This window comes from Tabrizicola piscis, from assembly GCF_003940805.1.
Classification (GTDB): Bacteria; Pseudomonadota; Alphaproteobacteria; order Rhodobacterales; family Rhodobacteraceae; genus Tabrizicola; species Tabrizicola piscis.
The window spans coordinates 3,548,766-4,005,581 of record NZ_CP034328.1 but is presented as its reverse complement, the minus strand read 5'-3'; the positions used below and the strand labels follow the sequence as shown (position 1 = coordinate 4,005,581).

The 456,816-nt window shown below is 63.9% G+C and carries 423 protein-coding genes, 3 tRNA genes and 3 pseudogenes (2 of these 429 running past the window's edge); 219 read left to right on the top strand and 210 right to left on the bottom strand.

Annotated elements, in window-relative coordinates; translation table 11 throughout:
• From exaC to phoU, 7 genes are all read left to right on the top strand, one after another.
• A protein-coding gene (gene exaC, locus EI545_RS19380; protein ID WP_125327005.1) for an acetaldehyde dehydrogenase ExaC crosses the window boundary here: on the top strand, positions 1-615 show its 3' portion. The gene continues 906 nt to the left of window position 1, outside the view; only the last 615 of its 1,521 coding nucleotides appear in the window; its start codon lies off the left edge, out of view; its stop codon occupies positions 613-615.
• Between the two features lie 150 nt (positions 616-765).
• Entirely contained in the window at positions 766-2,100 is a 1,335-nt protein-coding gene (locus EI545_RS19375) for an aldehyde dehydrogenase family protein (RefSeq protein WP_245990199.1), read from the top strand.
• A 302-nt stretch (positions 2,101-2,402) separates the two neighbouring features.
• Entirely contained in the window at positions 2,403-3,437 is a 1,035-nt protein-coding gene (locus EI545_RS19370; protein WP_125327004.1) for a PstS family phosphate ABC transporter substrate-binding protein, read from the top strand.
• A 69-nt stretch (positions 3,438-3,506) separates the two neighbouring features.
• Positions 3,507-4,967 carry a phosphate ABC transporter permease subunit PstC gene (pstC, locus tag EI545_RS19365; protein WP_125327003.1) on the top strand — a complete coding sequence of 487 codons (1,461 nt, stop codon included), beginning with the start codon at positions 3,507-3,509 and terminating at the stop codon, positions 4,965-4,967.
• Positions 4,964-6,322 (top strand): phosphate ABC transporter permease PstA, encoded by a 1,359-nt coding sequence (gene pstA / locus EI545_RS19360; protein ID WP_125327002.1) that lies wholly within the window; start codon positions 4,964-4,966, stop codon positions 6,320-6,322. The genes pstC and pstA overlap by 4 nt, the downstream gene beginning before the upstream one ends.
• Positions 6,323-6,334: 12 nt before the next feature.
• Positions 6,335-7,132 (top strand): phosphate ABC transporter ATP-binding protein PstB, encoded by a 798-nt coding sequence (pstB, locus tag EI545_RS19355; RefSeq protein WP_125327001.1) that lies wholly within the window; start codon positions 6,335-6,337, stop codon positions 7,130-7,132.
• 11 nt (positions 7,133-7,143) lie between these two features.
• On the top strand, positions 7,144-7,860 hold the full coding sequence (gene phoU / locus EI545_RS19350) for a phosphate signaling complex protein PhoU (protein ID WP_125327000.1): 717 nt from the start codon (positions 7,144-7,146) through the stop codon (positions 7,858-7,860).
• On the opposite strand, the gene EI545_RS19345 is transcribed toward phoU, so the two are convergent.
• Positions 7,857-8,654: a helix-turn-helix transcriptional regulator gene (locus tag EI545_RS19345; protein WP_245990198.1), complete on the bottom strand. Its 798-nt coding sequence runs from the start codon at positions 8,652-8,654 to the stop codon at positions 7,857-7,859. The genes phoU and EI545_RS19345 overlap by 4 nt on opposite strands.
• Before the next feature lie 87 nt (positions 8,655-8,741).
• Between EI545_RS19345 and EI545_RS19340 the strand changes: the two genes are divergently transcribed.
• The 9 genes from EI545_RS19340 to EI545_RS19300 all read left to right on the top strand — a co-directional run bounded on the left by EI545_RS19340 (position 8,742) and on the right by EI545_RS19300 (position 17,858).
• Positions 8,742-9,797, top strand: a complete 1,056-nt coding sequence (locus tag EI545_RS19340; RefSeq protein ID WP_125326999.1) for an ABC transporter ATP-binding protein — start codon at positions 8,742-8,744, stop codon at positions 9,795-9,797.
• Entirely contained in the window at positions 9,797-10,696 is a 900-nt protein-coding gene (locus EI545_RS19335; RefSeq protein WP_125326998.1) for an ABC transporter permease, read from the top strand. Before EI545_RS19340 ends, EI545_RS19335 begins: the two co-directional genes overlap by 1 nt.
• On the top strand, positions 10,693-11,493 hold the full coding sequence (locus tag EI545_RS19330) for an ABC transporter permease (RefSeq protein WP_125326997.1): 801 nt from the start codon (positions 10,693-10,695) through the stop codon (positions 11,491-11,493). The genes EI545_RS19335 and EI545_RS19330 overlap by 4 nt, the downstream gene beginning before the upstream one ends.
• 24 nt (positions 11,494-11,517) lie before the next feature.
• Positions 11,518-12,537 (top strand): extracellular solute-binding protein, encoded by a 1,020-nt coding sequence (locus tag EI545_RS19325; protein ID WP_125326996.1) that lies wholly within the window; start codon positions 11,518-11,520, stop codon positions 12,535-12,537.
• An 87-nt stretch (positions 12,538-12,624) separates the two neighbouring features.
• Positions 12,625-13,383, top strand: a complete 759-nt coding sequence (locus tag EI545_RS19320; RefSeq protein ID WP_125326995.1) for a nitrilase-related carbon-nitrogen hydrolase — start codon at positions 12,625-12,627, stop codon at positions 13,381-13,383.
• Complete coding sequence (locus tag EI545_RS19315) at positions 13,380-15,461, top strand: oxidoreductase (protein ID WP_125326994.1); 2,082 nt, start codon at positions 13,380-13,382, stop codon at positions 15,459-15,461. Before EI545_RS19320 ends, EI545_RS19315 begins: the two co-directional genes overlap by 4 nt.
• A 61-nt stretch (positions 15,462-15,522) precedes the next feature.
• Positions 15,523-15,936 carry a RidA family protein gene (locus EI545_RS19310; RefSeq protein ID WP_125326993.1) on the top strand — a complete coding sequence of 138 codons (414 nt, stop codon included), beginning with the start codon at positions 15,523-15,525 and terminating at the stop codon, positions 15,934-15,936.
• 4 nt (positions 15,937-15,940) lie between these two features.
• The gene (locus EI545_RS19305; protein WP_125326992.1) at positions 15,941-16,612 is read left to right on the top strand and encodes a DUF1028 domain-containing protein; all 672 of its coding nucleotides are present in this window, start codon (positions 15,941-15,943) and stop codon (positions 16,610-16,612) included.
• Between the two features lie 19 nt (positions 16,613-16,631).
• Complete coding sequence (locus tag EI545_RS19300; RefSeq protein ID WP_245990195.1) at positions 16,632-17,858, top strand: flavin-containing monooxygenase; 1,227 nt, start codon at positions 16,632-16,634, stop codon at positions 17,856-17,858.
• 34 nt (positions 17,859-17,892) lie between these two features.
• On the opposite strand, the gene EI545_RS19295 is transcribed toward EI545_RS19300, so the two are convergent.
• Positions 17,893-18,801 (bottom strand): transglutaminase-like domain-containing protein, encoded by a 909-nt coding sequence (locus tag EI545_RS19295; RefSeq protein ID WP_125326990.1) that lies wholly within the window; start codon positions 18,799-18,801, stop codon positions 17,893-17,895.
• A gap of 100 nt (positions 18,802-18,901) precedes the next feature.
• Here EI545_RS19295 and EI545_RS19290 point away from each other — a divergent pair, with 100 nt between their 5' ends.
• The 6 genes from EI545_RS19290 to EI545_RS19265 all read left to right on the top strand — a co-directional run bounded on the left by EI545_RS19290 (position 18,902) and on the right by EI545_RS19265 (position 24,695).
• On the top strand, positions 18,902-19,783 hold the full coding sequence (locus tag EI545_RS19290; RefSeq protein ID WP_164517350.1) for a transglutaminase family protein: 882 nt from the start codon (positions 18,902-18,904) through the stop codon (positions 19,781-19,783).
• 152 nt (positions 19,784-19,935) lie between these two features.
• Complete coding sequence (locus EI545_RS19285) at positions 19,936-21,054, top strand: MlaE family ABC transporter permease (RefSeq protein WP_125326988.1); 1,119 nt, start codon at positions 19,936-19,938, stop codon at positions 21,052-21,054.
• Positions 21,054-21,854, top strand: a complete 801-nt coding sequence (locus EI545_RS19280) for an ABC transporter ATP-binding protein (protein ID WP_125326987.1) — start codon at positions 21,054-21,056, stop codon at positions 21,852-21,854. Before EI545_RS19285 ends, EI545_RS19280 begins: the two co-directional genes overlap by 1 nt.
• The gene (locus tag EI545_RS19275) at positions 21,854-22,759 is read left to right on the top strand and encodes an MlaD family protein (protein WP_125326986.1); all 906 of its coding nucleotides are present in this window, start codon (positions 21,854-21,856) and stop codon (positions 22,757-22,759) included. Before EI545_RS19280 ends, EI545_RS19275 begins: the two co-directional genes overlap by 1 nt.
• 5 nt (positions 22,760-22,764) lie before the next feature.
• Complete coding sequence (locus EI545_RS19270; RefSeq protein WP_125326985.1) at positions 22,765-23,382, top strand: ABC-type transport auxiliary lipoprotein family protein; 618 nt, start codon at positions 22,765-22,767, stop codon at positions 23,380-23,382.
• Positions 23,383-23,711: 329 nt separating this feature from the next.
• A complete protein-coding gene (locus tag EI545_RS19265) occupies positions 23,712-24,695 on the top strand; it encodes a response regulator (protein ID WP_125326984.1) in 984 nt (327 codons plus the stop codon).
• A gap of 35 nt (positions 24,696-24,730) precedes the next feature.
• Here the strand turns inward: EI545_RS19265 and EI545_RS19260 are convergent, their stop codons facing one another.
• From EI545_RS19260 to EI545_RS19250, 3 genes are all read right to left on the bottom strand, one after another.
• Positions 24,731-26,560: a PAS domain-containing sensor histidine kinase gene (locus EI545_RS19260; protein ID WP_125326983.1), complete on the bottom strand. Its 1,830-nt coding sequence runs from the start codon at positions 26,558-26,560 to the stop codon at positions 24,731-24,733.
• Positions 26,561-26,723: 163 nt separating this feature from the next.
• Positions 26,724-27,155 (bottom strand): CopM family metallochaperone, encoded by a 432-nt coding sequence (gene copM, locus EI545_RS19255; protein WP_125326982.1) that lies wholly within the window; start codon positions 27,153-27,155, stop codon positions 26,724-26,726.
• A 21-nt stretch (positions 27,156-27,176) separates the two neighbouring features.
• Positions 27,177-27,365, bottom strand: coding sequence for a heavy-metal-associated domain-containing protein (locus EI545_RS19250; protein WP_125326981.1), 189 nt, complete (start codon positions 27,363-27,365; stop codon positions 27,177-27,179).
• A gap of 180 nt (positions 27,366-27,545) precedes the next feature.
• On the opposite strand from EI545_RS19250, the gene EI545_RS19245 reads away from it, so the two are divergent.
• The 4 genes from EI545_RS19245 to EI545_RS19230 all read left to right on the top strand — a co-directional run bounded on the left by EI545_RS19245 (position 27,546) and on the right by EI545_RS19230 (position 33,004).
• Positions 27,546-30,026, top strand: a complete 2,481-nt coding sequence (locus EI545_RS19245; RefSeq protein ID WP_245990193.1) for a heavy metal translocating P-type ATPase — start codon at positions 27,546-27,548, stop codon at positions 30,024-30,026.
• Positions 30,023-30,493 (top strand): Cu(I)-responsive transcriptional regulator, encoded by a 471-nt coding sequence (cueR, locus tag EI545_RS19240; RefSeq protein WP_125326979.1) that lies wholly within the window; start codon positions 30,023-30,025, stop codon positions 30,491-30,493. The genes EI545_RS19245 and cueR overlap by 4 nt, the downstream gene beginning before the upstream one ends.
• Positions 30,494-30,893: 400 nt before the next feature.
• A complete protein-coding gene (locus EI545_RS19235) occupies positions 30,894-32,267 on the top strand; it encodes a metal-dependent hydrolase family protein (protein WP_245990191.1) in 1,374 nt (457 codons plus the stop codon).
• Positions 32,267-33,004, top strand: coding sequence for a hypothetical protein (locus EI545_RS19230; protein ID WP_125326977.1), 738 nt, complete (start codon positions 32,267-32,269; stop codon positions 33,002-33,004). The genes EI545_RS19235 and EI545_RS19230 overlap by 1 nt, the downstream gene beginning before the upstream one ends.
• A 109-nt stretch (positions 33,005-33,113) precedes the next feature.
• Here EI545_RS19230 and EI545_RS19225 read toward each other — a convergent pair whose 3' ends face one another.
• From EI545_RS19225 to EI545_RS19170, 13 genes and pseudogenes are all read right to left on the bottom strand, one after another.
• Entirely contained in the window at positions 33,114-36,191 is a 3,078-nt protein-coding gene (locus tag EI545_RS19225; protein WP_125326976.1) for an efflux RND transporter permease subunit, read from the bottom strand.
• Positions 36,192-36,201: 10 nt separating this feature from the next.
• Complete coding sequence (locus tag EI545_RS19220) at positions 36,202-37,302, bottom strand: efflux RND transporter periplasmic adaptor subunit (RefSeq protein WP_125326975.1); 1,101 nt, start codon at positions 37,300-37,302, stop codon at positions 36,202-36,204.
• A 277-nt stretch (positions 37,303-37,579) separates the two neighbouring features.
• Entirely contained in the window at positions 37,580-38,509 is a 930-nt protein-coding gene (locus tag EI545_RS19215) for a PRC-barrel domain-containing protein (protein WP_245990189.1), read from the bottom strand.
• 214 nt (positions 38,510-38,723) lie between these two features.
• Entirely contained in the window at positions 38,724-40,907 is a 2,184-nt protein-coding gene (locus tag EI545_RS19210) for a hypothetical protein (protein ID WP_164517349.1), read from the bottom strand.
• A 388-nt stretch (positions 40,908-41,295) separates the two neighbouring features.
• On the bottom strand, positions 41,296-42,390 hold the full coding sequence (locus tag EI545_RS19205; RefSeq protein ID WP_125326973.1) for a ferritin-like domain-containing protein: 1,095 nt from the start codon (positions 42,388-42,390) through the stop codon (positions 41,296-41,298).
• Positions 42,387-44,378: a GMC oxidoreductase gene (locus tag EI545_RS19200; protein WP_125326972.1), complete on the bottom strand. Its 1,992-nt coding sequence runs from the start codon at positions 44,376-44,378 to the stop codon at positions 42,387-42,389. Before EI545_RS19200 ends, EI545_RS19205 begins: the two co-directional genes overlap by 4 nt.
• Before the next feature lie 3 nt (positions 44,379-44,381).
• Positions 44,382-44,870, bottom strand: a complete 489-nt coding sequence (locus EI545_RS19195) for a hypothetical protein (RefSeq protein WP_125326971.1) — start codon at positions 44,868-44,870, stop codon at positions 44,382-44,384.
• Positions 44,854-45,789: a hypothetical protein gene (locus tag EI545_RS19190; protein WP_125326970.1), complete on the bottom strand. Its 936-nt coding sequence runs from the start codon at positions 45,787-45,789 to the stop codon at positions 44,854-44,856. Before EI545_RS19190 ends, EI545_RS19195 begins: the two co-directional genes overlap by 17 nt.
• Before the next feature lie 106 nt (positions 45,790-45,895).
• On the bottom strand, positions 45,896-49,180 hold the full coding sequence (locus EI545_RS19185) for an adenylate/guanylate cyclase domain-containing protein (protein ID WP_125326969.1): 3,285 nt from the start codon (positions 49,178-49,180) through the stop codon (positions 45,896-45,898).
• Positions 49,181-49,186: 6 nt separating this feature from the next.
• Positions 49,187-49,264 (bottom strand): annotated as a pseudogene (locus EI545_RS21855) (zinc-ribbon domain-containing protein); the annotation flags it as partial.
• A gap of 319 nt (positions 49,265-49,583) precedes the next feature.
• Positions 49,584-50,888 carry an HlyD family type I secretion periplasmic adaptor subunit gene (locus tag EI545_RS19180; RefSeq protein WP_125326968.1) on the bottom strand — a complete coding sequence of 435 codons (1,305 nt, stop codon included), beginning with the start codon at positions 50,886-50,888 and terminating at the stop codon, positions 49,584-49,586.
• A complete protein-coding gene (locus tag EI545_RS19175) occupies positions 50,885-52,528 on the bottom strand; it encodes a type I secretion system permease/ATPase (RefSeq protein WP_125327727.1) in 1,644 nt (547 codons plus the stop codon). Before EI545_RS19175 ends, EI545_RS19180 begins: the two co-directional genes overlap by 4 nt.
• A 362-nt stretch (positions 52,529-52,890) precedes the next feature.
• Positions 52,891-55,506: a M10 family metallopeptidase gene (locus tag EI545_RS19170; RefSeq protein WP_125326967.1), complete on the bottom strand. Its 2,616-nt coding sequence runs from the start codon at positions 55,504-55,506 to the stop codon at positions 52,891-52,893.
• A 519-nt stretch (positions 55,507-56,025) separates the two neighbouring features.
• Between EI545_RS19170 and EI545_RS19165 the strand changes: the two genes are divergently transcribed.
• Positions 56,026-56,499, top strand: coding sequence for a hypothetical protein (locus EI545_RS19165; protein ID WP_125326966.1), 474 nt, complete (start codon positions 56,026-56,028; stop codon positions 56,497-56,499).
• 209 nt (positions 56,500-56,708) lie between these two features.
• Here EI545_RS19165 and EI545_RS19160 read toward each other — a convergent pair whose 3' ends face one another.
• From EI545_RS19160 to EI545_RS19140, 5 genes are all read right to left on the bottom strand, one after another.
• A complete protein-coding gene (locus EI545_RS19160; protein WP_125326965.1) occupies positions 56,709-58,214 on the bottom strand; it encodes a sugar ABC transporter ATP-binding protein in 1,506 nt (501 codons plus the stop codon).
• Entirely contained in the window at positions 58,211-59,197 is a 987-nt protein-coding gene (locus tag EI545_RS19155; protein ID WP_425471609.1) for an ABC transporter permease, read from the bottom strand. Before EI545_RS19155 ends, EI545_RS19160 begins: the two co-directional genes overlap by 4 nt.
• Positions 59,198-59,225: 28 nt before the next feature.
• Complete coding sequence (locus tag EI545_RS19150) at positions 59,226-60,200, bottom strand: ABC transporter permease (protein ID WP_125326963.1); 975 nt, start codon at positions 60,198-60,200, stop codon at positions 59,226-59,228.
• A 67-nt stretch (positions 60,201-60,267) separates the two neighbouring features.
• On the bottom strand, positions 60,268-61,065 hold the full coding sequence (locus EI545_RS19145; protein ID WP_125326962.1) for an SDR family NAD(P)-dependent oxidoreductase: 798 nt from the start codon (positions 61,063-61,065) through the stop codon (positions 60,268-60,270).
• 80 nt (positions 61,066-61,145) lie between these two features.
• A complete protein-coding gene (locus EI545_RS19140) occupies positions 61,146-62,096 on the bottom strand; it encodes a sugar ABC transporter substrate-binding protein (RefSeq protein ID WP_125326961.1) in 951 nt (316 codons plus the stop codon).
• A gap of 304 nt (positions 62,097-62,400) precedes the next feature.
• Here EI545_RS19140 and EI545_RS19135 point away from each other — a divergent pair, with 304 nt between their 5' ends.
• The 6 genes from EI545_RS19135 (at position 62,401) to EI545_RS19110 (ending at position 68,998) form a co-directional block, all read left to right on the top strand.
• Positions 62,401-64,155 (top strand): ABC transporter substrate-binding protein, encoded by a 1,755-nt coding sequence (locus EI545_RS19135; RefSeq protein ID WP_125326960.1) that lies wholly within the window; start codon positions 62,401-62,403, stop codon positions 64,153-64,155.
• Between the two features lie 13 nt (positions 64,156-64,168).
• Complete coding sequence (locus tag EI545_RS19130; RefSeq protein WP_125326959.1) at positions 64,169-64,978, top strand: SDR family NAD(P)-dependent oxidoreductase; 810 nt, start codon at positions 64,169-64,171, stop codon at positions 64,976-64,978.
• 65 nt (positions 64,979-65,043) lie between these two features.
• A complete protein-coding gene (locus EI545_RS19125; RefSeq protein ID WP_125326958.1) occupies positions 65,044-66,342 on the top strand; it encodes a M24 family metallopeptidase in 1,299 nt (432 codons plus the stop codon).
• 2 nt (positions 66,343-66,344) lie between these two features.
• On the top strand, positions 66,345-67,109 hold the full coding sequence (locus EI545_RS19120; RefSeq protein WP_125326957.1) for an SDR family oxidoreductase: 765 nt from the start codon (positions 66,345-66,347) through the stop codon (positions 67,107-67,109).
• A gap of 9 nt (positions 67,110-67,118) precedes the next feature.
• A complete protein-coding gene (locus tag EI545_RS19115; RefSeq protein WP_125326956.1) occupies positions 67,119-67,862 on the top strand; it encodes an SDR family oxidoreductase in 744 nt (247 codons plus the stop codon).
• Entirely contained in the window at positions 67,862-68,998 is a 1,137-nt protein-coding gene (locus tag EI545_RS19110; RefSeq protein ID WP_245990187.1) for an alpha-hydroxy acid oxidase, read from the top strand. Before EI545_RS19115 ends, EI545_RS19110 begins: the two co-directional genes overlap by 1 nt.
• Positions 68,999-69,380: 382 nt before the next feature.
• On the opposite strand, the gene EI545_RS19105 is transcribed toward EI545_RS19110, so the two are convergent.
• Positions 69,381-69,728: a hypothetical protein gene (locus EI545_RS19105; protein WP_125326954.1), complete on the bottom strand. Its 348-nt coding sequence runs from the start codon at positions 69,726-69,728 to the stop codon at positions 69,381-69,383.
• A gap of 285 nt (positions 69,729-70,013) precedes the next feature.
• On the opposite strand from EI545_RS19105, the gene EI545_RS19100 reads away from it, so the two are divergent.
• Positions 70,014-70,712 (top strand): class I SAM-dependent methyltransferase, encoded by a 699-nt coding sequence (locus tag EI545_RS19100; protein ID WP_125326953.1) that lies wholly within the window; start codon positions 70,014-70,016, stop codon positions 70,710-70,712.
• Positions 70,709-71,104, top strand: coding sequence for a GtrA family protein (locus tag EI545_RS19095; protein ID WP_164517347.1), 396 nt, complete (start codon positions 70,709-70,711; stop codon positions 71,102-71,104). The genes EI545_RS19100 and EI545_RS19095 overlap by 4 nt, the downstream gene beginning before the upstream one ends.
• Positions 71,105-71,126: 22 nt before the next feature.
• Here the strand turns inward: EI545_RS19095 and EI545_RS19090 are convergent, their stop codons facing one another.
• The 3 genes from EI545_RS19090 to EI545_RS19080 are packed head-to-tail and all read right to left on the bottom strand — an operon-like array spanning position 71,127 to position 74,709.
• Positions 71,127-72,671: a hypothetical protein gene (locus EI545_RS19090; RefSeq protein WP_125326951.1), complete on the bottom strand. Its 1,545-nt coding sequence runs from the start codon at positions 72,669-72,671 to the stop codon at positions 71,127-71,129.
• Positions 72,668-73,630, bottom strand: a complete 963-nt coding sequence (locus EI545_RS19085; protein WP_125326950.1) for an NAD-dependent epimerase/dehydratase family protein — start codon at positions 73,628-73,630, stop codon at positions 72,668-72,670. The genes EI545_RS19090 and EI545_RS19085 overlap by 4 nt, the downstream gene beginning before the upstream one ends.
• Entirely contained in the window at positions 73,627-74,709 is a 1,083-nt protein-coding gene (locus EI545_RS19080) for a glycosyltransferase (protein WP_164517346.1), read from the bottom strand. The genes EI545_RS19085 and EI545_RS19080 overlap by 4 nt, the downstream gene beginning before the upstream one ends.
• 308 nt (positions 74,710-75,017) lie before the next feature.
• Between EI545_RS19080 and EI545_RS19075 the strand changes: the two genes are divergently transcribed.
• Positions 75,018-75,932: an alpha/beta fold hydrolase gene (locus EI545_RS19075; protein ID WP_245990382.1), complete on the top strand. Its 915-nt coding sequence runs from the start codon at positions 75,018-75,020 to the stop codon at positions 75,930-75,932.
• On the opposite strand, the gene aroB is transcribed toward EI545_RS19075, so the two are convergent.
• Entirely contained in the window at positions 75,929-77,041 is a 1,113-nt protein-coding gene (aroB, locus tag EI545_RS19070) for a 3-dehydroquinate synthase (protein WP_425471654.1), read from the bottom strand. The two genes, EI545_RS19075 and aroB, sit on opposite strands and share 4 nt — an antisense overlap.
• Entirely contained in the window at positions 77,041-77,580 is a 540-nt protein-coding gene (locus tag EI545_RS19065; protein ID WP_125326946.1) for a shikimate kinase, read from the bottom strand. Before EI545_RS19065 ends, aroB begins: the two co-directional genes overlap by 1 nt.
• A 196-nt stretch (positions 77,581-77,776) precedes the next feature.
• On the opposite strand from EI545_RS19065, the gene EI545_RS21780 reads away from it, so the two are divergent.
• The 4 genes from EI545_RS21780 to EI545_RS19050 are packed head-to-tail and all read left to right on the top strand — an operon-like array spanning position 77,777 to position 81,741.
• Positions 77,777-77,911: a hypothetical protein gene (locus tag EI545_RS21780; RefSeq protein WP_281275728.1), complete on the top strand. Its 135-nt coding sequence runs from the start codon at positions 77,777-77,779 to the stop codon at positions 77,909-77,911.
• Positions 77,901-79,460 (top strand): hypothetical protein, encoded by a 1,560-nt coding sequence (locus tag EI545_RS19060; RefSeq protein ID WP_125326945.1) that lies wholly within the window; start codon positions 77,901-77,903, stop codon positions 79,458-79,460. The genes EI545_RS21780 and EI545_RS19060 overlap by 11 nt, the downstream gene beginning before the upstream one ends.
• A 4-nt stretch (positions 79,461-79,464) precedes the next feature.
• The gene (locus tag EI545_RS19055; RefSeq protein WP_125326944.1) at positions 79,465-80,403 is read left to right on the top strand and encodes a site-specific tyrosine recombinase XerD; all 939 of its coding nucleotides are present in this window, start codon (positions 79,465-79,467) and stop codon (positions 80,401-80,403) included.
• Positions 80,404-80,427: 24 nt separating this feature from the next.
• On the top strand, positions 80,428-81,741 hold the full coding sequence (locus EI545_RS19050) for an HlyC/CorC family transporter (protein ID WP_125326943.1): 1,314 nt from the start codon (positions 80,428-80,430) through the stop codon (positions 81,739-81,741).
• Between the two features lie 112 nt (positions 81,742-81,853).
• Here the strand turns inward: EI545_RS19050 and EI545_RS19045 are convergent, their stop codons facing one another.
• The 3 genes from EI545_RS19045 to EI545_RS19035 all read right to left on the bottom strand — a co-directional run bounded on the left by EI545_RS19045 (position 81,854) and on the right by EI545_RS19035 (position 84,732).
• Positions 81,854-82,621: a gamma-glutamyl-gamma-aminobutyrate hydrolase family protein gene (locus EI545_RS19045; RefSeq protein WP_164517345.1), complete on the bottom strand. Its 768-nt coding sequence runs from the start codon at positions 82,619-82,621 to the stop codon at positions 81,854-81,856.
• Between the two features lie 201 nt (positions 82,622-82,822).
• Positions 82,823-83,530, bottom strand: coding sequence for an MBL fold metallo-hydrolase (locus EI545_RS19040; protein WP_125326941.1), 708 nt, complete (start codon positions 83,528-83,530; stop codon positions 82,823-82,825).
• The gene (locus EI545_RS19035; protein WP_125326940.1) at positions 83,530-84,732 is read right to left on the bottom strand and encodes a pyridoxal-phosphate-dependent aminotransferase family protein; all 1,203 of its coding nucleotides are present in this window, start codon (positions 84,730-84,732) and stop codon (positions 83,530-83,532) included. Before EI545_RS19035 ends, EI545_RS19040 begins: the two co-directional genes overlap by 1 nt.
• Before the next feature lie 208 nt (positions 84,733-84,940).
• Between EI545_RS19035 and EI545_RS19030 the strand changes: the two genes are divergently transcribed.
• Positions 84,941-86,611 carry an ABC transporter ATP-binding protein gene (locus tag EI545_RS19030; RefSeq protein WP_125327725.1) on the top strand — a complete coding sequence of 557 codons (1,671 nt, stop codon included), beginning with the start codon at positions 84,941-84,943 and terminating at the stop codon, positions 86,609-86,611.
• Positions 86,612-86,655: 44 nt separating this feature from the next.
• On the top strand, positions 86,656-87,438 hold the full coding sequence (ygfZ, locus tag EI545_RS19025) for a CAF17-like 4Fe-4S cluster assembly/insertion protein YgfZ (RefSeq protein WP_125327723.1): 783 nt from the start codon (positions 86,656-86,658) through the stop codon (positions 87,436-87,438).
• Between the two features lie 33 nt (positions 87,439-87,471).
• On the opposite strand, the gene efp is transcribed toward ygfZ, so the two are convergent.
• Positions 87,472-88,035, bottom strand: a complete 564-nt coding sequence (efp, locus tag EI545_RS19020; RefSeq protein WP_125326939.1) for an elongation factor P — start codon at positions 88,033-88,035, stop codon at positions 87,472-87,474.
• 219 nt (positions 88,036-88,254) lie between these two features.
• On the opposite strand from efp, the gene EI545_RS19015 reads away from it, so the two are divergent.
• On the top strand, positions 88,255-88,581 hold the full coding sequence (locus EI545_RS19015; protein ID WP_125326938.1) for a DUF6280 family protein: 327 nt from the start codon (positions 88,255-88,257) through the stop codon (positions 88,579-88,581).
• A 76-nt stretch (positions 88,582-88,657) separates the two neighbouring features.
• Here the strand turns inward: EI545_RS19015 and EI545_RS19010 are convergent, their stop codons facing one another.
• The 17 genes from EI545_RS19010 to EI545_RS18930 form a co-directional block, all read right to left on the bottom strand.
• Positions 88,658-89,560, bottom strand: coding sequence for a hypothetical protein (locus tag EI545_RS19010; protein WP_125326937.1), 903 nt, complete (start codon positions 89,558-89,560; stop codon positions 88,658-88,660).
• A gap of 100 nt (positions 89,561-89,660) precedes the next feature.
• Entirely contained in the window at positions 89,661-91,034 is a 1,374-nt protein-coding gene (locus EI545_RS19005; protein WP_125326936.1) for a TolC family outer membrane protein, read from the bottom strand.
• A gap of 99 nt (positions 91,035-91,133) precedes the next feature.
• On the bottom strand, positions 91,134-91,787 hold the full coding sequence (locus EI545_RS19000; RefSeq protein WP_125326935.1) for a protein-L-isoaspartate O-methyltransferase family protein: 654 nt from the start codon (positions 91,785-91,787) through the stop codon (positions 91,134-91,136).
• Between the two features lie 115 nt (positions 91,788-91,902).
• Positions 91,903-92,880 carry a hypothetical protein gene (locus tag EI545_RS18995; protein ID WP_125326934.1) on the bottom strand — a complete coding sequence of 326 codons (978 nt, stop codon included), beginning with the start codon at positions 92,878-92,880 and terminating at the stop codon, positions 91,903-91,905.
• A gap of 58 nt (positions 92,881-92,938) precedes the next feature.
• Positions 92,939-94,873, bottom strand: coding sequence for a 1-deoxy-D-xylulose-5-phosphate synthase (dxs, locus tag EI545_RS18990; RefSeq protein ID WP_125326933.1), 1,935 nt, complete (start codon positions 94,871-94,873; stop codon positions 92,939-92,941).
• Positions 94,874-95,043: 170 nt separating this feature from the next.
• Positions 95,044-95,277 carry an RC-LH1 core complex protein PufX gene (gene pufX / locus EI545_RS18985; protein ID WP_125326932.1) on the bottom strand — a complete coding sequence of 78 codons (234 nt, stop codon included), beginning with the start codon at positions 95,275-95,277 and terminating at the stop codon, positions 95,044-95,046.
• 10 nt (positions 95,278-95,287) lie between these two features.
• Positions 95,288-96,211 (bottom strand): photosynthetic reaction center subunit M, encoded by a 924-nt coding sequence (pufM, locus tag EI545_RS18980; protein ID WP_125326931.1) that lies wholly within the window; start codon positions 96,209-96,211, stop codon positions 95,288-95,290.
• Positions 96,204-97,052, bottom strand: coding sequence for a photosynthetic reaction center subunit L (gene pufL / locus EI545_RS18975; RefSeq protein ID WP_125326930.1), 849 nt, complete (start codon positions 97,050-97,052; stop codon positions 96,204-96,206). The genes pufM and pufL overlap by 8 nt, the downstream gene beginning before the upstream one ends.
• 129 nt (positions 97,053-97,181) lie before the next feature.
• Positions 97,182-97,367, bottom strand: coding sequence for a light-harvesting antenna LH1, alpha subunit (gene pufA, locus EI545_RS18970; protein WP_125326929.1), 186 nt, complete (start codon positions 97,365-97,367; stop codon positions 97,182-97,184).
• 12 nt (positions 97,368-97,379) lie between these two features.
• Entirely contained in the window at positions 97,380-97,529 is a 150-nt protein-coding gene (gene pufB, locus EI545_RS18965) for a light-harvesting antenna LH1, beta subunit (RefSeq protein WP_125326928.1), read from the bottom strand.
• 223 nt (positions 97,530-97,752) lie between these two features.
• The gene (gene pufQ / locus EI545_RS18960; protein ID WP_125326927.1) at positions 97,753-97,989 is read right to left on the bottom strand and encodes a cytochrome PufQ; all 237 of its coding nucleotides are present in this window, start codon (positions 97,987-97,989) and stop codon (positions 97,753-97,755) included.
• On the bottom strand, positions 97,986-99,473 hold the full coding sequence (gene bchZ, locus EI545_RS18955) for a chlorophyllide a reductase subunit Z (protein ID WP_125326926.1): 1,488 nt from the start codon (positions 99,471-99,473) through the stop codon (positions 97,986-97,988). Before bchZ ends, pufQ begins: the two co-directional genes overlap by 4 nt.
• A complete protein-coding gene (gene bchY, locus EI545_RS18950) occupies positions 99,473-100,993 on the bottom strand; it encodes a chlorophyllide a reductase subunit Y (protein WP_125327721.1) in 1,521 nt (506 codons plus the stop codon). Before bchY ends, bchZ begins: the two co-directional genes overlap by 1 nt.
• 84 nt (positions 100,994-101,077) lie before the next feature.
• A complete protein-coding gene (locus EI545_RS18945) occupies positions 101,078-102,079 on the bottom strand; it encodes a chlorophyllide a reductase iron protein subunit X (RefSeq protein ID WP_125326925.1) in 1,002 nt (333 codons plus the stop codon).
• Positions 102,076-103,020, bottom strand: coding sequence for a chlorophyll synthesis pathway protein BchC (gene bchC / locus EI545_RS18940; RefSeq protein WP_125326924.1), 945 nt, complete (start codon positions 103,018-103,020; stop codon positions 102,076-102,078). The genes EI545_RS18945 and bchC overlap by 4 nt, the downstream gene beginning before the upstream one ends.
• Before the next feature lie 89 nt (positions 103,021-103,109).
• The gene (locus EI545_RS18935) at positions 103,110-104,252 is read right to left on the bottom strand and encodes a methyltransferase (protein WP_125326923.1); all 1,143 of its coding nucleotides are present in this window, start codon (positions 104,250-104,252) and stop codon (positions 103,110-103,112) included.
• Entirely contained in the window at positions 104,249-105,151 is a 903-nt protein-coding gene (locus tag EI545_RS18930; RefSeq protein WP_125326922.1) for a polyprenyl synthetase family protein, read from the bottom strand. The genes EI545_RS18935 and EI545_RS18930 overlap by 4 nt, the downstream gene beginning before the upstream one ends.
• 154 nt (positions 105,152-105,305) lie before the next feature.
• Between EI545_RS18930 and crtD the strand changes: the two genes are divergently transcribed.
• Positions 105,306-106,886: a 1-hydroxycarotenoid 3,4-desaturase CrtD gene (gene crtD / locus EI545_RS18925; RefSeq protein ID WP_125326921.1), complete on the top strand. Its 1,581-nt coding sequence runs from the start codon at positions 105,306-105,308 to the stop codon at positions 106,884-106,886.
• Entirely contained in the window at positions 106,883-107,725 is an 843-nt protein-coding gene (gene crtC, locus EI545_RS18920; protein ID WP_125326920.1) for a carotenoid 1,2-hydratase, read from the top strand. Before crtD ends, crtC begins: the two co-directional genes overlap by 4 nt.
• A gap of 74 nt (positions 107,726-107,799) precedes the next feature.
• On the opposite strand, the gene tspO is transcribed toward crtC, so the two are convergent.
• The 3 genes from tspO to EI545_RS18905 are packed head-to-tail and all read right to left on the bottom strand — an operon-like array spanning position 107,800 to position 110,919.
• The gene (gene tspO / locus EI545_RS18915) at positions 107,800-108,276 is read right to left on the bottom strand and encodes a tryptophan-rich sensory protein TspO (RefSeq protein ID WP_125326919.1); all 477 of its coding nucleotides are present in this window, start codon (positions 108,274-108,276) and stop codon (positions 107,800-107,802) included.
• A gap of 55 nt (positions 108,277-108,331) precedes the next feature.
• Positions 108,332-109,351: a 15-cis-phytoene synthase gene (gene crtB / locus EI545_RS18910; protein ID WP_125326918.1), complete on the bottom strand. Its 1,020-nt coding sequence runs from the start codon at positions 109,349-109,351 to the stop codon at positions 108,332-108,334.
• Entirely contained in the window at positions 109,348-110,919 is a 1,572-nt protein-coding gene (locus tag EI545_RS18905; protein WP_125326917.1) for a phytoene desaturase, read from the bottom strand. Before EI545_RS18905 ends, crtB begins: the two co-directional genes overlap by 4 nt.
• Positions 110,920-111,040: 121 nt before the next feature.
• Here EI545_RS18905 and crtA point away from each other — a divergent pair, with 121 nt between their 5' ends.
• Genes crtA through bchO form a run of 4 tightly spaced genes read left to right on the top strand, consistent with a single transcriptional unit; the run spans position 111,041 to position 115,496 of the window.
• Positions 111,041-111,892, top strand: coding sequence for a spheroidene monooxygenase (gene crtA, locus EI545_RS18900; protein ID WP_281275724.1), 852 nt, complete (start codon positions 111,041-111,043; stop codon positions 111,890-111,892).
• Between the two features lie 7 nt (positions 111,893-111,899).
• Positions 111,900-112,922 carry a magnesium chelatase ATPase subunit I gene (gene bchI, locus EI545_RS18895; RefSeq protein ID WP_125326916.1) on the top strand — a complete coding sequence of 341 codons (1,023 nt, stop codon included), beginning with the start codon at positions 111,900-111,902 and terminating at the stop codon, positions 112,920-112,922.
• A 5-nt stretch (positions 112,923-112,927) separates the two neighbouring features.
• Complete coding sequence (locus EI545_RS18890; RefSeq protein ID WP_245990185.1) at positions 112,928-114,649, top strand: magnesium chelatase subunit D; 1,722 nt, start codon at positions 112,928-112,930, stop codon at positions 114,647-114,649.
• A 1-nt stretch (position 114,650) separates the two neighbouring features.
• Positions 114,651-115,496, top strand: a complete 846-nt coding sequence (gene bchO / locus EI545_RS18885) for an alpha/beta fold hydrolase BchO (RefSeq protein WP_125326915.1) — start codon at positions 114,651-114,653, stop codon at positions 115,494-115,496.
• Between the two features lie 72 nt (positions 115,497-115,568).
• Here the strand turns inward: bchO and idi are convergent, their stop codons facing one another.
• The 8 genes and pseudogenes from idi to EI545_RS18845 form a co-directional block, all read right to left on the bottom strand.
• Complete coding sequence (gene idi / locus EI545_RS18880) at positions 115,569-116,105, bottom strand: isopentenyl-diphosphate Delta-isomerase (RefSeq protein WP_174258198.1); 537 nt, start codon at positions 116,103-116,105, stop codon at positions 115,569-115,571.
• A gap of 14 nt (positions 116,106-116,119) precedes the next feature.
• Positions 116,120-117,301: a geranylgeranyl diphosphate reductase gene (locus EI545_RS18875; protein ID WP_125326913.1), complete on the bottom strand. Its 1,182-nt coding sequence runs from the start codon at positions 117,299-117,301 to the stop codon at positions 116,120-116,122.
• A 1-nt stretch (position 117,302) separates the two neighbouring features.
• The gene (locus EI545_RS18870) at positions 117,303-118,589 is read right to left on the bottom strand and encodes a BCD family MFS transporter (RefSeq protein WP_125326912.1); all 1,287 of its coding nucleotides are present in this window, start codon (positions 118,587-118,589) and stop codon (positions 117,303-117,305) included.
• A complete protein-coding gene (gene chlG, locus EI545_RS18865) occupies positions 118,586-119,485 on the bottom strand; it encodes a chlorophyll synthase ChlG (RefSeq protein ID WP_125326911.1) in 900 nt (299 codons plus the stop codon). Before chlG ends, EI545_RS18870 begins: the two co-directional genes overlap by 4 nt.
• Positions 119,486-119,593: 108 nt before the next feature.
• On the bottom strand, positions 119,594-120,175 hold the full coding sequence (gene bchJ / locus EI545_RS18860) for a bacteriochlorophyll 4-vinyl reductase (protein ID WP_125326910.1): 582 nt from the start codon (positions 120,173-120,175) through the stop codon (positions 119,594-119,596).
• A 2-nt stretch (positions 120,176-120,177) separates the two neighbouring features.
• Positions 120,178-121,832: pseudogene (gene bchE / locus EI545_RS18855) on the bottom strand (magnesium-protoporphyrin IX monomethyl ester anaerobic oxidative cyclase).
• An 82-nt stretch (positions 121,833-121,914) separates the two neighbouring features.
• The gene (gene ppsR / locus EI545_RS18850; RefSeq protein ID WP_125327717.1) at positions 121,915-123,306 is read right to left on the bottom strand and encodes a transcriptional regulator PpsR; all 1,392 of its coding nucleotides are present in this window, start codon (positions 123,304-123,306) and stop codon (positions 121,915-121,917) included.
• Positions 123,307-123,323: 17 nt separating this feature from the next.
• The gene (locus EI545_RS18845; protein WP_125326909.1) at positions 123,324-124,136 is read right to left on the bottom strand and encodes a hypothetical protein; all 813 of its coding nucleotides are present in this window, start codon (positions 124,134-124,136) and stop codon (positions 123,324-123,326) included.
• A 345-nt stretch (positions 124,137-124,481) separates the two neighbouring features.
• Between EI545_RS18845 and bchF the strand changes: the two genes are divergently transcribed.
• The 15 genes from bchF (at position 124,482) to EI545_RS18770 (ending at position 140,665) form a co-directional block, all read left to right on the top strand.
• Positions 124,482-124,991 (top strand): 2-vinyl bacteriochlorophyllide hydratase, encoded by a 510-nt coding sequence (gene bchF, locus EI545_RS18840; protein WP_425471608.1) that lies wholly within the window; start codon positions 124,482-124,484, stop codon positions 124,989-124,991.
• Positions 124,988-126,265: a ferredoxin:protochlorophyllide reductase (ATP-dependent) subunit N gene (locus EI545_RS18835; protein ID WP_125326907.1), complete on the top strand. Its 1,278-nt coding sequence runs from the start codon at positions 124,988-124,990 to the stop codon at positions 126,263-126,265. Before bchF ends, EI545_RS18835 begins: the two co-directional genes overlap by 4 nt.
• A 61-nt stretch (positions 126,266-126,326) precedes the next feature.
• Positions 126,327-127,892, top strand: coding sequence for a ferredoxin:protochlorophyllide reductase (ATP-dependent) subunit B (bchB, locus tag EI545_RS18830; protein ID WP_125326906.1), 1,566 nt, complete (start codon positions 126,327-126,329; stop codon positions 127,890-127,892).
• Positions 127,882-131,478 (top strand): magnesium chelatase subunit H, encoded by a 3,597-nt coding sequence (locus tag EI545_RS18825; RefSeq protein ID WP_425471607.1) that lies wholly within the window; start codon positions 127,882-127,884, stop codon positions 131,476-131,478. Before bchB ends, EI545_RS18825 begins: the two co-directional genes overlap by 11 nt.
• Positions 131,479-131,563: 85 nt before the next feature.
• Positions 131,564-132,466: a ferredoxin:protochlorophyllide reductase (ATP-dependent) iron-sulfur ATP-binding protein gene (gene bchL, locus EI545_RS18820; RefSeq protein WP_125326905.1), complete on the top strand. Its 903-nt coding sequence runs from the start codon at positions 131,564-131,566 to the stop codon at positions 132,464-132,466.
• Positions 132,466-133,131, top strand: a complete 666-nt coding sequence (bchM, locus tag EI545_RS18815) for a magnesium protoporphyrin IX methyltransferase (protein WP_125326904.1) — start codon at positions 132,466-132,468, stop codon at positions 133,129-133,131. Before bchL ends, bchM begins: the two co-directional genes overlap by 1 nt.
• A complete protein-coding gene (locus tag EI545_RS18810; protein ID WP_125326903.1) occupies positions 133,128-134,561 on the top strand; it encodes a PucC family protein in 1,434 nt (477 codons plus the stop codon). The genes bchM and EI545_RS18810 overlap by 4 nt, the downstream gene beginning before the upstream one ends.
• A gap of 33 nt (positions 134,562-134,594) precedes the next feature.
• Positions 134,595-135,365, top strand: coding sequence for a photosynthetic reaction center subunit H (gene puhA / locus EI545_RS18805; RefSeq protein ID WP_125326902.1), 771 nt, complete (start codon positions 134,595-134,597; stop codon positions 135,363-135,365).
• A gap of 64 nt (positions 135,366-135,429) precedes the next feature.
• Positions 135,430-136,077, top strand: coding sequence for a photosynthetic complex putative assembly protein PuhB (gene puhB / locus EI545_RS18800; protein WP_125326901.1), 648 nt, complete (start codon positions 135,430-135,432; stop codon positions 136,075-136,077).
• 13 nt (positions 136,078-136,090) lie between these two features.
• The gene (puhC, locus tag EI545_RS18795) at positions 136,091-136,564 is read left to right on the top strand and encodes a photosynthetic complex assembly protein PuhC (RefSeq protein WP_125326900.1); all 474 of its coding nucleotides are present in this window, start codon (positions 136,091-136,093) and stop codon (positions 136,562-136,564) included.
• A gap of 11 nt (positions 136,565-136,575) precedes the next feature.
• A complete protein-coding gene (locus EI545_RS18790) occupies positions 136,576-136,872 on the top strand; it encodes a hypothetical protein (RefSeq protein ID WP_125326899.1) in 297 nt (98 codons plus the stop codon).
• Positions 136,869-137,975, top strand: coding sequence for a magnesium-protoporphyrin IX monomethyl ester (oxidative) cyclase (acsF, locus tag EI545_RS18785; protein WP_174258183.1), 1,107 nt, complete (start codon positions 136,869-136,871; stop codon positions 137,973-137,975). The genes EI545_RS18790 and acsF overlap by 4 nt, the downstream gene beginning before the upstream one ends.
• 97 nt (positions 137,976-138,072) lie before the next feature.
• Positions 138,073-138,894, top strand: a complete 822-nt coding sequence (gene puhE, locus EI545_RS18780; RefSeq protein ID WP_125326898.1) for a putative photosynthetic complex assembly protein PuhE — start codon at positions 138,073-138,075, stop codon at positions 138,892-138,894.
• A 5-nt stretch (positions 138,895-138,899) separates the two neighbouring features.
• Positions 138,900-140,111, top strand: coding sequence for a 5-aminolevulinate synthase (hemA, locus tag EI545_RS18775; protein WP_125326897.1), 1,212 nt, complete (start codon positions 138,900-138,902; stop codon positions 140,109-140,111).
• Positions 140,112-140,188: 77 nt separating this feature from the next.
• A complete protein-coding gene (locus EI545_RS18770; protein ID WP_125326896.1) occupies positions 140,189-140,665 on the top strand; it encodes a c-type cytochrome in 477 nt (158 codons plus the stop codon).
• A 290-nt stretch (positions 140,666-140,955) separates the two neighbouring features.
• Here EI545_RS18770 and ureG read toward each other — a convergent pair whose 3' ends face one another.
• From ureG to EI545_RS18755, 3 genes are read right to left on the bottom strand one after another with little or no spacing between them, the layout of a single operon-like run.
• Positions 140,956-141,582 (bottom strand): urease accessory protein UreG, encoded by a 627-nt coding sequence (gene ureG / locus EI545_RS18765; protein WP_125326895.1) that lies wholly within the window; start codon positions 141,580-141,582, stop codon positions 140,956-140,958.
• Positions 141,579-142,211: an urease accessory protein UreF gene (locus EI545_RS18760; protein ID WP_125326894.1), complete on the bottom strand. Its 633-nt coding sequence runs from the start codon at positions 142,209-142,211 to the stop codon at positions 141,579-141,581. The genes ureG and EI545_RS18760 overlap by 4 nt, the downstream gene beginning before the upstream one ends.
• Positions 142,201-142,650, bottom strand: a complete 450-nt coding sequence (locus EI545_RS18755) for an urease accessory protein UreE (RefSeq protein ID WP_125326893.1) — start codon at positions 142,648-142,650, stop codon at positions 142,201-142,203. Before EI545_RS18755 ends, EI545_RS18760 begins: the two co-directional genes overlap by 11 nt.
• A gap of 68 nt (positions 142,651-142,718) precedes the next feature.
• Between EI545_RS18755 and EI545_RS18750 the strand changes: the two genes are divergently transcribed.
• Positions 142,719-142,910 (top strand): hypothetical protein, encoded by a 192-nt coding sequence (locus EI545_RS18750; RefSeq protein ID WP_125326892.1) that lies wholly within the window; start codon positions 142,719-142,721, stop codon positions 142,908-142,910.
• A gap of 4 nt (positions 142,911-142,914) precedes the next feature.
• Here EI545_RS18750 and ureC read toward each other — a convergent pair whose 3' ends face one another.
• The 15 genes from ureC to pdxR form a co-directional block, all read right to left on the bottom strand.
• Positions 142,915-144,657, bottom strand: coding sequence for an urease subunit alpha (ureC, locus tag EI545_RS18745; protein ID WP_125326891.1), 1,743 nt, complete (start codon positions 144,655-144,657; stop codon positions 142,915-142,917).
• Between the two features lie 9 nt (positions 144,658-144,666).
• A complete protein-coding gene (locus EI545_RS18740) occupies positions 144,667-145,062 on the bottom strand; it encodes a carboxymuconolactone decarboxylase family protein (RefSeq protein WP_125326890.1) in 396 nt (131 codons plus the stop codon).
• Complete coding sequence (locus tag EI545_RS18735) at positions 145,062-145,877, bottom strand: cyclase family protein (protein ID WP_125326889.1); 816 nt, start codon at positions 145,875-145,877, stop codon at positions 145,062-145,064. The genes EI545_RS18740 and EI545_RS18735 overlap by 1 nt, the downstream gene beginning before the upstream one ends.
• Before the next feature lie 62 nt (positions 145,878-145,939).
• Positions 145,940-146,248, bottom strand: coding sequence for an urease subunit beta (locus tag EI545_RS18730; protein ID WP_125326888.1), 309 nt, complete (start codon positions 146,246-146,248; stop codon positions 145,940-145,942).
• Positions 146,245-146,415, bottom strand: a complete 171-nt coding sequence (locus EI545_RS18725; RefSeq protein WP_245990184.1) for a peptidase M23 — start codon at positions 146,413-146,415, stop codon at positions 146,245-146,247. The genes EI545_RS18730 and EI545_RS18725 overlap by 4 nt, the downstream gene beginning before the upstream one ends.
• Positions 146,416-146,424: 9 nt before the next feature.
• A complete protein-coding gene (locus EI545_RS18720) occupies positions 146,425-146,727 on the bottom strand; it encodes an urease subunit gamma (RefSeq protein WP_125326887.1) in 303 nt (100 codons plus the stop codon).
• Between the two features lie 24 nt (positions 146,728-146,751).
• The gene (locus tag EI545_RS18715) at positions 146,752-147,564 is read right to left on the bottom strand and encodes an urease accessory protein UreD (protein ID WP_245990182.1); all 813 of its coding nucleotides are present in this window, start codon (positions 147,562-147,564) and stop codon (positions 146,752-146,754) included.
• 144 nt (positions 147,565-147,708) lie between these two features.
• Positions 147,709-149,064: a phosphohexomutase domain-containing protein gene (locus EI545_RS18710; RefSeq protein WP_125326886.1), complete on the bottom strand. Its 1,356-nt coding sequence runs from the start codon at positions 149,062-149,064 to the stop codon at positions 147,709-147,711.
• A gap of 12 nt (positions 149,065-149,076) precedes the next feature.
• Entirely contained in the window at positions 149,077-149,949 is an 873-nt protein-coding gene (locus EI545_RS18705; RefSeq protein ID WP_125326885.1) for a dimethyl sulfoxide reductase anchor subunit family protein, read from the bottom strand.
• 1 nt (position 149,950) lies between these two features.
• The gene (locus tag EI545_RS18700) at positions 149,951-150,679 is read right to left on the bottom strand and encodes a 4Fe-4S dicluster domain-containing protein (protein ID WP_125326884.1); all 729 of its coding nucleotides are present in this window, start codon (positions 150,677-150,679) and stop codon (positions 149,951-149,953) included.
• The gene (locus EI545_RS18695; RefSeq protein ID WP_125326883.1) at positions 150,676-153,543 is read right to left on the bottom strand and encodes a molybdopterin-dependent oxidoreductase; all 2,868 of its coding nucleotides are present in this window, start codon (positions 153,541-153,543) and stop codon (positions 150,676-150,678) included. Before EI545_RS18695 ends, EI545_RS18700 begins: the two co-directional genes overlap by 4 nt.
• On the bottom strand, positions 153,540-154,607 hold the full coding sequence (locus EI545_RS18690; RefSeq protein ID WP_125326882.1) for an acetate/propionate family kinase: 1,068 nt from the start codon (positions 154,605-154,607) through the stop codon (positions 153,540-153,542). Before EI545_RS18690 ends, EI545_RS18695 begins: the two co-directional genes overlap by 4 nt.
• Positions 154,607-155,347 carry a sulfite exporter TauE/SafE family protein gene (locus EI545_RS18685; RefSeq protein WP_125326881.1) on the bottom strand — a complete coding sequence of 247 codons (741 nt, stop codon included), beginning with the start codon at positions 155,345-155,347 and terminating at the stop codon, positions 154,607-154,609. The genes EI545_RS18690 and EI545_RS18685 overlap by 1 nt, the downstream gene beginning before the upstream one ends.
• A gap of 75 nt (positions 155,348-155,422) precedes the next feature.
• Positions 155,423-157,198 (bottom strand): sulfoacetaldehyde acetyltransferase, encoded by a 1,776-nt coding sequence (gene xsc, locus EI545_RS18680; protein WP_125326880.1) that lies wholly within the window; start codon positions 157,196-157,198, stop codon positions 155,423-155,425.
• A 174-nt stretch (positions 157,199-157,372) separates the two neighbouring features.
• Positions 157,373-158,818 carry a MocR-like pyridoxine biosynthesis transcription factor PdxR gene (pdxR, locus tag EI545_RS18675; protein WP_125326879.1) on the bottom strand — a complete coding sequence of 482 codons (1,446 nt, stop codon included), beginning with the start codon at positions 158,816-158,818 and terminating at the stop codon, positions 157,373-157,375.
• Between the two features lie 256 nt (positions 158,819-159,074).
• Between pdxR and EI545_RS18670 the strand changes: the two genes are divergently transcribed.
• Positions 159,075-160,100, top strand: coding sequence for a fatty acid desaturase (locus EI545_RS18670; protein WP_245990180.1), 1,026 nt, complete (start codon positions 159,075-159,077; stop codon positions 160,098-160,100).
• Positions 160,101-160,421: 321 nt separating this feature from the next.
• Entirely contained in the window at positions 160,422-161,249 is an 828-nt protein-coding gene (locus EI545_RS18665) for a hypothetical protein (RefSeq protein WP_125326877.1), read from the top strand.
• Between the two features lie 65 nt (positions 161,250-161,314).
• On the opposite strand, the gene tpa is transcribed toward EI545_RS18665, so the two are convergent.
• Complete coding sequence (tpa, locus tag EI545_RS18660; protein ID WP_125326876.1) at positions 161,315-162,694, bottom strand: hypotaurine--pyruvate aminotransferase Tpa; 1,380 nt, start codon at positions 162,692-162,694, stop codon at positions 161,315-161,317.
• Between the two features lie 177 nt (positions 162,695-162,871).
• On the opposite strand from tpa, the gene EI545_RS18655 reads away from it, so the two are divergent.
• The 3 genes from EI545_RS18655 to EI545_RS18645 are packed head-to-tail and all read left to right on the top strand — an operon-like array spanning position 162,872 to position 166,978.
• Entirely contained in the window at positions 162,872-163,528 is a 657-nt protein-coding gene (locus EI545_RS18655) for an ABC transporter ATP-binding protein (RefSeq protein ID WP_125326875.1), read from the top strand.
• Positions 163,525-165,915, top strand: coding sequence for an ABC transporter permease (locus EI545_RS18650; protein WP_125326874.1), 2,391 nt, complete (start codon positions 163,525-163,527; stop codon positions 165,913-165,915). Before EI545_RS18655 ends, EI545_RS18650 begins: the two co-directional genes overlap by 4 nt.
• A complete protein-coding gene (locus EI545_RS18645; RefSeq protein WP_125326873.1) occupies positions 165,905-166,978 on the top strand; it encodes a lipocalin-like domain-containing protein in 1,074 nt (357 codons plus the stop codon). The genes EI545_RS18650 and EI545_RS18645 overlap by 11 nt, the downstream gene beginning before the upstream one ends.
• A gap of 143 nt (positions 166,979-167,121) precedes the next feature.
• On the opposite strand, the gene EI545_RS18640 is transcribed toward EI545_RS18645, so the two are convergent.
• Positions 167,122-167,514, bottom strand: coding sequence for a RidA family protein (locus tag EI545_RS18640; protein WP_125326872.1), 393 nt, complete (start codon positions 167,512-167,514; stop codon positions 167,122-167,124).
• Between the two features lie 251 nt (positions 167,515-167,765).
• On the opposite strand from EI545_RS18640, the gene EI545_RS18635 reads away from it, so the two are divergent.
• The 6 genes from EI545_RS18635 to EI545_RS18610 all read left to right on the top strand — a co-directional run bounded on the left by EI545_RS18635 (position 167,766) and on the right by EI545_RS18610 (position 171,803).
• On the top strand, positions 167,766-168,779 hold the full coding sequence (locus EI545_RS18635) for an ABC transporter substrate-binding protein (RefSeq protein WP_125326871.1): 1,014 nt from the start codon (positions 167,766-167,768) through the stop codon (positions 168,777-168,779).
• Between the two features lie 48 nt (positions 168,780-168,827).
• Positions 168,828-169,625 (top strand): ABC transporter ATP-binding protein, encoded by a 798-nt coding sequence (locus EI545_RS18630; RefSeq protein ID WP_125326870.1) that lies wholly within the window; start codon positions 168,828-168,830, stop codon positions 169,623-169,625.
• Positions 169,622-170,485, top strand: a complete 864-nt coding sequence (locus EI545_RS18625) for an ABC transporter permease (RefSeq protein ID WP_125326869.1) — start codon at positions 169,622-169,624, stop codon at positions 170,483-170,485. The genes EI545_RS18630 and EI545_RS18625 overlap by 4 nt, the downstream gene beginning before the upstream one ends.
• Positions 170,485-171,066, top strand: a complete 582-nt coding sequence (locus tag EI545_RS18620) for an NAD(P)H-dependent oxidoreductase (protein WP_125326868.1) — start codon at positions 170,485-170,487, stop codon at positions 171,064-171,066. The genes EI545_RS18625 and EI545_RS18620 overlap by 1 nt, the downstream gene beginning before the upstream one ends.
• Positions 171,063-171,662 carry an NAD(P)H-dependent oxidoreductase gene (locus EI545_RS18615; RefSeq protein ID WP_125326867.1) on the top strand — a complete coding sequence of 200 codons (600 nt, stop codon included), beginning with the start codon at positions 171,063-171,065 and terminating at the stop codon, positions 171,660-171,662. Before EI545_RS18620 ends, EI545_RS18615 begins: the two co-directional genes overlap by 4 nt.
• 67 nt (positions 171,663-171,729) lie before the next feature.
• A tRNA-Cys gene (locus EI545_RS18610) sits at positions 171,730-171,803 on the top strand.
• A gap of 104 nt (positions 171,804-171,907) precedes the next feature.
• Here EI545_RS18610 and EI545_RS18605 read toward each other — a convergent pair.
• The 4 genes from EI545_RS18605 to EI545_RS18590 all read right to left on the bottom strand — a co-directional run bounded on the left by EI545_RS18605 (position 171,908) and on the right by EI545_RS18590 (position 177,843).
• Positions 171,908-173,137, bottom strand: coding sequence for a hypothetical protein (locus EI545_RS18605; RefSeq protein WP_125326866.1), 1,230 nt, complete (start codon positions 173,135-173,137; stop codon positions 171,908-171,910).
• A 380-nt stretch (positions 173,138-173,517) separates the two neighbouring features.
• Positions 173,518-175,575, bottom strand: a complete 2,058-nt coding sequence (locus tag EI545_RS18600) for a glycosyltransferase family 2 protein (RefSeq protein WP_245990178.1) — start codon at positions 175,573-175,575, stop codon at positions 173,518-173,520.
• Positions 175,532-176,695: an HlyD family secretion protein gene (locus EI545_RS18595; protein WP_125326865.1), complete on the bottom strand. Its 1,164-nt coding sequence runs from the start codon at positions 176,693-176,695 to the stop codon at positions 175,532-175,534. Before EI545_RS18595 ends, EI545_RS18600 begins: the two co-directional genes overlap by 44 nt.
• 2 nt (positions 176,696-176,697) lie before the next feature.
• Entirely contained in the window at positions 176,698-177,843 is a 1,146-nt protein-coding gene (locus EI545_RS18590) for a cache domain-containing protein (RefSeq protein WP_125326864.1), read from the bottom strand.
• Between the two features lie 370 nt (positions 177,844-178,213).
• Between EI545_RS18590 and EI545_RS18585 the strand changes: the two genes are divergently transcribed.
• Positions 178,214-179,179: an alpha/beta hydrolase gene (locus EI545_RS18585; protein ID WP_125326863.1), complete on the top strand. Its 966-nt coding sequence runs from the start codon at positions 178,214-178,216 to the stop codon at positions 179,177-179,179.
• Here EI545_RS18585 and EI545_RS18580 read toward each other — a convergent pair.
• The 6 genes from EI545_RS18580 to EI545_RS18555 form a co-directional block, all read right to left on the bottom strand.
• Positions 179,169-180,017 (bottom strand): alkaline phosphatase family protein, encoded by an 849-nt coding sequence (locus tag EI545_RS18580; protein WP_125326862.1) that lies wholly within the window; start codon positions 180,015-180,017, stop codon positions 179,169-179,171. The two genes, EI545_RS18585 and EI545_RS18580, sit on opposite strands and share 11 nt — an antisense overlap.
• A complete protein-coding gene (locus EI545_RS18575) occupies positions 180,014-181,648 on the bottom strand; it encodes an ABC transporter ATP-binding protein (RefSeq protein ID WP_125326861.1) in 1,635 nt (544 codons plus the stop codon). The genes EI545_RS18580 and EI545_RS18575 overlap by 4 nt, the downstream gene beginning before the upstream one ends.
• Positions 181,641-182,456, bottom strand: a complete 816-nt coding sequence (locus EI545_RS18570; RefSeq protein WP_125326860.1) for an ABC transporter permease — start codon at positions 182,454-182,456, stop codon at positions 181,641-181,643. Before EI545_RS18570 ends, EI545_RS18575 begins: the two co-directional genes overlap by 8 nt.
• A gap of 7 nt (positions 182,457-182,463) precedes the next feature.
• On the bottom strand, positions 182,464-183,420 hold the full coding sequence (locus EI545_RS18565; RefSeq protein WP_125326859.1) for an ABC transporter permease: 957 nt from the start codon (positions 183,418-183,420) through the stop codon (positions 182,464-182,466).
• Between the two features lie 7 nt (positions 183,421-183,427).
• Complete coding sequence (locus EI545_RS18560) at positions 183,428-185,014, bottom strand: ABC transporter substrate-binding protein (RefSeq protein ID WP_125326857.1); 1,587 nt, start codon at positions 185,012-185,014, stop codon at positions 183,428-183,430.
• A 100-nt stretch (positions 185,015-185,114) separates the two neighbouring features.
• Positions 185,115-187,106: a CocE/NonD family hydrolase gene (locus EI545_RS18555; protein WP_125326855.1), complete on the bottom strand. Its 1,992-nt coding sequence runs from the start codon at positions 187,104-187,106 to the stop codon at positions 185,115-185,117.
• Between the two features lie 273 nt (positions 187,107-187,379).
• Between EI545_RS18555 and EI545_RS18550 the strand changes: the two genes are divergently transcribed.
• Positions 187,380-189,281, top strand: coding sequence for a divergent polysaccharide deacetylase family protein (locus EI545_RS18550; RefSeq protein WP_125326853.1), 1,902 nt, complete (start codon positions 187,380-187,382; stop codon positions 189,279-189,281).
• 29 nt (positions 189,282-189,310) lie between these two features.
• On the opposite strand, the gene trpE is transcribed toward EI545_RS18550, so the two are convergent.
• The 6 genes from trpE to fabI all read right to left on the bottom strand — a co-directional run bounded on the left by trpE (position 189,311) and on the right by fabI (position 196,016).
• Complete coding sequence (gene trpE / locus EI545_RS18545) at positions 189,311-190,819, bottom strand: anthranilate synthase component I (RefSeq protein ID WP_125326851.1); 1,509 nt, start codon at positions 190,817-190,819, stop codon at positions 189,311-189,313.
• The gene (locus tag EI545_RS18540) at positions 190,819-192,690 is read right to left on the bottom strand and encodes a peptidylprolyl isomerase (protein WP_125326849.1); all 1,872 of its coding nucleotides are present in this window, start codon (positions 192,688-192,690) and stop codon (positions 190,819-190,821) included. Before EI545_RS18540 ends, trpE begins: the two co-directional genes overlap by 1 nt.
• Before the next feature lie 104 nt (positions 192,691-192,794).
• Positions 192,795-193,973 (bottom strand): aminotransferase, encoded by a 1,179-nt coding sequence (locus EI545_RS18535; RefSeq protein ID WP_125326848.1) that lies wholly within the window; start codon positions 193,971-193,973, stop codon positions 192,795-192,797.
• Between the two features lie 78 nt (positions 193,974-194,051).
• Positions 194,052-194,561, bottom strand: a complete 510-nt coding sequence (gene gpt / locus EI545_RS18530; protein ID WP_125326846.1) for a xanthine phosphoribosyltransferase — start codon at positions 194,559-194,561, stop codon at positions 194,052-194,054.
• Positions 194,562-194,574: 13 nt separating this feature from the next.
• Positions 194,575-195,189 carry a LysE family translocator gene (locus tag EI545_RS18525; protein WP_425471606.1) on the bottom strand — a complete coding sequence of 205 codons (615 nt, stop codon included), beginning with the start codon at positions 195,187-195,189 and terminating at the stop codon, positions 194,575-194,577.
• Positions 195,186-196,016 (bottom strand): enoyl-ACP reductase FabI, encoded by an 831-nt coding sequence (gene fabI, locus EI545_RS18520; RefSeq protein WP_125326844.1) that lies wholly within the window; start codon positions 196,014-196,016, stop codon positions 195,186-195,188. The genes EI545_RS18525 and fabI overlap by 4 nt, the downstream gene beginning before the upstream one ends.
• A gap of 99 nt (positions 196,017-196,115) precedes the next feature.
• Here fabI and pdxH point away from each other — a divergent pair, with 99 nt between their 5' ends.
• From pdxH to lexA, 16 genes are all read left to right on the top strand, one after another.
• On the top strand, positions 196,116-196,718 hold the full coding sequence (gene pdxH / locus EI545_RS18515; protein ID WP_125326842.1) for a pyridoxamine 5'-phosphate oxidase: 603 nt from the start codon (positions 196,116-196,118) through the stop codon (positions 196,716-196,718).
• Between the two features lie 117 nt (positions 196,719-196,835).
• Positions 196,836-197,369 (top strand): cold-shock protein, encoded by a 534-nt coding sequence (locus EI545_RS18510; protein WP_125327703.1) that lies wholly within the window; start codon positions 196,836-196,838, stop codon positions 197,367-197,369.
• Complete coding sequence (locus EI545_RS18505; RefSeq protein WP_125326840.1) at positions 197,369-197,842, top strand: DUF192 domain-containing protein; 474 nt, start codon at positions 197,369-197,371, stop codon at positions 197,840-197,842. The genes EI545_RS18510 and EI545_RS18505 overlap by 1 nt, the downstream gene beginning before the upstream one ends.
• Before the next feature lie 41 nt (positions 197,843-197,883).
• A tRNA-Pro gene (locus tag EI545_RS18500) sits at positions 197,884-197,960 on the top strand.
• 79 nt (positions 197,961-198,039) lie between these two features.
• A complete protein-coding gene (locus tag EI545_RS18495) occupies positions 198,040-199,446 on the top strand; it encodes a protein adenylyltransferase SelO (protein WP_125326838.1) in 1,407 nt (468 codons plus the stop codon).
• A gap of 36 nt (positions 199,447-199,482) precedes the next feature.
• On the top strand, positions 199,483-200,037 hold the full coding sequence (locus EI545_RS18490) for a helix-turn-helix domain-containing protein (RefSeq protein ID WP_125326836.1): 555 nt from the start codon (positions 199,483-199,485) through the stop codon (positions 200,035-200,037).
• 150 nt (positions 200,038-200,187) lie between these two features.
• On the top strand, positions 200,188-201,381 hold the full coding sequence (locus EI545_RS18485) for a glycine C-acetyltransferase (RefSeq protein ID WP_125326835.1): 1,194 nt from the start codon (positions 200,188-200,190) through the stop codon (positions 201,379-201,381).
• Between the two features lie 8 nt (positions 201,382-201,389).
• A complete protein-coding gene (gene tdh, locus EI545_RS18480) occupies positions 201,390-202,415 on the top strand; it encodes an L-threonine 3-dehydrogenase (protein ID WP_125327701.1) in 1,026 nt (341 codons plus the stop codon).
• 1 nt (position 202,416) lies between these two features.
• Positions 202,417-202,764: a CPCC family cysteine-rich protein gene (locus EI545_RS18475; RefSeq protein ID WP_125326834.1), complete on the top strand. Its 348-nt coding sequence runs from the start codon at positions 202,417-202,419 to the stop codon at positions 202,762-202,764.
• A gap of 328 nt (positions 202,765-203,092) precedes the next feature.
• A complete protein-coding gene (locus EI545_RS18470; RefSeq protein ID WP_125326832.1) occupies positions 203,093-203,467 on the top strand; it encodes a cupin domain-containing protein in 375 nt (124 codons plus the stop codon).
• Positions 203,468-203,693: 226 nt separating this feature from the next.
• Positions 203,694-204,281 (top strand): anthranilate synthase component II, encoded by a 588-nt coding sequence (locus EI545_RS18465; RefSeq protein WP_125326830.1) that lies wholly within the window; start codon positions 203,694-203,696, stop codon positions 204,279-204,281.
• Complete coding sequence (gene trpD / locus EI545_RS18460) at positions 204,278-205,291, top strand: anthranilate phosphoribosyltransferase (protein ID WP_125326829.1); 1,014 nt, start codon at positions 204,278-204,280, stop codon at positions 205,289-205,291. The genes EI545_RS18465 and trpD overlap by 4 nt, the downstream gene beginning before the upstream one ends.
• 10 nt (positions 205,292-205,301) lie before the next feature.
• The gene (gene trpC, locus EI545_RS18455) at positions 205,302-206,114 is read left to right on the top strand and encodes an indole-3-glycerol phosphate synthase TrpC (protein WP_125326827.1); all 813 of its coding nucleotides are present in this window, start codon (positions 205,302-205,304) and stop codon (positions 206,112-206,114) included.
• Positions 206,111-206,587, top strand: coding sequence for a cyclic pyranopterin monophosphate synthase MoaC (gene moaC, locus EI545_RS18450; protein WP_125326825.1), 477 nt, complete (start codon positions 206,111-206,113; stop codon positions 206,585-206,587). The genes trpC and moaC overlap by 4 nt, the downstream gene beginning before the upstream one ends.
• Positions 206,587-207,756: a molybdopterin molybdotransferase MoeA gene (locus tag EI545_RS18445; RefSeq protein ID WP_125326824.1), complete on the top strand. Its 1,170-nt coding sequence runs from the start codon at positions 206,587-206,589 to the stop codon at positions 207,754-207,756. The genes moaC and EI545_RS18445 overlap by 1 nt, the downstream gene beginning before the upstream one ends.
• 78 nt (positions 207,757-207,834) lie before the next feature.
• A complete protein-coding gene (gene lexA / locus EI545_RS18440) occupies positions 207,835-208,521 on the top strand; it encodes a transcriptional repressor LexA (protein WP_125326823.1) in 687 nt (228 codons plus the stop codon).
• Here the strand turns inward: lexA and EI545_RS18435 are convergent.
• Positions 208,515-210,629, bottom strand: coding sequence for a ComEC/Rec2 family competence protein (locus EI545_RS18435; protein ID WP_245990177.1), 2,115 nt, complete (start codon positions 210,627-210,629; stop codon positions 208,515-208,517). The two genes, lexA and EI545_RS18435, sit on opposite strands and share 7 nt — an antisense overlap.
• A 78-nt stretch (positions 210,630-210,707) precedes the next feature.
• Here EI545_RS18435 and gltX point away from each other — a divergent pair, with 78 nt between their 5' ends.
• Both gltX and EI545_RS18425 read left to right on the top strand, forming a co-directional pair.
• On the top strand, positions 210,708-212,129 hold the full coding sequence (gene gltX / locus EI545_RS18430; RefSeq protein ID WP_125326821.1) for a glutamate--tRNA ligase: 1,422 nt from the start codon (positions 210,708-210,710) through the stop codon (positions 212,127-212,129).
• A 95-nt stretch (positions 212,130-212,224) separates the two neighbouring features.
• Entirely contained in the window at positions 212,225-213,517 is a 1,293-nt protein-coding gene (locus tag EI545_RS18425) for a citrate synthase (RefSeq protein WP_425471603.1), read from the top strand.
• Between the two features lie 56 nt (positions 213,518-213,573).
• Here EI545_RS18425 and aguB read toward each other — a convergent pair whose 3' ends face one another.
• The 4 genes from aguB to EI545_RS18405 form a co-directional block, all read right to left on the bottom strand.
• The gene (gene aguB, locus EI545_RS18420) at positions 213,574-214,449 is read right to left on the bottom strand and encodes an N-carbamoylputrescine amidase (protein ID WP_125326819.1); all 876 of its coding nucleotides are present in this window, start codon (positions 214,447-214,449) and stop codon (positions 213,574-213,576) included.
• Positions 214,450-214,546: 97 nt separating this feature from the next.
• Positions 214,547-215,614, bottom strand: a complete 1,068-nt coding sequence (locus EI545_RS18415; protein WP_125326817.1) for a DUF2235 domain-containing protein — start codon at positions 215,612-215,614, stop codon at positions 214,547-214,549.
• Positions 215,607-217,892, bottom strand: coding sequence for a xanthine dehydrogenase family protein molybdopterin-binding subunit (locus EI545_RS18410; RefSeq protein WP_125326816.1), 2,286 nt, complete (start codon positions 217,890-217,892; stop codon positions 215,607-215,609). The genes EI545_RS18415 and EI545_RS18410 overlap by 8 nt, the downstream gene beginning before the upstream one ends.
• 81 nt (positions 217,893-217,973) lie before the next feature.
• Positions 217,974-219,119: a type III PLP-dependent enzyme gene (locus EI545_RS18405; protein WP_125326814.1), complete on the bottom strand. Its 1,146-nt coding sequence runs from the start codon at positions 219,117-219,119 to the stop codon at positions 217,974-217,976.
• A gap of 213 nt (positions 219,120-219,332) precedes the next feature.
• Here EI545_RS18405 and EI545_RS18400 point away from each other — a divergent pair, with 213 nt between their 5' ends.
• Positions 219,333-219,764: an Lrp/AsnC family transcriptional regulator gene (locus EI545_RS18400; protein ID WP_125326813.1), complete on the top strand. Its 432-nt coding sequence runs from the start codon at positions 219,333-219,335 to the stop codon at positions 219,762-219,764.
• Between the two features lie 48 nt (positions 219,765-219,812).
• On the opposite strand, the gene EI545_RS18395 is transcribed toward EI545_RS18400, so the two are convergent.
• Positions 219,813-220,451, bottom strand: coding sequence for a TetR/AcrR family transcriptional regulator (locus tag EI545_RS18395; protein WP_125326811.1), 639 nt, complete (start codon positions 220,449-220,451; stop codon positions 219,813-219,815).
• 96 nt (positions 220,452-220,547) lie between these two features.
• Between EI545_RS18395 and EI545_RS18390 the strand changes: the two genes are divergently transcribed.
• From EI545_RS18390 to EI545_RS18375, 4 genes are all read left to right on the top strand, one after another.
• Complete coding sequence (locus tag EI545_RS18390) at positions 220,548-220,994, top strand: ABA4-like family protein (RefSeq protein WP_125326810.1); 447 nt, start codon at positions 220,548-220,550, stop codon at positions 220,992-220,994.
• A complete protein-coding gene (locus tag EI545_RS18385) occupies positions 220,991-221,818 on the top strand; it encodes a hypothetical protein (protein ID WP_125326809.1) in 828 nt (275 codons plus the stop codon). The genes EI545_RS18390 and EI545_RS18385 overlap by 4 nt, the downstream gene beginning before the upstream one ends.
• Positions 221,819-221,892: 74 nt before the next feature.
• Entirely contained in the window at positions 221,893-225,018 is a 3,126-nt protein-coding gene (locus EI545_RS18380; RefSeq protein WP_125326808.1) for a valine--tRNA ligase, read from the top strand.
• Between the two features lie 108 nt (positions 225,019-225,126).
• Positions 225,127-226,227, top strand: a complete 1,101-nt coding sequence (locus EI545_RS18375; RefSeq protein WP_125326807.1) for a pyridoxal phosphate-dependent aminotransferase — start codon at positions 225,127-225,129, stop codon at positions 226,225-226,227.
• Here EI545_RS18375 and EI545_RS18370 read toward each other — a convergent pair whose 3' ends face one another.
• From EI545_RS18370 to EI545_RS18360, 3 genes are all read right to left on the bottom strand, one after another.
• Complete coding sequence (locus tag EI545_RS18370) at positions 226,228-226,611, bottom strand: DUF4177 domain-containing protein (protein WP_125326806.1); 384 nt, start codon at positions 226,609-226,611, stop codon at positions 226,228-226,230.
• 149 nt (positions 226,612-226,760) lie between these two features.
• On the bottom strand, positions 226,761-228,272 hold the full coding sequence (gene gatB, locus EI545_RS18365) for an Asp-tRNA(Asn)/Glu-tRNA(Gln) amidotransferase subunit GatB (protein ID WP_125327695.1): 1,512 nt from the start codon (positions 228,270-228,272) through the stop codon (positions 226,761-226,763).
• 63 nt (positions 228,273-228,335) lie between these two features.
• Positions 228,336-229,517, bottom strand: coding sequence for a hypothetical protein (locus EI545_RS18360; RefSeq protein WP_125326805.1), 1,182 nt, complete (start codon positions 229,515-229,517; stop codon positions 228,336-228,338).
• 206 nt (positions 229,518-229,723) lie between these two features.
• Between EI545_RS18360 and EI545_RS18355 the strand changes: the two genes are divergently transcribed.
• Positions 229,724-230,239 (top strand): transglycosylase SLT domain-containing protein, encoded by a 516-nt coding sequence (locus tag EI545_RS18355; RefSeq protein WP_245990173.1) that lies wholly within the window; start codon positions 229,724-229,726, stop codon positions 230,237-230,239.
• Positions 230,240-230,242: 3 nt separating this feature from the next.
• Here EI545_RS18355 and pepN read toward each other — a convergent pair whose 3' ends face one another.
• Entirely contained in the window at positions 230,243-232,807 is a 2,565-nt protein-coding gene (pepN, locus tag EI545_RS18350) for an aminopeptidase N (protein WP_125326804.1), read from the bottom strand.
• A gap of 113 nt (positions 232,808-232,920) precedes the next feature.
• On the opposite strand from pepN, the gene EI545_RS18345 reads away from it, so the two are divergent.
• Positions 232,921-234,423, top strand: coding sequence for an FAD-binding domain-containing protein (locus EI545_RS18345; protein WP_125326803.1), 1,503 nt, complete (start codon positions 232,921-232,923; stop codon positions 234,421-234,423).
• A 13-nt stretch (positions 234,424-234,436) separates the two neighbouring features.
• Positions 234,437-234,592 (top strand): DUF2256 domain-containing protein, encoded by a 156-nt coding sequence (locus EI545_RS18340; RefSeq protein WP_425471601.1) that lies wholly within the window; start codon positions 234,437-234,439, stop codon positions 234,590-234,592.
• 50 nt (positions 234,593-234,642) lie between these two features.
• On the opposite strand, the gene EI545_RS18335 is transcribed toward EI545_RS18340, so the two are convergent.
• The 3 genes from EI545_RS18335 to EI545_RS18325 are packed head-to-tail and all read right to left on the bottom strand — an operon-like array spanning position 234,643 to position 235,950.
• Positions 234,643-235,125, bottom strand: a complete 483-nt coding sequence (locus EI545_RS18335) for an SRPBCC domain-containing protein (protein ID WP_125326801.1) — start codon at positions 235,123-235,125, stop codon at positions 234,643-234,645.
• Positions 235,122-235,613, bottom strand: a complete 492-nt coding sequence (locus EI545_RS18330) for an SRPBCC family protein (protein ID WP_125326800.1) — start codon at positions 235,611-235,613, stop codon at positions 235,122-235,124. Before EI545_RS18330 ends, EI545_RS18335 begins: the two co-directional genes overlap by 4 nt.
• Positions 235,603-235,950 carry an ArsR/SmtB family transcription factor gene (locus EI545_RS18325; RefSeq protein ID WP_125326799.1) on the bottom strand — a complete coding sequence of 116 codons (348 nt, stop codon included), beginning with the start codon at positions 235,948-235,950 and terminating at the stop codon, positions 235,603-235,605. Before EI545_RS18325 ends, EI545_RS18330 begins: the two co-directional genes overlap by 11 nt.
• A gap of 154 nt (positions 235,951-236,104) precedes the next feature.
• Between EI545_RS18325 and EI545_RS18320 the strand changes: the two genes are divergently transcribed.
• Entirely contained in the window at positions 236,105-238,240 is a 2,136-nt protein-coding gene (locus tag EI545_RS18320) for a malate synthase G (RefSeq protein ID WP_125326798.1), read from the top strand.
• 69 nt (positions 238,241-238,309) lie between these two features.
• On the opposite strand, the gene EI545_RS18315 is transcribed toward EI545_RS18320, so the two are convergent.
• Both EI545_RS18315 and EI545_RS18310 read right to left on the bottom strand, forming a co-directional pair.
• The gene (locus tag EI545_RS18315; protein ID WP_125326797.1) at positions 238,310-238,564 is read right to left on the bottom strand and encodes a hypothetical protein; all 255 of its coding nucleotides are present in this window, start codon (positions 238,562-238,564) and stop codon (positions 238,310-238,312) included.
• A 107-nt stretch (positions 238,565-238,671) separates the two neighbouring features.
• Positions 238,672-238,923 (bottom strand): BolA family protein, encoded by a 252-nt coding sequence (locus tag EI545_RS18310; protein ID WP_125326796.1) that lies wholly within the window; start codon positions 238,921-238,923, stop codon positions 238,672-238,674.
• 71 nt (positions 238,924-238,994) lie between these two features.
• Here EI545_RS18310 and EI545_RS18305 point away from each other — a divergent pair, with 71 nt between their 5' ends.
• Complete coding sequence (locus tag EI545_RS18305) at positions 238,995-239,633, top strand: DnaJ domain-containing protein (RefSeq protein WP_125326795.1); 639 nt, start codon at positions 238,995-238,997, stop codon at positions 239,631-239,633.
• Between the two features lie 33 nt (positions 239,634-239,666).
• Here EI545_RS18305 and EI545_RS18300 read toward each other — a convergent pair whose 3' ends face one another.
• Together EI545_RS18300 and msrB are read right to left on the bottom strand one after the other, a co-directional pair.
• A complete protein-coding gene (locus EI545_RS18300; protein ID WP_125326794.1) occupies positions 239,667-240,374 on the bottom strand; it encodes a hypothetical protein in 708 nt (235 codons plus the stop codon).
• A 57-nt stretch (positions 240,375-240,431) separates the two neighbouring features.
• Entirely contained in the window at positions 240,432-240,887 is a 456-nt protein-coding gene (gene msrB, locus EI545_RS18295; protein ID WP_125326793.1) for a peptide-methionine (R)-S-oxide reductase MsrB, read from the bottom strand.
• A 188-nt stretch (positions 240,888-241,075) separates the two neighbouring features.
• Between msrB and cobS the strand changes: the two genes are divergently transcribed.
• Both cobS and EI545_RS18285 read left to right on the top strand, forming a co-directional pair.
• Positions 241,076-242,050, top strand: a complete 975-nt coding sequence (gene cobS / locus EI545_RS18290; protein ID WP_125327691.1) for a cobaltochelatase subunit CobS — start codon at positions 241,076-241,078, stop codon at positions 242,048-242,050.
• Between the two features lie 111 nt (positions 242,051-242,161).
• On the top strand, positions 242,162-242,533 hold the full coding sequence (locus EI545_RS18285) for a hypothetical protein (protein WP_125326792.1): 372 nt from the start codon (positions 242,162-242,164) through the stop codon (positions 242,531-242,533).
• A gap of 9 nt (positions 242,534-242,542) precedes the next feature.
• Here EI545_RS18285 and EI545_RS18280 read toward each other — a convergent pair whose 3' ends face one another.
• Together EI545_RS18280 and EI545_RS18275 are read right to left on the bottom strand one after the other, a co-directional pair.
• Positions 242,543-243,133: an NADPH-dependent FMN reductase gene (locus EI545_RS18280; protein WP_125326791.1), complete on the bottom strand. Its 591-nt coding sequence runs from the start codon at positions 243,131-243,133 to the stop codon at positions 242,543-242,545.
• 118 nt (positions 243,134-243,251) lie between these two features.
• A complete protein-coding gene (locus tag EI545_RS18275; RefSeq protein WP_125326790.1) occupies positions 243,252-243,635 on the bottom strand; it encodes a hypothetical protein in 384 nt (127 codons plus the stop codon).
• 125 nt (positions 243,636-243,760) lie between these two features.
• On the opposite strand from EI545_RS18275, the gene cobT reads away from it, so the two are divergent.
• The 3 genes from cobT to EI545_RS18260 all read left to right on the top strand — a co-directional run bounded on the left by cobT (position 243,761) and on the right by EI545_RS18260 (position 247,854).
• Positions 243,761-245,629, top strand: coding sequence for a cobaltochelatase subunit CobT (gene cobT / locus EI545_RS18270; RefSeq protein WP_125326789.1), 1,869 nt, complete (start codon positions 243,761-243,763; stop codon positions 245,627-245,629).
• A gap of 76 nt (positions 245,630-245,705) precedes the next feature.
• A complete protein-coding gene (locus EI545_RS18265; RefSeq protein WP_125326788.1) occupies positions 245,706-247,505 on the top strand; it encodes an aminopeptidase P family protein in 1,800 nt (599 codons plus the stop codon).
• A 7-nt stretch (positions 247,506-247,512) separates the two neighbouring features.
• Complete coding sequence (locus EI545_RS18260) at positions 247,513-247,854, top strand: DUF427 domain-containing protein (protein ID WP_125326787.1); 342 nt, start codon at positions 247,513-247,515, stop codon at positions 247,852-247,854.
• Here the strand turns inward: EI545_RS18260 and EI545_RS18255 are convergent.
• Positions 247,835-248,242 (bottom strand): SufE family protein, encoded by a 408-nt coding sequence (locus EI545_RS18255; protein ID WP_125326786.1) that lies wholly within the window; start codon positions 248,240-248,242, stop codon positions 247,835-247,837. The two genes, EI545_RS18260 and EI545_RS18255, sit on opposite strands and share 20 nt — an antisense overlap.
• Before the next feature lie 143 nt (positions 248,243-248,385).
• On the opposite strand from EI545_RS18255, the gene EI545_RS18250 reads away from it, so the two are divergent.
• Entirely contained in the window at positions 248,386-248,844 is a 459-nt protein-coding gene (locus EI545_RS18250) for a hypothetical protein (protein WP_164517342.1), read from the top strand.
• Between the two features lie 65 nt (positions 248,845-248,909).
• On the opposite strand, the gene rnd is transcribed toward EI545_RS18250, so the two are convergent.
• From rnd to purM, 3 genes are all read right to left on the bottom strand, one after another.
• Positions 248,910-250,067, bottom strand: a complete 1,158-nt coding sequence (gene rnd / locus EI545_RS18245) for a ribonuclease D (RefSeq protein ID WP_125326785.1) — start codon at positions 250,065-250,067, stop codon at positions 248,910-248,912.
• 101 nt (positions 250,068-250,168) lie between these two features.
• The gene (purN, locus tag EI545_RS18240; protein ID WP_125326784.1) at positions 250,169-250,756 is read right to left on the bottom strand and encodes a phosphoribosylglycinamide formyltransferase; all 588 of its coding nucleotides are present in this window, start codon (positions 250,754-250,756) and stop codon (positions 250,169-250,171) included.
• Complete coding sequence (gene purM, locus EI545_RS18235) at positions 250,753-251,799, bottom strand: phosphoribosylformylglycinamidine cyclo-ligase (RefSeq protein ID WP_125326783.1); 1,047 nt, start codon at positions 251,797-251,799, stop codon at positions 250,753-250,755. The genes purN and purM overlap by 4 nt, the downstream gene beginning before the upstream one ends.
• Before the next feature lie 130 nt (positions 251,800-251,929).
• Here purM and EI545_RS18230 point away from each other — a divergent pair.
• The 3 genes from EI545_RS18230 to EI545_RS18220 all read left to right on the top strand — a co-directional run bounded on the left by EI545_RS18230 (position 251,930) and on the right by EI545_RS18220 (position 254,729).
• Positions 251,930-252,006: transfer RNA gene (locus EI545_RS18230), tRNA-Ile, on the top strand.
• A gap of 290 nt (positions 252,007-252,296) precedes the next feature.
• Positions 252,297-252,587, top strand: a complete 291-nt coding sequence (locus EI545_RS18225) for a hypothetical protein (RefSeq protein ID WP_125326782.1) — start codon at positions 252,297-252,299, stop codon at positions 252,585-252,587.
• 366 nt (positions 252,588-252,953) lie between these two features.
• On the top strand, positions 252,954-254,729 hold the full coding sequence (locus EI545_RS18220) for an adenylate/guanylate cyclase domain-containing protein (RefSeq protein WP_125326781.1): 1,776 nt from the start codon (positions 252,954-252,956) through the stop codon (positions 254,727-254,729).
• A 51-nt stretch (positions 254,730-254,780) separates the two neighbouring features.
• Here EI545_RS18220 and EI545_RS18215 read toward each other — a convergent pair whose 3' ends face one another.
• Positions 254,781-255,479, bottom strand: coding sequence for an SDR family oxidoreductase (locus EI545_RS18215; RefSeq protein ID WP_125326780.1), 699 nt, complete (start codon positions 255,477-255,479; stop codon positions 254,781-254,783).
• A 252-nt stretch (positions 255,480-255,731) separates the two neighbouring features.
• Here EI545_RS18215 and EI545_RS18210 point away from each other — a divergent pair, with 252 nt between their 5' ends.
• The 4 genes from EI545_RS18210 to EI545_RS18195 all read left to right on the top strand — a co-directional run bounded on the left by EI545_RS18210 (position 255,732) and on the right by EI545_RS18195 (position 261,653).
• Positions 255,732-257,105, top strand: a complete 1,374-nt coding sequence (locus tag EI545_RS18210) for an NAD(P)/FAD-dependent oxidoreductase (RefSeq protein ID WP_125326779.1) — start codon at positions 255,732-255,734, stop codon at positions 257,103-257,105.
• Positions 257,106-257,178: 73 nt separating this feature from the next.
• A complete protein-coding gene (locus EI545_RS18205) occupies positions 257,179-258,486 on the top strand; it encodes a vanadium-dependent haloperoxidase (protein ID WP_125326778.1) in 1,308 nt (435 codons plus the stop codon).
• A 5-nt stretch (positions 258,487-258,491) separates the two neighbouring features.
• A complete protein-coding gene (locus EI545_RS18200; RefSeq protein WP_125326777.1) occupies positions 258,492-260,057 on the top strand; it encodes a CRTAC1 family protein in 1,566 nt (521 codons plus the stop codon).
• Positions 260,058-260,546: 489 nt separating this feature from the next.
• Positions 260,547-261,653, top strand: coding sequence for a serine/threonine-protein kinase (locus tag EI545_RS18195; RefSeq protein WP_125326776.1), 1,107 nt, complete (start codon positions 260,547-260,549; stop codon positions 261,651-261,653).
• Here the strand turns inward: EI545_RS18195 and EI545_RS21690 are convergent.
• Positions 261,650-263,536, bottom strand: coding sequence for an NAD(P)H-hydrate epimerase (locus EI545_RS21690; protein WP_245990171.1), 1,887 nt, complete (start codon positions 263,534-263,536; stop codon positions 261,650-261,652). The genes EI545_RS18195 and EI545_RS21690 overlap by 4 nt on opposite strands.
• Positions 263,537-263,710: 174 nt before the next feature.
• On the opposite strand from EI545_RS21690, the gene EI545_RS18175 reads away from it, so the two are divergent.
• The 3 genes from EI545_RS18175 to EI545_RS18165 all read left to right on the top strand — a co-directional run bounded on the left by EI545_RS18175 (position 263,711) and on the right by EI545_RS18165 (position 266,424).
• Positions 263,711-264,049 (top strand): P-II family nitrogen regulator, encoded by a 339-nt coding sequence (locus EI545_RS18175; protein WP_125326775.1) that lies wholly within the window; start codon positions 263,711-263,713, stop codon positions 264,047-264,049.
• Between the two features lie 48 nt (positions 264,050-264,097).
• Entirely contained in the window at positions 264,098-265,507 is a 1,410-nt protein-coding gene (gene glnA / locus EI545_RS18170) for a type I glutamate--ammonia ligase (protein WP_125326774.1), read from the top strand.
• A 197-nt stretch (positions 265,508-265,704) separates the two neighbouring features.
• Positions 265,705-266,424 carry a hypothetical protein gene (locus EI545_RS18165; RefSeq protein WP_125326773.1) on the top strand — a complete coding sequence of 240 codons (720 nt, stop codon included), beginning with the start codon at positions 265,705-265,707 and terminating at the stop codon, positions 266,422-266,424.
• Positions 266,425-266,433: 9 nt separating this feature from the next.
• Here EI545_RS18165 and EI545_RS18160 read toward each other — a convergent pair whose 3' ends face one another.
• Positions 266,434-267,312, bottom strand: coding sequence for an alpha/beta hydrolase (locus tag EI545_RS18160; protein ID WP_125326772.1), 879 nt, complete (start codon positions 267,310-267,312; stop codon positions 266,434-266,436).
• Between the two features lie 9 nt (positions 267,313-267,321).
• Entirely contained in the window at positions 267,322-268,119 is a 798-nt protein-coding gene (locus tag EI545_RS18155; RefSeq protein WP_245990169.1) for a heme-dependent oxidative N-demethylase family protein, read from the bottom strand.
• 125 nt (positions 268,120-268,244) lie between these two features.
• Between EI545_RS18155 and dddP the strand changes: the two genes are divergently transcribed.
• Positions 268,245-269,582, top strand: a complete 1,338-nt coding sequence (gene dddP, locus EI545_RS18150) for a dimethylsulfonioproprionate lyase DddP (RefSeq protein WP_125327685.1) — start codon at positions 268,245-268,247, stop codon at positions 269,580-269,582.
• Between the two features lie 29 nt (positions 269,583-269,611).
• On the opposite strand, the gene EI545_RS18145 is transcribed toward dddP, so the two are convergent.
• Positions 269,612-270,499 (bottom strand): endonuclease/exonuclease/phosphatase family protein, encoded by an 888-nt coding sequence (locus EI545_RS18145; RefSeq protein ID WP_125326771.1) that lies wholly within the window; start codon positions 270,497-270,499, stop codon positions 269,612-269,614.
• Between the two features lie 285 nt (positions 270,500-270,784).
• Between EI545_RS18145 and purB the strand changes: the two genes are divergently transcribed.
• From purB to EI545_RS18110, 8 genes are all read left to right on the top strand, one after another.
• Entirely contained in the window at positions 270,785-272,089 is a 1,305-nt protein-coding gene (gene purB / locus EI545_RS18140; protein ID WP_125326770.1) for an adenylosuccinate lyase, read from the top strand.
• Between the two features lie 98 nt (positions 272,090-272,187).
• Positions 272,188-272,721, top strand: coding sequence for a tetratricopeptide repeat protein (locus EI545_RS18135; protein ID WP_125326769.1), 534 nt, complete (start codon positions 272,188-272,190; stop codon positions 272,719-272,721).
• A 27-nt stretch (positions 272,722-272,748) separates the two neighbouring features.
• Positions 272,749-272,916 carry a hypothetical protein gene (locus tag EI545_RS21435; RefSeq protein ID WP_164517341.1) on the top strand — a complete coding sequence of 56 codons (168 nt, stop codon included), beginning with the start codon at positions 272,749-272,751 and terminating at the stop codon, positions 272,914-272,916.
• Between the two features lie 74 nt (positions 272,917-272,990).
• Positions 272,991-274,070, top strand: coding sequence for a flagellar motor switch protein FliG (locus EI545_RS18130; protein ID WP_125326768.1), 1,080 nt, complete (start codon positions 272,991-272,993; stop codon positions 274,068-274,070).
• 94 nt (positions 274,071-274,164) lie between these two features.
• Positions 274,165-274,332 carry a FliG C-terminal domain-containing protein gene (locus EI545_RS18125; protein ID WP_245990168.1) on the top strand — a complete coding sequence of 56 codons (168 nt, stop codon included), beginning with the start codon at positions 274,165-274,167 and terminating at the stop codon, positions 274,330-274,332.
• A gap of 94 nt (positions 274,333-274,426) precedes the next feature.
• Entirely contained in the window at positions 274,427-274,594 is a 168-nt protein-coding gene (locus EI545_RS18120; RefSeq protein ID WP_245990166.1) for a FliG C-terminal domain-containing protein, read from the top strand.
• A 258-nt stretch (positions 274,595-274,852) separates the two neighbouring features.
• Positions 274,853-275,743, top strand: coding sequence for a DMT family transporter (locus tag EI545_RS18115; RefSeq protein WP_125326765.1), 891 nt, complete (start codon positions 274,853-274,855; stop codon positions 275,741-275,743).
• Positions 275,744-275,747: 4 nt separating this feature from the next.
• Entirely contained in the window at positions 275,748-276,638 is an 891-nt protein-coding gene (locus EI545_RS18110; RefSeq protein ID WP_125326764.1) for a lysophospholipid acyltransferase family protein, read from the top strand.
• 22 nt (positions 276,639-276,660) lie between these two features.
• On the opposite strand, the gene EI545_RS18105 is transcribed toward EI545_RS18110, so the two are convergent.
• On the bottom strand, positions 276,661-277,356 hold the full coding sequence (locus EI545_RS18105; protein WP_125326763.1) for a DUF1223 domain-containing protein: 696 nt from the start codon (positions 277,354-277,356) through the stop codon (positions 276,661-276,663).
• 179 nt (positions 277,357-277,535) lie between these two features.
• On the opposite strand from EI545_RS18105, the gene acnA reads away from it, so the two are divergent.
• Positions 277,536-280,220 (top strand): aconitate hydratase AcnA, encoded by a 2,685-nt coding sequence (acnA, locus tag EI545_RS18100; protein ID WP_125326762.1) that lies wholly within the window; start codon positions 277,536-277,538, stop codon positions 280,218-280,220.
• Positions 280,221-280,336: 116 nt separating this feature from the next.
• Positions 280,337-280,492: a hypothetical protein gene (locus EI545_RS21430; RefSeq protein WP_164517340.1), complete on the top strand. Its 156-nt coding sequence runs from the start codon at positions 280,337-280,339 to the stop codon at positions 280,490-280,492.
• Positions 280,493-280,543: 51 nt separating this feature from the next.
• On the opposite strand, the gene EI545_RS18095 is transcribed toward EI545_RS21430, so the two are convergent.
• The 5 genes from EI545_RS18095 to ccmA form a co-directional block, all read right to left on the bottom strand.
• Positions 280,544-281,080 carry a DsbE family thiol:disulfide interchange protein gene (locus tag EI545_RS18095; protein ID WP_125326761.1) on the bottom strand — a complete coding sequence of 179 codons (537 nt, stop codon included), beginning with the start codon at positions 281,078-281,080 and terminating at the stop codon, positions 280,544-280,546.
• Positions 281,073-281,237 carry a heme exporter protein CcmD gene (ccmD, locus tag EI545_RS18090; protein WP_425471599.1) on the bottom strand — a complete coding sequence of 55 codons (165 nt, stop codon included), beginning with the start codon at positions 281,235-281,237 and terminating at the stop codon, positions 281,073-281,075. The genes EI545_RS18095 and ccmD overlap by 8 nt, the downstream gene beginning before the upstream one ends.
• Positions 281,234-281,962, bottom strand: a complete 729-nt coding sequence (locus EI545_RS18085; protein ID WP_125326760.1) for a heme ABC transporter permease — start codon at positions 281,960-281,962, stop codon at positions 281,234-281,236. Before EI545_RS18085 ends, ccmD begins: the two co-directional genes overlap by 4 nt.
• 55 nt (positions 281,963-282,017) lie before the next feature.
• A complete protein-coding gene (gene ccmB, locus EI545_RS18080; protein WP_125326759.1) occupies positions 282,018-282,674 on the bottom strand; it encodes a heme exporter protein CcmB in 657 nt (218 codons plus the stop codon).
• 91 nt (positions 282,675-282,765) lie between these two features.
• Positions 282,766-283,383: a heme ABC exporter ATP-binding protein CcmA gene (gene ccmA, locus EI545_RS18075; protein WP_125326758.1), complete on the bottom strand. Its 618-nt coding sequence runs from the start codon at positions 283,381-283,383 to the stop codon at positions 282,766-282,768.
• A 94-nt stretch (positions 283,384-283,477) separates the two neighbouring features.
• On the opposite strand from ccmA, the gene EI545_RS18070 reads away from it, so the two are divergent.
• Complete coding sequence (locus EI545_RS18070; RefSeq protein WP_125326757.1) at positions 283,478-284,464, top strand: aldo/keto reductase; 987 nt, start codon at positions 283,478-283,480, stop codon at positions 284,462-284,464.
• A gap of 55 nt (positions 284,465-284,519) precedes the next feature.
• Here EI545_RS18070 and EI545_RS18065 read toward each other — a convergent pair whose 3' ends face one another.
• From EI545_RS18065 to yajC, 4 genes are read right to left on the bottom strand one after another with little or no spacing between them, the layout of a single operon-like run.
• Positions 284,520-284,876, bottom strand: coding sequence for an Mth938-like domain-containing protein (locus EI545_RS18065; protein ID WP_125326756.1), 357 nt, complete (start codon positions 284,874-284,876; stop codon positions 284,520-284,522).
• Positions 284,877-284,891: 15 nt separating this feature from the next.
• Positions 284,892-285,863 carry a protein translocase subunit SecF gene (gene secF, locus EI545_RS18060; RefSeq protein ID WP_125326755.1) on the bottom strand — a complete coding sequence of 324 codons (972 nt, stop codon included), beginning with the start codon at positions 285,861-285,863 and terminating at the stop codon, positions 284,892-284,894.
• A gap of 10 nt (positions 285,864-285,873) precedes the next feature.
• The gene (gene secD / locus EI545_RS18055; RefSeq protein ID WP_125326754.1) at positions 285,874-287,541 is read right to left on the bottom strand and encodes a protein translocase subunit SecD; all 1,668 of its coding nucleotides are present in this window, start codon (positions 287,539-287,541) and stop codon (positions 285,874-285,876) included.
• Between the two features lie 10 nt (positions 287,542-287,551).
• Positions 287,552-287,881 (bottom strand): preprotein translocase subunit YajC, encoded by a 330-nt coding sequence (yajC, locus tag EI545_RS18050; RefSeq protein ID WP_125326753.1) that lies wholly within the window; start codon positions 287,879-287,881, stop codon positions 287,552-287,554.
• 202 nt (positions 287,882-288,083) lie between these two features.
• Here yajC and serS point away from each other — a divergent pair, with 202 nt between their 5' ends.
• Together serS and EI545_RS18040 are read left to right on the top strand one after the other, a co-directional pair.
• Positions 288,084-289,373 carry a serine--tRNA ligase gene (serS, locus tag EI545_RS18045; protein ID WP_125326752.1) on the top strand — a complete coding sequence of 430 codons (1,290 nt, stop codon included), beginning with the start codon at positions 288,084-288,086 and terminating at the stop codon, positions 289,371-289,373.
• Positions 289,374-289,399: 26 nt separating this feature from the next.
• On the top strand, positions 289,400-290,113 hold the full coding sequence (locus EI545_RS18040; protein WP_125326751.1) for a hypothetical protein: 714 nt from the start codon (positions 289,400-289,402) through the stop codon (positions 290,111-290,113).
• 70 nt (positions 290,114-290,183) lie between these two features.
• On the opposite strand, the gene der is transcribed toward EI545_RS18040, so the two are convergent.
• The 5 genes from der to EI545_RS18015 form a co-directional block, all read right to left on the bottom strand.
• Positions 290,184-291,665 carry a ribosome biogenesis GTPase Der gene (gene der, locus EI545_RS18035; protein ID WP_125326750.1) on the bottom strand — a complete coding sequence of 494 codons (1,482 nt, stop codon included), beginning with the start codon at positions 291,663-291,665 and terminating at the stop codon, positions 290,184-290,186.
• Positions 291,666-291,713: 48 nt separating this feature from the next.
• Entirely contained in the window at positions 291,714-293,072 is a 1,359-nt protein-coding gene (locus EI545_RS18030; protein WP_125326749.1) for an outer membrane protein assembly factor BamB family protein, read from the bottom strand.
• A gap of 45 nt (positions 293,073-293,117) precedes the next feature.
• A complete protein-coding gene (locus tag EI545_RS18025; RefSeq protein WP_125326748.1) occupies positions 293,118-293,774 on the bottom strand; it encodes a tetratricopeptide repeat protein in 657 nt (218 codons plus the stop codon).
• A 126-nt stretch (positions 293,775-293,900) separates the two neighbouring features.
• On the bottom strand, positions 293,901-297,260 hold the full coding sequence (locus EI545_RS18020) for a caspase family protein (RefSeq protein ID WP_164517339.1): 3,360 nt from the start codon (positions 297,258-297,260) through the stop codon (positions 293,901-293,903).
• Between the two features lie 96 nt (positions 297,261-297,356).
• Complete coding sequence (locus EI545_RS18015) at positions 297,357-299,189, bottom strand: ABCB family ABC transporter ATP-binding protein/permease (RefSeq protein ID WP_125326746.1); 1,833 nt, start codon at positions 299,187-299,189, stop codon at positions 297,357-297,359.
• 93 nt (positions 299,190-299,282) lie between these two features.
• On the opposite strand from EI545_RS18015, the gene EI545_RS18010 reads away from it, so the two are divergent.
• On the top strand, positions 299,283-299,678 hold the full coding sequence (locus tag EI545_RS18010; RefSeq protein ID WP_245990165.1) for an ArsR/SmtB family transcription factor: 396 nt from the start codon (positions 299,283-299,285) through the stop codon (positions 299,676-299,678).
• Here the strand turns inward: EI545_RS18010 and EI545_RS18005 are convergent.
• A complete protein-coding gene (locus EI545_RS18005) occupies positions 299,633-301,114 on the bottom strand; it encodes a LysM peptidoglycan-binding domain-containing protein (RefSeq protein ID WP_164517338.1) in 1,482 nt (493 codons plus the stop codon). The two genes, EI545_RS18010 and EI545_RS18005, sit on opposite strands and share 46 nt — an antisense overlap.
• Before the next feature lie 103 nt (positions 301,115-301,217).
• Here EI545_RS18005 and EI545_RS17995 point away from each other — a divergent pair, with 103 nt between their 5' ends.
• From EI545_RS17995 to EI545_RS17980, 4 genes are all read left to right on the top strand, one after another.
• Entirely contained in the window at positions 301,218-301,796 is a 579-nt protein-coding gene (locus tag EI545_RS17995; RefSeq protein ID WP_125326742.1) for an LOG family protein, read from the top strand.
• A gap of 14 nt (positions 301,797-301,810) precedes the next feature.
• Positions 301,811-302,707: a glycosyltransferase family protein gene (locus tag EI545_RS17990; protein WP_125326741.1), complete on the top strand. Its 897-nt coding sequence runs from the start codon at positions 301,811-301,813 to the stop codon at positions 302,705-302,707.
• Between the two features lie 197 nt (positions 302,708-302,904).
• Positions 302,905-303,798, top strand: a complete 894-nt coding sequence (locus EI545_RS17985; protein WP_125326740.1) for a glycosyltransferase family protein — start codon at positions 302,905-302,907, stop codon at positions 303,796-303,798.
• A gap of 130 nt (positions 303,799-303,928) precedes the next feature.
• A complete protein-coding gene (locus EI545_RS17980; RefSeq protein ID WP_125326739.1) occupies positions 303,929-304,750 on the top strand; it encodes a glycosyltransferase family 25 protein in 822 nt (273 codons plus the stop codon).
• Positions 304,751-304,826: 76 nt separating this feature from the next.
• Here EI545_RS17980 and EI545_RS17975 read toward each other — a convergent pair whose 3' ends face one another.
• The 7 genes from EI545_RS17975 to EI545_RS17945 form a co-directional block, all read right to left on the bottom strand.
• The gene (locus EI545_RS17975) at positions 304,827-305,429 is read right to left on the bottom strand and encodes a superoxide dismutase (RefSeq protein WP_125326738.1); all 603 of its coding nucleotides are present in this window, start codon (positions 305,427-305,429) and stop codon (positions 304,827-304,829) included.
• Positions 305,430-305,523: 94 nt separating this feature from the next.
• Positions 305,524-305,943 (bottom strand): hypothetical protein, encoded by a 420-nt coding sequence (locus EI545_RS17970; protein WP_125326737.1) that lies wholly within the window; start codon positions 305,941-305,943, stop codon positions 305,524-305,526.
• Between the two features lie 73 nt (positions 305,944-306,016).
• Positions 306,017-306,547, bottom strand: a complete 531-nt coding sequence (locus tag EI545_RS17965) for a sarcosine oxidase subunit gamma (protein WP_125326736.1) — start codon at positions 306,545-306,547, stop codon at positions 306,017-306,019.
• Positions 306,540-309,515 (bottom strand): sarcosine oxidase subunit alpha family protein, encoded by a 2,976-nt coding sequence (locus tag EI545_RS17960; RefSeq protein ID WP_125326735.1) that lies wholly within the window; start codon positions 309,513-309,515, stop codon positions 306,540-306,542. Before EI545_RS17960 ends, EI545_RS17965 begins: the two co-directional genes overlap by 8 nt.
• A complete protein-coding gene (locus tag EI545_RS17955) occupies positions 309,512-309,847 on the bottom strand; it encodes a sarcosine oxidase subunit delta (protein WP_125326734.1) in 336 nt (111 codons plus the stop codon). Before EI545_RS17955 ends, EI545_RS17960 begins: the two co-directional genes overlap by 4 nt.
• A 96-nt stretch (positions 309,848-309,943) precedes the next feature.
• Entirely contained in the window at positions 309,944-310,399 is a 456-nt protein-coding gene (locus tag EI545_RS17950) for a hypothetical protein (RefSeq protein WP_125326733.1), read from the bottom strand.
• Positions 310,400-310,472: 73 nt separating this feature from the next.
• Positions 310,473-311,720 (bottom strand): sarcosine oxidase subunit beta family protein, encoded by a 1,248-nt coding sequence (locus tag EI545_RS17945; protein ID WP_125326732.1) that lies wholly within the window; start codon positions 311,718-311,720, stop codon positions 310,473-310,475.
• Between the two features lie 172 nt (positions 311,721-311,892).
• On the opposite strand from EI545_RS17945, the gene ccmI reads away from it, so the two are divergent.
• Genes ccmI through EI545_RS17930 form a run of 3 tightly spaced genes read left to right on the top strand, consistent with a single transcriptional unit; the run spans position 311,893 to position 313,879 of the window.
• The gene (ccmI, locus tag EI545_RS17940) at positions 311,893-313,161 is read left to right on the top strand and encodes a c-type cytochrome biogenesis protein CcmI (RefSeq protein ID WP_125326731.1); all 1,269 of its coding nucleotides are present in this window, start codon (positions 311,893-311,895) and stop codon (positions 313,159-313,161) included.
• Positions 313,162-313,172: 11 nt separating this feature from the next.
• Positions 313,173-313,652, top strand: coding sequence for a Holliday junction resolvase RuvX (ruvX, locus tag EI545_RS17935; protein ID WP_425471652.1), 480 nt, complete (start codon positions 313,173-313,175; stop codon positions 313,650-313,652).
• On the top strand, positions 313,649-313,879 hold the full coding sequence (locus EI545_RS17930) for a DUF1289 domain-containing protein (protein ID WP_125326729.1): 231 nt from the start codon (positions 313,649-313,651) through the stop codon (positions 313,877-313,879). The genes ruvX and EI545_RS17930 overlap by 4 nt, the downstream gene beginning before the upstream one ends.
• A gap of 141 nt (positions 313,880-314,020) precedes the next feature.
• Here the strand turns inward: EI545_RS17930 and EI545_RS17925 are convergent, their stop codons facing one another.
• A complete protein-coding gene (locus EI545_RS17925) occupies positions 314,021-314,758 on the bottom strand; it encodes a hypothetical protein (RefSeq protein WP_125326728.1) in 738 nt (245 codons plus the stop codon).
• Between the two features lie 11 nt (positions 314,759-314,769).
• Positions 314,770-315,588 (bottom strand): sulfite exporter TauE/SafE family protein, encoded by an 819-nt coding sequence (locus tag EI545_RS17920; RefSeq protein ID WP_125326727.1) that lies wholly within the window; start codon positions 315,586-315,588, stop codon positions 314,770-314,772.
• Between the two features lie 313 nt (positions 315,589-315,901).
• Between EI545_RS17920 and EI545_RS17915 the strand changes: the two genes are divergently transcribed.
• Positions 315,902-317,092, top strand: coding sequence for a multidrug effflux MFS transporter (locus tag EI545_RS17915; RefSeq protein ID WP_125326726.1), 1,191 nt, complete (start codon positions 315,902-315,904; stop codon positions 317,090-317,092).
• Positions 317,093-317,123: 31 nt separating this feature from the next.
• Here EI545_RS17915 and dusA read toward each other — a convergent pair whose 3' ends face one another.
• The 4 genes from dusA to EI545_RS17895 all read right to left on the bottom strand — a co-directional run bounded on the left by dusA (position 317,124) and on the right by EI545_RS17895 (position 319,934).
• Positions 317,124-318,068 carry a tRNA dihydrouridine(20/20a) synthase DusA gene (gene dusA, locus EI545_RS17910; protein ID WP_245990163.1) on the bottom strand — a complete coding sequence of 315 codons (945 nt, stop codon included), beginning with the start codon at positions 318,066-318,068 and terminating at the stop codon, positions 317,124-317,126.
• A gap of 292 nt (positions 318,069-318,360) precedes the next feature.
• Positions 318,361-319,278: an alpha/beta fold hydrolase gene (locus EI545_RS17905; protein ID WP_125326724.1), complete on the bottom strand. Its 918-nt coding sequence runs from the start codon at positions 319,276-319,278 to the stop codon at positions 318,361-318,363.
• Positions 319,279-319,351: 73 nt separating this feature from the next.
• Positions 319,352-319,750: a RidA family protein gene (locus tag EI545_RS17900; protein ID WP_125326723.1), complete on the bottom strand. Its 399-nt coding sequence runs from the start codon at positions 319,748-319,750 to the stop codon at positions 319,352-319,354.
• A complete protein-coding gene (locus tag EI545_RS17895) occupies positions 319,743-319,934 on the bottom strand; it encodes a hypothetical protein (RefSeq protein ID WP_125326722.1) in 192 nt (63 codons plus the stop codon). The genes EI545_RS17900 and EI545_RS17895 overlap by 8 nt, the downstream gene beginning before the upstream one ends.
• Positions 319,935-320,092: 158 nt before the next feature.
• Here EI545_RS17895 and EI545_RS17890 point away from each other — a divergent pair, with 158 nt between their 5' ends.
• Complete coding sequence (locus EI545_RS17890; RefSeq protein ID WP_125326721.1) at positions 320,093-321,043, top strand: LysR family transcriptional regulator; 951 nt, start codon at positions 320,093-320,095, stop codon at positions 321,041-321,043.
• A 92-nt stretch (positions 321,044-321,135) separates the two neighbouring features.
• On the opposite strand, the gene EI545_RS17885 is transcribed toward EI545_RS17890, so the two are convergent.
• On the bottom strand, positions 321,136-322,041 hold the full coding sequence (locus EI545_RS17885) for a LysR family transcriptional regulator (protein ID WP_125326720.1): 906 nt from the start codon (positions 322,039-322,041) through the stop codon (positions 321,136-321,138).
• Positions 322,042-322,132: 91 nt separating this feature from the next.
• Between EI545_RS17885 and EI545_RS17880 the strand changes: the two genes are divergently transcribed.
• Both EI545_RS17880 and EI545_RS17875 read left to right on the top strand, forming a co-directional pair.
• Positions 322,133-322,711 (top strand): NAD(P)H-dependent oxidoreductase, encoded by a 579-nt coding sequence (locus tag EI545_RS17880; protein WP_125326719.1) that lies wholly within the window; start codon positions 322,133-322,135, stop codon positions 322,709-322,711.
• Between the two features lie 3 nt (positions 322,712-322,714).
• Complete coding sequence (locus EI545_RS17875; protein WP_125326718.1) at positions 322,715-323,122, top strand: DUF6220 domain-containing protein; 408 nt, start codon at positions 322,715-322,717, stop codon at positions 323,120-323,122.
• A gap of 84 nt (positions 323,123-323,206) precedes the next feature.
• Here the strand turns inward: EI545_RS17875 and EI545_RS17870 are convergent, their stop codons facing one another.
• Entirely contained in the window at positions 323,207-324,115 is a 909-nt protein-coding gene (locus EI545_RS17870) for an AraC family transcriptional regulator (RefSeq protein ID WP_245990161.1), read from the bottom strand.
• Positions 324,116-324,235: 120 nt separating this feature from the next.
• On the opposite strand from EI545_RS17870, the gene EI545_RS17865 reads away from it, so the two are divergent.
• Together EI545_RS17865 and EI545_RS17860 are read left to right on the top strand one after the other, a co-directional pair.
• Entirely contained in the window at positions 324,236-324,994 is a 759-nt protein-coding gene (locus EI545_RS17865) for an SDR family oxidoreductase (RefSeq protein ID WP_125326716.1), read from the top strand.
• Between the two features lie 70 nt (positions 324,995-325,064).
• Positions 325,065-326,009 carry an alpha/beta hydrolase family protein gene (locus EI545_RS17860; protein ID WP_125326715.1) on the top strand — a complete coding sequence of 315 codons (945 nt, stop codon included), beginning with the start codon at positions 325,065-325,067 and terminating at the stop codon, positions 326,007-326,009.
• A gap of 137 nt (positions 326,010-326,146) precedes the next feature.
• Here EI545_RS17860 and EI545_RS17855 read toward each other — a convergent pair whose 3' ends face one another.
• Positions 326,147-326,353 carry a ParD-like family protein gene (locus EI545_RS17855; RefSeq protein WP_125326714.1) on the bottom strand — a complete coding sequence of 69 codons (207 nt, stop codon included), beginning with the start codon at positions 326,351-326,353 and terminating at the stop codon, positions 326,147-326,149.
• A 116-nt stretch (positions 326,354-326,469) separates the two neighbouring features.
• Between EI545_RS17855 and map the strand changes: the two genes are divergently transcribed.
• Together map and EI545_RS17845 are read left to right on the top strand one after the other, a co-directional pair.
• On the top strand, positions 326,470-327,324 hold the full coding sequence (gene map / locus EI545_RS17850) for a type I methionyl aminopeptidase (RefSeq protein ID WP_425471590.1): 855 nt from the start codon (positions 326,470-326,472) through the stop codon (positions 327,322-327,324).
• Between the two features lie 70 nt (positions 327,325-327,394).
• Positions 327,395-328,330: an alpha/beta hydrolase gene (locus EI545_RS17845; protein ID WP_125326713.1), complete on the top strand. Its 936-nt coding sequence runs from the start codon at positions 327,395-327,397 to the stop codon at positions 328,328-328,330.
• A 41-nt stretch (positions 328,331-328,371) separates the two neighbouring features.
• Here the strand turns inward: EI545_RS17845 and EI545_RS17840 are convergent, their stop codons facing one another.
• Entirely contained in the window at positions 328,372-328,995 is a 624-nt protein-coding gene (locus tag EI545_RS17840) for a TetR-like C-terminal domain-containing protein (RefSeq protein ID WP_125326712.1), read from the bottom strand.
• A gap of 56 nt (positions 328,996-329,051) precedes the next feature.
• Between EI545_RS17840 and EI545_RS17835 the strand changes: the two genes are divergently transcribed.
• Positions 329,052-329,489 carry a nuclear transport factor 2 family protein gene (locus EI545_RS17835; protein ID WP_125326711.1) on the top strand — a complete coding sequence of 146 codons (438 nt, stop codon included), beginning with the start codon at positions 329,052-329,054 and terminating at the stop codon, positions 329,487-329,489.
• Positions 329,489-330,313: an NAD(P)H-binding protein gene (locus tag EI545_RS17830; RefSeq protein WP_125326710.1), complete on the top strand. Its 825-nt coding sequence runs from the start codon at positions 329,489-329,491 to the stop codon at positions 330,311-330,313. Before EI545_RS17835 ends, EI545_RS17830 begins: the two co-directional genes overlap by 1 nt.
• 113 nt (positions 330,314-330,426) lie before the next feature.
• Here EI545_RS17830 and EI545_RS17825 read toward each other — a convergent pair whose 3' ends face one another.
• The 6 genes from EI545_RS17825 to EI545_RS17805 form a co-directional block, all read right to left on the bottom strand.
• A complete protein-coding gene (locus EI545_RS17825; RefSeq protein ID WP_125327679.1) occupies positions 330,427-331,416 on the bottom strand; it encodes a CPBP family intramembrane glutamic endopeptidase in 990 nt (329 codons plus the stop codon).
• A 54-nt stretch (positions 331,417-331,470) separates the two neighbouring features.
• Entirely contained in the window at positions 331,471-331,890 is a 420-nt protein-coding gene (locus tag EI545_RS17820; RefSeq protein ID WP_125326709.1) for a GNAT family N-acetyltransferase, read from the bottom strand.
• Positions 331,887-332,030, bottom strand: a complete 144-nt coding sequence (locus EI545_RS21425; protein ID WP_164517337.1) for a hypothetical protein — start codon at positions 332,028-332,030, stop codon at positions 331,887-331,889. The genes EI545_RS17820 and EI545_RS21425 overlap by 4 nt, the downstream gene beginning before the upstream one ends.
• A 123-nt stretch (positions 332,031-332,153) precedes the next feature.
• Complete coding sequence (locus tag EI545_RS17815) at positions 332,154-334,436, bottom strand: prolyl oligopeptidase family serine peptidase (protein ID WP_245990159.1); 2,283 nt, start codon at positions 334,434-334,436, stop codon at positions 332,154-332,156.
• A gap of 5 nt (positions 334,437-334,441) precedes the next feature.
• Positions 334,442-335,059 (bottom strand): TetR family transcriptional regulator, encoded by a 618-nt coding sequence (locus EI545_RS21795; protein WP_125326708.1) that lies wholly within the window; start codon positions 335,057-335,059, stop codon positions 334,442-334,444.
• Between the two features lie 144 nt (positions 335,060-335,203).
• Entirely contained in the window at positions 335,204-336,094 is an 891-nt protein-coding gene (locus EI545_RS17805; protein ID WP_125326707.1) for a LysR family transcriptional regulator, read from the bottom strand.
• A 192-nt stretch (positions 336,095-336,286) separates the two neighbouring features.
• Between EI545_RS17805 and bla the strand changes: the two genes are divergently transcribed.
• Complete coding sequence (bla, locus tag EI545_RS17800) at positions 336,287-337,171, top strand: class A beta-lactamase (RefSeq protein ID WP_164517336.1); 885 nt, start codon at positions 336,287-336,289, stop codon at positions 337,169-337,171.
• A 103-nt stretch (positions 337,172-337,274) separates the two neighbouring features.
• On the opposite strand, the gene EI545_RS17795 is transcribed toward bla, so the two are convergent.
• A complete protein-coding gene (locus EI545_RS17795) occupies positions 337,275-338,159 on the bottom strand; it encodes a LysR substrate-binding domain-containing protein (protein ID WP_125326706.1) in 885 nt (294 codons plus the stop codon).
• Between the two features lie 115 nt (positions 338,160-338,274).
• On the opposite strand from EI545_RS17795, the gene EI545_RS17790 reads away from it, so the two are divergent.
• Together EI545_RS17790 and EI545_RS17785 are read left to right on the top strand one after the other, a co-directional pair.
• The gene (locus EI545_RS17790) at positions 338,275-338,997 is read left to right on the top strand and encodes an SDR family oxidoreductase (RefSeq protein ID WP_125326705.1); all 723 of its coding nucleotides are present in this window, start codon (positions 338,275-338,277) and stop codon (positions 338,995-338,997) included.
• Positions 338,998-339,005: 8 nt separating this feature from the next.
• The gene (locus EI545_RS17785; RefSeq protein ID WP_125326704.1) at positions 339,006-339,305 is read left to right on the top strand and encodes an Atu4866 domain-containing protein; all 300 of its coding nucleotides are present in this window, start codon (positions 339,006-339,008) and stop codon (positions 339,303-339,305) included.
• Between the two features lie 151 nt (positions 339,306-339,456).
• On the opposite strand, the gene EI545_RS17780 is transcribed toward EI545_RS17785, so the two are convergent.
• On the bottom strand, positions 339,457-340,146 hold the full coding sequence (locus EI545_RS17780) for an RES family NAD+ phosphorylase (protein ID WP_125326703.1): 690 nt from the start codon (positions 340,144-340,146) through the stop codon (positions 339,457-339,459).
• Positions 340,143-340,532, bottom strand: coding sequence for an antitoxin Xre-like helix-turn-helix domain-containing protein (locus EI545_RS17775; protein ID WP_125326702.1), 390 nt, complete (start codon positions 340,530-340,532; stop codon positions 340,143-340,145). Before EI545_RS17775 ends, EI545_RS17780 begins: the two co-directional genes overlap by 4 nt.
• Before the next feature lie 272 nt (positions 340,533-340,804).
• On the opposite strand from EI545_RS17775, the gene EI545_RS17770 reads away from it, so the two are divergent.
• From EI545_RS17770 to EI545_RS17745, 6 genes are all read left to right on the top strand, one after another.
• Positions 340,805-341,614, top strand: coding sequence for a polysaccharide deacetylase family protein (locus EI545_RS17770; RefSeq protein WP_164517335.1), 810 nt, complete (start codon positions 340,805-340,807; stop codon positions 341,612-341,614).
• A 235-nt stretch (positions 341,615-341,849) separates the two neighbouring features.
• The gene (locus EI545_RS17765) at positions 341,850-343,289 is read left to right on the top strand and encodes a mannose-1-phosphate guanylyltransferase/mannose-6-phosphate isomerase (RefSeq protein WP_125326700.1); all 1,440 of its coding nucleotides are present in this window, start codon (positions 341,850-341,852) and stop codon (positions 343,287-343,289) included.
• Between the two features lie 15 nt (positions 343,290-343,304).
• Positions 343,305-343,892: an isopropylmalate isomerase gene (locus tag EI545_RS17760; RefSeq protein WP_125326699.1), complete on the top strand. Its 588-nt coding sequence runs from the start codon at positions 343,305-343,307 to the stop codon at positions 343,890-343,892.
• 660 nt (positions 343,893-344,552) lie between these two features.
• Complete coding sequence (locus EI545_RS17755) at positions 344,553-345,128, top strand: sugar transferase (RefSeq protein ID WP_342776554.1); 576 nt, start codon at positions 344,553-344,555, stop codon at positions 345,126-345,128.
• A 123-nt stretch (positions 345,129-345,251) separates the two neighbouring features.
• Positions 345,252-348,608 carry a G8 domain-containing protein gene (locus tag EI545_RS17750; protein WP_125326697.1) on the top strand — a complete coding sequence of 1,119 codons (3,357 nt, stop codon included), beginning with the start codon at positions 345,252-345,254 and terminating at the stop codon, positions 348,606-348,608.
• A gap of 121 nt (positions 348,609-348,729) precedes the next feature.
• Entirely contained in the window at positions 348,730-350,526 is a 1,797-nt protein-coding gene (locus EI545_RS17745) for an ABC transporter ATP-binding protein (RefSeq protein WP_216842467.1), read from the top strand.
• Between the two features lie 14 nt (positions 350,527-350,540).
• On the opposite strand, the gene EI545_RS17740 is transcribed toward EI545_RS17745, so the two are convergent.
• Positions 350,541-351,482 carry a hypothetical protein gene (locus tag EI545_RS17740; protein ID WP_125326696.1) on the bottom strand — a complete coding sequence of 314 codons (942 nt, stop codon included), beginning with the start codon at positions 351,480-351,482 and terminating at the stop codon, positions 350,541-350,543.
• Between the two features lie 161 nt (positions 351,483-351,643).
• Here EI545_RS17740 and EI545_RS17735 point away from each other — a divergent pair, with 161 nt between their 5' ends.
• Positions 351,644-352,483: a 2OG-Fe(II) oxygenase gene (locus EI545_RS17735; protein ID WP_125326695.1), complete on the top strand. Its 840-nt coding sequence runs from the start codon at positions 351,644-351,646 to the stop codon at positions 352,481-352,483.
• A gap of 92 nt (positions 352,484-352,575) precedes the next feature.
• Here EI545_RS17735 and EI545_RS17730 read toward each other — a convergent pair whose 3' ends face one another.
• A complete protein-coding gene (locus tag EI545_RS17730; protein WP_125326694.1) occupies positions 352,576-354,006 on the bottom strand; it encodes a hypothetical protein in 1,431 nt (476 codons plus the stop codon).
• A gap of 317 nt (positions 354,007-354,323) precedes the next feature.
• On the opposite strand from EI545_RS17730, the gene EI545_RS17725 reads away from it, so the two are divergent.
• From EI545_RS17725 to EI545_RS17705, 5 genes are read left to right on the top strand one after another with little or no spacing between them, the layout of a single operon-like run.
• Positions 354,324-355,223 carry a glycosyltransferase family 2 protein gene (locus EI545_RS17725; RefSeq protein WP_245990158.1) on the top strand — a complete coding sequence of 300 codons (900 nt, stop codon included), beginning with the start codon at positions 354,324-354,326 and terminating at the stop codon, positions 355,221-355,223.
• A gap of 16 nt (positions 355,224-355,239) precedes the next feature.
• The gene (locus EI545_RS17720; RefSeq protein ID WP_125326692.1) at positions 355,240-356,160 is read left to right on the top strand and encodes a VirK/YbjX family protein; all 921 of its coding nucleotides are present in this window, start codon (positions 355,240-355,242) and stop codon (positions 356,158-356,160) included.
• An 11-nt stretch (positions 356,161-356,171) separates the two neighbouring features.
• Positions 356,172-356,642 carry a serine O-acetyltransferase gene (locus EI545_RS17715; RefSeq protein ID WP_125326691.1) on the top strand — a complete coding sequence of 157 codons (471 nt, stop codon included), beginning with the start codon at positions 356,172-356,174 and terminating at the stop codon, positions 356,640-356,642.
• Positions 356,635-357,393: a glycosyltransferase family 25 protein gene (locus tag EI545_RS17710; protein ID WP_125326690.1), complete on the top strand. Its 759-nt coding sequence runs from the start codon at positions 356,635-356,637 to the stop codon at positions 357,391-357,393. Before EI545_RS17715 ends, EI545_RS17710 begins: the two co-directional genes overlap by 8 nt.
• A complete protein-coding gene (locus tag EI545_RS17705; RefSeq protein WP_125326689.1) occupies positions 357,390-358,478 on the top strand; it encodes a glycosyltransferase family protein in 1,089 nt (362 codons plus the stop codon). The genes EI545_RS17710 and EI545_RS17705 overlap by 4 nt, the downstream gene beginning before the upstream one ends.
• On the opposite strand, the gene EI545_RS17700 is transcribed toward EI545_RS17705, so the two are convergent.
• Positions 358,475-359,749, bottom strand: coding sequence for a glycosyltransferase (locus EI545_RS17700; protein WP_245990156.1), 1,275 nt, complete (start codon positions 359,747-359,749; stop codon positions 358,475-358,477). The two genes, EI545_RS17705 and EI545_RS17700, sit on opposite strands and share 4 nt — an antisense overlap.
• 6 nt (positions 359,750-359,755) lie before the next feature.
• Positions 359,756-360,694 carry a glycosyltransferase family 2 protein gene (locus tag EI545_RS17695; RefSeq protein WP_125326688.1) on the bottom strand — a complete coding sequence of 313 codons (939 nt, stop codon included), beginning with the start codon at positions 360,692-360,694 and terminating at the stop codon, positions 359,756-359,758.
• A 158-nt stretch (positions 360,695-360,852) separates the two neighbouring features.
• Between EI545_RS17695 and EI545_RS17690 the strand changes: the two genes are divergently transcribed.
• Together EI545_RS17690 and EI545_RS17685 are read left to right on the top strand one after the other, a co-directional pair.
• A complete protein-coding gene (locus EI545_RS17690; protein WP_245990155.1) occupies positions 360,853-361,620 on the top strand; it encodes a WecB/TagA/CpsF family glycosyltransferase in 768 nt (255 codons plus the stop codon).
• The gene (locus EI545_RS17685) at positions 361,617-362,582 is read left to right on the top strand and encodes a glycosyltransferase family 2 protein (RefSeq protein ID WP_125326686.1); all 966 of its coding nucleotides are present in this window, start codon (positions 361,617-361,619) and stop codon (positions 362,580-362,582) included. Before EI545_RS17690 ends, EI545_RS17685 begins: the two co-directional genes overlap by 4 nt.
• A 4-nt stretch (positions 362,583-362,586) precedes the next feature.
• On the opposite strand, the gene EI545_RS17680 is transcribed toward EI545_RS17685, so the two are convergent.
• From EI545_RS17680 to EI545_RS17655, 6 genes are all read right to left on the bottom strand, one after another.
• On the bottom strand, positions 362,587-363,786 hold the full coding sequence (locus tag EI545_RS17680; protein WP_125326685.1) for a hypothetical protein: 1,200 nt from the start codon (positions 363,784-363,786) through the stop codon (positions 362,587-362,589).
• A 27-nt stretch (positions 363,787-363,813) separates the two neighbouring features.
• A complete protein-coding gene (locus EI545_RS17675) occupies positions 363,814-364,416 on the bottom strand; it encodes a polysaccharide biosynthesis/export family protein (RefSeq protein ID WP_245990154.1) in 603 nt (200 codons plus the stop codon).
• Positions 364,417-364,598: 182 nt separating this feature from the next.
• A complete protein-coding gene (locus tag EI545_RS17670) occupies positions 364,599-365,549 on the bottom strand; it encodes a hypothetical protein (RefSeq protein WP_125326684.1) in 951 nt (316 codons plus the stop codon).
• Positions 365,546-366,202 carry a 4'-phosphopantetheinyl transferase family protein gene (locus tag EI545_RS17665; RefSeq protein WP_125326683.1) on the bottom strand — a complete coding sequence of 219 codons (657 nt, stop codon included), beginning with the start codon at positions 366,200-366,202 and terminating at the stop codon, positions 365,546-365,548. Before EI545_RS17665 ends, EI545_RS17670 begins: the two co-directional genes overlap by 4 nt.
• The gene (locus tag EI545_RS17660) at positions 366,199-370,728 is read right to left on the bottom strand and encodes a MupA/Atu3671 family FMN-dependent luciferase-like monooxygenase (protein ID WP_125326682.1); all 4,530 of its coding nucleotides are present in this window, start codon (positions 370,726-370,728) and stop codon (positions 366,199-366,201) included. The genes EI545_RS17665 and EI545_RS17660 overlap by 4 nt, the downstream gene beginning before the upstream one ends.
• Positions 370,729-370,741: 13 nt before the next feature.
• A complete protein-coding gene (locus EI545_RS17655; RefSeq protein WP_125326681.1) occupies positions 370,742-377,095 on the bottom strand; it encodes a type I polyketide synthase in 6,354 nt (2,117 codons plus the stop codon).
• Between the two features lie 350 nt (positions 377,096-377,445).
• Between EI545_RS17655 and EI545_RS17650 the strand changes: the two genes are divergently transcribed.
• Genes EI545_RS17650 through EI545_RS17640 form a run of 3 tightly spaced genes read left to right on the top strand, consistent with a single transcriptional unit; the run spans position 377,446 to position 380,856 of the window.
• Positions 377,446-378,483 (top strand): ExeA family protein, encoded by a 1,038-nt coding sequence (locus EI545_RS17650; protein ID WP_125326680.1) that lies wholly within the window; start codon positions 377,446-377,448, stop codon positions 378,481-378,483.
• A complete protein-coding gene (locus EI545_RS17645) occupies positions 378,480-380,039 on the top strand; it encodes a GumC family protein (protein WP_125326679.1) in 1,560 nt (519 codons plus the stop codon). The genes EI545_RS17650 and EI545_RS17645 overlap by 4 nt, the downstream gene beginning before the upstream one ends.
• A gap of 7 nt (positions 380,040-380,046) precedes the next feature.
• Positions 380,047-380,856 (top strand): CpsD/CapB family tyrosine-protein kinase, encoded by an 810-nt coding sequence (locus EI545_RS17640; protein WP_125326678.1) that lies wholly within the window; start codon positions 380,047-380,049, stop codon positions 380,854-380,856.
• Between the two features lie 128 nt (positions 380,857-380,984).
• On the opposite strand, the gene EI545_RS17635 is transcribed toward EI545_RS17640, so the two are convergent.
• Entirely contained in the window at positions 380,985-382,469 is a 1,485-nt protein-coding gene (locus EI545_RS17635) for a S8 family serine peptidase (RefSeq protein ID WP_125326677.1), read from the bottom strand.
• Positions 382,470-382,607: 138 nt separating this feature from the next.
• Here EI545_RS17635 and EI545_RS17630 point away from each other — a divergent pair, with 138 nt between their 5' ends.
• From EI545_RS17630 to EI545_RS17545, 18 genes are all read left to right on the top strand, one after another.
• Positions 382,608-383,099, top strand: a complete 492-nt coding sequence (locus EI545_RS17630; RefSeq protein ID WP_125326676.1) for an RNA polymerase sigma factor — start codon at positions 382,608-382,610, stop codon at positions 383,097-383,099.
• A 45-nt stretch (positions 383,100-383,144) separates the two neighbouring features.
• Positions 383,145-383,897: an anti-sigma factor family protein gene (locus EI545_RS17625; RefSeq protein WP_125326675.1), complete on the top strand. Its 753-nt coding sequence runs from the start codon at positions 383,145-383,147 to the stop codon at positions 383,895-383,897.
• Positions 383,898-384,055: 158 nt separating this feature from the next.
• Entirely contained in the window at positions 384,056-385,057 is a 1,002-nt protein-coding gene (locus EI545_RS17620) for a Gfo/Idh/MocA family protein (RefSeq protein ID WP_125326674.1), read from the top strand.
• Positions 385,054-386,625 carry an acyl CoA:acetate/3-ketoacid CoA transferase gene (locus EI545_RS17615; RefSeq protein ID WP_125326673.1) on the top strand — a complete coding sequence of 524 codons (1,572 nt, stop codon included), beginning with the start codon at positions 385,054-385,056 and terminating at the stop codon, positions 386,623-386,625. Before EI545_RS17620 ends, EI545_RS17615 begins: the two co-directional genes overlap by 4 nt.
• Positions 386,622-387,389 carry an enoyl-CoA hydratase/isomerase family protein gene (locus EI545_RS17610; RefSeq protein WP_125326672.1) on the top strand — a complete coding sequence of 256 codons (768 nt, stop codon included), beginning with the start codon at positions 386,622-386,624 and terminating at the stop codon, positions 387,387-387,389. Before EI545_RS17615 ends, EI545_RS17610 begins: the two co-directional genes overlap by 4 nt.
• On the top strand, positions 387,389-388,918 hold the full coding sequence (locus tag EI545_RS17605; RefSeq protein ID WP_245990153.1) for an aldehyde dehydrogenase family protein: 1,530 nt from the start codon (positions 387,389-387,391) through the stop codon (positions 388,916-388,918). Before EI545_RS17610 ends, EI545_RS17605 begins: the two co-directional genes overlap by 1 nt.
• Positions 388,919-388,969: 51 nt before the next feature.
• The gene (locus EI545_RS17600) at positions 388,970-390,235 is read left to right on the top strand and encodes an ABC transporter substrate-binding protein (protein ID WP_125326671.1); all 1,266 of its coding nucleotides are present in this window, start codon (positions 388,970-388,972) and stop codon (positions 390,233-390,235) included.
• Between the two features lie 107 nt (positions 390,236-390,342).
• On the top strand, positions 390,343-391,233 hold the full coding sequence (locus tag EI545_RS17595; RefSeq protein ID WP_125326670.1) for a carbohydrate ABC transporter permease: 891 nt from the start codon (positions 390,343-390,345) through the stop codon (positions 391,231-391,233).
• Positions 391,230-392,108: a carbohydrate ABC transporter permease gene (locus EI545_RS17590; protein WP_125326669.1), complete on the top strand. Its 879-nt coding sequence runs from the start codon at positions 391,230-391,232 to the stop codon at positions 392,106-392,108. The genes EI545_RS17595 and EI545_RS17590 overlap by 4 nt, the downstream gene beginning before the upstream one ends.
• Before the next feature lie 97 nt (positions 392,109-392,205).
• The gene (locus tag EI545_RS17585; protein WP_125326668.1) at positions 392,206-393,456 is read left to right on the top strand and encodes an ABC transporter substrate-binding protein; all 1,251 of its coding nucleotides are present in this window, start codon (positions 392,206-392,208) and stop codon (positions 393,454-393,456) included.
• Positions 393,457-393,524: 68 nt separating this feature from the next.
• Positions 393,525-394,637, top strand: a complete 1,113-nt coding sequence (locus EI545_RS17580) for an ABC transporter ATP-binding protein (protein ID WP_125326667.1) — start codon at positions 393,525-393,527, stop codon at positions 394,635-394,637.
• Positions 394,637-396,124 (top strand): FAD-dependent oxidoreductase, encoded by a 1,488-nt coding sequence (locus tag EI545_RS17575; protein ID WP_125326666.1) that lies wholly within the window; start codon positions 394,637-394,639, stop codon positions 396,122-396,124. Before EI545_RS17580 ends, EI545_RS17575 begins: the two co-directional genes overlap by 1 nt.
• Positions 396,121-396,870, top strand: a complete 750-nt coding sequence (locus EI545_RS17570; RefSeq protein WP_125326665.1) for a 3-ketoacyl-ACP reductase — start codon at positions 396,121-396,123, stop codon at positions 396,868-396,870. Before EI545_RS17575 ends, EI545_RS17570 begins: the two co-directional genes overlap by 4 nt.
• Positions 396,871-397,046: 176 nt before the next feature.
• A complete protein-coding gene (locus EI545_RS17565; RefSeq protein ID WP_125326664.1) occupies positions 397,047-398,627 on the top strand; it encodes a GMC family oxidoreductase in 1,581 nt (526 codons plus the stop codon).
• Entirely contained in the window at positions 398,624-398,944 is a 321-nt protein-coding gene (locus EI545_RS17560; protein WP_125326663.1) for a Dabb family protein, read from the top strand. The genes EI545_RS17565 and EI545_RS17560 overlap by 4 nt, the downstream gene beginning before the upstream one ends.
• Positions 398,945-399,095: 151 nt before the next feature.
• On the top strand, positions 399,096-400,265 hold the full coding sequence (locus EI545_RS17555) for a dihydrodipicolinate synthase family protein (protein ID WP_125326662.1): 1,170 nt from the start codon (positions 399,096-399,098) through the stop codon (positions 400,263-400,265).
• A gap of 5 nt (positions 400,266-400,270) precedes the next feature.
• Positions 400,271-401,284, top strand: coding sequence for a LacI family DNA-binding transcriptional regulator (locus EI545_RS17550; protein ID WP_125326661.1), 1,014 nt, complete (start codon positions 400,271-400,273; stop codon positions 401,282-401,284).
• Positions 401,281-402,552, top strand: a complete 1,272-nt coding sequence (locus tag EI545_RS17545) for a glycerate kinase type-2 family protein (protein WP_125326660.1) — start codon at positions 401,281-401,283, stop codon at positions 402,550-402,552. The genes EI545_RS17550 and EI545_RS17545 overlap by 4 nt, the downstream gene beginning before the upstream one ends.
• A 34-nt stretch (positions 402,553-402,586) precedes the next feature.
• Here the strand turns inward: EI545_RS17545 and EI545_RS17540 are convergent, their stop codons facing one another.
• Both EI545_RS17540 and EI545_RS17535 read right to left on the bottom strand, forming a co-directional pair.
• Positions 402,587-402,877 (bottom strand): DUF1330 domain-containing protein, encoded by a 291-nt coding sequence (locus EI545_RS17540; protein WP_125326659.1) that lies wholly within the window; start codon positions 402,875-402,877, stop codon positions 402,587-402,589.
• The gene (locus EI545_RS17535) at positions 402,874-403,548 is read right to left on the bottom strand and encodes a GntR family transcriptional regulator (RefSeq protein WP_125326658.1); all 675 of its coding nucleotides are present in this window, start codon (positions 403,546-403,548) and stop codon (positions 402,874-402,876) included. Before EI545_RS17535 ends, EI545_RS17540 begins: the two co-directional genes overlap by 4 nt.
• 98 nt (positions 403,549-403,646) lie before the next feature.
• On the opposite strand from EI545_RS17535, the gene EI545_RS17530 reads away from it, so the two are divergent.
• Genes EI545_RS17530 through EI545_RS17510 form a run of 5 tightly spaced genes read left to right on the top strand, consistent with a single transcriptional unit; the run spans position 403,647 to position 408,478 of the window.
• Complete coding sequence (locus EI545_RS17530; protein ID WP_125326657.1) at positions 403,647-404,249, top strand: amino acid synthesis family protein; 603 nt, start codon at positions 403,647-403,649, stop codon at positions 404,247-404,249.
• Entirely contained in the window at positions 404,221-405,021 is an 801-nt protein-coding gene (locus EI545_RS17525) for an alpha/beta fold hydrolase (RefSeq protein ID WP_125326656.1), read from the top strand. The genes EI545_RS17530 and EI545_RS17525 overlap by 29 nt, the downstream gene beginning before the upstream one ends.
• Positions 405,018-405,953: a flavin reductase family protein gene (locus EI545_RS17520; RefSeq protein WP_125326655.1), complete on the top strand. Its 936-nt coding sequence runs from the start codon at positions 405,018-405,020 to the stop codon at positions 405,951-405,953. Before EI545_RS17525 ends, EI545_RS17520 begins: the two co-directional genes overlap by 4 nt.
• A complete protein-coding gene (locus EI545_RS17515) occupies positions 405,950-406,987 on the top strand; it encodes an LLM class flavin-dependent oxidoreductase (RefSeq protein WP_125326654.1) in 1,038 nt (345 codons plus the stop codon). Before EI545_RS17520 ends, EI545_RS17515 begins: the two co-directional genes overlap by 4 nt.
• Before the next feature lie 27 nt (positions 406,988-407,014).
• Positions 407,015-408,478: an aldehyde dehydrogenase gene (locus EI545_RS17510; RefSeq protein WP_125326653.1), complete on the top strand. Its 1,464-nt coding sequence runs from the start codon at positions 407,015-407,017 to the stop codon at positions 408,476-408,478.
• Between the two features lie 128 nt (positions 408,479-408,606).
• Here the strand turns inward: EI545_RS17510 and EI545_RS17505 are convergent, their stop codons facing one another.
• The 4 genes from EI545_RS17505 to EI545_RS17490 form a co-directional block, all read right to left on the bottom strand.
• The gene (locus EI545_RS17505) at positions 408,607-409,323 is read right to left on the bottom strand and encodes an alanyl-tRNA editing protein (RefSeq protein ID WP_125326652.1); all 717 of its coding nucleotides are present in this window, start codon (positions 409,321-409,323) and stop codon (positions 408,607-408,609) included.
• Positions 409,320-411,788 carry a DUF3772 domain-containing protein gene (locus tag EI545_RS17500; protein WP_164517334.1) on the bottom strand — a complete coding sequence of 823 codons (2,469 nt, stop codon included), beginning with the start codon at positions 411,786-411,788 and terminating at the stop codon, positions 409,320-409,322. Before EI545_RS17500 ends, EI545_RS17505 begins: the two co-directional genes overlap by 4 nt.
• A 35-nt stretch (positions 411,789-411,823) precedes the next feature.
• Positions 411,824-412,858, bottom strand: a complete 1,035-nt coding sequence (locus EI545_RS17495; RefSeq protein ID WP_125326650.1) for a cysteine synthase A — start codon at positions 412,856-412,858, stop codon at positions 411,824-411,826.
• 129 nt (positions 412,859-412,987) lie between these two features.
• On the bottom strand, positions 412,988-414,076 hold the full coding sequence (locus EI545_RS17490; RefSeq protein WP_125326649.1) for a rhamnan synthesis F family protein: 1,089 nt from the start codon (positions 414,074-414,076) through the stop codon (positions 412,988-412,990).
• A gap of 122 nt (positions 414,077-414,198) precedes the next feature.
• Here EI545_RS17490 and EI545_RS17485 point away from each other — a divergent pair, with 122 nt between their 5' ends.
• From EI545_RS17485 to EI545_RS17475, 3 genes are read left to right on the top strand one after another with little or no spacing between them, the layout of a single operon-like run.
• Complete coding sequence (locus tag EI545_RS17485) at positions 414,199-414,969, top strand: glycosyl transferase (protein WP_125326648.1); 771 nt, start codon at positions 414,199-414,201, stop codon at positions 414,967-414,969.
• On the top strand, positions 414,966-415,751 hold the full coding sequence (locus EI545_RS17480; protein WP_125326647.1) for a glycosyltransferase family 25 protein: 786 nt from the start codon (positions 414,966-414,968) through the stop codon (positions 415,749-415,751). Before EI545_RS17485 ends, EI545_RS17480 begins: the two co-directional genes overlap by 4 nt.
• Positions 415,752-415,755: 4 nt before the next feature.
• Positions 415,756-416,553 (top strand): FkbM family methyltransferase, encoded by a 798-nt coding sequence (locus EI545_RS17475; RefSeq protein ID WP_125326646.1) that lies wholly within the window; start codon positions 415,756-415,758, stop codon positions 416,551-416,553.
• Between the two features lie 11 nt (positions 416,554-416,564).
• On the opposite strand, the gene EI545_RS17470 is transcribed toward EI545_RS17475, so the two are convergent.
• The 3 genes from EI545_RS17470 to EI545_RS17460 are packed head-to-tail and all read right to left on the bottom strand — an operon-like array spanning position 416,565 to position 419,318.
• Positions 416,565-417,593: an N-acetylneuraminate synthase family protein gene (locus EI545_RS17470; RefSeq protein WP_125326645.1), complete on the bottom strand. Its 1,029-nt coding sequence runs from the start codon at positions 417,591-417,593 to the stop codon at positions 416,565-416,567.
• Positions 417,594-417,606: 13 nt separating this feature from the next.
• Positions 417,607-418,803 carry an acetoin utilization protein AcuC gene (locus EI545_RS17465; protein WP_245990152.1) on the bottom strand — a complete coding sequence of 399 codons (1,197 nt, stop codon included), beginning with the start codon at positions 418,801-418,803 and terminating at the stop codon, positions 417,607-417,609.
• The gene (locus EI545_RS17460) at positions 418,800-419,318 is read right to left on the bottom strand and encodes a glutathione peroxidase (protein WP_125326644.1); all 519 of its coding nucleotides are present in this window, start codon (positions 419,316-419,318) and stop codon (positions 418,800-418,802) included. The genes EI545_RS17465 and EI545_RS17460 overlap by 4 nt, the downstream gene beginning before the upstream one ends.
• Positions 419,319-419,483: 165 nt before the next feature.
• On the opposite strand from EI545_RS17460, the gene EI545_RS17455 reads away from it, so the two are divergent.
• Together EI545_RS17455 and EI545_RS17450 are read left to right on the top strand one after the other, a co-directional pair.
• Positions 419,484-419,999 carry an NUDIX hydrolase gene (locus tag EI545_RS17455; protein WP_164517333.1) on the top strand — a complete coding sequence of 172 codons (516 nt, stop codon included), beginning with the start codon at positions 419,484-419,486 and terminating at the stop codon, positions 419,997-419,999.
• Between the two features lie 92 nt (positions 420,000-420,091).
• Positions 420,092-420,568 carry a DUF1178 family protein gene (locus tag EI545_RS17450; protein ID WP_125326643.1) on the top strand — a complete coding sequence of 159 codons (477 nt, stop codon included), beginning with the start codon at positions 420,092-420,094 and terminating at the stop codon, positions 420,566-420,568.
• A 17-nt stretch (positions 420,569-420,585) separates the two neighbouring features.
• On the opposite strand, the gene EI545_RS17445 is transcribed toward EI545_RS17450, so the two are convergent.
• The 3 genes from EI545_RS17445 to EI545_RS17435 form a co-directional block, all read right to left on the bottom strand.
• Positions 420,586-421,083 carry a MarR family winged helix-turn-helix transcriptional regulator gene (locus EI545_RS17445; protein ID WP_125326642.1) on the bottom strand — a complete coding sequence of 166 codons (498 nt, stop codon included), beginning with the start codon at positions 421,081-421,083 and terminating at the stop codon, positions 420,586-420,588.
• Between the two features lie 77 nt (positions 421,084-421,160).
• Positions 421,161-421,436 (bottom strand): FAD assembly factor SdhE, encoded by a 276-nt coding sequence (locus EI545_RS17440; RefSeq protein ID WP_125326641.1) that lies wholly within the window; start codon positions 421,434-421,436, stop codon positions 421,161-421,163.
• A complete protein-coding gene (locus EI545_RS17435) occupies positions 421,433-421,870 on the bottom strand; it encodes a helix-turn-helix domain-containing protein (protein WP_125326640.1) in 438 nt (145 codons plus the stop codon). The genes EI545_RS17440 and EI545_RS17435 overlap by 4 nt, the downstream gene beginning before the upstream one ends.
• A gap of 97 nt (positions 421,871-421,967) precedes the next feature.
• Between EI545_RS17435 and EI545_RS17430 the strand changes: the two genes are divergently transcribed.
• Positions 421,968-423,170, top strand: a complete 1,203-nt coding sequence (locus EI545_RS17430) for a pyridoxal phosphate-dependent aminotransferase (RefSeq protein WP_125326639.1) — start codon at positions 421,968-421,970, stop codon at positions 423,168-423,170.
• A gap of 139 nt (positions 423,171-423,309) precedes the next feature.
• A complete protein-coding gene (locus EI545_RS17425; protein ID WP_125326638.1) occupies positions 423,310-423,717 on the top strand; it encodes a hypothetical protein in 408 nt (135 codons plus the stop codon).
• On the opposite strand, the gene EI545_RS17420 is transcribed toward EI545_RS17425, so the two are convergent.
• Positions 423,718-424,431 carry an FG-GAP repeat domain-containing protein gene (locus tag EI545_RS17420; RefSeq protein ID WP_125326637.1) on the bottom strand — a complete coding sequence of 238 codons (714 nt, stop codon included), beginning with the start codon at positions 424,429-424,431 and terminating at the stop codon, positions 423,718-423,720. It abuts the gene before it with no gap.
• The gene (locus tag EI545_RS17415) at positions 424,431-424,754 is read right to left on the bottom strand and encodes a 2Fe-2S iron-sulfur cluster-binding protein (protein ID WP_125326636.1); all 324 of its coding nucleotides are present in this window, start codon (positions 424,752-424,754) and stop codon (positions 424,431-424,433) included. Before EI545_RS17415 ends, EI545_RS17420 begins: the two co-directional genes overlap by 1 nt.
• Before the next feature lie 118 nt (positions 424,755-424,872).
• Between EI545_RS17415 and EI545_RS17410 the strand changes: the two genes are divergently transcribed.
• Positions 424,873-425,292, top strand: coding sequence for an OB-fold nucleic acid binding domain-containing protein (locus EI545_RS17410; protein ID WP_125326635.1), 420 nt, complete (start codon positions 424,873-424,875; stop codon positions 425,290-425,292).
• A gap of 150 nt (positions 425,293-425,442) precedes the next feature.
• Here the strand turns inward: EI545_RS17410 and EI545_RS17405 are convergent, their stop codons facing one another.
• The 7 genes and pseudogenes from EI545_RS17405 to EI545_RS17375 form a co-directional block, all read right to left on the bottom strand.
• The gene (locus tag EI545_RS17405; RefSeq protein WP_425471588.1) at positions 425,443-426,894 is read right to left on the bottom strand and encodes a DegQ family serine endoprotease; all 1,452 of its coding nucleotides are present in this window, start codon (positions 426,892-426,894) and stop codon (positions 425,443-425,445) included.
• A 145-nt stretch (positions 426,895-427,039) separates the two neighbouring features.
• A complete protein-coding gene (locus EI545_RS17400) occupies positions 427,040-427,228 on the bottom strand; it encodes a DUF2065 domain-containing protein (RefSeq protein WP_125326634.1) in 189 nt (62 codons plus the stop codon).
• On the bottom strand, positions 427,225-428,130 hold the full coding sequence (gene hflC, locus EI545_RS17395) for a protease modulator HflC (RefSeq protein ID WP_125326633.1): 906 nt from the start codon (positions 428,128-428,130) through the stop codon (positions 427,225-427,227). The genes EI545_RS17400 and hflC overlap by 4 nt, the downstream gene beginning before the upstream one ends.
• Positions 428,127-429,321, bottom strand: a pseudogene (gene hflK / locus EI545_RS17390) (FtsH protease activity modulator HflK). The gene hflC and the pseudogene hflK overlap by 4 nt, the downstream one beginning before the upstream one ends.
• Positions 429,322-429,410: 89 nt before the next feature.
• Complete coding sequence (gene gor / locus EI545_RS17385; protein ID WP_125326632.1) at positions 429,411-430,769, bottom strand: glutathione-disulfide reductase; 1,359 nt, start codon at positions 430,767-430,769, stop codon at positions 429,411-429,413.
• Positions 430,770-430,773: 4 nt separating this feature from the next.
• Positions 430,774-431,562: a ribose-5-phosphate isomerase RpiA gene (gene rpiA / locus EI545_RS17380; RefSeq protein ID WP_125326631.1), complete on the bottom strand. Its 789-nt coding sequence runs from the start codon at positions 431,560-431,562 to the stop codon at positions 430,774-430,776.
• Positions 431,563-431,694: 132 nt separating this feature from the next.
• Positions 431,695-432,237, bottom strand: a complete 543-nt coding sequence (locus EI545_RS17375) for an EF-hand domain-containing protein (protein WP_125326630.1) — start codon at positions 432,235-432,237, stop codon at positions 431,695-431,697.
• A gap of 228 nt (positions 432,238-432,465) precedes the next feature.
• On the opposite strand from EI545_RS17375, the gene EI545_RS17370 reads away from it, so the two are divergent.
• The 4 genes from EI545_RS17370 (at position 432,466) to EI545_RS17355 (ending at position 436,434) form a co-directional block, all read left to right on the top strand.
• Positions 432,466-433,149, top strand: coding sequence for a glutathione S-transferase family protein (locus tag EI545_RS17370; protein ID WP_125326629.1), 684 nt, complete (start codon positions 432,466-432,468; stop codon positions 433,147-433,149).
• Positions 433,146-433,811 (top strand): glutathione S-transferase family protein, encoded by a 666-nt coding sequence (locus tag EI545_RS17365; RefSeq protein WP_125326628.1) that lies wholly within the window; start codon positions 433,146-433,148, stop codon positions 433,809-433,811. The genes EI545_RS17370 and EI545_RS17365 overlap by 4 nt, the downstream gene beginning before the upstream one ends.
• Entirely contained in the window at positions 433,811-435,190 is a 1,380-nt protein-coding gene (locus EI545_RS17360) for an L-serine ammonia-lyase (RefSeq protein WP_125326627.1), read from the top strand. Before EI545_RS17365 ends, EI545_RS17360 begins: the two co-directional genes overlap by 1 nt.
• Before the next feature lie 311 nt (positions 435,191-435,501).
• A complete protein-coding gene (locus EI545_RS17355) occupies positions 435,502-436,434 on the top strand; it encodes a DMT family transporter (RefSeq protein WP_245990151.1) in 933 nt (310 codons plus the stop codon).
• Here the strand turns inward: EI545_RS17355 and EI545_RS17350 are convergent.
• A complete protein-coding gene (locus tag EI545_RS17350) occupies positions 436,409-437,077 on the bottom strand; it encodes a thiamine diphosphokinase (RefSeq protein WP_125326626.1) in 669 nt (222 codons plus the stop codon). The genes EI545_RS17355 and EI545_RS17350 overlap by 26 nt on opposite strands.
• Positions 437,078-437,214: 137 nt before the next feature.
• Here EI545_RS17350 and EI545_RS17340 point away from each other — a divergent pair, with 137 nt between their 5' ends.
• A complete protein-coding gene (locus EI545_RS17340) occupies positions 437,215-439,362 on the top strand; it encodes a hypothetical protein (protein WP_164517332.1) in 2,148 nt (715 codons plus the stop codon).
• Positions 439,363-439,403: 41 nt separating this feature from the next.
• Here the strand turns inward: EI545_RS17340 and EI545_RS17335 are convergent, their stop codons facing one another.
• On the bottom strand, positions 439,404-439,649 hold the full coding sequence (locus EI545_RS17335; RefSeq protein ID WP_125326623.1) for a DUF2842 domain-containing protein: 246 nt from the start codon (positions 439,647-439,649) through the stop codon (positions 439,404-439,406).
• A 106-nt stretch (positions 439,650-439,755) separates the two neighbouring features.
• A complete protein-coding gene (locus tag EI545_RS17330; protein ID WP_125326622.1) occupies positions 439,756-441,048 on the bottom strand; it encodes an adenylosuccinate synthase in 1,293 nt (430 codons plus the stop codon).
• 174 nt (positions 441,049-441,222) lie between these two features.
• Between EI545_RS17330 and EI545_RS17325 the strand changes: the two genes are divergently transcribed.
• From EI545_RS17325 to EI545_RS17305, 5 genes are all read left to right on the top strand, one after another.
• Complete coding sequence (locus tag EI545_RS17325) at positions 441,223-441,618, top strand: DUF6524 family protein (RefSeq protein ID WP_125326621.1); 396 nt, start codon at positions 441,223-441,225, stop codon at positions 441,616-441,618.
• The gene (locus tag EI545_RS17320) at positions 441,611-442,012 is read left to right on the top strand and encodes a VOC family protein (RefSeq protein ID WP_125326620.1); all 402 of its coding nucleotides are present in this window, start codon (positions 441,611-441,613) and stop codon (positions 442,010-442,012) included. Before EI545_RS17325 ends, EI545_RS17320 begins: the two co-directional genes overlap by 8 nt.
• A 237-nt stretch (positions 442,013-442,249) precedes the next feature.
• Positions 442,250-442,705, top strand: coding sequence for a preprotein translocase subunit SecG (gene secG / locus EI545_RS17315; RefSeq protein WP_125326619.1), 456 nt, complete (start codon positions 442,250-442,252; stop codon positions 442,703-442,705).
• 160 nt (positions 442,706-442,865) lie between these two features.
• Positions 442,866-444,509, top strand: a complete 1,644-nt coding sequence (locus tag EI545_RS17310; RefSeq protein WP_125326618.1) for a CTP synthase — start codon at positions 442,866-442,868, stop codon at positions 444,507-444,509.
• Positions 444,510-444,789: 280 nt separating this feature from the next.
• Positions 444,790-445,710: a porin gene (locus tag EI545_RS17305; RefSeq protein ID WP_125326617.1), complete on the top strand. Its 921-nt coding sequence runs from the start codon at positions 444,790-444,792 to the stop codon at positions 445,708-445,710.
• A 151-nt stretch (positions 445,711-445,861) separates the two neighbouring features.
• Here the strand turns inward: EI545_RS17305 and EI545_RS17300 are convergent, their stop codons facing one another.
• On the bottom strand, positions 445,862-446,950 hold the full coding sequence (locus EI545_RS17300; RefSeq protein ID WP_125326616.1) for a hypothetical protein: 1,089 nt from the start codon (positions 446,948-446,950) through the stop codon (positions 445,862-445,864).
• A gap of 3 nt (positions 446,951-446,953) precedes the next feature.
• Positions 446,954-447,856, bottom strand: a complete 903-nt coding sequence (gene thyX / locus EI545_RS17295) for an FAD-dependent thymidylate synthase (protein WP_125326615.1) — start codon at positions 447,854-447,856, stop codon at positions 446,954-446,956.
• A gap of 92 nt (positions 447,857-447,948) precedes the next feature.
• Here thyX and EI545_RS17290 point away from each other — a divergent pair, with 92 nt between their 5' ends.
• Complete coding sequence (locus EI545_RS17290) at positions 447,949-448,377, top strand: VOC family protein (RefSeq protein ID WP_125327660.1); 429 nt, start codon at positions 447,949-447,951, stop codon at positions 448,375-448,377.
• Between the two features lie 305 nt (positions 448,378-448,682).
• Here EI545_RS17290 and ribD read toward each other — a convergent pair whose 3' ends face one another.
• Positions 448,683-449,759, bottom strand: coding sequence for a bifunctional diaminohydroxyphosphoribosylaminopyrimidine deaminase/5-amino-6-(5-phosphoribosylamino)uracil reductase RibD (gene ribD, locus EI545_RS17285; protein ID WP_125327658.1), 1,077 nt, complete (start codon positions 449,757-449,759; stop codon positions 448,683-448,685).
• 26 nt (positions 449,760-449,785) lie between these two features.
• Positions 449,786-450,253: a transcriptional regulator NrdR gene (nrdR, locus tag EI545_RS17280; protein ID WP_125326614.1), complete on the bottom strand. Its 468-nt coding sequence runs from the start codon at positions 450,251-450,253 to the stop codon at positions 449,786-449,788.
• A gap of 222 nt (positions 450,254-450,475) precedes the next feature.
• Here nrdR and yghX point away from each other — a divergent pair, with 222 nt between their 5' ends.
• The 3 genes from yghX to EI545_RS17265 all read left to right on the top strand — a co-directional run bounded on the left by yghX (position 450,476) and on the right by EI545_RS17265 (position 452,660).
• On the top strand, positions 450,476-451,363 hold the full coding sequence (yghX, locus tag EI545_RS17275) for a YghX family hydrolase (protein WP_125326613.1): 888 nt from the start codon (positions 450,476-450,478) through the stop codon (positions 451,361-451,363).
• A gap of 98 nt (positions 451,364-451,461) precedes the next feature.
• The gene (locus EI545_RS17270; protein WP_125326612.1) at positions 451,462-452,331 is read left to right on the top strand and encodes a glycosyltransferase family 2 protein; all 870 of its coding nucleotides are present in this window, start codon (positions 451,462-451,464) and stop codon (positions 452,329-452,331) included.
• A 74-nt stretch (positions 452,332-452,405) separates the two neighbouring features.
• A complete protein-coding gene (locus tag EI545_RS17265) occupies positions 452,406-452,660 on the top strand; it encodes a hypothetical protein (RefSeq protein WP_245990149.1) in 255 nt (84 codons plus the stop codon).
• On the opposite strand, the gene EI545_RS17260 is transcribed toward EI545_RS17265, so the two are convergent.
• From EI545_RS17260 to dnaG, 4 genes are all read right to left on the bottom strand, one after another.
• Positions 452,657-453,133, bottom strand: a complete 477-nt coding sequence (locus EI545_RS17260; protein ID WP_125326610.1) for a hypothetical protein — start codon at positions 453,131-453,133, stop codon at positions 452,657-452,659. The genes EI545_RS17265 and EI545_RS17260 overlap by 4 nt on opposite strands.
• Before the next feature lie 214 nt (positions 453,134-453,347).
• Entirely contained in the window at positions 453,348-453,722 is a 375-nt protein-coding gene (locus tag EI545_RS17255) for a hypothetical protein (RefSeq protein WP_125326609.1), read from the bottom strand.
• A 151-nt stretch (positions 453,723-453,873) separates the two neighbouring features.
• The gene (rpoD, locus tag EI545_RS17250; protein ID WP_125326608.1) at positions 453,874-455,865 is read right to left on the bottom strand and encodes an RNA polymerase sigma factor RpoD; all 1,992 of its coding nucleotides are present in this window, start codon (positions 455,863-455,865) and stop codon (positions 453,874-453,876) included.
• A gap of 74 nt (positions 455,866-455,939) precedes the next feature.
• Positions 455,940-456,816, bottom strand: partial view of a DNA primase gene (dnaG, locus tag EI545_RS17245; RefSeq protein ID WP_125326607.1) — the 3' portion only. It continues 1,061 nt past the right edge of the window; the window shows 877 of its 1,938 coding nt (coding positions 1,062-1,938); the start codon falls outside the window, past its right edge — the gene reads right to left on this strand; the stop codon is at positions 455,940-455,942.

Below are 456,816 nucleotides of genomic sequence, written 5' to 3'. Positions count from 1 at the left end.
TGCCCCAGCCGCGCCCTCATTCAGGAAGACATCTACGAGGACTTCATCGCGCGCTGCATCGCGCGGGTGAAGGCGATCAAGCAGGGCGATCCGCGTGACCTTGCCACCATGGTCGGCGCGCAGGCCAGCCAGCAGCAGCACGACAAGATCATGTCCTATCTGGCCATCGGCCGCGAGGAAGGGGCCGAGGTTCTGGTCGGCGGCGATGCGGCGCGGTTCAATGGCGATCTGGCGGGCGGGTTCTATATCCAGCCGACGATCCTGAAGGGCCATAACAAGATGCGGGTCTTTCAGGAGGAAATCTTTGGCCCGGTCGTCAGCGTCACCACCTTCAAGGACGAGGCCGAGGCTTTGGCGATTGCCAATGACACGATGTACGGCCTTGGTGCCGGCGTCTGGACCCGCGACGGCACCCGCGCCTACCGCTTTGGCCGGGCGATCGAGGCTGGCCGGGTCTGGGTGAACAACTACCACGCCTATCCCGCCCACGCGGCCTTTGGCGGCTACAAGCAGTCCGGCATTGGGCGCGAGACGCACAAGATGATGCTGGACCATTATCAGCAGACCAAAAACATGCTGGTCAGCTACAATCCCAACAAGCTTGGGTTCTTCTAGGCCGGGCTACGCACCGGCAAAGTACCTCCCCTCCCCCCTTGTGGGGAGGGGATGGGGGTGGGGCCCCCGCAAGAGCCATCGTGACGCAGCGTCAGTCTATGCAAGGGACCAGAGCGGTTTAAGCTTTAACGCCAGTCATCAAGGCGTGCCATGCTCTTGCCCCCCGATCCCATTCTTGCCGCCTTCACGCTGCAGAAGGCCCGCGTTGCCGAACGCCGCCGCAGCTTTGGTCTGGCCGAGCGCCGCGCGGTGCTGGACAAGCTGGCAGCGGCGATCCGGGCGAATGAAGCCGCGCTGGTGGAAGCCTGCGCAGAGGACCTTGGCCGGCCCGAGGCCGAGACGATCCTGATCGAATACCTGACCGTGCTGCAGGACATCCGCCATGCCCGACGCCATCTGCGCCGCTGGATGCGGCCCCGGCGGGTGGCACCGACACTGGCAAGTTTCGGATCCTCGGCCCGGATCGAGGCGCAGCCGCGTGGGGTCTGCCTTGTCATCGCGCCGTGGAACCTGCCCTTCGCGCTGGCGATGGGGCCGGTTGTTTCGGCCCTGGCGGCGGGAAATGCGGTGATCCTGAAGCCGTCGGAACTGACGCCCGCGACCAGCGCGCTGATGGCGCGGTTGGTGGCCCAGACCTTGCCACCAGACCTTTGCACCGTGATCGAAGGCGACAAGGCCGTGGCGGAACAGCTGCTCGCCCTGCCATTCGACCACATCTTCTTTACCGGCAGCCCGGCTGTGGGCAAGATCGTTATGGCGGCGGCGGCGAAAAACCTGACCTCGGTCACGCTGGAGCTTGGGGGGAAATCGCCGGTTATCGTCGGCGAAGGCGCGGATCTTGACCGGGCGGCGGACTGGATCACCTTCGGCAAGTTCCTGAATGCAGGCCAGGTCTGCATCGCGCCGGATCACCTTTTTGTCCATACCAGCGTCAAGGACCAGTTCCTGCAGGCCCTGCGCGCCCGGATTGCCAAGGCGTATGGCACGGCTGCGACAAGCCCGCACCTTGGGCGGATCGTCAGCGACAGCCATGCGACGCGGCTGGCCGATCTGTTGGCCGATGCCGTGGCCAAGGGCGCGCGGCCAGTGCTGGACAATGGCTCCAACGGCCGCGCGATGGGGCCCGTGCTGGTCGAGGCGATCACACCCGAAATGCGGCTGGATCAGGAAGAAATCTTCGGCCCGATCCTGCCCATCCTGCCCTATGACGATCTTGGTCAGGTGATCGACCGGATCAACGCCCGCGACAAGCCGCTGGCGCTGTATATCTTTGACCGCGACCGCGCGCGGATTGACCGGATCGTGGGAGAGACCACCTCGGGCGGGGTGGGGATCAACCTGACGCTGGTCCAGTTCAACCATGCGAACCTGCCGTTCGGGGGGTCAATACCTCGGGCATCGGGGCGGGGCATGGGGTGCACGGCTTTCGCGCCTTCAGCCATGAACGCGCAGTGCTGCGGAACCGGTTTCTGGCGCTGCCCTTGATCTTTCCGCCCTATGGGCCACGGGTGATGCGGCTTATCGGGGTGATCAAGCGGGTGTTGGGCTGACTTCTGGGCGGCCCCCTTGCAGGCGCAAGGTACACGCGGTTTCCTCCCTTGAGGGGGGCCGCCGATCTGGCTTTCGGGGGGCAAACAGGTCCATGAGGCACCTGCCTGACGGCACTCCATCGTGACAGGGCGTGTCACACAGCTTTTACAAATCAGCAATATTGGTGTCATCCAACGGCCCTAAGCGGGGGCTGGGTCAAAAATGTATTGGCCACAAGATCACTCAGGAGTGCTCCAATGAGAACCATCCATATCACCGCTTCCGTTCTGGCCCTTGCCGCCTCCGCCACGATGGCGCAAGCGCGCGATCAGGTTCAGATCACTGGCTCGTCCACTGTTCTGCCTTACGCGACCATTGTAGCCGAAGCCTTCGGCGAGAACTTCGACTTCCCGACCCCGGTCGTCGAAGGCGGTGGTTCGGGTGCTGGCCGCGCCAAGATGTGTGAAGGCGTGGGCGAAAACACTGTCGACATCGCCAACTCCTCGTCGCGCATCAGCCAGAAGGACCTGGACACCTGCGCCGCCAACGGCGTGGCCGAAGTCATGGAAGTCCGCATCGGCTATGACGGGATCGTCTTCGCTTCGGACGTCGCTGGCCCGGCTTTCGCCTTCACCCCGGCTGACATCTACAACGCGATTGGCGAGCAGGTCCTGAAGGACGGCGCGCTGGTTGCCAACCCGCACACCCAGTGGGCCGAGTTCAACCCGAACCTGCCCGCCCAGGACATCCTGATGCTGGTTCCCGGCACCAAGCACGGCACCCGTGAAGTGTTCGACACCCGCGTCATCATCGCCGGCTGCGAAGAGTCGGGCGCGATGAAGGCCATGATGGATGCCGGCATGGACGAAGACGCCGCTGAAGAAGGCTGCATGAAGCTGCGCACCGATGGCCGCTCGGTCGACATCGACGGCGACTACACCGAGACGCTGGCCCGTCTGGATGCCGACAAGAACGCCGTCGGCGTGTTCGGCCTGTCGTTCTACCAGAACAACACCGACAAGCTGCAGGTTGCCACGATGGGCGGCATCGTCCCCTCGACCGAGTCGATCGCGTCGGGTGAATACCCGGTGTCGCGCCCGCTCTACTTCTACGTCAAGCTGGCCCACATGGACGTGATCCCCGGCCTGAAAGAGTATGTCGAGTTCTTCGTGTCCAACGACATGGCTGGCCCGGATGGCCCGCTGGCGCAGTACGGCCTGGTCTCCGACCCGGAGCTGGCTGCGACGCAGGCGATGGTTGCTGCCCGCACGCCGATGGCTCCGCTGGAATGATCTGACACCGGGGCGGGGCTGCATTTCGATGCGGCCCCGCTTCATTTCTTCAGCCGGACGGGGTTTTCCATGTCGGTCTTTTTTCTGCTGGTGGTCATCGCGGTCCTGTCCGTTGCCGGGTACGTGCTTTGTCGCCAGCGAGCGCTGAAAAGTGTCGACGGAAACGTCCGCCGCTTGCATTCCCTTCCGGGCTATTACGGCTGGTTCGGCTTTATCTTGGCCTCGGTCCCCGCGCTGATTGCGCTGGCTTTGTGGCTGATCATCCAGCCGATGGTGATCGAGCGTCAGCTGAGCGGCTTCTTCCCCGCCGAGATGATCGAGGACCCTTCGGCCCGCACCCTTTTGTTCGCCGATGTGCGCCGCGTTGCCGCCGGGCTGGATACCGCCGTGGCACAGGGTGCTATGACCGAAGATCAGGCCGAGTCTGTGCGCACCGAATTTGGCAGCGTGCGGGACCGTCTGGCCGCTGTGGGCGTGGCCCTTGGGTCCGAAGTCACCCCCGAGGTGCTGGCCGCGGCTCAGGAATACCGCGAAATGGCGCGGGTGGGCGTTGTTGGCCGTGCTGTCCTGACCCTGATCCTGTCTGTCGCCGGCCTGATCTTTGCCATTCGCGCCACCGGACCCGACTTCCGCGCCCGCAACCGGGTGGAGCAGGTGGTGCTGGCGCTTCTCATCCTGTCCTCGACCATCGCGATCCTGACGACGGTCGGGATCGTGCTGTCGATGCTGACGGAATCGCTGCGCTTCTTCACGATGTATCCGGCGGCGGATTTCTTCTTCAACCTGACCTGGTCGCCAAACTTCCGGGGCAATTCGGAACTGGGGCTGATCCCGCTTCTGTGGGGCACGCTTTACATCAGTTTCATCTCGATGCTGGTGGCAGTGCCGATCGGCCTGTTCGCGGCGATCTATCTGGCGGAATATGCATCGAACCGGGTGCGGTCGGTGGTGAAGCCGCTGATCGAGGTGATTGCCGGCATCCCGACCGTGGTCTTCGGCCTTTTCGCTCTTGTCACTGTGGGGCCGTTCCTGCGCGACTACTTTGCCCAGCCGTTCGGCCTTGGCAACTCGGGTTCCTCGGTGATGACGGCGGGGATCGTGATCGGCATCCTGAACATCCCGTTCATCTCGTCGCTGGCAGATGACATCATCAACGCCGTGCCGCAGTCGATGCGCGACGGGTCGCTTGGCCTTGGCGCGACCAAATCGGAGACCATCAAGCAGGTGGTGCTGCCCGCCGCCCTGCCGGGCATCATGGGCGCGGTCCTGATGGCCGCCAGCCGCGCGATTGGTGAGACGATGATCGTCACCATGGGTGCGGGCGCTGCCGCACGCCTTGACCTCAACCCGTTCGAGGCGATGACGACGATTACCGTCAAGATCGTCAGCCAGCTGACTGGCGACACCGAATTCAACTCACCCGAGACGCTGGTGGCCTTTGCGCTGGGGATGTCGCTGTTCGTCATCACGCTTTGCCTCAACATCCTCGCCCTCTGGATCGTGCGGAAATATCGGGAGCAATACGAATGACCGACCTCTCAGCCGCCGGCAGCCTTCCCGTGTCAAAGCCGAAGGGCTCGCTTTTCGTGCAGGATGACCTGACGCGCCGCCGCAATGCCGCCGAGACGCGGTTCAAGTACTACGGCATCGTGGCCATCGTCCTGAGCCTGTCAGTCCTGGCGATCATGCTGTTCACGATCTTCCGCGATGGCACCTCGGCCTTCCGGCAGGCCAGCCTGTCCTTTCCGATCACGCTTGAGGCGGACATCCTTGACCCGAATGGCGCGCGGGATCCGGCTGATCTGGCCAAGGTCACGACCATTGGCTACGGCAATCTGATCGGCCAGCAGTTCGCGAATTACCTTGTCGCGGAAGGGATCGCTGTCGAAGGGATCAGCGACAAGGACATCTCGGGCATGGTGTCGCGCGACGCGCCGGGGCGGCTGCGGGATATGGTGCTGGCGGACCCGGCGCTGATCGGCCAGACCATCGACTTCAACGCCTATGCGACGGGGCGGATCGACGGCTACATGAAAGGCCGCGTGACGCTTGAGACCGCGCAACTGGATTCCAACGTGTCGCTGGAACAGCTGCAGCTGGCCGACAAGCTGATTGCGGCGGGCATCCTGACCTCGGGCTTCAACTCGGGCTTCCTGACCAACCCTGACGCGTCCGACCAGCGGCCGGAATCGGCGGGCCTTGGCGTGGCGATCATCGGGTCCTTGTACATGATGATGCTGGTCTTGATCTTCACCCTGCCGGTGGGCGTGGCCGCCTCGATCTATCTTGAGGAATTCGCGCCGAAGAACCGGCTGACCGACCTGATCGAGGTCAATATCTCCAACCTCGCCGCTGTGCCTTCCATCGTGTTCGGTATCCTTGGCCTGGCGATCTTCATCAACTTTGCCGGGCTGCCGCAGTCGTCCTCGCTGGTCGGCGCGCTGGTGATCAGCCTGATGACCCTGCCCACGATCATCATCGCCACCCGTGCTGCGATCCGGGCGGTGCCGCCGTCAATCCGGGATGCGGCGCTTGGCGTTGGCGCGTCGAAGATGCAGACCGTGTTTCACCACGTCCTGCCGTTGGCGATGCCCGGCATCCTGACTGGCACGATCCTTGGGCTGGCAAGTGCCCTTGGTGAAACCGCGCCGCTGCTTTTGATCGGGATGGTGGCCTTTGTCACCAACTACCCGGCAGGCCCGTTTGACGGTGGCGTGCTGGACCCGGCGACCGCGCTGCCGGTGCAGGTTTACTCCTGGGCCTCGCGGTCCGACCCGGCCTTCATCGAACGTTCATCAGGGGCGATCATTGTGCTGCTGGCGTTCCTTGTGGTCATGAACGTTGCGGCGATTCTTCTGCGCCGCCGCTTTGAACGCCGTTGGTAGGGAATTGAGGCGATGAACGACATGACCGGCACCGGGCTGCACACCGGCACCACCGTCGCAAAAATCAGCGCGCGCGGGGTTCAGGTCCATTACGGGACGACCCATGCGCTCAAGGATGTTGACGTTGATATCCTTGATCGCGCTGTCACCGCTTTCATCGGGCCGTCGGGCTGCGGCAAGTCCACCTTCCTGCGCTGCCTGAACCGGATGAATGACACCGTCGCATCAGCCAAGGTGTCAGGTCGCATCCTGCTGGAAGGCGAAGACATCTACGACGCCCGCGTCGATCCGGTCCAACTGCGCGCCAAGGTGGGGATGGTGTTTCAAAAGCCGAACCCGTTTCCGAAAAGCATCTACGACAATGTGGCTTTCGGGCCGCGCATCCACGGGCTCACCCGCAACAAGGGCGAGCTTGACCAGATCGTCGAATCCTCGCTGCGCCGCGCGGCGCTGTGGGGTGAGGTGAAGGACCGGCTGGACAGCCCCGGCACCGGGCTTTCGGGTGGCCAGCAGCAGCGGCTGTGCATTGCCCGGGCGATCGCCACCTCGCCCGAGGTCCTGTTGATGGACGAGCCCTGCTCGGCTTTGGATCCGATCGCCACGGCCCAGGTGGAGGAGCTGATCGATGAGCTACGGTCCAGCTTTTCGGTCGTGATCGTGACCCATTCGATGCAACAGGCCGCGCGGGTCAGCCAGAAGACAGCGTTTTTCCACCTGGGTCACCTGGTAGAATACGGCGAGACGGCCGAAATCTTCACCAACCCGAAAGACCCACGCACCGAAGCTTATATCACCGGGCGCATCGGGTAAGGACATCCATCATGGCCGCAAGCGACACCCATATCGTAGCCTCTTTCGACCGGGATCTTGAGGCGTTGCAGGCCCATCTTCTTCGCATGGGCGGGCTGGTCGAAGCCGCCCTGATCGAGGCCGCTCGCGCGCTGGAGGCACAGGACCTGCCCGCTGCCGAAAAGGTCATCGACGGCGACAAGGCGGTGGATGCCTTGGAGGATTTCATCCAGACCGAAGCCGCCACCCTGATCGCCCGCCGCGCCCCGACAGCGAGTGACCTGCGGCTGGTGCTGGCGGTGATGCGCGCGGCCCACAGTCTGGAACGGGTGGGTGACTATGCCAAGAACGTGGCAAAACGCACCCGCGTGCTGGGCCGTTCCGCCCCGGTCGAGGGGCATGCAGGCACCATAAGGCGCATGTCCTTGCTGGTGGCGCGGATGCTGGAAGATGCCCAGCTTGCCCTGGTGCGCAAGGATGCCACCCTTGCCGCCGCCGTGCGTGGCCGCGATGTCGAGATCGACCAGATGTACAACGCCCTGTTCCGGTCGCTGTTCACCTACATGATGGAAAGCGCGGGCAATATCGGGCCGTCGATGCACCTGCATTTCATTGCCAAGAACATCGAACGCGCGGGCGATCACGCCACCACGATCGCCGAGCAGGCCTATTACCTGGCAACGGGCACCATGCCCGCCGACCCCCGCCCCAAGGGCGAAGCCGCGACTGAGCCCGCACCGCAGACCTAGGCGCCGTCCTTCAGCAAGGGCAGCATCAGGGCAAAAAGCTCGGCCTGCGAGGAAATCGCGCAGCGGGCGTAAAGCTGCTTGCGAAAGACCTTGACGGTCTGGGGCGACAGGCCCAGCCGCAGGGCGATCGACACGGTGGAATGGCCCCGCAGGATCAGCAAGGCAACCTCGGCCTGACGGCGTGACAAGGCGATCCCGTGACGGCGGCGTGCGGCATCGGCCAGAACGACGGCAGTATCTTCGGCTGGGCCTGCGCTTTCTGCCAACCCAGGCCATTGCAGGGTGGCCAGCGCCAGAATCACCGGGGAGAGACGCTGACAGGTCTCCAACTCGGCCGGGGTGAAGGCCCTGCCTGACGTGGCATCCCGGCCAAGGCACAGGTTCAGCGACACGCCGGGTGCGGGCCAGACGACAAAGGTGATCTCGTCCACCAGCGTGGTCTGGTCATAGTATTCAATGAAATAGCGGCTGCGATGAAACGCATCCGGCGCGATTTCCCGCAGTCGGTAAACCCCGCCCGGCGCGCGCTGCAGATGCAGGTCGTAATACGGGTCCAAGCGGAACGCCCCTGCGACATAGGTCTGGTCCAGTTCGGCAAAGACCTGCGGATCGCCGGTGCGCCGATACAAGACCGTCGGCGGCCCCGCGTCGCGGTAGGCAAGGATGATCAGGTTGTCCGGGCGGACAAGGGCAAGGAACAGGTCCCACAGCGCCGCCTCAAACCGGTCGCGTCCGACGCGGGTGATGGCCTCGGCCAGGCGACTTTCGGCCAGATTGGGCAGGGGTTGCATCATGGGGGTCATACCTCATTAGGGGTATATACCCCTGAGGGCGGCTGCGCATAGCCTTGACTGACAATTCTGGGGGTATGGCGGGGGCACATGACCACAGCGGTGGACATCAGCAATGTCGTCAAGACTTTCGGCACATTCACGGCCCTGCATGGTGTGTCGCTGTCGATTGCCGACAATGCCTTCTTTACCCTGCTTGGGCCGTCCGGCTGCGGTAAGACCACCCTTCTGCGGCTGATTGCCGGGTTTGAGGATGTGACCTCTGGCGAAATCCGGCTGTTCGGCGACACCATCGCCCGGCTGGAGCCGAATCTGCGCCCGGTGAACACGGTGTTTCAGAACTACGCCCTGTTTCCCCACATGTCGGTGATCGACAACGTGGCGTTCGGGCTGAAGATGCAGGGCATGGACCTGTCCAGCCGCCGCGACCGGGCGGGCAAGATGCTGGAGATGGTACACCTTTCCGCCTTGGCCGACCGGAAACCCGCCCAACTGTCCGGCGGCCAGCAACAGCGCGTGGCCCTTGCCCGGGCCCTTGCCCCGGCCCCGAAGGTTCTGCTGCTGGACGAACCGCTGTCGGCGCTTGACCTGAAACTGCGCCAGGCGATGCGGGTGGAACTGAAGCAGTTGCAGGAAGAGACCGGCATCACCTTCATCTTCGTGACTCATGATCAGGAAGAAGCGCTGACCATGTCCGACCAGATCGCCGTGATGTCGGCGGGCCGGGTCCAGCAGGTGGGCAGCGCGCAGGACATCTATGAAGCCCCGGTGAACCGGTTCGTGGCCGATTTCATTGGTGAAACCAATCTGTTGCAGGTCGATGTTCATGAAGTGAGCGAAGGGCGCGCGACGGTCACCCTGCCCGGCGGCCACCCGTTGACCTGCCCCTCGGCCCCCGTGACCCCGGGCAAACATGCCCTGTCGATCCGGCCGGAGCGTGTGACCATCGGCCCCGATGCCGACCTGTCGGCCACTGTGGAGCGGGTGGTCTACCTGGGTTCAGACCTGCAAGTGCTGACGCGACTTGCCGATGGTTCAGCCTTCACCATCCGCCTGCAAAACGCCGCCCGCACCTCTGTTCCCGCCCCTGGCGAGACCATCGGCCTGCATCTGGAGGAAGGTGCCGCGCGCCTTCTGGCCGACTGATGGCGGGGCAGGATGACAACTGGCGGCCCCTGGTGCGCCCCTTGCTGATCCCCACTTGGGTCGTGGTCGGGGCCTTTGCGCTTTTGCCGGTCCTCTTGATGGCGGTTTATTCCTTTCTGACCAAGGAATTCCGGGGCGGGGTCATCTGGGACTTTACCCTTGCCGCCTATGACCAGTTCTTCGTCACGCGCGGGCTGTTCGGGGATGAACCGGCGCAGTTGGAATGGACCTATATCTCGATCTTCTGGCGGTCGCTCTGGCAGGCGGGGGTCTGCACGATCCTGTGTCTGATGGTGGGCTTTCCGACCGCGTGGTTTATTGCGACGCGGCCCGCCCAGACCCGCGGGATCTGGCTGTTTCTGATCACAATTCCCTACTGGGTCAACCTCTTGATCCGTACGGTCAGCCTTAAATTCCTGATCCGCGACAATGGGCCGTTGAACGAATCCCTCATGTCCATCGGCCTGATCGACGGCCCGCTGCCCTTGGTGAACACCAATCTTGCCGTGCAGCTTGGGCTTTTCTACAGCTACCTGCCCTTCATGGTCCTGCCGATCTATGCGGCGGTGGAACGCTACAATTTCGCGCTGTCGGAAGCTGCCTCAGACCTTTACGCGACCCGCTGGACCACCTTGCGTGAGATCGTGCTGCCGGTGGTCAAACCCGGCATCATCGCGGGCTGCATTCTGGTCTTTGTCCCTGCGCTTGGCGCCTTTCTGGCCCCTGATCTGTTGGGCGGCGCGAAGACCTTCATGATTGGGTCGCTGATCGACGAACAGTTCCGGGGCAGTCAGGGCAACTGGCCCTTTGGCGCTGCGGTCAGCATGATCCTGTTGACGCTGGTTCTTGTCGCCCTGCTGCTGCACGCGCGCGCCGCAGGGCGGGAGGGCGCGCGATGAAGGGTGTCCGCCACTATCCGGGGTTTCTGGCGCTGACACTTCTGTGCCTTGTCATTCTCTACGCCCCGCTTGCCGTGGTCATGGCCTACAGCTTCAACGGATCAACCTCGATCACCGAATGGGGCGGGTTTTCCCTGCGGTGGTATGGGGATGTGTTCACCGGGCCGGAGGCCGGGCGCTTTGGTCAGGCTGCGTGGAATTCGCTGACCATTGCGCTGATGGCTGCCACCGCCGCCACGCTGATCGCCACCGCGGCTGCCCTTGCGATGGTCAAGGGCGGGCGCTTCCGGGGTCGTACGGCGAGCTTTGCCCTGATCAACCTGCCCCTGATGGTGCCAGAGATCGTGACAGCCGTCGCCCTGCTGATCTTCTTCACCACCGTCGGGCTGACCACCGGCTATGGCACCATCCTGATCGCGCATGTCACCTTCTGCATCCCCTTCGCCTATCTGCCGATCGCCGCCCGGCTGGAGGGGATCGAGGCCACGTTCGAACAGGCCGCGCGCGACCTTTACGCCAGCCGCGCGCAAGCCTTCCGCCTGATCCTGCTGCCGCTTATGGCCCCCGGCCTTGCTTCGGGCTGGCTTTTGGCCTTCATCATCAGCCTTGACGATTTCATCATCACCAACTTCGTCAAGGGCGCAGGCATGGAGACCTTGCCGACCGCAATCTTCGGATCGGTCAAGCAGGGGATAAAGCCCAACATCATGGCGATTTCCACGCTGATGCTGGCAGTCAGCGTGCTGTTCGTGACCGCCGCCTATCTGATCAACCGCAAGGGGCGACAAAGCCCCTGACCAAACCCCGACATGGAGAGTCACATGAAAAAGCTGCTTCTGGGAACCGCCCTTCTCGCCTCGCCCGCCTTTGCGGAAGGTGAGCTGAAGGTCTACCACTGGTTCGAATACATCCCACAGGAACTGGTGGACAAGTTCGAGGCCGAGACCGGCATCGACGTGACCATCGACACCTATGACAGCAACGAATCCATGCTGGCTTCCCTGAAGGCTGGCAAGCTGGGCCAGTATGACGTGGCCGTGCCTGCCGATTTCATGGTGGGCATCATGGCCGCCGATGGCATGCTTGACAGCTTCACGCCCGAAGAAATGCCAAACCTTGGCAACATCGCGCCGCAGTGGCTGGATGTGCCGTTTGATGCGGGGCGCAAACATTCGATCCCCTATCAGTGGGGCACTACGTCCTTCAGCGTGAACCGCGATGTGTATCAGGGCGATATCTCATCGCTGGCCACGATCTTCGCGCCGCCGCCGGAACTGCAGGGCAAGATCAACGTCCTCGACAGCCAGAACGAGGTGCTGATCCTCGGCTCGCTGTACCTTGGCATCCCGCAGTGCACGCAGGACCGGGCGCAGCTGCAGGCCCTGAATGACATGCTGCTGGCCGCAAAACCGAATTGGGCCAGCTTCGGTTCCGACATCGCCAAGGACGTGCTGGTGTCGGGCGATGCGGCTGCCGGGATGATCTACAACGGCTTTTCCGCCAAGGCCCGGGCGGAAGGGGCGAATGTCGAATATGTCTACCCGACCGAAGGCCATGTGGTCTGGATGGACAATGTCGTCCTCTTGAAGGATGCCCCCAACCGCGACAACGCGTTGAAGTTCATGAACTTCCTGCTGGACCCCGAAAACGCCGCCGCCGTGACCAACTATGCCGCCTATACCTCGGGCGTCGTGGGGGTAGAGCCTTTTCTGGACGAGGCGATCAAGACCAGCCCGGAAAACAATCCGCCCGAAGGCATAACGCCCGGCGTCTTTGCGCAGGCCTGCGATGAGGAAACGCAAAAGCTTTACGACGCGATCTGGACCAACCTGAAGAAATGAATTGCGCGGGGGCTGCAAACCCGCAGCCCCCCATTTTCTGTCCCAAAATATCCCGGGGGTCCGGGGGCTGGCCCCCGGTTGCACCACATGAAACTCGCACTCTGGCAGGGCACCTCGCCCGCTTCGAACTTGGACAGCGCCTGCGCTCAGGCAGAAACCGCGCTGGCGGCAGCAGCGGCGATGGGCGCCGCCGCCCTTGTCCTGCCCGAAATCTGGCTGCAAGGCTACAACCAGCCCGACATCCCGGCGCGGGCGGTTGCGCTTGACAGCCCGCCGATGCACCGCCTTGCCGCAGCGGCCAAGCGTTCCGGTTGTGCGCTGGTTGTGGGCTATGCCGAACGGGATGCGACCAGCGTCCACAACTCTGCCGCCTGCTTTGGCCCCGACGGCGCGCTGCTGGCTAACTACCGAAAGGTCCAGCTTTACGGGATGCGCGAAAGGTCGCTTTACACCCCTGGCGATGCCTATGCCACCTTCCGGCTTGGCGATGAAACCGCAGCAATTTTGATATGTTACGACATAGAGTTCGCACCCCACATCAAGGCGCTTTCAGACAGTGGCGTTACCGTGATCCTGTGCCCCACCGCCAACATGCAACCCTTCACCCATGTCATCCGCCACACCGTTCCCGCCATGGCGGCGAACCACGCCGTATCGATCGCCTATGCCAATTACTGTGGGCAGGAGGGTGACTTGACCTATGTCGGCGGGTCGCTGATCGCCGGTCCGCATGGGGAAGTCCTTGCGCAAGCCGGCCAGATGCCCGCGCTGCTTGTGGCCGAGCTTCCGCCCCCGGATCCTGTCCACCTGTCCACCCAATCCGCCGATCTGCGTGTGCTGAAATGACCCGCGACCCGCGCCATGACATCCTGTTCGAGCCGCTGAAGATCGGCCCCAAGACCGCGAAGAACCGCTTCTACCAGGTCCCGCATTGCAACGGCGGCGGCTACCGTGACCCATCCGCCGTGGCCGAGATGCGCCGGACCAAGGCGGAGGGCGGCTGGGGCGTGATCTTCACCGAACAGACCGAGATCCACCCGACCTCGGAAATCACCCCGTTCATCGAACAGCATTTGTGGGAGGACAAGGACATCCCCGCCCTTGCCGCCATGGCCGAGGCGATGAAATCCCACGGCGCCCTTGCCGGGATCCAGTTGGCCTATAGCGGGATCAATGGCCCCAACCTTTACAGCCGTGAGGTTCCCCTTGCTGTCACCGGGGGCCCGATCCTGACATTCACCTCCGACCCGGTTCAGGCCCGCACCATGGACCTGCAGGACATCCGCGACCTTCGCCAGTGGTTCCGCGCGGCCTTTCGCCGGTCGCAGCAGGCCGGTTTCGACCTGATCTGCCTTTACGGCGCGCATGGCTTTGGCATCCTGCAACACTTCCTGTCCCGCGCCACCAACCACCGCACTGATGACTACGGCGGAAGTCTGGAAAACCGCTCAAGGTTTCTGCGCGAAGTCATTGAAGACGCAAGGGAAGTCACCAAGGGTGAATTGGCCGTCACCCTTCGCCTGTCCCTGCATGAGGCCGGGACATTCGGCTTTTCCAACGCCGAACTCCGCGATTTCATCGAAATGCACGGCGATTTGCCCGATCTTTGGGACCTTGCCCATGGCACATGGGAGGCGTGCTCTGGCACCAGCCGCTTCAAGGCGGAAGGCGCGCAAGAGGATCTGGTGAAGGGCATCAAGGCCCTCACCTCCAAACCCGTCGTCGGTGTTGGGCGCTTCACCTCACCCGATGCCATGGTGCGGCAGATCAAGGCGGGCATCCTTGATTTCATCGGTGCCGCAAGGCCCTCCATCGCTGACCCGTTTCTGCCGCTGAAGGTTCAGGAAGGGCGCTACGAAGACATCCGCGAATGTATCGGCTGCAACATCTGCGTCACGGGCGACATGACCGGCGCGATCAGTCGCTGCACGCAGAACACCGCCTTTATGGAGGAATGGCGTAAGGGCTGGCACCCTGAACGCCCCCGGCCAAAAGGCGCGTCCGACACGGTCTTGATCGTTGGGGCTGGGCCCACGGGGCTTGAGGCTGCACTGCAGGCCGCCAAGCGCGGCTATGCCGTGACGCTGGCCGAAGCAACAACCACCCTTGGCGGCCGCGTCGCCCGTGAACGCACCCTGCCCGGCCTGTCCGCCTGGGGCCGGGTGGCCGACTACCGCACCGGTCAACTGGCCCCGATGGCCAATGTCGAGATTTACCGCGACAGCCGCCTGACCCCGGAAGACCTCCTTGCCATGGGCGCCGATCATATCGCTATCGCAACCGGCGCCACCTGGCGGCGGGATGCTGTGGCCCGCCTGCACTTGCACCCGATCCCGACCGATCCGGCGATGCCGGTTTTCACTCCTGACGATCTGATGGCTGGAAATCCACCCGAAGGCCAGCGCGTAACCCTCTATGATGACGATCATTTCTACATGGGATCAGTCCTTGCCGAACTTCTTGTGGCGCAGGGCAAGCAAGTGGATTTCGTCACCCCCGCCGTCAAGGTTGCGGAATGGACCGACAACACCCTTGAACAAGGCACGATCATGCGCCGCCTGCTGGAGATCGGGGTGACGATGCACCTGAGCAAAGCGCCGGAAGCCATTGGCGTGAAAGAGGTTACGCTTGGCTGCACCTGGACTGGGCGGCAGTCGGCAATACCTGCCGATGCGGTGGTCTTCGTCACCTCTCGCACCCCGAATGACAGCCTTTTCCATGCCGCACGGGCTTTGGACTGGCAAGGCAGCGGGATCAGAACGCTCAAGCTGATCGGCGACGCCGCCGCCCCCGGCCCCATCGCCTGGGCCACCTATGCCGGGCGGGCGTGGGCCGAAGCCCTTGACCAACCAGAGCCGGGGGACATTCCCACCTTCCGGCGCGAGATCGCGGCGCTGGACCCCGGCCCGAGCCGCCTGCCATGACTGCAGCATTGCCTCCCCTCGCCACTGCGCCTGAACTGATAACCTCCGCAAGGATCACATCATGACCCATTTCCGCCACCGCCCCTTCAACACCAAGGACACTTACCCCGAACAGAAGCTGGACAATGACCTTGCCCAAGCGGTCGTAGCCCGGGGCAGGATCGTGTTTCTGCGCGGCCAGTGCCCGCAAGACCTTGATACGGCGCAGGATATCGGCAGCCATGATCCGGTAGAGCAGACCCACAAGGTGATGCAGAACATCCGCCAGTTGCTTGAGGAAGTCGGCGGCAGCATGGCTGACCTGTGCAAGGTTGTGGTCTACCTGACCGACGTGCGCCACCGCGAGGCGGTGTACCGGACCATGGGCGAGTATATCAAGGGCGTGCATCCGGTCTCCACCGGGGTGGTGGTGACTGCCCTGGCCCGGCCATCCTGGCTGGTGGAAATCGACGGCACTGCCGTGATCCCGGATTGACCCGATGACCTTCTCGCTTGTCGCCAGATGCGCAGAGACCGGGCAGTTCGGGATGGTGATCTCATCCTCATCGCCCGCCGTTGCCGCCCGCTGCGCGCATGTCCGGGCCGGGGTTGGCGCCGTTGCCAGCCAGAACATCACTGATCCCGCACTTGGGCCGCTGGTGCTGGACCAACTGGCGCTGGGAAAATCCGCGTCCGATGCCTTGGCCGTTGTCACGAAAGACCGCCCGCATATTGACTACCGTCAGCTGCTGGTGGTGGACCGTCAGGGTGGCACGGCCATCCATTCGGGTGCCGAGGTGCTGGGGGTCTGGGGTCAGGCCACGGGCGCCGACTGTGCCGCGGGGGGCAATCTTCTGGCCAATGAACAGGTCCCCGCCGCGATGGTCGCCGCCTTCGAGGCCGCGAGGGGCCAACTTGCCGAACGGTTGATGCAGGCGCTTGAAATGGGCCTGCGGGCGGGCGGCGAGGCCGGGCCAGTCCATTCGGCGGGCCTCAAGGTTGCTGACCGGCTGGACTGGCCGGTGGTCGACCTACGCATCGATTGGGCAGATGACCCCATCGGCATGCTGCGCGCGGCATGGGATGTCTATGCGCCCCAGATGCAAGCCTATGTCCAGCGTGCCGCAGACCCTACCCGGGCCCCATCCTATGGCGTGCCGGGCGATGAATAGCCAAGAAAGCGAGGCCCCCATGGAAACGATCCACACCCTTGTCATCGGCGCGGGACAGGCGGGGGTTGCGACCTCGGCCCACCTGTCGAAAGCCGGCGTCCCGCATCTTGTCCTTGAACGCGCCCGCATCGCCGAACGCTGGCGGAGCGAACGTTGGGACAGCCTTGTCGCCAACGGCCCTGCCTGGCATGACCGCTTTCCTGACGCGACCTTCAAGGACATCGACCCCGAGGCCTTTGCCGGCAAGGATCGTGTCGCCGACTACTTTGAGACCTTCGCACAGGCGCGCGCCCTGCCGGTTCGCACCGGAGTGACTGTCACGGCGCTGGAGCAGCACGGGTCGGGCTTTCGGGCCAGCACCTCGGACGGCATGATCGAAGCGCGCAATGTCGTTGTGGCCACCGGCCCCTTCCAGAAACCGGTGATCCCGGCGGTTGTGACCGATCCGGGCATCACGCAGCTTCATTCAAACGCCTATCGCAACCCCGAAGCCCTGCCCGAAGGCGCAGTGCTGGTGGTTGGTGCCGGATCATCTGGCGCGCAGATCGCCGAAGAACTGGCCCGCGCCGGGCGCCGGGTGATCCTGTCGGTCGGCCCGCATGACCGCCCGCCCCGGCGCTATCGCGGGCAGGATTTCGTCTGGTGGCTGGGCAAACTGGGCAAGTGGGACATGAAGGCCCCAACCCCGGGGACCGAGCATGTGACGATTGCAGTTTCGGGTGCCTATGGCGGGCATACGATGGATTTCCGCCGTCTTGCGGCCCTTGGGGTCACGCTGGTCGGGCGGGCCGGGGACTACCGCGAAGGGACCTTGCACTTCGCCCCGGATCTGGCCCGCAACATCGAAAACGGAGACCGGAACTACCTGTCGGTGCTGGATGAAGCGGACGCCTATGCGCTCGCCCACGGACTTGATCTGCCGGATGAGCCCGAGGCGCGGGTGTTCCTGCCCCTGCCCCCTTCTGTGACGGACCCGATCCTGTCGCTTGATCTGCAGGCGGAAGGCATCCGCACGATCATCTGGGCAACCGGGTTCCAACTGGACTTTGGCTGGATCAAGATCGACGCCTTTGATGCCAGAGGTCGTCCCCGTCACGTCGATGGCGTGGCAGAGGTGCCGGGGCTGTATTTCATCGGCCTGCCGTGGCTGTCCTGCCGGGGGTCCGCCTTCATCTGGGGGGCTTGGCGCGATGCCGAACGATTGGCACAGGTGATCGCGGCGCAAGATTCAGCACAGGTCGGCTGATTGGGAAGGTCCGGGCGCTGGTGCTACGCCGCGCCTATGCCGCCCGGGCCGACGACGGAAACACCAAGGGTGCCGCGTCTGGGCGGGTTTCCAGCAGGTCCAAAACTTCGGCCGTGCCAAGCCCGTCATCCAGCCTGTCGGCCCAAACGCGGAACAGACTAAGCTTGTAGCCGCCAAAGGACGTGATCATCGCCACGTCCGACGCATCCGTGCCGCGCACCATCAGGATGCGGCCCATCCTTGGCACGTTGTACCGGGCATCGAAGGTGTGCCAGCGGTTGTCGAGGAAAACCTCAAACCAAGCACAAAAGTCGCCGGGACCAGAATAGGGAACCCCGATGTCGCCCAGATAGCCACTGGCGTAGCGCGCCGGGATGTTCATCGCCCGGCACAGGGCGATGGCCAGATGGGCAAAGTCGCGGCAGACGCCGGTCTTTTCCCGAAAGACTTCCGAGGCGGTCTTGCTTGCGCGGCCGAACTGATAGCCGAAGGTGACGTGCTGGTGGACGAAGGTTGTGATCGCCTTCACGCGGTCCCAGCCTTCCGGGGTCTTTGCGAACAGCGACCACGCCTCTTGCGTCAGGATATCGCTGTCACAGTAGCGGCTTGGGATCAGGTATTGCAGCACCTCATCCGGCAGATCAGGAATCGCATGCTGCCGCGCTGTCGGCGATTGCGGATCGGGTTTGCCCTCAAGCTCAACCACGCAGTCGGTCCACAGTCTTGTATGGCCGACGGGGGCAACCACCCGCGTGATCCAGTTGCCGAACCGATCCTTGTAGCGCCGCGCGTCGCAGTCGGGCGATGTGCGCACATGATCCTGCCCGATAAGGCGCAGCGACGGGTCGTCACCGGCAAGATCACCATGTGTCGACAGAGCCAACAACATCGGCACCGGGGCCGTGCTTTCAAGATCAATCTCGAATCCGAAGCGTATCAGCATGACGTCAGCCTTGTCATTGGAACGATGTGCAGGGCAGGCTCGTTTGGGGGGCAAGCACTGTCAGACGAACAGGAACGCAGCGGACCGCAGGAAGGTTCCCATGGCCAGCATCATAACGATCACGCATCGAACGGAATACACTTATGACCGCCCGGTCATCCTGAACCCGCATCGGCTGATGTTGCGGCCAAGGGATGGGCATGACCTGTGGGTGGATGATGCTTTTCTGACCATAAGGCCAAAGGCGACGTTGCGCTGGTACTTCGACACGTTCGGCAATTCGGTGGCCGAAGCCAGCTTTCAGGACGCGACCGATGTGCTTTTGATCGAAAGCCAGTTGCTGCTGCGGCGCTATGCGACCGATCGGCTTTTGCGCGCGGATACGTCGCATATCTGCCCGTTTCCGTTTGTCTACACCGATGACGATATGCGTGACCTGTATCCCTTTCTTGGGCTGCAGAATCCTCTGGACCAGGCAGTTCTGGATGACTGGCTGGAGGATAAGTTCAATCAGCGCGGGTCGGATGCCGTGACATTCCTGCGCGGGCTAAGCGATACGGTCCATATGAACCTGCGGTATTCGGCGCGCGATGAGATGGGGACCCAGACCGCCGCCGAGACCATCGCCAGTGGCATCGGCACCTGTCGCGACTTCGCTTTCCTGTTCATGGAGGCCGCGCGGCGCTTTGGCTTTGCGGCACGCTTCGTCACCGGCTATCTGGATGACCGTCCGCAGGGCCAGGCCTCTGCCATTGGCGGTGGTGCTACCCACGCATGGGCGGATGTGTTTGTTCCGAATGAAGGCTGGATCGAGTTTGACCCAACCAACCGGATCACGGCGGGCAGTGCGCTCATCCGCGTGGCGACGACACGGACTCCGTCGCAGGCGTCGCCCATATCGGGCAGTTTTCAGGGACTGGACGCGATTTGCCTGGGGCTTGCCGTATCGGTGGACGTGCATGAGGACCTGAACCGCGCATAACCTGTCCTTGCAAGGGTGTTTTATCGGGAACCGTTGGTGTTGCTGGAAGTTGCCTTATGTGTGTTTCCGCATGGCGGGCAATTTGGGGGTTCTCTTGTCAAATCTTTTGCCCGCAGTGGAAACCGGCGTGAAGCCAAAGGCCAGGGGTCGGAATGTTGTCACCCGTTGCGGCTGAAGCCGGTAAATCCACTGGCCCTGCAGCCCTGACCGGGAAAGTCACCCTGTCCACCCTTGCACAGTGTCAGGACAAGCTTTCGCATCTGGCGGGGTCAGATGAGCTGGACCTGTCTGGGGTCACAGCGCTTGATACCGCTGGGGCATGGGCCATTGCGGCCTTTCTGGCGGCAGAGAAGGCGAAGGGGCGAACGGTCAAGATTACCGGTGCCAGTTCGGCGCAGTCGCTGCTGCTGGACACCGTGTCCGAGGCCATGCCGCCGACCCGCAAACGCCGCCGCCGCATGCCGCACCACCAGGCGGGGGATGAGCTGGCGCAACTTGGCAAGGCCGTGTCGGTCTTTGCGGCGGGCATGGGCGAAACCTTGGGTTTTCTGGGGCTGGTCATCCTGCGATTGGTGCGGGCCGTCCTTCACCCCTCTCGGCTTCGGGTTACGGCTCTCGTCCATCACATGCATCAGGCCGGGCTGAACGCCGTGCCGATCGTTGCGCTGATGGGGTTTCTGATTGGCGTCGTGCTGGCGTTTCAGGGGGCCTCACAGCTTCAGCAATTCGGGGCCGAGATCTACGTTGTCGACCTGATCTCCATCTCCATGCTGCGCGAATTGGGTATTCTTCTGACGGCGATCATCGTGGCAGGACGGTCTGCCTCGGCGTTCACGGCGGCAATCGGGTCGATGAGGATGCGCGAAGAGATTGACGCCATGCGGGTTCTGGGGTTGGACCCGATCGAGCTTTTGGTCCTGCCGCGTGTTCTGGCCTTGGTCATCCTGCTGCCGGTGCTGGGCTTTGTGGCCAATATGGCGGGCCTGTTCGGTGGTGGGCTGATGGCGTGGATTGACCTTGGGATTTCGCCCGGGATGTTCACCACACAGCTTTTGGTCAATACCTCGGTGACGCATGCGCTGATCGGGCTGTCGAAAGCCCCGCTCTTTGCCCTGATCATCGCGGTGGTCGGTTGCTATCAAGGGATGCAGGTTGCCGGAAACACGGAGTCTCTGGGAAGTCGGACCTCCCGGTCCGTCGTTGTTGCGATCTTCCTTGTCATCGTCGTGGATGCGCTGTTTTCCATCTTCTTCGCAGTCTGGGGGATTTGATGGACGAAAGCTCGGTGATCACTGTGCGCAACCTGACCAACCGCTTTGGCAAGACCTTGGTGCATCAAGGCTTGGATCTTGATGTCTTGCGCGGTGAGGTGCTGGGCGTGGTCGGCGCATCTGGCAGTGGCAAGTCGGTGCTTTTGCGCAGCATAGTCGGTCTGCAGCGCCCCGCCGCCGGGCAGATCACCGTCCTTGGGACCGAAGTGCTGACCGACCCGCCCACCGACCGCGAGGAAGACCGGGGAGATGACCCCGATGCGGTGCAGAACCGCTGGGGCGTGATGTTTCAGGACGGGGCGCTGTTTTCGTCGCTGACGGTGCGGGAAAATGTCGAGGCGCCGATGCGTGAAAAACTGGGCATCGACGCAGCCACCCGCACAGCCCTTGCCGATCTGCGGATTGCGATGGTCGGGCTGCCCGCTACCGCCGGGGACCTGTATCCGTCAGAACTTTCGGGCGGCATGCGCAAACGGGCAGGTCTGGCCCGCGCGCTGGCCCTTGATCCGGAGATCCTGTTTCTTGACGAACCGACCGCCGGGCTTGACCCGATCAGCGCGTCCGAATTCGACAACCTGATCGTGGCCTTGCAAAAGGCGCTGGGTCTGACCGTGTTTCTGGTCACCCATGACCTTGACACCCTGCATGCGACCTGTGACCGCATCGCTGTCTTGTCGGGCAAGAAGGTACTGGTCACCGGCACGATGGCCGAGATGTTGACAGTTGATGACCCTTGGGTCCACGCCTATTTCCACGGGCCGCGCGCCCACGCCGCACAACCAACTCAAGGAACTGCCTGATGGAAACGCGCGCGCGCTATATTCTGGTTGGGATTTTCACACTGGCAAGCCTTTTGGCGGCCCTTGCATTCCTGCTCTGGCTGGCGCGGTTCCAGATCAACCGGACCTTTGCGCAATATGACATCGTTTTCGATACTGTTGCGGGGCTAAGCCAGGCGAGTGTGGTGCGCTACAACGGCGTGGATGTCGGCAATGTGCTGGCCATTGCGCTGGACGGTGAAGACCCATCGCTTGTGCGGGTCAGGATCGAGATCTATGCCACGACCCCGGTGCGGACGGATACGGTGGCAACCCTTGCGTCGCAGGGGGTGACAGGCGTGTCATTCGTGGCGCTTGAAGGCGGCAGTCCGGCGTCGCAGCCATTGGTGCCAGAACCCCCTGACTTTGTGCCGGTGATCGCTTCGAAGCCATCGGTGGTTCAGGAACTGACCACCGCCGCGCCCGACCTGCTGAAAGAGGCCATTGCGCTGATGGAGGATATTCGCGGGTTCACGACACCCGAGAACCGTGCCGCGATCACGAGCATCCTGCAGAACGTTGAAGGGGCCACGGAGCGGGTCGACAGTCTTGCCACCCGTGCCGAGGCAGTGATCGCTGCTGCCGAGGAAACGCTTGCGCAGGCCGACGCGGCGTTAGAAGCGGCCGAGGTCACCTTTTCCAGTGCCAATGCCGTCATCAACGATGACCTTCCGGCCGTCGTGGACGGGCTCAAGACAACCGTTGCCGATGTCGGCGCGATGGCGGCCGAGTTGAAAGAGTTTGCCCGGACCCGCCTGCCAGAGTACGGTGCTCTGGCAACAGATGCCCGCAATCTGCTGGTCGATCTTGGGGCGCTGGCCGACCGTATCGGCAGCGATCCGGGCCGCTTCCTGCTTGGCAACCAGACCCCCGCTTACAGGAATTGATACCAATGCGCTGGCTTTCCCCTTTGCTCCTGACCCTTGTCCTGCCGGTGCTTTCCGGCTGTGGCGCCCTGTCATCGTTGTCCGAGGCAAGCAAGGAACTTGATGCCTACACCTTGTCGCCTGCAACCGACCCTGGCCTGCCCGCAAAAGGCAGCCGCCACTTGATTGTCGAGCTTCCGACATCCGCAGGCGCCCTTGGCACGGACCGCATTCTGATCAAGCCCCTGCCCTATCAGGCACAGTACTTGCCCGATGGACGCTGGACGGAACCGGCCCCGGCGCTGCTGCAAACGCTGCTGGTCACCTCGTTCCAGAACCTTGGTGGCTTTCGGTTGGTCGGGCGAACCGGCGCGGGTCTGATGCCCGACTATACCCTGATGACCGAGATGCAGGAATTCCAGGCCGAACCGGTCGGCCCTGATAGCGAAGAAGTGACAATCAAGGTCAGCATGGTTTTGACCCTGATCCGGGAATCCGACCGGCGCATTGTCGCATCGCGCCGGATTGCCGTCACCGAGACCGTCGATTCAGACGAAACCCTGACCTTGGTTGGTGGATTTGACCGCGCAGTGCAGGCGGTTTTGCGTGAGATTGTTGTATGGACACGGTCAAACGCGGGTTGACTGGCCCCCCGGCGCGCGATGCACGCGTAAGGACTTCCGTCGCTTGACCCTGTTGACAGGCATGTGGCATAGGCCCTGTCCGGCGCAATAGCGGATGCCCATTGGGCTTCGATTACCGCCGATTAGATGGTTGCCTGTGAAAGCCCTGGGGTAAGACCATTTGGCCTGTGCGGCCACAATGTCGTACATATTCAATTGGTATGATGCCAAATGGGAACCGGTTCGACAGAAGGCGAGTTTTCGTGTAGTTAACTTATAGTCATTGGACTGAGCATTTATTTGCACGTTGAGAATTTATTTGGCGCAGGTTACCGAAGGAGGCTTCATCCTTGAAAATACTCGCGGTTGACGACGACAGTTTCATCCTTGAGCTGATCCCGATGATCATTGCGCAGGCGGGCGTTCACGACGTGACCTTGGCCCTTTCCGGCGAAGAGGCGCTTGGTATCATCGCGGCAGAAACAGTACCTTTTGACTGTTTCCTCTTCGATATTCAAATGACCGGAATTGACGGGATCGAATTGTGTCGGCGGGTTCGCAATCTGCAGGACTATCGTCAAACCCCGATCATCATGCTGACCGCGATGACGGAACGGCATTTCATCGACAAGGCTTTTGCAGCCAGCGCGACGGATTTTGCAACGAAACCCTTCGATGTGACCGATCTTCTCGCGCGGATCGCAAAAGCCGATCTGATGGCGCGTTCCGACCGTCAGGCCGCAGACCAAGCGCCGAACGGCGATGCCGATCCATCGGTCGATGCCATGGCGCGGACGGAAGACCATATTGTGCCGCTTTGGGTCGACGGGCTCGACAACATCATCAGCCTTGTTGCCTTGGGTAACTATCTGACAGTGCTGTCATCCAACGGGCAGCACAGCACGCGGGTCTTTGCAGTGGACGCCAACGCTGTCACGGGGCAGGACGCGCTTGCCGGTGGCCCTGAGTACACCGAACTGCTGACACAGGTTGCCCGCGCGATAGATGCAACACTTGGGCCCCATGGCTATCTTATGGCCTGCGCAAGACCCGGTGAGTTCCTCTGCGTGTCGAACAGCACTGCACTGCCAGAGCCGGAAGTGATTGAAAGCGAAATACAGGCTTTGCTTGATGAAAAGATCCTTACCTTCGACGATGGCGATCTTATGGACGTCGTGATTGCCGTTGGGGATTCCATCCTGCCTGGCTTGGTCAAGGCCAAGGACGTCGATGCGCTGTTCAATCGGGTCATCGGTCGCGCGAAAGCCAGGGCCCAGGCGCAGGATGACTCCCTGAAGCAACCGAACATCCGCCCGCTGCCGACCTTCGGGTAGTCTGACCTTGTGACGGCTTGCAGGTGGAGTTGACGCTACGTCAGCGGCGGCAGGGTAAACCAGAAGGTGGTGGCGCCATCTCCACTTTCAAAGCCGATCTTTCCGCCCATCTGTTCGACAATCTGCTTGCAGATGCTGAGACCAAGTCCGGTTCCGTCCCGTTTCTGAGCGACCGATTTTTCGATATGCGCAAAGGGCTTGAACAACACTGCCCGGTACTTGTCAGGGATTTTCGGCCCTTGGTTGGTGACATGAATACTTATCATCTCGTCTGATGAGGTCATCCCGACCCGGATCACCGAACCGCGGTCGGCAAATTTGGCCGCGTTTGACAAGAGATTGGACATGACCTGTTCAAACCTGTCGGCATCAACTGCACTGACAATACTGCGATCCACCGCGTCCATTTCAATGCTGACACCGTGGCTTTCGGCGAAGACCAGGCTGTTCATCAGGGATCGGTCCAGAAGGAAAGCAATCCGTTCCGGAGCCAGTGACAACCGAAGCTGCCCGGTTGTGAGGCCTTCGAAATCCAGGATATCGGCGACGCGCATCTTCAAACGTTCAGCGTTTTGCTGGGCGATGTAGATCAGGCGGTTGACGTCATCGGGGAACTCATCCTCTGACCGGGAGGCCAGCAAGCCCAGTGCCCCAAGGATCGAGGTTAGGGGCGTCCGCAATTCGTGGCTGACATTGGCCACAAAATGGCTTTTCATCTGTTCCAGATTGCGCTGCTCGGTAATATCCAGAATTTGCGCGATCAGGTGCAAGGGTGCGCCGGATTTGTCCCGAACCATGGCCACGCTCAGGTCCGCAAGGATGATTGTTCCATCCGACCTGATGTAGCGCTTTTCACGTCGGTAGGTGGAAGCCTTGCCTGCAACCAGCGTCCGGAGTTGGTCAAGGTCGGCCTCAAGATCATCAGGGTAGGTCACTGTCTGAAAGTCAGTTTCCAGAAGCATTTGTTTGGGATAGCCCAGCAACTCGCACAGGGCCGAGTTCACCTGCAGCCAGCGCCCGTCAAGCCCGACGATCGCCTTGCCGATGGGGGCGCTTTCGAAGCTGGAAAGAGATTCCTCCATGGTCAGGCGCAGCGCCTCTTCTGCTTCCCGCTGTTCTGTAACGTCCGTCTGAGCACCGACGAGATGCGTGGCCTTGCCATCAGCATCCCTTGACCCGACGACGGCAATGGACCGCATCCAGCGCCAATGCTTGTCGTCGAAGGATTTCATGCGAAAGACGCTGATCGACCGGTCGCTTCGCCCCTCGATACACTCCCGGTCGGCGGCTTCTACAATGGCCCGGTCGTCGGGGTGTATCTTTTCCAGAAAGAGTCCGGGACTGTCGATCTGGGTGCCTGACGGCAGACCCATTATGGAGAGCCACCCCGGCGAAACCGTTGACTTGCCCGTCAGAAGGTCAACTTCGAAGACCCCGATACCTGCGCCGTCCAGAGCAAGGTCCAACCAATCAAGTGCGCGCTTGAGCTTGGTCGCCTTATCCTGCCAGACGGTCACATCCTGCAGGACAACGGAGAAACCCCGCGCGCCGGCCGGCGTCATGCAACTTGTTGCCGTGGCCGCGACGAAGATCCTTTCACCGTCATCCAGTGTCACACCCAAAGGTGCGCCACCCAAACGGCTAGATGGCGTCGGTCCAAGAATATCGTTCAGACTGTCGATGCCCAGAAGCACAGGCAGCGGACGGCCCAATAGATCGGCGGGGTCCAATGCAAACAACGATGCGGCCGCAGCATTCGCCCAGACAACCTTTCCGGCTGCATCCGCAAGGATCAGCGCGACCGGCGCATCGTTCAACCAGAACGATACATCCATCTCGTTCAATGGGGCAATCGGCTGGGGCATGGCCACCTCGCAGTCCTAGAGGAAGGGCGCGGCCTTGGGCAGCACCTTCCCTCTAGGTAAACAGCTTGGTGATGCGCGGCACAATCACATTTCGGCGCGATTGCCATTGTTTAACGGCATGTCCACCGGTGTGATCGACGGGATGGGTGCTGTCCCGCCCCGATCATCTGCCGCGTGCAGCAAGCCATGCTGTCATTTGCGCAATCTCTGCCTCTTGCGCAGCGATCACAGCTTCCGCGAGTGCACGCACCTCGGGGTCCTTGCCGTATTGCAGGACGATCTTCGCCATTTCAACCGCAGCCTCGTGATGCGGGATCATGCCTTGCATGAAGTCCACATCGGGGTCACCGGTGTAGGGGATCATCATCCCGGCCATCATGTCGTCCATTGCCTTGGCATAGGCCAACGTCGCCGGGTCTGTGGCGAGTTCGGGCGGAATGAGCGAGCTGTGGTCCATGCCACCCATCCCCCCCATGTCCATTCCAGAATGGTCCATACCCGAATGGTCCATGCCCTCAGTCGCCGTCTGCGCGATGGCCAGGCCGCCCATAGCCAAAAAGGCGGCGGTGATCATCAGGGTTGTGCGTTTGGTCATTGGAATGCTCCTGTCTTGAAGTCAGTTGGCGGCAAAGCCCGCATCCGCCAGCGCGGATGAAACTGTGTCACGTGGGATGGTCGTCTGGACATCAATCCTGCGTGTCGCAGGATCGGCGCTGATCCGGGCCGCCGGATCCAGGTCGTGAATCGCCTTGGTCACACTGCGCACGCAGCCGCCGCAGGTCATGTTTTCGATATGAAACTGCATGAGATCCTCCTTGGGTTTCGTCTCATGCATTGGCAGATAGGGGTTCCCACGGTTGGAAGGTCAATGAGCAATCATGCGAACTTTCCGAAATTTTTTCTCTTGACCTTCCAATCATGGGAAGCCCTACCTGAGTCAGCGGATGTGAAACCGACTGGAAAGACCACCGCCATGCAGGCCCCCATGACACCGAACGTTGCCGACCACGCCGAGACCTTGTCTCTCTCTGTTCAAGGAATGACCTGTGCGTCCTGTGTGGCGCGCGTAGAACGCGCGCTGCGCACAGTGCCGGGTGTGACACAGGCGGTTGTGAACCTTGCCACCGAGCGGGTACAGGTGACTACAACAGGTCCGACAGACCTTGGTCCGCTGGTCGCTGCAATCAACCATGCCGGCTACGAGGTTGCGGCTGAACCCGTAGACCTGGTGATTGAGGGCATGACCTGCGCGTCCTGCGTGGCCCGGGTGGAACGGGCCTTGAAGGCGGTGCCTGGCGTGCAATTGGCGGCTGTCAATCTGGCAACCGAACGGGCAACGGTCAGTGGGGCGGCCGACATCGGGCTGTTGGTCAAGGCGGTCAAGGATGCCGGCTATGATGCGCATCAAGCGCAACGTTCCGTCATCGGTGATCCGGAAGCCGAAGCCCGCAAGGCCGATGAACAGGCGCATCTGCGGCGCGATCTGGTGTTGGCCGCCGGACTGTCTTTGCCGGTCTTCGTTCTGGAAATGGGCGCGCATCTGTTTCCGCCGGTGCATCACCTGATCGCGCAGACCATCGGCATGCAGGCGAGCTGGTTGGTGCAGTTTCTTCTGACCACCCTTGTTCTGATCGGGCCGGGACGGCGGTTCTACCGCACAGGTTATCCCGCCCTGTGGCGGGCGGCCCCCGACATGAACAGCCTTGTCGCGGTCGGGACGACAGCGGCCTATGGCTATTCGCTGGTCGCAACCTTTGCGCCGGGGCTGCTGCCGCCGGGGACGGTCAACGTCTACTATGAAGCCGCCGCTGTCATCGTGACACTGATCCTGATGGGACGGTTCCTGGAGGCGCGGGCCAAGGGCCGTACCTCTGGCGCGATCCAGCGTCTGATCGGGTTGCAGCCCAGAACCGCGCAGGTTCAGTGCGATGGCCAGACTGTTGAAGTGCCGATTGCCGAAGTTCGTCCCGGCGACACTGTCGAGGTTCGCCCCGGCGAACGGGTGCCGGTCGATGGGGTTGTAACGGCAGGCGAAAGCTGGGTTGACGAAAGCATGATCTCGGGCGAGCCGGTGCCGGTGGCCAAGACGGTCGGCGCGCAGGTGACCGGTGGTACGATCAACCAGACCGGGGCATTGACCATGCAGGCCACGGCGGTGGGCGAAGCCACGATGCTGGCCCAGATCATCCGCATGGTAGAGGCGGCACAGGGCGGCAAGCTGCCAATTCAGGCGCTGGTCGACCGCATCACCTTGTGGTTCGTGCCTGTGGTGATGGGCCTTGCCGCGCTGACATTTGCGGTCTGGCTGATCTTCGGGCCCAGCCCGGCCCTGGGGCTGGCCATGGTGAATGCCGTCGCCGTCCTGATCATCGCTTGCCCCTGCGCCATGGGGCTGGCCACGCCCACGTCCATCATGGTTGGAACCGGGCGCGGGGCCGAACTGGGCGTGCTCTTTCGCAAGGGTGAGGCGCTGCAGGCGCTGCAAGGCGTCACCGTGGTGGCTTTGGACAAGACCGGCACCTTGACCGAAGGCAAACCCGTGATGACCGATCTGGTCCTTGCCCCCGGGTTTGACCGGGCGGATGTGCTGGCCCGACTGGCCGCCGTCGAAGCAAAGTCGGAACACCCGATTGCAGCGGCCATTGTCGCGGCGGCTGCGACCGAGGGTCTGGTGCTCCCGGCGGTCACCGACTTCAATTCAACAACCGGGCTGGGTGTCGTGGCCACGGTCGGCGGTCGGCGGGTGCAGATCGGGGCGGATCGCTACATGGCGCAGCTTGGGCTTGATGTGACAGCCTTCGAGGCCGAGGCGGTTCGGCTGGGCGACGAGGGGAAGTCACCCCTTTATGCAGCGATTGACGACCGACTGGCCGCGATCCTTGCTGTCGCTGACCCGGTGAAGGCGACCACTCCCGGAGCCATTCAGGCGCTGCACGCGCTTGGCTTGAAGGTGGTGATGGTCACCGGCGACAATGCCCGCACAGCGCAAGCCATCGCCGGGCCGTTGCAGATCGACGACGTGGTGGCCGAGGTTCTGCCGGCAGACAAGGTCACGGCGATCAAGCGCCTGAAGGCACTGGGCAAGGTCGCCTACGTGGGCGACGGCATCAACGACGCCCCTGCCCTTGCCGAGGCCGATGTCGGCATCGCCGTCGGCACTGGCACGGACATCGCCATCGATGCCGCCGATGTCGTCCTTATGTCGGGGCGGCTGACGGCCATTCCAGATGCCATCGCCCTGAGCCGGGCCACGATGCGCAACATCCGGCAGAACCTGTTCTGGGCCTTCATCTACAATGCCGCGCTGATCCCGGTGGCGGCGGGGGCGCTGTATCCGGCCTACGGGCTGCTGATGTCGCCGGTCTTTGCGGCAGCGGCGATGGCGCTGTCCAGCGTGTTTGTTCTGGGCAACGCGCTGCGCCTGCGCCGTTTCCAGCCGTCCTTCAATCAAGGGAGCCAGCCATGAACATCGGTGAAGCCGCCAAAGCATCCGGCGTATCAGCCAAGATGATCCGCTACTACGAAGCCACCGGCCTGATCCCGGCTGCCGGGCGGACCCAGTCCGGCTACCGGCTGTATTCGGGGACCGAGGTGCAGATGCTGCGCTTCATCCGCCGCGCGCGCGACTTGGGGTTTCCGGTCGAGCGGATTCAAGCGCTTCTGGCGCTGTGGCGGGATCGGTCGCGGCACAGTTCGGACGTCAAGCGCCTTGCGCAAGAGCAGATCGACGGCCTGCAACGGAAGATCGCCGAGCTGCAGGCGATGGCCGACACGCTTCAGCATCTGGCAGATGCCTGCTGCGGCGATCACCGGCCCGACTGCCCCATTCTGGTTGATCTGGGCATGGGCGAGGCGACGGGACAAGCGCTTGTCGCCCCGTCAGGAAGGCACCGGCCCCCTGCCCTTCCGACGCTAGGCAGTCGGGGGGACTGACGGGGGGTCGCCCCGCCTTGGTTGCGGCAACCGCCACGCCCGAAGGGCATATGCGGCAATGGCGAAGGTCGTCTGGAAGCTCAGGCCCTGACGAGACACAGGCACTGCCTTGCCAATGAACCATCCTGAATTACGTTCCCAGATGCCTGCCAGTCGTCTTCGTGATTTGCACCCGGTCACGACCGCAATCCGGACCTTGCGTGCGTTTTGCGGTCAGTCCCAAGGGCTTGATCGACGCGGGGCTTGCAGGCATCGTCAAGATAACGAGGCAAAAGACCTGTAGGTGTCATGACAACAGAGAGGATGTTGCCCAATGTGCCTAGCGTGTTGTGAAGCGATCGAAAGCGGCCAGGCGGTAATCAATCCCTGCCTTTGTGGGGCGCCGGAAACCCAGGCGGCGATGCAGCGGATCGAGGCTGATATTTCTCGGCGGCAATTGCTTGGTGGTGCGGCGGCAGTCATGGGCCTGTTTGCCGGCTTCGGGCTGGCACCGCGTGAAGTGCGGGCGCAAAGCGCCGGGCGGCCGGTCGTGCTGACCAATCTGCGCTTTTTCGACGGCGTCACGCTGGCGATGCAAAGCGGGCGTGACATCGTGATCGAGGGGGGCCGCATCACCGGTCTGCCGGCGACCGGGACAGGTCCGTCAGAGGCCGAGGTGATTGATTGCGGTGGCCGGTCGGTGACGCCCGGGCTGATTGATTGCCATTGGCACGCCACGCTTGTCGGGATCAGCCAGATCGCGGCGCTGACGCAGGACATTGGCTGGGTTCATCTGATGGCTGGGCGCGAAGCGGGTGCCACGCTGATGCGGGGTTTCACGACAGTGCGCGATACCGGCGGGCCGGTCTTTGGCCTGAAGCTGGCGATTGATCAGGGGGCCGTCGCGGGCCCACGCATCTTTCCGTCAGGTGCAATGCTGTCACAAACCTCGGGGCACGGGGATTTCCGACTGTTGAACGCGCTGCCACGGATGCCAGGAAATCCAGCCGACTACACGGAAAAGACCGGCGTCGCGGCGATTGCTGACGGGCGGGACGAGGTGCTGCGTCGTACGCGCGAGCAGTTGATGAAGGGCGCTAGCCAGATCAAGATCATGGCAGGAGGTGGCGTGGCATCCCCCTATGACCCGCTGGATACGGCCCAGTATACGCTGGACGAGATGCGGGCGGCTGTAGAGGCTGCGGCAGACTGGGGCACCTATGTCTGCGCCCATGTCTACACCCCCACAGGCATCATGCGCTGTGTTGAGGCCGGGGTGCGGTCGATCGAACATGGGCAATTGGCCGACACGGCGACGATCCGCGCGATGGCCGCCGCTGGCGTGTGGTGGAGCATCCAGCCGTTTCTCGCGGATGAAGATGCGAACCAGTATTCGGACCCGCGCAGTCAGGCCAAGCAACAGCAAGTGGCCGACGGCACGGTGCGGGCTTTCCAAGAGGGCAAGGCCGAGGGCGTCAATATGGCCTTCGGCACGGATGTGCTGTTCAACCCGCGCGGTGCCGCAACGCAGGGGCGCCAGTTGGGCAAGCTGACCCGGTTCATGCCGCCGCTGGAGGCGCTGCGCATGGCGACCGGCGCCGCTGGCGAGCTTCTGGCCATGTCGGGCGAACGCGCGCCCTATCAGGGCCAGCTTGGGGTGATCGCCGAAGGTGCCTTTGCCGACGTTCTGGTCTGGGACGGTGATCCCGCGACCGATCTTGCCTTTATCGCAGACCCTGACACCAACCTGCGTCTCATCATGAAGGATGGGCGCATCTTGAAGGAGCAGCTGTAATGCCGATCTCTGCCTTCCGAACTGTCGTTGCAGCCATCGGCCTTGCCGCAGCCGCCACCGTCCCCGCGCAGGCGCAGGACTGGTCAGGTCAGGTCACGCTTTACGGTTGGGGGGCTGGCGTGACGGGCGACTTTACCCCCTTCACGGGTGCGCCGACGCTGTCCTTCGACAAATCGCTTTCCGAGATCCTTGAGGATCTGGATGGCGCGTTCTTTGCAACCGGGTTTGCCCGCCGTGGCGATCTCGTGTTTTTCGGCGATCTAACCTATTCAAAATCGTCGCGCGAAGGGCTTGTACCGCCGGGTGCCCCGGCGTCAGGGGAAGTGACGCTCCGGTCGTTGACCGTGGCAGCCGGGAAGCGCTTTGATGCGGGTGGTGGAACAACGGTCGACGCCATGGCCGGTCTGCGCGCGTGGGACCTTGATGGTCAGGTCGCGGTTCCGGCGGCAGCGATCAGCGTCGCCCCGGGGGCAAGTTTCGTGGACCCTATCCTTGCGCTGCGGGTAAACACACCGCTTGCGGACCGCTGGTCGTTGCTGGGATACGTCGATGTTGGCGGTTTCGGGGTTGGGTCTGATCTGACCTGGCAGGTGGCGCTGACGGCGAACTACCAAGCCTCGGACCGACTGTATATCTCCGTCGGGTGGCGGCATCTTTACGTCGACTATTCGGATGACGGGACGGTGTTCAAAGGGGCGATGAGCGGGCCGGTCATTGGCGCGACATTGACGTTCTGAGGGGGATTTTGCGTCAGGCCGGTGCCAGGAGAACGCCCGGCACCGCTGGAAATCTCACTTGCCCGCGGCGACCCGGGCGTAGGGTCGCGTCGGCAGCGCCCTGCCCCGGTCAGCCGGGCGCGCCAAAGGTCTTTTCAACCGATTTCCGGTGCAGCAGGTACGAGCTGTCGCTGCGAGAGATCAGCGAATAGAACATCGGCACCACGAACAGCGTGAAGGATGTGCCGATCAAAAGGCCGGTAAAGATCACCAGACCCATGGCCTGACGTGCCGCGGCCCCTGCCCCTTCGGCAATGATCAGCGGCACCACCGCCAGCGCCATGGCAGCCGTCGTCATCAGGATCGGACGCAGGCGGGTCTTGGCGGCGGCGACGATGGCCTGATGCCGCGACATACCCTCTTCGCGCTGCTGGTTGGCAAATTCGACCATCAGGATCCCGTGCTTGGTGATCAGACCAATGAGCGTGATCAGACCGACCTGCGTGTAGATGTTGAGCGTCCCCAACCCAAGGTACAAGGGCAGCACGGCACCGAAGATCGACAGCGGCACTGACATCAGGATGATGAACGGGTCGCGGAAGCTTTCGAACTGTGCCGCCAGCACAAGGTAGATCACGACAATTGCCGCCGCGAAGGCAAGCAGGATGGTGTTGCCTTCGGTCTTTTCCAACCGGGATTGGCCGGAGTAATCGACGAAGAAGCCGTCCGGCAAAGTCTCGGCAGCGATGCGTTCAAGTTCTGCCAGTGCCGCGCCGGAAGACAGCCCTGGCATCGGCAGCGCGGACAGGGTGGCGGCGTTGAGCTGGTTGAACTGCTCGATCGAGGCGGCGGTCACGCCGGCGTCAAGCGTCACGACAGACGACAGCGGCACCATGGTGCCCGAGCCGGAGCGAACGAAGAATTCGCCAAGCTTTTCAGGATTGTCACGCCATGAGGCGGGAACCTGCGTGATGATGTCATAGCTGTTGGAATCCCGGTCGAACTGCGCGATGGCTCCACCACCGACCAGAAGGCCCAGCGTGTTGCCGATTTCGCTGACGGTCACCCCCAGATTGGCCGCCCGGTCACGGTCAATGATGACGCGGACCTGCGGCGCATCAAAGGACAGGCTGTTCTGCAACACGATGAACATGCCGCTTTGCAGCGCCTTCAGGCGGATTTCCTCGGCGATTTCGAACACCCGCTCGGGCGCGTGGATGGATTGCAGCACCATGGACACCGGCAATCCACCACCCGCGCCGGGCAGCGACGGCGGGGCAAAAACATAGCCCTGCACGCCGGGCGCGCCATCAAGGCTGGCTTGGATCTGCTGCTGAATCTCGGCCTGACCACGGCTGCGGTCAGCCCAGTCTTTCAGCGCCCAGATGTAGAAGCCGCTGTTCGTGGCCCCGCCGAACCCCGCGACGGAAAACGAGGTCTGCACCTCTTCGATATCCTTGGTGCGGGCAGCGATCTCATCGGTGAAGGCGGCGGTGTAGTCCAGCGTGGCATAGCGCGGCCCGTTCAGAATGGCGAACAACGCGCCGGAGTCTTCCTCGGGCGCCAGTTCGCTTGAGGTGTTGAGGAACATGAACCCCGTCGCCCCCAGCAGCGACAGCACCATCAGCATCGTCACGGGGCGGTAGTCCAGCGACGATGACACCCGCCGTTCATACCAGTTGGCAAGGCCGTTCAGGACCCGGTCCACGGTGCGCTGGAACCGTCCGGGTTCACCATGGGTCAGAAGACGCGCTGACATGGCCGGCGTAATCGTCAGTGCCACGATCCCCGACAGGATCACGGACCCGGCCAAGGTCAGCGCAAATTCGGCAAACAGCGATCCGGTCAACCCGCCGGTGAAGGCCAACGGGGCAAGCACGGCGGCCAATGTGATGGTCATGGCGACGACCGGGCCAGTGATTTCCTTCATCCCCTTGATCGAGGCCTGTGCCGGCGTCATGCCTTCGTCAATATGGCGGTGGATGTTTTCGACCACCACGATGGCGTCATCGACGACCAGACCGATGGCCAGAACCATGGCAAGCAAGGTCAACAGGTTGATCGAGTAGCCAACGGCCAGCATGATCGCGCAGACACCGATCAACGACAGTGGGATCGTGACGATGGGCATCAGCACCGACCGGAACGACCCAAGGAACAGCAGGATCACGACCACGACGATGGCAACCGCTTCGGCGATGGTCTTGAACACCTCGTTGATCGAGGCGGCGATGGTCTCGGTGGAATCGTAGACAAGGTCGATTGTCATGCCGCTCGGCAGGGTCTCAACAAGCCCGGGGAGTTCGTTCCGTACGTTGGTGGCCACGTCCAGCTGGTTTTCGCCGGGGGCCGGGATGATGCCGATGAACGTGCCGGGTTCGCCGTCAAAGGTCACAACGGCATCCGTAGCGCCCGAGGCGAGTTCGATGTCTGCCACATCGCGCAGCCGGACCACGCCGTTTTCGCCCTGAACCAAAGGTAGCGCACCAAAAGCCTCTGGCGTCTGGATGGTCGATTCAAGCGTGAGCGAATAGGTGAAATACTCGTTCTCGGTCTTGCCCGGCGCTGACAGGAAGTTGGAAGAACGGATCGCCGCCAGCACTTCGGACGCGGTCACGCCGCGCGCCGACAGTTCCAGAGGATCCAGCCAGACGCGCATCGCAAATTGTGACGCGCCAAGGATTTCCATCTGCGCGACGCCGTCGATGTTGGTGATCCGTGGCCGTACGACCCGTTCCAGATATTCGGTCAGCTGTTCCGGCGTCATGTTGGGGTTCTGCACGGCAAGGTACATCAGGGCAAAGCTTTCGCCTGTGCCCTTGGCGATCACCGGATCATCAGATTCGGACGGCAGTTGCCCGCGGACTTGCTGAACCTTCGACAATACCTCGGTCAGTGCGATGTCTGGGTCGGCGCCCAACTTCATCTGGACCGTGACGACCGATGCCGACGGCCGCGATTGGCTGGTAATGTAGTCGATGTTTTCCGTCGTCGACACCGCCGCCGCGATGGGTGACGTGATGAACCCCTGAATAAGGTCAGGGGCAGCGCCGGGATAGACGGTGGTGATGGTCACCACCGTCTCTTCGACTTCGGGGTACTGGCGTACCGGCAGGTTCAGAACCGATGCCAGACCCAGAAACAGGATCAGCGCCGCCAGCACGGTCGACAGGACGGGTCGGCGAATGAAGATTTCCGAAAAATGCATGATCCGGGTCCTATTCGTCGGCGGGGGCGTCAAGGGTGACCGACGTGTCGACCACGACCTTTGCCCCGTCGATCAGCCGGTTCTGGCCCGAGGTGACGATCTGCTGGCCCGCCGCAATGCCTTCGACCACTTCAATCCGCGCACCGGACCGGCGGCCAAGTTTGACGAACACCTGATCGACGACCAGCTCGTCATCTGCCTCTCCTGGCTGCACAACATAGATTGAATCGCCGTAGAGCGTTGATGTGACGGCCGTTTGCGGCACGGCGATCACGCCATCCTCGACCGGCAGGGCAATACGGACGCGCAGAAACTGGCCGGGGAAAAGGTTGCCGGCCTGATTGTCGACCTCGGCCCGGACTGACACGAGGCGCGAGTTCGGGTCGATCCGCGGTTCGATGGCGATGATCCGGCCCGTAGCGCTGAACTCGCCGACCTCGGTGGCGACGGTGATCTCGCGGCCCAGAACGAGAGCGCTGATCTGCTGTTCCGGCACGGCAAAGTCGACCTGCATCTGGCTTAGATCCTGCAGGGTGGCATAGATCGTGCCGGGCGTCACATACTGGCCAACCTCGATCCGCGAGATGCCGATGACGCCTGCAAACGGCGCGGTCATCCGTTTGCTGTCGAGCGCGGTCTGCACCTGTGCCACTTCGGCGCGCGCACTTACGGTCTGCGCTTCGGCGTTTTCCATGGTGTTGGCGGCATTGACCCCGCGCGCTGTCAGCGTTTCGGTGCGGCGCAATTCGGTCTGCGCGACGCCCAGAGCAGCCTGCGCCGCAGCGAGCGATGCCTTTTCGCTGTCATCGTCGATCTGAACCAGCGGCTGACCTTCCGTCACGGCGTCGTTTGCCGCGAACAGGATTTCGCGGACCAGCCCACCGGATTCAATCGCCAGATCAACCCCGCGTGCGGCCAGCGCCGTGCCGATGGCGTCGACCCCAGGCTGCCAGGTCACCGCTTCAACCGTTTCGGCGGTCACAGGCACCGGAGGTGGCGTCATCCCCGAGAGGAACTGCGCGATCATCCCATCGCGGAAGTACTTGAACCATACAATGCCGCCGACCACGATCCCCAGAACGACGACCGCGATGACAAGTCGCTTGAACATGGACTGGCTCCGTTTCTGCAGTCGCTGCGGACCGGGATTGTGATCTTGGATTCAACGTCCTGACTGGACTGGAGAGTTCAGACAGTCAATCGTCGAATGCGCGATCTGCACTAGTCAGAGCCAAATTTTTCCCTCGGCGCGCATTTGATTTGCGGTATTGGCGGAAAGGGCAGCCCCGGAGATCAAACCTAAAGGTCTTGGATGCCCTGCCCTTCCCCAAGCGCCCATGTGAAAAAGGCCCGCAAGTTGCGGGCCTTTCTGCAAGTCATGACACGGATCACATTTCCGCGTTGGGCAGACCTTCAAGCTGTTCCTGCGTCATCTGCACATAGGCACGAAGGTCACTGCCGTCAGTCGCCTGAACAAGCTGCAAGTCGGTCACTTCAAGCGCAACCGGCTTTTGGCCAATGCCAAGGAATCCCCCGACATCCACGATGACTTGGGCAGGAGCGCCCGTCTCGGTCAGCACGATGTCCGAGATTTCGCCCAAGTCTTCTTCGTTCGGACCATAGACGCGCACGCCGCGCAGCTGGTCGCCGGTGATGCCCGCAGCATCGACGTTGGCATAGCCATCCATCGGCGCCATGCCACCTTCAACGGCACCATCGGTCGTGCCCTCTGCCGCCACAACCTGCCCTTGATCGACCGCTGCACCATCCGTCATCGGGGCGGCGGCTGGATCGGTCCCCATGTCGGCCGAGCGCATGTATTCCGGCGCTCCTTCGATAACCGTACGATCGGCGTTGATCACGAGGAAGTAGTCGTTCGCTGCGTCGGCCGTTGCACTGTCAGCGACAAAACGGATGTTCTCCATGCCAAGCGCGACTTGACGTTCGCCCATGCCGAGAAAGCCGCCGATATCGACCAGAACCGCATCGACATTGCCGTCGCGGGTCAGAATGACGTCATTGATCTCACCAATGTCATTCCAGCCATCTTGCACACCGGCATATTCCGCAGCGTCAATTGCTGTTTCGGCTGCATAAACACGCTTGCCAATGAAATCAGACGCGGCAATAGCAACTGGGTCCATTTCGGCACGGAACATGTCTTGTGCCGACGCGGCAGTGCCAAGCGCCATTGCCATTGCGGTCCCAAGTAGCAGATTTTTCATCATACTCTCCATGATTATCAGAACAGCGCCCAATTGGGGCACTCGGAGAAAGAACGTTGCCAGCGACGGTTGGTTCCAAAATCGACGCGCCAAAAGCGCAATGATCGGAAAGTCGCCGAGGGCAACAAAAGATCGTTACCTTCCCGGAACCGATCATCCGTTCATTGGTTGGCGGCCTTGGCCGCTGATGAGCTGCTCAAAGAAGCAGGGTCACAGGCTGATCTGCATCCGGCCCGGCGAGCCGAGGCAGATGGCCTACATCCGGCGTCTGGGCAGCCGCACGGCTCAAGGGCAGAGGCAGACTGCGTCATTTAAGCAAGACGTAGAGAGCGCCTGACGGCAGGTTTAACGTCAGGGAACCACCAGCTCTTGATACTTCCACCGCACCCATCGCCATGCCGTTCGCATCCAGCGCGGTGGCCTGCGACAGGCCGGGATTGCGGACCGCCAGGCTCATCTCGATCGTGTCAACTTGCCAGGGCGCGCCACCAAATTCTTCGACGACGAGTGCCGGGCCCCCTTCGTGTTGCACGGGTGATGCTCGCCAGCCTGTCGGTCGCGCAATGCTACCGATCTGAACCAGCAGGCGAGAAGACCGTGCAATCGGTTCACCATCCAGCGGGACGACGACGACGCTTGCGTATGGCGCCTTGCTGTCAAACGTCACGTCCTGCAATTCGATCCGAGGTCGCGCGGACAACGCCCCCAAAACGCCTTGCGCGCGCGGTGCATCAAGCGTCACGACACCCTGCCCCCAATCCCAGATCAACTGTCGCGTAAGGCTAGTGACAACACGATTTTCGCTGTCGACAAGGCCTTCCAGCTCCGGGTGGATAAAATCCGGAGTCTCGCTGCCGAATGCGACCTGAACTGGACCAACGAGAAAACTGTAAGCACTGACTTGTGAGGCCCCCAAAAACCGTGAAAGCAAATCAGTCTCACGAAGACTGAAATCGCGGTTCGGATCATAGCCTTGCCGCGCGACAACCAGTGGCCCTGCCCGCGACCAAAGGTCATCCAGACTGCGGTGCTCGATGACGACCGGCAGCGCCTCATCGATCAGCCCAAGGCGAAAGATCAAGGCAGCGGCGGGAAAAGCGCCGATTTGCTGGGGTGTCGCCACCTCCCATTTGCCAACGCTGGGCAAATAGCCATTTGCACTTTGCGGGGGGCTCCATTGGGTCTCGTCGATGGAAAACCAATAGCTGATATCCATGCCTGTCAGCGCCTGATATGCCGCCATCAGGATCGGGCCTTCTGACTGTTGCCACATTGGCGGCACCCAAAGGGTTTCGCTGATCATGTAAGGATGACCAACCGGCTGTCGGAGCGTTGTGGGAAGGTCCAAGGGTCGGGTGAGCAAACCGTCTTCGCGAAAGACATCCCCAGCGACAATCGCCCAGCCCTGATGCTCGCCCTCGTGCAGAGCACTGACATAGCGATTCACACCAATGACGTCACCAGCGGTGTAGGCATAGCGTTCCAGATCGTCCATCGCGACGTCGTCTGCTGTCCGCCAATTTCCAGCATTGAACAATTGCCGGGCGCCAATATCGTCGCGCAAGAAGCGTGCAATCTCGGCATGCCACTCTCGCATTGTTTCGGTCAGAAATTGGGCTTGGTCACGAAGCCTAACCTCTGCAGACCCAACGTCGCCGTCAGACGTCAGATACCAGATGTCTGAAAGGGCGATAACACCCTTGTCCCAGTCGTCTTGCATTCCATCAATCGGTCCCGGAGCCTCGCTCCAATTCCAGGCGTCTCTTGCGACGGCCAAAGAGCCATATTTCTTTTCAAGAAACTGTCCAAACAAAGTGCCCAGCAACGATGCCTCGTGCCCCTTTATGCCCCCAAAAGTCCAAAAAAGAAGCGAGTCTTCATTCTGCATCTGAACGATGGCGAGCGAAGGGTCATCCTTGAGCGCAAGACCGGTGTAGGGGTTTACAGGGATAAGCGTCTCACGCAGCCAGTTCTTGTACGCTTCCTGCAAGGCTGGTTCGAAGTAGATCAGCCCAGTCAGCCCACCGCTATCCCTTGGAACACCCCAGTCCTGGGCCGTCTCCGTTTGGACCGCATGGGGATAGTAGGGACTGAAGGTGGTGTAAATTCCCTCCTCCTTCATGGCCGCGACCAGTTGCCACAATCGGTCGCGCTCGGCCAAGTCAATCGCCGCAATCTGACTGCCCGCTTGACCCTGCAGCGCTATCTGGCCATGCAGCCGGACCATGTTGACGCCGCGCTTCGCAAGGAAGCGCGCATGCTGCCGGAGTTCGTCCAGTCCCTTTCTGGCGACATCGGTATTTACCGCCCAGAACCGGATCGGAGTGCCGTCGCCCCGCACAAACGAAGCGCCATCCGGAGACCGACCGACAAAGCCGCTTTGGCCTGCCACTTCCTCGTTCAGGTAAGAAAGGTCCAAAGCGGCGCTGTCTTCAAATGTATCTTCTTCAGGTTGGAAGGGCCAAGTCCCGACAGTATCAGCCGTTGCCATTGTTGCGCAAAGAGAGCTAAACAGGACAATGAAACAAAGCTTCATGGCGGGCCTTCCTCTTTGATCAGCGAAAAACAGGCCGCAACCTATCGGCGATCATTTCGTCCATCGTTCTACCTAGATTGGATTTCGCAGCTCGGAAACGGACGCATCCCCGAGTATGAATTTCAGCGACAGCCCGGTCAACCCAGACACGGGCGAGCTGCCATGCAGATTGCTGCAGATGCGGGGTAGACTGGTGTGGTACCTGCTGCACCTGATAAACTGCGTCCTTGCCACACCGCAGCGAATGAGACGGACGGCGACCTTTCCGTAACTATCTGACCTGACGGTAATCCCTTCCAGAACCACGAAGTCAGATCGTCAGCCTTAGTGGCTCTTGCCGTCCTCAATCCTGCACAGTCGTCTTTTGCGGCGCGACGTATTCCCAGGTGGGCCCAGCCATTGCCGTCGGAACCACGCCAGGCAAGGGGACACGCATAAGTTTCTGCGCCCGGTCGCGCAACTGATACATCACGGGCACAAGGGAGCGCAGTTGATCCTTGTTCCCGCTGAAAGCTGCCTCCAACCCATGCAGCAAGGCGCTGTAGCTTGCATTGAAGCTGTCAGACAGCGCCTGGATGTCGGGAAGTCCAACATAATCCTGTGAGCTTGGATCATCTCGCATCGGACAGACAGCGCTCCAGTCCACAACCATATCTTCGCCGCTTGGCAGAGCGTCATGAAGATCATCCGGCCGGTAGTATCGGCTGTGTAGGATTTCGTTGAACTTGAAATAATGGGCAACGTCCATTCGGTCTTCCCCGATCGGGCCTGGGATCCGGTCGCCGTCGCCCGCCATCCCGCCAAGATTGGCCCCCTCGCCCTCGTCCATGATCTTGTCGATAGCGCGTAGGGCCGATTCCTCGTTTATGACCCGAATGATCGTGCCACCTGCCCCATAATAGTCACTTGCACCGATCTGAAGGTCGGCATTGCCAATGAAGATCGAACCTTCACCATGTGTCTTGATTGCGGCCTTCAGGCGTTCCTTGACGAAAATGTAAAACCCACCAATCGTATCATACTGGCCTTTCCGTGCCTTGGCAGGATCTTCGACAGCCCGTTCCACTTCCCTAAAGGACTTGACCTGCGCACGATCAAAGCGACGCAACCTGAGTTCCGGGCCCTTGTCGCGCAAAAGCTTTTGCGGATACCTTGGCAACTGCTTCGGATCAGTCATGATCGGAGAACATCCGATTGCATTCATGACATTTGCCACCAGCACCATATGAAGCATTTCCTCAACCATGACCTGCCGGATCACCTCGATGGGCTCGGCGTTCACAATCTGGGGTGAACTTCGGTCATACTGCCCCTGTTCCTTGATTGAATAGCAGGCGGTTGCATAGGGGGGTATCGTCGAAAGCTCTACCATCAGCGCAAACTGCAGCAGGTCGCAAAGTTCTTGACGATCCTCTTTGAATGCCTTGTCTCCGGTCATGCGAGCGCCCTGTCTATTGCTTCGGCTGCCTGAAAAGCCATAGCGGCCATGGTCAAAGTCGGATTGGACGTTGCCGCCGTCGGCATTGATCCGCAGCCCACCATCCACAAATTGTCATGGTCATGAGTGCGCATATCGGGGCGGGTCACTGACGTCTTGGGATTGTTGCCAATCCTGTGGGTGCCTACCAGATGCCCGGCACCATAAACTGTGTAGCCACTGCCATCATATGTCAGATAGCCGTTGTCAGACGGGTTATAGTTTGTGAAGTTCTTTATACCAAGCCGCTGAAAAATCTGCATGCAGGCGCTGTGCCCGAAGGCCAAGCCTGCGCGAGAGTAATCCGAGATGTCGTAGCTGATCACGGGGCGAAACTCACCCATGGCGTCGACATAGGCCGGATCAATGGTCACCTTGTTGGAAGCATCCGGCATCTGTTCGACCAGCACGCCAATTCGAACCTGACGTTGCACATCGTGATAGAGTTTCTTCCGCAACTCCGGCCCGAAAAGATTGTCTCCCTCAACCAGATTCTTTACATCAGAGTACGGGGCGCCTGCTGCGAAATCCCAACCAGAGTTTCCAAGTTCCAAGCGGAACGCAGCCTTCTGGTCACGGAACGCACCATCGCGGAACGACTCGATCCCAGCGGTTGAACCGGGCCCACGGAAGGCGCCAATCGGTTCTCGCGCCAGCCCCCAGGCCATCATGTAGGGATGGTCCATGAGATTGCGGCCAAGTTCCTGACTTGATCGGCATAGTCCCGAGGCCAGCGCCAAGGTGCTGTTTTCGATCGCACCGCCTGCAAGAACATAAGTTTTCCCACGCGCCCGTCGCAATTCATACTGCGGCACGCCCGGGAACAGGTACGACTTGTAGACAATACCGCTAACCCGGCCGTTCACGTCCAACTCGACGCGTGTTGCAATGGCTTGCGTCCGGATCTTGAAACTCTTCTCGATCTCAGCGATCCGCGCTGGAGACTTGTCTGTATCGTCTGAATCAGTGGGTTTTCTAGTCTTGGTCTCTGCCAATGCCCGGGCATCTGCCAAGGTTTTCATGGCGTTATACTTGGCCTGAATCGGACAGATCGGAATACAGGCAGAATTGCCCTCGCAGCGTTGCCCCTTGAATGCAAAGGATCCGGTTGCCCCGCGTGGCTGAAAGGGCTCTACGCGCTCACCGCCTACATTGAACCCATCATCCTCTTGGACTGGGACGCGCGGAACCGAATTGCGACCCTGCGGAGTACTTGCAACTCTGATTTTCACGAAATCCAGACCTGGTTCCGCTTCATCGGCGAAATCGGGTCGATAGCCCGTCGCAATCGGGGTACCATCAACACCCTTCGCAAAATATGTGTCACTGTAGGAGCACGGAATCGCATGCATCGGAAACTTGTAGTCTTCCGAGAAATAGCCATGGGCGTCACTTGGACGCGCCAGATGGATACCCAAAGCCTCCGGGGTCTGGTCTTCAACCTCCGCCGATACTCCGATCTCCCACTCGGCCTTTTCGTAATATGGAAGCAAATCCTTGTAGGTGATGGGCCAATCAAGACCTTGGCCGTAGCGGGTTGCAGTCTCAAAATCTGCGGGCAACATGCGCAGAGATGTTCCAAGCCAATGAAGTGTCGTGCCGCCATAGGCACGCAGGTAATCGCTGCCAAATGGGATTGGCCCGCGTTGAACAAAATAGCCGTTGCTGTCCGGCGCGGTGCCATGCACGGAAGAAATATCAAGCACCGTAGGCGAAGGCACAGTGGGAAGATTCGGGTAAGGCGAATTCGGAACCTTTGCCAGGCTCAGGTAGAATTGGTCAAGATAGCCACGGTAGGTTTGCCAATCATCGCCATGATCAGCGCCCGCCTCCAAGATCAGGACGCGGCGCCCCTTTGCAAGCAACTGCTTGGACAGGATGCCCCCGGCAATCCCGGCGCCGACGATGACCACGTCATAGGTCTCTTCGTCATCCAGAGGTACATTCATGGTCTAAACCCCACCTTTTGGCGGCGCTTCCGCCCACGATCCAAATCCCTGCTGTTTGGCACCCATTGGATGCGCGCCAATTGCATCCCAGACCAACCCTTCCTTGTAGGCGAGCACGGAAATGACTCTTGCTACATCAAACCGTGACGCCCCAAACCGGCTGCGCCATGAAGGTGGCAATGGAACCCATTGACCGAGATACCAAAGCTGAATCAAGGTCCGCGCAAGAGGCCCGAGCTTTTCGCTTGATAGGTAGCGGGATCTTATCTCCAACGCGACAGCCTGTGGATCGGTTTCCTGCAACCGCTCAAGTTTCGCCGCACCATTAAAAAATTCGATCAGGATATGGTCCGGTACGACGCGACGGAATTGATGCCAGTACTCATCTGCGCAGCCAGTTCCGAACAGCTCCGCCCTTGAGTAGCCGGTAAGGACAGTACTGATCGCGACAAAGTCATCGATGCCATACTCGAATTCAGGTGCGGTCATCATTGTGATCCTGATCCAATACATCCATATAGAAACCTCGCGGCTCTATGCAGGCGGGAGGACTTTCAAAAATCTGCGCAGCAACCGGCGTCATATCCTTGAACAAAGCGCGCATGTCCTTGGTCATTGGAAAATCGTTCTTGCCGATCTCAAGCCTTATGCCAGCTGCCTGCGCGCCTGTCAGAATTGCTGTGTCGAACAACCCCACAATGGTCCATCGCGTCCAAACGGTTCGACCAAGCCCAGTTGCAAACTCCGGAATCGGCGTGGAGTCGGTCTTGGTCCACTGATACCCGGTGAAGTCCGACTGCAATCGGTACACGAAATCATCTGGGTCGTCGGGGCTGACAAGTTGTATCCGCCACTTCTGTATTTGCGTTGGCGGAATTCCGGTCGACATTGGGGCATTGAGCGATGGAACTTCGTAGTTGAAGACCCCATAGAACTTCGGCTCACCAAACACTTCGCGCCCGGCTTCGACGGCAACTTTGTTGTCTGCGGCCACATGCAGCCTTAGGTGGCCGATCGTCTCAGTCTGGTCATTGCCATACAGATATTCCCACAGCGGCATCTTTGGTACGCCCGGAACCCGATTGGCAGGGTAGGCCAAAAGGTTGAATTCAACCTCGTTTGTTGTGCCAAGGCCGTTGCTGTAGTGCGACGTGTAGCGTTGAAAATTGAGGACAATGACGGCACGGTCCTCATCTTCACCCTTCTCATTCTTGACGGGGAAGCGGGCAACGCGCAGTCCAGTGCCCTTTACGTAGGGCTCTGCCGCTTCCACGGAGGTGTACCAGTAGATCCATTGGCATTGCAGGGAGGCGTAATAGAATGGAAACGAACTGAATTGCTGTGGCAACTTCGGCATAATGCCAGACTCTGGCAATTGACCCCTACCCGGACTCTCTTTTGGCTTGGTCATCACATGTGCCCCTTGCTAAACCAATTTCCGGCCGCTTTGACGTATCGAAGACGCATGCGGCGTTTGGTCGTGCTTGCGTTCCCCAGACAGGTTGCAACTTGATAAGTCATTCCGGTCCACTCCCCTGTTGTTCCAAAGCCCGCAGCAGCGCTTTCGCATCGGTGGCGGCCTGACTGTCTTCCTCGAGTTCCGACAACACCTTCCCCAGCAGTTCGACCGCATGAGTGCGGCCTGACGGTCCATCGGCTGCACGGGCGATGCTGACCGCAGCCCGAAGCTGCGGAAATCGCATGCCAGTTTCTGCCGCGATGTCATGGGCCTGCTGCCAGAATTGCTGCGCGGAGTCTAAGTCTCCACTTCGATTTGCAATTTCGCCGTTCAGGCGGATCAATTCAGGGCGCCAGAACGCCTCGCCACTGGTTCTTTCAAAGGACTGAGCCGCGCCGATCAATTCACGGGCTTTGTCAAACTGATTCAGATAAAGCGCTGCATCGGCATGCAGGTATGCAAAGTAGCTTGAGCCGACACCCGAAGCCGTGCCGTGCCATTCTGCTAGGCCCTGTTCAATGACGTCCAGCGTAGTGTCACCCAGTTCCTCCCGCCTCGCCCAGCCATTCATGATGCGTCCCCAGCCAAGCCAGAAATGAAACGTGTTCGATTCCGACAAGGCAATCAGATCTGCCGAGCATTTCTTGAGCGCCGCTTCGTCGCCCAGGAATTGATAGACCCAACTGGCAAATGCTGACGAGAATGAAATGGAGAACGGATGGTCCGTTTCATGCGCAAGCACGAGCGCTTTCTCGATTGCAGTCCGCGCGGCATGGCTGGATCCTGCAAGCCAGTGCCCGATGGCCGAATAGGCGTGCAGAGCGACCGGCAGATCCACGACATCGAAGCCAAGACTGTGCCGACGATCTTCCATCGTCAGTTCGATTTTCAGACCACGCTCAAGATGGATCATCGCGTCATGCGGCCGACCCAGGTAGATCAGTACCGACCCCAATGAACGCAGAGAGGCAGCCGTCAGAACGGGGTTGTCCGGACCATCGAGGAGCGACACGAGGAGTTCGGCATGTTCGAGGGCACTTGCATATTCCCCCCCGATCAAGGCCGAACGGAACTGGCCATAAACGACCATGAACAGTTTTTCGGTCTCGCCGTACTGGCCGCAAAGATCGCGGGCCCGGGCATAGGCGGTTCGGACTTTCTCCTGGGCGTAGCCGTGCACCGAGGCCAGCGGAACTGCGACCGCAATTTGAAGGTCCAATTCACGACGGTCGCGTTCAGCTGTGGCCGGGCTGTGTGCAAGATTTGCCAGCGCTTGACGCAGATGTTCGATTGCCTCCACCGAAGCTGACCGCGACATGGCCACGCGCGCCGCGGTGAACCAGTATGTCTCAGCCTTCAGATGGTTGCGGGCCAACGTGAAATGATGCGCCAGCAGCTCTGGCTCGCGTTCGGCCGTGTCCGGGAAATCGCGTTCAAGCACCTCGGCAATCTTGCCGTGCCATTTGACTTGCGAGACACGCAACATCGACTGATAGGCCGCCTCTTGCACAAGGGCATGGCGAAAGCGGTAGGTCGGTTCGTCCCCATGGTCGCCAACCGGCACTACCAGGTCAGCATCAATCAGTTTTGTAAGTGCGGCCTGAACCAGCGCGTCGCTTCCGCCTTGAACGCGCGCCAACAGTGGACGCTGAAAGGTTCGGCCTATGGCGGCAGCGACTTGCGCCACCTCCTTGACTTCGGACATGCGGTCAAGGCGTGCCAGAAGCGAGGCCTGCAGCGATTCAGGGATGGAATGCAACAGATCCTCTCTGAAATCGGCAGTGCCTTCCAGAAAGCCTGCCTCAACGATCATCTTGGTCAATTCTTCGATGAACAGCGGCACGCCGTCCGTTCTTGAAACAATCTGCTGCATCAACGGCTCGGGCATGGGCCTGCCAACAATGCTTTCAATCAGCTTTATCGACTCGCGGCGGCCCAACCGGTTAAGTTCCAGTGCCGAGACATGCGCCAGGTTTTTCCAGGGCGACTCGAACTCCGGGCGTGCGGTGATCAACATCAGACAGCGCCGCAATGGCATGGCTTCGATCCAGCGCGACAGAAATTCCAGCGTTGAAGGATCGATCCAATGCACGTCGTCGATGAGCATCAACAGGGGCTTGCGCTCTGACATCGCAGCACAAAGCTGCAAGAGCGCCTTTATGATCTTGGTCTTCTCGCGTTCTGGGAATGACGGCGGCCGGACCATGCCCGTAGCATCCGGAACGCCCAGAAGTTCCAAGATCGGTTCGCCAACCAGAACCGGATCAAGCTTCAGGTCGGCGAGATAGACCAACAGCTTTTCGCGCTTGAACTCGATCGAATCCGAGTCCGCCAAGCCCAGCAAGGCCTCGAACGCCAATCGGACCGAGTAGAAGGCGCTATTCTTATGGATCACCGATCCGAACAGCGCCAATCGGCTGGTGGTCCCCTCGGCCAACTCCTGGTCCATCGCGAAGACAATCCGCGACTTGCCTATCCCCGCCTCGCCGGAGATCACCATGACCTGCCCGTCACCCTCGATCGCGTCATTCCAGCGGGTTGCGACGAGGGCTATCTCGGCATGGCGGCCGATCGTCGGTGTCTTTGGATGTAGGGTGTGGCTCTCGATAAAGGCCGATGCCGTCGTCGGCCGATGCGCCTGAAACAGTTCGATCGGCTCGCGCACTCCGTTCAGCGCTTGCAGACCAAGCGATTTGAACACCAATTGCGACCCGATCAGCCGCCGCGTCGATGCTGACGCCAAGGTCTGCCCCGCTTTGGCATGGGCTTGAATGCGGGCGGCAATGTTCGGGGTATCGCCAAACAGCGAACGTTTCTCTTCATGGATGCCAGAGCCGGTCTGTCCGATAACCACAAACCCAGTATGCAAACCGACGCGCACCTCGGTTTGCAGATCATAGTCCTTGAAAAGACGTCCGATACCGGGTGCCGCATCGACGATGTCCAGCCCTGCAAGGGCAGCGGCATAGGCGCTGCTTTCATGCGCGGCCGGATAGCCAAAATAGACAACGACTCCGTCGCCAACAAAATTCGCAACGCTTCCATCGTACCTTGCCACTATGTCGGTAACGAGTATGCGGTATTGCGCGATCAGCTCGCGGTAGTCTTCGGGATCAAGCAGCCCGGAAATCGCAGTCGATCCGACAAGATCGCTGAACAACACGGTGACTTGGCGCCGCTCGGCATGGACATCGGCAGGGTCCGTTTGTTCACGGCTCGACGCCAAGGCCTTCTCGGAAGAAGCTGCGGCGTCGGGCAAATTGTACCTTGCATCGGGATTGAAGGGCGCGCCGCAGTCTATGCAGAACTTCGCTTCAGGCTTGGCTTCCGCACCACAGGTCATGCAAACGCGGGCAAGCTTGTTTCCACACTCCTGACAAAACTTTGCATTCGGAAGATTGTCTGTAGCGCAATTCGGGCACAGCAACGCAGACCCCCCAAGGCGTTCAACCGAATTCGGCCGACCCTTCAAAGCAATCAGGCCGCAAAGACCTCAACTGCTCTGAAACAGCAGGCCTTTATCCACAGAATGACGACAAGCCTTCAACAAACATATCAATATCACGGTATTTGTCTTTGACAATGGCCATGACTGCTGCCGGCACAGGGTCAGCAACCCGACACGCCGGGCGGCCCATCAAAGGGGCCCCCTGAGGTTCATCAAGTCCGACAATGGCGCGCAGTTCATCACCGGAAGGTCTGTGACTGAAGCGAGCCGGCCGAAGCTGATTGGTGCGTGGCCGGTTTCATGTTTCCCGGAAGGCGCTGCGAAAATAGTCCGTGAACGGCTTAAGCAGATAGGATAGCGGCGTTCGGTCTGTGGTGAGAATGAAAGCATCAACCGGCATGCCAGGAATGATGTCCACCTCACCCAGTTGCTGCAAGGCTGCCGCATCCAAAGCGATCTCGACTCTGAAATAGGTTATCCCGGTCCGCTCATCGGATAGGGCATCGGCCGAAACAAGCGTGATTTTCCCTGTCACCTCCGGCGTCGTGCGGGAGGGCAGAGAAGAAAAGACCAGGCGAACATCCTGGCCGGGGCGAACCTCGTCGACATGCGTGACCGGTACCCGCGCAGCCACAAGGAGCGGACGATCCTGAGGGACGATGAACATCAAGTCATCCGCCGGACGGATGACGGATCGCGGCGTGGTGACCGTCAGCCCAAGGACAAGACCTGAGGAAGGTGCCCTGACATCAAGACGTGCGATACGTTCGGCCAAGGCCCCTTCACGCTCCTGCAGTTCCAGTTGACGGGCTGCAACATCGCGCAACTCCGCCTCGGCCTTTTCACGCTGCTGGGTGGTCAGCGCGGTGATCTCGATGTCGATTTCGGTGATCCGCCCCGCTGCCTCCGCCTGCGCCGAGATCAACTCTCCCATCCTGCCCTTCAGTTGGGCGAGTTCGCGTTCAAGCCCCGAAACCCGGGTCGCTTGCGTCAACCCCTTTGCCAACAGGTCTTGCTGTGTCACCAGATCCGCCTCGAGAAGCCTTGTCTGGGTCGCGATTGCTTCTTGTTGTGCCGCAAGCCCGGTCATCTGGCTTTCGATCTGTTCGATCCTCGTCTGCCGCTGCTCACGTGCCTGGATCAGGGCCTCGGCTTGTTTGGTGAACAGACTTGCCTGACCAGCCAGAATTTCGGCGGCGTAAGGGCGGCCGGTCGCCGCGGCCAGCAGGATTTCGGGAAAAACGACGGTATCCGACTCGTCGCGCTGCGCTTCCAGCCGCGCCCGTCGCGCACCCAGTTCCAGAAGCTGGTTTTCGACAATGGCCAGCTCGGACCGCAGCGCGCTGCCATCCAGTCGCAAAAGGACATCCCCTGCAGAGACGTCCGCGCCGTCCTGGACGAGAATCTCTTCGACAACGCCACCGTCCGGGTGCTGCACCACCTGTCGGTTAAGGGAAACTTCGATCCGGCCGGGAGCGATGATCGCACCGGCCAGGGTGGTGAAGATCGACCAGACACCAAGCCCCGCCACCAGAAGTGTCAATGTAAGAAAGCCCCAGAACAGCGGCCGTGTTGCTGACCACTGCGCGTATGGCGCGCTCACGGCGCAACTCCCGGGGCGACGGGCTTCAGGATCTCGGTATGGTTCTTCACCTGATCGCGCAACACCTGGTCACGCGGACCAAAGGCCTTACGCAGCCCATCTTCCAGAACCAAAAGCAGATCACATTCCTGAATCGCCGCTGGCCGGTGCGCCATGATCAAGACCGACTTCCCCTCGGCCTTCATCGTCCGAATTGCTGCGTTCAGAGCGATGGAGCCGGTGTTGTCGAGGTTCGAATTCGGCTCGTCCAGGATCAGAAGGACCGGATCGCCATAAAGTGCCCTTGCAAGGCCGATCCGCTGCATCTGACCGCCGGATAGCCGCCCACCCGAAGCGGACACGCGTGTATCATAGCCTTGCGGCAATCGGACGATCATGTCATGGGCATCCGCCTTCTTGGCAGCTTCCACGACCCGTGCACTGTCGGGCTGTATGTCCAGCCGCGCGATGTTTTCGGCAATTGTTCCGTCGAACAGCGTGATCCGCTGTGGCAAGTAGCCGATCAGACGGCCCAGAACATCCGGGTCGTACTGGTCGATCGCGGCACCGTCCAGTCGGATCTTGCCAACCAGCGGTCGCCAGACCCCGGTCAATGCCTTGGCGAGTGTCGACTTCCCCGCACCTGAGGGGCCGATCACGCCAAGGGCTTGTCCGGGCGCAAGTTGGAAACTCACCATACGCAAGAGGGCTACCTGTTCACCCGGAGGACCGATGCTGACGCCCTCAACCTCCAGAATGGCCCTTGGCCGCGGCAGTGCCGTGCGCGGCTGCGGTATTGGCTCCCTCTTCAGAAGTTCCGCCAGCCTGTGCCAGGCCTCGTTTGCACGCTGCGCCAAAGACCATTGTCCGACGGCAGTTTCGATCGGTGCCAGCGCACGGCCCATCAGAATGGATCCTGCAATCATCGCCCCCGCTGTCAACTGGTCCTGCAGGACGAGCCAGGCCCCAAGGCCCAGCATGGCCGACTGAAGGAAAAGCCGAAATGTCTTGGTCAAGGCGCCGAAACCACCAGCCACACCTGCAGCCACCATTCCCTTGGCCAAAGACGTTGTTCGCGCACTTTGCCAACGGTCAAAGCCAGCGCCAGACATGCCAAGCGCCTGTAAGGTTTCAGCCTCGGCCTTCAACTGGTCAGCGATCCGCTCGGATTGGACGGAAGCCAAACCCGCTTCTTTTTGCGGGGCCTTGGACAGGATCTGGTTCAGAACGGTCACCGCGATCAGCGTCGCGCCGCCCACAACCGCCAACCAACCCAGAAGCGGGTGGAATATGAAGATCGCAGCGATGAACAAGGGGGTCCAAGGCAGGTCCATCAGGGCGAGGAGGATGGGTGAGGCAAGAAATGTGCGGATAGCCTCAAGGTCGCGCTGCGCGGTGATCGCTGCTGTGTCGTTCGGTACGACTGCTGACCGCTTCATCGCTGCGGTAAAGACCCGACGGTCCAGCCGCTCCTGAAAGCGGGCGCCCACGATGGCCATGACTTTGCTTCGGGCGTATTCCAGCACGCCCATGGCCACGAACAACCCCACGACAAGGACGGAAAGCGCCACCAGCGTGGCCTCCGACCCGCTGCCCAGCACCCGATCATAGACCTGAAGCATATAAAGGGGGCCAGTCAGCATGAGCGCGTTCACAAACATGCTGAACAACAGCGCCGCCAGAGCAAGGCTGGTGGATTCGCGACGTGCCGATCTGAGTTCACTCACGTCCGGGATAGTACTACCTCGATCCTATACTGCTCCCCGAAGGTACATCGGAACTGTTAAACATCTGTCGTCATCTAGATGGCGTTTGTCAGGCCGGTTGAAGGCAGTGTGATCTTTGCCACGCCATCCCCGTTTGCATCAACAAGAACCTGACTGCCCGAGGCTTGGCCGCGGAATTGTCGGAAACCCGGCTGCAAGCGCACTCGCCAAGTTCGGCGACTGTACCGCCCCCCCACCAGAGCAGCCGTTGGCCGACGCGCGCGCGACGCAGCCGCGCGCACGTCGGCCAATTCACGTCAGAACACGAAGAAATCCGCGTTTGTCAGTGCAACACGCGTGTCCACAGTTGCAAAGTGCACCTTCGCTGCCGAACCGGTTCCGTCGCTATCAAAGTAGAGATTCCCGGTATCGCTTTCATAGATGATCCGGTCTCTCGCATCCGTCGCATCGCCTGTCATGTTGGCAGCGAAAGCCGATGCGGCAAGGGTTCCGCCGGACAAACCGATGAAGATCGCATTCTCCAGCCGGATCGAGTCGGCCAGAACGTCGAAGTCGGTGATCCTGTCAACATTTCCGGAACCGAGCGCAGTGTTGAAGACAAAGCTGTCCGCTCCACGGCCACCCGTCAGTATATCGCTGCCAAGCCCGCCATTCAGCTGGTTCGCCCCCGTGTTCCCGGTGATCGTATTGGCAAGCGAATTGCCGGTGCCGTTGACTGCGCTAGCCCCGGACAGCGTCAGATTCTCGACAAAGCGTACCCCGGCATTGGTGTTCAGGCTGAAAGTGACCGAGCTTTGCACCGTGTCGATGCCGCCCGCGTTGATCGTGCTGGTGGTCGTCGTGGTTTCGAATACCCGGTCACCGGTCGAGTTGACCAAATAGTAGTCATTGCCCGCCCCACCGACCATCGTATCGCTGTCGGCGCCACCGTTCAGCGTGTCGTTACCGTCAAGGCCGTACAGCGTGTCGTTTCCTGCAGCGCCGCGCAGTATATTGTCCCCTGAGTTGCCGGTCAGGATGTTGGCGCGGGAATTGCCGGTGCCCTCAACGGCGCTAGTCCCGGTCAGCGTCAGATTCTCGACAAAGCGGACCCCGGCATTGGCGTTCAGGTTGAAGCTGACCGAACTTTCCACCGTGTCGATGCCACCCGCGTCGGTGGTGCTGGTGGTCGTCGTCGTCTCGAATACTAGGTCGCCAGTGGAACTGACCACGTAAAGGTCGTTGCCTGCGCCGCCAACCATCGTATCGCCGTCTTCACCGCCGTTCAGCGTGTCGTTGCCCGCACCGCCGTTCAGCGTGTCATTGCCAAGCCCGCCGAATAGGGTGTTGTTGCCAGCATTGCCGGTCAGGATGTTGGCAAGCGAGTTGCCGGTGCCGCTGAGGTTGCCGGACCCGGTCAGTGTCAGATTCTCGACGAAGCGGATCCCGTCAGTGGTGTCCAGCCTGAAACTGATCGAGCTTTGCACCGTGTCGATGCCGCCCGCGTCGGTGGTGCTCGTGGTCGTCGTCGTCTCAAACACCTGGTCACCGCCCGAGGAGACAACGTAGGTGTCGTTGCCTGCTCCGCCCACCAGCGTATCGTTCCCTGCACCCCCGTTCAGCAGGTTGTTGGCAGTATTGCCAAGCAGCATGTCGTTCCCCGATCCGCCGTTCGCGTTCTCGATCAACGACCGGGAATCCCCATTGAACTGCAGCGCGTTGAAGATATTGCCGCGGGCATACTGCGGCCCAAGCCCGATCCAGTTTGTATCATTGAGGTCTGCCAGCTGTGCGCTGGAAAAGACCGAATGCCCGCCGGGAGTGAGGTCAATGAGCAGGTTGGTGCTGTAATTCGACAGGTTGTAGGTGTCGATCCCACCACCGTCCCAGATTGTCGCGAAGATCCGGTTTGCGCCGGGGTTGATCGCCACGGCACCATTGATCAAGGTTTGCCCGTTGGTCGGGTTCCACGTGTAGGTTGTATTGCCAGAGTTGGTCGAGAAATCGGCGCCATACATGTGCTGAAGCGCTGCAATGTCATACATCATGTAGGTCTGAGGCGCGCCCCAGGTTTCCCACGTCGCGTATTGGGTCGTGCCACCGACGAAACTGCGGTAGGTCATCACCGAATATTCGTTCGAGTCGATGTTTGCGGGCAGCGCGCCTCCGAAGGAAAACTCATGCCCATGCTTCAGGCCAAGCGAATGGCCCATCTCGTGAAGCATCGTATGCCAGCTGTAGTTGCCGGCCGCCGTCGGGCTGCGTGCGAAGGTTCCAAAAAATGAATCACCGCCATACATCGACCCGTCCGGATAAAATGCATAGGCGGTCGGCGCATCTGACGAGTTTGCGACCCGGATCGTTCCTGCACCCGAACCCGAGCCCGCGTAGTCGATCTTGATGTTTGTGAAGCCTTCGATCGCAAAGCCCCGAGCGGCGCTTACGCCTGCGTCGGCATCAAGTGCAAATCGCAGCGCGGCAAGCATTGCGGGGCTGATCTGCGAGAAGCCTTCGGACTGCGCGCTGGACCCATTGCCGTTGGAGTCCACGTAATATCCGGACTGATAATCGAACCTGCTGTCCGGATCGCTGTAGCTGATCGTCGAAGCCCAGCGGATGCCGGAGAGCAGCGCGTCGATGCCTGCGTTACCCGACAGCCCGACCGAGGTGGTAGTCGCCAGGCTGCCATTCTCGGCGTAACCGCTGGTATCGGAGGAGCTGGTTTCAGTTGTCGTCCCGATCGAGCAGCCAACGCAGCCGCAGCCGGGGGAAGTGGCGAAGGTTGCCTCTACAGTGACGCTGGGCGCGGCGACAGGCCCGAAGTCGGCCATGGTAAGCCCTGGGTCATCCAAGGCTGCCGGCAATGTCCAGGTCTCAAGGACGGGCATCGGCACGGCGATATTGTTGCGGGTAGCGGAGAAGTGCTTCGACATGGCTCACCATTAATTCCCAGCTTGAAGCCGGCAGGACTGTTGTTGTCTTTCAGAAGGGATTACCCTGTACTTGCAGGGTGTTCTGGCAGGCTTTCATCAAACGGAAATTGCTGGAAACATTCGCTGTAACTGTTTGACATAATGCCTGTTCACTTTGCACTACTGCTTGCCGTTACCTATCGTTATTTGCAGCCAGAAAGTTTGGCAATTGGAAAGTTAAAGCCGGTTGGGTCTGGCACTACGCGCATTGTCTCGCAATTGTCTACAGACCTGCGAAATTCGGCTTGATCTGCCAGATTTTGGCGGCCCCGCAGGGGGCCAAACCGATGCCGAAGCAGTCGGACTTGCCCAGCCTGCGCGACGCTATGAAAAAAGGCAGTCGCACCCCGAGCAGCTTCTGGCGATGACTTGAACCCGAACAAGACCACGATTCTCGTGTTGCTGGTCCGGCAATCGGCTTGCCGATTGTGCCCACGACCGGCATTATCCCACCCAACGATGCAGCGGGCGGGATTCCAGATGTCGGTCAGGTTCGTCAACTTGCCTTTGCTGACCCTGTCTGCCGGTTTGGCATTGTCCGCCGTGGCTGGATTTGCGTCCACTGCCAAGGCGGCAACAGTCGAGGAAAACCCCGAGGTGGCTCAGAATCAAGGCGACCAACCCGCAGCGTCGCCGCCATACTTTTTAACGCCTGAAATGTCTGACCAGCTTGCCTTTGAGCAAGCCGTCGCCGCAGGCAGCAGCGCAGCCCTCATCATGTTCCTTGCGCGCAATCCCGAAGCGAAGCAAGCAACTGAAGCACGGCAGCTCTTGGCCGCACGTCGGGCGCCGGACAGTAGTCAGGTCACCGAAGCGGTGGCTTACACGGATGCAGACGTGGTCCGCGCTTTTGACGCGGCCCGACTTGCAGGGACACGCGAGGGTTGGGATGCTTTCATGAAGCTGCATGGTGGGCACCCTCTCACTGCACAAATTCAGTACTTCATGCCCTGAGACGGAATGCGCATCTTGCCGTTCACATCCTCGGGGCTGGCAGAACGACACTGGATTTTTCACCAAGACCCGCGATGGCGCACCGTACCGAAGCAGTTCATCAGATCGTCCTATCATTGGAAATGTGTTGGGGACAAAACCCCGGCTTTCATGATGCGCTGCATGACTCTGGCGCAGCCATCCGCCGGGGATCAGCGAATGGCCGCGCGTCAGGCTGCCTTGCCGGACTTGATCCCGGAAATGGCCTGAATGAGGTTGTCTTCGGTCACTTCCTCAGACGTGAACGTGCGCATGATGCGGCCCGAATACATGGCTATGATCCTGTCCGAGACATGCAATACCTCGGGCATTTCCGAACTTATGACCATCACCGCATAGCCCTGCGCCGCAAGCTCGCGCAGCAGTTTGTGGATCTCTGACTTGCTGCCCACGTCAATGCCACGCGTTGGTTCGTCCACGATTAGGACCTTCGGGTGCATCGACAGCCATTTGCCGATGACGATCTTCTGTTGGTTTCCACCAGACAGGTTGCCCACCCGGGTCTTCCAACTGGGCGTCCGAATATCAAGACGGTCGCGATACTTGTCGAAGATCGCGATTTCCGCACCCTCGGCGACGAAAGGGCCGGCTTTCAGATCATCCACCTGCGGCAGGGTCATGTTGTCACGGCAACTCATGCCCAGGATAAGGCCCTGACCCTTGCGGTCTTCGGGCACAAGACTGACTCCGCGGGCAATGGCGTCCGCGGGGGAATGGATACGGATCACCTCGCCATCCAGCAGGATTTGACCGGAGGAAGGGTCGCGCAGACCAAATAGCGTCTCGGCAATCTCGGTTCTACCGGCCCCGACTAGGCCGTAGAAGCCAACGACCTCGCCCCGGCGAACCTGGAAACTTACGTCCTGATAAAGCTTCCCACAGCTCAGGCCGCGCACTTCCAGTGCGACATCGCCCAGTTCGTGATGCACGGCGTTGCGGCTGAGGTCGAGTTTTCGGCCGATCATCATCTGGGTGACGGCTTCCTCGTTCGTCTCGGCGGTTGCAAGCGTGCCCTGATACTGCCCGTCGCGCAGGATGGTGATGCGGTCGGTGATCTTGAAGATCTCTTCCATGCGGTGCGAGATGTAGATGATCCCGACGCCATCGGCCTTCAGATCGGCGATCACGTCGAACAGGACCACCTTTTCCGCGTCGGTCAGGGACGCGGTCGGTTCATCGAAGATCACCGCCTTTGCATCCACCGTCAGGGCGCGGGCGATTTCCACCATCTGCTGGTTCGCAATCGAAAGGTCGCCCACCCGCGTCTTGGCATCAAAACCGACATTCAGTTTTTTCAGAATAGCGCTGGTCTGTTCGTCCAATCTGGCCCAGTCAACGCGGCCGAAACTCTTGCGGGGCAGCTCGCCAAGATAGATGTTTTCGGCGACGCTCAGCTCTTCGGCCAGCGACAGTTCCTGATGAATGAACACGATCCCCATGCCCTTGGCTTCCAGCGGGCCGGACATGGTAACCCTCTTGGTACCCATGAAGATGTTGCCACTGTCCGGTTGGTGTATTCCGCCCAGCACCTTCATCAACGTGGATTTCCCGGCGCCATTTTCGCCCATCAGGGCGTGGACTTCTCCGGGCATCACCGAAAGTGACACTCCATCAAGGGCGCGCACGCCAGGGAAGGTCTTGACGATATTGTCGAGCCGCAGAACCGGTTCAGTCATACCTTCAACTCCTCTTTGCCCTTAGCGTTCAGCTGGCGGTCCAGGATGAGAACGGCGATCAGGATCAGACCGATGACAAGGTTGACCGTCGACGTGTCCGCGCCGATATGGCCCAGCCCCTTGCGCAGAAGCTGGATCGCGATCACGCCGCCAAAGGTCCCGATCACGTTGCCCGCCCCACCGGTGATCTTGGTGCCGCCCAGCACGACGGCGGTGATCACCCACAATTCGTAAAGCCGGCCGTCATTGGGATTCACGGAACCGCTTTCGGAATAGAACACCACCGCAGACAGCGCCGCCAGAAAGCCGATGATCGCGAAATTGATCATCATGTGGGGACCGACCCGGATCCCTGCGTTGACGGCCGCCTCGCGGTTGTCGCCAATGGCATAAGCGTTGCGGCCATGCACCGTCTTGGCCATGACGAACCAGATGACCAGAGTCACGATCAGAAAGACCCAGGACGCTGTGGCAAGGCCCAGAAATTCGGATTCGGCGATATCGACGAGCGTCCAATTCAGATGGCTTGTCGGGTTCTCGCCATTGAACATGAAGACGATGCCGCGGAACCCAAGCATGGATCCCAATGTGACAATGAAGGCATCAACGCCGGTTTTCCACACGATCAGCCCGTTGAGCGCACCAAGAAAAGTGCCAGCCAACAGCGACAAGAGCCACGCCACCGGGATCACCCAGTCACCCAAACCCGCGAAGATCGGCCAGGTCATGCTGTCCAGCAGGATGAACGCCGCGATGGCAAAGCTGGCGCCGACGGAAAGGTCGATGTTGCCGTTCACCATCACAAGGGTCATGCCCATAGCGATGATCCCGATCGGGGCCGACTGCTTGAGCAGCAGCAGCATGTTTTCGCTATCCATGAATGCCTTGTCGGAAAGCGACAGAAACTCGCCCGCGACGGAGAAGAAGACCAGCTCAAGGACGATGAATCCCCAAATCGCGCCGTTCTTCAGTGCGTTTGACACTCTACCTGATTGCAAGGCCACCCCTCCCTCAAGCCAAAGGTGACCAGAGCTTGCCGCGTTTGGCTGCGATATCGAGCCAGACAGCAAGGATGATGATGACCCAGGTCACCACGAACTGGACGTAGAATTGCATTCCTACCAGCAGCAGGCCGTTCTGGATGAACCCAAGGATCAGCACGCCGACAAAGGTCTTGAAGATTGTGCCAGACCCGCCCAATAGCGACGCACCACCAAGGATGACGGCGGCCAGAACCCCAAGTTCCAGCCCTTGGCCGACGGTATTCTGTGATCCAAGCGAACGGCTGGCCTGGATCAATCCCGCAGTCGCCACGCAGGCCGAGGAGATGAGGTAGCAGGTGAAAACCGTCCTCGCCCGCGGAATGCCTGAAAAGGTCGCTGCGGTTCCGTTTCCACCCACCGCATAGACCTTGCGCCCAAATGCGGTTTTGGAAAGAACGATCCCAAGGAAGGTCGCCAGTGCCCCCAGAATCAGGATTGGCAACGGGATACCAAACGCAGTGCCCTGACCGAACACGCTGAACCAAGTGCCTTCCTTGTCGGCAATGTCCATGTTCTTGCCGCCCGAATAAGTCAGCGTCAGCCCGTGGATCGCTGAAAGCATCCCAAGTGTCACGATCAGGGAATTGAGCCGGAGGTAGCCGACCAGAAACCCGATGAACGCCCCCAGGCAAAGCGTCATGACAAACATCGCGGGAATGGCGAGAAACGGGCCAATACGGTCATGCAGGTCCAGCACCACGATGGTCGAGAAAGACATCATGGAACCGACCGAAAGGTCCAGATTGCCGCTGATGACGACGAAGGTCACACCCAATGCCATGACCCCCAGGATGGCCGATGATCGCACAACGCTGGAGACGTTATCGACCGAAAGGAACTTTGGGTTGGCAACGGTGAAGGCAATCATGAAGACCGCAAAGGCGATCAGGATGCCTTGTTTGGCCAGAACGCTGCCGATCTGTTGTTTGGTCAATGTAGCCATGATCCCCTCCCTAAGGCCGCTGGCGTTTCTTGGCGTGTGCTCCGGTGCTCCTCCCCTGCGCTGAAGGTCAGACCAAGGTCATGCCTCCGTCGATCATGACAATCTGGCCGGTCATGTAGTCGCTGTCCCGTGAGGCAAGGAATGTCGTCGTTCCCGTGATGTCCTGTGGCGTTGCAACGCGGCCTTTCAGGATCTCAGCGGAAAACTCTTCCATCGCCTGACCCGGTCTTTGGGACGCCCCGATGGCGAGCAGATCCTGATCGACCTGATCCCACATTTCGGTGGCCACCACACCGGGCGCGAAACCAGTTACCGTGATATCATGCTTGGCCAGATCGCGCGCACCCGATTGCGTCAACGACACAACGGCGAATTTCGAAGCGCAATAGGGTGCCACATTGTCAAATCCCTGCCGACTGGCGATCGAGGCCGTGTTGATGATCTTGCCGCCCGTGCCCTGCGCGATCATCTGGCGCGCGGCTTCCTGCATGCCGATCAGGCAGCCCAGCCCGTTCACGCCCATGATGAAATTCCAGTTCGCCTCGGTCACGTCCATGAAGTTCATCGGCTTGTTCACGCCGGCGTTGTTGAACTTCACGTCCAGACGGCCGAACGTTGCGACGGTGTGGGCAATCATGGCGCGCACCTGTTCCCGATCAGTGACATCGACCTGCACCGAGGTGACGGCATCGCGGGGGCCATTCAGACGGCGAAGGTTGGCCTCGGCGACTTCGGCCACTTTCGCACCGTTTATGTCGGCAAAACAGACCATTGCACCTTCATCCAACAGCGCCTCGCCAATGGCGCGCCCGATGCCTTGGGCTGCGCCTGTCACAATGCAGACGCGGTCAGAAACACGACCCATTCTCCACCCCATTCTGCAAATTGCCTGAAACAAGGACATGCGGGATGCACCCGTGGCGCACCCCGCTGGATGGGCGTGTCTTAGAACACCGGTTTGGTGTAATCGCCCATGTTGTCCTGGGTGATCTTCGGCGTGTCGAAGTAGTTCAGGAACGGCACTTCCTTCCCGCTGAGAACGTCAATTGCCGTTTTCAGCGCCGCTTCCGCATCGTCCACCGGCGACTGGTAGATCGAACCCCAGTATTCACCGGCAGCCATCGCCTCGTATCCGACGGCAAAGTTCGTAGCACCAACGAAGATGATCCCTTCGCGCCCTGCCGCTTTGGCGGCATTCAGCGCGCCCACGCCCATGTTGTCGTCCCCGGCATAGACGCCGTCGATGTCGTCATACTTGACGAGGAAGGCTTCCATGACCTGCTGTGACTTCTCGCGGTTCCAGTCGCCGGGTTGGGTATCGACCACGGTCACATTGGGGCAGACTTCGGGAAGACGGTCCTCGAAACCCTTGGCGCGCTCGATGGCGGTGGTGTAGCCCGGCTGGCCCGTGATGTGGACAACCTTGGCCTCGTTCTCGATGCCCATGGCGATGAACTTGTCACACATGATCTCGGCCGCACGGGCGCCTTGGGTGATGTTGTCAGGCCCCGAAAACGACTTGACGAAGTCAAAGCCCGCTTCCGCGATGTTCGAGTTGGTCACGATGACCGGAATGCCCGCCCCATGCGCCTTGCGGACGGCGGGAATGACCGCCTCGCCGTTGGTCGGCCAGATGATGATGGCGTCGACATCCTGCTGGATCAGATCTTCGACCTGCGCGATCTGGCGCGCCACATCTCCACCCGCGTCCAACACGACGGCCTCGACGTCGGCATTGGCTTCTGCTGCTGCGATGAACGCCTTTTCATAAGTCGTCTGATAGCTGTCGACACCGACATTGTTCTGCGTGATGCCGATTTTCATCGTCTCGGCTGAAGCGGTTCCGGCCAGTGCCAGAACGGCCGTGGATGCTGCGAGCAGGTTGCGGACTTTCATTTGGGTCTCCTCCCGATTGATGGCGGTTCTCCTCGAATTCCAAGACGCCCCGCCTGGACGCCTACGCATCACTCGGCTCACCGAACGATTGACCAGCAGTCTGCCGATTTGCCCAGCCCCGGACTGCAGCAAATACATCCATTTCGGATATTTTTTCAACCATAATGGATATTTTCCCGATATGTTTCGAACATCAATCTGAACATCTTCGGGAGTGAGCCCAGTGAGCGAACCCATTTCCTCCAATTCAGACAATCCCGCAGGGCCTGACAAGCGCCACCCAACCAAAAGGCACACAGCCACAATGAACGCCGTGGGACGACATAATCAAGGCAACCTCGTCTCGCCCCAGGCGCAGACCGATACGCTTGAGATTCTGTCCTTTCTGGATGAGTTCAGCGACGAGCTGGAAGATGCCTTGGACATTCTCGCACCCAATGCGCACCTCCGTATGGTGCTGCACCTGCTGCAGGGCAATTTCGCAGCCAAGACCGTGACACCGACCTCGCTGATCAGCGCAAGTCGCGTGCCCTATGCAACAGCGAACCGCCGCATGAAAGAGATGATCGACGATGGCCTGATCGAGATGCGGGCCAGAACCCGGACGGGCAAAAGCTTTTCGATGCATCCAAGCGAAAAGCTTCTGGCGCAATGGATGCAGCTGTCCGGACGTCTGCGCCGCCTTGCCGCGTCGCGGTTCGGTGGCCAGCCGGAAACCCAGGACAGTCGAGACTACTACTTTGGCGGCAGCTACGCGGCTGCCCAGTCGATTCCGCCGCTGCGCGTGCTCCCCGAACCTCTGAAGGTGCCGGGCGGCATTCGTGTTCTTGTACACGGCGACCCGACTTTCATGGTCATGGACAACCTCAAGCGCCAGTTCGAGCAGGTCATCGGCTCGGACATCAGCCAGCGCGCCTTCTCGATCGACCGTCTGCGGGAAGAGGCATTGCGGAACGCCAAGCGTGATCGCAGCCGCTATGACATCATCGCGGTTGACCTGCCGTGGATTGGCGAGTTTGCCGAAAAGGGCATTCTGATGCCGCTTGAACAGGTCATGGATCTGTCGCGGCTTGACCCTTCCGATTTCCACACTGCGGGTTGGAAAGGCGGCCATTGGGGTGGTCGCGCTTTTGGCGTGCCGGCTCAAACCACGCCCGAGCTGTTGTTCTACCGCCGCGATCTCTTTGCCGAGGCCGGGCTGGAACCGCCTGCCACAACCGATGCGCTGCTTCACGCGGCAAGAACGCTGCATGACCCGCGCCGCGGACGCTATGGCATTGGCTGGAATGCCGCGCGGGGAACCGCGCTTGGCCACACCGTGCTGATGACCCTCGCGGATTTCGGGCAACCGATCCTGAACCTGCCCAGGATCGCGGGCGGATTTGATACGGATCATCTGGCCGAAGGCGATTATCGCGCGACCATCGATACCGAAGCGGGCCTGCAGGCGGCCGAATTCCTGATGGAGCTGCTGAAGTATTCCCCCCCCGACATCCTGTCGATGTCCTGGTACGAACGGGTTCGCCCCTATGCCGCCGGGACGATCGCGATGGCATACGGCTATACGCTGCTGGCCCCGTATTTCGAACTGGATGAAAGCTCGCCCGCCTACGGTCAGACCGGCTACCTGCCCCACCCCGCCGGTCCGGGCGGCAGCCCTGTCGCGCCGGTTGGTGGCTATGTCATGGGCATACCGGCAAATCTGGCGCCGGATCGGATACCTGCAGCGGTCGAGGCCTTGACCGTTTTCACCTCGCCCGAAGCGCAGAAGCTTTTCGTGCAGAATGGCAGCCGGACCAACCCTCGCTACTCGGTCAGTTCTGACCCGGAAGTGCGCCGCACCTCATCGATCTTCGAGGCGGTGGATGGGATGGCATGGCGCGACGAACTGCAGTTCTGGCCTAGGCCGCCAGTGCCCGAGATTTGCGACATCATCCAGATCTGCGGCGAGGAATTCCACGACATGCTGCGCGGCATCGTGACCCCGCGCGAAGCGTTGAGCCAGGCTCAGGACCGGGCCGATGCGCTGATCCGACAATCCAGGACAAACGTGATCTGAGGAGGAGAACACAATGCACCCCAATCGTCTGAAAGGTAAGAACATCCTGATCACCGGTGCCGCTCGCGGCATGGGTGCGGCCAATGCCGAAGCCTTTGCAGCGCAGGGTGCCAATGTGTGCCTTGGTGACCTTGATCTTGACGAGGCCCAGAAGACAGCCGACCGGATCAACGCTGCCGGAAATGGCAAGGCCATCGCGGTCCGGATGGACGTCACCAAGCGCGAAGACAACGCCGCCGCCGTGGCTGCCACGACCAAGGCGTTCGGATCGATCAACGTGGGGGTCTTCAATGCCGGGCTGAACAAGCCCCGGTTCTTCATGGATATCGATGAAGACAACTGGGACATGATCATGAACGTCAACACCAAGGCGATGTGGCTGGGCATGCAGGAAACTGCCCGCCAGATGATCGCCCAGGGTCCGATGGCGGATCATCCCTACAAGCTGATCAATGTGGGCAGCATCGCATCGCGCAAGCCCTTGGTGGACGTGACCGTCTATTGCACGTCGAAATATGGCTGCCTTGCGCTGACCCATTGTGGCGCGATCGGACTGGCCCAGCACAACATAACCGTCAATGGCTACGCACCCGGCGTGGTCGTCACCCCCTTGTGGCAGCAGCTCGACAAGGACCTCGTCGACATCGGTTTCAAGCAGCGCGAGGGTCAGGCCTATGACGACATCGTCCGCGACGCACTGCAGATCAAGCGCGTGTCCTATCCCAAGGACATCGTTGGCACGGCGTCTTTCCTGGCCAGCGACGACAGTGACTACATGACCGGCCAGATGGTCCACATCGACGGCGGCTGGTGCATCCAGTAAAGCGCCGCCTTCCAATAAATTCAAACACTTGACGGGAGCGTTTCGCGCCTCCGAAGGAGAATCCAATGTCTCGCGCACTCATGCCAAACCTGCTGACGCCTCAGGATCTGGAACCCAATTGGGAATGGCGGGAACGTCTTCCAGCCTGGGGCCATACGACGGTGGATTTCGAACGCCGCATCGATCACGACCGTTTGCGCCGCTATCGTCTGGCGCGGACCAGACAGGCCTTGCAGGCGTCCAACGCAGGCACGCTGCTGCTCTTTGATGTGAACAACATCCGCTATGTGTCGTCCACCAAGATCGGTGAATGGGAACGGGACAAGATGTGCCGGTTCTGTCTGCTGACCGGCGATGACAGCCCCTATGTCTGGGACTTCGGGTCGGCTGCGATGCATCACAAGCGGCATGCGGACTGGCTGGAACCCGATCACTGCCTTGCCGGTGTCGTCGGCATGCGCGGCACGATCCCCCCCGAATTCGGCTTGATGCAGAAATACGCCAAGCAGATCGCCGGCCTGATCCGCGATGCTGGAATGGCTGGCATGCCGGTCGGTGTGGACTATGCCGAAACGGCGATGTTCCACGCGCTGCGGGAAGAAGGCATCAATGTCGTCGATGGGCAGCAGATCATGCTGGCCGCGCGCGAGATCAAGAATTGGGACGAAATCCAGTTGCTGACCCAGGCGGCAGCCATGGTCGATGGCGTTTACCACATGATCTATGAAGAGCTGAAACCGGGCGTGCGCGAGAACGACATCGTCGCCCTCTCGAACAAGATGCTCTACGAAATGGGCTCGGACGACGTCGAGGCGATCAATGCCATTTCCGGCGAACGCTGCAATCCGCATCCGCACAACTTTACCGACAGGCTGATCCGGCCCGGCGATCAGGCGTTTTTCGACATTCTGCAATCCTATCAGGGCTATCGCACCTGCTACTACCGCACGTTCAACGTGGGCCGGGCGACCCCGTCGCAGAACGACGCCTATGTGAAGGCGCGCGAATGGATCGACGCTTCCATCGCCATGATCAAACCGGGCGTGACCACGGACAAGGTGGCCGCTGTCTGGCCGACTGCAGAAAGCCTTGGATTCGCGAACGAAGATCAGGCCTTCGGGCTTCAGTTCGGGCACGGTCTTGGCCTTGCCCTGCACGAACGCCCGATCATCAGCCGGGCGATCAGCATGGACCACCCGATGGAGATCAAGACCGGCATGGTTTTTGCGCTGGAAACCTATTGCCCGGCGACGGACGGCTATTCCGCCGCCCGGATCGAGGAAGAGGTGGTCGTGACGGAAACCGGCTGTGAGGTGATCAGCCTCTTTCCGGCAGAAGAGCTGCCCATCGCGAACCGGTACTGACAATGGGCAATCCGTTCGACCTGACAGGCCGCAAGGCCCTCGTCACCGGCGGTGCAACCGGCATTGGCGAAGGCATCGCCCTTGCCCTTGCCCAAGCCGGGGCCGATGTGGCGCTGACCTATCGCAGCCATCAGCCCGACGAAACCATTGCGAAGATCGAGGCAATGGGGCGCAGGGGCGCCGCGGTGAAAGCCGACTTCGCCGGGATGGACGAAGCAGCGGCTGAGCGGGTGATTGGTTTTGCCGCCAAGGCCCTGGGGGGGCTGGATATCCTCGTCAACAACGCGGGCATCATCCACCGCGAGGCATCGGTGGACATGCCTCTGGCCGACTGGCGGCACGTGATGGCGGTGAACCTCGACTCCGTCTGGCTGCTGTCACAGGCGGCTGGAAAGCGCATGGTCGCGCAAGGATCGGGCAAGATCGTCATCGTGACTTCGGTTCTGGGCACCCAAGGCGGTCTGCGCGTGCCCGCCTATGCCTCCAGCAAGCATGGCGTGATCGGCCTGACCCGCGCGCTCTGCAACGAATGGGCACCCCACGGCGTGAACGTGAACGCGATCGCCCCCGGTTACACCGCTACCGACAACACACAAGCCTTGCGGGACGATCAGGAACGATCAAAGGCCCTGCTTGAACGCATCCCGGCCGGTCGCTTCGCCGAACCGCATGAGATTGCGGGTGCCGCCGTCTTCCTCGCCTCTGACGCATCCGCCTATTGCCACGGCAGCGTCGTGACGGTGGATGGCGGTTGGCTTGCCCGCTGAAAGGACATCATGGAACACCCGCTTCACGGAAAAACCGCCCTTGTGACCGCCGCCGGCAACGGCATCGGTCGCGCTTCGGCCGAGGCTCTGGCCCGGCGGGGCGCCATGGTCATTGCCACCGATATCGACGGTGCGGCGGCCAGCGCCGTTGCCGCCGGAACCGACCGGATCACAGCCCTGCCGCTGGATGTGCTGGATGCGGCAGCCGTTGCCGCGATGGTCAGTGGCAGCCCCTCGGTCGACATTCTTGTGAACTGCGCGGGCTGGGTACATGACGGCTCGATCCTCGATTGCGACGACGCGGCATGGGATCGGTCGTTTGACCTGAACGCCAAGGCGATGTTCCGGCTGACCAAGGCGGTTCTGCCCGCGATGCTGGAACGAAAGTCGGGCACGATCATCAACATCGCGTCCATCGTCTCCAGCCTGAAGGGAGCGCCGCGACGCTTCGCCTATGGCGCGTCAAAGGCGGCGATCATCGGCATGACCAAATCCATTGCCGCCGATTTCGTGAAGGATGGCATCCGCTGCAACGCCATCTGTCCGGGAACAGTGGAAAGCCCGTCGCTTAGGCAAAGGCTTGCAGCCACGGGTGATTTTGACAAGGCACTGTCCGATTTCAGGGCCCGTCAGCCGATGGGTCGCCTTGGAATGCCCGAGGAAATCGCCGCGATGGTCTGCTATCTGGCGGACGATCTAGCGGCGTTTACGACCGGGCAAACCTTCGCTATCGACGGCGGCTGGTCGATCTGATGCGCCTGGACCGTGCGGCCTCCATCGATGATCTGCGCGCCATGGCCAAGCGCCGGGTTCCCCGTTTCGCCTTCGACCTTGTCGATGGCGGGGCGGAATCCGAACGGAACATGCGGCGCAATGTCGAAGCCTTCGAAGAGGTGGAACTGACACCGCGCTACATGGTCGATGTCTCACAGATCGACACGTGCGCCATGCTTTTCGGTCAGACCTACGATCAGCCTTTCGGAGCGGCCCCAATCGGCATGCTGAACGCGTTCTGGCCAAATGCCGACCTTATACTGGCCCGGATGTGCAAGCGCGAGAACATTCCCTATGTGGCCAGTTCCGCGGCCTCGACGACGCTTGAACGCCTTGCAGAGGCTGCCGACGGGAATGGGTGGTTCCAGCTTTATGTCTCCAGTGACACCAGCGTCACCGAAAGCCTGATCTCGCGCGCCGAAAAGGCTGGCTACGACGTGTTGCTGGTAACGGCGGATGTTCCAGCTGCAGGCAAGCGCGACCGCGACATCCGCAACCAACTCAGCGTGCCGTTCCGATTCACCCCGGACGTCCTGCTTCAGCTGATCGCCAACCCGACATGGTCGCTGGCAAGTCTTCGGCACGGAAAGCCGAACATCGCGAACTATGCCGATCTTCTGAAAGGCGCGACATCCTACGCCGATGTCCAAAAGACCCTCATTACCCCCGGGTTTACATGGGATGATCTCAAACGCCTGCGCGAGCGCTGGAAAGGCCACCTGTTGGTGAAGGGCGTCCTGCATCCCGATGATGCGCTGCGCTGCGCGGACATCGGCTGCGACGCAATCGTCGTATCGAACCACGGCGGGCGTCAGGTGGCCTTCGGTCCGCCCACGATTGAAGCCTTGCCACCAATCGCCGCAGCGGTACGCGATCGGATGAAGATCATCCTCGATAGCGGCATCCGCCGAGGCGCGGATCTGATCCGTGCGAAAGCACTTGGTGCCGATTTCGCTTTCGCGGGTCGGGCCTTGGCATATGGCGTTGGTGCCGGTGGGGCTCAAGGCGCCGACCGCGCCTTTGCAATTCTCAAACTCGAACTGGTCCGCGCGCTCGGGCAGCTTGGGACACGATCATTTGGAGACGTGGGATCTTCTCACCTCACCACCAGGTAGCCAGTAAGCCAAGGTCTGGGCCCATTAGTCCCCAAACCGAGGACAGGTTAATCCGGCGCGTGCGACGGCGGAGAGGGGGGTCTTTTGCAGCGGTCAACGGCTTGCGACCTGAGCCCTTCTTCAACCAAGCGCTGTCAGCAGCCGAATGATTTGCTGCATTCTAAATGACTCTCGGTCCAGCACCAGAATACGACCATCGACGATTGCATAGCGTTGAGTTTTGGGCAGCGGACGGCACCGCCAGCGGCACAGGGCACGCGACGGATACCAATGGGAACGAGCACAGGCTGTTGTTCTGAGACTTGATTTCAAGAACAAGAATGGCGACCAGCATGGGCTGATCGCCAGACTCGGTCAGAATGAGTTACTCTAGCCGATCCTGTTACCGACCGTCGAACTTGTCGCTCGGGCTGCCCGGCCAACCTTCACGATTTGCCTTGGTTTCTTTCGTGCCACCCTTTTCAGTACCAGGGTTCACGCCGTCTATGCCATTGCCCCAGCCATTGTTGCCTTTGGTCGGCTCCGGGTCCGGCTCCGGTGGTTCGCAAAGACATTCCGACGGCGGCTCTCCGCCATCATCTTCTGCGAAGACGGCCGAAGCTGCCGAAAGCGACACGGCAAACGCTGAAATCATCAGCCCGATATTCCTGAAAATCATCTTTTCCCTCCCACCAAAAGTGTCCCCAAGGGTAAGCACATATTCGATAAACCGGGGATGAACGGTCGACACGAAAATGCCCGGGAAAAGACACAGTATGTTTCCACACAGAATTCAATTCTGGTGAATGGCATCCGCAAGTCCGTGTTGCTGCACAATGCTGGTTGCACTGAACCTTCGTCCTAATGCTAGTCACCTCTTCTCCCAGCCAACGAAGATTAGCCGTCCGCTCTGGTTTCAAAGCATTCGCCACAGAAAGTTGAATATTTGGCCGAACGCCTGTAGGGAGTTGTAGAGCACCCCATGAGGCTTTTGCCAGCCTTCTGTTCCGGTTCCGCAAAGGAGTTGACCAAGTAGATGGACGAGCAGGAGTTCGACCAGTTTGCCCAAGAATACGATGCGCTGCTTCGAGACAGCATTGGTGCATCGGGTGAGGGCCCGGAATATTTCGCGCGCTACAAGGTCAAGGACATGGCGGACGTCTTCAGTCGTCAGAGCCCCGACCTGAGCGTCACCAGCGTTCTGGATTTCGGCGGTGGTGTCGGCGCGTCGCTTCCCTATCTGTCGGAATATTTTCCCCAGGCCGATATCACGCTTGCGGATGTGTCGCGTCGCAGCCTGGAATACGCAGCGCGGCGCGAGATTCCGCGGGTCAGCATCCTGCATTTCGACGGCAAGCGGCTACCCTTGCCGGACAATCACTTCGATGCGGTCATTGCGGCCTGTGTGTTTCACCATATCCCCGAAACCGAACACATCGCACTAATGGCCGAGATCCGCCGGGTGCTAAAACCAAAGGGATTGTTCTTCATTTTTGAACATAACCCCTGGAATCCTCTCACCCGCAAAGTGGTGGACAACTGCCCGTTTGACGAGAACGCCGTTCTGATCACCGGCCCGGAACTCCGCCGCAGAATGAAGAACGCCGGTTTTGCAAAGGTGGACGTGGCTTGGCGGATCTTCGTCCCCGGGGCTTTGCGCGCCATCAGACCCGTAGAGCGCTGGCTGGAATGGCTCCCGCTCGGCGCGCAATACCGGGCTGTCGGCTCTGCATGAACGGCATTGCACGACAGGCGCTGCGCTTCGGCGCAGTTGGCGTGCTGAACACCGGCATAGGCCTTGGCGCGATCTGGCTTGCGATGTGGGTCGGCATCTCCCCAATCCTAAGCAACGCCATCGGCTATGCAATCGGTCTTGTCGTTTCATTCAGCCTCAATCGCAACTGGACGTTTCGCCGCGATGACGGGCAAGAGGGCGCGCCCACCGTCCTGTCGGACATGACCCGCTTCGCCGCTGCTTTCCTCGCATCGTGGCTTCTGAACATCTCGGTCGTCTGGACGGGTTTGCAGTTGACGGAAATTTCGCCCTATCTGCTGCAGATCGCAGGAATGCTGACCTATACGGTTTCGTTCTTCTTTTTCTGCCGGATCTGGGCGTTCAAACGATAGGGATCGCGCAGCCCCAGCCGAGCTACCCGGTTTTCCCGTAAACGACGACAGTCTCATTGCTGAACACCGGCACATAGCCATCTGCGATGAGGTCGACCAACCGGTTGAGAACAGGCCTTTTCTGCAAAGCCGGGCTGGGCCTCTCGGTCGGTCCGGCCAGAAAACTCCTGTCGAAAATCATGTATGCCGGCGGAGTTTTCGCAAGCGAGGCGTCGATCTCGGCCATCCACGCGTCATAGTAAGGGAAACTGGCGTCGGCTTGGTCAATCACGATATTCGTGAACCGGTGGCTAGGCAGCCGTTCAGCGCGGTAGGCAAGGTCAAAATTCGTTCCATAGACGACGACAGTTTCGTCAGGGCTGCTACCAGCTTTGATCGTGTCGACGATCTCGCGGCGTTCCGCTTCCGTAAGGCCATGGTCTGCCGCCGGCCCGATCGTGCCGGACAACAGCAGCCGTAATCCCGTCTCGAACGTCATCAGCTTTTTCGCGGTTCCAGCGAAGGCGAGCAGCCCGATCAGCGCAAGGGCCGCGACGGCTGCCCTTGAACCGGCGCGGGACCCCGACGTGCGGCGCCACTGGTCAAGGCCGTCGAAGGCGACCGCCGCGAAAAGCACCAGAACGGGCAGCACACCAGCAAGGTGATAGCCAAAACCCTTGTTCTGCACGGCGAAGGATACTGCCGAAGTCGCCGCCAAACCGACCGTTAGAACAAGGGCGTAACCGAACCGATCGCGCCAAGCCCAGAAGCCGAACCCGATGAGGGCGAGAAAGCAAATCCAGTGCCATGACCGAACAAAAAGCGTGTCGAGGGTCACGCGCCAGTCCTGCGGTGGTTCGCCGAAGTAGACCAACAGGGAAAACTCGATGCTTTGCTGATACCAGTCGTCAAGAATTCCCAGCATCAGCCCAGCCATCACCGCCGCCCCAATGCCCGCCGCAAGGCCAAGCGCAAAGCCTATGGCCCGCCCAATGCGGCTCAGGCTGCGTGGGTGTGGCACTTTCAGCGGCAGAGCCTCAAGCAGGATCAAACCCGCGATGAAGGTAAGAAACGTGGGCCTTACAAGCACAGCGGCTGCCACGAAAACACCGGCAGCGAAGACCGCACTGAACTCCCACCGCCGACCGGGCATTGCCAGGGCGCAGGCAACCAGCAGAAAACCGGCCGCGTACATGTCACGCTGGCCCGCCATCCACCCCCCAGCCGTCACATAAAGCGGCGGATAGAGAAACAGAAAGACGATCGGGGCCGTCCGCCAGCCAGCGCGGAACAGGAAGGCCGCACCCGCGGCGGTGTACCCGGCCAGCATAAGGAAGTCGGTAAGCCGCCATGTCCAGGCATGCACGCCGAAAAGCCGGATCCCAGCCTCGTGCAGCCACATCGCGCCTGGCCAGTTCATATCGAAACTTCCGGCGTAATAGGGCTGACCTTGGGTCGCAATGAAGGCCATCCAGTCGAACTGGGACTGGTCCGGCGAGGGGGAAAGGGTCATGTAGAGAAGCGCAAGCACCACCATCATCGGCAGCCAGACCACCAGCACGATAGCGCGAAGGGCAAAGCCGCTCACGATGCGACCCCCATCAAATGCTCCCGAATGATCGTGCCCGCCGTCAGCGCCACGCCCTCTTGCAGACGCGTCGGCCGAAAGCCTTCCGGCAAGACCGAGGGCAGGAAGGACGTGTTGCGCGCATTGTCCGGACGCGGGTCAATTCTTAAAGTGAGTGTCTTGCCAAGACACCCCTCGACAAGGCGGACGATCTCGAAGATCGAAGCCGGCCGAGCCGAGGCAAGAAAGCAGGTTTCGGTCGAGACGCCAGACCTGTCGTTCGCTGGCCGCAGCAGGCGCGTTGCAACAAAGTGCCCAACGTCAGGCGCGTAAACATAGTCGCGGAGGGTCGTGAGCGAGCCAAAAATCGTCGCGTGGCGCTGCTGGACTGCCGCAGTGACGAAAGCCGCAACCAGACCGCGCCGGGCACCCGGCGTGTATCCGTAGACACTGCTGGGGCGCAGAATAAGGCGCCGCCCAAGGTCCTCATCCGCCCTGACACGGTCTTCCTGAGCGAGCTTGCCATGGCCGTAGGGGCGCAGCGGTACAGGCTCTGTGTCAAGACCGCAGGCTACCTGCCCCTCGAACAGACCGCCGGCAGAGCTGACATGGACGAAGGCTCTTTGATCGACAGGCAGCGTCGCCCCAACCCGCCTTGCGGTCTGTAAGACGTGTTCCAGGGCAACGAATTCCCCCGCCATGTCGTCCGGACCCGATCCGAATCCGCTGCGGCCTGCCGCCCATATCACCGTGACACCCGCGCCCTCGCTCGCCGCTAGTGTTGTCGTCACGGCGGCCTCAACGGCCCGCACCTGGGCAGGATCAGGGCGTGGCCAGCTCCAGTCGAACCGTCGCGCGACCACCCCCACGCCAACGCGCTGCACCACGCTTGCGATCGCGCCCCCAATCAGGCCCGAACCGAAAAGCAGCACGACTTCCGGAGCAGCAGTGGGCGTTCGGCCCCAGTCCAGAACGATCATGCAACCCCGCTCCTCTCTGCCATTGCAAGGTCGCTGATGTGCGGAATCTCGGCGACCGGCCTCTCCGCAATTGCAGTGCGGTTTTCAAGCCAATCGACAATCTGGCGGTCCCCTGACCTGTCGATCGTGAAGAAGGTGGGATGGCCATGCGCCTTCAGGACAAGGGTGGACAGATATTGAAGACAGATCCCCATCATGATCGAGATGAGGCCGGTGGACATGCACACTGCCACAAACAGCGATGTCCAGCCTTCGACGCTGATCGTTTCCGGCATGAACAGGCGCAGCATGAAGACGTAAATGCCGGCAATCACCGAAAACAGGAACAGGGCGGCCCCGATCCACAGACCAAGCGGCAAAAAGCGCAGCTGACCTGAAAACAGCATCTTTTGTGCATGGACGACCAGTTTCTTGAGGTTGTACCCGCTTCTCCCCGTCTGCATGAACCGTTTGTCGGAAAGGTTCATCTCAATCCCAGAGACGCGTTGCGTAAACCAGGTCAGCGCGATGTCGAAATAGGTGTTGTGCGTACAGACGCTCGCCGTCGCCCGGGCAATTGGCCCCCGGATCAACCGGAAGCTGTTCACCAGATGCAGCGTGGGGGTGCCTGTCAGCCATTCCGTCAGCCGTTTGACCTGACGCGACGAGCCGTCTCGCCAGCGTTTTCCGTGCACCTTGCCTGCGATCGGGCGTGCGTAGACGACATCGCATTGGTGCCGCACTGCGTGAAGCAGCAACTCCTCAACCCGCTCCGGTGGGTGCTGCAGGTCTTCATCCAGCGTCACCACCCAGTCACCGGATGAATGCAGTATCCCGCCGATGGTGGCCGCGTGCTGCCCGTAGTTCCGCGACAGATGAAGCGCCACGATCCAAGGCCTTGCTGCCGCCAGATCGTCGATCTTGGCGGGCGAACCGTCAATCGCAGCGTCATCCACCAAAAGCAGTTCACTAAGCCTAACCGGCGCCCCTTCCCGTTCCCAGTCGTCACGAATGCTTTCGACGGACATGACAAGGCGTTCGAGGTAGTCCTCTCCCGAGTACACAGGCACCACGAAGCTGATACTCAGGGGGCTTGGCATGTCTCGCATCGTCTCCTTGGTTCCTGTTCGTGTCCCACGGGATTGCGCGAAAGCGCCGACCGTCGGAAGGCCCCGAGGCAGATCAGGTCGCCACTGCGAGTAACCTTACAGTCAGAGTGTCATTGACGCATGCGATTGTTTCAAGGGGCAATTGTTGCCGTCGTGGGACAATTTCTGTCAACACCTCGGTGTCGGCCGTCTTTTGGCTGCGATGCTCCGGTCTGGCCCTTGCCGCAGCCCCTGCCCGTCCTGCATGGTGCCCGGGCCGGTGAGGCGCTGGCATGGGCAGGGGGCCGAGCGTGAAACGGATGATGATGTGGGGCCTTGCGATCCTTGTCCTTGGGCTGGCCGCGCTGGCCCTGTGGCTTTACACGCCCGACCGCCCCCGCGCGGCGCTGGAGGCGGCCTATCTGCGCGCGCCCGCTGATCTGGTCGACGTGGCGGGCGTCCGGCTGCATCTGCGCGATGAAGGACCAAAGACCGCGCGCGCTGTCGTGTTGCTGCACGGCATCGGGTCAAGCCTGCACACGTTTGATGACTGGGCCAAGGGTCTGGTCCCGCGCTACCGGGTGATCCGCTACGATCTGCCGGGGGCGGGCCTCTCCGGGCCGGACCCAGAGGCCCTTTACAGCGATGAGCGTGCGGTCGCACAACTGCTGGCGGTTCTCGATCACCTTGGGGTCGCTCGTGCCACTTTGGCGGGCAATTCCATCGGTGGGCGGCTGGCCTGGCGCTTTGCCGCAGCGCATCCTGACCGGGTGGAGGGCCTGATCCTGATTGCGCCCGATGGTTATGCCAGTCCCGGCTTCGACTATGGCAAACCGCCCGCTGTCCCGGCGGTGCTGGAGGCCATGCGCTTTGCCCTGCCGAAATGGGCGCTGCGGCCAAACATCGCCGCCGCCTATGCCGACCCCGCAAGGCTGACCGACGCGGTGCTGGAGCGGTATCACGCCCTGCTTCTGGCACCCGGCAACCGGGCGGCGATGCTGGACCGGATGCGCCAGACCGTACTTGTCCCGCCAGAGCCATTCTTGCGCGGCATCACGGTCCCGGTCCTGCTGCTGTGGGGGCAAGAGGATGCGATGATCCCCGTCGCCAACGCACAGGACTATCTGGCCGAACTGCCCGATGCCCGGCTGGTGACCCTGCCGGGCGTTGGCCATGTGCCACAGGAAGAGGCGCCCGACGAAAGCCTCGCCCCGGTGCTGGAGTTTCTGGACTAGCGCCCGGCCAATGCGTCCTGCAACAGCCTCAGGACCGCATCGCCCGGCACATCTTCGGCAACGAAGGCCTGACCGATCCCGCGAGCAAGGATAAAGCGAAGGCGGCCGTCGATCACCTTCTTGTCCTGCCCCATCAGCGTGACAAGGGCCTCGGCCCCCGGAAGATCGCCGTGGATGTCGGCCAGATCGACCTTCATCCCCATGCTGCGCAGATGGGCGCGCACGCGGCTGGGGTCTTCCTGCGAACAAAGCCCCATCCGCGACGACAGTTCAAACGCAAGCGCGCAGCCGATGGCAACGCCTTCGCCATGCAGCAGACGGTCGGAATATCCCGTTGCCTTTTCAAGCGCATGGCAGAAGGTGTGGCCAAGGTTCAGCAGCGCGCGCTCACCCTCTTCAGTCTCATCGCGCGACACGATGCCTGCCTTCATCTCGACCGACCGGGTCACCGCCCGCAGGCGCGCGTCGGCATCGCCCTGGCGCAGGGCCGGTCCGTGATCTTCCAGCCAGTCGAAGAAGGCGGCATCGCCGAGAAGTCCGTACTTCACCACCTCGCCATAGCCCGACAGCAGGTCGCGGTCGGGCAACGTGCCAAGCACATCGATATCGGCCAGCACAAGGCTGGGCTGGTGGAACGCACCGACAAGATTCTTGCCCTGCGCGGTGTTGATCCCGGTCTTGCCGCCCACGGAACTGTCGACCTGCGCCAGAAGCGTGGTCGGCAACTGCACGAACCGCACGCCACGCCGCAGGATGGCGGCGGAAAACCCCACAAGGTCGCCGATCACCCCACCGCCGAAGGCGACCACCACGTCGCGCCGTTCAACCTTCTGCTCCAGCAGCCATTCCGTACAGCGGGCAAGGTTTTCCCATCCCTTGGTTCCCTCACCCGCCGGCAGGGCCAGCGCAGCGGTGGCAATCCCTTCGGCCTCAAGGGCTGCGGTCAGGGCGGGCAGATGGGCTGCAGCCACGGTTTCATCGGTGACGATGGCCACACGCTTGCGGCGCAGCAGGGGCGCAATCTCCGTCCCGGCGCGGGCGATCAGGTCACCACCGATCCGTACCTCGTAGGAGCGGGCCCCAAGGTCGACAGCCACAATGTTCACAATTATCCCTCCAGCACATCCGGCCGGGTGCGCAAGGCTTCGCGCACGCGCAGGGCCATGTCGTCGACCGAAAGGTCAGCGGCACTGTCCACGGCCAGATCCGCCTCGGCATAAAAGGGAAGCCGGGCTTCGTAAAGCGTGCGCAGGGTCTCCCGAGGGTTCGGGGTGCGCAAAAGCGGGCGGGTGGTCTTGTGGCGGACGCGCTGCCACAAAAGATCAAGGTCGGCCCGCAACCAGACGGACACGCCGACATCATGGATCAGGCTGCGATTCGCCGCCGACAGGAAGGCCCCACCGCCGGTGGACAGCACGCAAGGGTTGCCGCGAAGCAGGCGAGAGATCACCTCGGTCTCCCGCGCGCGAAAGAACGCCTCTCCGTCCCGCTCGAAGATTTCGGCGATGCTGCGGTTGGCGGCGCGGGTGATTTCCTCGTCTGAATCGCGGAATTCCACCCCCAGAAGCCGCGCAAGCGCGGTGCCGACGGCGGTTTTGCCCGCCCCCATCATCCCGACCATGACCACGGTTTTCGTCAACTGTGCCATTGCGTCCATCTGTCCGGGCCCGCATGACCTTTCCGGAACAAGCGGGAAATATTCCCCCCTGAATGGCGTGAAGTTTTCCGGAATGCTATATAGATTGTGCATCACACCCGCCGTGGGGGGCCAATCGCCTGTCACAGCGGCAAGAAAAGTCGGGCGGATCAAGCCGCACGACGCAATATCGAGGAAGGGCAACGCTATGGGTCGGATCATCAAAGCTTTGGTTCTGCTGGTGATCTTGGGATTCATCGGTCTGTCTGGCTATGCCTATCTTGGCGATCTGACGCCCGAACAGGGCGAAGTGACAAAGCCTGTGGTGCTGAATGCGGATTAAGACGGCGGGTCTTCTCGTGCTTCTTGTCGGGTCGGGCCCGCTTGCCGCGCAAGACGGGGCCAGCCCGCTTTCCGCCATTGACTGGCTGTCGCAATCGGTGGCCACGCCGGCGATGCAGGATACGGGCGGCCTTCCTGTCGCGATCGACGAACCCCCGGTGACCGGTCAGGGCGGCGCACTGCCCGAACCCGTGGCGACCACGGCGCTGGACGGCCCGTCGCCTGACGCCGTGGGTCTGATCCCTCCCGCCGTGTCGGGCCTGCCCCGTGATCTGTGGGGCGTCGGACTGACGGCCGAAATTGCAACCCGTCTGGTCGGGCATAGCGACGACGCCTTGCCTGCGTTGCGGCAATTGTTCCTGACGATCCTTCTGGCCGAAGTCGAAGCCCCGGATGATGCCGCAGGGCGCGGCGACCTGCTGCAGGTTCGCATCGACAAATTGCTGGCCCTTGGCGCATTGGAACAAGCCGCCGCGCTGATCGACGCGGCCGGGGCGACGACGCCCGAGATGTTCCGCCGAGCTTTCGACGTGGCCCTGCTGACAGGGGCCGAAGACCGTGCCTGTGACGCGATGGCCGCCACTCCGCATCTTGCGCCGACCGTTCCTGCCCGGATCTTCTGTCAGGCGCGATCCGGCGACTGGGACACCGCCGCGCTGACGCTGCACACCTCGGAAGCCCTAGGCCAGATCACCGCAGATCAGGCCGCCTTGCTGGCCCGTTTCCTTGACCCCGATCTGTTCGAAGGCGAACCGCCGCCCCCTGCCCCCAGCCCGGTCACACCGCTTGACTGGAAGATGTTCGAAGCCATCGGTGAGCCTTTGCCAACCGAAGGCCTGCCGGTGGCGTTTTCTTATGCCGAAATCGGCCCGAAAGCCGGATGGAAGGCGCAGATCGAGGCAGCCGAGCGGTTGACGCGCGGCGGGACCATCCCGCCCAACGTGATCCTTGGGCTTTACACCGAACGCAATCCCGCCGCCTCGGGTGGGGTCTGGGACCGCGCCGCCGCCTTCCAGCGGTTCGAATCGGCGCTGACCTCTGGCGATGCAGCCCGGATCGGGCAGGCCCTGCCGGAAGTCTGGACCCGGATGCAGGAGGCCGAGCTTGAGGTGCCCTTTGCCGTACTCTTCGGCAAATCGCTGATGGATAGACAGCTTACCGGCGAAGCCCGCGCCATCGCCTTTCGCGTGGCGCTGTTGTCGCCCTATCTCGACCTTGCCGCGCGCCGCCACACGCCCGCCGACGTAGAAGAGGCGTTTCTGGCCGGGCTGGCCAAGGGCGATCTGACCGGGCTGGTGCCACCCGACAGTCTGGGCCGCGCCATTGCCACTGCGTTCCGCGACCCGGCCCCGTCGGTCGAAGCGCAGGCCCTGCTTGACGGCAACCGGCAGGGTGAGGCGATCGTGGTCGCCATCGAAAACATCGGCCGCGGCGTGCAGGGCGATCTGCGCGGCGTGACTGAAGGCCTGTCGCTCCTGCGGAAGGTGGGGCTGGATGGCATGGCCCGCCGCACCGCGCTGGAGTTGATGATCCTGGAACGCAGGGGCTAAGGGGATGCCTGACGCAGACCCAAGGCGCTGGATTTCAACCTTCCTTGACGCGCGCAGCGCAGAAGCTGGGGCCGCGCGCAACACCCAGCTTGCCTATGCCCGCGATCTGCTGGACTTCACCGACTGGCTGACTGCACGGGGCGGCAGCCTTGCCACCGCCGGGCGTGACGCGGTCGAGGATTACCTGATCCACTGTGACGCCCAGGGCCTGTCAAAAGCCACCCGCGCTCGTCGGCTGTCGGCAATTCGCCAGCTGTTCCGCTTTGCCTTCGACGAAGGCTGGCGCAGCGACAATCCGGCCCTGCGGATCTCGGGCCCCGGCAAGGCGCAAAACCTGCCAAAGACCCTGACCCGGGAAGAAATCGTCCGCCTGATCGACGCGGCACGCACCAAGGGCCGCAGCGCCTCTGACCGGATGCGCAACACGGCCTTGCTGGAACTGGTATACGCCACCGGAATGCGCGTGAGCGAGCTGGTGGGCCTGCCCATCGCCGCCGTGCGCGGCAACCCAAGGATGGTTCTGGTGCGCGGCAAGGGCGACAAGGAACGGATGGTGCCCATGTCAGGCCCCGCCCGCGCGGCGCTGTCGGACTGGCTGGCCTGCCGCGATGCCGACGATGACCTCGCCCGCAAAAGCGGACGGCCGCCGTCCCGCTTCCTCTTTCCCGGCGACGGGCGCGACGGCCACATGACACGGCAGCATTTTCACCTGATGCTGAAGGATATTGCCGTGCTTGCGGGCCTGTCCCCGGCGCGGGTGACACCGCATGTGCTGCGCCATGCCTTTGCCACGCATCTGCTGGCGGGCGGGGCCGATCTGCGGGTGATCCAGACGCTCCTGGGCCATGCCGATGTCGCCACGACCGAGATTTATACCCATGTGCTTGACGACCATCTGAAGCATCTGGTTCTGACCCATCATCCGCTGGCCAAGAAGGCCTGATTCCCGAAGGACCAAAGACACCCAATGGACGCTGACCCTTCTGCCGCACTTGATACCGTCTTCTGGCTGACCGTCGCCGCCATTCTGGCGCTCTTGGTCATGTCGGCCTTCTTCTCTGGCTCCGAAACGGCGCTGACCGCCTCGTCGCGGTCAAAACTGAAGGCGCAGGCCGACAAGGGCTCACGCGGGGCGGCAAGCGCGATGAACGTGACCGAAGACCGCGAGCGTATGATCGGCGCGCTTTTGCTGGGCAACAACATCGTCAACATCCTGTCTGCGTCCTTGGCCACCGCCCTCTTGACGCGGATGTTCGGGGACAGCGGGGTGGCACTGGCAACGCTTGCAATGACCGCGCTGGTTCTGGTGTTCGGCGAAGTCATGCCAAAGACGCTTGCCATCACCTATCCCGAAGCGGTGGCCACCCGCGTGGCCCCGATCATCCGAGTGCTGATCGTGCTGTTCACCCCGGTGGTGTCCTTGGTCCGCACCCTTGTACGCGGCCTCCTCTACCTCTGCGGTGTGCGCCCGAACCCGGGGGGCGAAATGCTGGCCCTGCGTGAAGAAATCGCCGGGGCCATCGCCCTTGGCCATTCCGAAGGCGCGGTGGAGAAAGAAGATCGCGACCGTCTGCTGGGCGCGCTTGACCTGTCGCACCGCACGGTGGACGAGATCATGCGCCATCGCCGCCAGATCGAGATGATCGATGCCGACCTTGACCCAGGTGAGATCATCACCCGCGTCCTGGCCTCGCCCCACACCCGGTTGCCGATCTATCGCGACAGCGATGACAACATTCTGGGCGTTGTCCATGCCAAGGACCTGCTGCGCGAGGTGGACCGCCTGGTCCGGGGCGAGGAAGGATCCGTCGAGGGGATCCAGAAGCTGGATATCGTGAAAGTGGCGATGAAGCCGTATTTCATCCCCGACACCACCAGCCTTGACGAACAGATGCGCGAGTTTCTGACCCGGCGCACCCATTTTGCGCTGGTCGTGGACGAATATGGCACCTTGCAGGGGTTGATCACGCTTGAAGACATCCTTGAGGAAATCGTGGGCGACATCACCGATGAATTCGACGTTGTCCTAAAGGATTCCGGCCTGAGCCGCAGCGAGGACGGGGCCTATCTGATCGACGGCGCAATGACGATCCGTGACCTGAACCGCGCCACCGACTGGCGTCTGCCGGACGAAGAAGCGAACACGGTCGCAGGCCTTGTGATCCACGAAGCGCAGATGATCCCGAACGAAGGCCAGGTCTTCAGTTTCCACGGCTTCCGCTTCGAGGTCGTTTCTCGCCGCGAAAACCGGATCACCCGATTGAAACTGCGCCCGCTTTAGGCCCTATCAAATTGAGCGGCTTGCGCCGCAAGTTTTTCAGGTCGCCGGCGCGGGCCGGGGCCCGCTTGGCTCCGTCCGCTCCGCGGGGGGATATTTGGGCAGAAAGAAAGCCTCAGGCCGTCAGGTGCGGGGTGGCGCTTGCATAGCGCTGGTCGGCCCAAGCGGCGACGGCAGCACCGAAGGCCTGGAACAACGGGCGCGACACGGGGTCGTTCGCCGCGTTCCATTCAGGGTGCCACTGCACCGACAGGGTAAAGCCCGGCGCGTCCTTGACGTAGATCGCCTCGGGCGTGCCATCGGGCGCGTGGCCGTCGATCACCACTTGCGCCGCAGCCCGCGCAATGCCTTGGCCATGCAGCGTGTTCGTCATCACTTCGCGCGCGCCCAGCAGGCGGTGGAACGGCCCGTCTTCGGTGAAGGTCACCGGGTGGCGCAGGGCAAACTTTTCCTCAAGCGTGCCATCGGGCGGCATGCGGTGGTTCATCCGGCCCGGCAGATCGCGGATTTCGGGGTATAGCGTGCCGCCAAGGGCCACGTTCACCTCTTGAAAGCCACGGCAGATGCCAAGGAACGGCTGGCCCCGGTCAACGCAGGCGCGGATCAGGGGCAGCGTGATCGCATCACGGCAGCGGTCAAAGCAGCCATGCGCAGGCGTCTCATCCTCGCCATACTCGCTGGGGTGGACGTTGGGGCGGCCGCCGGTCAGCAGGAACCCGTCACACAGATCAAGCAAATCCTGCACCGACACCAGTCTTGGGTCGGTGGGAATGATCAGGGGCAAGCAGCCCGCAACCTCGGCCACGGCGGCAGAATTCATCGTGCCGCCGGAATGCACCGGGTAATGGTCATTCAGCAGAAAGCTGTTGCCGATGATCCCCACGACGGGGCGTCTGCCCCGATTTCCTGCACCGTCCACCTGTCCACCTGTGCAATATTCCGGCCCTACCATAGCGCCGCATCCGCTCCGGCGCAAAGCCCTTGGGCCTTGCCGACGCGCACAACCCGGCTTCACCGCTGCACAATGCCCGGAAGACGGGCAGGCTCAGGCCGAAATGGCGGGCCTTCACCCAGCGATCAACGATCAGCCACGTTTCCTCAGGTAGGCCTCGGCAATCGCCACCATGCGGGGGCGGTCCATCTCTGGCCCATGCCCCCCGATGACCAGCCGGCAGTCCAGATGGCGCAGGCGGTCCATCGTTGCCACGTAATCAGGGATCGAGGCGCCCGGAAGATCGTCGAGAATATCGTCGTCATAGATCGCGTCACCGGACAGAAACAGCCCGCTCGCTTCATCCAGCAGGCCGATCCCGCCGGGGGAATGGCCTGGCAGGTGCAACACGGTGAACTGGCGGTCACCAAGGTCAATCCGGTCCCCCTCATCCAAAGTGCCGGTCAGGAGCGCCGGGCGCAGTTGCCAGTCAGCAGGCAGCCACCCCGGCGCGGGGTCCTTTGCGACGAGGTCAGGCCAGTCCCGAAATTCCTCGGCGAAGGTCTCCACCCCCGGCAGGCCCGCGAAGCCCGCAGCTTCGGCGGCATGGCCCATTCGGTCGGTGAATTCGTGAAGCCCGCCGATATGGTCGACATGGGCATGGCTGGCCACGGCAAGCACCGGGCCACCCGACAAAGGCAGACAGGGCCGCAAGGCCACCAAGCCACAGCCGAAATCGAACTGCAGGTCGCGATCCCTGCCCCGGACGGTAACCATCGCGGCGCGAAACATCTCGGCCACGGCAGGCTCAAGCGTTACGAAAACGCCGGGCGCGACCTCACGCGTCTGGAACCAGCCCATCAGGCGCCTTTGGCCACAACCTGCGTCGCCGCCGCCAGCGCCCCCGGCCCATGCGGGATCTCCAAAGCGACCATCCCCGCCTCCATCACCGCAAGCGCGCCCAAGGTCATATGCGCGTTCACATGCCCCATGTGTGCTACGCGAAGAAAGCCGTGATAGGCCGGGTCCGTTGACGGCGCCATGCCAAGGCCGATCCCCAGCGTCACGCCCGCCTTCGTCTCGCACCATTCGCGCAAGCGTGTGGCGTGGGGCGCGCCCAGCCGGGCAGCGGTGACCGACCAGCCCCGGTGCGCCGGATCGGCCACGTTCATCCCGATGGCAGGATTGCCCGCGCCCCACGCGTCAAAAGCCGCCCAGACGGCGCCGGCCAGCACCCGGTGGCGGGCCCAGACCTGCGGCAGACCTTCTTCACGGATCATGTCCAGCGCTGCCCGCAACCCGTAGAGATGGCTGGTGGGCGCAGTGCCGTCCCAGATCTGCCAGAACTCAGTCGGTTCGGCCCTTGGCCCCCAAGCCCAGTAGGGGCTGGCAAGGTCAGACCCGGCACAGCGCTGGCGCGCAGCTTCCGAGAACCAGACAAAGGCCATGCCGGGCGGTGTCATCAGCCCCTTCTGGCAGGCGGCCACCGTGACATCGACACCCCAATCGTCCATCCGGTATTCATCGCAGCCAAGGCTGGCGATGCAATCCACCGCCAGAAGTGCGGGATGCCCCGCCGCATCCATCGCCTTGCGCAGGGCCGGGATGTCGGTCTTGATCGAACTCGCGGTATCGACATGCGTGGTCAGCACCGCCTTGATCTTGTGGCCCGTGTCAGCCCGCAACGCCGCCTCGACCTGCCCCATGTCCGCCGGGGTGGATTTGCCGAAATCCAGCACCTCGACCTCGATCCCCATGGCGCGGGCGCTGTTGGCCCAGCTCAGGCCGAATTGGCCCACCGCCAGCACCAGCGCCTTGTCGCCGCGGCTGAAAAGGTTGGCATTCGCCGCCTCCCAGCCCGCGTGGCCGTTGCCGATATACATCGCGACATGGCCCGTGGTCCCCGCCACCACCCGCAGATCGGGGAACAGCCCCGCGACCATCTCGATCAGGTGACCCTCATAGATGTTGGGCGAACCCTGATGCATCGCGCGCAACACCCGGTCGGGGATGACCGAGGGGCCGGGAATGGCCAGATAGGGGCGGCCGTGGGCAAGGCTCATGCGTCTCTCCATCGCTGTTGCGCAATGGCTAGGCTTGCCGGGCGCCAGCGTCAATGCGCGGCCTGCTTGAGGCAGGGCCACTTTCCGGCTAAACGCGCTGCAGACCTGCCCGAAAGGCCTTATCTCCTTGCAGCCGCCCCGTCCCTATCCATCACGCGAACTGTTCCTGCGCTTCTTTCGCAGCTACTTGCGGCCACACTTGCCCCTGATGCTGCTGGCCTTCGGGCTTATGGCGCTGGAGGGGTCCACGCTGGGCCTTCTGGCCTACATGATTCAGCCGCTCTTCGACAAGGTCTTCGCGACCGGCGGCACGGGTATGCTGGTCTGGGTCGGCGGTGCGATCCTTGGGCTGTTCCTGTTGCGGGCGATCACCTCGATCGCCGGGCGCTGGCTGCTGGCCCGGGTCAACCAGAACGCCGCCGGGGCGATGCAGGCCGATCTTGTTCGCCATCTCCTGACCCTTGATGCCGGGTTCTTCCAGACCAATTCGCCCGGACAACTGATCGAGCGGGTTCAGGGCGACACCCAGGCGGCACAGGGGGCTGCCACGCTCGTCATCGGTGGTGTCGGGCGCGACCTCGTGTCGCTCGTCGGCCTTTTCACCGTGGCGATCTTTATTGACCCGGTCTGGACCATCGCCGCCCTTGTCGGCACGCCCGTCCTCCTTCTGCCCGCCCTGACGCTGCGGCGCTACATCCGGCGCAAGTCGATGCACATGCGCGAACAGGCCGGGCTGCGCGCCACGCGGCTGGATGAGATCTTTCACGGGATTCAGGCCGTCAAGCTGAACCAGATGGAAGACTACCAGGCCAAACGCTTCCAGACGATCATCCAGCGCATCATCCGGGCCGAGGTGAAATCCGCCCTTGGCCGCGCCGCCATGCCGGGGCTGGTCGATGTGGTCACCGGCGTTGGCTTCTTCGCCGTCCTGATGCTGGGCGGCCGCGAAGTGGCCGAAGGCACCCGCACAACCGGCGAATTCATGGCGTTCTTCACCGCAATGGCGCTGACCTTTCAGCCGATCCGCCGTCTGGGCGATCTTGCGGGCCTGTGGCAGGTGGCCGAGGCCAGCCTTGAACGGATCTTCATCCTGTTCGACACCCGCCCAACCGGGTCGCGCCCCGCTGTCAGCCATGCCCGCCCGGCCGCTGGGGCGCCAGAGGTGCGCTTTGCCGATGTCCACTTCAGCTATCCCGACCGCCCGGTGCTGAACGGCCTGACCTTCACGGCCGAGGCGGGCAAGGTGACGGCACTCGTCGGCAGTTCCGGCGCCGGAAAGTCGACGGTGTTCCAGCTGATCTCCGCCCTGATCGAGCCGCAGGCGGGCCGCATCCTGATCGGCGGCGTCGATGTGTCTGAAATGAGCCTGTTCGACCAGCGCGCGCTTCTGGCCTCGGTGTCGCAGGACGCAGCGCTCTTTGATGAAACCCTCCGGGAAAACCTGCTGCTCGGGCGCACCAATCTGGGCGAGGCGCGCCTTGCCACAGCCCTGTCCGATGCCGAGGTGTCGGGCTTCATCGCATCGCTGCCACAGGGTCTGGAAACCCCGGCCGGGCCGCGCGGATCGGCCCTGTCCGGCGGCCAGCGCCAGCGCATCGCCATCGCCCGCGCCCTGCTGGCCGACGCGCCGGTCCTCCTGTTGGACGAGGCGACCTCGGCGCTCGACACACGGACCGAGGCCGCAGTGTCGGCTGCCCTCGCCCGCGCGCAGGCTGGACGCACGACGCTGGTCATCGCGCACCGGCTGTCCACGGTGAAGGGCGCAGACAAAATCCTCGTCCTCGATCAGGGAAGGGTCGTGGAAGAGGGCACGCATGACGCGCTGCTGGCCAAAGCCGGGCTATACGCGCAACTCCATCAGGCACAGTTGCGTGACTGATCTTTTCCCCGCCCCGGATGCGCCATAAGGTCCCGCAGATGAACATCCATGGCGAAGCAGCACCCGACCGCACCGTCTGGGCCGTGACTGGCCCCGACGCACTGACCTTTCTGCAGGGCCTTGTCTCCAACGACCTGCGCCCATTGGAAACCGCGCCGGGTATCGTCTGGTGCGCGCTCCTGACCCCGCAAGGCAAGTATCTGGCCGATTTCTTCGTGGTCCGCCCGCCTGAGGCCCTGCCGGACAACGCCCTCCTGATCGACATCGCCACCGCACTCGCCCCCGCCACCCTACGCCGCCTGACCATGTACCGGCTGCGCGCGGCTGTGCAGATCGCCCCCTCGCCGCTGCAGGTCCAGCGCGGCCTAGGGGTTCCGCCGCAAGGCGCCCTGCCCGACTCGCGCCACCCAGCCCTTGGTTGGCGGGCCTGGACGGACAGCGAAGGCGCATCCCCAACGGTCGACTGGGACGCGATCCGCGTGGCGCATCTGATCCCCGAAAGCGGGGTCGAGCTGGTGCCGGATGACAGCTACATCCTTGAAATGGGCTTTGAGCCGCTGCACGGCGTCGACTTCCGCAAGGGCTGCTATGTCGGTCAGGAAGTCACCGCCCGGATGAAACACAAGACCGAATTGCGCAAGGGCCTTGCCCGGGTCAGCGTTCAGGGCAGCGCACCGGTGGGAACCGAAATCACCGCCGGGGAAAGAACCGTGGGCCGCCTTTACACCCAAAGCAACGGCTTTGGCATCGCCTACCTGCGGCATGACTGGGTCACCCCGATCATGCAGGCAGGCACGGCGACCGTCAGCCCGACCACCGAAACCTAAGAATTTTCGCAGAAAATTCGTCGGCGCGAACGCTCAGGCCCGCTCGCTGTATTCCATCAACTCGGTGTGGACGATGATCATCTCATCGACGTTGATGAACGGCGGCACCATGATGCGCACGCCATTGTCCAGCACCGCAGGCTTGTAGGATTTGCTGGCGGTCTGGCCGTTCTGCACCGGCTCCGTCTCGACCACCTTGCAGGTCACCTTCTGCGGGATGGTCACGTTCAACGGCTCATCGCCGAAATACTGGACTGACACGGTCATCCCATCCTGCAGGAACGGCCGACGATCGCCCAGCAATTCGGCGTCCAGTTCGATCTGCTCGTAGGTCTCGTTGTCCATGAACACCAGCCGCCCGTCGGTTTCATAAAGAAACTGCTGATCCTTCATCTCAAGCTCGACCTGCTCCACCTTGTCTTCCGACCGGAAGCGTTCGTTCAGCTTCCTGCCGTCGCGCAGGTTCTTCAACTCCACCTGCGCAAATGCGCCCCCCTTGCCGGGCTTGACGTGGTTCACCTTGACCGAGGCCCAAAGCCCCCCGTCATGTTCGACGATCGTCCCGGGGCGGATTTCGTTTCCGTTGATCTTTGGCATGGCGCGCGCGGAACCTTCGTAAAATGGTTGAATTGGCCTTAACGGGTCCTATATCTTGCCAGTGTAGGGTCAGCAAGACGACTAGATACGGTAGGGGATGCGTTCAGCCATGCGCCCAGTGCATAGCGGTTATTCGAAAGCTGAACCCCCGAATCGTGTTCAAATCGTTACAACGCTCGAACACCGCGAAAGACAAGAGCAAGAATAAAGGAACGTCCGATGCTGGATACCATCGACAGCACCGCCTTCAACTTCGAGCAAGGACAGCGCGCGCGCAAACTTTTTGCCGCCGTGGTTCTGGCTGCGCTGGATGATGCGATCGCAGATGACAAGAAATACGGCAACGGCCCTGACCAGATCGCCCGTTGGGCCCGGTCGCGCGACGGGCGCGAAGTGCTGTCCTGCGCTGGCATCGATCCGAACGAACGGGTCGTGAAGGGGCTGATGGAGTTCGTCTCGAAAGGCGTGCGCACCTCGGTCGCCCTCAGCCGCGAAGAATCCGAACGCCGTCACGCGCTTGAGGCTGAGACCGCCGAAGCCGCCTGAACCGGCGCCTCACCGTTATGAAAAACGCGCCCCACCGGGGCGCGTTGTCATTTCCGGGCAAAGGGTTGCGACCGGGTCAGTCCAAAGACCGTGCCGTCAGGGCGCGGTTGATCTCGGCCCGCACCAGTTTGCGGACGTTATGCGTGATCCGCTCGCCCAGAACACCCTGCAATTCCTCACGGATCAGGTTGCGGACAATCTCGTTCAAGGCCGCCTCGTCCAGCACAGTCACCGGGTTGCCATCCGCGTCGGTCAAGCTTGCAAGACCATCCGGAACGCCCGTCGACACCGCTTTCGGGAACGGCAGGATCGCTGCCTCTTCCGGGGCCGTGTCCATATCCCCGTCAGGCCAGTTCTCTGCATCCTGCTCCCAAGGTGCAGCATCCGCAGGTGCATCTGTATCCGCCTCAGCCGCCACATCTGGCGCAGCCTCAGGGGCAAGCTCGGGTTCAGGCTCTGGCGCGGCGGCTGTGTGCAGGCCTTCAAGGGCATCTTCGGCAAGATCAGGAATCACTACCGCGGCAGCCTCGGGCGCAGCCTCGACCATGACATCAGCCGGGACTTCCGTACCGACCTGAGGCGCAACGAGTTCCGCCTCCTCCACCTCCAGCGCCAGTTCTGCAAGGTCCGGCTCAGGCTCGCTCCAGAAGGCATCTTCCCACTCGCCCTCCACCACATGCAGCGGTGCCTCTGCCTGGACATCCGCGATCACCTCGGCGGCTTCGGCAGGCATCGGGTCTGTCAGGACGTCGGCCAACACGTCTTCAACCTCAGGGGCGGTCTCGGCCACAAACTGGGTCAGAACAAGCGTGTCGGGCTTTATCTCCGCCTCCGGCATCACGCGCAGGGCGGGGGTCAGCAGCAGCTTTTCCATGCCAAGATCGCGCGACACAGTCCGCGGGCGGGCATCCGGCGAGACAAGCCTGCGGACCGAGGAGACCACATCCTCGATGTCATCGGTGCTTAAAGGCTCTGCCATCTGCGCCTTCCGTTATCGTCCGCGCATTCCCCATGGATCAGCTTAACCCGCCAACCCCATGCAGAGCAACGAATTTCTTGAAATCCACCGTCGGGAAGCTTTAGTTGCCGATCTTTTCCAGAATGCGGTCAAGCTTCTTGCCCTGAACGGAATGCGACGGGGCGGTCTTTACCGCGTCGAAATAGGCTTCCGGATCATAGGTCGCGATGCCCAGTTGCAGATGGTCCACGGTCAACAGGCCCATGGTCGACAGCACCTGATAGACACCGACATAGCGCTGCGCTTCGGCCTGCAGGCGGGCATTGCGCGCGTCCAGCAGTTCCTGTTCGGCGTCAAGGACGTCCAAGGTGGTCCGCGCACCGGCAGCCGCCTCTTCACGCACGCCGTCAAACGCGGTCTGCGCGGCGCGGATCTGTTCGTCCGACGCCTGGATCGACGCCGCCGACACCGCCAGGTTCGCCCATGCCACACCGACGTTCTGCAAGATGCCGACTGCAGTCTGCTGCAGAGCCGCCCTCGACCGGTCCTTACCGGCAATGGCCTGCCGCAGCAGCGCCGACAACCGGCCACCGGCATAGATCGTCTGGTTCAGCGTCAGACCAAAGGATTGTGAATCGTTGCCATCCTGATCCAGCCCAAGGGTTGCACCAACGCCGACCGTGGGTTTGGTCGCAGCCTCGGCCAGCTGCAGCTGCAGGTCGGCAATGGTGACCAGACGCTGACCCTGCAGGATCAGCGGGTGCGTCGCGCGCGCTACGCTTTGGGCCTCTTCCAGAGTGCGCGGCAGGGCCGGAGACCGTGGCAAGGGTGCCAGACGGCCCGGATAGGCCCCGGTCGCGGCCTTGTAGGACTCACGCGCGATCAACAGGTCCCCTTCAGCCGCCGCCAGCGCCGAACGTGACGCGGCCAGCCGTGCCTGGGCAATTGCCACATCCGTGCGCGTCGTCTCGCCCACCTCAAAGCGGGCTTCGGCAGCGCGCAGTTCCTGAGTGATCAGCCGAAGGTTGCTTTGCCGCAGCGCCACAACCTCTTGCGCCAGCCGGACGTCGACATAGGCCGACACCGCGCCCAGAAGCACTTGCTGTTCCACGTCAATCAACGCCTGCCGGGTTGCCAGCACGCTTTCCCGGGCAATCTCGATCCCAAGACGATTGCGCCCGAAGTCAAGCAAGGTCAGATCGGCGCTCAGCGACAGGGATGAACTCAGCCCCTCGGACACCGACGGACCGGCAAGCGTATCCACCTCAGCCCGCCGCCAACCCGCCTGGCCGGAAAACGCCACGACCGGCCGCAGGCTTGACACGGCAAGGGCCACATCCTCATCCGCGGCGCGCAGCACTGCGCGGTTCTGATCCAGCAGGTTGGAATTCCGATAGGCGGCAATCAGGGCATCGGTCAGGGTCTCAGCCCCGGCCATCGGCGCGGCAAGGACGCCCGCCACCATCACCACCATCGCCCGACACCAACTACGCATGCCATCTGCCTTTCCAAGACCCGCGCGCACAGCACGGGCGTTCCATTCACCAGAGGTCCGGACGGGTCACAGGCCCGGGTCGGACAGGGTGCGCTGCCCCTAAAGGGTAAAGCCGCGCGCCTTGCGAAAGCCGTCAAGCACCGGGGCCGTCGCGTTGAAGACCGGGCGCCAGCTGATGTGGCCATCGGCCTTGAACCCAACCATCGCGGTGCCAAGAACCCCGTCCATGAACACGGCGCCCACGCGACCGCCGTCCTTCAGCTGGTCCAGCAGCGGTTGCGGAATGGTTTCCACCCCACCTTGCACGGTCATCACGTCATAGGGTGCATGTTTTGCCGCGCCGTTGACCAGCGGCCCGGCAATCACAAGCGCGTTGTCCACGCCTTCTTCCGACAGCAGGCGCTGTGCATCCGCCGCCTGTGTCGCATCTTCCTCGACCGCAACGACGGTATCCGCCAGCCGCGCGATGACGGCGGCCGAATAGCCAAGTCCGCAGCCCAGATCCAGAACCAGTTCATCCGGTTGAATGTCCAGCGCGTCCAGCAGCTTGGCCAGCGTCCGCGCCTCAAGCACGACACGCCCGGGACCAATGTCCAGATTTTCGCCGACATAAGCCGCCTCACGCCGGTCACTGGGAACGTAAAGCTCACGCGGGACCGACAGCATCGCATCGATGATCGGGAACTTGGTGACGTCGGAGGGGCGGACTTGCGTGTCCACCATCATCACGCGGCGGCTGGCAAAGTCACTCATTCTGAACTCATCGGTCTGCTTGGCTCTTTGATTGTCTTGCCACAGAACCGAAACCGTCGCAACGGGCGATCAAGCCAAATGCATGGATTTGGCTGCAGTTGGGCGGGTGGTTGCCTCAAACCTCGTCAGCGGGGTCGGCGGCGGGGCCGGGGCGCCACCCCACGGCCTTTTCGCCCAGCTTGCGGAACTTGTCCGACGCTTGCGTCAACCGCCCGCGCCATTCGGCATTCGGCACCTGCCCTTCCGTCACCTTGAAGAAGACCTGCAGCATGCAGGCAAGGGCAAAAGGCTCGATCAGCGCGGCCTTGACGGCCCATGCGAAGACGATGGCAAAGACGAACATTCCCGCGCTGCTTTCCCCCGGCAACAGCCAGACCACCGCCGCTGCGGGGGCCAGCATCACCAGAAAGACCACCGCTGCCAAAAGCCAGCTGATCAACGTCAGCCAGGCCGCGTTGACCAGCATCGGCCGCGCGTTCTGCGCATAAAGCACCAGACCGTCATGCGCCGCCTCCCACGCGTTTTCCGACCGGGTGCGGATCGCGTGGCCCAGGATCACCTCATCGACCAGCCCGACGGCAAGCCGCAGATAGGCCCGGAACGCCCCCATGACCCGGTCCAGCCCCGGAATGGGCAGGATCGACATCAACCCTTCCAGCAGGCCGGTGATCACGTTGATCACCCCCTTGATCAACTGATCCAGCGCAAACAGGGCCGAGGTCTGGCCAAAGCGTTCGGTCACCACGGCCTTGGCATAGGCGATCTGGCCCTGCCCGCCCGGCACGGGCCTGCCGTCCAGCAGTTCCACCATCACGGCGATGTGGCCGGCCTTCACAAGATAAAGCAGGTAATCGCGGAAAAAGGAGATCACCCCGACCGTCAGGCCAAAGCCCACAGCCCCACCCCAGAACGTGCTGGTGGTCTGGAAATCGGCGTCGCCAAACAGCCCCACCCCGTAGCCGACACCAGCGCCCGTGCCGGTCACGATGATGAGGGCCGCGGTGATCCCGAAATAGACGACCGCGCGAAAGATCACGAAAGGCGCAGTCCGCGCCATCAGCCCCAAAGCCTTGAAAACGCTGAAATCCCACATACCAATATCCCAAGTCACCCAAGGGCAACCTGACGGCAGTACCGTGGAAAATCAAGCGTCAGATCAGCCGCGGACGCGCCAGCGGTAGGGGCCGATGCTCCAGCTTTGCCGCAAGGCCACGCAGGGTGGCGGCAATGTCGGCAGCCGTCAGCCCCGCCTCGGCATACATTTGCGCCGGGCTGGCCTGATCGATGAACTTGTCCGGCAGGGTCATCGTGCGGATCAGCCGCCCGCGGTCAAGCCCGCCCGACCCGGCCAGATACTGCAGCACCTGCGCGCCAAACCCGCCGACAGCCCCCTGTTCCAGCGTGACCAGCGCGCCATGGTCGGCGATCAGCCGGTCGATCAGCGCGGTGTCCAGCGGCTTGGCAAAGCGGGCATCGGCCACGGTGACCATGATCCCCTCCTCGGCCAGAAGGTCAGCCGCCAGCAGCGCTTCGGACAGATGCGCGCCGAACGACAGGATCGCCAGCGCCTCGCCCTCGCGGACGACGCGGCCCTTGCCAATCTCCAGCACCTGCCCTTCGGCCGGGATCTCGACCCCCACGCCTTCCCCACGCGGATAGCGGAACGCGATTGGCCCTTGGTCATGCGCGGCGGCAGTGGCCATCATGTGGACAAGCTCCGCCTCATCCCCGGCAGCCATCACGGTCATGTTTGGCAGGCTGGCCAAGAACCCGATGTCGAAGGCCCCGGCATGCGTTGCCCCGTCCTGCCCCACCAGCCCCGCCCGGTCGATGGCAAAGCGGACCGGCAGGTTCTGCAAGGCCACATCATGCACGATCTGGTCATAGCCGCGCTGCAGGAAGCTGGAATAGATCGCGCAGAACGGTCGCATCCCCGATGCGGCAAGGCCCGCGGCAAAGGTCACGCCATGCTGTTCGGCAATGCCTACGTCAAACACCCGCGCCGGGAACCGGCGGGCCATCACGTCCAGCCCCGTGCCACCCGGCATCGCGGCAGTGATCGCCACGATCTTCGGGTCGCGCGCGGCCATCGCCGTCAACCGATCCCCGAACACCTGAGTATAGCTGGGCGCATTCGACTTTGACTTCACCTGCGCGCCCGTCGCCACGTCGAACTTTGCCACACCGTGATACTTGTCATCCGCCCCTTCGGCGGGGGCATAGCCCTTGCCCTTGACCGTGACACAGTGAATGAGCACCGGCCCCGAGGCCCGCGCCTTGGCCGCCCGCAGCGTTGCCAGAAGCTGGCCCATGTCATGGCCGTCAATCGGGCCGATGTATTCAAAGCCGAACTGCTCGAACAGCGTGCCGCCGCCGGGCATGCCGGTCACCAGCGCCCGCGCCCGCCGCGCGCCATCGCGCACCGGGCCGGGAAGCGCCGCCTCAATCCCCTCGGCAGCCGCGCGCAGCACAGCCAGCGGGCCTTTTTCCGCAATTCCGTTCAGATAGGCCGACATCGCGCCCACCGGAGGGGCAATCGACATGTCATTATCATTCAGGATGACAAACAGCCGCTCCTTCAGGTGCCCGGCATGGTTCATCGCCTCATAGGCCATGCCCGCCGTGATCGCCCCGTCGCCGATGACGGCAATCGTATCCCCCACCGGCATCCCCATCTGCCGCCCCATGGCAAAGCCCAAGGCCGCCGAGATCGAGGTAGAGCTATGCGCCGCGCCAAAGGCGTCGTAGTCGCTTTCGGACCGTTTGGTGAAACCGCTGAGGCCCCCCTTCTGCCGCAAGGTCCCCATCTGCTCGCGCCGCCCGGTCAGGATCTTGTGCGGATAGCACTGGTGCCCCACGTCCCAGATCAGCTTGTCAAACGGCGTGGTGAAGACGGAATGGATCGCCACCGTCAGTTCGACAACCCCGAGGGAGGACCCCAGATGCCCGCCGGTACGGCTGACCGTCTCGATCGTCTCGTGCCGCAACTCATCGGCCAGAAGCGTCAACTCGGCATCGTTCAGGCGTTTCAGATCGGCGGGGCAAGCCACGCGGTCAAGGGTGGGGGTGCGGCTGTCGGGGGTCATCGTCGCCTCCTGCTAAACGAAAAAAGTGCCGTGCGGAGGTGACCCACACGGCACCAGGTCCCTGTCGCCAACAGGAAGGGAACCGGGCTCATGGTCGCGCCCCGGAACCGGGCTGGCATTTGCCCGGATGGAAAGTCGGAGGGCAGCACCCCGCCCCCCGACGTGTCGTGTCAGACCTTGGCCGTCACTTCGACCTGGACAAGATTGCTCCAGGTGTTCGGGTCAGGCGCGGTCTTGCTGTCTTCCGGCAGGAACAGGCTGATCCCGTAAAGCACGCCGGCAAAGATCGCGATCGCCAGCAGGAACAGTCCTGCAAGGAACGCCCCCCAGACCATCTGCCCAAGGGCCCAGACCCGCAGGTGGATGATATGGTTCGGCTCGTGGAAGTAGAGTTTATCAGACATCGCTTTTCCCTCAGTTCAGCGGCGCGTAGCCGTGTTCCTGTGCCCAGACATACCAGTTGTCCACAACAGTGCCGGTCAACAGGATACCAATGCCGCCAGTCAGCGTCACCAGGATCGCGAACCACCAGGCCCAGCGGTGAATCCCCTCCATCGTGGCGTTGAACCCCATGGTCCAGCGCCAGAACAAAGCGGCACGTTCCGAGGCAGTGCCCCGGTCGGCGATCTGCTCAAGTTCCCGGTCGCCACCAAAGCGGCTGACGGCCAGGATCGTCGCCCCATGCATCGCAAACAGCAGGGCCGATCCGTAGAGGAAGGCGATGCTCAGCGCGTGGAAGGGGTTATAGAACAGGTTGCCGTAGGTCAGGCTGAAGTTGTTGGTCCAGTCGAGGTGCGTGAAGATGCCGTAGGGCACCGCCTCGCTCCACGATCCCATCAGGATGGGACGGAAGAGGCCCAGAACCAGGAACAGCCAGATGGCCGATGCAAAGGCCCAGCACACATGCTTGCCCATGCCAAGGGCTTGCGCCCGAAGATAGCTGCGCACCCACCAGGCCAGCACGCTGACCAGAAGGAAGAACGAAGCGATCAGGAAGTACCCACCTTCCGCCATCGGCGGGAAGCGCAGGCCATATTCCGGCGATGGCGGGTCCAGCGACAGCCAGAACAGGTCACGCAGGAAGACGGCCGGGTTGTAGCCGGCCTGATCCCAGAACCAGGCCCCGACCATGAAGAACCACACCGCCCCGGCAAAGAGCGAGATCGTGCCCATGGTGCCAAGGTAGACCGGGCCAAGCTGGGCGTTTCCGAACCAGCCCGCCAGCGTCGAGAAGGTGGCGCCCCGGGTCCGGTTTGCCAGATCCACGCCCTCGACCAACCCCATTTCAGGGGCGCCGCGAACCTGCACCTGGGTAAAGATGTTCTGATACTCAGCCATTTACGCCTCCCGGAATGTCGGCCCACCACGGCAGCTGCAGCCACCAATCCCACCAGACGACCCACTGGTCGAACCAGACCGTGCCAGAGATCACGATACAGACCGCGCTCCAGAAGCCCGCGTTCAGCGCCAAGAGCAGGCCAAGGCGGTGAATGCCAAGGGTCCCGACCGAGTAGCCGATGAAGTCGCGGAAGAAAGTGTCTTCATGGTCCGGCGTCCGCATTTCCTTGCCCTTTTCAGGGTTGGCTGCCGACAGGATCAGCGCGCCATGCAAGGCAAGCGCCAGAGCGTTGGTGAAAAAGAAGCTCACCGCGATCATATGCGCCGGGTTGTAGTGGAAGTTGCCATATTGGTAGCCGGTGTTTGACACCCAATCGAGGTGGGTCCAGATGCCATAAGGGAAGGCATAGCCCCAGGCCCCCATCAGCATCGGCCGGATCACGGTCAGGGTGATGTAGGCGAAGATCGCCACCCCGAACGCGAAGGGCACATGGTATCCCATCCCCAGCTTGCGGCAGATTTCCACCTCTCGCATCATCCAGCTGACGAATGCGCCGATGGCGCAGATCGTGACCAGCTGCCAAAGACCGCCTTCGCGCAACGGCGCAAAAGACAGCCCGTATTCCACGGCCGGCGGATCGATCGAGATCAGCCAGGGGTTCCAGACCCCCTCAAGCGCCGTCCCGTAAAAGATCAGGATCGTACCGAGGGCGGCAAAGAAGAAGGTCGTTACGCCAAAGAAGCCGACGTAAAAGGGACCCACCCAGAAGTCGAACAGGTTCCCTCCGACCAGCGTGCCACCCGGCACGCGGTATTTTCGTTCGAAGCTGAGCAGTGCCATGCTTCTTTCTCCGCTAAGTCCGGGGGCTTGCATCGGGCGCGAGACGCGCTGCCAGCCGGAATGTGACTGTCCCTTTAGGTGTCGCGGGCGGCGGCGGTCAGTCCGCCGCCCACAACGATGGCCATGGGCCTACTGGGTCGCAACAACACCTTGTTCCGCCAACGCACGGGCACCGGCTTCTTCAAGCCAGTTGTAGCCGGGTGTGGAAAGCAGAACGAGGTGGATCATTGCTGCCAGCAGGAACAGGAAGACGCCCTGTGCAACGAAGACTCTGCGGGGATCGAAGATCAGCCAGATTTTGTAGAACTTGGACATTTTTCTATCTCCTCAAAGCCACGGACGCCAGATGTACACCGCCAGATGAGCGATCACGGCCACGGCCGTGAAAAGCATAAGCCCGCTCATGTAGACGGAGTGCAACTCTTGCGCCTGCTCGTCGGTAAGACCTGTGAAACTCAGGTCGGATTTATCAGCCATGTTATCCTCCGAAGGGGTTGACTGACGCCGCATACCCTGCGGCTGGGTTCACGGGTTGGCGTCATGCCTTCCCGAGTTTCTCCGCACCCCCGAAAGGCTGCGGTGAATGGCAATTCCGATGGTCGTGGGCGCACATGCCACCGGAGGATCGAGCTGCCGGGTACCGGGTCCGGCAGAGTGCACTCCCCGCGCCCGAAGGGGCGGAAAGCGGAATTCGGCGGCCTTACGGCCGGAAGATCGCCGGGGTGATCGCCCCGGCTTCCCGCCAGGCGCGGGCCAGGGGGCCATGCACCGGCAGATGGCGGTCGCGGACCAGGGCGATGGCCCAGGCGATTGCTGCCACCGGGATCGCCACCATGAAGATCAGCGAAAAGTAGACATAGAATTCGGCCCGCGGCGTGCGGTGGCCGTGGCTGGCGCCATGGCTGTCATCGTGTCCGCCTGCAGTGTGATCACTCATTGGACCTCTCCCTTGTTTGTCTTTTGGGCCGCTGCGCTGCGCGTGGGGCTCAGGGCGGCGACGAATTCGAAGACCACCCGTTCGGCCCCTTGGTCGAGCGCGGATTTCTCCGCCGCATCGCGCAGGGTCCGGGCCGCGGAAATCCGCGTCAGGATGGGGTGCTCGGACACGATCCGGTCCAGCTCGGCCTGCGCATCGACATCCCAGGGGAAGTCGCGGCGCAGCGTGGTCGGGGTTGCCGCCGTGCTGTCCATCTCGGTGCCCAAGGGCAGGATGTGGAACAGCGCGTCAAAGAGGCCGTTGCAGACCTCTTGCAAAAGATAGACCGCGCCGGCGTAGCCCATGAAAGGCGTGCCCGTGGCGCGGCGGATCGCAGCACCAGGGAAACTTGCCGGAATGAAACTGGGCGCGGGGCCATGCCCGCCCTTCAGTTCCGCCAGATACATCTTTTCGTTGATCGACCCCATGACGATCAGCGGCCGATGCTGGCGCAAACCCGCGCGCACGGCTTCGTTGTTCGTCTTGGTCCCGGCCACCCGAGCGACAGCCAGTGCACAAGGCAGGCCAAGGTCGGTTTCCAGATAGTTGCGGATACCGCGGGTATAGGTCTCATTCGCGACAATGGCGAAGCTGGCGGTCGCGAAGAAATCCTGCGTCACCGAACGCCACAGGTCCCACAGGGGCTTCAGCGTCGAATGTTTTTCCTTGGCGATGAACGGCTCCGGGTCCAGACCCAGCATCTCGCCCAACTGGCGCAGGAACTTGGTCGTCGATTCAAGGCCAATCGGCGCTTGCAGATACGGCTTGCCCAGACATTCGGCCAGACCCCGGCCAAACTCGCGGTACATCACCACGTTGGCATCTGCATTCACCAGATTCCGCATCTCAGCCAAATGGGCGCCAAGCGGCATCACCATGTTGATCTCGGCCCCGATCCCTTCGACCAGACGGCGGATCTCATGCAGGTCGGACGCCATGTTGAAGGTGCCGTACATCGGCCCCAGAATATTGACGCGCGGCTTGTCCTGCGGCTCACGCGGCTTTTCCGGCGGCATCCGGCCTTTGGTCATCCCGAATTCGGTGAAGATCCAGGTCATCGCGCGGTCCGCACACTGCCACTGGTCTTCGTCAATCGTGCGCGGCAGAAACCGCTGGATGTTGGTGCCCTGCGGGGTGACCCCGCCACCGATCATCTCGGCAATCGACCCGGTCACGACGACGGCGGGAAGGGCTGGGTCCAAAGTCTTCCAGGCCCGCGCCATCGACGCTTCGGTGCCCGAGGTCATCTCATCCTCGCCAAGCCCCGTCACGACAATCGGCAGTTCATGCGGCGGCAGCGCATCGGTGTAGTGCAACACGCTGGTCACTGGCAGGTTTTCACAACCCACTGGCCCGTCGATGACAACCTGCAGGCCCTTCACGGCACAGAAGGCATAGATCGCCCCCCAGTAGCCGCCTGCCCGGTCATGATCCTGGATCAGCATCAGATCATCTCCTCGGCCTTGGCGGCTTTCGCGGCCTTGTCGAGCTTCTTCTGATGCAGCGCGCGATAATCTGGCCGCAGGTTCGGCGCGCCTTCCCAGATGCCCGCCGTATCGCCAGTGCCGACGCCCTCAAAGAACTCCTTCATCCCTTCCATCCGGGTCTTGCCCGCGATGGCGGCATTCACCACCTGCGCCAGCGACCCCGCGCCCGCAGGCCCCATCAGGGGCCGGGCAGAGATGAGGTTCGTGAAGTAAAGCGATGGAATAGCTAGGGCTTTTGCCTTCTGCACCAGCGGCGTTGTCCCGATGGCAAGGTCAGGCTTGAAGCCCTCCATCGCCGCAAGATCATCCTCAAGGCTCGCGCGGAACTTGATTGCGACGCCCTTGGCCTCCAGCCAGTCACGATCCGCCGCCGACCATTCGTTGCGCGCACAGGCGGTGCCCACATAAGGCACATCCGCGCCGCTTTCGATCAGCAGGCGTGCGACCAGAAGTTCTGACCCCTCATACCCGCTCAGCGTGATCCGGCCCTTGATCGGCGTCGCCGCCAGTGCCGCCTTGATCGCCGGGCCAAAGGCGTTCTGCGCTGCAGCCACCTTTTCCGCATCAATCCCATAGGCTTCGCCGATGGCCTTCAACCAGCCCATCGTGCCGTCATACCCAACGGGGGCACTGCCCACCACCGCACGCCCAGCCGCCTGAAACTCGCGGATGGAGGCGGTGTAGAACGGGTGGATCGCCGCGACGACACCGCAATCCAGCGCCGCATAAAGCTCCCGCCACTCACGGCAGGGAACCACTGGACCGGCCGCCAGACCCATGGGGGCCAGCATCGCGCCGATCATCATCGGGTCGGCGGGGAACATCTCGCCCAGCAGGGCCACGGCGGGACGGTCTGACCGCCCACGCTCGGGCGCCTGGACCGGGCCAGCCTCAATCTCGGCGCGGGCGTATTTCAGCATCGCACCGGCCAGCACGTCCTTGGCCTCGGCATGGGTCGGCACACCGAACCCCGGCACGTCGATCCCGACGATGCGCACGCCGTTGATCTCGCTTGGCAGCAACTTCAACGGCACGCCAGAAGCCGTTGGCACGCAAAGGTTCGTCACCACCACCGCATCATAGCGGTCCGGGTCGGCCAGCTCATGCACGGCGTCGCGAATGTCCTCGAACAGCTTGCCGGTCACCAGGCTTTCCGAGTTGAAGGGCACATAACCCACAGACCGGCGGGCCCCGTAAAAATGCGAAACGAAGGTCAGGCCATAGACGCAGCAGGCCGATCCCGAAAGAACCGTCGCCACCCGCCGCATCCGCAGGCCGACACGCAGCGAGCCAAAGGCCGGGCACATGGATTGTGGTTTGTCATGCGGGCCTTGCGGGTAATCCTTCGCAAATCCGTCGAGGAGTTCAGAGTTCCCCGCCGCCCGCGCAGCCGCTTCCATCTTGGTCGCCCCGGCATGACATCCCATGCCATCCGTCGGCGCGGCGGGCAGGCTGTCGCCCCCCGGGGCCGCGACGATATGGCGAAGGCCTTCGGTCATTTGCCGGCCTTCCGGGCTTCCAAAGCCTTCAGCGCGGCTTCAAGGGCGGCAAGGGCGTCCAGATCACACATTGTCATACACCACTTCCAGCGAGGGCTTCACGAGGGCGTTCTTGCCACGCATGTCCGCGTCCGTTGCCGGGGTCAGGACGAAATCGGCCCCCGTCGCCTCGGCACTGAACAGGCTCAGCAGACCGTCCTGCGTCAGCGGCTTCGGCTTGACCGGCGGCGCTTCGGCCACGGCGATGCCAAGCTGTTCAAACATCGGGCCCCACTGCGACTCGTAGCTGCCAACGATCTGATAATTCGCCGATTTCTTCCGCAGGTCGTCATCCTGCGGGATCGCGGCCAGTACCGGGATGCCGACAACCTCGGCGAAGGCCGCAGCCTCGCCCGTGCCGTCATCCTTGTTGATCACAAGCCCCGCGATGCCGACATTGCCACCCAGTTTGCGGAAGTATTCCACCGCCGAGCAGACGTTGTTGGCCACATACAGCGACTGCAGGTCGTTCGAGGCAACCAGGATCACCTTCTGCGCCATGTCGCGGGCGATCGGCAGACCGAACCCGCCGCAGACGACGTCGCCCAGGAAGTCGAGCAGCACATAGTCGAAGTCCCAGTCATGAAACCCAAGCTTTTCCAGAAGCTCAAAGCCATGGATGATCCCGCGCCCGCCGCAGCCCCGGCCAACTTCCGGCCCGCCAAGCTCCATCGCGAAGACGCCGCCGCGCTTGAAGCAGACATCGCCGATCTTCACCTCCTCCCCGGCAAGCTTCTTGCGGGTCGAGGTTTCGATGATCGTGGGGCAAGCCTTGCCACCGAACAGCAGCGAGGTCGTGTCAGATTTCGGGTCACAGCCGATGAGGAGCACGCGCTTGCCCATCTCGGCCATCATGTGGGAAAGGTTGGCCAGCGTGAAGGATTTCCCGATCCCGCCCTTGCCATAGATCGCGATGATCTGGGTTTTCTTCGACGGCGGATCCTGCGGGATTTCCAGCGTTGGCTCTTCATGGGCCTCTTCGCGCAGACGGGCGTCGAAGGTCTTCAGGTTCGGAACGTCGTTCATGCGTGGCCCTTCCAGTCGAGAATCATTTTCAGGCAGCCCGCATCGGTGAAGGCCGTTTCGTAAGCCTCCCGCGCCTCGGCGGCCGGGCGGCGGTGCGTAATCAGGTTGGACAGTGACAGCGCGCCGCTTTCGATCAGCGACCGGGTGGCTGTCAGGTCTTCAGCGGCCCATTCCGCAGCGATGCGGATGCGCGCCTCTTTCATGAAGGCGGGCGGGAAGGCGAAGGCGACGGGTTCAGTGTAGAACCCGGCCAGAACAATCTCGCCACCCTTTTGCAGGCGCATCACCAGCTGATCCAGCAGGCCCTTGGCCCCGCTTGCATCATAGATGGCCCGATAGTTGCGGCGCGGGTCGTCTTCCGGCGCGATGACTTGATAGCCGACAGCGCCATCGCGGCGGTCGGGATTGGTTTCCCAGACCGTCGGCGCAGGCGCACCAGCAGCCAGGGTCAGCCGGGCCAGCAGTCGGCCCAGCGTGCCGTGGCCCACGATCAGATCCGGCAAAGCGGTGTTGAACCCGGCCAGCGCATGACGGGCCGTCGCGGCAAGCGCCAAGAGCGCGCCCTCGGCCCCCATGCCCCCATCAATCCGCGCAACCCGCGAGGCTTTGGTGACCAGATGCCGCGAAGCACCGCCGAACAGGCCCTTCACGTTGCCGGTAAAGCAGTTGGCACCGGGCACGAACACTGTTTCGCCAACCCGGAACCCCGTATCGGCACCCGCTTCAACTACTTCGCCCGCGGCTTCATAGCCGGGAACCAACGGATACCCCATGCCGGGAAAGGGTGGCATCGTGCCGGACCAGAACAGTTTTTCCGTCCCGGTGGAGATGCCCGAGTGCCGAACCTCGACAACCAGGTCTTCCGACCCGGGCGCAACCAGTCCAAGGGACTCCAACCCCAGTTCCCGTGCGCCTTGCAGGATTACTGCCGTCGTCTGCACTGTTTCGATCCCCCTGGGCACAGCACCCGAACCCTTCGGTTCATCGGCGCCCTTGTTGTAAGTTTAGCCTTACAATCGTGACTGTCAATTTAATTAGACAGTTTCGAGAGGGATTCTGCAGGGGTCATGGCAGAAAGGGCCGTCGTCACGAAGGGCCGCAGGCTTTTTGCCGGGGTAATCGCATCAAAGCCCGCCTTTTGCAGCAGTCCGGCGATTTCGGCCTCTGATCGGGTGCGGCCCGTCTGCATCGCAAGGGTGTAAACTGTAAAGTACACATCCGTCGCCGGATCAGGCCGCGCCCCGCCAGACATCGGCTCCGAGATGATCAGCCGCCCCCCCGGGGGTAGCGCCTGCCGGACATTGGCCAGAAGTGCGGTCACCGTGGCATCGGCATGGTCGTAAAGCACCCGGATCAGGCTGATCGCATCGGCCCCAAGCGGCAGGTCATCGTCGCGAAAGCTGCCCGGGATGATCGTGACATCAGCCCCAAGCCGCGCCCGCGCCCCAGCCACAACGGCGGGCAGATCAAACAGGGTGCGCGTCAGCTGGGGATGGGCTTTCCCGACCGCCGCCAGAAAGGCCCCGGTGCCGCCGCCCACATCCATCAGATGCGTGATGCCCCGGAAATCCACGAGCCGCAGCGTATCTTCGGCCACCAATCCTTGGCTGTCGGCCATCAGATCCGAATAGCGCGCGGCAAGGTCGGGATCAGCCGCCCCGCCCGCGCCAAAGACATAGGGCCAGAACCCGGCCAGCTCCGGGTCGGTCTTGCCGCGGAAAAATGCTGCGGGATCCGCAAGATCGCGGTAAAGCACCGGGTGATGGCGCACCATCGCCTCAAGCCCCGGCACGGTCAGGAACGCCGCCCCGCGCGGGGTCAGCCGCCAAATGTCACCCTTCCGGCGCATCAGCTTCAGCGCCGCCCCGGCTTGGCAAAGCACGGCCATCCGATCGACCGGAACCGCGCTCAGCGCCGCAAGCCGCGCCGTGGTTTCCGGCGCCTCAGCCAGCCGGTGCAACACCCGCAACTCCACCAGCGCCAGCAGGCACTGGCTGCGGACAAACCCCGACACAACCTCGAACAGCGCCTCACCCTCGGCCCGCGCAATGCCGCGCAGGCCCGGAACGCGGGAACAAAAGCGGTGGAACCAGGGTTGCAGCGCCAGTTTCGCAGCCCAGCCCGGCCCCGCGACCGAACGCGGAACCCCAGAGCCAAGGCCCGTCTCGGTCATTTCGCGCCCGTCGCCCGCGCCCGCTGCGCCCCAAGATCGACCGGGGTCATCCGCTCGGCATAGGCCCGGACCATGCCGGCCAGCTGCGCCTCACCCGGGCAGGACGGGATCGAGGCTATCGCCCCCCCCAGAATATCCTTCAAATGCCGCACCGCGCCCGAAACCCCCATCAGATGCACGGCATTCGGGCGGCCAAGCGCGGCATCCTGCCCGGCGGGCTTGCCAATCTCATCCGCCGTCAAAAGCGCGTCCTTCAGGTCATCGGCCACCTGAAACGCCTCACCGATCCGCGCGCCAAGCTCTTCCCACTGCTCCGGCTCCTGCCCCGCCGCGATGGCCCCCATCTGGGTGGCGGCAATGAACAAGGCCCCCGTCTTGGCCTGATGATAGGCCGACAGATTGACCTGAGCTTCGGATTCCCAACCCTGCCCGGCGCAGATACCGCCCGGCATCCCGGTGCGCTGCGCCAAAGCCTGCACCAGACGCAACGCGCGCAAGGGTTGATCCCCCGCCGCCCGCGCCAGCACTTCGAACCCAAGGACAATCAGACTGTCACCCGCCAGAATCGCCAAAGGCTCACCATGCGCGCGGTGGACGGATGGGCGGCCCCGCCGGGTATCGGCATTGTCGAACGCGGGCAGGTCGTCATGCACAAGGCTCGCGCAATGGATCAGCTCCAGCGCCGCCGCCGCCGCATCTGACAGGGCCGGACGGTCATCGCCGCAGGCCTTCGCCACCGACAGCAGGATCGTGGGCCGGATCCGGGCACCGCCCGACATCGTGGCATGGTCCAGCGCGGCCGCCAGCCGCTGCGGCACCCGCTCAGACCCCGCAAAGCCGCCGCTGGCCAGCTGAATGGCTTCGGTGACTGCCGCCTCGATTCGGACAGATAGCTGCATCGTGCACCTCGAACAGGGCCGGAACCGTGGGCCAGCGGGCCAAACACGGCACCATGGCCCAAGTCTTGCACCAGCGCGGCATGATGTAAACTAAAACTTACAGTCGGGTGTTCGCAAAGGTTTACAACGCTCTGCCCTCGGCTAGACTGCCCGAATGGACAGCCACTCACCAAACGTCATCGTCATCGGCGCCGGAATGGGCGGTCTGGCGGCTGCGATCCGGCTTGCCGCCGCAGGCTCTGCCGTCACGCTTGTCGAAGCGGCGGCCACCCCCGGTGGCAAGATGCGCACTCTGCCCTCGCCCGCTGGGCCAGTCGATGCCGGGCCCACCGTGCTGACCCTGCGGCAAGTGTTCGACGATCTCTTCGCGCTGGCCGGTGAGCGGCTGGAGGATCACCTGACCCTCTTGCCGCAAACCGTTCTCGCCCGGCACTGGTGGGAGGGTGGCAGCCGCCTTGATCTCACCGGCGATCCCGCAATCGACGCTGCCGCCATCGCCACCTTCGCCGGCGACCGCGAGGGCGCCGCCTTCCGCCGCTTTGACCGGCTGGCGCAGGGCCTGCACCAGGCCTTCGACGCGCCAGTGATGCAGGCTCCGGGGCCACAGCTTGCCGCGATCCTCCGCGCCACCCTTGCCCGCCCCGCGCTGTGGCCCGCTCTTCTGCCCGGCCTGTCCTTGGCGGGGCTTCTGCGCCGCCAGTTCCGCGACCCGCGCCTTGTCCAGCTTTTCGCCCGCTACGCCACCTATGTCGGCGGCAGGCCCACCCATGCTCCCGGGGTCCTTGCGCTGATCTGGCGGGCCGAGGCGGCTGGCGTCTGGGCGGTTGAGGGCGGGATGCACCGCCTTGCGCTGGCGCTGGCGGACCTTGCAAAACGGCTGGGCGTCACCCTCCGCCTGTCCACACCTGCCCGGCGGATCGTGCGTCAGGGCGGGCGGGTCACGGGGGTGCAGCTGCAGGACGGGATCACCCTGCCCTGCGCGGCTTGCGTCTTTGCCGGTGACCCTGCAGCACTGGCTGCGGGGCATCTGGGCGAGGGGCTGGGGGCGGCCGTTCCAGCGCGCAGCACCACCCCCCGCAGCCTGTCGGCATGGGTCTGGTCTTTCGCCGCCCGTGTCGAAGGGCCACTTGCCGCCGATCTCATCCACCACAATGTATTCTTCTCGTCTGACCCGAAGGCCGAGTTCGGCCCCCTTGCCAAGGGTGACATGCCCTTAGCCCCCACGCTTTACATCTGCGCCGAGGATCGCGCTGCGGGGGCCGTTCCAACCGGCCCCGAACGGTTCGAGATCATCATCAACGCCCCCCCGGGCCGCCCCGACCACCCAGAGGATTTCGCCCGATGCCACGCCCGAACCTTTCAACGCCTGCGCCAGATGGGCCTGACCTTCACGCCCGAGCCGGGTCCGGCGGGGCTGACCACACCCGCCATGCTGGACCGGCTTTTTCCGGGATCGGACGGGTCGATCTACGGCAGGAGCCCGGAGGGCACCTTCGCCGCCTTCGCGCGACCGCAGGCGCGGACGGCGCTGCCGGGCCTCTATCTGGCGGGGGGCGGGGCGCATCCGGGGGCTGGGGTGCCGATGGCGGCGCTCTCCGGCAAGCACGCGGCGGCGGCGGTCATGGCGGACCTGAAAATGGGGGACCTGACTTCTCGGTCCATGTTGCCCCAGACGGCTATGCCTGGTGGTACCTTGACGGGGTCTCAGACGACGGCACGCGCGCCGTCTCGGTGATCGGCTTCATCGGGTCGGTGTTTTCGCCCTGGTACCGCTGGTCGGGCCGGAAATCTCCGCAGAACCACGTCTGCCTGAACGTCGCGACCTACGGCACCGGCGGTCGCTTCACGATGACGGATCGTGGCCGCGCCGCCCTGCGCCAGTCGCCCGACCGGCTCCAGATCGGGCCATCGTCGATGCACTGGACCGGGCGCGAACTGGTGGTTGAGGTGAACGAGATTTCCTCTCTGCCGCTGGTCAGCCGCGTGCAGGGCACCATCACTCTGACGCCCGCGGCCCTGACCGGGGTCGAGGCCCGGCTTACGCCCGACGCCAGCCACACCTGGCGCCCCTTCGCGCCCATCGCCCGGATCAAGGTAGACCTAAGCCAAGGCCACTCCTGGGAAGGCCACGGCTACTGGGACGCGAATTTTGGGACGGCGGCGCTGGAGGCGGATTTCCGGTTCTGGACCTGGGGCCGTTTTCCGCTAAAGGACCGCACCGTCTGCTTCTACGACGCCACCCGCAGCGACGGGTCATCCCTGGCCCTTGGGGTCGAGGTCCTGCGCGACGGGACGGTGCAAGAGATCGCGTTACCACCCGTCAGCCCGTTTCGGCGCAGCCTCTGGGCAGTCCGGCGCAACACGCGGGCCGACCCGGGGTTTCACCCGTCCCAGAAGATGAGCCTTCTGGACGCGCCGTTCTATTCGCGGTCGCTGGTGGAAACGAAGATCGACGGCGAAGTGACAACCGGCGTGCATGAGGCGCTGGACCTCGTGCGCTACCGCCAACCCTGGCTTAAACCCATGATCGCCATGCGCGTGCCTCGCCGGCCGGGATGGGACTTCAAGGATTAACGAAGGATGAAGGTCACCCCTTAAGGCCTTGATTTATGGCGCTTGAGAGGGTGTCCCCGCCCGGGACACCCGCCTCAGCCCCCCACCGGCCCCCGCGCCTCAACCGGGTTCAGGCGGACCATCTCGAAGTTAAGCGCCCCGGCGATGCTGACCCAGATCACATAGGGCACGAACATCAACCCGGCCCAAAAGTCGATCGTGAAGAACACGACACAAGTCGCCGTCACCGACAGCCACAGCCCCGCCATCGGCACCAAGGCCGCCCGCATCCGCTTCAGCCCGAAGAACACCGGGGTCCACAGGGTGTTGAAGGCAATCTGCACCGACCACAGCGCCAGCCCAAGGCTCGCCCCCTCAAACGTCGCGGCACGGGCGGCAGCGGCGGACATCAGCAGGTAGAGGGACATCCACGCCACCGGGAACACCCAGTTCGGCGGCGTCCAGCTGGGCTTTTTCAGCGCCACATACCAAGGCCCGGTGGGAAACAGCGCCCCGGTCGCCGCAGCGGCACCGCAGGCGGTGAGGTAGACGAAGAACAACCCGTAATCCATGCGCGGCACCCCTTTTCCAAGGGAGATAGGCCGGATCGGCCCGTGTCACAACCGCTTAGGCGGAAAGACCCCGGTCGCGGGCCTCAAGCTGGGCCAGAACGCTGAGAAGGGCGTCACTTCTGCCTTTCGAGGGCGATTGCTGGGCGGCCGCGCGCACAAGGAAGGCAACCTCCTCCACCGGCGGGGCATGCAGGACGGGCGGGCGCGGCAGGATGGCCGTGGTGCCGGCCTTGAGCGTGGCAAGCCCAAGCCAGCCAAGCTTTCGGGCACGTCCAGTCCGGGCGCGGGCCGTGATGCTGTCATGGTTCTGGCGGCGCACGGCGCTGCCGATCCCGGCATAGATCATCCGGGCGGCGATGATGCCGGGGCGGCAGCCAAGCGGCAGGGCCGAGACGCCAGCCTCGGACCTTGCGTAAAGGCGGTCGGCTTCGGTCAGCAGTCGCGCTGTGGCAAGGCGGATGGCTGGGGTTGCGGCGGGGTTGGCAAGCCAATCCTCAGGATCGACCCCGGCGGCGGTCAGCCAGTCAACCGGCAGGTACAGGCGGCCTGCCCGCGCGTCTTCGCCCACATCGCGGGCGATGTTGGTCAGTTGCATCGCAAGGCCAAGATCGCAGGCCCGGGCAAGCGCGTCACTGTCGCGCACCCGCATCAGGACGCACATCATCGCCCCCACGGCAGCCGCGACACGGGCGGAATAGGCAAGGACGCCGGACAGGTCATCATAGCGGCGGCCGACCGCATCCCATGCCATGCCTTCAAGCAAAGCGTCAGGCAGCGCGCGGGGCATCTGGAAGTCTTCCACCACAGCCGCAAAGGCGCGGTCGGCGGGCGAGTTCACCGGCCGGCCAGCATAGACACGGTCCAGACGATCCCGCAGCCGCAGGACGGCGGCGGTCTTGTCATGGCCTTCATCCACGGCATCGTCGGCAAGGCGACAGAAGGCGTAAAGCGCCAAGGCCGGATCCCGGACACGGGCCGGCAGCAGGCGCGAGGCGGCGTGGAACGACAGCGACCCCGTCCGAATGGCGGCGCGGCAGGCATCCAGATCGGCTGGGGCGATGTTGCTTTTGGTCATTCGGCGGCCATGGGCAGGGGCAGGTCGGCAACCCGCACGCTTGGCGCCGGGATCAGCCCTGCAGTGACTTCGGCCGTGCCGATCACGCCGGGGACACCCGCGCCGGGGTGGGTGCCCGCACCGCAAAGGTAAAGGCCCGGCACTTCCTCGGACACGTTATGGGGCCGGAAGTAGGCCGATTGCAGGATGCGGGGTTCCAGCGAAAAGCCCGCGCCGAAGGGCGACAGATAGCGGTCGCGGAAGGTTTCGGGGGTGAAGGTGACCTCAGCGCTGATCTTGTCGCGGAAGCCGGGGATCAGGCGCTTTTCCAGCACGTCGGCCATGCGGTTGCGGTAGGTCTCAGTCTCAGTCGCCCAGTCGGCGGCATTGTGGCCCAAGTGGGGGACCGGGCTGAGGACGTAGAAGGTGTCATCGCCCGCCGGGGCGGCAGAGGGGTCTGTCACCGTGGGGCGGTGGACATAAAGGCTCATGTCCTTGGCAAGCCGCCCTGCGCGGAAAATGTCGCGGATGTGGTCCTTGTAGCGGGGGCCGACGACGATGGTGTGGTGGCCGGCATCGGGCCACATGTCACGCGTGCCCTTGGTGCCGAAATACCAGACGAACAGCCCCATCGACCAGCGGGCGCGGGCCATGCGCTTGTCGGTCCAGCGGCGCTTTGCATGGTTGCGCAGCAGCTGGCCGTAGGTAAAGCCCGGATCGGCGTTCGAGACGACCACTTCGGCGTCCAGCCTGCGCCCGTCTTTCAGTGTGGCCCCCGAGGCGCGGCCATTGGTGACGGTGATTTCATCCACCTCTTGCCCCAGAAGGACGCGACCGCCCTGCCCTTCGATCACGGCGACCATGGCATCGGCAATCGCCTGCACCCCGCCCATGGCGTAGTGGACGCCAAAGGATGCCTCCAGATGGCTGACCAGCGAATACATGCTGGTGACGCGGAACGGATCGCCCCCGATGAACAGCGGGTGGAACGACAGCGCAAAGCGCAGGTGCGGGTCCTTGACCCGGGCTGCGGCGTGGGAATGAACGGATTTGTCGGCGCGGTACCAGACGAACTTGGGCAGGACCTTGATCAGGTCCATCAGCTTGTGCATCGGGCGGCGACCCAGATCTTCGAAGCCAAAGCTGTAGCGGGCCTTCGCATCGGTCAGGAAGCGCTGGTAGCCGGGCAAGTCGGTGGGCGACACGCGGGCAACCTCAGCCTCCATCGCGGCGGCGCCGGTCCGCATGGTGAAGCGTTCGCCGTCGTCGAACCGGATCTCGTAAAACGGGTCCATCGGGCGCAGATCCACGTCCTTATGGAAATCGCGGCCGCAGGTGGCCCAGAGGTCGCGCAGGATCTGCGGCACGGTGACGATCGTCGGGCCAAGATCGAAGCGGTACCCGTCCTTGGTGATGGAGGACCCACGGCCGCCGGGGCGGTCCAGCCGGTCGACCACGGTGACCCGCCAGCCCTTGGCGCCCAGTCGCATGGCGGTGGCAAGCCCGCCAAGCCCGGCGCCGATCACCAGCGCCTCACCTTGGCCGGAGGGGGTGTCGGGGCGGGGTCTGATGGGATGCGCTGTGGTCATGGGAAAGGATGATAGAGTGTCTAGCCAGATTTACAACTGTGCAGATCATGCGGCAAAACAGCCCCTTCCCGTAGGGGTATTTTGCGGTAGAGTGTAAGTATAACGTTACACTGGACCGCAGATGCCGATCGCCACCCTAAGCTTGTTTCGATTTGAGGGCCTTGGCCCGAAGCTGTGGGTCATCAGCCAGATGGCAGCGGCGCGTCTGGCCTTGCGGCGCGAACCGCATCTGATGTTCTGGAAACTCTGTGGCTCGGGCACGGGCGAAGGCTTCACGCCAAAGCCGAACTGGGGTGTCTGGGCCATCCTTGCCGCTTGGCCCGACGCGGCAACGGCGCAGGCCGGCATGGCGCAAAGCCCGGTCTGGCGGCGCTGGCGGGCCCATGCGACCGAGGCCTGCACGATCACCATGTCACCGCTGTCGGCGCGGGGGTCATGGGCCGGAGTGAACCCGTTTGTCCCCGAATCCCACCCGGTCGATCCCAAAGGCCCCTTGGCCGTGCTGACCCGGGCCAGCGTCAAGCCGGGCCGCGCGCTGCGGTTCTGGCGGCGGGTTCCCGACATTTCGGCAGTGATCGGGCAAGACCCGAATGTGCTGTTCAAAATCGGCATTGGCGAAGTGCCGCTGTTGCACCAGATCACCTTTTCGATCTGGCCCGATGCCGTCAGCATGACCCATTTTGCACGGGGGGACGGACCGCATGGCCGGGCCATCGCCGCCGTGCGCGCCGAGGGCTGGTTTACGGATGAGCTTTACGCCCGCTTCCGCGTTCTGGGGGTTGAGGGGCGCTGGAACGGCGCGGAATTGCTGTCCCGCGGCGGCCTTGCGGGTGCCCCCCCACCCTCTCCCTCCCCCACGAGGGGGGAGGGAAGTGACAGCCTTGCCGCCGCCTTGGCAGTTGCGCCGCAGGGTGTCCAGACCGATACTGTACGATGCCCATGGTCACCCCCGACCTCGACCCCTGCCGAATGAGGCTCAGATGACCAAGACCCACACGCCCCGCCAGCCTTTCCCCTTCTCGGCCATCGTCGGGCAAGAGGACATGAAGTCCGCGATGACCCTGACGGCCATTGATCCCGGCATTGGCGGCGTCCTTGTCTTTGGCGACCGGGGCACCGGAAAATCCACCGCCGTCCGGGCGCTGGCCGCCCTCTTGCCGCCGATCGAGGCGGTGGAGGGTTGCCCGATCAACGCCCCGCGCCGCGATCTGTGCCCGCCTTGGGCGCAAGGGGTGACGGACCGGATGGTGACCAAGCCAACGCCCGTGGTTGATCTGCCGCTGGGCGTGACCGAGGACCGGGTGGTGGGTGCGCTGGACATCGAACGCGCGCTGACGCGGGGGGAAAAGGCGTTTGAGCCTGGCTTGCTGGCGCGGGCGAACCGGGGGTATCTTTACATTGATGAGGTCAACCTGCTGGAGGACCACATCGTTGACCTCCTCCTCGACGTGGCCCAGTCGGGCGAGAACGTGGTGGAGCGGGAGGGGCTTTCGATCCGCCACCCGGCGCGATTCGTGCTGGTGGGATCGGGCAACCCCGAGGAGGGCGAGTTGCGGCCGCAGCTGCTGGACCGGTTCGGTCTGTCGGTGGAGGTGACCAGCCCGCGCGACATCGAAACGCGGGTCGAGGTGATCCGCCGCCGCGATGCCTATGAAAACCAGTATGACAAGTTCATGAAAACATGGCGGGTGATGGATGCGGGTCTGCGCAACCAGATCCTTGCCGCGCGGGAGGCTTTGCCGAAGCTGAAGACGCCCGGCGTGGTCTTGCACGACTGCGCGGCCCTGTGCCTTGCCCTAGGGTCTGACGGGCTGCGGGGCGAGCTGACGCTGTTGCGCGCCGCCCGCGCGCTGGCCGCCTTCGAAGGCGACACCGCCGTGCGCCGCACCCATTTGCGCCGGGTGGCCCCCATGGCACTGTCCCACCGCCTGCGTCGCGACCCGCTGGATGAGGCGGGTTCGGCCGCCCGCGTGGGCCGGACGCTGGCGGAGGTTCTGCCCTGACCGACATGACTGCCATCCCCGACCCCGTGACGGCCCTGCCGGAGCTCTCTCCGGCCTGGGCGCGGGTGCGGCTGGCCTTGATGGCTTTGGCGGTGGACCCTGCAGGTCTGGGCGGCCTGTGGCTGCGGGCAAGGTCCGGGCCAGTCAGGGATGCGGTGACCGGGGCGCTGACAGCGCTGCCCTTGCCGGTCCGGCGGCTGCATCCGTCGCTTGGCGATGAGGCGCTGTTTGGCGGGCTGGACCTGACGGCGACGCTGGCCGAAGGGCGGCAAGTGCGGACCGAAGGCCTGCTGGCACAACCCTCGGCTTTGGTGCTGACCATGGCGGAACGCTGCCCCGCCGGGTTGGCCGCGCGGCTGGCGCAGGCTTTGGACCATCCAAGGCATTGCCTTGTCGCGCTCGACGAAGGCGCCGAGGCGGAGGAGGCTTTGCCAGGCGCTTTGGCCGACCGACTGGCACTGTTTCTGTCCTTGGACGATATCCCCTTGGCCGAGGCGGTGCCGCTGGCACTGGACCTCGAACAGATCGCCAAGGCCCGGGCGCGGTTCCTGAAGCTGCGGGTGCCGCCCCGCGCGGCCGTCACGCTGACGGGGGTGGCGGCCAGCCTTGGCATCACATCGCTGCGCGCGCCGCTGCTGGCCTTGCGGCTGGCGCGGGTGCTGGCGGCCTTGCGCGGTCATGCCGGGGTGCGGGCCGAGGATGTGACTACGGCAGCGGAACTGGTCTTCGCTCACCGCGCCACGCGCTGGCCAGAGGCGGCAGAGGACCAGCCCCCGCCCCCTGCCCCCGACACTGAAAACGAGGGCGACAGCGATGGTGAAAACCGCCCCGACCCCGGCGACATTCCCGAGGAGTTGGTGCTGGAAGCCGTCCGCGCCGCCCTGCCCGAAGCCCTGCTTGACCAGCTGGCCATCGCCCGCGCTGCCCGTGCGACCGGGGGTGCCACCGGATCAGGCGAGGCGCGGCCGGGCCACAGCCATGGGCGGCCCCTGTCGGCGCGGCCGGGCCGTCCCTCGGCAGGCCTGCGGCTGGACCTGATCGCGACTTTGCGCGCGGCAGCCCCGTGGCAAGGGATGCGGCGGAAGACGGCGCTGCAGGACCGGCTGGTCCATATCCGCCCTTCTGACCTGCGGATCAAACGCTATCAGGAACGCAATGAGCGTGTGCTGATCTTTGCCGTCGATGCCTCAGGTTCCGCCGCCCTTGCCCGGCTGGCCGAGGCGAAGGGGGCGGTTGAACTCCTCCTCGCCCGGGCCTATGCGCGGCGCGACCATGTGGCGCTGATCGCCTTTCGCGGGGCGGGGGCGGAGCTGATCCTGCCGCCGACGCGGTCTTTGGTGCAGACAAAACGGCGGTTGGCGGGGTTGCCGGGCGGCGGGGGCACGCCTTTGGCGGCGGCCCTGCAGATGGCGCAGGACACGGCAGTTCGGGCGCGGGCCAAGGGGCTGACGCCGGTCTTGGCGCTGCTGACCGATGGGCGGGCGAATGTGGCGCTGGATGGCACCCCGGGCCGTGCGCGGGCCGAGGCTGAGGCGGTGGTGGCGGCGAAGGCCTGGCGACGGGCGGGGTTCGCGGGCGTGGTAATCGACACGGCCGCCCGGCCTCAGGACGGGCTTCGTGCGCTGTCTGCCACCCTCGGCGCGGCCTACCTGCCCTTGCCGCGCGCCACGGCGGAACGTCTGTCATCGGCCCTTGAGGCGGCGCTGACGCCGTTGCAAGCTGGCTGAGATGCCAAACACCCTTCCCCCCGACTGGCCGTTTCGCGGCGATGCGCGGCAAGTCCGTGCCCGCCCCCATGACTGGTGCGTGATCGACCATGGCGCTGGTCCCACGGCGCTCCTGTTGCATGGCGCGGGCGCCTCGGGCCATTCGTTCCGCCATCTGATCCCGGCGCTGGATGGCTGGCGCTGCATCGTCCCTGACCTGCCGGGTCAGGGCTTCACCCGCGCCGGGTCGCGCACGCGCTTCGGGATCGAACCGATGGCCGAAGACCTTGCCACGCTGCTGGCACAGCAAGGCTGGCAGCCCGAGGTGGTGATTGGCCATTCCGCCGGTGCGGCGCTGGCGCTGCAACTGTCAACGCTGATCCCGCTGCGCGCCGTCGTGGGGATCAACGCCGCCCTGGGCCAGTTCGAAGGCGCTGCCGGATTTCTGTTTCCGCTGCTGGCGCGGGCCTTGTCGGTGACGCCCTTCGTGCCTTCGGTCATCAGCCGGTTGTGGGGGACCGAGGGCAAGATCCGCAGCCTCTTGGACAATACCGGCTCGCCCCTCGACCCCGCAGGGGTGGCGCAATACCTGACGCTGGTGAAGAAGGCGGCCCATGTCGATGGCACGCTGGGCATGATGGCGCAGTGGCGGATCGACCGGCTGATGGCGCGGGCGCCGCAGATGACGGTGCGGTCGCTGCTTCTGGCCACGGCGGGTGACAGGATCGTGCCGCCACGGGTGTCTCGTCAGGCGGCAGGGATGCTGCCGCGGGCGGATGTGCTGGAGCTGCCGGGCCTTGGCCATCTGGCGCATGAGGAAGACGCAAGCGCGGTGGCGCAGGCGATCACCGGCTGGCTGGCGCGCTGAACGGGCGGGCCTGGCGCAAATCTTTTCGAAAAGATTTGCAAATTCCTTCGAAGGAATTTAGCCCCGCGCGCCCTAGCGCAGGGAGGCGGACATGGCGCCGAAGATGCGGTCCATGTGTTCGGTCAGGTAGATGCGCAGCCAGGGGGTGAACTGGTCGGGTGTCCGCAAAACCTCGGCCGACAGGTCGTAAAGGTCAACCCAGCGGACCGCCTGCACTTCGGACGGGTTCGGCTGGATGCGCAGGTCGGACGGTGCCTCGGCCACGAAGATATCGACCAGCTCATGTTCGATCAGACCGCTGCCGACATCTGCGCGGTATTCCACGCGCCCGGCGAAGGCGGGGTACAGGCCGGCAATCCCCAATTCCTCACGCAGCCGACGCACGGCGCAGGTGGCGGGGTCTTCCTCCCAGCGGGGGTGGGTGCAGCAGGTGTTCGCCCAAAGCCCCGGCGTGTGATACTTGCCCGCCGCGCGCTGCTGGATCAGGACGCGCGGCCCGTCCAGCACAAAGACCGACACCGCCTTGTGCCGCAGGCCGCGCTGATGAACCTCAAGCTTGCCAAGGGGTTGCAAGCGGCCACCCACCCAGGCGGGGATCATTTCTTCCAGACTTCCGTCCATTATCAGGTCCAGCTTGGTTTCACCCAGCCCATCAGATGTGCCACATTCTTCACACCGATCTTCAGATGGGCCAAGGGTCGCGCGGCGACCAGTTTCTTGTTCATGTAAGCCTCAAACGTCAGCTTCTGCACATCAACGTCATGGCACAGGCTGACAAAGCGTTCGCGGCGGTCGTCGGATTTGTAGTAGGCGTCCTGCATCGACCGCAAGACTTTGAACACGGTCTTGTTGTCCTTCATGAACAGCTTGCGGGCCAGTTTGAGGTCCTTGGCCTTGCCCGAGGCAAGGCAGGCCTGCGCCGCAGTCGCCGCGACCCGCCCGCCCAGCATGGCATAGTAGATCCCCTCGCCCGAACTGGGGGCGACCACACCGGCGGCATCGCCAGCCAGCACCACATCGCGGCCATTGTCCCATTTGTCCAAGGGCTTGAGCGGGATCGGCGCGCCTTCCTTGCGGATGGTTTCGCACCCCGTAAGGCCAGAGGACGCGCGCAGCGCCGCAGTCGCCTCTTTCAGGTTGACCCCATCGACCCCGGTGCCCATGCCGACACTGGCCTGATCGCCATGCGGAAAGACCCAGCCGTAGAAATCCGGGGAAATCCGCCCGTCATAGATGACGTCGCAGCGTTTGGGGTCATAGTCCTTGTTCGCGGCGGGGGCCTTGATGATCTCATGATAGGCGATGACGTAGGGGATCGTGTCACCACCCGGCACCTCATCCCGGGCCACGACCGACCGCGCGCCATCTGCCCCGATGATGAGTTTCGTCAGGCTGCGGCGTTCCTCTCCGCTGGCCTTGTCGCGCCAGACGACATGGGTGCCCGCGCTGTCCCGCTCGATCCGCAGATAGGTGCCGGTCAACCGCTCGGCCCCGGCCTTGGCCGCACGGACCCGCAGGAATTCGTCGAAATGTTCGCGGTCCACCATGCCGACATAGCCGTTCTCGATATGGATATCGACCGACCGACCAGAGGGCGAGATCATGCGGGCGACATCGACCTTCGCCACGATCATGTCTTCGGGAATCGCGAAATCCTTGATCGCGCGCGGCGGGATTGCGCCGCCACACGGCTTGATCCGGCCATCACGGTCCAGCATCGCCACGCGTTTGCCTGCGCGGGCAAGGTCTTCGGCAGCCGTTGCCCCGGAAGGCCCGCCGCCCACAACGAAGACGTCATAGGTCATGTCATTCTCCCGGAACAAGGTGAGGGGTGGGCGCGCGCAAGCGGCCGCCGTCGATGATCCGCCAGGCCATCAGGCCCGCGGCGAGGAAAAGTGCGGCTTCGATCAGGAACACAAGGCCGAAGGCGTCCGCCGTATCGCCCGACAGGCGCAAGACATCGACCAGCGCCGCCCCGGCAAACCCGCCAAGCCCTTGCGCGATGGCCTGCGACGCCCCCCAGACGCCCATCCGCGTGCCTTCACGCCCGGACCTGCCCTGCCCGGCCAGCTGCATCATCGCCCCGATCGAGGCGATGGCGAACATGCCGGAGAACACGCCGAGCACGGTGACCGCCGGGGTCAGGAACCCGATGCCCAGCTGCCCCAGCGAGGCAATCAGCAGCAGCATGACCGCCGACCCGACACAGCCGGTGGTGACCCAGACCCGCAGGGTGCCGGTCTTCAGGAACGACACCGCGATGCCAACGGCCAGCATGCCGACAAACATGCCGCCGTGCTGCGCGCCGGACAGGCTGGTCGATTGGCCGGGGGAATAGGCGAAGACAAGGCCCGCATAGGGCTCAAGGATCAGTTCCTGCAGGAAGAAGGCGGTCATCGACAGGAAGATGAACAGCGTGAACACGCGGGTGCGGGTTTCGGACCAGACCTCGGCCAGGCCTTTCAGGAGCGGGGTATCGTCCGGCAGGCGGGTGGGGATGACGCGGCGCTCGATCCCCCAGATGGCGGCGGCGGTCAGGGCCACCGCGCCAAGGGTGACGATGGCGACAATGACCATCAGACGTTGGGGCGAGTAGGGGTCAAGCAGGGCCCCGATCACCCCAGAGGTGACGGCAATCCCGAAGATCATCAGCAGCCAGGTAATCGTCGCCGCCGCCGCCCGCCGGTCAGGCGCGCAGCCCGAGGCCAACAGCGCCAGAAGCGAGGTGCCCGAGGCCCCTGCCCCAAGCCCGATCAGCACATAGGCCAGCACCGACACCGCCAGCCCCCAGCCCTGCCCGGCAATCCCCATCGCCACCATCAGCGACGCAAGGAACGCACCCGACGACAGAATCGCCATGCCGCCGATGATGAACCGCGTCCGGTTGCCTTGCGCGTCAGACCAGAAGCCCCAGCTGGGCCGGGTGATCTGCACGAAGGAATGCAGCGCCACCAGCGCGCCCGACAGCATCGCCGGCAGCGCCAGTTCCACCACCATCAGCCGGTTCAGCGTCGATGTGGTCAACACCACCACCGCGCCAAGGCACAGTTGTACCAGACCAAGCCGGACAATCTGGGTCCAGCTGAGCGTCATGCCAGCCCCCGCAGCGCAAAGGCGGTGACCATCATGCCACTGACGTAAAGGACGACTCCGGTGCCGTTATACCATGGCGCCTTGGCCTTCGGATCGCGCAGCATGACCCGCATCGCGGCCAGTTGCGCCGCCAGAAGCGCGGTGACGGCCAGCGCATGCCACGGCGCGCCCATGACCAGAAGGAAGCAGATCACCAGAAGCTGCGCCATGCCCATCACCGTGCAGGCGATCTTGGCTGCAACCTCCGGGCCAAGCACCACAGGCAGCGACCGTACGCCATGCTGGCGGTCACCCTCCAATGCCTTGAAATCGTTCAGCGTCATGATGCCATGCGCCCCAAAGGCGTACAGGGCGGCCATCATGACCACCTCAAACCGCGGGGCGGCGTTCAGAAGCACGGCAGCGCCGGTGAACCATGGCAGGCCCTCATACGAAAGACCCACCAGCCCCGGCCCCCACCAGCCCGACCGCTTCAGCCGGATCGGTTCGGCGCTGTAGGCCCAGGCGGCGATGACGCCAACCACGGTCGCCCCAAAGCCCCAGGGGCCAAGCAACCAGCCCACAGCCAAGGACAGCCCCGTCATCGCCAGCGCGATCCAAAGGCCCCAGCGCCCGGGAATCCGGCCCGAGGGGATCGGGCGATCCGGTTCGTTCACCGCATCGACGTGGCGGTCGCACCAGTCATTCGCGGCCTGGCTCATCCCGCAGACGATGGGGCCGGCAAGGACCATGCCCAGAACCACGGTCTGCCAGTTCGCGCCAAGCGGGATGCCCGAGGACACCGCGCCGCACAGAAAGGCCCAGATCGGCGGGAACCATGTGATCGGCTTGATCAGCCGCAGCATGGCGCGCGGTTCGGGATATTGGCGGGCGGGGATGATGGAGCTGACAGTCATGTGTCAATTAAACCTTACACTGAGGAGTCAGGCAAGCACAGAATTGTCGCGGGCAGGTACAGGGCAGATGGTTTCAGCCGACCACCCGCCCGGGCTTGCGCGGTCCCGCTACCTTTGGTGCAGGGTAAAGCGGCTGGCCGAAGGCGTCTCTGTGCTTTCGACCCGGGCGGCGGGCCAGACCAGCGCCTGATAAAGCCGCGTGAAGACGGCCGCGTGCCAGTGGCAGGGCCGCCCGGCACCGGGGGTCAGGGGGTTGTTCTCGATCTCGACGGTCAGGGGTCTGTGGCCCGTCACACGAAACTGCCCGGACCCTGCGAAGGTCCAGGCGTGGCGCGTGATGGCGCCGGTCAGAAGCCTAGCCCCCAGCGGGGATGGCAGCGCCCGGATCAGCGCCTTGGCCGGGCCAGGGATGCGGTTGGCAAGGATGTAGTCGGCGGTCGCCGCACCCGCCTTGGCCATCAGCGCTTCGGCCCGGTCGGGCAGATCGCGGTAGACGGTCAGATGCACCGCGCGGCAGGCAGCTTCGGGCCACATCCCGGCACCTTCCGGCGGCACCACCTGCCCCGCCGATTGCATCACCCGGTCACGCGCGGCACGGCCAACTTCTTGGTCCAGTACAGCCACCAGTTGCAGGATGGCGTTCGGCCCGATCCGCGCGCCATCCTCGATGAAGGGCGAGCCGCCATCCATGGCTACTCTGCCGGTTCCTGCATCTGTTCACGCCCGCCGCCGCAGGCCATCGGCCCAAGGTCGGGCACCGCCCGGTCCTTGGCGCGTTCCTTCATCTGGGCGCGCACCGCCTCTTGCCGCTCCTTGTGCTTGCGGCTGCGTTCGGCGCTGGCTTCCCAATCGGCGACTTGTGCTTCGGCAATCGTGCGGGTTTCGTCAAAGTGGAAATCGACCTGCCCCTTGGTCTGCGGGCCCCAGTAACCGGCCTTGCCAAGATCGTAGAAGGTGCGCCCGACCCCGGCCTTGATGAAGGCCTTGAGACACCCCAGCAGATAGCGCCGCCGGAACCCCGTCCCGCGCCAAGGGTAGTGGAACAGGGCCTTGCGCATGTAGAACCGGCGGTAGTTCTTCATCACCCCGTCAAGGAGTTCCCCCGCGTCATCGCGGCGGGCTTCATGATGGGGGTGACGAAGTTATACTTCGAAAAATCAAAGACTTCGACCTGATCCTTGATCTCTTGGAAGAGGGGCGTGAAAGGCCAAGGAGTGTACATCGACCAGTTGGCAAGGTCGGGCTGCCAGTCCCATGCCATTTTGAAGGTCTCCTCCAAAGTCTCCGGCGTCTCGTTGTCGAGACCGACGATGAACTGCGCCTCGGTGAATATATCCGCTTCCCGCAGCAGGCGGATGGCTTCCTTGTTTTCCTCGACTTTGGTCTCCTTGTTGAAGAGATCCAGCTTCAACTGCGCTGCCGCTTCGGTGCCAAGCGACACATGCACCAGCCCCGCCTTGCGATAGAATTTCAGCAGGTCACGGTCGCGGTAGATGTCCGTGACGCGGGTGTTGATGCCCCATTTCACCCGGTCGTTCAGGCCGCGGTCGATCAGTTCCTGACAGAATTCGACGAATTTCTTCTTGTTGATCGTGGGTTCCTCGTCCGCCAGGATGAAGAAGCCGACGCCGTGGTTTGTCACCAGATCTTCGATCTCATCCGCCACTTTCTTGGGGTCGCGCACACGGTAGTCGCGCCAGAATTTCCACTGGCTGCAGAAGCTGCAGGTGAAGGGACACCCCCGCGCCATGTTGGGGATGGCGACCTTCACGCCAAGCGGGATGTAGATGTAATGCGGCCAGTCGATCAGCGTCCAGTCGGGGCGGATGCTGTCAAGATCCTTGACGGTCGGCGCAGCTTGGGTCGCCACGATCTCATCCCCGTCAAGGAAGGCGAGGCCCTTGATCTGGCGGCGGGTCGCGGGCCATTGGCCATCCCGCACCGCTTCGGCAAGGGCGAGCATGATCTCTTCACCTTCCCCCCGCACGATCACGTCAACCCAAGGCGCTTCGGTCAGGACCTGACGGAACATGAAGGTGGCATGCACGCCGCCCAGCACCCGCACTGCCGTCGGGATCGCGTCCGCCGCCAGCTTCAACACCTCTTCCGCCGCATAGATCGACGGGGTGATCGAGGTGACGCCGATGATATCGGGCTGCAGTTCCACCAGCCGCGCCCGCAGGTCTTCGCCGCTGACATGCATCGTCATCGCGTCGATGAAGTGGATGTCATCAAACCCCTTGGCCTTCAGCGCCCCGGCCAGATAGGCAACCCAGGCTGGCGGCCAGTTCCCGGCAATCTCGGCTCCGCCAGAGTGGTAGTTGGGATGGACGAAGACGATGCGCATGGCGGCTCTCCCTTGTGTCAACTTATGTTGACAGGCGGGAGGGCAGCTTTCATTGATTTAGGTCAAACGGGTCGAAACCGGGCTATTCGCCGTCGCGGTTCAGGATGCCATACTTGCGCAGCTTCACATACAGCGACTGCCGCGACAGGCCCAGCATGTCAGCCGCGGCCACCCGGTTGTTACGGGTCAGCTCCAGCGCAGTTTCGATACACATCTTTTCGATGACATCGGTGGTTTCCGCCACGATGTCCTTAAGCGTCGATGACCCCACCAGTTCCATCACCGACCGTGAGCCTTCGTCGGGCAACCCGCCGTTGGCACGGCGCATCGTCTCGGCCCGGCTGGCATCGCGGATCACCAGAACCAGCACCGGGTTCGGCCGGTCGTTCAGCCAGCTGGCCGACAGTTCCACCGCGATCTGACCAGAGAAATCGGTGGTCAGACGCGTGGCATACAGCCGAAGTTGCCCGGTGCGCTTGACGTTGTCCAGAAGCACCCGCAGGTCCACCTGGCCCCGCACCAGATAATCGGCGATGGACCGGCCGCGCACGGCGGCAATGCCGCTGGCATCGGTCAGGTTCAGGAACGCCTCGTTCGCAGCACGGATCACGCCATCGGCGTCGGCAAAGACGATGCCATCCACGCCTTCATGATAAAGCCGCTGCAGATTCTCGCCCAGCTCGTCCGAGGCAAGAGATGCCCGTTCCGCAGGATCAATCAGGCAGAGCAGGATCCGCTCACCCGCGGCACGGAACAGTTTCGGCGTCACAAGCACCCGGCGCTGCGACCGACGCGCTGTGACCTCAACCGGGGTCGCAGCATCGACCGTGGCGATGTTGGCCAGCGCTTCCAGAAACTCGCCCCGCCTCCGGCCATCGAATTCCTGCGCGACGGCAGTGCCGATGAGTTCGGGCCGCGCGCCACCCAGCAGCACTGCCGCCGCCGGGTTCAGGTCCGTGATCCGGCCTGAGGACATGGAGACCAGCATCACCGGATCGCGCGTCATTTCCATCAGCACGCGGTAGCGCGTATCCAGCTCGCGCTGCGCCTCATAATCGCGTTCCAGCGCCAGTTGCGCCGTGACCAGCTGCTGCTGCACTTCGGCCAGCGGGCGCAGGTCGCGGCCCAGCATCAGGATGGACCCATCCGGCCCCATCCGGTGCATCGAATAGCGGACCGGGAAATCCCAGCTTTGCTGCGTGGCGTGGTTCAACTCGATCGTCTGGCTGCGCCGGGCGCCTTCAAGATCGGCCAGCCGCAAGGCCAGCTTGCGCTGGCTTTCCTCGGTCAGGATGTCGGGAAGCTGCATGCCTTCCCAGTCGGTCAGCTGACCAAAGGACCGGTGCGACGGGTTGACCAGCACGGCCACCACCCGCAGGCTTGGCGCGACAAGCAGCGTGATGTCCGCAGCCGTCGCCAGAATCTCGGTCATGAGATCGGGCGGAATCATCGGCAGCTTGCCGGAATTCAACAGATGGCGGCCGTCGGTGGTCACGGAGCAACCAACCGTCGGTCGGCCGCCTCCGTGATGGCAGAGACTTTCCACGCCGCTCCAGCCGTGCCCAGTTGCGCGCCGGCAAGCGCCTGACCCGGGTCGCTCGTGGCAATATCGGCCCCCGTCAGCTGTGCCGCGTTGGACACCCGATCCAGCACCGCACCACCCACGGCCACCCAGAGCCGCCCGCCTGACGCTTCCTTCAACGCCTTCACGATCTTCCGGCCCAGTTCAAGCTTGGTTTCGCATCCCACAGACACCATCGCGCAATCATACTGGCGCTCTTGCACCAGAGTCCGCAGCACGGCCAACCGCGTGCCGATCTGTAGATGCACCGAAATGCCCTGACGCCGCAACTGTCCGGCAAGCACCTGCGCGCCAAAGCTGTGCTGTTCCCCCTCGGGCAGCACGATCAACACCGACGCGCCGTCAACCGCCGTACTGCCATCCCAGCCAAGGCCGATCTGATGGACCAGCGACTGCAACCGCGCAAGGCCGATGGTGACTTCGGCCCAGCCGGCCCGGTCCTCAGCCCAGTCGCAGCCAAGCAGGCGCGCAACGGCGGGAAAATAGCTGTCAACAAGATCGATATCGCTGATGCGGGCACGGCGAATCTCGGGGCGCAGCGCGTCATAAAGCGCAGGGTCAACCGATGCGACCGCGCGCGCCATCGCAAAGACAAGATCAGGGTCGATCTGCTGCAACGCCCGACCGCTACGCGCCGCCAGACGCGCAACAACGGTCCGCGCCAGCGTCGACAATTCGTCTCCGCAACGCTCGATTGGCACGCCATACTGGCTGTCGCGCATTCCGCCACTCCAACCCGTCCGCATCCGGCGTGATTGCCGGTGCTCGGTCCGGGACTGCGCGCACAAGGTCCAGCGCAGCGTTTTCCTTACTGTCCGCCATGGGGAAAGCATTGTCAAAGCAAATTGACACTTTTCGCCAAACGCCATGCGACACTACGCCGTTCCTTGCCGATACCGCTGAAAAACGAAGCAAATATGGGTCTTGATTGGCGAATACGCTGAAATCTGAGCCGGTCGAGACTGTGCAGCAGTGTGTAAGTTTTGGTTGACACTTACGCTGGCCCGTCTAGTCTTGGGTCAAGGCGACACGGTCACGACAACACTTCGGGGAAGACCTTCAGCTTCATGCAGATGACACAGACCACCGGCTCCAGTTCTGGCACCAGATCGCGCCTTTACACGGCGGAAGAGCGTGCCCGCCGTGACGCCACGCCATGGACGATCGTTCAGGGCGTCTTGGCCCCGGCACAATTCCTGGCCTTCGCTGTATCGCTGGTGCTTGTGCTGCGCTTCCTCTGGACGGGGGAGGGCTACATGGCCGCCACCGTTTCGATCCTGGTGAAGACCGGGTTCCTTTACGTCATCATGGTCACCGGCGCGATCTGGGAAAAGGTGGTCTTCGGCCAGTACCTGTTCGCCCCCGCCTTTTTCTGGGAAGACGTGTTCAGCTTTGCCGTCATCGCCTTGCATACGCTGTATATTTACGGCCTCTGGACCGGCGCGTTCACCCCGCATGCCTTGATGTTCATCACCCTTGCGGCCTACGCAACCTATGTGGTCAACGCCGGCCAGTTCCTGCGCAAGCTGCGCTTGGCGCGGCTGGATCAGGCCTCGGAACAGGGGGTGCCGGCATGAGCCTCGACACCCCGTTCCGCAGCTGCACCGACACCCCCGTCCTGAAAGAGCGTGGCCAGCGTGAGGTGTTCTGCGGCCTGACCGGAATCATCTGGCTGCACCGCAAGATGCAGGACGCGTTCTTCCTCGTCGTGGGCAGCCGCACCTGCGCGCATCTCCTGCAGGCTGCCGCCGGGGTGATGATCTTCGCCGAGCCCCGCTTCGGCACGGCGATTCTCGAAGAGAAGGATCTGGCTGGCCTCGCCGACGCCAATGCCGAGCTTGACCGTGAGGTTGCCCGCCTGCTGTCCCGCCGCCCCGACATCCGGCAACTGTTCCTTGTCGGCTCCTGCCCTTCCGAAGTCATCAAGATCGATCTCGCCCGCGCTGCCGAACGGCTGGACGGGGTGCATGCGCCGAATGTGCGGGTGCTGAACTTCTCCGGCTCCGGGATCGAGACGACCTTTACCGAAGGCGAGGATGCCTGCCTCGCCTCGATGGTTCCCGCCCTGCCCGCAACGGATGCCACCGAACTCCTTGTCGTTGGCGCGCTGCCGGATGTGGTCGAAGACCAGATGCTGTCGCTTCTGGCGGCCATGGGCGCAGGCCCGGTCCGCACCCTGCCCGCGCGGCGCTCGACCGACCTGCCCGCCGTCGGCCCCAACACCCGCTTCATTCTGGTGCAGCCCTTCCTTGGTGCCACCCACGCCGCCCTGATCAAGCGTGGTGCCACCCCGATCTCCGCCCCCTTCCCCTTTGGCGAGGAGGGCTCCACCCTCTGGTTCCATGCCGTCGCCGAAGCCCTCGGCCTTGACCGGGCGAAGGTTGACGCCGTCCTTGCCGCCCCCCGCGCCCGCGCGCAGAAATCCGTGGCCGCCGTCGCCGAAACCTTGCGCGGCAAGTCGATCTTCTTCTTCCCCGACAGCCAGCTGGAAATCCCCCTCGCCCGCTTCCTCGCCCGCGAATGCGGCATGGTCCCGGTCGAAGTCGGCACGCCGTACCTCCACCGCGAACTGATGGCGCCCGAACTCGCCCTCCTGCCGCATGGCCCCACGATCTCCGAAGGCCAGGACGTCGAACTGCAGCTTGACCGCGCCCGCGCGGCGCGGGCTGACCTGACCGTCTGCGGCCTCGGCCTCGCCAATCCGCTGGAGGCGGAGGGGCTGACCACCAAATGGGCCATCGAACTCGTCTTCACGCCCGTCCATTTCTACGAACAGGCCGCTGATCTGGCGGGCCTTTTCGCAAGACCCATCCGCCGCCGCGCCCTCCTGACACCGGAGGCCGCGGAATGACCCAGCCTTTCATTCTGGTCCAAATATCCCGGGGTCCGGGGCAGCGCCCCGGAGGCCAGCCATGAAGCTTACCCTTTGGACATATGAAGGCCCCCCGCACGTCGGCGCGATGCGTGTCGCCACCGCGATGAAGGGCCTGCACTACGTCCTGCACGCCCCGCAGGGCGACACCTATGCCGACCTTCTGTTCACCATGATCGAGCGGCGCAATCACCGCCCGCCGGTCACCTACACCACCTTCCAGGCCCGTGACCTTGGCGCCGACACGGCGAACCTGTTCAAGGACGCCGCCCGCGACGCCTTCACCCGCTTCCAGCCGCAAGCGATGATCGTCGGCGCGTCCTGCACTGCCGAACTCATCCAGGACGATCCCGGCGGTCTGGCTGAGGCGCTGAACCTGCCGATCCCGGTCATTCCGCTCGACCTGCCGTCCTACAGCCGCAAGGAAAACTTCGGCGCGGATGAGACGTTTTTCCAGATCGTCAAGGTCCTCGCCAAGCCGATGGCCCGGACCGAGGCTGTCACCTGCAACCTGATCGGCCCAACGGCATTGGGGTTCCGCCACCGCGACGACGTGACCGAACTGACCCGGCTGCTTGCCACCATGGGCATCACCGTCAATGTCTGCGCGCCGCTGGACGCCACCCCGGCGGACATCGCCCGCCTTGGGGCCGCGCATTTCAACGTGCTGATGTATCCTGAAACGGCCGAAACCGCCGCGCGGCATCTGGAAAAGGCGCTGAACCAGCCCTTTACGCGTGTCGTGCCCATCGGCACCCATGCCACCCGCGATTTCCTGGCCGAGGTCGCCACGATCACCGGCCTCCCGCTTCCGGCTGAGACCGGCCTGCGCCAGCCCTGGTATGCTGCATCCGTCGACAGCACCTACCTGACCGGCAAGCGCGTCTACATCTTCGGCGACGGCACCCATGCCATCGCCGCCGCCCGCATCGCCGCCAGGGAGATCGGGTTCGAGGTCGTGGGCCTTGGCTGCTACAACCGCGAACAGGCCCGCCCGGTGCGCGCCGCGGCCAAGACCTATGGCATCGAGGCGCTGATCACCGACGACTATCTGGAGGTCGAGGCCGAGATTGCCCGCCTGCAGCCCGAACTGATCCTTGGCACGCAGATGGAACGCCACATCGCCAAGCGCCTTGGCATCCCCTGCGCCGTGATCTCTGCCCCCGTGCATGTGCAGGACTTCCCGGCCCGCTACTCCCCCCAGATGGGGTTCGAGGGCGCGAACGTGATCTTCGACACCTGGGTTCACCCCCTGGTCATGGGTCTGGAAGAACACCTCCTCACCATGTTCCGCGAGGATTTCGAGTTTCACGATGCTGCCGGTCCCAGCCACCACGGCGCCAAGGCAAGTGCGCGGCCCGAGGCACTGGTTGCCGAGGTGGAAGCCTCCGGCGGGGATATTGCCGCCAGTATGAAACCGCAGGCCGAGGAGCCCGTGACGGGCGAGGTGATCTGGCTGGCCGATGCCGAACGCGAGTTGAAGAAGATCCCGTTCTTCGTGCGCGGCAAGGCGAAACGGAACACCGAGAAATTCGCGGCCGACAAAGGCGTGACAGCAATCAGCATCGACACCCTTTATGAAGCAAAGGCCCATTATGCGCGATGACCGCCATATGGAGGCTCAGGAGGCCGCACTTGCCCCGAAACGGGCAGCGCGTGTGCCGACCTACCGCTTTGTGATCCTGACGCTGGATGCCCATGCCGCAGGCCCCGCCGCCCGGATTGCTCCGCGTCTGGCCAAGGATTTCCCCGGGCTGGACGTGTCAGTCCATGCCGCCGCCGAATGGGCCGAAAACCCCGCCGCCCTGGCCCGCGCCAAGGCCGCCGTGGCGGGCGCCGATATCGTCGTCGCGAACCTTCTGTTCATCGAAGAACATATCACCGCAATCCTGCCGGAGTTGCACAAGGTCCGTGACCGTCTGGACGCTTTCGTCGGCGTCATCGCCGACCCGCAGATCGTCAAGCTGACCAAGATGGGCGATCTGGACATGTCCAAGCCCGCCTCGGGCGCGATGGCCTTGCTGAAAAAGCTGCGCGGGTCGAAGGCACCGGGGTCAGGGTCGGGGCAAAAGCAGATGGCACTTCTGCGCCGCTTGCCGAAGATCCTGCGCTGGATCCCCGGCAAGGCGCAGGACATGCGCGCCTGGTTCTTGTCGATGCAATACTGGCTGGGCGCCTCGGACGATAACCTTGAGGCGATGATCCGCTTTCTCGTCGGCCGCTATGCGACGAAGCACGGCTGGAAGGGCGCGACTGCCGCCGCCCCCGTCGATTACCCGGATGTGGGGCTCTATCACCCCTCGCTGAAAGGGCGGATCACCACCGACGCCCGCGACATGCCGCGTCCGAAGGGGGCGACCGCCACGGTCGGCCTTCTGATGCTGCGCAGCTACATCCTTGCCGCCGATACCGGCCACTATGACGCCGTCATCAAGGCGTTTGAGGCGCGCGGCATCGCCGTCCTGCCCGCCTTCGCCGGGGGCCTTGATGGCCGCCCCGCGATTGACGCCTACTTTGCAGGCAAGGTCGATGCGATGGTGTCGCTGACCGGCTTCTCGCTCGTCGGTGGCCCGGCCTACAACGACAGCCCGGCGGCAGTTGCGGCGCTGACCGCACTTGACGTGCCCTACGTCGCCGCCCACCCGCTGGAGTTCCAGTCGCTCCGCCAGTGGCAGGCGGCCTCCGGTGGCCTTGGCCCGGTGGAAACCACCATGCTGATCGCGCTGCCTGAGATTGACGGCGCGACGAACCCCACCGTCTTCGCCGGTCGCCACGACCCCGAGGGCTGCAACGGCTGCGGTCGCAATTGCAAACCGGCAACGCTTGAGGCGGCCGAAACCCGCGCCATGTCGCCCTGCCCCGAACGGATCGAGGCTTTGGCCGATAAGGTCGCGCGTTTGGCCAAGTTGCACCGGTCCGCAACCGCCACGCGGAAGCTGGCCATTGTCCTTTACGGCTTTCCGCCGAACGCTGGTGCTGCTGGCACCGCCGCCTATCTTGGTGTGTTTGAAAGCCTTTTCAACACCTTGCACGCCCTGACAGCCGAAGGCTACGACCTGACGCCCCCCGAAAGCGTTGAGGCTTTGCGTGAGGCCGTGCTGAAAGGCAACGCCGCCCGCCATGGCCAGCCTGCCAATGTCCACACCACCGTCCCCGCCGCCGAGATCGTCGCCAAGACCCCTTGGCTGGCCGAGGTTGAGGCTGCCTGGGGCCCCGCCCCCGGCCGCATCCAGACCGACGGGCGCGGCGTGCATGTGCTGGGCTGCCAGTTCGGCAATGTCTTTGTCGGCCTCCAGCCCGTCTTCGGCTATGAGGGCGACCCGATGCGCCTTCTGTTCGAAAAGGGCTTCGCGCCGACCCATGCCTTCACCACCTTCTACCGCTGGCTGCGTGAGGATTTCGGGGCGGATGTCCTCCTCCACTTCGGCATGCACGGCGCTTTGGAGTTCATGCCGGGCAAGCAGGCCGGGGTCGGCTCCAACTGCTGGCCCGACCGGCTGATCGGCAACCTCCCGAACGTCTACCTTTACGCCGCCAACAACCCGTCCGAAGCGACGCTGGCCAAGCGCCGGTCGAACGCAGTGACGGTGACCCACCTCACCCCACCCCTCGCCCGCGCTGGCCTCTACAAGGGCCTTGTGGATCTCAAGGACACGCTCACCCGCCTCCGCGCGACCGAGGCCGATGCCAGCGACTATGCCGAACTTGCCGCGCTGGCGGTGGAGCAGGCGCGCGCGGTGGACCTGGTGGGCGACATCGACACGCTCTGGCTGAAGCTTTTGGAGACGGAAGGCGCGCTCATCACCGACGGCCTCCACGTCCTTGGCCGCAAGATGGAACCCGCCGCGATGGTGGAGCTTTTGTCGCTGATCCCTGAGGAGGCCCGCGCCGAAGCTGCCCGCCACATGGCGCAAGACACCGAAATCCCGGGCCTTCTGCGCGCGCTTTCCGCCCGCTACATCGCACCTGTGCCGGGGGGCGACCTGATCCGCTCGCCCGCGATCCTGCCCACGGGCCGCAACATCCACGCCTTTGACCCGTTCCGGATGCCCACCGCCTTTGCGCTGGCCGATGGGGCTGCACAGGCGCAGCGCTTGCTGGACGCGCACCCAACCGTGCCGCAGACCGTGGCGCTGGTGCTGTGGGGGTCGGACAACATCAAGTCGGATGGCGGGCCGATTGCCCAGGCGTTGGCGCTGATGGGCGCGCGGCCGCGGTTTGACCATTACGGCCGGCTGTGTGGCGCGGACCTGATCCCGCTTGCGGAACTTGGCCGCCCAAGGATCGACGTGGTGATGACCCTGTCCGGCATCTTCCGCGACCTTCTGCCCCTGCAGACCCGGATGCTGGCCGAAGCCGCCTTCAAGGCCGCCTCTGCGGATGAGCCGGCATCGCAGAACTTCATCCGCGCCCATTCGTTGGCCTATGCCCAAGCCATGGGCGTGGACCTTGAAACCGCCGCCCTGCGGGTGTTTTCCAACGCCGAAGGGGCCTACGGCGCCAACGTCAACACGCTGGTCGGCTCCTCCGCCTTTGGCGAGGAAGATGAGCTGGCCGATGCCTACGAGGCCCGCAAGAGCTTCGCCTACGGCGTGAATGGCAAGCCGGTGAAGCAGGCGAAGCTCCTCCAGCAAGTGCTGGGCGATGTGGACCTGGCCTACCAGAACCTGGAATCGGTCGAACTGGGCGTCACCTCGGTTGACCACTACTTCGACACGCTGGGCGGGGTGGCCCGCGCTGTCCGCCGGGCCCATGGGGGCGGTGAAGCAACGCCGGTCTACATCGGCGACCAGACCCGCGGTGGCGGTCAGGTCCGCACGCTGAAAGACCAGATCGCGCTGGAAACCCGCGCCCGCAGCCTGAACCCCAAGTTCTACGAAGGCCTGCTGCGGCACGGCGCCGAAGGCGTGCGCCAGATCGAGGCGCATGTGACGAACACGATGGGCTGGTCGGCCACCACGGGGCATGTCGAGCCCTGGGTCTACCAGCGCCTGTCCGAGACCTTTGTGCTGGACGAAGAGATGCGCAAGCGTCTGGCCGACCTGAACCCCGAAGCCAGCGTCCGGATGGCGGGACGCCTGCTTGAGGCTTCGGACCGCAACTACTGGACCCCGGATGCAGCCACCCTCGCCGCCCTGCAACGCGCGGCGGATGAGCTGGAAGACCGGATGGAAGGGATCGCTGCCGAATGACCAATGATTGGACATTTGGAACCGCCGGACCGGGGCGCTGCCCCGGACCCCGGGATATTTGCACCAGAATGAAAGGCGCAAAGCCATGAGCCCACGTGACGAAATTCCCAGCCTGCGCGGCATGGACGGAGACGGCTCGGTGCAAGTGCATCTGGACCCATCGCAGAAGATCGAGGGCGCGAAGGTGTTTTCGGTTTACGGGAAGGGCGGGATCGGGAAATCGACCACCTCCTCCAACCTGTCCGCAGCCTTTGCCACGATGGGCAAGCGCGTGCTGCAGATCGGCTGCGATCCGAAACATGACTCGACGTTCACATTGACCGGCAAGCTGCAACCGACAGTGATCGACATCCTGAAAGAGGTCGATTTCCATGCCGAGGAGCTGCGGCCTGAGGACTTCGTGACCATCGGCTACGGTGGCGTGAAATGCGTGGAAGCGGGCGGACCACCGGCCGGCACCGGCTGCGGCGGTTATGTCGTGGGCCAGACGGTGAAGCTGCTCAAGCAGCATCACATGCTGGACGACACCGATGTGGTGATCTTCGATGTGCTGGGCGATGTGGTCTGCGGTGGCTTCGCGGCCCCCCTGCAGCATGCCGACCGCGCGCTGATCGTGACCGCGAACGACTTTGACAGCATCTATGCAATGAACCGCATCATCGCGGCGGTGCAGGCGAAGTCGTCGAACTACAAGGTGCGGCTTGCCGGATGCGTGGCGAACCGCAGCAAGGACACGGATGAGATCGACCGCTATTGCAGCAAAGTCGGCTTCAACCGGCTGGCGCATATGCCCGACATCGACGCGATCCGCCGCAGCCGCCTGAAGAAGAAGACCCTGTTTGCCATGGATGACGAACAGGACATCGTGATGGCTCGGGCCGAATACATTCGCCTGGCCGACGCGCTGTGGAAATCGGTCAGCCTGCCGGAAAGTTTCCCGGAATCCCTGCCGGATCGTGAGATCTTTGAACTTCTGGGGTTCGATTGATGCCGAACTACGCCACCACGCGCGACCGGGTCGAAAGCTACTTCGACGGCACCGCCACCAAGACGTGGGAGCGGCTGACCTCGGACGCGCCGGTATCGCGCATCCGTCAGACGGTGCGCGAAGGCCGTGACAAGATGCGCGCCCTCATGCTGTCGCGCCTGCCTCAAGACCTGGCGGGCTGCCGGGTGCTCGATGCGGGCTGCGGCACGGGTGCGATGACGGAAGAACTGGCCAAGCGCGGCGCCAAAGTGATGGCCGCCGACATCTCGCCCAAGCTGGTGAAGATCGCGCATGACCGCCTGCCCGTGACGCTGCGCCAGCAGGTCAGCTTTCACGCGGGCGACATGACCGACCCTGCGCTGGGGCGGTTTGACTATGTCCTCGCGATGGACAGCCTGATCTATTACGGCGCGGATGACATTGCCCGCACGCTGCACGCCCTTGGCCAACGCAGCGGCGCGGTGGTGTTTACCGTGGCCCCGCGCACGACGCTGCTGATGGCGATGTGGCACATGGGCAAGCTCTTCCCGCGCAATGACCGGTCGCCGGTGATGATCCCGCACAGCCTGAAGGACCTTGGCCGCGCCACCGGGCCGGGGCTAGCCCAGATCGGGCGGGTCTCGCGCGGCTTTTACATCTCGGAATGCATGGAGTATCGGCCATGATCCTGCGGAAAAAGCATCTCAAGGCGCTGGACGCGTCGTGGTTGCCCTTCGCGAACGCCGCATCCGAAGGGCTGCCGCTGCGCCAGCTGCTGCGTCTGTCGCTGTTTCAGGTGTCGGTCGGCATGGCCACGGTGCTGCTCCTTGGCACGCTGAACCGGGTGATGATCGTGGAACTGTCGGTTCCGGCCATCATCGTGGCCCTGATGATCTCGATCCCAGTGCTTGTCGCGCCGTTCCGCGCCTTTTTGGGGCATCGGTCGGACACCCACCGGTCGGCCATCGGCTGGAAGCGCGTGCCCTACCTGTGGTTCGGGTCGCTGTGGCAGATGGGCGGGCTTGCCGTCATGCCCTTCGCGCTGATCGTGCTGTCGGGCGACCAGACCTATGGCCCCACCTGGGCGGGTGAGGTACTGGCGGCGCTGGCCTTCCTGATGACCGGGATTGGCCTCCATATGACGCAGACCGCGGGTCTGGCCCTAGCCTCGGACCGCGCGACGGATGAGACGCGGCCGCGTGTCGTGGCCCTTCTTTATGTCATGTTCCTCTTGGGCATGGGCGTGTCGGCCGTCATCGTCGGCTGGCTTTTGCGCGACTACGACCCGATCACGCTGGTCCGCGTCGTGCAGGGCTGCGGGGCGGCCACCCTGATCCTAAACGTCATCGCCCTGTGGCAGCAGGAAAAGGTCCGCCCGATGAGCCGCGAAGAGCGTGAGGCTCCGCGTCCGCGGTTCCGTGATGCCTGGGCCGATCTGATGGCGGGCGGCACGGCGGGGCGGCTTCTGGCCGTGGTCGTGCTGGGCACGCTGGCCTTCAACATGCAGGACGTGCTTTTGGAACCCTACGGGGGTGAGGTGTTGGGCCTCTCCGTCAGCAAGACCACGCTGCTGACGGCGGTCTATGCCTTTGGCGCGCTGGTAGGTTTCATCCTAGCCGCCCGCTGGCTGGGTCAGGGGCGTGATCCGTTCCGCATCGCCGCGCGCGGTATCCTCGCGGGCATCGCCGCCTTTACCGCCGTCATCTTCGCCGGACCGCTGGAAAGCGCTGCCCTGTTCTACATCGGCGCTGCGGCGATCGGCTTTGGCGTGGGGCTCTTTGCCGTGTCCACCCTCACCGCCGCCATGGCGCTGAAGACTGCGGGCGCTGGCGCAGGCCTTGCGCTTGGGGCCTGGGGCGCCGCGCAGGCAACCGCCGCAGGCCTTGCGATCTTCCTTGGTGGCGCGATCCGCGACATCACCGGCCATCTGGCCGAAAGCGGTGCCCTTGGCCCCGCCCTGACCGACCCGACCCTTGGCTATACCTTCGTCTACCACGCCGAGATCGGCCTTCTGTTCCTGACCCTCGTCGCACTCGGACCGCTGGTCCGGGTCGCCCCGCTCGCGCCCACTCCCACGTCCGGCGATCGCTTCGGCATCGCCGAATTTCCCACCTGATCCCACCGGATCAACACAACGGAGGATACCCCAATGGTAGGTGTCAACTTCTTCGGCAACTTCGACCTCGCCAGTCTGTCGATCTGGCTGTTCTGGGGCTTCTTCGCCCTGCTGATCTACTATCTGCAGACGGAAAACATGCGGGAAGGCTATCCGCTGGAAACCGAAGACGGGCTGAAGGCCCCGAACCAGGGCCCCTTCCCGGTGCCCAAGCCCAAGACCTTCCGCCTGCCGCATGGCAAGGGCGACGTCACTGTTCCCTCCGCCGCGAATGAGGCTGCGCATCGCCGCAGTGATCTGGCGCTGGCCCGGACGGCCGTGTCCGAAGGTTTCCCCCATGCGCCCACCGGCAACCCGATGGTCGATGGCGTCGGCCCTGCCTCCTGGGTGCCGCGTCGCGATGAACCGGAACTGGATGGCCATGGCCACAACAAGCTGGTGCCCATGTCGCGCGCTGACGGGCTTGTCATCTCGGCCGGGCGCGACCCGCGCGGTCTGCCGGTGCAAGCCGCCGATCTTGAGGTTGTCGGCCGCGTGTCGGATGTCTGGGTCGATGCCCCGGAACAGCTGGTCCGCTATATCGAGATCGACCTGAACTCAGGGCAAAAGCGGCTGGTGCCGATGACCCTTGCCCGGATCTGGGAAGACCGCGTGCGGGTGATGGCCCTTGCCTCGGACAGCTTTGACGGCATCCCGGCGACCCGGTCGGCCACCGAAGTCACCAAGCTCGAAGAAGACAAGATCTCCGCCTATGTCGCATCCGGCTGGATGTACGACGCCCCCAAGCGCAAGCGCGGGTTCTAAGCATCTGACAGGCGAGGGCCCGCGCCCGGGCCCCGCCTTTCACACCAACATGGAGGGTCTGCACATGTCAGGCCATGACGACTTCGCTTTCGACGCCATGCCAGGTCTGCCGGAACGGCCCCCGCAAGGTGAACTGATCCTCTGGCAAGGCCGCCCCGAATCTTGGGCCCTTGCGCGGGATGCCTACCGCATCCGCTGGATCGCCGGATATTTCGTCCTGATCGTGCTGTGGCGTGCTGGTGCAGGCTTTGCCGATGGCGGGCTGGCCATGGCCTTCGCGATGGGGCTGCCCTACCTGATGCTTGGCCTGCTTGGCCTTGGCATCGTCTACGGCCTGGCCTGGGTTCAGGCCCGCGCCACGACCTATACGCTGACCACCGCCCGCGTTGTCTTGCGGATCGGGGCGGCGCTGCCCGTCACCTTCAACCTGCCCTTCGTGCAGATTGGCGCGGCCAACCTTGACCTGCGCCGCGACGGCACGGGCACCATCGCGCTCGACACCTTGGGCGAAACGCGGATCTCCGTCCTTGTCGCCTGGCCGCATGTGCGCCCCGGCCATTGGGCCAAGACCCAGCCCGCGCTGCGGTCGATCCCGGATGCCGCCCGTGTGGCCCGGTTGTTCTCGGAAGCAGCCGAAGCCCGGGTCTCGCAGCCGCAGGTCTCGCGCAGCGGCACTGAGGGCGCAGCTTTCGCGCCCGTTGCAGCCGAATAAGGGGGGGCATGACATGACCGACCGTCAAACCCTGATCCACGAACCCGGCTACCGCACCCGCGACAGCGAACTGGTGCCGCGCATTCTGGTGCGCGCCATGTTCGGGCTGGCCCTTGCAACGCTGGCGATCACCACCTTCGCTTCCGTCACCGGGCGCGAGCCTGTGGCCCAACCTCAAGCCGCCGAGGTCGTGCGCGAAAAATGGATCGTCCTGGAAGGGCTTTCCGCCCAGGCCGTCATTGTCCGCAATACCGACGGCACGGTCCTGATGGATCTGCCGCATGGGGGCTTTATCACCGTCATCCAGTCGGGCATCTTCACCGAACGGCGCAAGCACAAGGTCGACCAGACCAAGCCCGTGCGCATCGTCGAATATGCCAATGGCCGCCTTGTGGCCGAAGACCCCGAAACCGGGTGGAGCGCCGAGCTCTACGCTTTCGGAGGCGACAACAAAGCCGCGTTCGAACGGCTTCTGGATCAAGAATAGGGAATACCATCATGGGACTTTTCACACGAACCAAGGAAAGGGTGCCCTGCACCGTCGAGGTCAGCCACCGTTTCGAAAGCCTGCACGCCCACGTCCGCTTCAACAACGGCGCTGTCGTCTATCCGGGCGATGAGGTGCTGGTCCACGGCGCACCCGTCCTTGCCGCCTATGGCGAAGTCATCGTCGAAGACCGCACCGCCACCATCACCCGCGCCACGCCGATCGAACGGCTCTGGACCAAGATGACCGGAGATTTCGGCTTCATGGAACTGTGCGAATTCTCCTTTTCCGAGGAGATCCGGCTATGAACGCAACACCGATGGACCTTTACCCCGACAGCGGTGCCGAAGTCGCCGCCGGGATGGCCCCGCAAGACACCACCGCGATGGCCACGGAAACCACGCTGCTGAACCCGCGCTTCTACACGACTGACTTCGACGAGATGGACCGCATCGACGTCACCCCGGTCCGCAAGGAATGGGACAAGCTGATCGCCCAGATGAAATCGGACCCGAACAAGGGCCATTTCAAGAAGACCGACGCCTGGGACGCCGTCGACTGGGATGGGATGGACCCGCCCCTGAAGCGTGAATTCATCGACTTCCTCGTCAGCTCCTGCACCGCCGAATTCTCCGGCTGCGTGCTTTACAAAGAAATGAAACGCCGCGGCAGCAATGCCGACATCTGCGAGCTGTTCAGCTACATGGCCCGCGATGAGGCCCGCCACGCCGGTTTTATCAACGACGCCCTGCGCGAAGCAGGGGTGGCGGTGAACCTTGGCTTCCTGACCAAGGCGAAGAAATACACCTACTTCCGGCCAAAGTTCATCTACTACGCCACCTACCTGTCGGAAAAGATCGGCTACGCCCGCTACATCACCATCTTCCGCCACCTTGAGGCGCATCCCGAACAGCGCTTCCACCCGATCTTCAAGTGGTTCCGCGAATGGTGCAATGACGAGTTCAGCCATGGCGAGGCCTTTGCCCTCCTCATGAAGACCGACCCCAAGCTGACGGAAAGCTTCGTCAACAAGCTCTGGATCAAGTTCTTCCTGACGGCGGTCTATTCGACGATGTGGGTCCGCGACCATGCCCGGCCGGAATTCCACAAGGCCCTCGGCGTCGAGATCAGCTGGTACGACCAGGAGGTGTTCCGCAAGACCTCCACCATCGCCCGGCAGATCTTCCCGATCGAGCTGGACATCGACCACCCGCGCTGGATCCCGAACCTGGAACGGATGAACCGGGCCTTCATCGCCATGGATGCGGCAAAACGGCAGGGCGGCGTCGCGGGCAAGCTGAAAACCTGGGCTGCGGGCGCGAAAGCCGCCTTCACCTTTGCCAGGCTCTACACCATTCCGGCCAAACGCCACGCCCTGCCCGCCAACGTGCGGCTGGAGCCGACGTATTGACTGGATACACCCATACCGCTGTTCCGGCAGCGGGTAGGCGGGGGGGATGGGCGCGTCTCCCCCGCCGGTGCGGCATCCCTTTCGGGGGGTGCCGCACATGACCAATTCCTGGATCGCGGCGCTTCTGGCCCTTTTTGTCTGGTGGTTTTCCACCGGCGCGATCCTGTGGCGCGTCCGTCACGCCGACCGGGCGGGCGGACAGGCGCATCTGATCTCGGTCCTCTGGGGCCTGCCGCTTCTGATCGGCGGCGTCATCGGCCTTGGCCTGACGCTGGACGACGCCACCGTCCCCGCCACCTACGCGGCCTTCCTCTCTGCCCTCGCCCTCTGGGGCTGGATCGAGCTTGCCTTCCTCTCCGGCATCATCACCGGCCCGAACACCCGCACTGCCTCGCCCTTCGCCAAGGGCTGGGAAAGGTTCCGGCAGGCCACCCTCACCCTCCTGTGGCATGAGGCAGCCCTGATCGTCGCCCTCACGCTCCTGACCTACGCCGCCTGGAACGCCGCCAACCCCTTCGGCCTTTACACCTTTGCGGTCCTGTTTTTCGCCCGCGCCTCGGCCAAGCTGAACCTGTTCTTCGGCGTCCCGCGCATCAATACGGAATTCCTGCCCCGCCCGCTGACCCATCTTGCCAGCCACTTCCGCCATGCCCGGATGAACTGGCTCTTCCCGATCTCGGTCACCCTGCTCACCTTCGCCGCCGCCTGCTGGCTGGAACGTGCCGTGGCCGCCCCGACCGACGCCGCCCAGGCCGGACACGTCCTGCTGACCGCCCTGACCCTGCTGGCACTCCTTGAACACTGGTTCATGGTGCTGCCCCTGCCCGACCAGAAGCTCTGGCGCTGGATGCTGCCCGCAGCGCCCGCCGCCAATGACCCCACTCTGACTGCAACACCCAGTCTTACGACAAGAAAGTGATCCCCATGGACTTCGCACGCCACTTCCAAAGCCAGCTTGACGCGCTGAAATCCGAAGGCAACTACCGCACCTTCGCCGAACTGGAACGGCGCTGCGGCGCCTTCCCCCGCGCCGACCGCCACGGCGGGCCCGAAGTGGCCGAGGTGACCGTCTGGTGCTCGAACGACTATCTGGGGATGGGACAACATCCCGATGTGGTCGCAGCCATGGTCAAGACCGTGCAAGCCTGCGGTACCGGGGCCGGCGGCACTCGCAACATCGGCGGCAACACCGTCCAGCACCGCGCGCTGGAAGTGGAACTGGCCGACCTGCACGGCAAGGATGCCGCCCTTCTTTTCACCTCGGGCTACGTCTCGAACTGGGCCGCGCTGTCCACCCTTGGCAGCCGCATCCCGAACGCGGTGATCTTTTCCGATGAAGGCAACCATGCCAGCATGATCGAAGGCATCCGCCATTCCCGCGCCGACAAGGTGCTGTGGAAACACAACGACTGGCGCGATCTGGACCGCAAGCTGCATGCCACCGGCGACAGGCCCAAGATCGTGGCCTTCGAATCGGTCTACTCGATGGATGGCGACATCGCCCCGATCCGTGAGATTGTCGAAGTTTGCGAAGCTCATGGCGCGCTGTCCTACATCGACGAAGTGCACGCTGTCGGCATGTACGGCCCCCACGGCGGCGGTGTGACAGAAGAGCGCGGCTTGGCCGACCGGATCGACGTGATCGAAGGCACGCTGGGCAAGGCGTTCGGCTGCATGGGCGGCTACATCACCGGGTCAACCGCGCTGGTCGACTTCATCCGCAGCTTCGCCTCGGGCTTCATCTTCACGACGGCCATTCCCCCTGCGGTGGCTGCCGCCGCGACGACCTCGATCCGCCACCTCAAGGCCTCGGGCGAAGAACGCGCGGCGCAACGGGCCAATGTCGCCCTCCTGCGCAAGAAACTGGACCGGATCGGCATCCCGCATCTGGCCAACGAAAGCCATATCATCCCGGTGATGATCGGCGACCCGGTCAAATGTCGGATGATCAGCGATATCCTGATGCAGGATTGGGGCATCTACGTCCAGCCGATCAACTACCCGACCGTGCCCAAGGGAACCGAACGTTTGCGCCTGACCCCCGGGCCCCATCACACCGAGGCGGACATCGACAAACTGGTCACCGCCCTTGGCGCATTGTGGAACAGATGCGCGATTTCACACGCAGTCGCGTGAATTTGCGCAGGGGGGGCCTTGCCAAACCCGGCGTGGGCGACAGTATACAGTCGAACGAAACCGGGAGGACCCCCCTGATGAAAATGACCCTGACCGCCCTTGCCTTTGCCAGCCTTGCCGCGCCAGCCTTTGCGCAGGACATCGAAGCAGGGGGCAAAACCTTCAACCAATGCCAGACCTGCCACGTCGTCCAGAACGAAGCGGGCGAGGTGCTTGCCGGCAAGAACGCGAAGACCGGCCCGAACCTGTTCGGCCTTCCCGGCCGCACGGTCGGCACCTACCCAGAGTTCAAGTATGGCGAATCCATCGTCGCACTCGGCGCGACCGGTCTGGTCTGGGACGAAGCGAACTTCGTCGAATACGTTCAGGACCCGGCCAAGTTTCTGAAAGCCAAGCTTGGCGACGACAAGGCCAAGTCCAAGATGGCGTTCAAGCTGAAAAAGCCGGAAGATGCCGCCAACGTCTGGGCCTATATCGCCTCGCTCTCGCCGGCTCCGGCCGCCGCTGGCGAAGCAGCCCCTGCCGAAGGCGAAGCTGCACCTGCGACCAACTGATCCGGATCATCTGATCCGCAATCCGAAACCCCCGGCCCCGCAAGGGCCGGGGGTTTTGCTTTGCCAAGGGGCGGCAAGACCCTCCGGGTTGCGTGGTGGAAAACCGCAACGCTCCGGCCGGTTGGCCGCAGGCCAGAGGCTGGGATAACGGTCTTCGCGCGGAACGCGCTCGATTTCACACCAGAAGTGCAGGGAGCCGCCAGCGGGACGTGGTTAACCAACCCTGAACGCAACACTGCAACCGCTTGATGTTAAGAGATTTCCCTAGATGTCCCTGCCCGGGACACCCCTTAGGGCCGCAGGCTAAGCCCCCCTTCGGCCTCCAGAAACGCCACGACCTCAGCAACCCCGACCCCCTGCCGGACCCGGGCCATCACATAAGGCCGCTCCCCCCGCGCCCGCTTGGTGTCGGCCTCTAGCAGCTCCAGGTCCACCCCCACATGCGGGGCAAGGTCGGTCTTGTTGACCACCAGCAGATCCGACCGCACCACCCCCGGCCCGCGCTTTCGGGGGATGTCCTGCCCGGCGGCAGTGTCGATCACATAGATCGACAGGTCGGCCAGTTCCGGCGAAAAGGTTGCCGCCAGATTGTCCCCCCCGCTTTCGATCAGGATCAGGTCCAGATCGGGATGCACGGCCCGCAGGTCGGCCACAGCGGCCAGATTGATACTGGCATCCTCGCGGATCGCCGTGTGCGGGCACCCCCCCGTCTCCACCCCCCGGATCCGGTCCAAGGGCAGCACCTGCGCCCGCATCAGATACTCGGCATCCTCGCGGGTGTAGATATCGTTGGTGATCACCGCCATCGAACAGCGCCCCGCCAGCGCCCGGCACAAGGCTTCCGTCAGCGAGGTCTTGCCCACCCCCACCGGCCCGCCGATCCCCACCTTCAATGGTCCATTACTGGAAGCGGTCATGTCTTGAAAATCCTTACATCCAGTTCTTCATGCCGCATCGCCGTCAGCTCCGCCCCGAAGGCCGAAGTGCCGATCTCCTCGATCCCAACCGCAACCGCCCAGCCCGCAATCTCACTGATCACCGGGTGAAGGCCCGCCAACATCGACTGCCCCTCGGTCTGGCCCAACGGGGCAAAGCGCGTGGCACAGGCGACAAGGTTTGCCGCGAAGGCGTGCAGGTAGACCCCCACCACATCCTCGGCCGCCAGATCCAGCGCCGCCGCAGCTTCACCCACGGCCACGGGCAAGGCCCGCGCTGGCAGGTCCCGGCCGGTCAGCGCCGCCACGGTGCGGGCAAAGGCGGTGCCTTGTTCCACCGTCTCGCTCAACCGTTCGCGGCTGCCCGCCATCGCCCGCGCGAGGTCGTCCAGCGCGGCAAAGTCTGCCCCGGGCCTGATTGCGCTGGCCAGCAGCACCGCATCTGCCTGCCCCGACCCAAAGCGCAGGATCCCTTCGATCCAGACCCGCAGCCCCGCTGCGGTCCGCTCCCCTTCGGCCATCACCGCCTCAAGCCCATGCGAATAGGCGTAGCCCCCGGTTGGAAACGCGGGGGAAAGCCATTGCACCAGGGTCAGCAGATCAGTGCGCATGCCCCATCGTGCGCCCCATGCCATAGGCGCCGCCTTCCGGGGTAAAGGGCTCCATCCCCTCGGTCACGCTGGCGCCCAGACCGCGCAGCATGTCGGCCAGAACATGATCGGCGCGGATCACCAGCCGGTCGGGTTCGATCTGGCAGGGCGTGTGGCGGTTGCCGATGTGCCATGCCAGCCGCACAAGATCACCCGTCACCACCAGCACAGGCTCTTCAGCCGCCGCGATTTCCACCAGCCGCCCATCGGCCAGTTCAAACGCATCACCAGCCAGCAGGTTCGATGTCTCAGCAAGGTCGACGAGGAACCCTTCCCCCGACGCGGTGACCAGCCGCTTGCGGCGCAGGAACCGATCCTCATACCCCAGCACGACCTTGGCCGTGGCGAGACGAGGCCAGTTTCCGGCGCGGTGCAGGGTCTGGGCGACTGGCAAAGTCATGGGGTCCCCTTAGCGAAGTTTTCAGACTTCAGCGCGATGCTGAGGGCGTGGAATGAAGGAGCGTCAAGATGACCCTGCCCTGCCTTGCCCTTGTCAATGAACTGGCCGAAATCCGGACTGAAATCGCCCGCCTGAGGCAGCGCGAAACGGTGCCGGCGTCCATTGAGATTGCGTCCCCGGCCCTGCCCTTTTTTCGCAGCAGGCGGTTGCCACAAGGCCAACGAAACCCAGCGCCGACCGAAGCCTCGGCCCATGCGTGACGGGTCAGTACAGGAAGTAGCGCTGCGCAAGGGGCAACTCCCGTGCAGGTTCGCAGGTCAGAAGAACCCCATCGGCCCGCACCTCATAGGTTTCCGGGTCCACCTCAATGGTCGGGGTGGCGAAGTTCAGCTTCATGTCGCGCTTGGCCAGACCCCGGGTGCCTTCGACGGCAAGGGTGTCTTTCGCCAGTCCGTAGGCGCCCTTGATGTCCGCTTCCAGCCCGGCCTTGCTGACAAAGGTCACGGCGTTGCGGGTGACGCTGCCGCCGAAGGCGCCGAACATCGGGCGGGTGTGCACCGGTTGCGGCGTGGGGATCGAGGCGTTGGGATCGCCCATCTGGGCCACGACGATCACCCCGCCCAGCAGCACCATCTCGGGTTTGGCGCCGAAGAAGGCGGGCGACCACAGGACAAGATCGGCGCGCTTGCCTTCCTCGACCGAACCGATGTGGCGCGACACCCCATGCGCGATGGCCGGGTTGATCGTGTACTTGGCGACGTAGCGCTTGACGCGCAGGTTGTCGTTTTCCCCGGTCTCGCCCTCCAGCCGCCCGCGCTGGACCTTCATCTTGTGCGCGGTCTGCCAAGTGCGGGTGATGACCTCCCCCACCCGGCCCATCGCCTGACTGTCCGAGGAGATGACGGAGAAGGCGCCAAGGTCGTGCAGAATATCCTCGGCCGCAATCGTCTCACGCCGGATGCGGCTTTCGGCGAAGGCCACATCTTCGGGCACGCGGCGGTCAAGGTGGTGGCAGACCATCAGCATGTCGAGGTGTTCTTCGATCGTGTTGACCGTGTAGGGCATCGTGGGGTTGGTGGACGACGGCAGAATGTTCTGCGAGCCCACGACCTTGATGATGTCGGGCGCATGCCCGCCGCCAGCACCTTCGGTATGAAAAGCGTGGATCGTGCGGCCGGCGATGGCCTTCAGCGTGTTTTCGACAAAGCCGGATTCGTTCAGCGTGTCGGTGTGGATCATCACCTGGACGTCCATCGCATCGGCCACGGTCAGGCAGCAGTCAATGGCGCCCGGGGTGGTGCCCCAATCTTCGTGCAGTTTCAGGGAGGAGGCCCCGGCGCGGACCTGTTCCTCCAATGCGGCAGGAAGCGAGGCGTTGCCTTTGCCCGCGAAGGCGAGGTTCATCGGAAAGGCATCCGCCGCCTGCATCATCCGCATCAGGTGCCAAGGGCCGGGGGTGCAAGTGGTGGCAAGCGTGCCATGCGCGGGGCCGGTGCCGCCGCCCAGCATGGTGGTGATCCCGGAATGGAGAGCGTCGTCTATCTGTTGCGGCGCGATGAAGTGGATGTGGGCGTCCATCCCGCCTGCCGTCAGGATGCGGCCTTCGCCCGCAATGATCTCCGTCCCCGGGCCAATGATGACGTCCACGCCGGGCTGGGTGTCGGGGTTCCCGGCTTTGCCGATCTTGGCGATCCGCCCGTCGCGCAGGCCGACGTCAGCCTTCACGATGCCCGTGTAATCCACGATCAGCGCGTTGGTGATGACCGTATCCATCGCCCCTTCGGCCCGCGTCAGTTGCGATTGCCCCATCCCGTCGCGGATCACCTTGCCGCCGCCGAACTTGACCTCCTCGCCATAGCGCAAAGCATTGGCCCCGCCCGAACTGCGTTCGGCGATCAGGTCCCGCTCCACCTCAATGATCAGCTCGGTATCACCCAATCGCACCTTGTCGCCCACCGTGGGGCCATACATGTCAGCATAGGTCTTGCGGGAGATGGTGGCGGGCATGTCGTCCTCTCAGGCCTTGAAACGGTCGTCCACCGGCACCGACAGCGCGGTGGCCAGGGCGTTGGTTTGGGCCGCCATTGCGATCACGGCCAGAAGTTCGCCGTGCATGGCCGGGGTCATTCCCCGGGCCTTCGCGGCGGCGGTGTGTGAGTGGACGCAGTAATCGCAGCCGTTGGCGGTGGAAACGGCGATGTAGATCAGCTCCTTCACCAACGGGTCAAGCGCGCCGGGGGCCATCACCGCCTGCGCCCGTTCCCATGTGGCCTTCAGCGTGGCCGGATCATGCGCCAGCGCCCGCCAGAAGTTGTTGACGTAGTCGGTCTGCCGCTTCGCGCGGATGTCGTCGAAGACGGCGAGGGCCGCGGCCCCCGCCTCTTCGTCCCGCAAAAGCGGAACTGTCGCCATCAGACCACCGCCATGATGCGGGCCGGGCCGCCGGTGCCGGTCTTGTGCTTTGGCGCGCCGATGAAGATCGTGGCGCCCGTGGCGGGAAGCTGGTCAAGGTTGGCCAAGTTCTCGATCCCGAAGCGGCCACCCGGCAACCAGCTGAAGTGCACGGCGAAATCGGCGGAGTTGCCGGGGTCAAGCGACAGGGTGTCAACGCCGATGCTTGCCACATCCAGCCCCGCCAGCATGTCCGTCGCGGCCTTGGAGAAGCCGGGGAAGGCCAGCTTGCCATCGGCCGTGTTGCGGAAGTCCGGCGATGCGACCTTGGCCCCCCAGCCGGAGTTCATCGCCACGCAAGACCCCGCCGGGATCGCGCCATTGGCGGACACCCAGGCCTCGATATCCGCAGGTTCGACCATCGCGTTCGGGTCTTCAGCTGCCTTCGCGGTCACGTCGATGATGCACAGCGGGCAGATCAGCTGCTCTGGCGCCAGATCGGCGACCGAGGTGCCGTCGGCGGAGAAGTGCAGCGGCGCATCGATATGCGTGCCGGTGTGTTCGAAGATCGTGAGTTTCCAGAGCTGGTAGCCGTTGCCCTCAAACTTCACTGCAGGTTCGTACAGGATGCCGGGGTTGCCGTCGAAGGTCGGAAAGGCACCGTCATAGGCATGGGTGAGGTCCACGACCCGGCCCGCGGCTTGCGCCAGCGCGGGTTTCGCCGTGGTCAGCCCCGCCGCGACCACGGCGGCGGTCGTCGCTGCGGCACCGGTGAACAGCGACCGGCGGGACAGCATGGAGCTTTTGATGTTTTCGATCAGGCAGGCGTCGCACATTTGTCACTCTCCCCTGTTGAAGGCGCGGGCCACCAAGGCCTGCCCTTTTTTTATGTCACATGTCAGCCCAAAGGCCCCATGATCTTTTGGTTGAAGCCATAGACCACGCGCGCGCCCGACAGCGGGACCAGCCGCACTTCGCGCGTCTGGCCGGGCTCGAACCGCACGGCGGTGCCCGCGGCGATGTCCAGACGCTGGCCCCGCGCGGCGTCGCGGTCGAAGGCGAGGCCGGGATTGGTCTCGGCGAAATGGTAGTGGCTTCCGACTTGCACCGGCCGGTCGCCGGTATTGGCGACCATCAGCACCGTCACTTCGGCCCCTTCGTTCAGGGTGATGTCGCCCGCGGCGGGAAAAACCTCACCCGGGATCATTTCCGCCGCCTCAGGGCTGCGTAGACGACCCCGCCACCGACGATCGACCCGACAAGTGCCGCCGTCAGCCAGCCGAATTCCACCCCATGCGGATGGTGGTGCAGGCCTTCATGCGCAAAGGCGGGCGTGACCAGCAAGGGCAGCATCGGCAGTGCAAGGCGCAGCATCGGGGCCTCCTATCGGATGGGGTGGTGAACGGTGACAAGTTTGGTGCCGTCGGGAAAGGTCGCCTCGACCTGAACTGAGTGGATCATTTCGGGGATGCCGGACATGCATTGATCGGCGGTGATCACATGCGCGCCCGCTTCCATCAGATCGGCGACGCTGCGCCCGTCGCGGGCACCTTCGACAACGAAATCGCTGATCAGCGCGATGGCTTCGGGGTGGTTCAGCTTGACGCCGCGCGCCAGACGGCCCCGCGCGACCATGGCGGCCAGGCTGACGAGGAGTTTGTCTTTCTCACGCGGGGTCAGGTTCATGCGACACTCGGGTTCATGGAGGGATCAAAGCTGCCAGACACGCGGCAAGGGGCGACCCTGCCGCAGGATGTGAAGGATGCGGACGATCTGGCGGCGCAGAGGCCAGCCATCCACCGCAAGCAGGCGAACGACCGTACGCCCTGCAAAGGCGCTGGCGGCCCCGGTCGCGCCGGGTTCGTCCAGCAGCCTGCGCAACGGGTCAAGCGGGGCCTCGCCCGTCATGACGATGCTGGCAAAGGCGCGGGCCGAGCCCAGGCCTGCAGGACCACCGTCCAGCGCCGCATCGTCCAGTGCCAGCGGGTCGATCCAGACCGGCGCGCCCGAAAGGCGGATTTCCCGCCGGTCACGAAACCGCAACTGGCGCACCGTTTCCCCCATCGCGGCGCGGCCCAGTACCACCGCCTCAAGCGCAAGGCAGCCCGCGCCGGGGGCAAGGTCGATCAGGGTCCGGCGGTCGAGTGCCGCGCGGTCGAACAGGATCGTTTCCTGCGGCAGCCAGTCCAGCCAGCCATCCGGGCCGACGGTCAGCTGCACATCCATCCGCGCCATGGCCCCTTCGGCCCGATAGGCACGTTCTGCGGTCTGTGTTGTCGCCACAGCCCGACCGCCCTGCAGGTCAAGCGCAAAGCGCAGGCGATCCCCCGCCGTCAGCCCGCCCGAGGTGTTCAGAAACACCACCTCTGGCACAGCGCCGCCACCCGGCAGGATCGCCTTGGCCGAGCCTTCCTGCCGCAGGCGCTGCAACCGGGCCAAACTGTCAAGCGTGACCAGAGCCTCACCCTTGGCGCGCTGCAGCGCATCGCGCGGCGGCATCATGATCGGCTGGAATGCGGTCATCCTTGGGTCCCCTCACGCGCACTGTCGGCGCGGCGGGCAGAGGATGACAATTGATGGCGGTTGCCCACGCGCGGGACGCGTGCCGTGGGCGATGGCATCGCTATATTTCCAGGCAGTCCGCCCAAGAAAGTGGCGATTAGCGGATCAGCCTTCGATCAGCGCCGTCAGCCGGGCCACGCCTGCGGCCACCAGTCCCGCATCACCCCGCGCCTCGACGTTCAGGCGCAGGAGGGGTTCGGTATTCGACGCCCGCAGGTTCAGCCGCCAATCGCCGAAGCTCAGGCTTAGCCCATCGGTCCGGTCCTCAGCCTTGGCAAGCGGGGCCAGGGCCTTGTGCACCCGTGCAACCGTGGCGGCGGTATCGGCCACGGCAAAATTGATCTCGCCCGAGGACGGGAAATCCCGCCGCAGATCGCCCACAAGGTCCGCCAGACTGCGCCCGGTTCGGCCGATCAGGCCGGCGACCATCAGCCAGGGGATCATGCCGCTGTCACAGGCCATGAAATCGCGGAAATAGTGATGCGCGCTCATCTCGCCGCCATAGACCGCGCCTTCGCGCCGCATCGCCGCTTTGAGGAACACATGCCCGGTCGGGGCAAGGACCGACCGGCCACCGTGGCGGGCAATGGTGTCTTCGACCGCCCAAAGCACGCGCGGGTCATGGATGATGGTGGCACCCGGGGTCTGCTGCAGATGTGCTGCGGCAAGCAGGGCCACTACATGCTCGCCATCGACAAAGCCGCCCTGCCCGTCGAACAGGAAGCAGCGGTCAAAGTCGCCGTCGAAGGCCACGCCCATCCCGGCCCCTGCCGCCTGCACCGCGGCTGCGGTGACGGGCCGGTTTTCTGGCAAAAGCGGGTTGGGAATGCCGTTCGGAAAGCTTCCATCCGGGTCATGATGCAAGCGCAGAAGGTCAAGCCTTGCTCCGGCCTTCTCCAGCCCCTCGGCCAGGGCATCCAGAGTGGGCCCCGCCGCCCCGTTCCCCGCATTGACCAGCACTTGCAGCGGCCCGATCGCTTGCGCGCCGACCATCCCGACGACCCGCGCCACATAGGCGGCCCGCGTTGCACTGACATCTTGCCAGCTGCCGCCCGGCAGCCGGTCCGGCGCATCTGCCTCGCTCAACGCGCGGACCTTGGCAAAGGCCTCGGCGGTCAGGGGCATCGCACCGGGGCCGACCAGCTTCATGCCGTTGTAATCTGCCGGGTTGTGCGAGGCGGTGACCATGATCCCACCCCCCGCACCAAGATGGGCGGTGGCGAAATACATCTCTTCGGTTCCGGCAAGGCCAAGGTCCAGGACCTGCACCCCTTCTGCCATCAGCCCCTTTGCCACCGCTTCGGCCAGCGCGGGTGAGCTTTCACGGCAATCGCGGGCCAGCACCACAGCCGCCGCACCGGTGACTTGGGCAAAGGCGCGGGCGATGCGGTGGGCAACGGTTTCGTCAAGGTCGACACCGAGGCGACCGCGAATATCATAGCTTTTGAACGGATTTCCCATGGCTGATAGGGATCATCCCCGCGCGCCGTAGTAAAGCCCCACGACATGCTCTGCCTCGGCAAAAAACAGCCAGCGGGCGGCCAAAGCGCCTGCCAGATGCAGGACGGTGGCGAGCGCCACGCCCGGCCAGCCCAGCGGCAGCAGAAGAACCAGTGCAGGCAGGACCGACGCAAGGCCAAGGGCGATCCAGCGCAGCTTGGTTGCATGTTTGCGGCCGACGACAAAGATCATCTCGCGCAGCAGGTAGTTTCCGGCGGTATGGGCAGGTTCGAATACCCAAGGGGTGCCGATCCGGTCCAGTCCTGTGGCTGTGCCGATGGTCTGGCCCGCGCGGGCAAAGGCCCCGTCGCCCACCCGCCAGAGCGCTACCAGCACCGCCCCGACCGCGACCAATGCCAGCGGCGCCCAGATCGCCCCGGAAAGCATCGCGCCCCCGGCGATGGCAAAGCCAAGGAACATCACCGGCGTCAGCCACAGGTGCCAGCGCGGCACGGCCTTGATCTGGGTATAGATCATCGCCGTGGTCAGCACCGTGACCAGCGCCAGAACGGCCCCGACCTGCCCGATGACGCGCGGCAGACCCAGACCCAGCAAGTCCGACAGCGCCATGGGGGCCAGCGTGAGCAGCGTTGCAACGGAGGCCCAGGCCTCGCGGCTTAGCCAGCTTGTGCGCCACTGGCTGAAGGCCTTGGCCGCGTTCACGGGGTTCCCAAGGTGAAAGGTCGCGGCGAGAAGCCCCGCCACGGCCAAGCCGTAACCCAGCCCCCACAGAAAGAACGCCACCCAGCCAGAGGGCAGCAGCACCCCCGCGCCAAGGAAGGCCAGAAAGCCGAAGCCAAGGCCGGACAGCGTGGAAAACAGGATGACGGAAGGGGCCGGGTGCATGTCAGATCTTTCCCAGCATCCGGTCCAGCCAGCCCGCGACCCCAGTTGCCTTGATATCAAGCAGGGGGGCCAGAAGGCTTGCCTCACCCGGGCCCTTCTTGCGGGGGGCGAGGTATTTGTTGGTCGGCTTTGTCCCCATTCCCGGCATCAGGTCATAGCCGCCGCGTTCGGCCACCAGCCGCGACACCTTGCTGTCCGGATCGGCGAAATCGCCGAAATGGCGGGCGTTCGTTGGGCAGGTGCGGACGCAGGCGGGTTCGCGGTCCTCCTCGGGCAGGGTGTCGTTGTAGATCCGGTCGACGCAGAGGGTGCATTTCTTCATCACCCCCTGATCGGCATCCATCTCACGCGCGCCGTAAGGGCAGGCCCAGGCGCACAGGCCGCAGCCGATGCAGGAGTCCGGGTTGACCAGCACGATCCCGTCCTCGGCCCGCTTGTAGCTGGCGCCCGTGGGGCAGACGGTGACGCAAGGCGCGTCCTCGCAATGCAGGCAGGACCGCGGGAAGTTCACGATCTGCGGCGGGGCGTCGGGGAGAGTGACCTGATAGGAATGGACACGGTTGAGGAAGGTGCCCGAAGGGTCAGCGCCATGGGCATCCTGATCGCTGAGGCCGTCGCCCTGATCGTTCCAGCCCTTGCAGGCCGTGACGCAGGCCTGACAGCCGACGCAGGTATCAAGGTCGATCACCAGGCCCAGCTTCTTGTCGGTTGCATGCGGCAGGGCGGTCATCGCTTCCCCTCCACCGGCGCCAAAAGTTTTCGAAAACTTTTGGCAAAACTTTTCGAAAAGTTTTGCGCCCGGCCCCCGCCCGCGCGTGGCGGGTCGGGCAGTTGCGGGAAACCCGGTTCCGACATTCCGCGCGCATGATCTTCTGCCGCAACCCGTTCCACCCGGACCCGGCAGTCAAACCACGCCGCCTGACCGGTGACGGGGTCTGAGTTCGACAAGCGGTGGCCCTGATGTTCGGCCTTGTCGGGCAGCAGTTCGGAAATCAGGTGGTTGAGCAGAAACCCCGTCGTCGCCTCTGGCGCGTCCGCATCCAGAGCCCAGGCCCCCTTCCGCTTGCCGATCGCGTTCCAGGTCCAGACGGTGTTTTCGTTCAGCGCCACCATATGCGCCACCGGCACGGTGATGACACCGGCGCGCGAGGATACCCGGGCCCAGTCTCCGTCCTCAAACCCCTGCGTCTCCCAGATCTTCGTCGGCAGGAACAACGAGTTCCGCCCCCTGATCTGCCGCAGCCAGGCATTCTGGCTGCCCCAGCTATGGTACATGTCCATCGGTCGCTGCGTCAGCGCATGGACGGTATAGCCGAAGGCGGCATCATCATCGCCATAGGGCGCGTACCAGATCGGCAAGGGATGCATTGCCTGCTTCAGCCGGTCGCGCAGGTGGTCGGGCGGCTGGCGGGGGCCAAAGCCTTCGGCGGCCAGTTGAAAGCGGCGCATCGGTTCGGACCAGATGTTGAAAAGATAGGGCTGCGGTGTTTCGTACAGCCCCAGTTTCACCGCCCAGTCCTGATAGGCGGCGTTCCAGGGTTTCATGAAGGCCGCCTCTTCCGGCACATGCGCCTGATGGAAGGCCCCGTTGTCGATGTAGCTTTGCATCTGGTCCGGGTTCGGCGCGCCCCTGCCCGTCTGCGTGCCGTCACCGCGAAAGCCCATCAGCGGACCAACCCCCGGCCTGCGCTGGTGGTTCACGATGTAATCGGCATAGTCGGCGTATTTCGGGCTGCCATCCTCATTCACCATCCCCGGCAGGCCCAGCCGCGCCCCAAGGTCGAGGAGCACTGACTGAAAGCACCGCACGTCCCGGTCGGGCGTGACCACCGGCCAGCGGATCGCGTCACCCGCCGCGTCCGGCTCACTGATGGGGCGGTCCAGAAGGCTGATGCAATCGTGCCGCTCCAGATAGGTCGTGTCAGGCAGGATCAGATCGGCGTAGGCCACCATCTCACTGGCATAGGCGTCGGAGTAGATGATCCGGGGGATCAGGTATTCACCATCCGGCCCCTTGTCGGTCAGCATCTCCATCACTCGGGCGGAATTCATCGACGAATTCCACGCCATGTTCGCCATGTAGAGGAACAGCGTGTCGATCCGGTAGGGGTCGCCCGCATGGGCGTTGGGGATCAGCATATGCATCAACCCATGGGCCGAAAACGGGTTTTCCCACGAAAACGCCTTGTCGATGCGGGCGGGCTGGCCATCCGGCAGAAGGCACAGGTCATCCGGCCCCCGCACATAGCCCAGATGCGGGCCGGTCAGGGGCTTTCCGGGAGTGGTCACGAAATGGGGCGTCGGGTGCGCCTCGACCGGCTTTGGATAGGGTGGCTTCAGCCGGTAGCCGCCGGGCGTTTCCAGCGACCCGAGGATGATCTGCAAAAGGTGCAGCGCCCGGGCCGTCTGGAAGCCGTTGGAATGGGCCGAAATCCCCCGCATGGCGTGGAAACTGACCGGGCGGCCGGGCATGTCCCTATGGTCATTCCCGCGGAAGTCGGTCCAGGGCCGGTCCAGCGTGATCGCCTGATCAAAGGCAACCTCGGCCAGTTCTGCCGCCAGCTGCCGGATGCGCAGCGCCGTCACGCCGCAGCGCACGGCGACGGCTTCGGGGGCGTAATCCGGCTTGAGGTATTCCTCGACCATATGGCGGAAGACCGTGCGATTGCCCTGCCATTCGGCCCCAAGGTCGGGCTGCACCCCTTTGCCATCCCAGGGTGCCGGGTGGCCGGAGGCCTTGTCGATCACGAAGGGCTGGCTTTCGGCGTTCCTGACGAAAAGGCCTTTCTCCGCCCCCTCGGCCCCGTTCACCAGCAAGGGCGCGTTGGTCCATTGGGCGAGGTAGTCAAGGTCGACCTTCCCGGCCTCCAGCAGGCAATGGATCAGGGACAGGATCAGCAGGCCATCGGTTCCCGGCGTGATCCCGATCCAGTCATCCGCAACGGCGGAATAGCCCGTGCGGATCGGATTGACGCTGATGACCCGCGCGCCGCGCGCCTTCAGCTTGCCCAGACCGATCTTGATCGGGTTGCTGTCATGATCCTCGGCCACGCCGAACATGACGAACAGCTTCGTCCGCTCCCAATCCGGCTGGCCGAATTCCCAGAAGGCCCCGCCGATGGTGTAGATGCCGCCCGCCGCCATGTTGACCGAACAAAAGCCCCCATGCGCCGCATAGTTTGGCGTGCCGAAGTTCTGCGCCCACCAGCCGGTGAGGGATTGGCTTTGGTCGCGCCCGGTGAAGAAGGCGAGCTTTTCCGGCGCGGTCTCTCGCAGCGGCTTCATCCAGGAGACAGCGGTTGACAGCGCCTCCTCCCACGAGATCACCTCGAACGCGCCGGACCCGCGCGGCCCCACGCGCCGCAGCGGGGCCTTCAACCGGCTGGGGGCGGTGACCTGCATGATCCCGCTGGCCCCCTTGGCACAGAGAACACCCTTGTTGATCGGATGATCCCGGTTGCCCTCGATATAGGTCACTGTACCCGCCTTCAGATGCACATTGATCCCGCAGCGGCAGGCGCACATGTAGCAGGTCGTCTGCCGGATCTCGTCCGACACGGGGCGCGCAAGGTCAATCTTCGGCTGGTCGTTCATGCGCCCTCCCTGGCGATGACGGCTTGCGTCTCAAGTGCAATCTGGCGCTCCTCGTCGGCGGGCACAATCCGGATTGCGACACGGGATGTCGGATCGTGCAAGGTACTTTCGTTCCGGGCATTGGCATCAGGGTCGGAAGATACTCCCATAAAGGCAAGGCCGGACAGGATTTCCTTCCGCATCCAAGCGTCATTCTCACCGATCCCGCCGGTGAAGACCACCGCATCAAGCCCCCCCATCGCGGCCACCATGCTGCCGGCATGCCGCACCGCCCAATAGGCGAAATGCTGCAGCGCGAAGCTGGCCTCATTGGCGTGCAGCATCCGCAGGTCATTCGATCCGCCAAGGGCCAAAAGCCCGCTTTCGCGGTTGAGGATCTCAGCCGCCCGGGCCACCCCGTGCACCTCGGCCAATCGCAGGACCGCGTTGCCGTCGATGGACCCTGACCGCGTGCCCATCGTCAGCCCGTCCAGCGGCGAATAGCCCATCGTGGTTGCAACCGAACGCCCGTTCAAGATGGCACAAAGCGAGGCGCCATTGCCCAGATGGCAGGCCAGCAGCCGCCCGGGCAACGGCCCCTCAGCCGCAAGGACCCGCACCAGGGCGGCATAGCTGATCCCGTGAAAGCCATAGCGGCGCAGGCCGCGCTGTCGTTCGGCCAGCGGCAGGGCATAGGTCACCGCCACCTCCGGGTTCGTTGCATGGAAGGCTGTGTCAAAGCAGGCATATTGCGCCAGCCCCGGAGCCAGGGCCGCGACGGCCTCGATCCCCACCAGATTGGCCGGGTTGTGCAGCGGTGCCAGCGGGACACAGGCCGCAATCCCGGCCAGCACGCCCGGCGTGACACGGCATGTCTCCGTGAGCAATGCACCGCCATGCACCACCCGATGCGCCGCCGCCCGCAGCCGGGCTATGGGCACCCCGGCCTTGGCCAACGCGCTGCCAAGTGCCGCCGCATGGCCGTCCGGCCCGATCTCGGTCACGGACGCCCGCGCCACCTCGACCGTCCCGTCAAACACCGCGAGCTTCAGCGAAGACGACCCGGAGTTCACGACCAGCAGCATCAGATCAGCGCCTTGCCCAACCCCAGCACTGCCAGCCCCGCCAGAAGCACGATGGCAAAACGCCGGAACTCCTGCGGGTCCGAGCCAAAGAAGTGCCGCCCGCCCAGCCAATTGGCAAACAGCGTCACGGGCAAGGCCAGCAGCGCCGCCCAAAGCGTATCCCAGCTGACCAGCCCGGCATACCAGTAGAGCGGGGCGGAATAGATATCCAACAGCGGGAAATAGGCGATCAGTGTCGCGCGGAAGACGTTCGCCGGCATCGGCTGTGCGGCGAAAAAGGCAGCCACCGGCAGCCCTCCCATCCCCGGCGCGTTGGCAAGGCCCGAGATCACCCCCGCCACCCCGTTCGGAGCGCCCGTCACCTCGGCCCGCAAGCGCCAGCCCAAAAGCAGCACCGCGCACATCAGCAGGACATAGCCCGACACCACCGCCCGCGCAGTATCTTCAGATACGCCGGTCAGGATCCACAGCCCCAAAGGCAAGCCGATGGCCGCCCCGCCAAGCAGCCACCAGACCCGCTTCCAGTCCACATGCGGCCCAGCGCCCTTGGCGGCCTGAAGCGACATGACCGTTTCCAGAATGACGACAACCGCCACGAAATTCAGCGGATTGGTCACAAGACTAGAGGCGGCGATCAGCAGTGCCGAAAAGCCAAAGCCTGAATACCCCCGGACGAACCCCGCGATAAACGTCGCCAGCGCCATCCATGCCAGCGCCATCGGCCCAAGGTCATAGGGCATGGGAAACCTGTGCCGCGGACCCGATGTTGCCCGGATACCCAAAGAGCCGGCGGCAAGAACGGCTGTCGCCGAGCGTCACCCCACCACCTGCGGCCGCATGTCCGCCCGGGAAATCCCCGCCACCTCGACCGGCTTCTTCATCGCGTCGCGGCGGAAGGGCTCACCCAGTTCCTGGTTGATCATGGCTTCGATCAGCGTGGTTTTTCCGGCCATTTGGTCCGCCACCGCCTTGCGCAGCGCCTCGGTCAGCTCCTCCATCGTCCGCGCCTGCACACCTTGCAAACCGCAAGCCTTGGCGATGCCAGCATAGCTGACCCCGGTGTCAAGTTCCGTCCCGACGAAGTTGTCGTCATACCACAGGGTCGAGTTGCGCTTTTCCGCCCCCCACTGATAGTTGCGGAACACGACCATCGTGATCGCCGGCCATTCCGGCCTGCCGATGGCCGTCAGTTCCGTGACCGCAATGCCGAAAGCCCCATCGCCGGCAAAGCCGACAACCGGAGTATCAGGGCAGGCAATCTTGGCCCCGATGATCGACGGCAGACCATAGCCACAGGGACCGAACAGGCCCGGCGCAAGGTATTTCCGCCCTTGTTCAAAGGTTGGATAGGCGTTGCCGATGGCGCAGTTGTTGCCGATGTCGCTTGAAATGATCGCCTCACGCGGCAATGCCGCCTGAATCGCCCGCCATGCCATCCGCGGGCTCATCCACTCAGGCTTGGCGTCGCGTGCGCGCTGGTTCCAGGTCGTGCCGGGATCGTCCTCTTCGTGGTCCATGCTGGAAAGCGCCTGCGCCCAGGCCGATTTCACCTGCGCGATGCGCGCCTTGCGTTCCGCCCGCGCATGGTTGCCCGCGGTAGAGGCCAATCGCGCCAAAACCGCCTCGGCGACTTTTTTAGCGTCGCCGACAATTCCAACTGTCACCTTTTTCGTCAGCCCGATCCGATCCGGGTTGATGTCGACTTGGATGATCTTGGCCGCCTTGGGCCAGTAGTCCAGCGCGTATCCCGGAAGCGTTGAAAACGGATTAAGCCGGGTACCCAAACAGAGTACCACATCCGCCCCGGAAATCAACTCCATTGCCGCTTTTGACCCATTGTATCCCAAGGGCCCGGCGAACAGCGGATGGCTGCCGGGGAAGGCGTCGTTGTGCTGGTAGCCCACGCAAACCGGCGCATCCAGCCGTTCGGCCAGCGCCATGCTGGCCGGGATCGCGCCACCCAGTACCACGCCAGCACCGTTCAGGATGACCGGGAATTTCGCGTTGGACAGAAGCTCCGCCGCCGCCGCGATTGCCGCCTCGCCCCCGGCGGGGCGCTCGAATTCCACCATCGCGGGCAGGTCGATGTCGATGACTTGCGTCCAGAAATCGCGCGGCATGTTGATCTGGACCGGCGCGCTCATCCGTTTGGCGTTCAGGATGCAGCGGTTCAGCACTTCGGCCACGCGGGATGGGTCGCGCACTTCTTCCTGATAGGCCACCATGTCCTGGAAAAGGGCCATCTGCTCCACTTCCTGAAACCCGCCCATCCCGATGGTCTTGTTCGCCGCCTGCGGGGTCACTAGCAGCAAGGGCGTATGGTTCCAGTAGGCCGTCTTGACCGCCGTCACGAAGTTGGTGATCCCCGGCCCGTTCTGCGCGATCATCATGCACATCTTCCCGCTCGCGCGGGTGAAGCCGTCGGCCATCATCCCGCCCGACCCCTCATGCGCGCAGTCCCAGAAGGTGATCCCGGCCTTCGGGAAGATGTCGGAAATCGGCATGAAGGCCGATCCGATGATGCCGAACGCATGTTCGATCCCGTGCATCTGCAGCACTTTCACAAAGGCTTCCTCGGTCGTCATCTTCATGGCAAGTCTCCCGTCATCCATGCGGCCCCAAGGCCCGTTGCCCGGCACCCTACGCGCGCCCGCCCTTCTGCCGTAGGGCCAGAGATTCGCGCCCAATAAGACCAGACCGAACCCCTGTCTTTCTGCAAAAACAACCTGGGGGCTCCGGCGGCGAAGCGCCTCGGCGGCTTGCCCCTAGCGCAACGCCCGCGCAATCCGCGCCACGCCCTCGGCGATCTTTGGCAAGGCGATCGAGGAATAGGCCAGTCGGTAATAGTTCTTCGGCCCGTCCCCGGCAAAGAACGCCCGCCCCGGTTCGATCAGCACCCCCTCGGCCCGCAGCGCGATGGCCAGCGCCTCGGTGTCCACCCCCTCCGCCGCGCGCATCCAGAAGCTGGAGCCGCCAAAGCCACCCTGCCCCGCAATCTCCAGCCCTTCGTCGGCAATCGCCTCGGCCATCACCTGACGGCGGCGGCGGTAGGCGTTCTTCATCCGGTTGACCAGCGCGTCATAATGCCCAAGCCCCAGAAAATAGGCCATCGTCCGCTGGATATGGCCGGGCGGATGTTTCAGCATCAGCGCCCGCAAGGCCCGCGCCTCGGCGATAAAGCCTGGCGGGCCGACCAGATAGCCCAGCCGCAGCCCCGGGAACACCGATTTGGAGAACGACCCGGCATAGATCACCCGCCCCCCACGATCCAACGACTTTAGCGCCGGGGCGACAGGCTTCAGAAACGACATCTCGAATTCATAGTCATCCTCGACGATGACAAAACCCTGCGCCTCTGCCGCGTCCAGCAGGGCCACGCGCCGCTCAACCGGCATGGTCGCATTTGTCGGGCATTGGTGCGAGGGCGTGACAAAGACGACATCCGCCGCCAGCCGCTCGGGCGGCAGTCCCAGCGCGTCCACATCCACCGGCACCGCCGCCGCACCCGTTGCCGTCACCACCCCACGCCAGCCCGGATAACCCGGGTTTTCCACCCCCGCCCGCCGCCCCGGGCCAAGGAGCAGCGTCGCGGCGATCCACAGGGCGTTCTGCGCGCCCAGCGTCAGCAGCACCTCTTCCTCACGCGCCGCAATTCCGCGCCGTGGCAGGATGGTGCGCAACAATTGCTCGACCAGCAGCGGATCGTCGCGTTCGTAATAATCCGACGTGAGCGCCGCGAAATCGCGCTTGCCCAAGGCGCGCAAGGCGCATTGCCGCCAGTTCTGGTGGTCAAACAGGGTCGGGTCCGCCTGACCGTAGATGAAGGGATAGGGGTAGCTGTCCCAATCTTCAGGACGCGCCACCCGCGCGGCACCACTGAACCGCCCGCCGGTCAGCGCCCGAAAATCCACCGCCTCGCCCTGTGGTGCAGACACCGGAAATTGCGGCGCAAGGGGGGCCGTCTCGGACACGAAATACCCCGACCGCCCGGCCGAGGTGAGGTAGTCGCCCGAGACCAGATCGGCATAGGCCAGCGTCACGGTGATCCGGCTGATCCCCAGATGGCCCGCCAGACCGCGCGACGACGGCATCCGCTGGCCCGGCCGGAAGCGTCCGGCCAGAATGCCTTGCGTCACCATCGCCCGGATCTGCTGTTGCAAGGATCCGCTCGCCCCGGGGGTCAGGTAGAAGGCTTCGACAGGAATGGCCATGGGCGCCCGGGTCCAGCGATAGGTCCAGCGATAAGTCCAGATCAAGGCGCATCGAAAGGGACGAAGTCAAGCATTCGCACCCGACAAAGCGCCCGATCTCTGTCCCTGCGTCATCAAAGCTGTTGAAACCTGCGCCAACACCCCCTAACCCAATAGGGCCTGACTAGTCCGCCTGTCTTGGGGCTTAGCTGCGAAGGCCAAACGCAGCTGCCGCAGCCATCCCGGCAAACAGATACAGGCCTTGATGCCCGAACCGATGTCTACCCCCCGCCCCGCGCCCAGGCAGGCCCGTGACTGGTTAGCGGTCCTTGCCCGCTACCGCGAACCTTCCACAAGGCGCAGTCTTTGGGAACTTGCGGCCACCCTCGTCCCGTTCTTCGCCCTTTGGGCACTGGCATGGATGGCGCTTTCGGTCAGCGCTTGGCTGGCCCTTGGTCTTGCGATCCTGAACGGCGCGTTTCTGGTCCGCATCTTCATCATCCAGCATGACTGCGGCCATGGGGCCTTCCTGAACAATCGCACCGCGCAGGATTGGCTGGGGCGTACCCTTGGCGTGCTAACCCTGACGCCCTATGCCGTGTGGAAGCGGACCCATTCGATCCACCACGCCCATCACGGCGATCTGGATCAGCGCGGGATCGGCGACGTGCTGACCCTGACCATAGACGAATACCGCGCCCGGGGGTGGTTCGGCCGCCTGATGTACCGGCTTTACCGCCATCCGGTGGTGCTGTTCGTGCTTGGCCCCAGCTACCTGTTCCTTTTGCAGAACCGGCTGCCCTTCGGCCTGATGAATTCCGGCTGGCGCTACTGGACAAGCGCGATGGGCACCAATGCGATGATCGGCATTGCCGTCGGGCTGGTGATCTGGTTCGGCGGCCTGTTGCCGGTGCTGCTGATCTTCCTGCCGACATCGCTGATCGCTGCGACCCTTGGGGTCTGGCTCTTCTACGTCCAGCACCAGTTTGAGGAAACTCATTGGTCAAAGGGCGACGACTGGCAACTGCACGATGCCGCGTTGGAGGGGTCCTCCCACTACATCCTGCCGCAACCCCTGCGCTGGTTTTCCGGCAATATCGGCATCCACCACGTCCACCACCTTTATTCCCGCATCCCGTTCTACCGCCTGCCCGAAGTGATCCGTGACCACCGGACCCTCGCCGAGGCGCAACGCCTGACAATCGGCCAAAGCCTGCGGTCGGTGAACCTGCACCTGTGGGATACGGTTGAGGGCAAGCTGCTAAGCTTCAAGGAAGCCCGCCTGCGGTATGGGGTGGCGTAGGTCAGGGTCTGCCCCGAGTAACCGGTCAAGAAACAGTTACAGCAGAAAAGTTCAAGGGGGCCGCAACGGCCCCCTTCTGCATTCGCATGCCTTTGAGAACGCTGGGTATATGGGGCGGTTTTGGGGTGGATTTGACGGCTTTTTCCCGTCTTCAACGCGTATTCCTTCCATCTCTACGCGCGTGGAGATCGGAAGCCGTCAACCATGCCGGTCAAATCGAGGGAGCGGAAAGTTGGCACCCACCTTACTGGAAAGAATGCAGCCTGAGTTGTGACAACTCAACTAATCGTATATGAGATGAGGCAATGAATCGGAGGCCAAATGTTCAATCTAATTGTTTCTGGGCGCGTCAATGATGATCGTCGTGGCTTTATCTTTGCAGAGCGCGTCTTTGGATATACCTCCAAGGATTTGGAAAGCCAATTCACAAAGGGCGACTTAATCGACTTCGATAGCCTAATGAGATTTCCCGCACTTCTAATGGAAGAAGGGAGATCGAACGAGATTGCCAGAATCGCATGGATCTCGCGGGTAACTCGAAAAGGCGCTGATTTTCAGATTGATTATACTATAGATTCTGACCTCCCAAAGCTCACAAATGCCGACATTGAAGAAATGCAGACCGAGTTGGATATGCATGACTGGGAGTTTGGTACAAATCATTGGGCTGTTAAAGACGTTGATCTGTTTGAGATCCTGCTTAAGCGAGCAAAGCTTGATCAACCTAAGCCAAGCGTGTTCCAGCTAAGTGCGAAGCCCATTGATCCCAAATTGATTTCCTTCATGATGCCGTTTGATGGCTCATTTAACTCAGTATATCAAGGCATTAAGGCAGTTCTTGAAGCAGATGGCTTTACCTGTCGCCGGGCGGACGACATGTGGGTTCACGCCCATGTTATGACAGACATCATTGAGTTGATCTGTACCTCGGTTGTGGTTATTTGCGATCTATCAAGAAAAAACCCGAACGTCTTCTATGAAGCGGGGATCGCCCACACACTTGGAAAACAGGTGATCCTAATTTCCCAATCTCACGATGACGTTCCGTTTGATCTAAGGCCTATCCGCTACCTCAGCTATTTAAACAACGGAGAAGGCATCCAAAAACTGGCAGAGGAGGTTATGGCGCGAGTGCGGTCGATCACCTGACTGGTCAAACTGATTACATGGGTGCCCCTTCCGGGACACCCTCCCTGCCCACAAACCCTCAACTCCTACCCAAACACCCGTCCCAACGCCGCCCCAATCGCTCCGGTGATCTGATCAATATCATCCTTCGTCGCGATCAGCGCCGGGCTCAGGCACAGGGTGTTGTTGAACCCCGGCACGCTCCGGTTCGTGGCCCCGATGATCACGCCCTGCGCCATGCAGTCGGCGACGACGGCCTGAACCTTCTTCTCGTCGGCAGGCTCACGCGTGTCCCGGTCGGCCACCAGTTCGGCGCCGAGGAACAACCCCTTGCCGCGCACCTCGCCGATGGCTTTGTGCTTGTCCATCAGGGCCGAGAGGCTGTCCAAAGCATAGTCGCCCATCGCCACGGTGTTGGCCAGAAGCCCCTCGCGTTCGATGATGTTCATGTTCTCCAGCGCCGCCGCCGGGCCTGCGGTGCAGCCCCCGAAGGTGGAGATGTCGCGGAAGTAGCTCATCGGGTCCGAGGCGTCGTCCTTGAACATGTTGAAGACGGCTTCGGTCGTCACGGTGCAGGAGATCGCCGCGTAGCCGGAGGCCACACCCTTGGCCATCGTCACGAAATCGGGCTGGACGCCGTAGTGCTGGTAGCCGAACCAGGTCCCGGTGCGGCCGACGCCGCAGACGACCTCGTCGATGTGGAGGAGGATGTCGTATTTGCGGCAGATCTCCTGCACGCGCTGCCAGTAGCCCTCGGGCGGGACGATGACGCCGCCGCCGGCGGTGACGGGTTCCAGGACGAGGCAGCCGATGGTGTCGGGGCCTTCGCGGAGGATGACTTCCTCAATGGCATCGGCGGCGCGTTCGCCGTAGTTTTCCACGTCCCACTGCTTGCGGTATTCCAGGCAATGCGGAACCTCGACAAAGCCATCCGGGAAGGGCCCATACTGGGCGTTGCGCTGCTTTTGCCCACCGGAGGCGAGGGCGGCGATGGTGGTGCCGTGGTAGTCCCGCTCCCGGTACAGGATCTTCCATTTCTTGCCCCCGTGGTGGCGATGCGAGATCTGGCGGACCATCTTGTAGACCTTCTCGTTCGCCTCAGACCCCGAGTTGGAGTAGTAGACGCGCGACAGGCCCGGCATCTTTTCGATCAGCCGCTTGGCGAAGATCGACCCGGGGATCGACCCTGCAGCCCCGGCGAAGTAGTTCATCCGCACCAGTTGGTCGCGCACGGCATCGGCGATGGATTCCCGGCCGTAACCCACGTTGACCGTCCAGACTCCACCGGACACGGCATCCAGATGCTCTTTCCCCTTGGCGTCCCAGACCCGCATCCCCTTGCCTTCAACGATCACGCGGGGGTCGACGGTTTCGTACTGCTTGTGCTGCGACAGGTGGTGCCAGACATGGGCACGGTCAGCCTCGACCACGCTGGCGATGTCGTTCAGTCCTGCAAGGCCTTCCATGGGGCGTCCTTTCGATCACATGATTGCGCGGCATCATCGGGGATCGGCCGCCCTGGCCTTAGGGCCAGAGGCGGCCACCCGCTATAGCCAGACGCCCCCCCTGCGACAGGGAAACGGGTTGAGGCTGGAGCAGCAACGCTAGATACCACGCAAAGAGCCTAGAACGGGAACGACCAAGTGCTGCACGTCGATCAGGTCTGCAAGTCCTATCCCACCGCCGAAGGGCTGGTCGCGGTGCTGTCGGGCGTCAGTCTTGACCTTGGGCCGGGGGAAAGCCTGGCGCTGACCGGGGAATCCGGCAGCGGCAAAAGCACGCTGCTGCATCTGGTGGCGGGGCTGGACGCCGTGGACAGCGGCACGATCACGGTTGCAGGCACAGCGCTTGGCGGCCTTGACGACGCGGGGCGCGCGGCCCTCCGGCGAGACCGGATCGGGTTGGTTTTCCAGCAATTCAACCTGATCCCGTCGCTGAACGTGGCCGCCAACCTGAGCTTTCAGGCCCGTCTGGCCGGACGGCATGACCGCATCTGGGCCGCGCATCTGACCGAAGCGCTGGGGCTGACAGCGCTTGTGCATCGCTACCCTGAGCAGCTTTCGGGTGGCCAGCAACAGCGCGTCGCCATCGGCCGGGCGCTCGCCGCACGCCCGGCCCTGATCCTTGCGGATGAGCCGACGGGGAACCTTGATGAAGCCACCGGCGATGCGGTCATCGGGCTGATGCTGGGGCTGGTCGCCGAAGCGGGGGCAAGCCTCTTGATGGTGACCCATTCCGAACGCTTGGCCGCGCGGCTGGACCGGCGGCTGCATTTGCGGGCCGGAAAGGTTGCCCCATGATCCGCGCCGCGCTGGCCGCCCTCATGTCGCACTGGCGGCGGCACCCCTTGCAACTGGCGATGCTGCTGGTGGGCCTTGCGCTGGCCACCGGGCTTTGGTCCGGCGTGCAGGCTATCAATGCCGAGGCGCGGGCGGCCTATGACCGGGCGGCGGGGGTGTTGGGGCAGGATCGGCTGGACCGGATCGTGGCCAGCGACGGCAATCTGACTGTGGCCCGCTTTGCCGAACTGCGGAGGGGCGGCTGGACGGTGTCCCCTGTGCTTGAGGGGCGGCTGGACGGCTTGCGCATCCTTGGGGTCGAGCCCCTGACCCTGCCGCGCGGCGCGGCGATGCCGGGGATACCGGGCGTGGCTGGCGACAGCTTGGGTGACTTCCTGGGCGGGCGGCTGGTTCTGGTGGCCCCCGAAACCCTGTCACGTCCCGGCGTGGCTGCGGCGCTTGAGGGTCTTGCGGTGGAACCTGCCCCTGACCTGCCCCCGATGACTGTCCTTGCCGACATCGCAGCGGCAGAACGGCTGCTGGGCACGACCGGACAGATCACTGCCCTGCTGATCGACCCTGATGGCACCCTCCCCGGCCGCCTGCCCCCGGGGCTGGAGCGGCGCGCGGCGACGGGGGAGGATGACCTTGCCCGGCTGACCGACAGCTTCCATCTGAACCTGACCGCCTTCGGGTCCCTTGCCTTTGCCGTTGGCATCTTCATCGTCCACGCGGCGATTGGTCTGGCTTTCGAACAACGCCGCCCAATGTTTCGAACCCTGCGCGCGCTTGGGGTTCCCGCGCGGACGCTTGGTGCGCTTGTGCTGGCCGAGATGCTGGCTTTTGCGCTGATTGCGGGGCTTGCCGGTGTGGCGCTTGGCTACGCCGTGGCGGCGGCGCTGTTGCCGGATGTGGCGGCCACGCTGGGCGGGCTTTACGGCGCTGCCGTGCCGGGAGTGCTGGAATTGCGGGCCGGATGGGTATTGGCGGGGATCGCGATGGCGGTTGCGGGCACCCTGATCGCGGCGGGTCAGGGGTTGTGGCAGGTCTGGCGGCTGCCGCCCTTGGCCAGCGCGGGGGCCCATGCCTGGGGGGCGGCAGCCGGGCAGACCCGCCAGTGGCAGGCGGTGGTCGGGGTTGGATGTCTGGCGGTTGCGGGCCTTGCTTTGGGGTTCGGATCAGGCCTTTGGGCCGGGTTTGCCGTGCTGGCCGGGCTCCTCCTTGGGGCGGCACTTGTCTTGCCTGCGGTGCTTGCCGCCGTTCTGGCGCTGGCTGCTGCGCGGGCGCGGGGGGCGCTGGCCGAGTGGTTTTGGGCCGATGCGCGCCAGCAATTGCCGGGCCTGTCGCTGGCGCTTATGGCGCTGTTGCTCGCGCTGGCGGCCAATGTCGGTGTGGGCACCATGGTCGGCAGCTTCCGCGCCACCTTTACCGGCTGGCTGGATCAACGGCTTGCGTCCGAGCTTTACCTGACCGCCGAAAGCCCGGATCAGGCGGCGGCGATGCGGGCGTGGCTGGAGCCGAGGGTCGATGCCATCCTGCCGATCGTCGCGGCGGACACCTCGCTGGTCGGCCAGCCGGGCGAGGTTTACGGAATCGCTGACCATCCGACCTATCGCGACAACTGGCCCTTGCTGACTGCCACGCCCGATGTCTGGGACGTGGTGGCGCGGGGCGAAGGCGTGCTGGTGAATGAACAACTGTCGCGGCGCGCGGATCTTGGACTTGGCGCGCCGGTTTCGCTGCCCGGCGGCGCGTTGCCGGTGGCGGGGGTCTATTCGGACTATGGCAACCCCATGCCGCAGGCGATCATCGGACTTGAGGCGTTTCGAGCGCGGTTTCCGGGGATGGAGGAGCTGCGCTTTGCCCTGCGGGTGCCCGTGGCTGAGGCGCCCGGGTTGGCCACGGCGTTGCGCGCCGAGTTTGCCTTGGGCGATACGGCGCTGGTCGATCAGGCCGGGATCAAGGCCTTTTCCCTGCGGGTGTTTGAACGGACCTTCGCGGTGACGGGGGCGTTGAATGTGCTGACGCTGGGGGTCGCGGGGGTGGCGATGCTGGCAAGTCTGGTGACCCTCTCTGCGCTGCGCCTGCCGCAACTGGCGCCGGTCTGGGCGATGGGGCTGACGCAGGCCCGTCTTGCCCGGCTGGACCTTGCGCGGACCGTTGTGCTGGCGCTACTGACGGCGGCGGTGGCACTGCCCTTGGGGCTGGCGCTGGCCTGGGTGCTGCTGGCGGTGGTGAACGTCGAAGCCTTCGGCTGGCGCTTGCCGATGCTCGCCTTTCCGGGCGACTGGCTTGGGGTGTTTCTGGCCGCAGCAGCCGCCGGGGGGCTGGCGGGGCTGGGACCGGCTGTCACGCTGATGCGGCGGCGACCGGCGGATTTGCTGAGGGTGTTTGCCAATGAACGCTAAGTCCGTTGTCCTCCTGCTGGGGCTGACGCTTGGGCTGGGCGGGGCCGCCTTTCCGCAGGGCTTTGCCGATCTGGGGGCTTCGGTGGATGGCTTCGCCTTGCCCGACCGCGCAAAGGTGCTGGAGTTTCCTGCCGACCATGGCGCGCATCCGGATTTCCGCATCGAATGGTGGTACCTGACCGCCAATCTGACCGGCGCGGATGGGGCGGAATATGGCGTGCAGTGGACCCTGTTCCGCAGTGCGACCGCACCGGTGGAGGGGCTTGGCTGGGACAGCCCGCAGGTCTGGATGGGCCATGCGGCCGTCACGACCGCGACCGAGCATTTCGTGGCCGAACGGCTCGCGCGGGGTGGGGTCGGTCAGGCCGGGGTGACCTTGGGCGACGGCGCGCCCTTCCGGGCCTGGATTGACGAATGGCACATGACCTCAACCGCCGGGCCGGGGGAGGATGCGCTTGACCGGTTGAAGCTGGGCGCAGGGGGCGACGGCTTCGGCTATGCGCTGGACCTGACTGCAAAGGGTCCCTTGGTCCTGCAAGGAGACGCCGGCTATTCGGTGAAATCGGCGGAGGGACAGGCGAGCCATTATTACTCGCAGCCCTTCTATGCCGTGACGGGGATGCTGGACCTGCCCGGCGGTCAGGTGGCGGTCACCGGCCAAGCCTGGCTGGACCGGGAATGGTCATCGCAACCGCTTGCGCCGGATCAGACGGGATGGGACTGGTTCTCGCTGTCGTTTGACGGGGGCGAAAAGCTGATGGGCTTTGTGCTGCGCGGCGGGGATGGGGATTTCACCTCGGGCACCTGGATCGCGGCGGATGGCACGGCAACGCCGCTGGAACCGGGGGCCTTGCAGGCCGAGCCGCTGGACAAGGCGACCGTCGCAAACCGCGAGGTGCCGGTCGGCTGGCGGCTGCGCCTGCCCGAGCGGGGGCTGGACGTGACCTTGGACGCGCTGAACCCTGCGGCCTGGATGGCGACTTCGGTCCCCTATTGGGAGGGACCAGTGTGGGTGACGGGCAGCCACAGCGGGCGCGGCTATCTGGAGATGACCGGCTACTGACCACGGCCGGTTGTCAGATTGAGCGCGTTCCGCGCAAGAGTTTGTCTCGCCTCTGGCGCGCAGGCGCGCCAACCGGCTTGGTCATTGGGGGTTTCACCCCCCCAAACCCCCGTGGAGTATTTCTGAAAGAGCAATTGTCGCGGTCACGGGATCGCGGCAGCGGTCACTTCAACCTCGACCAGAAACTCGGGCCGGGTAAAGCCGGAAACGATCACCAGAGTGGAGGCCGGCAGGCGGGGGATACCGGCAAGCCAGGCATCGCGGGCGGCCATGTAGCCCGGCATATGGGCGCGGTCGGTGACGAAGGCATTGATGCGGATGACGTCGGAGGGGCCCATCCCTGCTTCGGCCAGGATCGCGGTGCAGTTCTGGAAGCACAAGTCCGCCTGCGCCCTTGCCCCCTCGGGCACGCGGCCATCCGCCGTCAGCGCAAGTTGGCCCGAGGTCACCACCAGCCGCGCACCGGGCGGCACCTCGACCCCATGGGCATAGGCCGCAAAGGGCGGTGCGATGGTGGGCGGGGACAGCATGCGCATGGATTTCTCCTTCGGGCGAAAGGGTGCGTCCGGGTGCAGGGACTGCCCAGACATAGCAATGATTTTCTTGCCCTGCAGGCGTTTCTGCGTAACTTTTCAGCATCCATCCACGGGATCTGCCCGCTGAAGCGGCTTTTCCACGGGAAATACAGGCCAAAGCGGCATTGCCCCCTCGCCTTGCCAAGGCTGCGTTCTAGGCTTCGACAACAGAGTTGACGTGACATTTCCCCAATCCGACAGGAGACCCAATCATGACGCTGAAGGCCCGCGCTGCCTGCGCAACTGCCTTGACTGCCATCATCGCCCTTTCCGCCCCGGCGATGGCCCAGAACGTCCCCGTGGTGTTTGGATCGAACTGGCTGGCGCAGGCCGAACATGGCGGCTTTTACCAGTCGGTCGCCGATGGCACCTATGCCGCCTGCGGGCTTGACGTGACGATCCAGCCGGGCGGGCCACAGGTGAACAACCGCGCGCTGATGATCGCGGGCAAGGTCGACTATCACATGGGCGGCAACCTGCTGGAGGCATTCAGCGCCGCGCAGGAGGGCATTCCGATCGTCGCCGTGGCCGCCAGCTTCCAGAAAGAGCCGCAGGTCATCCTGACCCATCCCGGCAAGGTTTCGAGTTTTGAGGAGCTCAAGACCCTCGACAAGCTGCTGATCGGCGATCAGGGCTATGCGTCCTTCTACCAGTGGATGAAGGCCGCCTATGGCTTCACGGATGAGCAGCGCGAGGTTTACACCTACAACCCGGCCCCGTTCATCGCGAACGAAACCTGGGGGATGCAGGGGTATCTGTCCTCGGAGCCCTATTTCGTCGCCAAGGAAACCGGCTGGGAGCCGGATGTCTGGCTGATCGCCGACGCGGGCTATTCGACCTATTCGACGCTGATCGAGACGATGGCTGACACGGTGGCCAACAAGCCCGAACAGGTGACCTGCTTTGTCGAAGGGTCGATCAAGGGCTGGTACAATTACCTGTACAACGACAACAGCGCCGCCAATGCGATGATCAAGGCCGACAATCCGGAAATGACCGATGAGGCCATCGCCTATGCCATCGAGAAGATGAAGTCGGCCGGGATCGTGGATTCGGGCGATACCGAAACCATGGGGATCGGCGCGATGAACGAGGCCAAGGTGAAGGACTTCTTCGACAAGATGGTCGCGGCGGGCGTCGTCTCGGGTGATCTGGACTGGTCCGCGACGATCAACACGACCTTTGTGAACAAGGGCGTGGGGATGGACCTGAAGCCGAAGATGTAGGACCTTGCGTCGGGTGGGCGCGATTGCCCACCCGACCTTGCACCGCGCATGACAGACCTGATCCATCGCCCGATCTTGCCGCTTGGCCAACGCCCCCGGCTTATGGAGCTTGCCGAGGTGGGCAAGGTCTTCAACGGCACTGTTACCGCGCTGCGGGACATGTCGCTAACCGTGCATGAAGGCGATTTCATATCGCTTCTCGGTCCGTCCGGCTGCGGGAAATCCACGGCCTTGCGGCTGATCGCCGGGCTGTCTACGCCGACAGCGGGCCGCATCCGCTGGGACGGGGGGCAAGGTGCGGGCGATCTTGGCGTGGTGTTTCAGGAACCCACGCTGATGCCCTGGGCCACGGTGGCCGAGAATGTGTTTTTGCCGTTCCGCCTGCGCGGCAAGAGCTTTGCCGCCGCGAAGGATGAGGTGGATCAGGCCCTGTCACTGGTCGGTCTGTCGGCCTTTGCCGCATCCTATCCGCGCGAACTTTCGGGCGGCATGAAGATGCGGGTGTCCATCGCGCGGGCGCTGGTGACCAACCCGCGCCTGATCCTGATGGATGAACCCTTTGCCGCGCTGGACGAAATCACCCGCCACAAGCTGAACACCGACCTTCTGGCCTTGCGCGAACGGATCGGCTGCACGGTGATCTTTGTCACCCATTCCGTGTTTGAAAGCGTGTTCCTGTCCGACCGGATCATCGTGATGGCGGCGCGTCCGGGCCGGGTGATCGAAGAGGTGACCGTGACCGCCCCCTATCCACGGGATGAGGTGTTCCGGACTTCGGCCGAATATGCCGCGCATTGCCAAGTGACCAGCAAGGCCCTGCACCGCGCGATGGGAGAGGCGGCATGACCGTGACAGACCTTGGCAAAGCCCCCGACTCCCTGTCGCTTGACCCCGAGGAAGCCCGCCGCCTGCGCAATGCCCGGATCGACCGGGTTGCGAAATGGGTGCTTCCGGCGCTGGTCTTTGTCATCATGATCGTCGGGTGGGACCGGCTGGTCGTCTGGAACGAGATCCCGCATTACATCCTTCCCAGCCCCGGCAAGGTGATCGAGACGTTGGTCAAGGACTGGGCCATGCTGTTCGAGGCGCTCTTGGTCACGCTGCAGATCACTCTGATGGCCCTTGCCGTTGCGGTGATCGGGGGCGTCGGTCTTGCGGTCCTGTTCAACCAAAGCCGCTTTGCCGAGATGTCGTTCTACCCCTACGCCGTGATCCTGCAGGTCACGCCAGTCGTGTCGATTGCGCCCTTGATCTTCATCTATGTCGACAGTCGGACGGCGGGGCTGCTGCTTTGTGCCTGGATCGTGGCCTTCTTCCCGATCCTGGCCAACACCACACTTGGCCTCAACTCCACCGACCATAACCTGCGCGATCTGTTCCGGATCTACGGCGCCAGCCGCTGGCAACGCTTGCGCTATCTACAATTGCCCTCGGCCCTGCCCTACTTCCTTGGGGGTCTGCGCATTGCCGGGGGCCTTAGCCTGATCGGGGCGATTGTCGCGGAATATGTGGCGGGGACGGGCGGCATCGGGTCGGGCCTTGCCTTCCGGATCCTTGAGGCGAGCTACCGGCTGAACGCCCCCCGGATGTTTGCGGCACTTCTCCTCATTGCCGTCACCGGGGTGGTGATCTTTGCCGGCCTGTCGTTCCTGTCACACATGCTTTTGCGCAAATGGCACGAAAGTGCGCTGAAGCGCGAAACCTGATGACCCGCGTTCTGGTCGTCTTTGCCCAGCCTTGCGCGGAAAGCTTTTCTGCGGCGCTGAAGCAGGTAGTCGTTGACCGCCTGACTGCACGGGGGTGGGACGTGGACCTGTGCGATCTATACGCCGAAGGGTTTGATCCGGTGCTGACCGCCGCCGAACGCCGGGGCTATCAGAACACCGCTAACAACACCGCGCCTGTTCAGGGCTACGTCGACCGGCTGCGCGCGGCCCAGGCGCTGGTCTTTGTCTACCCGGTCTGGAACTTCGGCTTTCCGGCTATCCTGAAGGGATACTTCGACCGGGTCTACCTGCCCGGCGTGTCCTTCACGCTGGAGAACGGCCTTGTCGCCCCGGCCCTGACCCATATCCGCAAGCTGGCCGTCGTGACCAGCTATGGGGCCACGCCCTTTCGCGCCTGGGCTGCCGGGAACCCGCCGAAGAAGATGTTCACCCGCGTCATCCGCTTCATCTGCCGCCCCGACCGGCTGCGCTATCTGGCGCTTTACGACATGAACCGGGTGACGGACGCCGGCCGCAAGGCCTTTCTCGCCCGCGTGGCGCATGAGATGGACCGTCTATGACTCGCGCCCTGATCGTCTATTGCCACCCGAAAGAGGGCAGCTTCACCTCGGCCGTCCGGGATACCGTCCTGTCCCGCCTTGCAGCCAAAGGGGCCGAGGTCAGGGTGATCGACCTTTACGCCCGCGCCTTCGACCCAACCCTCAGCCTGGCCCAGTGGGAGGGCTACCTCGACACCCCGCGCAACCGCGAAATCGTGGCGGGGGATGTGGATGACTTGCACTGGGCCGATACGCTGATCTTCATCTACCCGACGTGGTGGTATGCCCTGCCCGCAATCCTCAAAGGCTGGCTGGATCGCACCATGCTGCCCGATGTCGCGTTCCTGATGCCCAACGGCGTCAACCGCACCATCCGCCCAGGCCTCACGCATATCCGCCGGCTAGGTGTGTTCACCACCTGCGGCGCAAGCTGGTGGCTGACCACTTTCGTCGGAAGCCCCGGCAAACGGATGCTGACGCGCGGCATCGGGCTCCTATGCGCGCCGCGCCGCCGCACTGTCTTTGCCGCACATTACCTGATGGACAGTTCCACCGCCGAAAGCCGTGCCCGGCATCTGGAACGGGTCGCGACCAAGACTGACAGGCTTCTGCGTTAGTCCATTTCCGCGCGATCAGCCACTTGCAGCCGCACGCCTGATCCGGTATCGAATCCCCACTCATCGCGGCGGGTTGGCGGAGAGGTTACGCAGCGGATTGCAAATCCGTGAAGACCGGTTCGATTCCGGTACCCGCCTCCATCCACACCTTGGACAATGCCTTAAGCCACCAGCCGTCGAGTGTGACGCACAAGGGGCGCACACGCCCTATCCGCCATCAGACGAACGCGAGACAGTCCCCGCCGCTACTGACCCTCACCTTTGGGCGCAAGTGATTTGGCAAGAGCAGACTGCAGCGGATCATTCACTCCACGCTCTTCCGTCACTTCAGCGCGGACGCCCCGGCCCGGCGCGGCGCTAGCGTTCAGATACTGCAACGAGTCCAGTTTCCGATGCAGGAAGCGCAACAGCCGATCCCCTAACCCGGATCGCCTGTTCGATGCGGTGCTCGGTCCCGTCATCGATCGGGCTGTAGACTGTTGCAGCTCGATCGATCTGCGCAGGCGATCCAGGCGTTCGGGATCATGTAGAAAAAGGGACTCGGGCGGTGCGCTGCGCATCCAGTCCGGTGGGGCGGCGCCGTCGATCTTATCAACGTCGAGACCCGGAATATGCAACTTGCCTGTCTCGACCAGCCAGCGATGGCTGGTGGCAGAGCGCAGCGCGGCCTCCGCCACCTCGGGCAGAAGGGTAAATGGTTGCGTCGGGGGATCGCTTCTATCCAAAGCTTCCAGCTGCGGGATCAGGCGCTCCACGTGCCGCGAGGCTTCGTAGGATCCACCAGCTTCCGCACGCAAATGGGCCAGCAACACCAAGGCTTCCGCGGACAGACCGACATTGGCGTTCAAGCTTTTGAGGTTCGCAGCCTGCACCCATGGCGCAAGAAAGCGGGTCGCGAAATCAAAGACGATGTCGTTTCCATGAAGCTCGTTCCGGGCGAAAGCTACAAGTTCGGTACTTCGGCCGAACACCGCATCAGTGCCGTGTATGAGCTGCCTCAGATTCTCATGCACCGGGCGAAAGTGCCGGTTAGAATGCTTCAACGATTGCTGCAACCGAGCCCGACAATGGTCGACCGGATGCCGAACGTAAATCACTGGTGTGATATCGCTGGACAGTTCCGACAGGCGGCCAAAGAGGCGAGCCTTGACGGTCTCGGCCGTGCGGAAAAGATACTCACTGGACAGAACCAGAAGCTCTGGCGGATTGCGTCGAATGTCTTCGCGGGTCTTGTGCCACGCCACCTGCGCGATTTCGACAGCGGCTTCGGGCCCCCCCAGCGTCTCCAAGTTCCATGGCGGCAAACGGTTCGGATCGCCACACAGCGGCAAAAGCAAGTGGTGCGCGATGAAACCGTGCCCGAATTGAGGGTAGAGAACCTTGTGCGCACGCAGTTCCGTGGCTGCGGCATGCAGTGATTCCTGCAAGGCCGTGGTTCCGGTCTTGCCTTGGCCCAAATGGACAATGATCTTCATCGGGGGCTTTCCTGCCGGCAACCTGGATAGCGTGAACGTCGCAAAGAGCTGAGCCGAACATCCGACATTACTTGAATGTGTTGCCGCTGGACGGAAATCTCGCCTGAATGTGAGCGTTAATCAATCGGTTTGCGCAGCGGAATGCGACCCGGGGCAAGGCGGCGGCCTGGAGCAGGACATCCGGACCAGAATGCAGGGCCTGCGGTTCCACGGTTCTCAGATGAACGCGGTCAACCTGGACGGCCGGTTTCGCGCCATGCAGGACATCACAGCTCCTGCCGGGGGCAGCTTTGCGACTGTAAGGCCCAGGGGCGATCAGTCCGCAGCGCGCAGCAAGGGCGACCACGCGAAGTCGCGCGCAGGTGTCACGGATCGTGCGGTCATGGCCTGCCCCAGGAAAAGGAAAAACGTCTGGCAAGGTCATTCAGCAACGCTGTCGATTTGACAGCGATCACGCCGGGCGCTTCGCCCTCGGTGTAGAAGCGACGCATGAAGTTATGCTGCTGCTCTTCGTTGGGCAGCAACGCCACGCGACCGCCATCAATCGTCGGTTCAAGCACGATTGCCGGAACATCCCCCACCTCTCGGATGCGCATCAGCCCGCGCGTTCCTGCTGGATGCACCTGCCCCCGAATACGCGCGGAATTCTGCGTCATCCCGACCAGCCACACCCGGCCCGGCTTTCCTTCGGCCACAAAGATCGCCCGTTCGGGTTTATCGGCAATGTGACGCTCGTTCCGGGGCAGTTCCACACAGGCAATGACCAGAACGGCAAGAACTATGGCGTTATAGATCGTCCAGAACAGGATGACCGATTTGCCGTCCCCCGCGTCGTAGAAGGCAAAGCTGTCGAACATGATCCCCAAGGACAGCCCGACAAGCGTCAGAACCAGAAGGCAGAGATAGGGAAACATCAACGACCACTGCACGGTCACCTGGCTTCGATCGCCGCCCTTGGCCGTTACCGAGAACGGATGCCCCCTCGGCCGCAGCAAGCCCACGAAGGCCGCGCGCGTGATGGGGATCGCACCCAGCAACTGGCTGACGTCATGAATGACAGGCACGATCAGACCCCGCGACAAGGTGTTCATCACCATCGTCACCCAAACAAAATAGGTTCCAAAGTAGCTCAGAACGTCTGCGACTTCGGCATCCACCACGGTAATGTTGAAGAACCAGTAGAGCAGCGGGTAGACAAGTGCCGCGATCCGGAACGGAAACGAGGCGACCCAATAAAGCGTCGCGTCGAGCATGCTCCACCGGTCTCTCAGACGCAGTGTGGACATCCCAAGGGGGCCAAACCGGCTGCGCACGATCTGCATCTGCCCAAGGCACCAACGCGCCCTTTGCGTCACGTATTCCTTCAATCCCTCGGGGGCGAGACCCTCGGTCAGGGGTTCGTTCAGGTATACGGTCTGGTAGCCCGCCGTCTGCAGGACCACGGTAAGCAGAAAATCCTCGGTCACGCTGTCCGTCGGAAAATCGCCGACCGCATCAAGCGCTGCAAGCCGCACCATCGACGAAGTTCCGCAGCAGATTGCGATGCCCCAGGCATCGCGCGAGGGCTGCATGTGGTCAAAGAAGAACCGTTGCTCATCAGGGTATGATCGGCTGAGGCCCAGATTGTGCTGGATCGGATCGGCATTGAAGAAATGCTGGGGCGTTTGCACCAAGCCCACGGTCGGGTCATGAAACAGCGCCAGCGAGCGGCTGATGAACCCCCGGTGTGGCACGAAATCGGCATCAAGGACTGCGATGAACTCTGGCGGTGTCGGATCGGATCGAAGGACCTGAAGGGCCGCATTGATGTTGCCGGCCTTGGACCCCTTGTTGTCCGCCCGTCGCAGATACCGCACACCCTGCCTGTTGCAGTAGTCGTGCAACCAGTCGCGCCGACCGTCATCCAGCACGACGACTTCCTTCGCCGGGTGGTTCAGCGCCAAGGCACCGACGATTGTCCGCTCCAGCACCTCAAGCGACTCGTTGTAGGTGGCGATAAGAATGGCCACCCTTGGCAAGGGTGCATCGCCCCACCAGCCGCGATGCCTTTCAACCTCGGCTGTCCGCTGTCGCACACGCGACATCAACACGAAACCGGACAATGACCCTAAAAGCGCGGCCATCTCGAACGCCGCCAAGGACCAGCTCGCCGCGAAATCCCATGTCCAGCCAATCGGCGCGATCGTTTCGGTCAGCCGCCACCACGCGTAGCGCAACGCAAGTATGCCAGCGACCAGAAACAGCGGAACGCGGTGACTGGTGCGCGACGGGTCGATGATCAGCGGCAGCAGAATGGCCAAGCCGAGGACCAAGAGCATCGGAATGGCACCTGAAGCGGCGTCGCCGAGAAAGACCGGCGGCATCAGCGGCCGTCCCAGCCGTGCGGGGCGGCGATCATTGCCAAAGGTTCCTGACCAGATCCAGCGGGCGACGGTCAAAGAAGACCCGGCCGGACCGACCAACCAGACAGTAAAGCGACGGGTCGTCACGCAAGGCCGGGACCAGCAGTGTCACGTCATGGCGTTCAAGATGCTTCTGGCTTGGGGCCACCGCAAGGTTGTCATAGATCGTGCGGGCCCCCGACCCTGCCAGCCTTAGAACGGTGGCGGGAAAGCTGCGCCCGTCGCCCGACAGCCGAAACACCGCCGCGTCACCGATCTGCAAGCTGTTGTAGATGCTTTCCGTCACCGACAGGCTGACGATCACTGACCCGCAATCGACCAGCCGCCACACGTCCTGTCCGCGCTGAACAACCTCGCCATCGGCAGCAAGCGCTTCCCATATCACGCCACTTGCCGGCGCGATCAGGGCGGCGCGCCCAAGCGCGCTTGCCCGCACTTGCTCTTGTGCGATCCGCGTCTTGATTGCGACAAGGCGCGCCGATCCAAGATCAACATCTGCGGCCAGACCGTCGCGCAGCGTGACCATTTCGGCGCGTCGCTGTTCCGAATAGGGGGCGTCATTGTACCCATCGCCAAGGAAAACCCCATTCCTCGCCGCGTCCAGTGCGATCTCAAGCACGGCGACCCGTTCCCGCGCATAGGTCAAGGCAAGACCGGGCAGCCGCGGATCAGACCCCTCGCCCAGCTGCGCCCCTGCGGCAAGATCCGACAGGTTCGTTTCAACCTGCGTACCGGACTCCAGCAGCGCAAGCCGGTCCCGCGCATGTGCAAGCCGCGCCTCAATCTCGGCCACGCGGGCGCCAGTGTAGGCTGACAGTCGAAGCGACAGCGGTTCGATCTGGTCGTCAACAGTGTCAAGACGTGCGCGCACGGCGGCCAGTTCGGCCTCGGCGATGGCCTCTTCCATGACAAGATCATTCAACCGGATCGCATCGGCCAGGCTGTCTGCGACCGTGCCCAGTTCCTCGCCCGCCCCCACGGATGATCCAAGCGGGCGTTCCGGTATCGTCAGCCGCCCCGCAACCGGAGCCCGAACCGTGGCAAGCCGCGCGTTGACAAAGGCGTCGGCGCTGGCACCCGACATCTGTTCGCCGATGATGATCCAGATCGTTCCAGCAATGACAAGCACACCCAACAAGAGACGAAAGTAGCGCATTCCTATTTCTCCTTCGGCGTAAGGGGCGTGGTCGCTGCAGAAGTCACGCCCGGCGAAGGACCTGCCGTCTCTCTTGACTGCAATCGCGCCAGCGCTGCCGACAATCTGGCAAGTTCGCTGGTCCGCCGCGATTCGAACGGGTATTCGTCCGACCCCTCCGCCATCCGCCGGGCGTTCTCGGCCAGGTCGTGGAAGGGCTGCAGGAACCAGCGGCTGAAGGCCGCTGTCATGACCAGAAGAAGCAGCCCGACCGCGGACAGCACGATCACGACAGACCGCAGCAACTGCGCCTGCGCCTGATCAAAGGACGTGGGGGCGATCCGCGCCACGATGCGCCAACCGAACGAGGGCAGATCATCATACTGGACCTCGGGAATGACCGTTGCGAAATAGCGGATACCGTCGGGCCAGGTCTCGACAGTGGTCGAAGCGACGCCAGCTGCAGCCGCGCGGAAGGCCTGCAACTCGATGCTGCTGCTGACGGATGGATCGGTCGACAGGATCAGTTCCCCCGCCTGATTGACCAGGAAAAGGTCAAGCCCAAGCTCTTCTGCGGTCTCGGAAAGCAGGGCCTCGGCCCAGGAGAAATCGATATGCAGACCGATGACACCATCGACCGTGCCATCGGCTCCGATGACAGGTGCGGCAAGATCGATGAAACGGAATGGATCGGCCTCCGTCCCGCCGAGAAGATCGTTCAGCAGGACGGCTTCATGCACATCGCCCGCGAAACTTCCCGAAAGGCCACGTTGGAACCAGGGCCGCGATGACACGTCAGCCCCCAAAAGCAAGTCATCCGATGCCATGCGAACCTGACCGTTCGGCTCTGCAAACCCTGCCCAAGATACGCGCAGTCCATCGCCGACCACGGCCGTCAACATGCCCCGGATCATGTCCGGATCGGACGCTGACGCCTTGTCCCTGACCGCGGCCAGCATGCGCCAAGTGTCGTTCAGGTTCCGTGCCAGATCGTCTGCCGCATGTCGGCCCCGGACCTGAACGGCATCCGTCAGTGCCTGAGTCTCGAACACTCTGGCGCGATCAAGGACAAGGTAGACGGTCACCACACCAAACAGCACGCCGAAAGTAACGACAAAGGCGTTGAGAGCGGCTGCCAAGGACAGCGGCGACGGGGTGCTTTTGGTCACTGCGTGTCTCTTGCTTCTGTTGTTTCCAATCCCAGCACTATAGCGCTACGACTTCCGGTTGTGTAGCTACGGACTACTTCTGTAAAAAGTTGCACGCCTCCTGAAGAATTTCCTTCGCAGTGAAGCCTCTATGGGTGCAGTCAGACGCACGCCGATCCGCCTGCATTCCACCGGAAATCTGAATACGGGCGTTTGCGTCGTCGTGGTCCATGGTGGCGAAGCGACCTCCCCCATCGCGGGCAAGTTTGCTAGGATACGGCGCAATTCATCGGTACAGTCTGCCAAGGGCGGCCATGCCCTTCAGGGACAAGGGACCGGGCAAGACAGCACGGACCAAGCGACTGTTGCGAACGGTCAGAAAGCAAAAGCCATGCAAGACGCCCGCCACCTGACCGCTTCCGCACCCAGCTCAGACCCCGACTATGACCAGTTGATCGACGCCCCGACTTGGGCCTTCATAACCGAAACCGCGCGCTTCTATCCGGCGGACGCCGTCGGCCTGACCATGGCCCAGCAACGCGCCGTTTATGACCGCATGTGCCGTGCCTTCCATGCGGGCTATCCTGAAGGCGTGACAGCCCGGGACGGGTCTGCCTCCGGCGTTCCCCTGCGCGTCTACGAAACCCCCGGCATGGTCGGCACCGTTGTCTATATGCACGGCGGCGGCTTCGTGGTGGGCGGTCTTGAAAGCCATGATGACGTCTGCGCCGAAATCTGCGCGGCGACGGGCATGCGGGTGGTCTCGGTCGACTATCGGCTGGCCCCGGAGCACCGCCACCCAGCAGCCTTCAACGACTGTCTGGCCGCAGTGCAGGCGCTGCATGGCGACCATGGGCCTTTGGTGCTGGCCGGGGACAGCGCCGGGGCGGCCCTGGCGGCCTCGGTCAGCCATGCCCTGCGCGGCGGGGACGTGCGCCTGCTGGGTCAGGTGCTGATCTACCCCGGTCTCGGGGGCGACAGGAATGCCGGAAGCTATCTGACCCACGCCAACGCCCCGATGCTGACCCGCGACGACGTGCTGTTCTACGCCCGGATCAGGTACGACGGCCCCGAGCCGCAGGATGACCCGACAGCCGCGGTCTTGCGGGATCAGAACTTTGCCGGACTGCCGCCCACCGTGATCTTCAGCGCCGAGTGTGACCCGCTCTGCGACGACGGCTCTGACTATGCGACGCGGATCCAGAACGCAGGCGGTCAGGCGATGTGGGTCCGTGAACCCGGCCTTGTCCACGGCTATCTGCGCGCGCGCCACAGCGTTCCGCGCGCCGCCGCCAGTTTTAGCCGCATCACGACGGCGATCCGGGACTTGCGCGATGGCGTCCCGGTCACGCCTTGACGGACAGGAAGGGCTGGGCCTTCATGCTGGTTGGCACCTTAACCCCCAGCCGAGACAGGATCGTCGGCGCCAGCGCCAGTTGGTCAAGCAGCACATCCGGCTTTGGCCCCTTGCCAGCGCCGAAGTAGTACAGCGCAAAGTCCTGCTGATCCGCACCCGCCCCGCCGTGATGCCCCCGGATCGACTGGCCATGGTCGGCGGTGACAATCACCTCATACCCCGCAGCGCGCCACCGCGGGATGAAGGGCGCCAGCATCGCATCCATCGCGTAGCAGGCGTGGTCCATCTCGGTGCAGTCATGGCCGAACCGATGGCCCATGCTGTCCAGCGTGCAGGTGTGCAGCATGCCATAGTCGATCCCGTGACGTTCACACAGCATGGTCAGGGTCGCGAACAGATCGGCATCTGAAGGCGTCATCTGATTGATCAGGTTGTAGCCCGCCATCGTATGAAACCGCCCGTGCGAGATCGGGCTGGCCTGCGGTTCATCATATTCCAGATCCCGGACCGGATCGAAGGGCGCGCGGTTGAAGAACTCGCTCCAGAAGGAATGGGCGACTGCACCGGTTCGGCCACCGGCCTTGCTGGTCTCGGAAAAGATGTCCGGCAGGTCGATCCGCCGGATCGTGTCATTACCGGTGATGCCATGCACCTGCGGCGAGACGCCCGTGTGGATCGAGGCATAGCAACAGGCCGAGGTCGAAGGCAGCACCGCCCGCATCTTCCAGACCTGCGCCTCGCCACTGGCCACCCAGCCTTCCAGATTGCCGAACAACCGGCGCCAGTTGGCGTAAGGGACCCCGTCGAGGATGATCAGCAGCAGCTTTCCCGTGGTCAATTTCCACCACTCTCCATCTTGCGGTTGGCAATCACTTCCTCAAGCCAGCCCAGCCGCATCTCGGGCACCGAGGACAGCAAGAGGTCCGTATAATCGTCAAAGGGCGGGGCCAGCACGTCCGACTTCTGGCCATAACGCACCACCTCGCCACGATACATCACCGCAATCCGGTCCGAGATGGCCCGCACGGTCGCCAGATCATGGGTGATGAACAGATAGGCCACATGTTCGCGCTGCTGCAGGTTCAGAAGCAGCTTCAGGATGCCATCGGCAACCAGCGGATCAAGCGCCGAGGTCACCTCGTCACAGATGATAAGGCGCGGCTTTGCGGCCAGCGCCCGTGCGATGCAGACGCGCTGCTTCTGACCACCCGAAAGCTCGGCCGGATAGCGGTCGATGTAGCCCGCGCCCATTTCGATCTGATCCAGCAGTTCCTGCAGGCGCTGGCGTTTGGCCTCGCCCGTCAGGCCAAAGTAGAACTCCAGCGGCCGCCCGATGATTGTCCCCACGGTCTGGCGCGGGTTCATCGCGGTATCGGCCATCTGATAGATCATCTGCAACTCGCGCAGATCATCCTTGCTCCGGTCCTTAAGCGCGGGCGCAAGAGTGCGCCCGGCAAAAGTGATCTTGCCCGCACTGGGCGGCAACAGGCCGGTGATCGCCCGGGCAAGGGTAGATTTGCCCGACCCGCTTTCCCCGACCACAGCCAGCGTCTGCCCGGCCGGAAGGTCCACGGTGATATCCTTCAACACGTCGAAATTCGTGCCACGATAGCGCGCGGTCACATGCGACACTGTCAGGATCGGGTCAGCCGGGGCCTTTTCCTCATGTTCGATCGACCGGACCGACACCAGCGCGCGGGTATAGTCCTCACGCGGGGCGGTAATGATCTGTTCGGTGGTGCCATATTCCACCATCTTGCCATGGCGCAGCACCATGATGTCATCGGCAACCTGCGCCACGACCGCAAGGTCATGCGTGATGTAAAGCGCTGCCACACCAGTATCGCGGATCGCTTCCTTGATCGCCGCCAGCACGTCGATCTGGGTGGTCACGTCCAGCGCCGTCGTGGGTTCGTCGAACACCACCAGATCGGGCTTCGGGCACAGGGCCATCGCCGTCATCGCACGCTGCAACTGCCCGCCCGACACCTGATGCGGATAGCGGGTGCCAAAGCTTTCCGGGTCCGGCAGGCCCAGCTTGCGAAACAGGGCGACCGCCCGCGCCTCGGCCTCGGATTGCGAGGCGAGGTCGTGGCGCAGCGTCGCCTCGATGACCTGCTCCATCAGGCGGCGGGCCGGGTTGAAGGCGGCGGCAGCAGACTGCGCCACATAGGTCACGTCCCGGCCCCGGACGGCACGCAACCCTGCAGCGTCGGTCTGGCGCAGATCCCGCCCGTTCAGCTGGATGCTCCCGCCCGTGATCCGCACGCCCCCCCGGCCATAGGCCATGGAGGACAGGCCGATGGTCGACTTGCCCGCCCCGGATTCCCCGATCAGGCCCAGCACCCTGCCCTTTTCCAACTGAAACGACACGCCTTCGACCAGCGTCACATTGCGCGGCGCCTCGCCCGGGGGGTAGGACGTCGCTTCGATCTTCAGATCCTTGATGTCCAGCAGGGGTTCAGCCACTGCGTCCCCCCTTCAGGCTTGCGGTGCGGTTCAGGACCCAGTCAGCCACAAGGTTGACCGATATCGCCAGTGTCGCAATCGCGATGGCAGGCAACAGGGCAGCAGGGATGCCGTAGACGATTCCCTCCTTGTTTTCCTTCACGATGCCGCCCCAGTCGGCCAGCGGCGGCTGCACGCCCAGACCCAGGAAGGACAGGGTCGAGATGAACAGCACCATGAAGATGAACCGCAGCCCCATTTCTGCCACCAGCGGCGACAGCGCATTGGGCAGGATCTCGCGGAAGATGATCCAGGATTGCTGTTCGCCCCGCAGACGCGCTGCCTCGACATAGTCCATCACGGTGATGTCCACCGCCACCGCGCGGCTAAGGCGGAACACGCGCGTGGCGTCCAACACCCCCATCACCAGGATCAGCACGGGCAGGGTCACCGGCATCACCGACAGCACGACCAGCGCCGAGATCAGCGACGGGATCGACATCATCAGATCAACCATGCGCGACAGGATCTGGTCGATCCAGCCCCCGCGCACCGCCGCCGTGAACCCAAGGATGGACCCGAGCGAGAAACTCAGCACCGTCGCCGTTGCCGCCACGAAGATTGTCGTCTGGCCGCCATAGATCATCCGGCTGAGAAGGTCGCGACCGATGCCGTCGGTGCCCAGAAGATGCTCAGCCGACCACGGCTCCCAGACATCGCCCACGATTTCCGCCATGCCGTAGGGGGCCAGCCAGTCGGCGAACAACGCCGCGATGAAATAGCTGGCGGTGAAGAAGATCCCGATCATTGCGGAAATGGGCATTCTCATGTCGGGCTCATTTCGGATGCCTCAGTCGCGGGTTCGCCAGGATCGACACCACGTCAGCAATCAGGTTCATCCCGATATAGACCGCCGCAAAGACCAGACCGCAGGCCTGCACCACCGGCACATCGCGCTTGGAGACATGGTCCACAAGGTACTGGCCCATGCCGGGATAGACAAAGACCACCTCGACGACGACAACGCCGACGACCAGATAGGCAAGGTTCAGCATCACCACATTGACCACCGGCGCAATCGCGTTCGGCAACGCATGGCGCGCGATGATGTTGATCGGGCGCAGGCCCTTCAACTCGGCCGTTTCGACATAGGCCGATTCCATCACGTTCAGGATCGCCGCCCGCGTCATCCGCATCATGTGGCCCAGCACGGTCAGCACAAGCACCAGCACTGGCAGCGCGATGACTTGCAGCTTTTCGCCCAGTGACATTCCGTCATGGATCGTCGCCAGCGATGGCAACCAGCGGACCTGCACCGACAGAAAGAAGATCGCGATATAGCCCAGCAGGAACTCGGGCACGGAAACCGTGGCAAGCGTGAAGGTGGAAATGACCTTGTCGGGCCAACGGTTCCGATAGCGCACCGCGATGATGCCCAGCACAATCGCCAGCGGTACGGCCACGACCGCCGCCCAGAACGCCAGAAACAGCGTGTTGCCCAGCCGCTTCCCCATCGAAGTGGCGATGTCCTGACCGTTGGACAGGGCCGTGCCAAGATCCCCCTGCAGCACCCCGCCGAACCACGAGAAGTAGCGGGTCAGCGGCGGTTCATTCAGCCCAAGCTGGGCGCGCAGGTTTTCAAGCGCCTGCGGCGTGGCGGATTGGCCAAGAATGTTCTGCGCCACATCACCCGGCAGGATTTCGGTGCCGACAAAGATCAGCACCGAAGCCGCCCAGAGGAGCAGGAGGCCCAGCGCAAGGCGCTGGGCGATAAGCTTTACGACGGGATGCATCCCGCCGTCAGGCCAACCAGCATTTCACACCGGCATAGCCGCCCATCATCTCGCCGTTCGGGTCATTGACCCAGCCCAGCGTGTCCGGCCCGTGCGCATCGATGAAATCGTTGAACATCGGGCAGATCAGGCCGCCTTCCTCGTGCAGGATGCGGGCCATCTCGCTGTACAGGCCCTTGCGCTTGGCCGTGTCCAGTTCGCCCCGCGCCTGCAGCAGCAGTGCATCAAAGCCGTCGTTGAAGAACCGGGTGTCGTTCCAGTCCGCGCTCGACAGGTAGGCCGTCGAATACATCTGGTCCTGCACCGGCCGCCCACCCCAGTACGAGGCGCTGAACGGCTGCGCGTTCCACACGTCGGACCAGTAGCCGTCCCCCGGTTCGCGCTTGATCTCAAGCGTGATGCCGGCCTTGGCCGCCGACTGCTGGAACAGCGCCGCCGCGTCGATGGCACCGGGGAAAGCCACGTCCGATGTCCGCAGCACAATGGGCGATCCGTCATGACCCGAGGCCTTGTAATGGAAGGCCGCCTTGTCGGGGTCATACATCCGCTGTTCCATCGTATCGTCGAACAGCGGGTAGGCCGCGTTGATCGGGATGTCGTTGCCAAGCCCGCCATAGCCCATCAGGATCTTGTCCAGCATCTCTTGCCGGTCGATGGCATATTTCAGCGCCAGCCGCAGGTCCTTGTTGTCGAAGGGCGCGGTGTTGCAATGCATGATGAACACATAATGCCCACGGCCCGACACGTTCTGCACCGTAACCCCGGGCGCGCGCTTGAGCAGGTCAGCGATCCGCGGCTCAACCCGGTTGATCATGTGGACCTGACCCGACTGCAGCGCCGTGGTGCGCGCGGTCGCGTCGTTGATCACCAGAATCTCGACGCTGTCGGCATGGGCGCGGTCGTCCATGAAGTAGTTTGCAAACCGCTCATACACATGGCGCACGCCGGGTTCGTTCACGATGGACTTGTAAGGCCCGGTCATGATGCCGTCGGCCGGGTTCTCCCGCCCGCCGCCGGGCTGCATCATCAGGTGATAGTCCGCCATAAGGTAGGGCAGGTCGGCGTTCGCCGTCGCCAGCGACACGGCAACATAGTCGCCATCCACCTTCATGCTTTCGATGCCCTGCATGATGCCCAGCGCACCGGATTGCGATGCCTCATCACTGTGGCGCTGCAGGGTGGCCAGCACGTCATCCGGCGTCAGGGTCTTGCCGTTGTGAAACTCCACCCCCTGACGGATCTTGAACATCCAGGTCTTGGCGTCCGGGCTGCTTTCCACGGATTCCGCGATCCGCATTTCCAGATTGCCTTCGCCGTCCACCTCGACCAGCGGGTCGCCGATCATGCGCAGGTTGGAATAGGGCACTTGGCTTGCCGCCAGCGCCGGATCAAGCGAGTTCGTGCTTTCCCCGCCCTGCAGGCCGATCTTCAGCGTGCCGCCCTTCTTGGGGCCCTCCGCCCGAACCGCCGTGGCCAGAACCGTGTTCGCCATCGCAGCAGACATGCCAAGCGCCGTCGCCCGGCCCAAAAACGCGCGTCGGCTGTAGGTTCCCTTTGCGGCGCGCGACAGCAGATACTTGAGTTCTTCGTTCATGACGGTCTCCCTGTAGGTGCTTTTTTCTTTGACTGACGAATCAATAACCCGATGAAGTGCCTTGCGGCAACGTTAACTTTACGCAGGAGTGTAAAAGCCATCAGACAAAGTCGCGTGGAACTTTGTGCGCGCTTGACCGATCGTGAACCACCGTCTCGCCTTCCCATGCGGTCAGTCGGCTGTGGAAATGCAGATGGGTCGCATCGCCCCACATCGTGGTCAGCGCCTCGGTCCGGACCGACCAGTCGCCGCGCGACAGCCGCTGCTGCCATGCAATCTCGGCCCGTGCCGACAGCGGGTCATCGGGCAGGATCGACCAGCGTTCGGACATCGTCCCCCCCGAAACCAGACCGTGGTCAAGGTTTTCGCTGTCGCCTTCGTCGGTCTCGACCACCAGCGTCACCCGCCCCCCGATCAGGTCCGTTTCCACCCGTCGCGCAGCCGTTCCGGCCCGCAAGACGCGGTGCCGCCACGCAGGGCCAGACTCCGCCGGTGGCGGAACCCAGTCGTCCCCGGTGCCCCCGTCATGGCAGGGCAGGTCCAGCGTTCCGGCCAGCAGCGTCAGCGTGGCCGCCTCGGGGCTGGGCCAGACGAAGGGCCAGTACGTCGTTGACAGCGAAAGCCGCAGCCGGTGCCCCCGCGCAAGGCGGTAGGCCATCTGGTCCAGCGTCACCCCGATCTCAAGCGGTTGGCCCATCGGCACGGGCGAAGGTGCCTCACGGCTGTCGCGGTGGCACAGGTTCAGCATCCCATGCGCGATCCGGACCGATGACCCGTCAGGGGCCACGTCGCACAGCCGCGCGATGACCAGCGCCTTCGGCTTGTCCGACATCAGGCGCAGGGTCAGCCGCGCCGCCCCGAACAGTTGCAGATCATCCACTAAAGGCGGCGTCTCGAAGCAGACCGCGCGCGCATCATCCCCAGCCTGATCCGCCGGCATCTCGGCATCCAGACCCATGGGAAAGAACTCTCCCGCCGCCAGCCCAAGCGTCTGCGGCGTGGCGATCTGCCGATCAAGCGCACCACCCGGACCGCCCAGCACAGACCTGGGCGACAGGGCCAGCGACGTCTGCGTGACACGGGCTGATGGCCACGTTGATTCAGCCACCCAATGCCCGGGTCGCTGCGCCGCACTGGCGTCGGGCGGGGCGGAATGCAGCACATAGGCGCGATAGGCCGGGTCGCCCTCGGCCCCGTTCGCGATGCCCTTCAGCCAGCGGTCCCACCAGCGCAGGGCGATCTGCAGGAAGCCCACCCGGGGGCCCGGCACGGCCATATGCGGATACTGATGCACCCATGGGCCGACAATCCCTTGCACAGGGACGGCAAGGTTGCGGACCAGATGGCTGACCGTGTTCATGTAATTGTCGGCCCAGCCACCGATTGACAGAACGGGCACCGCAATCGCCGACCAGTCCTCACAGACCGACCCGTGCTTCCAGTAATCATCGCGGGCCTGATGCCCGGCCCAGACCGGGGCCAGCGGCTGATCCGCCTCCAGCCGACGCAGCCACTGCGCGCGCCAGTCCGGCCACAAGTCCGGGTCCGGCGGGCGCGAGGAATAGGACAGCATCACCGCACCCCAGCCGACATTCTCGCCCAGAAGACAGCCGCCCTTGAAGTGGATGTCATCCTCGAACCGGTCGGCCGAGGAACAGACCGTCACCACTGCCTTCAGCGCAGGCGGGCGCAGGGCCGCTGTCTGCAGGCCGTTGAACCCGCCCCAGCTTTTGCCCATCATCCCGACCGAACCCGAGCACCATGGCTGCGCCGCAAGCCAGCCGATCACCTCGCAGGCGTCTGCAAGCTCTTGCTGGGTGTATTCATCGGTCAGGATTCCGTCACTGTCGCCAGTCCCGCGCAGGTCGACGCGGATGCAGGCATAGCCCCGCGCCGCCATGTAGGGATGCATGGTTTCATCCCGCGGCAGGGTGCCATCGCGCTTGCGATAGGGGATGTATTCAAGGATCGCAGGCACGGGAGCATCTGTGGCCGACTCCGGCATCCAGACCCGCGCCGCCAGTTGGCAGCCATCGGCCAGCGGAATGAACAGGTTCGGCGTGTCCCTGATCGGACCGGGTGTTGCTTGCATCAGGTGTTTCCCCCCATCAACTGCGGGCTCCCGTCCCGCACCTGCCGAACCCGCCCCCAGTGTCGCTTCGGCCCCAGCGGAATAAGCGCAGGGTTTGACACGCTGCGCAATCTGGACAGCCCCCTCCCGCACGGTCATGGCAGCAAGGCCACGGACCGGCAACTTGTTGACGATAGCGTTAAAAAGGGATGAACCTGCACATTCCTCGCGTTATAGTGGAATTGGTTCGGAAAATAGCGTTGGGCCCCTGTCTACCGGGCCGGAGCCGAGAGCTTGGGGAAAACCCAGGCCAGACGGGTCCAGGAAGACGCAAACTCGGAGGCGGCAGTGGTCGGCAAGTTCGTTTTCGGCATGCTCTCGGGCGGGGCTTTGGTTGCGGGTGGCTTCGTCATCGGCTCGGCTCTGTTCCCGCTGCAACCCTCGGCTGCAGCAAACGACCCAGCCCCCGTTGCGACCGACCCTGCCCCCGACCCTGTTCCGGCAGCGGCAACCACAGCGCCCGACCAACAGGCCGAGGCCGTGCCAGAACCGGATGCCGAAGCGGCCGAACCAGCCGCCGCCACGCCCCCGACAGCAGAAGCGGAACCCACGCCTGAACCCGCCCCGGACGTAGCCCCTGCCCCCACCGCCGACGCCGCCACCGCAGACGCCGCAGATGGGGCGACCACAGCCGAAGTCCCGGCCACGTCCCCGGCGGAACCGACACTCCCCGCAGCCGAAGCCGAAGCGGAAGACACCGTCAGCGACAGCCCACCCGTCGCCGAACCGGTTGCCGAGGCCCCGCCTGCCCCGGAACCGGCACCTGAACCGGAACCAACTCCCCCGGCAACCGCCGCCGTCGAAGCCGCCGATCCGCCGGTGATCGCCACCCCCGCCCCAGACAGTTCCGCCGAAACCACCCCGCCCGCCGTGGCCGAGGTCCCAAAGCCCGACGTACCGCCTGCGCCGCTGGCCCTGCCGCAGCTTGATGTGGATGCCGTCCTTGCGGCCCTTGACCAATCCACGGCGACCGTCCCCCCCGCGGCCCCAGTGGCTGCCGAACCAGAGGTTGCTGCAACAGCGCCAGCCGAACCAGAAGCCGCCGAACCGGAAATCCTGGCAGAAGCCGCGCCCGAGGCCGCTCCGCTGCCCGAACCAGCACCCGAGGTGGAGCCGGAGCTTGCTCCTGAACCCCAGCCCGAAGCCCCGGTTGCCGACGGCATGCCCGCCCCCGCGCTTGACGACAGCGCAACCGCCCGCCTGCCCGGCACGGTTGCCCCAGAGATGCCCGGCAACAAGCCGGACACCCTGCCCGGCACCGGCACGGACGAGGCGCTTCCAGAGCCCGAAGTTGCCATCCTGCCCGAACCGGACGCCGACACAGGGCCGGTCTTCAAACCAGCCCCGGGCCTTGGCGACGCAACCGATGGCGTGATCGTCGGACGTCTGCCGCGCATCGGCGACCCGCCCGCCACCGAAGCCGAAGCCGAACCGACCGAGGCTGAAGCAGCCCCCGTCGACGATCGCCCCATCGCCCAATTCGCGGCCACCTTCGAGAACCCCGATGCCAAGCCCGTGCTGGCCATCGTGCTGATCGACCCCGGCACCGCCGATCTTGACCGCGAAGGGCTGGCCGCCCTGCCCTTCCCGGTCAGCTTCGCGCTCGACCCGATGGACCCCGCCACCCCCGAACGCGCCGCGATCTACCGCGCGGCGGGCAAAGAGGTGGTGATGCTGGCCACCGGCATTGCGGACGGCGCGCAGGCATCCGACCTTGAGGTGGCGTTCCAGTCGATGGCGCAGGGCCTGCCCGAAGCCGTCGCCGTGATGGACCTGCCCGAGGTGGTGTTCCAGAACCGCCGCCCGCTGGCCAGCCTTGTGGTGCCCGTGGTCGGCGCGCAGGGCCGCGGCCTGCTCACTTGGGATCAAGGCCTCAACGCCGCCGATCAGGTCGCCCGCCGGGAAGATATCGCTGCAGCCGTGGTGTTCCGCGATCTCGCGTCAGCGGGCGCGGACAGTGCCGCGATCCGCCGTGTGCTGGACCGCGCCGTGTTCAAGGCCGGGCAGGACGGACGGGTTGCCGTCGCAGGGACCGCCTCGCCCGAGACGGTGGCCGCACTTCTGGAATGGACGGTCGAAGGCCGCGCCGCGACGGTTGCCATCGGCCCGCTGACCGCAGTGCTGACGATCGAATAAGACGGGTGTCAGGGCTGGATGAGTGGCCCTCAGGTATTCCCGCGACGGGTGAACAGGCCCGCATCCTCGGCCGCGCGGCGCAAGGCGTTGGATTTGTTCACCGTTTCCTGATATTCGGCCTCGGGGTCGCTGTCATAGACCACGCCGCCCCCAGCCTGAATATACAGGGTCTCATCCTTCAGCACGGCCGTCCGCAGCGCGATGCAGAAGTCCATCTCGCCATTGGCCGCGAAATAGCCCACGCCGCCGCCATAGATGCCGCGCTTCTCCGGCTCCAGCTCGTCGATGATTTCCATCGCGCGGACCTTGGGCGCGCCGGACACCGTGCCGGCAGGCAGCCCCGCGAGAAGGGCGGACAGGGCGTCCTCGCCCTCTGCAATCTCGCCCACCACGTTCGACACGATATGCATGACGTGGCTGTAGCGTTCGATGATGAAAGTCTCAGTCGGGCGCACGGTGCCAACCTTTGCCACCCGGCCCACGTCATTGCGGCCAAGGTCCAGCAGCATCAGATGCTCCGCCCGTTCCTTGGGGTCGGCCAGCAGGTCCGCCTCCAGCGCGCGGTCCTCTTCCGGCGTGGCCCCGCGTTTGCGCGTTCCGGCGATGGGGCGCACCGTCACCTGGCCGTCGCGCAGGCGGACAAGGATTTCCGGCGAGGCGCCCACCACCTGAAACCCACCGAAGTTGAAGAAGAACATGAAGGGCGACGGGTTGGTCCGGCGCAGCGACCGGTACAGCGCGAAGGGCGAAAGCTCGAACCTTTGCGCCCAGCGCTGGCTGGGAACGACCTGAAAGATGTCACCGGCGCGGATGTAGGACTTCGCCTTTTCCACCGCCGCCTTGTAGCCGTCATGCGTGAAGTTCGACTGCGGCGGGCCGACCGGTGCCACCTCGCCCAGATCCCGCGCGGCTGACGGCGCGCGGTCAAGGTCGCGCAGCGCGTCCATCACCCGCTCAGCCGCCTGCGCATAGGCCGCCCGCGCCGACAGGCCAGACCCGACCCATGCCGGCGACACCACGGTCACATCGCCCTTTACCCCATCCAGCACGGCCACGACCGACGGGCGCATCAGCACCGCATCAGGCAGGCCCAGCGGATCAGGGTTCATGTCCGGCAGATGTTCAACCAACCGGATCATGTCATAGCCCAGATAGCCGAACAGACCCGCAGCCACCGGCGGCAGACCTTCGGGCATCTCGATGCGACATTCCGCAATCAGCGCCCGCAGCGTTTCCAGCGGGTGCCCCGCAAGGTCGGTGAACGCCTGCCGGTCAAACCGCGCCTCGCGGTTGATGCGGCTTTGCGTGCCGTGGCACTGCCAGATCAGGTCGGGCTTCATGCCCACCACCGAATAGCGCCCCCGAACCTCACCCCCGGTCACCGATTCCAGCATGAAGGTTTCCGCCCGGGCATCGCCCAGCTTCAGCATCAGGCTGACCGGCGTATCCAGATCCGCCGCCAGCCGCGCCCAGACAATCTGGTTCTTGCCCGCGGCCCAGCCGGCCTCGAACGTGGCAAAGTCCGGCGACAGCTGCATCAGGGCAGGCTCGAATGAACGGCGTTGATAGCCGCCTGATCAATGCTGATCCCCGCTTCCGACGTCAGCGCCGTGGTGAAGGCGTTGAACGCGTCCGACGCGATGGCCTGTTCCGCCTGCGCCATCAGCGCCGCCTTCAGCGCCTCGGCATCGGCGCCTTCGCTGGCGGCGGGCAGGATCCGGTCCAGCCGCACGACGGCAACGAAATCACCGGCTTCGATCACCCGCACATCGCCTTCGGCCATTTTGAAGACATCCGGCAGCAGGCTGTCCGGCGTCCCGGCGATAAACCCGTCACGCGCGGTTTCCGGGGTCACGTCGACAATGCCGAAGCTGCCGATGGTCGCACCGCCCTCGATCGCGGCCTTGATCTCAATCGCGCGGTCCGACAGCGCCTTGGTCAAGGCATCGGCACGCCAGGCTGCGGCCACATCCTCACGCGCCTCGTCAAACGGGATCGGTGCCGAGGGCACGATCTCGTCCAGACGCAGGGCCACGAGGCCGCCATCTTCCAGAATGATCGCCTCGGGGAAATCGCCCTCGGCCACTGCATCCGCTGCGGCGCGGAACGCGGGATAGCCTTCGATCACCTCATCGCCCTGCAGTCCCGGCACATAGTCCACCGTCGCCAGCGCCAGACCTGCATCGGCGACAAGGTCTTCCAAAGTGGCGCCACTGGCCAAAAGGTCATCGACCACCTCCACCTTGTCCGAGATTAGCCGCCGTGCGGCGTCGGTCTGGATTTCGATGGCCAAAGTCTCGCGCGCTTCTTCAAAGGTCGTTTCCTCGGCGGCAAGGACGGCCGCGACCCGGAACAGCGCCGGGCCAAGATCGGTCGGCAAGGGGCCGACGACGGCCCCCTCTTGCGTGGCGAACACCGCTTCGCCCGCATCGTCCAGATCCTCGCGGGTCACGTCGCCCATGTCGATAGCGTCCAGCGTAAGACCACGGGCGGTGACAAGGGTCTCGAAGGCCTCGCCTGCGTCAAGCTGCGCCCGCGCCGCATCCGCCGCCGCCTGATCGGGATAGATCAGCCGTTCGACCAGCCGACGTTCCGGCACGACAAATTCCTCGATCCGGTCTTCATAAATCTGCTTCAGGACGGTTTCATCCACCGGCTGCTCTGCAGCAATCGCCTCGGGCAGCAGGGCGGCGTAGGTGATGCGCTTGGCCTCGGGCTTGGTGAAGACCGCGATGTTGTCCGAGTGATAGGCCGTCAACTCGGCCTCGGTCGGTTCGGGCACCGGGGTCGTCAGATCCGCCTCGCCCAGCCGAAGCATGGAAAACCCGCGCCGTTCGGCGGCCCAGGCATAAAGCGTGTCGGTCAGCGGCGCAGGTGCGGTGAACCCGCCGACGATGACGCCCTGAAGCAATTCCCGCGTGATGTCGCGGCGCAGGCCCGTCTCAAACTCCGCCTCGGACTGGTTGTTGCGGTCCAGCGTGAAGCGATACGCCTCACGGTCGAAGGTTCCGGCCACACCCTTGAACGCGTCCATCGCCGTCAGTTCCGCCGCCACCACCGCATCGCCAACGGACAGCCCCACCCGCTCGGCCTCGTTGTCAAGCGAGGCCCGCACGATCAGACCCTGCAGCACTTGCCGATCCAGCCCGAAGGCCAGCGCCTCCTGTGCCGAAACCGGCTGGCCGATCTGCTGCGAAAACGCGTTCAGCTGGCCCTGAAAGGCGCGGGCATAATCATCTGTGGTGATCTCGGCATCGCCGACCTGGCCCACGGTGGTGACCCCGCCGGAAAAGCTGGTGACCCCAAAGCCGCCAAGGCCCACGATCAGCATCGACAGCATGACCCAGACGGCAGCCTCTTTGGCCTTGCTTTTCGGGCGCTTCACTTCGTCGTCCGGGGTCTTCGCCATGGGTCTGCCTTTGGGTTTCACTGGCCAAGGTGAATAGAGCGAAGGGGTCGGGGGGGCAAGATCAAGATCACCCAGGCCCGGAATCGCTGAAGGTCACGTTTCGGTCAGGGCGTGAAGGCCGCAAGCCTGCGGAACATCTCGGCAATGCCTGTGGCATCGACATTGGCAAAGGCGATGCGGATCTGACGCTTGCCGGCCGCCGACCCTTCGGGCTGAAACATCGTCCCCGGCAGCATCAAAAGCGAGGCTTCGCTGACCAGACGCTTGCAAAGCGCGTCACTGGCGAGGTCGAACGGGTGCTCCACATAGGCGAAATAGGCCCCGCAGCCAAGCAGCTTCCACCCCGGCAGGGCATGAAACCCCTCGGTCATCGCGCGGCGACGCGACAGGATTTCATCGCGTTCCCCGGCCACCCACTGGCCAAGGTTCCGCATCCCCCAAAGCGCGCCGATCTGGCCCAGCTGGCCGGGGCAGATGGCGACGGTGTCCAGAAACTTCTCCACCTCGGCCAGCCGCGCCTCCGAGGCGACGACAGCCCCCACCCGGTGCCCGGTCAGCCGGTAAGCCTTTGAAAAACTGTACAGATGGATGAACGTGCCGGCCCAGTCGGGATCGGTGAACAGATCATGCGGCGCGCCAGTCCGGCTGTCGAAATCGCGGTAGGTCTCGTCCACGATCAGGGCCAGGCCCCTGGCCTGCGCCAGATCGCGGAAGGCACGCAGCGTCTCTGCCGGATATTCCACCCCGCCCGGATTGTTCGGGCTGACCAGCACGATCGCCTTCGTCCGCTCCGTGATCAGCGCCGCCGCAACCTCGGCGTCGGGGATCAGCGTGGCGCCCGTGTCCAGCGGGACGGTGGTGACCGAGGCCATGTCCAGCCACATCTTGTGGTTGAAATACCACGGCGTCGGCAAGATCACCTCATCCCCCGGACCGGCCAGTGTGGCCATGATCGCGGTGAAGGCCTGATTGCAGCCTTGGGTGATCGCCACCTGTGCTGCGGCAATTTCCCCCCCGTAGGCGGCGGACCATTGCATCGCAATCTCTTCCCGCAGCGCCGGAAGGCCCAGCACCGGCCCATAAAGATGCGCGTTGGGATCGTTCAGCGCCGCCTCGGCCAAGGCCTGCCGCAGGCCAAGCGGCGGGCTTTCAACCGGGGCGGCTTGGCTGACGTTGATCAGCGGCCGGTCGGCGGGATGCGTCACGCCCAAAAGCCAGCGCCGCGCCTCCATGACCGGCGGCGGTTCAGTCGCGGCGAAGGCGGGGTTCAGGGGCAGGGTCAAGTGGCAAACTCCTCGTGCGCTTCGCTTCTCGTCGTGGGGCGCCCTCGCGATGAGCGCATGAAATGCGACGAAGAGCGGTCAGTCAGTGCCGCGCATCGGCTGGACGTATTGCAAGGCCATGTCCCAGGGAAAGAAGATCCAGGTGTCCTGACTGACTTCGGTGATATAGCTGTCAACCATCGGCTTGCCCGAGGGCTTGGCATAGACCGTTGCGAAATGCGCACGCGGGTAAAGCTTGCGGACCAGTTCCAAGGTCTTGCCGGTATCGACCAGATCATCGACGATCAGGATGCCGGTCCCGTCGCCCATCAGGTCTTCCTGCGGCGACTTGGTCACCCGCGCCTCGGTCTGGGCCTGATGATTGTAGCTTTTCACGCTGATCGTATCGACAACCCGGATGTCCAGCTCGCGGCTGACAATCATCGCCGGGACCAATCCGCCCCGGGTGATGCCGACCACGGCCTTCCACGCCCCACCCTCACCCGGGCCCTTGCCATCCAGCCGCCAGGCCAGCGCACGCGAATCGCGGTGGATCTGGTCCCAGCTGACATGGAACCCCTTTTCATGCGGCAGGCGTTCGGCAGACATGGGTCGCACTCCTTCAGGTGGCGGCAATCTTGATCCCCAGCAGGGCGAGCAAGCCGCCAAAGCTGCGGTCGATGATGGTTTTCAGGCTGATATAGCGGGTCCGCGTCCGATCCAGCGAAAAGATGCGGGCGACAAGGGTGTTCCACAGCGTCTCGGCCGCGAAGATCACGGCCAGAAGGGCAAGGTAGATCCAAAGCGGCGTGCCCTGCGGCACGGTGCCAAGGAAGATGGCGGAAAACATCACGGCGGGCTTGGGGTTCGCAAGCTGGGTGAACAGGCCCAGCCGGAAGGCCATCAGGCCGGACCGCGGCACAGATCTTCCCTCGCCCGTGGCGATGGGCGACGTCGCACCCTGCCAGAGCTGCCATGCCATCCACAGAAGATAGGCCGCCCCCCCGATCTTGAGCGCCCAGAGAAGCGCGGGCGCCACGGCGAACACAAGGTTCAGCCCGAACATCGCTGCACTGGCCCAGACCACCGCCCCGGCCCCGATGCCCAGCGACAGCAGGAACCCGGTGCGCATGCCTTCGGTCAGCCCGGTCCGCGCCGACATGATCACCGCAGGCCCCGGAGAGATCGCCGCAAAGACGACGAGGCCCACGAAGATCATGAAGGCGGAAAGCGTCACTGACCGCCCTCTTTCTTCCCCGTCACGATGTCGATGTCCGGCGCGTCGATCGCCTTCATGCCGACGACATGATAGCCCGCATCGACATGCAGGTTTTCGCCCGTCGTGCCCGACCCAAGGTCCGACAGCAGGTAAAGTGCCGCCTTGCCCACCTCTTCCTGCGTCACGTTGCGGCGCAGGGGAGAGTTCAGCTCGTTCCAGCGCATGATATAGCGGAAGTCGCCGATGCCAGAGGCCGCAAGCGTCTTGATCGGCCCGGCGCTGATCGCGTTGACGCGGATGCCGTCCTTGCCCAGATCCTCGGCCAGATACTTGACCGATGCCTCAAGCCCGGCCTTGGCCACACCCATCACGTTGTAATGCGGCATCACCTTTTCGGCGCCGAAATAGGTCAGCGTCAGCAGGCTGCCACCCGGACCCATCATCGCGGCGGCGCGCTGGCAGACGGCGGTGAAGCTGTAGACCGAAATGTCCATCGCCAGCGTGAACCCAGCCCGCGAGGTATCGACATAGCGGCCGCGCAGTTCGCTTTTGTCCGCAAAGCCGATGGCATGGACCAGAAAGTCAATCTGACCCCATTCAGACTGCAGTGCCTGAAACAGCGCGTCGATGCTGGCGTCGCTGGCCACGTCACATTCGAAGAGTTTCGGCGTCCCCAGGCTGGCGGCCAGAGGTTCCACCCGTTTCTTCAGCGCTTCACCCTGATACGAGAAGGCCAGTTCCGCCCCCTGCCCGGCAACCGCCTGAGCGATCCCCCAGGCAATGGACTTGTCGTTCGCAAGGCCCATGATCAGCCCGCGCTTGCCTTGCATCAGTCCGGTTGACATTCCTGACCCCTAGCCCACCTTTGCTTTGGTTTCGACGTGTAGGCGAAGCCGGGCTTTCCTTCAAGGCAGGTCCTTAGCACCTCGGCAAGGAGTTTCAGGGTGGACCGCAACGGCATCTTCGCAGGCGACGATCCCTTCGCGCTGGCCCAAAGCTGGCTGGCCGAGGCCGAGGGTCTGGAACCCAACGACCCGAATGCCATCGCTCTGGCCACGGTGGATGCCAGCGGCCTGCCCAACGTCAGGATGGTGCTTTTGAAGGAAATCGAAAGCCAGGCCTTCGTGTTCTACACCAACTACGACTCGCGCAAGGGCCAGGAAATCGCCGCCTCGGGCAAGGCGGCCTTCGTCCTGCACTGGAAAAGCCTGCGCCGCCAGATCCGCGTCCGGGGCCTGACCGAACGTGAGGACGGCCCGAAGGCGGACGCCTATTACGCCAGCCGCAGCCTCAAGTCCCGGCTTGGCGCCTGGGCCTCGCAACAGTCCCGGCCGCTGTCCTCACGCGAAGCGCTGATGGCCGAGGCCGCGAAGGTCGGCGTGACCAAGGGCCCGAACCCACCGCGCCCACCCTTCTGGGGCGGATTCCGCATCCTGCCGCTGGAAATCGAATTCTGGGCCGACGGTGCCTTCCGGTTGCACGACCGGTTCCGCTGGTCGCGCGAAACGCCTGAGTCACCCTGGACGACCCAAAGACTTAATCCCTAGTTTTGACACAGTTAGGTCACACGCTACCTTACTGGTGCGGATTCCCACTTGAACCTGCCCAAGTTATCGTCGCATTTGACGCGCTCAAGGGCTCATTCTGGGGAGAAGGCTCTGCATATGACGGACGACGAAGAGGTCATGCAGATCGTGCATGGTCGGGTGAAGTGGTTTGATCCTTCCAAAGGATTTGGTTTCATTGTTTCCGACGACACAGAAGTAGATATCCTGCTGCACGCGAACGTGCTCAGGAATTATGGCCAAGGTTCAGTGGCCGATGGCGCGGGCATCGTTGTGCGCGTCCAGCAGACCCAACGCGGCGTGCAAGCCGTTGAAGTCGTGCGCATAGACCCGCCGGAAGGCGTGGTGTTTCCGCTTGCCGACGAAGCCGGGCAGATGCTGGGGGCCGACATCCTGGCCCTCCCGATGGAGCCTGCCCGCGTCAAGTGGTTCGACAAGGGCAAGGGCTTCGGTTTTGCCAATGTGTTTGGCCGTGCCGAAGACGTATTCATTCATGCAGAAGTGCTGCGCGTCTCGGGCTTTGCCGATCTCGGCGCGGGCGAGGCTGTCGCCCTGCGCATCATCGACGGTCGCCGGGGCCGGATGGCCGTGCAGGTCGTCTCGTGGGAAGCCGCCACGCGCGGCACAACCTGATGCGCACCCTGTGGCTTGCCGCTTTCCTTGCCATGTCGCCCATGGCGGCGCTGGCGCAGGCGGCCTGCGCGCCGGACCGGGTTGATCTGCGATGGGCCGACGGGCGCGAAAGCTTTGCGGTTGAACTGGCAGATTCGCCGGAAGAACGGGCGCGCGGGCTGATGTTCCGCCCGCAGCTTGACCCAGGCTCTGGCATGCTGTTCGTCTACGAAAGCCCGCGCCGCGCCCAGTTCTGGATGAAGAACACCCTCATCCCGCTGGACATGATCTTTGCCGACGGGACCGGCCGCGTCACGCAGGTGCATTCCGATGCCGTCCCGGGCGACCTGACGCCAATCGACGGCGGGCCGGGCGTGGTCTTCGTCCTGGAAATCAACGGCGGCCTTGCCGAACGTCTGGGCATCGCCCCGGGTGCCGATCTGCGCCACCCCGCCGTGCCGTCGGACAGCGCCGTCTGGCCCTGCGAAGACTAAGGCTTTTCAATCCGCTGGTTTCCCTTTATGGGGTCCTTCGTCGGGGCGTAGCGCAGCCTGGTAGCGCGACGGTTTTGGGTACCGTAGGTCGAGAGTTCGAATCCCTCCGCCCCGACCACTTCCACCACACCACTTTTCTTCATGGCCTTGTCCCCTGCCCCTCTGACCCGCATATGATGCGGTAAAGTGGAGCGGACATGACCCTTACCTTCGACAACAGCTATGCGCGCGACCTTCCCGGCGCCTATTTGCGTCTGGCACCCGATGCGGCACCTGCCCCCCGCCTTCTGGCGTGGAACGCCCCGCTTGCAGCCAACCTTGGCCTGACGCTGGACGAATCGGATGCCGCAAGCTGGTTTTCCGGCGCCACCCTGCCCCCGGGGGCGGACCCCATCGCCCAAGCCTATGCCGGTCACCAGTTCGGTGGCTTTTCCCCGCAGCTGGGTGACGGTCGGGCGCATCTTCTGGGCGAAATCCTTGCCCCCGATGGCCGCCGCTTCGATCTTCAACTGAAAGGATCCGGCCGCACGCCGTTTTCCCGGGGGGGCGATGGCAAGGCCGCAATCGGCCCGATGCTGCGGGAATATCTGATTTCCGAAGCGATGGCCGCGCTTGGCGTCCCAACCACCCGGTCCCTTGCCGTTGTGGCCACGGGCGAAGAGATCTGGCGCGAAACCAAACTCCCCGGTGCGGTCCTGACCCGCATCGCCTCCAGCCATCTGCGCGTCGGCACCTTCCAGTTCTTCGCCGCCCGGGGCGACAAGGCGCAACTTAAGGCGCTGGCCGACTATACCATCGCCCGGCATGACCCGGCGCTGGCAACCGCAGACCAGCCCTACCTTGCCTTTCTCGATGCCGTCATCGGCAGGCAGGCCAAGCTGATTGCGCAGTGGATGGGGCTTGGCTTCATCCATGGTGTGATGAACACCGACAACATGGCCATCTCGGGCGAAACGATCGACTATGGTCCCTGCGCCTTCATGGAAGGCTACGCCCCCGGCACGGTGTTTTCCTCGATCGACCATCAGGGGCGCTATGCCTATGCCAACCAGCCGCTGATCCTTGGCTGGAACCTCGCGCGTCTGGCCGAAACGCTGGTGCCGCTGATCGACCCCGATCCAGACCGTGCGGTCGACCTTGCCAATGATCTGTTGAACGGCATCGCCAGCCGCTACCGGACGGAATGGACCACCGTCATGCGCCACAAACTTGGCCTTCCGGGCGAAGACGCAGGCGACGCAGCCCTTGCTGACGACCTGCTGGCTGCGATGGAAGGGGCCGACTGGACCCTGACCTTCCGCCGTCTGGCCGACCCGGCAAAGCTTCGCCCGCTTGTAGAGGATTTCCGCGCGATGGAGGCATGGTTGCCCCGCTGGCAAGCCCGTGCCGGGGATGGCGTGGCCCACCGCCTCGCACAGGCGAACCCCGCCGTGATCCCCCGCAATCACAAGGTGGAAGAGGCCCTGGCCGCCGCCACCGCCGGTGACATGGCCCCCTTCCACGCCCTTCTGTCTGCCATCCAGCAGCCCTTTGTCGAAAACGAAACCTTCATGCTGCCCGCCCCGTCAGGCTTTGGCAGCTATGTCACCTACTGCGGCACCTGAGTTGACGGAAAGGGCCTGCCCCGTCACTCTGCCCGCATGAACACCCGCTCGGATATCCACGACCGCCTTGCCGCAAGCCTTCGGGCCGCGCGCAAGGCGCGCGGGCTGTCGCTTGACGCGGCGGCGAAACTGTCCGGGGTCAGCCGGTCCATGGTCAGCCAGATCGAACGCGGGGAAAGCAGCCCCACCGTCGCCACGCTCTGGGCCCTGACCCAGGCCCTACAGCTTGATTTCGCAGGCCTTCTGGAAGGCCGCCCCGCCCCGGGGATCGAGGTAACCCGCGCCGGATCGGCCCCGGTCATCAACCGCAGCGGCGTCCATATCCGCATCCTCTCCGCCCCCGAAAGCGTCGGCAGCCATGAGGTCTATGAACTGGCCTTCGCCACCGGTGCCCGCCTGACATCAGACGCCCACAGCCCCGGCTGCCGTGAGCATCTGACCGTGCTCGAAGGGCGGCTCTCCGTCGGATCGGGCGAGGCGGTCGAGGCGCTGGGACCCGGCGACGTGGCCCGCTACCCCGCAGACCGCCAGCACGAGATTGCCACCTTGGACGGACCCGCCCGCGCGATCCTGATCGTGCAGGACAGCTGAACCGCCGGAAGCGGGGGTTTCACACCCCCGCACCCCCGTGGGATATTTGGAGAAGAGAAAGACGCCCGCCGCTTTAACGGAAATTCATCCGCTAAGTTGACGGACGGCCACCGATCTGCAATATTCCGTGAAACCGGAGGGGAATCTGTGATGACGGACAAAACTGCATTCCTGGACCACATCTCCTCAACCCTGGCCGGGATCGAAGCTGAGGGGCTCATCAAGCGCGAACGCCTGATCACCGGCCCGCAAGGGGCGCATGTGGCGATGGCCGGGCGGCAGATGCTGAACCTCTGCGCCAACAACTACCTTGGTCTGGCCGACGACCCCCGCCTGATCGCCGCCGCCAAGGCCGCGATGGACGACCACGGGTTCGGCATGGCTTCGGTCCGGTTCATCTGCGGCACGCAAGACCTGCACCGTCAGCTGGAGGAACGTCTGGCGCGGTTCCTTGGCCAGGAGGACAGCATCCTCTTCGCCGCCTGTTTCGATGCCAACGGCGGGCTGTTCGAACCGCTGCTGGGCCCGGAAGACGCCGTGATCTCGGACAGCCTGAACCACGCCAGCATCATCGACGGCATCCGCCTATGCAAGGCCAAGCGCTACCGCTACGCCAATTCCGACATGGGGGATCTTGAGGCCCAGCTGAAGGCGGCACGCGCCGATGGCGCAAGGTTCATCCTGATCGCCACCGATGGTGTGTTCTCGATGGACGGCTATTTCGCCAACCTGCCGGACATCCGCGCGCTGGCCGACCGATATGGCGCGCTGGTCATGGTGGATGACTGCCACGCCACCGGCTTTGTCGGCCCGCAGGGCCGTGGCACCCCGGCGCGGGCGGGGGTGGCGGTGGACCTTTTGACCGGCACGCTGGGCAAGGCGCTTGGCGGCGCGCTTGGCGGCTATATCGCCGGTCCCCAGCCCGTCATCGACCTTCTGCGCCAGCGGGCCCGGCCCTACCTTTTCTCCAACGCCCTGCCCCCTGCCGTGGTCGGCGCTGCCCTTGCCGCGTTGGAGATCGTGGAAGCGGCAGACGACCTGCGGGCGCAACTGACCGCCAACGCCGCCTACTGGCGCGCGGGCCTGACCGACGCAGGCTTCACCCTCCTGCCGGGCGATCATCCGATCATCCCCGTGATGCTGGGCGATGCAAAACTGGCGCAAGCCATGGCCGCCGACCTGTTCCAGCGCGGCGTCCATGTCGCCGGGTTCTTCTTTCCGGTCGTGCCAAAGGGCCAAGCCCGCATCCGCACCCAGATGAACGCGGCGCTTACGACCGAAGACCTCGACGTCGCCCTCGACGCCTTCACCGCCGCAGGCAAAGCCACCGGAGTTCTGAAATGACCAATGAAATGAAGGCTCTGGTAAAAGCGCGCGCCGAACCCGGCCTCTGGATGGAAACCCGCCCGGTGCCTGAGATCGGGCCCGATGACGTGCTGATCAAGATCAACAAGACCGGCATCTGCGGCACGGACATCCACATCTGGAACTGGGACGACTGGGCGCAGAAGACCGTGCCCGTGCCCCTTGTCACCGGCCACGAATTCGCGGGTGAGATTGTCGAGATCGGCCGCAATGTCGAAGGCCTGACCATCGGCCAGCGCTGTTCGGGCGAAGGCCACCTGATCGGCAAGACCTCCCGCCAAAGCCGGTCGGGCAAGTTCCACCTTGACCCCGAAACCCGTGGCATCGGCGTCAACGAACCCGGGGCCTTCGCGCAATACCTGCGCCTGCCCGCCTTCAACGTCGTCCCCCTGCCCGATGCGATTGACGATGAAATCGGCGCGATCCTTGATCCCTTGGGCAATGCCGTCCACACCGCGCTTTCCTTCGACCTGATCGGCGAGGATGTCCTCATCACCGGCGCAGGCCCCATCGGCATCATGGCCGCCGCCGTCGCCCGCCATGTCGGCGCGCGGCATGTGGTCATCACCGACATCAACCAGGCCCGGCTGGACCTTGCGGCACAGGTGGCCGACGTGGTGCCCGTGAACGTCGCCACGACGGACCTGCGGTCGGTCTACCCATCGCTCAAGATGTCGCAAGGCTTTGATGTCGGGATGGAAATGTCCGGCAGTCAGCAGGCGCTCGACCAGATGGTCGAACACATGGTCATGGGCGGTCGCATCGCCATGCTGGGCATCCCGCCCGGCAAATCCCCGGTGGACTGGAGCAGGATCGTCTTCAAGGCCATCACCATCAAGGGCGTCTACGGGCGTGAGATTTTCGAGACCTGGTACAAGATGATCGCCATGCTGGAAAACGGCCTCGACATCCGCCGGGTCATCACCCATCGCTTCCCGGTCGACCGCTTCATCGACGGCTTTGACGCCATGCGCTCAGGCCTGTCGGGCAAGGTAGTGCTGGACTGGACGTAAGATGGCGCGCCTGCCCTGCCCCTGCTGCCAACTGCCGACGCTGACCGAACGCGGAGGCTACGACATCTGCCCGGTCTGCTGGTGGGAGGATGACGGCCAGGACGACACCGACGCCGACCTCGTCCGCGGCGGCCCGAACGGGCCCTATTCGCTGACCCGCGCCCGGGCCAATACCCGCGACCACGGCGATATGTACGCCCCTGGCACCGGCATCGACGCCGTGCGTACACCGACCGCTGAACGGCTGGCCCTCCTCGACCTTGCACGGCAGATGTGGTCGGGCAAGCTCCCGATCGACGAAACCCGCCTGCAAAGCCTGATCGCGGCGCAGCGCACAAGCCTCACCTGACCACCGCTCTCCCTGACCACCGCTTTCCCTTCGCCAAATATCCCCGCCGGAGGCGACCCGAGCTTTTCTGCGTCCTTCACGCAGAAAGGCGAGACAAAAGGTCTTCGCGCCGAACGGCGCTCAATCTGAAAGCCGCCCCAAACCGCCTGACTGGTGAATTTCCTCAGACGGCCTGTCCCCTGCGCCTCCCCTTCCCCGACCGTGGGGACGGGCTGGGGGTGGGGGGCAAAGCCTCTTCATCCGGATCGCCCCGAACTGGCCCCAGCGTTAACCCGCCGCTAACCATTTTCTGTCGACCTTGCAGGGGTCAGGCAAGGGGAGCCGCTTCATGAATTCATCACACCCCGCAGGCTTCGCCGAAGCCCCGGCCGCCGCCTTCCGGGAAAATGGCCCTGCGACTTCCCCCTCGGCCGGGACCATCGTCGAAGGCAAGCGCTTCCGCGTCCGCACCCTGCGTCTGGAACCGGGCGAGGCGACGATGCTGGAAACGCATCTCCACCGCACCGAACACTGGGTCGTGGTCGAAGGCACCGCCAAAGTGACCCTGGGCAGCCAATCGCGCCTTGTGGGTGAGGGTGAGGCCGCGCTGATCCCGCTCGGCCAGCGCCACCGTCTGGAAAACCCGGGTCGCATGGCCGTGTCCCTGATCGCCATCGAGACCGGCCCTTACCTCTGCGACGACGACGCGTTCCGCCACGACTGAAAACCCGGCCTGTCCTGCGGTCTTGCGACACTGGTCCCGGCACGGCGCAACCGAAGACAACAAGGCGCCCGCCACATGGTAAAGACCATGTAAACGCCATCGGACAAGTCCTTGATTTTGTTGCGCCCGACTTTTGTCCCTTCCCGGGACACCGCCCCAACCCCCGGTTTACACCGCCCCCGGCATCGGCGATAACCCCTTATCCCGACCGAACGGATGCTTGGCCATGCTCCTCCTGATCGACAACTATGACAGCTTCACCTACAACCTCGTCCACTATCTGGCCGAGCTTGGCGCCGAGGTGGTCGTCAAGCGCAACGACGCGCTTGAGGTGCAGGATGTGGTCGCGATGCGGCCCGAGGTGATCGTCCTCTCTCCCGGCCCCTGCGACCCCGCCGCCGCCGGGATCTGCCTGCCGCTGACCAAGGCCGCCGCCGCCGCCGAAATCCCGCTGCTTGGCGTCTGCCTTGGCCACCAGACCATTGGCGAGGCGTTTGGCGGCAAGGTCATCCGCTGCCACGAGATCGTGCACGGCAAGATGGGAACCATGCACCACGCCGGCACCGGCGTGTTTCGCGGCCTGCCGTCGCCGTTTCAGGCCACGCGCTATCATTCCCTCGTCGTCGAACGTGAAAGCCTGCCGCCCGAGTTGGAGGTGACCGCGTGGCTGGAAGACGGCACGATCATGGGTCTGCGCCACAAGCACCATCTGATCGAAGGCGTCCAGTTCCACCCCGAGTCGATCGCGTCGGAACACGGCCACCAGCTTCTGCGCAATTTTCTGGACGAGGCCCGCGCCAGGGTTCCGGCATGAGTGAGGTTCTCAAACCCCTGATCGGCATCGCCGCCACCCGCCCCCTGACCCGGGCCGAGGCCGAGGCCGCCTTCAACGCCCTGTTCGAAGGTCAGGGAACACCCGCGCAAATGGGCGGTTTCCTCATGGCGCTGCGGACACGCGGCGAGACGGTGGACGAATACGCCGCCGCCGCAAGCGTGATGCGGGCGAAATGCCTGCCCGTCACCGCGCCGGAGGGGGCCATGGACATCGTCGGCACCGGCGGTGATGGGAAGGGCACGCTGAACATCTCCACCGCCACGGCCTTCGTTGTGGCGGGCGCGGGGGTCACTGTCGCCAAGCACGGCAACCGCAATCTTTCCTCCAAATCCGGTGCGGCAGACGCGCTGACCGAGATGGGCCTGAACGTCATGGTCGGCCCCGAGGTGGTGGAGCGTTGTCTGGCCGAGGCCGGGATCGGCTTCATGATGGCGCCGATGCACCACCCCGCGATCCGCCATGTCATGCCGGTCCGCGCCGAACTTGGCACCCGCACGATCTTCAACATCCTTGGCCCGCTGACCAACCCCGCCGGGGTGAAGCGTCAGCTGACCGGGGCGTTTTCGGCGGCACTGATCCGCCCGATGGCCGAAACCCTGCTGAAACTCGGGTCGGTCAAGGCATGGCTGGTGCATGGCTCTGACGGGACCGACGAAATCTCCATCGCGGGGCCGACCAGCGTGTCGGCCGTCGAGGAGGGCGCAGTGCGTGATTTCACGCTGCACCCCGAGGATGCAGGGCTTGCCCCCCACCCGTTCGAGGCGATCCTGGGCGGCACGCCGGCCGAAAATGCGGCCGCCTTCCGGGCGCTTCTCGACGGCGCGCCGGGGGCATACCGCGATGCGGTCCTGATGAACGCGGCTGCCGCCCTTGTGGTCGCAGACCATGCCGCCAGCCTGTCTGAAGGCGTGGCCCAGGCCCGCGCGTCAATCGATTCTGGCGCTGCCCGCGCCAAGGTTCAGGCGCTTGCCCGCCTGACCAATGCCTGAGGGGGCCCTGATGAGCACGATCCTTGACCGCATCAAGACCTACAAGCTTGAGGAGGTGGCCAAACTCAAGGCCAGCACCAGCCTTGCCGATCTTGAGGCTGCCGCCCAAGCCGCCGCCCCGCCGCGCGGCTTTGCCCGCGCCCTGCGCGACGCCGCCACAAGCGGCTATGGTCTGATCGCCGAGATCAAGAAAGCCAGCCCCTCCAAAGGGTTGATCCGTGCCGACTTTGACCCCCCGGAACTGGCCAAGGCCTATGAGGCTGGCGGGGCGACCTGCCTTTCCGTCCTGACTGACGGTCCATCCTTCCAAGGCGCCGACGCCTATCTTATGGCCGCGCATGACGCCGTTGACCTGCCCTGCCTGCGCAAGGATTTCCTTTATGACCCATGGCAGGTCACCCAGTCGCGCGCGCTGACTGCCGATTGTGTGCTGCTGATCATGGCCTCATTGGACGATGGTCAGGCGGCCGAACTGGAACAGGCCGCGTTCGACCTTGGGATGGATGTCCTGATCGAAGTGCATGATGAGGCAGAACTGGACCGTGCCGCGCTGTTGAAATCACCCCTTATCGGGATCAACAACCGCAACCTGCACAGCTTTGAAGTGACGCTGGACACCACCCGCCGCCTTGCGCGCAGGGTGCCCGAAGATCGGCTGATCGTGGCTGAAAGCGGGCTTTACACCCCCGATGACCTTGCCGACCTTGCCCAGTACGGTGCGAGGTGCTTCCTGATCGGCGAAAGCCTGATGCGGCAGCCCGATGTGGCCGCTGCCACGCGCGCCATCCTGTCGCGCCCGCTGACCGCGCAGGGCGGGCTATGAGCGGGCTGACCCATTTCGACGATCACGGACAGGCCCATATGGTCGATGTGTCGGGCAAGCCGGTTACCGACCGGATCGCCATCGCCGAAGGCCAAGTGCGGATGACGGCGGAAACCCTGACGCTGATCACCGAAGGACGGGCCAAGAAGGGCGATGTTCTGGCCGTGGCCCGTCTGGCCGGGATCATGGCGGCCAAGAAGACTGCCGATCTGATCCCGCTTTGTCACCCGCTGCCGATCACCAAGGTGGCGCTTGACCTGACGCCGGACAGCGATCTGCCCGGGATCAGGATCACGGCCACGGTGAAGACCTCGGGCCAGACCGGGGTGGAGATGGAGGCGCTGACGGCGGTGTCGGTCGCGGCGCTGACGGTCTATGACATGGTCAAGGCGGTGGAGCGGTCGATGCAGATCGACGGGATCCGTCTTGTCGTCAAAGATGGCGGTAAATCAGGCCGTTACGAGGCAGAGTGATGATTTCGGTTGAAGATGCCTTGCGGCATTGTCTTGCCATGGCGGCACCCTTGCCCGCCGAAACCGTCCCCCTTGCCCAGGCTGCCGGGCGCTGGATGTGTGCGCCCGCCGTCGCCACCCGCGACCAGCCGCCCTTTGCCGCCTCGGCCATGGATGGCTATGCGGTGCAAGGCGACCCCTTGGCCGGTGACAGCTTTGCCGTGGTGGGCGAGGCTGGGGCCGGCCACGCCTTTACCGGCACTTTGGCGGCGGGCGAGGCGCTGCGCATCTTCACCGGCGCGCCGATTCCAGACGGGGCCACACGGGTGGTCATTCAGGAGGATGTGGACCGTAGCGGCGACCGGATCACCCTGCGCGCGGGGGCTGATACTGGCACCCACATCCGCCCGCAGGGCCAGGATTTCCGTGTGGGGGACAGTCTTGCCCCCCGCCGCCTGCGCCCGGCTGACGTAGCACTTCTGGCGGCGATGAACATTCCTGCCGTCCCGGTGACCCGCCGCCCGGTCGTGGCGCTGATCGCCACGGGGGATGAGTTGGTGATGCCGGGCGAAAACCCGCAGCCGGACCAGATCATCGCGTCGAACAGCTTTGCGCTGAAGGCGATGGTCGAGGCGGAGGGCGGCACCGCCCGGCTTCTGCCAATCGCCCGCGATACCGAGGCGGAGCTTGCGACGGTGCTGGCGCTAGCGGAGGATGCGGACCTGATCGTGACGATCGGCGGCGCGTCGGTTGGCGAGCATGATCTTGTCGGCCGGGTCGCGGGGCTGGAGCGCGCGTTCTGGAAGATCGCGATGCGCCCTGGCAAGCCGCTGATCGCCGGGCGGCTGAACGGGGTGCCGATGCTGGGGCTGCCGGGCAATCCGGTGTCGGCCATCGTGTGCGGGCATCTTTTCCTGCTGCCAATGGTGCGGGCGATGCTGGGCGATCCTGCGCCGGCACCAAGGCCGCTTCAGGCGCGACTGGCGGTGGATCTGCCCGCCAACGGTCCCCGGGCGCATTACATGCGGGCCAGACTGTCGGTCGCCGACGGCCTTCCGACGATCACGCCATTCGACCGGCAGGATTCAGCACTTCTGTCGATCCTTGGGGCAGCGGACGCCCTTTTGATCCGACCGGTGGCGGATGGCCCGCGCAGCGCTGGCAGCATGGTGCAGTACCTGCCGCTGTAGGGTTTGGCGAAAAATCCTTGACACAAATCGGGAACACGGGCAGAACATTGTGTTAACACGCAAGGTCGGGGGCCGGACATGCTGACACGCAAACAGTTGGAACTTCTCGATTTCATCAAGACCCGGATGGATCGGGACGGCGTTCCCCCGTCCTTCGATGAAATGAAGGATGCGCTGGACCTGCGGTCCAAATCCGGGATCCACCGGCTGATCACCGCGCTGGAAGAACGGGGGTTCATCCGCCGTCTTGCCCACCGGGCGCGGGCGCTGGAAATCATCAAGCTGCCCGATGCGATGGAAAAGCCCGGCTTCACCCTGCGGGTGATTGACGGAAACCGCAGTGACCCGCCCCGCGCCGCGATGGAGGTTGTTGCCGTCCACGCCATGGAACTGCCGGTCATGGGCCGCATCGCCGCCGGTGTTCCGATTGAGGCGATCTCGGAAGTGTCGCACCACGTTGCGGTGCCGGGGTCGATGCTGTCGGGCAAGGGTCAGCACTACGCGCTTGAGGTCAAAGGCGATTCCATGATCGAGGCGGGGATCAACGATGGTGACATCGTGGTGATCCGCGAACAATCCTCGGCCGAGAATGGCGATATCGTCGTGGCTTTGGTTGAAGACCACGAGGCAACGCTGAAGCGCTTTCGCCGCCGTGGCAACATGATCGCGCTTGAGGCGGCAAACCCGGCGTATGAGACGCGGGTGTTCCCCGATCATCTGGTTAAGGTGCAGGGGCGCTTGGTGGGCCTGATCCGTAGTTACTGATCCACAGGGGCTGTTGCGTCAGACCTCAGGTCAGGCAGATCGTAAGCGCGCCTTGGGCCTGACCACAGCCGCTTGGCTTGTTTTGTCACCACGATCTGCAGCCCCCCTTCCCCGGGCCAGATGGCCAAGGGACCCGTGGCCCGCAGGGTTTTTGCATCGATCAAGCGGCAGTTTTCTGGGACCGGGTCCGCAACCTCGGCCAGAATGACCAAGGACCCGGTTGCGCAGGCCGGGCCAACCGCTGCTGCGGCGCCTTTGCCCGACAGCACGACGCCCGAAAGATCGCCGATCTGGAACCAGCGTTCACCCCTAGGCCCGGTGAACCCTTCGCGCGCGGCGGCAAGGGTCTGGCCGGCAAGATCACCGTCATTCTCCAGCCAGCTTTCGGCGGCAAATCCGCCCCCCCGCGGCGCGGACAGGACCCGGCCGTCGGGTGAGGCCAGCCCGATCAGCTTGCCATCGCCCGAGACCAGCAAAAGCGGGCGTTCGGCTTGTGTCCAAAGCCCGAAGGCCAGAACGACCGGCATCAGGCCCAGCCAGCGGATCCGTTCCCGCCAGAGGATGATCCAGATCGCCCCCATGGTCAGTAGCGGCAACACCCATGGCCCCGGCTCGGGGATCGCGGTGACTGACCCTTCCAGCCCCGCGATCCAATGGGCAACGAACAGGATCCAGCGCGCGCCCTGTTCCATGACCCACAGCGGCAGCCAGGCAAGGCCCAGCGGCGCCAGCAGGGCCGCGACCGCGCCTGCGGGCATGATGACGGCCCCCATCACCGGGACCGTCATCACATTGGCCAACAGCCCGTAGTCGGTGAAGCGGTTGAAATGCGCCGCCGCATAGGGCGCTGTCGCAAAGCCGCCGATGACGGAGCTTAACACCAGCGTAAAGACCGGCATCGCCCAACGCGGCAGCTTCTGGCGGTAGATGCTGCCATCCAGCGCCGCAAAGCCCACGATCAGCGCAATGGTTGCGGCGAAGGACATCTGAAAGCCGGGCTCCAGCAGGCTTTCCGGCTTGGTTGCCAGCAGGATCACCCCGGCCACGGCGACCGACCGCAGGGTCAGGGCCCGGCGGTCCAGAAGCACCGCGCCCAGAAACACCGCAATCATGATGAAGGCGCGTTCCGTCGCGACATTCGCCCCGGACAACAGCAGATAGAAAGCGGCCACGCCAAGGCTGACCACCGCCGCCACCTTCTTGGTGTTCACCCGCAAGGCCACAAAGGGCACAAGCGCCAGACCATAGCGAAACAGCGCAAAGACGAAGGCGGTCAGAAAGGCCATGTTCATGCCCGAGATCGCCAGAAGATGCGCAAGCGAGCTGTCCCGCAGGGCCTGCACCGTCTCTTCCGTGATGGCGGAGCGGTCGCCCGTCATTGCCCCGGCGGCAAAGGCGCCCGGTTGGCCGTTCATCTGCGCCAGCATTCCTGCCGTCAGATGGCGGCGCAAACGGTCGATGGGCAGAGTGCCGCTTTCAGGCTCTTCCAACACAAGGACCGGGGTTCGGGTGTAGCCCACCGCGCCAAGCCGATCAAAGAACGCCATGCGGCGAAAGTCAAAGCCCCCCGGCTCTACCGGCCCCTCCGGCGCGGCCAGTGAGGCGGTCAGCACCACCACTTGGCCGGGGGCCGGGCGCAGCCAGGGCTGGTCGCCCTGAAGCGAGACGCGCACCCGGTCAGGCGAGCGGTCCGGGGGCACCTCGCGCAGGACCACGCGGTCCAGCGTCAGGCGCAGGGCATCCGACTGGGACCGATCGATGGCGACGATCCGCCCCTCGACCGGGCCGTAGTAGCGAAAGGTCAGCATCGGCGCATCGACGGCATGGGCCCGGATGCCGGCGGCAAGCCATCCTGCCGCAAGGGCCGCAAGGGCCAGAGCCAGCGGCCGCCAAAGCTCGGCCCCGCGCAGACCAAGGAGGATGCCGGCGCAAAGGAGGACTGTCGCCAGACTGTAGCTGCCAAGCCCCGGCTCTGCCGCCACGGCAAACCATCCCGCAACGCCGCAGCCCATCAGAACTGCAACCCATGGGAACAGCGTGCCCCGCGCCGCCTGCAGCGCATATAGCGGCGACAGGATCAGGCGGATGCCCCTGTGGTCTGCGGCCACCTTGTCCTTGCCCCCATGATTGCCTAAGACCCAAGGCAACCTAGGCCCCCCATGGTTTCCGAAAGGTTAATACGCCCGATGCCCGCAGCCACTGACCACCCCTCGCGCCCTGTCGTCACCCGCTTTGCGCCCTCGCCCACCGGCTATCTGCACATCGGCGGCGGACGGACGGCGCTGTTCAACTGGCTTTATGCCCGGGGGCGTGGCGGCAAGTTCCTGCTGCGGATCGAGGATACCGACCGTGAGCGGTCGACGCCGGAAGCTACGGCCGCCATCCTGCGCGGGCTGACTTGGCTGGGGTTGGATTGGGACGGCGAGGTGGTCAGCCAGTTCGCCCGCAAGGACCGCCACGCCGAGGTGGCCCACCAGATGCTGGCGCGCGGCACGGCCTACAAGTGCTTTTCAACGCAGGAAGAGATTGCCGCCTTTCGCGCAGCGGAGGAGGCTGCGGGCCGCTACCCCGTGTTCCTGTCGCCCTGGCGTGATGCGGACCCGGCGACCTATCCCGACGCGCCCTACTCCATCCGGATGCGGGCGCCCCGGACGGGCGAGACGGTGATCGACGATCAGGTGCAAGGCCGGGTCACGATCCAGAACGCCACGCTGGACGACATGATCGTGCTGCGGTCCGACGGCACGCCCACCTACATGCTGGCGGTGGTGGTGGATGACCATGACATGGAAGTCACCCATGTCATTCGCGGCGACGACCACCTGAACAATGCCGCGCGCCAGCAGATGGTTTATGACGCGATGGGTTGGGACATCCCGGTCTGGGCGCATATTCCGCTGATCCACGGGCCGGATGGCAAGAAGCTGTCGAAACGCCATGGTGCGACGGGGGTCGAGGAGTATCAGGCGATGGGCTACCCGGCGGCGGGGATGCGCAACTACTTGACCCGGCTTGGCTGGGCGCATGGCGATGCCGAGATCTTCACAACCGAGGAAGCCAAGCGGATGTTCGATCTATCGGGGATCGGCAAGGCGCCCGCGCGGCTTGACTTCAAGAAACTGGAAAACACCTGTGGTCACCACATGGCCATGGCGGATGATGCTGCACTGCTGCATGAACTGACCGCCTACATGGTCGCAGCGGGGCTTCCTGCGCTGACCGCTGCACAGGCGGAGATGATGGCCAAGGCGATGCCATTCCTGAAGTCGTCCGCGAAGACATTCCCGGAACTTATTCAAAAAGCGCATTTTATTCTGATTTCCCGTCCAATTGTTCCGGACGAGAAATCCGCGACGGCGCTTGATACGGTATCCTGTGGTATACTGAAAATCTTGACGCCGCAGCTGCAAAATGCTAGCTGGACGAAAGAGGCTCTGGAGCCCATCCTGACCCAGGTCGCGGCCGACAATGGCCTTGGCTTCGGCAAACTTGCCGCCCCGCTTCGGGCGGCCATCGCGGGCAAAAGTGTCACACCAAGCGTCTATGACATGATGCTGGTCATCGGTCAGGATGAAACCGTTGCAAGGCTGAAGGACGCGTGCATGTGACCTGCGCCCCCCGGTCTTGAAGCTGCACCAAGGCTTGGTGCAGGATAGCCAAGGGCCGCCCCTGCCATGGGACGCGCTGCCACACCGGGGAAAAGATGATGTCGGACAAAGTTGCGAAGCTGAGCCTGGACGGGAAGACCTATGATCTGCCCGTGCACAAACCCACGGTCGGGCCCGATGTGCTTGATATCCGAAAGCTTTACGGCGAGGCGGATGTCTTCACCTACGACCCCGGCTTCACCTCGACCGCCGCCTGTGAAAGCGCCATCACCTATATCGACGGCGACAAAGGCGAACTGCTGTATCGCGGCTATCCGATCGAGCAGCTGGCAGAGAAGTCCACCCACCTTGAGGTGTGCTATCTGCTGCTGTACGGCGAACTGCCGACGGCATCGCAGCTGGCCGATTTCACCAACCGGGTGACCAATCACACGATGGTGCATGAACAGATGCACTATTTCTTCCGTGGCTTCCGCCGCGACGCGCATCCGATGGCCACGATGGTGGGTGTGGTCGGCGCGATGGCTGCGTTCTACCACGACAGCACCGACATCACTGACCCCTGGCAGCGCGAGGTTGCGGCAATCCGCATGATCGCCAAGCTGCCGACCATCGCCTCGATGGCGTACAAGTATTCGGTCGGCCAGCCGTTCGTCTATCCCAAGAACAGCCTCAGCTATTCCGGCAACTTCCTGCACATGTGCTTTGCCGTCCCAGCCGAGGATTATGTGGTCAACCCGGTCCTCGAAAAGGCGATGGACCGGATCATGATGCTGCATGCGGATCATGAACAGAACGCCTCGACCTCGACCGTGCGTCTGGCGGGATCGTCGGGGGCCAACCCCTTCGCCTGTATCGCGGCCGGGATTGCCTGCCTTTGGGGCCCGGCGCATGGCGGGGCAAATCAGGCCTGCCTTGAGATGCTGAAGGAAATCGGCACCGTTGACCGGATTCCGGAATATATCGCCAAGGCAAAGGACAAGAACTCCGGCTTCCGCCTGATGGGCTTTGGCCACCGGGTCTACAAGAACTTTGACCCCCGCGCCAAGGTGATGAAGGAATCGGCGGACGAGGTGCTGGGTCTTCTGGGCGTCGAGAACAATCCGCTGCTGCAAGTCGCCAAGGAACTGGAGCGAATCGCGCTGGAGGACGAATATTTCGTCTCGAAGAAACTGTACCCGAACGTCGACTTCTACTCGGGCATCATTCTTGAGGCGATGGGCTTCCCCACCTCGATGTTCACCCCGATCTTCGCGATTTCGCGGACTGTGGGCTGGATCAGCCAGTGGAAAGAGATGATCGCCGACCCGACCCAGAAGATCGGCCGCCCGCGTCAGCTGTATATCGGGCCGACCACGCGCGACTATGTGGACCTGCGCCACCGCTAAGGCATCCGGCGCGGCATGACATCGGGGCGGTCCATCGGGCCGCCCTTTTTCATTGCCTAGCTGCTGCGCCCGTCCAGCGTGCCGACCGGGCGATAAAGATCGACCCTGCGGTCGCGGAAAAGGCCCCAACTGGCCCGCAGGGCCGCGATGGCATCAATATCGAACTGGTGAACCAGCACAGCCTCAGCATCGCGGGGTGCCTTGGCACAAAGTAGCCCGGTGTGATCGGCGATGAAGGACGACCCGTAGAACGTCACGTCCCGGCCGTCAGGTGCGGTTTCCGTCCCGATCCGGTTCGAGGCGACGACGGGCAGGATATTCGCCGCCGCGTGGCCGCGCATCACCATTTCCCAATGCGGTTGGCTGTCATAGCCGGGCGCGGGGGGTTCAGACCCGATCGCCGTGGGATAAAGCAGCATCTCCGCCCCCATCAACGCCATAGTGCGGGCACATTCCGGAAACCACTGGTCCCAGCAGATCCCGACGCCGATCTTGCCAAAGGCCGTGTCCCAGACCTTGAAGCCGGTATCGCCGGGCGAGAAATAGTACTTCTCCTCATACCCCGGACCCTGCGGGATGTGGCTTTTGCGGTAGATGCCCAGAACCCGGCCATCCGCATCCACCATCGCGATTGAGTTGAAGAAGGCAGGCCCCGCGCGTTCAAAGAAACTGACCGGAAGGACCACCCCAAGCTCTGCCGCAAGGGCGGCAAAGCGGGTGATCAGCGGATGCCCCTCGGCCGGTTGGGCAAGATCGAAATAGCGGGGATGCTGTTCGATGCAGAAATAGGGGGCGGCAAACAGTTCCTGCACAAGCACAATATTGGCACCCTGCCCCGCCGCCTGCCGGATCAGCGCCTCGGCCCGGTCGGCGTTGGCGGGAAGATCCCATGTGCAGGCAAACTGCGTGGCGGCGACGGTGACGTGTCTCATGCATGGCCCCGGATTTATGCTTGCAAGCGTGGAAAAGCGGGGGTTTTCCACCCCCGCACCCCCGGAGAGTATTTGCGAAAAGAGCAAGCCGGAAGGGCTATTCGGCGGGCAACCCCTGCGGCCAACGCCCGGCAGCCGACTTGGCGGCGGTCGGATGCACCTGCTCGGACCGGTCGCGCCCGATCACCCGGCGGCGGCGCAAGAGGAAGGCCTTGCCCCAGCTGCGCCAAGTGCCGACCATCGGGGCGTTGGCATCGCAGGGAAAGCGGGCGCGCCAGTTTTCGGGCAGCATCAGGCCCAGCGCCTCGGCCCGGTCCAGCATCCAGACCAACGGGATGTTCGCCAAAGGGCGCGCGGGTGCAAAGCCACCGATCTGGCCGCCAATGTCGCCATGGGCGCCGCGAAACCACATCTGTTCGACATTGCCCTGCCACTCCGGCGGGCAATCCCACAAGACCGGCGCAAAGGCGGCCCGCGTTTCATTCAGGGCAAGGGCGTGAAAGCCGTGACGCACGGATGCCCCAAGCTGATGGTTGTGAAACCCGTGCTGATCCTGGGCGAACATCCAGAAGAACGGCAGCCGGAGACCCAGCGCCTTGACCGTGTCCCAGACGCCAACCATCTCGACCGGGGTTTGCTGATGACAGAAGCCTTGCGCAAAGGCCCGGGCCGCGGGGCTGTCAGGCGCACGTTCGTAATGCCGCCACGCCAGCGTCACCATGCGTTCGGTGGCGCAGTCGTGCTTGACCAGTCCGATCCGGTCCAGCACCCCGGCCAGCGACCGGACGGCAAAGGCGCCGCGCGAATAGCCGAACAGGAAGATCCGGTCGCCCTCACGATAGCCGCTGGCCAGCCAGCCATAAGCCCGGCGGATCTGGGGGGCCACACCCCGCCCTTCCAGCAGGGCGACGCCGTGCAGCCAGCCTTCCCACTGCATGCCCGGCTCATAGTAGAGCCTCCGGTTGGCCCGAGGGCCGGATTCCTGCAACAGCCGAAACAGAAGGCCGGCATTCCCCTCACAGCCCGGATCAAGCGAGGACAATGTGCCGTCCAGAATCACCACATGGTCGACACGCCCCCGCACCCAGCCCGGCTTTGGCGCGGGGGCCGGTTCCTGCGTGGCTTCGACACCCCGGCGGAAAAAGCTGCGAAGGCGGTCAAACAGGCGCGTGGCGGGCCTCCGTGATCCAGGTCCAAAGGCGGTTGGACGTGAAGGGCATGTCGACGCGGGTCACCCCAACAGGTGCCAGCGCATCGCGCACGGCATTGGAAATCGCTGCCAGCGCGCCGACGGTCCCAGCCTCACCGCAGCCCTTCATGCCAAGGGGGTTGGTCCGGGTCGGCACGCCCTGTTCGGCAAAGCCGAACATCGGCAGATCACTGGCACGGGGCATCCCGTAGTCCATGAAGCTGCCGGTCAGGACCTGACCGCTGTCATCCTGCACCAGCCATTCGGTCACGGCCTGACCGAAGCCTTGCGCGATCCCGCCATGGACCTGACCTTCAACCAGATTGGGGGCGATCAGCACGCCGAAATCATCCACCACGGAATAGCGGTCCAACGTCAGGGCACCCGTTTCCGGGTCAATCTCCACCTCACAAAGGTGGACGCCATTGGGAAAGGACCGCCCGTCCAGCGTGATCTTTTCGCTGCGGTCGATCAGGTCCATCCGGCCTTTGGCACGGGCAAGCGCTGCCGCCTCGGGCAAAGACAGTCGCAGGTTGGTGCCGGCTGCGCCAAAGCGGTGGTCGGTGAATTCCACCCCGTCCAGCCCCCATTCCTGACCAAGGAACGCCTCAAACGCGGTGACCATGGCACCGACGGTCGCCCGGGTCGCCGTGCCTTGCACGGTGACGGATCGCGACCCGCCTGTGCCACCGCCGCGGGCGATGCGATCGCTGTCACCCTCGACGATCCGCACCAGATCCTGCGCGATGCCGGTGCTTTCCGCGACCATGCGGGAATAGACGCTTTCATGCCCCTGCCCGTTCGACTGGGTGCCGACATAGAGGGTGGCCCCCCCATCTTCATCCAGCACCAGCCGGGCGATTTCGTCCGGGGCGCCAAGGATTGCCTCGATATAGGACGCAACGCCCAGCCCGCGCAGCCGGCCTTTGGCCTGACTGGCGGCCAGACGGTCGGCGTATCCGGCAGCGCGCGGGGCCACCGTCTGCAACAGCCCGGCGAAGTCACCACCATCAATGACCTCACCCTCCATCGTGATATGCGGGAAGGTGCGGATGACATTCTTCTCGCGCAGCGCCACCGGGTCGACCCCAAGCACCCGCGCGGCGTGATCCATCGCGCGTTCCACCGTCAGGATCGCCTCGGGCCGCCCGGCGCCGCGATAAGCGTCGATGGGGACCGAGTTGGTGTAGACCCCGGTCGCCAGCAGCGCGGCGTTCGGCACCATGTAGACCCCGGTCAGGACCTTGGCGAAAAGCTCCGTCTGGATCGCTTGCCCGAACTGCGAGTTATAGGCGCCAAGGTTCGTCACCAGATCGACGCGGTAGGCGGTGATCCGATGGTCCGAATCAAAACCCAACTCTGCCTGCGCCACAAGATCGCGACCGGCATTGTCCGTCAGCATCGCCTCGCTGCGGGTGGATATCCAGGCGACGGGGCGACCCAACTGGCGCGCAGCCTCGGCCACCACGACATATTCCGGGTAGGTCATCCCCTTCATGCCAAAGCCACCGCCGACATCGGGGTTGGTGACCCGCACCCGATCCCGCGGCAGGCCCAGCATCCGGGACAGTTCGTTGCGCTGGGTCCAGACGCCCTGCCCGTTGACGCAAAGGTGCAGCCGGTCCCCGTCCCATTCGGCAAAGGCCGCGCGCGGTTCCATCGGGGCGGCGGTGACGCGGTTGTGGATCACCTCAACCGAAATGCGGTGGGCCGACTTGGCAAGCGCCGCTTCGGTTCCGGCCACATCGCCAAAGGCAAAATCAAAGGCGCGGTTCTGCGGTGCCTCAGTGTGGATCGTCAGCTCTTGAGGCTTCAGATCAAGAGCGGGGTCGAGTGCGTTGATATCTATCGCAATTGCCTCGATCGCATCCCGCGCCGCCTCGGGCGTGTCGGCGACGACCATCGCAATCGCTTCGCCCACAAAACGGACGCGGTCCTGCGCCAGAACCGGCCGTTCCGGCCCTGCTCCCACCCCACCGTCGCGGGTTTCGATCTGTTCGCCCTTCATGCCCAGCACGACGCCCGCGGCCAAAAGGTCCGCTGCGGTCAGCACCAGCTGCACCCCGGGCATTGCGCGCGCCTCGGTCACATCCAGCGCGACGACCTGCCCATGCGCATGGTCCGACCGCAGAAACGCCGCCCAAAGCGCGTCCGTCGGCACCAGATCGCCCACATAGCGGCCCGCGCCGGTCAGGAACCGCACGTCCTCGCGCCGCTTCAGCGGTTGGGAAATCCCGAATTTCAGTTGTTCCATCAGGACACCTCCGATCCAAAGGCTAAGCGCCCGGCTGGGAATGTCCAGCCGGGCGCTTGCATGTCACGCGAATGTTGTGGCTTACAGCTTCAGACCCAGAACCGTGGCCATCTGCAACTCACCAAAGCCGTTGAACCGGGTGTTTGTGACGGTGGAGTAGGACCCCATCCCCTGCCAGATCACGAAATCGCCCTCGGCCATGTCTGACGGCAGGGGAATCTCACCCGGCAGCCGGTCAACCGAATCGCAGGTCGGGCCAAAGACAGTGCGCGGCTGCGCCTCACCCGTGCGCTTGGCGCCTTCGGGCGACAGCACTTCGATCCGGTCGATCACGCCGATCATCGGCAGCTCGGTCAGGGTGCCGTAGACCCCGTCGTTCAGGAACACATGCGTGTCATCGCGCAGCGCCTTGACCCGGGCGGCGAGGGCAAAGGCATCCCCGCACAGCGCCCGGCCGGGTTCACAGACCAGCAGAGGACGGTTGTCGCCGAAGGCTTCGGACGTCACCCGGTCGATCAGGGCGAAGGTTTCCTCGATCTGCGGCAGGATGGCCGACATCCGGTGGCTGGGGAACCCGCCACCGACGTTCAGCCGCGCGATAGTCACGCCTGCATCGCGGGCGATGTTGGCACCTTCGCGGATATAGGCCTCCCACGCGTGGGGATCGGTGCATTGCGTGCCGGGGTGGAAGGTGAGCGAGGGGATGTACCCCGCCGCCGCCACGTCCTTGAGCAGTTCGACAGCCAGTTCGACCGTCGCGCCAAACTTGGCACCGAAGTTGTAGGCGGCACCCGCCACCGGCAGCTTGTAGCGGACCGAGATTTCAGTGCCGTCAACCGGCACCATCTCGATCAGCTTGGCAAGTTCCGATTTCGAATCAACGCTGTAGCTTTTGACCCCCCGGGACACCGCATAGGCAATCTCGTGCCGCGCGCGCACCGGGTTGTTGTAGTGAATCGCCGCATCGGGGGCGAGGCGGCGGATCAGGTCGATCTCGAACGGCGAGGCGCAGTCATAGCCGCGGATCCCCGCTGCGGACAGGTTTTCGACCATCGCTTCGCCGGGGTTCGACTTGACCGCATAGGTGACCATGCCGGGAAAGCCGTCAATGAAGCGACGCGCCGCCGCTTGCGCCGCCGAGGGCGCGAAGAACAGCACCGGGTTTTCGGGCTGCTGGGTCCGCAGATATTCGGTCGGATTGGTCCAGATCGTTTTGGAAAGTCCCATCGGCGTATTTCCCTTTGCCAACAAGACGCTTCGCCCTTCCCTGTGCAGCTTGGGACCGGGCACCAGCGTGGTTTCAAGTGAACCAGGCCAGGTGCGTATGAGCCGCCCTTTTCCTGCAGTGGAGGATGAGGCATATGCTGTACAAACTCACCGAACAAAACTGTATAAATGCGGCGAAGGCTCGTTATAATGACGAAAAGACTGGCAGATTGAATGGACGAGCTGGATCGCAACATACTTGGCCTTCTCAGCGCCGATGCGCGGATGTCGGTGGCCACCCTGTCGCGGCGCCTGCGGGTGGCCCGCTCCACCGTCCAGGCGCGGCTGGAGCGGTTGGAGACCAGCGGCATCATTGCCGGCTACACGCTGAAGCTGGGCGAAGGCGCGCGCGAAGGCAGGCTGCGCGCCAGCGTCCTGTTGACGATCGAGCCGCGGTCGCAGGCCGCCGTCCTGACCCGCCTGCGGTCAATTGCCGAGGTGGAGCGGGTCTTCACCACCTCCGGCCGCTTCGACTTTCTGCTGCAGGTCGCCTGCCCGAACACCCAGGTTCTGGATCAGGTGCTGGACCAGATCGGTGCGATGACCGGAGTGCGCAGTTCCGAAAGCCTGATCCACCTGAGCACGAAGATCGACCGCGCGGTGTAACGGCGGGGTCGTCTTGCCTTGGGTATCAGCAGACCTGCGACAGGTGTTTCAGCCAGCGCTTGGCAGCACACGGCGGATGATTTCGGCCACCATCGCATCGCGCGCCTCGGCGGGCAGGCTGCCAAGACCCTTCAAGCGGCCCGCAGCGAGAAGGTCGGCCAGACCGTGCGACACCGCCCATGCCGCGGCCTCATCCGCGCCGGACCGGCCCCCGGCGGCCATGACCTGATCCACAAGATGCTGGTAGGCAGCGCGCGCCGCCACTTCCAGATCAGGGTCCGAAAAATTTGGTCGCTCTGACTGCCAGAGAAGCCGAAACAAGGTCGGGCGCGCCATCGCGAAATCCACATAGCCAAGGCCGGCAGCAACCAGTTGCGACGCCGGATCCTTGTCCGCGACAGCCTCGCGCGCGGTTTGGGCTGCGTGGAACTGCCGAAAGCCTTCCGTGGCCAGCGCAGTCAGCAAGCCTTGGGCGTCGCCAAAGTGATGCGCCGGGGCGGCATGGCTGACCCCGGCGCGCTTTGCCACGGATCGAAGCGAGAATCCCTCCATCCCGCGCTCGGCCAGTTCCGCCTCTGCCGAGGCCAGAAGTGCGGCCCTCAGGTCGCCGTGGTGATAGGGTCGCGGCTCCGCGACCTGCGGGCAGGACGATGCAAGATCGCGCAATTTTGGAGGGTTACCACTCATGGCCTTCGAATAGCGTCTCATCTTGCCACTGTCAAAATTTTCCTTGACTGAGCGCAACCGCCCCCTATCCTGACAGTGTCAAGATAGGAGAAGACCATGCCCCCCGACCCGCACGCGCTGTTTCAACTGACCGGCCCGATGGCCATGCTGGGCTGGCTGACGCTTGCCCTGTCCCCGATTGCCCCGCGCATCGCCGATATGGTGGCGGCCCTTCTCATGCCCGTGCTCTTGTCGATTGGCTACACTGCGCTGATCCTGGTTCACTGGTCCGACGCACCGGGCGGCTTTGACTCGCTTGCTGCGGTGATGGCCCTGTTCACTGATCCGGGCGTCGCCCTTGCGGGGTGGGTCCACTACCTGGCCTTCGACCTGTTCGTCGGGGCGTGGATCACCCGCACTGCGCGGGCCGAGGGGATCAACCACCTGCTCGTCCTGCCCTGCCTTGTGCTGACATTCCTGTTCGGGCCGGCAGGTTTCCTTGCCTTCACAGCCCTGCGCGGCAGCTTTGCCGCACGGGCCCGGATGACGGGAGCGATTGCATGACCGCCCTCAGTTCCGCCCCGGGATCACCTGCTCCCGCCCTGTACCGCATGGCCAGCGATGCCCCGGCCTTCACGGTTCTGGCGCTGTTTCTGACCTTTGGCCTTGTTCCGCTTTACGCGGCACTCAACCTGGACGCCCGCCTGTTTCAGGGCGAAAGCCCTTGGATCAAGCCGATAAAGTTCCACTACGCGCTTGGCGTGTACACGGTCTCGCTGGCGTTCTTTGCGCGCTACATGCCGCAGAGCACCCGAAACAGCCGCCCATGGCGCTGGTTCGCCGCCGCAGTGGTCATCGCGATCCTCGGGGAAGTGGTCTGGCTGTCCGGTGCCGCGATGCTGAACAGCGCGTCGCACTTCAACACCGACGTCCCGCTGCTTGCTGCCGTCTACCCGGTGATGGGCGCCTTCGCGGTCCTCTTGACCTCGGCCAGCCTTGTCATGGGCATCTCGATCCTGCGCAATCGCGACGCGGCGCTGGACCCGGCCCTGCGGATGGCCGTTGGCGTTGGGCTGGTCCTGACGTTCTTCCTGACTGTCCCCGTCGCCGGATACCTGTCCGGCAATGGCGGGCATTTCGTTGGTACATCGACCCGCGCGCTTTGGCTGATGGGCTGGTCGCGTGATGCGGGCGACCTGCGGGTGGCGCATTTCCTCGCCACCCATGCGCTGCATTTCGTGCCCGTCGCCGGGCTTCTGGCGGTCTGGCTGGCCCCGGCACAGGCGGTGCGGATCGTCTGGGCGACAGCGGCGCTGTTCGTGGCGCTTGTCGCCTTCACTTTCGCCCAGGCCCTGCAAGGCCGGCCCTTCCTGCCCTTCCTTGGGTAATTCATCAGCGGATGCCGCTTTTCCTTGGGCGTCCCCCGCGCTAAACACCGCGCGACAGGACAGGGACGCCCGCAATGCCAATGGAAAAGACCTTCAACGCCGCTGAAGCCGAGGCCCGGATTTCGAAAGCCTGGCTTGACGCCAAGGCCTTCGCCGCCGGGGCGAATGCCAAGCCCGGCCGCCCGGCCTTTTCGGTGATGATCCCGCCGCCGAATGTTACCGGTTCCCTCCACATGGGCCACGCCTTCAACAACACGCTGCAGGACATCCTGACCCGCTGGCACCGGATGCAGGGCGACGACACGCTCTGGCAACCCGGCACCGACCACGCCGGGATCGCCACCCAGATGGTGACCGAACGCGAGATGGCGCTGCAGCAGGAACCCGACCGCCGCACCATGGGGCGCGAGAAGTTTCTGGCGCGGGTCTGGCAGCAGAAGCAAAAGTCGCGCGGCAATATCCGCTCGCAGCTGGAACGGCTGGGCGCCAGTTGCGACTGGGACCGTGAGGCGTTCACCATGTCCGGCGCTCCGGGCGCCCCCGCCGGGGAAGAGGGCAACTTCCACGACGCCGTCATCAAGGTCTTTGTCGACCTTTACAACAAGGGCCTGATCTATCGCGGCAAGCGGCTGGTGAACTGGGACCCGCATTTCGAGACCGCGATTTCCGACCTTGAGGTCGAGAATACCGAAGTCCCCGGCCACATGTGGCACTTCAAATACCCGCTCGCCGGCGGGCAGACCTACGAGTACATCGAAAAGGACGCCGAGGGGAACGTGACCCTGCGCGAGACGCGGGATTACATCGCCATCGCCACAACGCGGCCCGAAACCATGCTGGGGGATGGTGCAGTTGCGGTTCATCCATCAGATGAACGTTACGCGCCAATCGTCGGGAAACTATGCGAAATTCCGGTGGGCCCGAAGGAACATCGCCGCCTGATCCCCATCATCACCGACGAATACCCCGACCCGGCCTTCGGCTCCGGTGCCGTCAAGATCACCGGCGCGCATGACTTCAACGACTATGCGGTCGCGAAGCGGGCGGACATTCCCTGCTACCGCCTGCTTGATACCCGCGCCCAGATGCGGGCCGATGGCGCGCCCTATGCCGAGGCGGCAGAGATTGCAGGCCGCATGTCCCGCGCCTGGCTGGTCGCCAAGGGCTACGCGACGCCCGGTTTCGTGGAACAGCCCTTCACGCAGACGGAAGCCGAGATTGACGCGCTGAACCTTGTCCCCGACGAGTTGCGCGGGCTGGACCGCTACGAGGCGCGCAAGCGCGTGGTGGAGCAGATCACGGCAGAGGGGCTGGCGGTCACCACCCTGAAGAAATCCGTAGACAAGGAAACCGGGGCCGAGCACCTGGAACTGGTGCCCTATGTCGAGTCCAAGCCGATCATGCAGCCCTTCGGCGACCGGTCGAAAGTAGTGATCGAGCCGATGCTGACCGACCAGTGGTTCGTCGACACCGCCCAGATCGTCGAACCCGCGCTGGAGGCCGTGCGCTCGGGCCGCACGAAGATCATCCCGCCCTCGGGCGAGAAGACCTATTACCACTGGCTGGAGAATATCGAACCCTGGTGCATCAGCCGCCAGCTTTGGTGGGGGCATCAGATTCCGGTTTGGTATGGACTGCCTCGAAAAGACGACGCCCTTTTCGGAGTTGACTTCGATAGCACCGATAGAATCCCGTTCTGCGCTGCCTCTGAAGAAGAAGCCTTTAATCTGGCCAAGAAGTATTACGGCGTCTCTTGGGTTGGTTTGACGGGAAAAGCGGACGGTCGCGGCTGGTACGAGGATGCGGACGAGACTGCGGCCTTCTTGCCACGCGACAAGGATGTTCAACAGCCAGAGAGCGGCTGGCTAAAGAATGGTAAGGCGGACTTTGTCTTGCTGTACCGCGACCCCGACGTCCTCGACACCTGGTTCTCCTCCGGCCTCTGGCCCATCGGCACGCTCGGCTGGCCCGACCAGACGCCCGAACTGGCAAGATACTTCCCCACCTCGGTCCTGATCACAGGGCAGGACATCCTGTTCTTCTGGGTCGCCCGGATGATGATGATGCAACTGGCCGTGGTGGGTGACATCCCGTTCCACACCGTCTACCTGCACGGCCTTGTCCGCGACGCCAAGGGCAAGAAGATGGCGAAGTCGCTTGGCAACGTCATCGACCCGTTGCAGATCATCGACGAATACGGCGCCGATGCGCTGCGGTTCGCCAATGCGGCGATGGCCTCGTTTGGCGGCGTGCTGAAGCTGGATACCCAGCGCATCGCGGGCTATCGGAACTTTGGCACCAAGCTGTGGAACGCCTGCCGCTTTGCCGAGATGAACGGGGTCTGGGAAGGTCACGCGACCGGCCCTGCCCCAACGCCGACAGCCACAGCGAACAAGTGGATCATCGGCGAAACCGCCCGAACCCTTGCCGAGGTCAACGCGGCGCTGGAGGAGTTCCGCTTCGACACCGCCGCCGATGCGCTTTACAAGTTCGTCTGGGGCAAGGTCTGCGACTGGTATGTCGAATTCGCCAAACCGCTGTTCGACGGCCCTGATGCCGCCGAAACGCGGGCGACGATGGCCTGGGTCCTTGACCAGTCGATGATCCTTCTGCACCCCTTCATGCCCTTCATCACCGAAGAGCTGTGGGGGACAACGGGCAAGCGCGAGAAGCTGCTGGTCCACACCGACTGGCCCACCCTGCCCGCCAGCCTGATCGACGCCGAAGCCGCACAGGAAATGTCCTTCGTCACCACCCTGATCGACGACATCCGCAGCGCCCGCGCGCAGGTGCATGTGCCGGTGGGGCTAAAGGCCGACCTTGTGGCCACCAGCCTGACCGATCAGGCGCGGCAGGCCTTCCAGCGCAATGAGGCGCTGATCAAGCGCCTTGCCCGGGTGGACAATGTGACCGAAGGCCCTGCCCCCAAAGGCTCCATCGCGGTCGCGGCGGAGGGCGCGGCCTTCGCGATTCCGCTGCAAGGCCTGATCGACATCGCCGAGGAGAAATCCCGCCTGCAAAAGGCGCTCGACAAGCTGATGAAAGAGATCGGGGGCCTCAAGGGCCGGCTCGACAACCCGAACTTCGCCCGTTCCGCGCCCGAGGATGTGGTGATGGAAGCGCAGTCGAACCTTGAAGCCCGGCAGGAGGAAGCCGAGAAGCTCCGCGCCGCTCTGGCCCGGCTTGCAGACCTTGGCTGACAGTGCTTTGCCCTGCCGGAGTAGCCTCCGGCGGGGATATTTGAAGAAGAGAAAGCGGGGGCATGCCAGCCCCTTGCACCCGAAGGGGCCGCGTGCCAGCTTTCCGGCATGAGCCGTTTTCTGACACCGCATGCCGTATCGCTTCCCTCCACCGTGCCGTTCACCGGGCCCGAGACGCTGGAGCGTCAAAGCGGCATCCCCTTCCGCGCGCGACTGGGGGCGAATGAATCGGTATTCGGCCCCTCTCCCGCGGCGATAAAGGCGATGGAGGAGGCCGCAGCTGGCGCCTGGATGTATGGCGATCCGGAGAACCATGATCTGAAACAGGCCCTTGCCGCCCATCTTGGGATCAGCCCGGCGCATGTCGCGGTTGGTCCGGGGATTGACGGGCTGCTGGGCCTGATCTGCCGCCTGACACTGGAACCGGGAACCCCAGTCGTCACCAGCCTGGGCGCCTATCCGACGTTCAACTTCCATGTCACCGGATATGGCGGCAATCTGACCCGCGTGCCCTACAAGGGCGACCATGAAGACATCGACGGGCTTCTGGCGGCGGCCAGGACCACCAAGGCGCGGTTGCTGTATCTGGCGAACCCCGACAACCCGATGGGCAGCCACCATCCGGCCGCCGTGATCGAGGAGATGGTCGCCAATCTGCCTGACCATACCCTGCTGATCCTGGACGAGGCCTATGCCGACCTTGCCCCGCAAGGCACGGTGCCGCAGATCGCCCCGGATCATCCGCAGGTGATCCGGATGCGGACGTTCTCCAAAGGCTACGGTCTGGCCGGCGCGCGCGTGGGCTTTGCGATCACCAACCCCGATCTGGCGCTCGCCTTCGACAAGGTGCGCGACCATTTCGGAATGTCCCGCCTCTCACAGGCCGGGGCGCTGGCGGCTCTGGCCGATCAGGCGTGGCTGGCAGAGGTCCGCTCCCGCACCCTTGCCGCCCGAGCACGGCTTTCGGGGATTGCCCACTCCAACGGGCTGCTGCCGCTTCCGTCAGCGACAAACTTCGTCACCATGGACTGTGGCCGCGACGGGGACTTTGCGCGCAGAGTGCTGGCAGAGATGGGCGCGCGGGGGGTCTTCATCCGCATGCCCGGAGTAGCTCCGCTTGACCGATGCATCAGGATCAGCCTTGGCGATGACCGGGCGCTTGATAGTGTTGAAGAGACCCTGCCGCAGGCGCTGAAAGCCGCAGGCTGATCATTCGGCCGCAAGGTTGGGCTTTACCGGCCCGACCGCGGGGGCCGTTGCGGAAAGCGGCGTCTCAGCCGGCCCAAGCCGGGGGGTTGGCGCGGCAGCAGGCTCTTGCAGCAAAAGCCGCAGCGGGGGGCGCTCCGCCGCCTCGACCGCGCCAAGGACGCGGCGAAACACCAGAACGTTCTGGAACGTGGTCTTGGTGCCGGTCAGGCCAACCCGCTCATCACAGGGCAGCGCGTCGGCGCGGACGTACTCCCACCCCTCGGCGCCAAGGTCGTTCATCAGGTTGGTCAATGCCAGGGCAAAGCGGTCTTCGGTGGTCTTGACCCCCCTTGCCTTCTCGCCCCGCTTCGGAGCTGGAATGACTTTGTATTCAAACCGCTGCATCGGGTTTCTCCCGGTTTCGTTGCGCAAGTGATAGGGGATTTTGCCACCAAGTTCAAATCACGGAACGGTTTTCCAAAGCGACCGCGCCTGTCCGGCAACAGCCGCAGCATCTGGGCGGCGCAGCTGCGCCACCCGCAATTTGTGGTAGCCTAAAGCCCCAATTTGGCCGCGACCAGCGCGTTGACCGTGGCCGGGTTCGCCTTGCCGCCGGTGGACTTGATCACCTGACCCACGAACCAGCCCGTAAGTTTCGGGTTCGCCTTGGCCTTTTCCACCTGCTCGGGGTTGGCCGCGATGATCGCATCCACCGCCGCTTCGATGGCGCCGGTATCGGTCACCTGCTTCATCCCGCGCGCTTCCACGATGGCCGCCGGATCGCCGCCTTCGGTATAGACAATCTCGAACAGGTCCTTGGCCAGCTTGCCCGAGATGGTGCCCGCCGTGATCAGGTCAATGATCCCGCCAAGCTGTGCCGCCGAGACCGGGCTTTCGCTGATGTCGTGGCCTTCCTTCTTGAGGCGGCCAAACAGTTCGTTGATCACCCAATTCGCGGCCAGCTTGCCGTCACGGCCCTTGGCCACGTCGTCAAAGTACCGGCCTGCATCCAGTTCGGCGGTCAGCACGGCGGCGTCATAGTCGGTCAGACCATAATCGGCCATGAAGCGGGTCTTCTTGGCGTCCGGCAGTTCCGGCATCCGCGCGGCGATGTCATCAACCCAGGCCTGCTCGATCTCCAGCGGCAGAAGGTCGGGGTCGGGGAAATAGCGGTAATCATGCGCCTCTTCCTTGGACCGCATCGACCGGGTTTCGTTCTTGTCGGGGTCGTAAAGCCGGGTTTCCTGCACGATGGATCCGCCATCCTCCAGAATGGCGATCTGGCGGCGGGCTTCATAGTCGATGGCCAACTGGATGAACCGCATGGAGTTCATGTTCTTGATCTCGCAGCGGGTGCCCAGATGGGAAAAATCCTGCGTCGCCTGATACTTCTCATACTGGCCCGGCTTGCAGACGCTGACGTTGACGTCGGCCCGCAGGTTGCCGTTCTGCATGTTGCCATCGCAGGTGCCCAGATAGCGCAGGATCTGGCGCAGTTTCGTCACATAGGCCGCTGCTTCCTCCGGCCCGCGAATGTCGGGACGGCTGACGATTTCCATCAGCGCGACGCCCGTGCGGTTGAAGTCGACAAAGGACAGGTTGGGGTCCATGTCATGAATCGACTTTCCCGCGTCCTGTTCCAGATGAATCCGCTCCACCCGGACCAGCCGGGCCACGCCGGGGCCCATTTCGACCAACACTTCGCCCTCGCCCACGATGGGGTGATAAAGCTGGCTGATCTGATAGCCCTGCGGCAAGTCGGGGTAGAAATAGTTCTTCCGGTCAAAGGCCGACATCAGATTGATCTGCGCCTTCAGCCCAAGCCCGGTGCGCACGGCCTGTTCGACGCAGAATTCGTTGATGACCGGCAGCATCCCCGGCATCGCGGCATCGACGAAGGCGACGTTGGAGTTCGGCTCGGCCCCGAAGGTGGTGGACGCGCCGGAAAACAGCTTGGCGTTCGACGAAACCTGGGCATGGATTTCCATCCCGATCACCAGTTCCCAATCACCCTTGGCGCCTGCGATCACCTTGGGTTTGGGCGCGGTTATGGCGTGGTCCAGCATCATGCCTCCGAAGCAACTTTGACGCCCGGTTTAGGCCGGGCGCGGTCGCTGGGCAAGGGGGCGTCAGTTGCGCGGCACGCGGGTGCCAAGCCCCGTACCCCGGCGGCAGATCCGGGCACCCCGTTTCAACGCCGGACCAAAAACCTCGCCCAAGGCGAAGGCAAGGCTGTCGGCACCGTTTTCCCAGCGGTCCAGATGCACTTCATGCAGGCGGTTCCACAGAACGTCCGACAGGGCGGCGCGGACCTTGGTCAACTGATAGGCACAGGTTGGGCCGCAAAGGCGGTAGTCGCGCATCAGGTTTGTCAGAAGGCTGGCGACGATGTTCGCCCGGTGCTGGCAGCCGGTCGCGGCCTGATAGTCGGTCAGCGCCCGCAGAAAGCGCACCAGATCGACCGTCGGCAGCATGTCGCCCAACTGCTGGCGTGCCGTCATGTGAAAGATCGCATAGGCCGCCTGCCCTGTCGCATGGTCCGTCATCGCCGCGGCCTTGCGGGCCTCTTTCTCGAAAGCTGCAAGGGACCCGAACCAGTCGGGCAGCATGTGAATCGCATGCGTAGCGTGGGCCGAGGCGTCTTCGGGGTCTAGGTCGCACCAGTCTTCGTACCAGTCGCGGCAAAGGGTGGCACCATCTTCGATCCCGCGCACCAGCAGATAGCGCGTTGCCGCCAGCAGCGGTGACATCTCCTCGATCGGGTCGAAGGCATCCAGCAATTCTTCGGCCGCTTCGAAATGCGCCGTGCTTTCAGCCCAAAGATCGCGGGACAGTTGGCCTTCCGATGCCACTGCACGCTTGGCGCTGCCCAGATCGATCTGCACCTGCGCCAGAAGATGCGCAGCGACATAGTCTTCGGGAAACATCTCGAACACCGCTTCGAAGCGGGTGAGTTCGATCGTCGCGGCGGCAAGGTCCTTGCGCGAGATGGCAGCGTCAAAGCCTGCGCGGATCCCCTGGCTGATCAGCGGCGCGACGCGGTGGCCGCCCGAGGCCATGGTGCGGTCCTGATCGGCAAAGCGCAGCGCCTCAAGCAGGTCGGCCCATTCTCCGGCGTCGGCCATGGCTGTGTGATCCGCCCGGATGCACTGCCATTCGGTCATTTCCGGCCCCTGCTGCAGCACCGGGGCGTCAAGCCGGCCCAGCACCTGCTCAGCCGTCATTCCGTCGACCTGAAAGCCCCGGTCCAACCCGACCGGGCGCAGCGGAACGGCAGGTTCCTGCCGACCGCGACCAGCGTGGGTTTTCACGTGCAGAAGGGACGGAGTAATCAACATCAAGTCATTCCCGAGGCGGTGTCCAGCACCGCTGTTGACGGACTGTTTACAAAGATCAGGGCGGAAAGATGGAAATGCGGTGGAGTTCAAGTGACGCGGGCCGAAGGCTGCGTGTAATTTCCCTAGTCCTTCTGGTGACTTCGCTGTCAGCCTGCATGCAAAGCAAGCCGTCCGATGAAATGTCGTTTGTGGCCCCTCCGATGGGCTGGGACCACCATCCGGAAGGCGAGGAATGGACCGAATCCACCCTTGTCGCCCTGTCCACCAAGGATTCGGTTCTGTCGCAACAGGTGCCTGCCGACATCGAAACCTGGTGCCCCGCCTATCCCGAAGCCCCGATCGAGGCGCGCCGTGCGTTCTGGGCGGGCCTGCTTTCGGCGGTGGCCAAGTATGAAAGCACCTGGAACCCCGCCGCCTCGGGCGGGGGTGGGCGCTGGATCGGGCTGATGCAGATTTCGCCCCGGTCAGCCGCGAATTACGGCTGCGAGGCGACGTCCGTCGGCGCGCTGAAGGACGGCGAATCCAATCTGGAATGCGCGGTCGAGATCATGTCGACCCAAGTCGCCAAGGACGGCCTTGTCGCGGGCGGCGGCAACCGGGGCATCGGGCGCGACTGGGCCCCCCTGCGCAGCTCGGAAAAGCGGGCTGCGATGGCAACCTGGACCAGCGAACAGCCCTATTGCAGGGCTGGCTGATCTTCAGCCCCCCGCCAGCATCCGTTCAACCATCTCTCGCAGGTCGGGACTAAGGGTCGGGGTGGTGAGTATCCTCTCCAGTTCCGCCTTCGCACGGCGCCTGCGGGCTGCGTCATAGCGCGGCCAGGTCTCGAACGCTGTCGATACCCGCGCGGCGGTCTGCGGGTTCAGCGGGTCCAGCCGGATCAACCAATCCGCCACCAGCCGATAGCCCGCCCCGGACCGATGGTGGAACCCGGCATGATTGCCCGCCAGAGCGCCGATGACTGACCGGAAGCGGTTCGGATTCCGCCAGTCAAAGTCGTCACGGCCGGTCAGTCGCACGGTCAGGGGCGCCGCCTCGGCCGGCTCGGCATGGGAAATCAGCAGGGAATACCACTTGTCCATTACGTTGCGATCACCGACCCAGCGCGTGGCAAAAGCCGCCACCTCTGCCGCCCCCTGCCGGATATCCAGCAGCGCAGACAGCGCGCCGATGGATTCGGTCATGCTTTTGGCCCGGGCAAAGGCCAGCGAGGCCATCTTGCCGCCATCCCGCCGCGTCAGCAGGCCCAGCGCTGCGATCCGCAGGGCCCGCCGCCCGGCCTGACCGGCATCCGGTGAAAACGGTGCGCCATCATCCAGATTGTCGTATAGCCGCTGCAACCTCTCACCCAGACGCACCGACAATGCCCCCAGCATCTCTCGCCGCGCGGCGTGGATACGGCCGGGGTCGGGCACCCGCTTGGCGGCGTGGATGGTCTGGGCCATGTCATCCTCGGCCGGCAGCCGCAGGCACAGCGCGCGAAAGGCCGGATCAAGGCTCTCGTCAAAGACCACGGCCGCCACACCGTCCAGCCAGTCGGCGCTGACCTCGGCGCCCTTGGTCACCATGTCGACCATCACGTCCTTGGCCAGCGCCCGCCCCGCCTCCCAGCGGTTGAAGGGGTCGGTGTCATGCGCCAGCAGAAAGGCCCGTTCGGAAGGGGCCACTGCGCGATCCAAAATGACCGGCGCAGAAAACCCCCGCAGGATGGACGGGATCGGCCGTGCCGCCAGCCCCTCGAAGCGGAAGCTTTGGCTTTCCCGCGTCATCTCCAGCATGATCGTCGGCACCACTTCGTCGCCGTTCGGGTTCAAAAGACCAACGTTGATCGGGATGACCTTGGGCTGCTTTGTGGGTTGGCCGGGTGTGGCTGGGTTTTCCTGAGCAAACGTCAGGGTATACACCCCATCCGTCCAATCGTCCTGCACTTTCAGACGCGGCGTGCCGGCTTCGGAATACCACAGCTTGAACTGTGAAAGATCGCGTCCGGTCGCATCTTCGAAAACCTTCAGCCAGTCCTCGATCGTGGCGGCATCGCCGTCGTGGCGATCGAAATACAGGTCCAGCGCCCGCTTGTAGGCCGCATCGCCCACCAGCGTCTTCAGCATGCCTATCACCTCGGCACCCTTTTCATAGACCGTGGCGGTGTAGAAATTGTTGATCTCGACAAAGCTTTCCGGGCGCACCGGGTGGGCAAGCGGCCCTGCATCCTCACGAAACTGGCGGGCGCGCAGGGCGACCACATCCTCGATCCGCCGCACGGCAGCGGACCGCATGTCGCCGCTGAACTGATGGTCGCGGAAGACGGTCAGGCCTTCCTTCAGGCAAAGCTGGAACCAGTCGCGGCAGGTGATCCGGTTGCCGGTCCAGTTGTGGAAATACTCATGCGCGATGATCGCCTCGATCCGGGCATAGTCCTCATCCGTCGCCGTTTCCGGGCTGGCGAGGACATAGCGCGAGTTGAAGATGTTCAGCCCCTTGTTCTCCATCGCGCCCATGTTGAAATCATCGACGGCGACGATGTTGAACACGTCAAGGTCATACTCGCGCCCGTACACCTCTTCTTCCCATTTCATCGACCGGATCAGACTGTCCAGCGCATAGGCGCAGCGGTCTTCATCCCCCGGACGCACCCAGACGTTCAGCGCCACCTTCCGGCCCGAGAAGGTGCGGAACGTGCCAGACCGCGCCTTGAGATCGCCCGCAACCAGCGCGAACAGATAGGCGGGCTTGGGCCAGGGATCATCCCATTCGGCCCAGCCCTTGCCCTTGGCCACCGGGTTGCCGTTGGACAACAGGACCGGCAGGTCAGACTCGATCCGCACCTTGAACCGGGCCATCACATCGGGGCGGTCGGGGTAATAGGTGATCTTGCGGAACCCCTCAGCCTCGCACTGGGTGCAATACATGCCGTTCGACATGTAAAGCCCCTCAAGCGCGGTGTTGGCGTCAGGCGCGATCTCAACCTCGGTTTCCAGGGTGAAGGGCCCCTGGGGCAGATCCTTGGCCAGGATCGTCAGGCTGCGCTTGTCGGTCTTTGGCGTGATGGGCTGGCCATCCAGCTGGCACGACAGCAGCTTCAGCCCCTCACCATCCAGCCTCAGGGGATGGCGGCCCGGCCGCGCGGGGTTCGGGCGGAAGGCCAGCCTTGCGACAACGCGCGTGGCCGAAGGCGCAAGGCGGAACGTCAGCTCCACCCCGTCCAGCAGATGCGTGAACGGCTGATAGTCGGCCAGATGGATGGTCTTCTGCGCTGCGGTCATGCGGGTCCTCCTCTCACGCCAAGCTAGGGGCTGGTGCGTCGGGCGCAAGGGAATTGCCAGCAACAGTCTTTTGCGGCTTTACGAATCTGGCGGTTGGTCTATCTCTTTGTTCCATGAATGTTCTCGTCTGGTTCAAGCGTGACCTCCGCGTCCATGACCACCCGGCACTGACGCTTGCCGCAGGGTTGGGCCCCGTGCTGCCGGTCTACATTGTTGAGCCTGACCTTTGGGCCCAACCGGACGCCTCAGCGCGGCAGTGGACTTTTGTCGCCGAAAGCCTGACCGGGTTGCGGGCCGACCTTGGGGCGATAGGCGCACCGCTGGTCGTCAGGGTGGGCGACGCCGAGACGGTGCTGGACCGCCTTTGCCGTCAGTACCGGATCAACCGCATCGTCAGCCATGAAGAGACCGGCAACCTGTGGACCTATGCCCGCGACCGCCGCGTCGCGGCCTGGGCGCGCGGCGCGGGCGTGATCTGGACGGAACTTCCGCAATCGGGCGTCGTCCGCCGCCTTGCCAGCCGCGATGGTTGGGCCCGGCAACGCGATGGGTTCATGGCCGGGCCGGTGCTGCCGCCCCCCGCCCTGCAAGCCGTTGACGGGGTGGAGCCCGGTCTGATCCCCACCTCCCGCGCGCTGAAACTGGCCCCGGACCCCTGCCCCCACCGCCAGCTGGGCGGGCGCGAACGTGGCCTTGACCTCGTTGACAGCTTCCTAGCCCGCCGGGGCGAAACCTACCGGGCGGCCATGTCCTCGCCGCTCACGGGCGAACGGGCCTGCTCGCGCCTGTCACCCCACCTTGCCTGGGGCACCCTTTCCCTGCGTGAGGTGGTGCAGGCCACCTCAGCGCGCCAAGCCGAACGCCCCGGCGGCCGCTGGGGCGGGGCGCTGACCAGCTTTCAGTCCCGCCTCGCCTGGCGCGACCACTTCATCCAGAAGCTGGAGGATCAGCCCTCCATCGAACGCCGCGATCTGCACCCCACCGCCATCCTGCGCCCGCGCGAAAACGACCCGGCCCGCCTCCACGCCTGGGCCGTCGGCGAAACCGGCTTGCCGTTTCTCGACGCCTGTCTGCGCTATGTCCGTGCGACCGGCTGGCTGAACTTCCGGATGCGGGCGATGGTGACCTCGGTCGCGTCCTATCACCTCTGGCTCGACTGGCAGGCCAGCGGCGCGCACCTTGCCCGAATGTTCACCGACTATGAACCCGGCATCCACTGGCCGCAGGTGCAGATGCAATCGGGCACGACAGGCATCAACATTCCCCGGATCTACAACCCGATCAAGCAGGGCCTGGACCAAGACCCCACCGGCGCCTTCACCCGCAAATGGCTGCCCGAACTGGCGCCCGTGCCCGACGCCTTCCTGCACGAACCGTGGAAATGGCCCGACGCCCGCCGCCTTCTGGGCCACCGCTACCCCGAGCCGATCATCGACGTCGCCACCGCCGCCCGCGCCGCGCGCGACGCGATCTGGCAGGCGCGCAAGACCAGCGGCTTTGCGGATACCGCAGCCCGCATCGTCACCCGCCACGCCAGCCGCGCCGATCCGCGCTTTGTGAACGACCGCAGCCCCCGCCGCGGTGCATCCCCGGCCCAGCTGACCCTGGACCTGTGACATGCCAAGGGGGGTGAAAAAGTCAGACCTGCCGGAAAAGACCTGCTCCACCTGTGGCAAGACGTTCACCTGGCGCAAGAAATGGGAAAAGGTCTGGGATGAGGTGAAGTATTGCTCGGACAGGTGCCGGTCCGACGCCAAGCGCCCGATGTCTTCAAAGAAATCGTGACGGAGCCTTCAAAGGCTCCGCCCCGGAAATTTTGAAATTTCCGGGCCCCGTCAGTCGCTGCCCACGACCCGCGCCAGCTTGCCCAGAGTCTGCAACCCAAGCTCCACCGCGCCAAAGCCTTTGGCCTCCTCGAATTCCTTCGCGGTGACGAACACCATCGTCAATTTGACCCGGGTCGCCGCGCCTTCCTGGACAAAGGTCGCCACGACATCCGCGTGCTTCGGTCCGTTCTCGCCCCAAAGCAGCGCGTATTCGATCCGCGCCTCGGGCAGGATCGCGCCAAAGCGGTGGTGGTTGGGATATACCGTGCCATCCGGGGCAATCATGTCAAAGACCCAGTCGCCCCCTGCCCGCAGGTCGATCCGCGCGGTGCGGCACGAAAACCCGTCCGGCCCCCACCACTTTGGCAAGGTGTCCGGGTTCATCCACGCGCCCCAGACCACCGCGACAGGGGCGTGGATGACCCTCTCCAGCACCATGGTGCGATCCTCGGTGCCCGAGGGTTCAACCCCGGTCGCGTCCCCGCCAGTCATTTCAAGCCCTGCGCATAGGCTTCCAGCTGCGTGACCACCGTGCCCCAGCCGTCGTAGAACCCCATGTCCTTGTGGGCCTTGGCCGTTTCGGGGGTCCGGTGCCGTGCAACGGCGGTATAGCGCGTGCGTCCGCCGCCCAGATCCTGAAACGTCACGATCGCGGTCATGAAAGGTTCGGGCGCAGGCTTCCAGCCCTCACTATAGGCATCGGTAAACACAAGTTTTTCGTTCGGGATGACCTCAAGGTAGACACCCTTGTTTTCCATCAGGTTGCCCTCTACCTCAAAGGTCGTGTTGCAAACACCGCCGGGCCGTGGGTCCAACTCGCAAGCCGTCACCCGATGCGGCTTTGGCACAAACCAATGGACCAGATGTTCCGGCGTCGTCCAGCACATGTACAGCACATCACGCGGAGCGTTGATGTCCCGTGTCAGGACAAGGTCAAGCTCGGGGTCAAGATCGGGAGAAAGCTTTGGGTCAAGGTCCATCGTTCCGTTCCTTCATCAGGGTCATCACATAGTCGTCCAGCCGGTCCAGCCGCGCATCCCAGATCGCGCGCTGTTCGGCCAGCCAGTCGTGCATCGGCTGCAACGCCTGCGGCACAAAGGCGCAGGACCGGACGCGCCCGTCCTTCTGGGTGGTCACCAGCCCCGCCTCTTCCAGCACCGACAGATGTCGCAACACCGTCGGAAGCCTAAGCCCCGTCGGCGCGGCAAGTTCCGTCACCGGTGCCGGCCCACGCGCCAATCGGCCCAGCATCATCCGCCGTGTCGGGTCGGACAGGGCGTGAAACAGCAGCGAAAGGTCAGGGTCATGCTTAGCCATAATGCTAAGTATCGTAGATCATCGGAGGCGGCAAGTAAAAACTTAGCCAGATCACTTAGTGTTCCGCCCCTGCCGGGGATCGGCCCTGTCGCAGCCCTTGCCCCTGCCCTGCAGGAGCACGTATTGTGTGCAGCGGTATGCAAAGGAGCGAGCCATGGCAGCGCATGTGATGAAATCCGGCTTGTCGGTGGATGAACGGCTGGCCGCCTTTGTCGATCTGCAGGCCCTGCCGGGCACCGGGATCACGCCGGATCACTTCTGGGCGGGCTTTGCCGCTGCGGTTGGGAACTTGAACCCAAGGATTCGCGCCGCGCTGGACCGGCGCGATGACCTGCAAACCCAGATCGACGCCTGGCATATCGCCCGGCGCGGCCAGCCCCATGACGCCGCCGGCTACCGCGCCTTTCTGGAAGCGATCGGCTATCTGGAACCTGAGGGCCCGGATTTCACCATCGAAACCGAAGGGGTGGACCCCGAGATTGCCCGCATTTCCGGACCCCAGCTTGTGGTGCCGGTGATGAACGCCCGCTATGCGCTCAACGCCGCAAACGCGCGCTGGGGCAGCCTTTACGATGCCTTGTACGGCACCGACGCGCTGGGGGACGTGCCAAAGGCAAAGGACTACGACCCCGACCGCGGGGCCCGGGTCATTGCCTGGGGGCGCGACTTTCTGGATGACGCTGTGCCTCTTGCACAGGGATCGCACCGTGATGTCGCCGCCTATCGCATTGAAAATGGGCATCTTCTTCCCGCCCTGCGCGATCCCGGCCAGTTCGTCGGCTACCGTGGCACCGCCTCCACGCCAAATGCCGTGATCTTGCGAAACAACGGCCTGCACATCATCTTGCGGATCGACCCGGGCCACCGGATCGGCGCGCAGGACCGCGCCGGCGTTGCCGACATCCGGCTGGAAGCCGCGCTTTCGGCGATCATGGACCTTGAGGATTCCATTGCCGCAGTGGACGCCGAGGACAAGGTTGCCGCCTATTCCAATTGGCTGGGCCTGATGCGTGGCGATCTGGAAGAGATGCTGGTCAAGGACGGCCGCACCATCACCCGCCGTCTGGCCCCCGATTTCGACTTCACCGCCCCCGATGGATCAGAGGCCCGACTGAAGGGCCGGTCCCTGATGCTGGCGCGGAACGTGGGCCACCTGATGACCACACCGGCCGTGCTGGACCCCGATGGGGCCGCGATTTCGGAAGGGCTGATGGATGCCTTCGTCACCACCCTTTGCGCCATGCATGACTTGCAAAAGACCGAGGGCCCGAGGAACTCGCTGCATGGCTCGGTCTATGTGGTGAAGCCAAAGCTGCACGGTCCCGCCGAAGTTGCACTCTCCTGCGACATCTTCGACGCAGTCGAGACAACACTGAGCCTGCCGCCGAACAGCGTGAAGCTGGGGATCATGGATGAGGAGCGGCGGACGTCGGCCAACCTCAAGGAATGCATCCGCGCGGCCAAGGCGCGGGTGGCCTTCATCAACACCGGCTTCCTTGACCGGACGGGGGACGAGATCCACACCTCGATGGAAGCCGGGCCTATGGTCCGCAAGGGCAGCATGAAGGGGCAGGCCTGGATCAAGGCCTATGAGGACAGGAACGTCGACATCGGTCTGGCCTGCGGACTGAAGGGGCGCGCCCAGATCGGCAAGGGGATGTGGGCGATGCCGGACCTGATGGCGGATATGCTGGCCCAGAAGGCCGCGCACCCGCAGGCCGGGGCGAGCTGCGCCTGGGTCCCCTCCCCCACCGCGGCGACCCTGCACGCGACGCATTATCACCGGGTCAATGTGGGGGAGGTACAAGACCGCATCGCCGCCGGGGGGCCGAGGGCGACGCTGGACGATCTGCTGACCCTGCCGCTGGCCAGCGGGGCCAATTGGTCGGAGGTCGAGATTGCCGAGGAGGTGGCGAACAACATCCAAGGGATCCTTGGCTATGTGGTGCGCTGGGTCGATCAGGGGATCGGCTGTTCAAAGGTGCCCGACATCCATGACGTCGGGCTGATGGAGGATCGGGCGACCTGCCGGATTTCGGCGCAGGCGCTGGCCAACTGGCTGCATCACGGGGTCGTGGGCGAAGCCGAGGTGGTGGCGGGTTTCCGCAGAATGGCTGTGGTGGTGGATCGGCAGAATGCGGGCGATCCGGCCTATCGGCCGATGGCGCCGCGCTTCGATGGAGAGGCCTATCGGGCCGCGATGGACCTGGTCTTCAAGGGGCGGGAGCAGCCTTCGGGCTATACCGAGCCCGTGCTGCATGCCTGGCGGGCGGTGGCAAAGAATCGCTAGTGTCCCGGGCAGGGACACTCTTCCAAAACGACTATTGTCAATGGGTTACCGGGGCCCATTCAGGAAAGCTTAACGTTTGACGACTGGCGCCACGCTTTTGTCGGGCGGGGCCTGACCAAGCACGCCGACCGCGCTTGCGCGTCTGGGGCGAAGATAGGCCCAGTTCAACAAGGCAGCAGGAACGCCGATCAAAAGGCCCGCGGCGACGGCCCAGAGGAAGGTAGCGACGTCATAATGGCCAAGGGCGAGGCCGAGGATGACCGCGGCCCCCGCGACTGAGGACGTCCAAATCGCAATTAGCCAGATCCGAAGATGCGGGAACATGTGGTACCCTTTCACGGCTGTGTACAGGTACAACCCGCCGGGCACGGCCTTGGTTCCATCCGCTGTGCGTTCCGAAGGCTTCCGAGCGCCCGCCCGCCGACGGTTTCCTAGCCGATGTCCAGTGCTATGGCATGAATGCGTTGGTTGAGGTCACCCAGCGCCTGCTGCACGGCGCGGTGGCGGGCGACGCGGGTCATCGGGGCGAAGGCCTGCGCCCGGATCACGATGCGAAAATGGCTTTCGCCCGATCCATCATCACCGGAATGGCCTGCATGCTTGTGACTTTCGTTGTGTATTTCCAGCGTTGTCGGCTGAAAGGCCGCCTGCAACCGGGTTTCGATGTCATCCTTCACAGCCATTTCAGTCCAACCCCCTTCAACCCGCCGCAGAAAGCCTTATGCTCATGGCCCCGAGTCGGAAAGGCCCGTTCATGACCAACCGCCCGCCCTTTGAGTTCGATCTGCGCGTCTCAGCCGACAAGAAACGCAAGAAAACCGGGCGCCGTGGCATGTCCGGGGCCTTTGAGACGTCGGACAAGGGGTGTGACTATCCTGGCTGTCAGGAGAAGGGTGCCTATCGCGCGCCGAAATCGCCCGACCTGCTGGATGAGTTCTTCTGGTTCTGCAAGGACCACATCCGCGAGTACAATCTGAAATGGAACTTCTTTCAGGGCACGACCGATGAGGAATTCCAGAAGTTTCTGGACAAGGACCGGGTCTGGGAGCGCGAGACCAAGCCCTTCAGCCGCATCGGCGATGGCAATGCCTGGGCGCGGTTGGGGGTGAACGATCCGATGGCGCTGCTTGGCGAAAAGGCCACGCAGAACCCCGGACGGTCAGCCTTTGCCACGACGGCCACGCGCAAGCTGCCGCCGACCGAGCGCAAGGCGATCGAGATTTTGGACGCCCGCGACACCTGGACCAAGACCGAGATTCGCAAGCAGTACAAGATTCTGGTCAAGGACCTGCATCCCGACATGAACGGCGGCGACCGGTCCGACGAGGAGCGGCTGCAAGAGGTCGTCTGGGCCTGGGACCAGCTGAAGGACAGCAGGTATTTCCGAGAGTAGACGCGTCGGGCCACCTCAGAGCGGCCTGATCCCTCAGTCCCAAGGGCCGCTGTTGCACTGATCAGCGAAGATTGCCTTGGCTTTGAAGTCCTTGAAAATCCCGGCAGCCCTGAAAGACTGCGCAGCCGCTTCCGAAAAAAACAGGCGCTCTCCGACCAACGGGTCGATCCAGAGATCCGGCCCGATCAGTGCCTCGGGCAGAAGCTGGACTGTCCCTGAGTTCTGCTCTTCCCGCAGGACATCAAGCGTGTGGAAGCGACTGCTTGGAAAGGCCTTCCGGAAGGCCGTGCTGCGATCAAGGTCGATGCTGCGCTTGCGTTCGCGGCAAAGAAGGATCGAAATGTCATCGCGCAGGAACGTCGACCCGTCATTGTCATAGATCTCGATCGGCAGGATGCTGTTGGTGCCCAAGGCAAGGCGATCAAGACAGGACCGCGCACGCGCATTCACCAAAGCGAAGCCGCAGTTGGTGAGCGCCGGAAAGGCCGACCAGGATGCGCGGTCACCAACACCGTTCAGCTTCACCGTCCGGTAAAAGCGGCGGGGAATTTCGGCATCCTCGATCGGTTGGTAGTAATTGACCCGATCCATCAGCGCGACCGCCTCTTTCGGCGGCATGGGTCTATTCGGGCCGGGCGACATCAGGGCCAGCGGGCGCGAAGTTCGGATGCGCCTGTGAACGTCGGTCATCCAGATCAGCGTCACCGCAAGAATACCCCAGGACTGGTCAGACCGCTGCACTCTTGCGGAGCAGGCGTCCTTGCGTCAAGCGGCGTTGGTGAGCTTCTGGCCGTGCCGTCAAGCCGGTTTGAACACCAGCGCCGCCCCGTTCATGCAGTAGCGCAGACCGGTTGGCTTTGGCCCGTCATTGAACACATGGCCGAAATGGCCACCACAGCGGCGGCAGTGCACCTCGGTCCGGGCGCCGAACAGGCCGCCGTCTTCACGGGTGCCGATGGCGTTTGGCAGGGGTTCCCAGAAGGATGGCCAGCCGGTGCCGCTGTCATACTTGGTGTCCGAGGCGAAGGCGGGCAAATCGCAGCCGGCGCAATGGTAGGTGCCTGCGCGCTTTTCATCGTTCAGGCGGCTGGTGCCGGGGCGTTCGGTCTCCTCTTCGCGCAGGACCCGGTAGGCGAGATCGTCAAGGCGTGCGCGCCATTCCGCCTCGGTCAGGGTGACCTCGAAGCTTTCGGCGGCGATGGCGGGGGCGGCGAAGATCGCGGCGGTGGACAGAAGGAACAGGCGGCGGTGCATGGGTCGTCTCCAGCTGGGTCGGCTTAAGGATACGCTGGAAGCTACGCATCCCCTTAGCGGGAAGTTGCGCAGTCACGCGATTGGGAAGCGTTGCAACGCGGACCCTTCCCCTTGAACCCCCCCGAGATATGTTCCAAACAAGCGGCAGGCCGCGCAGCGGGCGCGGGAGCGATGGATTGGACGACGTGATGCTGGATCAGGCGATGAAACCGACCGAGGAAATCTCGGTCCGCGATGTGTTCGGCATTGATACCGACATGCGTGTGAAGGGCTTTGCCGAGCGGACGGACCGGGTGCCGGATGTGGACCCGACCTACAAGTTCGACCCGGACACGACCTTGGCGATCCTTGCCGGGTTTGCCTATAACCGGCGGGTGATGATTCAGGGTTATCACGGCACGGGGAAATCCACCCATATCGAGCAGGTGGCGGCGCGGCTGAACTGGCCTTGCGTGCGGGTGAACCTTGATTCGCACATCTCCCGGATCGACCTGATCGGCAAGGATGCGATCAAGCTGCGCGACGGCAAGCAGGTGACGGAGTTCCATGAGGGCATCCTGCCCTGGGCGCTGCGCAATGCGGTGGCGATTGTCTTTGACGAATATGATGCAGGCCGGGCGGATGTGATGTTCGTGATCCAGCGGGTGCTGGAGCATGACGGCAAGCTGACCCTGCTGGACCAGAATGAGATCATCACACCGAACCCGTATTTCCGGCTGTTCGCCACGTCGAACACTGTGGGTCTGGGCGATACGACGGGGCTTTATCACGGGACGCAGCAGATCAACCAGGCGCAGATGGACCGCTGGTCCCTGGTGGCGACACTGAACTACCTGTCCCACGATGCCGAGGCGGCGATCGTGCTGGCCAAGAGCCCGCATTACAACACCGAGAAGGGCCGCAAGACGATTGGCCAGATGGTGACCGTTGCGGACCTGACGCGGACGGCGTTCATGAACGGCGATCTGTCGACGGTGATGAGCCCTCGGACGGTGCTGAACTGGGCGCAGAACGCCGAGATCTTCCGTAATGTGGGCTATGCGTTCCGCCTGACGTTCCTGAACAAATGCGATGAGTTGGAGCGGCAGACGGTGGCCGAATTCTACCAGCGCTGCTTTGCCGAGGAACTGCCGGAAAGCGCTGCCAGCATGGCGATGAAGTAAAGGTGCAGACCGCGCTCTGAACGGGCCGCCCAGTGGGGCGGCCTTTTTCATTTGGGCACGGCGTTTCAATGCTGCCTTGAAAAAGTGCAGATTTGCGCGTGCAATGCTGAAATGGCGCGCGGTTTGGAAACTTTTCTGACTGCACTTGCCTTGGGGCTGCTGTCCGGCGGGCCTGGGGTGGCCGATGTGTTGCTGCGCGACTTTTCGGTCTGCGCGGGGCGGTATTCGGCCTTGGTCGAGCATCAGTGGCTGGTCGACGGGCCTGCGTCAGAGCAGGCGGCGGATCGGCGGGATGCGATGCTGGAGCTGGTCGCGGCGGTGATGCCGGGGGACATGGCCAAGACCGCGATGGGGTGGCGGGTCGAGGCGAAGGCGGCGCAGGGGGCGCTGCTGTCGCGGGCCTATTTCGCGCAGGACGCGGTGGCGGCGAAACGGTCGGCGCAGCTTTTGCAAGCCTGCGCCGACCTGATTGGTCAATCGTAAGGAAAGGCCTCAGGCCGAGCGGGCGGCCATCGTGGCGCCAGCCCACCAGGCGAGGTCGTCTAGCGTGGCCTTGGCCGAGGGCAGCAATGCGCCTTCGATGTCGGCGAGGTTGCCCGAGCCGCCCATGCCGGGGTGCACTTTCCAGAAGTCGCCGCCGCCGATATGGACGGCGTTGCGGGTCGGGACCATCTGCAGCTCGACCGCGATGCCGCGGAGATGCTCCAGCGCGCGGGCGCCGCCCATCGAGCCATAGGCAATCGCTGCCATCGGCTTTTTCGCCCAGGCGGTATAGGCTTGGTCGACGGCGTTCTTCAGCGGGCCGGTGACCGAGTGGTTGTACTCGGCGACGACGAAGATGTAGCCGTCATAGCCCGCGATCTTCTTCTGCCATGCAACCGCGGCAGCGTTGGACGACGGCATGTAGGCGTCCGAGGCGGGCTCATCAAACATCGGCAGGTTGAAGTCACGCAGATCGACGATCTCGACATCCATGTCACCACGGGCTTGCGCCTGGGCCAACATCCATTGCGCCGGGATGTCGGCAAAACGGTGCTGGCGGGTCGAGCCGATGATCAGGGCGATTTTGGGTTTGCTGGCCATGGAAGAATTCCTTCACTGGGGGTGTTGTTCACTACTCCCTTATTTGCGGCCAAATGTCCTTCTGCCAATTCCGCACCCTCGCGCTGGGTCTGTGCAGAGGCGCACCGGGAAAGGTGCGCTATTGGTCCTCGTAAGGCCCGCCCTCGGCGGCAAGCGCCTGAAACCAGCACATCTTGCCGGTGCCCGTCAGGATTTCGTCCGCCTCCTCGGGTGTTGCCGGCTGGTTCACGTCGAACATCGGGTTGCGAAGGGCTTCCAACTCCTCGGCAAAGCGGGCCTCGAACGCGGCATGGTCCTGTGGGCCGGATTTGGCCGCGATCAGGCGCGAGAAGAACACCATCCATTCGGCGCGGCTGGTGGCGTTTTCTGGAGTGCGCTCGATCTCGTTCACGGCGTAGGCGAGGCAAGTGATGGAGGCGTCCAGATCGAAGTTGGGCAGCGGATCGACAGCCTGAGCGTGAAGCGGCAGGGCAGAGGCGAGGACAAGAACACTGGCGCGCATCGGGCTCTCCATAAGTGGTAGCCTGTCGCTTACCCTGCCCCGGTTGGCCCAGACAGTAGGTTTTTCCTGCCCCCGGCCACGGCGCGGGCTTGCCCGCGCCCGGTCAGGGTGCTTTATCTGACGGCATGAGCAAGCCCAGCGACAACCCCGCCGATCCGTTCAAGAAAGCCCTGGCCGAGGCCACGCGCACGATGGCGGATGATCCCGAGATGACAGTGACCTATTCGGTCGACCCCTCCGGCATGAACAAGGAAGGCGTGCGCCTGCCGCAGGTGTCGCGCCGCATGACGCGGGACGAGGTGCTGCTGGCGCGCGGCACGGCGGATGCCTTTGCGCTTCGCCGCCGCTATCATGACGATGGCGTATCCGCCCGCTACGCGCCCACCGGCCCTTTGGCGCGCGAAATCTATGATGCGATGGAAACCGCCCGCTGCGAGGCGGTCGGGGCGCGCACCATGCCCGGGACAGCCGGGAACATCGACGCCAAGATCGGGCATGAGGCCGACCGCAAGGGCTATGGCCAGGTCACACAGTCCAGTGATGTGCCCCTGTCGGTCGCCGCCGGATATCTGGTGCGCCAGCTTGCCACCGGGCGCGAACTGCCGAAGTCGGCGGCGCATGTGGTGGAACTGTGGCGCGGCTTCATCGAGGATCAGGCCGGTGAGGCGCTGGAATCGGTGGATCATGTGCTGGCCGACCAAGCGGCCTTTGCCCGTCTGGCGCGCAAGGTGATCTCGGACCTGGGCTATGGCGACCAGTTGGGTGATGACCCCGACGCGCCCGAGGATGACGCGGGCGACGACGAGGCCGAACAGGATCAGGACGCGCCCGATTCTTCCGGCGATGAGGAAGAGGGTGAGGAGACCGAAGCCTCGCCCGAGCAGAGCCAAGAAGAGCAGCAGGACCAGTCCCAGGCGCAAGTCACGATGGAGGACAGCGCCGACATGGAACAGGGCGATGAGGCGGAATTGCCGGAAGGCGAAGCCCCGCTGGAACCGCCCCCGCCCGCGCCCTATTCCGACGCTGACCCGAACTATACCGTCTATACCACGGATTTCGATGAGGAAATCAAGGCCGAGGAGTTGGCGGAACCGGCCGAGCTGGAACGGCTGCGCGCTTATCTGGACCAGCAGCTTGAGCCGCTGAAGGGGGCGGTATCCCGGCTGGCAAACAAGCTGCAGCGCCGCCTGCAGGCGCAGCAGAACCGGTCATGGGACTTTGACCTTGAGGAAGGCACGCTGGATGCGGGCCGTCTGGCACGGGTGGTGGCGAACCCGACGACTCCGCTGTCTTTCAAGCAGGAGAAGGACACCGAGTTTCGCGATACGGTGGTGACGCTGCTTCTGGATAACTCCGGTTCGATGCGGGGGCGGCCGATTTCGATTGCCGCGATCTGCGCCGATGTACTGGCGCGGACGCTGGAGCGCTGTTCGGTCAAGGTGGAGATCCTGGGCTTCACCACGCGGGCCTGGAAGGGCGGGCAGTCGCGCGAGCGCTGGCTGGCGCAAGGCCGGCCTCAGGTGCCGGGGCGGCTGAACGATCTACGCCACATCATTTACAAATCGGCGGATGCGCCGTGGCGGCGGGTGCGACCGAACCTTGGGCTGATGATGAAAGAGGGGCTGCTGAAGGAAAACATCGACGGCGAGGCGCTGGAATGGGCGCACCGCCGCGCGATGGCCCGACCCGAGGCGCGCAAGATCATGATGGTGATCAGCGATGGCGCGCCGGTGGACGATTCGACGCTGTCGGTCAACCCGGCGAACTATCTGGAAAAGCACCTGCGCGATGTGATCGCCATGGTCGAACGCCGCCGGGCGGTGGAGTTGATCGCCATCGGCATCGGCCATGACGTGACGCGCTATTACCAGCGCGCGGTGACGATCACCGATGTGGAACAGTTGGCGGGGGCGATGACCGAACAGCTGGCGGGCCTGTTCGAGGTTGACCCGAAGAAACGCGCCCGGGCGTTGGGCCTGCGGCGGGCGGGGTAAGGGGGGCTTTCTGCCCCCCTCGGCGCTCTGCGCCTCACCCCCCGAGGATATTTGGGCCAGAATGAAAGGATGAGGGATGTTTCAAGGGTTTGAAAGCCATGCCTCACCTGATCAGGGGCCGCCCCGGCTGGCGGCTTTGCGCGCCCGGCTGGGCGACGTGGGGCTGGACGGGTTTTTGGTCCCCCGCGCGGATGTGCATCAGGGGGAATATGTCGCCGCCCGGGATGAGCGGTTGCAGTGGCTGACGGGGTTCACCGGGTCGGCGGGGTTCTGCATCGTGCTTCCCGCTGTGGCGGGGGTGTTCATCGACGGGCGCTACCGCACGCAGGTGAAGGCGCAGGTTGATCTTGGCGTCTTCACGCCTGTGCCTTGGCCCGAGGTAAAGCCGGGGGATTGGATCCGCGAGCATCTGGGGACCGGACGGGTTGGCTTTGACCCCTGGCTGCACACGGGTGAGGAGATCGAGCGTCTTGAGAGATCACTTGAAAAGTGCGGCGTAACTATCTGCTCGGAAGTTATAAATCCGATTGACGCGATCTGGCCGGATCAGCCTGCCGCGCCGTTGGGGAAGGTGTTCGTTCATCCCGACGCGTTGGTCGGGGAAAGGGCTGCGGACAAGCGCGCGCGGTTGGCCGAGGGTCTGCGCACGGCTGGGCAGAGGTCGGCTGTGCTGACGCTGCCGGATTCGATTTGCTGGCTGCTCAACATCCGCGGGGCCGATGTGCCGAAGAACCCTGTGGTTCAGGGGTTTGCCATCCTGCACGAAGACGCGCGGGTGGATCTGTTTGTCACGGCGGCAAAGCTGGACGCGGACGTGCGGGCGCATCTGGGGCCAGAGGTGGCGGTGCGCGCGCCGGAGGAGTTCCCGGCGGCTTTGGCGGCTTTGACGGGGCCGGTACGGGTGGACAAGGCGTCAGCCCCAATGGCCGTCAGCACGATCCTGCGCGAGGCGGGGATCGAGGTGGTCTGGGGCGATGACCCCTGCAAGCTGCCGAAGGCGTGCAAGAACCCCGCCGAGATTGCCGCGACCCGCGAGGCGCATTTGCGCGACGGGGCGGCGATGGCGGAGTTTCTGTGCTGGCTGGATGATCAAGCCCCGAAGGGCTCGCTGACGGAGATTGCCGTCGTTCAGGCGTTGGAGGGCTTTCGGCGGGCGACGAATGCGCTGCATGACATCAGCTTTGACACGATCTGCGGCGCGGGGCCGAATGGGGCGATCATCCATTACCGCGTGACGGAGGCGACCAACCGGCCGGTTCGGTCGGGCGAGTTGCTGCTGGTGGATTCGGGCGGGCAATATGTCGACGGGACGACGGACATTACCCGGACGATTGCGATTGGCGACGTGGGGGATGAAGCACGGGCCTGCTATACAAGGGTGTTGCAGGGGATGATCGCCATCAGCCGGGTGCGGTTTCCGAAAGGGGTTGCCGGGCGGGATATTGACGCGCTGGCGCGCTATCCCTTGTGGCTGGCGGGGCAGGATTATGACCATGGGACCGGCCATGGCGTGGGCGCGTTCCTGAGCGTGCATGAAGGGCCGCAGCGGATCAGCCGGTTGTCGGAGGTGGCTTTGGAACCCGGGATGATCCTGTCGAACGAACCGGGATATTACCGCGAGGGGGCCTTTGGCATCCGGCTGGAGAACCTGATAGTGGTGGAACCTGCGCCGGACATGGGCGACAACCGGGTGCAGTTGTCCTTCGAGACGCTGACCTTCGTGCCGTTCGACCGGCGGCTGATCGTGGGGGCAGCCCTGGCACCGGGTGAGCGGGACTGGCTGAATGGTTACCACGCGCAGGTGCTGGAAAAACTTGGCAATCGCGTGTCGCCTGCTACCCTTGTCTGGTTGCAGGCTGCCTGCGCCCCGCTTTGAGGATCCGATGACAGACCACATCAAGATCAGCCCCGCTGCCGACAGCGTCACCGTCACTGCCGGGAGCACAGCCCTTGGCACCACGACCCGGGCGCTGGAACTGCGCGAGGGCGGGTATGGCCCGGTCATTTATGTTCCGCGCGCCGATATTGACATGACCCGGCTGCAAAAGACCGCGCGCAGCACGCGCTGCCCGTGGAAGGGCGAGGCGAGCTATTATTCGATCCGCACCGACTCGGGCGTTCTGGAAAATGCCGTCTGGTCTTACGAGACGCCGCTGGAGGGCGTGGCCGACATCGCCGGTCACCTGGCGTTTTACCCTGACAAGGTCACCCTGACGCGGCCGTAGCGCGAATCCGGTCCACCATGGCGCGCAGGCCGTTGGACCGCTGGGCGCTGAGGTGGTCGTTCAGGCCAAGCCGTCCCAGTTCGGCGGCGGCGTCGATCTTGCCAACCTCGGCCATCGGCACGCCGGAATAAAGCGCGTGGAGGACGGCGATCAGCCCGCGCACGATCATGGCATCGCTGTCGCCTTCAAAGTCAAAGCGGCCATCGGCCGGGGTTGGCCGCAGCCAAACCTGACTTGCGCAGCCCTGCACTTTCAGCGCGGGCACCTTGAAGCTGTCGTCAAGCGGCGGCATTGCCCGGCCAAGTTCGATCACATGGCGGTAGCGGTCTTCCCAATCGTCCAGAAAACCGAAGGTTTCGGCGAGATCTTCAAAGGCTTCGGTGGCCATGGCATATCCCCCTGCTGGTCCCTGAGGTAAGCCGCCCCCCCCGAAACGTCCAGCCCCCTGAAACGTCCCGGTCCCCCCGCATGAGCGCTTTTCAAACGCCGCCCCATCGGCTACCCAAGGGGAAGATGTTCAGGAAAGCCGCCATGCCTGTTGCCCGTCCGCTGTTGATCGCTGTTCTGTGCACCGCACTTGCGGGATGTGGCGGATTGCGTGAAAGCAGGCTGAACCCGTTCAACTGGTTCAAGAAGTCGGAACCGACCGACCTGGTCCTGGTACCCGGTGCGGCGAATGACGGGCGGCAACTGGTTGATGCGGTGCTGACCCTGTCGGTCGAGCCCATCCCCGGCGGGGCCATCGTGCGCGCCACCGGACAAACCCCGACGCAAGGCTGGTGGTCGGCTGAACTGGTGCCGCTGCCGCTGGATGATAATGGCGTGCTGGTCTATGAATTCCGCCTGGCGCCGCCGGCCACCGTGACGGATGTGAATACGCCCCGGTCGCGTGAAGTGGACGTGGCGACCTACATTTCCGACTACAAGCTGGAAGCCGTGCGCGAAATCGTCGTCCAAGGCGCGGGCAACGCGCGGGTCGCGCGCCGGTAAGCGCCAGAGCTTGCAGACTTCGCGCGGCTAATTGAGCGCTGCTGCCTTCGCGAGACTGGGACCGGTCAGAGTTGCACCACCCGCACTTCGCTACCCTTGGCGGAAAGGGCGATTTCGCCGCGGCAGAGGCGGATCGCGTCTTCGCCAAACGCCTCACGCCGCCAGCCGCCCAGCGCGGGCAGGTCGCGTTCGCCCGCCGCGATGGCATCCAGATCCGCGCTTGACGCGATCAGGCGGGGGGCGACGCCAAGGCTTTCCGACTTGGCCTTCAAAAGCACGCGCAGAAGGTCGGCCAGCGCCGGGTTCACCTGCAACTGTTCCCGCGGGGAATCGATGCGGGGCATGTCTTCGGGCCGCATCTCCATGCCTTCCTTCACGGCGGCAAGGATGCCATCGGCGATTTCGGCCTTGCGGCCTTCGCGCAGAAGCAGGCGCGACCGGCCCAGTTCCTCGGCCGTGGTGGGGCGGGTCGATGCCAGCTCCAGCAGGGCGTCATCCTTCATCACCCGGCTGCGGGGGACGTTCTGGGTCTGGGCATAGGCTTCCCGAAAGCGGGCCAAGGCCTTGACCACGGCCAGAAACCGGCCCGAGGTGGTGCGGGTCTTGATCCGCATCCACGCCTCATCCGGGCGGATGGTGTAGGTTTCCGGCTCGGTCAGAATGGCAAGCTCTTCGGCCACCCAGTCAGCCCGCCCGTTCTTCTTCAGTTGCGCGGCAAGAAATTCGTAGATCACCCGCAGATGGGTGACGTCGGCAAGGGCGTAATCCTTTTGCGCTTCGGTCAGCGGACGGCGCGACCAATCGGTAAAGCGGCTGGTCTTGTCGAGATTGGCCTTGGCGATCTTCTTGACGAGGGTTTCGTAGCCGACCTGTTCACCAAAGCCGCAGACCATGGCAGCAATCTGGGTGTCAAACAGCGGATCGGGAAAGCTGTTGCCTTCGACGAAGAAAATCTCAAGGTCCTGCCGCGCGGCGTGGAAGACTTTGACCGTCGCCTGATGCCGGAAGAGGTCATAGAGCGGTTCCAGCGACATGTCGGCGCCTTCGATCGGGTCGACGAGCACGGCATCGCCATTGGCACCGGGCAGCGCCATCTGGATCAGGCACAGTTTGGACCAATAGGTCCGTTCGCGCAGGAATTCCGTGTCGATGGTCACATAGGGCTGGGATTTGGCGGCCGCGCAGAAGCTGGCGAGGTCTTCGGTCGTGGTGATCGTGCGCATGGCCGTCCTTTCGTCGCGGGGTCATCCCGCCGAGGGTTCCTTTCCGCTATAATCAGGGAAATCCGGCTTGGAAAGCCCTGCGACGGGCGGTCACGGCCGGATCACAGGAAACAGGGGCTTCGGTCGCCAGCGGCAAAGCGGCGCAGGACGGCGGGGTAGAGGCGGTGTTCAGCATGCAGGACACGCGCGGCGAGGGTGTCTTCGCTGTCTCCGGGCAGGACCGGCACCCGTGCCTGACCAAGGATCGGGCCTGCGTCGAGTTCGGCGGTGACTTCGTGGACGGTGCAGCCCGCTTCGGTATCGCCCGCGGACAGGGCGCGGGCATGGGTGTGCAGGCCGGGGTATTTCGGCAAGAGCGAGGGGTGGATGTTCAGCATCCGCCCTTCGAAGCGGGCGATGAACCCGGGCGTCAGGATGCGCATGAAGCCGGCAAGGCACAGGATGTCGGGCTGTGCGGCGTCAATATGCTGGAGAAGTTCGGCCTCGAACGCCTGCCGGTCCTTGCCGAAGCGGCGGTGGTCCACCGCGGCCACAGGGATGCCAAGGGCGGCGGCGCGGGTCAGGCCGGTGGCGGCTGGATCGTTCGACGCCACAAGGACAGGCCGCGCCGGGTGGTCTGTGGTCATCGACGCCACCAGCGCCAGCATGTTCGAGCCACCCCCGGAAATCAGGATGGCGACGCGTTTCACAGCAGACGGCCTTGGTAGTGGACCCCCTGCCCTTCGACGATGCGGCCCAGACGGAAGACCGCCTCACCTTCGGCAGTCAGAAGCGCGGTCAAGGCGTCAGCCTCGCTTTCGGCCACGACAAGGATCATCCCGATGCCGCAGTTGAAGGTCTTGAGAAGTTCGGCCTCCACCATCCCGGCGGTTTCGGCCAGCCAGCGGAAGACCGGCGGCAGTTGCCATGCGCAAAGGTCGATTGCGCAAGCCAGCCCTTCGGGCAAGACGCGGGGCGGGTTTTCAGTGATGCCGCCGCCGGTGATATGGGCAAGGCCGTGGACGCCACCTGCACGGATCGCGGCAAGGGCCTGTTTGACGTAAAGCCGGGTAGGTGTCAGCAGCGCCTGCCCCAGCGCGCCGTCGCTGAAGGGCGAAGCGGCATCCCAGCCAAGGCCGGAAAGTTCCACCACCTTGCGCACGAAGCTGTAGCCGTTGGAGTGCACCCCGTTCGAGCCAAGGCCAAGGATCACATCCCCCGCCTGCACGCCCGAGGGCAGTTCGTGGCCGCGTTCCATCGCCCCCACCGCAAAGCCGGCAAGGTCGAAATCGCCCTTGTGATACATGCCGGGCATTTCCGCCGTCTCGCCCCCGATCAAGGCGCAGCCGCTGTCGGCGCAGCCCTTGGCGATGCCGGTGATGATGCGGGTGGCCTGATCCAGCTCCAGCTTTCCAGTGGCGAAATAGTCAAGGAAAAACAGGGGTTCAGCGCCTTGGCAGACCAGATCGTTGACGCACATGGCGACAAGGTCGATGCCGATCGTATCGACATGGCCCGTGTCGATGGCGATGCGCAGTTTGGTGCCGACACCATCGGTCGCGGCGACCAGAACCGGGTCGGTGTAGCCTGCCGCCTTGAGGTCGAACAGCGCGCCAAACCCGCCCAAGCCGCCCATCACGCCGGGACGGCTGGTTGCCTTCGCGGCAGGCTTGATCCGGTCGACAAGCGCATTCCCAGCGTCGATGTCCACGCCTGCATCGGCATAAGTCAGCCCGTTGCGCCCCGTTGCCATGCTACCGCTCCCCTGCTGTCGCGGCCCCTTTACGCGTTTCCATCCCGCTTCGCAACAAAGCCCCTTGCAGCCGCCAGAAAGCGCCCTTTGCTTGACCCCTGTGCCGGTTCTGATAGGCAGGGCGCGCTACGGGCCTGTAGCTCAATTGGTTAGAGCAGGGCGCTCATAACGCCTTGGTTGGGGGTTCGAGTCCCTCCGGGCCTACCATGTCTTTGATTTCATTGACCTTTTTCCCAGAACAGGACATTTTGCCGGTAGCATTCTGGGCTTTGGGTATCAATGGGTTAGCACGGCAAATGCCCCACGATTTTCGCAAGAGAATGATGGAATGAACGACCGCTGTTGCCTCTACCGGCACTATGACGCCTCGGGCGTCCTTCCCTATATCGGGGTGAGCGTTTCGCTTGCCAGCCGGACAGAGGCTCACCGCCCCCGTTCGCATGCACTGGCCACGCTGCCAGCCGTGCCACGGTGGACACGCAGACGGGAGGGGAGGGATGAGCGATCTAGAGATAAGCATCCGGTATATTGGCGGAAACTGCCCAGTTCAGGCGGAAGGCACCATCGGCGGTAAGGAATTCTACTTTCGGGCGCGCGGCTCGCGGTGGAGCATGAGCATCGGCGGTGCTGATGTGATTAACCGACCAGAATTCTATCATGAAATGGATTGGGGCGATGGGCCTCATGACGCAGGCTGGATGCCGCAGCACATTGCCTTGGGGCTTATGGCGGAATCCTTTGGGATTTATGCTGGCCGAGCAGCCGATACTGGGGAGGACGCGCCTTGATCGGCGTGCGGCGCGGTGGTCTGGCGGGGGTTCACGCTGGGTAGCACCCAGCATCATTGCGCATCCTAAGGTCGAACCCGAGCGGCACGCGGTTACATCCGACCTGCAGGGGAAACCCATCCGGGTCAAGCAGTTGGCTCACGCGATAGGCCGGGTTGTGGTCAACTGTAACCTCTCCCATCCTGCCTTCGTTACCGCGAGGGTGCACTCGCCAGTCGGTCGGGTCAGGTAGGCGCGGGTGCCCTTTGGGCGGCGACGGCAAGGGCACGACTGGTGCGAACCCGGAATAATTGCGTGATGACCGAAGTTTTGCGATGCTGTGTCGGCTAGGCCCATCACATATTCGCATATATCGGTCAAACCATCATGCCGAAGCAGCAACGTCGGTTGGTTGCCATCGTCTCAATGGACGTGGCGGGTTTCTCGCGTTTGATCCATGAGAATGAAAAGCACACCGTCGGGGTCATCACCGGGGTGTTCGAGGAACGCATCCTGCCCGCCACGGCCAGCCATGGTGGCGAGGTCTTCAAGACCATGGGCGACGGCATCCTGATCGAATTCGCCAGCCCGGTTGCGGCGGTCGAGATGGCCGCAGCCTTCCAGCAGGAGACAAGGGCCACTCCGGTCCTTGATGCCTCGGGCAGACCCATGCAGGCCAGGATCGGGATCGTGCTGGCGGATGTGCTTGTGGTTGGCAACGACCGGTTTGGCGAGGGCGTCAATCTTGCCGTGCGGCTGCAGGAATTTGCACCACCCGGCGGGATCACGATTTCCCGGGGCATCAAGGAGTACCTTGATGGCAAGACTGAACTGGAATTTGCCTCCCTTGGCTACCAGAAGGTCAAAAGCATCGACGACCCGCAGGAGATCTGGGTCTGGCCGCCGGACCAGCGCGCCAAGCCGGTGAAACCGGGTTTGGGCAACCCGGGGCGGCCCTCCATCGTCATTCTGCCGTTCGACAACCTGTCCAGCGACCCTGAGCAGAACTACTTTGCCGATGGGATGACCGAAGAGCTGACGGCCACGCTGTCGCGCATCCGGGACTTTCTGGTCATCGCCCGGAATACCGCTTTCACCTACAAGGGCAGGTCCTCGGACGTTCGGCAAATCTCGCAGGAACTTGGCGTGAGCTATGTGCTGGAAGGCAGCGTCCGGAAATCGGGGGATCGGCTTCGGGTGACGGCCCAGCTTGTCGCCGCGGACACGGGGGCGCATATCTGGTCCGACACTTTTGAAGGCGCGACGGCTGAAGTCTTCGATCTGCAGGACATGATCGCCCGGCAGGTTGCCGGGGCCGTCTACCCGTCCATCCGCGCCGCCGAGGTCGAGCGTGCCCAGCGCAAGCGGCCCGACAACCTTGAAGCCTACGATCTGGTGATGCAGGCCCTGCCACAGCTTTGGGCGCATCGGATGGATGCAAATGCCGAAGCCATCCGGTTGCTGGAACGGGCCCTTGTGGCGGACCCGAATTACGGGCTGGCCGCCGGATTGGCCGCCTGGGCCCATGCGCAGCAGATCGTCTACAACTGGACGGCGGATGCGGAGGCCGAGCGGAAGAAGGGGTTGCACCTGATCGAGATCGCCGTGCGAAACGTAGGCGATGATCCAACCGCGATGACGGCGATTTCCAGTGCTATCATGCTGTTGGACGGGAATGTGCGGCGGGGTGTCGAATTCGTCGACCGTGCGCTGTCCATTGACCCCAACCATGCCTGGGCCTGGACGCGGCGGGGGTTTTCGCATGTCTACGCGGGAGAATCCGAACTTGCGCTGTCGGCCTTTGGCCGCGCCATCAGCCTTAGCCCGCGTGACCCCTTTGCTTTCCACACCTACATCGGAATCGGCCTGGCGCATTTCGCGGCCCAGAACGCGCCTGAGGCCGTTCACTGGGTCAGGCGTGCGCTGGACCTGCGCCCGGGAATGACCTGGCCCTATCGCGACCTTGCCGTCTATCTGGCGCATACCGGCGAACACGATCAGGCGCGCCTTGCGCTGGCCGAGTTTACCTATCTTCGCCCAACCATGACGCTTGAAAGCATGGCGGACGACCTGCGCTTCATGTCGCCGCCGCTACTTCGTCGCTATATCGAGGGTTTGCGCCTTGCTGGTCTGCCAACCGCGATTGCAGAGCAACATCCGTAGATTGCCCTCCGACTGTCGATCCGCAGGTCATCTGCCGCCACCTCCCGGCGGCTAGACGTGGCGGGTCAGACCACCATCGACCACCAGCGTCTGGCCAGTGACATAGCTGCTGTCGTCGGTCAGAAGGAAGGCCGCGGCCTTGGCCTGTTCTTCCACCCGCGCGATGCGCTTCAGGGCGGTCAGATCGCCATACTTCCCGACGTCCAGACTGTCGGTGAACCCCGGTGCAAGGCAGTTCATCCGGATGTTCTGCGCACCGTAGCGGTCGGCATAAAGTTTGGTGAAGGACGACACCCCCGCCCGATAGACGCAGGATGCCGGGAACCAGAGCGAGGGCTCAAAGCTCGCGTAGGTCGTGACATTGACGATCGCGCCTGCGCCCTGCGCCTCCATGATCGGGGTGACAAGGCGGGCCATGCGGAGCACGGGCTTGACGATCATGTCATGGGCAAGGTCCCAGTTTTCGTCCGGGATCGCCAGCAGATCGCCCTTTGGCGGGTGGCCGGTGTGGTTCAACACTGCGTCGATCCGGCCGTGGGTCGCCATGGCAAGATCGACAAGCGCCTTCAGGTCGTCGGGGTTCTGCACAACGCCGCGGTGGGCCACGCCGCCCAGTTCGGCGGCAAGCCGTTCGCAGTTTTCCGACGGTGACATCAGCACCAGCGCATAGCCGCGCAAATGCATTTCCCGCGCGATGGCGGCACCGATGCCGCGACCGGCACCGGTGACAAGACAAACCTTCTGGGTCATTGCGCTGTTCCTCCTCGCGGGTGACTGGGGGCAGGTTCGTGCCTGTCCGATATGCGTGACGGGTAGCACGGAAGCGCCGCCCTTCCACAGGCCAATTGTGCTGCAAGCCAGCACCCGGCCCTGAAGATCGCAGCGGCTGAAACAGCTTGCGGGCAAGGTCCGACAGGGCCTACCAATTGCCCAAGCCCTCCGGGGCGCAAGAAGCGGCAATGACTGGGGCTTTGGCGCGGCAGGTGCGGGGGCAGTTGCGGAATGAAGATCGGTGACGTCTCTTTCTGGTACGGCGATATCGGGATGCCCTATCGTCGTGCGCCGCTTTCGGGCGACGCCACTGCGGATGTCGCCATCATCGGTGCCGGGTATAGCGGCCTTTGGGCGGCCTACTACCTGAAGCGCGCCAATCCCGGGCTGGATGTGCTGGTGCTGGAAAAGGAGTTTGCGGGCTTCGGCGCCTCGGGGCGCAACGGGGGCTGGCTGACGGGCGGCTTTGCCTGGAACCATGCGCGCTATCTGCGCACAGCGTCGGAACACGCCGTCCGCGCGATGGTCGAGGCGATGAACGGCACGGTGGATGAGGTGATCCGCGTGGCCGAAGCCGAAGGGATTGATGCCGACATCCTGCGCACCGACGAATTGATGGTGGCCACCCGCCCGGCACAGGTTGGGCGGCTGCGGGCCGAGGTGGCGCATCGCCGGCACTGGGGCGAGGAGACCCGGGTTTTCGAAATGGGCGCGGCAGACCTGGCCGACCGCATCCACATTCCCGGCGCGCTGGGGGCCATGGTGGTGACCAATGTGGCCCGGGTCCAGCCGGCGAAACTGGTGCGGGGCCTTGCCGCCGTGGTGGAACGCATGGGGGTGCGGCTGGTCGAAGGGACGGCAGTGACGGCCTATGAAAAGGGCCTTGTCACGACGGACCGCGGCCTTGTGCGCGCGCCGGTGATCCTGCGCTGCACCGAAGGCTTTACCGCCGGCCTGCCGGGCCTGAAGCGCGACTGGCTGCCGCTGAATTCGGCCCAGATCGCGACCGAGCCTTTGTCCGATGAAGTCTGGGCGCAGATCGGCTGGCAAGGGCATGAGATCGTGGGCGATTTCGCCAATGCTTATTGCTATTGCCAGCGGACGCGCGAAGGCCGGATCACCGTGGGCGCCCGGGGGGTGCCGTATCGGTTTGGGTCGAACCTTGATACCAACGGCGCCCCGGACGACGAGACGATCCGGCGGCTGACCGCGATCCTGCACCAGCATTTCCCGGCGGCGGCCAAGGCAAAGATCGACCATGCGTGGTGTGGCGTGCTGGGCGTCCCGCGCGACTGGTGCGCGACGGTCGGGCTGGACCCCGCCACCGGCCTCGGCTGGGCCGGGGGCTATGTCGGGGTGGGGGTCTCCACCTCGAACCTTGCGGGCAGAACGCTGGCGGATCTGGTGCTGGGCCGCGAGACGGACCTTGTGCATCTGCCATGGGTCAACCGCCGCGTCCGCCCGTGGGAGCCGGAACCGCTGCGCTGGCTGGGGGTCACCGGCATGTATGCGCTGTTGAACGCCGCCGACCGGCAGGAGGCGCGGCCCGGCGCAGGGCCATCGCGCCTTGGGGCCATCGGGAACTGGCTCACGGGGCGCGGTTAGCGCTGACAACGTGACTTGCCGGGGGGCCATCGGCTTGGCATAACCTTGCCAGCCTTGGGGAGGGGTCCATCCGATGCACCTGCACCGCCGCCATCTGCTTGCCTTGCCCTTCGCGCTGGCCGCGCGTCCGCTCTGGGCTGCCGACCGCCAAGAGATCGAGCGGGACATGGTCACCACATGGTACCGGCTGGTGCTGGAACTGGTCCGCCATACCGCCACCTATTCGCCCCCCGTCGCCAGCCGCGCCTTCGCCTATATCGGGGTCGCCGCGCATGAAGCGCTGGCAACCGGCAATCCGGCGTTGGTGTCGCTGGCGGGGCAGTTGAACGGGTTGACCCCGCCCCCACCCCGCGCTGCAGGGCCACATGACGAGGCTTGCGTGCTGCAGGCGGCCCTGTCGGCGTCGGCGCAGGTGTTCTTTGCCAATACCGGCCCCACGGGCCAGCGGGCGATGGGCAAGCTGGGCGAACAACTGGGCAAGAAGGCCATGGACGGGATCGCCCCGGACGTCGCCGACCGCAGCATCGCGCACGGGCAGGCCGTGGCAGCCCATATCCTTGCCTGGTCGCTGGACGATGGTGGGGCGGTCGTGGAAAACATGGGCTTTCCGCAGACCTTCACCCCCGGCACCAATCCGCAGGACTGGGTGCCCACCAGCGCGATCCGCCAGCAACAGGCCCCGCTCCTGCCGAACTGGGGCATGAACCGCACCTTCGCAATGCCGTCTGGCACCGCCTGCGCCATCCCCGCCCCGCCCGCCTATAGTGACGACCCCGCGTCCGCCTTCTATAAGGCCGCGAAAGAGGTCTACGACGTCGGCAATTCCCTGACCGATGACCAGAAGCTGTCGGCCCGGTTCTGGTCGGATGATCCGATGCTGTCGTCGACCCCACCCGGCCACTGGATCAGCATCGCCGTGGAACTGGCCGAGCGTGACGCCCTGCCCGCCGACCGGGTGACCGAGGTGATGGCCCTGCTTGGCGTGGCGATGGCCGATGCCTTCATCGGGTGCTGGGCGGCGAAGTATGAATTCAACCTGTTGCGCCCGGTGACCTTTATCCGCCGCCATATCGACCCGAAATGGGAAACCTTCCTGATCACACCCCCCTTCCCCGAATACCCATCGGGCCACAGCACGGTATCCGGGGCGGCGGCAACCGTCCTGACCCATGCCTTTGGCGACAACTTTGCCTTCGACGACCCGACGCATGAACCCGAAAACCTGCCGATCCGCAGCTTTGCCAGCTTCTGGGAAGCGGCGGATGATGCAGGGCTTTCAAGGCTTTACGGCGGCATCCACTACCGCTTTGCCGTGGAAGAGGGGCTGACCCAAGGCCGCTGCGTCGGGGCCTATACCATCGCCCTGAAGACAAGGACCTGACCCATATGCGCCTTGTTCTGCTGGCAGCCCTTGCCGCGACCCCTGCCGTCGCCGACCCCGTCATCCCCGCCTTTGTCGAGGAAACCGCGACCAGCGGCATCGACACGGTCTATGAGGGGGAATGGGAATACATGGTCGGCGGCGGGGCTGCGACCTTCGATTGCTCCGGCGACGGGTTCCCCGAGCTTTTCCTGTCGGGCGGCGCCGGGCCTTCGGCGCTGTACCTGAACCGCAGCCCGCAAGGCGGGGCCTTGGCGTTCGAGAAGACCGATGCCGTCAGCCTTGATGCGGTTCTGGGGGCCTATCCGCTGGATATCGACAGCGACGGGGTGATGGACCTTGTCGTGCTGCGCCTTGGCGAAAACCGCCTTCTGCGCGGCCTTGGCGCCTGTAAGTTCGAGGATGCGACAGCGCAGTGGAGTTTTGACGGCGGTGACGCCTGGTCCACGGCCTTTGCGGCGATCTGGGAACGGGGTCAGGACTGGCCGACGCTGGCAGTCGGCAACTACGTCGACCGCAAGGAAGAGGCCTTCCCTTGGGGATCCTGCACCGACAACTGGCTGCACCGCCCGGGACCCGAGGGCAAGGGCTTTGCGCCCCCCCTGCCCCTGACCCCATCCTTCTGCGCCTTGTCGATGCTGTTCACTGACTGGAACCGGTCAGGGCAGCCGTCGCTGCGCGTCTCGAATGACCGCGAATACTACAAGGGCGGGCAGGAGCAGCTTTGGCACCTTGACCCCGGCCAGCCGCCGCGCCTGTTCACCGAGGCCGAAGGCTGGAAGCGCCTGCGCATCTGGGGGATGGGCATCGCCAGTGCCGATGTGACGCTGGACGGCTACCCCGATTACTACCTGACCAGCATGGCCGACAACAAGCTGCAGGTCCTGAAGGACCCCACCCTTGGCCTGCCGGATTATGCCGATGTGGCATTTCCCAAAGGGGCCACCGCGCACCGGCCCTATACCGGAGCGGACCTGAGGCCCTCGACCGCCTGGCACCCGCAGTTTGCCGATGTGAACAACGACAGTCTGCTGGACCTGTTCGTGGCCAAAGGGAACGTGGCCGAAATGCCGGATTTCGCCGCGCAGGATCCCAACAACCTCCTTCTGCAAACGGCTGACGGCACTTTTGTCGAGGCGGGGGACCGCGCGGGGGTTGCCAGCCTTGCCATCTCACGCGGGGGGCAGGTTGTGGATTTCAACCTTGATGGGCTGCTGGACATCGTGGTCGTGAACCGCTGGACATCGGCCCAAATTTGGCGATCAGAGGCGGCGTTGCAGGGCGGTTGGTTGCAACTGCGCTTGCAGCAGCCCGGACCGAACCGCGATGCCATCGGGTCCGTCATTGAGATCCGCCGGGGCGAAACGGTCGAACGGCACGAGATCACCTCGGGCGGTGGGCATGTCAGCGGATCGGTCGGCTGGCTGCACTTCGGCCTCGGGGCGGCGGCAACCGCCGAGCTGCGGGTGATCTGGCCGGATGGACGGGAGGGCGACTGGCAAATGCTGGACGCGGGGACCTTCCAGATCCTGCAACCGGACCAGCCGCCGAAGGCTTGGCAACCCGGCTGAGCCGGGGGCGAATCGTCCGCCTTGCCGCCCATTCGCGCCCTGCGGGAACCGTTGGCCGGGCACGACCGTGCAAGCTGAGGGAGGATTTACCGCCATCCCCCTGCAAATGTTGTCTTTCTTGCCACAGTGCAGGTGCAGCATGGTCGGCGACATTTCGGATCGACCAGTATCACCGCATTTCCGTTTTATACAATAACATCATTATGTTATGGTTGAACGCCAAGGCTGACCACCGTGATGTGGGAAAAATCTTGCTTCGGCCGGTGGCCTTCCCTGACAGATCCGGCGTGATGCCCGCCCGCTGCCGGACCAAGATTTCCGCTGACCTGCACCAGAAGAAGTGACAAGCTTGATTCCACATAAAGTCTTGCCTGTTCACGCTATCTAAGATTGTGGCAGGCAGATTACAGTTATTCAAAGCGGCGGTGGGTTGGCCCGGGGGCTGATCTGCCTGTTGCGCGTGACGGTACCAGACTGGAAGTTCAAACGATGCCCGGCCCGACCCAGACAGACCCCACCCTTGAGGAAGAGCCCTCAAACGCCGATCTCGACGGCTTTGGCGATGACCTGAAAGAGGGCACGCAGCTTCTCGGCGGGCAATACACGATCCTTGGGTTCCTGAACTCGGGCGGGTTCGGGATCACCTACCTTGCCAAGGATTCGCTGGAACGGACGGTCGTCATCAAGGAATGCTTCCCGAACGCGCTCTGCCGCCGCAGCACGTCGATCGTCCGGGCCCGATCGCGCAAGCATCAGGTTGATTTTCGCAGCTTCGTCAGCAGTTTCGTCGAAGAAGCCCGCAGCCTGGCGCGGCTTGTCCACCCCAATATCGTGGGCGTGCATCAGGTGTTTGAGGATAACGACACCGCCTACATGGCCATCGACTACATCAACGGCAAAGACCTGCATGACGTGCTGGAGTCGACCGATCAGGCCTTCACGCCGGATGAGATTGTCGAGATGCTGAAGAAAATGCTCAGCGCGGTCGAGTTCATCCATCAGGCCGGCATCCTGCACCGCGACATCTCGCCCGACAACATCCTGATCGACACTACGGGCAATCCGGTGCTGATCGACTTCGGTGCCGCCAGCGAACAGGGCGCGCAGGCGACGCGGGTGCTGACCGGACGGCGCGTGGTCAAGGACGGCTATTCCCCGCAGGAGTTCTACCTGACCGGGGCCGAACAAAGCCCGTCGAGCGACCTCTATGCCCTTGGGGCCACGTTCTACCACGTCATCACCGGCAAGGCCCCGCCGGAAAGCCAGCGCCGTCTGGCCCTTGTGGCCGAAGGATCGCCTGACCCGTATGAGCCGCTCGACGGCCGGTTTCCGGGCTATCCGCCGGGGTTCCTTGCGTCGATCGACAAGGCGGTGCGGGTGCTGTCCAAGGACCGCATCGCCACCGCCGCCGACTGGCTGGAGGTGATCCGCAAGGGCGAAGCGGGTGAGCTTGACCCGGTTGCCGAACCCGCATCTGCGCCGGGCGCAAGGCCGCAGACACAAGGCGCGGTTGCCAGCAACATGGGCTACATCATCGGCGCAGGCACCGTCTTCGTGGTGGCCGCAGCCTTTGGCCTCTGGTCGATGACGCGCTAAAGGCCCAGCGCGCGGAAGACCTTCGGCAGTGCGTCGGGAAGGTCCTCTGCAATCAGGCCGGGGCCGAAGCTCAGCGCGCATTCCACATGCAGCCAGGCCCCGGTGCAGGCGGCGTCGAAGGGGCTGAACCCCCGCGCCAGCAGCCCGGTGATGAACCCCGCCAAAACATCGCCCGACCCCGCCGTCGCCAGCCAAGGCGCTGCGCGGTCGTAGTGGGCGGAGTTGATGGCACATCGACCCGTTGGGTCGGCGATCACGGTGTCCGGGCCTTTGTAAAGGACGGTGCAGCCCGCGCGCTTCGCGGCCTCGCGGGTGGCGTCGACCTTGGAATAGGCGGGGCCTTTGGTGGCGGGGGCTGCGAGCTTTTCGGCGATGTCGGGAAACAGGCGGGCAAACTCTCCGGCGTGGGGGGTCAGGACGCACCCTTCGTGCAGGGCTGAGAACAGGTCGGGCTGCTGGGAAAGGATCGTCAAGGCGTCAGCGTCGAGAACGAGCTTGGGGCGGTCCTTCGACGACGCCCCCCTCCCCCCTCCCCTCCCCACATGGGGGAGGGGAAGCGCCTGACCGGCTGGCGTAGCGCGCGGCAACACGCGGCCCCCCTCCCCCTCGTGGGGAGGGGATGGGGGGTCCCTGGCAAGATCGAGACCCCGCCCCGGGCCTGCCTCGGGGCCTCCAGTTCCACCGGCACCACCGCCTGACGAGAGGTCCCCGGTCAGGCCCGGGACGGGTTTGCTTAATGCCACCGCCAGCAACCCCGCCTCCCGAGCGCCAGTCCCCATCCCCGGCCCAAGGCAAAGCGCGTTGATCCGCTTGTCCTCCAGCGCCCCGGCGAGCGCCGCCCCATCCGCCACCCCCCGCAGCATCACCGCATCCAAGCGAGCGGCGTGCTCGGGGATCGCGTCCAAGGGACACCCCACCGTCACCACCCCCGCCCCGATCCGCAACGCCCCCCGCGCCGAGAGCCGCGCCGCCCCGCCGCGACCGGAGGGGCCGGAGAGGATGAGTGAATGGCCGTGGGCGTATTTGTGGGCATTCCGAGCTTCGACCCAGCCCTTCTTGCCCAGCATATAGGTTGGCAACGCGCCCGGAGTGTATGAACCCCCGTCCGGCGAAGCCAAGGGACCTGCCAGCGACAGCATAACCCGCTGCCTGATGCCAGTCCAATGTCCACGCCTTCGGACGGGATCCTTCAGCTGCCTCCAGGGTCCGACGCCGATGTCCGCGACGACAACGCGGCCACAGTGTTCCGGCCCTTCATCAAGGAAATGACCGGCTCGCAGGCAGTCGAAGGTGACGGTCAGCGCGGCGGAAGGTCGTGCCCAACCGGCGATCAACATCCGTCCACTGTCAAGGCAAAGGCCCGATGGCGCATCAATGGCGACCAAGCGGGGGTATGTCTCGCCGCCGTAGCCACCCAGATGCCGCAAGAAGCCAGCCAGATCGCCCGCTGGCGGGCGTGTCAGCCCGGTCCCGAAGATCGCATCGACGTAAAGGTCGGCGTAGGCGTCCCCGTGAACGGGATGGCGCGCGCGAAAGGCGCGTTCGGTCAGTTCCTTAATCTCCCCCATCCCCACCCACCGCTCATAATTCACCCGCGCGTCCGGTGGCAGCCGCTCCGCGTCGCCGTAAAGGAAGACTTCCACCTCCCAGCCCCAGTCCTTCAACAGCCGCGCGACCACGAACCCGTCGCCGCCGTTGTTGCCGGGGCCACACAGGACCACCGCCCGGTGCGAGGTGGCGCGCAACTCCGGCCATTCCGCGAGGATCGCCTCGACCACGCCCCGCCCGGCGCGTTCCATCAGCTCCAGGCCGGTGACCTCGCCCGAGGCGATCGCGGCGGCCTCAATGGCCCGCATCTGCGCGGCGGTCAGGAGTTCGGTCATCTTGCTGGCACCTTGTTCTTTTACAGCCTATATTTTAGGCGCATCGCTTATCCATTAAGCGCTTGTCCGGATTTCCCCGGCCAAGCCCCCAAAGCCAAACCCTGTCACATTGTCCCCCCGGCAGGGAAGTGGTCAGACGGGCACAGACAGAGTGACGAAGGGGGGAGTCGGCCCATGAAGAAAGTCGAAGCGATCATCAAGCCGTTCAAGCTGGATGAGGTGAAAGAGGCGCTTCAGGAAGCCGGAATTCAGGGCCTGACCGTGACCGAGATCAAGGGCTTCGGGCGGCAGAAGGGCCACACCGAACTCTATCGCGGCGCGGAATATGTCGTAGATTTCCTGCCAAAGGTGAAGATCGAGGTGGTGCTGACCGACGACATGGTCGATCAGGCCGTCGCCGCCATCGTCGCCGCCGCCCGCACCGACAAGATCGGCGATGGCAAGATATTCGTTACCGCCATCGAACAAGCCATTCGCATTCGCACCGGTGAAACCGGTGATGATGCTGTCTAAACTGGCCTTATCGGCCGTTCCCTCAACCCCAAACTGAAAGGCAGTCAGATGAGCGCCGTTGCCAAGGCTCTGAAACTGATGAAGGACGAAGAGGTCGAATATGTCGACATTCGTTTTACCGACCCCAAGGGCAAGCTGCAGCATGTGACGCTGGTGGCCGACCTGGTCGATGAGGATTTCTTCGAGGAAGGCTTCATGTTCGACGGCTCGTCGATCGCGGGCTGGAAGTCGATTGACCAGTCGGACATGAAGCTGATCCCCGATCCGGCTTCGGTCTACATCGACCCGTTCTACGCCGAAAAGACCATGTGCGTGCATTGCGTCGTGGTGGAGCCTGATACCGGTGAGGCTTACAGCCGCTGCCCGCGCCAGACCGCGCTGAAGGCGGAAGCCTACCTCAAGTCCTCGGGCGTGGGCGATGCGGCCTACTTCGGGCCGGAAGCGGAATTCTTCCTGTTCGACGACGTGCGCTACTCGGTCACCCCTCGCAAGGTGGCCTATGAGATCGACGCCGAGGCGGCTGCCTGGAACACCGACACCGTGACCGAAGGCGGCAACTACGGCCACCGCGCGGGCCACAAGGGCGGCTATTTCCCGGTCAACCCGGTGGACGAAGCCCAGGACATCCGCGGCGAGATGCTGTCCACGATGAAACGGATGGGTATCCGCGTCGACAAGCACCACCACGAGGTTGCGACCTGCCAGCACGAACTCGGGATGATCTTTGGCGGGCTGGTCGAGCAGGCCGACAACATCCAGAAGTACAAGTACGTGATCCACAACGTGGCCCACGCCTATGGCAAGACCGTGACTTTCATGCCCAAGCCCATGAAGGGCGACAACGGGTCGGGGATGCACGTCAACATGTCGATCTGGAAGGGCGGCAAGCCGCTGTTCGCGGGCGACAAGTATGCCGACCTGTCGCAGGAGGCGCTGTACTTCATCGGCGGCATCCTGAAGCACGCGAAGGCGCTGAACGCGCTGACCAACCCGTCGACCAACAGCTACAAGCGTCTGATCCCCGGCTTTGAAGCCCCGGTCCTGCGCGCGTATTCGGCCCGCAACCGGTCGGGTTGCGTTCGTATTCCGTGGACGGAATCGCCGAAGGCCAAGCGGGTTGAGGCGCGTTTCCCCGATCCGGCTGCAAACCCCTATCTGGCTTTCGCGGCGCTGCTGATGGCTGGTCTGGACGGCATCAAGAACAAGATCGACCCGGGTCCGGCTTCGGACAAGGACCTTTACGATCTGCCGCCGGAAGAACTGGCCGAGATCCCGACCGTCTGCGGTTCGCTGCGCGAGGCGCTGGAGGAGCTGGAGAAGGATCATGACTTCCTGCTCGCCGGTGAGGTGTTCACCAAGGATCAGCTGGAAGGCTACATCGCGCTGAAGTGGGAAGAGGTTTATGCCTATGAGCATACGCCGCACCCGATCGAGTATCAGATGTACTATAGCTGCTGATCGCAGCCAAAGACTGAAAAGGGCGCCTTCGGGCGCCCTTTTGCTTGGTGTCCCGGGCAGGGACATAGGCGCAAGTGCCTGATATCACTGACAGGGATCAGCACCGTTTACTAACCGTTAACCTTGTCGCAGTGCAGTTGCGGCGGGGGCGTCGCCGGGCTACTTTTGGCGCAGCGCAACCTTACGGCGAGTGCATCATGGCCTCTGATCCCCTGCGTCGTCGGTCTGAACCCAAGGAGAAGCCACGCCCGAAGATCTGGGCCGAGGGCGACCAGCGCCCCCCCTTTAACCTGCGCGCCTTTGGCAGTGCGAGCCTGCACCTGTCGCGCGAAGGGGTGGCGCCGCTGCATGCCTGGGTGGCGCGGACGGCGCGGCGGGTGGCGGTCAACGTCAAGAACGGGGCTGGGCGCATCCCCGAAGAAAAGCTTGGCCGCGCGGCGCGCTTTGTGCCGTCGCATCTGCGGGTCGCCGCCTGGATCAAGAATGGGGCGGCCATCCTGTCGCATGCGAGCGCCACGGCTGACCCCGACGTGAAACGCGGCAATGCGTTGGTGGCCGAGATCGAGCCGCATCTTTGGCCGGGCAAAGCTGCGCCCCTTTCCCCCGCCCCTGTGCCGGACCCGCTTTCTGCCCCACCTGCCAACCCGGAACCCGTGGTGCTGGCCGAGCCGATGCAGCCCGGCGATGACCCGCTGTCCGCGATCCGCAGTGATCTGGAGGGTGGGCCTGCTGCCCGACCGGCACCAGCAACCGCTCTGCCCGCGCCGCCGGGGCCTGCGGCGACCGGGGCCATTCAGGTGTCAGGCTATGCCCTTGGCTGGCTAAGCTGCTTTGCCGCCCTGCCCTACGGGCTGGCCAAAGCGGCATGGCTGCATATCAAGGGCGTCGATCTGCGCCGCATCGGGCAGGACGACTGACGCGCGCAGTCAAGTCAGCGTAGCCGTCAGGAAGGCAAGGATGTCTTCCGCAACCTTTCCGGTCTCAAACGGCTCACCCCCGTGCCCGGCCCCGGGCACCAGCGCGTAGTCGATCTGGGCCTGTGGGTCCGCTGCAAGCCATGCTTCGCGCAGGCGTTTGGCCTGCAGATCGGCGACAAGCGGGTCGGCGTCGCCATGCCGGATCAGGATCGGCGGCAGGGGTTCGCGGATCTGGTCCAGCCGCCCGATTGGCCCCATCCTGCGGGCAAGGGCGCGGTTTTCGGCCACCGGATAGCCCAGAAGCAGGCTTTCCGGGCTGTCGGGCGCATCGGTGGCACCCATCGCCGGAACCCGCCCCAAGGTGGCCATATCGGCATCCATGGTGGAGAAATCCATCGGGCCATACAGGCTGACCACGCCGCGCGGGGATAGGCCCACTTCGACAAGGCTGAGGGCCGTGGACACCGCCAGAAACGCCCCGGCAGAGTGGCCCAGAAGCACCAGCCGCGACGGGTCAAGCCCAAGGGCCGCACCTTCGCGTTGCAGATGGACGATGGCGGCAAGGCAATCGTCGGCCTGCGCTGGCCATGGGTCCGTGCCCGACAGCCGGTAGTTCACGCGCACGACGGCGATGCCGGCATCCAGCACGTCGACCGGGATTGGCAGATCGGATTTGTCGCCCATCTGGAACGCGCCGCCATGAACCATGACCAGCACCGGGAACGGGCCGTCGCCATTTGGCAGCGTGACATCCAGCACCTGACGCGGGTCAGCGCCATAGGCAACCTCTGTCGCGCCTTGGCTGCGCGCCCGCCAGTACAGCGTGGCTGCGGCGACAGCGGCGGCGGCGCCCCCGATGAGAAGGGTTCTGCGGATCAGTCCGGGCATGGGCGTTCCCTAATGCACAGCCGCGCGCAGGGCGGCCAGTTCGTCTTGCGTCACAGTGTCTGCGTCCACCACATAGGTATGGATCGTGAAGACCACCGCGCGTGTGACGGGTAGCCGCAGCAGGCACTGCCGTTCGCAGCGGATGTAGGTGTGATCGGTCGGTTGCGGGCGTTTTTCGCCCTCACGCCGGGGCTGGAACAGGACGTGGTCATCGTAGGTCAGGTAGTTCATCCGCCACAGCGGCTGTTCGGGGCGGATTGCGTCGAACAGGCGGTTGACGCGCCGGGCCATGCCATCGTCATAGACGGCGACCGGGGTGTGGATGTCGGTCATCTGGCGACCGATCTTCTGATCAAGGCTCCAGCTGGCGGGAAAGCACAGGATGGCACCGGTGAGCCGGTACTCCTCACCCCGCGCCTGCAGCAGGCAAAGGTCTTCTTGGACAAGGCGACCGAGGGTGCGCAGCGGCTGGGCGGGGTCAAGCGGCACCTCTCCCCCATCGGGGCGGTGGGCGCTGGTGGCGGTGATCTTGAAGCCCGGGGTGTTGGCCAGCCGGTCAAGGATGATGCCGTAAAGTTCAGCCGCGGCGGGCTCAGCCTCAGGCAACAGGGCGTGGACGGCGGGGGCCTGTGCGGCGATCAGGCGGTCGCGCAGGGCCATCTGGGGGCCATACGCCTCATCCTGAGTCAGCCAGCCCTGACCTTCGACCGGCAGGATGCCGGGCAAGCGACGGGTGCGGGGGTCCATCCAGGGCAGAAGCGGCAGCCGGTCCTGCAGGATGGCGTGGTCTTGCATCGGGTTCACCATGGCGCCCTTTGACCATGGGTGCGGCCCGCCTGCAAGCCGGGCCAATTGCGACATGGCTACGGTCGCGTGTGGCTGAGCGGTGGATCGCCGTGCGGGCAAGCATATGCACAATCGGGAGGCTGATGATGACCGCATTCCACCGCGACCGCCGGAAGATCGACCCCACCCGCGGGGCGGCGCTGGGGGATGGCACGCCGAATGACAATGACCGGGTCGAAATCGGGCCGACGGTGCTGGCGCGTCAGGAATGGGCGGCGGCGGGGTTGATCCTGCCGGACCTTCAGCGGATGCGGGAAGCGCGGTGGCAAAAGCTGGTGGCGGGGCTGGTGGCGCGGGACTACGGCGGGCTGTTGATGTTCGACCCGCTGAACATCCGCTATGCGACTGACACCACGAACATGCAGGTCTGGAACATGCACAACCCGTTCCGGGCGTGCCTTCTGTGCGCCGACGGGCATATGGTGATGTGGGAGTACAAGAATTCGCCCTTCCTTGTCACCTTCAACCCCTTGGTGAAGGAGCTGCGGTCGGGGGCGACGTTCTTTTACAACTCCACCGGTGACCGGGGGGCTGCGGCGGCGGCGGGCTTTGCCGCCCAGGTCGATGAGGTGATGCGCGCCCATGCCGGGGGGAACCGGCGGCTGGCGGTGGACAAGATCATGGTCCATGGGCTGCGGGCGCTGGAGGCTTTGGGCTTCACGGTCGAGGAAGGCGAGGAGGTGACGGAGCGCGTGCGGGCGGTGAAGACCGCGGATGAGATTCTGGCGATGCGCTGTGCGCATCATGCTTGCGAGGCGGGGATTGCCGAGATGGAAGCTTTCACGCGGGCGGAGGTGCCGAAGGGTGGGGTCAGCGAGGATGCGATCTGGGCCGAACTTCATGCCGCGAACATCCGGCGCGGGGGCGAGTGGATCGAGACGCGGCTGCTGGCCAGCGGGCCCCGGACCAACCCGTGGTTTCAGGAATGCGGGCCGCGGATCGTGCAGAACGATGAGATTGTCGCTTTCGACACCGATCTGGTTGGCGCCTATGGCTTTTGCATCGACATCAGCCGCACGTGGTGGATCGGCGAGAGCCGCCCGTCGAACGCGATGGTCAGCGCGTTTCACCACGCGCTTGACCATATCCGCGATCATCAGGACCGGCTGAAACCCGGTGTGACGATTGAGGAGCTGGTCAAGGGGGGCCACCAGCTGGCGCCGGAATACTGGGCGCAGAAGTATAGCTGCAAGATGCATGGCGTCGGCCTGTGCGACGAGTGGCCTTATGTCACCTACCCCGACGGCTGGACCCCGGGCGCGTTTGACGCGGCCCTGGAGCCGGGGATGGTCCTCTGCGTCGAAGCGCTAGTGTCGCCTGAGGGTGGGGATTTCTCGATCAAGCTGGAAGATCAGGTTCTGATCACCGAAACCGGCTGTGAAAACCTGACGCGCTATCCGTTCGACCCGCGCCTGATGGGCTGACAGGTGCGGGCGGCGCTGAAAGACACCGGCTACAGCGCCAGATTGGCCAGCAGACCCAGATGGTCAGACCCGAGCGCGGGGCGCAGGGTCACGCGCCCGCCCGCCGGGGCGAAGGCATGGTCAATCGGCAGGGCAAGCAGCGACCCGAAGCCAAGGAAACTGCCCTTGGACGGACCCGCCACCTGCACCCGCGCCTCGGCGGCAAGCCTGCGCACGGACAGGGCCCAGCGGACCATGTTGAAATCGCCCGCCATCAGGACGGGCCCCTCCAGTTGCGCCAGCACGGGGCGCAGATCGGCCACATGGTCTGCCTGACCATAGGGCCAAGGCCAGGTCAGATGCACCGACACGATCCAGACCGGCTGGTCGCGGAAGATCACCTGCATCGCCGACAGGCCGGGCACACAGACCGTAGCGCCCGCAACAGGCTCCAGCCGCGACGCAACTGCAGTCCCGCCGCGCTTGCCAAGCGGGCAATGCAGCTGGTGCGGCAGCACGTCCTTCAGGTTGGCCAAGAGGGCAAGGTTGGGCTCGGCCATCTCTTGCAGGGTCAGGGCAAGGGGGTTGGCTTCGCGGATGTCCGCCTCAAGCCCGGCCAGATCGTCGTTCTGGTGCCGCATGTTCTTTTGATAGAGCAGGAAGATGCCCGGAGGGCCGGGCCAGACATGGGCGAGGAAGACCGAAGTGAACGTCAGGATGGACAACAGGATTGCACCGAAAGCGGCCATCCGCATCCCCGCCGAGATGGCCAGCAGCGCCAGCACGAAGACGGCAATCGACGCCGGTGCGCGCCCGACCGCCAGCGAATCCCCCAGCGGGTGCAGCCAGCCAAGATAGCCGCCCGCAAGTGCCACGATTGACAACACCAGCGCGGCCTTGACCACCGCTGTCCAGATCGGATGTTCGTCCTCTTCCATCTTGCCCGTCTAGTTGCCCCACCTGCGGCAGGCACGGAGAAAGACAGGGATGGCCGACCCAAACCCCACCGAAACCCCATCCGCTGCCCCCGGGCTTCTGCAAACCCGATGACTGCGGCATAATTGAGGAACAGATTCAACGCCAGCCCGGCGATCTGAGGGCCCGGAGCGATGCGGGACGGCGCGCCAGCAGCAACGCCCCGTGGCCTTATCCAGCCCATGCCGCCTTGCCAGCGGCAGTCTGGCGGCGTAAGGCGCCCACGCAAGACCCGTTGGAGGCAAGTGATGATCCCGCGCTATTCCCGCCCCGAAATGGTGGCGATCTGGTCCCCGGAAAGCCGCTTCAAGATCTGGTTCGAGATCGAGGCCCATGCCTGCGACGCGCAGGCCGCCCTTGGGGTAATCCCCAAGGCCAATGCCGAGGCTGTCTGGCGCGCCAAGGATGTGACCTTTGACGTCGCCCGGATCGACGAGATCGAGGCCGTGACCAAGCATGACGTGATCGCCTTCCTGACCCATCTGGCCGAACATATCGGCGCGGATGATGCGCGGTTCGTGCATCAGGGGATGACCTCATCCGACGTGCTGGACACCGCGCTGAACATCCAGTTGGTGCGGGCGTCGGACCTGCTTCTGGTGGCGCTGGACCGGGTGCTGGCGGCGCTGAAGGCACGGGCGTTCGAGCATAAGGATACAGTGCGGATCGGGCGCAGCCATGGCATCCATGCCGAGCCGACGACGATGGGCCTGACCTTCGCCCGCTTCTATGCCGAGATGGCGCGGAACCGGGCGCGGCTGGTGAACGCGCGGGCCGAAGTGGCGACGGGCGCGATTTCCGGCGCAGTGGGGACTTTCGCGAACATCGACCCTTCGGTGGAAGAGCATGTCTGCAAGATGCTGGGCCTGACGCCCGAGCCGATCAGCACTCAGGTCATTCCGCGCGACCGGCACGCGATGTTCTTTGCCACGCTGGGCGTGATTGCCAGCAGCATCGAGAATGTCGCGATCGAGATCCGCCATATGCAGCGCACCGAAGTGCTTGAGGCAGAAGAGTTCTTTTCGCCCGGGCAAAAGGGCAGCTCGGCGATGCCGCACAAGCGCAACCCGGTCTTGTCCGAGAACCTGACGGGTCTGGCGCGGCTGGTGCGGATGGCGGTGATCCCGGCGCTGGAGAATGTGGCGCTGTGGCATGAGCGGGACATCAGCCATTCCTCGGTGGAACGGGCGATTGGCCCGGATGCCACGATCACGCTGGATTTCGCCTTGCACCGCTTGGCAGGGCTGGTGGAAAAGCTGGTGATCTATCCCGAGAACATGTTGCGGAACATGAACCAGTTCAAAGGTCTGGTGATGAGCCAGCGCGTGCTTTTGGCGCTGACGCAGGCAGGTGTCAGCCGCGAGGACAGCTATCGGCTGGTGCAAAGGAACGCGATGAAGGTCTGGGAAAAGGGCGCGGATTTCAAGACCGAGCTGCTGGCCGACCCCGAGGTGACCGCCGCCCTGTCCCCGGCCGAGATCGAGGAGAAGTTCGATCTGGGGTACCACACCAAGCATGTGGACACGATCTTTGCCCGGGTTTTCGGCACCTGACGCATCCGTGATCATGCAGCGGCCTCTTGCCGCAACTTTTCGCGCTTGAAGTGGCGCATTGCGTGCTACCTTTCGGGAAATTACCGAAAGGTTGCCCGATGCGCATGATCCTTGCTGCCGCCCTGGCCTTCGCCCCGCAGTTTGCCCTTGCGGCAGGCAGCGATGACACCGAACCGCCGAAGCCGACCGAAACCACCATGGAATGTGCCAAGGGTGAGGTTTGGGATGACAAAACCAAGACCTGCATCAAGGCCGAGGGTGCGGGTCTGACCGATGACCAGCGCTTTGGCGCGGTGCGGGAACTGGCCTATGCGGGCCGCCCGGATGAGGCGCTGGCGGTCCTTGCCACGATGACCGAAGGGGAAACGCCCCGGGTTCTGACCTATCAGGGCTTCCTTCTGCGCCAGACCGGGCGGGTGGAAGAAGGTATCGCCGCCTATGAGCGGGCGATTGCCCTGGACAAGGGCAACATCCTTGCCCGCAGCTATTACGGGCAACTCCTTGTGCAGATGGATGAGCGCGATCTGGCGCAACTGCAACTTGCCGCGATCCGCATGCATGGCGGTGGCGGCACCTGGGCCGAACGCGCCCTGTCTGACGCCATCGAAACTGGCGTCACCTATACCTACTGACCCTTAACCCAGACTGGAGGACGACCCATGAAGATCAAGACGACCCTCGCCGTGATTGCCCTGACGCTCGCCCCGACGATGACCTTTGCCTATTGCAATGGCGACAAGGTCAAGCAGGAAACCGCCGCCTCGTGCATGCCCGGCGCTGCCTGGGATGAGGCGAAGGGCGCCTGCGTCGCCAACCCGACCAGCTGATCGGGGCGCGGCTAAGCGGGCGTTAACCCGGCGCTGGCAAGGTGCCTCTGACGAGTGGAATCAGAGGTGTCGCCATGTCGCAGGATGTTGTCCCGCTTGCCCGTATCCTGCCGGAACGCCGTACCGCCGCGTCAGGGGTTACCCTGTCGCGGCGTGTGCTTTCCCCCCGGCAGAAGGCGGCGGTCATCGTGCGCTATCTGCTGACGGAAGGCACCAGCCTGCCCATCGCCTCGCTTCCCGAACATATGCAGGCGGCACTTGCCGAACAGATGGGCCAGATGCGCCTGATCGATCGCGTGACGCTGGATGAGGTGGTTGGCGAATTCCTGTCGGAACTCGAATCGGTCGGCCTGTCCTTTCCCGGCGGCATCGAAGGCGCGCTGTCGATGATGGACGGCCATATCTCGCAATCGGCGGCGTCACGGTTGCGGCGCATGGCATCGGTTTCGTCCAAGGTTGACCCCTGGGAACGGATCGTCGCCCTGCCGGTCGATCGCCTGTTGCCCATCCTTGCCGACGAAGCAGCAGAGGTTGGGGCGGTGATGCTGTCCAAGCTGCCCGTCACCAAAGCGGCCGAGATTCTGGGGCGGCTGCCGGGGGACCGGGCCCGCCGCGTGGCCTATGCGGTGTCGATGACCGGCAAGGTCGATCCGGAAACCGTGCGCCGGATCGGGGCTGCGCTGCTGGCGGAACTGGACAATCAGCCGCTTCGCGCCTTCGACACCGGCCCAGTGGAACGTGTGGGGGCGATCCTGAACGTGTCTCCCAGCCTGACGCGGGAAGACGTGCTTCTGGGGCTGGAGGCGGAAGACGCCGATTTCGCCGCCGAAGTGCGCCGCGCGATCTTTACCTTCGTCCACCTGCCGATCCGCCTGAACCCACGCGATGCGCCAAAGGTCACGCGGCTGGTCGAACAGCCGGTTCTGGTGACCGCCCTTGCCGCCGCCATCGGCAAACCGGACCTAGAAGAAGCGGCGGAGTTTCTGTTGGCCAATATCTCACAGCGTCTGGCGCAAGGTCTGCGTGAGGAGATGGCCACCCGTGGCAAGGTCAAGGACAAGGACGCTGAAGAGGCAATGACCGCCATCATCACTGCCATCCGCACGCTGGAGGCCAGCGGTGAGATCAGCCTGATCCACCCTGAGGATGCGTAGCCGGAGGTCTCGGAGGCCCAGGCATGACTGATGGGTAGCCGCCCTTGCCGCCGCCATCGGCAAAACGGACCTGGAAGAGGCGGCGGAGTTTCTTTTGGCCAATATCTCGCAGCGTCTGGCGCAAGGTCTGCGTGAGGAGATGGCCACCCGTGGCAAGGTCAAGGACAAGGACGCGGAGGAGGCGATGACCGCCATCATCACTGCCATCCGCACGCTGGAGGCCAGCGGCGAGATCAGCCTGATTCACCCCGAGGATGCGTAGCAGGGGGTCTCTGGGGCCCAGGCATGACGGATAGGTAGCCGCCCTTGCCGCCGCCGTCACCAAAGCGGATTTGGAAGCGACGGCGGAGTTTCTGTTGGCCAATATCTCGCAGCGTCTGGCGCAGGGTCTGCGCGAGGAGATGGCCACCCGTGGCAAGGTCAAGAACAAGGACGCGGAGGAGGCGATGACCGCCATCATCAGCGCCATCCGCACGCTGGAGGCCAGTGGCGAGATCAGCCTGATCCACCCTGAGGATGCGTAGCCGGAGGGTCTCTGGGGCCCCGGCATGACGGATGGGTAACCGCTCTTGCCGCCGCCATCGGCAAGCCGGATTTGGAAGAGGCGGAGTTTCTGCTGGCTGATTTCCCGCGGTGTCTGACCAAGCGTCGGCGCGAGGATGTGGAAGAAACACCGTGGAAGAGGTTCGTGGCGTGGGCTGCGTGGCAGAGGTGACCCTGATCTGCGCTGGTCGGGTCGGCCCCCCTTGCGGCGGCAGAAGGCGCGGCCTAGCCTCTGGCCGATGTCCCGCATTCATCTGGCCCCTGCCCCCGCCTCGACCGTCACGCGTGGCGTGCTGTTGATGATCCTAGCGATTCTTCTGTTTACCGCCATGGATGCGACGGCCAAGGGGCTGATCGAACGCTATCCCGCGCCGCAGGTTGTGTGGTCGCGCTTTGCCGGGCAACTGTTGATCGTGCTGGTGCTCTTGAACCGGCACGCGCCCCGATTGATGCGCACGCAGCATCCGTGGCTGCATCTGGCCCGGTCCGCGTTCCAGCTGGGGGCGACTGGGCTATTTTTCCTGTCCCTTCCGCATGTCGGCCTTGCCGAGGCGACGGCACTGACCGACATCAACCCTGTCCTGATCACCCTTGGGGCGGCGCTGTTTCTGGGCGAACGGCTGGGTCCGCGCCGCATTGCCGGGGTGCTGGTAGCGTTGATCGGCGCGCTGATCATCCTGCGGCCCGGGCTTGGGGTGTTCAGCCCTTGGGCGCTTTTGCCGCTGGGGGCGGCGGTCTGCTATACCGGCAACGCGCTCTTGACCCGCCACCTTGGCCCGCGTGAGCCGGTGTGGACTTCGCTGCTGCATGCCTCGATCTTCGGCACCGTCGTATCGGCGCTGGCGCTGCCGTTCGTCTGGGTGCCGGTTGCCGGGGCGGACCTGCTGCTGTTCATCCTTGTGGGCTTTCTTGGCACCGGGGCGCAGCTGTGCATCATCCGCAGCTTTTCCATGACCGAAGCGGCGGTTGTCGCGCCCTTTGCCTATCTGGGGATCATCTTCGCCACCTTCTGGGGCGCGGTTCTGTATGACCAGTGGCCGGATATGTGGACCGTGATCGGTGCGCTTGTGATCGTGGGGGCGGGGCTTTATGTCTGGCACCGCGAAACCCAAGCTGCCCGCAACGCCTGAGCTCATGGCCGAAAATCCCGCTTTCAACCTTCGACACTGGCTGCAGGACCGCGGATTGCGGGCCTTGATCTGGCTGCTGTTGCGCCTGCCCTATGCCTGGCGCGTGCCGCTGTGCGGCTGGGTGCTGTCGCGGATCATTGCCCCTCTGGCCGGCTATCGCCGCAGGATCCGTGACAACCTGGCGCTGGTCCTGCCCGACTTGCCCGAAGCCGATGTGGCGCGCATCCTGCGGGCAGTGCCTGACAATGTCGGCCGCACGGTGATCGAGATCTATTCGGGTGCCGAGTTCGTGGCGCGGGCGGTGCAGAACCCCCTGACCGGCGGCGGCGTGGCCGCGTTGGAAGAGGCGCATCGCAGCGGGCGGCCGGTCATTCTGGTGACCGGGCATTTCGGCAATTACGACGCCAGCCGCGCCGCCCTGATCGCGCGGGGGTATCGGGTTGGCGCCTTGTACATGCCAATGGCGAACCGGTATTTCAACGAACACTATGTAAAGGCGATTTCGGGGATCGGGTCGCCCCTGTTCCCGCGGGGCCGGGCCGGGCTGGCGGCGATGGTGCGGCATCTGCGCTCTGGCGGGATGCTGGGGATGCTGGTCGACCAGCACATGCGCCACGGCGAGGAGCTGACGTTTTTCGGCCGTCAGGCGCTGACCGCGCTGTCAGCCGCTGAACTCGCGTTGAAGTATGACGCGCTTTTGGTGCCCACCTATGCCGTGCGCAAGGCGGATGGGCTGTCTTTTGACATCATCGTTGAGCCGCCGATTCCGGCCGGCACGCCCGAAGCGATGACGCAGGCGCTGAACGACAGTCTGGAGACGCTGGTGCGCCAGCATCTGGATCAGTGGTTCTGGATCCACCGCCGCTGGAAGGAAAAGGGGCGTCCCCGGCGCTAGGCCTTCGCCTGCCGGTCAGGCGTCAGTCGACCCGCGCGGCGGCAAGGATTGCGGACGGTCCCGCGGTTTGCAGGATGACGGCGCCGGGTTCGGACCCGCCGAACGGGGCCGTCATTTCCAGCGGCTCCGTCGCCTCCCACTCGCCGAGACCTTCCCAGGAGGTCACGATGTTGTGGTAGCTGATCGTCTTGCCTGCGTTTTCGCCGCGTTCGATGGTCACGGTTTCTTCGGGCTTGTAGCGCACCAGCTGGATGCGGAGGGTTTCGTCCAGCGGCGGGTCGGCCTCGGCGCGGATGACCAGACGGTCGCCCTTGCGGGTCACGGTCAGGGTCACGGTGCTGCCGGCCGCCAGATGTTCGCGCAGGCGGGCGGCGGTTTCCTGGGGCGAGAACCCTTCAATCCGGTGCTGGCCGCCGATGATCAGTTGCGGCGTATAGATCGTGCGGCTGCCAATGGCCTTGGCATAGGCGCGCTGACGGTCGGTGAACTTTGCTTGTGCGAACTTGTCGGCCCAGCCGATATAGTCCCAATAATCGACATGCAGCGCCAAGGGCAGGATTCGCGGATCGCTTGCCAGCATCGCCACGAATTCGTCTGCCGGCGGACAGGAGGAACAGCCTTGCGACGTGTAAAGTTCGACCACCACGACAGGCTCGGCCGTGACCGGCGCGGTGCAAGCCATCCAAATGCCGCAAGCGGCGCTGACGAGATGTCGCATGGCGCGTTTCCTGATCCCAATATCCCCACGTGCCGTTATAGGTACGGGCATCCACACGAGCCAATCAAGGTTTTGCGAGAGACCTGACACATCGTCAAGAAACCCGCGTTCGGGGGCTGGATTTTCGGCATACAATTGCATACAATGCCCCTCAGCCGCCTTCTTTCAGGAGCCAGAAGATGACCGTCACTGTTGGACATGACCTAAGCCGTACCCGCAAGACCCTGACTGCCGGGGGCCAGACGGTCAGCTATTATTCGATCCCCGCCGCCGAAGCCGCGGGACTGGGTGCGTTTTCGAAGCTGCCCGCCGCCTTGAAGGTGGTGCTGGAGAACATGCTGCGGTTTGAGGACGGCAAGACCGTCACGGTCGATGACATCAAGGCCTTTTCGGACTGGGGCAAGCAGGGCGGGCAGAACCCGCGCGAGATTGCGTATCGTCCGGCCCGCGTGCTGATGCAGGATTTCACCGGCGTCCCCGCCGTGGTTGACCTTGCCGCGATGCGCGACGGGATCAAGGGTCTGGGCGGCGATCCGCAGCAGATCAACCCGCTCGCCCCGGTTGACCTTGTCATCGACCATTCGGTGATGATCGACGAATTCGGCCACCCCCGCGCGTTCCAGCTGAACGTCGACCGCGAATATGAGCGGAACATGGAACGCTATGTGTTCCTGAAATGGGGGCAGAAGGCGTTCAACAACTTCCGCGTCGTGCCGCCCGGCACTGGCATCTGCCATCAGGTGAACCTGGAATATCTGGCGCAGACGGTCTGGACCGATACTGACCAGACCGGCGCAGTCGTCGCCTACCCCGATACGCTGGTGGGCACGGACAGCCATACCACCATGGTCAACGGCCTTGCCGTCCTTGGCTGGGGCGTCGGCGGGATCGAGGCTGAGGCGGCGATGCTGGGTCAGCCCGTGTCGATGCTGATCCCCGAAGTTGTCGGCTTCAAGCTGACCGGGACAATGATGGAGGGCACGACGGCGACCGACCTTGTGCTCAAGGTCGTGCAGATGCTGCGCAAGCATGGCGTGGTGAACAAGTTCGTGGAATTCTACGGCGACGGGCTGGACCGCCTGCCGCTGGCCGACCGTGCGACCATCGCCAACATGGCCCCGGAATACGGCGCCACCTGTGGCTTCTTCCCGGTGGACGCGGAAACCCTGCGCTATCTGCACATGACCGGCCGCGACGAGGCCCGGATCGCGCTGGTCGAAGCCTATGCCAAGGCCAACGGCATGTGGCGCGATGAGGCCTATGACCCGATCTATACCTCGACGCTGCATCTGGATATGGGGACGATCGTCCCGGCAATCTCGGGTCCGAAGCGGCCGCAGGACTTCCTGCCGCTGACCGAGGCGAAGTCCGGCTTTGCCAAGGAGATGGAGGCCACGTTCAAGCGCCCGCAAGGCGTTCAGGTGGCCGTGAAGGGCGAGGAGTTCACCATGTCCTCGGGCAAGGTGGTGATCGCCTCGATCACCTCCTGCACCAACACCTCGAACCCCTATGTGATGATCGGTGCCGGGCTGGTGGCGCGCAAAGCGCGGCAGTTGGGCCTGACGCGGAAGCCTTGGGTCAAGACCTCGCTTGCCCCCGGGTCGCAGGTTGTTTCGGAATACCTGAACGCTGCAGGCCTGCAGGACGATCTTGATGCCGTGGGCTTCAACCTTGTCGGCTATGGCTGCACCACCTGCATCGGCAACTCCGGGCCCCTGCAGCCCGAGATTTCGGCGGCGATTTCCGAAGGCGATCTGGTGGCGACAGCGGTCCTGTCGGGCAACCGCAACTTTGAAGGGCGGATCAGCCCGGATGTGCGCGCCAACTATCTGGCAAGCCCGCCGCTGGTCGTTGCCTATGCGCTGGCCGGGGACATGAACATCGACCTGACGACCGAACCTTTGGGCATGGGCACGAACGGCCCGGTCTATCTGAAGGACGTCTGGCCGACGAACAAGGAAATCGCCGATCTGGTCCACGCCACGGTCACCCGTGCCGCGTTCCAGAAGAAATACGCCGATGTCTTCAAGGGCGATGAGAAGTGGCAGGCGGTTGAGGTGACGGACAGCGAAACCTACGACTGGCCGCCGACCAGCACCTACATCCAGAACCCGCCTTACTTCAAAGGCATGTCCAAGACGCCGGGGACGATTCAGAACATCACCGGCGCGCGGGTGCTGGCGCTGCTGGGCGACATGATCACCACCGACCACATCAGCCCGGCAGGTTCGTTCAAAGCCTCAACTCCGGCTGGCAAGTATCTGGCGGACCGGCAAGTTCCGGTGTCCGACTTCAACAGCTATGGTGCCCGGCGCGGCAACCATGAGGTGATGATGCGCGGCACTTTCGCCAACATCCGCATCAAGAACGAGATGCTGGACGGGGTCGAGGGCGGCTATACCAACGGTCCGGACGGGGTGCAGACCTCGATCTACGACGCGGCGATGGACTATATGGCTGCGGGCACGCCGACGGTGATCTTCGGCGGGATCGAATACGGTGCCGGGTCAAGCCGGGACTGGGCGGCCAAGGGCACGGCCCTGCTGGGCGTCAAGGCGGTGATCGCGGAAAGCTTCGAGCGTATCCACCGGTCGAACCTTGTGGGCATGGGGGTCATCCCCTTTGAATTCACCGAAGGAATGACGCGCAAGTCCTTGAACCTTAAGGGCACCGAGGTGATCAGCATCACGGGCCTGTCGGGTGATCTGAAGCCGCTGAGCCTGGTGGATTGCACGATTGCCTATGCCGATGGCACGGTCAAAACCATCCAGATCAAATGTCGCATCGATACCGAAATCGAGATCGAGTACGTCGAACATGGCGGCGTGCTGCACTATGTGCTGCGCGATCTTGCCAAGGCGTAAGTGCGGTCACGATTGTCTGGTTGGCGAAGGCCCGGGCACCCCCCGGGCCTTCAGCATTTGTTGGGATTTTGCTGGCAGGGTCTGGGCAAATCATCGCACAGAAGGTGCCCTGCCCCATGTCGACCCGCTTTCCGAACCTTAGCCCACCCGCTTACGCGCCGCTCCGGCTGGTGCACCCCGCCCGCCCCAGCCGCATCCCTTGGGCAGGCTGCTTGCCAATTGGCGAGCTTCTGGTGATGGCGGCCTTCGGGCTGGTGCTGGTTCTTGCGTGACTGGGGGTGGCTGGCGTCCCAGCGGAACTGGCAGTCGGCCCGAAGCAGGCCCTACTGCCCGGCCAGCGCCTTTTCCAGTTCCGGCACGAAACGCGCCTCGTAATCGGTCCCGACCAAGGGGCCGACAAAGCGGAACAGCACCGTCCCGTCGCCCGCGATGATGAAGGTTTCTGGCGGGGCGGTCACGCCCCACTCCACCCGGTTGCGGCCGTTGGGATCGGTCGCGACGCCGATGAAGGGATTGCCATCCTCGGCCAGGTAAGTGACCGCCTTGGCGTCATCATCCATCATGTTGACGCCCGCAACGCGGATGCCGTCTTCGGCCATGTCCAGAAGAACCGGATGTTCGGCCCGGCAGGGCGGGCACCAGCTGGCCCAGAAGTTCAACACCGTCACCTCGCCGCTGCGCAGGTCGGCATCGGTCAGGACGGGAATGCCCGGCAGGCCGGTGACTGGCAGGACGGGCGCAGAGCGTCCGACAAACACGGACTGCAACTCGCCGGGGTTGTCGCGATAAAGCCCGAGGTACAGCGTCCCGGCCAGCCCGGCAAACAGGACCGGGGGCAGGATCATCAACCACCTAGCCATCCAGTTTCTCCTGCCGCGCCTCAACCTCGGCCAAAGCCCGCTTGACCCGCGCCCGCTGCCAGAAGGACAGCACCACCAGACCAACGATCAGCACCGCCGAGGCCGCATAGGACCCCAGCACCGCGAAGCTGTATTTGCCCAGATCGGGGATCATCATGCCACCCGTTCGCGCGACAAGAGCGCCTGCAGCCGCCGGGCGCGGATCTCGGTCCGGGTGCGCATCAGGACCAGCGTCACAAACAGCAGGATGAACCCGACGATGCAGACCAGAAGCGGCAGCCAGAACACGTCCGAGATGTTCTCCTCCTTGTCGAGGCTCAGCGTCGCGCCCTGGTGCAACCCCTGGTTCCAGAAGTTCACTGCGTAACGCGACAGAAGCGCAAAGACCGACCCCACAAGGCACAGGATTGCCGTCAGATCGGCGGCGGTGTCCGGGTTGTCGACGGCGGCCCAGAGCGCGATGTAGCCGAAGTAGAACAGCGTCAGGATCAGGAAAGCGGTCAGCCGTGGGTCCCAGGCCCACCAAGTGCCCCACATCGGCTGGCCCCACAGCGCCCCGGTCGCCAGCGCGATCAGGGTGAAGGTCAGCCCAACCGGGGCGGCGGCCTTGGCGGCGAGGGCGGACACATGGTGCCGCCGCACGATCCAGATCAGGCTGGTCACCAGCATCATCACCCAGGCATTGATCGCCATCATCGCGGCGGGCACATGCAGGTAGATGATCTTGACGGTCGAGCCTTGCTTGTAATCATCCGGCGTGAAGAAGAACCCCCACACAAGGCCCACCACCAGACACAGGACAGTCAGCCCGATCGCCCAGGGCAAGGCCCAGGCCGAGGTCTGCATGAACCGTTTCGGGTTGGCATATTCCCAGATCGACATAGCTGCCCGCCTACCTTTTTCTGCGCGAAGGCTCAACTCACCATCGCGCGACAGTCTAGCGCAAATTGACGCGGAGCGCCGCCGCCGCCGCAAAGGGCAAGAGGGCCGACGCGCCAAGGCTGATCCCCGCCAAGAGCGCAAGCGGGGTGGCGAGATCCATGCCCTCGGCCCCGCGTCGCACCACTTCGGCCCCGAAGATCAGCGTGGGCACATAAAGCGGCAGGACCAGCAGGCTGAGAAGCAGCCCCCCACGCCGAAGCCCGACCACCAGCGCCGCCCCGAAGGCCCCGATCACCGACAGCGCCGGGGTGCCAAGCAAGAGGCTGAGCACCAGCCAGCCATAGCCGGTCGGCGGCAGGTTCAACAACACCCCCAGCCCGGGTGCCAGCACGGTCAGGGGCAGGCCCGTCACCAGCCAATGCGCCAGCGCCTTCAGGGCCACAACCGCCTCAAGCGGGATTGGCGCGGTCGCCAGCAGGTCAAGCGAGCCGTCCTCAAAATCCAGGGCGAAGATCCGGTCCAGTGACAGAAGGCAGGCCAGAAGCGCGCCGACCCAAAGGATGCCCGGGGCGATGCGGCCCAGCGTTCCGCCTTCGGGCCCGACGCCCAGCGGCACAAGCACCGACAGCAGAAAGAAGAAGGCAAGGCCAAGGCCGAACCCCCCTCCCGACCGCATGGCCAGCCGAAGGTCACGCAGGAGGAGCGCCTTCATGCTGACCACCCGGCACTTGGGCCCACTTGCATTTGCTCTTTGCCAAAATACTCCCGCCGGAGGCTGCAACAGCGGTCAGGCGCGCGCGGGGTCATGCAAAGGCCTCGTCAAACCCGTCGCGCGCCATGATGCGGGTCCGGTACGGGGACAGGTCCAGAACCGCCGCCTCGGGCAGGCCAAGATCAACATGGGTGGCGATGACCGCCAGCCCGCCCCCACCAAGGTGCCGACGCACAACCCCGGCAAAGAGGGCGACCGAGGCCACATCAAGACTGACCGTCGGTTCATCCAGCAGCCAGACCGGACGACCCGACACCAGCAACCGGGCAAGGCCAAGGCGGCGTTTCTGGCCGGCCGACAGGTCGGAGGCGCGGCGATGGGCAAGGCTGGCCACATCCATCCCGGTCAGTGCGGCGTCCACAGCGTCCGAGCCGTGGATCGCGGCCCAGAAGGTCAGGTTCTCGCGCACGGTCAGGGTGGATTTCAGACCATCGGCATGGGCCCCGTAAGCCGCAGCCTCGGGCGGCAGGTCGATGGTCCCGGCGACAGGTGGTTGCAAACCGGCCAAGGTGCGCAAGAGGGTGGTCTTGCCAGACCCGTTCGGCCCGCGCAGGATCACCGCCTGTCCGGCGCGCAGGTCAAATGACACGCCTTGCAGGACGGTCACCCCGCCCCGCGCCACGGCCAGATCTGACACCCGCATGTCCATGGCAAAGCCCTATCCGATGCGGACAGCCGCGAAAAGGGCCATGGCCTTCACCACTTTGCAACCTTATGTCTTGCCCCAGACAATGGAGGTTCCCATGGACAGCGTTCCCTTCGGCCGCACCGGCCGCACAACCACTCGGCTTGGCTTTGGCGCCTGGGCCATCGGCGGCACTTGGGGTGAGGTCAGCCTGGATGACGCAAAGGCGGCCCTGCATGCCGCGCTGGATGCTGGCATGACCTTCATCGACACGGCGGATGTCTACGGCGACGGCCGGTCTGAGCGGATCATCAGCGAGGTGTTGGCCGAGCGTGGCGGCGAGCGGCCCTTTGTCGCGACCAAGGCCGGACGACGGCTGAACCCGCATGTGGCCGAAGCCTATACCGGCGCAGCACTTGAAGGCTTCATTGACCGGTCCCTGACCAACCTTGGGGTGGAGCGTCTGGATCTGGTGCAACTCCACTGCCCGCCGACGCCGGTGTTTTCCAACCCTGCGGTCTTTGCCGCACTTGAGGCGATCAAGGCCAAGGGCAAGATCGCCGATTACGGCGTGTCGGTCGAAACGGTGGAAGAGGCGCGGGCCGCGATCCGGCAGCCGGGCGTGGTGTCGGTGCAGATCATCTACAACCTGCTCCGGATGAAACCAGCCGAGGTGTTCTTTCCCGAAGCGCGGCAAAACAATGTCGCGGTGATCGCGCGGGTCCCGCTCGCCTCGGGCCTGTTGACCGGGAAGATGACCAAGGACAGCCAGTTCGCGGCGGATGACCACCGCAGCTTCAACCGCAACGGCGAGGCGTTCGACAAGGGCGAGACCTTCTCGGGCGTGCCCTATGACGTGGCGCTGGAGGCGGTGGAGGAGTTGCGCGCGCTGGTGCCGACCGGGGCGACGATGGCGGCTTTCGCGCTGCGCTGGATCTTGATGGAAGCTGCTGTGACCGTGGTCATTCCGGGCGCGAAATCCCCGGCGCAGGCGCGGGCGAACGCGGTGGCAGCCGACATGGCACCGCTGGCAGATGACGTGATGCAGGCCGCGCGTGAGGTCTATACCCGGCTTGTGGCCCCGCATGTGCATCATCTGTGGTGACGCGGGACAAATTCCTTCGAAGGAATTTGCAAAAGTTTTCGAAAACTTTTGCCCCTCACTCTACCGGCAGAAGGGCGACGGCCACCCGACGCCCCTCGCCCAGAAGGACGTTGTAGGTCCGGCAGGCGGTGGGCGAGGCCATAGCCTCGACCCCGATCCCCTTGTCTTCCAGCGTCCTGCGGAAGCTGGCCGGCACATGGGCCACCGATGCACCCGTGCCGACGAAGAGGACGTCAATCTTGCCTTCAAGGCTTAGGGGGGTGTCGGTGTCATCGTATCCACCCCATGGACCCGCGTCCCATGGGGTGACCAGACAGGCCCCGCGCAGCACATGGCCCGCAACGCGGAAGAAGCCGGGGCCATACCCCTCGACCGCCTTTGCCGTGCCATAGGTGATTTCGGTCAGCCGCATGACAAGTCCGCCCGGTCAGGCTTCGACGTTGGAAAATTCGCTTTTGCCCGGCGCCTTCGGCTTGTCACCGCGGTCAAGCCCGATGAAAAGCACGAGGTTCTTGGCGACGAAGACCGAGGAATAGGTCCCAAGGACGACGCCGAAGAAAATGGCAAAGGCAAAGCCCCGGATCACGTCGCCGCCGTAGATCAGCATCGCGCCAAGGGCTACCAGCGTCGTGACCGAGGTCATCAGCGTCCGGCTGAGGGTTTCGTTGACCGACAGGTTCATCACATCCCGCAAGGGCATGGTCTTGTATTTCAACAGGTTCTCGCGCAGCCGGTCAAAGACGACGACGGTGTCGTTGATCGAATAACCTAGGATCGTCAGCAAGGCCGCGACGATGGTCAGGTCGAACTTCAACTGGAAGATCGCGAAGACCCCGATCGTGATGAAGATGTCATGGATCAGCGCGATGACGCTGCCCAATGCGTACTGCCATTCGAACCGCAGCCAGATATAGACCATGATCCCCAAGCTGGCCGCCACCATCGCGGCGATGGCCTTCCAGATCAACTCGCCCGACACCTTGGGGCCGACCGATTCAACGGACGGGAAGGTGATCGACGGGGCGATGGTGCGCAGTTGCTCTTCCACCAGAAGGATCGTCTCTGGCGTCACCGCTTCCTGGCCGTCCTGCGGGGAAATCCGCACTTGGGCAACGAACTGGTTTTCGGCGAAAGACGGGTCGAACACTTCGGTGATCGCAACATCACCAAGGTCCAGCGCAGTGAGGGCCTCACGGTAGGCGGCGACGTTGACGGGTTCGGACGCCTCGGTGCGGATGGTGGTGCCGCCGCGGAAATCGATGCCAAAGTTCAGGCCCATCACCGCCCAGGCAACGATGGCGACAACGGTCAGCATCATCGAGCCGCCAAAGGTCAGCCACTGGTACTTGAAGAAGTCGACATTGGTCTTTTCAGGGGCAAGTCGGAAACGCCAGGCCATGATCTTTCCCTTACACCGCGACGGTGGCCGGCTTGCGCCAGCGATACCAGATTTCAACAATGACCCGCGTCACGAACAGCGCCGTGAAGACCGAGGTGATGATGCCGATGCCCAGCGTGATGGCAAAGCCGCGTACGGGGCCAGCCCCCACGGTGAACAGCACGGTCGCGGTGATGAATGTGGTGATGTTGGCGTCAATGATCGCGCTGAGCGCGCGTTCATAGCCAAGTTCGATTGCCCGGGCCGGGCTTTTGTTGACCCGCAACTCTTCCCGGATACGTTCGAACACCAGCACGTTGGCATCGACTGCCATACCGATGGTCAGCACGATACCGGCGATGCCGGGAAGGGTCAGAGTGCCCCCGACGGCCGACAGCGCCGCAAAGATCAGCGCGATGTTGATGCCCAAAGCGATATTGGCGAAGAGCCCGAAAAGGCCGTAGCTGGCGACCATGTAGACAGCAACGGCCACGCCCGCGACCATCGCCGCGACCTTGCCCGCCTCGATGCTGTCGGCCCCCAGTTCCGGGCCGATCGTGCGTTCCTCAAGAAAGTCCATCTTGGCTGGCAGGGCACCTGCGCGCAGCAGGACCGCAAGCTGGGTGCTGTCTTCGACCGAGAAACTGCCAGTGATGATGCCCGACCCGCCGGGGATGTGGCTTTGGATCACGGGGGCTGAAATCACCTCGTCATCCAGAATGATGGCGAAGGGGGCGCCGATGTTGGCGGCGGTGTAATCCCCGAACTTGCGCGCGCCGGTCGTGTCAAAGCGGAAGCTGACGGCGGGACGACCGTTCTGGTCGAACGAGGGTTGGGCATCCACCAGTTCTTCGCCCGAGACCACGGGGGTTTCTTCGACGATATAGTAGACACCCTGTTCGTCGATCGACGGCAACAGACGGTTGCGCGGGCCGGGGTCGGCACCGACATCGGTCGTGCGGCTGACAACGGCGTTGAAGGTCAGTTGTGCCGTCGTGCCGATCAGGGCCTTCAGCTCGGCCGCGGAGCCGATGCCGGGGACCTGGATCAGGATGCGGTTTTCGCCCTGACGCTGGATCGTGGGTTCGCGCGTGCCAACTTCATCTACCCGGCGGCGGATGATTTCCAGCGATTGCTGCAAGGTGCGGTCGTCAGTGGCCTGCTTTTCCGCCTCGGACAGCTGGACGACGATGTCTTCGCCTTCGGCAGTGACCTCGATGGTGCTTTGGCCGACCCCGGTCAAGGTGACGACCGAGCTGCCAAGACCGCGCACGGCCTCAAGCGCTGCGGCCATGCCTGCGGGGTTGGAGATGGTCACACGCAGCACACCATCGGGCGATGGGGCACGGCGGATGCTGCCCACCTGATCACGCAGGTCGCGCAGGACATCGCGCACTTCGGGCCACATCGCGTCGATCCGGGTCTTGTAGACGTCTTCGACCGACACTTCGGCCAGAAGATGCGCGCCGCCGCGCAGATCGAGGCCAAGGTTGACCAGCGACGAGGGCAGGAACTCCGGCCATTCGGCCAGAGCGGCGGTCTGTTCCGGCGAGGCGGTACCGCCTGCAGCCTCGATCGCGGCTGCGGCGTCGTTATGCCGTTCGACCTGACCGTAAAACAGGTTCGGAGCGGCGCCAATCAAACCCCAGGCGCAAACGAGCAGGATCAGGACACGCTTCCACAGCGCCAGCGGTTTCATGCGATGACCCTTAGCCCGCGGCCGGTTCGGTCTTGTTGAGGACCTGGCCGATCGTGTGCTTGATCACCTTGACCTTGACGCCATCGGCAATCTCAACCTCGACCATGCCGTCTTCCTGGACCTTGGACACCTTGCCGACGATCCCGCCCGAAGTGACGACCTGATCGCCACGGCGCAGGGCTTCGATCATCGCACGGTGTTCCTTCATCTTCTTTTGCTGCGGACGGATCAGCAGGAAGTAGAAGATCACGAAGATCAGGATGATCGGCAGGAACTGCGCGAAGGCGGCCCCGGTCGAGGGGGAACCGGCGGCTTGGGCGAAGGCGGGTGTCACGAACATGGGCATCCTTTCCGGCAGGGCCAGCCTTGGGCCAGCGAAGCGAGGTCATTCGCGGGGCTTTACCCTGCGATTGCCCGGTGATGTAAGGCCTTTCGCGGCGCTTTGCCAGAGGCTGAACGACTTATCCCGCCCGCCGACACCTTTCCCCCTGCCCCGATATCGGGCATATGACGCTTGCAGTTGCAGAACACGAGGCAAGGCCATGCACGACATCCGTTTCATCCGCGAAAATCCCGCCGCTTTCGATGCGGCGCTGTCGCGTCGTGGCGTGGCGCCGATGTCGGCTGAGCTCCTTGCGATTGACGAGGCGCGGCGGGCGAAGATCCTTGCCGCCGAGACTGCCGCAGCGGCGCAGAATGCGGCCTCAAAGGACGTGGGCGCGGCCAAGGCGCGTGGCGATGACGCCGAATTTGAACGCCTGCGGGCGCTGGTGGCCGAGAAGAAGGCCGAGGGCGCAAGGCTGACGGATGAGGCGGGGGCCGAGGATGCCCGGCTGCGCAATGCGCTGGCGACCATTCCCAACCTGCCGCTTGCCGAAGTGCCTGACGGCCCGGATGAAACCGCGAATGTCGAAGTCCGCCGCTGGGGCACCCCCCGGGCGTTGGATTTCAAGCCCTTGGAACATTTCGACATTCCGGCCGCCAAGCCGGGACTTGATTTCCCCACGGCGGCCAAGCTGTCGGGCAGCCGCTTTGTGGTGTTGCGCGGCGCTGTTGCCCGGGTGCACCGGGGGCTGGCGCAGTTCATGCTGGACCTGCACACCACCGAACACGGGCTGGCCGAAACCTGGACTCCGGTTTTGGTGAAAGAGGACGCCATGTTCGGCACCAACCAGCTGCCGAAATTCGCCGAAGACAGCTATCAGACCACCAATGGCTGGTGGCTGATCCCCACGTCCGAGGTGACGCTGACCAACTCGGTCGCGGGCGACATTCTGGATGAGGGCGCGCTGCCGATCCGGCTGACGGCGCATACCCATTGCTTCCGGTCCGAAGCCGGGTCGGCGGGCAAGGACACCACCGGCATGCTGCGCCAGCACCAGTTCGAGAAGGTGGAGATGGTGACGATCTGCACCCCCGAAACTGCCCTTGCCGAACACGACCGCATGACGAAATGCGCCGAAGCGGTGCTGGAGCGGCTGGGCCTGCCCTATCGCACCATCGTTCTTTGCACCGGCGACATGGGATTCGGCGCGCAGAAGACCCATGATCTTGAGGTCTGGCTGCCCGGGCAGAACACCTACCGCGAGATTTCCTCGGTCTCGACCTGTGGCCAGTTCCAGGCCCGGCGGATGAATGCGCGCTATCGGCCTGCGGGCGGAAAACCGGAATTTGTGGCGACACTGAATGGATCCGGTTTGGCCGTTGGGCGTTGTCTGATTGCCGTTCTGGAAAACGGCCAGCAGGCGGATGGGTCGGTTACCCTGCCCGAGGCGCTGGTCCCCTATCTGGGCGGCAAGTCAAGGATCACAGCCGAAGGGCAACTGGTCTGATCAGGCGAAAGGCGCGTATAACCAGCATGATGAAAACAAAAGCCCTGATCCTGCTGATCGCCACCATCGCCTTTGGCATCGCCCCGTTCATAACGCCGCCCTTCACCGGCTATGACCCGGGGATGTTCCCGGTGCCGATCGAGCGGCCGTCGATCCAGCCGGCGGGCTATGCTTTTTCGATCTGGAGCGTCATTTACCTGTGGCTGATCGCCCATGCGGTCTATGGCCTGTGGAAGCGCGCCGAAAACCCGGCGTGGGATGCAGTGCGCCTGCCGCTGACGGTGGCGGTGGGCGTGGGCGCAGTCTGGTTGTGGATTGCCGGGGTCAGTGCAATCTGGGGAACGGTCACGATCTGGATCATGGCGGCGGGGGCGATCCTTGCCTTCCTGCGCGCTGATCCGGGGGTAGACCGCTGGATGCTGTCCGGCCCGACGGCAATTTTTGCGGGCTGGCTTTCGGCGGCCTCGGCCGTTTCAACGGGTGTCCTTGTCGCCGGGTATGGCTGGCTGAGCGATACGGGATCGGCCGCTGCGATGCTGGCCTTGGTTCTGGGGATCGCCGTGACCGTGCAGATGCGCCGCCCGGCAATGCCGGTCTACGGGCTGACCGTGATCTGGGCGCTGGTCGGCGTGATCGTCGCCAACGCATCGGCGAACCTGACGGTTGCGGTGCTGGCTGCGTCAGGAATTGCGGTGATGGCTGTCACGCTTTGGCAGGTGCCTCGGGTGGCTCGTCGATGACTTCGTCACTCCTCGCGGGCGGGTCGCGGGGAGGAGACGAAGTCGAATGATGAGCGTTCGGGGAACGTGATCAGCGTTTGGGGCTGATCCCGGCCTTGCCGTCCATGTGCTTGCGCAGGCGGGAGGGCGTGTGGAATTTCTGGTCCTTGAACGGATTCTTCGTCGACTGGCTGCGGAAGAACAGCCGGATCGGCGTGCCGGGCATGTCGAAATGTTCGCGCAAGCCGTTGACCAGATAGCGTTTGTAGCTGTCGGCCAGTTCATCCGGGCGTGAGCACATGATGACAAAGCCCGGGGGCCGGGTCTTGGCCTGCGTCATGTATCGCAGCTTGATCCGATGGCCGCCTGGGGCCGGTGGCGGGTGCGCTTCGGTCATGGCGCCCAGCCAGGTGTTCAGGCGCGCGGTCGGGATGCGGCGGTTCCAGACGTCATGGGCCTTGCGGATGGCGTCGTGCAGGCGGTCCAATCCCCTGCCCGTCTTGGCCGACACAGTGACCAGCGGTGCCCCGCGCAGTTGCGGCAGCAGGCGGTCGAACATTTCCTTGAGTTCGGCCAGCTTGCCCTGTTTTTCGTCCTCAAGATCCCACTTGTTCACCGCCACCACGACCGCCCGGCCTTCGGTTTCCGCGAAGTCGGCAATGCGCAGATCCTGCACTTCGAACGGGATTTCGACGTCGAGAAGCACCACCACCACTTCCGCAAAGCGCACGGCGCGGATGCCGTCCGAGACGGACAGCTTTTCCAGCTTTTCGGTGATCCGAGCTTTCTTGCGCATGCCGGCGGTGTCAAAGATCCGGATCGGGGTGCCTTGCCAGTCGGCACGGACCGAGATGGCGTCGCGGGTGATCCCGGCTTCGGGTCCGGTCAGCAGACGGTCGTAGCCAAGGATCTTGTTGATAAGGGTGGATTTTCCAGCATTTGGCCGCCCTATCACCGCGATTTGCAGCGGCTTTTTTGCGGTCGGGTAGTGGGCGGTTTCATCCGCGTCCAGTTCCGCCTCTTCCTCGGACAGGTCAAGGTCAACCAGCGGGGCATTCTCGGCCTCACGCTCGGCAAACTCACCCTCCAGGGGTTTCAGCTCGCGGTAGAGGTCATCCATCCCTTCGCCATGTTCGGCGGAGATGCGGATCGGTTCGCCAAGGCCAAGCGAATAGGCCTCCAACGCGCCGGAATCGCCGGCCTTGCCTTCGGCCTTGTTGACCGCAAGGAACACGCGGGCGTTCTTCTTGCGCAGGATGTCGGCGAAAACCTCATCCGTCGGGGTCACGCCGACGCGACCGTCGATCACGAACAGGCAGGCATCGGCCATTTCCACCGCGCGTTCGGTCAGGCGGCGCATCCGGCCTTGCAGGCTGTCATCGGTGACTTCCTCAAGCCCTGCCGTGTCAATCACGGTGAAGCGCATGTCGAACAGCTTGGCATCCCCTTCGCGCAGGTCGCGGGTCACGCCGGGCTGGTCATCGACCAGCGCGAGCTTGCGCCCGACAAGGCGGTTGAAGAGGGTCGACTTGCCCACATTGGGGCGGCCCACGATGGCGAGGGTAAAGCTCATGGTTCTGGTCCGGCAATGGCGAAGCGGTTGCCATACACGGGTTACACCCTAGCGGAAAGCGTGAAGTTGCCCGTTGCCGCCCACCACATAGAGAACCCCGCCCGCCACCGCAGGCTGCGCTGCCGCGCCATCCGGGATTTCGGCGGTGTGGGTCAGTCTGCCATCGGTCGGATCAAAGGCGCGCAGAAGCCCGTCCGAAGACACGACCATGATCCGCCCGCCCGCAAGCACGGGACCGTAATGGGCATAGATCGCCTTGCGCCGCTTGATCTTGTCTTTGGTGTAATACGGCATCTCGACAGCCCAGATCACCTCGCCCGTAGACGCGTCGAGCCGGACAAGTTCGGCCTGGTCATTGACCAGGAACAGCGACCCGCCGCCAACAGCCACCGGGCCAAGCGCGCCTTCGCCCGCCGACCAGATCCGCTCACCCGAGGAGGCCGACATCGCGACGGTGCGGCCCGCGGCAGAGCCTGCGTAAAGCACTTTGCCGTCGATCACGGCATCGCCCGTCACGTCAGCGGTGAAGGCATAGGCGCGGCCCAGCCGCTTGCCCGCCAGCGAGGCCTGCCAGATCTTGGTGCCGCCGCCGATCTTGAGAACGGCCATCAGATCGCCCGCGCTGGTCGGGAAGATCACCGCGCGGTCGCCAACTGTGGGGGCGGCGGTGCCAACATAACCTGCAGTGCCGGGAGTGCCGACCACGCGCCAGATCACCTTGCCGTTCGCTGCCGAAATCGCCCAGGCCGACCCGTCGCGACCGCTGACATAGACAGCCTCGCCATCGGTTGCGGGGGCGCCAGACACCGGTGCATCCACACGCTGCCGCCACAGAATCCGGCCCGAGGCGGTATCCAGTGCCACAACCTCGCCAAAGCCGGTGGTGACGAACAGCCGGTCACCGCCCACGGCAAGCCCGCCGCCAGATACGCCACCGCCCACATCAAAGTCTGCCGTCAGGTCAGCGGTCCAGACGACCTGCCCCCCCGTCGACGTGGCCGCGACCATTGCACCCGCGTCCATCGTGAAGATTCGCCCGCCCGACACCACAGGAGCGGCGACGATGCGGTTCTTGCGGCTGCTGCCCGACCCGATGGTCGCGGTCCAGATCCGTGACGGGGCGGGGCTGAGGGCCGAATGCGGCATCAGGTGCCGGGAATTGCCTGCACGGTGTGTCCAGTCCGAAGAGTTGGTCTGGCCGGGAAGGGAAATCGCTTGGCTTTGGTTTTCCGCTTCGGCGGGGGCGGTCGGGGCGGGTTGGCCTTCGACCGGGATGCTTGCGTCCAGATCGGCCCGGACCGGGAAGCGTTCCCCTTGCAAGATCACCTCGCGTTCGGCACAGGCCGCCAGAAGCGCCAGAAGCCCCACGCCTGCAATCACCCTGCCTGCTGTTTGCCGGATCGTCATGCCTGCCACCTGAAGCCCTTCCGTTGCACCATCATCGCACGTCGCTTAGCCCGAGGTGCTTTGCGGCACTGTACCACCAAGCGCCACTACCATCTGTCCCAGCCGCGCCCGCAGTGCGCCCGACGCTTCCTGGTCTTGCATCAGGGTGGTCATCGCAGCGATGGCTTCGTCATTCTTGCCCTCTTCGATCAGAAGATAGGCCAGCATTTCCTCGGCCAGGGCGCGGTAGGGCCGGCCCGGCACGGCGATGGACTGAAGCGCCGTACGGCGGTCTGCCAGCGGCGTATCGGCCCCGGCGACCAGTACCCGGCGCAGAACGGCAAGGTCGCGGTACCCTGGCGACAGCGTGGTATTGGCCACCACCACATCGAGGGCCGCAAGCGTTGCGGCGCGGTCTTCGTCGGGGTCCGAGGCGAGGATCAGCTGCAGCAGGGCCGCTTGTTCCCCATCGGTCGGGATGGCGGACAAGGCGGCGCGGCGTTCTTCCGGTGTGCCCTGGTCAAGCGCGTCGATGATCGCATCGCCAAATGCCTCGGCCCGCGCTTCGGCACGGGACTTTGACCATTCGGTCCAGGCTGCACCACCGACCACGGCCACGACCAAAACGCCACCGATCCAGCCGTATTTGCGAAACAGCCCGAACAGCCGATCGCGCCGCACCTCTTCGGTGACTTCCTCGATGAAACTGTCGGGATTGCTCAACGACGTGGTTCCTGTGCTTTGGCCGCGGTGCCGGGGCCCTGACCTTTGTCTTCTGTTGTCCCCGTCTTACAGGCAAAGCCGTCGGGTTGCCAAGCCCTGCCCCACCCGACGGCGGACTGTCCCCGGTCAGAATTCCGTGGGCATCCCCAAAGCACGACGGAACGCCGGGATCCATTCCACATAGTCCTGCGGTAAGGTGCCCATGGCATACATCTCTTCCAGGATAGCGAGAGCCTCTTGGTTCACCTCGGTCGGGTCCTGCAGAAGGACCGCCTTGAGATCCAGCGCGCGCACGAGATCAAGGCGGAACCACACGTCATCAGGATAGGCCGCCGACAGATCTCGCATGATCGTGAGGCTCATTTCCTGATTATCCAAAGCGGACTGCATCTCGCCAATCTCGGCCAGCATCAGGGACACGCGTTCGTAACTGGTGGCAAGGCTGCGGTACCAGCCGACATTGCTGGGGTCCTGCTGGACCAGCCAATCCCGCAGGGCAAGGCAATCCTGCTGGCTTTTGAGCGCGGCCCTTGCGTCGCCCGTCGCGGCCTGCGCATCGCCCAGCCGACCCAGCGCCACGGCAAGGTCGGATGCCCAGGTGGTCGAGAAGGAATCGATGTCCAGAAGCCTGCTGCCGACCGCCACCATGGTGCCGAAGGTGCCGACCGCAGCGGCATTGTCGCCAAGTGCGACCTGCGCGTCGCCCAGTCGGTTCAGAGTGACAAGGTGGTCATGGATATGGTCGGGGACATCGGGCGCAATCTGCAGCAAGCGGTCAACGGTCTGCAGGGACTGCTGGCCGACAATCAGCGCTTCGTCAAAGCGGCCAAGGTCCATCAGGCTGGCCGCGTGTTCATTCTGGGCGATGGACAGGTCGCGGAGCGCGAAAACCTCGTCCGGGGTCGCCCCGACCATTTCGAAGCGCAGCGCCACGGATTCGGCGATCAGGGGTTCAGCCTCGGCAGCGTTGCCGTCGCCGGTGTAAAGTTCGGCCAGTTTGGTCAGCGAAAGGGTCACGTCACGCTTGTATTGCAGGACGGTCGGGTCCGCCGCGACCACGGACCGGCGCAGCGCCAACGCCTCGGTGTGCATCTGCATCGCTCCGGCACGGTCACCCATGGCGGCACGGACGTCACCGATCTTTTCCAGCGCCACGCCCAGATCGCGCTGGCGTGGCAGGTTCTGCGGATCAAGTGCGACAATCCCTTCGCGCAGGCTGCGCGCGCGTTCCTGTGCGGCAAGGGCCGAGGCAAAGTCATTCTGGTTGAAATAAGTGTCGCCAAGCCGTTCATGGCTGACCGACAGATCGCGCTGCCACAGCATGTTCGTGGGATCGAGGGCTGCAAGGTTTTCCCGGATCGCCACAGCGGCCTGATGCGCCAGCAAGGCCGAGTCGATGTCGCCCCGCAGCGCGTTGATGTCGCCGATCCGTTCAAAGGTCACGGACAGATCGCGCTGGCGCAGCTTGTTGTCGGGATCAAGTGCGGCCAGTTCCTCACGGATCGCGAGCGCCAGCCCATAGGATTCAAGGCCGGCATCAGGGTCGCCATTCGCCACCAGCATATCGCCGATCCGTTCATAGCTGACCGACAGGTCACGGCGGATCGTCTCGTCTCCGGGGTATTCGGCGGCCAGCGCCTCGGTGATTTCAAGCGATACCGCGAAGGCGGCGCTGGCGCCGGCCTTGTCGCCCATTGCCACCAGCACATCGCCCAGCCGTTCCTGCGTGAAGGCAACGTCGCGGCGGTAGGTGATGCTTCCGGGGTCCTGGGCCAACAGCGCCTCGGCCATGGCGAGCGCGTCCTTGTGGGCCTGCAGTGCGCCGGTGAAGTCGTTGTTGGCAAAACGGATTTCGCCCACCTTGTTGCGGGCGACCTGACCGTCGCGCATCAGGTCGGGATCGTCGGGCATCTGGTCGGCTTGCCAATCGGAAAACTCCAGCGCGCTGGAATAGGCGGCTTCGGCTTCCTTGAGGAACCCCTGCTGCTGCAGCACGTTGCCGACGCTGTTCAGGGACCACACCAGTTCGCGTACCCAACCCACATCGGTGGGGTCTGCCTCGACCCGCGCCTGGGCGTATTGGCTGCGGCGGGTGAAGGCGTCGAGGGCCGCACGGGTGTTGCCGGCCACAAGCTGCAATTCGCCAAGGTCGGTCAGCGCCAGCATGTAGTTGAACTGGGTGTCTCGGTCGAGCGCTTCGCCTTCGATCTCGCCATACAGAGTGACGGCCTTGCCAAGGTCGGCAATCGCAAGATCATAGCGCAGGTCGGTCCGGGCCGCGTTGGCGTTCAGCATGTGGGTCGCCGCTTCGGACAAGGTGCGCGATACATAGGTTTCGCGAATCGAGGTGCGGGCGGTTGCGTCAATCTCAGCCGCTTCGGTCAGGAGGGAGCGGGCAGCGTCAAAGGCACCCAAGGTCAGTTGTTCTTCGGCCTTGACGCGCAAGTCGGCCACGCGGGGATCATCGGACTGGAAGCGCTGGAGTTCGGTCTGGAACTGTTCGTAGCCAAGCGCCGCTTCCAGCAGAAGGCGCGCGCGTTCTTCTGGGGTCTGGTCGCCCAGATCAGCGGACAGGAGGGCTGCGTAAAGCGGGGCCAGCGGCAGACCGCGTTCGGCGGCCAGTGTCTCAACCTCAGCCCGCAGGTCGGGGGTGAGGTCGGCCATCGCGATCAAGAGCTGGTCGCGTTCGGGCAAGACACCTTCGTCGATGAAGAAGATCGGCTTTGGCAGACCGCTTTCGATATAGGGCAACTGCTTGCCGCGGCTTCGGTCATAGACATCCTGCTGCACCAGGGTAAGCGCGGTCTTGAGTTCGACTCCCGCGGTCGAGAAGTGCCGGACCAGGGCCGCGGTGAAGGGCGAGTTCTCTTCGTCGCCGTCCGATGCAGTCTCGTTCGGGGCGGCGGCAAAAGCGAAGACGACGCCATCCGCGCGGCCGATCCGGCCAAGGCCCGGGGTCGGCGTGCCGGCCGGGACCGGCTCGGCATCGTCCAGCGCGCCAGCGCTGCGCCCATCGGCAACGCCCCCGGCGAAGGGGTCATCGCGGCAGGCGTCCAGAAGGACGATGGCCACCGGGGCCACGGCCCGCAATACCTCTTGTGCCTCGGACAAGGGCAGTGCGGTGGCGGCAAGCGCTTCGGGTGAGGAGCCGTCAGCATCGGTGGGCAAAAGGTAATTCACCCCGTCAAGTGCCACGCCATGACCGGCGAAGAAGAGAAGCGCCACATCGGCCCCGGCGGCGTCTTCCTTGAAGTCGTCCAACGCGCGGCGCATCCGGCGCAAATCACGGTCGGTTTCGACGAACACCTCGAAATCCAGCTTTTCCAGCAGGTCTTCCATCGCGCGGGCATCGTTCGCGGGGTTCGTGAGCGGGCGGATCAGGCTGTAATCTTCCGCCGCAAGCACCAGCGCCACGCGCTTTTCTGCCAGCGCAGCCGTCACCAGCCCCAGCCAGACGAAAAGCCCAAGCACCACGCGCCGCATCATGACCCACCCCATCAGCGTTGCCGCAGTCTGGCCAAGCCTGACCGGGTGGTCAAAGGAAAAAGCCTGTCATCTGGGCAGCTTCACGCGAGTTTGGGGTCAAGCGGCGGCTTCGGTCTCTTCCTCGGCCGACTGGCGTTCCCACATGGCGGCATAGCGGCCATTGCGGGCCAGCAGCTCTTCATGGCGGCCCTGTTCGACGATCCGGCCCGCTTCCAGCACGATGATCAGGTCGGCATCGGCAATGGTGGAAAGCCGGTGGGCAATCGTGATGACGCTGCGCCCCTGCCCCATGTCGCGCAGGGAATCCTGGATCGACCGTTCGGTCTGGGTGTCCAGCGCGCTTGTCGCCTCGTCAAGGATCAGCAGCGGCGGGTTCTTCAGCAGGGTGCGGGCAATGCCCACCCGTTGCTTTTCGCCGCCCGAAAGCTTCAGCCCGCGTTCGCCGACCGTGGTGTCATAGCCCTGCGGCAAGCCCAACACGAAATCATGAATTTTGGCGGCCTTCGCGGCTGTCTCGATCTCGGCCCGGGTGGCGTCGGCCCGGCCATAGGCGATGTTGTAAAGGATCGTGTCGTTGAACAGGACCGTGTCCTGCGGCACGACGCCAATCGCCTGATGCAGCGAGCTTTGGGTGACCTGCCGGATGTCCTGCCCGTCAACGAGGATGGCCCCGCTCTGGATGTCGTAGAACCGGAAGAGAAGCCGCCCGATGGTGGATTTGCCCGACCCCGAGGTGCCGACAAGCGCCACCTTTTGGCCCGGGCCCACGCGAAAGCTGATGCCCTTCAGGATTTCCCGTTCGGGTTCATAGCTGAAGTGGACGTTGTCAAAGACGATCTCGCCGCCCGTCACCCGCAGATCGGGGGCGCCGGGGGCATCGGTCACCTCGGCTGGCTGGCCCAGAAGGCCGAACATTTCGCCCATGTCGACCAGCGCCTGCCGGATTTCGCGGTAGACCGTGCCAAGGAAGTTCAGCGGCATGGTGATCTGGATCATGTAGGCGTTGACCATGACAAAATCGCCCACCGTCAGAGTGCCCGCCTGCACGCCAAGCGCGCTCATCACCATGACGATCACCAGACCCGTCGTGATGAGGAAGGCCTGACCCACGTTCAGGAAGGACAGCGACAGGCCAGTTTTCACCGCCGCCGTTTCATACTGCCGCATGGCACCGTCATAGCGGTCAGCCTCACGCGTCTCGGCGTTGAAATACTTGACGGTTTCGAAGTTCAAGAGGCTGTCGATGGCCTTCTGGTTGGCGTCGGTGTCCTGATCGTTCATCTCGCGCCGAAGCTTCACCCGCCACTCGGTGACCTTGAAGGTGAAGGTGACATAGAGGGTGATGGTGACGATGACGACGGCGGCGTATTCCCAGCCGAAGACCACGGCGAAGATCACCGACACCATGGTCAGTTCAAGGATCAGCGGCCCGATGGAAAACAGCAGGAAGCGCAGCAGGAAGTCTACACCCTTGACCCCGCGCTCGATGATCCGGCTTAGGCCGCCGGTCTTGCGGGTGATGTGATAGCGCAGGGACAGGCGGTGGATATGCGCGAAGGTCTCGATCGCCAGGCGGCGGATGGCGCGCTGGCCGACGCGGACAAAGACCGCATCCCGCAATTCGCCAAAGACCACGGCGCCCAGACGTGCCAGCCCGTAGGCGACCACCAGCCCCGCAGCGCCAAGGCCAAGGATCATGCCGGTGTCGGGGGCAACCCCGGACAGATGATCCACCGCCAGCTTGTAGATCCAGGGCGTCGTGACCGACACCAGCTTGGCCGCCAGCAGGAACACCAGCGCCAGCACGACGCGCCGCTTCACCCAAGGTTGGCCTTCGGGCCAAAGGTAGGGCGCCACGCGGCGCAGGGTGGACATTCCGGACGCAGGATTGGCGGGCATATCGGCAGAGGTGGCAGTGGATCGGCGCATTGTGTTTTCCTGGAGAAGCCCCCAGCAGGACGGGCGTTGCGAAAAGGCCTGGGTTCGGTTAGTTTACTTCAACACTTCTTGAATAGTTGAAGGATGGAGCGAAGTAAAGTGGATCGGACGCAAGCCCTTTCGGCGCTTTCAGCCTTGGCAAATGAAACCCGGCTTGACCTGATCCGCATGCTGATGCCTGCGGGGGATGCTGGTATGCCTGCCGGACAGATTGCGCAAGCCCTTGGTCTTACCGCGCCGCGCCTGTCGTTCCACCTTGCCGCGATGGAGCAGGCGGGCCTGCTGCGGTCACGCAAGCTGGCGCGCAATGTGATCTATTCGGTGGATGCCACCGGGATCGGGCGGACGATTTCCTATCTCTTGAACGACTGCTGCCACGACCACCCCGAGGTGCTTGCCGCCTGCGCGCATGGCAGCGCCACGCGGGCCTGCCATCACGGGGCGGTGGATGTCCCGGCAACGGGCACAGAGAACACCTGACCGGGGTAGATCAGGTTCGGGTCCTTGATCTTTTCCCGGTTCGCCTCGAACACCTGCACATAGAGCACCCCATCGCCATAGCGTTCCTGTGCGATCCCCCACAGGGTAAAGCCGGGCTGGACAGTCACAGTGACCGGTGCTGTCGCGGGAACAGTCTCACCCGCCGTATCGAGCACGGGTTCGGCCTTGGGGGCTTGCGGGTCAGCGGTACTCGCGTCAACGGCCGTGGCATCGGCCATTTCGGCGGGCTCTGCCGGGCTTTCCGTCGGGGTGGCATCTGCGACTGCCGCAGGCGCAGCCGCCGTGTCCGGGGAAGAGTCCGCTGTGGCATCCGGCGCGGCGTCTGTGACCGGCGCAGAGCCCGTGTCGGGCCCTGCCGCAGCCCCGGCCACTGCCGCCAGCGCCTCAAGCGTTTCGCGTTTGAACGGTGTCTCGAACCGCGAGATGACCTTGCCGTCCGCATCTAGCTGGTCCACGCGCAAGGTGTAGATCCCCGGCACAGTATCGCCCAGTTCCACCAGCCAGCGGCCATCTTCAGGAACCAGAAGTGTCGCCTTTTCGGCATTGTCGACATAAAGCCGCAAGGTCGTCCCCGGCCCTCCGCGCCCGCCGACCTGAACCGCCCCTTCGGGCGAATAGGCGATGGTGTCGATCATCACATTCGACATCAGCACAGGGTCGGACGCCGCCGGATCCTGAAGCACAACCGCGCCGTCATCCGTCAGAAGCAATGCTGCCGGAGCATCAGGGGCAATGGTTCCTTGCGGCGCTGCGGGCTCTGCGGTGGCTGTTTCCTCTGCCTCTGGCTCTGCTGCGGCGACCACCGGGCCGGCTATGGGACCAAGGGCCACAGTGTCAGAGGCAACAAGGGTTTCCCCGGCGGCGGAGGTCATCGACAGTTCCATCAGGCTTGGGTCGGTGTTTGGGGCCAGTGTGAACAGAAGGGCAAATTCTCCTGAGGCCCCGGCCTCGCCGCTGGCGACGACGGCGCCATCGACCAGGATTTCGACCCGCGCGCCGGGTTGGGCAAGCCCGGCCACCAGCCCCTCACCATCCGACGACACGCGCCATGCATCGATCTTTGGCAGGTCGGAGGCGGCTTCGGCGGCATCCGGGCCAGTGTCTTCGGCGGTTTCCTCGGCGGCTTCCTCGGCGGCGTCAGACCCGGCTTCAGGCGCGGCTTCGGGGGCAGGTTCAGCGGCAGTCTCTGGGGCGGTTTCAGCGGCAGTTTCGGGCTGGGCCAGAGGTGTTTCCGGGGTGGAGGCGACTGCGGCCGGTTCCGAAACCACGGCATCCGCGGCGTCTGAGGCCGCCATCGGGGCTTCGGCCGGTTGTGACGACTGCCAGATCAGATACCCGGCCCCGATGGCAAGCGCGCCGCCGGCCCCAATAATCGCAGCCTTCGTTCCAGTGCCCAAGGCGCTCCATGCCGACATCCGTGTCTTCCCCCTTGGTCGCGCCACTTTGTCCCGCGCGACTTTCCTTGTTGTCAGGAATCTTTATATCTGGCCCTAAAGCAATCGTTTTCGGGATGTCTTCATGACCTATGCCTCCGTCTGCGTCTTCTGTGGCTCGCGATCAGGCCTGCGTCCGGCCTATGTGGCGGCCGCACAGGAGCTTGGGGCGGCGATGGCCCGCAACGGCTGGCGGCTGGTCTATGGTGCCGGAGATGTGGGCCTGATGGGCGAGGTGGCGCGCGCCGCCATTGCCGCAGGGGCGCCAAGTCTTGGCGTGATCCCCACGCATCTTCTGGCCCGAGAGAAGGGCAAGCGCGACCTGTCCACCCTGATCATCACCGAGGACATGCATGAGCGGAAGAAGGTCATGTTCATGAACTCGGACGCCGTGGTCGTGCTGCCGGGGGGTGCGGGGTCTTTGGATGAGTTCTTCGAGGTGCTGACCTGGGCGCAGATCGGGCTGCATGGCAAGCCGATCTTCCTGCTGGACGTGGACGGCTACTGGCAGCCCCTGTTGTCGCTGATCAACCACGTCATTGCCGAGGGTTTCGCGGCCCCCTCGCTGCTGGGCCTGTTTGCAACCGTCCCGGACGTGGCCGCGCTGGAGACGGCATTGCTTGCAGCCGATGGCTGGCAGACGGCCAAAGCCGCCGCGATCTGAAGGACCCGCGCCTGATGTCCTCCGCCCCGGCGAACATCGCCTTCGTCACGATGGTCCGTGACGACCATTTCTTCCTGCGGCTGTGGGTAGAGCATTACGCCCGCCATGTGCCACGCCAGCACCTGTTCATCCTGCTGGACGGGTTTGACCAGACCCCGCCTGACTTTGCCGCCGGTTGCCAGATCATCACCCTGCCCCGCAGCACGCCCGGCCCGGGTTGGGACATGCGCCGCTGGAAAATGCTGGCCGATTTCAACGCCACGCTGCTGGGCCGGTTCGACGTGGTGGTGCTGAACGATGTGGACGAGATCATCGTGCCCGACCCAGCCAGCGGGATCAGCCTGCTGGAGGCCTTGGCCCGCGCGCGGGAGGTGGGGGTGATCACCCCCTTCGCGGTTGAGGTGGTGCACCGCTACGACATCTGCCCCGACCCGCTTGATCCCACCCAGCCGATCTTGCGACAGCGCCCGCATGTGCGGATACACTCATCCTATTCAAAGCCCTGTATTACATCTTTGCCGGTGCGCTGGTCGCTGGGCGGACACCAGTCGGACCATCCGACGCTGGAACTAGACCCTGCGCTGTATCTTTTTCACCTTCGCTTCGTTGACCGGGGCATGCTGCTGGCACGTCAGGCGACGCGCCAGGCTATCATGCAGACTGGCAACCCGGATGGGGCAATCGTCGCCGGGCCGGGCTGGTCAGACACAGTGGACGAGATTTCAGAATTTCTGCTTTCCCTGCAAACCTACGGTCACCCGGCCGAAAGTGACTTTCAATTTGGATGGCAACGCCGCCGGATGACCTCGGGCTGGCGACGGGCGCATGCTACGGGGATGTGGCATCAAGGCAAGGTCAACAACCGTAGCCGGACGTACATCGTCCCCGAACGGTTTCGCGATCTGATTTGAAGCAAGTCCGCAAGGCCCGTGAACCAGTTCCCCGCACCAGTCCGGCAATTGGCGAAAGCGACATTTCCTTCCGTTGCCAAGGAGGGACCTTGCAAGTCAGCCCCGGGTCGGCAACGGTTGCGAAGCGATAGCCTCGGCAAATGTCGCACAAGGCCTGCACGGGTCTCTGTCGTATCAACCTGAACTGAAGACAAGGTATGGCCGCCACCCCCAGCATCGCTTTCGTCACGATGGTCCGTGACGACAATTTCTTCCTGCGGCTGTGGGTTGAGCATTACGCCCGCCATGTGCCACGCCAGCACCTGTTCATCCTGCTGGACGGGTTTGACCAGACCCCGCCCGACTTTACTGCGGGCTGTCAGATCGTCACCCTGCCCCGCAGCACGCCCGGCCCGGGTTGGGACATGCGGCGCTGGAAAATGCTGGCCGATTTCAACGCCGCACTGCTGGGCCGGTTCGACGTGGTGGTGCTGAACGATGTGGACGAGATCATCGTGCCCGACCCGGCCAGCGGGATAAGCCTGCTGGACGCCTTGGCCCGCGCGCGGGACGTGGGGGTGATCACCCCCTTCGCGGTCGAGGTGGTGCACCGCTACGACATCTGCCCCGACCCGCTTGACCCCACCCAACCGATCTTGCGACAGCGCCCGCATGTGAGACTTAACGTCGCCTATGCCAAGCCCTGCATAACGGCAGTGCCGGTCCGCTGGAATCTTGGTGGCCACAGGTCAGACCATCCCCTGCTTGACCTTGATCCGGTGCTTTTTCTGTTCCACTTGCGGTTTGTCGATCGAGACATGTTGCTGGCGCGTCAGACAGCACGCCACACGATCATGCAGGCGACACGACCTGAAAACCCCGTTGTTGCCGGTATAGGATGGACCAAATCCGCGGGCGAGATTGAGGGTTTTCTGCTGTCCTTGCAGGAAAAAGGCGCACCGGCCGAGAGCGACTTTCAGTTTGGCTGGCAGCGCAGACGGATGACGACCGGTTGGCGAAAGGACGAAGCATCGGGGTTTTGGCAGATGGGCAAAATCCATAATCGTCAGCGAACCTATGAAATTCCCGAAAGGTTCCGCGATCTGATTTAATCGTGTAATCGTTCAAGGCCCCATTTGGGCAGATTGTTCTGAATTGACTGCAACTTGGCAAAACTGGATGCAGGCCGCCAACGACGACCTGAGCCTTGCCCCCGCGACGACAACCTCCTGAGGAGTGGTGATGAATAGTCCCTCGCATGCCCGTCTTGATCTGCGTGACATTCCAGCGGCTATCGTCAACTTGCCCAGCCAGACTTTGCGGCGCGAGCATATGACTGCACTGTTCACGGGCCTCGGCATCCAACACCAATTCGTGGATGGCGTTTCCAAACATGGCAAGAAGCGCAATGTCGCAGCAGCGATGATCAAGGCGCATGACGCCTTTCCAGCAGCCCCTTTCCTGATCTGCGAAGATGACCTTTTGCTGATGCAGCCAGACGTTATCCTGCCAGCCCCACCAGCCGATGCAGATATCATCTATCTTGCCAAAAGCGATCATGGCTGCCTGCCTGACCGACCAGAGTACACAAAGCTTTATCGGCACCGGGCCTATGGCGGGCTGGCCTTGGCGGAAGCTTACAACGAGGATTATCTGCGTCTGTCTTCGATGATTTCGGCAATCGCCGTCCTGATCCTGTCCGAAAGAGGACGGCTGCGCTACCGCGAGGAGCTTCGCAAAGCGTACAACCGCGAAACGGCCATCGACATCCGCTATGCTTTCGCCATGCCAGACTTGCGCGTTTACGCCCCGCGCTTGCCGCTTTTTGCCGAGGACATGGCGCTGCAGCCCGGCCCGAAGCGCAACGAAGAGCGACGGCTGATAACCCACACGCCTTTGCCGGTGTCCTATGAAGGGGAACGGCGGATCAGCGAAGGCAGGCTGTTCCGGATCGACGTCTGCGCGCGCCGCAATCCGGCCAACGGGGCGTTGGAGTGGGAGGTGGTGCAGGCTTGGCCCAATCTGGGCGCAGGAGAGGGTTCCGCTGCCGAGGACCCGGACTGAATACTAGGAAAGCGCAGTATGGATTGACCCGCCAGAATGACATCTGGCGGGTCTGAATGGTCTTGGCGAAGTGAGCTTACAGCTTGGCCGCCACAGCTTCCCAGTTCACCAGCTTTTCAAGGAAGTTGGCAAGATAGGCCGGGCGCTTGTTGCGGAAGTCGATGTAGTAGCTGTGCTCCCACACGTCGCAGCCCAGAAGGGCCGTCTGGCCAAAGCACAGCGGGTTCACGCCGTTTTCGGTCTTGGTGACCTTGAGGCTGCCGTCCTTGTCCTTGACCAGCCAGGCCCAGCCCGAGCCGAATTGCCCGGCCCCTGCGGCGGCGAAGTCGTCCTTGAACTTCTGGACCGACCCAAACGCGTCAACCAGCGCCTTTTCCAGCGCGCCGGGCATCTTCTTCGCCTCACCCGGACCCATCACTTCCCAAAACAGGTTGTGGTTCCAGTGCTGGCTGGCGTTGTTGAAGATGCCGTTCTGGGCGACGGCCCCGGCCTGATAGGTGCCGCGCACGATGTCATCGAGCGATTTGGTTTCCCACTCGGTGCCGGCAATCAGCTTGTTCCCGTTATCCACATAGGCCTTGTGGTGCAGGTCGTGGTGATACTCCAGCGTCTCCTTCGACATGCCGAGGGCGGCCAGGGCATCATGTGCATAGGGAAGATCGGGAAGGGTGAAGGCCATTGGCTTATCCTTTCGGGGATGTTTGGGGATATACAGCAGATAGGGGCCGGGGGCGCCATGGGTCAAGGGCAGGCGCGTCAGTGTCGGCGGTAATTCACTTGGCCGACACCGTGCAGCGACCCTCACCGCTGAAGGTGTTGTCATAACCGCCCGGATGCGCGCGCAGCTTGGCGGGCTTTCCATTGGTGAAGTAGGACAGGGTGTAAAAGAAGCGCGGCGCCTGCCCGTTGTTGCGGGCAGTGATATCCCAGGAGAATGTTTTGCGTACCCTGGTTTCGCTGGTCAGTTCTGCGGCGATCGGCTTGCCGTAGAAATGCTCGATCAGCGGATCGTAGACCAGCAATTCACCGGTTTCCTCATTCGAGATGAGATAGACGACCGAGGGCACCCAGCCACCACCCCGCGCGCGGCTTTCCTCAAAGCGACACTCATACTGGGTTACCTTTGCCGACACCCCAGAGACCGTGCCAAAGACCGTCAAGGCCGCAAGGCCCAGTGCTGCTGCAATACGCATGATTACCTTTTGTTCAGAGCCATGCGCGGGATGGTGACAGGACCACCATCCATGTCAAGGCAGCGCGTGCCCTTTAGCGGGCGGCATTTGCAAGGAGATCAAAGACATACCGCGCGACGGATCTGAACGCGACCAGCGTGAATCCGGCATCGTCGCGCCAAAGGGCGCAGGCCACCTGCGCTGCGCGCGACCGGCGCATCTCGCCCGCATCCAGCCGGTCAAGGTCGACCGGGACAAGCTTGCGGAGAACCTCGACAGCTTCGGGTCCTTCGATCCTGAATACCGCACGGGCGTCAGACACATCAACGCACAGATGGTGCTGTTCAGCCAACCCCTTGCCAATGTCTTCCATCGCCTTGGCGACCTTGTCGTAGGGCAGGATCAGCAGATATTCGTCCGGGCTCATCCAGGCGCAGGCGTTGGCACCGGCAACCTCGATCCGGCGCTGCGCCGGAACCTTGGTGCCAACGGCCGCTTTCACCGCCTTGTCGAGCCCCTTCAAGCCCTTGCCCCGCAAGGTGATCATGCCCAGCGGGCCGATTTCGCGGACGGTCGCAGCGCCTGCAAAATGCGCGCCGCCAAGGGCGGATACTGGATCAGACATTCTGCTTTTCCCCATCCTTGTCGTAGAAAACCGTGTCGCGCACCCGCGCCTTCACCGTGCCGCCTGCGACGGTGTTGAACTCCACCACCTCGCCCATCCGGTCGGGGCCGTGTTTCAAGAGGCCCATCGCGATGCCGCGGTTCAAGGTGGGCGAGTGGTAGGTCGAGGTGACCCGCCCTTGGGTGTTGCGCTGGCCGTTCGCGTTGACCCCGTCGGCAATCACATAGGCTCCATCGGGAATGACCGACCCGTCAAGCGTTTCGAAGCCCACAAGTTTCCAGCGGTCCGGGCTGGCAAGGAAGCTGCGTTCCTGACCGCGCTTGCCCAGGAAATCCGCCTTCTTTTTCGAGATTGCCCAGTCAAGGCCAAGGTCTTGCGGAATGACGGTGCCATCCGTTTCGTCCCCGATCATGATGAAGCCCTTTTCAGCCCGCATCACATGCAGCGCTTCGGTCCCGTAGGGCATTGCGCCAAGGGACTGCCCCGCCGCCATGCAGGCGGCCCAGAAGGCGGCGCCATGGCTGGCGGGGATGGCGATTTCGTAGGAAAGCTCACCCGAGAAGCTGATCCGGTAGACCCGCACCGGGAAGCCGCCCAGAGTGCCGTCCTTCCACTGCATGAAAGGGAGCGCTTCCCTGGATACATCCATGCCGCCAAGGGCTTGCAGCAGCTTTCTGGCGTTGGGGCCGACGACGGCGACCTGGGCATATTGTTCGGTGACATTGGCCGTGTAGACCTGCCAATCCCACCATTCGCACTGAAGCCAGTCTTCCATCCACGCGTGGATCCGGTCAGCGCCGCCTGATGTGGTGTGGCACAGCCAGGTGTCTTCGTCGATCCTTGCGACCACGCCGTCATCGGATAGGAAGCCCTGTTCGTTGCACATCAGGCCATAGCGGCATTTGCCAACCGGAAGCGTGCTCATCACGCCGGTATAAAGCATGTCGAGGAAGCGTCCGGCGTCCGGGCCCTTGACGATGATCTTGCCAAGGGTTGAGGCGTCAAGCAGGCCAAGGTTTGACCTTGTGTTCAGAACCTCACGGTGGACGGCCTGTTCGTGGGTCTCCCCTGCCCGGGGGAAGCAGTAGGGGCGGCGCCAAAGGCCGACGGGTTCGAAATAGGCACCTGACCGTTCGTGCGCTTCATGCATCGGTGTCCGGCGGAGCGGCTGGAAAATGTCACCCCGCGCCTCACCCGCCAGCGTGCCGAGGGTGACGGGCGTGTAGGGCGGACGGAAAGTGGTGGTTCCCACTTGGGGAATCTCTTGACCCAACGCATCAGCAAGCACGGCGAGTCCGTTGATATTGCTGAGTTTACCCTGATCCGTCGCCATGCCAAGCGTGGTATAGCGTTTGGTATGTTCGACCGATTGATAGCCCTCACGCGCGGCAAGCTGGACGTCGGAGACCTTGACGTCGTTCTGGTAGTCCAGCCACATCTTGGAGCGCAGGCTGATCGGTGCCCCCTGCGGCATGACCCAGACCGGCGGGATGACGACGCTGTCCTCCGGCTTGGCCGCAGACTTGGCTGTTTTGGTCTTGGCATTCCCGACAGATGCAATCGACATTAGCGCTAGCTGGCCCGCAGCAGCGCCGACGCACGAAACCATGGCGCTGCCATCGTGGTTCACGGGCGGGCGTGCAGGATCGGGGACGAAGGCCGAGATCGTGTCATCCCAGGTAAGCTTGCCGCCACAGTGGCTCCACAGATGCACGACGGGGGACCAGCCGCCAGACATGGCAACGGCCTCGCAGGAGATCGTCTCAAGCACGGCCCCCTCGCCCGCCTGCGCGCAGATGGTGACGCCGGTCACACGCTTGCCGCCTTTGACCGAAGCGATGGCGCGACCCGTCAGCACGCGGATGCCTGCGGCCCGTGCCGCCTCGGGCAAGGCGCCAGTGGCGGTCTCGCGGGCGTCAAGAATGGCGGGAACGTCCAGCCCCGCGGCCTTGAGCGCAAGCGCGGTCAGATAGGCGCTGTCGTTGTTGGTTACCACGACGGTGCGGTCACCGGGCGACACGGCGTAGTTGGTGACATAGTCGCGCACCGCCGAGGCCAGCATGACGCCCGGGACGTCGTTCCCGGCAAAGGACAGCGGGCGTTCGATGGCACCTGTGGCAGCTATGATATGGCCGGCCCGGATGCGCCACAGCCGCTGACGCGGACGGCCGTCGCCGGGGGTATGGTCGGACAGGTGTTCATCGGCCAGTACATAGCCGTGGTCATAGACACCAAAGCCGCAGGTTCGGGTGCGGATCGTCACATTGTCGCGGGCGCGCAGGTCAGCCTCGACCGCGTCAAGCCAGACTTGAACGGGTTTGCCCTGCACCTCACCCTCGTCAACCGGGGTGCGGCCGCCAAGCGTCGGGGTCTGTTCCAGAAGGATCACTCGCTGGCCCGCGTCGGCTGCGGCTTTGACGGCCAGAAGGCCCGCCACACCGCCCCCGATGACCAGCACGTCGCAGAAGGCATAGGCCTGTTCATAGCGGTCAACGTCGCTCTCCGTGGGCGCTTTGCCAAGACCGGCCGAGCGGCGGATGATCGGTTCGAAGACATGCTTCCAGAACGGGCGCGGGTGGATGAAGGTCTTGTAGTAAAACCCGGCGGGCAGGAAACGGGCGGCGTAGTTGTTCACCACGCCCACGTCGAATTCGAGCGATGGCCAGTGGTTCTGGCTGGTCGCCTCCAGCCCGTCGAACAGTTCGGTCGTGGTGGTGCGCTGGTTCGGTTCCAGCCGGGCACCGGACCCAAGATTGACCAGCGCGTTCGGCTCTTCCGGGCCCGAGGCGACGATGCCGCGAGGGCGGTGATATTTGAAGCTGCGCCCGACCAGCATCTGGTCATTGGCCAGAAGGGCCGCGGCAAGGGTATCGCCGTGGTAGCCGCGCAGGCGCTTGCCGTTGAAGGTGAATTCGACTGCGGCACTCCGGTCGATCAGGCGGCCGCCCTTGGAAAGACGGGTGCTCATTTCATGCCCTTTCCGTCGGGTTGCCAGTCAGGACGTCGGGCCTTGATCTTGGCGATGATGTCGGGGGGCGGTTCGGATACCTGTGCCGGGTAGGTGCCGAAGACTTCCAGCGTGGCGGTGCAGCGGGCGGCAAGGAACCACTTGCCGCAGCCATAGCTGTGGCGCCAGCGTTCAAAATGCACGCCCTTGGGGTTCTTGCGGGCGAACATGTAGGCCTCGAACTCCTCCGGCGAGGCTCCGGGGCCGAAGCGTTTCAGGTGTGCCTCATAGCCGGGGGAAAGTTCGGTCTCGTCGGCCATGATACCGCAGCAGGGACATTCAAGGATCAGCATGTGCGGTCTCCGGAACAAACGAAGGCGGGCAAAACGAAGGCGGGCACCCGGAGGTGCCCGCCATAGGCAGTGTCAAAGGTGTGGGGTACCGCTGCCTTAGGGGTTGGCAGGGGCCACGGGTGCTGCATCAGGCGCTGGTGCGGCATCGGGCGCAGGTGCGACGGGATCAACCGTACCAGTGTCGGGCACAACAGCGTCTGGTGCTGCTGCGTCAGGCGCAGGGGCAGTGTCAGCCGGGGCGGCTGCATCCGGGGCGGGCGCGGGCGCGTCTGCTGCCGGGGCGTTGTTGTTTTCAATGCTGACATCCGGCGAGGAAGTCGGGACGACGGACTCGCCATCACGTCCTGCAAAGATCGCATAGGCCAGAAGGGCCACAACGACGAAGACAGCGGCGACGAGAAGGCCGGTGCCGAAGCCACCGCCTGAACTTGGACGCCGTTCGGCAGGCGATTCGACATGAACGCTCGTGCGGGTGTATTCGTCCCGCGGGGCGCCCGGCGCAACGCCGGATACGGGTGAAGCGGAACCGGGTGGGGTGTATTGATCTGACATTTGGATGTCTCCTGCAGATTAAACTCTGCATAGGCAACGCACCCGTTCGCCATCTGGTTCCCAAAGCCGCCCATCAGTGCGCTACCCCGGCCGCCACTGACTCATCGATGAACTGACCTTCCTTGAAGCGCCACATGTTGAACGCCTCGGCCAAGGGGCCGGGTTCGCCCCTTGCTATCAGGTCGGCCATCGCCCAGCCGGAGCCGGGGATCGCCTTGAAGCCGCCCGTACCCCAGCCGCAGTTAATGAAGCAATTGCCAAGGGGCGTCTTGGAGATCAGGGGGGAGCGGTCGCCGGTCATGTCGACGATCCCGCCCCATTGGCGCAGCATCTTCAGGCGGGAGAGCATCGGGAAGGTTTCGACGAGGGCGCGGAGCGTCTCCTCGATATGGTGGAACGACCCGCGCTGGGTGTAGTTGTTGAAGCCGTCGGTGCCGCCGCCAATCACCATCTCGCCCTTGTCGGACTGCGACATGTAGCCGTGGACAGTGTTGGCCATCACGACCACATCCATGCAGGGCTTGATCGGTTCGGAGACCAGTGCCTGCAAGGCCACAGCCTCGATCGGCAGGCGGAAGCCGGCCATCTCGGCCAGCTGGCCCGAGTGGCCGGCGACGACCATCCCCAGCTTCTTGCAGCCGATGAAGCCCTTGGTGGTGTCGACGCCGGTGACCTTGCCACCTTCCGACCGCACGCCTTTGACTTCGCAGTTCTGGATGATGTGCATGCCCATGTCGCTGCAGGCGCGGGCATAGCCCCAGGCCACGGCATCGTGCCGCCCGGTGCCACCGCGGGCCTGCCACAGCGCACCAAGGACCGGGTAGCGCGGGCCGTCGATGTTCAGGATCGGGCAAAGTTCCTTGACCCGGGCGGGCGAGATGAATTCCGTCGCCACGCCTTGCAGGGCGTTGGCGTGCTGGGTGCGGAGGTAGCCGCGCACCTCGTGATGCGTTTGTGCCAGCATCATCACGCCCCGGGGGCTGAACATGACGTTGTAGTTCAGGTCCTGGGACAGCGTCTCATAGAGCGAGCGCGACTTTTCGTAGATCGCGGCGGAAGGGTCCTGCAGGTAGTTCGACCGAATGATCGTGGTGTTGCGCCCGGTGTTGCCGCCGCCAAGCCAGCCCTTTTCGATGATCGCGACGTTGGTGATCCCGTGGTTCTTGCCAAGGTAATAGGCGGTGGCCAGACCATGCCCCCCGGCGCCGACTATGATGGCGTCATATGCCGCTTTCGGTTCGGGCGAGGCCCAGGCGCGTTCCCAGCCCATATGGTGGCGCAGCGCCTCACGGGCGATGGCGAAAACCGAATAACGCTTCATCGGGGCCTCATCACGGGCTGAACGGTGCCGGGTCTGCCGACAGGGTGGGTGTGGAACGATTGCGGGATATAGCCGCACCCGCGAGCGGCACAATCGGGAAATTTGCGACATTTGCCAAGGTGTCGCACGGACTGGGGCGAGGGTGTGGGTCTGAGGCGGGCCATGCGGCCGAATGCCCCTTTCTTGGCGCAGGCAGAACCACTATGTGACGGGCATGCAGGGTGGCGGGATCGGGCAAGTCATGGCGAACACGGGCTTCTGGGCACTGGCCGTGGTGCTGGCCGCAGTGGTGCTGGCGATCCTTGTCCTTGCCGCGCGGCGCGGCGGGACACGCGGGCTGCGCGGTGCGGCGGACATCGTGATCTACAAGGACCAGCTGGCCGAGATTGACCGCGATCTGGCGCGTGGCACGATCACCGCGGATGAGGCGACACGGCTGCGCGGCGAAGTGGGATATCGCCTGCTGGAGGCTGACCGGGCCGACGGCGGCGCGGCCATGGCGCGAAATGACGTGGCACCGGGCGGCATGCCATGGGTGGCATTGGGACTGACGGCGGTCATTGTGCTGGCCGGGTCCGTGTTTGTCTATGACCGCCTTGGCGCGCCGGGCTACCCCGACCTGCCGCTTCAGGCCCGGCTTGCAGGGCTTGATGCCGCGATTGCGGCGCGGCCCAGCCAGGCCGAAGAACTGGCGCGGCTTGGCGTGACTGACGATCCGGCGCTGGCGGCGCTCCGCTCGAGTTTGGCCGGGGAAGCGGATGCCACGGCGCTGCGCGCGGCCTTCGCGTCGCGGTTTGGCGCGGGCGAGATTGGCGCGGCTGTCATCACGTCGGAGCGGTTGCTGACGGTTCTGGGGGCCGACGCCACGGCCGCTGACCATGCCAACCGTGCGCTGGCGCTGGTGGCCGAGGCGCAGGGCTATGTCTCGCCCGAGGCCGAGGCAGAATTGCGCGCGGCCCTGACGCTGGACCTGACGAACGAAGTGGCGCGCTATCTGGTGGGGGAGATGTTCCTGCAGGGTGGCCGCTTTGACCAGGCCTTTCGCTTCTGGCGACCGCTGGCCGAGGATGGCGATCCGAATGCGCCATGGGTGGCATCGATCCGGGAACGCATCGGGATGGTCGCCGATCTGGCGGGTATCCGCTATGAATTGCCGGGCGCTGCCGGACCTTCGGCTGGCGATATGGCGGCGGCGGCAGAGATGTCGCCCGAGGACCGGCAGGCGATGATCGAGGGCATGGTGGCGCAACTGTCGGACCGTCTGGCCAGCGACGGCGGGTCGGTCGAGGATTGGGAGCGGCTGATCCGGTCGCTCGCGGTGCTGGAACGGCTGGACGACGCGCAGAGGATTTATGACGAGGCGATGTTGCGGTTCGAGGGCCGGCCGGCGGAGCTGTCCTTCCTGCGGATGGCCGCGGTGGAAAGCGGATTGAACCCGTGATCCTGACTGACATGGACGCCTTTCTGGCCGCCCTGCCCGCGAACCGGGCGATTGCGGGGCTTGACCTTGGGGACAAGACCATAGGCGTGGCGATGTCGGACCTGCGCCGTCAGGTCGCGACCCCGATCGAGGTGATCCGGCGCGAGAAGTTCACGCTGGATGCAGCACGGCTGCTGGCGCTGCTGGAGGCGCGCGGGGCTTGTGGAATTGTCCTTGGGCTGCCGTTGAACATGGACGGATCGAGTGGCCCACGTGTGCAGGCGACGCAGGCCTTTGCGCGCAATCTGGAAAAGCTGACGCCCCTGCCGATCGGGTTCTGGGACGAACGTTTGTCGACGGTTGCGGCAGAAAGGGCACTGCTGGAGGCGGATACGTCACGCAAGCGTCGGAAAGAGGTGATCGATCAGGTGGCGGCGGGCTATATCCTCCAAGGCGCGCTGGACCGGATGGCGCATATGACGCGGCAACAGGTCGGGGAGCGGGACGAGTGAAGGACGATGTCTGGAAGCGCGACGAGATCGCCTCGCCTTGCGTCAAGCTGTGCGTCGTCCACCCCGAGGCGCGGATCTGCGTCGGCTGCCTGCGCACCATCGACGAGATCAGCCAGTGGTCCCGGCTGAGCCACGAAGAGCGCGCGGTCGTGATGACCGAACTGCCGGCACGGGCACCACTTCTGGCCAAGCGGCGCGGCGGGCGTATGGCCCGGCTGGGGCGCTGAGAGCAACAGATTTCTGGCGGTTTTCTGATGGAGCGCCTTGGCAGGCGCATTCCTTGAGGGTCGCCTGCGCGGCGGAGCGCCGCTTGTCTTCGCGATGGGGGTTTTACCCCCAAACCCCCAGAGTATTTGGAAAAGAGCAACTCAGGGTGCGGTGAGCCAGGTTTCCACGTCGGGCAGAAGCGGCCGCAGATAGGCGATCATCCGGCCTTCGGGCGGGGCAATGTCGCTGTCCTGCCAAGGTGCCACGCCGTGCAGGGTCAGGCGGTGCAGGAGTGTAGCCTCGCCCGGGCGGGCGGGGAGCGTAAGCCTGCGGCAGGTGGCAAAGATCTGGCGGCGGGCGGTCTGGTAGGCGCTGGTGATGTCGATGTCGCCCCAGGTCTGCGGCGGATGGGGGGCGAGGGCTTCGGTCAGGGCTGTACGGAAGATGGTGTGGCTGCCTTCCCAAACGGTAAGCGGGGCGGCTTCGGTGTCGTTCAGGGGCAGGCCGAGGATCCAGGCGTGCGGCTCTTTCACCATGCGAACTTTTTCCGGGCCGATGGGCAGCAGGCCATCAAGGTGGGCGGCATCATGGTCGCGGCGGAAAGCGAAGGCGGCAGAGGATTCCTCGGTCGAGGGTTGGGGATATCCGGGGCGGATTACCGAAAGCTGCGCCTTGTGCAGGGATTGCTGCGGCAGCGGAACCGCTTGCCAAGGGAAGGCGGTCCCGTTCAGGCTGCCGTCGGGGGCATTTGGCAGCGCATCGACGCCGACAAACCAGGTGCCGCCGCAGCGCCACGGGTCAGGGCTGGTGGCGAGGACATCCAGCGCAGCCGCGTGCGCCGCCTTGGCCCAGGCGTGGATCGCCGGATCGGGATCGATCCGCGCCCATCCCCGGTCCATTACGCCGCTGCTTACCATCCGAAAACCTTGCGCAGCATGTTGAGCGCGACCAGCGTCAGGAAGATCGCAAAGGCACGTTTCAGCGGCTTTGGGTTCATCGCATGGGCCAGCCGAACGCCCAGCGGTGTGGTCAAAAGAGTTGTGCCGATGACGACGAGAAAGGCCGGCAGGTTGACTGCCCCCACGGTGAAGGGGGGCGCTTCGGCGATGGGCAGGACCAGGAACCCCATGACTGCAGGCACCGCGATCAACACTCCAAACCCCGAGGCGGTGGCGACGGCGCGGTGGATCGGCATGCCGTAAAGCGTCATGAGCGGCACGCCAAAGGTGCCGCCGCCGATGCCCATCATGGCCGAAAAGAACCCGACCGCCCCGGCCAGAAGGCCACGCACCGGCTGGCCGGGCATGGCGGTCCCCAACCTCCAGCTGTCGCGGCCAAGGGCCATCCACAGGCCGGCAAGCCCCGCCAGCGCGCCAAAGACCGCCTGCAGCGTTAGCGAAGACACCCGCGATGCAACGAAAGTCCCGATGGCCGCCGCTATGACAAGCCATGGCCCCCAGGCCTTCAGCACCGCCCAATCGACCGCGCCTTTGCGATTGTGGGCACTGACGGACCGCAGCGACGTGATGACGATGGTGGCCAAGGCCGTTGCAACGCAGACCTGCATCAGTTGTGGGCCGTCATAGCCAAGGTAGGTGAATGCGTAAAAGAATGCGGGAACCAGCACGATCCCGCCGCCGACGCCCAGAAGGCCACCGACCACGCCTGCGAAGGCACCGATCGCAAGCAGGGCGGCCAGCATGGGCAGAAGTGTTGCAAGTTCGGGCATGGCGCGCACCTTTCCGGTCTTCCGGCGGGCATAGCCCGGCGAACCGGCATGTTCCAGAGCTTGTCCGAGACTTGGCACTGGCGTCGGGGCGCACAGGAGCAGTGCAGGAAAGAACAGTGCAGTTCCGGAGGGGCAAGCCGCCGGGCAGACTATTTCCGGTTTGGACATTTCCGCAGGTGTTGGGAGGCCAGAGCGCAGCAACCGCCGGGTCCGGGGCTGGTCAATCTGCCGGGGTCCATGTATGAGCACGATCCCCGGATCATTGCTTGCGTCCCGGAACCTCAGTCTGTTTACCAAAGCAAAGAGCCCCAAGATGTCAGACCCTATCCTGCGCCCGGCCCTTGTTCTTGGGCTTTTGTCCGCAATCGGACCCTTCGCGATCGACATGTACCTGCCCGCGATGCCTGGTATCGCGGCAGACCTTGGCACGTCGATTCCTGCCATGCAGGGCAGCATCGTGGCCTATTTCATCGCCTTTGGTCTGGCGCAGCTGATCTATGGTCCGTGGGCCGACCGGTCGGGGCGCAAGTCGCCGCTTTATGCAGGTATCGCGGTCTTCATCGTGGGTTCGGTGATCTGCACTGTCGCGCCGACGGTGGAATGGTTGCTGGCGGGGCGCTTTGTGCAAGGCCTTGGCGGCGCTGCGCTGATGGTGGTGCCGCGCGCGATCATCCGCGACATGTATACCGGGCACGCGGCCACGCGGCTGATGGCGGCTGTGATGATGGTCATCTCGGTCTCGCCCATGCTGGCTCCGCTGGCGGGGTCGGGGATCATGGCGGTCTGGGACTGGCGGGCGATCTTTGGCGTACTGGTGCTGGCCGCGGTGGCAAGCCTGACCATTCTTGCGCTGGCGCAACCCGAAACTCTGGCCCCCGCAGACCGCCAACCCTTCAACCTGTCGGCCATGCGGCGGGGGGCGGCGAAACTGCTGACCGACCCGCTTTTCATGGGGCTGACCTTTCTGGGCGGCTTCGGCATGGCGAGCTTTTTCGTCTTCATCGCCTCGGCCAGCTTTGTCTACACGGGTGACTTCGGCCTGTCGCCAACCGGCTTTTCGCTGGCCTTCGCGATCAATGCGATCGGGTTTTTCGGGGCATCGCAGATGGCGGGGCCCTTGGGTCTGCGCTATGGCGCGCCGCGGGTGATGGCAGTGGCCTCGGCCGGGTTCGCCGGGTTCACTGTGGCGCTGTTTGCCTTGGCGCTGGCGGGGGGCGTCAGCCTGCCCGTCTGTGTCGTCGGGCTGTTTCTGGCCAATGCCTGCCTTGGGCTGATCATTCCCACGACCATGGTGATGGCGCTGGACGCGCATGGCGAGATTGCGGGCCTCGCCTCATCGCTGGGCGGCACGCTGCAGATGTTGGCGGGGGGCGTGATGATCGTCGCCGCCGGGCCATTCTTCGATGGATCGGCAACCCCGATGCTGGGGGCAATTGCGGTCTGCGGCGGGTTGGTGCTGGCCCTGTCACGGCTGGTGTCGGCGCGGCAGGCGCTGGTGGCCTGACGGAAGCCTGCTGCGGGGCGTCGCGGTCAGGTCAGGCTGCGGTGGCCAGAACCGCGTCTAGGGCCTGATCAATCGTGTGCAGCCCTGCCCCGTCGCGCGACGCGCCCTCGGACAGGTTCCGCCGCCATCCGCGTGCGCCGGGGCGGCCGGTGAACAGGCCCAGCATATGCCGCGTGATCTGGTGCAGACGGCCGCCATTTGCCAGATGCGCGGCCATGTAGGGGCGCATGGCCTCTACTACGGCAAAAGCGTCTGGCGCGAAATCATCGCCCCAAAGCGCATCTGCCCCGATCAGGGTCGCGGCCGGATCGTGATAGGCGGCGCGCCCGATCATTACCCCGTCAAGACCCGCCGCCAGCACGGCCTTCGCCTGATCCAGCGAGGTGATGCCGCCGTTGATGCTGATGGCAAGCTCCGGGAACCGCTGTTTCATCCGCAGCACAAGGTCATGATCCAGCGGCGGAATCTCGCGGTTTTCCTTTGGGGACAGGCCTTGCAGCCAGGCCTTGCGGGCGTGGATGATGACATGGCGGACCCCTGCCCCGGCGATGGTTTCGATGAACTCAGGCAGGATGGTTTCGGGGTCTTGGTCATCGACTCCGATCCGGCATTTCACCGTGACTGGCACATCCGTTTCTGCCATCATCGCGCGCACGCAGTCGGCCACCAGCGCCGGTCGTTCCATCAGCACGGCACCGAAGCAACCGGACTGCACCCTGTCCGACGGACAGCCGCAGTTGAGGTTCACCTCATCATAGCCCCATGGACGCGACAGCCGCACCGCATGGCCCAGTTCGGCCGGGTCTGACCCGCCAAGTTGCAGGGCAACCGGGTGCTCCTCCCCGGAATAGTCCAGCAGCCGAGGCTTCGGGCCGTGGACAATGGCCGGAGCGGTCACCATTTCGGTGTAAAGCATCGCGCGCCGCGTCATCTGGCGGTGGAAGAACCGGCAATGCCGGTCCGTCCAGTCCATCATCGGAGCGACCGATAGCCTATGTGGTTGCTTTTCCATATTGTTTCTTGGTGTTTCAATCCGTGTTGACCTTCCTATAGCCGATATGTGTGCCGTAGGGAAACCACCCCGACACAGCAAGGCGGCGCCCCTCGCGAGCGATCATGACCTGGCGCGCCAGTTTTCTGCGGTAAGGAGAGAAGCCATTATGCCGCAGGGAGCGCCGGCGTCCTCTCCCGCCTCCGGGCGCTGGCGCAGCACGGCGAGGCCTTGTTGCAAGGCGGCTTCGGGGATGTGAGACATGTCATTCCGGTATTCAGTTTCCAGACATCGAGTGCGTTTCGATGCCTTCGTGCCTCATGGGCAGAACGCGGCCGAGGAATTCACGGATCCGCGCAGCGATTTCGTCCGCGTGCGTCTCCAATGCGAAGTGCCCCGCGTCCAGCAAATGCACTTCGGCGTCCGGCAGGTCACGCTTGTAGGCTGTTGCACCCGCGGGAATGAAGGCCGGATCATGACGCCCCCAAGTGGCCAGCAGCGGCGGGCGATGCGCGCGGAAATACGCCTGGAATTCCGGATAAAGCGCCACGTTGGTGCGGTAGTCGCGGATCAGGTCGAGCTGGATTTCCTCTGCGCCCGGTCGCGCCATATAGGCGATGTCGAGTTCGTATCCATCGGGAGAAAGACGCTCCGGATCGGCTCCGGTGCCGTATTGCCAGTTCCTGATCGTGTCGGCTGACAGCGACGGGCGACAGGCTTCGCGGTTGGCATCGCTCGCATCGCGCCAGTATTCCTCCCACGGCCCCCACTGGTCACTGAAACCGTCGGTGTAGGCGTTGCCGTTCTGGCTGATGATCGCGGAAACCCGTTCAGGGTGACGCATCGCGAGGCGCAGACCGACTGGCGCGCCATAGTCGAAGATGTAAAGCGCGTAGTGATCGAGCGACAGGGCCTCGGTGAACCCTTCGATCACCCGGGCAAGACTGTCGAAGCTATAGTCGAACGTCCCGCGTGGCGGCGCCTTGGTCTGGCCGAAACCGGGCAAGTCGGGCGCGATGAGCCGGTAGCGGTCGGCCAGAAGCGGCATCAGGTCACGAAACATGTGGCTGGCCGTCGGGAATCCGTGCAGCAGCAGGACGACCGGGGCATCGGCCGGTCCAGCCTCACGATAGAAGACCTCGACGTCGCCGATCTGACGGGACCTGTAGCGGATCTTTTTGGGAAAAGTCGGCATATTCAATCTCCTTCGGATTTCCGAGGTTTTCGCCTTCTGGTCTGGGCAAGCCCTCATGGCCGATCAGCGGCTGCTAGGTTTGGTCGGGAATGCGGGCGATCACCTTGATTTCAAAATCGAAGCCGGCGAGCCAGTTAACGCCGACTGCCGTCCATGTCGGGTGGGGAGCCGCTGGGAAGAACCTGTTCTTCACCGGCATGATCGTCTCGAACTGCTTTTCGGGGTCGGTGTGGAAGGTGGTCACATCAATGATGTCGTCGAAGCTCGCCCCGGCGGCCGTCAGGACGGCTTCGAGGTTCTGGAAGGCAAGGTCGACCTGCTTCGCGAAGTCCGGCTCAGGCGAGCCGTCATTGCGGCTACCGACCTGCCCGGCGACAAAAAGAAGATCGCCAGAGCGGACCGCAGCGGAGTAGCCATGCGCTTCATAGAGTGCATGTCGGTTGGCGGGGAAGATCGCTGTTCGTTTAGACATGGTAGGTATCCTTTGTTGGCGTGATGCCTGTCAGCTGAAAGAGGGTGAAAGAACGGCGCGTGGTTGACGGCACACCCCTCACGGCCGACGCAGCCATCGGAGCGGCACCGACCGCAAGCGCCGACGCCGCGATCAGTGCGTCGCGACGGCTGAGCAGCAGGCTCGGTTTGGGAATGGACGGCATGTTTCTGCTCCATGGGTTTAGAAGACCGAACGCCTGCCATCAGGATCGGCTTTTGCGCCACTTTGCTTCGCGATTGGCGTGAATGTGCTTGACGCGGGTCGGTGGCGTTAGTCCGGAACGGCTTGCTTTTCCTTCAACGATTCATTGAAGGTGGTGCTATGGAGACTCTTTCAAACCTTGAAGCCTTCGTGCGGAGTGCCGAGTCCGGCAGTTTCTCCGAGGCTGCCCGCCGGTTAGGGCTGACGCCAGCAGCGGTCAGCCGCAACGTCGCCATTCTGGAGCGCAATCTGGGCGTCCGGCTGTTTTACCGCTCGACGCGGGGGCTGAAGCTGACAGAAGCGGGGGAGAGTTTTCTGGGTTCGGTAGGGGACCCGCTGGACCGGCTGCAGGGCGCGATTGCGGCTGTCACCGCACACGGACCCAAACCGGCGGGTCTTCTGAAGCTCAGCATGGCCCCCTCCTTCGGGGTGGCGCATGTGCTGCCGCTCCTGCCCGGGTTCCTCGCGCAGTATCCTCTGATCCGGGCCGAATGGCACCTTGAGAACCGCGTCGTCGATCTGGTTGCAGAAGGTTACGACGCCGCCATCGGTGGCGCGATTGAGCTGTCGCCTGGCTCGGTTGCCCGAACGCTTGCGCCGCTCCACGTCGTCGCGGTCGCCGCGCCAGATTACATGGTGGGCCGAACCGCGCCGAGCGATCCGGCCGGGCTGGCCGACCTCGACGGTATCGCGATGCGCGTGCTCAGGACCGGCCGGATCCGAAAGTGGACCATGCGCAATGGGGCTGGCCGCGAAATGACGGCGGCGCTTGCCGAGACAATCGTGCTGAACGAGCCGAGCGCGATCCGCGAGGCCGCGCGCCTTGGGCTTGGCGTCGCCCTCCTCGCGGTGGCCGAGGTCTTGTCGGATCTTGAAGATGGTCGCCTGATCCGCCTCTTGCCAGACTGGTATGCCGACGCTGGCGGCATCTCGATGTATTACTCGTCGCGGAGCCTTCTGCCGGCCAAGACGCGGGCCTTCATCGACTGGATCGATGCGGCGTTCCGAGAGAAACGGCTCCCCGAGCGCTTCAGCGGTCATCCGGCTCGGCCCCGTTTGGGTGATGTGTAGCTTACCTGTGGCGTCAAAATTGTTGGCTGAACGGGCTGACGGACCCGCGCCGCGCTTTCCAGCCGGAACTATCCTTCCCGGCGCGCGACAGACTATGCGCGGGCCGGATCGAAGGTCTGGCGCACGATCTCGCAGACGTGCTGCACGGCCCTGTCGAGGTTCTGCCGGGCATGCCATGCCACGTTCAGGGAGAAGCCATCGACTGCGACCGGTGGGGGAAAGACAGCCAGATCGAGATGCGCATGCACAGCGATGCTCTGCTGCGGGAGCATTGCCATCATATCCGTTGCTGCCAGCACTGCCGGGACGAGCTGGAATGATGGCACGACAAGCCCGACGCGCCGCCGGTAACCCATGCTGGCAAGCTGGGCATCGATTGGCGTGCGCACGTCGCCGCGTCCGGAGACAACGACATGCGGACAGGCAAGCCAGGCATCGAGGTCGAAGGCTGCGGCTGCGGGATGGCCCTTGCGCATTGCGACGACGTAGTCGGCATCGAAAAGCGAGCGGATTTCAATATTCTCGATCTCGCGATCAAAGACCGCGATTGCAATGTCCGTATCCCCGTCCAGAAGCTCCCGCTTTACCGCGTCCTGACCAAGCCAAGGTCGGAACACCACTGTGATGCCCGGTGCGGTCATTGCAAGACCCTTGACCAGCGGACAGGCCAACAGGGCAGCGGGATCGTCCGCTGTGGTGATCCGAACCACGCGCTCAATCTGCTCCAGAGGCATTTCCTCCGGATCCAGCAAGGTCTCCACCTCGGTCAGGATGGACCTCAACGGTGCGCGCAGCGTCTCTGCCAGTGGAGTGCGCGCCATGCCCCCGCGTCCACGCTCCAGCAAGCGGTCGCCGAAGAGGTCACGGCACCGCTGCAGAGCGCTCGATACGGCGGGTTGGGACAGGTTCAGCCGGTGCGCCGCACGGCTGACATGTGCCTCGTCAAGGAGCGCGTCGAGGATGACGAGTAGGTTCAGGTCGATGCCACGTAAATTCATACTCTGGATAATAGGATATACTTTATATCCATTGGAAGAATTTTCTTGGCGGGACCATCTTTGGATCATTCACAAGCCGAAGGAGGCCACCATGACCCAAACTCTCATCCTGCTCTTTCACCCCGACATCGAGAAATCGAAAGCGAACGCGGCCTTGCAAGCTGCTGCCCAGACCATCCCCGGTACGCGGGTGGTAGACATCCGGGCCCGGTATCCCGATGGGGTGATCGACATGCACACGGACAGTGTGTCAGAAGCGCGCGCGCTTCTGGAAGCTGACCGGATCGTGTTGCAGTTTCCGCTTCAGTGGTATTCGACCCCCCCTCTACTGAAGGCCTGGCAGGATGCGGTCCTGACGCGGATGTACTACATTCACCCGCATACAGAAGGTGACAAGCTGGCCGGCACGCCGCTGATGATCGCCGCGACAGCGGGGAACACGCCGGGCGCCTACGGCCGCGGCGGTGCCAACCACTTCACCATGGACGAACTTCTGGCGCCGCTGAAAGCGACAGCCCTGCGTTGCGGCCTGCCGTGGCATTCTCCGCACTTGGTCTTCCGAGCCGACAGGCTGGAGCCTGCGGAACTGGCCGCCGCCAAGGATGACTATATCCGCGCCCTGCAGGGCTTCATCGCGGCGACGCCCGCCCGCACCCGGAAGGCGGCCTGAACCATGAGAGAACAGACCCACGACACTCTCACCGATCTTGGCCTTGGCACGCCTGCCCCGTTCATTGCTGCGGCATACGGCCTGCCCGCGCTTCTGGGCGTTCAGTTCCTCCTCGCAGGTCAGGCGCTTTTTGGTGGTCTATCCTGGGACCTTCACGGCGCGATCGGCGGCGTCATTGCCGTCCCGGTTCTTGCACTTCTCTGCTACTCCCTTGCCGTGCCGCGGCTGCGCGGATTTGGATGGTGGACCGGGGTGCTTGTGATCGCCTATGGAGTTCAACTCGTACTGGCAATGTCTGGAACTGGCGCCCTCGCCCTTCACCCCTTCAACGCGGCACTGCTGCTGACGGCCTCACTTGTTTTCCTGTTAAAGGTCGAGCGCCGCCGATCCGCACAAACCGACGGAGACTGACCCAAGCGACTTACGTGACAAGAATTCCTGCGCGCAGCATGGCATTCAGAGCACCGGGAGCCTGCGCCTTTTCGTGATGTCGCTTCAGACGTTGCGAAGGCGCTGCCCCTCGGTGTGGCGTTGGGCCCACAGACCGGGCGCTATCCCCTCTTGGCGAAGGAAAGCCAATGTGAACGCGCTGGCCGAGCCGTAGCCGACCCGATGCGCGATTTCAGCGTTGGTGAGGTGACCGCGTAGAAGGAGGTCGCGCGCGACCGCCATTCGCCACGCCCTCACATATTCCATGGGCGCGCAGCCGAGCGCGGACCTGAAGCGGTCAAAGAAGGCCGAACGTGACATGCCGGCCTCTCGGGCCAGTGCCGTTACCGTCAGGGCACTATCCGTGGCGTGATGGATCCGATGCAGCGCGGCAGCAAGCCCCGGGTCTGACAATCCACGCAACAGTCCCGGCGGCCGCTCGTGACCGGGGCTTGACCGCAACGCCTCAATCATCAGGACTTCCAGCAACCGTTCGAGGATCATGGCGCGGGCGGCCCGGTCGGCGCGTGTCTCGTCGTGAATCATTGGCACAAGTGCGCTCAGCCGGTCGTGCCCAGAGACATGGATCATCTGCGGAAGCAGGGAAATCAGCAGGGCCCGGTCTGGCGCGTCGAACCGGCAGTGCCCTACCAAAGCCCGCATCTCGACCGGGCTGTCCGCCGGGCCAAGTCGGAATATGCCCGGTCCTGTTTCGAGCGGAAGCCGCGCCGCGCCAGGTTGCGGCGGGACTTCGCTGGTCATCGTGAAACTGTCCAGTGCCGGCACCATGATGAAGTCGCCTGCCTCCAGCATGACCGGCTGCCGCCCCTTGACCACCAGACGCGCGCGGCCTTCGACTATGGCTGCGTAGAACGTGCTGACCATGTCGGTGCGTTCGACCTGCCAGCGCCCTCCGGCCACAATCATCTTCGAGATTTCCGGACGAGGTTTGAGAAGCGCGACGACGCTGGACAACGGGTCTGGGGCAAGTTCGGGCATCCGTTTGGACTTTCTATAACGAATTATGGATTTCTGAATATAGATGGTCCGACCTTTCGGGTCTATCTCCCCATCACACAGAAAAGGAGAGGCCTTATGCCCCGTATTCTTATCACCGGTTGCTCCTCGGGCTTCGGACGAGCCATCGCTGCACGCTTCCTGGACGAAGGCTGGGAGGTCATCGCGACGATGCGCACCCCCGCAACGGACGGATTGCCCAACTTGGATCGGCTTCGCATCCTTTCGCTGGACGTGACACAGCGCCTGAGCATCGAGGCCGCGCTGGCCGAAGCCGGGCCCATCGATGCGCTGGTCAACAACGCCGGCGTCGGGATGCTGAATGTGCTGGAAGGTGCCGAGATCGACAAAGCGCGCGAGCTTTTCGACATCAATGTTCTCGGCACAATGGCAATGACACAGGCTGTAATGCCCGCAATGCGCCAGCGCCGAAATGGCGTGATCGTCAACATCAGCTCCAGCGTCACGCTGCGCCCGTTGCCTGCGCTGTCGATCTACTCTGCAAGCAAGGCGGCGGTGAATGCCTTCACGGAAAGTTTCGCACTAGAAGCCGCCGAGTTTGGCGTACGGGCTCGTCTCGTTCTGCCGGGCAGCGCGCCGGAAACGTCTTTCGGCAAGAACGCCGTGACGCGCATGGGCATGGACGTGCCCGATGCCTACGGCTCCTTCGTCCAAGCCTATTTCCAGTCGCTGCGGAATGCGACCGAGAAGACGTCGGCCCTTGACGTGGCGAACGCGGTCTGGCGCGCCGTCACCGATGTCAACGCCCCGATGATGCTGCCGGCAGGAGCCGATGCCGAGGCCCTATACCGAGAAGCGGGTCGCTGCGCGGCGTGAAGCGCCCCTTCCTCAACAAGGCTGCGGCGGTCGGTAAGACCTGCCGTGCCTTCTCATGGAGACTACAAGAATGAACCGTTTGATTGACCTCGCCCGGCAACTGCCGGCGCCCGAGGCTGGAATGACCGTCGCCTATACACCGATCCGGCTGACCCTGCCGAACCGTCCCGCCCTGGAACTGCGGCTGACCGCGCCAGCATCGGGCCGTGACCTTCCCATCGTGCTATTTTCCCACGGGCACGGGCCGTCGCAGTACATTCCCTCGAAGGACGGCTACGCCCCGCTGGTCCAGTTCTGGGCAGAACGCGGCCTTGCAGTCATCCAGCCGACCCACGCAAGCTCACGAGTGGGCGGGCTTGGCCCCGAGCGGCCGGAGGCACCCTTTTACTGGCGCGAGAGGGTGGCTGAACTGCGCGCGATCCTTGACCAGCTTGACGAGGTGGAGCGACAGGCTCCAGCGGTGGCGGGGCGCCTGAACCACGATCGGATCGCGGTCGCCGGGCATTCATTCGGAGGCCACACGTCGGCGCTTTTGCTTGGCGCACGGCTGCAGGGGGAGGATTTTTCCGACCCGCGGATCGGAGCGGGTGTCCTGTTGGCTGCCCCCGGTCGGGGTGGAGGCGATTTGACCTCGGAAAGCGCTGCACTATTTCCCTTCTTCGATGTGGATTACAGCGCGATCCGAAAGCCGATCCTCGTGGTCTGCGGAGCCGAGGACAATCCGCACTTCACACCGCGCGGCCCCGACTGGCATGCTGACGCTTTCACTGACGCCCCGGGAGCGGACGCCCTGCTGACCGTTTCAGGGGTGGGCCACGGACTTGGAGGCATCGCAGGCCTGGACGCCAAGGAGACCGAGGCCGAGGTGCCTGACGCGCTGGAAGCGACGCGACGCCTGACATTGGCTTGGCTTTGCAGGAGTTTTGGCATCGACATGAAGTTGTGGGACGAGGGACGAGCCGGCCTGAACGGCGCAGCCGCAGATCTGGCAGTTCTGGCTGAAAAGCGCGGCTAGCTTCGGCGACAGCAGCTGTTGCCGGTAGGCACCGGACTCTGCCTCATCCGTTTCACGGGTGTTAACCCGAATGGCATCTGTCCCAACTCACCGCCTGTCGCGTCAGTGTGCGGGAAGAAGACACGAAAGCCGCCCTGTCAGGCGGCGTCGATCGCGGGCACTTCGACCGCGGCATGCTTGCGTTGCTGAGCCATGATTTCGGTGAAGGACAGGCTCGGGTTCGCCTCAGCCAACATGCCGACCTTCATCCAGAACTCGGCTTGGGCGTTGATCGAGCGGCACATGACTGCGCTTGTCTTGCGCAGTTCCTCATGCAGGTGGTCGGCGATCTTCACGATGCCCATTCGGATCAGTCCTTTTCGTCAATATACGAATCATATATGTATCGTATATTCGGTGTCTTCGCCCGTCAATCGGCAGCCACCGACAAGACAATAGCACCAAGAAGAAAGGACATCGGGTGGAAACCTATATCAACGTGCCTGTCGCTCCGCCCGCGCACAGCGCCCGGAGGACCGAGAGCATCAAGCTTTACGGACCGGACGCATTCGCCGGGATGCGCCGCGCCGGGGCATTGACCGCGAGATGTCTAGACGGCGTTGCTGCTCTTGTCCGGGACGGCACGCCTCTGGCCGAGATCAACACTTTCGTCCTCGACTTCGCCGCATCGCATGGCGCCAGACCTGCGACACTGGGTTACAAGGGCTACGAATACGCCTGCTGCACATCGATCAATCACGTTGTGTGCCACGGTTTTCCGAATGCAAGAAAGCTGCGGGAAGCCGACATCGTGAACGTGGACGTGACGCTGGTCCTTGACGGCTGGTATGGCGACTCCAGCCGCATGTACGCTGTCGGACGCCCGAAGAGAGCAGCCGAGCGGCTGGTCCGCATTGCCCATGAGGCGATGATGCGAGGCATCCGGGCGGTCCGTCCGGGCGCTCGGCTGGGCGATATCGGCCATGCCATCCAGAGTTACGCGGCCCTGGAGCGATGTTCGGTAGTCCGCGACTTTTGCGGTCACGGAATCGGGCAAGTGTTTCACGACTCGCCCAATATCCTGAATTTCGGCAGACAGAACACTGGACCAGAGCTTCGAGAGGGGATGATCTTCACGGTAGAACCGATGATCAATCTGGGGAGGCCGGACGTGACGATGCTATCCGACGACTGGACCGCCGTGACGCGGGACAGGTCATTGTCGGCCCAGTTCGAGCATTCGATCGGCGTGACCGCAGAAGGGTTCGAGATCTTTACCCTCTCGCCCCAAGGACTGCATGCCCCGGGCGTCGACCTTGCAGCCGTTCATGCCTGAACGGGTGGCCGTCTGGTTGGCTTCGCTTGCTAGCGCCCCGACCGATACCATTGATTAAGCAGGAAAGAAGATGGTGTATCAGGAAGAATTGACCGCTCCGGGCCCGATGGGCCTGCTCAAGGGGACCCTGACCCTGCCGTCCGAACATGGGCCGCTTCCGAACAAGACGCCGGTGTTTCTGATCGTGCCCGGCTCCGGACCAACCGACCGCGACGGCAATTCGCCTCTGGGCATCGCGGCTGCGCCTTACAGACTGCTTGCCGAAGCGCTGGCCAGGCGGGGCTATCCTTCGGTCCGCATCGACAAGCGCGGCATGTTCGGTTCCGAGGGCGCAATTTCAAACCCGAATGACGCGACAATCGCAAGCTATGGCGACGACCTTCTTGCTTGGACAAACGCGATCCGGGAGCGGCTGCCCGCAGAAAAAGGCACGCGCTGCGTCATCCCCATTGGACACAGCGAGGGCGGCCTTGTCGCCCTTTCAGCCATGGCGCGCATGCCAGGCGATTGCGGGTTGATCTTGATCGCAAGCATAGGCCGACCCTTGGACGAGGTGATACGCGAGCAGCTGCGCGCCAACCCTGCGAATGCACCTTTCCTGGAGGAGTCCGAAACAGCGCTTGCGGCGCTGAGGCGCGGAAAGCGGGTCGATGTGAGCGCGATGAATGCCGCGCTACTCCCCCTTTTTGCGCCAGACGTTCAGAGTTTCCTGATCGACGCGATGTCCTACGACCCGATGAAACTGGCAGCCCAAATCAGGGCTCCGATGCTCGTGGTCCAAGGCACACGCGACCTGCAAGTCAGCGTCGCGGACGCACGCATGCTGGCAGATGCGGCGCCCCGCTCCACGCTCGCACTGGTTCCGGACGTCAATCACGTCCTTAAGCTTGTGGCATCCGATGATCCCTCAGCGAACCTTGCGACTTACGCCAATCCAAACCTGCCGATTTCTTCTGAGGTCGTGGATGCCGTTGCGACATTCGTTGCAGGAATAACTAAAGAGTAGAAGGTAGCCATCCGGGCGACAGCACGATGGTTCGAGGGAAGTCAGCACTGGCGAGCGGACGCCTTTAATGCTGCAACAATTGCGATTGCTTCGGCCGCGAGTTGGCCGCGCGTCGGCGTGACCCCCAAGACCACCATGCGCCAGTAAAGCGGTGCGGGAAGCAGATCGAGGGCCAAATCGCGATCAACGGTTCGTTCCAACTCGCCCCGGTCAATCGCGCGGTCCAGAAGCACCTGCGCCTGTACCCGGCGTGCCTTGGCCACCCGGGTGTTCAGCTCCCGCATCGGAGCAGACCGCGCAGCCTCGGCATGAAGGTCCGGCAGGATGCGACGGATCATGGGGTGGCGAAGGACCGCTCTCAGTCGGGTCAGGAAGGCCAGAACATCGGCCTCAAGGCTTCCGTGATCTTCGGGCATGGCCATCGTCAGCCCAAGCGTGGTCACTGCAGCTGCTGCGAATTCGTGGTGCGACGAAAAGCGACGGTAGATCGCGGCTTTGCCGGCCCCGGCTTTGGCGGCAACTCTTTCAAGGCTTATGGCCGCGAAGCCGCGTTCCGCCCATTCCTCGAAGAATGCGCGATAAAGCGCGTCGGTCAGATCGGCGCGTTGGACGGCAGCCCCGGAAGGCTTGCGTCTGGATTTTAGGACGGAACGGTTGCGTTCCAACGTAAACCTCCCTATATCGTCGATACGTTACCGTTCCATCCATAGGAGGTTCTACCATGTCTGACAAGTTCGATAACTTCTCTGACCTGCTTCGCGCCGCACTAGGTGACCGGCTCGCCTCTGCGGACAGCATGCTCGGCCTGTTCGCAGATGATGTGATCTTCGAGTTTCCCTATGCGCCTGAGGGGCTGCCCAGGCGGCTGGAAGGCAAGGCTGCCCTTGCAGCTCATCTGGAAAGGCTTGGCCCGTTGCTCACGTTTGGGACAATGAAGCTAGGCAATGTTTATGCCGTTGATGGAACAGTAATCTTCGAGTTTTCCTGCACCGGCGAGGGCGTGGCCACAGGTGCGCCTTACAATCAGGTTTACATTTCGGTGGTCACCTTGCGGGAAGGGCGCATTGCGCACTACCGCGACTATTGGAACCCGCTCGTCGTGCTGACGGCCTTAGGCGGCACCGAGGCCGCCGCCGCGGCGTTTGCAGGGGCAGCGTGATGCGGGTTCTCATCACCGGAGGCAAAGGCAAGACAGGCCGTCGCGTGGCGTCCAGCTTGACTGCCAAAGGCATCGACGTCGCGATTGGCACACGCAGGCCCGATGGTCCCAAGGACAGGCGATTTGATTGGGCAGATCCGTCTGCGGCCTCGGCCTTCCATGGCTGCGATGCGGTCTACCTTGTCGCGCCGACCGATCGCACCGACCATTTGGCCGTCATGCAACCGCTTCTGGAGGCAGCCATGGAGCGGGGCGTCCGGCGCTTTGTTCTGCTCAGCTCGTCGCTTCTTGAGCCCGGCGGCCCCATGATGGGAGAGGTTCATGCATGGCTGGCCGAATGCGCCCCGGAGTGGGCAGTCCTGCGCCCCTCATGGTTCATGCAGAACTTCTCCGAAGGGCCGCACGCCGCGACGATACGAGAAGAAGGGATCATCTACACTGCGACAGGCTCTGGGCGTGTCGGCTTCATCGACGCCGAGGACATCGCCGCCACGGCTGCCGCCTGCTTGTCGGCCACAACGCCTCTCAATTCTGACGTCGTGCTGACGGGGCCGGAAGCGTTGAGCTACGACGATACCGCCGCAATCATCACTGCGGCACTTGGCAGGCCCGTGCGCCACGTGTCGCTTGACCCGGCCGCGCTGATAGCGCGCTTTGTGGCGCAGGGACTGCCACCTGACTACGCCAAGACGCTCACAGACTTGGACGCGGACATCGCGGCAGGCGTTGAAGATTACACGACGTCGAGCGTTGAGCAGATGACAGGGCAGCAGCCGACGTCATTCCGCGCCTTTGCCAACCGAGTCGTCGAAAATTGGAAGTGACGCGCAAGGCAGTGGCGCACGACCTGATATTGTCGAAGGGCTGCGATTGAATTGCCTTACATTTACCCAGTGCCGCACCTCAGGGCAGATTGATTGACTTGTGCGGCAATAGATCACGGATCGCCACCCGTCTCAGACAACTCCGCCGCCCGCCGATTCAGTTTTTCGCCCGATATAGCTGGTGTCCGCGCGGGTCCGGACTTTCGCGTTGTCCACCAAACAATCGCGGTGATCACCGCAAGCCCGGCGCTCGGGACGAGGTTGGCGGGGGTCCCGGCTATCTCGCCACGGTTGCTAAGGTCGCCTCCCAGGTCGAGGTGCAGTGTCGTGGCAAGGACAAGGGCACTGACGTTGTAGACCGCGTGCAGCACAACGGCGACCTCAAGACCCCCCGTCCGCCAGGTTATGATGGCCATCGCACCGAAAAGCACGAGGTATGAGCCGAGGATGTAGGGGTCGAGAGTGCCGTGAAGCAGGGAGAAAACGACGGTCGTGACAATGATACCGAGGATCGCGCCAGCAAGGGGCCCGCGTGTCCAACTGCCAACAACGCGGAACATCAAGCCGCGCAGCCCGTACTCCTCCCCAGCGGCCGCCAGTGGAATAAGCGTCATGCCGATGACGAAGAATGCGACCAGATCGGCCGCGCTCCATGCGATCGTGTCACCGGGTGTCAGAAGAAACCCGACGGACATGACGACAAGGAGGAAGGGGCCGAAAGCAAGCAGGGATCGGCCGAACACCCCGAACCGGAAGCTTCCGGCGACCGAATGCAGTGAGCGGGCGGGAATGTGATAGAGCCAGCGCTGAAGCAGCATGCTGTATGGAATGAGCAAAGCTAAAGCGAACGCGCCGGCAGCGTGCTTCAAAGGGGTGAACCCTGTGCGACCCAGGAGCTGGGTGTCGATTGTCGAGGCGATAGCGAGGCACACTTGCGCAAAGCCAATGAGGCCGGCAAACAGCAGGATGATCGCAACGAAGCCGCGGGAAATCCGCCGCTCTTCGCCCGCGAAAACACGATGATATTCGGTTTCTGCCGGCACTTGAGGGGGTCTTGTCGTCTTGTCGGGTCGCAGGAACCAACTCTCAGCCTTGCTGCACATAGTCTTCCTTTCCTTCACTCAGCCCGCTAGGGGCGTCCTGCCGCGTCCAAAGGGTCAGAGCCGCTTCAGGAGAAAGTGCCGGGCCGCGTTCCCGGGATAGCCGTCGATACGGCCAAACTCGCTGTAGCCCAGACGCTTGTAGAATTCGGGCGCCTGAAACGAGAATGTGTCGAGCCATATGCCCTCCATCCCCCGCAAGCGTGCTTCTTCCTCCATGCGCGCCATCAGTTGGCCACCGATCCCCTTGCCGCGGCCTTCCTCGGCCACCGCCAGAAGCTCGACAAACACCCGTTTCAAGTCCGGGGAAAAACGGGCGGAAAGACCACCAAGGTAAACACCTTCCTCATGCACCTCGAATGCCACCACCTCGGACTTGAATGACTTCCCGATCGCCTTGGAGTGGCAATCAAGAAGCGCCAGAATGCGGTCGCGGGCCTCATCCTCGGAACCTTCGGCAGGACGGATCTCGGTCATGCTTGCATCCTCCGGTAAGTTTGATCCCAGCAGTCTGGCATCGCGCGGACGATGGCATCATGTTCGTCCGGCAAGGACATGCCGACACGCTCGTCCAGCGTGACGCCGTTCTTGGCTTCGTTGTTCTCCGGTTCTCTCATGGCGTGCTCATTCCCTTCCTGTTGGTGGTCCTGAAAACCTTTCGATGAAGTCCGATCGGCCACCTTGGCCGAACGGGCTGATGCGCAATCTCAAAACGGAAAGGTGCCCCCGTTCCAAAGCTCTCAATCGACAGTGGTGACCTCAAGCCCGGTCCAATGGGCAGCAAAGGCCCACATGTCAGCGAGCTCTTCGATGACCATGTCTGTTGGCTTTCCAGCCCCGTGACCGGCGCGGGTTTCCACGCGCAGAAGGTGGGGCCGGGTCCCGATGTCGACGGCCTGCAATGCGGCCGCATATTTGAACGAATGAGCCGGGACGACCCTGTTGTCCGTGTCCGCCGTGGTGACAAGAATTGCCGGGTAGCGAGCACCCTCGCGGATTGTATGGAGAGGCGAATACGAAAGAAGGGTGTGGAACTCTTCCTTGACGGCAGGGCTACCAAACTCCTCAACCCAAGTGGCTCCGCTCGTGAAGCGATCGAAACGCAGCATGTCGTGGACCCCAACCCCCGGCAAAGCTGCCGCGAACAGGTCCGGTCTTTGATTGACGACGGCGCCGATCAGCAACCCACCGTTGGATTCACCATGGATCGCGAGGCCATCAGACGGCGTGATGCCTTGGTCGATCAGATACTCACTGGCAGCGATGAAGTCGTCGAACACATTCTGCTTGTTGCCGCGCCGACCGGCATGATGCCATGCTTGGCCGTATTCGCCCCCGCCCCGAATGTTTGCCAAAGCATAGACGCCGCCCTGTTCGACCCAGGCCATGGCGGCGGGTGAGAAATGGGGCACCATGCTGATCCCGAAACCGCCATAAGCATGGAGCATCGTGGGTGCCGGACCTTCGATGTCCTTGCGCCGGACGATGAACAGGGGCACCCGCGTTCCATCCTTCGAGGTGTAGAAGTGCGGTTCCACAGTGATCCTGTCGAGATCGACAGCGATGTCGGGCTCGGCCCAGACTGTCGTGCGTTTGGCATCCACGTCGAGGCGCAAAACGGTCAGCGGCGCATCATAACTGGTGAAGCCAAAAAACGCTTCGTTTGCGCCGGGACGGCCGCGGACGATCCCGGTGCTACCCGGCCCCGGCAGCGGGACAGTGCCGTCGAACGTGCCATCCAGCTGGTAAAGCTCGACCTGCGACTGGACGTCAATCGTGTAGGAGAGGAGGATCCGGTCGCCCAAGACCGCTGACCCGCCTTCGCGCAAAACCGCATCGGACCGTTCCGGAATCAGTTCGGAAAACGCGCACTGCGGTTCCGACATGTCCAGCGTCACGATCCGACCCCGGGGCGCATCCTTCTGTGTCGCAAAAAAGAGTTTCGTGCCGACGTTGCCCAGCAGGACCCAACTGTCATCGTAGCTTTCGACGATGGTTTCAGGCGCGGGATCGGCGGAAGACAGGTCTGTCACGGTGACTGCGACGCCACCGGTCAGGGCCGACGTGTAGACGATCAGATAACGGCCATCCGGCGTGACATCGACCGTGTGCAGCAGCGCTTGCCCCGGTGTCGGCGGATGGATCAGCCGATCCTCCGATTGGTTCAAACCGAGAGCGTGAAAATAGACGGCGTGGCCATCAACACTGGCGCTGAAGGCTGCACCTGCCTCGGGTTCGGGAAACCGGGAATAGTAGAACCCCGAACCATCTGGATGCCAGGCAATGTTGCTGAACCGGGCCCATTCCACCTTGTCGTCGAGTGTCTCGCCCGTCGCCGTGTTCATCACCCGAATGGTCCGCCAGTCCGACCCGCCGTCCTGCATGGCAAAAGCCACAAACGCGCCATCGCCAGAGGCTGCCCATTCGGCCAGGGCAACGGTGCCGTCGTCCGACCAGGTGTTCGGGTCGATCAGGACACGATCCACGCCATCGGCGCCGTCGCGAACCAAAAGCTGCGTTTGACTGTCAAGCCCGCCGGTCCGGGTGAAGAAGTAGCGACCGTAACGCTCGACCGGTGGGGCCAGGGTTTTGTGGTCCAAGATGGCCGTCAGCCGGCGATGGAAGACGTCCCGGTGAGGAAGGCCTTTCAGGTAGGGTGCGGAAAGGGCATTTTGCGCCTCGATCCATTGTGCAACCTCGGCATCCTTTCGCGCGTCGTTTTCCAGCCAGCGGAACGGGTCGGCGACAGTGACGCCAAAGTGCACCTCTGCGGCATCGCCTTTACGTGTTTCCGGGTAGGTCATCGTCGGTGTCTCCTCTGCAAGTGCTGGGGCGATAAATGTGACCAGCGCCACCGCAGCCCCGCGAAGAAGGTTCATTTTTGTCGGGACCCTTCCCTTTCTTTCCGTGCGTCCTCTGCACAATCTGCTCGTGGACTTGCGTCCGGCGAACCGGGTGAACTTTGCAGTCATGGTTTCGTCTCCTTGTTTTTTCTCTTGGCGCTTCGGCCAGAGATCGGACACCGCCGTCAGGCGACGGCGTCGCAAATGGGGAGTGTGGCACCTGCCCGGATCGCCGAGATGATGCGGGACGTCGCTTCTTCTGAACTCACACGCAGGCCGTCGTTGATGACGGCCGAACTGATCTCTTCGTCCACGAGCCGCATTGCCGCCGTGACGGAAGCTGCGCATAGCCTGACGTCGAAATCGTCCGCAGCCCGCGACACGCGGCGCGCGATGACTCCGACAAGCTCCATCTCCGCCGCGTGGCACGCCATGAGCCAAGCCGAACGGAGGGCTGGCTCGCGATGCAGGATAGCGAGGATCCGGACGGCAGCGATGCTGTCCCGGACGAAGGCGTCGTCAGAGGCGAATGCCGTCATGGAACGGGACAGGAATGTGTCGATGCTCTCGGTTCTCGGCCATTGCTTCAGCAGCGCTGCGAAGCGCAGTTCGCTGACTTTCAGCACCGGCTCGACGCAGGCTTCCTTGGATCGGAAGTATCGCCAGACAGTTCGCGTCGATATGCCAGCCGCAGCAGCTATGTCGTCACCGCTCGTCGCATCGAAACCCTTGTCCCAGAAAAGCTTTGCTGCATGTCGGGATACGTCAAGCCGGGCGTCCTCCAGTCTCGATCCGTCTGTCATTCTTCCCTCCGTTCGCTCCTTCGGGACCAAGAAGGTGTCGGACACCCAATGCTTTTGTCACTAAGTGACATCTGGTCTATATGTCACTTAGTGACAGTATGCGCAAGGGGTCAGCACGCGGGCGGCCCGGCGCGCTGACAAAGGCTAGTCGGAGGCGTGGGAGGTTGACCCTGCCGATACAGCCCGCAACCATCTTCTGAAATCCACCATGGCGGGTGTAGGCGGCCGGTCCGCAGGCCATGTCAGGAAGTAGCTACCCGCAGACAGCACGGTGGAGAACGGCTGAACCAGCCGCCCGTCTGCAATGCGCCGCGCGAACATGTCCACCGGGAGGAGGGCCACCCCGGCGCCTTCTGACGCGATGTCAGCCATGGCCAGTGACGAGTCGAACATCGGGCCGGTGAGGGGTGGACAAGATGCCCCCGCCTCAGCGAACCAGCGGGGCCATTCGTCACTGCGATAGCTACGCAGCAGGACTTCACGGCCAAGAGTCTCCGGGTTCGTCAGATGCTTCGCAATCGACGGCGCACACAGCGGCGCGAGCGGAGCATCGAGCAGCAGGTCAGCCTCAAGCCCGGTCCATGAACCGGTCCCATAACGGATCGCCATGTCGAGCCCTTCACGCAGGATCTCGACGCGGTTGTTGTTTGTCGAGATGCGGAGGACAATTGCCGGGTGGGTCCGCCGGAACTCGGGCAGGCGCGGCATGAGCCAGCCGACGGCAAAGGTCGTGACAACACCGATCTTCAACGTCTCGATGTGGCGATGTCCGGTGATCCGGTCAAGCGTCCGCGCCATCGCGTCGAACCCGTGTTCCAATACCGGGTAGAGGGCTCTTCCCTCATCGGTCGGCACCAAGCCGCCGGATGCGCGCACGAACAGGGCGACGCCAAGCCGATCCTCAAGCCTTGCGACCTGATGGCTGACAGCGGCTTGGGTGACGCGCAACTCGATGGCGGCGCGCGTGAAACTGCCTTGCCTGTAGGCGGCCTCGAACACGCGGAGCCCGTTCAGCGGCAGGTCCGGGCGATCCATAGGTATTACTCCAGCTAATGCCAAGGGTGATACTTTGTCGTTTGATGGGCGTAAAGCTGCAAGTTAATGGGTGCAGCGTGACATCAACTGATGTCTCGTATGTTCCAACCCTTGATGGCCGCTCGACATCCCCCGCCTCAAGCAGGCGGCGGATTGGGATGGCGCGCCATCGAAACAGATCAGGATGACCCCATGATTACTCACGCCGCTACGCTGCCTTTCCTGGCTGCCGGGCTTTCCCTCGGACTGCTGGCTGGCGCACCTGCCTTTGCCCAAGACCCGGAGCTGCGCCTTGCTGAAACCATCGACCGCATCGAACAGGACCTGAACGCACGCGTCGGGCTTGTGATCCGCGACAGCGGTTCGGATTGGTCGGTCAGCCAGCGCGCTGACGAACGTTTCCTCATGAACAGCACCTTCAAGACCATGTTGTGCGGCGCAGTTCTGCATCGTGTCGACGAAGGCGACATCGACCTTGAAGAACGGATTGCGATCGAGGCAAGCGATATCCTTGAATATGCGCCGGTCACCGAAACGATGGTCGGCAACACGATGAGTGTCGGCGCGTTGTGTCAGGCCGCGCTCGACATGAGCGACAATACGGCGACGAACCTACTCATCGACCGGATTGGCGGACCAGAAAGCGTGACCGCGTTCCTGCGCGAGATGGGCGATCCGATAAGCCGGCTGGACCGCCGCGAACCCGAGGTGAACACCTTCGCACCTGACGACCCGCGCGATACGACCACGCCCGCTGCGATGGTCTCGACCATGGAGATGCTGCTGACGGGTGACGCGCTGACACCGCAATCACGGACCCAACTGGTCGACTGGATGAGCGACGGCGGCGTCACTGGCGCCCTGATCCGGGCCAGCACTCCAGAGGGCTGGCATGTCGCTGACAGATCGGGCAGTGGCAACTTCAATCGCAACATCGTAGCGATGGTCACGCCGCCGGATCGGGACCCCTATTTCGTCGCGATCTTCCTCTCGGATGCCGATGCTGATTTCGACACCCGCAACGCTGCGGTGATCGCGTTGTCCGAAGCCGCAATGGCGGTCGTGGCAAGCCGATAAAGCCGTGGTGGCCGTGCCAGACTTGGCGCGGCCATCCTCAATAGTCGCCCATCATGCCAAACAGTTGACCGATGTGCTCCCCATCGGAGGGGCAGCACGTTGATCAACTTGCGAAGCGCCACTGGCGAACGTGGTCGACCAGCGCCCGCAGCTTGGGCGCCATGTGCTTGCGCTGCGGAAAATAGAGATAGAAGCCCGCGAATGGTGGAAGATAATCCTCCAGCAGCGGGACCAGCGCGCCACTGTCGAAATGATCGCGCATGCAGTCCCGCGGTGCGAAGGTTATGCCGCCCCCCGCAAGCGCCACACGCAACATCAGACGCAGATCGTTGGTCGTGACTTGCGGATCAACCATGACGTCGAAAGGCTTGCCGTCCTCCTCGAATTCCCATCTCCTCGGCGCAGTATTGGGACCGGGCCGCCACCCGATGCAGCGATGACCCAGCAGGTCCTTCGGATGATCCGGTGTGCCATGTTGCGCAATGTAGCCCGGTGAAGCCGCTGCCACTTCGGTTTGCAGACCACTGACGGGCACGGCGATCATGTCCTGCTCGATCACCTCGCCAAGGCGGACACCCGCGTCGTAGCCATGTTCGACAATATCCAGCTCGTCATCTGTCACCGTCACGTCGACTGTGACCTTGGGGTGCGCCTGCGCAAAGCGCGCCAGCAAGGGCCCAGCCAGGAAGTCTTCGGCGATGGAGGTGACGGCCAGCCGCAGCCTGCCACTGGGGGCGTCCGTGTTCACCTCAAGCGCGTCCTGAACCGCGCCCAGTGGCGCGCGCAGGCTGTCCACCAGCCTCTCCCCAGCTTCCGTCAGACGAACCGCGCGGGTCGTCCGCATGACCAGTTGCAAACCCACGGCATCTTCCAGCCGACGGACGCCTTGGCTGACGGCGGATCGCGTGACGCCAAGCCGGTCCGCGGCAGCGCGGAAGTTCCGCTCCTCAGCGACAGCGAGCAGAAGCGGCAGCAAGTTCAGGTCCATCCGGCGCCTCCATTGTAAAGCATGGCTAACCACCCAGTCCAACATCTGAGCAATACCGTTTACGGCGGCCCGCGTCCATGTTGCGCCGTACAGACAGGCTGAAAAGGAGAAAGTCATGGACAAGGTCATTCTGATCACCGGAGCCTCCAGCGGCATCGGTGAAGGCATCGCCCGTGAGCTTGCGTCCCGGGGAGCGAAGGTCTTGATGGGCGCGCGGCGCACGGATCGGCTGGAAGCAATCGCGCAGGACCTGCGCGGCAAGGGTGCCGAGGTCGCGACGTGGTCACTCGACGTCACCGACATTTGCTCCATGCAAGAGTTTGCGCAGACAGCGCTCAACTTGTGGGGCCGCATCGACGTGCTGGTGAACAATGCCGGCGTCATGCCCCTTTCCCCCATGTCCGCCCTTAAATTCGATGAATGGGAGCGGATGGTGGATGTGAATATCAAGGGTATCCTATGGGGGATCGGCGCCGTCCTGCCAGTCATGGAACGGCAAGGTGAAGGCCAGATCATCAACATCGGCTCGATCGGCGCGCTGCAGGCCGTGCCGACGGCGGCCGTGTATTGCGGCACCAAGTTCGCGGTTCGCGCGATATCGGACGCGCTGCGCCAGGAAACCAGCACAATCCGTGTCACCTGCGTCAATCCCGGCGTGGTGGAGAGCGAACTCGCCTCCAGCATCACCCACGAACAAACGCGGGCGTTGATGGGTGAATACCGCGCTATCGCGCTGAAACCCGCCGACATCGCCCGTGTCGTGCGCCAGTTGATCGACGCCCCGGCAAGCGTCGACACGACCGAGGTCACCATCCGTCCCACCGCATCTGCAAATTGAGGTCTACCATGAAATCAACCATGCTTACCGCCGCCCTTATGGCCATCTGCGCGGACGTCGCCCGGGGTGAGGCCCCGCACCCCTATGTCGGGATGTGGGTCACCGAAGACGGGCGCATCCGGCACGAACTGCTGCCGAACGGCCGCTACGTTGAGGCCCGCGGGGATCAGGAGCGCGCCTACGAAGGCCGCTATGAAGTTACCGGCACGCATATCGAATACTGGGACGACACCGGCTTTACCGCCGACGGAGATTTTGTTGAGCCCGACGTGCTGCATCATGCCGGCATGATTTTGTATCGGCAGTAACCTAAGGCGCGCCGGCAAACTTTCCTTAAGCTCAAGTTGGCACTGGTCGGCGCTCCCTCCGTGAGGGAGGCCGACGCAACGCCTGACTGGCGTCATGAACCTGATGAACATCTCAGCGTGACCGCGGCCCGGCCGTACATGCACCCTGCCGCTAAGCGCCCTCAACCGCGAAGTCCGGCGTGCCGCGCCAGACCAGGGTCCAGCTTGCACCGGGACGGACATTTTGAATGATGCCGGGATCGAAGGCAACAAAGCAGCGGCCTTCAGGGTGGCGCACCGATGGGTAGATCAGGCCGCGATGCCCCTGGCCCCGCAGATTGGCTGCCAAAGCTTGCCCGGCCGGGTAGCCAATGTCCGGATCCGGGTTGAGGGCGGGATGCGCAAGACCGTGCAGATCGGGAAAATCGCCGATGAAGTCGGCGAGCAGTTCGACGTAGCGCGCCTCATCCTCAAACCGTCCGATATACCCAAGCTCTCGCGTCCGGTGAAACCCAACCTCAGCCGCGCTGGTCAGGACGTGCCACGCGCAGTACCACGCACCCCGGTCGCCGGCGTTGAAGCGGTTGCCAGTCGCTCGCGTGTAGGCAAAAGCGGCGTTGATGTGGGTTTGTCCGTAAAGCTGCAGGTCGCGTGCGCGGCGGGCAAAGGCCAGTTCCCGGCGGTCAAGCGCAGGGCTGCCCTCGCGTTCGGCAATCAGGCGGGCGCTCGTCTCGCCCTCGATTTCGGCAAGGACTGCGGCCTCCTCGTCGGTGTCGACCAGTCCGCGCAGTACCGGTGGCTTGTGGCGCGTTTCGGGGATCAGCCTGACAAGGGCCCTGTCATTGATCGGGGCGATCTTCACACGCCGCCCCGGAGCGCATCAACATAGGCCCGCACGCGCAGGATCTTGGGCAACCCACCCGCGATCATCGCGTCGATGGGCCGCGCGCCGTCAAATTCCGGTCCGGCATTGGCCAGCCTGACCCAGTCACGCGCAAGGGGGGTACTGAAATAGAGTTCCAGCGACTTGTAGAGCCCGACAAGTGCGCTGAGGCGCAGTTGCTGGTCGCGCGTCAGATCGCCAGCATACCCAAGCTTTTTCGCACGCTTCCAGGTCGAGTCGGACATGTCGGCCAAAGCTGCAGCCTGATGGGTTGTCAGCGACCACGCGTCAGCGATGCGCGCAAAGGCCTTGAGGGCGACCGCCTGCCGGTCCGGCGTCACGCGGTCAAGGACGAGGGGTTCCATGGGGCGTTCCCTTGCAGTGTCTCGGCAAAAGATAAGTCCAAATGACCCGAAAATCAAGTCCATTTGATCTAACGTGGGATCTCGCGGACAAACCGGACCGATCGCAAGCGCCAACGAATTCTTCCAGCGCAGGCTGATGGTTGACCGTCATGGGCCGACCAGACGGCAGAAAGAGGCACCATAACAAAGCGATACGGTCTATGTCGTGGCGCAGCCAGTCAATGACGGGGGCTGGCCGCCGCAACTGGTTCCGAACGTGTCCGGATGCGCGATTGGCTTGTTCGTTAAGAAACTTGATCGTTAAGAAAAATGACGGCACTCTAGCCGACCACTGGCCGGGCGACGGTTGGTTACAGAATTTTAGATTTTGTTTGGCTCTGCTTTGGGTGCCGATGAAGACGCTTTTGACCGATGTCACTGTAAAGCTCGGCCGTGCTGGCAAGCGTGCATTTCGCGCTGCCATCGACAACCGCATTGCCGATTTTCACATGCCCGCCAAGATGCCCGGGGACCTGCTTCTGACCTTCGATGACGGACCTCATCCCGACTACACGCCGCGGATCCTTGACCTGCTGGATGAATTCGACGCGCGTGCGGTATTCTTCATGATCGGAGCGCGCGCCGAGCGCCACCCCGATCTGGTGCGGGCCTGTCATGACCGTGGACATGTGATCGCGAACCACACCTACACGCACCTCGACACCTGCGCGGGCGGACGCTACAGCCGGGCGCAAGTGGCCGAAGACATCGAACGCTGCTCGGCGGTATTGCAGGGTGCTGCCGGGCAAACGACACATCACTTCCGTCCGCCGCGTGGCGAATTGAATACCAAGACCTGGGGGGCTGCCAAAGCCACCGGACATCGCATGATGCTTTGGTCGGTCGAAGGCGGCGAATGGGGACGACGGCGGCACCTGTCGGCGGCCGAGATTTCAGACTTCGTGACGAAGGCGGTTCGCAGACGGGACATCCTTCTGCTGCATGACGACAACGAAAAGACCTTGCGGATCACGGCGGATTTGCTCAGCCGACTGCGGAAGGAACGGTTCGACCTGACATCGGCGGTTGCAAGCTTGCGGTAACGTGGACTAACGGCCACGCATTCGCAGCGACAATTAGGCCAGCACATACACGCGCAAGGCGAAACCTTGCATGGCATGCTTTCAAATGCCGCTTCCGCCACGCAACTGTTTCACTTCGGAAAATTCGTGGCGGTGGCTGAAGCGGGCGCTGCTTGCATTGTCGAAGTCTTCCCGCAAGACTAGCGCCAGACGCACCGTATGGCGTGCCCGTCGATCCGCGGAGAACTAGAAGCCTATGGCAAAACTTTACCCCGTTCTGCTGTGCGGTGGCTCCGGCACCCGGCTTTGGCCGCTATCGCGCCGGGGGTTTCCAAAGCAGTTCGTGCCGTTCAGCGGTGCAAATACCCTGTTTCAGGCCGCAGCCATCCGCATGGCGACCTTTGTCGATGCCGCCCCGCCCGTGATTGTGACCAACGCCGAGTTCCGCTTTATCGTTGCCGAGCAGCTTGGCGAAGTCTTCATTGATCCGGCTGCTGTCCTGATCGAACCTGATGCCCGCAACACTGGCCCGGCGGTTCTGGCGGCGGTCCTGACCCTTGCTGCAAGTGACCCAGAAGCGCTGGTTCTCGTCATGCCGACCGACCACGCCATTCCCGATGCCGCAGCGTTCCGTGATGCCGTGGCAAGGGGCGTGCCACGGGCGCAGGCTGGCAAGATCGTGACGTTCGGGATCCGCCCGGATCGGCCTGAGACCGGTTATGGCTGGCTGGAACTGACGACAGACCCGCAGGACGGCTTGCCGCAACCGCTTGTCCGGTTTGTCGAGAAGCCAAAGGCGGACCGAGCGGCCGAGATGCTGGCCGAGGGCAGGTATCTTTGGAACTCCGGGATCTTTCTCGCGTCAGCCGCGACCCTGCTCGATGCCTTTGAAACCCACGCGGCAGATCTGATGGCCCCGGTGTCCGAGGCCGTCAGGGCGGCGCGGGTTGATCTTGGCTTCTTGCGTCTTGCACCGGATGCGTGGGCCGAGGCCCGCAGTGTTTCAATCGATTACGCCGTCATGGAACATGCGAAGAATCTTGAAGTTGTGCCCTACGATGCCGCTTGGTCGGATCTGGGGGACTGGAACGCCGTCTGGCGTGAGACCGCCGAGGAAGACAGCTCGACCATCACGCATGGTGCTGTGACCCAGATCGACTGTGTCGGCAGCCTGCTGCGGTCCGACGCCGAGGGAGTCCATCTGGTTGGCATCGGGCTGACGGACCTTGTCGTTGTCGCCATGGCTGATGCGGTTCTGGTTGCCGACCGGTCCCGTGCGCAAGAGGTCAAGGATGCCGTCGCCAGCATGAAGTCGAACGCCGTCCGTCAGGCCGAAGTGTTTCCGCGCGACCATCGTCCTTGGGGCTGGTTCGAGACGTTGATCCTTGCCGACAGGTTTCAGGTCAAGCGGATCGTCGTGCGCCCCGGTGCCGCGCTCAGTCTGCAAAGCCATGTCCATCGGGCCGAACACTGGGTCGTCGTTTCTGGTACGGCACAGGTCACGGTCGGCGACAGTGTGCAACTGCTGACCGAAAACCAGTCGATCTATGTGCCCTTGGGCGCTGTGCACAGGCTTGCCAATCCGGGCAAGGTTCCCGTGGTGCTGATCGAGATTCAGACCGGGTCATATCTGGGCGAGGACGACATCATCCGCTACGAAGATGTCTATGCGCGAGCCGAAGGCGCGAAGGGCTGACCAGAAAGGCCCGCAGTGAGCAGCATGTTCCCTTGTGCCTTCAGCCCGTGGAGCCCGGGGATCGGTGACAACCATGTCATGGGCTGGCTGACCGTAGCCGTCTATCTGGTCGCGGCATTCAGCTGCGCAGTGACCGCCCGTTACGGGCCCTTTCCGGCACGGACGCGTAGGCGCGAACAACTGTTCTGGTGGTTTTGCGCCGTCGCGCTGGTGTTGCTTGCCGCGAACAAGCAGCTTGATCTGCAATCCTTGCTGACATCGGTCGCGCGCTGCGTTGCAGTGGATCAAGGCTGGTATGAAAACCGCAGGATGATGCAGCGCGTATTCATCCTTGCCGTTGCCGCGGCAGGGGCCTTGGGCTTCCTTGCCGGTGGGTTGCTCATGCGTGGCACCTTTGCCCGAACCGGTCTTCCCATTCTTGGCCTTGGCCTTGTCTGCACGTTTGTCGCGATCCGAGCCGCCAGCTTTCACCATGTCGACATCCTGATCGATACGCGGGTCTTGGGCCTGCGTCTGAATTGGGTGCTCGAGCTTCCTGGACCGCTCCTCATCTGGCTGGCGAGCATCCGCGCGGGTCGGCAGCAGCGCCCTGATCGGCCCTGACTTCGTGGCGTTGTAGGGGCGCTGATCGAATCACTTTTGCCCCACATATCCGTGAATCCAGCCCTCAGAGGACAAGATTTTGCCCATTTAACTAGCTTGCGAGGCATTAACGAAGAATTCACAGTTTCCTGCAGCCCGACAATGGCGACACGGAAATGTCATGGCATCACGCTTCCAATCGCACGCGCAGGCTCGTGCATGGGCAGCGGACCGGGTTCTAGAGGTTAGAATTCTGGCGGGAAATGGGCATTTATGGCGATTTTGCCATTTTTTGTCTGCCACTTGGCCGGTCAGATCTTGACGCTGCACAGTGGCCAAACTGGTCCACAACGATCAACCATAGCGTGTAAGCCAATGACAAATAACCATTTTTACGATCCTGCGGATTCCTGGGGCGATTGCGAGCGTTTTTTTTCTGGTGGTAAGGTCCTGCCATGCTGATCGACGCTGGGGGATGGCTGTCGACGCGTGTTTGAGCATGATTTTTCGTCGGGCTGCGGCCTCTTTTGGCATGTCCGATACATCTCTGTGGAGGTCTAGTAGATGGTAATTCGCCCTGATTTTGGCTCTCATGATTTGGTTCAGCCGATCACAGCTGACAAAGAGCGTTGGGACGTTTCGTATCGTGACCACTTCTATCGTCGGTTTTTCAAGCGCTGCATGGATGTGTTGCTGGTTCTCATCGCGCTGCCGATCGTCCTGCCAACCGTGCTTTGCTTGGCAGCCCTGATTGCCGCGCAGGGCCATTCACCGTTTTACCGGCAAGAACGCGTCGGACGGGGCGGGTTGACCTTCACGATGTGGAAGCTTCGCAGCATGGTTCCGAATGCCGACAAGCGGTTGAAGGATCATCTGGAAAGCGACGAAAAGGCGAAGCAAGAGTGGGACACCTTCCAGAAGCTTGAGTGTGACCCCCGGATCACCCCGCTGGGGAGGATGCTGCGCAAATCTTCGCTGGACGAGCTGCCGCAGCTTTGGAACGTCCTTGTTGGCGACATGAGCCTGGTTGGCCCCCGGCCGATGATGCCGGAACAAAAGCCGCTATATCCTGGCCACGCCTATTTCCTGCTGCGCCCCGGCGTGACGGGCCTGTGGCAGATTTCTGACCGGAACGCATCGACCTTTGCCCAGCGTGCCGAGTTTGATGCAGCCTATGATCGCGAGTTGTCGTTCGTGACCGACGTCAAAGTGCTTGTTGCAACAGTCGGTGTCGTGTTCCGCTGCACCGGGAAGTGAGGCTGCGCTAGCACGGCAGCCGACTTTGTACGATTGCACAGACTGATTGCCACCATTCCAAACAACATCACGCAAGTGCCGGTGAGCGGATAGGCAATCAGAACGACCCACAAAGGTGAAGACATGGCGAAGAGCACCACAGATGCAGCGGCGCCTAAGACAATCGCAGCAATAAGCAGCCCAAGGATCATCTCATCTTCCCCAAGCGGAACGGTCTGGATTCCGGAAAGCAGGCACGTTCTGCACCGTAATCATCTAAAAGTTGATCATTCAACCAATCAAGGTGCAACGTCGAACCGTTTTTGCTGTCAGGCGGAACTCGGCTTACCCTATCGCGCAAGTGTTAGCGAAAACTTGCCGAACAATGGTCTGGGGATGACCTTATTGTTGCTGAGGCGTGCACAAAATCGCTGCCGGGACAGGTTCCATCGCGGCACGAGAGACAGTCTGCGTGCTGCGGGCCAACACTGCGGCTGTGGCAATAAGGCCGACACAACCAGCGACGGGATAGGCAAGAACCCCAGCCCAGAGCGGCATGTCCAGCATCTGCGTGGCACCAACCCCGACAAAGCCGGAAAGGATGGAGAGGACTACAATCGCCGCAAGCATCTTTTCCACATCCTTCTTGGATTGATTACTCGATGCTCCGACTCGCTTATGGCGAAAGTTGGGCGCGCTTACGATGAAACTAAGTCAGGCATTTCCACCTTGAGGTGGCCCGCGTTCGCGCTTGCCCTCACCCAACTGGTGCCGAACCCTGCGCTGGCGCAGATGCAGCCAGAAGGCGTTGACCTGGGCCTCTTCCAGCCCGGCGACCTGTGTGGCGGCGCGGTGGACCCCATGCCGCTTTCACGGTCTTCGCTTTCCCCTGTGCGCATGCGGCCCGATGCTGAGCCTGACCTTGTGCTGGCAGAGTTCACCGAACAGCCGGACAATGTGTCCACGACGTATGAGCCTTCGAAAGAAGGGGCCGGTTCAAGCGCGCCCCCGGCAAAGGCCGGAACCGGCGACAGTCCCGTCGCATATGCCGACAACCCCGCCATGGCCCGGGAACATGCCGCCTTGATGGCGCTCGTGCCTTTGGAAGACGCCACCCATGTTGCAGTCGAAAATGGCAGCTGGTTTTCCACCGCAACGTGGCAGTCTGGCCAGATACCCGGCGCAGACGCCAAGGTCTTGATCCCAGAGGGCGTCACGGTCACCTACGACGAAGTGGCCGATGACCCCCTGTTTTCGCTTCGCATTGATGGGGACCTGACCTTTGCCACCGACCGTGACAGCCGCATGGTCATCGATACGCTGGTCATCGCCCCTGGTGGCCGGCTGCAGATCGGCACCGCCCAGCAGCCGATCGAGCCGCAGGTAAAGGTCGACATCCTGATTGCAGGGACCGGCGCCATCGATTTGGAGTGGGATCCTCTTCTGCTGTCGCGTGGCGTGATTTCGCATGGATCAGTCGAAATCCATGGGGCACCCAAGACAACCTTCCTCAAAACAGGGGACTCCCCAAGTCGTGGCGATACCCAGCTTCTTCTCGAGAAGGCCCCGGAAGGCTGGCGTGTCGGGGATACAATCGTGGTTACGGGAACGCGCAAGCGCGGCTGGGCATGGGACAACACGGCAAGGGCGGTCATTCACCACCTCAGCGAAGATGAGATCGTGACGATCACGGCGCTGGAGGGGAACCGGGTGACGATCGACCAGCCCTTGCTGTTCAACCACCATCCACCGCGCGCCGACCTAGCACCCTATGTGGCGAACGTCACACGCACCATCCGATTTGCCAGCCTTGGCGGAGCGGAAACGCCCTTGTCGACGCGTGGGCATGTCATGTTCATGCACAGTGACGCGGTGGACGTCCGATATGCCGCATTCGATCACCTTGGCCGCACGGACAAGTCGCGCGCTGCGTTCGACCTGTCCGCCCTGGACAAGGTCATGCCAGACAGCAACATCAAGGGCCGATACTCACTCCACCTGCACAAGACCGGCATGGCAAACCAGGAAGCCCCGGCGATGGTGGTCGGAAACTCGGTCATTGGCTCCCCTGGGTGGGGGTATGTGCATCACTCCTCACACGCGGATTTCATCGACAACGTGGCGTTTGACGTGTTTGGGGCTGCATTTGCCGCCGAGGATGGGAATGAAACGGGCATCTGGCTGCGTAACATTGCGATCCGGGCAACGGGTTTCGACAAGGGTGAAGAGGCTGCAAAGTCCGGGGCGGAACGCCATGACAATGGCCGATCCGGTGACGGGTTCTTCTTCGCTGGTCGACTGGTCGAAGCGGCAGAGAATGTCGCGGCCAATACGACGCATGGCTTTGTCTGGATGCACCGCTCGGCCCCAAGCGGGCCAGTGAAGTCCACCCTTCACCATCCAGAGATTGCCTACGGCAGGGCGACGCTCGAGCCCTCTTCACCACCAATCCAGGGCTTCCGCGACAACGAAGCCTTCGGCACTGAAATCGGACTCATGGTGATCAAGGCAAGTACGGTTCAGGGCCATGATGTCTGGTCGGTCCTTGACGGTTTCCTGAACTGGGAAACCGCGAAGGGCGTCGATATCAGTTACAGTGGGCACTACACCTTGATGAATCTGGATCTGATCGCAGCTGCCGAGCAGGGTTTCTTTGCCCCCGATGTGGGCGTGAACGTTGGAACAAATTCTTTTGACGTCGTCGTGAACAAAGTCCGGCTTGAACGCTTTCCCGTCGGGATCAGGATTGAACAGGGTTTTACGTTTCCCGTTACCGAAGAGGAAGTGGGAGTAGATCTGATTGATGTGGTGGCCGTGGATGTGCCCGAAGTCATCCGGAGTTCATCACAGATCCGATATCAGCTTTTGACATCTGATCAGTTGTTGCAAGACGGGGTCGAGCCGATACTGCAGCCGATTGAAATCGGCGCAAACGAAGATCTGCAATTGTGGATGGACAGGAGCGATTCCATTGGTCGCTCCACCCGACAACATCCCGGAGATCCACAGACGATCAATCGGTGGGATGTGCCTGATCTTTTGCGGTCCACAGGGTATTTTACCGATGCAAGCGGCCGAAGAGTGGCCCTGATACCCGACCTGTCGACTGACCGCGCGACAGGCGCGGTCCACAAGTACAGCGTGCCTGTCATACTGAACATCCCGGAGTCCGAACTGCAGTCCTGGGGGGCGGTGCACCGCGGAACCCTTGATCCTGACAACGCGCCACCGGTTGCCCAGGACGACATCATCGTGACCAACCTCGGCGCGCCAGTGGTCATTGAACCGCTGAAGAATGACGGCGATCCTGATGGCGATCCGCTGACGCTGGAGGGTACGACCGATCCGCGCCATGGCGATCTGGCAAGCGGGACCGATGGCAGCCTGGTTTACCGCCCGAACCCGGGCCGTGTCGGCACCGACGCCTTCACCTACTGGGCCGCGGACAGCAAGGGAAACTATGCGCCCGCAACAGTTCGGATTACGGTGGTTGAACCATGACTTCTTTCGTGCGACAGGGTCGATGGTTGAAGGTCTTGTCATGCGAAAATGGCGGACGCCGCCATTCTTTTGTCGCTTCGCCCCCGTAGAGTCCTGACCTGCAGCTTATCGGAGACGCGGCGTGATCGAGGTCTATCGGAAGATTTTCTCATTGCTGGACCGGCGTGAACGCCGCCAGTTCTGGCTTCTTACCGCCTTGATGGTGATCGTCGCCTTTGCCGAGGTCGTTGGCATTTCCGCAGTTCTGGTGCTGCTGAACGTCATTGCCGACCCGTCCACCATTCAGTCGAACGCCTATCTTGGTCTGGCGTATTCCTTCGCGGGGTTTTCCAGCGAATTCAACTTCATGGTCGGTCTGGCCGTTGTTGTCCTTCTGGTCGTTCTGGGCGGACTGGCCGTCAAGGCGGTCGGAACCTACGCCAGCATACGCTTTGCCACTATGCGAGGGTTCACAGTATCCAGCCGGCTGCTGGAGGCCTATCTGGGCCAGCCCTATGCCTGGTTTCTTGCCAGGAACAGCTCGGATATCGCAAAGAACGTCCTTGTCGAGGTTGACGGGCTTGTAACGCGTGTGATGGCTCCTGCCTTTCGCATGATTGCCAGCGTCTTGATGGTTCTGGCAATTGTCGGGCTGCTGATGGTCGTTGATCCCCTGATCACCGTTCTGGCCGCAGGCCTTCTGGGTCTGAGCTATGCATTAGTTTACATTGTCCTACGGGAACGGCTGCGCCGTCTTGGCGATGTTTTGATGCGGGCCTTTGCCGAACGCTTTCGCGTTGCTCAGGAAGCCATCGGCGGCATCAAGGAAGTCAAGCTTCTGGGGCTGGAAGAAAGCTATATGGAGCTTTACCGAAGGGCTGCCCAGAAATCGGCCCGGGCGCAAGCAACCATCGGCGTCGTTTCCGAACTTCCTCGCTTTGCGCTGGAGGCGATTTCGTTCGGAACGCTGCTGACCCTTATCCTTGTGTTGTTGCTGCGCAGCGGTGGGTCAATCGTCGAAGCAGTGCCAACTCTGGGGGTCTTTGCCCTGTCTGTCATGCGGCTGCTGCCCGCACTTCAGCAGGTCTATCAAGCGCTCGCATCCATCCGGGGGGCGACCGCGATCCTCGAGACCGTGGTGAAGGACCACGCCGGGGTTCCGGCTGCACCGGTCAACGTCACGCAGGTCCAGCAACCGCTCCACCTGCGCGATCAGCTTGACCTGTCGGGCATCACCTTCAGCTACGCCACCGCTGGTCGGCCTGCCCTGCGCGGGCTTGATATGAAAATCGCCGCACGCACCACAGTGGGGATTGTCGGCGGCACCGGCGCCGGAAAGACGACAGTGGTCGATCTGGTGCTTGGCCTGCTGATCCCGGACACAGGGACGCTTTCGGTCGATCAAGAACCGCTCACCCCGGCAAATCTGCGCGCCTGGCAAAAATCCTTAGGTTATGTCCCACAATCCATTTTCCTGACCGACGACACGATTGCGGCAAACATTGCCTTTGGGGTTCCTGCGGATGAGATCGACATGCAAGCCGTCGAGCGCGCAGCGCGGACCGCAGCATTGCACGATTTCGTTTCCACCGAACTGCCGCAAGCCTATCAAACCGTCGTGGGAGAGCGTGGCATACGCCTGTCAGGCGGCCAACGTCAGCGGATCGGCATTGCCCGGGCGCTTTACCGTGACCCCACGCTCTTGATCATGGATGAAGCGACCTCGGCGCTAGACAACATTACTGAACGTGTTGTGATGGAGGCTGTTCAGAACATCCGCGCGGACAAGACCATCATCCTTATTGCACACCGCCTGACGACAGTGCGAAACTGCGACACGATCTTCCTGATGGAACATGGTCAGGTGGTTGCACAGGGCACCTATGACGAACTGGTGGCGGGCAGTGAAACCTTCCGAAAAATGGCCGTTGGGGTCTAAGCCTTCTGTCACTCTCAGGCTGATGCAGTGATTTCGGGATGGCCGTATGAGACCAAGCAATCCCGGTAAAAATCTGCATCGAATTCTGAAGCGAATTTCGTGAATATGGATCGCTTGAGAAAGGGAAAGCCTACGTCCAACAACCCCTTCGGATTGCCAAGCAGGTACTGGTTGTTCCGGTGGTCTGCAGAAGGCGAAAGAATTGACCCGACGGTATGCGATCTGGCCAACACCGATCCCAGACGTGTTTCTTGCAAGAAAACGACTGGCCCCTGCCTGTTGAAGCTGATCCCGCGAAACAAGACAGTCCGACAAGCATCCCACATCCGCCGATCGAACCCGCGAAAGTAGAAGGCACAGCTGATCATGTGGTTTTCGATCGTGTATGAGGTGACAAAACCCGTCAGATCCCACGGACTACTGTCCAATAGCGGCCGGAGAGAATGGAAGGGACCCACCACACTGTCGTTCATGACGAGCACATCAATCTTGTCAAATCGTCGAACCAGCGCAGAAAGTCCCACTGAAAATCCCGAAAAGTCAAAGCCCCGCAATTCCTTCCAGATCAACGCATCAGGTGTCAGATCCAGAAAGCTCTTGGTGTGCTCCGGCGTGGGCGCCGCACAAACGACCAGCACCCCGTATCCTTCGGACTGCAATCTCTCGACCGTGAATCTGTGGCTGACTGTAGGCGCACCATTCGGAGCGTAACAGAAGTAGACGACCCACTTTGCGGGTGCGTTACCTCCGAAATACAACTCCTTGCTGGCCGGAAAGGACCGCGCTGCGGTTGCCAGCACTTTCAGCCGGCGCAGACGCAGGTAGGGTAGCGTGACTTCGGGCACGAACTCTTGCCAGGAATTGACAGTACACGCACGCTCCGAACCCGTTTGTGCAAGCCCGACAAGCGGCCCGGGCTTGCCCTTGTAGGGTTCGATTCGCGATGTCAGCGACATGCTACTTCTCCAATCCGACGATTATCGCGCCATTGTACGCCAAACGCGAGACCCTGCGGTCAGTTTCCCTGTTGGTACCATTCCTAATCTTGAATCATCTCAGTTTCTCAGTTTAATCAATTCGGATATACTATACATTAAAGATAGAGATGAGGTTCTTGATGCCCGCACCAATGCTTTCTATTGATCCGGCAAACCTGATCCTGCCAATTGACGCTGCCCGCGAGGCTGGGCGTCAAGCAGCCGAGGCCTACCGCTCACGCGCGCCTTATCCACACGGCTGCTACGACAATTTTCTTCCGCCAGAGATCCTTGAAAAGGTTCGCGATGAGTTGCGCAGCCTGCCCGAAGCCGAAACTTTTTTCAACAACCCGCAAGAGAAATTGAAATCCAGCTATCAACCAGAGCGTCTGGCCTTTTATACGCGCAGCCTGTTCTATGCGCTGAACAGCCGCTCATTTCTTGCGTTCCTTGAGGAGTTGACCGGCATAGATGGCCTGATCCCCGATCCCTACTTTGCCGGCGGGGGCATTCATGTCGTTTCAAACGGAGGCCACCTCGACATCCACGCCGACTTCAACCACCACGGCAAACTGAACCTGGAACGCAGGATCAACGTCCTGATCTATCTCAACAAGGACTGGCGCGAAGAATGGGGCGGGTCGTTCGAGGTGTGGGATAACGACATGACGGCGAAAGTCGCCAGTTTCGTACCGCTATTCAATCGGATGTGCTGCTTCAATACGGGTTCCAACACCTGGCACGGCAACCCCGAACCCGTTGCCCATCCGAACGGCGAACCCCGCATGTCGATTGCGCTCTACTACTACACCGCAACCTGGGACGAGAGCCGCGAAGGGCATTCAACACTGTTCAAACCGCGTCCGGGCACTATCGACAAGGCCGACCGTCAATCCTCTCGCCACCGGATCTTGCAGAACATCCTGCCACCCGTGATCTATCGCCGGATCGCCAAGCCTTTGCGCCGGATGGGTGTTTGACCTGCGCTAGTGGCACAACCAGGCCTTGCGCGTGAGCCGCACACCCGGGCGTGAAGAACTGACTTGGTTCGAGAACGGCTTGGACGGCCCTGTCATTCCAACCTTCGTTGCCGGGCGCGTCGCGGCCTGCGCTGTGCGGGGCCACTGGCAGACATCACCCAACTTGGCGGCCCTATGTCGCCTCCGGCAAAGCCCTTCTGATCGCCCTGCCCGAGCACAGGCGTGGCGCCATCTGCCGCCTCTTCGGGCCGCCAAAGCACATAGCCAGCCAAGCCGCCAGCGATCAGCCATACGTAAGGAACCAACCCCGCGTTCGGGATCATGTCGATCATGGCGACCGACAGCACCATCATCAGACCCGGCGTGACAAGCGACGGCCCGAACCTGCTACGCCTGAGGAAGTTGAACAGGATCGGTATCGTGATCAAGCCGAAGTGGGCAACATAACCCACCCAGCCATAGATCCCGATCAGGATGATCCAGACACCATCGGTGACACTATTCAACCGCCCCGTCTCGGGATCATATATCTGGTTTCGGCCCCAGCTCCCCCATCCGAACAGGGGCTTTTCGTTGGCGCGGGCCAGCAAGGCATCCTCGTGGTCGAAGCGAAACTTCAACGACGCCGCGCGCTCTTCGTTCACGGACAAGGCGAAGTTGTAGACCGCATCGACCGGAACAAACCCCGCCCCACGCAACATCGGGTAGATTATCAGCGCCGTGGCGATCACGAGGGCAAAGGTGGACTGAACCCGACGGCCAGTAAAGATGACCAGAGCCGACAAGGCGATGGCAATCGCCAACGCACCAAGGTTCTTTGAGAGGAACAAAACGATCATGATCCATATGGCCGCAAAGACCCACCCGGATGCGGTCTTGCCTTGGCGAACAGCTTCGCGCCACAACGCAAGAGCCGCGATAACCGACATACTTAAGAAGATTCCAACCAACAGGCCGTGGCTCAGAAATACGACCGGCCGAAAACCGCCCGCACGGACGTGTTGGACAAAGTCATGCGGAAAGAACCCGTAGATCCAGTTGTGCAGTTGTGGGCTCAACCTCACTTCCAAAAGCGCAGGCAGGGTGTAGAACAGCGCCCCGAACACAAAGGCCTGCAAGACAACCAGGTGTCCCTCGCGATTGTTCAGATAGCGCAGGCCTAACCAGAACGGCAGGATCGCGACCAGAATGACCGAAATCATCGAGAGTGCGTCGTAAAGCCGAAGTCCGGGTATGAAGGTCGGACCGTAGATGAGAGGTTCGGCGTTCTGATAGACGGTAAAGATCGGTGCACTGACCAAGGTCAGAAACAGCGATATGATGACCACCCGACCGGTCCGTCCCGTCCAGTCGGCCGCAAGGGACAGTTTTGGCGCATGAATGTGGCACAGGACAAGGGCACTGACAGACGGTATCAGCGACTTGTCCAGCGACGGCAGCATGGGCAGCTTGAAGCTCGTGGCAGAGGGCAAAAGCAGGTAGCCGCCGAGGAGCGTCCAGACCAGAGCCTTTTGCAGCGGCATGATCCTAAACAAGATTGCCGCCACAAGCGGCCACGAAAAGAGCATAACGAAAGCAAAGGTGTTGGGCATCCGGACCCCGAACCAATCATATGGCCATACGCCGCTTTTACCCTCATGCCGCGCAAAAGGCCAATCCTGTCCTGCACCCCACATGCAGAACCAGAAGTCGCGCGTTTGCCCTATGCTGGGCGGCAATTTCGTGGTTTCTGTGTACCGCAATGGCGAAGATTAGTGCATTCAAATCTGACACAGCTTTTTCGACGGCGACCCCGCGCATAGGAGCGGTTGTCATCGGTCGCAACGAAGGACAACGCCTGATGGCCTGCCTGGCGTCGATCCCCGGCGACGTCACTCCCGTGGTCTACGTCGATTCCGGCTCGACCGATGGCAGTGTCGCTGCCGCACGTTCGGCAGGGGCTACGGTTGTTCCTCTGGACATGACACTGCCCTTTACGGCAGCCCGCGCCCGCAATGCCGGCCTTGAAGCACTTGACCGGTTGGGTGGGGTCGACTTCGTGCAGTTCATTGACGGTGACTGCAGCTTGCAGCCCGGCTGGATCGAAGCCGGGATCGCCGCGTTTCGTGAGCATCCCGAAGCAGCCGCCGTGTGTGGCAGACGCCGGGAACGGCATCCCGAAGCCTCGGTCTGGAACCGCTTGTGCGATGCCGAATGGGACACGCCCGTGGGCGAAACCAAGGCCTGTGGCGGGGACGTGCTCATGCGCTGGGATGCCGTGACGGCTGCAGGGGGCTACAATCCCACGCTGATTGCGGGCGAAGAGCCGGAACTTTGCCTGCGCCTGCGGGCCGAGGGGTGGCAGGTCTGGCGCATTCCGGTCGAGATGACCTTGCACGACGCCGCGATGACTCGCTTTGGGCAATGGTGGAAGCGCAGTCGACGTGCCGGTCACGCTTTTGCCGAAGGGGCTGCGATGCATGGATCAACGGCGGAAAGGCATTGGGTCACCGAAACCCGCAGGGCTGTGGTCTGGGGCGTTGGAATACCGCTGTTCGCTGTTGCAGGTTTGCTTTTCACCCCTTGGGCTGGAATGCTCCTGCTGGCCTATCCGCTGCAGGCCCTTCGCCTGATCCGCCGCCTGGGGCCCGAGCAGGGCGTCTTCACGCTGCTTGGCAAACTGCCTGAGGCTATCGGAGTGATCGAATATCACCTGAACCGCCTGCGCCGTCGAAATGCCGGATTGATCGAATACAAGTGACGGGTGGCAAAGCAGAATGACAATGGCCAACCTTGGAAAGCTTTCAACTCTGGCAAGGCGCTACTTTCCGGGCATGTCGCCGGGGGCCTTGTCCCTACAGGCGCGGTTCGTGCTCAATGGCCTGCGCGAAGCGCCCGTTGTCACGCAGATGATGGAACCGGCTACCGGAACCTCCCTTGCTCAGATCATGTCTGAACGTCCGCAGATCTGGGGGGCATTGGTCTGGCCTTACCAGTGCGCCAGTTGGGGACCCGGCCAGCGCTTGCAGCGCATTGTCGGACACTACGACGCCATCGATACCCTGCCAGAAGTCTTGCGCTTTTCAATCGAGGATCGGCTTGTTCTCTCTGACCTCGACCATCTTCACCCCGGCATGAAGCTGGTTCTTGATCAACCTGAATGGTTCTTGCGCGAAGGCGGGCTGACGCTGAACCTTTTTCTGGACAGCTTTCGCGCCTATTCAGTCGCGTTCTCGCTGTATCGCACCGACACGGGCGCGCTGGTTGCCACGATCGGCGGCCTTCAAGGACGCAACCGGGACGACATGCTGGACACATACCGCGAGTTGACGCGGATTTTGCATGGCCTTCGCCCCAGGGACTTCCTGATCGAAGCCTTGCGCATTCTGTGCCGCGTCCTGCAGGTGGATACCCTGCTTGCCGTGTCCGAAGCGGCGCGGCATCACCGGCATCCGTATTTTCGCGGGGCCTCCCCGCCGGGGCAGGACTATGATGCCATCTGGCAGGATCGGGGGGGGGTGCCTCAGGACCCGCAGTTCTTTGCGCTTCCCATTAACTCGCCCCGCCGGGACATGGCCGAGGTCAAACCGAACAAGCGCCCCATGTACCGCCGCCGCTTTGACTTTCTTGACGGTCTGGAGGCGGACATTGCCCGCGACCTGCCATCCTTGCGCCCCGTGCGTTTCGCAGACAGCTGAGGGCGCAGTCCATGTTCTCGCCGCACCCTGACCGCAAGCTGATCAATGCGATCCACGCCTACCAGCGCCACAGGGCGGACCGGGGGCCCCTGGGTCGGCTTTTGTGCCTTTGGGGGAAGCTCCGCCATGCGTTCTGGTCTGCAATCACCGCGTCAGACATCCACCGTGACGCAACGATTGCAGCCACCGTCAGCTTTCCCCATTTGACCGGGGTGGTCATCCACAAAGACGCGGTCATTGAGGACAACTGCATGATCATGCAGCAGGTCACGCTGGGCCAGACTGCTGACTCTGGCGCGCCTTTCGTCGCGAAGGGCGCCTATATTGGTGCGGGGGCCAAGGTGTTGGGGCAGGTCCGGATCGGCCGAAACGCGCAGATCGGTGCCAATGCGGTGGTCTTGCACGATGTCCCCGACGATGCCACGGCGGTCGGGGTTCCAGCCCGCCTTGTCCAGAAAGAGCAAAGGTCCACCAATGTCTGATCCGCGCGCTGCCATTTCCACGGCATTTCTGGATGCCGCCGGCCCGATCGTTCTGGTGAACCTGCCCTACCGCGCTGACCGGCGTCAGGAGTTTGCCGGGCAATTGCAGGGCCTTGGTCTGTCCTACGATCACCCAAAGGTAAAGGTCTTCGCCGCCATCCGGCCCGAGACGGCCGAAGGTTTTCCCACCATCGGCACCCGAGGGTGTTTTCTCAGCCATCTTGGTATCCTGCGTCAGGCGTTGGCCAACGGTTGGGATCGGGTGCTGATCTGCGAGGATGATCTGGATTTCGCGGACGACGCATTGGCGCGGCTACCGGGGATCACGGCGCATCTGGCAGGTTCGGACTGGGCGATGTTCTATGGCGGCTATGGCGATGCGGTATCCGGGACCGAGGTTGCCCCAGGGCTGGTAAAGCTCGATCCGGCCAGCGGCGTGTCCTGCACACATTTCTATGCCATTCGGGGTCCAGCCATCGCGGATCTGGTTCGGTATCTTGACAGCATGCTGGCGCGGGAACCTGGACATCCTGATGGCGGCCCGATGCATTACGACGGGGCACTTTGCTGGTTCCGCAAGGCCCATCCGCAGCATATGACCCTTGCTGCCGTGCCGCCGATCGGGGTTCAACGCCCGTCGCGAACGGATATCCATGACCTGCGCTGGTTCGACCGCTGGCCCGGTTTCCGAAGCCTGACCTCTCTCGCCCGCAAGGTCGTTGGGGCCCGTCGCGGAACGTCGCGTACATGACAGCCGCCTCACCCTTCCTGTGCCTTGAGTTTTCGGCGAGCGACAAGACCGAAATCCGCCATGACGCACCAAGCTATGCGCCATGGCTCGGACCGGGAAAGTTTGCCTATGAAACGCACTTGACCAGCGGGGCGAACTGGGTGCGGATCGGCTGGTCGATCCTGCGGACCATTCTGGTCCGCCGCCCTGATCTGGTTGTGACCAGCGAATACCGCCGCGCCTTTCTGGTCAATCTGGCACTTCTGCTGACCTTCAGCCGCGCGACCCATGTCGTCTTGAGCATGAACCTGTCCAGCAAGCCGATCACAGCGCGCAACCGGCTTGGCCAGGGGGTGATCGACCGGATCTTCCAGCGGTCAGATGCGATCCTGGTGCATTCCCTGCGTGAGGCGGAAAGCTTTGCCCAGCTGCACGGCCTACCCGCCAACCGCTTTGCCTTCAGCCATTGGGGCTATGACCTTCCCGCCGAAAGCACGCGCTTTGAGGCAGAGCCGAAGCCCTATTTCTGCATGATCGGCCGTAACAACCGGGATTTTGAGACCTTTGCCAAGGCGCTACGTCTGGCCGGCGCGCGGGGTGTCGCGATCCTGCCGGGCTATATGCCCCTTGCCCCCGAGGTAGAGCAGTCGATGCAGGTCCTGCGCGACCTGCCGATGGCCGATTGCGTGAACTGCATCCGAAACGCAGCCGCCAATGTCACGCTTTTGCGCGACGACAGCCGGGGGGCCGGGCATATCACCGTTGTTACCGCAATGCATCTTGGCGTGCCGCAGATCTATTCCGAAACCGTGGTGCTGCGCGAGTATTTCTGCGCGCCGGGCTTCGGGCAAGCGGTCCCGGTCGGGGACGCAAACCAGGTTGCAACTGCAATGCAAGCGGTGCTGGCCGCAGCCAAAGCGCCCGAGGCCGCAGACCTTATCGCCGCACGCAAGGCCTTTGCACAGCGCTGGCTGTCGAACGAATGCTCCGCGCGGCGGATTGCCCATGTCATCCTTGCGGCACTGGAGGGCCGAAAGCTCGATCTCGTCGACCCTGATTGGCAAGGCTGGCTGGACTCGCAGCAGTCCGCGCCCCGGACCCTCTAGCCCTCCGTGGGCATGGCGCGGTCAGGCCGCAGCCTGCCCCCTGCCCCGCCATTGCGGAAGACCTCGGCCAGCCAGATACCCTCGGCCGCAATGTCAAACTCGTGCTCGACCGTCAGGCGCCCGGCCTGCCCCATCCGGGACGCAAGCTGCGGATCCTCCATCAGCTGCCCGATGCGATCGGCCAGCGTGGCCACGTCACCCGGCGGCACGGCAAAGCCGGAGACCCCGTCTTCTACCAGCTCCTGCACCCCCGCAACCCGGCTTGCGATTACTGGGATTCGGCTTGCCAAAGCCTCCATCAAGACCACGGGAACCCCTTCGGCGAACGATGGCAGGACCAGCATGTCCGCCTCTTCCAGAAGGGCTGCCACTGCGCCTTGCGACTGAAAGCCCGCGAAAGTCACGCTGCCCGCAATGCCCAGCGCCTTGGCCCGCGCTTCGGCAAGGGGCCGGGCCGGGCCGTCGCCGACAAGGGTCAGCTGCGCCTCCGGATGGCGGGCGATGACCTGAGCCATAGCCTCGACCAGCAAGGGCGCACCCTTCACCGGGTCCAGCCGCCCGACGAAGATCACCCGCTTGCCAAAAGCCCCACGCGGGCGCTGCCCGTAGCTGGACGGGTCTACCCCGCAATGGACAATGGTGATCTTGTCCCAATGGACAGGGTCGGAAAACAGCATCAGTTGCGACCGACAGAAATGGCTGATCGCCACGACAAACCGGGCTCGCGCGATCTTTTCGCCCAGCGCCCAGCGGTCAACCTCGAAAAAGATCGCCGGGCCATGTTCGGTGAAGCTGAAGGGGATGCCGGACATCTCGGCCGCCAACATCGCGACCGAACAGCTGGAATTGCCGAAATGATTGTGCAGATGCCTGACCCCGCGCGCCTGCAGATGATCTGCCAGCACCCCGGCTTCGGCAAAGTAGAACAGTTGCCAGAAGAAGGCCTTGATCCCCGGCGGCCGGGTCCTGAACGTCAGCCGCAGCGCCGAGAACCACCGCCCCGGCGACCGCAGGACCATCCGCGCATGCGCGCCCAGCAGACGCAGCGGGTTTCGGGCGGCCGCGATGACATAAAAGGTCTCGCGGCGGGCCTGCCGCTCTTCCTCGCCCTTGAACTCCGCCTCGTCGGGTTTGCGGATCGAGCAGGTGACAACCTCCAGCCCCGCCCGGCGCAGGCTTTCCACCTCACGCAGGATGAAAGTGTGTGAGACTTTGGGGTAATCGCCGGTCAGATAGGCGATGGGTTCTGCGGCCGGATCCTGGTTCATCATGTCCCCCTAATGCCCCGACTTTCGCCGCCACCACAACAGCTTGCCCGCCCCGCCGAACGCAGCCAACCGGTGCTGGATTGCCCGCCTGTCCGAGATCGGCCAAAAGACCAGCGCCGCAAGGCCATGCAGCCCGACCTGCGCCGCGCCAACCGCCATCCACTGCGCCACGCGCAGTCTGCCGCGCAGGCCACGCCTCTGGCTTTCGACCAGACAGCGCAACTGGCCGTCGCTGTACCGGCGGCGCTGCAGAAAGCCCAGAGTCGCGCGCGCCGGCGGCACAACTTCATCCACCCGCGCTTCGGGGCACCAGATCAGGGCGATGCCATGGCGGTCCACCAGCTTGCGAAACAACGCCACATCCTCGCCGCCGGTATCGAAGGCCGGATCGAAGGGCGGGCTTTCCAGCGCCAGCACATCGCGGCGAAACAGCGAATTGCCCGACCCCAGATAGGCCCGCAGATCCGACACATCCTGACCTGAGGCTGCAGGTAACCTACGGCTGAACACCCGGTCCAGCGCACTGCGCAACGCTGGTGGCGGCGGTTCGGCATAGGCGGCCTCAATCGACCCAAACGCCGCCTGATCGCCCCGCGCGGCAGCAGACGTAAAGGCCGAAAGCCACCCGGGCACAGGCATCTCGTCATCGTCCAGAAAAATCACATGCGACCCCTTCGCCTCGGCAACGCCGCGGTTGCGGGCCTGTGCCACGCCAGTGCGCGGTTCATGCACATACCGCACAAAGTCAGGCGCCAGCGCCGCAACCGACCGGGCCGATGCTTCGGGAGAGTTGTCGACAAGGACAAGCTCAACCGGTACCGTCTGGGCCGCAACCTCGGCCGCCACGGCGTGAAACAGGGGGCCAAGCAGTGCTTCACGCCGAAACGTCGGTACGACAATCGACATCATGTTCTGCGGGTTCGCCGTGGATTGCGGAAGATGTGTCACCCTGCCCAATGGCTCCTGCGCAATGCCCAAAGAAATCCGGTCCGAAACCGCGTTTTTTCAGACTATCCACTTGACGAAGAATGGACAATCACCCGTCACTTGCAGACAGGAATTCCAAGGAACAGACGATTTTGGTTGAAGTGGATGTCACAGGCGGCTTGACCAGGATTGAGGCGCTGACCTTGGTGAATGTTGCGACAGAAGCAGCGCTTCTGGACAAGGTGTCGGGTTGCCTTGCCAATGGGCGGGGCTTTGCCTTGGCGACGCTGAATCTGGATCACATGGTCAAACTGACGCGGGATCCGGCGTTCCGTGCCGCCTACCGTGCGCAGACGCATGTCGTCGCGGATGGAAACCCCGTTGTCTGGCTGTCCCGATTGGCAGGCAGACGGTCCGTCACCCTTGTGCCGGGATCGGAGTTGATTGCCCCGCTTTCAGCCCTTGCCGCCGAAAAGGGGGTGTCCGTGGCCTTCCTCGGCTCCACCGAACCAGCATTGCGCGCCGCCGCCCGGCGTCTGGAAGCCGATCACCCCGGGCTGAAGGTCGCGGCCTGCCTCTCCCCCGCGTTCGGATTTGATCCGACCGGGCCCGAGGCTGATGCGATGCTTGACCAGATTGCGGCTTCGGGCGCGCGGGTCTGCTTTCTGGCCCTCGGTGCCCCCAAGCAGGAAATTCTGGCCGCCCGGGGCCGTGACCGTCACCCCGGGATTGGCTTTGTCTCCATCGGCGCGGGGCTGGATTTCATTGCAGGCCTACAAACCCGGGCCCCACTTTGGGTGCGCAAGATTGCGATGGAATGGCTGTGGCGGTTGCTGACCAACCCCCGGCGTCTGGCCCGTCGCTACCTTGATTGCGCCCTCATCCTGCCCGGCCTGACCGGCGCAGCCCTTGCCGAACGGGCCCGCAGCGGAACCGAAAGCCAATGACCTTGCAAAGCCCCACTGTCCTGACCGTCATCCTGAATTGGCGCACCGCCGATATGACCCTTCAGTCCGTCGCCGCGGCCGAGACTGCCATGCAAGGCATCGAGGGTGAGATTGTGGTGGTCGACAACGATTCCGGCGACGGCTCGTTTGAGAAGATGCAGGCGGAATTGGCGGGCAGGCCGCGCGTCCGTGTCGTGCAATCGGGCCACAATGGCGGCTTCGGAGCAGGCAACAACGTTGGCATCCGCCTTGGGCTGTCCGACGGTTCGCGTCCGGACTTCATCTACATCCTGAACTCCGATGCCTTTCCCGCGCCCGACGCGATCCGGCACTTGCTGGCCTATCTTGAAAGGCATCCTGACGTAGGTTTTGCCGGCAGCAGGATCTACGGCTCCGATGGCGAAGACCACTGTACCTGCTTTCGCTTCCCCTCCATCGCGTCCGAATTCGAAGGTGCCGCCCGAACCGGCCCGATCTCGCGCTTGCTGGCCCATCGCAGCGTACCGCTTGGCGTGCCCGCGGCCAGCGGACCGGTTGACTGGCTTGCCGGGGCAAGCCTGATGATGCGTGACAGCGTTCTGGAACGGATCGGCCTCTTTGACGAAAACTTCTTCCTGTACTTCGAGGAAACCGATCTCTGCCGCCGTGCCCGCGCTGCCGGTTGGACGACACATTTTGTCCTTGAAAGCCGGGTCGAACACATCGGGTCGGTCTCGACCGGAATGAAAGGTTGGTCCCGCGTGCCGGGCTACTGGTTTGACAGCCGCTGGCTGTATTTCCGCAAGGCCGGCGGAACCCTGCATGCGGTCATCGCGACTGCCGCGCATATCGCCGGGGGTCTGGTGCTCCGTATGCGCCGGGTGATCCAGCCAAGGATAACCCCGGACCCGCCGCATTTCCTGCGCGATCTGGTCAGTCATGCCGTGCGGCAACTGACCGATCGGACAGGCACTAGCAGTTAAGGGATCAGGGCCGGAATTCGAAACTGCGGCTTAGCGCTACGAACACATCCGGGGAATCTGACCGCCCATCCTCGTCGCGGCGCACGCGGTAGCGCACCCCGCTGTCGAGGTTCCAATCCTGGGTCAGCGCATACCTGTAGGTCGCCGCGAATTGCGAAAGCTCAATACGTTCGGTTGGCGAATCCGAAACCTCGTGTGACGCAGTAAGGCCCATCGAGGATAGGTCGTTGATCTCTTGTGTAAAGCTGACCGCCAAAAGGGTTCCGATGGATGGCTCGAACGTAATGTCGTCATACACAACCGTCCGTTCCAGTACGACCTCAAGACCCCCACGCGGAAGTTCCTGCGCCCAGGTCACACCCCCGACCAGATCGGTACCGCCGATATCTCCCTGCGTCACACCCAGCCGCAGCGACAGAGACCCGGCAGGCAGCGTCAGCGCCCGGCCAAATACCAAAGTGGTCCGGTCGCCCTCTTCGTCGTCAGACCGGAAATCAAGGTCCGCAGTGGCGGCGCCATTCACCATCGCGTAAGCCAGACCAAGGCCAGCCGTTCTGACTTCGTTAAGCGTCAGGGGAGGGCTTGTATCTTCCTCGCGTTCGTAGCCAAGCCGGATGGACGCCTGAAACACTTCGGAAAAGCGCAGTGGAGTTTCGATGCCAACCCGGAACGTATTGTTGTCGACAAGGTCCGGGTCGCTCGTATCCGTATACTCACTCTCGGTATATGAAGAGAACAGGACGAACCCAAGCGGTGCGGTGCGCCCGGTTTCAAACCGCAGGTCGACAGTGCTGTCGGTGCGCGTGCCATCCAGATCGTCAATGGTAAGATCTTCGTCGAAGGACTCGACATCGTCCCGGCGGTATTGCGCACCGATCGAGAACAGCGCATTCGGGATTTCGCGCGTGTAGCGAACCGCCAGGTCAGGGTTGCCGAATTCAAACTCCGTCCCGTCCGTGTCATCGCTGTTTTCAGCGACCAAGGCGGCGGAAGAGCTGAATTCCAGCGTATCAAGCTGCGTCCGGCTGACGGCCCCGAAAGACAGGCGCGTCCGTGCAACGAGGTTGTCTCCGCCCTCTGGAACGGAAAGATCAATGTTCTGGCCGGCCTCAAACCGTTGTTCGACCCCAAAGGTCAAGACGACCTCTGCCGCAACGGGGCTGGCAGTCATCGCTGCCGCGGCCAGCACTATACCGCTGCGCATGGGTCCGGTTCGAAACATGCCTGGCGCTCACTCGAAGAGTTTGCGCTGGGGCACGATGATCACGTCGCCGTCGACCAACCGGGTAGACCCACCAGCGCCCGTGCCCATTTCAATCGCCTCGAAGTTCAGCAGGTAGCTTTTTTCGTTGCCATTCTTGTCCGTTCGCCGCAGCTGGACACGCTTCTTGGCGGCAAAGGGTGACAACCCCCCGGCCTGCGCGACGGCCTGCAGCAAGGTCGATCCTGGCGACATTTCGATCCGGCCGGGTGCGTTGGCGGCCCCAACGACGAACACGTCAATCGTGGCAGGTTCCCCCGGAGGCAGACGTTCGGCCAGCGCGTTCAATGTCACATAGACCGTCGGCGGTGTGGCAAAGCTTTGCGACAGCTGCGCGGCCACGTCCTGCTCGACCTGCGCCAAGGTGCGTCCCGCGGCGCGGATGGACCCGATAAGCGGCAGCGAGATCTGACCGTCTGGCAAGACCAAGGTCGTGCGGTTCAGTGTGTTGTCTTCAAGAACCTCGATCTGCAGCACGTCACCGGACTTCAGCCGATAGTCCTGCGCGAGGCCCTGCACCGCGAGAAAAGGCAAGAGAAACAGAACCGCGAAAAGACCACGCAGAAATTGCATATGTATCTACTCCTCTTTGTCGTCCAACGTGCAGGCCGCATACTGCCATTGCAGCTTCTGAATACGATACGAGCGTTCCAAGCAATGCAAAAGTCGATTCGAACGCCCTGTTGCCGCCAGAACACACAGTTTTTTCAAGAATGCGCTCCATCCGCAACTCTGGGGCGAAAAGCGGCAGCCCGTCAGATCGACACCCCCGTCATCGGCGTTCTGCGAACCACCTCAAGCACGGTCTCCTGCATCAATCGTGCCGTCTCGGGTGCCGGAGCATTTGCCGGGTTGCCATCCCATCGCAACAGGGCATACGGCGCCCCAACCGGATTGCGGTGATAAAGCACAGCAAGATGAACAAGGGCGACAAGGTAGTTCCCAAGATCGTTGAGGTGGATGGTGTCCTGCTTGCCTTCCGCATCAAGGGCGAAAAGGTCGGTGCGCGACCCGACATTCCCCACGCCATTGACCGCTTCGACGGCGCGGACAAAGGCCGCCAGAACCTGACCGGCGGGGATGATCCGCAGCAGCGCATCGGCCGGCAGCTTGGCCAAGGCCGGTTTCGCGATCCCGTCCAGCCAGTACCTCTGCAGATCGGCGTCCAGCCGTTCCAGCCAACCGTCCGGATCATCCAGCGGGTGCCACGTCTCATAGAGATAAAGCCGCACATCAGGCCGGGCGCTATATGCTTCAGCACCCCAGCGTTGCAGATAATCGGGGCTGGAATGATACCGCAGCGCCGAACGGATCTCGACCATCTCGGTCAGGACAACGGCGTCATACTCACCACTCTGCACGGCCTCATGCGCAGGGCGGAACCGGGGATGGGCGTTCTCTTGGTCGAATCCGTTGATCAGGTCGTCGCCCCAATGTGACTTGAGCGTCGTGCCCCAGCCAAGCTGGCTGTGATAGCTATGTCCCTCGCCCGCAAGCTGCGCCAGCATCGCCGGCATGTCTCGGTTCACAAGGCTGTGCCCAAGATGGAACACCGCCATTGGCCCTGCGGGCGGGGGCAGCGGCGTGGACATCCGGGCTTCCAGCGCCTGACTTTCGGCGCGCCCGACGCTGCGCCACCAATAGGTGCCAGCGGACACGCCCACAACAGCGGGCAACAAAAGCGCAAGGCGGCGGCTGAGTTTCATGTCACTGCTCCTGCAAGGGTCAGACCTCGGGAATAGGCCAGCCTGCCATGGACCTCCTGCCCCTCGGCAAAGCCGCCCACGGCCAGACGAAACCGCGCGGTGAAGTCGGTTTCGGTCAGTCTTATGTCCACCGCGTCAAAGCCGAACATCGCGCGCCGCGTAGGATGCTGAGCCTTGAACACCGCCTCTTTCCCGGCGAAGGCCCGCCGCACCCAGCGCCCCGTGTCAGCCCCGGGCAAGGCGGACAGCTCCTCAGGCGAACAGATCACTGGCCAAAGCGCGGGCTCAAGCGCCGCATCCTCCTCGATGTCGACGCCAAGGGGTCCGGTCTCACCAATGACCGCAACCGCAATCCCCCCCGCATGGCTGATCGTGCCATAAAGACCGTCAGGCCAGATGGCCGCGCGATCCTGTCCCATCGGCAAGGCGACAGGCGGGCGTCCAAGCGCCAGCAGGCACCGCCGCGCCGCGAGCCGCCCGGCGGCAAACTCCGCCCGGCGTGACGCAACCGCGCCATTAATCGCTGCTTGCTCGACCGGCCAAAGCCCGCCCTCCTGCCCAGCTTGAACCCGTTCGGCCGCGACAGCCACATCTGGCGGGAAGAGCGAGGCAAGGGCTGCCTCGACTGCCGAAATCGGGAATGCAGCGGTCATCCCAAGGCCCTTTCCCGGGCTTCGCGCATGGCCCGCCGCCGGGCCATGGCATCCATCCGGACATCCGCGTTGCCGTCCCCTGCCCCGGCAGGTGCAGGGGCGGGCGCGGCGGGGGCGACATCCAGATGCGCCGCCAGATCCGCAAGCACGGGAAAGCGGAAAATGTCGGTGATCGACAACTTGTCCGACCCAAGCGCCAGCTTCATTTCACGGTGCGCCTGCACCGCCAGAAGCGAATGGCCACCAAGGGCAAAGAAATTGTCAGACCGGCCAACGCGCGGAACGCCCAGCACCTTTTCCCAGACCGATGCGATCACCTGTTCAACCCCCGCTTCGACCGGGGCGCAGACTGCGTCCGGCACCTCGGCCCGGGCAGAGGGTGCCGGCAAAGCCTTGCGGTCCACCTTGCGGTTCGGGGTCAGCGGGAAGGCATCAAGCCGCAGGATATGGGCGGGGACCATCACCTCGGGCAAGTGGGCGGCAAGGTGCTGGCGCAGGGCCGCCTCGTCCACGGCACCTTCGGCGGTGACATAGGCCACCAGACGGACATCGCCCGGGCTGTCTTCCCGGGCCATGACGACGGCCTGCCGCAGACCCGGCACAGCCTCAAGCGCGGCCTCGATCTCGCCCAACTCGATCCGGTGGCCGCGCAGCTTGACCTGCTGGTCCGCCCGGCCAAGGAAATCAAGCCGCCCATCCGCCCGACGCCGGACCAGATCACCCGTGCGGTACATCCGGCCGGAACCTGCGAAGGGGTCGGGGCGGAACCGGTCAGCGGTCAGGTCGGACCGTTGGAAATAGCCCGTGGCCACCCCCTCGCCCGCGATCCACAACTCGCCCTCGGTGCCATCGGCGACAGGGGCGCCAAAATCGTCCAGCACATAAAGCGCGGTGTTCGCGATCGGACGCCCGATGTTGACGATGCCGTCTTCGCCGGTCGTCGCTTCGACCGAAGACCAGATCGTCGTCTCCGTCGGGCCGTACATGTTCAGGACCGGGCCGCCGATCAGGCTCGCAAGATCACCCGCCAGCCGCCCCGGCAAGGCCTCGCCCCCGACAAGCATCCGCTTCAGCCGCCGCAAGGCCGCGCGCGCGCCGTCATCTTCCGCCATCATCCGCGCCATCGACGGGGTGCATTGCAGATGCGTCACCCCATGGCCAAGGATCAGCCCGGCCAGCGAGTCATCCACCTCAGCCGTGTTGGTGCGCCGCAGCACCTCGGCCAAAGGCACAAGCCCGGCCATCACCTCGGCCGAGGAGATGCCATAGTCGATCAGACAGGCCACCTCGTCCACGTCGATGGCTTTCAGGTCTTCGACCTTGGCCACACAGTCCTCGATCATTCCGAACAAGCCGGAGTCTTCGAAGTAGCGCTGGAAGGCGAAGTCAAGGATCGCCTCCATCTCATCCTCGGCAAGCCCGGCAAGGTCGATCTCCATCGGGTTCGACACGCCTTGCGGTTTCTTGAAGGCCGGAAAGGCCCAAGCGTATTGCTTGATCAGCCCAGCCGCACTGCGCAGATAGTCCTTCATCGGTTCCCGCGCGACAGCCCGCGCGGTTTCGCGGTCTGCGGCAAGGTAGGTGTGCAACATCAGCGTCACCTTAAAGGCGGCGGGGTCATGGCCCGCCTCGGCCAGCGCGGCGCGATAGATTTTCACCTTCTCGCCCACCTCGGCGACCGATTGGCCCAGAAGATGGGTCAGCACATTCGCCCCCATCCGCCCGGCGTCGCGCCAGGTTTCCGGGTTCCCGGCAGTGGTCACCCAGACCGCCAGTTCCTTCGACACCGGGCGCGGCTGGGTCACAACCGGGTGCAAGGTCCCGTCCTTGCGGGGAAAGCCGACCTCTTCCCCGCGCCACAGGCGGCGCAGGATGTCGATCATGTCCAGCATGGCCTGACGGTTCGCGGGCGGAGTGTTCTCAGGCCGCAGCACAAAGTCATCGGGCTGCCAGCCAGACGCGATGGCAAGCGCCGCGCGACCGTTGGTCAGGTTGTCGATCACCGCCCATTCCTCGGCGATCCGCGCGGGGTGGTGCAGCGGGGCCACGCAGCTTCCGGCACGCACGCCGATGTTCTTGGTGACCGCCGCCACCGCCGCCCCGGTGACAGACGGGTTCGGATACGGCCCACCAAAGGCATGGAAATGCCGTTCCGGGGTCCAGACCGCGCAGAACCCGTTGGCATCGGCAAACTTGGCGCCTTCCAGCAAAAGCTCATACTTGCGGGGGCCAGCGCCATCGTCATTGCCCCAGTAGAACAGGCTGAACTCCATCTTGCGCGGGCTGATCGCCCCCCCGCCCGACGGCCGCAGCCGCGTGGCATCGTCGGCCACCACCACGGCAAAGCCCCGCGTCAGGGTCCAGAACAGCTCCAGCACCGAAATGTCGAAGGACAGCGACGTGACCGCCAGCCAGACGCCCGGATCGGTCCCGATCACGTCATCCATCCCGGCGAAGAAATTCAGGACGTTGCGGTGGCTGACCACAACCCCCTTCGGCCGCCCTGTCGAGCCGGAGGTATAGATCACATAGGCCGCGTCCCCTGCGTCAGGCCCAGCCCCGGGCGGCGTCGCACTTGCCCCGGCCAGCCGGGGGTCGGTGTCAAGGATCAGAAGGGTCGGCCCCTTCGGCAAGGCGGGCGCCACCCCGGATTCGGTGACGATGACCGGGCAGCCAGAATCCTCGGCATAAAGCGCCAGTCGGTCGGCGGGATAGGCGGGGTCCATCGGCACATAGGCCGCCCCGGCAAGCTGGATACCCAAGGCCCCCGCCACCATGTCCACGCCGCGTCGGCAGGCAAGGCCGACCAGCGCGCCCTGCCCCACTCCGCTGGAGCGCAGCACATTGGCGATGCGCGCCGCGCGCGCGGCAAGGTCGGCGTAGCTGACCTTAGTCTGCCCGGAAATGACCGCAACCGCCTCGGGCGTGCGGGCGGCTTGCGCCAGAAACGCACCCGGCATGGTCATATGGCGATCATAGTCGCGTGCCGTCGTGGCAAGGGCACCGGCGAAAGCCTGTCCCTCGGCGTCTGACAAGGTGCTGACTGCGGCAAGGTCCAGACCGGGATCAGCCGCCATTGCGGCTGCGACCCGCGCGATCCGACCAGCCAACTGCGCAACCTCAGCCTCGGGGATCCGGGCGGAGTCATACCACAAGGTCGGCGTGCCCGTGACGGCAAGCGTCACCGCTGACCCTGTGACCGGCTCGGTCCCTTCGGTGATCGCAAAGGCAAAGGGCTCCAGACCCGCCAAGCCCGGTTCCCGCAACGCCAGATCGGCAGCAAGGCCACCCGCCGCCCGGGCGGCCTTGATCGCCTGCTCGGCCTGTGTCTCTGACTGCTGTGCAAGGCCGGTAGCCGCCAGTCGCAGCGGCACCCAGGGCAGCACATATCCGGCCGCCAACGACTGTCCGTTCGAAAAGGCCACGTCCCCGTGACTGCGCCCAAGCGCGCGCAACGCCGCCAGCGCCAGACGCCCCGCAGGCTGCGGCGGCAAAGCCTCGGCCCGCCAAACCGCGGATCCCTGACCTGCGGCCCCGATGGCCACCGGATCCGCCGTGCGCAAAAGCCGTGTCAGCCGCTCTTCCGCCGCCGCGCCTTGGGCAATCGCCGCCGTCAGTCGCGCGGCCTCGGCTAAATCCGGCGAGGCCAGCCGCCCGCCGTCCGGCAGCGGGATGGCAACCTGTGCTCCGGACATATCGCGCAGACCCGTCAGCCGCACCGCGCCTTCGTTGCAGGCCACGACAAGGCCCGAAGGCCCGTTTTCCAGCACCGTCCCCGCTGGAGCAGAGCCCGCCACAACCTCGGCCCCGCCCACGGCCAGGACCTTTCCCTGAACCTCGATCTTCGGGACAGCCAGCGGGTTACGATAGCCGCCGTGATCCAGCGCCCTAACCAAACGCGCCACCGCTACCGCCGGTTGCCCGAAATCCAGCCGTCCTGCCGCTGCGGGCCGGTCGGCCCGCAACCAGACGCGCCGCTGCCCCCCGCCTTGCGGCTGGCGCGGATGTCCGCCCGCCTCCAGCGCGGCAATCACGTCGCCAAAGCTTTCAAGAGCCGCCGCGAAGCAACGGGCGTTCAGCGTCAACGCCGTATCATCGGGCGCAATCGCAAAGCTACGCTGGGCCAGAACATCGCCCTCGTCGATCCCGGCGGTCATCAGATGCCACGTCACGCCATGCGTCGGCTCGCCGTTGATCAGCGCCCAGACCGGTGCGTTCAGCCCGGCATAGGCGGGCAACGGTCCGTCGTGGAAGTTCACCCCACCCTGCCGCGCCAGACCCAGCACGTCTTGCGGCACAAGCGACAGATTGGCGACCGACAGCACCCAGTCGACCGACAGACCCGCAAGCCGCTGCGCCAGATCAGCGCCCGGGGCAAGCACGCGAAGCCCAAGACCATTGGCCCATGCGGCAACCCGCGCATCCCGGGTGACGACGGCGGCAAGGCTGTGGCCGCGTTCCAGCCAGCGGTTGCCACTTTCGGCCGTCAGGCTTTCGTTGCCAATCAGCAGTGCGGTCAGGGTCATCTTGCGGCTCCGGTTATTCTGCGGCGACCTTGCGGTCGATCATGCGGTCAGGATCAGGGGTTTGGGCTGCCTCTGCCGCCTGGATGGCGCTGCGCATCCGTGCAGCCAGAACCCGCACGTTCGGCTCCAGCACCATCGAGTCATGGTCGCCCGGCACCTCGACCACCTCAAGCGCTGGGGCGAAGGGTGTCCAGAGGTTGTCGGCAAAGACATATTCCCGTGCCGCGCTGACCCAGTTGCCACCGGTCACCTTCCAGTGCCGGTCCAGCGGCGGGCGATACAGCACCACCCGGCCGTCCTGCCATGGCAGCAGCTGGTACACCCCCACTGCATGCCGGAAAGCCGCTTCAATCGCGGCGTTGTGGAACGACGGCACCGAGGTGTCGGGCTCCTGCGCGGCAATCGCCCGGCGTGAACGTTCCCATTCGATCCGCCGCCGGGCCCAGTCCGCCAGGAACCTTGGCCCGCCACGGCGCAGTTCGGCCAGCTTCATCATGGCCTTGTCCCGGGACGTCAGTTCCGGGCGCACAGGCAAGGGCGTGTCCAGCAGCACCATCAGGGCTACCTCTTCGCCCATCGCGCGCAGTTGCCGCCCGATTTCCCAGGCAGTCAGCCCGCCGCCCGAAAATCCGCCCAGAAGATAGGGGCCTGAAGGCTGAACCCTCCGGATTTCAGCCAGACAATCCGCCGCCGCCTCTTCGATCGTGGTGTGCGGGGCGGCGTCGCCGAACAGGCCGCGCGCCTGCAGGCCGTAGAAGGGCCGGTCATTGCCCAGAAGATGCGCCAGATGGCGCAGGTTGAGCACGTTGCCGAACATACCCGCAACCAGGAAGAACGGCGTCTTCGGCCCGCCTTCGCCGGAATGCATCGCCACCAGATGCGTGAACTTCGGCCCGGCCGGATCAGCCTTGGCCGCAGGGGCAGCCGCAGCCTCGTCTTCCGGACCCAGCCGTGCGGCGATCAGCTCGGCACAGCGCGCAATCGTCGGGGCCTCGAACAGGACCGAGATCGGGAAGTCGATCTTCCACTGCCGCCGGATCATCGCAAACAGCCGGACGGCGATCAGCGAATGGCCACCAAGCGTGAAGAAATCATCCTCGACCCCGACCTCGGCCACACCCAGAAGCTCGGACCAGAAGCCAGCCAAGGTCCGCTCGACCGCCGTGCGCGGGGCGACATAGGCGGTTTCAAGCTCGGGCCGGGCAAAGCCCGCGCTATCCGCCTCGGGTCGGGCTTCCACAGCCGCGCTTTGCCGCACCAGCGCCTGCAGATCAAGCGAGGACACCAGCACCTGCGGCGCGTCAACCGCCAGCGCCCGCAAGAAGGCCTCGGCCCCCTCGGCGGGGCGGATGCCACCGGCCAGCGCCTGCGCCAACCGCTGCTCGGCCGGTGAGGCAGAGCGCGGCGCCTCTTCAGCCAGAACTTCGCGCGGGGATGGCGGGGCCGGACGGGCCAGCGCCACTTCGGCGGCAACCGACCGGAAGGTGATCCCCTCGACTTCGACAAGCACCCGGCCAGCCGGATCGGTCAAGGTCACGTCAAAACTTGCAACGTCAGCACCGGGCTGGCCAGCAAGCCGGGCCCAGCTGCGGATTTCGGCCGGCAAGGGCGCGTAGACCCGCACCTGACCAAGCGTCACCGGCGCCCAGATCGCGCCCGAGGGCGCGGGGGGCAACAGCGCCAGCCCCCAGCCGGTCCCGATGTCGAACAGGGCCGGATGCAGGGCGCAAGCGTCGGTGTCACGCGCGGCCTGAGTGGGCAGCGCCAGCGTTGCCAACCCCTCACCCGCCCCGATCTGCGTGGCGCGCAAGACCTGCCAGCGCGGCCCGAAGGCCAGCCGCTCCTCCTGCGCCGACGGCAGGGCCAGCCCGCCTTGCGCGCTTTGCCGTTCAGGGCAGCGCGCAGCGATGGCGTCAAGGTCCACCGTTCCAGCAGACGTAGCCAGCGCTGCAATCCCGGCCTCGGCGGTCAGGACCCACCCTGCGCTCTCCAGCGCGCGGGCCTGCAGGCGCTGTTGCCCGTCCCGGCTGCGCGACACGGTTACCCGAAGATCGCGCGGCATGTCGGCCTCAAGCCGCAAGGGGCGGAACACCGTCAGGTCGTTCAGCACGAACCCCGGTTTCGCCCCCAGCGCCGTCAGCGCCTCGGCGGCGATTTCGGGCCAGGCCGCGCCGGGCAGAACCGCCGTCCCTTCGCGCAGGCGGTGGTCATCCATCACCCATTGCCCAGCGGTCAAGGTTGCAAAGAACTGCGTTTCCTCATCCGTCTTGCGCATGCGTTCCAGTATCATCAGCCCCGGCAAGGGGGCTGCAGCACCATCTTCGCCCCGGCGGCGCGCATCGGCATCCGCCGCCATCCCGATTCCCGACCAGATGCCCCAGTTGATCGCGGTGACCTTGGTCTTGCCCCCGGAGCGTGACTTGGCAAAAGCGTTCAGAAACTCGTTCGCGGCGACATAATCCGTCTGCCCCGCCGGAGACGTGACGGTGGAGGTTGAGGAGAACAGGACCATCCGCGCAATGCTGCCATCGGGGAACAGCGTGCCCAAAAGCTGCGTGCCATGCACCTTGGGCGACAGGACCGCCTCGGCCGCGCCCGACGCCTTGCCCAGAAGCGGTGCGTCGTCCACCGTGCCTGCCGCATGCACGACACCGTAGATCGGCCCCAGTTCATCGGTGGCGCGGCTGACGGCGGCGCGCATGTCTTCGGGGTTGCAGACATCAGCGGCGATGGCCACGACCTTGCCCAGCCGTTCCAGCCGCGCAAGCACTCCCGCCCGCAGACTGCCCGCCTCGGGCACCTTGCGCCCGATCAGTGCGATCTTCGCGCCATGGTCGCGCATCAGCCGTTCGGCCACGGTGACACCAATGCCGCCGAAGCCGCCCGTCACCACCCAGACCGACCCCTGCGGCACATCGGCCATCTCGGGCATCGGGGCAGCGGCCAGCCGCGCCTCATACCGCCGCGCACCGCGCAGCGCCGCAACCGTATTGGCCGGGGTGGCGAGCATCTCTTCAAGAACCTGGGTCACCACCTCATCCGGCAGCCCCGCCCGCCCAGACGGCACCTGCACGTCCAGCAGGGCCGCTGTCAGCCCCGGAAACTCCCGCGGCATCACCTTGACCGGACCAGCCACAGTCGCCTTTTCCGGATGGGCCACCGGCTCATCCCGGACCTGTGCGGCACCGGAGGTGAAGACCACCAGATGCGGCAAGGGCTTCAGCCCGATCTCGCCCATGGCCTGACCAAGGAAGAACAGGCTCCAGAACCCCTGTTCCAGATTGCGCTGGAAGAAGCTGCTGCCGGGACGGAACATCTCACGCGCGGTGACCAGCCAGAAATGCGCGATCCGCGCGGGGGAAAGGTCGCGCTGCGCAAGGTCGGCCAGCAGCGCGTCATAGCCTTCGCGGCCGTGTTCCGGTGCAATGGTATAGGTCTGGTCGCTCGTCCGGGCAAAGCTGTCCCCGGCATGGACCGTAATAACCTTATGCCCCGCCGCGCGCAGGCGCTGCACCGCCGCGCGGGACACCCCCGCTTCATCGGCAAAGACCAGCCAGACAAGCGGCGCGCCAAGCTCGGCCTCGACATCGACCGGGCAATCCGCCGGGGCCGTGCGCCAGCCCATCCGATAGCCGAAATCCGCCACTGCGTCACGCCGCGCGGGGAATGTGTCGGTCTCAGCCTCGACCGCAGGCTTGCCGGGTTCGATGAAATAGCGCGACCGCTGGAACGGATAGGTCGGCAGCGGCACCCGACGGCGCCTCGCCTCGCCCCAGATCTGGCTCCAGTCCGGCGCGGCCCCGCAGGCCCAAAGCCGGCCGAGCGTGGCAAGGAAATGCCGGTCGTCCGACACGGTATCATCAGGATGGCGCAGGCTTGCCGGAACCGGCTGCCCCCCCATCGCGCCATTGGCCTGCGCCAGCGTCGCCATCGCGCGGCCCGGGCCAACCTCCAGATACACCCGCTCGGCCTTCTGGCGCAGCGTGGCGATCCCATCGGCAAAGCGCACCGTGCCGCGCAGATGCGCGACCCAGTAATCCGGGCTGGTCGCCTCCGCATCGGTCAGCACTTGGCCTGAGCGGTTGGAGATGATCGGAATGCGCGGCGGCGACAGCCGCATACCGGCCAGATGCGCCCGGAACCGGTCAAGGATCGGCTCCAGCATCCGGCTGTGCGCGGCAATGTCGATGGCGATGCGGCTGGTTTCCACCCCTTCGGCGCGCAGCCGGTCGGCCAAGTCCGCCAGCCCCGCGTCAGACCCCGACACCACCGTCAGTTCGGGCGCGTTGACCGACGCGATGTCAAGATCGCCAAGGAAAGGCGCCAGCGCCACCTCGGACATCGGGACTGACAGCATCCCGCCCGCAGGCACAGTGTCGAACAGCTGCCCGCGCAGATGGACCAGCCCTACAGCGTCTTCCAGCGACATGACTCCCGCCAGACAGGCAGCCGCGTTCTCGCCCATGCTGTGGCCGATCAGGACCGAAGGCGTAACGCCCCAGCTTTCCCACAGCCGCGCCAGCGCGATTTCGACGATCAGGATCAGCGGCAGTTGCAGCGAAGGCCGCCGCAGCCGCTCTGCCGCCGAAGCCTCTTGCCCTGCGGCGGGCAACCACAGCGCGCGGATCTCGGCCTCCAGCGGGCCAAGGGCGGCAAGGCCCCGATCCATCCATTCGGCAAAGACCGGCTCGGTCTCATAAAGGTCGCGGGCCATGTTGGGGTATTGCGCCCCGCCGCCGGGGAACATGAACACCACATCCGGCGCATCGCCCACCCGGCGCTGGGTGAAGACGCGGCGGGGGTCGCCCGCTTCCAACATCGCCGCCGCCTCTTCGTGCGAGGCTGCGACCAGCACCCGCCGGTGTTCAAAGGCGCGGCGCCCCTCTTTCAGGGTGAAGGCAATGTCGGCCAGGTCCTGTTCGGGGTGGGCGCGCAGGTGCGCGGCCAACCGGCTTGACGCTTCGCCCAGCGCCATCGCACTGCGCGCCGACAGGGTCAGCACCTGAAACGGCCAGTCCGAGGCTTCGGACGCGGTCAGTTCCGGCGGCTCTTCCAGCACGACATGCGCATTGGTCCCGCCGACACCCAGCGAGTTGACGCCCGCCCGCCGCCGCCCGGCACGGCGTGGCCAGTCGGTCAGCCGGTCATTCACCCGGAAGGGGCTGTTGTCGAAATCGATCACCGGGTTCGGCGCTTCATAGTTCAGGCTTGGCGGCATCTGGCGGTGATAAAGCGCAAGCGAGGTCTTGATCAGGCTCGCCGCCCCCGCCGCCGTGTCCAGATGGCCGATGTTGGTCTTGACGCTGCCGATGCGGGCAAAGCCCTTGGCCGACGTGGTCCGCCGGAACGCCTCGGTCAGCGCGGTGACTTCGATCGGGTCGCCAAGATAGGTGCCCGTGCCGTGGCATTCGATGTAGTCCACCGTGTCGGCCGACACCCCGGCCACCCCCAGCGCGGTGGCGATGCAATCCGCCTGCCCTTCCACCGACGGGGCCAGATAGCCCGCCTTTGCCGCACCGTCGTTGTTGACTGCACTGCCCTTGATCACCGCCCAGATGTGATCGCCATCGGCCAGCGCATCTTCCAGCCGCCGCAAGACGACAGCCCCGGCCCCCGACCCGAACACCGTGCCTTGCGCCCGGTGGTCAAACGCGTGGCACATCCCGTCGGGCGACAGGACCTCGCCCTCCTTGTAGACATACCCCCGCCCCTGCGGCAGGTCGATGGTGACCCCCCCGGCCAGCGCCATGTCACATTCGCCGGTCAACAGCGCCTGCACTGCGTAATGCACCGCCACCAGCGAGGTGGAGCATGCCGTCTGGACCGACAGGCTCGGCCCCTTCAGATCAAACACATGGCTGACCCGCGTCGACAGGAAATCCTTGTCATTGCCGGTATGGCGCAGAAGGAACATGCCCGTGCTGTCAACCAGCGCCGGATTGGAGCAGAGGTTGAAGTAGAAATAGCTGCCCATCCCGCAGCCGGCAAAAACCCCGACCCGGCCCTTGAAGCGTTCCGGCGGATGGCCCGCCGCTTCCAGTGCTTCCCATGTCACCTCAAGGAACTGGCGGTGCTGCGGGTCAAGGATCGCCGCCTCTTTCGGCGAGAAGCCGAAGAAATCCGCGTCAAAGCGGTCAAACCCGTCCAAGAGCGCGGCATAGGGCACATAGGCCGGGTTGCGCAGCATCGCGGCACTTTCGCCCGCGGCCTGCAACTCTTCCTCGGTCAGGCGCCGGACGGCGGTCCGCCCGTCGCGCAGATTGGCCCAATAGGTCGCGATGTCCGCAGCACCCGGCAGATGCGCTGCCATGCCGACAATGGCTATGTCCGCCGCATCCAGACCAGCGGTCGGGGGTACATCAGTCATGTTCCAGATCTCTCTACTCGATCCGCCCGAGGCAGGACGGCACATCGGATCACACAAATTCCGCGTTGCCGCAGGCTTGCGACTCCGTCGGTCAGGGTCGATCCAATACCATCAACGATTCGCACATTCAAAACCATGGTGGTTTTCTATATCACCCAAGAACAAGACGCACGAATTCCGGACCTTACTTGCGATATTTTCAAACAAATGGTTGGGATAGCCGATCTTATCATCGATTCTGTCAACAACGCCGAAGCAGTTTTTCGTGATCCATCGCTTTGAAGATTGAGTAGGCCTACATAGTGCCGGGGATCGGTGCTAAAAGACGCCCCGCCCGAGGATAAGGACCCATGAGGACCGCAAGAACGCATAAGTTGTTTTCAGGTAAAGGTCGTGCAACCGAGGGCACGTCCGATGTTGTGAACGAGGTGAAGCCCCCTCAGCCAACCCCGGTCGAGCCGGTCCGTCCAGTAACGCCGTCGGACCTTCGCAGTGCCACCCACCGGCCCCATGACACCACTGCGTCGCAAAACTCGGCAGAGATTTACACCGACCATTTCGGGCTGAAGACCCGCCCGTTTGCCTTGGCACCTGACCCGGACTTCCTGTTCTGGCCCCCGGCCCATCGTCGCGCCTATACCATGCTGGAATATGGCGTGATGACGCATTCTCCGATCACCTTGATCACCGGTGACATCGGGGCGGGCAAGACAACCTTGCTGCTTCACCTGATGCGGTCGCTTGGCCCGGATGTCTGCGTGGGGCTCATCTCGAACCCGAACGGCGCGCGGTCCGAACTGTTGCGCTGGGTTCTCATGGCCCTGGATGAGCCGGTGGGGCTGAACGAAAGCTACGTCGATCTTTTTCAACGTTTCCAAAGCGTCCTGATCCGGGAATACGCAAGGGGCCGCAGAGTCGTTCTGATCTTCGATGAGGCCCAGAACCTCAGCAGCGAAGCATTGGAAGAGCTGCGCATGTTCACCAACATCAACACCGGGCGGGACGAACTCCTGCAGCTTGTCCTCGTCGGGCAGCCCGAACTGCGCGATGCCGTAAGCCAACCCTCGATGCGCCAGTTTGCCCAGCGCGTTGCGGCCAACTACCATCTTACCGCGATGGACCAGCGGACAGTGCGCGCCTATGTCGCCCACCGCATGAAGGTTGCAGGCAGTGAGACGAATGTGTTCACCAGACCTGCCGTGGACCTGATCTTCCGCACAACCGGCGGGGTGCCGCGTCTGGTGAACCAGCTTTGCGACCTCTCGCTGGTCTATGCCTTCAGCAAAGGCCGGAGCAGCGTGACCACGGCCACGGTCCAGCGAGTTCTGGACGACGGAGTGTTTTTCGCTGTAAACGCCCTGCCAGCAAGGGATGACATGCCAGCATGAATTTTGACCTGCGCTTTTATTGGATTTTGTTTCTGCGTCGGCTGCCCTACGCGATCTTGATCGTTTCCGTCTGCACGATTGCAGCTGTATTTTACGCCTTCAGTCTGCCCCCCGTCTACCGCGCCGAGGCCCGGCTGCTGCTGGAGCGCGCGCAGATCCCCGATGAACTTGCCGCATCAACGGTGAGGGAGTCGGCAGACGAAAACTTGCTGGCCATCCAGCAGTACATCACCACGCGGGCCAATCTTCAGGAACTCTTGACCCGCATCGACATGTACGATGCCAGCGAGCTTATGACAGAAGACCAGATGGTTGACGACGTCCGCAACCGCCTCGGCATTTACATGCCGCCCTCTCAGGGCAGTACCGGAATCATCTACGTCTCCTTCGCCGCGCCAACGCCCGAGCTTTCCGCCACGGTCGCCAATGCGGTGGCAGACCAGATCTTGGCGCAGAACATCCAGCTCAGAACCGCCGCCTCCGGCAACACGCTGGATTTCTTTGAACAGGAAGTCCGTCGCCTCAGCTCGGAACTTGCGGCGCAGAATGCCCGTATCCTTGAATTTGAAGAGGCCAACCGCGACGCGCTTCCGGAAAGCCTTGAATATCGCCGGTCCCGGCAAGCGGCATTGCAGGAACGCCTGTTGCAGGTGGACCGCGAACTTGCATCGCTGCGCGACCGTCGCCAGCGGCTGACCGACCTGTACGAACGGACGGGCCGGCTTGCCGTTGGCGTGGGCGCGTCGACGCCAGAACAGACACGACTGGAGGAATTGCGCGGCGAACTTGCGTCGGCACTGGTGATCCTGTCACCGACCAATCCGCGCGTCCGGGCCCTGCAGACCCAGGTTGCTGCCCTTGAAGAAACGGTAAAGTCGCAACTGGATGCCGAAGGTGGAGGCACGCTATCGTCCTTCGATGTTCAGATGCTCGATATTGACGGGCAGATCCAGTATCTCGCCGAAGAGAAAAACATGATCGAAACCGAATTCGCCGCGGTTACCGCCTCGATCGAGGCGACACCGGGCAATTCGCTTACACTCAGCACATTGACAAATGACTATGACAACCTGCGCGTCCAGTACGATCAGGCCGTTGCAAGCCTTGCCGACGCGCGAATGGGCGACCGGATCGAGGTGACGGATCGCGGCCAGCGGATCAGCATCATCGAACCTGCCCTCCCGCCGACATATCGTTCGGAACCCAATCGCAAGTTGCTGGCGATGACGGGCTTCGGAGCCGGAGTACTGCTGTCGGCCGGGTTGATCGTTCTGCTGGAACTGCTGAACCGCACCATCCGCCGCCCTGCCGAACTGGTCAGCGCACTGGGGATCACGCCCTTCGTCACGATCCCCTTCATCGAAAGCAAGGCCGCAGCCAAGGCACGCCGCATGCGGCTGATCTGGACCGTGCTTGGCGTGGCCATTGTCGGGCCCCTGCTGATCTTTGGTGTTCTGGTCTCGGTAATGCCGATGGATGTCATCGTCGAACGCGTGACCGAGCTTTTTGGCCTGAGCGGCATCATTGATCCTTCGTCGGCAAACACTTCGGGATAGGTTGGGAATGGACCGTCTTCACACAGCCATCGCCAAGGCCCGCGCGTCCCGCGATGGGGCCGGGGCACCACGGGCACCGGGTGCGGCCCGGGTGCCAAAAGCCTCAGGGCCGGGCGCCGCCTGGTCCACACTGCCGGAATTGCGCGTGTCTGCGGACGTTCTGGACGAGCATCTGCTGGTCGCGCATCGCCCCGGGCCGGATGCAACAGCGTTCGATCTGATGCGCACCAACCTGTTGCGCCAGCTGAACGAACACGGCTGGACCCGCGTTGCCATCACCTCGCCCGGCGCGGGCTGCGGCAAGACCACTGTGGCGCTGAACCTTGCGTTCAGCCTTGCCCGCCTGTCCGATATCCGCGTGCTGGTGCTGGAGATGGACCTGCGCCGCCCGACCATGGTCCGGGCGCTTGGGATGGACCGCAAGCCGAACTTTTCTGCCGCCCTCGCCGGGACAGACACGCCAGAAGCCCACCTGATCCGCTGGGGCGAGAACCTTGCCTTCGGCGTCACCTCTACCCCGGTGCAAAGCCCGTCCGAGCTTTTGTCGTCGGACCGCGCCGCTGATGTTGTCGATGCGATCGAGGCGGCATATCGCCCGACCGTCATCCTGTTCGACATGCCGCCGATGATGGCGGGCGATGATACGCTCGCCTTCCTTGATCAGGTCGACTGCGCCCTGCTGATCGCGGCGGCCGATGACACGCCGATCAATCAGATCGAACAATGCGGCAAGGACTTGGCCGCCTATGCGCCCGTGCTTGGGGTTGTTCTGAACAAGTGTCGGCTGGTCGATACCAACGACGCGTACTACGGCTGACGCGGCAGTCGGCTTTGCTGTCCCTGCAAGGGACATCTTATGCTCCATTTGAAATCAATGGGTTGCCAGAAGGCTTTAACCTTCTGGCAAGGATTGTGACCCACCCGTAATCCGTGGGGCGCTAGCTTCTATGGCTGGCTGTCGGCGGGGGCCTCGGAGGCAGCGGCGGCTTGCGTCACGCAGGCAGGGGCGGCCTGCACCAGACCGTAGCCGTAGACATCATCCCTGCCCGGGTCGCCCAGATCGCGCGCTGTTTCCGTCAGGCGTGCCGCCACCTCGTCGGCGGTGAGGTCCGGTTCGGCGGCAAGCAGTGCAGCGGCGGCGGCAGACACGAATGGCGTGGCAAAGGAGGTGCCGGTCTTTGGCCGTGCCCCGCGGACCGAGGCCGCTGTCCAGATATCCACCCCCGGTGCGGCCAGATCGACATGCGCCCCCCGGCCTGCCCGGCGGTAGACATTTCCAGACCGGTCAACTGCCGTCACCGCCAGCACGCCGGGATAGGCCGCCGGATAGGCCGGATCGGCGCTTGGCCCGACATTGCCGGTGGCGGCGACCAGAAGGATGTCACGGTCCACCAGCTTTGCCACTGTCTCTTCCAGAACCGCGTTCGGGGGTCCGGCCAAGCTCATGTTCACGACACGGATGCCCTTGGCGGCAAGGAAATCCAGTGCGGCGACCAGCGTGAAGACATCGGCGCGTTCATCGCCTGCTTCGGTGTGGAACGCATCAACCGCGACCACGAACGCCCCGGGCAGAAGGCCGGGCGAGCGGCTGTCGGCATCACCGACCAGAAGGGCCGTCACCGCCGTGCCATGAATGGCGCGTGAGGGGTCAAGTTCCCCGGGGGTAAGTTTGTGCACCTCAAGCCGAGAGGCGGCAAAGGTTTCGTGGTCGGGATTGATGCCAGTGTCGATCACCCCCATAGCGAAGTCGCCGGCGCAGGACAGCGTAGCCGTGACGGTCCAGCCGATCAGTTCCAAGGACGGGCAATGCGGGCCTTCGCAGGCGACTGCCGCAGGGTTCTGCGCACTGATTTGCGCAATGTCCGGCGTCGCGTCCTGTTCCGTGCGGTAATAGTGATTGAAATCCGCCTCGGCCCTTGGGGCAAGGTTGCGCACTTCGGTCCGGGCGTCTTCCAGAGAGGTGCCCTGCGGCACGGCAAGGCGCCATGAGACGGCATTCAGTTCGGGGACGTTGCGTGTTTCGAGCACGCGGTAGCCACGGCCCAGAAGCACGGCCACATCGGCCTCGCTGAGGGCAAGGGCAACCAGTTCGCCACGGACGCTTGGCGGTCGTTCGGCCTGCCGCACGGCACGCGGGGTCGAGGTACCGCCGCCAGAACCAGCGCGGGGCCTGTCACCGCCGTTGCCTTCACCCGAGCCGCGTCGGCTGCTACTGCGCCCGTCATCATCGTCATCGTCGTCGTCGTCATCATCATCGTCGTCGTCATCGTCGTCATCATCGTCATCATCGTCGTCGTCATCATCATCGTCGTCATCATCGTCGCTGTCCTGCGCGAGCGCTGGATTGACCGGATCCATGCCGCCCTGGTTGGACAGGGCCGCAAGGCAAAGCAGCAAAAGCATCGAGCGCAGGAGGGACGGGACTGTCATATGCGGTTTCCGTTTGGCTGTGCAGGTTTGTCGACGATCATGGCGCGGTTTCGCAAGAAGTATTCACCATGCCTTGCCTTACGCATCAAAAGGCACAGTATTCCACAGCCACGGAAAAAAGACCAAAACGAAGGCGCCATGCGGGACAGGTTCAGCGAAGATCTGATCGGGCTTTTGCCGAACCTGCGGCGGTTTGCGCTGTTCCTGTGCCGTCGGTCAGACCTTGCCGACGATCTGGTGCAGATCACGGCGGAACGGGCTTTGGCCGCGCGGGACCGGTTTGACCCGACAACTCGAATGGATGCCTGGCTGTTCCGCATCCTGCGCAATGCCTGGATCGACCATGCCCGCCGCACCACCACGCAAGGCCAGACGGTGGATGTCCATGACATGCCCGAAGCGCTGTCGGTCGATGGTGTGGCGCAGACCGAAGCCATCCTGATGCTGCGCCAGACCGAAGCCGCCATGGCCACCCTGCCCGATGACCAGCGCGAAGTGATGCTGCTGGTCTGCATCGACGATCTGTCCTACCGCGAGGCGGCCGAGGTGATCGGCGTGCCGATCGGCACTGTGATGAGCCGCCTTGCCCGGGCCCGTTTGGCCCTTGCGGAAAAGTTGGGAATAAAATGAAGCGTCGGGCGTTTCCCAGGGTGAAGGACGAAAGGGGTAGCCGTGATGGGGATCACTGACGAGATGCTGATGGCCTATGCCGACGGCCAACTGGCCGGGGCCGAGGCGTCAGAGGTTGAACGCGCCATCGCTGCCGATGAGGCGCTGGCAACCCGGGTGGCGCTGATGGCGGATGCGCGCCGGGTGGTGCAGCAGGCCTATGGCGCGGCGCCGCCCGTCTCGGCCGCGCTGGAGGCGCGGGTGCGCGGCATGGTCGCCGCCGATGCCATGGCGCGGCAGGACAACGGCGCGTCGAATGTGGTGGACCTCGCCACGCGGCGCCGGGTGGTGCCGTTCTGGCAACTGCCACTGGCGGCCTGTCTTGCGCTTGCCTTGGGCGCGGGCAGCGTCTGGCTGGCCTCACGACCGGGGGCCGAGGGTCAGCAGCTGGCTGGGCTGCAAGTCGGCACATTGGCCGATTCTGCGGTGACCGAGGCGCTGGCGACGCTGCCATCGGGCGCGGCGGTGGATCTGGGCGATGGGGCGCGGATGACGGCGATTGCCACTTTCCGCGATGAGGCTGACCGGCTGTGCCGCGAGGTCGAACATGACCAGACCGGTGCGACGGTGGTGGCTGTGGCCTGCCACGACGGTGGGGCCTGGGACCTGCGCTTTGCCATCGCCTCGGCGGCTGCGGATGGTGAGGGCTATGTGCCGGCATCGTCGCTGGAAACGCTGGACGCCTATATGGTGGCCTCTGGCGCGGGGGCGCCACTGTCCGCCGAAGACGAGGCGGCAGCGCTGGCCGCGTTGGACTGAACTCTCCAACGTTGATCAATCTGTGCGCCCCGCGGCTGCGGGGTGCGCTGGGTTCTGGCCGCCGGTAGCGGTGCCGCCAGAGCGGAAGCGGGCACTGGGTTGACTTGATTTGGATCGTTCCATAAGAATTGTTGGAACGGTCTAAATCTGGGGGAATCATGCGCTGGGCGCTGGTGGGGGCAAGCACGATCGCGGCCGAGCATGTGCTGGGCGCATTGCGCGGCGCGGGGCAGGATGTGGCTGTTGTGCAAAGCAATACGGCCAGCCGCGCTGCGGAATTTGCCAGGACCCACGGGATTGCGGCTTTCGGGACGGATCTTGACGCGATCCTGTCGGAGGCGGAGATCGGGGCAGTCTACATCTCGTCCACCAACGAAAAGCACCATGCGCAGGCGCTGGCGGCGATTGCGGCGGGCAAGCATGTGCTTTGCGAAAAGCCGCTGGCGATGTCGGTGGCCGAGGCGAACCAGATGGTCGCGGCGGCCAAGGCCAAGGGCGTGACCTTTGCGACCAACCACCACCTGCGCTGTTCGGGCAGCCACCGGGCCGTGCGCGACCTTGTTGCAAGCGGGCGGATCGGGCGGGTCCTGTCGCTGCGGCTGTTCCACGCCGTCCACCTGCCGGGCCATCTGCAGGGCTGGCGGATTGACAACCCGGCGGCGGGCGGCGGGGTGATCCCCGACATCACCGTGCATGACGCCGATGTGGCGCGGTTCCTGACCGGCGAAGACCCGGTTTCCGTGGTGGCCGAGATGACCAGCAGCGGCATGGGGCAAGGGGTCGAGGACAGCGTGATGTCGGTCTGGACCCTGCCCTCGGGCGCGATGGTGATGGCGCATGAAAGCTTTACCCACCCCTTCGCCGGATCAGGGCTGGAGGTGCATGGCACCGAAGGTTCCATCTTCGCGTCTGGCGTGATGACCCAGCAACCGGTGGGTGAGGTTACGCTGGTCACCGCAAGCGGGCGCGAGTCGGTGCCCTACCCGACGCATAACCTTTACGGTCAGGCGGTTGCAGACTTCTTGGCTGCGGTCGAAGGCCATGGCCGCCCGGCGGCAGATGGGCGGGATGGCATCGCCTCGCTGGCCGTGGCACTGGCCGTGCGCAAGGCGGCCGCGACCGGAACCCGGCAGATGGTGGATTACGGGGGTGGGGCATGAGCAAGCTTTCCTCGCCTGCCGAGGCTGTCGCGCGGATCAAGGATGGCGCGGTGGTTACCGTGTCGTCCTCCTCGGCGCTTGGGTGCCCGGATCTGGTGCTGAAGGCGCTGGGGGAACGCTTCCGGGCCGAGGGCCATCCACGCGGACTGACCACCCTGAACCCGATTGCGGCGGGCGACATGTATGGTGTCAAAGGCATCGACTGGATCGCGCAGGATGGCCTTCTGGCAAGGGTTCTGGCGGGGTCGTATCCTTCGGGGTCGTCGAACCTGCCGATGCCGGAAATCTGGAAGATGGTGGTCGAGGACCGCATCGCCGCCTACAATGTGCCCTCGGGCATCATGTTCGACATGCACCGCGAGGCGGCGGCGCGGCGTCCCGGGGTGCTGACCAAGGTGGGGTTGCAGACCTTTGTCGATCCGATCCGCGAGGGCTGTGCGATGAACGCCCGCGCGGCTGCCGCACCGATCGTTGCACGGGTGGAGTTCGGGGGCGAAACCTGGCTGCACTTTCCCAACATCGCCCCCGATGTCTGCATTCTGCGCGCCACAACGGCGGACGAGCGCGGCAACCTGACCTATGAGCATGAGGGCGCCTATCTCGGCGGGCTGGAGCAGGCGATTGCCACGCGCACTAACGGTGGGCTGGTGATTGCGCAGGTGTCCCGGATGACCGCCAAGGGATCGCTTCGGCCGCATGACGTACGGGTGCCGGGGCATCTGGTGGATCTTGTCGTGATCGACCCTGACCAGAAGCAGACCTGCGAGACGCCGTATGACCCGGCAATCTCGGGCCAGATCCTGCGGCCATGGTCCAGTTTCTCGCTGGCTGAACATGGGGTGGAAAAGGTCATCGCCCGCCGTGCCGCGCTGGAATTGCGCGCGGGGATGACGGCGAACCTTGGCTTCGGGATCAGCGCCATGGTGCCGCGCGTCCTGCTGGAGGAAGGCCACCCCGAGGCGGTGACCTGGGCCATCGAACAGGGTGCCGTGGGCGGCATGCCCCTGACCGGTTTCGCCTTTGGCTGCGCCAGCAATGCTGACGCCTATGTCCCCAGCCCTCAGCAGTTCATCTACTTTCAGGGCGCGGGGTTCGACATGGCCTTCCTGTCCTTCATGGAGGTGGATGTCGACGGCAACGTCAACGTCTCCAAGCTGGGCAAGAAGCCATACCTGACCGCAGGTTGCGGCGGGTTTGTCGACATCACGGCGCATGCGCGGAAGATCGTGTTCTCCGGCTGGTTCGAGGCGGGCGCGCAGGTGGAGTTGACCTCGACCGGGTTGCGGGTGGCCGCGCCCGGCAAGTTCGCCAAGATGGTGCAGGCGGTGGAACACGTCACCTTCTCTGGCGCGCGGGCGCGGGAGCAGGGGCAAGAGGTGCTGTATGTGACCGAGCGCTGCGTGATCCGGCTGACCGAGGCGGGTCTTGTGGCGACCGAGATCATGCCGGGGATCGACCCCGCGCGGGACATCGTGGCGGCAAGCGGTGGCCGGGTGACGGTGGCCGAGAATGCGACCCCCATGCCGCTGTCCCTTTTGTCCGAAGGTCCGATGGGGTGGCAGCCATGACCGGGGTGCGCCTGCACATCGCCGGGGGCATAGCCGAGTTGCGGCTGGACAATCCGGCGAAGCTGAACTGCTTTACCGTGGACATGCTGGCGCAGATGGCGGGGCATCTGGAGGTGGTCGAGGGGCTGTCCGAGGTGCGCGCTGTTGTGGTCACCGGCGAAGGCGACCGCGCCTTTTGTTCAGGCGCTGACATCAACGCTTGGGGAGACTTGTCCCCGGCCGAATTTGCCCGGGCCTGGGTGCGGGGCGGGCATCGGTTGTTCGACCGGCTGGCGCGGTTGTCAAAACCCACGATCGCAGCGCTGAATGGCCACGCTTTCGGCGGCGGGCTGGAATTGGCGGCTGCCTGCGACATCCGGGTGATGGTGCCGGGCGCGACCTTGGCCCTGCCCGAGGCGGGGGTGGGCATCGTTCCGGGCTGGTCGGGGACGCAGCGGCTGGCGCGGCTGATGCCAGAGCCGGTCGTCAAGGAGATGGCCCTGTTCGGGCGGCGGATCGGGGCGGATCGGGCGCAGGCTTGCGGCTTTGTGGCCGAGGTCGCCGTGGATGCGCGCGCGGCGGCCCATGCGATTGCCGGGGGCGTGGCGGGGCTTTCCCCGCGCGCGGCGGAGATCGCCAAGGCGATGATCCATGCCGGGGTGGGCGAGGACCAAGCCGCAATGATCGAGGCGCTGGGGTCGGCGGCGATTGCCGCGACGGCGGACCGGGCCGAAGGCGTCACCGCCTTCCGCGCCAAGCGCAAACCAGAGTTTCCGGGGACCTGATGATGACCGACATGACTGTGATCCCCTCGATCGGTGCGGCGCTGCCTGCGACACCGTTTCATGCCCGCCACCTGATCGGCGGCGTCTGGCAGGACAGCGCGGACGGCGCGGTCAGCGAGCGGGTGTCCCCGTCGCATGGCGTGGTGGTCAGCCGGGCGGCGAAGGGTGGCAAGACCGAGGCTGAGGCCGCGATTGCGGCGGCGCGGGCGGCCTTTGACGACGGGCGGTGGAGCGGCTTGACCGGCAAGGCGCGGGCGGCGGTGCTGCTGCGTGTGGCCGATCTGATTGAAGCCAATGTCGAACGGATGGCCCTGCTGGAGACGCTGGAATCCGGCAAGCCGATCACCCAGTCGCGCGGTGAGGTTTCGGGCGCGGCAGACCTGTGGCGCTATACGGCGGCGCTGGCGCGGGGGGTGGCGGGGGAAAGCCACAACGCCTTGGGCGGGGACATGCTGGCGGTGACGCTGAAGGAACCCATCGGCGTGGTGTCGATCATCACACCGTGGAATTTCCCGTTCTGGATCCTGAGCCAGAAGCTGCCCTTCGCGCTGGCGGCGGGCTGCTGCTGCGTCGTGAAACCGTCGGAACTGACGCCCTCCACCACCGTCATGCTGGGGGAACTTCTCACCAAGGCCGGGATGCCGGATGGCGTGGTCAATATCGTGCTTGGCTATGGCCACCCGGTCGGGGCGGTGCTGGCGGCGGATCCGCGTGTGGACATGGTGACCTTCACCGGATCAACCGGCGTGGGGCGGGCCATCGCGGCGGCGGCCAGCGGCACCTTGAAGAAGGTTGCGCTGGAGCTTGGGGGGAAGAACCCGCAGGTCATCTTTCCCGACGCTGATCTGGACAGCGCGGCGGATGCGGTGGTGTTCGGCGTCTACTTCAACGTGGGCCAGTGCTGCAATTCCGGCAGCCGGATCATCGTGCATGCCGATATTGCCGAGGCCTTTACCGCAAAGGTGGTGGACCTGTCACGCAAGGTGGCCTTTGGCGATCCCTTGGACCCAAACACTCAGGTCGGGGCGATTGTGTCGGCGGAGCATGGCGCGAAGATCGACGGCTATGTCCAGTCCGCAAAGGCTGCGGGGGCCAAGGTGGTGCTGGGTGGCGGCGCGTTGACGGTGCCCGGCCTTGGGGCGCAGTTCTATCAGCCGACTGTGGTCACCGGCGTCACCCCGGACATGGCGATTGCGCGGGATGAAGTCTTTGGCCCGGTCCTGACCGTTCTGACCTTCACGACGCTGGACGAGGCGCTGCATCTGGTCAACGATGCCGACTATGGCCTGAGTGCGGGCGTGTGGAGCGAGAATGTCCACACCTGCCTGACCTTCGCGCGGGGGGCGCAGGCCGGGACGGTCTGGACCAACACCTGGATGGACGGCTTCCCCGAGGTGACTTTCGGGGGGGTCAAGCAATCGGGCCTTGGCCGGGAAATCGGGCGGCAGGGGCTGGAGGAGTTTCTGGAAACCAAATCGCTGGTGATGCGGATCGGCCGCACGCGGGCGAACTGGGTGAGAACGGCCTGACCCCGGACAGGGGCGGGAAAGAATGACGACGCAAACCTTAGGGAGGATCTCATGCGTGGTTTCGTAGGACGGAAGATGACGATGGTCGCGGCGCTGATGGCCACGACCGGACTGGCCGCCGGAATGGCGGCGGCCGAGGATGTGGAAGTGCTGCACTGGTGGACCAGTGGCGGCGAGGCGGCAGCACTCAACGTGCTGAAGGATGACCTTGCGACCAAGTCCATCGGCTGGGTCGACATGCCTGTCGCCGGCGGTGGCGGTGAGGCGGCAATGACCGCGCTGCGCGCCCGCGTCACGGCTGGGGATTCGCCCACCGCCGTGCAGATGCTGGGCTTTGACATTCTTGACTGGGCCGGCGAAGGCGCGCTTGGCGACCTGACCGAGGTTGCCACTGCCGAAGGCTGGGATGCCGTGGTGCCTGCGGCGCTGCAAGGCTTTTCCAAGTTTGACGGCAAGTGGATTGCGGCCCCGGTCAACGTCCACTCGACCAACTGGGTCTGGATCAACAAGGCAGCGCTGGATGCCGCTGGTGGCAAGGCACCCGAGACGTGGGAAGAGCTGGTCGCCGTTCTTGACGCGATGAAGGCCAACGGCATCACGCCCTTCGCGCATGGGGGCCAAGCCTGGCAGGACGCAACCGTGTTTGACGGTGTGGTTCTGGGCATGGGCACCGACTTCTACAAGGCCGCTTTCATCGACCTTGACCCCGCCGCACTGGGCGGTGAGCAGATGGCCGAAGCCTTCAACCGCCTGATCAAGCTGAGCACCTATGTCGATGCCAACTTCAGCGGTCGCGACTGGAACCTGGCCTCGGCCATGGTGATCAATGGCGAGGCGGGCATGCAGATGATGGGCGACTGGGCCAAGGGCGAGTTCGTCAAGGCGGGCAAGGTTCCCGGCACTGACTTTGTCTGCATCCGTTTCCCGGGCACGCAAGGGGCGGTGACCTTCAACTCGGACCAGTTCGCCATGTTCAACGTCGAAGGGGACGAGGCCAAGGCGGCACAGGCCGCGATGGCCTCGGCGATCATGAACCCGGTGTTCCAGTCGGCGTTCAACGTGGTCAAGGGGTCGGCCCCGGCGCGCACCGATGTGCCGAACGACGCCTTTGACGACTGCGGCAAGAAGGCGATGGCGGATCTGGCGGAAGCCAACACCAACGGCTCGCTTTTCGGGTCGATGGCGCATGGCCATGCCGCCCCGGCAGCGGTCAAGAACGCGACCTATGACGTGATCACAGCGGCCTTCAACGGCGAATATGCCGATGGCGCGGCGGCGGCAGCGGCCTTGGCCGAAGCCGTCGCGGCAGCACAGTAACCGCTGAAAGGGGGGCGGCCCCGGTCGCCCCCCGACCCAAATTCCTTCGAAGGAATTTGGCAAAAGTTTTCGAAAACTTTTGCACCTGGACCCATGGGAGGACGAGCATGGCCACTGACGCCGATTTCCGCACGCGCCTGCAGGACTGGCTGCCGCGCCTTGTGCTGGCACCGTCCTTCGCGGTGACGCTGTTGTTCGTCTATGGGTTCATCCTGTTCACCATCGTCCTGTCCTTCACCGGATCAAAGATGCTGCCCCGCTTCACCTGGGTCGGGTTCGAGAATTACGAAAAGCTGTTCGCCCTGCCCGCGTGGAACACGGCGATCGTCAACATCGCGATCTTCGCCAGCCTTTACATCGTGATCTGCACCGTGATCGGCCTCATGCTGGCGATCTTCCTTGACCAGAAGATCCGGGGCGAGGGGATGCTGCGGCCGATCTACCTGTACCCCATGGCGCTGTCGTTCATCGTGACCGGCACCGCGTGGAAGTGGTTCCTTGATCCCGGAATCGGGCTGCAGAACATCATGCGCCAGTGGGGGTGGGAAAGCTTTACCTTCACCTGGATCAAGGACGCGGATTACGCGCTTTACACCATTGTGCTGGCAGCGGTCTGGCAGACCTCGGGCTTTGTGATGGCGATGTTTCTGGCGGGCCTGCGGGGGATCGACAATGAGATCCTGAAAGCCGCGCAGATCGACGGCGCGTCGAACTGGCAGCTGTACCGGCGCATCGTGATCCCGCTCCTCCGGCCCGCGTTCCTGAGCGCCTTCGTCATCCTCAGCCACCTTGCGATCAAGTCCTATGACCTTGTCGTGGCGCTGACCGGGGGCGGCCCGGGGCGGGCGACCGAGATGCCGGCGACCTTCATGTATTCCTACACCTTCACAAGGAACCAGATGGGGATCGGCGCCTCCTCCGCCGTGATCATGCTGATGACCATCGCCGCGATCATGGTTCCCTACCTTTACGCCGAGTTGAAGGAGAAGAAGGCATGAGTGCCGCTTCGCAAGACACCGCCGTCAGCACGGGCCGGATCACCCGCACCTTCATCTACCTTCTTCTGATCCTGTTCGCGCTGTTCTACCTGCTGCCGCTGTACGTCATGGGGATCAACTCCGTGAAGCCCCTGGCCGAGATCACGGGCGGCAACATGATGGCCCTGCCCGAGGTCTGGACGCTGGAGCCTTGGCGGTCGGCCTGGTCCACCGCGCAGATCGGCGTCGAACCCACCGGCCTGCGGCCCTATTTCCTGAACTCCATCCTCATGGTGGTGCCCGCTGTCGCCATTTCCACCATCGTCGGCGCGCTGAACGGCTATGTGCTGACCAAATGGCGGTTCCGGGGGGATACATGGGTGTTCGGGCTGATGCTGTTTTCCTGCTTCATCCCGTTCCAGATCGTGCTGATCCCGATGGCGGTGGTCCTGGGCAAGCTGGGGCTGGCGGGGTCGGTGTCTGGCCTTGTGCTGGTGCATGTCGTCTACGGGATCGGCTTCACCACGCTTTATTTCCGCAACTACTATGCCAGCTTCCCGACCGAACTCGTCCGTGCCGCGATGATCGACGGGGCGGGGTTCTTCCGCATCTTCTGGCGCATCCTTTTGCCGGTCAGCGGCCCCATCGCGGTGGTCAGCGTGATCTGGCAGTTCACCAATATCTGGAACGACTTCCTGTTCGGCGTCAGCTTTGGCGGCACCAGCCAGCCGATGACCGTGGCGCTGAACAACCTCGTCCAATCCTCGACCGGCGTGAAGGAGTACAACGTCCACTTCGCGGGCGCGATCCTTGCCGCCCTTCCAACCCTGATCGTCTACATCGTCGCAGGCCGCTACTTCGTGCGCGGGCTGATGGCGGGGTCGGTGAAAGGGTAAGCCGACTGCCGGGCGGCTGGCACCGCCCGACAGTCTTTCGTTCAACCCAAGGCCCCACTTGCACAGAACCGGGCGAACAACAGGAAGGAACTACAAGATGCACCGAATGTCCATGGTTGCCGCAGTGACTTTGACAACCGGAATTTTCCCCGCCTTCGCCGAGCCCTCGGTCGAAGTCATGCACTTCTGGACCAGCGGCGGCGAGGCGGCTGCCCTGGGCGCTGTCCGTGACAAGGTCGTTGCGGGCGGTGTCGTCTGGACGGACGCGCCCATTGCGGGGGGTGGTGGTGATGCCGCCAAGACCGCGCTTCAGGCCCGCATCGCCTCGGGCAACCCGCCCGCCGCCGTGTTGATCCTTGGCCAGAACATCCTCGACTGGGCTGCCGAAGGGATGCTTGGCAATGTCGACGCCTTGGCCGAAGCCGAGGGGTGGGATGCCGCCCTGCCGCAGGCGGTGAAGGACTTCACCAAGGTCGATGGCCACTATGTCAGCGCGCCGACGAATGTCCACCGGACCGACATGATCTGGGCCAGCAAGGCCGCCTTCGACAAGATCGGGGCGGCCTACCCGACCACCTGGGAAGAGCTGAACGCCCTTGCGCCCAAGTTCGTCGAGGCGGGGATCATCCCCCTCGCCCATGGCGGGCAGGCCTGGCAGGAAGCCTATATGTTCGAAGCGGTCGCCCTTGGCGTCGGCGGTGCCGACTTCTACCGCAAGGCGTTGATCGAGCTTGACGATGCCACCCTGCGCGGGCCGGAGATGGTTCAGGTCTTCGATCAGATGGCTGCCTTGCGCGGGATGGTTGATGCGAACTTCCCCGGTCGCGACTGGAACCTTGCGTCTGCCATGGTCATCAACGGCGAGGCTGCGATGCAGATCATGGGCGACTGGGCGAAGGGGGAGTTCACCAATGCTGGCAAGGTGCCGGGCGATGACTATGCCTGCATCCCGGTGCCGAAAGCGCAGGGCGACGGGTTTGTCTATCTGGTGAACTCGCTGTCGTTCTTTACCCAGACCGATGCCGACATGATCAAGGGGCAAGAGGTGCTGGCCAGCGCGATCATGGACCCCGCCGTGCAGGTGGCGTTCAATCTGGCCAAGGGCGCGATCCCGGCCCGTACTGACATTGACCTTGCGGCGATGGACGCCTGCGCCCAGTCCACCAGTGCAGCCCTTGCCACAAATGACGCAGGCGGCACGGCGGTGCCCACCTTTGCCGGAACCCACGCGGCCAATGCCTCGGTCGTCGGGGCGGCGACAGATGCCATCACCACCTTCTTCAATTCGGACATGACAGCCGCAGACGGTGCGACTGCACTGGCCGACGCTATCGCGGCGGCGCAGTGATGCACCGGCCCCGCGCGTCCCTCCCGCCGCGCGGGGCCACCTTGACACCCAACGACCGGAGCTGACCGATGGGCTTTCTCGACATCCGCAACGTCACCAAATCCTACGGGTCCGTGCAGGTTCTGCATGAGGTCGACATCGAGGTGCAGGAGGGTGAATTCCTCGTCCTCGTCGGCCCGTCCGGCTGCGGCAAGTCCACGCTGCTGAACATGATCGCGGGGCTTGAGGGCATCACCAGCGGTGAGATTGCCATCAAGGGCCGGGTGGTCAACGGCGTCCATCCGTCCAAGCGCAACATCGCGATGGTGTTCCAAAGCTATGCGCTTTACCCCAACATGACCGTTGGGCAGAACATGACCTTCGGGCTGGAAATGCACGGCGTTCCCAAGGCCGAACGCGATGTGGCGCTGGCCCGGGTGGCCAAACTCCTCCAGATCGACCACCTCTTGGACCGCAAGCCGGGGCAATTGTCCGGCGGCCAGCGGCAAAGGGTCGCCATGGGCCGCGCGTTGGTTAGGAACCCCGACGTGTTCCTGTTCGACGAACCGCTGTCCAACCTTGACGCCAAGCTGCGCGTCGACATGCGGACCGAGATCAAGAAACTGCACCAGACGCTGAAGACCACCATCGTCTACGTCACCCATGACCAGATCGAGGCGATGACCCTGTCCACCCGCATTGCGGTGATGAACAAGGGCTATGTCCAGCAGCTTGGCACCCCAAAGGACATCTACGACACCCCGGCGAATGTCTATGTGGCCACGTTCATGGGATCACCTGCCATGAACATCGTGCCTTCGACCGTGGTGATGGAGGGCGGCATCCCCCATGCCAAGATCACCGATGCGGACGGGGCGACCCGCCATCTGCGCTTCAGCCAGCCGAACCTTGCCGCGTGGGAGGGCAAGCCGATCCTGCTCGGCATCCGGCCCGAGGCGATCACCGATCCCGAGGGTGCTGACCGCAAGTCCGGCAACATCGTCGCCCTGTCCAACCGCGTGGGGGTGACCGAACCCGCAGGCTCGGACACGTTCGTCACCATGCAGCTGTGCGGTCGCGATATTGTCGCGCGGATGCGGGCCGATGCGACGGTGGCCCCGGGTCAGGTCTTCGACTTTGCCGTGAACATGGAGAAAGCCGTGGCCTTCGACCCGGCGACCGAGGAACGGATTGCCCCCTGATGCAGCCTGACGTCATCATCATCGGGTCGGGGATGGGTGGGGCCACGCTGGCCGCAGCCCTCGCCCCCAGCGGCCGCCAGATCGTGATCCTTGAACGCGGCGAACGGCTGGCTGACAGCGTTGAGGCGCGCGACCCCGCCGCCATCTTCGGGCGCGGGCATTTCAAGCCGGATGAGGTCTGGCATGACGCCGCAGGTGCGCCCTTCAACCCCGGCAACTATGCCTTCGTCGGCGGCAATACCAAGTTCTACGGCGCAGTGCTGCTGCGCTACCGGGCCGAGGATTTCGCCCCCCTCCGCCATCTTGGCGGGGTGACGCCCGGCTGGCCGATCCGGTACGATACGCTGGAGCCATGGTATTCCCGCGCCGAAACCCTGTACCGCGTGCGGGGCGATGCACGGCAAGACCCGACCGAGCCGCCCCATTCCGCCCCCTACCCCTTCCCCCCCGTCCCGGATGAGGCGGACATCGTGGCGCTGCGCCATGCCTTTGCCGCCCAAGGCCTGCACCCCAGCGCCCTGCCGCTTGGCGTGGACATCGACGCCTGGCTGAAACGCGCCCCCACCACATGGGACGCTTTCCCCTGCACGACAGGCGCCAAATCCGACGCCGAAAGCTGCGGTCTGGCCGAGGCGCTGAAGCACCCGAATGTCAGCCTTCTGACCGGCACCAAGGTCCTGCGCCTCCTCTCCCAAGGCCGCCGTGTGACGGGGGTGGAGGTAGAGCGGGACGGCAGGACAGAGGTGCTGACCGCCCCCACCGTCTGCCTCTGCGCCGGGGCGGTGATGTCGGCGGCGCTGCTCCTTGCCAGCGCCAATGACGACCACCCGAGTGGCCTTGCCAACCGCTCCGATCAGGTCGGGCGGAACTTCATGAACCACAACCTGACCGGCATGGTCGCGTGGAACCCCTTGCGGCGGAACCGGACAGTTTATGAAAAGACGATCCAGATCAACGACTTCTACCTGACTGGCGGCCCGAATGGTGAGCCGCTTGGCAATATCCAGATGCTGGGTCGGATCACCGGCCCGATCCTTGCGGGTGAGGCGGGGCTGCCGCTCTGGCTTGCCCGCCACATTGCCGACCATTCCATCCACATCATGGCCATGTCCGAGGATTTGCCCGACCCCAACTCTCGCGTCATGTGGAAGAACGGCGGCGTTGTGGTGGACTGGCGCAAGACCAACGTGAAGGCGCATGATCTTCTGGTACAGCGTCTGGCCCGCGCGATGCGCAAGGCGGGCTGGCCGATTGTCCTGTCGCGCGGGTTTCCGAAGTCAAAGCCCAGCCACCAATGCGGCACGGCGCGGATGGGGGACGATCCGGCAACCTCGGTCGTGGATGCGCAGCTGAAGGCGCATGACCTTGACAACCTTTACATCGTCGACGCCTCGGTCCTGCCAACCTCGGCCGCCGTCAACCCCTCGCTGACCATCGCGGCGCTGGCCCTGCGTGCGGGTGACCATATCGGAAGGGCTGCCGCATGACCGCACCCCTTGCGCTTGTCACCGGCGGCCAGCAAGGCATTGGCCTTGGCATCGCCCGCACCCTTGCCGCCGCTGGCTGGCAGCTGGTGCTGGCCGCCGAACTTCCGCCCGAAGCCGCCGCTGTGCAAGCCGCCCTCGCGGAGCTTGGCCCACGCACCCGCTACATCCGCCACGATCTGGCTGACTTGGCCGGCATCCCTGCCCTGCTGGCAGCCACCGGCCCGATCACCGCCCTCATCCAGAACGCGGGTGTCCCGGCCCGCCTGCGCGGCGACATGCTGGACATCACGCCCGAGAACTTCGACTGGACCCTTGGCATCAACCTGCGCGGGGCGTTCTTCCTCGCGCAAGCCGTGGCAAAGGCGATGCTGGCCGAACCAGCGGACCACTACCGCTCCATCACGTTCATCACCTCGGTCTCGGCCAGCATGGCCAGCCCCGAACGCGCCGAATACTGCATCTCCAAGGCCGCCGCGTCGATGGCAGCCAAGACGCTGGCGCTGCGACTGGCCCCCCATGGCATCGGCGTCTTCGAGCTGCGGCCCGGGATCATCGAAACCGGCATGACCGCCGGGGTGCGTGAGACTTACACCGCCCGCATCGAGGGCGGCCTCGTCCCCGCAGGCCGCTGGGGCCAGCCCGAGGATATCGGGCGCTGCATCCTGCCACTGGTCACCGGACAAATGGCCTTCGCCACCGGCGCAGTGATCCCCGTCGACGGCGGCCTCTCGATTGAAAGGCTTTAGCGGATGAAGCAGCGCACACCTTCAGTGACCCGCGCGCCCCTCCCCCCTCGTGGGGGAGGGATGGGGTGGGGGGGCTGGCGTCAGGCCAAGCGGCCCCCCACCCCCATCCCCTCCCCACAAGGGGGAGGGGAGGCGACAGACCACACCCTTCCCGGCACAATTCTGGCGGCAAAGACATGACCGAAGGCTATGACTTCCTCATCATCGGCGGTGGTTCGGCAGGCTGTGTCCTAGCCGCCCGCCTGTCCGAGGACCCCGCGGCCAAGGTCCTGTTGCTGGAGGCCGGGGGCCGCGACCGCCACCCCTTCTACCACCTGCCCGCAGGCTTTGCGAAAATGACCAAGGGCATCGGCTCATGGGGCTGGCAGACCGTGCCGCAGCGCCACATGAACGGGATGGTGATCCGCTATACTCAGGCGAAGGTGATCGGCGGCGGCTCCTCGATCAACGCGCAGATCTACACGCGCGGCAATGCGCAGGACTATGACGAATGGCGGCAGCTTGGCTGCCCCGGCTGGTCCTATGAGGATGTCCTGCCCTACTTCCGCCGCGCCGAAGATAACGACACCCACGACAACCGCTACCACGGCAAGGGCGGCCCGCTTGGCGTCAGCCAGCCCCGCGCGCCCCTGCCGATCTGTGAGGCCTGGTTCAAGGCCGCCGCTGAAATCGGCATCCCCCGCAACATGGACATGACCGGCGAGGTGCAGGACGGCGTCGGCTACTACCAGCTGACCCAGCGGAACTACCGCCGCTCCTCCACCTCCATCGCCTACCTTGGCCCGGCACGGGGGCGGTCGAACCTGACCGTGCGGACCGGCGCGCAAGTCCTGCGGATCGTGGTGGAAAACGGTCGCGCTGTCGGCGTGGAAACCCCCGAGGGCGTGATCCACGCAGCGCAGGTGATCCTGTCCTCCGGCGCCATCGGCTCCCCTCGTCTCCTGCAGCTCTCAGGCATCGGCCCGGCGGACCATCTGCGCAGCCTTGGCATCCCCGTGGTCCTTGACCAACCGGGGGTAGGGTCAAACCTGCAGGACCACCTTGACCTCTTCGTCATCGCCGAATGTACCGGCCCCCACACCTATGACCGCTTCGCCAAACCGCACCTCTCCGCCCTCGCCGGCCTGCAGTACCTGCTGACCCGCAAAGGCCCCGTCGCCTCCTCCCTGTTCGAAACCGGCGGCTTTTGGTACGCCGACCCCGACGCCCGCAGCCCAGACATCCAGTTCCACCTCGGCCTCGGCTCGGGGATCGAGGCTGGCGTGGCCGCCATGCCGCAAGGCGGGGTCACCCTCAACTCCGCCTACTTGCGCCCCCGGTCACGCGGCACCGTGCGCCTTGCCAGCGCCGACCCGAAAGCCGCCCCCCTGATCGACCCGAACTACTGGGCTGACCCGCATGACCGCGAAATGTCGATCCGCGGCCTGAAACTCGCGCGTGAGATGATGCGGCAACCTGCGCTGCGACCCTTTGTGCTGGCCGAACGCCTGCCGGGGCAAGAGGTGCAGACCGATCAAGACTATTTCGACTACGCCTGCAAACACTCCAAAACCGACCACCACCCCGCCGGCACCTGCCGCATGGGCAGCGACCCCGGGGCGGTCGTCGATCCCCAACTGCGCTTCAACGGGATCGAAAATCTCCACGTCGTCGATGCCTCGATCATGCCGCGCGTGGTCTCGTCCAACACCAACGCCGCCACCATCATGATCGCCGAAAAAGCCGCCGACATGATCCGCGAAAGGGCCCCCGCATGATCCGCCACATCGTCCTGATGAAGGCCCGCCCCGACGTGAGCGAAGCCCATATCGCCGCGATCTTCGCCGACCTCGCGGCGATCCGGGCCAAGCTCCCCGGCATCCTCGCCATCCACTCAGGCCGCAGCGAAAGCCCCGAACAGATCGAGCGTGGCTACATGCACGGCTTCACCGTCGATTTCACCGATTGGGAAGCGCTCGCCGCCTACCAGACCCACCCCGACCACAAACGCGCAGGCGCCGCTCTTGTCGCGGCAAGCGAAGGAGGCCTTGACGGTATCCTCGTGTTCGATCTGCCGACCAAAGGCACGCCATGACCCTGCCTTTCACATTTGTCCAAATATCCTCTGGGGGTTTGGGGGGCGAAGCGCCCCCATTCCCCTCGCCGGTTGCGCGCTTGCGCGCAGAGGCGAGACAAAAGGCGTGCGCGCCAGCGCTCCGCTCAACAGCCGCACGAGGGGCCGCCCGATGCTGATCCTGCCCACCACAGACGCCCGCCTTGAACCCTATCGCCTGACCGGCTCCCCTCTTGTCGCCCGCGCGCCGAAAGCCCCGCTTACCCGTACAGCCTTCGCTGCCGCCCATGTCGTCAGCGACCCCTTGCTGGAACGCTCCCCCTGGGATGGCCGCCCCGCTGTCGACTGGGACACGACCCTCGCCTTCCGCGCCCAGCTTTGGGATCAGGGCCTGCATCTGGCCGAGGCGATGGACACCGCCCAGCGCGGCATGGGCGTGGACTGGCCGACCGCGCTGGAACTGATCCAGCGCACCATGGCCGCCGCCAAGGCCCACCCGATGCGCCCGCGCGTAGCTTGCGGCGCTGGCACCGACCATTTGCCCTTGGCCGACCTCACCACCCCAGACGCCATCGCCGCCGCCTATGAAACGCAGGCCGAAGCCATCGAGGCCGCAGGCGGGCAACTCATCCTGATGGCCTCCCGCGCGTTCACCGCGATCAAGGCAGGTCCCGACATCTACCACAGCGTCTACCGCCGCCTGATCGACGGGGCGGCGCAGCCGGTCATCCTGCATTGGCTCGGCGACATGTTTGACCCGGGGCTTGCGGGTTACTGGGGCTCCACCGACATCGCCGCCGCATCCGACTTTGTGCTGACGCTGATCAAGGAAAATCCCGCCAAGGTCGATGGCATCAAGATTTCCCTTCTGGATCAAGCGCATGAGGAAGCGTTCCGGGCCCGCCTGCCGCCCGGCGTGCGCCTTTATACCGGCGATGACTTCAACTACGCCCCCCTCATCGCGGGCGACGGCACGCACCATTCCCACGCCCTCCTTGGCATCTTCGCCGCCATCGCCCCGGCCGCCTCGCAGGCGCTGGAGGCCCTCGCACTGGGCGACCTTGCCACCTACAACCGCCTTCTGGACCCGACCGTCCCCCTCAGCCGCGAGATCTTTCGCGCGCCCACCCGGTTCTACAAGGCCGGGATCGCGTTCCTTGCGTGGCTGAACGGCCACCAGCGCCATTTCATCATGCCCGCCGGGTTCCAATCCTCACGCGACATCACGCATTATGCTGCGGTGTTCCGGCTGGCGGATGCGGCGGGCCTTCTGGCCCGGCCAGACCTTGCCGAAGCGCGGATGGCGCAGCTTCTGGCGCTGCACGGGGTGGAGCAGACCTGACGCATATGGACCGCAGGCCCACGATCATCGATGTCGCAAGCCGGGCGGGCGTCTCGAAATCGACCGTCAGCCTTGTGCTGCAGAACAGCCCCCTCGTGCGCAGCGAAACGCGTGAGGATGTGCGCCGCGCGATGGCGGACCTTGGTTATGTCTACAACCGGTCCGCCGCACAGTTGCGTCAGGCCAACACCGGGCTGATCGGCCTTGTGATCAACGACCTGCGGAACCCGTTCTTCACCGAATTCGCCACTTCGGTGCAGATGGCGCTGTCGGCCAAGGGCTTTGCCTGCGTTCTGGCAAATACGGACGAAGACCCCGCGCTGCAGGCCCAGGTCGTGGGGGCGATGCTGGAACATGGCGTCGCCGCCCTGATCCTGTCGCCCGCCTATGGCGCGGTCGAGGCGACGTTTGACGCCATTGCCCGGGCGAATGTGCCGACGATGCAGGTCTTGCGCCGGGCGGTGCCGGATGTGGCGCGCTTTCCCTTCTCGGTCCCCGATTACCAGACCGGCAGCCGCCTTGCGACCGATCACCTGCTGGCCACCGGCGCGCGACGGATCGCGTTTCTTGGCGGGCTGCAGGGGCGCGAAGTGACGGAACAACGGATGTCGGGCTACCTTGCCGCGCTGGCTGGTGCGGGGCTGCCCCCCCTCCACCTGCCCGGCCGCCCGACCCGCACCTTCGGACGCGCGGCGGCGGCCCGGCTGGCGGCTGAGCATCCCGAGGTGGACGCCGTCCTCTGTTTCAACGATCTGGCCGGGCTTGGCCTGTTGTCCGGCTGCGCCGAGATTGGGCGGCAGGTTGGCCGCGATCTGCGGATCGTCGGTTTCGACGATATCGAGGAATGTGCCCAGGTCTGGCCGGGGCTCACGTCAGTCCGCTGCGACATTGCCGGGTTCGGGCGCGGGGTGGCCGAGACGGTACTCGGCTGGCTGGAAACCGGCACTCGCCCGCCACCGGAAACCGTGACCCCGGTTGAACTGATCCTGCGCGCCTCAAGCAAAGGCCCCACGCCATGACCCCCGCAACGCCCCTTGACCCCGCCCCTTTCCTGCGCCGCCTGTTCGACCGGGCGGTCGAGGTGGCTGATCCGATGCGCTCGCTCGCGCGGTTCCTGCCGGACCGGCCTGCCGGGCGGGTGGTCGTCATAGGGGCTGGCAAGGCCAGTGCCCGGATGGCCGAGGCGGTCGAGGCCGAATGGGGCCCGTGCGAGGGGCTGGTCATCACCCGCTACGGCTATGGCCGCCCCTGCCGGGGAATCCGGATTGTCGAGGCTGCCCATCCAGTCCCCGACGCTGCCGGGGCGGCAGCGACGGCGCAGATGCTGGACCTTCTGGCGGGTCTGGGGGACGGCGATTTCGTGCTGGCCCTGATTTCCGGCGGGGCCTCGGCCCTGCTGGTCGCGCCGGTCGCAGGGGTGACGCTTGCAGAAAAGCAGGCGGTGAACGCAGCCCTTCTGGCCAGTGGCGCGCCCATCTCCGCGATGAATGTGGTCCGCAAGCACCTGAGCCGGGTCAAGGGCGGGCAGCTTGCCGCCGCCGCCTATCCGGCGCGAATGCTGGCGCTGATGATTTCGGACGTGCCGGGGGATGACCCGGCCTTCATCGGGTCCGGCCCCACGGTCGGCGACGCGACCACCCCCGCCGACGCCGCCCAAGTGCTGCAACGCTGGTCCGTCCCGGTGCCAGCTTCGGTCCCCGAAGCTCTGCTGCGGTCGGGCGTGATCCCCCCCTGCGATCCGCGCCTGTCGCGGGTCGAAAACGTGATCTACGCGGCCCCGGCCCAATCCCTTGCTGCAGCGGCAGAGCTGGCAGAAGCCGCCAGCTGCGAGGTTCGGCTTCTGGGCGACCGGCTTGAGGGGGAAGCCCGTGAGGTTGCCGCGGAACAGGCCGCACTTGCGCGGCAGATCAAGGCCGGTCTGACACCGGCGGACAAGCCGGTCCTCCTGCTTTCGGGCGGCGAATTGACAGTGACCCGCACCGGCGACGGCATTGGCGGGCCGAATGCAGAATTCTGTCTGGCGCTGGCGCTGGCGCTTGACGGTGCAGTCGGCATCCATGCCATCGCCTGCGACACGGACGGCGTGGACGGCGCGGCTGAAGTTGCGGGGGCAGTGATCGGGCCGGACACGCTTGGGCTGGCGAAGGCGGCAGGTCTTGACGCGGCAACCGCCCTGCAGCGGAACGACGCCCACAGCTTCTTTGCTGCTGTCGGCGGGCAGGTCGTCACCGGCCCGACCCTGACCAACGTCAACGATTTCCGCGCGGTGCTGATCCTTCCGGACTAGGGCCTTCGGGCGGGTCGGCCGGCCGGAAATGCCCTTACCCCGGCACTCCGTCCACAATCACCACATGCGCCACGCAGGCCCCGTCTCGCCGCGCGCGGGCGGTCTGATAGGCGGTGGAGCGATAGCAGGCTCGGGCAGCCTCCAGCGTGGGGAATTCGATCACCACATGGCGGTCAAGCGCCGGGCCTTCCAGCGTTTCCGACGCCCCACCCCGGGCCAGAAACCGCGCGCCATGGGCGGCGAAGGCGGCTGGGGCGAGGGCCTGATAGCCCTTGTAAGCCTCGGCATCCGTCACGGTGACATGGGCGATCCAGTACGCGGTCATCCTTGCCCCTCAAGCAGCTTGCGGGCAATCTCGGCGGCATCATCCAGATGGGCGCGGACAGCATTTGCTGCGGCGTCCGGGTCACCCGCCACAATCGCCGCCGCGATCCGGGCCATATGGGCCGGGCCAGACACCTGCCGGTCACTGCTGGCCAGCGTCAGCGCCCGCAGGCGGGAAATGCGGCCGTTCAGGCGCTGGACAATCTCCCACGCTATGTCGTGGCCAGCGGCGGTGAAGATCACGCGGTAAAACTCCGTCGTGGCGGCATAAAGGCCCGGCTGATCCGGGCTGACGACGGCCGCTTCGATCCCGGTAAGGGCCTTGGTGATCTGGTCTTTCACGGCAGGCCCCGCGGCTCGCGCGCAGGCGGCGGCAGCGTCGGCTTCCAGCAGGCGACGGATGGCGTAGACCTGTGCCGCCTGATCCCAGTCCAGCCGCGCCACGACCGGACCAGCCCGCGAGGCGGTTTCGACCAGCCCTTCCGCCTCAAGATACCGGATCGCCTCCCGCACGACGGACCGGGACACGCCAAGCTGATCGCACAGCGTGCGTTCGACCAGACGGTCACCGCCCTGAAACCGGCCCGCGATGATCGCCTGACGCAGGCGGTCCACCGCCAATGCGCGCAGGGTGGGCGCCTGATTGATGCGAAGGTCGTCGGTCTGATCCATGCCGCAAAGGATAGGTGGGGATGGGCGACAAGACAAGAAGAACTTGACATGTTGTATGATGGTATACCAAAACAATGCGACCAGACCCGGAGACGCCGATGCCCGCCCAGATTCGCAAGACCCTCACCTATGTTGAAACGATCCTGATCGAAGGCGGTCGCGCGGCGCCACGGCCCCTGATGCTTGTCGCGGCGGCAGCGGTGCTGAAGAACCCATGGGCCGGGCGTGGCTTTGTCGAGGATCTGAAGCCGGAAATCCACGCCGTCGCCCCCGAACTGGGCGCGCTGCTGACCGCGATGATCCTTGAAGCCGTAGGTGGACCGGATCATGTCGAAGGATACGGCAAGGCCGCCGTCGTCGGGCTGGACGGCGAGCTTGAGCATGCGAACGCCCTGATCCACACCTTGCGCTTTGGCAACCATTACCGGCAGGCGCTGGGGGCCAAGACCTACCTTGCCTTCACCAACGTGCGGGGGGCGGCGAATACCCCGGTCATGATCCCCCTGATGGACAAGAATGACGAAGGTCGGCGGTCGCATTACCAGACCGTCCACTTCGCCATCCCCGATGCCCCCGCCGCCGATGAAATCATCGTGGCGCTTGGGGCGTCGACGGGGGGCCGCCCGCATCATCGGATCGGCGACCGTTATCAGGACCTGAAGGACCTTGGCCATGATCTCGCGAACCCTGCGGCTGTCTGACGGCGCATCCGTCCGGGTGATCGAGGCGGGTGCCGGGACGCCGGTCCTGCTGCTGCACGGCGTCGGCCTGCGGGCCGAAGTGTGGGAGCCGCAGATCGCAGCGCTTGCCGGCCACCACCGGGTGATCGCCGCCGACCTGCCGGGCCATGGCGACAGCAGCCTGCTACCCGGAACCCCTGCCCTGCCGGATTACACCGCCTGGGCCGCACGGCTGGTCTCGGCCCTTGGCCTTGGCCCGGTCGCCGTGGCCGGTCATTCCATGGGCGCGCTGATTGCGCTTGGGCTGGCGGTTGACCGGCCCGCGCTGGTCACCCGCGCGGCGCTGATGTGCCCGGTCTACCGCCGCTCGCCCGAGGCGCGGACGGCGGTCCTGACCCGGGCCGAGGAAATCTCGGTCGGACGCGGCGGGATCGACGGGCCGCTCAGCCGCTGGTTCGGCGATACGACCAGCCGTCTGCGGGTGCAGGTCGCGGGCTGGCTGCGGTCGGTACCGCAGGCGGGCTATGCGGCGGCCTACCGGGCCTTTGCGACCGGCGACATGGTCTATGCGGACGGGATCAAGCGGATCAGATGCCCGCTTCTGGTCCTGACCGCGGATGGCGACACCAACTCCAGCCCCGCGATGGCGCGAGAGATGGCAGCCTTGGCCCCGCACGGCCGGGCAGTGGTGATTGACGGGCATCGCCACATGGTCCCCCTGACCGCGCCCGAAGCGGTGAACCAAGCGCTGCAGGACTGGCTTGCCGACAGCCGGAAAGAGGCCGCCGAATGACCGCCCCCGCCCCCCACACTCGAGACCCGCGCGCCCTGCGTGATGCCTTTGGCTGCTTCATGACCGGTGTCACCATCGTGACAACGGTCAAGGATGGCCAACCGCTTGGCTTCACCGCCAATTCCTTTTCCTCGGTCTCGATGGACCCGCCCTTGTTGCTGGTCTCGATTGCGAACCGGTCTGCCAACCTGACCGCCTTTGCCACCGGCACGGGCTTTGCCGTCAACATCCTGTCCGAGGCGCAGAAAGACCTGTCCGCCCGCTTTGCCAAACCGATCGAGGACCGTTTCGCCGATGTCTACTGGCGCAAGGGGCCGGTCGGATCGCCCGTTCTGGCCGGCGTCTCGGCATGGTTCGACTGCACGCTGGAACAGGCCGTTCCGGCTGGCGACCATACCATCCTGATCGGCCGGATTGGTGGCTTTGAGGCGCTGGCCGCCCCCGGACTTGGCTACTATCGCGGGGCCTATGTCACCCCGGCAGCCACGGCGGCGGCAATGCCTGCAGGGCCTGAGGTCATCGTCTCGGCCGTGATCGAGGCGGAAGGCCAGGTCCTGCTGGTTGATGACGGGCGCGGCGGGCTTTCGGTGCCTATGGCGCGGGTGGGCCGCGAAGGGGTGCAGGCGGCCCTGGCCGGGCTGATTGCAAGGCACGGGCTGACCGCAGGTGCCGGGTCGATCTACGCGGTCTATGAAGATGCCCGGCTTGGCACCCAGCACATCGCCCTGCGCTGCCCGGCCGAACCCGGGCAACCCGTGGGCGGGGCCTATGTCGAACTGTCGCGCGACGGGGTGGCCGATGTGACCGACCCCGCCTTGCGCATCATGCTGGAACGTCTGGCGGATGAAGCCCGCGTCGGCGCCTATGGCATCTATTTCGGCACGCAGGAAACCGGCCGTGTGCAGCGGCTGAACGAAGGTCCCACCCCATGAAATTCTCGCTTTTCGTCCATATGGAACGGGTCACGCCCGAAGAACCGGAACGCCAGCTTTACGAAGAAATGCTGGAGTTGTGCCGGATCGCGGATGAGGGCGGGATGCACGCGATCTGGACCGGCGAACACCACGGGATGAGCTTTACCATCGCGCCGAACCCCCTACTGAACCTTGTCGATCTGGCCCGCAGGACCAAAAACGTGCGCCTTGGGACCGGCACCGTCATCGCGCCCTTCTGGCATCCGATCCGGCTAGCGGGCGAAGCGGCGATGGCCGACATCATCATGGATGGCCGGCTTGACCTTGGCATCGCCCGCGGGGCCTACAGCTTTGAATATGAACGGATCATGCCGGGGCTGGATGCGTGGAATGCCGGTGGCCGGATGCGGGAACTGGTTCCGGCGGTACAGGGCCTTTGGGCGGGCGACTATACCCATGACGGGCAGTACTGGCAGTTTCCCAAGACCACCTCGGCCCCGAAACCGCTGCAACCGGGCGGCGTACCGATCTGGGTTGCCGCGCGGGACCCCTCCAGCCACGATTTCGCCGTGGCCAATGGCTGCAACGTGCAGGTGACCCCCCTGCACAATGCCCATGACGAGGTGGTTTCCCTCATGGACCGCTTCAACACGGCCTGCGCCGCGCACCCGGAGGTGCCGCGCCCGAAGATCCTCATCCTGCAGCATGGCTATGTCGCCGCAGACGCCGCCGATGCCGATCTTGCGGCGCAGGAACTGCATGCCTTCTACTGCTATTTCGGGGCATGGTTCCTGAACAAGCGGCCCATCACCCAAGGCCTGATCGAACCCCTGACCCCGGAAGAAATCGCCGCGCACCCGTTCTATTCGCCGCAAGCCATGCGGGAAAACCTGCTGATCGGCGATGCTGCCGAGGTGATCGAAAAGCTGCGCCGGATCGAGGCTTTGGGCTATGATGAATTCTCGCTCTGGATCGACAGCGGGATGAGCTTCCAGCGCAAGAAAGCCTCGCTTGAACGGCTGATCCGCGATGTGATGCCAGCTTTTGCGTAAATCAGCCTTTGCCTGAAAGGGTCAGCGATGGAGCGGTTCCAGCACTATATCGACGGCGCGTTCCATGACGGGTCTGACGGGTTCGACAGCCTTGACCCCGCCACCGGCACCCCATGGGCGCGGATGCCGCTGGCGCGGGCGGCGGATGTGGACCGGGCGGTCCGGGCCGCGCACCGGGCGTTTTCCGCACCCGCTTGGGCCGGGCTGACAGCGACGGCGCGGGGCAAGCTTCTCTACCGCCTCGCCGATCTGGTGCAGGCCGCCGCCCCCCGGCTGGCCGCGCATGAAACGCGGGACACCGGCAAGATCATCCGCGAAACCAGCGCGCAGATCGCCTATGTGGCGGACTACTATCGCTACTACGCGGGACTGGCCGACAAGATCGAAGGCGCGCATCTGCCCATCGACAAGCCCGACATGGAGGTTTGGCTCCGACGCGAACCCATAGGCGTGGTCGCGGCCATCGTGCCGTGGAACAGCCAGCTTTTCCTGACGGCGGTGAAACTTGGCCCCGCCCTCGCCGCCGGGTGTACCGTGGTCCTGAAGGCCAGCGAGGATGGGCCTGCGCCCCTGCTGGACTTTGCACGGCTGGTGCATGAGGCGGGCTTTCCCCCCGGCGTCGTCAACATCCTGACCGGCGGGCCCGAGGCTGGCCAGACGCTGACCACGCATCCGCTGGTGGCCCATATCGCCTTCACCGGCGGGCCGGAGACTGCCCGGCATATCGTTCGGGCGAGTGCGGAAAACCTTGCCTCCACCTCGCTGGAACTGGGGGGGAAATCGCCCTTCATCGTCTTTGACGACGCCGATCTGGACAGCGCCGCCAATGCGCAGGTGTCGGGGATCTTCGCGGCCACCGGGCAAAGCTGTGTCGCGGGGTCGCGGCTTTTGGTGCAGGCCAGCGTCAAGGAGGCCCTTCTGTCCCGCCTGATCGCCAAGGCCGGGTCCATCGCCATCGGCCGCCCTGACCTGATGGAAACCGAAGTTGGCCCCCTGTGCACCGCCCGCCAGCGCGACCGGATCGAAGACCTGATCGCCCGGTCGGTCACAGCCGGGGCAAAGGTGCTGACGGGCGGCAGCGCCCTGCCCGGCGCGGGGTTCTACTTTGCGCCGACGATCCTTGATTGCTCGGACTCGCCCGATTGCCCGGCTCTGCATGAGGAGTTCTTTGGCCCTGTCCTGACCGTGCAGACCTTCGAGACCGAGGAGCAGGCGCTGGCGTTGGCCAATGGGACGGCCTTTGGGCTGGCCTCGGGGGTGTTCACGCAGAACCTGACGCGGGCGCATCGGATGATCCGGGGGCTGCGGGCGGGGATTGTCTGGGTGAACACCTACCGCGCCGTTTCGCCCATCGCGCCCTTTGGTGGGCATGGGCTTTCCGGGCATGGGCGTGAGGGCGGGATGGCGGCGGCGCTGGACTATACGACTGTCAAGGCGGTCTGGCTGCGGACCTCGGACACGCCGATCCCGGACCCGTTCGTGATGCGCTGAGCTTGGGGGGCAAAGGCATGTCCCGGGCAGGGACATGGTTTCCGACCCAACGATTTCAATGCTTTAAAGATGGCGTTCAGGAAACGTTAACACTTTGATCAGGCGCGGGGGCCTGATGAGGCGACTGTCTAGCCAACCAGCGTAATCGACACGCGGCGGTTCTGGCGGCCCTTCTTTTCGATCTTGCCAATCTCTACCCGGCCGATTTCGCCCGTGCGGGCGACATGGGTGCCACCGCAGGGCTGCAGGTCGATCTGGTCAGCCCCCTGCCCGATCCGGATCAGCCGCACCCGGCCCTGCCCCATGGGCGGGCGGACCGACATGGTCTTGACCAGACCGGGGTTGGCCAGCAGTTCGTCGTCGGTGATCCAGTCTTCGGTCACCGCCAGATCCCGCGCGATCAGGGCGTTCAGCACCCCCTCGATCGCGGCGATATCGCCGGGTGGGTCGGGCATGTCGAAATCCAGCCGACCCCGGTCGGCACCAATCTGGCCACCAGTCACGGGCATCGGGATCACCACCGACAGAAGGTGCAGCGCGGTGTGGACGCGCATGTGGCGGTGGCGGCGCGACCAGTCGAGGATCTGCCGGGCGGGTGCGCCAATTGGCGGCATCGGCACGGGTTCCGCCGGGATCAGGGCGACCCCCCCTTCAACCTTGAGCGTGGTGGCAATCGGCACCAGTCCGCCGCCCCATTCCAGCACGCCACTGTCGCCCGGCTGGCCGCCCCCGGTGGGATAGAAGATGGACCGGTCCACGACCAGTCCGCCTTCGGGGGTGTGGCCGATGATCTGGCAGTCAGCGGCGGCAAGATAGGCATCGTCGCGGAACAACAGGTCGGTCATCGTTCGGAGCCTTTCACGTCTTCAGGCGGTACTGCGGTCTTGGCTGCGCTGCGGGGCTTGCCCTTGGGGGCCGTCTCCACATCGGGGCTGGCAGGAGCATGGACAGCGGCGCTGTCCGACTGAGCGCCCGCCTGCAGCACGACCAAAGCGCGGGCGATTTCTTCGACATTCCGCAGCGACACATCGGATTGGGCAAAGGGAATCTCGATCCCTTCCTTGGCAAAGCGTTCGACGATCTGGTGGTTGATCTCGGTGCGGACGGTCAGCGAGAAGTTCACATCGCGCAGGATCACCCGGATTTCGAAGTTGATCGCGTCTGCGCCAAAGCCCATCAGAACAATCGTGGGCGGCGGGTTCAGCACGGCCAAAGGCTGCGCTTCGGCGATTTCGCGCAGGATCTGTTCCACCTTGCGGGTGTCCGACCCGAAGGCCACCCCCACCGGCACGATCAGGCGGCCCGACAGGTTGAAGCGCGTCCAGTTCGTCACCTGTCCGGTGATCAGGTCGGCGTTTGGCACGATTACATCGTTGCGGTCAAACGTCTCGATCCGGGTGGAGCGGACGGAGATCGACCGGACGCGACCCTGTACGCCACCAACCTCGATCCAGTCGCCTTCGCTGACCGGGCGTTCGATCAAGAGGATAATGCCCGAGATGAAGTTGGACACGATGTTCTGCAAACCGAAACCGATGCCGACCGAAAGCGCACCGGCGACGATGGCAAGACCGGACAGGTCAAGGCCCGCGGACCTGACGGCGATCAGGGCCGCAAGGAAGATGCCGACATAGCCGATCCCGGCCACCAGCGCGGTCTGGCCGCCCTGATCCATGCTGGTCTTGGGCAGGATCGAGGTGCGCAAGGCCCCCTGAAACAGCCGCGTGAGCATGTAGCCGATGATGAAGACAACGGCGAAAACCATGAAGTTGGTGGGCGAAATCCGCGTCTCGCCCATCTGGAAGCCTTCGGAAAAGCGTGTCCAAAGCTCGGTTATGTCAGCGGCGCGCGCGCCCCAGATCAGAGCAAAGACCGGCAGTGCTGCGAGGGTGATCGCAAAGCCGGCAAGGACGGGAACAAGGGCATCGCGGCCCTTGTCATCGCTTTTGATGATCAGCGCCCAGACGTCGCCGAACATGCGCTGCAGGATGAACAGCAGCGTGATCAGCCCAAGCGACAGGATCGCGGGGTAGATCAGCGCGGACGCCGCCTGCACATAGCCGAACGCCGCCAGCACCGGCCCGGCGATGCCGATGACGCTAAGGCCGCGCGCCAGCAGCAGCAGCAGCCGCAGGGCATAGCTGCGGTCCGCCTGTTCGCGCGCCCGCCGCAGCACACGGCCAACGCGCAACAGGATCAGCCCGCCGGTCAACAGGATCGGGAACGACATGACCGAGGTCGTGGCATCGGAATAGGCCTGCGCATCCATCGCAGCCGACCGCAAACCTTCGGCAGCGACGACCAAGCCCATCAGCACGGCGAGGAACCGCCCTTCAGCCCGCCGTTCGGGTGGAAGCGGCAGGACGGCATCGCCGCTTTGGGTCAGAGGAAAGGCCCGTGCGCCAAGCCAGGCTGCGGCGAAGACAACAAAGCCGACTGCGGGCAGGGCCGAGGTGATGGACATCCCGATCTCGCCCGGCATGCCGCTGGCCACCAGGGCCGCGGCCAGCGCCACCATGCCAAGGGTCGGCAGGATCACCCCCCCGGTCGAGGCGAGGAGGGACCACAGGCTGCGCCCCCGGGCCGACGCGCCGGTCAGAAGCCGGTCGCAAAAGACCTCGATCCAGCGGCGGACATAGACGACCAGCGCCAGTGCCACGACGAGAAGGACAAGGATCAGGGGCATGTTGTCGAAGAGTTCGGCGCGCTTTTCGGGGTCTTCCCAGGCGGTTGCGGCCTCATCCCACAGGCGCAACAGGGTGTCGGACAGGCCGATCGCCGCTTCGGGCCAGTTGCCGGGGTTCAGGGGCGAGGGCCAGAGCTGCAGGAGTTCATCCGCCTGACGGTCGCGCAGGTTGCGGTCAATCTCGGCGATCAGGCCATTGGCGCGGCGGTAGGCTTCTTCGGCGGCGATGCCGGGGGCCTGCAGGCGAACCAGCTGGCCGGCAAGTTCCTGCCGCCGTTTCGAGATTTCCTCAGCCTCGGTCTCGCCTTCCGCAGGGGTGGGGCCCAGCGCGTCAAGCTGCTGGCGCAGGGTGATGATCCGGGCCGAGTTTGCGCTTTGCGCGTCAAGCAGGGCTGCCCGCCACTTGGCAAGCTGGCTGCGGATTTCGTCCAGCCGGTCAGTCGAGGTGTTGCGATTGGCCAGTTCGGCTTCGGCCCGCTCGGCCATCGTCTCCCATTCGGCATAGTTCAGGGAGCCGTCCGTGGGCGCGGTTTCGACCCCGGTGATCGGAACGGCGCCGGTCTGGTCTTGCGCGGGTGCAGGCGCTGCAAGGAGCGCAAGCGCAAGCGTTAGCCACCTGAGCACGGGCCACCTGAGCGCCGGCCATCCGGTCAACCGCGTCATGCGTCTTCGAACACCGCCGGGATCGGGCGGGCGGGACGGTCCAGCCAATCGGGCACCGGCAACCCCTTTTCGCGCAGGAAGGTGGGGTTGTAGACCTTGGACTGATAGCGGCTGCCGTAGTCGCACAGGATGGTGACGATGGTCTTGCCCGGCCCCATGTCGCGCGCCATGCGGATCGCCCCGGCGATGTTGATGCCGGTTGATCCGCCCATGCAGAGGCCTTCGTCCTGCAGAAGGTCGAAGACGATGGGCAGCGCCTCGGCATCGGGGATGCGGTAGCTGAAATCGGGGGTGAAGCCTTCAAGGTTGGCGGTGATGCGCCCCTGCCCGATGCCTTCGGTGATCGAGGAGCCGGGGCTTTCCAGCTTGCCCGTGGTATAGAACGCATGGAGCGCCGCGCCTTCGGGGTCGGCAAGGCCGATCTTCACGCCCTTGGGCTGGAGGGCCATGCCGACGCCTGCCAGCGTCCCGCCCGAGCCCACGGCGCAGATGAAGCCATCCACCTTGCCGCCGGTCTGGTCCCAGATTTCCGGGCCCGTCATCTCGATATGAGCCTGGCGGTTGGCGACGTTGTCGAACTGGTTGGCCCAGATCGCGCCGTTCGGTTCAGACTTCGCCAAAGCCTCGGCCAGGCGGCCCGAATAGCGGACATAGTTGTTCGGGTTGCGGTAGGGGGCTGCCGGGACCTGCACGAGTTCGGCACCCGCCAGACGCAGCATGTCCTTCTTTTCCTGACTTTGGGTTTCCGGGATCACGATCACCGTGCGGAAGCCCATCGAGGCACCGACCAGTGCCAGACCGATCCCGGTGTTGCCCGCCGTGCCTTCGACAATCGTGCCGCCCGGCTTCAAGTGACCTTTGGCGATGGCGTCCTTGATGATGTAAAGCGCCGCCCGGTCCTTGACCGACTGGCCGGGGTTCATGAATTCGGCTTTGCCCAGGATCGTGCAGCCGGTCAGCTCTGACGCCTTGTGCAGCTTCAGAAGCGGCGTGTTGCCGATGGTGTCGGCCAGATCCGAATGAATGCGCATGGGGATGGTCCTTGTTTCCGCCTTACAGGTGTAGGGGGACCGTGGCTGAAACTCAAGGGAGGGGGACAGGGTTGGCGGGCAGGTTCCTGACTGACCGTCCGATGATCTGCGGGCAGCGACGGGAATTTGTCACACGGGGGGGTCATGCCGGCGGATTTCGGCCAGCACGGCAGGCTGCGGTTCCGGCAGGTCCCCGGCAGCCACAGCCCGCAGGACCTGCCTGCGCGCCTCGACCGACAGGGCGTCGCGGCGCTTTTTGACAAAGTGCAAGCCGAAGGCGCGGGCGGCAAGGTAGGGATGGGTTTCCAGAAAGAAGGCTGTGGCAAGGCTGGAGTTCAGGAAGTGCAAAGCGGCCGGGCGAAACCCCGCCTTACCCGCCGTGGCTAAAATCGCATCCCGCTGTTTTTGGCGGTCAGGGTCGGTCAGGGCCGCATAATCCAGCGCCTTGCCAAGGTCTTCGTCCGGCAAGGTCTGGGCATATTGCGACAGCCCGGCGGCGGAGCGTTGCGATGGCGCGGCAAGCCCGGCGGCAACCATGGCCCGCGACAGCCCCTTTTCGCCCCGTTTCAAGACACTGTCCCGGCGCGACGACAGCAGATAGTCCGACCAGAAGCGGGCAAAGGCGGGATGATCCAGCGCACGGGGCCCGAACATCACCAGATAGGACTGGAAATGCGCGGCATGGGCCTTGCCAGGGCGTTCCATCCAGGCTGCGCCGATAAAGCCATCGGATGCCGGGTCCCCCTCAAGGTCCGTCAGAAGGCCATCCGCCTCGGCCCATGGAAACCAGATGCTGTCATTCAGCAGGAGCAACCTCTGCGGCTGCAGGTTCTGGTGCCGAAGCAGCAGGATGCCATCGCGGTAGGCGCCGAAATCATGGCCGATATTGTCGCGTTCGGCGATCTGCCAGACCTCGGCGGCCAACAAAGCCCGGTCCGGGCCAGCCAGCGGCGCGTTCGACACGACAAGCGGGGCGTAGCCGGAGGCCACAAGGTGCCGGCAAGTCGCCAGCACCGATGGCGCAAGGCCAGCCGGTTGCCAGACCACCAGCAGGGCGACCTTGGGCTGTGGGGACACCTGCCCCGCCGTCACCTGCAGCGTCTGGGGAAAGCGGCTGTCGTGCGCGCGCTGGTGGCGGCGTTCCTGCGGGAGCGACCACAGGTCAACCAGCCTTTGCCCGATCCTTGCAATCTCGCGGCGCAGCTTTGCGGCGGGCATGCCTGCTCTCCATGGAAGGTCGCGTCGAAGTCTGCTAGCGACTTTTGACACGCAATGCGAGGCAATCTTCCCATGCAGGCAAAGCCAAGCCCTTCCCCAGCGACCACCCTTCCGGGTGTGCGATGACGACCACCTGCATCTGCCTGAAATTCGGCACGCGCTACGGGCCGGAGTATGTGAACCGCCTTGCGGCGGCGCTGGTGCGGCATACCCCCGACGCCCGCGTGCTGTGCATGACCGATGACCGAACCGGCCTTCTGCCGTGGATCGAAGTGCTGGCCCTGCCGGTGGAGCCGTTCCATGACCGAATGTTCGCCCATATGGCGCGCATGGGCTGGAAAGCGCCGATGCAGAAGATCAGCCTGTTTCGCCCGGACCTGATCCCTGATCTAGACGGGGCGCTCATCGTCCTGGACATCGATATTGTCATCACCGGCGATGTCAGCCCGATGGCAAGGTTTGCACCCGGCAAGGTGGCGATGCGGAAAGAATGGCACTCTACCCCCACGCGCCCGTCGCTTGGGCATGGGTCGGTCGAGAAGATCGAACCGCAGACCCATGCCTGGCTGTACGAGGACATGGCGCGCGACCCCGAGGCCGCGCTGACCTTTGGCCACGGGTCCGAACAAAGCTACACCTCGCTGCTGGCCGACAAGCACGGGGCGCTGGCGCATTTCCCGGACGAGTGGATCGTCAGCTTCAAGCGGGATTGCCGCCCGCCCCGGCCGTTGAACCTGCTGGTGCAGCCCAGATTGCCGGAAGCGGCCAAGGTCGTCTGCTTCCACGGCCGCCCGAAGATCGAGGAGGCCATCGCCGGCTATCGGGCGGGTCCGTTGCACAGCACCCGGCCCTGCGACTGGCTGCGCAAGGCATGGATGGGGGATTTGGCATGACCGACATTCTGGAGGGGCTGCCCGTCTGGCTGATCAACCTGCCCCGGGCCACGGCGCGGCGCGAGCGGATGGAGACGCGGCTGGCCGACCTTGGCCTGCCCTATACGCTGTTTCCCGGCGTTGATGGCAGGGCCGAGGAGGCTCGGCTTTTGGCCAATACCGACGTGGCGGCGTTTGAACGCAACATGGGCCGCAAGATCCTGATCGGCGGCATCGGGTGCTATCATTCGCATCTGGCCGTGTGGGAGACGTTTCTGGCGACCGGCAAGCCCGTGGCCTTGATCCTTGAGGATGACGTGGTGTTCCACGACGACTTTCTGGAGGCGGTGCGGCTGGGGCTTCGGGCCGGCGCGCATTGGGATTTCCTGAAACTCAACTGCATCCGGGCCAAGCTGCCGGTCTGTCAGGGGCGGGTCGGGCCCTACCGGCTGAACGCCTATGTCGGGCCTGCCACGGGGACCGGCGCCTATCTGATCACGCGGGAGACGGCGGCCAAGCTGCTGCCGGCCATGCGGCGGGTCACGCGGGCGACGGACCACGAGATCAACCGCTTCTTCGTCCATGACTTCCGCCTGCGCGGGCTGGAGCCGTTTCCCAGCCACCTTGAGGATGGCGAAAGCCTGATCACCGGCGTGGGCTTTGCCGATGTGCGCAACCACCGCGGACTTGCCCGCCTGCCCTATTACCGGCTGAAGGCGGCGAACTACTTGCGGCGGCTGGCCTGGCTGGCCAGAAGGGGCGAACTTTGGCCAAGCAATCAGAACTTGGACCACCTTGAATAGGAAAATGATCTTGCTGGATGAACTGACCTGGAAAGAGACATTTCAACTGCTTGGCAGCAATCTTGCGGCACGGCTTGGCCTGAACAACCGTCAGGTGGTGAAGCTGGTGCGCAGTGGTCCGGTGGTGATCGCCAGATTGGCGGACCGGGATGTCGCGGTGCCATCGGAAAGACGCTGGCGGCACTATCGGCGGGGATGGGCGGCACGGCTTGACCGTCTGGCGCGACAGCAATTCGGCGTGGGCGAAGTTGTCTTCGTCAAGCCGGGGCAGACCGTTTTCGACATTGGGGCCAATGTCGGGGAATTCTCGACCGCCATGGCAGACCTTGGTGCGCGCGTCTATGCGATCGAGGGCGATCCGACCGTCATGAAATGTCTTGAGCACAACATGGCGAAAACGGCCGGGGTTCACCTCAGCCAGACCGTCATCTGGAAAACGTCCGGCGAGGTCACCTTCTACAGCGTCCCGAAAGATGCGGACAGTTCCACGATCGCGCCGCTGGCGACAGAAGGCTTTGAGGCGATGACCTTGCCTGCCCTGAGCCTTGACGATCTGGCACGATCGCTGGGGATCGAAAGCATCGACCTGATCAAATGCGATGCCGAAGGTGCTGAGCCTGAAGTGATCGAAGGTGGCCAGCAGATTCTGCGCCACACACGACAGGTCGCCTTTGACACCGGCGCCGAGCGGCAGGGGCAAGAGACGTCCGATACCTGCGAAACGATGCTGAAGGACCTTGGCTTCCGGGTCTTTCATCAGACCCGGCGTGGGCGAAAGATCACCTTCGGCATTCGCGACTAAGGCAGCGCTGACTACTCCAGATCAGCCCATTTCAACTGGGTGTTCCGGGTCACGGCGCGGGTCAGGCGTTTGCCAAGGAGCTTGTCGAAATCATAGGCCGGGATTTCCCCGCTGCCGGGGCGGCGGGCCCAGATGTCTTGTTCGCGGATCAGGTGGCCTGCCGGAAGATCGGCATCCGCCACGACTGACCCCCGGGCGAAGCGGTAGACGTCTTCTTCGGGCGCGGAGCGTTGCTTGGGGTTGTTGGCGGCGATCCAGATCTCTTTCGAGCGGTCGATCAGGAACCGCAGTTCGGCCGGGTCCATCGAGTTGATGATGTCCGGCCCCTTGCGATAGCGGCTGTCGGTGTAATGCCGCTCCAGAATGGTGGCCCCCAGCGCCACGGAGGCAAGGGCCATCTCCGGGCCGATGGAATGGTCAGAAAACCCGACGACCGCCTTGGGAAACGCCTGTTTCAGTTCGGTCACGCCCCGCAGCGACACGATTTCCGCGGGGCTGGGGTACAGGTTGGTGCATTCCAGCAGGGCATAGTCGATGCCTGCCGCGTCCAGAATGGCGACCGAGGCGCGGAGCGTTTCAATCGTCTGCATGCCGGTCGACAGGATCACCGGCTTGCCCTTGCGCGCGATGTGGCGGATCAGCGGCAGGTTGTCCGCCTCGCCCGAGCCGATCTTGTAGGCAGGCACGTCCAGCGTTTCCAGAAAATCGGCGGCGGCGCGGCTGAACGGGGTGGAGATCCAGATCATCCCGAGGGATTCGGTATAGCGCTTCAGTTCCGCCTCATCGGTCAGCGACAGGGCGCAGCGTTCCATCACATGCCAGATCGACACATCGGCATTGGGCGGGAAGATCGACTTTGCCTCTTCCGTCATCTCGTCTTCGATGATGTGGGTCTGGTGCTTGATCATCTCGCACCCGGCACCTGCGGCAAGGCGCACCATTTCCTTGGCGACGGCCAGATCGCCGCCATGGTTGATGCCGATTTCGGCGATGACCAGCGGCGGGTGATCGGGGCCGATCTCGCGGTGGGCAATCTTCATGGCGGGCTCTCCTTCAGGCTGGCCCCGTGCTGCATGACCGCCTTGCGCCTGTCAAGTCAGTGGCCGGGCGGCGTTGGCGCAAGATGGCCAGCCGGTCCGTGATCTCGGGTCTGAGGGGGCCTTCGCGGGGGGCATCGACAAGGGTGGTCAGCAGGGCCGGGTCCGGTGGCGGACGACCGCCGCCCTGCCAGCCCAGCCCGGCCAGCACGGCAGCGGCGGCAGGGGGCAGGTGGTCGGGCAGCGGCTGGCCAGACAGAACGCCCCAGATCAGCGTCCAGAGCCTGCCGACCGACCAAGGATTGTAGCCGCCGCCGCCCAGCACAAGGAACCGGGGCGACAGCGGCCAAAGGGCACGGATCGCCTCGACATAGGCGCGGTTGGACAGGGCAAGGCGCGACAGCGGGTCTTCGGTCAGGCTGTCGGCACCGCATTGCACCACGATGGCATCAGGGGCGAATTCGGCGGTACGGGGCAGGATCAGCCCCTCCAGCACGGCGCGGGCTTCGGTGTCGTTATAGCCTTTCGGGACGGGCAGGTTGAAGGCGCTGCCACCGGCGCGGTCGGCCAGCGCGCCGGTGAAGGGCCAGCGCCCTTCCTCATGCACCGAGATCATCCGCACGCCGGGATCGCCCGCGAAGGCATGTTCGACCCCGTCGCAGTGATGGGCGTCAAGGTCGATGTAGACAATCCGGGCAAGCCCGGCGCGCTGCAGCACCTTGATGCCAAGCACCACGTCGTTGAGGTAGCAAAACCCGTTGGCCCGCCCGGGAAGCCCGTGGTGGGTGCCGCCACCCGGCACATGGATCGTGCCGGGGGTGGCGGCCAAAAGCTCGGCCGCCAGCATCACCCCCCCGGCCCCGGTGGCGGGACGGCGAAAGACCTGCGGGAACACCGGGTTGGACAGGGTGCCAAGGTGAAACCGGCTGCGCATTTCGGGCGTGGCTTCGCCCAACCCCTCGGCCGTTTGCAGGGCGGCGATGTAGTCGGCGTCGTGCCAAAGTGCCAACGCGGCGGGCTTGGCGCGGGGGCTGGTGCGAAAGCGGTCCGGCGGCAGCCAGCCAAGCGCGCGGCCAAGGTCCATGACGGTTGACACGCGGGGCACCCGCAACGGGTGGGTCGGGCCATAGGACGACCCGCGGTAGATTTCGGAGCCGATGAAAAGCGGCGCCCCGACCGCGCTGTCGGGCGCAGGCGGGGGCGTGGGGATCACTGCAACAAGACCTCGATCCGGCCGGCGATCCGGTTGCTTTCCGGCTCTACCCCCGACCCGAAGGTGGCGTCGATGCTGCCATCGGGCGCAAGGAGGACCTTGTTGAAGTTCCAGCGCGGCGCGAAGCCGGTCTGGTCGCGCACCCAGGCGTAGAAGGGATGCGCATTGCTGCCGCGCACCGGGGTGATTTCGGTCATCGGCAGCGTCAGGTCAAAGGTGGTGGCGCAGTATTCCTTTACCGCCGCCTCATCTTCGAGTTCCTGGTTGAAATCATCCGACGGGACTGCCAGCACCAGAACGCCCTCGGGCCCGAACCGGTCATGCAGGGCCTGCAGCCCGTCAAACTGGCCGGCGTAGCCGCACAGCGAGGCGGTGTTGACCACAAGCACCGGTTTGCCGGCGTAATCGGCGAGGTCAATCTCTCCCCCGTCGATCGAGGCGAAACGGAAGCTTTCGGCCGCTTCTGCCGACAGACCCGTCAGCCCCATCAGACAACCGACCATGAGTGCCCGCATTTGCCCATCCTTTTCGCTTCGCATCGCACGATAAGGTAATCCGCCATGTTTTTCCGTCAAATTTCCATGAGATCGCTGTAAATTAGGGCCAATCCATGCCATATTGTGAATGAGGCAGCAGATCAGGGGCCAGACCCGGAACCGGGCGGGCAGATTGGGCAAGACATGGGTTCGCAGGACAAGATCGCGGCACAAGCCGCCGGGTCGCCGGGTGCAAGGATGCAATACGGTGCCCTGTGCTGGCGCGCAGGCCATGACAGCGTGGAGATCCTGCTGATCACCAGCCGGGACACCGGGCGCTGGATCATCCCCAAGGGCTGGCCGATGGTCGGCCTTTCCCCGGAAGCCGCAGCCGCCCAGGAAGCCTGGGAGGAAGCGGGGGTTGAAGGGGCGATCAATCCGGTCTGCCTTGGCCGCTACGGGTATCAGAAATGCCTTTCGGTTTCGGCTCAGGTGCCCTGTGCGGTGGCAGTCTACGGGCTGCAGGTGGTGCGTCTGGCGGACAAGTTCCCCGAGATGAAGGAACGCACCCGCCAATGGTTTCGGCAGGACATCGCGGCGACGATGGTGAATGAACCTGACCTTGCCGGCCTGATTGCCAGCTTCGTGCCGCCAAGACAGGGTCGACCCGCCCCGATCGCGGGCGATGCGGCCGAGGACGCGCGGCGCGGCGGGCGCTGATCGGGCGGGACTTGGCCGCCGTTGAGCTTGCCATTGAACTTGACGACCGAAACCTTAGGTGTTTCGGTCGGGACTTCCTACGGGACACGCAGATGATCCGCTACACCCTGAAATGCAAGGCGGGACACCGCTTTGACAGCTGGTTCCAGAACACCGGCGCTTTCGCTGCGCTGGAGGCGGGCAATCAGCTGGCCTGCCCGGTTTGCGGCGCGAATGAGGTCGAGAAGGACCTGATGGCACCCACGGTCCGGCCCGCACGCAAGGCCGTGGCGGGGCCAGTCGAAAAGGCGGCGGATGCCTCTGTCGCGGAGACCGGGCCGGGTGCGCCAAACCTGCGTGATCCGGGCACCGATCTGGAAGCGGCCATCGCGGCCTTGCGCAAACAGATTGCCGAGAATTCGGAATATGTCGGCATGAACTTTACCGCCGAAGCGCGGCGCATCCATGAGGGTGACGCCCCCGAGCGGGCAATCTACGGCGAAGCCCGGCCCGAAGACGCCCGGCAGATGATCGAGGATGGCTTGCCCGTCGCCCCCCTGCCCTTTGTGCCGACCCGGAAGGTCAACTGACCGGCAGGTGATTGGCCCTAGTAGATGTAGCGGATCTGTTCGGTCCAGAACCGTTCCATCCGGCGCAGCGAGGTGTTGATGTCATCCATCCCGGAGGCGTCGATCAGGCCGCGCCGGTCCATCGCTTCGGCATGGCGGGCAAACAGGTCGGACAGCATGCGCCGCACATGCCGACCCTTTTCGGTCAGCCGCACCCGCACCGACCGGCGGTCGATTTCCGACCGCTGGTGGTGCATGTAGCCAAGTTCCACCAGCTTTTTCAGGTTATAGCTGACGTTTGACCCCTGATAGTAGCCGCGCGATTTCAGTTCGCCCGCCGTCACCTCATTCTCGCCGACATTGAACAGCAGCAAGGCCTGCACCGAGTTGATCTCAAGAATCCCGAGCCGTTCGAATTCATCCTTGATCACGTCCAGAAGCAGCCGGTGCAACCGTTCCACAAGGGCAAGGTTTTCCAGATAGCAGGACAGGAATGCCTGCAGCGAGCCATCCAGCAGCGGGGTCTGTTGCGTCACGCCAATTCTCCACCGTTACAGTCCGGACAGAATCAGCACAAAGCACAAACATTCCGTAAACTTGGTCTCGAATCCTTTCAGGCCGGCGACTGCAGACGGCTGCGGGCATGGGCGGCGATCCGGTCGAGCAGCGCCGCGATCGGCGCGGGCGCGCTGGACTGGCCCAAGATCCATGCCATCAGGTCCTGATCGTTTTCCTCCAGCAAGATGTCATAGCTGGCAAGCTCGTCATCGTTCAGAGAGGTCAGATGCGTGTCGGCCCAAGGGCCGAGGACAAGGTCCATCTCCTTGGTGCCCCGCCGCCACGACCGCATCCGCATCCGTTTCAATCTGGCTTCCGTGGTTTCGGTCATGCGGACAGCGCCTCATCAGCGAGTTCATCGGCCGGATTGTCAGCCTGCAACAGAAGGTTAAGCCGATCCTCGGCCTGTTCAAGGTCTGATACCAGCTTGCGCAGATCGGTCTTGATGCGCGTGATGTCAGCCAGCACCAGCCGCGCGGGCAAGGTCAGGCCCGGGGTTGTGCCCGGTTCGTCAAGATCATCGCCAATCCCGGTCAACAGCCAGCGAAGCGACACGTTCAGCATCCCCGCCAGCATCTGCAGACGGTTGCCGCGGGGTTCGGCCAGATCCTCTTCCCAGGCCGCAAGGGTCTTGTCGCGCACGCCCAGCTTGGTGGCCAGTTCAGCCTGACCAAGGCCCGCTGCCTCGCGGGCTGCAAGCAGCCGGTCGCCGAATGTTGCCACGTCATCGGCAAACCATGTCGCCGCTTCACGAATTTCCGCCATCTCGCCTCTCCTTCTTTCGATATCGCTTGTGTCGGTGGGGCGGCAACCCTAAGACCTGCAGCCGAAAATCGCAAACAGTCCGCCGGAGAATGCGCAAATGGCCTTCCTGTCCGATACGCTGGGGCGCGTCAAACCCTCGCCCACCATTGCCGTTACGACCAAGGCCGCGCAGTTGAAAGCCGAAGGGCGCGACGTGATCGGCCTTGGCGCGGGCGAGCCGGATTTCGACACGCCAGCCAACATCCGCGAGGCTGGAAAGCGGGCGATTGACGCTGGCAAGACGCGCTACACCGCCGTGGATGGCGTGCCGGAGCTGAAGGCGGCGATCTGCGCCAAGTTCCTGCGGGAAAACGGCCTGACCTACACGCCAGCGCAAGTGTCGGTCGGGACGGGCGGCAAGCAGATTCTGTACAACGCCCTGATGGCAACCTGCAATCCGGGGGATGAGGTGATCATCCCCGCACCCTATTGGGTGTCCTATCCCGACATGGTGCTTCTGGCCGGGGGCACCCCGGTTCCGGTGATCTGCGGGATCGAGACCGAATTCAAGCTGACGCCAGACCAGCTTGAAGCGGCGATCACCCCGAAGACCAAATGGTTCATCTTCAACAGCCCGTCGAACCCAACGGGCGCGGGCTATACCCGGGCCGAGTTGAAGGCCCTGACCGACGTGCTGATGCGCCACCCGCATGTCTGGGTGATGTCGGACGACATGTATGAACACCTTGTCTTCGATGATTTCGAATTCTGCACCCCGGCCGAGGTGGAGCCCGGCCTTTACGACCGTACGCTGACCTGCAATGGCGTGTCCAAGGCCTATGCGATGACGGGCTGGCGGATTGGGTATGCCGCGGGTCCGGTGGCCTTGATCAAGGCGATGGGGACGATCCAGTCGCAGTCGACGTCGAACCCCTGTTCGATCAGCCAATACGCAGCGCTTGAGGCTTTGTCGGGCCCGCAAGAGTTTCTGGCCGACTGGCGCCGCGTATTCCAGGGACGGCGTGACCTTGTGGTGTCGATGCTGAACCAGGCCAAGGGCATCCGCTGTCCCAAGCCGGAAGGCGCGTTCTACGTCTATCCCGACATCTCCGGCTGCATCGGCAAGGCAACGCCTGCCGGCACCGTCATCACCAATGACGAGGTCTTTGCCACCGCCCTGCTGGAGGAAACCGGCGTGGCCGTGGTGTTTGGCGCGGCCTTCGGCGTGTCGCCGAACTTTCGCATCAGCTATGCCACCAGTGACGCGGTGCTGCGCGAGGCCTGTACCCGGATCCAGCGCTTCTGCGCGGCGCTGGTCTGAAGCAACAAGGATCAGGTAGCGGAACCCGTGTTGCGGGTTGACGCCCGCCGCACTCTCCTTAAGGAATGAGAGGGCGCGGGTTCGGGACGGTGGGCGGCTCAGGCGTCGGGCGCAAAGTGACAGACGACAGGCAGGGGCCATGGCAGCTGATCTTCCCCACTACTACTTCCGGGTGCGCGAAAACGGTGCTGTGGTCTTCCGCATCAGCACCGAAAACCGCCAGCGCCGGATCGAGATGGATGAGATCGCCACCGTCAACGTCAAGAACGGCAACATCAAGCCGCATGGCGAGACTGAACTGTCCAAGGCCGATCTTGCGGCCATTCGTGAATGGCTGACCGGGCGGCAGGCCTTGCTTGCCTTGCGTGAGGTGGATGACATCCTGCGCACGGTTGACCACCTGAACCTGACGACCCAATGGGCGCAGTCGCGGGCCAGCGGCGACCAGCTTGACGCGGTGACCGATGCGCTTTTGCTGGCCATGCATGATCTGCGCAGCGTTCTGGTGCGCAAGAAGGCCGACCGGCTGGAAAAGCCGGAAAGCTGATCAGCAGGGCGGGATGGTCAGGCCTTCGGGCGGCATCGGACCAAGATCATCGACTTGCCCGTCCCGGACGCCAAGCATGCGCGTCCAGTCCATCGACGCCAACACCAGCTCCGGCCCCTGCCCGCAGTCGCGCAGGCCGCCCGAGATGACATCCTGCCCGATCCGGTGATTGGTCAGCCCCGGCAGCCGCTGCGTTTCCACCAGCCGGTCGCCCTCCAGCCGGACGAAGACAAGATCGCCCAGAAGATGCGGGCGGTCGACATAGGCCACTTCGACCCGACCGTCGCCATCGAAATCGGCGATCCCGGCGGGGGCGAGCCAGCGGTTCGGCTGCCCGATGAAATCAGTCGCGGCGATCTTTCCACCGGCCCCGTAGATTGCCAGCGAAGCCCCAAGGGCCAGGTCGGTTTCCACGACGACAACCTCATCGCGACCGTCACTGTCCAGATCTGCCAGCCGTGTCGTCACATCCTCGAACACGCGGTTGGGTGGCAGGGTGATCGTGACATCGGTCAGATGCAGCCCGGCGCAGCCAAGGCAGGTGTTGACGGTCAGGGTCAGCCCGCCCCATTCCAGCGCATCGCCCAGCACGGCATGGGCATAGCGGTCAGTCGGCTGGGCGAGATCGGCCCGGATCACCTCGGCCTGCGCGAGGGGGACTGTTTCGGCCTGCGCCGCCCCGGCCATCAAGACCAAGGCAAGCGCCCGGCGCATCAGATCTGCTTTTCGGGCATCTGGACGCGCAGACCATCCAGCGCGTCGGACACTTTCAACTGGCAAGTCAGGCGCGAGCGGACAGGATCGGGCTTCCAGGCGAAATCGAGCATGTCTTCTTCCATGCTGTCCTTCTTCGGCAGCTTTTCGACCCAGGCGGGATCGACATAGACATGGCAGGTCGAGCAGGCGCAGGCACCGCCGCAGTCAGCCTCGATGCCGGGAATGCCGTTGTCGCGCGCGCCTTCCATGACGGTCAGGCCATTGGCCACGTCAACCACATGTTCCTTGCCGCCATGTTCTACGTAAGTGATCTTCGCCATCGTGGTCTCCCGCCATCCGTGTTGCCAAGGACATAGGACAATTGCCCCAGCTTTGCCAGAGGGAGGCGGGCCTGTGACAAGGCTTGCCTCACACGGCAGATGTTCTAGTATTGTTCTCATGTCGCCCGACCCATCCCATGCCGCCCGCACTACGCCCGTCGCCCGCCTGGCCGATTGGCCGCGCCCGCCACGCGCCCTGCCCGCGGCGCGGCTGGTGGAACCGCCGGCCGGGGCGCGGGTCACGGTGGCAGGGCTGGTTCTGGTGCGCCAGCGTCCCGGCACCGCCAAGGGCGTGATCTTCGTGACGCTTGAGGATGAGACCGGCACCTGCAACGTGGTGGTCTGGGCCAAGATCTATGAACGCTTTCGCCGCGCGGTCATTTCGGGCCGGTTGCTGCGGGTGACCGGCAAACTGCAGCGCGAGGCGGGGGTGGTGCATGTCGTGGCCGACGTGATCGAGGACCTGTCGCCCTTGCTGGACCGGTTGCTTGACCCCGGCTTTCGCCACGATGGCACCCGGGCGGGGGACCAGCCCTAAAGCATCGGCCACGATTTCTTTGAAGAAATCGGACCGGAGCCTTCGAAGGCTCCGCTGCGGAATTTTCGAAAATTCCGCTTTCACCCTGGCCGCTGCATGAAAAATGGCGGCAGGAAACCCTGCCGCCATGCTGTCCTTTGGATCGGCGCGTCAGTTGATCGACAGCGCCACAAAGCGGGGATCGCCGCCACGGCGGACCAGAAGCAGGATCGACTGACGCCCTTCTGCCTTGGCCTGGGCGATCATGTCTTCCAGATCCTGCAGCCGCACGACCTTCTGCTGGCCAGCCTCGGTGATCAGATCACCTTCGCGCAGGCCCTTGGTAAAGGCTTCCGATGCGGCGTCGACGTTCAGGATCATCAGACCCTCGGTCGATGCATCAAGGCCCAGCCGATCGCGCATGTCAGCGTCGAGGGGGGCGAGGGTCAGACCCAAAGTCTCCATCTCGCGGGGGGCTTCGGGGGCGGGGGTCGAGGCTGGAAGCGTGGAAGCCTCGGCCTCTTCGCGCCGGCCAAGGGTGACGGCCAGCGTCTCGGTGCGGCCATCGCGCTGGACGATCACCGGCACGGCTTCGCCGATCGGGGCATCGGCCACACGGCGGGTCAGGTCGCCGGCATCGCCGACAGGCTGACCGTCAAACCGGGTGATGACATCGCCTGAGGCGATTCCCGCATCCCGCGCCGGGCCTTCCGGCACTTCCGTCACAAGGGCACCCGCCGCCTCGGCCAGACCCATCGCTTCGGCCACGTCGGGGGTTACGTCCTGAATGCGCACGCCCAGCCAACCGCGCCGGGTTTCGCCGAACTGCTTGAGCTGGTCCACGACCTTGGTCACCACGTTGGAGGCCATCGAGAACCCGATGCCGATCGACCCGCCGGTGGGCGACAGGATCGCCGTGTTCACGCCGATCACCTGACCATCCATGTTGAACAAGGGCCCGCCCGAGTTGCCGCGGTTGATTGCGGCGTCGGTCTGCAGGTAATCATCATAGCTGCCGGAAAGTTCACGCCCGCGGGCCGAGACGATCCCGGCGCTGACCGAAAAGCCTTGGCCGAGCGGGTTGCCCATGGCCATGACCCAGTCGCCCACGCGCATCAGGTCAGAGTTGCCGAAGGTCACGAAGGGCAGCGGTTCGCCCGCCTCGACCTTCAGGACGGCAATGTCGGTTTTCGGGTCGGTGCCGATCAGCTTTGCCGGCAGTTTCTTGCCCGAGAAGAATTCGATGGTGATCTCGTCAGCACCTTCGATGACGTGGTTGTTGGTGACGATGAACCCGTCTTCCGAGATGACGAAGCCGGAACCCAGCGCCTCGGACCGCTGCGGGCCATTGCCGCCACGGTTGTTGAAGTCATCGAAGAAATCCTCGAACGGGCTGCCTTCCGGCACCATCGGCATTCCGTCAGCGGGGCCGGCGATCAATGCGGATGTCGTGATGTTCACGACCGAGGGGCTGATCTGATCGGCAAGATCAGCAAAGCTTTCAGGGGCCCCGAAGGCCTGCGTTTCGGTTGCAGGGGCGAGGGCAAGACCGAAGCCCAGCACCAGCGCCAGAAGTGGGCTGGAACGGAGCGCGGTACGAATCGAAGGGGTAAGGTCGGGCACGATGCGAACTCCTGTTCAACGGACCGTCACGGGTTGGCCGGGGATCGTCTCCGGCAGGCCATGACTGGATATGGCGAACAGTTAGTGATGCGCGCGGACAATGCAAACCCCGACATGCGCCCTCAAGGGGAAGTGAAGGCATTTGTCATGCCGTGCGCGACAACCAGACCAGCAAGACCCCGATCGCCAGTGCCGCAAGGCCGATGGCCCGACGCTGGTCCTGGCTTAACGCGGCAAGCGCGCGCAACGCGTCCTCCATGCGCCGAGGGGCCAGCGCAAGCGCCAGCCCCTCGACCACAAGAACCAATCCGATTGCCAGCGCCACCAGGCTCATGGCGCGACTGGCGCGGTTTCCACGGGCCGGTCCACTGGCGCGATTTCCGACCGCAGGTAGTTGAAGAACTCGCTGTCGGGCTGCATCACGATGCTGGAGTTTTCGCCCCGCAGCGAGGCTTCGTAGGCGGTCAGCGACCGGATGAACGAGAAGAACTCGGGGTCACGGCCGAAAGCGCCGGCAAGGATGCCGTTGCGTTCTGCGTCAGCCTCACCCCGGATCACTTCGGCCTGGCGCCGGGCGTCCGACGTCAGTTCCACCACCGTCCGGTCTGCCGTTGCCCGCACCCTTTGCGCGGCTTCACCACCGCGCGCGATCTCGTCCGCGGCTTCGCGCTGACGTTCGGCGCGCATCCGGTTGAAGGTCGCATCAAGGTTCTGCTCGGGCAGATCGGTGCGGGTCAGGCGGACGTCCACAACCTCGATCCCCAGGTTCGCGGCTTGCCGGCGGGCGATGTCGCGGATCTGGTTCATCAACGCTGTCCGGTCTTCCGAAAGCACCCGGTTCGACGGGACCGAACCCAGCACTTCCTGAATGGCCGGGTTCACGATGCTTTCCAGACGCCGCAGCGCCTGCGCTTCGGCCCCGGTGCCCACCGCTTCGCGGAAGCGGATCAGATCGGTGATCCGCCAGCGGGCGAAGGCATCGACCACCAGACGGCGGTCATCCAGCATGGTGACTTCGATCGGCGTCGTCGGCAGACCAAGGATGCGGTCTTCGTAATACACCACTTCCTGGATCAGCGGCAGCTTGAAGCCAAGGCCGGGTTCTTCCTTGACCTGAGTCACCTGACCAAATTGCAGCACCAGCGCCTTCTTGCGTTCATCGACGATGAAGACCGAAGACAACAGCACACCCAGCACCAGCACGACGGCTGGAATCACATACATCGCACGCATCAGTTGGTCCCTCCCGTCGTGGTTCCGGCAGCGGGGGCTGCCGCGGCACGGCCAAGTTCATTGAGTGGCAGGAAGGGAACGACGCCCTGACCCGCCTCACCGCCGGACACGCCGTCAAGGATGACCTTGTTCATGCCGCTGAAGACGCGTTCCATCGTCTCCAGATACAGTCTGCGTCGGGTCACTTCGGGGGCCTTGATATATTCGTCATAGACGCTGATGAAGCGTGCGGCTTCACCCTGGGCTGCGTTGACGGCCTGAGCGCGGTACGCCTCGGCCTCTTCCAGAAGCTGGGCGGCGGGCACCGCGCGCGCCAGCGGTCACCCGGTTGGCATAGGCGTCGGCTTCGCTTTCCAGCGTATCGCGCTGCTGCTGCGCGGCCTGCACTTCGCGGAAGGCGTCAAGCACCTCACGCGGGGGCTGGGCGCGCTGCAGGTTGACGCGGATCACGCTGATCCCGGCATTGTAGCTGTCCAGCGTCGCCTGCACCTGAGACTGCACGTCGGCGGCAATGACGCCCCGGTCGCGGTTCAGGATCGGCGACAGTTCCGAGCGGGCGACGATATCGCGCATCGCGCTTTCGCTGACGGCGCGGATCGTATCTTCCGGGTCGGCGAGGTTGAAGAGGTACTGTTCCGGATCGGCGATGTTCCAGACCACCTGGAAGCCGATATCGACGATGTTCTGGTCACGCGTCAGCATCAGCCCGCTTTCGCTGCCAGCCTCACCCGTGCCGATTTCCGTCGTCCTTTCGCCGGTCACCTGAACCTTCTCATAGGTCACGACGGGCCATGGCGCGAAGTTCAGGCCCGGATTCCCGATGCCGGAGCTTTCGCCCAGAAACAGTTCGACCGACCGTTCTTCCGGCCGCACGGTGTAGAAGGACATGAACGACCAGATCGCCACCAGCGCCAGCGCGCCAAGTGCCAACCCCTGCCGCGTGATCACCGGGCCACCCTGGCCACCGCTGCTGCCCGGGCCGCCACCGCCACCCATGCCGCCGCGACCGCGCCCGCCCATCAGCACGCGCAGCTGTTCCTGCCCGCGCTTCACCAGCTGGTCGATCTCGGGGATCTGGGGCCCGGTTTCGCCGCGCCGCCCGCCCCGACGATCATCATCATCGCCGTTGCCCTTGTTCCGGTCGTCACCGCCCGGGCCGCCACCGCCGCCCCACGGACCGCCACTTCCTGCCATTGATCAGAACCTCTCTATTCGCGTCTTGCTTTAGCTGGTCATCATGGGCCGGAAATCAAGCGGCCATCATGCCACAGTCACGTTTCTTCTCAGGCGCTTCTTGTCGGCTTTCGCATCGTTACCAGCTCTTCGGCCATGGTGGGATGCACCGCACAGGTGCGGTCGAAATCTTCCTTGGTCGCCCCCATCCGGATCGCTATGGCCGCCAGCTGGATCAGTTCGCCCGCTTCGGGCGCGACGATGTGGCACCCCAGCACCTTGCGGTTGGCCTGGCTGACGATCAGCTTCATCAACACCCGGTCCGGGCGCCCGGCAAAGGCCGTCTTCATCGGGCGGAAGGCGGTGGAGTAGACTTCAATCGGCTCTTGGTCGCGTGCCGCTTCCTCGGACAGCCCGACAGAGCCCATCTCGGGCTGGGTGAACACGGCCGAGGCGACAAGGTCGTGGTCAAAGGCTGTCGGCTTGCCCCCGAAGACCGTGTCGGCAAAGGCGTGCCCTTCACGGATTGCGACCGGGGTGAGGTTGATGCGGCCGGTCACATCCCCCACCGCGAAGATCGAGGGGACCGCCGTCTGGCTGAACCGGTCCACCACGATCTGCCCCTGACGGCCCAGCGCGACGCCCAAAGCCTCAAGCCCGAGGCCCTCGGTGTTGGGACGCCGCCCGGTGGCGTACAAGACCAGATCAAATTCGCTTTCCGTCCCGTCGGTGGCGACAGCGCGGATGCCGGACCCGGTCTTTTCCAGCCGCATCACATCGGTGCCGCAGTGAATGTCGATCCCGTCGGCGCGCATCGCATTTGCCACATGGCCGCGCGCTTCGTCGTCAAAGCCGCGCAAGATCTGCGCACCGCGGTAGAACTGGCACACCTTGACGCCCAGGCCGTTCAGAATGCAGGCAAATTCGCTGGCGATATAGCCGCCGCCAACCACCAGCGCGCGCTTGGGCAGGTGGTCAAGATGGAACATCTCGTTCGACGTTACGGCATGCTCTGCCCCCGGGATATCCGGCACGAAGACGCGCCCGCCCGTGGCGATCAGGATGTGCTTTGCCGTGTATTCCTGCCCGCTGGCCAGACGCACGCGGTGGGCGTCAACCACTGTGGCCCGCGCGTCATGGATGGTGACGCCGGCGTTGGTCAGCGTCGTGCGATAGGCGCCTTCCAAGCGGTCAAGCTCTGACTCAAGCCGGGTGCGGAAGGCGGTCCAGTCAAAGCTGGGGGCAGACACGTTCCAGCCGTAGGACCGGGCATCCTCGAACGCTGCGGGAAAACCGCTGGCAAAAACCATCAGCTTTTTCGGCACGCAGCCCCGGATGACACAAGTGCCACCCATGCGGCTTTCCTCGGCCAGCCCAACGGTTGCCCCGTATTCGCCCGCGGCGACACGCGCGGCACGCACACCGCCGGACCCGCCGCCGATGACGAAAAGATCGTAGTCGAAAGTCAAAGAGTCATTCTCCCAAGTCTGCGAAGATATTGGCGCTTTGCGCCAGATCGACCGAGCCATCCTCGACCCGGCCCGAGTTGATGTCGCGCACAGTCACGCGCCCGTCCCCGTTGCCGATCACCACGATATCGCAGATGTCGATGAAAAGCCCGTTCTCGACCACGCCGGGGATCTGGTTGAGCACCAGCGCCAGCTGGCGCGGGTTGCCGATGCGGCGCAGGTTCAGGTCGAGGATGAAGTTGCCTTCATCGGTCTTGAGCGGGCGGGATTCGTCCATCCGCAGCGCCACCTCGCGGTTCAGCACGTCAAGGCTGTAAAGCGTTTCCTCGATCAGGGCCATGGTGGTCCGCCAGCCAAAGGGGACCACTTCGACCGGCAACGGGAAGGCGCCCAGCTGCGCCACTTCCTTTGCCGCATCGGCGATCACGATCATCCGGTCCGACGCCGTGGCGACAATCTTTTCCTGCAAGAGCGCCGCCCCGCCGCCCTTTATCAGGTTCAGGTTCGGGTCAAACTCATCCGCGCCGTCGATCGTCAGGTCCAGCCATTTCACATCGTCCATGCCCACGATCGGCACACCCAATTCGCGCGCAAGGTCTGCCGTCCGGCTGGAAGTGGCGACGCCCGTGACCTTGAGCCCCTCGTTCCGGATGCGTTCGGCAAGGCACCGCACCATCCAGGCCGCAGTGGACCCGGTCCCCAGTCCCAGCTTCATCCCGTTTTCGACGAAATCCACCGATTTGCGGGCAGCGGCATACTTGGCCTTGTCGATGGGCGAAAGCTCGGCAGTCATGGCAGCACTCCCCTCTTTTTCCCCGGCATAACGCAAAGGTTACCCAAGGGCGAGAGGGTTCTCGCCACTCTGGCAGCCAGAAGCAAGGGCGAGTGTTGCCCCCGCGTCGGGCGCGGGCATCCAGGAAAACGGTCAGGTCACCTCATCCAGAAGCTTCACGGCCATGCGGAATTCGTCCGCCCGCAAGGCCCCGTCCTTGTCCGCGTCAAGGGTCATCAGTGCCCGCAAAATGGCCGCCTCAGCCTCGGTCAGGGCGCGCAGGGCAGCGGCCTGACCTTCCGCCCGGATTTCGGACGCAGACACCCGGTCGTCCCTGTCGCTGTCGGCGGCGGCGAACTGTCGTTCCAGCCGTCCACGCGAGGTGGCGCTGGCCGCGCGCAGGATGACGGCAAGCTCAGCCCTTTCGACGGCACCGTCATTGTTCAGGTCCATGGCCAGAAACCGGCGCATCGCCGATGCGCGGGCCGCGGCCCGTTCCAGCGCTACATGATCCTCGATCCCCGCAGGGGTCAGCCCGGACGGGCCGCCATAGCCGGCGATCACATCCTCGGCCATCGCCTGGAACCGGGCGGGGTCCTTGCGCATCGCCTCGGCCAGCGGGCCATCCGTGTCTGCGCGCGCGGACTGCATCATGACCATCAAAAGCAGGAACGCTGATACCACCAGCTTGACCATGACCCTCTCCTTGCCTGCGCCGGTCAAACTCTGCCCCAGGCAAGGTTTACAGCCAGTTAACGGCGGTTCTTGACGGGAGTGCGTCGTGCCGGGGCGGGCGACCGCGCGAATGACAGCGCGGGGGTCGCTTTTCGGCCTGCAGCAAGGCAAGACTTGCGCAAGGCTTCCGCGAAAGACACTGGCCCTGAGCTGGACCGAAAAGACGCTGGGCCCGATTGCCGAAGGTCAATGATGTATCTGCTGCACTATGCCCCGGACAATGCGTCGCTGATCGTCCGCCTTGTGCTTGACGGGGCGGGCATCCCCTATCGCACGGCCCTTGTGGACCGCGCCACCCGCCAGCAGGACGGGCCGGCCTACCGCAGGCTGAACCCGACCGGCCTGATCCCCACCTTGGAGACGCCTCTGGGCCCGATCTCGGAAACCGGGGCGATCCTGCTGTGGCTGTCGGATAGGCACCAGCTTGGCCCGGCCGCCATGGACCATGATCGACCGATCTTCCTGAAATGGCTGTTCTTCCTGTCAAATACCGCCCATGCCGACCTGCGGCAGATCTTCTACCCCCACCAATATTGCCCGACCGAGGCGCATCCGGCCCACCAGGAAATTCTGGCCGCACGGATGCGGGGCCACTTCGCCCTGCTTGACAGCGCCGCCCGCCAGCACCCCGGGCTGTTCGCCGCCGCCAAGCCGCTTGGCGTCTATGCCCTCGCCCTGACCCGCTGGTCCGCGCTTTATCCGCCTGACGCCCCGGCCTGGTTCGACCTTGCCGCCTACCCCGCCCTTCTGGCACTGGCCAAGGCGCAGGAGGCACGGGTAGAAACCCCTGTCATCGCCCGGGCCGAAGGTCTGGGCCCCCACCCCTTTACCCGGCCTGAACAGCCCAACCCCCCGGAAGGCAGCGTGCTATGACCCTGACGCTTCACCACGCCCCCGACTTCGCCTCGACCATCGTCCGGCTGGCGCTGGAAGAGCTTGGCCTGCCCCACACCATCGCCATGACCGATATCGAAGGCGGGGCGCTTGCCTCGCCTGAGTATCGGCAAGTGAACCCGGTGGGCCTGATCCCGGCGCTGGAAACCGACGACGGGCCGATGTTCGAAACCGGCGCGATCCTGCTGTGGCTGGTCGACCGGACCGGGCAGCTTGGTCCCGGCCCGCAGGACCCCGACCGCGCGGCCTTCCTGTCCTGGCTGTTCTTCACCTCGAACGCGCTGCATACGGCGGCCCTTGCGCTGTTTTACCCCCACCGCCCGGCAGGCGAGGCGAACACCGACGCCGCACGCGCCGCAGCGCATGACCAGATCATCGCCCGCCTTGGCCTGATCGAGGCGCTGATCGCCGCCCGCCACCCGCGCTGGCTGTCGGCAGAACAGCCGGGCGTGCTGGGCTATTACATCGGCATCCTCGTCCGCTGGCTGATCCTGTTGCCACCCGCGCCCTACGGCCTTGACCTTGCCGGGTTTCCGAACCTGCGCGCCGTTCTTGCCGCCCATGAAGCCCGCCCCGCCGCCCTGCGCGTGGCAAAGGCCGACGGCCTTGGCCCAACCCCCTTCACTGATCCGAGGGTCTGATGTTCCTTTCCGTCTTCGACATGTTCAAGGTCGGCATCGGCCCGTCGTCCAGCCACACCATGGGCCCGATGGTCGCCGCCGCCCGCTTTCTTGACCGGCTGCGCGCCTCGCCGTTCCATGCCCATGGCCTGCGCGCCTCGCTTCACGGGTCATTGGCCTTCACCGGGGTCGGTCATGCCACCGACCGCGCCACGATCCTTGGCCTCGCCGGGTTCGAACCCGCCACCTATGACGCGGAAAAGGCCGACGCCGCCCTTGCCCAGATCAAAAGCACCGGCGTGATCGAAGCGCCCGGCCTGCGCCCGCTTGTGTTCGATCCCGGCCGCGACCTGCAGTTCGACTACGGCCCCGCCCTGCCCGGCCATGCCAACGGCATGATCCTGCGCGCGACCGACGCGCAAGGCGACGTGATCCTGGAGGAAACCTACTACTCCATCGGCGGGGGGTTCGTGCTGACAGCGGAGGAACTGACCGAAGCCGGCGGCACGAAATCCAAGGCCCGGGCCGATGTGCCCTTTCCGTTCGAGACCGCAGCCGAAATGCTGCAGATGGCCAATGCCTCGCGCCTGAGCATCGCTCAGATGAAACGCCAGAACGAACTGCGCTTCCGCACCGCCGCCGAACTCGACGCCGGGATCGCGCGGCTTTGGCAGGTGATGAACGACTGTATCGACCGCGGCATGAAGGGCACCGGGATCCTGCCCGGCGGTCTCAAGGTCCGCAGGCGCGCCAAGGGGATCCATGACGCCCTGATGGCCGAGCGTGGGCTGAACATGACCGCGCCGCATACGATCAACGACTGGATGTCGCTTTACGCGATGGCCGTGAACGAAGAAAACGCCGCCGGCGGCCAGGTCGTGACCGCGCCCACCAATGGCGCGGCGGGCGTGGTGCCGGCAGTCCTGCGCTACTACCTTGATCACGTGCCCGGCGCGTCTGTGGCCCGGATCGGCGATTTCCTGCTGACTGCCGCGGCAATCGGCGGGCTTTGCAAGCACAACGCCAGCATCTCGGGTGCCGAATGCGGCTGCCAGGCCGAAGTGGGTTCCGCCGCCGCAATGGGCGCGGCAGGTCTGGCCGCAGTGCTTGGGGGGACACCCGAACAGGTGGAGAACGCCGCCGAAATCGCCCTGGAGCACCACCTTGGCATGACCTGCGATCCCGTAAAGGGGCTGGTGCAGGTGCCCTGCATCGAACGCAATGGCCTTGGCGCCATCAAGGCCGTTTCGGCTGCCAGCCTGTCGATGCGTGGCGATGGTCAGCATCTGGTCAGCCTCGACGTCTGCATCGAAACGATGCGGCAAACGGGCCGCGACATGCACGAGAAGTACAAGGAAACCAGCCTTGGCGGTCTGGCGGTCAACGTCCCGAACTGCTGAGCCGCCAACACCGCGGAGCCGCGCAAGCGCGCGGCACGCCTTTGAGTGTGCCCCGCGCAACGGCGCGGGGCCGCGCGCGCCGCGCGGGAGTATTTGGAAAAGAGCAAGCCCATTTGCTCTTTACAGAAATACTCCCCGGGGGTTTGGGGGCAGGATGCCCCCATCAACCCGAGCCGGTGGCGTGCGTCTTCGCGCGCCACCGGCGAGACAAAAGGACGTCGCGCGGAACGCGCTCCTTTTGAAAACCGCCGGTGCTGCGGGGATGTCGCTTTCAGACTGGCGGGATCAGGGGTGTCGGGCTAGGCAGGGGCATGGTCAAGGATACCACCCTGAAGGGCATCGTCCTGATGCTCGTCTTCTGCATGATCGCGCCGCTGCTGGACGTGTCGGCGAAGCTTGCAGCCGAAGATGGCATCCCGGTCGGCCAGATCACCACGGCCCGGTTCCTCGTCCAGATGCTGCTGATGCTGCCGGTCGTGTTGGTCATGGGCCTCAGCCTGCGGCTGTCGGCCCGGGCGCTGGCCTATACGATGCTCCGCGCGGTGTTCTTGATCCTGTCCACCTTCTCCTTCGTTTCGGGCATTGCAGTGATGCCCGTGGCCGACGCCCTCGCCATCGCTTTTGTGGAACCGTTCATCCTGCTGGTCCTTGGCAGCCTGATCTTTGGCGACCATGTCGGCCCCCGGCGCATCGCCGCCTGTGCGGTGGGCTTCGGTGGAGCGCTTCTGGTGATCCAGCCCTCGCTGGCCGTCTTTGGCCTCGTGGCGCTGTGGCCGCTTGGCACGGCCTTTTTCTTCGCCTTCTACATGCTGGTCACCCGCGCGATCTCGGCCTGGATGCACCCGGTCGCCATGCAGTTTCACACCTCATGGACCGGGCTCCTTCTCTGCCTGCCGGTGATGGTGCTGGCCAACGGGTCGGGCATCGGCCCGCTGGACCCGGTCTGGCCCGAGGGGCTGAACTGGCTTTGGCTGTTCGGCATCGGCTTCTGGGCCGCCGTCAGCCATATGGCGATGACCTATGCCCTGAAGTTCGCCCCCTCGGCGACGCTGGCACCGTTGCACTATTCCGAAATTGTCGTCGCCGTCGCCCTTGGCTACCTGATCTTTGGCGACTTCCCCAACCTGATGACCTGGGCCGGCATTGCCGTCATCGTGGCGTCTGGCCTTTACATGATCCACCGCGAGCGTCTGGCCGCCCGCCATCTCTCCGCTCGCGCTACACCGCTGCCGACAAGGCCCTGATCGCCGCATCCAGCCGTCGGCGCGGCAGGATCACCAGCATTCCGGGCGCATCAAACTCCAGCACCACCTTGCGCGCCACCACCCGGTTTGAGGTGCCGATCGCGCCATCCGGCGCAAAGTCGATGCCCGTGATCGGCCATTCCAGACCGGCACTGCGGCCCGAAACCCGCGCCATGGGAAACAGCGACAGCGGATCGCCTGCTGCCAGCGCCAATTCCAGCCGCGCGGGGGCGGCAAAGGCCACATCCTGCGGCCCGACGAGGATGCAGCGCTGTGCCCCCCGCATCACCAACGTATTCATCGCCGCCAATCCGTGATCCAGCCGCGCGCCGGCAAATCCCAGCGCCAGGATCAGTGGCGAACTGATCGACCGCAGCGCCTTGTCAAAGTCCGTTGTCGCCTGTTCCGGCATCAGGTGCTGCCGCGCCTGCGGGATCTTTTCCCGTGCTGCCGCCGACAGCGAATCGAAGTCTCCGATCACCGCTTCGGGCATCACGCCCAGCCGCAAAAGCTGGTCTGCCCCCCCATCCGCCGCCACCGTCACTGGCGCGCGCCTCAGGCAGAACGCCAGATCCCTGCGGCCAAACGGGCCGCCACCAGCAAGGGTTACACCGTGTACTGTCTGGACAATCGCAGGTTTCATGCAAAACTGTATCCAATTAAGGCAGGATTCTTGGGGCCCGGCCACAATCAATCCATCAAATTACCCCGGTCTGTCCATGCATTAGGACAGAGCGAGCTTCAGTGTTGCGGTGCAAGAAGGCGAAAGGCTGTCATGTCATGACCAGTGAGAGCAAAATCCTGACGGTGTCCTATGGCACGTTCAGCTGTACGCTGGAGGGTTTCGACGATCCCTTCAACACCATGAAGGCCATCGCCGAGTATTTCCGCGACCTGACCGCCGAGGACCGCTATTTCGGTGCCGAACCGCCGCAGCCCGATGCCGCCATGCTGCACCGCATTGCCGAGCGTGAGGTGTCGCGGCTGGTGGATGCCCGCGTGCGCGAAAACGGCGTTCACCTGCGTCCGCAGGAAGGCCCGGCCGCCGCGCCAGCCTCTGCCCCCATGCCCGCCGCCGCACAGCCGGCGGCCGACGCGCCAGCACCCGCACCGGCCGAACCCACGCTGCAGGATGTCATCCCCAACGGGGTGGCGGCCAAGCTGGCCCGCATCCGCCAGTCGGTCAATCCGCAGCCCTTCACCGCCGAGCTGCCGGCCGAGGCGCTTAGCCAGTTTGTCGAGGATGACACGCCAGCGTCGGATCACGACGACATCGCGGCTTTTGCAGCCGACGACAGCGGCAGCGCGCCGGACGCCGAAAGCCGTGATGCGCTTGACCAGCTGGATGCCCTGCTGCGCGCCCCAGAGGACGCAGCCGAAGACATCGCCGAAACAGCCTTCGATGCAGCCCGCGACACGGCCATCGTGTCTGAGCTTGAGGCTGACCTTGAAGCGGACCTCGTCGACACCGATACGGCTGCCGAGCTTGAGGCTGTGGCCGAGGTGGCAGACCTGGCCGATGTGGCCGAGGTTGACGATGTGGCCGACATGGCTGCCGACACCTCCGACGCGGTCGAGGCAGTCACCCTTGACGAAACCGCAGATGAAGACCTTGCCGATGTGGCCCTCGCCAATGCCCTGAATGTGGACAGTGCAGATGCCCTGCCCGAGGAAAGCCCCGATCTTCCCGCCTCGCTTGTCGAAGCCGTGCTGGAAGACCCGCTTCCGGAAGCCCTTGCCCCTAGCGATGCTGCGGCGGATGAAGTGGCCGAGGCCGCCCCGACAGCGACCCCGGACCAGTCCCGGCCGACCGGGCGTGGCAAGCGCGTCAACTCTCGCGTCGTTCGGCTGCATCCCGGCGCGGACGAAGACGAGGGCGACGACCGGACCGATCCGCAGGCCACGCGCAAGCTGTCCCCTGGTGGCGAGGATGCTGAAGTCGCGCGCCTGCTGCGTCAGGCCGATGACGTCATGTCCGACTCGGAAAACCGCCGCAGGATCGATTCCATTGCCCATCTGAAGGCTGCCGTCGTTGCAACCGAAGCCGACCGCGCTGTCGGGGTCGACCCCAAGCAGGACGCGAAAAGCAGCCTGGAGCCCTACCGCGATGATCTGGCGCAGGTGGTCCAACCTGATCCGGAACCGCCGGCCCCGCCCCCGGTCAAGCCGCGCCGCAAGACGGTGTCGGTCCGCCCGCAAGAGCCGCGCCCCGGTACAATCCGGCCCGGCATGATGGGGCCGCCGCCGCTGGTTCTGGTGTCTGAACAGCGGATCGACCGCATCGCCGCGCCGCCTGACGCTGCCAAGCCAGCCGCTGCCAAAGCCGCGCCAGAAGTGGTCGCACCCGCTCCGGCTCCGGCTCCGGCTCCGGTTCCGCAGCCTGCAGCGGCCCAGGCGCCAACCCCGCAACCCTTGGCAACGCAAACCCCGGCCCCCCAACCCGCTGCCGCCCCGCGCGACGGCCAACCCATGGTTGCCATGCGGACCGGACGGTTGACCGGCGCCATCGGCATCGGTGCCGCTGCCGCCAGCCCGATCCTGCCGCATCAGAAGATCGTTCTCGAACAACCCTCGCAAGGCGCCGCGACCGACAGTGACGATGAGGAAGATCACGATGAAGACCTGACGGCGACGGAACAGGCCGGGCTGGTCGATTTCGCAGAACGGGTCGGGGTCAAGTCGATGGCAGAAATGCTTGAGGCCGCCGCCGCCTATGCCACCTGCATCGAAAAGCGCAGCCAGTTCACCCGGCCGCAACTGATGCGCCGCCTGATGGCAAGCGCGGGCGACCGTCAGGTCAGCCGCGAAGACGGGCTGCGCAGCTTTGGCACGCTGCTGCGCACGGGTCGGATCGAAAAGGTCAGCCGTGGCCACTACATGCTGGCCGAAAGCTCGCCCTATCTGGCGGAAGCCCGCCGCCTGTCCTGAAACTGCCTGTCCTGAGGCTAAACGGCCAGTCGATCCGCGCCTTACCGGCGCGGATCGTCGCTTTCATCCGGCGCGGCAGCGGGGTCGGGCTGACCGATACCGCGAAAGACAAAGCGGAACGGCAGCGCCCAGACAAAGCCAAGGGCCACATAAACGAACAGCTCGACCAGGATGGGTGGCCGCTCCAGCAGGCCGACCAGTGTGACCGCCGCGACGACATATAGCGGCATCCCGACCAGCAGGATGACCAGCGCCCAGCGCCGTCGTGACTTGTAGCTCAGCGCCATTCCCTGTTCCTTCCGCACCCGCTTGCCCCGTCCGGCGCCCCTTGTCAGTCCGGCACTGCGATGCCAGCCAAAGCGCGCCTAAGGGGCCAATACAGGCCTTGCCGCATCAATCCGCGAAGGGGTCGGTCACAAGGATCGTGTCGTCCCGTTCAGGAGAGGTGGAAAGTAGTGCGACCGGGCACTGGATCAACTCCTCGATCCGGCGCACATATTTGATCGCCGCCCCCGGCAATTCGGCCCAGGACCGCGCACCTGCGGTGGTCTCGGACCAACCTTCAAGCTCTTCATAGATCGGCGTGCAGCGCGCCTGCTGATCCGCCGCCGTCGGCAGATAATCCAGCCGCGTGCCGTCCAGATCATAGCCCACGCAGATTTTCAGCGTCTTGAACCCGTCCAGCACGTCCAGCTTGGTCAGCGCGATCCCAGACACGCCACTGGTCGCACAGGTCTGCCGCACCAGAACCGCGTCGAACCAGCCGCAGCGCCGCTTGCGCCCCGTCACGGTGCCGAATTCATGCCCGCGCTCGCCCAGCCGGTCGCCGTCCGCATCGTGCAGTTCCGCCGGGAACGGTCCTTCGCCCACACGGGTCGTATAGGCCTTCACGATCCCCAGCACGAAATCAATCGCCGTCGGCCCGACACCGACCCCCGTCGCCGCCTGCCCCGCGATGGTGTTGGAACTGGTGACATAGGGATAGGTGCCAAAGTCGATGTCCAGCAAAGCCCCCTGCGCCCCTTCGAACAGGATCCGCTTGCCCGCCCGCCGCGCCTCGGTCATCACCTTCCAGACGGGCCCCGCATAGGGCTTGACCTTCGGCGCCACCTCAAGGATCTGCGCCTTGAGCGCTTCGGCATCCACCGGTTCCAGCCCCAGCCCGGCGCGCAAGGCGTTGTGATGCGTCAAAAGCCGCCCGATCCGGGTTTCCAGCGTGGCAGCGTCAAAGATATCCGCCACGCGGATCGCCCGGCGACCAACCTTGTCCTCATAGGCCGGGCCAATGCCACGCCCCGTCGTGCCGATCTTGGCGACCGAAGTCTGGCCTTCGCGCGCCCGGTCAAGCTCGCCATGGATGGGCAGGATCAGCGAGGCATTCTCGGCCAGCATAAGGTTTTCGGGCGTGATCTCCACGCCCTGATCGCGCAGCTTGTCGATCTCGGCCACCAGATGCCACGGGTCGACCACCACGCCGTTGCCAATGACAGACAGCTTGCCCCCGCGCACGATCCCGCTGGGCAACAGCGACAGCTTGTAGACCTTCCCGCCGATCACCAGCGTATGCCCGGCATTGTGGCCGCCCTGGAACCGCGCGATCACATCGGCGCGTTCGCTCAGCCAGTCGACGATCTTGCCCTTGCCTTCATCGCCCCATTGGGCCCCCACGACGACGACATTGGCCATATCCATCTCCCGATGCTGCAAACCGTCTGTCCTATAGCGGCCCCGCGCCCCGGGGGGAACCGGCAAAATCACCCGGGGCCTGCATCATCCCAAAGGGCGTCTGATGAGAGGAGTGGCAAGGCCCAGAAAATCCGCTATCCATGGCAGGACGATCCCCCTTCGAAAGGCCGCACCATGGGCATTTTCCTTCGCTGGCTTGGCGCCTTCCTCCTGTTGGCTGCCATCTTCAACCCGACGAACTGGAACTACGTCACCTGGGCGCGCGACGGCTGGGCCGATGAAAAGCCGCTGATCGTGTTCCTTGGGCTGATCCTTGCGGTGGCCGCCATGGTCTACATCGTCGCGACCATGCGCTCCATCGGGCTGATCGGGGCGCTGATCATCGCCGCGATCTTCGGCGCCGGGCTTTGGGTGCTGACCGACTGGGGCCTGCTTGCCCTTGGCAATTCGGCGCTGACGGTCTGGCTGGCGATCTTCGCCCTGTCGCTGATCCTTGGGATCGGCATGTCATGGTCGATCCTGCGCCAGCGCCTGTCCGGTCAGGCCAGCGTGGATGAAATCAATGGTTGAGACCTTCCTTTACCTCACCCTCGGGACCAATGACCTCGCCCGCGCCGCCCGTTTCTATGACGCGGCCCTCGCCCCCCTCGGCCTCGTCCGGCGCGCGACCGAGGCAGATGAGGTCGGCTATGCCCACCCGGACGACCGCCGCGCGCGCCTGTGGGTCACCCTGCCATTCGATGGCGCGCCTGCGACGGTTGGCAACGGCTCCATGCCCGCCTTCACCGCCTCCAGTCGCCAAGCGGTGGACGCGTTCCACGCGGCAGCTATCGCCCATGGCGGAACCGACGAAGGCGCGCCTGGCCTGCGCCCCTATGGCCCCGGCTTTTACGCAGCCTACGTCCGCGACCCGGATGGCAACAAACTCTCTGCCGTCCACCATGACCCGTCTGACCAGCCCTGACCCCAGCGCCGTCTTGTCTTGCTCTTTGCCAAATACTCCCGCCGGAGGCGCCTCCGCCGCCCCAGATCCCGCCCCGGGGGGCGTGGATCCCCGGCAGCGCCGTCCAAGGGGCTCGATGCCCCGCAGGACGGCCCCCCCGTTCGGGTCAATGCGGGAAACACCCCTGCACTCTTGCACCCCCGCGCCCTTCCGCCTAGATAGGCGCGTCAGCCGCCCGGAAGCCCGCCAGGAAGCCCCATGGAAAACGTCGTCCTTACCATCCACCTGATCCTCGCCCTGCTGTTGATCGGCGTGGTGCTGTTGCAGCGCTCGGAAGGTGGCGGCTTGGGCATGGGTGGTGGTGGCACGGGTGCAATGTCGGCACGCGGTGCCGCCACAGCGATGACCAAGGTGACATGGCTTCTCGCCATCGCCTTCATCATCACCTCGATCACCCTGACCATCCTTGCCACCCGCGGCGCGGAACGCGGCTCGGTCGTGGACAGCCTTGACGCCCCGGCCAGCGAAACCGCCCCTGCGGCCCCGGCCACCGGCGGGCTGCTTGGCACCGACCTGCTGCCGCCGACTGCCGGCGATGCGCCGGCAACGCCGCCCCGCGCGGATGAACCCGTCGCGGAACCGCCAGCCACTGACGCTGCGCCCACGGAAACTGCGCCCGCGAACACCGCGCCGGCTCCCGCAGCAACACCCTGAATCCCACTACCGCTTGGCTATCCTTCAGCATCCGCCGCATCATATAGCGGCGGGCGTTGCCTTAGGCTTGGGCCTTCGCTATACCTCATGTCCCGTGGTGTCGCGATTCCTCCTGATCCGAATCGCTGCAAACACACCGACATATGCACGGGGGTCCACCATGGCGCGCTACATCTTCATCACGGGCGGCGTGGTGTCCTCGCTTGGCAAGGGCCTCGCCTCCGCTGCGCTTGGGGCGCTCTTGCAGGCCCGTGGCTACACCGTCCGCCTGCGCAAGCTTGATCCCTACCTGAACGTCGACCCCGGCACGATGTCCCCTTTTGAGCATGGTGAGGTTTTCGTCACCGACGATGGCGCCGAGACCGACCTTGACCTTGGCCATTACGAACGCTTCACCGGGGTGTCCGCACGCCAGACCGACAGTATCTCCTCGGGCCGGATCTATTCCAACGTGCTGGAAAAGGAGCGTCGGGGCGACTACCTCGGCAAGACCATTCAGGTCATTCCCCACGTCACGAATGAGATCAAGGATTTCCTCCGCATCGGCGATGAGGAGGTTGATTTCATGCTGTGCGAAATCGGCGGTACCGTCGGCGATATCGAAGGCCTGCCGTTCTTCGAGGCGATCCGCCAGTTCATCCATGAACGCCCACGCGGCCAGTCGATCCTGATGCACCTGACGCTCCTGCCCTACCTTGCGGCCAGCGGAGAGCTGAAGACCAAACCCACCCAGCACTCGGTCAAGGAACTGCAATCCATCGGCCTTGCGCCTGATGTCCTCGTCTGCCGCAGCGAACATCCGATCCCGGAACGTGAGCGCGAAAAGATCGCCCTCTTCTGCAACGTCCGCAAGGAACACGTCATCCCGGCCTATGACCTCAAGACGATCTACCAGGCCCCCCTCGCCTACCATCAGGCCGGGCTTGACCAGGCGGTGCTTGACGCCTTCGGCATCACCCCGGCCCCGAAGCCCAACCTTGCCCGCTGGGAAGACGTGATGGACCGCATCACCCACCCCGAGGGCGAAGTTCGGGTCGCCATCGTTGGCAAATACACCCAGCTGGAAGACGCCTACAAATCCATCGCCGAAGCGCTGACCCATGGCGGTATGGCCAACCGCACCAAGGTCCGCGCCGAATGGATCGACAGCGAAATCTTCGAACGCGAAGATCCCGCCCCCTACCTTGAAGCCTTCCACGCCATTCTGGTGCCGGGCGGCTTTGGCGAACGCGGGACCGAGGGCAAGATCAACGCCGCCCGCTATGCGCGGGAAAAGAAGATCCCCTATCTGGGCATCTGTCTGGGGATGCAGATGGCCGTCATCGAAAGCGCCCGCAACCTTGCCGGCCTTCCGAACGCCGGGTCGGAGGAGTTTGACCATGAGGCGGGGGCGAAGCGCTTCACTCCGGTCGTCTACCACCTGAAGGAATGGGTGCAGGGCAACCACACCGTCACCCGCAAGACCACCGATGCCAAGGGCGGCACGATGCGGCTGGGGGCCTATACCGCGAACCTCAAGGATGGCTCGGCCGTCGCACGGATCTACGGCACCACCGTGATCGAAGAACGCCACCGCCACCGCTATGAGGTCGACATCCAGTACCGCGACAAGCTGGAATCCTGTGGCCTTGTCTTTTCGGGGATGAGCCCGGACGGCAAGCTGCCGGAAATCGTGGAAGTGAAGGACCATCCCTGGTTCATCGGGGTCCAATTCCACCCCGAACTGAAGTCGAAACCCTTCGCCCCCCACCCCCTGTTCGCCGATTTCGTGCGGGCCGCAGTCGAGGTGTCGCGGCTGGTCTGACGGGGTGCTCACAGGGGGCATTTCGGTGGCTCATCGACCTCAAAAGGAAGGCTGCAGGCGTTAACTCTTTGTTAGCATATTTCTGCGTCAGAGGCGCCGTTTACCATCTACGGTTGCGCCCATTTAGCCGAAACTCTCCCCCAGATCGTAGAATCCGGCCGAACTGCAACACAAAGTCGCCTGCGGCGCCTTTTGTGATCGGCGGTTTCTTGCCGGTTTCGGGGTAGTTTGTTAACTTTTGCTCAACCAAAACACGAGCGGTTCAAAAAAGGATAGCATCATGACACGCACCATTGCAGTGCTCCTTCTTGGCATTTCCATGCCCAGCCTTGTCGCAGCGCAAGAGATTTCGGGCGGCGTGACACTGGGCTTTGGCGACCACGACATCGACGAAATCTCGCAAGGGCTCCGCACGACCTCGCTGGACGGCCGTATGGGCATGGCCTTTGACAACGGCATCACCTTCGGCGTGCAGGCCGGCTACATCGACATCAATATCGACGATGTCGATGTTGACCTGGACGGCGATTTCTTCGGCTTTGACCTTGGCTACCGCTTCACCAACGGCATGTCGCTGGGCGCCTATGTCGAAGAGCTGACGCTCAGCGCCGATATCCTGCCCATCGACATTTCGCTGCGGACGATCGGCCTGTCGGGCGGCTACAGCATGGAAGGCCTGGATTTCGGCGCCTTCATCGGTGAGACGACGACAAGCCCCGACATCGGCGCGATTGCTGACATCGACATCAGGAACTTCGGCCTGACGGCCAAGTATTCGGCCGTGCCGAACCTGAACCTTGGCGCCGCCTTCCTGCGGGCCAACATCGACACCCCCGGCGACGATGTGGACATCGACCTGATCGGCCTTGCCGCCACCTATGAAATCAACGAGCAGTTTTCGGTCTTCGGCGGCTACAGCCGCACGTCGCTGGATGAGGCTGATCTTGATGTGACGACGTTCGGCCTTGGCGTCGGCTATGACCTGTCCGGGATGGCCGGCATCGCCTCGACCGTATCGCTGGAACTGGCGCGCACCGACCTGTCGACCGGCGGGGATGACGCCGACCTCGACACGATCCGCCTTGGCCTGACCTTCCCGCTGGGTGGCAATGGCACCGAGGCCCCGCTGAACAGCGTCGCCGACTCGATCTTCAACCCACGCCGCGGCGCGCTGAACGCAGCCCTGACCGGCGCGTTCTGATCTGACGCGCGAGAGTTTGCGAGGGGCGGCGGGGAAACCTGCCGCCCTTTTGCTTTGGGGGTGGTGGGTTAGCACCCACCCTACGCTCGCTGGCAGAAGCGGTTTTGGGACTTTGGGGTGAACCCCGACCGACGCTCGCCGCGGGTGCTTGCTATCCAATAGTTTTTCTTGTGAGTTGATAACGGATAGATCGCGGAACTGGAGGTGCAGTTATTGTGCGCCAGTAACTGCGAAACAGGCCACTGCACGTCTCAGCGGCAATGATTATCGAGCTAGGCTTGTCGCCGCGATACCCAAATGTCTTCAAAATGGAATCTTGAATGACTTTTCTATCGTTGTCAGAGGCCGAATGTGCTGTTGCAAGTACCTCTGTGTTTTGATCGACTCTTGCTTCAAGTATGCTCATGTTTTGAGGATGAAACGCGAACCCAAGAAAAATCACTCGTTCTGCGTCAGATATACAAGTCTGTATTCTTTGAGAGATCGCCTCATCTGCAACGCCCTGAGTAAATGTTCGGATCATCTCAGACGAATTGGCCAGACGCGAAGCTTCCAACCCCAATTCGTACCCGTGAATTTCGTCAGTTCGTCCCATCCAGTCTAAATACCCAGCAATGCCATAAGGACGAACAATCTCCAACTTTGGCATCAGCTGATGAATTTCAGAGGTTGGAACTCCATAGTAGTTTGCGATCGAGACCGGGAGGTAGCGTTCTATACAGCGATCGTAGTTAAAGCTAACAATTGAGATGTTTTCAAATACAGAATGCAGGTCGCTCTTTTTTCGCTTTTCGCAGATCGCCTTGGTGAGGGCATCGTACCAAGTGCTTCTGTACTGAAGTAGATTGAGTTCATGTCGGGGATCACTTGGGCGCATGAAGAATTGACTATTTTCCTCAGCCAGTTGAATTGCGCGGACTATCCCAAGTTTGGCAACTCGTTCAACGCGAGCGTCCTCAAGTGCGTCCACTATATGATCAATTGATATTCCTTGATGTGCAGATCTTATGATTTGCCAGGCTGAGTGAAGGTGCTCATTAATTTTGTTTACTTCGCGACCTTCCTTCAAAACTAACTTCAGTGCGGAGGTAATGAGGTGGTCACCACTCTTTTGGCTGCCATAGTCAAATTTGATGTCGATCAGCTTGCAAATTTCACTCAGAAGAGCGTTTCCAACGGGAAGCCCAACTTCGGCGCTGGCGCCTGCTCCAAGGACAAGAACAGTTTTTGCTTCAAACACAGCTTACCCCCAAACCTCCACAAACTCCCGCCACTCACCCTTCGACATACCCGACGCCTCCTGCGTCACCGCTTCCCCCGCCAGCCGCCGCTTCAGCACCGCAATCGCCTTGCCCGACAGCGTGACCCCGCCCATCCGGTAATCCTCGAACGCCGCGAAGGCCAAAGGGACCCAATCCTTCACGCAGGCTGCAATCGCCTCGGCGTAGACCCTGATCTCATATTGGGCGTGGGCGTCGGCGCGGAGGCGCAGGAAGTGGAACAGGTTGTGCAGGTCCACCTTCCAGTACCACTGGGTGTAGATGTTGGCGGGCAGGTTCATCCGGGCCAGTTCCCGCGCAAGGCCCTGCTGGCCGTCCTGCGACAGCATCGCCTCGTAATGGTCATAGGCGCGGTTGGCGTCGGATTTGAGGAGGTCGAGGACGCGGGCGGCCTCTTCGCCGGTCAGGACCTCCCCCCTGCCCTGATTGTTCACCGTGCTTTGCGCGGCAAGCTGTTCGGGGGCGGGGATGTAGAACTCCCGGTCCAGGATCGAGTAGCGGGCGGAGTATTCGTTGACGTTGGCGGTGCGGTGGCGGATCCACTGGCGGGCGACGAAGACGGGAAGCTTGACGTGCAGCTTGACCTCGCACATCTCGAACGGGGTGGAATGCCAGTGGCGCATGAGGTAGCGGATCAGGCCCTCGTCGTTCTGGACGTGCTTGGTGCCCGCCCCATATGACACGCGGGCGGCCTGGACGATGGCCGCATCATCGCCCATGTAGTCGATGACGCGGATGAAGCCGTGGTCAAGCACGGGGTGGGCGCGGTAAAGATGGGCCTCCATCCCTTCGGACACGGCGCGAAGGGTGGGGCGCGGGGTGGCGCGGGCGGCGTCGATTTCGGCCAGTTGGTCGGGGGTAAGCATGGGCGCGGCCTTTCCGTGTGAGTCGGCGTCACTATATCTTGCGGGGGGTAGCTGCGATACCGCAAGATCAACGAGACATTGAGGAGAGAATGATGGCGATCCGATACTTGCATACGATGGTCCGGGTGCTGGACCTGGAAAAATCCATCGCGTTCTACAAGCTTCTGGGGCTGAAGGAGACGCGGCGCTATGACAATGAAGGCGGGCGGTTCACGCTGGTTTTCATGGCGCCTTCCGGGCAGGAAGACTGCCCAGTGGAGCTGACCTACAACTGGGACGGCGACCCGGGGCTGCCGTCGGATGGGCGGCATTTCGGGCATCTGGCCTATGAGGTGGACGACATCTACGCCACCTGCGCCCATCTGCAGGCACATGGGGTGCTGATCAACCGCCCGCCACGCGATGGGCGGATGGCCTTTGTGCGGTCGCCGGACAATGTGTCGGTGGAGTTGTTGCAGAAGGGCGGCGCCAAGGCCCCGGCGGAGCCTTGGGTGAGCATGGCCAGCGTCGGGCATTGGTGAGGACGGCCATAGCCTGCGACAAGGTCACTATCCTTGGGCTATGGCTTAACGCTGGCAATAGGGTGCGCTTTGGCGCACCCTATTAATCGTTGGAACAGGTGCTGGGACAAAGGGATGCGCTACTCGCTCAGAACGAAGTTCCTCTTGGCGACTGCTGTTTTTGGGATGGGTTTCCTGGACCCGACGTATAGTCCAGTCGACACTGTGGAAAACGCGGTGAGTGCGACTGCAGTGTTGATCGTGATCTTCTTCGGTGACGTTATAGCTGCTTGGGTAATGGCACGGCTGCGTAAGGAATAGAGCTGTCACCCAAGAGCAAGACGCCAGCGGCTGAAGGTGTCATTGCCGACTCTTTCCTCAAGTAGGAGAACAGTCCGAGCGGCTTCGGACAAGCTGCGGAGCATGAGCTGTCCAAGGGCTGCATGCCCCTCGCTTCCAATCAGTACACCCCCACTGAACATCGCCAATTCATCCAGCAGCCCTCCCTTCACCAGCGCAGCCGCAACCGTGCCTCCGCCTTCGCTGAAAATGCGAGTGAGGCCCTTGCTTGCGAGGGTTTGCAGGGCGGCTTTCAGGTCAAGGTGGCCGTCTGTTTCAGGAATCTCGATCAGGGTAGCTCCGACAGCTTCCCACGACTTGCGCGCGGGGTCCGGAGCCGATGGGCCGTGGAGGAGCCAGACGGGATGATCCTTGGCAGTGCTGCCTAGGCGGCTGTCGGGGGAATGGCGCAGCATTCGGTCGAGCACGATGCGGATGGGCTGGCGGACGGTCCCCATGTCGCGGACCGTCAGGTCTGGGTCGTCAGCCAAGGCTGTGCCGGAGCCGACCATCACCGCATCATGGGCAAGGCGCATCGCGTGGACCTTGCGGCGGGCGTCGGGGCCGGTGATCCAGCGGCTTTCCCCGGTTGCGGTGGCGGTGCGGCCGTCGAGGCTTGCCGCCAGTTTCAGGGTGACGAAGGGCAGGCCTTGAGTCACCCGTTTCAGGAAGCCCGCGTTGAGGTGAGTGGCTTCAGATGCCATCACGCCTTCAGTCACGGCGATGCCTGCCGCCCGCAGCATGGCGTGGCCTTTGCCGGAGACGCGGGGATCGGGGTCGGTCAGCGCCGTGACGACGCGGGCGACCCTGGCGGCGATCAGCGCGTCAGCGCAGGGGGGCGTGTGACCATGGTGGGCGCAGGGTTCCAGCGTGACATAGGCGGTGGCCCCTTCGGCCAGCGGGCCGGCCTGCGAAAGTGCACGGACCTCGGCATGGGGCCGGCCGCCCGGTTGGGTCCAGCCGCGACCGACGATCACGCCATCCCGCACCAGCACGCAGCCCACGGCGGGGTTGGGCCAGACATTGCCCAAGCCCCGCGCCGCAAGGCGCAGGGCGTGGGCCATGTGTTCGGCGTCTTCAGCCCGGGCGGTCACTCTTCGCTGGCGCTGCCGGGCCGAAGCTCGCTGACGAAGCCGTCGAAGTCGTCCGCCGTCTGGAAGTTCTTGTAAACGCTGGCAAAGCGCACATAGGCGACGGTGTCGATCCGGGCCAAGCTCTCCATCACGATCTCGCCAATCTGCTTGGACTGGATGTCGGTATCGCCAAGGCTTTCCAGCCGCCGCACGATGCCAGAGATCATCTGGTCGATCCGTTCCGGGTCAATGGGCCGCTTCTGCATGGCAATGCGGATCGACCGTTCCAGCTTGGAGCGATCGAAATCCTCACGCTTGCCGGAGGATTTGATGACGACAAGATCGCGCAGTTGCACCCGCTCATAGGTGGTGAAGCGCCCGCCACAGGCCGGGCAAAAACGGCGACGGCGGATCGAGACGTGATCCTCCGCAGGCCTTGAATCCTTCACTTGCGTGTCGATGTTGCCGCAGAATGGGCAGCGCATCGGCCCCCTCCTTGCTTGTTGTTTGGTTGTCCTGCCTCAAGGCCGGGTGTTTTCCCCGGTTCCCACCACAGACTATAGGGGCCTTGCGCGCATTTCGGGAAGTGCGAACTGCGCGGCCCAGCATCTGGGGGGCCAGACTGTGGCGGCGAGGACTCACGCCTTCGTGTGGCGCAGGCGCGCGCGCTCTGGGTTACCCTGTGCCTTTCAGGACGGAGGGGCACGATGAACCGGATGACCGCGAAGGACTTTGATCAGGAACTGCTGGAACTTTACGATTACTACGCCCATGGCAAGATCTCGAAACGCGAGTTTCTGGACCGCGCCGGGAAATGGGCCGTGGGCGGTGTCACGGCGGTGATGCTGTTGCAGATGCTGGCCCCGAACTATGCGCTGGCCCAGCAGGTGGCGGTGGATGATGCCGGGATCGTGGCCGAGCGGATCACCTATCCCTCGCCCAACGGGCATGGCACCGTAAATGGCTACATGGTGCGGCCCTCGGGCGTTGACGGGCCTCTGCCGGCGGTGCTCGTCGTGCATGAAAACCGCGGGCTGAACCCCTATATCGAGGATGTGGCGCGCCGCGTGGCCAAGGCCGGGTTTCTGGCGCTGGCGCCGGACGGGCTGACCAGCCTTGGCGGCTACCCGGGCAATGACGACGCGGGGCGTGAATTGCAGGCGCAGGTCGACCCGGAAAAGCTGATGAACGATTTCTTTGCCGGGGTCGAATTTCTGCTGGCGCATGACGGGTCCACCGGGCGGGTCGGCGTGACCGGGTTCTGCTACGGCGGGGGTGTGGCCAATGCTTGTGCCGTGGCCTATCCGGAACTGGCAGGCGCGGTGCCCTTCTATGGCCGGGCGCCCGCGACCGAGGATGTTGCCAAAATCAAATGCCCGCTCCTGATCCATTATGCCGAGCTTGATGAGCGGATCAACGAAGGCTGGCCCGCCTATGAGGCGGCGCTGCAGGCGGCGGGCGTGACCTATGAGGCGCATGTCTACCCCGGCGTGAACCACGGGTTCCACAATGACACCACGCCCCGCTATGATGCTGCGGCGGCCGAACTGGCCTGGGACCGGACGATCGCCTTCTTCGTGGCAAATCTGGCCTGATCTTCCCCGGCTTGATCCGTGCAGGGCGACCGGCTAGGACGGTCGCCCATGTGCCGCTGTGCCACTGTGCCACTGCGCCAAGGTCAGGATGCCAGCCGATGCCCATGCCCACCATTGCCCTGTGCGCCATCCTGCGGAACGAAATCCGCGGGGTGGTGGAATGGCTGGCGCATTACAAGGCACTCGGCGTTGATGACTTCCTGATCTACGACAACGAAAGCACGGACGGCACCGCCGATTTGCTGGCCGCATTGGCCAAGGCGGGCGAGATTGACCTGATCCACTGGCCCCATACTGTCGGCGAACGGCCGCAGCGGTTGGCCTACGTCGATGCACGGAAGCGGGCGCGGGCCGACTGGCTGGCGTTCTTCGATGCCGACGAATTCCTGCTCCTGCGCGAGGATGCCAGCTTCGGCGCGTTCCTGCAGCGGTTTGACGACAGCGTCAGTGCCGTGGCGGTCAGTTGGGTGGTCTTTGGCAGCGGCGGACAGCAGGCCTGGCACCCGGCCCCGGTTATCGAACGCTTCACCGACGCCCTGCCCCCGGACGCCGTGCCGAACCGGCAGGTCAAGGCCATCGGGCGGCGGGTGATGCTGGTTGGCACAGGCATCCACCGGGTGGAGCCTTCGGCGGGCCGCTATGTGAACCCCTCGGGCCGCGATGTGGCCTTTGTGGGCCTGACATCGGTGAAGCGCCCGGATGTTGCGGTGGCGGCGCTGCATCACTACGCGGTCAAGTCATTGGAAGAGTTCGAGGAAAAGCGCCAGCGCGGCCATGCCAATTCACAGGACCCGGCCCGAAAGCGCGACCGCCTGGATCAGGCCTTTGCCGATTTCGATGCCGGCGGCGTGCGGAACACCGACCTTCTGGCCTTTGCCCCCCGGATGCGGGTTGAGGCGTTCCGGCTGCGCGACATCCTGACCGCACAGGGGTTGAGCTTTCCGGTCTGGCCCTTTGTCGGCGACTAGGCCTGCACAAAAGCTGGCGCTGAAACTGTCATTTGCATGTTACCATTCCATGCATGTGGCAGCGACTCATCCCGATGATCCTTCTAGCAGGCCCCGCAGCGGCCGAAAGCCCGATTGCCGAAGTGCTCTGCGCCCCCCGGGCCGAGATTGTGGCGCGGCTCTCGGGGGCCACGATCACCGGCTCCGGCCTGCGCGACGCCGAGGCGGTGTTGGAGGTCTGGGCCCGGCCCTCCGGCGATTGGGTGCTGGTGCAGAGCTATGCCAATGGCACCGCCTGCATCCTTGCGATGGGTGAGGCTTGGGAAGCGTCCACGCCACCCCCGGCCTAACTACAGCTGGCGAGCCAGCTTTGGCTGTCAAAATCCCAGCACTGGCCGATGTCATATTTCAGGTCACTGACGACATCCAACAACTGGCTGACGCTGCCCCGGTCGCAGGTCAGTTCAGCAAGGGTGGTCTGGCCTTCCCGAACGGTGATGCCCCCTTCAAGTTCGGCATTGTCCTGCAGCCGGTCGAACGAGGCCCAGACCTCATAGCTGACGCCCTTGTTTAGAAAGGTCACGCTGGACCAGATGGACCGGCTGAATCCGGGCCATGGGTAATAGCCCACGGTTTCCAACGGCTCCGCGATGGAAAGCTCGGGTTTGTCGACCGGCCCGAAATTGTAGATGAGGGCACCCTTCCAGTGGCAGATCTGCAGGGGCTTGCCGTTGACGGTGCAAGAGAAGATCTCGCTTTCGTTCGGACAGGCGGCTGCCACGGGTAGGGGAACAAGGGCAAAGATCAGGGCAAGCGCGCGCATGGGGTGCCTTTTCTGGGTTCCGGCAAACTGTGCCGCCGGGATGGGCATGGCGCAAGGTGGGGAAAGCCGGACAGGGGAAGCCCCCTGCCCGCTCGCTGCTGCAAAATCGGTGGGGGTCCCGGGTCAGGCCCGGGACGGGGTTTGTCTGCGGGACGGATCATGCACAGCAGTCTGGCGATGGTGGGTGCCCCACCCTACGACCTTCCGGCTTTGGTCACTGCCCCACAGAGCGGTTGAGGTTGCAGTAAGTGGATTGTACGCCACCAGCCGAAATGCTGCCGTTCTGCGCCTTGCTTGTCGAGGATAACCCCGTCTCCCCAGAGCTTTTTGCCGGATCAAGCGTGAAGGTGATGCCCTTCCCGGCTTTGCGCGGTGGCGGCGACAGGCGGTAGACAAGGGTTGTGGGCGGCAGACCCAAGGTTTCCGTCACATAGCGCCCCGCCGCACACCAATAGTTGTTGTCCCCTGCCCTCGCCTTGTAGCCGACGGTAAACTCGGTGGACGACTCCTGCTTGACCGACAGACGGTCCAGACTGGCCCAGGATGGCGTGGCAAGGGTCAGGGCTGCAAGCAGGGTCAGGCTGCGCATGGCGGCTCCGCACGGTTGATCGGACTGTACAAATATGTACGGAACCACCGAAAGCGCGGATCAATCCCCACCAATGGCGGGGATCAACTTCTTGCGAGATAGGGCGCGCTCGCCAAGCGGTGGAAAACACGAACCCGGCACGACGTACCGACTATTGATCGAGGAAACTCCGCAGCTTCCGTGACCGGCTAGGATGCTTCAGCTTACGCAAAGCCTTCGCTTCGATCTGGCGAATACGTTCGCGGGTGACACTGAACTGCTGGCCAACTTCTTCCAGCGTGTGATCCGTGTTCATCCCGATGCCAAAGCGCATCCGCAGCACGCGTTCCTCACGCGGGGTCAGGGACGCCAGAACCCGGGTCGTGGTTTCCTTCAGGTTCTCCTGAATGGCGCTGTCCAGCGGCAGGATCGCATTCTTGTCCTCGATGAAGTCGCCAAGCTGGCTGTCTTCCTCGTCGCCAATCGGCGTCTCCAGCGAAATCGGTTCCTTGGCGATCTTCATCACCTTGCGGACCTTTTCCAGCGGCATCTGGAGCTTTTCGGCCAGTTCCTCGGGCGTCGGTTCGCGGCCGATCTCGTGCAGCATCTGGCGACCAGTGCGCACCAGCTTGTTGATCGTCTCGATCATATGGACCGGGATCCGGATCGTCCGCGCCTGATCGGCAATCGACCGGGTGATCGCCTGACGGATCCACCAGGTCGCGTAGGTGGAGAACTTGTAGCCCCGCCGATACTCGAACTTGTCCACGGCCTTCATCAGGCCGATGTTGCCTTCCTGAATAAGATCAAGGAATTGCAGGCCCCGGTTCGTGTATTTCTTGGCGATGGAGATCACCAGCCGCAAGTTCGCCTCGACCATTTCCTTCTTGGCCTGACGCGCCTCTTTCTCGCCCTTCTGGACCTGGTTCACGATCCGGCGGAACTCGCTGATGTCGACGCCGACATACTGGCCCACCGTCGCCATCTCGGCCCGCAGGTCTTCAATCGCATCGCGCGACTTGTCCAGCAGCGCCGCCCATCCCCGCCCGGATTTCTGCGCCATCCGGTCAAGCCAGGTCGGGTCCAGCTCGTACCCTTGGTATTCGTCGATGAATTCGCGGCGGTTGATCCGCGCGGCATCGGCCAGTTTGACCATGGAAGAGTTGATCGACATGATCTTGCGGTTGATGCCGTAAAGCTGGTCGATCAGCGCTTCGATCCGGCTGTTGTTCAAGTGCAGCTCGTTCACCAGAAGCACGATTTCCGACCGCAGCTTCTGATAAGCAGCCTCTTCCGCGGTCGAAAAATGCTGCGCCTTGGACAGCGCCGCATTCATCCGCAGGTCCTGCATGTCGGACAGCTTGGCATAATCGCGGGCGATCAGGTCCAGCGTTTCAAGAACGCGCGGCTTCAGCGCGGCCTCCATCGCGGCCAGCGACATGTTCGAGGCTTCGTCATCCTCGTCATCGTCGGCTTCGCGGGCCAGCGGGTTGCCATCGGCGTCAAGCTCGGGCTCGGCAGCGCCGCCAGCGCGGCGGGGGGCCGCGTCCACGTCAACCTCGTCCAGCGCGGGGCCGTCCATGTCCTCTTCGCCGTCAAGGCTGCGGCCAAAGGTGGCCTCAAGGTCGATCACGTCACGCAGCAGGATGTCTTCGGACAGAAGTTCGTCGCGCCAGATGATGATGGCCTGAAACGTCAGCGGGCTTTCGCACAGGCCAGCGATCATCGTGTTGCGGCCAGCCTCGATCCGCTTGGCGATGGCAATCTCGCCCTCGCGCGACAGCAGCTCAACCGACCCCATCTCGCGCAGATACATCCGCACCGGGTCATCGGTACGGTCCAGCGCCTCGGCCGAGGTGCCGGCAACGGCAACTTCGCGGCTGGTCGACACCTCGACCAGCTCGCCCACGGGTTCGGCGCCTTCTTCGGCTTCGTCATCCTCGATGATGTTGATGCCCATCTCGGACAGCATCGACATCACGTCCTCGATCTGCTCCGACGACACCTGTTCGGGCGGCAAGACGGTGTTCAGCTGGTCGTAGGTGATGTAGCCACGCTCCTTCGCGTCGGCGATCATCTTCTTGACGGCCGCCTGGCTCATATCGAGCGAAACGTCCTGCTCGTCGGCTTCGGGCTTGGCGTCGTCAGTGTCTTTGAGGGCCATGGGTGCTCCTTGCGGGCGAATCGGGACCGGGCATGCGAATCAATAACGCGAATCAGGCTGGGGGAAAGGCCGAATCAGCGGTTTTTCTTCACCCAGACCTCGCTATCGATCAGGTTCTGCAGATGTTTCGACAGGGCGTCGCGGTCTTCGCCCAAATCCTTGCTGTCGGATGGGCCGGTGCGGTCAGACTGGTGGCGCGCCTCGGCGGCCTTGGTCAGACGCCAGGTCAGGCCCTCATCCGGCAGGCCGACCATATCTTCAACTGCCTCCTCAATCTCGCGCCGGGCCCCGCGCCAGGCGTCCAGTTTGGCCAATTCCTCAGCCAGGCACAGCGTGGCAAGGTCATGATCCTGGGGATGGCGCACAGGGGGCGCAATGGCGACATGGGGGCGCGCCATCAGCGCGTCAAGGGCAGCGGGCGCTGCTTTGCGAATGAGGTCCTGCAGATCAGGCGCATCGGCATGGGTCAGTATCAGCCGGCGCAGGGCTTCATGATCGTCCACGGTCAGTTCCAGCCGTTCCAGCGCCGTCTCGAAGCGGGGGATAAGCCCGGGGTGCAGGATCAATGTCGCCAGAACCACCGCCTCGCGCAGGGTTTCCTCCACCGGCCCCTGTGCCTGCGCCAGAAGCGACGAGCGTGTGGTGGCCAAAGCGCCGCCCGGCGGGGCAAAGCGGCGTTGCCCGGGGCGAAAGGGCCCGGGCTGGAACGGGCGATACGCGCCGGGGGTGGTGCCAAACAGCTCCTGACGCAGGCGCTTCATCTCTTCGGCGTAGTGGTTCTTGATCGATGGGTCAGCGATCCGCGCCAGATGCCCGCGCAACACCTTGTCCAGCGCCGCCCGGCGTTCGGGGCTATCAAAACTGCGGCCTTCCGTCTCGCGCCGCCACAACAGCTGGACCATGGGCAGCGCGCCATCAAGAATGGCCTGCATCGCCGGCGCCCCTTGCGCC

Excerpts from the sequence above, each read along its gene's own strand:
- EI545_RS19375 (WP_245990199.1), top strand. The coding sequence starts at position 766 with ATGCTCTTGCCCCCCGATCCCATTCTTGCCGCCTTCACGCTGCAGAAG.
- EI545_RS19370 (WP_125327004.1), top strand. The coding sequence starts at position 2,403 with ATGAGAACCATCCATATCACCGCTTCCGTTCTGGCCCTTGCCGCCTCC.
- pstC (WP_125327003.1), top strand. The coding sequence starts at position 3,507 with ATGTCGGTCTTTTTTCTGCTGGTGGTCATCGCGGTCCTGTCCGTTGCC.
- pstA (WP_125327002.1), top strand. The coding sequence starts at position 4,964 with ATGACCGACCTCTCAGCCGCCGGCAGCCTTCCCGTGTCAAAGCCGAAG.
- pstB (WP_125327001.1), top strand. The coding sequence starts at position 6,335 with ATGAACGACATGACCGGCACCGGGCTGCACACCGGCACCACCGTCGCA.
- phoU (WP_125327000.1), top strand. The coding sequence starts at position 7,144 with ATGGCCGCAAGCGACACCCATATCGTAGCCTCTTTCGACCGGGATCTT.
- EI545_RS19345 (WP_245990198.1), bottom strand. The coding sequence starts at position 8,654 with ATGATGCAACCCCTGCCCAATCTGGCCGAAAGTCGCCTGGCCGAGGCC.
- EI545_RS19340 (WP_125326999.1), top strand. The coding sequence starts at position 8,742 with ATGACCACAGCGGTGGACATCAGCAATGTCGTCAAGACTTTCGGCACA.
- EI545_RS19335 (WP_125326998.1), top strand. The coding sequence starts at position 9,797 with ATGGCGGGGCAGGATGACAACTGGCGGCCCCTGGTGCGCCCCTTGCTG.
- EI545_RS19330 (WP_125326997.1), top strand. The coding sequence starts at position 10,693 with ATGAAGGGTGTCCGCCACTATCCGGGGTTTCTGGCGCTGACACTTCTG.
- EI545_RS19325 (WP_125326996.1), top strand. The coding sequence starts at position 11,518 with ATGAAAAAGCTGCTTCTGGGAACCGCCCTTCTCGCCTCGCCCGCCTTT.
- EI545_RS19320 (WP_125326995.1), top strand. The coding sequence starts at position 12,625 with ATGAAACTCGCACTCTGGCAGGGCACCTCGCCCGCTTCGAACTTGGAC.
- EI545_RS19315 (WP_125326994.1), top strand. The coding sequence starts at position 13,380 with ATGACCCGCGACCCGCGCCATGACATCCTGTTCGAGCCGCTGAAGATC.
- EI545_RS19310 (WP_125326993.1), top strand. The coding sequence starts at position 15,523 with ATGACCCATTTCCGCCACCGCCCCTTCAACACCAAGGACACTTACCCC.
- EI545_RS19305 (WP_125326992.1), top strand. The coding sequence starts at position 15,941 with ATGACCTTCTCGCTTGTCGCCAGATGCGCAGAGACCGGGCAGTTCGGG.
- EI545_RS19300 (WP_245990195.1), top strand. The coding sequence starts at position 16,632 with ATGGAAACGATCCACACCCTTGTCATCGGCGCGGGACAGGCGGGGGTT.
- EI545_RS19295 (WP_125326990.1), bottom strand. The coding sequence starts at position 18,801 with ATGCTGATACGCTTCGGATTCGAGATTGATCTTGAAAGCACGGCCCCG.
- EI545_RS19290 (WP_164517350.1), top strand. The coding sequence starts at position 18,902 with ATGGCCAGCATCATAACGATCACGCATCGAACGGAATACACTTATGAC.
- EI545_RS19285 (WP_125326988.1), top strand. The coding sequence starts at position 19,936 with ATGTTGTCACCCGTTGCGGCTGAAGCCGGTAAATCCACTGGCCCTGCA.
- EI545_RS19280 (WP_125326987.1), top strand. The coding sequence starts at position 21,054 with ATGGACGAAAGCTCGGTGATCACTGTGCGCAACCTGACCAACCGCTTT.
- EI545_RS19275 (WP_125326986.1), top strand. The coding sequence starts at position 21,854 with ATGGAAACGCGCGCGCGCTATATTCTGGTTGGGATTTTCACACTGGCA.
- EI545_RS19270 (WP_125326985.1), top strand. The coding sequence starts at position 22,765 with ATGCGCTGGCTTTCCCCTTTGCTCCTGACCCTTGTCCTGCCGGTGCTT.
- EI545_RS19260 (WP_125326983.1), bottom strand. The coding sequence starts at position 26,560 with ATGCCCCAGCCGATTGCCCCATTGAACGAGATGGATGTATCGTTCTGG.
- copM (WP_125326982.1), bottom strand. The coding sequence starts at position 27,155 with ATGACCAAACGCACAACCCTGATGATCACCGCCGCCTTTTTGGCTATG.
- EI545_RS19250 (WP_125326981.1), bottom strand. The coding sequence starts at position 27,365 with ATGCAGTTTCATATCGAAAACATGACCTGCGGCGGCTGCGTGCGCAGT.
- EI545_RS19245 (WP_245990193.1), top strand. The coding sequence starts at position 27,546 with ATGACACCGAACGTTGCCGACCACGCCGAGACCTTGTCTCTCTCTGTT.
- cueR (WP_125326979.1), top strand. The coding sequence starts at position 30,023 with ATGAACATCGGTGAAGCCGCCAAAGCATCCGGCGTATCAGCCAAGATG.
- EI545_RS19235 (WP_245990191.1), top strand. The coding sequence starts at position 30,894 with ATGCAGCGGATCGAGGCTGATATTTCTCGGCGGCAATTGCTTGGTGGT.
- EI545_RS19230 (WP_125326977.1), top strand. The coding sequence starts at position 32,267 with ATGCCGATCTCTGCCTTCCGAACTGTCGTTGCAGCCATCGGCCTTGCC.
- EI545_RS19225 (WP_125326976.1), bottom strand. The coding sequence starts at position 36,191 with ATGCATTTTTCGGAAATCTTCATTCGCCGACCCGTCCTGTCGACCGTG.
- EI545_RS19220 (WP_125326975.1), bottom strand. The coding sequence starts at position 37,302 with ATGTTCAAGCGACTTGTCATCGCGGTCGTCGTTCTGGGGATCGTGGTC.
- EI545_RS19210 (WP_164517349.1), bottom strand. The coding sequence starts at position 40,907 with ATGGCAACGGCTGATACTGTCGGGACTTGGCCCTTCCAACCTGAAGAA.
- EI545_RS19205 (WP_125326973.1), bottom strand. The coding sequence starts at position 42,390 with ATGACCGGAGACAAGGCATTCAAAGAGGATCGTCAAGAACTTTGCGAC.
- EI545_RS19200 (WP_125326972.1), bottom strand. The coding sequence starts at position 44,378 with ATGAATGTACCTCTGGATGACGAAGAGACCTATGACGTGGTCATCGTC.
- EI545_RS19195 (WP_125326971.1), bottom strand. The coding sequence starts at position 44,870 with ATGATGACCGCACCTGAATTCGAGTATGGCATCGATGACTTTGTCGCG.
- EI545_RS19190 (WP_125326970.1), bottom strand. The coding sequence starts at position 45,789 with ATGACCAAGCCAAAAGAGAGTCCGGGTAGGGGTCAATTGCCAGAGTCT.
- EI545_RS19185 (WP_125326969.1), bottom strand. The coding sequence starts at position 49,180 with ATGACCTGTGGTGCGGAAGCCAAGCCTGAAGCGAAGTTCTGCATAGAC.
- EI545_RS19175 (WP_125327727.1), bottom strand. The coding sequence starts at position 52,528 with ATGTTTGTGAACGCGCTCATGCTGACTGGCCCCCTTTATATGCTTCAG.
- EI545_RS19170 (WP_125326967.1), bottom strand. The coding sequence starts at position 55,506 with ATGTCGAAGCACTTCTCCGCTACCCGCAACAATATCGCCGTGCCGATG.
- EI545_RS19165 (WP_125326966.1), top strand. The coding sequence starts at position 56,026 with ATGTCGGTCAGGTTCGTCAACTTGCCTTTGCTGACCCTGTCTGCCGGT.
- EI545_RS19160 (WP_125326965.1), bottom strand. The coding sequence starts at position 58,214 with ATGACTGAACCGGTTCTGCGGCTCGACAATATCGTCAAGACCTTCCCT.
- EI545_RS19150 (WP_125326963.1), bottom strand. The coding sequence starts at position 60,200 with ATGGCTACATTGACCAAACAACAGATCGGCAGCGTTCTGGCCAAACAA.
- EI545_RS19145 (WP_125326962.1), bottom strand. The coding sequence starts at position 61,065 with ATGGGTCGTGTTTCTGACCGCGTCTGCATTGTGACAGGCGCAGCCCAA.
- EI545_RS19140 (WP_125326961.1), bottom strand. The coding sequence starts at position 62,096 with ATGAAAGTCCGCAACCTGCTCGCAGCATCCACGGCCGTTCTGGCACTG.
- EI545_RS19135 (WP_125326960.1), top strand. The coding sequence starts at position 62,401 with ATGAACGCCGTGGGACGACATAATCAAGGCAACCTCGTCTCGCCCCAG.
- EI545_RS19130 (WP_125326959.1), top strand. The coding sequence starts at position 64,169 with ATGCACCCCAATCGTCTGAAAGGTAAGAACATCCTGATCACCGGTGCC.
- EI545_RS19125 (WP_125326958.1), top strand. The coding sequence starts at position 65,044 with ATGTCTCGCGCACTCATGCCAAACCTGCTGACGCCTCAGGATCTGGAA.
- EI545_RS19120 (WP_125326957.1), top strand. The coding sequence starts at position 66,345 with ATGGGCAATCCGTTCGACCTGACAGGCCGCAAGGCCCTCGTCACCGGC.
- EI545_RS19115 (WP_125326956.1), top strand. The coding sequence starts at position 67,119 with ATGGAACACCCGCTTCACGGAAAAACCGCCCTTGTGACCGCCGCCGGC.
- EI545_RS19110 (WP_245990187.1), top strand. The coding sequence starts at position 67,862 with ATGCGCCTGGACCGTGCGGCCTCCATCGATGATCTGCGCGCCATGGCC.
- EI545_RS19100 (WP_125326953.1), top strand. The coding sequence starts at position 70,014 with ATGGACGAGCAGGAGTTCGACCAGTTTGCCCAAGAATACGATGCGCTG.
- EI545_RS19095 (WP_164517347.1), top strand. The coding sequence starts at position 70,709 with ATGAACGGCATTGCACGACAGGCGCTGCGCTTCGGCGCAGTTGGCGTG.
- EI545_RS19085 (WP_125326950.1), bottom strand. The coding sequence starts at position 73,630 with ATGATCGTTCTGGACTGGGGCCGAACGCCCACTGCTGCTCCGGAAGTC.
- EI545_RS19080 (WP_164517346.1), bottom strand. The coding sequence starts at position 74,709 with ATGCCAAGCCCCCTGAGTATCAGCTTCGTGGTGCCTGTGTACTCGGGA.
- EI545_RS19075 (WP_245990382.1), top strand. The coding sequence starts at position 75,018 with ATGATGATGTGGGGCCTTGCGATCCTTGTCCTTGGGCTGGCCGCGCTG.
- EI545_RS19065 (WP_125326946.1), bottom strand. The coding sequence starts at position 77,580 with ATGGCACAGTTGACGAAAACCGTGGTCATGGTCGGGATGATGGGGGCG.
- EI545_RS21780 (WP_281275728.1), top strand. The coding sequence starts at position 77,777 with ATGGGTCGGATCATCAAAGCTTTGGTTCTGCTGGTGATCTTGGGATTC.
- EI545_RS19060 (WP_125326945.1), top strand. The coding sequence starts at position 77,901 with ATGCGGATTAAGACGGCGGGTCTTCTCGTGCTTCTTGTCGGGTCGGGC.
- EI545_RS19055 (WP_125326944.1), top strand. The coding sequence starts at position 79,465 with ATGCCTGACGCAGACCCAAGGCGCTGGATTTCAACCTTCCTTGACGCG.
- EI545_RS19050 (WP_125326943.1), top strand. The coding sequence starts at position 80,428 with ATGGACGCTGACCCTTCTGCCGCACTTGATACCGTCTTCTGGCTGACC.
- EI545_RS19040 (WP_125326941.1), bottom strand. The coding sequence starts at position 83,530 with ATGGGCTGGTTCCAGACGCGTGAGGTCGCGCCCGGCGTTTTCGTAACG.
- EI545_RS19035 (WP_125326940.1), bottom strand. The coding sequence starts at position 84,732 with ATGAGCCTTGCCCACGGCCGCCCCTATCTGGCCATTCCCGGCCCCTCG.
- EI545_RS19030 (WP_125327725.1), top strand. The coding sequence starts at position 84,941 with ATGCTGCTGGCCTTCGGGCTTATGGCGCTGGAGGGGTCCACGCTGGGC.
- efp (WP_125326939.1), bottom strand. The coding sequence starts at position 88,035 with ATGCCAAAGATCAACGGAAACGAAATCCGCCCCGGGACGATCGTCGAA.
- EI545_RS19015 (WP_125326938.1), top strand. The coding sequence starts at position 88,255 with ATGCTGGATACCATCGACAGCACCGCCTTCAACTTCGAGCAAGGACAG.
- EI545_RS19010 (WP_125326937.1), bottom strand. The coding sequence starts at position 89,560 with ATGGCAGAGCCTTTAAGCACCGATGACATCGAGGATGTGGTCTCCTCG.
- EI545_RS19005 (WP_125326936.1), bottom strand. The coding sequence starts at position 91,034 with ATGCGTAGTTGGTGTCGGGCGATGGTGGTGATGGTGGCGGGCGTCCTT.
- EI545_RS19000 (WP_125326935.1), bottom strand. The coding sequence starts at position 91,787 with ATGAGTGACTTTGCCAGCCGCCGCGTGATGATGGTGGACACGCAAGTC.
- EI545_RS18995 (WP_125326934.1), bottom strand. The coding sequence starts at position 92,880 with ATGTGGGATTTCAGCGTTTTCAAGGCTTTGGGGCTGATGGCGCGGACT.
- dxs (WP_125326933.1), bottom strand. The coding sequence starts at position 94,873 with ATGACCCCCGACAGCCGCACCCCCACCCTTGACCGCGTGGCTTGCCCC.
- pufX (WP_125326932.1), bottom strand. The coding sequence starts at position 95,277 with ATGTCTGATAAACTCTACTTCCACGAGCCGAACCATATCATCCACCTG.
- pufM (WP_125326931.1), bottom strand. The coding sequence starts at position 96,211 with ATGGCTGAGTATCAGAACATCTTTACCCAGGTGCAGGTTCGCGGCGCC.
- pufL (WP_125326930.1), bottom strand. The coding sequence starts at position 97,052 with ATGGCACTGCTCAGCTTCGAACGAAAATACCGCGTGCCGGGTGGCACG.
- pufA (WP_125326929.1), bottom strand. The coding sequence starts at position 97,367 with ATGTCCAAGTTCTACAAAATCTGGCTGATCTTCGATCCCCGCAGAGTC.
- pufB (WP_125326928.1), bottom strand. The coding sequence starts at position 97,529 with ATGGCTGATAAATCCGACCTGAGTTTCACAGGTCTTACCGACGAGCAG.
- pufQ (WP_125326927.1), bottom strand. The coding sequence starts at position 97,989 with ATGAGTGATCACACTGCAGGCGGACACGATGACAGCCATGGCGCCAGC.
- bchZ (WP_125326926.1), bottom strand. The coding sequence starts at position 99,473 with ATGCTGATCCAGGATCATGACCGGGCAGGCGGCTACTGGGGGGCGATC.
- EI545_RS18945 (WP_125326925.1), bottom strand. The coding sequence starts at position 102,079 with ATGAACGACGTTCCGAACCTGAAGACCTTCGACGCCCGTCTGCGCGAA.
- EI545_RS18935 (WP_125326923.1), bottom strand. The coding sequence starts at position 104,252 with ATGACCGAGACGGGCCTTGGCTCTGGGGTTCCGCGTTCGGTCGCGGGG.
- EI545_RS18930 (WP_125326922.1), bottom strand. The coding sequence starts at position 105,151 with ATGCAGCTATCTGTCCGAATCGAGGCGGCAGTCACCGAAGCCATTCAG.
- crtD (WP_125326921.1), top strand. The coding sequence starts at position 105,306 with ATGGACAGCCACTCACCAAACGTCATCGTCATCGGCGCCGGAATGGGC.
- tspO (WP_125326919.1), bottom strand. The coding sequence starts at position 108,276 with ATGGATTACGGGTTGTTCTTCGTCTACCTCACCGCCTGCGGTGCCGCT.
- crtB (WP_125326918.1), bottom strand. The coding sequence starts at position 109,351 with ATGACCAAAAGCAACATCGCCCCAGCCGATCTGGATGCCTGCCGCGCC.
- EI545_RS18905 (WP_125326917.1), bottom strand. The coding sequence starts at position 110,919 with ATGACCACAGCGCATCCCATCAGACCCCGCCCCGACACCCCCTCCGGC.
- crtA (WP_281275724.1), top strand. The coding sequence starts at position 111,041 with ATGCCGATCGCCACCCTAAGCTTGTTTCGATTTGAGGGCCTTGGCCCG.
- bchI (WP_125326916.1), top strand. The coding sequence starts at position 111,900 with ATGACCAAGACCCACACGCCCCGCCAGCCTTTCCCCTTCTCGGCCATC.
- EI545_RS18890 (WP_245990185.1), top strand. The coding sequence starts at position 112,928 with ATGACTGCCATCCCCGACCCCGTGACGGCCCTGCCGGAGCTCTCTCCG.
- bchO (WP_125326915.1), top strand. The coding sequence starts at position 114,651 with ATGCCAAACACCCTTCCCCCCGACTGGCCGTTTCGCGGCGATGCGCGG.
- EI545_RS18875 (WP_125326913.1), bottom strand. The coding sequence starts at position 117,301 with ATGACCTATGACGTCTTCGTTGTGGGCGGCGGGCCTTCCGGGGCAACG.
- EI545_RS18870 (WP_125326912.1), bottom strand. The coding sequence starts at position 118,589 with ATGACGCTCAGCTGGACCCAGATTGTCCGGCTTGGTCTGGTACAACTG.
- chlG (WP_125326911.1), bottom strand. The coding sequence starts at position 119,485 with ATGACTGTCAGCTCCATCATCCCCGCCCGCCAATATCCCGAACCGCGC.
- bchJ (WP_125326910.1), bottom strand. The coding sequence starts at position 120,175 with ATGGATGGCGGCTCGCCCTTCATCGAGGATGGCGCGCGGATCGGGCCG.
- EI545_RS18845 (WP_125326909.1), bottom strand. The coding sequence starts at position 124,136 with ATGCGCGACAGCCAGTATGGCGTGCCAATCGAGCGTTGCGGAGACGAA.
- bchF (WP_425471608.1), top strand. The coding sequence starts at position 124,482 with ATGCAGATGACACAGACCACCGGCTCCAGTTCTGGCACCAGATCGCGC.
- EI545_RS18835 (WP_125326907.1), top strand. The coding sequence starts at position 124,988 with ATGAGCCTCGACACCCCGTTCCGCAGCTGCACCGACACCCCCGTCCTG.
- bchB (WP_125326906.1), top strand. The coding sequence starts at position 126,327 with ATGAAGCTTACCCTTTGGACATATGAAGGCCCCCCGCACGTCGGCGCG.
- EI545_RS18825 (WP_425471607.1), top strand. The coding sequence starts at position 127,882 with ATGCGCGATGACCGCCATATGGAGGCTCAGGAGGCCGCACTTGCCCCG.
- bchL (WP_125326905.1), top strand. The coding sequence starts at position 131,564 with ATGAGCCCACGTGACGAAATTCCCAGCCTGCGCGGCATGGACGGAGAC.
- bchM (WP_125326904.1), top strand. The coding sequence starts at position 132,466 with ATGCCGAACTACGCCACCACGCGCGACCGGGTCGAAAGCTACTTCGAC.
- EI545_RS18810 (WP_125326903.1), top strand. The coding sequence starts at position 133,128 with ATGATCCTGCGGAAAAAGCATCTCAAGGCGCTGGACGCGTCGTGGTTG.
- puhA (WP_125326902.1), top strand. The coding sequence starts at position 134,595 with ATGGTAGGTGTCAACTTCTTCGGCAACTTCGACCTCGCCAGTCTGTCG.
- puhB (WP_125326901.1), top strand. The coding sequence starts at position 135,430 with ATGTCAGGCCATGACGACTTCGCTTTCGACGCCATGCCAGGTCTGCCG.
- puhC (WP_125326900.1), top strand. The coding sequence starts at position 136,091 with ATGACCGACCGTCAAACCCTGATCCACGAACCCGGCTACCGCACCCGC.
- EI545_RS18790 (WP_125326899.1), top strand. The coding sequence starts at position 136,576 with ATGGGACTTTTCACACGAACCAAGGAAAGGGTGCCCTGCACCGTCGAG.
- acsF (WP_174258183.1), top strand. The coding sequence starts at position 136,869 with ATGAACGCAACACCGATGGACCTTTACCCCGACAGCGGTGCCGAAGTC.
- puhE (WP_125326898.1), top strand. The coding sequence starts at position 138,073 with ATGACCAATTCCTGGATCGCGGCGCTTCTGGCCCTTTTTGTCTGGTGG.
- hemA (WP_125326897.1), top strand. The coding sequence starts at position 138,900 with ATGGACTTCGCACGCCACTTCCAAAGCCAGCTTGACGCGCTGAAATCC.
- EI545_RS18770 (WP_125326896.1), top strand. The coding sequence starts at position 140,189 with ATGAAAATGACCCTGACCGCCCTTGCCTTTGCCAGCCTTGCCGCGCCA.
- ureG (WP_125326895.1), bottom strand. The coding sequence starts at position 141,582 with ATGACCGCTTCCAGTAATGGACCATTGAAGGTGGGGATCGGCGGGCCG.
- EI545_RS18760 (WP_125326894.1), bottom strand. The coding sequence starts at position 142,211 with ATGCGCACTGATCTGCTGACCCTGGTGCAATGGCTTTCCCCCGCGTTT.
- EI545_RS18755 (WP_125326893.1), bottom strand. The coding sequence starts at position 142,650 with ATGACTTTGCCAGTCGCCCAGACCCTGCACCGCGCCGGAAACTGGCCT.
- EI545_RS18750 (WP_125326892.1), top strand. The coding sequence starts at position 142,719 with ATGACCCTGCCCTGCCTTGCCCTTGTCAATGAACTGGCCGAAATCCGG.
- ureC (WP_125326891.1), bottom strand. The coding sequence starts at position 144,657 with ATGCCCGCCACCATCTCCCGCAAGACCTATGCTGACATGTATGGCCCC.
- EI545_RS18740 (WP_125326890.1), bottom strand. The coding sequence starts at position 145,062 with ATGGCGACAGTTCCGCTTTTGCGGGACGAAGAGGCGGGGGCCGCGGCC.
- EI545_RS18735 (WP_125326889.1), bottom strand. The coding sequence starts at position 145,877 with ATGTGCGACGCCTGCCTGATCGAAAACATCAAAAGCTCCATGCTGTCC.
- EI545_RS18730 (WP_125326888.1), bottom strand. The coding sequence starts at position 146,248 with ATGATCCCGGGTGAGGTTTTTCCCGCCGCGGGCGACATCACCCTGAAC.
- EI545_RS18725 (WP_245990184.1), bottom strand. The coding sequence starts at position 146,415 with ATGCTGCGCCTTGCACTGCCGATGCTGCCCTTGCTGGTCACGCCCGCC.
- EI545_RS18720 (WP_125326887.1), bottom strand. The coding sequence starts at position 146,727 with ATGAACCTGACCCCGCGTGAGAAAGACAAACTCCTCGTCAGCCTGGCC.
- EI545_RS18715 (WP_245990182.1), bottom strand. The coding sequence starts at position 147,564 with ATGACCGCATTCCAGCCGATCATGATGCCGCCGCGCGATGCGCTGCAG.
- EI545_RS18710 (WP_125326886.1), bottom strand. The coding sequence starts at position 149,064 with ATGGGAAATCCGTTCAAAAGCTATGATATTCGCGGTCGCCTCGGTGTC.
- EI545_RS18705 (WP_125326885.1), bottom strand. The coding sequence starts at position 149,949 with ATGCACCCGGCCCCTTCCGTCATCCTGTTTTCCACGCTGTCCGGCCTT.
- EI545_RS18700 (WP_125326884.1), bottom strand. The coding sequence starts at position 150,679 with ATGACCGCCCTGCCGCATGCAACCGACAAGAAGCTGGGCCTGGTGATC.
- EI545_RS18695 (WP_125326883.1), bottom strand. The coding sequence starts at position 153,543 with ATGAACGACCAGCCGAAGATTGACCTTGCGCGCCCCGTGTCGGACGAG.
- EI545_RS18690 (WP_125326882.1), bottom strand. The coding sequence starts at position 154,607 with ATGCTGCTGGTCGTGAACTCCGGGTCGTCTTCGCTGAAGCTCGCGGTG.
- EI545_RS18685 (WP_125326881.1), bottom strand. The coding sequence starts at position 155,347 with ATGCCCTATGACCTTGGGCCGATGGCGCTGGCATGGATGGCGCTGGCG.
- xsc (WP_125326880.1), bottom strand. The coding sequence starts at position 157,198 with ATGAAGATGACGACCGAGGAAGCCTTTGTGAAAGTGCTGCAGATGCAC.
- pdxR (WP_125326879.1), bottom strand. The coding sequence starts at position 158,818 with ATGGCCATTCCTGTCGAAGCCTTCTACCTGACCCCCGGGGCGAGCGGA.
- EI545_RS18670 (WP_245990180.1), top strand. The coding sequence starts at position 159,075 with ATGTCTACCCCCCGCCCCGCGCCCAGGCAGGCCCGTGACTGGTTAGCG.
- EI545_RS18665 (WP_125326877.1), top strand. The coding sequence starts at position 160,422 with ATGTTCAATCTAATTGTTTCTGGGCGCGTCAATGATGATCGTCGTGGC.
- tpa (WP_125326876.1), bottom strand. The coding sequence starts at position 162,694 with ATGGAAGGCCTTGCAGGACTGAACGACATCGCCAGCGTGGTCGAGGCT.
- EI545_RS18650 (WP_125326874.1), top strand. The coding sequence starts at position 163,525 with ATGATCCGCGCCGCGCTGGCCGCCCTCATGTCGCACTGGCGGCGGCAC.
- EI545_RS18645 (WP_125326873.1), top strand. The coding sequence starts at position 165,905 with ATGAACGCTAAGTCCGTTGTCCTCCTGCTGGGGCTGACGCTTGGGCTG.
- EI545_RS18640 (WP_125326872.1), bottom strand. The coding sequence starts at position 167,514 with ATGCGCATGCTGTCCCCGCCCACCATCGCACCGCCCTTTGCGGCCTAT.
- EI545_RS18635 (WP_125326871.1), top strand. The coding sequence starts at position 167,766 with ATGACGCTGAAGGCCCGCGCTGCCTGCGCAACTGCCTTGACTGCCATC.
- EI545_RS18630 (WP_125326870.1), top strand. The coding sequence starts at position 168,828 with ATGACAGACCTGATCCATCGCCCGATCTTGCCGCTTGGCCAACGCCCC.
- EI545_RS18625 (WP_125326869.1), top strand. The coding sequence starts at position 169,622 with ATGACCGTGACAGACCTTGGCAAAGCCCCCGACTCCCTGTCGCTTGAC.
- EI545_RS18620 (WP_125326868.1), top strand. The coding sequence starts at position 170,485 with ATGACCCGCGTTCTGGTCGTCTTTGCCCAGCCTTGCGCGGAAAGCTTT.
- EI545_RS18615 (WP_125326867.1), top strand. The coding sequence starts at position 171,063 with ATGACTCGCGCCCTGATCGTCTATTGCCACCCGAAAGAGGGCAGCTTC.
- EI545_RS18605 (WP_125326866.1), bottom strand. The coding sequence starts at position 173,137 with ATGAAGATCATTGTCCATTTGGGCCAAGGCAAGACCGGAACCACGGCC.
- EI545_RS18595 (WP_125326865.1), bottom strand. The coding sequence starts at position 176,695 with ATGCGCTACTTTCGTCTCTTGTTGGGTGTGCTTGTCATTGCTGGAACG.
- EI545_RS18585 (WP_125326863.1), top strand. The coding sequence starts at position 178,214 with ATGCAAGACGCCCGCCACCTGACCGCTTCCGCACCCAGCTCAGACCCC.
- EI545_RS18570 (WP_125326860.1), bottom strand. The coding sequence starts at position 182,456 with ATGAGAATGCCCATTTCCGCAATGATCGGGATCTTCTTCACCGCCAGC.
- EI545_RS18565 (WP_125326859.1), bottom strand. The coding sequence starts at position 183,420 with ATGCATCCCGTCGTAAAGCTTATCGCCCAGCGCCTTGCGCTGGGCCTC.
- EI545_RS18560 (WP_125326857.1), bottom strand. The coding sequence starts at position 185,014 with ATGAACGAAGAACTCAAGTATCTGCTGTCGCGCGCCGCAAAGGGAACC.
- EI545_RS18555 (WP_125326855.1), bottom strand. The coding sequence starts at position 187,106 with ATGCAAGCAACACCCGGTCCGATCAGGGACACGCCGAACCTGTTCATT.
- trpE (WP_125326851.1), bottom strand. The coding sequence starts at position 190,819 with ATGCAGCTGTCGCCGGACTTTGCCACGTTCGAGGCCGGCTGGGCCGCG.
- EI545_RS18540 (WP_125326849.1), bottom strand. The coding sequence starts at position 192,690 with ATGGCGAAGACCCCGGACGACGAAGTGAAGCGCCCGAAAAGCAAGGCC.
- gpt (WP_125326846.1), bottom strand. The coding sequence starts at position 194,561 with ATGTCTGCCGAACGCCTGCCGCATGAAAAGGGGTTCCATGTCAGCTGG.
- fabI (WP_125326844.1), bottom strand. The coding sequence starts at position 196,016 with ATGTCAACCGGACTGATGCAAGGCAAGCGCGGGCTGATCATGGGCCTT.
- EI545_RS18510 (WP_125327703.1), top strand. The coding sequence starts at position 196,836 with ATGACGGACGACGAAGAGGTCATGCAGATCGTGCATGGTCGGGTGAAG.
- EI545_RS18505 (WP_125326840.1), top strand. The coding sequence starts at position 197,369 with ATGCGCACCCTGTGGCTTGCCGCTTTCCTTGCCATGTCGCCCATGGCG.
- EI545_RS18495 (WP_125326838.1), top strand. The coding sequence starts at position 198,040 with ATGACCCTTACCTTCGACAACAGCTATGCGCGCGACCTTCCCGGCGCC.
- EI545_RS18490 (WP_125326836.1), top strand. The coding sequence starts at position 199,483 with ATGAACACCCGCTCGGATATCCACGACCGCCTTGCCGCAAGCCTTCGG.
- EI545_RS18485 (WP_125326835.1), top strand. The coding sequence starts at position 200,188 with ATGACGGACAAAACTGCATTCCTGGACCACATCTCCTCAACCCTGGCC.
- tdh (WP_125327701.1), top strand. The coding sequence starts at position 201,390 with ATGAAGGCTCTGGTAAAAGCGCGCGCCGAACCCGGCCTCTGGATGGAA.
- EI545_RS18475 (WP_125326834.1), top strand. The coding sequence starts at position 202,417 with ATGGCGCGCCTGCCCTGCCCCTGCTGCCAACTGCCGACGCTGACCGAA.
- EI545_RS18470 (WP_125326832.1), top strand. The coding sequence starts at position 203,093 with ATGAATTCATCACACCCCGCAGGCTTCGCCGAAGCCCCGGCCGCCGCC.
- EI545_RS18465 (WP_125326830.1), top strand. The coding sequence starts at position 203,694 with ATGCTCCTCCTGATCGACAACTATGACAGCTTCACCTACAACCTCGTC.
- trpD (WP_125326829.1), top strand. The coding sequence starts at position 204,278 with ATGAGTGAGGTTCTCAAACCCCTGATCGGCATCGCCGCCACCCGCCCC.
- trpC (WP_125326827.1), top strand. The coding sequence starts at position 205,302 with ATGAGCACGATCCTTGACCGCATCAAGACCTACAAGCTTGAGGAGGTG.
- moaC (WP_125326825.1), top strand. The coding sequence starts at position 206,111 with ATGAGCGGGCTGACCCATTTCGACGATCACGGACAGGCCCATATGGTC.
- EI545_RS18445 (WP_125326824.1), top strand. The coding sequence starts at position 206,587 with ATGATTTCGGTTGAAGATGCCTTGCGGCATTGTCTTGCCATGGCGGCA.
- lexA (WP_125326823.1), top strand. The coding sequence starts at position 207,835 with ATGCTGACACGCAAACAGTTGGAACTTCTCGATTTCATCAAGACCCGG.
- gltX (WP_125326821.1), top strand. The coding sequence starts at position 210,708 with ATGCCCGCAGCCACTGACCACCCCTCGCGCCCTGTCGTCACCCGCTTT.
- EI545_RS18425 (WP_425471603.1), top strand. The coding sequence starts at position 212,225 with ATGATGTCGGACAAAGTTGCGAAGCTGAGCCTGGACGGGAAGACCTAT.
- aguB (WP_125326819.1), bottom strand. The coding sequence starts at position 214,449 with ATGAGACACGTCACCGTCGCCGCCACGCAGTTTGCCTGCACATGGGAT.
- EI545_RS18410 (WP_125326816.1), bottom strand. The coding sequence starts at position 217,892 with ATGGAACAACTGAAATTCGGGATTTCCCAACCGCTGAAGCGGCGCGAG.
- EI545_RS18405 (WP_125326814.1), bottom strand. The coding sequence starts at position 219,119 with ATGGGACTTTCCAAAACGATCTGGACCAATCCGACCGAATATCTGCGG.
- EI545_RS18400 (WP_125326813.1), top strand. The coding sequence starts at position 219,333 with ATGGACGAGCTGGATCGCAACATACTTGGCCTTCTCAGCGCCGATGCG.
- EI545_RS18395 (WP_125326811.1), bottom strand. The coding sequence starts at position 220,451 with ATGAGTGGTAACCCTCCAAAATTGCGCGATCTTGCATCGTCCTGCCCG.
- EI545_RS18390 (WP_125326810.1), top strand. The coding sequence starts at position 220,548 with ATGCCCCCCGACCCGCACGCGCTGTTTCAACTGACCGGCCCGATGGCC.
- EI545_RS18385 (WP_125326809.1), top strand. The coding sequence starts at position 220,991 with ATGACCGCCCTCAGTTCCGCCCCGGGATCACCTGCTCCCGCCCTGTAC.
- EI545_RS18380 (WP_125326808.1), top strand. The coding sequence starts at position 221,893 with ATGCCAATGGAAAAGACCTTCAACGCCGCTGAAGCCGAGGCCCGGATT.
- EI545_RS18375 (WP_125326807.1), top strand. The coding sequence starts at position 225,127 with ATGAGCCGTTTTCTGACACCGCATGCCGTATCGCTTCCCTCCACCGTG.
- EI545_RS18370 (WP_125326806.1), bottom strand. The coding sequence starts at position 226,611 with ATGCAGCGGTTTGAATACAAAGTCATTCCAGCTCCGAAGCGGGGCGAG.
- gatB (WP_125327695.1), bottom strand. The coding sequence starts at position 228,272 with ATGCTGGACCACGCCATAACCGCGCCCAAACCCAAGGTGATCGCAGGC.
- EI545_RS18355 (WP_245990173.1), top strand. The coding sequence starts at position 229,724 with ATGTCGTTTGTGGCCCCTCCGATGGGCTGGGACCACCATCCGGAAGGC.
- pepN (WP_125326804.1), bottom strand. The coding sequence starts at position 232,807 with ATGACCGCAGCGCAGAAGACCATCCATCTGGCCGACTATCAGCCGTTC.
- EI545_RS18345 (WP_125326803.1), top strand. The coding sequence starts at position 232,921 with ATGAATGTTCTCGTCTGGTTCAAGCGTGACCTCCGCGTCCATGACCAC.
- EI545_RS18335 (WP_125326801.1), bottom strand. The coding sequence starts at position 235,125 with ATGACTGGCGGGGACGCGACCGGGGTTGAACCCTCGGGCACCGAGGAT.
- EI545_RS18330 (WP_125326800.1), bottom strand. The coding sequence starts at position 235,613 with ATGGACCTTGACCCAAAGCTTTCTCCCGATCTTGACCCCGAGCTTGAC.
- EI545_RS18325 (WP_125326799.1), bottom strand. The coding sequence starts at position 235,950 with ATGGCTAAGCATGACCCTGACCTTTCGCTGCTGTTTCACGCCCTGTCC.
- EI545_RS18320 (WP_125326798.1), top strand. The coding sequence starts at position 236,105 with ATGGCAGCGCATGTGATGAAATCCGGCTTGTCGGTGGATGAACGGCTG.
- EI545_RS18315 (WP_125326797.1), bottom strand. The coding sequence starts at position 238,564 with ATGTTCCCGCATCTTCGGATCTGGCTAATTGCGATTTGGACGTCCTCA.
- EI545_RS18310 (WP_125326796.1), bottom strand. The coding sequence starts at position 238,923 with ATGGCTGTGAAGGATGACATCGAAACCCGGTTGCAGGCGGCCTTTCAG.
- EI545_RS18305 (WP_125326795.1), top strand. The coding sequence starts at position 238,995 with ATGACCAACCGCCCGCCCTTTGAGTTCGATCTGCGCGTCTCAGCCGAC.
- msrB (WP_125326793.1), bottom strand. The coding sequence starts at position 240,887 with ATGCACCGCCGCCTGTTCCTTCTGTCCACCGCCGCGATCTTCGCCGCC.
- cobS (WP_125327691.1), top strand. The coding sequence starts at position 241,076 with ATGCTGGATCAGGCGATGAAACCGACCGAGGAAATCTCGGTCCGCGAT.
- EI545_RS18285 (WP_125326792.1), top strand. The coding sequence starts at position 242,162 with ATGGCGCGCGGTTTGGAAACTTTTCTGACTGCACTTGCCTTGGGGCTG.
- EI545_RS18280 (WP_125326791.1), bottom strand. The coding sequence starts at position 243,133 with ATGGCCAGCAAACCCAAAATCGCCCTGATCATCGGCTCGACCCGCCAG.
- EI545_RS18275 (WP_125326790.1), bottom strand. The coding sequence starts at position 243,635 with ATGCGCGCCAGTGTTCTTGTCCTCGCCTCTGCCCTGCCGCTTCACGCT.
- cobT (WP_125326789.1), top strand. The coding sequence starts at position 243,761 with ATGAGCAAGCCCAGCGACAACCCCGCCGATCCGTTCAAGAAAGCCCTG.
- EI545_RS18265 (WP_125326788.1), top strand. The coding sequence starts at position 245,706 with ATGTTTCAAGGGTTTGAAAGCCATGCCTCACCTGATCAGGGGCCGCCC.
- EI545_RS18260 (WP_125326787.1), top strand. The coding sequence starts at position 247,513 with ATGACAGACCACATCAAGATCAGCCCCGCTGCCGACAGCGTCACCGTC.
- EI545_RS18255 (WP_125326786.1), bottom strand. The coding sequence starts at position 248,242 with ATGGCCACCGAAGCCTTTGAAGATCTCGCCGAAACCTTCGGTTTTCTG.
- EI545_RS18250 (WP_164517342.1), top strand. The coding sequence starts at position 248,386 with ATGCCTGTTGCCCGTCCGCTGTTGATCGCTGTTCTGTGCACCGCACTT.
- rnd (WP_125326785.1), bottom strand. The coding sequence starts at position 250,067 with ATGCGCACGATCACCACGACCGAAGACCTCGCCAGCTTCTGCGCGGCC.
- purM (WP_125326783.1), bottom strand. The coding sequence starts at position 251,799 with ATGGCAACGGGGCGCAACGGGCTGACTTATGCCGATGCAGGCGTGGAC.
- EI545_RS18225 (WP_125326782.1), top strand. The coding sequence starts at position 252,297 with ATGAGCGATCTAGAGATAAGCATCCGGTATATTGGCGGAAACTGCCCA.
- EI545_RS18220 (WP_125326781.1), top strand. The coding sequence starts at position 252,954 with ATGCCGAAGCAGCAACGTCGGTTGGTTGCCATCGTCTCAATGGACGTG.
- EI545_RS18215 (WP_125326780.1), bottom strand. The coding sequence starts at position 255,479 with ATGACCCAGAAGGTTTGTCTTGTCACCGGTGCCGGTCGCGGCATCGGT.
- EI545_RS18210 (WP_125326779.1), top strand. The coding sequence starts at position 255,732 with ATGAAGATCGGTGACGTCTCTTTCTGGTACGGCGATATCGGGATGCCC.
- EI545_RS18205 (WP_125326778.1), top strand. The coding sequence starts at position 257,179 with ATGCACCTGCACCGCCGCCATCTGCTTGCCTTGCCCTTCGCGCTGGCC.
- EI545_RS18200 (WP_125326777.1), top strand. The coding sequence starts at position 258,492 with ATGCGCCTTGTTCTGCTGGCAGCCCTTGCCGCGACCCCTGCCGTCGCC.
- EI545_RS18195 (WP_125326776.1), top strand. The coding sequence starts at position 260,547 with ATGCCCGGCCCGACCCAGACAGACCCCACCCTTGAGGAAGAGCCCTCA.
- EI545_RS21690 (WP_245990171.1), bottom strand. The coding sequence starts at position 263,536 with ATGACCGAACTCCTGACCGCCGCGCAGATGCGGGCCATTGAGGCCGCC.
- EI545_RS18175 (WP_125326775.1), top strand. The coding sequence starts at position 263,711 with ATGAAGAAAGTCGAAGCGATCATCAAGCCGTTCAAGCTGGATGAGGTG.
- glnA (WP_125326774.1), top strand. The coding sequence starts at position 264,098 with ATGAGCGCCGTTGCCAAGGCTCTGAAACTGATGAAGGACGAAGAGGTC.
- EI545_RS18165 (WP_125326773.1), top strand. The coding sequence starts at position 265,705 with ATGGCCTCTGATCCCCTGCGTCGTCGGTCTGAACCCAAGGAGAAGCCA.
- EI545_RS18160 (WP_125326772.1), bottom strand. The coding sequence starts at position 267,312 with ATGCCCGGACTGATCCGCAGAACCCTTCTCATCGGGGGCGCCGCCGCC.
- EI545_RS18155 (WP_245990169.1), bottom strand. The coding sequence starts at position 268,119 with ATGGTGAACCCGATGCAAGACCACGCCATCCTGCAGGACCGGCTGCCG.
- dddP (WP_125327685.1), top strand. The coding sequence starts at position 268,245 with ATGACCGCATTCCACCGCGACCGCCGGAAGATCGACCCCACCCGCGGG.
- EI545_RS18145 (WP_125326771.1), bottom strand. The coding sequence starts at position 270,499 with ATGGAAGAGGACGAACATCCGATCTGGACAGCGGTGGTCAAGGCCGCG.
- purB (WP_125326770.1), top strand. The coding sequence starts at position 270,785 with ATGATCCCGCGCTATTCCCGCCCCGAAATGGTGGCGATCTGGTCCCCG.
- EI545_RS18135 (WP_125326769.1), top strand. The coding sequence starts at position 272,188 with ATGCGCATGATCCTTGCTGCCGCCCTGGCCTTCGCCCCGCAGTTTGCC.
- EI545_RS21435 (WP_164517341.1), top strand. The coding sequence starts at position 272,749 with ATGAAGATCAAGACGACCCTCGCCGTGATTGCCCTGACGCTCGCCCCG.
- EI545_RS18130 (WP_125326768.1), top strand. The coding sequence starts at position 272,991 with ATGTCGCAGGATGTTGTCCCGCTTGCCCGTATCCTGCCGGAACGCCGT.
- EI545_RS18115 (WP_125326765.1), top strand. The coding sequence starts at position 274,853 with ATGTCCCGCATTCATCTGGCCCCTGCCCCCGCCTCGACCGTCACGCGT.
- EI545_RS18110 (WP_125326764.1), top strand. The coding sequence starts at position 275,748 with ATGGCCGAAAATCCCGCTTTCAACCTTCGACACTGGCTGCAGGACCGC.
- EI545_RS18105 (WP_125326763.1), bottom strand. The coding sequence starts at position 277,356 with ATGCGACATCTCGTCAGCGCCGCTTGCGGCATTTGGATGGCTTGCACC.
- acnA (WP_125326762.1), top strand. The coding sequence starts at position 277,536 with ATGACCGTCACTGTTGGACATGACCTAAGCCGTACCCGCAAGACCCTG.
- EI545_RS21430 (WP_164517340.1), top strand. The coding sequence starts at position 280,337 with ATGTCGACCCGCTTTCCGAACCTTAGCCCACCCGCTTACGCGCCGCTC.
- EI545_RS18095 (WP_125326761.1), bottom strand. The coding sequence starts at position 281,080 with ATGGCTAGGTGGTTGATGATCCTGCCCCCGGTCCTGTTTGCCGGGCTG.
- ccmD (WP_425471599.1), bottom strand. The coding sequence starts at position 281,237 with ATGATGATCCCCGATCTGGGCAAATACAGCTTCGCGGTGCTGGGGTCC.
- EI545_RS18085 (WP_125326760.1), bottom strand. The coding sequence starts at position 281,962 with ATGTCGATCTGGGAATATGCCAACCCGAAACGGTTCATGCAGACCTCG.
- ccmB (WP_125326759.1), bottom strand. The coding sequence starts at position 282,674 with ATGAAGGCGCTCCTCCTGCGTGACCTTCGGCTGGCCATGCGGTCGGGA.
- ccmA (WP_125326758.1), bottom strand. The coding sequence starts at position 283,383 with ATGGACATGCGGGTGTCAGATCTGGCCGTGGCGCGGGGCGGGGTGACC.
- EI545_RS18070 (WP_125326757.1), top strand. The coding sequence starts at position 283,478 with ATGGACAGCGTTCCCTTCGGCCGCACCGGCCGCACAACCACTCGGCTT.
- EI545_RS18065 (WP_125326756.1), bottom strand. The coding sequence starts at position 284,876 with ATGCGGCTGACCGAAATCACCTATGGCACGGCAAAGGCGGTCGAGGGG.
- secF (WP_125326755.1), bottom strand. The coding sequence starts at position 285,863 with ATGGCCTGGCGTTTCCGACTTGCCCCTGAAAAGACCAATGTCGACTTC.
- secD (WP_125326754.1), bottom strand. The coding sequence starts at position 287,541 with ATGAAACCGCTGGCGCTGTGGAAGCGTGTCCTGATCCTGCTCGTTTGC.
- yajC (WP_125326753.1), bottom strand. The coding sequence starts at position 287,881 with ATGTTCGTGACACCCGCCTTCGCCCAAGCCGCCGGTTCCCCCTCGACC.
- serS (WP_125326752.1), top strand. The coding sequence starts at position 288,084 with ATGCACGACATCCGTTTCATCCGCGAAAATCCCGCCGCTTTCGATGCG.
- EI545_RS18040 (WP_125326751.1), top strand. The coding sequence starts at position 289,400 with ATGATGAAAACAAAAGCCCTGATCCTGCTGATCGCCACCATCGCCTTT.
- der (WP_125326750.1), bottom strand. The coding sequence starts at position 291,665 with ATGAGCTTTACCCTCGCCATCGTGGGCCGCCCCAATGTGGGCAAGTCG.
- EI545_RS18030 (WP_125326749.1), bottom strand. The coding sequence starts at position 293,072 with ATGACGATCCGGCAAACAGCAGGCAGGGTGATTGCAGGCGTGGGGCTT.
- EI545_RS18020 (WP_164517339.1), bottom strand. The coding sequence starts at position 297,260 with ATGATGCGGCGCGTGGTGCTTGGGCTTTTCGTCTGGCTGGGGCTGGTG.
- EI545_RS18015 (WP_125326746.1), bottom strand. The coding sequence starts at position 299,189 with ATGCGCCGATCCACTGCCACCTCTGCCGATATGCCCGCCAATCCTGCG.
- EI545_RS18010 (WP_245990165.1), top strand. The coding sequence starts at position 299,283 with ATGGAGCGAAGTAAAGTGGATCGGACGCAAGCCCTTTCGGCGCTTTCA.
- EI545_RS18005 (WP_164517338.1), bottom strand. The coding sequence starts at position 301,114 with ATGTCGGCATGGAGCGCCTTGGGCACTGGAACGAAGGCTGCGATTATT.
- EI545_RS17995 (WP_125326742.1), top strand. The coding sequence starts at position 301,218 with ATGACCTATGCCTCCGTCTGCGTCTTCTGTGGCTCGCGATCAGGCCTG.
- EI545_RS17990 (WP_125326741.1), top strand. The coding sequence starts at position 301,811 with ATGTCCTCCGCCCCGGCGAACATCGCCTTCGTCACGATGGTCCGTGAC.
- EI545_RS17985 (WP_125326740.1), top strand. The coding sequence starts at position 302,905 with ATGGCCGCCACCCCCAGCATCGCTTTCGTCACGATGGTCCGTGACGAC.
- EI545_RS17980 (WP_125326739.1), top strand. The coding sequence starts at position 303,929 with ATGAATAGTCCCTCGCATGCCCGTCTTGATCTGCGTGACATTCCAGCG.
- EI545_RS17975 (WP_125326738.1), bottom strand. The coding sequence starts at position 305,429 with ATGGCCTTCACCCTTCCCGATCTTCCCTATGCACATGATGCCCTGGCC.
- EI545_RS17970 (WP_125326737.1), bottom strand. The coding sequence starts at position 305,943 with ATGCGTATTGCAGCAGCACTGGGCCTTGCGGCCTTGACGGTCTTTGGC.
- EI545_RS17965 (WP_125326736.1), bottom strand. The coding sequence starts at position 306,547 with ATGTCTGATCCAGTATCCGCCCTTGGCGGCGCGCATTTTGCAGGCGCT.
- EI545_RS17960 (WP_125326735.1), bottom strand. The coding sequence starts at position 309,515 with ATGAGCACCCGTCTTTCCAAGGGCGGCCGCCTGATCGACCGGAGTGCC.
- EI545_RS17955 (WP_125326734.1), bottom strand. The coding sequence starts at position 309,847 with ATGCTGATCCTTGAATGTCCCTGCTGCGGTATCATGGCCGACGAGACC.
- EI545_RS17950 (WP_125326733.1), bottom strand. The coding sequence starts at position 310,399 with ATGTCAGATCAATACACCCCACCCGGTTCCGCTTCACCCGTATCCGGC.
- EI545_RS17945 (WP_125326732.1), bottom strand. The coding sequence starts at position 311,720 with ATGAAGCGTTATTCGGTTTTCGCCATCGCCCGTGAGGCGCTGCGCCAC.
- ccmI (WP_125326731.1), top strand. The coding sequence starts at position 311,893 with ATGCCCCTTTCTTGGCGCAGGCAGAACCACTATGTGACGGGCATGCAG.
- ruvX (WP_425471652.1), top strand. The coding sequence starts at position 313,173 with ATGGACGCCTTTCTGGCCGCCCTGCCCGCGAACCGGGCGATTGCGGGG.
- EI545_RS17925 (WP_125326728.1), bottom strand. The coding sequence starts at position 314,758 with ATGGACCGGGGATGGGCGCGGATCGATCCCGATCCGGCGATCCACGCC.
- EI545_RS17920 (WP_125326727.1), bottom strand. The coding sequence starts at position 315,588 with ATGCCCGAACTTGCAACACTTCTGCCCATGCTGGCCGCCCTGCTTGCG.
- EI545_RS17915 (WP_125326726.1), top strand. The coding sequence starts at position 315,902 with ATGTCAGACCCTATCCTGCGCCCGGCCCTTGTTCTTGGGCTTTTGTCC.
- dusA (WP_245990163.1), bottom strand. The coding sequence starts at position 318,068 with ATGATGGACTGGACGGACCGGCATTGCCGGTTCTTCCACCGCCAGATG.
- EI545_RS17905 (WP_125326724.1), bottom strand. The coding sequence starts at position 319,278 with ATGCCGACTTTTCCCAAAAAGATCCGCTACAGGTCCCGTCAGATCGGC.
- EI545_RS17900 (WP_125326723.1), bottom strand. The coding sequence starts at position 319,750 with ATGTCTAAACGAACAGCGATCTTCCCCGCCAACCGACATGCACTCTAT.
- EI545_RS17895 (WP_125326722.1), bottom strand. The coding sequence starts at position 319,934 with ATGCCGTCCATTCCCAAACCGAGCCTGCTGCTCAGCCGTCGCGACGCA.
- EI545_RS17890 (WP_125326721.1), top strand. The coding sequence starts at position 320,093 with ATGGAGACTCTTTCAAACCTTGAAGCCTTCGTGCGGAGTGCCGAGTCC.
- EI545_RS17885 (WP_125326720.1), bottom strand. The coding sequence starts at position 322,041 with ATGAATTTACGTGGCATCGACCTGAACCTACTCGTCATCCTCGACGCG.
- EI545_RS17880 (WP_125326719.1), top strand. The coding sequence starts at position 322,133 with ATGACCCAAACTCTCATCCTGCTCTTTCACCCCGACATCGAGAAATCG.
- EI545_RS17875 (WP_125326718.1), top strand. The coding sequence starts at position 322,715 with ATGAGAGAACAGACCCACGACACTCTCACCGATCTTGGCCTTGGCACG.
- EI545_RS17865 (WP_125326716.1), top strand. The coding sequence starts at position 324,236 with ATGCCCCGTATTCTTATCACCGGTTGCTCCTCGGGCTTCGGACGAGCC.
- EI545_RS17860 (WP_125326715.1), top strand. The coding sequence starts at position 325,065 with ATGAACCGTTTGATTGACCTCGCCCGGCAACTGCCGGCGCCCGAGGCT.
- EI545_RS17855 (WP_125326714.1), bottom strand. The coding sequence starts at position 326,353 with ATGGGCATCGTGAAGATCGCCGACCACCTGCATGAGGAACTGCGCAAG.
- EI545_RS17845 (WP_125326713.1), top strand. The coding sequence starts at position 327,395 with ATGGTGTATCAGGAAGAATTGACCGCTCCGGGCCCGATGGGCCTGCTC.
- EI545_RS17835 (WP_125326711.1), top strand. The coding sequence starts at position 329,052 with ATGTCTGACAAGTTCGATAACTTCTCTGACCTGCTTCGCGCCGCACTA.
- EI545_RS17830 (WP_125326710.1), top strand. The coding sequence starts at position 329,489 with ATGCGGGTTCTCATCACCGGAGGCAAAGGCAAGACAGGCCGTCGCGTG.
- EI545_RS17825 (WP_125327679.1), bottom strand. The coding sequence starts at position 331,416 with ATGTGCAGCAAGGCTGAGAGTTGGTTCCTGCGACCCGACAAGACGACA.
- EI545_RS17820 (WP_125326709.1), bottom strand. The coding sequence starts at position 331,890 with ATGACCGAGATCCGTCCTGCCGAAGGTTCCGAGGATGAGGCCCGCGAC.
- EI545_RS21425 (WP_164517337.1), bottom strand. The coding sequence starts at position 332,030 with ATGAGAGAACCGGAGAACAACGAAGCCAAGAACGGCGTCACGCTGGAC.
- EI545_RS21795 (WP_125326708.1), bottom strand. The coding sequence starts at position 335,059 with ATGACAGACGGATCGAGACTGGAGGACGCCCGGCTTGACGTATCCCGA.
- EI545_RS17805 (WP_125326707.1), bottom strand. The coding sequence starts at position 336,094 with ATGGATCGCCCGGACCTGCCGCTGAACGGGCTCCGCGTGTTCGAGGCC.
- bla (WP_164517336.1), top strand. The coding sequence starts at position 336,287 with ATGATTACTCACGCCGCTACGCTGCCTTTCCTGGCTGCCGGGCTTTCC.
- EI545_RS17795 (WP_125326706.1), bottom strand. The coding sequence starts at position 338,159 with ATGGACCTGAACTTGCTGCCGCTTCTGCTCGCTGTCGCTGAGGAGCGG.
- EI545_RS17790 (WP_125326705.1), top strand. The coding sequence starts at position 338,275 with ATGGACAAGGTCATTCTGATCACCGGAGCCTCCAGCGGCATCGGTGAA.
- EI545_RS17785 (WP_125326704.1), top strand. The coding sequence starts at position 339,006 with ATGAAATCAACCATGCTTACCGCCGCCCTTATGGCCATCTGCGCGGAC.
- EI545_RS17775 (WP_125326702.1), bottom strand. The coding sequence starts at position 340,532 with ATGGAACCCCTCGTCCTTGACCGCGTGACGCCGGACCGGCAGGCGGTC.
- EI545_RS17765 (WP_125326700.1), top strand. The coding sequence starts at position 341,850 with ATGGCAAAACTTTACCCCGTTCTGCTGTGCGGTGGCTCCGGCACCCGG.
- EI545_RS17755 (WP_342776554.1), top strand. The coding sequence starts at position 344,553 with ATGGATGTGTTGCTGGTTCTCATCGCGCTGCCGATCGTCCTGCCAACC.
- EI545_RS17750 (WP_125326697.1), top strand. The coding sequence starts at position 345,252 with ATGGCGAAGAGCACCACAGATGCAGCGGCGCCTAAGACAATCGCAGCA.
- EI545_RS17740 (WP_125326696.1), bottom strand. The coding sequence starts at position 351,482 with ATGTCGCTGACATCGCGAATCGAACCCTACAAGGGCAAGCCCGGGCCG.
- EI545_RS17735 (WP_125326695.1), top strand. The coding sequence starts at position 351,644 with ATGCCCGCACCAATGCTTTCTATTGATCCGGCAAACCTGATCCTGCCA.
- EI545_RS17730 (WP_125326694.1), bottom strand. The coding sequence starts at position 354,006 with ATGCCGCTGCAAAAGGCTCTGGTCTGGACGCTCCTCGGCGGCTACCTG.
- EI545_RS17725 (WP_245990158.1), top strand. The coding sequence starts at position 354,324 with ATGGCCTGCCTGGCGTCGATCCCCGGCGACGTCACTCCCGTGGTCTAC.
- EI545_RS17720 (WP_125326692.1), top strand. The coding sequence starts at position 355,240 with ATGACAATGGCCAACCTTGGAAAGCTTTCAACTCTGGCAAGGCGCTAC.
- EI545_RS17715 (WP_125326691.1), top strand. The coding sequence starts at position 356,172 with ATGTTCTCGCCGCACCCTGACCGCAAGCTGATCAATGCGATCCACGCC.
- EI545_RS17710 (WP_125326690.1), top strand. The coding sequence starts at position 356,635 with ATGTCTGATCCGCGCGCTGCCATTTCCACGGCATTTCTGGATGCCGCC.
- EI545_RS17705 (WP_125326689.1), top strand. The coding sequence starts at position 357,390 with ATGACAGCCGCCTCACCCTTCCTGTGCCTTGAGTTTTCGGCGAGCGAC.
- EI545_RS17700 (WP_245990156.1), bottom strand. The coding sequence starts at position 359,749 with ATGATGAACCAGGATCCGGCCGCAGAACCCATCGCCTATCTGACCGGC.
- EI545_RS17685 (WP_125326686.1), top strand. The coding sequence starts at position 361,617 with ATGACCTTGCAAAGCCCCACTGTCCTGACCGTCATCCTGAATTGGCGC.
- EI545_RS17680 (WP_125326685.1), bottom strand. The coding sequence starts at position 363,786 with ATGCGCAGCGGTATAGTGCTGGCCGCGGCAGCGATGACTGCCAGCCCC.
- EI545_RS17675 (WP_245990154.1), bottom strand. The coding sequence starts at position 364,416 with ATGCAATTTCTGCGTGGTCTTTTCGCGGTTCTGTTTCTCTTGCCTTTT.
- EI545_RS17670 (WP_125326684.1), bottom strand. The coding sequence starts at position 365,549 with ATGAAACTCAGCCGCCGCCTTGCGCTTTTGTTGCCCGCTGTTGTGGGC.
- EI545_RS17665 (WP_125326683.1), bottom strand. The coding sequence starts at position 366,202 with ATGACCGCTGCATTCCCGATTTCGGCAGTCGAGGCAGCCCTTGCCTCG.
- EI545_RS17660 (WP_125326682.1), bottom strand. The coding sequence starts at position 370,728 with ATGACCCTGACCGCACTGCTGATTGGCAACGAAAGCCTGACGGCCGAA.
- EI545_RS17655 (WP_125326681.1), bottom strand. The coding sequence starts at position 377,095 with ATGACTGATGTACCCCCGACCGCTGGTCTGGATGCGGCGGACATAGCC.
- EI545_RS17650 (WP_125326680.1), top strand. The coding sequence starts at position 377,446 with ATGAGGACCGCAAGAACGCATAAGTTGTTTTCAGGTAAAGGTCGTGCA.
- EI545_RS17645 (WP_125326679.1), top strand. The coding sequence starts at position 378,480 with ATGAATTTTGACCTGCGCTTTTATTGGATTTTGTTTCTGCGTCGGCTG.
- EI545_RS17640 (WP_125326678.1), top strand. The coding sequence starts at position 380,047 with ATGGACCGTCTTCACACAGCCATCGCCAAGGCCCGCGCGTCCCGCGAT.
- EI545_RS17635 (WP_125326677.1), bottom strand. The coding sequence starts at position 382,469 with ATGACAGTCCCGTCCCTCCTGCGCTCGATGCTTTTGCTGCTTTGCCTT.
- EI545_RS17630 (WP_125326676.1), top strand. The coding sequence starts at position 382,608 with ATGCGGGACAGGTTCAGCGAAGATCTGATCGGGCTTTTGCCGAACCTG.
- EI545_RS17625 (WP_125326675.1), top strand. The coding sequence starts at position 383,145 with ATGGGGATCACTGACGAGATGCTGATGGCCTATGCCGACGGCCAACTG.
- EI545_RS17620 (WP_125326674.1), top strand. The coding sequence starts at position 384,056 with ATGCGCTGGGCGCTGGTGGGGGCAAGCACGATCGCGGCCGAGCATGTG.
- EI545_RS17615 (WP_125326673.1), top strand. The coding sequence starts at position 385,054 with ATGAGCAAGCTTTCCTCGCCTGCCGAGGCTGTCGCGCGGATCAAGGAT.
- EI545_RS17610 (WP_125326672.1), top strand. The coding sequence starts at position 386,622 with ATGACCGGGGTGCGCCTGCACATCGCCGGGGGCATAGCCGAGTTGCGG.
- EI545_RS17605 (WP_245990153.1), top strand. The coding sequence starts at position 387,389 with ATGATGACCGACATGACTGTGATCCCCTCGATCGGTGCGGCGCTGCCT.
- EI545_RS17600 (WP_125326671.1), top strand. The coding sequence starts at position 388,970 with ATGCGTGGTTTCGTAGGACGGAAGATGACGATGGTCGCGGCGCTGATG.
- EI545_RS17595 (WP_125326670.1), top strand. The coding sequence starts at position 390,343 with ATGGCCACTGACGCCGATTTCCGCACGCGCCTGCAGGACTGGCTGCCG.
- EI545_RS17590 (WP_125326669.1), top strand. The coding sequence starts at position 391,230 with ATGAGTGCCGCTTCGCAAGACACCGCCGTCAGCACGGGCCGGATCACC.
- EI545_RS17585 (WP_125326668.1), top strand. The coding sequence starts at position 392,206 with ATGCACCGAATGTCCATGGTTGCCGCAGTGACTTTGACAACCGGAATT.
- EI545_RS17580 (WP_125326667.1), top strand. The coding sequence starts at position 393,525 with ATGGGCTTTCTCGACATCCGCAACGTCACCAAATCCTACGGGTCCGTG.
- EI545_RS17575 (WP_125326666.1), top strand. The coding sequence starts at position 394,637 with ATGCAGCCTGACGTCATCATCATCGGGTCGGGGATGGGTGGGGCCACG.
- EI545_RS17570 (WP_125326665.1), top strand. The coding sequence starts at position 396,121 with ATGACCGCACCCCTTGCGCTTGTCACCGGCGGCCAGCAAGGCATTGGC.
- EI545_RS17565 (WP_125326664.1), top strand. The coding sequence starts at position 397,047 with ATGACCGAAGGCTATGACTTCCTCATCATCGGCGGTGGTTCGGCAGGC.
- EI545_RS17560 (WP_125326663.1), top strand. The coding sequence starts at position 398,624 with ATGATCCGCCACATCGTCCTGATGAAGGCCCGCCCCGACGTGAGCGAA.
- EI545_RS17555 (WP_125326662.1), top strand. The coding sequence starts at position 399,096 with ATGCTGATCCTGCCCACCACAGACGCCCGCCTTGAACCCTATCGCCTG.
- EI545_RS17550 (WP_125326661.1), top strand. The coding sequence starts at position 400,271 with ATGGACCGCAGGCCCACGATCATCGATGTCGCAAGCCGGGCGGGCGTC.
- EI545_RS17545 (WP_125326660.1), top strand. The coding sequence starts at position 401,281 with ATGACCCCCGCAACGCCCCTTGACCCCGCCCCTTTCCTGCGCCGCCTG.
- EI545_RS17540 (WP_125326659.1), bottom strand. The coding sequence starts at position 402,877 with ATGACCGCGTACTGGATCGCCCATGTCACCGTGACGGATGCCGAGGCT.
- EI545_RS17535 (WP_125326658.1), bottom strand. The coding sequence starts at position 403,548 with ATGGATCAGACCGACGACCTTCGCATCAATCAGGCGCCCACCCTGCGC.
- EI545_RS17530 (WP_125326657.1), top strand. The coding sequence starts at position 403,647 with ATGCCCGCCCAGATTCGCAAGACCCTCACCTATGTTGAAACGATCCTG.
- EI545_RS17525 (WP_125326656.1), top strand. The coding sequence starts at position 404,221 with ATGATCTCGCGAACCCTGCGGCTGTCTGACGGCGCATCCGTCCGGGTG.
- EI545_RS17520 (WP_125326655.1), top strand. The coding sequence starts at position 405,018 with ATGACCGCCCCCGCCCCCCACACTCGAGACCCGCGCGCCCTGCGTGAT.
- EI545_RS17515 (WP_125326654.1), top strand. The coding sequence starts at position 405,950 with ATGAAATTCTCGCTTTTCGTCCATATGGAACGGGTCACGCCCGAAGAA.
- EI545_RS17510 (WP_125326653.1), top strand. The coding sequence starts at position 407,015 with ATGGAGCGGTTCCAGCACTATATCGACGGCGCGTTCCATGACGGGTCT.
- EI545_RS17505 (WP_125326652.1), bottom strand. The coding sequence starts at position 409,323 with ATGACCGACCTGTTGTTCCGCGACGATGCCTATCTTGCCGCCGCTGAC.
- EI545_RS17495 (WP_125326650.1), bottom strand. The coding sequence starts at position 412,858 with ATGCGCATTCATTCGGATCTGGCCGACACCATCGGCAACACGCCGCTT.
- EI545_RS17490 (WP_125326649.1), bottom strand. The coding sequence starts at position 414,076 with ATGCCCGCCGCAAAGCTGCGCCGCGAGATTGCAAGGATCGGGCAAAGG.
- EI545_RS17485 (WP_125326648.1), top strand. The coding sequence starts at position 414,199 with ATGACGACCACCTGCATCTGCCTGAAATTCGGCACGCGCTACGGGCCG.
- EI545_RS17480 (WP_125326647.1), top strand. The coding sequence starts at position 414,966 with ATGACCGACATTCTGGAGGGGCTGCCCGTCTGGCTGATCAACCTGCCC.
- EI545_RS17475 (WP_125326646.1), top strand. The coding sequence starts at position 415,756 with ATGATCTTGCTGGATGAACTGACCTGGAAAGAGACATTTCAACTGCTT.
- EI545_RS17470 (WP_125326645.1), bottom strand. The coding sequence starts at position 417,593 with ATGAAGATTGCCCACCGCGAGATCGGCCCCGATCACCCGCCGCTGGTC.
- EI545_RS17460 (WP_125326644.1), bottom strand. The coding sequence starts at position 419,318 with ATGCGGGCACTCATGGTCGGTTGTCTGATGGGGCTGACGGGTCTGTCG.
- EI545_RS17455 (WP_164517333.1), top strand. The coding sequence starts at position 419,484 with ATGGGTTCGCAGGACAAGATCGCGGCACAAGCCGCCGGGTCGCCGGGT.
- EI545_RS17450 (WP_125326643.1), top strand. The coding sequence starts at position 420,092 with ATGATCCGCTACACCCTGAAATGCAAGGCGGGACACCGCTTTGACAGC.
- EI545_RS17440 (WP_125326641.1), bottom strand. The coding sequence starts at position 421,436 with ATGACCGAAACCACGGAAGCCAGATTGAAACGGATGCGGATGCGGTCG.
- EI545_RS17435 (WP_125326640.1), bottom strand. The coding sequence starts at position 421,870 with ATGGCGGAAATTCGTGAAGCGGCGACATGGTTTGCCGATGACGTGGCA.
- EI545_RS17430 (WP_125326639.1), top strand. The coding sequence starts at position 421,968 with ATGGCCTTCCTGTCCGATACGCTGGGGCGCGTCAAACCCTCGCCCACC.
- EI545_RS17425 (WP_125326638.1), top strand. The coding sequence starts at position 423,310 with ATGGCAGCTGATCTTCCCCACTACTACTTCCGGGTGCGCGAAAACGGT.
- EI545_RS17420 (WP_125326637.1), bottom strand. The coding sequence starts at position 424,431 with ATGCGCCGGGCGCTTGCCTTGGTCTTGATGGCCGGGGCGGCGCAGGCC.
- EI545_RS17415 (WP_125326636.1), bottom strand. The coding sequence starts at position 424,754 with ATGGCGAAGATCACTTACGTAGAACATGGCGGCAAGGAACATGTGGTT.
- EI545_RS17410 (WP_125326635.1), top strand. The coding sequence starts at position 424,873 with ATGTCGCCCGACCCATCCCATGCCGCCCGCACTACGCCCGTCGCCCGC.
- EI545_RS17400 (WP_125326634.1), bottom strand. The coding sequence starts at position 427,228 with ATGAGCCTGGTGGCGCTGGCAATCGGATTGGTTCTTGTGGTCGAGGGG.
- rpiA (WP_125326631.1), bottom strand. The coding sequence starts at position 431,562 with ATGACTGCCGAGCTTTCGCCCATCGACAAGGCCAAGTATGCCGCTGCC.
- EI545_RS17375 (WP_125326630.1), bottom strand. The coding sequence starts at position 432,237 with ATGGTCAAGCTGGTGGTATCAGCGTTCCTGCTTTTGATGGTCATGATG.
- EI545_RS17370 (WP_125326629.1), top strand. The coding sequence starts at position 432,466 with ATGATGTATCTGCTGCACTATGCCCCGGACAATGCGTCGCTGATCGTC.
- EI545_RS17365 (WP_125326628.1), top strand. The coding sequence starts at position 433,146 with ATGACCCTGACGCTTCACCACGCCCCCGACTTCGCCTCGACCATCGTC.
- EI545_RS17360 (WP_125326627.1), top strand. The coding sequence starts at position 433,811 with ATGTTCCTTTCCGTCTTCGACATGTTCAAGGTCGGCATCGGCCCGTCG.
- EI545_RS17355 (WP_245990151.1), top strand. The coding sequence starts at position 435,502 with ATGGTCAAGGATACCACCCTGAAGGGCATCGTCCTGATGCTCGTCTTC.
- EI545_RS17350 (WP_125326626.1), bottom strand. The coding sequence starts at position 437,077 with ATGAAACCTGCGATTGTCCAGACAGTACACGGTGTAACCCTTGCTGGT.
- EI545_RS17340 (WP_164517332.1), top strand. The coding sequence starts at position 437,215 with ATGACCAGTGAGAGCAAAATCCTGACGGTGTCCTATGGCACGTTCAGC.
- EI545_RS17335 (WP_125326623.1), bottom strand. The coding sequence starts at position 439,649 with ATGGCGCTGAGCTACAAGTCACGACGGCGCTGGGCGCTGGTCATCCTG.
- EI545_RS17330 (WP_125326622.1), bottom strand. The coding sequence starts at position 441,048 with ATGGCCAATGTCGTCGTCGTGGGGGCCCAATGGGGCGATGAAGGCAAG.
- EI545_RS17325 (WP_125326621.1), top strand. The coding sequence starts at position 441,223 with ATGGGCATTTTCCTTCGCTGGCTTGGCGCCTTCCTCCTGTTGGCTGCC.
- EI545_RS17320 (WP_125326620.1), top strand. The coding sequence starts at position 441,611 with ATGGTTGAGACCTTCCTTTACCTCACCCTCGGGACCAATGACCTCGCC.
- secG (WP_125326619.1), top strand. The coding sequence starts at position 442,250 with ATGGAAAACGTCGTCCTTACCATCCACCTGATCCTCGCCCTGCTGTTG.
- EI545_RS17310 (WP_125326618.1), top strand. The coding sequence starts at position 442,866 with ATGGCGCGCTACATCTTCATCACGGGCGGCGTGGTGTCCTCGCTTGGC.
- EI545_RS17305 (WP_125326617.1), top strand. The coding sequence starts at position 444,790 with ATGACACGCACCATTGCAGTGCTCCTTCTTGGCATTTCCATGCCCAGC.
- thyX (WP_125326615.1), bottom strand. The coding sequence starts at position 447,856 with ATGCTTACCCCCGACCAACTGGCCGAAATCGACGCCGCCCGCGCCACC.
- EI545_RS17290 (WP_125327660.1), top strand. The coding sequence starts at position 447,949 with ATGGCGATCCGATACTTGCATACGATGGTCCGGGTGCTGGACCTGGAA.
- ribD (WP_125327658.1), bottom strand. The coding sequence starts at position 449,759 with ATGGCCCACGCCCTGCGCCTTGCGGCGCGGGGCTTGGGCAATGTCTGG.
- nrdR (WP_125326614.1), bottom strand. The coding sequence starts at position 450,253 with ATGCGCTGCCCATTCTGCGGCAACATCGACACGCAAGTGAAGGATTCA.
- yghX (WP_125326613.1), top strand. The coding sequence starts at position 450,476 with ATGAACCGGATGACCGCGAAGGACTTTGATCAGGAACTGCTGGAACTT.
- EI545_RS17270 (WP_125326612.1), top strand. The coding sequence starts at position 451,462 with ATGCCCATGCCCACCATTGCCCTGTGCGCCATCCTGCGGAACGAAATC.
- EI545_RS17265 (WP_245990149.1), top strand. The coding sequence starts at position 452,406 with ATGATCCTTCTAGCAGGCCCCGCAGCGGCCGAAAGCCCGATTGCCGAA.
- EI545_RS17260 (WP_125326610.1), bottom strand. The coding sequence starts at position 453,133 with ATGCGCGCGCTTGCCCTGATCTTTGCCCTTGTTCCCCTACCCGTGGCA.
- EI545_RS17255 (WP_125326609.1), bottom strand. The coding sequence starts at position 453,722 with ATGCGCAGCCTGACCCTGCTTGCAGCCCTGACCCTTGCCACGCCATCC.
- rpoD (WP_125326608.1), bottom strand. The coding sequence starts at position 455,865 with ATGGCCCTCAAAGACACTGACGACGCCAAGCCCGAAGCCGACGAGCAG.